This window comes from Mesorhizobium sp. 131-2-1, assembly GCF_016756535.1.
Classification (GTDB): Bacteria; Pseudomonadota; Alphaproteobacteria; order Rhizobiales; family Rhizobiaceae; genus Mesorhizobium.
The window spans coordinates 5,614,535-6,071,451 of the sequence record NZ_AP023247.1; the positions used below are offsets into that span (position 1 = coordinate 5,614,535).

Below are 456,917 nucleotides of genomic sequence, written 5' to 3' on the forward strand. Positions count from 1 at the left end.
ACGCGCGCGGATATCGCGGATTTCCTCGGTCTGACGATCGAGACGGTAAGCCGTCAGCTGACCAGGCTGCGAACCGACGGCGTCATCCGGATCGAGAACAACCGGCGCGTAATGGTGGACAGCCTGGCTCGGCTGGAGCAGCGTTCCGGCGCCTAAGCCCGGCGTCGCCGGCGCCCGTTGCGGTTCTAGTCAGTATCTGGGATCCCGATCAGCGGCAGCACGTGCTCGCGTTCAAACGCTATATGCCGGCGCAGGCTTTCGAAGAAACCGCGCAACATGAAGCCGATGGCTTCTGCATTCCCTACCGTCTCGCCGTGACCGATCGCCAGCAGAATTTCAGTGACCTCGTCGGCGAAACATTCGTCTTCGACGTGCTCGGCGCGCAGCCGCTGGATTGAAGCAACGCCCGCATTGTTAGTGGCCACCGCAGCCTCGTAGGCGGGAAAGATGACCGCCTCTTCGTATCGATGAATGCTGCGCAGCAGCGGAACGATCGCGTTGGCCGTGCCGAGGCACTTCAGACGATCGACGCCTGGCAAGGCGTCCGCGATTCTTTCCAGGGCATCGCAGAGCTGCAGCTTCTCCCAATGCGCGCGCTTCATCACCGCGGCTGGGATCGCCTCCCTGTCCACTCGCGCCGAAGCCAGCGCGTCTTCGCAGCGCGCATCGAACAACGACGATCCTTGCTCCCCGTTCAATGGCAGTCTCCCTCGGCTGGTTCGAGGCTGCCCAATCCAAAACAAAGCGGCTTTGACCTGGATCAAGGCGACACTGAAGCAACTGCGGAATTGGTGCCGATGCGGATCGATGTCCGCACACCAAAATCCAAGGTCGGGGACATGCCATGAAATTCGGCACGGAAATTGTCTTGTTGTGCTTCTTCACCTTCCTGGCGCTGGTGGCAGCCGGCTTTGGTGTCGACGAACCTTTCCGACAGCACATGTGGGTGCTGTTTTTTGTGTTGTTTGGTTCTGTCGTTATCCTCCTGCGTAACACGAGCTTTGCGGCGCCTGTCCCGATTGATCCCTCAGCCTATATGGACGGGCCGATCCGCTACGGTGCCATCGCAACGATGTTCTGGGGCGTTGTCGGCATGCTGGTCGGCGTGATCATTGCCTTGCAGCTTGCCTACCCGGACCTCAACATCCAGCCCTGGTTCAACTTCGGCCGCCTGCGGCCGCTGCACACATCCGGCGTTGTCTTTGCCTTCGGCGGCAATGCGCTGCTTTGCACGTCCATGTACGTCGTGCAGCGCACCTGCCGCGCCCGGCTCTTCGGTGGCAATCTCGCCTGGTTCGTGTTCTGGGGCTATCAGCTTTTCATCGTCATGGCCGCGACCGGCTACCTGCTCGGCATCACCGAGAGCCGCGAATACGCCGAACCCGAATGGTATGTGGATCTCTGGCTGACCATCGTCTGGGTCGCCTATCTCATCCTGTTTCTCGGCACGATCCTGAAGCGCAAGGAACCGCACATCTACGTCGCGAACTGGTTCTACCTGTCCTTCATCGTGACCATCGCGATGCTGCACGTGGTCAACAACCTGTCGATGCCGGCCTCCTTCCTGGGCTCGAAGAGCTACTCGGCTTTCTCGGGCGTCCAGGACGCGCTGACGCAGTGGTGGTATGGCCACAACGCTGTCGGCTTCTTCCTGACCGCTGGCTTCCTCGGCATGATGTACTATTTCGTGCCGAAGCAGGTGAACCGGCCGGTTTACTCTTACCGGCTTTCGATCATCCACTTCTGGGCGATCATCTTCCTCTATATCTGGGCCGGGCCACATCACCTGCACTATACCGCCCTGCCCGACTGGGCGCAGACGCTGGGCATGGTGTTCTCGATCATGCTGTGGATGCCGTCCTGGGGCGGCATGATCAACGGCCTCATGACGCTCTCCGGCGCCTGGGACAAGATCCGCACCGATCCGATTGTGCGCATGATGGTCGTAGCCATCGCCTTCTACGGCATGTCGACCTTCGAAGGTCCGATGATGTCGATCAAGGCGGTCAACTCGCTTTCGCACTATACCGACTGGACCATCGGCCACGTCCATTCCGGCGCGCTCGGCTGGGTCGGCATGATCTCGTTCGGCGCGATCTATTACATGGTGCCGAAGCTCTGGAACCGTGAGCGGCTCTATTCGCTGCGCCTGGTCACCTGGCACTTCTGGCTGGCGACCCTCGGGATCGTCGTCTACGCCGCGGTCATGTGGGTTTCCGGCATCATGCAGGGCCTGATGTGGCGCGAATACGACGAGCAGGGCTTCCTGGTCTACTCCTTCGCCGAAACCGTCGCTGCCATGCATCCCTACTATGTGATGCGGGCTGCGGGTGGCGCGATGTACCTCTCCGGCGCGCTGCTGATGGCCTGGAACATCACCATGACCATCCTCGGCTACCAGCGCGAGGAGCAACCATTGCCGGGTTCCGAGCCCGCCCTCCAGCCTGCCGAATAGGAGCCAGACATGGGCTTGATGGACAAACACGCAATCGTCGAGAAGAACGCGACGCTTCTTCTCGTTGGCTCGCTGCTGGTGGTGACTGTCGGCGGCATCGTCGAGATCGCACCGCTCTTCTACCTCGACAACACGATCGAGAAGGTCGAAGGCATGCGGCCCTATTCGCCGCTCGAACTCGCGGGGCGCAACATCTATGTGCGCGAGGGTTGCTATCTCTGCCATAGCCAGATGATCCGGCCGTTCCGCGACGAGGTCGAGCGCTACGGTCACTACAGCCTGGCGGCGGAGTCGATGTACGATCATCCGTTCCAGTGGGGCTCCAAACGAACCGGCCCCGATCTCGCGCGCGTCGGCGATCGCTACTCCAACGCATGGCATGTGCAGCACCTCGCCGATCCGCGTTCGGTGGTGCCGGAATCGATCATGCCTCGCTATGCCTTCCTGAAGGATACGCCGATCGAGATAAAGGATTTCTCGACGCATCTGGTCGCCAACAGGCGGGTCGGTGTCCCCTATTCAGACGACATGATCGCCAACGCCAATGCCGACCTGATGGCACAGGCCGATCCCAATGCCGACACGTCCGGCCTGGAAAAGCGCTATCCGAAAGCCAAGGTCGGCGACTTCGACGGCAATCCGCAGCAGGTCACCGAGATGGATGCCCTGGTCGCTTATCTCCAGATGCTTGGCACTCTGGTCGATTTCAAGACCTACGACGAAGCCGCCGGCTACCGCTGAGGAGACCGACCATGGATTACAATCTGATGCGAGAATTTGCCGACAGCTGGGGCCTGCTCGCCATGGCGCTCTTCTTTGTCGGATGCATTGCCTTCGCACTGCGGCCGGGCGGTCGCAGCCAGGCTGACGAAGCCGCCCGCATTCCCCTCAAGGACGACTGATCATGAGCACAGAGCACATCGACGACGTGTCAGGCATCTCGACGACCGGCCATGAGTGGGATGGCATCAAGGAACTCAACAACCCTCTTCCCCGCTGGTGGGTGGTAACCTTCTACATCACCATCGCCTGGGCGATCGGCTATACGATCGCCTACCCGGCATGGCCGATGCTGTCTTCCGCGACCAAGGGCGTGCTCGGCTATTCCAGCCGCAACGATGTCAAGAACGAGCTGGCCGCCGCCGAAGCCGCAAAAGGCAAATATGTCGCCGCCATCCAGGCGAAGACCGTCTCCGAGATCGCTGCTGACGACGCGCTGCGTGAGTTCGCGGTCGCGGCCGGCGGAGCCACGTTCAAGGTCAATTGCGTGCAATGCCACGGTTCAGGCGCCCAAGGCTCGGCCGGCTTTCCCAACCTCAATGACGACGAGTGGCTGTGGGGGGGCAGCGCAGAACAGATCCAGCAAACGATCACGCACGGCATCCGCTTCGCCTCGGATCCCGATACGCGGCAGTCCGAAATGCCCGCCTTTGGCGACATCATCACGCCCGAGCAGGCCACGCAGGTCAGCGCCTATGTCGCCAGCCTTTCCGGTCCGGTCCAGGACAAAAGCCTGATCGAGCCCGGCGCCAAGGTGTTCGCGGAAAATTGCGTCGCCTGCCATGGCGCCAATGCGAAGGGCAACAGGGAGTTCGGCGCACCCGACCTGACCGATGCGATCTGGCTCTACGGATCGGGCGAGACGGCCATCGCGGCCCAGGTCCGCGCGCCGAAACATGGCGTCATGCCGGCCTGGATCGGACGTCTCGGCGAGACCAAGGTCAAGGAGCTTGCGGTCTACATCCATTCGCTTGGCGGCGGAGAATAGGAGGCGGGGCCTATTCTCGGCCCTCGGCCGCTAAAGCGACGAGGCCCGGCACAGCCGGGCCTCGACTTGTTTCAGCACCACGAGATTGACCTGCATCAACGCGGCGTGGCCCGTCCGGCGGCAAGAGTTGCTCAGGCGGGATTATCGGTCGTGCGCAAATGGAGATGAAGGTGCTGGATCAGACGCAGGTTGAACGGCTGGAAGCGGAGGCGGTCAATTCCGCCAGGATCCGGCAGCCGCTTTATGCCCCGCGCAGGAAGATCTTCCCGAAACGCGCCTCGGGCAGCTTTCGCCGCTTCAAATGGCTGGTGATGGCGATCACGCTGGGCATCTACTACCTGACGCCATGGCTGCGGTGGGATCGCGGCGCGTTCGCGCCCGACCAGGCAGTGCTGCTCGATCTCGCCAACCGTCGTTTCTACTTCTTCTTCATCGAGATATGGCCGCAGGAATTCTACTACGTCGCCGGTCTTCTGATGATGGCCGGCATCGGCCTGTTCCTGATTACATCCACGGTCGGCCGCGCCTGGTGCGGCTATACCTGTCCGCAGACCGTGTGGGTCGACTTGTTTCTCGTCGTGGAGCGGGCGATCGAAGGCGATCGCAACGCGCGCATGAAGCTTGACGCCGGCCCATGGACGGCACGCAAGCTGGTGCTGCGTGCATCGAAGCACGCCATCTGGCTGGTCATAGCCGCAGCAACCGGCGGCGCCTGGATCTTCTATTTCGCCGACGCGCCGACACTGGCCGGTGAAGTCTTCCGGGGCACTTCCGCGCCGGTCGCCTATGTGACCATCCTCGTGCTCACGGCAACCACCTACACATTCGGCGGGCTGATGCGCGAGCAGGTCTGCACCTACATGTGCCCATGGCCGCGTATCCAGGCCGCCATGCTGGATGAGAATTCGCTCACCGTCACCTACAATGACTGGCGCGGCGAGCCCCGCTCGCGCCATGCCAAGAAGGCCATTGCCGCCGGACAGCCAGTTGGCGATTGCGTCGACTGCAATGCCTGTGTCGCCGTCTGCCCGATGGGTATCGACATTCGGGACGGCCAGCAGCTCGAATGCATCACCTGCGCACTCTGCATCGATGCCTGCGACAGCGTGATGGACAAGCTCGGCAGGGAGCGCGGGCTGATCTCCTATGCGACATTGTCCGACTACAATGCCAATATGGCTGTGGCCACCGCGGGCGGTTCACGCCCGGTAGATCCCTCGCTGGTGCGAACTGCCGACGGCACCTTTTCGGAGAAGTTGGCGCATTTCCACATTCGCAAGATCTTCCGTCTGCGCACCTTCATCTATCTGGGCGCATGGTCGGCCGTCGGGCTCGCGTTGCTCTATTCGCTGCTGACCCGCGAGCGCCTGGAGCTCAACGTCCTGCACGACCGCAATCCGCAATTCGTGACGCTTTCCGACGGCTCGATCCGCAACGGCTACACCGTCAAGCTGCTCAACATGATCCCCGAGCCGAGGACGATCGTTGTCACCTTGCAAGGCCTGCCGGGCGCCGAGATGAGCGCGGTCGGCATCGAGCTTCCCCCCTCCCGCTCTTTCGCGACCCTGGCCGATCCCGACCGGCTGAAGACCCTGAAGGTTTTCGTACGCCAGCCAGCCGACCAGATCGAGGGCGCCGCGCAGAGCTTCAAGTTCCTGATCGAGGACAAGGCCGGCCTCGAATCCGCCGAATACACGGCCACGTTCAATGCACCGGAGACCGCCAGATGAGCGCCCATTCGCAGAAATCCCGCGAATTCACCGGCCGGCACATGCTGTTCACCATTCTCGGTTTCTTCGGCGTGGTCATCGGCGTCAATCTGACTATGGCGACGCTTGCCAGCAAGAGTTGGACCGGGCTCGTCGTCGAAAACACCTATGTGGCGAGCCAACAGTTCAACCGGAAGGCAGAAGAAGGCCGCGCGCAGGCTGCGCTTGGCTGGACCGGCAAACTGACGATCGCATGGGGCGAGGTCCGCTACCGCCTCAGCGACGCAGCCGGCAAGCCTGTTCTCCTGCACGCGGTGAAAGTTCTGTTTCGCCACCCCGCCTACGAGGCAGAGGACAGGTCCGTCACTCTGGCCGCTGCCGCGGGTCAGGAATTTGCCGCGCAGCACACGCCGAGAGATGGCGTCTGGATCGTCGAAGTCGATGCCGATGCCGGTCTCGCGGAACCCTATCGCGATGTCCGTAGAATCACGATTTCCCATGGAGCACTGCAATGAGCTGCTGCGCGCCGGGCGCCGAAATGGCGCTGGATCTCGATGGTGTCACCTTGGCCCTGCCATCAAGCCAGGAAATTCGGTTGGCGAGCCGCTTGCTTGGCGGGGACCTGCACCAAACCGATCTCTCGGTACCGGCGGTGCATTGCGCAGCCTGCATTCAGACGATCGAGACGGCGCTCGAAAAGCTCGAGCATGTCGAGGGCGCACGGGTCAACCTGTCGACAAAACGTGTTTCGATCCGCTGGCTTGGCGATGAGGTTCCGCCATTCGTCGCCACGCTTGGACGACTGGGCTATGACGCGCACCTGTTCGATCCGGAGTCTGACGGGAAGGACAAGACGCTCTCGGAACTGATCCGCGCCGTCGCGGTCGCCGGCTTTGCGGCCGGCAACATCATGCTGCTTTCGGTCTCGGTCTGGTCCGGCGCGGAAGGCGCGACCCGCGACCTATTCCATTGGGTTTCGGCGCTGATCGCCATCCCGGCGCTCGCCTTCGCCGGCGGCATCTATTTCCGCTCGGCATGGAATGCGCTGCGCCACGGTCGCATGAACATGGATGTGCCTATAGCGGTCGGTGTCTCGCTCGCCTATGCCATGAGCCTCTACGAGACAATCACGCACGGCGAGCACGCCTATTTCGATGCGTCGGTGTCCTTGCTGTTCTTCCTTCTGATCGGCCGCACGCTGGATCACGTGATGCGGGAGCGCGCACGGACCGCGGTGAACGGCCTGGCGCAGTTGGCGGCGCGCGGCGCCATGGTGCTGCGAGGTGACGGCACACGCGACTACCTGCCCGTCGGCGAGATCGAACCCGGCATGCAACTGCTCATCGCGGCCGGCGAGCGGATTCCGGTCGATGGCAATATCCTCGGCGGAATCTCTGATCTCGACTGCTCGCTGGTATCCGGGGAAAGCACGCCCCGGACCGTGGGCTCGGGAGCGCACGTTCAGGCCGGCACGCTCAATCTCACGGGTCCGCTGACCATGCAGGCGACGGCTACGGCGAAGGATTCTTTCCTGGCCGAGATGGTCCGGCTCATGGAGGCCGCGGAGGGTGGCCGATCGCAGTATCGCAGGATCGCCGACCGGGTCTCTGCCCTCTACGCACCTGTGGTTCATCTCGCGGCCTTGCTGACATTCCTCGGCTGGATGGTCGCGTCCGGCGACTGGCACCTGGCAATGACGATCGCGATCGCCGTTCTCATCATCACTTGCCCTTGCGCGCTCGGGCTCGCCGTACCGATCGTGCAGGTGGTCGCGGCGCGGCGCCTGTTCGAGGCCGGCGTCATGGTCAAGGACGGTTCGGCCATGGAACGGCTGGCCGCGATCGACACGGCGGTGTTCGACAAGACCGGGACGCTCACGCTCGGACAGCCAAGGCTGGTCAACGCGCCGTCCATCGACCCGACCATGCTGGCGATCGCAGCCGACATGGCCGCGCATTCGCGCCATCCGTTCTCGAAGGCCATAGCCGTTTTCGCGGGTTTTTCCGGTCAACTCAGGCTCGGGTCCGTCAGCGAACACCCAGGCTTCGGCATCGAGGCCGTCACTGAGGGGAATACCTGGCGTCTCGGCCGGCGCGGATGGGCTGGGTGGAAGGCGCGGACCGGCGGCGAAGGCAAATCTGGCGGCTTTGGCGGAACGGTGCTCTCGAAGAACGGGGCGATCGTCGCCGCCTTCACGTTCGAGGATGCTGCGCGCGCCGACGCCAAGGTGGCAGTCGGGCAATTGCGGGATGCAGGCATCTCCGTCGAGATGTTGTCCGGCGATACCGCCAATGCCTGCGGCGAAGTCGCCAGGACCTTGGGAATCGACGATTTCGTCCCCGCGCTGCTGCCCTCCGGCAAGGTTGAACGGATCGAGGCACTGTCCAGGCAGGGCCACAAGGTCCTGATGGTGGGCGATGGGCTGAACGACACGCCGGCGCTCGGCGCGGCGCATGTCTCGATGGCCCCGGCGACCGCGGCCGATGTGGGTCGCAATGCCGCCGATTTCGTCTTCCTGCGCGAAAGCCTCCTGGCTGTGCCTTTGGCAGTGGACATTTCGCGCAAGGCGGGCCGGCTGATCCGGCAGAACATCACAATTGCGATCGTCTACAACGCGTTTGCGGTGCCGATCGCCATATCGGGGCATGTGACGCCCCTCATCGCTGCGGTCGCGATGTCCGCCTCGTCGCTGCTCGTGATCGGCAACGCCCTGCGGCTTCAAGGATCCGCGACACGTTCATCGGCTGAAATCGCTCCGCCAGATCGGCGCGCGCGCCCCGGCATGCTGGTTCAACCCTCATGACGACGCTCGTCTACCTCATCCCGGTAGCGCTGTTCCTCGGTGCGCTGGGGCTGACCGGTTTCCTTTGGGCGCTGAGAAGCGGCCAGTACGAGGATCTTGATGGAGCGGCGGAGCGCATTCTGATCGATCGGGATGAGCCGCCGAAGTGACTGCGCCGCCCCTTTGAAATGACGCAGGTCAATGACCGGATCGCTCAACCGTCCGACAATGGGCCCGGCATCCGACAAAGGGCCGGTTGGAAATAAGGAGGCAGCAATGCAGGCCGAAGCCATAATGACCACGCCGGTCGTCACCGTAGGTCCGGGCGCTTCGATCGCCGATGCGGCCGAACTTATGCTTGCCAGGAAGATCGGCTGTCTGCCGGTCGTCCGCGATGACGGAACAGTGGCAGGCATCATCAGCGAGGGCGATTTCCTGCGCCGTCAGGAGCTCGGCACCCAGCGCGTTCGTCCTCGCTGGCTGGAGTTTGTCGTCGGCCCCGGCAAGATGGCCAGCGAATATGTCCTCGCGAACGGACGTCGAGTCGACGAGGTGATGACAGGTCAGGTCGTGTCGGCGCCGCCGAGTGCCTCGCTCGCAGAAATTGTCGGGTTGATGGCAGGGAACAAGATCAAGAATGTGCCGATCGTCCGGGCAGGAAAGCTCGTCGGCATCGTCACGCGGACGGACCTGCTGCGCGCACTGTTGCGCGTCCTGCCGAAATCGGGCGCGACGACGGATGCTGACGATTCCATCCGCAAGAACGTCCTGGCGGAGCTCAAAGGCCAAGTCTGGATCAACGGGGGCTTGATCGGGGTAAGTGTCGATCGAGGAACTGTCGAGCTGAGCGGCGCGATCTTTGACGAGCGTCAGCGGAAGGCGGCCGTGGTTGCAGCGGAGAACGTTGCAGGCGTCAAGGCTGTCAAGGACAGCCTGTTCTGCGCGGGACCATTGTCGGTCGTGCTTGTGTCCTAGTTGGTCTGACAGAAGTCGGTAGCACGCGACAGCGACCAACCTCAGGTCGCGATCAGTGGTATCAATGGTCGAAGCAGCAGCATGGCGAAGGCAATGAGCGCCGTGCCCGCTACCCTGTCTGTTATTCTTCCGTCTTCGCCAAGCCGACTACCGAGCAGAAGCCACACCGATCCCGTGGCAGCCGTGATCATCAAGAGCACAATCCAGAATATCGCCAGCGCCCGCGGTCCGGCGTCTGTCGGTACGATTGCCAGGCAATAGATAAACGCCTTCGGATTGAGGGCACTGGTTGCCAGGACGGAAATGGCGCCACCATCCTTGGTGGTGTTGATCCGGGCACTGGTTATCAGGCGCAGGCCAAGGACGACGAGCCATGCCGCCGCGACCAGCTTGAGTGCCAGGATGGCACCGGGCGGCATCCAGGGACGCAGCGAAAACCAGCAGGCGGCGGCGATTCCGTATCCGCATGCCTGCGCGATCAAAAGCGGGACCGCCTTCTCTCGCTTGACCGCCCCTGCCATCAAAAGGGCATTGGTTGGCCCTGGCGCGACAAAGAGCAGAAATGCTTCCAGGAAAAATAGAGTGTCCAAGACTGCCTGGTCCCGTGAGTGCAAATCCATCAACTGCAAAAGCTCGGTTCGACGCAGTGCCTGAGGTCAAACGCCGGCGGCAAAACGGCATTCGCAGACCTCTCCAATGAGCGCAAGCCATGGGACGCTGCATGCGTCAGCCAAGCTCGTGCCAGGCGCCGAAAGCACTATCGCTGGCCAGCCGCATGCTGCAGTCGTGCGATCAGGTCGCGGTTGCGGCAGTAGTCTGGCGGTTCGTCGGCTTGCAGGTGTTGGTCAAGCCAGGTCGAGCACTCATCCTGGTGCCCGCAGGAGCGGCAGCGATCCACCGCCCGATTGGTAACGGCGGCATGGTCCGCGACGACCTTCAACTGCCTGTCGACGCCGAGCTTCTGCATCATGCGCCCCATCAGGGCAGTCCTGGCGTCTACTGAAATCAGATAGTCGAGAAAGGTCATTGGGATCACTCCTGTTTCCCAACCATCTTTGCCATGCTGGGGGCCGCCGCCTTGATCTTGGTCAACAGGCAACTCCGCTCGGGCGGATCATTCCGGCCGGCGGTCAATACGACATGAAGCGATGGATGCCGTTGCTCTCGATCAGCGAGCGAGTGACGCCGCCGAAGGCCCATTCCCGCAGGCGGCTGTGGCCGTAGGCGCCGGAGACAATCAGGTCGGCTTGGATCGAGTGCGCGAATGCCAGCAGCCGGTCGCCGTCAGCCTCGTCGGGTATCAGTTCAGTCCGGGCCGTGACGCCATGATGTTCGAGATAAGCCGCGATATCGGCGAGACTGTCGCGGATGCTTTCATGACGGTTGGTATCCATCGTGACGACTACGACTTTGTTGGCGCCGGCAAGGAACGGCAACGCATCGGCGATCGCCCGTCGCGCCTCCCTGGTGTCCTTCCAGGCGACCAGCACGGTCTTTGCCATGACATGTTCGGCATTGCTCGCGGCGACGAGGACGGGCCGGCCTGCGCCGAGCGCCAGGCTCCCGATGTCGACGGCGCGGTAAACATTTTCGCCGCCTTCGCCGCCGGTGACGATAAGGTCGGCCGCGCGGGAGGACTCGCTGAGGAAGCGTGTGGGACTACACACCGCCTGCCCCCATTCGCTGCTGACCGATGCCGGAACCAGCCTCTCGAACTCGGCCCTGAGTTCGGCAAGCCGCTTTTCGATTTCGGTTCGCTGGATCTGCATGATCTCCCCCTCGTAGACCAGACCGTTGCCGGTCGCGACGAGGGGCGGAACATCGGCAGCCGCCAGGCCAACAAGGTGCGCTCCGAAACGCTCGGCCAGTTCGACCCCCAACTTCACCATGGGCGCGGGCGGCGCATCTATCGCAAGATTTGCAATGATTGACTTATAAGACATGCAAGGCACCTTTCAGAACTCGCCGGATGCCTGCACAATTGCATTTCGCCGGCGCCTGATGCCTTGATGCGAGTCAAAAGCACCGCCGTTTTCGTTCTGAGAACTTTGCCTCGACTGGTTTTGCGCAAGCGGCCAGGAGTGATAATTAGCCCTTCTTGCAAGCGTGGCCGAACCCAAGGACCCCAGGTGAGCCAAAACGAAGCGCCTATTTTGCCGGTCGGCGGGACGAAGCTGAAATCCGTCTTGTCACAGATGTTCGAGCAGGCTCCCGGCTTCATGGCCCTCATGCGTGAACCGGACCATGTCTTCGAACTGACCAATGCCGCCTACCAACGCCTGATCGACCACAGGCAGGTGATTGGCAAGCCGATGCGCGAGGCGCTTCCCGAGCTCGAAGGTCAAGGTTTTTTCGAATGGCTTGACGAGGTGTCCAAGACCGGCGAGCCGTACAGAGGCCAAGGCGTCAAAGTTGCCCTTCTCAACAGGACCGATGAGCCGGCAGAAGAGCGCATCCTCGATTTCGTCTACCAGCCGATCAAGGATGACAATGGCCGCGTCACTGCGATCTTCGTCGAAGGCACGGATGTCAGCGACCTCTCCTTTGCGAATGCCGCACTTCGACTGCGTGAGGACCATCTGCGCTCGATCCTGGCAACGGTGCCAGATGCAATGGTCGTCATCGATGAGCAAGGCCGCATTCAATCCTTCAGCACAGCCGCCGAGACATTGTTCGGCTACGCATCGAGCGAAGTCATAGGCCAGAATGTCAGCCTGCTGATGCCGGCACCCTACCGCGACGAGCATGACGCCTACCTGCACCGCTATCTGGCGACCGGAGAGCGCCGGATCATAGGACTTGGCCGCACCGTCACGGGAATGCGCAAGGATGGTTCGACCTTTCCCATGGAGCTTTCCGTTGGCGAGATGCATCCAGGAACCGGACGCTTCTTTACCGGCTTCTGCCGCGACCTGACCGAGCGTCACCGGGCGGAAGCAAGAATACAGGAGCAGCAGCGGGAACTGCTCCACATGGCGCGGTTTACCGCGCTTGGCGAAATGGCCTCGACGCTTGCGCATGAGATCAACCAACCACTAACCGCCATCACCAATTACCTAAAGGGCAGCCGCCGGCTGCTTGAAAAAAGTACGGAAGAGAACGCGCCGATGTTGAGGGAGGCTGTCGAAAAGGCAGCGGAACAGGCCTTGCGGGCAGGAAATGTCATCCGACATCTTCGCGACTTCGTCGCAAGAGGTGAAAGCGAGCGCCAGGTCGAGCGCCTGCCGGCGCTGATCGAGGAAGCCTCGTCCCTGGCCCTCGTTGGCGCACGGGAAGCCGATATGCGGGTCAGCTACAAGCTCGATCCGGCAGCCGAACTGGTCCTGACGGACCGCATCCAGATTCAGCAGGTTCTGCTTAACCTGATGCGCAATGCGGTGGAGGCTATGCAGGGCGCGACACGTCGCGAGTTGCATGTCATGACGGTAGCCAGGGACGACGGTATGGCCGAAGTGAGCGTGATCGATACAGGCACGGGCCTTTCGCCCGAGGTGTCCGCCCAGCTTTTCCAGCCTTTCGTCACGACCAAGAAGCAAGGTATGGGTGTAGGCCTCTCCATTTGCCGCACTATCGTCGAATCGCACGGTGGCCATATATGGGCCGAGGCAATGCCATCTGGAGGAACCGCTTTCCGGTTCACCTTGCGAATCGTTGACAGGGAAGAGATCGCCAATGGCCGGGAATGATCTTGTGCATGTGGTCGACGACGACGTCGATGTTCGCAAGTCGCTCGGTTTTCTTCTGGGGACTGCCGATTTTGCCGTGCGCCTGCATGAATCCGCGACAGCCTTCCTGGCTTCAGCCACCGACAATATCGACGGCTGCATCGTGACCGATGTACGCATGCCAGGTATCGACGGCATCGAGTTCCTGCGGCAGTTGAGAGGTCGCGGGCATAGGCTTCCGGTCATTGTCATGACCGGTCATGCCGATGTCGCGCTCGCCGTTCAGGCGATGAAGGAAGGGGCGGCCGATTTCATCGAAAAGCCTTTCGACGACGAGATCTTGATCGACGCAATCCGTTCAGCACTGGGCAATCGCAATCGGGTCGATGCAAGCCACCCGCAATCCGCCGAAATCCGCGGGCGTCTGTCAACGCTTTCGGAGCGGGAGCGGCAGGTGCTGGATGGGCTTGTATCAGGTCTGCCGAACAAGACGATCGCCTATGATCTGGGAATCAGCCCGCGCACGGTCGAAATCCATCGCGCCAATGTCATGAGCAAGATGGCCGCGGGCAGCCTGTCGCATCTGGTTCGCATGGCGCTGATCCTGGATCCCAAGCATTAAGGCGATTGAGGAAACGAATCGCGGATATTTGTCGGCGCCCTCTCCGCTTCCCAGTCACGCCAATGGGTCGGGTGGATGTCGATATATGCGCCGGTCGCGGCGTTTTTCCATCCTTTCCGTGTCTTTATGCAGGGAAATACAAGCGCATGCTCGCCGTCCTCATCGAGGACAGCTAGTTCGAGATCGCGGTCGAACGGAGCGCTTAGGATCGGGTTCCACATCGCCCTAGGATGCGCAAGATGGCGGGCCTCGCCTTGATTTGGATCATTTTCCGAAATCGTTGGATGCGCGAATGCGGGCCAACCCTCTGATGTCGGTCCAGTCGATGAGCGCGGCCAGGGCCGAGGCTGGAGCAAGCGAGGTCTAACGTTTCTCGCCTAGCGCGGCATGTATCCAGCCGATGATGCGACCTTGTCGGCCTGTGACAGGTTCTACGCAGTTTCCCGTAGGGACATAACCGAATTTCGCGCTCCATGGATTCGAGCGATTGCTGTGACAACGGATCAACCGGGAACGCAGCGATGAACGCCTACAACACCGCAAGGATTTCACTGCCATCACAGCCTGCCAATCCGGCCCTGCAGGGGGCATTTGGCTCGGCACCAGTGCAACCGATCAGCTTCTTCCCACCTGGGTCCGAAATCTATGCCCAGGGCGAGAAGGCCGGCGCCTTCTACCAGGTCGAGTTCGGCGCCGTCCGTGTCTACCGCCTGCTTGCCGACGGCCGCCGGCAGATCAGCGCTTTTCACCTGGCCGGAGAGACATTCGGCTTCGAAGCCGGCACCACGCATCATTTCTTCGCTGAAGCGATCAATGCCACCGGCGTCCGCGTCTTCCGCCTCGCCGCCGGGACCGACATGGCACCACAGCTGCTGCCGTTGGCGCTCAAGGGCCTGACAAGAGCACAGGAGCACCTGCTGGTCCTCGGCCGCCAGAACGCCATCGAACGCGTCGCGGCGTTCCTGCTCGACATGGCCGAACGGCAAGGCGGTCTGCGCCAGGTCGAACTGCCCATGTCGCGTGTGGATATCGGCGACTACCTCGGCCTCACCATCGAGACCGTCTCGAGGGTTTTCACCAAGCTGAAGGAGAAGGGCGTCATCCGTCTGCTGAGCCTGCGTTGTGTGGAGATCCTCAAGCAGGACGTGCTTCAGTACATGGGCGAGTGAGCCCTTCCAAGCAAACAACGCAACTTCAATCATATCAAGAGCAGTTCAGCTTTTGATAGAATCGCCGATCCGCTCTAAGTTTTTGTTCTAGGCAATCCCGGACGGAAAACCGCTACGCACTTTTCCTGGTTGATATGCCCCGCCACCGTGTCCAAACCGGAGAGAGGGCAAGAGACCTGCCGAACGTCGCCACTGATGCCGTTTCCTCTACTCCCACTCGATTGTTTTCAACCCAGCTAGGTCATTGATCTAGCTGGGTTTTTTCTTGCTTGCGGCACTGAAAGCCGCCGCATGATCCGTCAAAAAGTTACGCTTCTGATTTTAAAGGGAAAATCGCCGCAAGAAATATTTTCAGGTTTCACCAACTATCGGGGACAATCGGGCGTTTTTTGCACTTTGCGGCGTTCGACCGTACGCCCAAGTCGTCTCGAAAAGTACCGTCACCGCTCCAACTGGGGCGAATGAGCCATGCGGTCTGCGATGCGCTGATTCCGTTCACAGGAAAGCGACGCCACCTGAAGCAAAAGGCGACAGCTTCGCGAAGCTACTCCGCCGCCGCCGCATAAGGCACCGGCACGTAGTTGAGGATCGGCCCAAGCCAGCGCTCGACCTCGGCCAACGGCATCGCCTTGCGGCGCGCATAGTCCTCGACCTGGTCGCGTTCGACCTTGGCGACGCCGAAATAATAGCTTTCGGGATGCGCGAGATAGATGCCGGACACTGACGAGCCAGGCCACATCGCATAGCTCTCTGTGAGGCTCACGCCCGCATTGCGCTCGCCGTCGAGCAACCGGAACAGCGTTGCCTTTTCGGTATGATCGGGCTGCGCCGGATAGCCGGGCGCCGGGCGGATGCCGCGATAGGGTTCGCCGATCAGTTCGTCTGGCGCCAGATTCTCGTTGGGCGTGTAGCCCCAGAATTCCTTGCGCACCTTCTCGTGCATGCGTTCGGCGAAGGCCTCGGCGAAGCGGTCGGCCAGCGCCTTGACCATGATCGACGAATAATCGTCATTTGCCCGCTGGAAACGCTCGGCGATCGCCACTTCCTCGATGCCGGCGGTAACGATGAAGCCGCCGACATAATCGGGCTTGCCGCTTTCCGACGGGGCGACGAAATCCGACAGCGCGACATTGGCTTTGCCGTCGCGCTTGTTCAGCTGCTGGCGCAAGGTGAAGAAGGTCGCCAATTCCTGTGATCGCGCCTCGTCTGTGAACAGCCTGATATCGTCTCCGACGGCGTTGGCCGGCCAGAAGCCGATGACGCCGCGTGGCGCGAACCATTTCTCGGCGATGATCTTCTCCAGTATCGCCTGCGCATCCTCGAACAGTTGGCGCGCCGCTGGTCCCTGCGCCTCGTCTTCGAGGATTTTTGGATAACGCCCCTTCAGCTCCCAGGTCTGGAAGAACGGCGTCCAGTCGATGTAGCGCGCGAGTTCGGCAAGGTCCCAGTTCTCAAAAGCCTTCACGCCTGTGAAGGAAGGTCTCGGCGGCTCATAGCTCGACCAATCGATCCGGTGCGCGTTGGCTCTCGCCTTGGCCAGCGGCAACCGTTGCTTGTCGGCTTCGGAGCGGGCATGCACATCGGCGACCTTCTTGTATTCGGCGCGCACCGCGTCGACATAGCCGCCCTTGGTCTCGTTCGAAAGCAAGGACGAGACCACGCCGACCGCCCGGCTGGCGTCGGTGACGTAGACCGTCTGGCCGCTGGTATAGCGCGGATGGATCTTCACCGCCGTGTGCACGCGGCTGGTCGTCGCGCCGCCGATCAACAGCGGGATGTCGAGGCCCTCGCGCTCCATCTCGGAAGCCATGTGCACCATCTCGTCGAGCGACGGCGTGATGAGACCGGACAGGCCGATGATATCGACTTGTCTCTCGCGTGCCGTCTGCAGGATCTTGGCCGCCGGCACCATGACGCCGAGATCGATAATCTCGTAATTGTTGCAGGCGAGAACGACGCCGACGATGTTCTTGCCGATGTCGTGGACGTCGCCCTTCACCGTCGCCATCAGGATTTTTCCCGCCGCTTGGCGTTCGCCGGTGTCGATGCCGTTGGCGGAGTTCGCCACCTTCTCGGCCTCCATGTGCGGCAGCAATCCCGCCACCGCCTGCTTCATCACGCGCGCCGACTTCACCACTTGCGGCAGGAACATTTTTCCCGCACCGAACAGGTCGCCGACCACGTTCATACCAGCCATCAGGGGACCCTCGATGACATGCAGCGGCCGTTCGGCGGCGCGCCGCGCTTCGTCGGTGTCCGCGTCGATGAATTCAGTGATGCCGTTGACCAGCGCGTGGCTGATCCGCTGTTCGACCGGCAATTCGCGCCAGGCGAGATCGCGTTCCCTGGCTTCCTGGCTCGCCGTGCCCTTGAAGCGTTCGGCGATCTCCAGCATGCGTTCGGTGGCGGTGCCGCCGGCCCTGGGCATGCGGTTGAGGACGACATCCTCGCAGGCCTCGCGCAGCTCCGGTTCGATCGTGTCGTAGACGGCAAGCTGGCCGGCATTGACGATGCCCATATCCATGCCGCGCTGGATGGCATGATAGAGGAACACGGCGTGCATGGCCTCGCGCACCGGCTCGTTGCCGCGGAACGAGAAGGACAGGTTCGACACACCGCCAGAAATATGGACATGCGGCAGCGTGCCAGTGATCTCGCCGGCGGCCTCGATGAAGTCGACGCCGTAGTTGTCATGTTCCTCGATGCCGGTGGCGACGGCGAAGACGTTGGGGTCGAAAACGATGTCCTCGGGCGGGAAGCCGGCCTGTTCGGTGAGGAGTTTGTAGGCGCGGGTGCAGATCTCGATCTTGCGCGCCTTGGTGTCGGCCTGGCCGGCCTCGTCGAAGGCCATGACGACCACCGCCGCGCCGTAGGCGCGCACCAGCCTGGCATGATGCAGGAAGGCTTCCTCACCTTCCTTCATCGAGATGGAGTTGACCAGCGGCTTGCCCTGCACGCATTTGAGGCCGGCCTCGATGATCTCCCATTTCGAACTGTCGACCATCACGGGGACACGGGCGATATCCGGTTCGGCAGCGATCAGGTTGAGATAACAGACCATCGCCTTCGTCGAATCGATCAGCCCCTCGTCCATGTTGATGTCGATGATCTGGGCGCCGTTGGCGACCTGGTCGCGTGCCACGTCGAGCGCTGCGACATAGTCGCCCGCCGTGATCAGCTTGCGGAACTTGGCCGACCCCGTGACATTGGTCCGCTCACCGACATTGACGAAGGGAATCTCGTCGGTCAGCGTGAACGGCTCCAGCCCGGACAGGCGCATCTTCGGCTCGATGTCGGGGATGGCGCGCGGCGGATACTTCTTTACCGCCTCGGCGATGGCACGGATATGATCCGGCGTCGAGCCACAGCAGCCGCCGACGACATTGACCAGCCCCTCGCGTGCGAAATCCTCGATCTGCGCGGCCATGTATTCCGGGCTCTCGTCATATCGGCCGAATTCATTGGGCAGGCCTGCATTCGGATAGGCGCAGGTGAAAGTGTTGGCGACGTCCGAAATCTCGGCCAGATGCGCGCGCATGGCCTTGGCGCCGAGCGCGCAGTTGAGGCCGATGGTGAACGGGCTGGCGTGACGCACAGAATGCCAGAAGGCGGTCGGCGTCTGGCCGGACAGCGTGCGGCCGGACAGGTCGGTGATCGTGCCGGAGATCATCACCGGCAGGTGCACGCCTTTCTCGATAAAGATCTCGTTGCAGGCGAAGATCGCCGCCTTGGCGTTCAGCGTGTCGAAGATGGTCTCGATCAGGATGATGTCGACGCCGCCGTCGATCAACCCGCGCAACTGTTCGCCATAGGCGAGGCGCAGATCGTCGAAAGTCACGGCGCGATAGCCTGGGTTGTTGACGTCAGGCGACATCGACGCCGTGCGATTGGTCGGCCCTAGCGCACCGGCAACGAAACGGCGTTTGCCGTCTTCCCGCTGTGCTCTCAGCGCGGCACGGCGCACCAGCCGCGCTCCGTCGCGGTTCAGCGCATAGACGGCATCCTCCATTCCGTAATCAGCCTGGGCGATCGAGGTCGAGGAGAAGGTGTTGGTCTCGAGGATATCGGCGCCTGCGATGGCGTACTGATAGTGGATTTCCTCGATCGCCCCGGGCTGGGTCAGGATCAAAAGGTCGTTGTTGCCTTGCTGGTGGCAGGGGCAGCCGGCGAAGGCCTCGCCGCGAAACTGGCTCTCGTCGAAACCCAGACCCTGGATCTGCGTGCCCATGGCGCCGTCAAGGATGAGGATGCGTTCGTGCGCTGCTGCGGTCAGCGCAGCAACCACTTCGGAACCGTCGGGCTTTGCCGCGGCGGGGCCGAACAGGTCATCCAGCGATGAGGAGCTTTGCGACATTTTTCATCCTCAAGACGACAGCCGCATCCAAGGCACATAAAGACATCTTTATGTCAACATACGCCCTCTAAGACCTTCTGTCACCCCAGTGCGCGTCGGTTTCACCCAGTCAAGTGGCCTTCGCCGGCTTTCATTGTCTGCAACTCCATATACCTGGACGAAGCGCGTATCACCTCCCTGAAGCCGCGGATTATCACGTTCGATTAGGATAACCACATACTGGACCGCCTGAGCTACTCCGTCGATCTCGACGCAGATGGCCGTTACGCTTTCTCCATCCTTCGCTTGACAAGATAGCGCGAGCCCGTTCAACTTGAGGCATTCACCAGGGGAGTCCCGGCAAGGGGCTGAGATACTGCTGGCTTTCGCGGCGCAGTGACCCGTTGAACCTGATCCAGTTCATACTGGCGTAGGGACGGTGCAAGCGCTTTGCGGGAGTTCATGCCCGAGGTCCTGTTTTGGCAGGACGACCAAAGCGTCTTTTCATCCTTCCGGCACAGAACTGGGTCTCCAATGCACGAGCAAAGGAGCCTCAAGATGAATGCCCTCACCCCCGCCGTTTCGACGGGACCGCTGCCCGCCTCACGCAAGATCCACAAGCAAGGCACCCTCCACCCGCAGATCAGGGTGCCGATGCGCGAGATCTCCGTCCATCCGACCGCCGGCGAACCGCCCGTCACCGTCTACGATCCGTCGGGGCCCTACACCGACCCGACTATCGACACCAGCATCGAAAAGGGCCTCGCCCGGCATCGCCAGGAATGGGTCATCGCCCGCGGCGATGTCGAGGCCTATGACGGCCGCTATGTCCGGCCGGAGGACAATGGGTTCGCGACGGGCGAGCGCCTGACGCCGGAATTTCCCGTTCGCAACCAGCCGCTCAGGGCCAAAGCGGGCAAGGCGGTGACCCAGCTTGCCTATGCGCGCGCCGGCATCGTCACGCCCGAAATGGAGTTCGTCGCGATCCGCGAGAATCTGGGCCGCGAGATGCTGCGCGGCAAGATTGAGCGCGACGGCGAGGCCTTCGGCGCGGCGATCCCCGACTTCGTCACCCCGGAATTCGTGCGTGACGAAGTGGCGCGCGGGCGGGCGATCATTCCCGCCAACATCAATCATCCCGAGAGCGAGCCAATGATCATCGGCCGCAATTTCCTGGTCAAGATCAACGCCAATATCGGCAACTCCGCCGTCACTTCGTCGATGGCCGAAGAGGTCGAGAAGATGGTGTGGGCGATCCGCTGGGGCGCCGATACGGTGATGGACCTGTCGACGGGCCGCAACATTCACAACATCCGCGAATGGATCGTGCGCAATGCGCCGGTGCCGATCGGCACGGTGCCGCTTTACCAGGCGCTGGAAAAGGTCGGCGGCATCGCCGAGGACCTGACCTGGGAGGTCTATCGCGACACGCTGATCGAACAGGCCGAACAGGGCGTCGACTATTTCACCATCCACGCCGGCGTGCGGCTGCACTACATCCCGCTGACCGTCGACCGGGTGACTGGGATCGTCTCGCGCGGCGGCTCGATCATGGCCAAATGGTGCCTGCACCATCACCGGGAGAGCTTCCTCTACGAGCACTTCGCCGAGATCTGCGACATCTGTCGCGCTTACGACGTGTCGTTCTCGCTCGGCGACGGGCTTCGTCCGGGCTCGATCGCCGACGCCAACGACGCGGCGCAGTTCGCGGAGTTGGAAACGCTCGGAGAGCTGACGCAGATCGCCTGGGCCAAGGACTGCCAGGTGATGATCGAGGGGCCCGGGCATGTGCCGATGCACAAGATCAAGCAGAACATGGACAAGCAGCTCGCCGTCTGCGGCGAGGCGCCGTTCTATACGCTTGGACCGCTCACCACCGACATCGCGCCGGGCTACGACCACATCACCTCAGGCATAGGCGCGGCGATGATCGGCTGGTTCGGCACGGCCATGCTCTGCTATGTCACGCCCAAGGAGCATCTCGGCCTTCCCGACCGCAATGACGTCAAGACCGGCGTGATCACCTACAAGATCGCGGCGCATGCCGCCGACCTGGCGAAGGGACACCCGGCGGCGAAAGTCAGGGATGATGCCCTTTCCCGCGCGCGCTTCGAGTTCCGCTGGGAGGACCAGTTCAACCTGTCGCTCGATCCCGAGACCGCGCGTTCCTTCCATGACCAGACTCTGCCCAAGGAGGCGCACAAGGTGGCGCATTTCTGCTCGATGTGCGGGCCGAAATTCTGCTCCATGCGCATTTCTCACGACATCCGCGCCGAGGCCCAAAAGGAGGGCATGGCGGCGATGGCGGAGAAATATCGTGCAGGCGGCGACCTCTACATGCCGGCGGATGAGGCCGGCAAAACGCTTACGCCGGTGGAGGCAAATGAGCCGTCATGAAGGTCCTGGTCAAAGGGGCCGGCGTCGCCGGCCTCACCGCCGCCTTCGAGCTCGCCACCCGTGGCGCGACCGTGACTGTTGCCGAGACACGGCATAGCCTCGGCGGCAACGCGTCCTGGTTCGCCGGTGGCATGCTGGCGCCATGGTGCGAGCGTGAAAGCGCCGAGCAGCCGGTACTGGATCTCGGACGCGATGCCGCCGACTGGTGGGATGCGGCGACGCCCGGCCAGGTGACGCGGGCCGGAACACTGGTCGTGGCGGCACCGCGCGATGCAGGCGAACTCGACCGCTTCGCCAGCCGTACCTCGGGGCATCGGCGCGTCGATGAGGATGAGATTGCGTTGCTGGAGCCCGACCTCGCCGGCCGCTTCCGCCGCGGGTTGCTCTTCCCCGATGAAGCCCATCTCGACCCGCGCGAGGCGATGGCGGCGCTTCATGACAGGCTCGCGGCCATGGGGGTCGAATTCCGCTTCGGTGTCGACGCCAGTCAGGTCTCCGGTTTCGATCGTCAGATCGACTGCACGGGGATGGCGGCAGTCGACGACAGGCTGCGCGGCGTACGCGGCGAGATGCTGATCCTGCGCACGCGCGACGTCTCGCTGTCGCGCCCGGTACGGCTGCTGCATCCGCGCTTTCCGCTCTATCTGGTGCCGCGCGCTGAGCACTGTTTCATGGTCGGCGCAACGATGATCGAAAGCCAATCCGGAGGACCGGTCACGGTTCGCTCAATGATGGAGTTGCTCAGCGCTGCCTGCGCCGTCCATCCGGCGTTCGGCGAGGCGGGTATCATTGAGACCGGCGTCGGCATTCGCCCGGCCTTTTCCGACAATCTACCGCGTGTCGAGGCGCGTGGAGACACCATCGCTATCAACGGCCTCTATCGTCATGGCTTTCTGCTTGCGCCCGCCATGGCGCGCCAGGCGGCCGAAATTATCTTCCGTCACGACGAACCCGTGGAGCTCGTCCATGAAATTGACCGTAAACGGCGAAGCGCATGAGGTTGCCCCCAGCACGCTGGCAGAGCTGCTTGCAGCGCTCGACTATGAGGGCGATTGGCTGGCGACGGCCGTCAACAGCGACCTCGTGCACAAGGCCAGGCGGGCGGAATTCCAGTTGAGCGACGGCGACCGGATCGAAATCCTCTCGCCGATGCAGGGAGGCTAGCATGTTCGAGCTTTTCGGGACGCCACTTCCCTCTCGGCTGCTTCTCGGCACGGCGCAATATCCTTCGCCGGCCATCCTTGCTGATGCGGTCACGGAGTCGGGCACCTCCGTGGTGACCGTCTCCTTGCGACGTGAGATGGCGGGCGGCAGGGCCGGCGAAAAATTCTGGTCGCTGATCCGATCGCTCAGCACGAAAATCCTGCCCAACACTGCTGGCTGCCACTCCATCAAGGAAGCAGTCACGACCGCAAAGATGGCGCGCGAAGTGTTCGAGACGAGTTGGATCAAGCTCGAAGTGATCGGCAACCACGACACACTACAGCCGGACGTGTTCGGCCTTGTCGAAGCCGCCCGCATCTTGTGCGAGGACGGCTTTTCGGTATTTCCGTACACCACCGACGACCTCGTCGTTGCCGAGCGGCTGCTGGAGGCCGGCTGCAAGGTCCTGATGCCGTGGTGCGCGCCGATCGGTTCGGCGCTTGGGCCGATCAACATAACGGCGCTGCGCTCGATGCGCGCACATTTCCCGCACGTCCCGTTGATTGTCGATGCAGGCCTCGGGCGGCCGTCGCACGCGGCAACCGTCATGGAGCTCGGCTTCGATGCCGTGCTCCTGAACACGGCAGTCGCCAAGGCGGGCGATCCGGTCGGCATGGCGCGCGCATTCGGCAAGGCGGTCGAAGCTGGCCGCGAAGCCTTCCGCTCGGGAATGCTCGAACCGCGCGAAGTCGCCGTGCCGTCAACGCCGACATTCGGCAGAGCGGTCTTCTCATGAAGCTCGACCCCTTTTACCTGATCGTCGACAGCGCCACCTGGATCGAACGGCTGGTGCCTCTCGGCGTCAAGCTGGTTCAGTTGCGCATCAAGGCCATGGACGAGACCGGGTTGCGCACCGAAATCCGGAAGGCGAAGGCCTTATGCGCCGAGCATCAATGCCAACTCATCGTCAACGACCACTGGCGCCTGGCAATCGAAGAGGGCTGCGACTTCGTTCATCTCGGCCAGGAGGATCTGCAGACCGCCGACCTCGCACCGATACGGGCCGCCGGCGTGAGGCTCGGCCTCAGCACGCATGATCATTTCGAACTGGAAACCGCCCTGGCCGCCAAGCCTGACTACATCGCCCTCGGCCCGGTCTATCCCACCATGCTGAAGAAGATGAAATGGGCGCCGCAAGGGGTTGAGCGGATCAGCGAATGGAAGCGCCGGGTCGCGCCGATCCCCTTGGTCGCTATTGGCGGCCTCAACCCCGACCGGCTCGACGGTGTCTTCGCGGCTGGCGCGGACAGCGCCGCAGTGGTCACCGACATCACGTTGAACGACGACCCCGAGGCGCGCACGCGAGAATGGATCGAAAAGACGGAGCGACGGCGCTGAGTCAGGAACCACATGTACTTGTCGTCGGCGGTTCGGACTCCAGCGGCGGCGCCGGAATTGCCCGCGACATCGAGACGATCTCGTCCATTGGCGTGCGCAGTTGCCTGGCGGTCACCGCGCTGACGGTGCAGACGCACGACAGTGTGACGGAAATCCATCATTCGCCGTCAAGCCTGGTGGCCGATCAGATGCGCGCTGCTCTGCAGGCCAACGAGGTGGCTGCTATCAAGATCGGCATGTTGGCGACGGCGGAGACCGTCTTTGCCGTTGCGGCCGTGCTGCGCGAAAATCCGCACGTGCCGGCAATACTCGATCCGGTGCTGGCTTCAACATCAGGCAGGGCGCTGCTGGAAGGCGGCGCCATCGCCATCATGAAGCGCGACCTGATGCCGCTTTGCCGCCTGATCACTCCCAACCTCATCGAACTGGCGCTGCTTGTGGGCGCAGAGCGCGCTGCCGACGAGGGCGGCGCCGTCAGGCAGGGCCAGGAATTGCTGGGCGCGGGTGCGCAGGCCGTGCTGATCAAGGGCGGTCATGCATCGGGATCCCGATCGACCGATATTCTGCTGTGCCGCAATCGACCGCCAGTCCGCTTCGACACACCGCGCCTTTCAGCATCGATGCGTGGGACAGGCTGCATGCTGGCTAGCGCCATTGCGGCGCACCTGGCGAAGGCGTACCCGCTTGAACACAGCGCGCGTAAAGGCAAGCTTTTTGTATTCGAGAGACTGCAGAAGCATGCAGCCGAATGAGGCGCTGTCTTTCGACGCCTCGGCCTTTGAACGGCTGTCACTCTGCATCTAGTAAATTCCGACATCGAGGCCGTCAAAAAGTTACGCCTTTGATTTTAAATGGAAAATCGCCGCAAGAAATATTTTGAGGTTTCAACAACTATTGGGACCATTCGGCCGGGTTTTGCATTCTGTGGCGCTCGACGGCGCGCCACGGCAGGTCTCGAAAGTACCGTCGCGGCTCCAGATAAGTGCATACTTCCGACACACACACTCAACAGGCGCCTCGCGGCTATGGCAGCGCAGCCTCGCAGGGATAGCAAAGGCCATTGCCTATTTGGTATGCTGGTATAATGTGTACCTGACATAGCGTGATCCTCAGCAGATACGCTGCGTCCTATGGTCTTTATGGGAGGAGATACAATGAAACTTTCAATCGTGGCGGCGCTTGCCAGCGCCGCGCTGGCGAGTGTGTGCGTGCTGCCGGCAATGGCATCGTCGGACAAGCCAGTCATCGCGCTGACCAATGCCTATTACGGCAACACGTGGCGCCACCAGATGGTGGAAGCGTTCGAGGCCTCGGCCAAGGAAGCCAAGGCCGCCGGGCAGATCGCCGACTACATCGTCATGAACGGCGATGGTTCCGTCGCGCAGCAGAACAGCCAGATCGCCGAGCTGATCCTGAAGAAGGTCGACGTGCTCGCCGTCGATGCAGCCTCGGAAACCGCGGTCAACGGCATCATCGAGAAGGCCTGCAAGGCCGGCATCATCGTCATCTCCTTCGATTCGGTCGCCTCGGCGCCCTGCAACTACCAGCTGAATTTCGACTTCAAGGGCTACAAGGCAACCCAGGCCGAGGCCGTGTTCAAGATGCTCGGCGGCAAGGGCAACGTCATCCAGGTGCGCGGCGTCAAGGGCTCGGCGCCCGACAACGACATGTTCAACGCGCAGCAGTCGGTCCTGGCCAAGTATCCGGACATCAAGGTGGTCGCGACAGTCTATGGCCAGGCGACGGCGTCGGTGGCGCAGGCGGCGATCGCCAACGTCCTGCCCTCGCTGCCCCATGTCGATGCGGTGCTCGGTCAGGGCGGCAGCGACGATGTCGGTATCGCGCAGGCCTTCGTCCAGTATGGCGGCGACTACGCCGGCAAGATGCCGGTCATCGAAGGTGGCGGCGGCACCGACTTCGTAAAATGGTGGGCCGAGGAGAATGCCAAGAATGGCTACCAGACGGTGTCGATGAACACCACGCCCGGCATCGGCGGCGCTGCCTTCTGGCTCGGCCTGTCGCTGCTCAAGGGCGCCAAAGCACCGAAGCTAATGATCATGCCGGTGGCGACGGTCGACGCAAGCAACCTCAAGGAATATGCGAAGCTGCCGGGCGGCCAGATCATCAGCCCGAGCTATTCCCTGGACTGGGTGAAGCAGAACCTGCTCAGCAAGTAACGCGACCAACCGGCTTGGATCGGGCGCTGTTGAAAGACTGCGCCCGACCTTGCTGTCGAAGAAAACGGAGGACGAATGTCCCAGCTTGCCGTTGCCGATCAGGATGGTGCCTACTCCACGGCGCCTGCCGCTCGTGCCCGGCCGAGCGTTGTCTCGCTCAGCCGGATCACCAAGAGTTTCGGGCCGACGCTTGCCAATGCGGGCATCGATCTTACAGTCAGCGCCGGTGACGTGATTGGGTTGGTCGGCGGCAACGGCGCCGGCAAATCCACGCTGATGCGCATCCTGTGCGGCGCGATGTGGCCGACGCTTGGGTCAATCTCGTTCGCCGACGAGGGGCAGGATTTCACCGGCTACGACACCAACGAGGCGCAGCGGCGCGGCATCCGTATGGTGCACCAGGAGCTGTCGCTCTGCGCCAACCTTTCGGTCGCCGAGAATTTCTTCCTCGAAACACCGGGCGAGGCGGCAAGCCGGCCCGGCTGGCGGGCGCTCTACCGGACCCGCGCCCGCGCGGCGCTCGACGCCGTCTTTCCCGGCAACGACATCGATGCCGACGCCGAGGTCGGCCACCTCTCCATCGCCGAGCGGCAGATGGTCGAGATCGCGCGGGCCGCGGCGACGCCCGGCGTCAAGCTGATCGTGCTCGACGAGCCGACCTCCTCGCTCGACCTCGACCGCTCGAAGCAGTTGCGCGCCTTCGTTCGCGAGCGGGCCAAGGCCGGGCTCGCCTTCATCTTCATCAGCCACAAGCTGCAGGAAATCATCGACATCGCCACGGAGGTCGTGGTGCTGCGCAACGGCCGCACCGCTTGGCAGGGCAAGGTCGCCGACGCTTCGATCGCCAGGCTGGTGCAACTGATGGGTGGCGATGCCAATCCGGTCCACCAGCATTGCGTCTCCGCCGCATCCTCAAAGGATGTGCTGGTGCGGCTCTCCGGCCCACTGACGCAGGAACTCGGCCACGACATCGACATCGTGCGCGGCGAGATCGTCGGCCTGGCCGGCCTCGAGGGCAGCGGCCAGAAGGAATTGCTGCACGCGATCTTCGGCACCGGCCGCAGGCAGGATGCCGCGGTCTCCAGGCGCGCGGAGGCGAGCTTCATTGCCGGCGACCGGCAGAAGGAAGGCATCTTCCCGCTGTGGAGCGTGCTTTCCAACATCAGCATCGGCGCGCTTGCCCGCCGCCCGGCGCTGGGCCTGGTTTCGGAGCGCGCCAACCGCGACACGGCAAGCGGCGCCGCCGGCAAGTTGCGGCTCGACGACAAGCGCTTCCAGTCCGACATCACCGAGCTCAGCGGCGGCAACCAGCAGAAGGCGCTGGTCGCCCGCGCGCTGGTCACCGATGCGCCGATCATCCTGCTCGATGATCCGACGCGCGGCGTCGACATCGCCACCAAGCAGGATTTCTACCGGCTCTGTAACGAGATCGCGCGTGGCGGCCGCACACTGGTCTGGCACACGACCGAGGACGCCGAACTGCTCGCCTGCGACCGCGTGCTGGTGTTTGCCGGCGGACGCGTCGTGCGGGAACTGGCCGGCGAGGCGATCACGGAATCGGCGATCGTCGGCGCCTCCTTCACCCAGCCGACGGACAAGCTCGCCGACGCCGGGCCAAAGGCGGCGACAGCTGCCGGACTTGCCCGGCGGCTGGTGAATGCGGCGCCCTTCATCGGCCTTGCCGCGGTGCTGGGCATCATGATCTCGGCCAATCCGGCCGTCGCCTCGATCTTCGGCCTCGACCTGCTGCTAATGCCGGCGCTGTCGCTGGTGCTGGTGACGGCGGCTCAGATGTTCATCGTCGGCGGCAGCGAGATCGACCTCGGCGTCGGCGCCTTCGCCGGCCTGGTCAGCGTGCTCAGCGCCACGCTGCTCTACGACCAGCCATGGCTCGGCGCGCTGGCGCTGGTGGCGGCGCTCGCCGCCTATGCAGGGCTCGGCGGCCTGATCCAGGCGCGCAAGATCCCCGCCATCGTCGTCACGCTCGGCGCCTCCTTCATCTGGGTGGGGATCGGCTATGCGCTGCAGCCGACGCCCGGCGGCGCCAGTCCCGACTGGCTGACGACGCTGTTCGGCTGGTCGGTCGGCTTCATGCCGACCTCGATCATCCTCATCGCGGCCGTCGCGCTGATCGCGTTGGTCATCGACCGGCTGCCGCTCGGCGTGGTGCTGCGCGGCTTCGGCAACAACCCGACGGCGATGATCCGCTCGGGCTGGTCGCCGACGCGCTATGCGCTGGTGCGCTATCTCATCGCCGGGCTGTTCGCGGGCGCGGCCGGCCTGTCGCTGACGGCGATCAACACGGCAAGCGACATCAATTCCGGCAATTCCTTCACGCTGCTCAGCGTCGCTGCCGTGGTCATGGGCGGCTGCTCGCTGCTCGGCGGCATCATCTCGCCGGTCGGCGCCATCGCCGGCGCGGTGACGCTCTCGCTGATCGGCGCGTTGCTCGGCACGCTGAGCGTCAGCAGCGACTACAACGCAGCCACGCAAGGGCTGATCCTGATCGCGCTGCTCACGCTGCGCAGCCTGACCACCGACCGCGGGAGCGAACAATGAACGCTCTAACCGCCTTCAGTATCTGGGCGCAGAGGAACCGCTGGATCTGGGCGGCGATCGGCGTGCTGCTTCTGTGGCTGGTGCTTTCGGTCGTCACCAACCGCTTCAGCCTCTCCAGCCTGTCCGGCATCATGCTGTCGGCATCGTTCCTGACGGTGGTCGGCATCGGCCAGATGTTCGTGGTGACGACGGGGCGCGGCAATATCGATCTCTCGGTCGCCTCGGTGATCACGCTCAGCGCCTTCGTCGCGCTGCTGACCATCAAGGGGCAGGATGCCAATCTCGCGATAGGTGTCGCCGCGGCCATCCTGCTCGGCCTCGCCGTCGGCGTGCTGAACTCGCTGCTGGTGGTCGGGCTCGGCATTCCGGCTATCATCGCGACGCTGGCGACCGGCTATGTGCTGGCAACGGCGACGCTGCTGTCCAACCGGGCGATACCGGGTTTTGCCGTCAGCCCTACCCTGAAGACGTTGGCGAGCGGACGTGTCTGGGGCATGCCGATCATGGCCATCATCGCCATTGTCGGGGTGGCGGCGACTTCGTTCGTGCTGCGCTACACCGTGTTCGGGCAGCTTCTGTCGGCGGTCGGCCAGAACCGCGCCGCGGCGCGGCTCGCCGCCATCAGGAACGGAAGGGTGATCGCGTCGGCCTTCATCATCTCCTCGGTGCTGGCCTCGCTCAACGGCCTGCTGCTCGGCGCCTATATTGGCGGCGCCTTCCTCGAGATGGGCCAGCCCTATCTGTTGCAGTCGATCGCCGCCGTGGTGCTCGGCGGAACGCTGATCTTCGGCGGCTCGGCAACCGCGCTGGGTACCCTGTTCGCCAGCATCCTTCTGATCCTCATCGTCACCACCATGCAGATCATCGGCCTGCCGCCCGGCGTCCAGGACATCGTCCAGGGCATCGTCGTCATCTTCGTGCTGGCGCTGGCCGGACGCCAGGCCTTGACGCGGCGAGCGCCGACTGAGCCGGCAGCCGGCGATGCCAATCCCGCTGCGCAGGCCGGCGACCGGTCGGCTTGAAACGGGAATTAGGCTCTGGTCAAACCACCAAGTTGTGGTAGGGTGATTATACCAGTTGATAACGTGACGATCGGCGCGGCCATCGTTGGAAATCGGGAGCAAGCATAGATGACAACGATTGCGCTGTTCGGAGCCGGCGGGAAGATGGGCTACCGCCTGTCGACCAATTTTCGCGGATCGGACTATACGATCCGCCATGTCGAGGTGAGCGAGGCCGGCCGCGAGCGGCTGAAGACCGGACTTGGCTTCGATGCGGTCAGCGCCGACGAGGCGCTCAAGGGCGCTGATGTGGTGATCCTGGCCGTTCCGGACACCCATATCGGCAAGGTCGCGGCAAGCATCGAGAGCAAGCTGGCGGCGGGCACGATGGTGGTGGTGCTCGATGCGGCGGCGCCCTTCGCCGGCCACCTGCCCAACCGTCCCGACCTCACCTATTTCGTTACCCATCCCTGTCACCCGCCGATCTTCAACGACGAGACCGACATGGCGGCCAAGAAGGACTTCTTCGGCGGCGTCAAGGCCAAGCAGCATTTCGTCAGCGCCCTGATGCAGGGGCCGGAGGCGGACTACGCCAAGGGCGAGGCGATCGCCCGGATCATCTGGGCGCCAGTGATGCGCTCGCATCGTGTCACCGTCGAGCAGATGGCGCTGCTGGAACCCGGCCTTTCCGAGACGGTGTGCGCTTCGCTGCTGGTCGTGATGAAAGAGGCGATGGACGAAGTCGTGGCGCGCGGCGTCGAACGGCAGGCCGCACTCGACTTCCTGCTCGGCCACATGAACGTGCTCGGCGCCGTCATCTTCGGCGAAACCAAGGGCGTGTTCTCCGACGCCTGCAACAAGGCGATCGAATTCGGCAAGCCGGTGCTGATGCGCGACGACTGGAAGCGTGTCTTCGAACCGGAAGAGATCGCTGCGAGCATCCAGCGCATTACCTGAGGCGCTCCTCCTTCTCCCCTTGTGGAGATGCTCCAGTCTGCCGGCGACGGCGATCCTTCGCGCACCCCTCAACCGTCTCGGCGCTGCGCGCCGATACACCTTCTCCCACAGGGGAGAAGGAAAGGCGTGAATCGCACATCAGATACATATCACCTGAAATAGTGGTTGACTCATTATACCAGTTGGCTAAGCTGTTCTCGAGCTCGGATAATCAGGTTTCGCGGGAGTCGAAGCCTGAACGAGTGGAGGACGGGGGGAGTGACGATCTGCTCGGGAGGAGCCGGCACGCGGCTTGATTCCGACGCGATCCGCCGCCTGACCAATTCAGACGCAGACAGAGGCCCCGATTTGCCAGGGCAAAAGTTTTTTCAACGGGAGGACTTCATGAAACTCACTCGCAGAATGACCCTTGCAGCTTTCGCCGGCGTGCTGGCGCTCGGAACGGCGATGCCTGCCTATGCGGCGGACCTGATCGCCATCATCACGCCCTCGCACGACAATCCGTTCTTCAAGGCGGAAGCCGTCGGCGCCGAAGCCAAGGCCAAGGAACTCGGCTACGAGGCGCTGGTGCTGGTCCATGATGACGACGCCAACAAGCAGTCCGAGCTGATCGACACGGCGATCGGCCGCGGCGCGAAGGCGATCATCCTCGACAATGCCGGCGCTGACGCCACGGTCGCTGCCGTGCAGAAAGCCAAGGACGCCGGCATCCCCTCCTTCCTGATCGATCGCGAGATCAACGCCACCGGCGTCGCCGTGGCGCAGATCGTCTCCAACAACTACCAGGGCGCCCAGCTCGGCGCGCAGGAGTTCGTCAAGCTGATGGGCGAGAAGGGCAATTTCGTCGAGCTGGTCGGCAAGGAATCCGACACCAATGCCGGCATCCGCTCGAAGGGCTATCACGACGTCATCGACGACTATCCGGACCTCAAGATGGTCGCCCAGCAGTCCGCCAACTGGAGCCAAACGGAAGCCTATTCCAAGATGGAATCGATCCTGCAGGCCAACCCGGACATCAAGGGCGTGATCTCCGGCAACGACACGATGGCGATGGGCGCCTATGCAGCACTCGCCGCCGCCGGCCGCAAGGATGTCATTGTCGTCGGCTTCGACGGCTCGAACGACGTGCGCGACTCCATCACCTCCGGCGGCATCAAGGCGACCGTCCTGCAGCCGGCCTTCGCGCAGGCGCAGATGGCTGTCGTGCAAGCCGACGACTTCATCAAGAACAAGAAGTCTCCCGCCCAGGAAAAGCAGCTGATGGACTGCGTGCTGGTCAATGGCGACAATGCCAAGCAGCTGGAGACTTTCGCGCTCACCAACTGAGCCGGCATCACATCAATCGCAAGGGACGGACCTCCGGTTCGTCCCTTGCCCAATTTCCGTGGGTGCTTCCTGACCGCCATGCCGAACAAGCTGACCTGGTTGAGCTTCGCCGTGCCAATTCTTGCCGGAATGGCCGGCCTCGGGCTCACCGCCTGCAAGATCCTGCCGACACCGTCGATGCAGGGCGGCGGCAACGCGCCGGCCTTCAATCCCGACAAGATGATCGAGGACATCTGGGCGCCGAAGATAATCCCCTATCTGCAGCAGAAGGGCGGACCGTTCCCGGAAGTGCACGCCTTGGCCACCACCGATCCGGCTGCCGCCGGCGCCAAATACGGCAATCCGAACAAGCAGGCGAATTCGCCCTGGACCTTCGCGGTGCGGCTGGAGGGCAAGATCGTCGCCGCCAACACCCAGTCGCGCGCGGCGACCATCGATGTCGATGTCGACGGCGACGGCAAGGCCGATGCGCGGGTGCAGATCGGACCGGCGGTGCGCGGCACCGCGCTGCGCGACAGCCTCGACTTCATCCAGTTCAACGACTTTACCAACCAGATCGACTTCGCCCAGTTCGGCAAGGCATTCAACATTTATGCCGACAAGACGGCGCTGTCCAAGCTGCCGCGCGAGGCGCTCGAGGGCCGCAGCGCCAAGGTGCTCGGCGCCTATACGCTGGGCAGCGGCCAAGACCTGCCGCTGGTGACGCCGGCGGAGGCCGAGATCGGGCCGAAGCCATGAGCGCGGAAGCCGAGCGCGACGTCATCCTGAAGCTGGAGGATGTCTCCAAGGTCTATTCCGGCACGGTCGCGGTCAAGCGCGCCAATTTCGAGGTGCGCAGGGGCGCGGTCAACGTTCTGGTAGGCGAGAACGGCGCGGGCAAGTCGACGCTGATGAAGATCATCGCAGGCGTCGAGCAGCCGACCGCCGGACGCATCCTGCTCGAGGGTGAAGACGTGTCGTTCGCCTCATCCGGCGATGCGGTGAACCGCGGCATCGGCATGGTGTTCCAGGAGCTCAACCTGTTCGGCAACATGACGGTGGCGGAAAACATCTTCGCCACCCGCGAGATCACCAACCGGTTCCGCAAGATCGACCGCAAGGAGCAGGAACGCCGCGCGGCCGAATTCCTCGAAAGGCTGCAGGCCGGCATCCGCCCGGACATGCTCGTCGAGGATCTGCGCATCGGCCAGCAGCAGCTGGTCGAGATCGCCAAGGCGGTCTCCCTCGACGCGCGCATCCTGATCATGGACGAGCCGACCTCGGCGCTGAGTGCGGCGGAAGTCGAGATCCTGTTCAAGGTCATCGCCGATCTCAAGGCGCGCGGCGTCGCCATCGTCTACATCTCGCACCGGCTGGAAGAGCTGATCCGCATCGGCGACTACATCACCGTGCTGCGCGACGGCCGCATCACCGGCCAGGAGGACATGAGACAAGTCGACACGCAGTGGATCGTGCGGCAGATGATCGGCTCCGATGCCAAGGATTTCGCCAAGGCCGACGGCCACGCTCCCGGCGAGGAGATCTTCCGCGCCGAAGAAATCTGCCTGCCGCGCGCGACCGGCGGGCTTGCGGTCGACCATGTCTCGCTGTCGCTCCGCGCCGGCGAGATCTTGGGCATCTACGGCCTGATGGGCGCCGGGCGCAGCGAACTGTTCGACTGCATCATGGGCCGCCACGGCCATGCCACGGGTTCGATCTTCATCGATGGCAAAAAGGTAAGGGAACGCGACACGACGCGGCGCATCCGCCGTGGCCTCGCGCTGATCCCCGAAGACCGCCAGCGCGAAGGGCTGGTGTCGATCCTGTCCGTCGCCAGCAATCTGACGCTGGCCAGCCTGTCGCGCTTTGCCCGCCTGTTCCACATCCGCGGCGCCGAGGAAAGACAGGCGGTGGCCGGCATGGTGCGGGAGCTGGCGATCAAGGTCGCCGACCCGGCGCAGGAGGTCTCGTCGCTGTCCGGCGGCAACCAGCAGAAGGTGGTGATCGGCAAGGCGCTGCTCACCGGTCCGAAGGTGCTGCTGATGGACGAGCCCAGCCGCGGGATAGATGTCGGCGCCAAGGCCGACGTTTTCCGCACTATGCGTAAACTGTCGCGCGACGGGCTCGGCATCCTGTTCGCCACTTCGGATCTCGATGAGGTAATGGCTCTGTCCGACCGCATCGCGGTGATGAGCAATGGAAAACTGACCGGCATGTTCGATCGCGCCGAGGCAACGGAAGCGGCGATCGTCGCCGCATCGGCGCTTGGCCACGGACCCGCAGGGCGGCCAACGGAGACAAACGCCCATGACTGACATTCCGGCCAAGGCGGCTGCCCCCACCGCTTCCAGCGGTTCGCTGCTTCTTACATTGATGAAGCTCAGGACCTTCATCGCGCTGATCGCGGTGTTGGTGTTTTTCTCGATCGCCGCGCCCAATTTCCTGTCGGCGGCAAACCTTATCCTAATGGCCAAGCACGTGGCGCTGAACGCCTTCCTGGCCATGGGCATGACCTTCGTCATCATCACCGGCGGCATCGACCTGTCGGTCGGTTCCATCGTCGGCTTGTGCGGCATGGTTGCCGGCTATCTGGTGCTGAACGGCATCGACCTGCAGATCGGCTACACGATCTATTTCAACGTCGTCGAGATCGCGCTGATCACGCTGGCCGTCGGCATAGCGATCGGCGCCGTCAACGGGCTGCTGATCACCAGGCTCAACGTCGCGCCGTTCATCGCCACGCTCGGCGTGCTCTATGTCTCGCGCGGCCTGGCGCTCTTGTCGTCCGATGGCCGCACTTTCCCCAATCTCGTCGGCAAGCCGGAACTCGGCACCACCGGCTTCGGCTATCTCGGCGCCGGCAAGCTGCTCGGCCTGCCGGTGTCGATCTGGATCCTGATCGTCGTCGCGCTGGGCGCGGCCTATCTCGCGAAATACACGCCGCTCGGCCGCCATATCTTTGCTGTCGGCGGCAACGAGCGGGCGGCGCGCATTTCGGGCGTGCGGGTCAACATGGTCAAGATGTTCGTCTACATGTTCTCCGGCTTCTGCGCGGCGATCGTCGGCCTGATCATCTCGTCCGAGCTGATGGCCTCGCATCCGGCGACGGGCGAGAGCTTCGAGCTCAACGCCATCGCGGCCGCGGTGCTTGGCGGCACCTCGATGTCGGGCGGGCGCGGCGCGATCGGCGGCACCATCGTCGGCGCCTTCGTCATCGGTATCCTCTCCGACGGACTGGTGATGATGGGGGTGAGCTCGTTCTGGCAGATGGTGATCAAGGGCCTCGTCATAATCGTCGCCGTCGTCGTCGACCAGGCGCAGCGCCGACTGCAAAGCCGCGTTACACTGATGCAGATGGCAAAGGTGGGCTGAGCATGGCGGGGTTGCGGGGAGCGCTGATCGGCTGCGGCTTCTTTGCCGTCAACCAGATGCATGGCTGGCGCGACATCGAAGGCGCCTCGATCGTCGCCATCTGCGACCGCGATGCGGAACGGCTCAGGATCGTCGGCGACCAGTTCGGCATCGCGAGGCGCTATAGCGACGCGGCCGCCATGTTTGCGAACGAGACGCTCGACTTTGTCGACATTGCCACCACCGCGCCCAGCCATCGGGCGCTGGTCGAGATGGCGGCCGCGCAACGCGTACCGGCGATCTGCCAGAAGCCGTTCGCGCCGACGCTTGCCGATGCCAAGGCGATGGTGAAGGCTTGCGCGGACGCCGACGTGCCGCTGATGGTGCACGAGAATTTCCGCTGGCAGTCGCCGATCCAGGCGGTGCGCGCCGTGCTCGACAGCGGCGAGATCGGTACGCCGTTCTTCGGCCGCATCTCGTTCCGCTCCGCCTATGACGTGTTTTCCGGCCAGCCCTATCTGGCGACCGGCAAGCGCTTCATCATCGAGGATCTCGGCATCCACATTCTCGACATCGCGCGCTTCCTGCTCGGCGACGTCTCGACGATCACGACGCGGACCACGCGCGTCAATCCCGCCATTGCCGGCGAGGATGTCGCGACCATGCTGATGGATCATGCGAGTGGCGCCACATCCGTGGTCGATTGTAGCTATGCGACGAAACTTGCTGTCGAGCCGTTTCCGGAGACGCTGATCGAGATCGACGGCAGCGACGGCACGATCCGCCTGGCGCAGGGCTACAAGCTTACTGTTACGGGCAAGAGCGGAACGGTGGTGAGCGACGTCTCGCCGCCGCTGCTCTCCTGGGCATCGCGTCCCTGGCACAACATCCAGGAAAGCGTCGTCGCGATCCAGCAGCACTGGGTCGACTGCCTGGCGACAGGAAAAGAACCTGCGACCTCCGGCGCCGACAATCTCAAGACCTTCGCGCTGGTCGAGGCCGCCTATGCGGGCGCGGCGAGCCGCGAGCCGGTCCACCTCGATGCCTTGCTGAAATGACCGCCGACGCTTTCCAGCTCTATGGCACGCACGCGGTCGAAGCCGCGCCGGTCAGGCTGAGTGCGGGCGCGCTCAGCGCCGATTTCGTCAACGGCAATCTGCGCACGATCCGCCATGGCGGCACCGAAGTGTTGCGTGCCATCGCCTATATCGTGCGCGACCGCGACTGGGGCACGTATGAGCCCGAACTGACCGACCTTGCCATCGACCAGCGCGCGGACGCCTTCTCGGTCAGCTATGCGGCACACTGCACGGGGCCGGACGGGAGCCGGCTCGGCTTCCGCGCCACGATCAAGGGCTCTGCTGATGGAGAGCTGGTCTTCGACGTCAACGCGCTCCCCGAGAGCGATTTCGAGACCAACCGCTGCGGCTTCTGCATCCTGCATCCGATCGCCGGGCTGGCCGGCAGCCCGGTGACGGTCGAGCACACCGACGGCAGCGTGGTGGACACCAAGCTGCCGCTGCTGATCGATCCCTGGCAGCCGTTCAATGATATTCGCGCCATCACGCATCAGGTCCGCCCGGGTGTGACCGCCGAATGCCGGATGGAAGGCGACATTTTCGAAATGGAAGACCAGCGCAACTGGTCGGACGCCTCCTACAAGACCTATGTGCGGCCTCTCGCATTGCCATGGCCTTACAAGCTGCCGGCCGGCGAAACCAACCGCCAGACGATCACGCTGCGCATCACCGGCGACGGCAAGGCGCCGGCAGTCGCCACTACCTGCGAACCGGTCCGCGTGGCGCTTGGTGAGCCCGGTGCGGCGCTGCCCGAGATCGGCGTTGTCATCTACCCCGAAAATGTCGAGGCAACGCTGGCGATCTTGCCCTTACTAACAGTGCTGGAGCCACGCCAGTTGCTGTTCCATTACGATCCGACGCGCGGCCATGGCTTCGAGGCGCTGCGCGCCTTCGCCCGGCTCGCCCAGGCCTACAAGTCGGGCACCACGCTCGAATGCGTGGTTGCCTGCGACGGCGATCTCGACGCCGAGCTTTCCGGCGTCGCCGGCATGGTGCGCCGGGCCGGCCTGCGGCTCGACGCCATTGCCGTCTCGCCCTCGGTCGACCGGCAGTCGACGCCGCCCGGCAGTGCGTGGCCGCCCTGCCCGCCGCTCGAGGATGTCTATGCAGCGGCGCGGCGCGCCTTCCCGGACATCCGCCTCGGCGGCGGCATGTTCAGCTATTTCACCGAACTCAACCGCAAGCGCGTTCCCGCAGGCCAGTTCGATTTCATCACCCATTGCACCTGCCCGATCGTGCACGCGGCCGACGACCTCAGCATCATGCAGTCGCTGGAGGCGCTGCCCTTCATCACGCAATCGGCGCGGGCGATCTTCGGCGACAAGCCGTACCGGATAGGACCATCGACCATTGCCATGCGCCAAAACCCCTATGGCGGTGCGACCAAGGACAATCCGGATGGCCAGCGCATCGCCATGGCCAATCGCGATCCGCGCCATACCGGCCAGTTCGCGGCCGCCTGGGCGATCGGCTATGCCGCGCGTGTGGCATCAGCCGGGCTGGAGATGCTGACGCCGTCGAGTTTCGTCGGACCGTTCGGACTGCTGGCGTCGTTGGGCGAGCCCGTCAAGGACGGCGCGCGCCGGCCGCTTTTCCATGCCGTGAAGATGCTTTGCGACCTCGTCGGTCATCAGCATGTCCCTACTGCGGTCAGCGATGACACTCGGGTAGCGGCACTCGCCGGCCGCTCCTCGATGGGCGAGACGATCGTCTGCCTGGCCAACCTGACAGCAGGCGAGGTTCAGGTCGACATTTCCGGTCTGGGCAAGGCATCGCTCATCATGCGGGATGGGAGTGAGCGCGCCATCAGCCTGGATGCGGGCAGCAGGCTGGCGATGCCGCCTTACGCGATCGCCCGGATCGGCTGAACCGTCACTTCTCGGAATTCATCACATAGAGGGCACGCGAGCGTTCAAGGTGCTTGATCATTGCCCTCTCGGCGCCATCGGCATCCTTCTTCTCGATGCGGCCGATGATCTCCTCGTGCTCGGTCAGCGTGTACTTTTCCTTGCCGGTCCAGATCAGCATCTCGGTGTGGTATTCCTTCAGCCAGCCGAGCATCGCCTCGCTGACGGCGACATAGATCGGGTTGCCCGAGATCGCCGCGATCTGGGTGTGGAACTTCATGTCGGCGGAGATAAAGGCTTCGGAGTCGCCGCGAAAGCTGCGCTGCTCTGCAATGGTGGCCCGCAACCGCTGCACATCCTCGGCCGTGGCCTTCTCGGCGGCTTCCCGGACCATGCCGCGCTCGAAGAAGATGCGCGCGCTTTTGAGGTGCTCCAGCGTGTCCTTCGACGACGACAGGATCATCTTGGCCGCGCCATCGACCTGCCTGATGATCGACTTGGCGGTCAGTTGCAGCACCTTGGCACGCTCGCCATGCGAGATAGCGACGAGGCCCATATTGCTTAGCGCCTGCATTGCCTCGCGAATTGCGGGCCGGCCGACCTCGAAACGCTCCATCAATTCGCGCTCCGACGGCATGTCGTCGCCCGGCTGCAATTCGCCGCTGGTGATCAGGCGCTTTAGTCGCGCAAAGACTTCATCGGAAAGCTTGCGCCGGACGATCGGCTCCGAACGGTTCATCGTCGCGAATCACTCCCTTGACCCTGCTCTATCTAGCATTGCCGCGGCGGTTCCCGGAATGCCCGTCCGCCGGTCGGACTGTATCCTTTGGGCAGGATATTGCTTGCAATACTTATGTACTCATTATACCAGATTTCGAACGACAGGGAATTGTTTTCGAACCCCCTTTCGACCCGAGACGGCCGGCCATGATCATCCTCACCTATCGCATCGAAACGTCAGGCAGCATCGAGGCGATGGCGGCCAAGATCGCCAGCGACCAGTCGACCGGAACCTTCGTCGCGCTGCCCGGCGAGACTGAGGAGGTGAAGGCGCGCGTCGCGGCCCATGTGCTGGCGATCCGGCATTTACCCGATGCGGAGCAGCCATCCATTCCCGACGCCGGCCCTGGCCCATTCAAGCGCGCCGATGTCGACATCGGCTTCCCGTTCGATGCGATCGGCACCGACGTCGCGGCGCTGATGACCATTACCATCGGCGGCACCTATTCGATCAGGGGCTTCACCGGCATCCGCGTCGTCGACATGAAGCTGCCGGAAGAATTCAGGGGCGCGCTTCCCGGCCCACAGTTTGGTGTCGCCGGCAGCCGCAGGCTGACCGGCGTCGAGGGGCGTCCGATCATCGGCACCATCGTCAAGCCGGCGCTCGGCTTAAGACCACACGAGACGGCCGCGATGGTGGGCGAGCTGATCGAGGCTGGCGTCGACTTCATCAAGGACGATGAAAAGCTGATGAGCCCGGCCTATTCGCCGTTGGCGGAGCGGGTGAAGGCGATCATGCCGCTCGTCCTCGATCATGAGCAGAAGACCGGCAAGAAGGTCATGTATGCCTTCGGCATCTCGCATGCCGACCCCGACGAGATGATGCGCAACCACGATCTGGTGGCGAAGGCCGGCGGCAACTGCGCTGTTATCAACATCAACTCGATCGGCTTCGGCGGCATGGCCTACCTGAGGAAGCGCTCCAGCCTGGTGCTGCACGCCCACCGCAATGGCTGGGACATCCTGACCCGCCATCCCGGGCTCGGCATGGATTTCAGGGTCTGGCAGCAGTTCTGGCGGCTGCTCGGCGTCGACCAGTTCCAGATCAACGGCATCGGCTCGAAATACTGGGAGCCGGACGACTCCTTCGTCCGTTCCTTCGAGGCGGTGACGACGCCGCTGTTTTCGCCTGATGATTGCGCCCTGCCGGTGGCGGGATCGGGCCAATGGGGTGGCCAGGCGCCGGAAACATATCAGCGCACCGGCCGCACGGTCGACCTGCTCTATCTGTGCGGCGGCGGCATCGTCAGCCATCCGGACGGACCGGGCGCCGGCGTGCGCGCCGTGCAGCAGGCCTGGCAGGCGGCGGTCGATGGCATTCCGCTGGCGGACTTTGCCAGGAGCCATGCGGAGCTGGCGCATTCGATCGAGAAATTCGGCGACGGCAAGGCGGCTTGAGCCATGCAGGACCTTCTGCTCAGCTATTATGGCGACGACCTCACCGGCTCGACCGACGTCATGGAAGCGCTTGAGCTCGGTGGCATACCGACTGTGCTGTTCATGCGCCAGCCGGAAGAAGCTCAGCTGGCGCAGTTCGCGCACTGCCGCGCCGTCGGTCTGGCTGGCTCCAGCCGTAGCGAGTCGCCGCAATGGATGGATACGCACCTCAAGGATGCCTTCGCCTGGCTGAAGACGCTTGGGGCCGAAATCTGCCACTACAAGGTCTGCTCGACCTTCGATTCCAGCCCGACGATCGGCAGCATCGGCCGGGCGATCGAGATCGGCCGTTCGGTGTTCGCGCAGGACAGCGTGCCGCTGGTGGTCGGCGCGCCGCAGCTCAAGCGCTACACCGCCTTCGGCCATCTGTTCGCCGGCTATCGCGACAAATACTACCGCATCGACCGCCATCCGGTGATGAGCCGCCATCCGGCGACGCCGATGGACGAGGCCGATCTTTTGATCCATCTGTCGCGGCAGACCCGGCTTGCCTCGGGACTGCTCGACCTGGCGACGCTGCGTTCGGCCGACCGCTCAGCGGCCTTCGATCGCCTCGCCGCTGATGGCGCCGCCATCGTACTCATCGATGTCGATAGTCCGGAAAGCCAGGCGCTTGCCGGCAAGGAGATCTGGCGCACGCGCAAGCAAGGCGGTTCCTTCGTCGTCGGCTCGTCCGGCGTCGAGTACGCGTTGCTCGCCGAATGGGCAGAGACTGCCGTTGTTCGGGCCGAGTCCCGTTTTTCGGCGCCGGGCGCCGCCGGCCGCGTCGCGGTCGTCTCGGGCAGTTGCTCGCCGACCACGGAACGGCAAATCCGCCATGCCCTGACCGACGGCTTCGACGGCATCGAAGTCGATCCCATCCAACTGGTCTCGGAAAATTCCGGACAGGCGATCGCGCGCGCGGCAGCAAGCGGCCGCGCCAGCCTGGGAGCCGGGCGCAGCGTCATCCTTTACACGGCACTCGGACCTGCCGCTGATCGCGGTGCCGAGATCGATCGGCAGCAAGGCGCCCGTCACAAGCTCGGCCGCGGCCTCGGCACGCTGCTGCGGCAACTGACCGAAGAGCAGGACCTGAAGCGCGTCATCATCGCCGGCGGCGACACATCGAGCCATGCGCTGGGGCAGATGGGCGTCGATGCGCTGACGGTCAGGATGCCGCTGCCGGCGTCACCCGGCTCGCCGCTGTGCGTCGCCCATTCGCGCATCGCGGCGATCGACGGGCTGGAGGTCGCGCTGAAGGGTGGCCAGGTCGGAACCGATCGCTATTTCTCAGCGATCCGTGATGGCCTCGGCGGTTGATAGCGGCAGTGGGTTGGTAAACGCGAAAGTGCATGCGCGGTCTACTAGTGCTTCACCTTGCGCCGGAGCACCTAGCGAAAACATGTATGCTCGAGATCCCTTCCCCGACCAGGTCTTTGGAGTAGGTTGAGCGAGAGCTTCCGGAAAGGCCGCGCCACGCTTGGAATGGCGGACATGCGGTGCGATGCAGACCCGCCTCTGTGCACGCCGCTCTACGCTGTAGGCCCTCTCCTTTTTTGGAAGGTCTTTACTTAATAGGCGATATGGGCGCAGATCGGACTTGCCAGATCGGAGATGGAGAATGCCAGTTCAGCGGAAGTGAGATACGGACACGAAAACAATCTTCGACAGCGAAAGTCACCACCGAAACTACGCTATTGCCGTCCGCCCCCGCTACTCCCACTCGATTGTACACCGCTCTGCTAACGCATTGAATTTACTTAAGAAAATATTTTTGAGCTCGGATACTACCGACCTGCGGGCGGTCAAATAGCTACGCTTTTGATTTCTTTGGAGAATTTCTCACAACTCTTGCGACCCATCTATCGACTACTATCGGCCGCCGAGGTGCACGTCCATATCTGACAGAGATAGCGCGAATGCTTCCAAAAGTACCGTCAGCCCCCGTTCATCGGCATCTTCACACCCTCGCGAACAGGCAAATGGTTCATCAAACATCCTCTAACCACAGGAGGATAGACATGACCAAGAAGCCAAGCCGCGTACGCGTCCTGATGATGCCCTATCACGATGACGGTGACAAAGATCCAGTTGGATATTCGGGTCCCGCAACCGTCCTGACAGGCCTGCCGCGAACGATAAGGCGGCACGAGTTGTGGCTTATCGTTCCGCTCGCCGAAAGCACCATTTACGAGATGGAGAAGCGCGGCGAATTCCCTCGCCGCTTCAATCTCACGCCGCGATGCGTCGTGTGGGACCTTGAAGAGGTCGAAGCATGGCTGGAGCAGCGCCGTCAAGCTTACATCGAGGGTCGCGCGAAGATCGCGCCGGGGCCTGACGTCCATCGGCGCAAGAGTCGCCCGGTTAAGCGAACCGACGACAGGTCGATCTGAAACGGAGGACCATCGCGTCGGCACGGGCGCGATGGTCCACTCATCACGACAACAAGCCACCTAGCTCGAACCGCCTCCGTTCCCTCAAGGTCAAGTGATCGCGCATTTCACCTGAGGGAAGGATCGAGAGGCAACCCGACGTTCCTCGCTAACAACCCCAACAGGAGGATTCTCATGTCGCACCGATCCGATGCTCGCGGAGTTCACGAAGGCGCTGACGACGCATGATGTCGAAAACGAAATCGTTCGTGCGCTGACGCATGACATCGAACCGGGAGCGCTACTTTCAACCCATCGCGATCATCGACTTGATCGGGCCCTAAGCAAACATTGACTAGCCATGCTACATAGCGTCCCGCCTAGCGACGTTGCCACACTTTGCCGGAACGGCTGCAATGCGCTAGCCTGCAAACATGCGCAGTCGCTGATAGATCATTTCGCTGAGGGGGCGAAGATTCATGGAGATGCAGCAAGTCCGCTATTTCCTAGCCCTGTCCAGCACGCTTAATTTCACCAGAGCAGCCGAAGAGTGCAACGTTACCCAACCCGCGCTGACTCGAGCGATCAAGACGCTCGAAGAGGAGTTGGGGGGCGAGCTTCTCCGGCGCGAGCGCCAGCACTCTCACCTGACCGAACTCGGCAGGCGTATGCTGCCTCTGTTGCAACAGTGCTACGACGCTGCCACTTCCGCAAAATCACTCGCCAAGGCTGTGCAAAGCAGCGACGTGGCTCCTCTTAACGTCACCATTTCCAACAGCGTCAACATTGCGCTGCTGGTATCGCCGTTTACGGAGCTTTTTCGCGCCTATCCCGGAGTCCATCTCAAGATCAACCGGGGCTCGCCGAGCGCTGTCGTTGAGGCTCTCAAGAACGGTGAGGTTGAGCTAGCCGTTGCCGGTCCGTTGGGGCAGGCCTGGGATCGGCTCGATACCTGGCCACTCTTCCAGGAAGGCATCGAGCTTGTTGTCAATTCCGATCATCCGCTTGCCCGCCGCAACGAGGCCGATGTCGCATTAAGCCAGTTGGCCGCGGAACCTGTGCTCAGCCGGATCGACTGGGAAACGAGCGAGGATCTTTCGCGTTGCCTGTCAGAGAAAGGCCTGACGCCTCGCACGGCGCATGAAGTCGAGACCGACCACGATTTGCTGGCACTGCTGGAGGCCAACGCCGGGGTGGGCTTCGTCTCCGTGACGGCACCACGGACGCCAAATATCCGCAGGCTCAAGCTGCGAGACGTCGATATCTCCCGGGTCGTCGCCGTTTACGCGGTTGCCGGCCGACATCGCTCACCCGTGGCCACGACGCTGCTCAACCTGTTGCGGTCGACCGACTGGTCATCTTTTGGCGTCAGCGAGCCCGCCTGAGCGCCGCGATCAGATCGTCGATGTCCATCCGCCGACGGTAGTCGGGATCGACGAAGCGATCGGTGATGATCCCGTCGGTTCCAATGATGAAGGTTGCAGGGATTGGCAGGAACCAGCTGCTGTTGCCCTGATAGTTGGGGAGATCGAGGCCTAGCCCCATCAGCCGCTCCATCTCCGCCCCGACCCAGATCGCAAGATTGAGAGACAGGGCGTAGCCATTGTCCATGTCGGTCAGGAAGGGAAACGTCGCGCCGACGGCAGTCTTCATCGCCTTCGCGAATTTGCGCCGCTCGGGCATGATCACCACGATCTGGGCGCCCAAGGCCGCAATCTCTTGCTGAGCTTCGACAATGCCGATCGCGTTCAGACGGCAATAGGGGCACCAATGCCCGCGCTGGAAGGTAATGACGGCGGGGCCTCGCAGCAGCAGATCGCCCAGACTGACCAGCTTGCCCTGATCGTCAGGCAGCAGGAACGCCGGCATGACATCACCCGGCACCGGCGCCATCGCGCCCGCCCCCTGTTTCTCCAGGCGCGCCACCAAGCGGTCCACCGCATCGGCGAAATTCGCGTCCAGGCGGCGCACCGCCGCAGCAATCACCGCCAGCCGTTCGTTCAGGGACGCATCAAGTTCAATGGCAGCCTGGACGGACTGTTCAAATGTCATTGCCTGGTCGTCGGCGGCCATTTCTGCACTTTCATCGATCTGACGCAGCCTATCATCGATGCCCCTCGGCCACGGCCATGTTTTTCCTGCATGGTTTTGATGCCTTGCGAGCATCAAGGCAGCCGAGGTTCGTATTCTGTTCGCCGCGTGACCTCAATTCGTTACAACATGTTCCTGATGTCCGAAGAGAAGGTCGGGAAGCCGTAGACCATGTCGGCAAGCTGCGATGCCGCGATGGCGTGCCTCATAGCCAGCGCAAAGAGATGGATCAGCTCTTCGCCGGCATGGCCGACAATATGGGCGCCAACGATCCTGTCCGTGGATTCCTCGACGATGATCTTCGACCACGCCACGGTCTCGGCATAGGTCCTCGCGGAGAGCCAGCCGCGCATGTCGTTGACATGGACCTTCACACCAAGGCCTTGCTCTTTCGCCTTGGCCTCGGAGAGCCCGACACTTGCCAGGGCCGGAACGGTGTAAGCAGACGCAGGTATCTGGCTATAGTCCGGCCGGTGTCTTGGCCCGTCGACGATGTTGCGGCCAACGATTCCGCCCTCGTAGGTCGCGACCGGCGAAAGCTGCGGAGAATTCCACACCGCGTCGCCACAGACATAGACGTCTGGATTCGAGCGCGAGCGCAGGTGATTGTCGATTTCGATGCGGCCTTCGCGATGGACGATGACACCGGCGCCGAGGTCGAGCCGCTCGACATTGGCCACGCGCCCGGCGCAATTCACGACCCGGTCCGCGTCCACAGTGCACTCTGTGCCATCCGCTACAAAGGTGACGCGCAACCGTCCGTCGACCCGCTCGATCTTCTTGACCCAGGCCAGGGTGCGGACACGCATGCCTATTCGTTCGCTTGCGCTAACGGTCTGAGCGACAGCATCGGCATCGAATGCCGCCAGCAGATGCGGCAGCGCCTCCAGGATGGTCACATCGACGCCGGCGCGCGCATAGACCTGGCCCAGCTCGAACGCGATAACCCCGCCGCCAATGAAGACGACCGCGCCGGGCAGATCCGGGTCGCTTAGAACATCATCCGAAGTCGTCAGATGCTCGGCACCGGGGATCGGCAGCGAGCGCGGCTTCGAGCCGGTGGCAATGACGATGTTCCTGGCTTCAAGCTCGCGGCCGTTCACGCCAATGGCGTTGCCGCCAATGAAGGCGGCCTCGCCGAAAATGACATCGACGCCACGCCTGGCCATCAATTCCGACAGCCGCGACGGGATGTCCCTGATGATGTCCTTTTCCCGTTCGATCAGGGCTCGCCAGTCAAGCCTCGGCGCATCGACTGTGATCGCATGCTTTTCGGCCCGTTCGATCTCATCCAGCGCATGGGAAGCCGCGACGAGCACCTTCTTTGGGGTGCAGCCGCGATTGGGGCACGTGCCGCCGAGGTCGCGGGCTTCGATCATGGCGACCGAGAGACCTGCGGAGCGCGTCGCGACCGTCACCCCCATTCCGGCATTGCCGCCGCCAAGGATGACCACGTCATACTTTTCCATCGTCCCGCCTCCGCCGTGCTAGTGAAGCTTGATCCGAGGCTTGGCGCGCCTGGCTATCGTCTCGCCGATCGCAGCCAAAGCGGTCTTCGCAAGCCCATGCACCGCTGTGAGATGCATTTTGTGGAGCGAGCGATAGACGAGCCTTGCAAGCAGGCCTTCGATCTTCAGTCCGCCGATCAGGCTGCCGAACGCGCCGTAGTCGGCCAGCGAGACCAGCGAACCGTAGTCGCGGTAGCGGAATGCCGGCGCGGCCTGTCCCGTGAGACGCGCGCCAACCACCCTCACCATATGAACGGCCTGCTGGTGGGCTGTCTGGGCCCGCGGCGGCAGGGTGTCGTCATGACCCGGCAGGACGCAGCTCGCGCAGTCTCCAATCGCGAACACGTTCTCGTCTCCGACAGCGCGCAAGGTCTCGTCCACCATCAGCCGGTTGATGCGATCGGTGTCGAGGCCGTCTAGCCCTTTCAGGAAGTCCGGCGCCTTGATCCCGGCGGCCCAGACCACGAGTTCGGCCGGCACGAACAGTTTATCACCGAGCCTGACGCCGTCCTCCGTCACCTCGCTGACCCTGATGCCGCACCGTATCTGCACGCCGAGCTTGACCAGCAGACGTGCCGAAGCTCGTGCGATGTGCTCCGGCAGGGCCGGAAGGATCTGCGGCCCGGCTTCGACGATGGTGATGCGGATCAATCTCTCGAAATCGATGTTGTCGAGATTGTGCGATGCAATCTCCCGCATCGACTTGTGCAGTTCCGCGGCAAGTTCCACGCCGGTGGCCCCGGCGCCGACGATGACGCAATGAAGCTGACCGGGCGAAAGCTGCTCATATTGCGCGTTGGCGCGCAGGCACGCGTCTATCATGCGCTTGTTGAAACGCGCAGCCTGCTCCGCGGTATCCAGTGAAATGGCGTGACGCGCGGCGCCCGGCGTGCCGAAATCGTTGCTGACGCTGCCGACGGCCATGACCAGCGTGTCGTAGCCCAGCACACGCGGTGGGATGACCTGCCGGCCGTCATCGTCGAAGCTGGGCGCGACAAAGATCTGCCGTTTGGCACGGTCGATGCCGACGACCTCGCCGATGCGGTATCGGTAGCCGTGCCGGCTGGCATGGGCGATGTATTCGACAGCGTCATGCGACGCGTTCAAGGCGCCGGATGCAACCTCATGCAGCAGCGGCTTCCAGATATGGGTGCGGTTGCGGTCGACCAGCGTGATGGAAAGCCGCCGCTTGCCGAACCTGCGGCCAAGACGCGTCGCCAGCTCCAGTCCGCCCGCGCCGCCGCCGACGATGACCACGCGATGCAGCGACGCGTTCGCATGGGAAGGCGTCTCCGGAATGGTGCGGAACAGGGCAGCGTTGTTGGCAAGCACCGCCTCAGGGATCAGCCGCATGCCAGAAGTGATGATCTGCATCGGTATTCTCCATCGTTACCGAGGCGCTGGTCCGTCACTCTTGCGATTCGTGGATCACGATGCCCTGCAGCATGTCGACCTCGCACTGCCACGGCTTTTCCGAGAGGACGCGCTGGCCATGTTCGTATCCGGCCTGCCAGCGCGTTCGGATTCCGGCGCGCGTGAAGTCGATGTCCTTGGTGTGGTCCTCGCCATCCAGGCGCGGCGAAAGCAGCCGGACGAGGTGCATGACAGAGGGACAGCCATAGGATGCGAGTTCCTTGAACATCGTATCCTGGCGCCGTTCCTCGGGGACCAGCTTTCCCATTTCGCGCACGACGTGGCGCAGGCGATGCAGCTGCTCTTGGCGGGCAACGTGGCTTCGGCCGCGGCTGGCGTATTGAAGATCCTTCTGTCGTCCCATCACCTGCCAGATCGATTTCGGCTCCGTCGCGCGCGGCTGCCACATGTTGACGGCAAAGATCAGCGCGTCGCGCCGCGGACGCTCGTCGAGCACCACCTCGATGGGCGTGTTTGAATAGATGCCGCCATCCCAATAGGGCTCGCCGTCGATGCAGACTGCCGGGAAAGCCGGCGGCAGGGCGCCCGACGCCATGATGTGCGCCACCGACAGCGGCATCTGGCTGCTGTCGAAATACTTGAGCTCGCTGGTGTTGACGTTGACCGCGCCGACCGTCAGCCGCGTGCGGCGACGGTTGAGACAATCGAAGTCGATCAGATTGTCCAGCGTCCGCTTGAGAGGATCGGTGGTGTAGTAGGAGGCATTCTCCACCCCCACTTCGCGATTGACCCCGAACATGGCGCTTGGGTTCGGTTCGAAGAAGCCCGGTATGCCACGCATCACCGTGCCCGGCCCCGAACTCGGCGATGGCCTTGTCCATCATGGCGGTGATCGCGCCGCCATTGCTCATGTCCGCATTGTCGTAACGAACGGTCACACCATGGTCGGCGGCCAGCTTCGCCCGCAGGCGTTCGATCTCATCGGCATCGCCGAAGCCATTGAGAACGATGTTGCAGCCCTTTGCCGCGAAGGCTTCGGCAATGCCTTGGCCGATGCCGCTGGTCGAGCCTGTTATCAGCGCCGTCTTTCCCTTGAGCATCGTCGTTTCCTTCTGTTGGAGCCGCGGCCGATTTGACCAGCAAACGGCTGCGGGCAACGGGCTTGCGCGCCCTGGTCTGAAATCTTGATCAAGTATGGCGAGCAGCCCGAAGCAGCGGAAATGCCGTTGAGACATGGATTCGATAGCCGACGGTCTGACCGGTGCGGCGAGGACGTGGATCTCTGGGATCGGGTTGTTTGACGCTGGGGCAGCTAGTAAGATCGCCCGGCAACGCGGGTCGCGCCGCTTGGGCGCCCCGGGGGAAGCGTGCAGTGGAGATCAGCCAGGTCAGATACTTCTTGGCCGTAGCCAAGGAGCTGAATTTCACCAGGGCGGCCGAGCAGTGCAACGTCACGCAGCCGGCACTCTCGCGCGCCATAAAACTGCTCGAGGACGAATTTGGCGGGGCGCTTTTCCACCGCGAGCGCCGCTTCACCCATCTCACCGAGCTCGGCCGCATGGTCGAGACCTATCTCGAGGGTGTGTTCGAGAATTCCCGCCAGGCAAAGCAGATTGCCGAGCAGTATGTGCATCTGAAGAAGATGCCGCTCAGGGTCGGCATCATGAGCACGATTGCGCCGGACGAGATCATCGAGCTCATAGCGGCCGTACGTGGGCATCACCCCGGCGTGGAGCTTCACCTTTGCGATTCAGACGCCAAGAGCTTGCGGCGACGGCTGCTCGAAGGCGATCTCGAAGCCGCCATCTATGCCTTGCCGTCGAATGTGCCCGACGAGGAAGTGCACTCGCTTCCGCTCTTCCAGGAGCAGATGGTGATGGCCGTCCATCTGAACCATCGCCTCGCCAATCAGCGCAGCGTGCGGGTGAAGGATATGAGCAATGAAAGCTACATCCACCGCAACAATTGCGAGTTTGCCGGCTACGCGGATGCCATTCTCGCCGAGCAGGGCGTCACCGTCAGCCCCGTCTACTGGAGCGATCGCGACGATTGGACACTCGCGATGATCGCCGCCGGGCTTGGCTTCGGCTTCATGCCCGAACATACAGCCAAGCACCCGGGCGTGGTGCCCTTGCCGATCACCGAGCCGGAATTCTGGCGCGAGGTCAATCTCGTCACCGTGCGCGGCCGCAGGCATTCGCCGGCGGTTGGCGCACTGGTGCGCGAGGCCACGCAGAAACGATGGTTCGGCGAACGGGCGAAGGCGTTGTCCGCCGCCGAGTAGCGCTGTCGCGAGAAGCAGGCTGCCTCGCATGCCCGGCGGCGGATCTCCTTCACATCATCCGCACTAGTTCTTTCTGATCGTCGACGTCACGGACTGGATGACTTCGGTCGCCATCTTGAACTGCGCCTCGCGGTCGGTGATGCCATGCCGCTCGGCGATCCAGTCGAAATCGCTGTAGGCGGCGTAAACCGTTCCGTCCGCGGTCTGGTAGACCAGGACGCGAACGGGCCAGTCGAGACCGGCCTCGGGATTGGAGGTGATGAAGGTCGTGCCGAGAGCCGGATTGCCGAACATCACCAGCCGCGACGGCTTGACGTCGTTGCCGGCATTCTTGCCAAGCCTTGCCTGGTCGATGACGCCGAAGAACTTGATGCCCTTCTTGAGGACATCCTTCTTGATGCGGGCGACGGTTTCGGCGACGGAATAGTCGCTCTTCACGGTGACGACACCGTCCGAAGCGGCCGCCGAGGCGACGACGGCCATCATCATGGCGGCGCCGGCTATCATGGTCTTCACGTAGCTTTTCATGTCAGTCTCCTTGGTTGGATTGCCTAGTTTTGGTCCTAAAGTCTCAGGTCTTCGGTGTTTGCAGCACGCGCGCCACCGCGATGGCGCATGCGAGGACTGCGGCGAGCACGGCCACGCATGCGGCCCAGCCAATCCGGTCGTAGACCTGTCCGATGACCAAGCTGCCGACGAGCCCGCCCGCATAGTAGGAGGCAAGGTAGATGCCGCTCGCGGCGGCGCGGTCGCGCGATGCGGTCCGGCTGACATGCCCGGTGGCGATTGCCTGCGCCAGGAAGGTGCCGATGGCGACCAGCGCCATTCCTGAAAGGACCACCGGCAGGCTGCTTGCCAGAAGCAGAAGCAAACCCAGGATGGCCAATGCAAGCGTTGCGCCGATCCCGACCCTTGGTCCGACCCTCGCGGCAATCCTCCCGGCGAGCGGTGTGGTCAGCATGGAAGGCAGGAAGACGAAATACACCAGTCCCAGCGCCATCGGCGACAGCGATAGCGGCGCAGCGACGAGTTGGAAGTTGACGTAGGTGAAGGTGCCTATGAAGACGAAGAGGATCAGGAAGCCGATGGTGAAGCAGGCACGCAGCTCGACGTTCATCAACGGGCCCTTCCAGGTGGCGCGGGCACGCTCGCTCTTGGCGTCAGCGCGCATCATTGCCGATGTCTTCTGCAGGGTGAGCCAGACGAGGGCAGCGCCAATCAGATTGAGAGCGGCGAAGGTCAGGAAGTTGGTGGAGATGCCAAACGTGTCAGCGACGGCGGCCGACATCAGCCGTCCGAAAAAATTGCTGGCGACGTTGCCCGTCACATAGGCCGCAAGTGCGCTGGTCGTCTGCCGCGAGGAAAAGTGTTCGGCGAGATAGGCCATTGTCAGCGTGAACGCGGTCGCCATGCACAAGCCCTGGGCGACGCGCAACAGGGCAAAGATCACGATGCTGTCGGTGAGCGACAAAAGCGTCGTCGGTATCGCCAGCACCGTTAGGCTGATCCAGATGCCATTGCGCCGATCGATGCCGCGCCCGAAGAGAGCGACCGCGATCCCTGCCGCCGCCATGCCGAACGTGCTGGCATTGACCGCAAAGCCCATGGTTGCTCGACTGACGCCGAATTTCATAACCAGTGAAGGCAGGATGGCCTGGGTGGCGAACAGATCGACAAGCGTGAGAAACGCGATCAGCGCTATCAGGCCGAAGCGCCAGCTGTCCGCGGCAACCATGCGAAGCCGCGTCGGTTCGGTGTGTTCACTGGTCGTCATGGCAGGACTCCGTGGCCGCGCGTCCCCAGGCGATCGCCTGAGGACGCGCTTTCAGTTGCTGATGCAGGGATCTGCTCACCGCAACGCGCGGCTTACATCATGTGGTCGTCGGGCATCGCAGGCGGCAGGACGTCGGCCGAATAGAGCACAGCCGGAACCTTGCCGTTGTTCTTCCACCAATGGGCGAGCTGGCCGAACTCGGCGGTTACGTCGCCGGCCGGATGTTCGATACCGACCTTGCAGGTGCTGCGATATTCGGTGATCGAGCCTTCGACGATCAGGATGTTGGCCGGGCGGACATTGTGCTCGTGCCACGGCACGACGCCGCCGGGCTGAACGACGAGCTTGCGCAGACGCAGCATGTTGCCTTTCCAGGCTTCGCCCTTGCTGCTCAGGTCGATTGCCGAGAGAACCGTGTCGGTCACGCCGACCGGCTTGCCGGGATGCTCCTGGATGTTGGTCGTGGCCGCCTGGCCGGCGGGGCAATCGCCGGCAAAAACCGGGGCCACGGAAAACGCAGCGGTCGCGGTTAGCAGTCCGAGGGTCAGCGCCAGATTCAGCGGCGCCCGCAATGCAATAGTCTTGAAAGCCATGTTATTTCTCCTTTGTCAGTGCCCAATCGCAGAGGCGGGGCATGAGAGGAGAGTGACGGCAACCTAGAGGAAAGAGAAATGCTGACTGGCTCTTAAATCGATACCTGAAAACTATCGTCGGCTGTCGCGAGTGGCACGAAACGGCGCACAACAGGACTTGCGGCGCGCAACCATCATTTCTGCAGTCTTCTTCAGGCTGCCGTCTTGCGAAGCGCCTGAGGGATGGCACTTTCCGGCCAGCCATGCGCCTTGACGCTGTTGACGAAGGCCGATGCCGCCGGCGAGAACCTGCGCCCGGCCACGACCACCAGAGAGACTTCCCGCCAGACCTCGGGATCGATGACTGGCCGGACCTGCAAGCCCGGGATCACCGCACTGAACTCCGGGATGAAGCAGATTCCGAGACCACCCGAAACCATGTTCTGAATCCAGTCCTCGCGCTCGCTCGCATAGGAGATCCTGAGCTTGACGCCACGGTCGTTGCACAGGCCGGCGAGATGATCGCGATACTCGCAGTTCAGTCGCCTCAAATAGTTCTCGCCGTCGAGCTCGGAGATGGCGACATTGTCGTTGCGAGCCAGCCGATGGCCGTTTGGAAAGGCCAGGACGAAGCGCTCGCGATAGAGCGGCGTGACATCGAACCGTTCCGGAAAACTGTCGCTGGACGCCATGATGGCGACGTCGATTTCACCGGATTCGAGCAGTTGCGAGAGCGAGGCGGGCACACCTTCCACCAGCTGCAGCTGGATGCCTTGCTGGCGTCTGTTGAAATCGGCTAGCAGGCCGGTGAAGCGGCGCGGACCGATGGTGCACATGACGCCAACCTTGAGGTTGGCATTTTCCAGGCACAAGAACCTCGACGCCTCCTGCCGCACGCCGGTCAGTTCGTCGAGGATCTGCTGAAACCGGGGGCGCAGCAGCGCGCCCAGATCGGTCAGGTGGGTCAGGTTTCGTTCGCGGCGAAACAGCAGGCCGCCGACCTCGTCCTCGAGCTGCTGGATGGCGCGCGACAGCGCCGGCTGAGTGACGTTGCACTTTTCGCCGGCGCGCGTGAAGTTTCGCGTCTCGCACACGGCCAGGAAGTAGCGGATGTGATGAACGTCCATGCCGATCGCTCCACGTTGCGTTTTGCTAAACGAACCTTTGCGCAAACGACATCATCGTTCCAATGACGGTATGCTATGAAGTTCATAGCATACCGTCATTGGCTGGCGCAGGTCGGCGTCACTGAAGGCTTTGCACGGACGATGGCGAGCAAGTTGCTCGCCATCGCGCTCGGTTCTGATCTGGAAAGCCGGGTGATGTTCAGCTGTTGCCGCCGAGCTCATGCACTTTCACGCAGAATTCGGCATGGGGCTTGCTCATCGCCGCGTCGTTGCATTCCTTCTTCATAGCATCCTGCTTGTCCTTCGACATGGCGCCCCAGGCTGCTTTGAAGTCGGCATCCGATTTCATCGTCTTCATGCTGGCGTCGGTGAAGAAGGGCTGCATGTTGGACGGCTCGTCGAGCGCGCCGGCGAACGAAACGCCGCTCAGAACGGAAAGTGCAAAGGCACCGAGGCAGATGGCCTTGATATTCATGGTAAGATCCTTCTCTGGGGTTGAGCAATCGTCCTATCGACGACTGCGGTAATGATCGGCACCAATTTAAGACTCTGTGGTTCCTCCTTGCTGAGATGGACTTTGCTGCAACCGGCCGCCAACTTGCCAATGCCATCCTGGCGCGGGTTCAAAGCAGAACCCCAGGATTTTCGCCTGGCTGACAAAGCTTGCTGCGCGTGGGCGATCGCAGCCAATGCAATCTGCCTATGGAGTTCATGCCACCTTGGCATTTCGCCGACGGAAGGAGTTGCGGCAGTCTTTCCATCAAACGCCCAGCCTGGCGTTTTGGGGATGGAGACTGAAACATGCATATCCAGACCGGAACCGAGACCGACCATGCCCTCATTGCAAGGCCTGCAGTGGGTGACCGGCGGGTGGTGGACATTGTCCTGGCGAGCGACGCGCACGGCGCCTTCGTCTGGGGTGTCCTCGACCGCTTGCTTGACGAACCCAGCCTTTCCATCTGCAACATCACCGCGTCCGGCTTCGGCGCGATGGAGGCCGTGGTCCTGGCCTATGGGCTGGCCCTGGGTGGCCGGCGCGGCGCGCGGACGGCGCTCGCCAACTTCTGGCGACGCGTCAGCCACGCATCGATGTTTGCCGCCGATGCGGCAAGCCCACTGCGATCGATCCTGGAACAGTCGATCGATATTGCGGTAATCCGCGACAAGAACCGGCCGCTGCAGTTGAGCATCCTGGCCTCCAATGCCCGCACCGATGCGGTGAAGATCTTCGCCGGCGATCAGTTGTCGATCGACGCGATCCTTGCGGCCGCCACCATCCCGTTTCTCTTCCCGGCGGTCGAGATCGACGGCGACAGCTATTGGGGCGACGGCGACCTTTCGGCTTTGCCGGCCCTGCAGCTGGACACCGGTCATCGGCTGGTGGTCACCGGCAAGCCGACACTGTTCACGACGCCGTGCGCGGATCGCCGCCTCGCCGCCACTCCTTGTGCGATGAAGTGCGCCCCAACGCACGCCATCTTCGACCGCCAACACCGCGCCGGCGCGGCACTGTTCACACGGCCGTGGACCGACTGGGGTGAACTGACCGACATGCGTGACCGGGGGCGCGAACGTGCCGGGGACTGGCTTTTCGCCGACAATTCCGTCGCAGACGAATGCTCGGCAGTCGACGGCAAGAACCGATACCTCTAGGCGCCTCCCCTCCCGCCTAGCCGCGCCTGCTTCGCATACTCCCGAAAGCAGGCGCCAAGCCCTCCGGTTCCCCCGCCGGAGGGCTTTTTGCGTGCAGCCGCTTCAGCATAGTGACCGCGTATCAAATCCATGCCGAGACAGCATTTCAGCTCGGCATCCGGATCGGGGACACTGCCTGCAGACAGGTCGCAAGGCCAGTCTTTCACTCGAAACGCAACCAGGAGACACGACCGTGATCAACAGCAAAATCCTCATCGGATCGGCCCTTGCGGCCGCCACTTCGCTCGCCGCTACGGCGGCCTACAGCGGCCCCGCCGCCAAGCCCGGCTTCGCCTTCGAGAAATGCTACGGCGTCGTCAAGGCTGGCCAGAACGACTGCCAGACCGCGACGCATTCCTGCGCCGGCACCGCCACCGCCGACAACCAGCCGGATTCCTGGCTCTACGTGCCCGCCGGCAGCTGCGCCAAGATCACCGGCGGCAGCGACAAGCCGAAGGCCTGAACCATCCAGCCTTCACGCCAACCCCTTGAAAGGAGCAGACCGATGTCCCGTGCGTTGCAGCCCCTCCCGATCCCCGCATCAGCGGGCATCGGTCTTCGCTCCCCTCACATCGGTGAAATGCTGACCCGCAGGCCTTCCGCTGGCTGGCTCGAGGTTCATGCCGAGAATTACATGGGAGACGGCGCCGGCGTCGAAGCGCTGGAACGACTGCGCCAGACCTATCCGCTGTCGGTGCACGGCGTCGGCCTGTCGCTGGGCAGCGCGCGAGGAGTGGACCCCGATCATCTGGAGCGGCTGCGCAGGGTGTGCGAGCGCTTCCAGCCCGATCTCGTTTCGGAGCATCTTGCCTGGAGCGTCGCCGACGGCGCCTACCTCAACGATCTGCTGCCGCTGCGCTATGATGAAGAGGCGCTGTCGATCGTGGCGCGCAATGTCGCGACCGTCCAGGATACGCTGAAGCGGCAGGTGCTGATCGAAAATCTGTCCGCTTACGTCGCCTTTGCCGACTCCTCGATGAACGAGGCTGAATTCCTGGCCGAGCTTGTGGCGCGAACGGGCTGCGGCCTGTTGCTGGACGTCAACAATGTCCAGGTCTCGGCGCATAATTTGCAGTATGATGCCAGAGCTTTCATCGACGCGCTGCCGGCCGATGCCATCGGCGAGATCCATCTCGCCGGCCATGCGACGAACCAGGTCGGGGCCGACACCGTGCTCATCGACGATCATGGCTCGCGTGTGCCGCCGGTCGTCTGGAGCCTGTACCAGCATGCCATAGGCCGGCTCGGACCGCGCCCCACCCTGATCGAATGGGACACCGATGTCCCGGTTCTCGATGTGCTGCTTGGCGAAGCCATGTGGGCCGACATGCTCACCGCTTCGATCATGTTCAACCGAAAGCAGGCTGCGAGACAGGCTGAGGCAGCCAAACCCCGACCGATGTCCCTCACCCGCTTCGAAAGCGTGGGGACCAGTATGCCAGTGCTGGCAGCATTCGCTGCCGCAAAGGCCGGAGCAACCATACCGGTAGCGTTGGCGCCAATGGAAGGAGGATACGATGTTGCCGCTTGAAAACCTGCAGACCACCATGGCGCGCTCGGTGCTTGCCATCGAACCAATGGTCTCCGCGAAGATGCTGACCGCCGGCAAGGCCGATCCATTGGCCCGCCTGCGCATCTACCAGAACAACACGCGCAGTTCGCTCACCGCGGTGCTGATGGCGGTCTTTCCCGTCACCGTGCGCCTGGTCGACGAACGCTTCTTCCGTTTCGTGGCGAGCGAATTCATCCGACGCCATCCGCCGGTGGAGTCGCGGCTGTCGCGCTACGGCGCCGGCTTCCCGCGCTTCCTGAAGACGATCGACACGCTGTCCGACATGCCTATCGTCGCCGAAACGGCGCGGCTCGAATGGGCCATCGCCGAGGCACTCGATACGGCTTCGTTGCCAGCCCGCAGCCTTGCGGACTATGACAAGATCGACCTGGGACCTTCACCCGATATCCTGCTGCAGCCATCGCTCAGGCTGATCGTTTCACACTGGTCGATTCTGTCAGTGTGGACGGCGCACCAGCAGGGCACAACAGTCGATCGGCATTGCACCTGGGCGAGACGTCCCGAACGCGTGGCGTTGTGGCGGACCGGGAACTGCGTCCGCCTGGTTCTCCTCGACCGTGCCGACTTCGCCTTCCGGCATTCTCTCAAGCACGGCCTCGGCCTCGAACATGGTGCAAGCCGCGCGCTTGCGCTCGAACCGAACTTCGAACTCGTGTCAGCGCTCGTGCGACTGTTCGCTGACGGGCTCGTCACAAACGTGCGCATCACCGTGCATAACCTCTCAAACTGATGGAGACAGTCATGACCGCAATTTCAGATCATCCCTCGACCAGCCCGAGCGGCTTGGTCGGCGTCTGCCGGCGCATCATCAAGCTGCCCGAACGCATTCCATTTTCGCTGATCCAGCTCGCGGCCCGTATCGCGGTCGGACATGTCTTCTGGCAATCCGCGCAGTCGAAACTGGCATCCTGGCCGGTGACGCTGCAGCTGTTTGCCAATGAATACAATCTGCCGTTCATCGATCCGTCTATCGCGGCGCCGCTCGCGACGGCCGCAGAACTCACGGGCTCGGTGTTGATTTTCCTCGGGCTGTTTTCGCGCCTTGCAGCGCTGATGCTGCTCGGCGTCGTGTCTGTCATTCAGATCTTCGTTTATCCGGAAAACTGGGCAGAGCACCTGCTTTGGGCGTCGTTACTGCTTCTCGTGCTGACGCGCGGCGCCGGTGTTTTCTCGCTCGACTATGTCGCCGACCGAAACCTTTCGGCGTCTAGCAAATGAACATCCCGACCGGGTGGGACAAAGCACGATGCGCATCTTCATCGTTCACGCCCACCCCGAGCCCAACAGCTTCAATGGCGCCCTGACCCGCGCGGCGCAGGGGGCGTTGTCTGCGGCGGGACACGAGGTCGTTGTTTCCGATCTCTACGCCATGGGCTTCAATCCAGTATCAGATCGCCGCAACTTCACGACCGTGCGCGACGCGACCCACTACCGCCAGCAGGCTGAAGAGGCGAATGCGGCCGCCCACGACGGATTTGCTCCAGACATCCAGGCGGAGATGGACAAGCTTTTCTGGTGCGACGTCTTGATCCTGCAGTTTCCGCTTTGGTGGTTCGGGCTGCCGGCGATCCTCAAAGGCTGGGTTGACCGAGTGTTCGCGTCGGGCGGCAGGATCTATGGTGGCGGCAAATGATATGATCGCGGCGTCTTCGCGGGAAAGCGCGCGATGTGTTCCGTCACAATCGGCGGACCCCCGCCGATCTATTCGAGCCGAGGACTGAACGGCCCGATCGACGTAATCCTGTTCCCAATCAACCACGGGATGCTCTACTTTGTCGGCTTCACGGTGATCGAGCCGTTCCTTGTGCACGCACCTGCGCGCGACAGCGACGGCGAACGCCGGGCCTGCCTCGATCGTTACCGTGAGCGCGTCCTCAGCCTCGCACACGCCCCCACTATCGCTTATCCGAAGCTCGCGGACTTCGACGACGCCTATGTCTTGAAATCGGCGTGAGAGAAGCCTTGCCCAGTTCACTAGGGCAGGACGCCGCACGCCGGCCGCAATTCATGAGCTAGCACGCTCACTCCAATGCGCCGACGGTTTGAGGTCCTGCTCTTGCTGAGAATTCCCAGGCAGCGGTCACGTTGCTGTGAAGTTGTAACAGTCGGTTGCCACGGGGCGAACAATGGACTGTTAGGCGAGGCCATTCTGGTGACGGGAGCAGGCTTGTCGCCCGTGGCGAGTGTTTGGGATCGAGCTGGAGGAGAAAGCCGATGCTGGAGCGCAACAAGGACAATCAGCCCAATCAGGAAAAACTGGAAGCGCTGCTGGGAAAGATGGTCGGCGATCTCGGCGCCATCACCACCGGAGCGGCGGTACTGCTGGGAGACAGGCTTGGCCTGTTCTCGGCCATGAGCGAGGGCGGCAAGATGACCGCCGGCCAGCTCGCCAAAAGGACCGGCACGCAGGAACGGCTGGTCCGCGAATGGCTCTCGGCGCAGGCGGCAGCCGGCTATGTCGAATATGACGAGGCCGGCGACAGCTTCTACCTCAGCCCCGAGCAGGAGCAGGTCTTCGTCAACGAGGACAGCCCGGCCTTCATGGCCGGCGCGTTCGAGGTGGTCTCGACGCTGTGGCTGGATGAGGAGAAGGTCAGGCAGGCCTTCCGCTCCGGCAAGGGGCTCGGCTGGCACGATCACAGCGCTTGCCTGTTCCGCGGCACCGAACGCTTCTTCCGGCCGGGCTACAACGCCAATCTGATCGGCTCCTGGCTGCCGGCGCTCGACGGTGTCGTCGAGAAGCTGGAGCGCGGCATAGACGTCGCCGATGTCGGATGCGGCCACGGCGCCTCGACCGTGCTGATGGCCAAGGCCTTCCCGAACTCGCGCTTCACCGGCTTCGACTATCACGCCCCGTCGATCGAGCGCGCCCGGGCCGCGGCGAAGGAGGCCGGCGTTGCCGGCAACACCAGCTTCGAGATGGCGCCGGCCAAGGATTTCCCCGGCACCTATGATCTTGTCGCCTTCTTCGACTGCCTGCACGACATGGGCGATCCGGAAGGCGCGGCCAAACATGTGCACAAGGCGCTGAAGCCGGACGGCACCTGGATGATCGTCGAGCCCTTCGCCAACGACCAGCTTTCGGCGAACCTCAATCCGGTCGGCCGCATCTACTACGCCGCCTCGACCTTCATCTGCACGCCTGCCTCGCTGTCGCAGGAGGTTGGGCTGGGGCTCGGCGCACAGGCCGGCGAGGCAAGGCTGCGCAAGGTCGTATCCGGCGGCGGGTTCAAGCGGTTCCGCCGCGCCACCGAGACACCGTTCAATATGGTGCTCGAGGCACGTCCTTAAGGTTCATTAGGCGACATTTTTCGATGGGAGGAAGTCATGACTGCTTACAACGTCGTTCGGTTCCGCACCAAACCCGGCAAGGAACAGGCGTTCATCGACGCGCACAAGAAGGCGACCCTCGACGTCAAGGGTTTTCGCAAGGGCGCGCTCATCAAGACCGGCGACCGCACCTTCTGCATCGTCGGCGAATGGAACGACATGGACAGCCTCGCGGCGGCACGGCCGCAAATGATCGGGCTCCTGGATACGATGCGCGACATGCTGGAGGACCTCGGCGGCGACCTCGGCGTGACCGATCCCGTCTCGGGAACCGTCGTTGCCGACATCGGGTGAAGCGGCGGAGCCAAAAACCGAACGCTGCCGCAACCGAACGTCCGGCAATGCGCCTCGATCTCGGCACACGCAATGGCTACTTTAAGTTAGCGGGCAAGTCGGCCGTCGCAACCGGCCTGAGGCGCGAAGCAGACCCGCCTTTGCGCACGCCGTTCTACGCTGTAGCCCCCTCCCTTTTTGAAAACTCTTTACTTCATAGGGCATATGGGCGCAGATCGGACTTGCCAGATCGGAGATGGAGAATGCCAGTTCAGCTGAAGTGAGATACGGACACGAAAACAATTTTCGACAGCGAAAGTCGTCACCGAAACTACGCTAAGGCCGCCGTTTGTATCCCTCTACTCCCACTCGATTGTGCCGGGCGGCTTCGACGTCACGTCGTAGACGACGCGGTTGATGCCCCGTACCTCGTTGATGATGCGGGTGGCGGCGGCGGCGAGGAAGTTCATGTCGTAGTGGTAGAAGTCGGCGGTCATGCCGTCGACCGAGGTGACGGCGCGAAGCGCGCAGACGAATTCATAGCTACGGCCGTCGCCCATCACGCCGACGGTCTGCACCGGCAGCAGCACGGCGAAGGCTTGCCAGATGGCGTCGTAGAGACCGGCCTTGCGGATCTCGTCGAGATAGATGGCGTCGGCCTCGCGCAGGATCTCCAGCTTCTCGCGGGAGATGCCGCCCGGACAGCGTATGGCCAGGCCGGGACCAGGGAACGGATGGCGGCCGATGAAGCTTTCGGGCAGGCCGAGCTCCTTGCCGAGAGCCCGCACCTCGTCCTTGAACAGTTCGCGCAGCGGCTCGACCAGCTTCATGTTCATGCGTTCGGGCAGGCCGCCGACATTGTGGTGCGACTTGATCGTCACCGACGGGCCGCCGGAGAAGGAGACGCTCTCGATGACGTCGGGATAGAGCGTGCCCTGGGCGAGGAAATCGGCGCCGCCGAGCTTCTTGGCCTCTTCCTCGAACACTTCGATGAACAGCCGGCCGATCGTCTTGCGCTTCTTCTCCGGGTCGGCCTCGCCTTCCAGCGCCGAGATGAAGCGGTCGGACGCGTCGACCAGGATCAGCGGCAGGTTGTAGTGCTGGCGGAACATCTCCACCACGCCTGCGGCCTCGTTCTTGCGCATCAGCCCATGGTCGACGAGGATGCAGGTGAGCTGGTCGCCGACCGCCTCATGGATGAGCAGTGCCGCAACCGAAGAGTCGACGCCGCCCGACAGCGCGCAGATCACCTTGCCCTTGCCGACCTGCTTGCGGATCGCCTCGACGGCATGCTCGCGATAGGCCCGCATCGTCCAGTCGCCCTCGATGCCGGCGATGTTGTGGACGAAGTTCCTGAGCAGCCTGGCGCCATCCGGCGTATGCACCACTTCGGGATGGAACATGATGCCGTACATCTTGCGCTCGACATCGCCGAAGATGGCGAAGGGCGAACCTTCCGACCTGCCGAACACCTCGAAGCCCTTGGGCAGCGAGATGACGCGGTCGCCGTGGCTCATCCACACCTGGTGGCGCTGGCCGGGCGCCCACAGGCCCTCGAACAGCGGGCTCTCCTTCTCGATCTCGACAAAGGCGCGGCCGAATTCGCGATGGTTCGAGCTTTCAGCGACGCCGCCCATCTGCACGCAAAGCGCCATCTGGCCATAGCAGATGCCGAGCACCGGCACGCCGGCCTCGAAGACGATCTGCGGCGCGCGCGGGCTGCCGATATCACTGGTCGAGGCCGGGCCGCCGGACAGGATCACCGCTTTCGGATTGATGCGCTTGAAGGCCGCCTCGGCCGACTGGAACGGCACGATCTCGGAAAAGACGCCGGCCTCGCGGATGCGGCGGGCGATGAGCTGCGTGAACTGGCTGCCGAAATCGACAATCAGGACGGTGTCGGAGCGATTGGCTGTTTTCATGGCGAGCGTTTAGAGAAAGAAATGAGTCTGCGCAATGGGTTGCGCGGTCGCACGGCTTACTTCGATTCCGGCGCTTGCTCCGGCGCGTCTGCGAGCCCGGCATCGAGTGAGCGCAAGGCGTCCATCAGCGCCGCGAAACGCTCTCGGCCGATGCGGGCGATGTAGCCGCGTTCGATCTCGAGCTTGATGCGGTCGCCGTCCTGCAAGGCGTCCAGCCCCTTGCGCGTGTAGCGCACCAGCTTACCGCGCCCGTCGCGCGGATCGGGCAGGCGCTCCAGCACGCCTTCCGCCTCCAGCCCGTCGAGAAGCTGCTGAATCGCCTGCTTGGAAATCGCCGCGCGCTCGATCAGCGCCGACTGGCGCGTGCCGTTGCGGGGGATATGGCCAAGCAACCCGGCGCGCGCTTCGCTGAACCAGCCATGCCCGGCCGCGCGCATGGCGGCAACGAATTCCGTCTGCCATGCGCGACTCGCCTGCCACAATCGCCAGCCGACATGATCGGGCAGCGTCACGGCCTTTTCGTCAAGCTCCTTGACCACTTGATCCAAACTCCATATAGTCAAGATACTTGACGATATCCATCCCGTCGAGGCATTTCGAAACGCGAACCCATGGATAGGGACAATGACGATACTGAACAGGGATACGCTGGCCATTATCATGGTCGGCACCACGCATGTCATCGACATGGGCGGCAAGAACGCCTTCATCCACTACGAAACCGACGATCGGGCGCATATGCTCTTGCCCGATGGCACCCGCTTCCACGGACTTTGGGCGCTGCTCGACGACGGCTACAAGGTTGCATGGACAGACGGTCCCACCGGTTCATGGAAACTCGATCACTCACGGGGGCGATCGACTATCTCGATGCAACCGGCGCCGCTCGCGGACGCATTTCACGCATCGATTTCGGCGATCCGCAGCACCTGGCCACCTGATCCGGAGCAGGCGTCAGGCGCCAAGCAGGCCCTCGCCGATCGCCTGCTCCAGCAGGCCGACCGCGCCGGCCAGCTTCTCGTCGATGACATGCAGATATTCGGTCCAGTCGCCGACGTGCCTGAGGTCGGCAGCGCCGTCGGAAATGCCGCGGAGCCCAATCAGCGGCACGCCGAACAGCTGGCAGGCGCGCAGGCAGGCGAAGGTCTCCATGTCGACCATGTCGGCGGCGATCGCATCATAGGCGGCGCCGGAGATGATCGCACCGCCGGTCGACAGCGACGCCTCCCTGATGCCGGGAACCCTTATCGGCAGGGGCACTGTGACCGGCAGGTCGAGAAACGGCGTCGCGCCCTTCTCGAATCCAAGAGGCGAGGCGTCGATGTCGCGATAGGCCACCGAAACCGCCTGGTAGATCTCCGCCTGCTCCAGCGTGCGGCTGCCGGCCGAGCCGAGCGAGACGACAAGATCCGGCAGCGCCTTCTCCACCTTCAGCCGGGCAAGCTCGGCGCCCAGCCTGACCCCGGCCTCGACCGGTCCGACGCCGGTCATCAGCGGAGTGAACAGCTTTCTGAGATGCGGGCCGTATTCGGCCTCGGCGGCCATGACGAAGAGAACGTCCCTGCCCGCAATCCGCACAGCGATTGCCATGGACTATCCTTCGATCCCGTCACGTCCGACGACCGTCATCATGGTGCCGGTCATGGTGGCGATCAGCTTGGCCTCGCCGTCGGCGGCGAAGGCGTAGGCCTGGCCGTCGGCGACGATGATGGTGCGGCCGGGCTTGGTCACCGAGCCGCGGAACAGGAAGCGCTCGCCCTTGCCCGGCGCGAGCAGATTGACCTTGAATTCGATCGTCAGCACGCTGGAATTCTGCGGCATCAGCGAGAAGGCGGCATAGCCGCAGGCCGAATCCAGCGCCGTCGAGATGACGCCGGCATGCAGGAAGCCGTGCTGCTGGGTGAGCGCCGCCGAATAGGGCATCTCGATCTCGATGATGCCGGGCGTCACCAGGGTCAGCTCGGCGCCGATGGTCGTCATCGCCTGTTGCCGGGCGAAGGATGTCCGGACGCGGTCCTCATAATCGGGAGCGGGTACGATCTTTGCTGCCATGGCCGTCGCCTTCATTTGCTGGGAAAGCTTATTGCAGAGGCACGCCGCGCAAGCAATCTTTTATGTTGCAGTGCAACAATGCCGGATCGCCGGCCTTAGCCCGCCCTGCGCAACGCGCAGACATAGAACCCGTCGGTGCCGCTAAGCGCCGGCGACAGCGAGATGCCGCCACCGGCGCCGATCCGCGCGGCGGCCTGATGGCCGGGAAAGCGGCCGTCCCAAAGCTTGCGGTGGTCAACGGGTGTGAAGTCGCCGTGGCGTGCGCGAAAATCGGTCACCTGCTCGCCGTTCTCGGCGTCGAACACCGAGCAGGTGATGTAGACCAGCAAGCCGCCGGGTTTGACGAAGCCCTTGGCTGTGTCGAGGATTTCCCTCTGTTCGCCCCGGCGCTGGTCGAGCTGTCTCTGCGTCAGCCGCCATTTGGCGTCGGGACGGCGCCGCCAAGTGCCGCTGCCGGTGCAGGGCGCGTCGACCAGCACGATATCCATGTGGTTTGAAAGCGGGGCCAGTTCGGCGGGCTTGCTGACAATCTGGATGTTGCGGTTTTCCGACCGCCGGATGCGATCGAAGATCGGCGCCAGCCGCGCCTTCTCGGCATCATGGGCGAACACCTGGCCACGATTGTCCATCTCGGCCGACAGCGCCAGCGTCTTGCCGCCGGCGCCGGCGCAATAGTCGAGCACCTGCATGCCGGCCTCGGCGCCGGCCAGTGTCGCGACGATCTGCGAACCCTCATCCTGGACCTCGAACCAGCCCTTCTGGAAGGCCGGTTCGGCCTGCACGTTGGGGTGCCTGCCGTCGCCATCGATCGGCGGGATGCGGATGCCTTGCGCGGCAATGTTCGCGGCGGCGGCGCCGGTGCCGTTGAGTTCGGCCAGAACCTTGCCACGGTCGGCTTGCAGCGTGTTGACCCTGAGGTCGAGCGGCGGGCGGGCGGCGAGCGCCGATCCTTCCGCGACCCAGGCGTCGCCGAAAGCCTGCCCGAACAGCGGCACGCACCAGTCGGGAATATCGGCCCGCACCGCGTCCGGCGCATCGGCCGGCTGGCGCCCAGCGGCGGCCTTCAGTTCGGTGTCGCTCAGGAGCGGCGGCGCGAACCGGTCGCCGTCCAGCGCATCGTTCAGCGACTGTGCCGTCTGGCCCCATTCGAGCAGCAAGGCGCCGAAGCCGATGGCGCGCGGGGTGTCGTCGCCAAGCAGCCAGCCGGCGGAACGCTTGCGGCGCAGCGCGTCATAGACGATGTTGCCTATCGCCGCGCGGTCGCCGCCGCCGGCGAAACGATGCGACAGGCCCCAGTCGCGCAACGCATCGGCCACAGGCCGGTGACGCCGGCCAATGTCCTCCAGAACTTCAATGGCCGCCGCCAGCCTTCCGCCCAGTCTCATTCCTGCTCCGTCAACCGTTGCTTTCAGTCCTGCTCTTAGAGCCTTTCCTGCTCCGATTGAAACAGTTCTGTTGCGATGAGGCCAAAACGGCCTGTCCAATGCCATCCCGCGTACGACAAACGGAACGCTTTTCGACGCAGTCGATCCTCAGCGGAAAACAAGAACAAATCAACCTGAACATGAAAGGTGTCTAATGTTTTGACTGGCGGATACAAGCAAGCCTACTGGATTAACCACTCAGCTTTCCAAGGTTTCCGGTTGCGAATACTCTTCCGACTGTGATTCGCGACGCAGGAAAGCGGATTTGCGGATCGATAGGAGGAGAGGGCAATGAAGACTTATCTCGCGGAAGTTCTAGGCACATTTCTGTTGGTGTTCATCGGCACGGCTTCTGTGGTCACGGGCGGTTTCGGCGGCGCGCTGCCGCTCGGCCAGGAAGGCATCGGCCTGGCGTTCGGCATCGGCCTCATCGCGGCGGCCTATGCGATCGGGCCGATCTCGGGCGCGCATCTCAATCCGGCCGTGACGCTTGGCGCCTTCCTCGCCGGCCGGCTGCCGGCAAAGGACGTCGTTCCCTACTGGATCGCGCAGATCATCGGCGCCATCCTCGCCTCGCTGGCGCTCTGGATCATCGTCTCCGGCCAGGTCGGCGGCCATACCGGCGGCTTCGGCGCCAATGGCTGGGACGAAGCGAAATGGGGCGTCAGCTCGGCTTTCCTGTGGGAGCTGATCGGAACCTTCACCTTCGTCACCGTGATCCTCGGTGTCACCGCCGAAAAGCACGCAACGGCTTTCGCCGGACTGGTGATCGGCCTGACGCTGGCCGGGCTGCACTTCGCCATCATCCCGGTCACCGGCACCTCGCTCAATCCGGCCCGCTCGATCGGTCCGGCACTGTTTTCGGGTGCCGCCGCGCTCAGCCAGCTCTGGCTGTTCATCGTCGCCCCGCTGATCGGCGGCGCCATCGCCGGCGTCGTCGCCAAGGCGCGCATCTTCGAAAAGGACTGATTGTTCGAAGATCGAATGCAAAAGGCGCGGGGCTGAGCCCCGCGCCTTTTTCTTGCAGTGAGCGCTCGTTCGAGGATCAGGCGATCTCGAAGCGGTCGAGGTTCATGACCTTGGTCCACGCCTTGACGAAATCCTTGACGAATTTGTCCTTGGCGTCGACCGAGCCGTAGACCTCGGAAAGCGCACGCAGCTGGGCGTGCGAGCCAAAGATCAGGTCGGCGCGGGTGCCGGTCCATTTGACCGCCTTGGTCTTGCGGTCGCGCGCCTCATAGATCTCGTCAGAGCCCGAAGCCGGGTCCCAGACCGTCGCCATGCTAAGCAGGTTGACGAAGAAGTCGTTGGTCAGCGTGCCCGGCCGGTCGGTGAACACGCCGTGCTTCGACTTGCCGGTGTTGGCGCCGAGCACCCTGAGACCGCCGACCAGCACCGTCATCTCCGGCGCCGTCAGCGTCAGCAGCTGCGCGCGGTCGACCAGCAGCGCCTCGACCGATAGCGGCAGCTTGCCCCTGGCGTAGTTGCGGAAACCATCGGCGACCGGCTCGAGCGCGGCGAAGGATTGGGCGTCCGTCTGTTCCTGCGAGGCGTCTGTGCGGCCCGGAGTGAACGGCACCTTGACGTCGTGGCCGCCATCCTTCGCCGCCTTCTCGACCGCGGCGACGCCGCCGAGCACGATCAGGTCGGCGAGCGAGACCTTCTTGCCGCCGGACTGCGCGGCATTGAACTCCTTCTGGATCGCTTCAAGCTTTGCCAGCACCGTCGACAGCTCGGCCGGCTGGTTGACTTCCCAGTCCTTCTGGGGGCTGAGCCGGATGCGGGCGCCATTGGCACCGCCGCGCTTGTCGGAGCCGCGGAAGGTCGACGCCGAGGCCCAGGCGGTCGAGACCAGTTCGGAGACCGACAGGCCAGAGGCCAGGATCTTGGCCTTCAACGCGGCGATATCCTGCTCGCTGACCAACTCATGGTCGATCGCCGGGACCGGGTCCTGCCAGATCAGCTCTTCCTTCGGCACAAGCGGGCCGAGATAGCGCACGACCGGGCCCATGTCGCGGTGGGTCAGCTTGAACCAGGCGCGGGCGAAGGCGTCGGCGAACTGCTCGGGATGCAGGTGGAACCGCCGCGAGATCTTCTCGTAGGCCGGGTCGAAACGCAGCGAGAGGTCGGTGGTGAGCATCGCCGGCGCGTGACGCTTCGAGGCGTTGTGCGCGTCCGGAACGGTGGCGGCGCCGGCGCCGCCCTTCGGCGTCCACTGATGGGCGCCCGCCGGGCTCTTCGTCAGCTCCCAATCGTAGTTGAAGAGGTTGTCGAAGAAGTTGTTACTCCATTTGGTCGGCGTCGTCGTCCAGGTGACCTCGAGGCCGGAGGTGATGGCGTCGCCGGCAATGCCGGTGGCGTATTTGCTCGACCAGCCGAGGCCTTGGGCCTCGATGCCGGCGCCTTCCGGCTCAGCGCCGACCAGCGAGGCATCGCCGGCGCCATGGGTCTTGCCGAAGGTGTGGCCGCCAGCGATCAACGCCACCGTCTCCTCGTCGTTCATGGCCATGCGGCGGAAGGTCTCGCGGATGTCGCGCGCCGCGGCCAAGGGATCCGGCTTGCCGTTCGGGCCTTCCGGATTGACGTAGATGAGGCCCATCTGCACGGCGCCGAGATGGCCGTGGAGCTCTCGGTCGCAGGAATAGCGCTCGTCGCCGAGCCACTTCGCCTCGGAACCCCAGTTCACGTCCTGCTCCGGCTCCCAGACGTCGGCGCGGCCGCCGGCAAAGCCGAAGGTCTTGAAGCCCATCGATTCCAGCGCGACGTTGCCGGCGAGGATCATCAGGTCGGCCCAGGAGATGCTGCGGCCATACTTCTGCTTGACCGGCCAGAGCAGGCGGCGCGCCTTGTCGAGATTGGCGTTGTCCGGCCAGCTGTTCAGCGGCGCGAAACGCTGCTGGCCGGCGCCGGCGCCGCCGCGGCCGTCACCGATGCGATAGGTGCCGGCGCTGTGCCAGGCCATGCGGATGAACAGCGGCCCGTAATGGCCGAAGTCGGCCGGCCACCAATCCTGCGAATCCGTCATCACATGGTGCAAGTCCTTGATCACCGCATCGAGATCAAGGCTCTTGAATTCCTTGGCGTAGTCGAAATCCTCGCCCATCGGGTCCGAGAGGTTCGACTGCTGGTGGAGCACGCCGAGGTCGAGCTGGTTCGGCCACCAGTCACGATTGGTCCGGCCGCCGGAGCCATGCGCCACGGGGCATTTGCCCGCGCTGTTGTCGTCGGTTTTCGCGTCCATCTTGCTCTCCGATTTTTGCCGAGATTTGATTTTTCACCAGGGGCGGCCAGCGGCCGCTCCAATCTGGAACGATTCCAGACTAGGCCGGCGAGACGATAAAGACAAATTGCCTTTCCTGTTTTTTCCGATAGGATTTTCTTATGATTGGCCTCACCGTCCGGCAGATGCAATATTTCGACGCGCTGGTGCAGACGCTGCATTTCGGCCGCGCCGCCAAGCTCGCCGGCGTCAGCCAGCCGGCGCTGTCCGCGCAGATCGCGGAGATGGAGCAGCGGCTGACCTGCCGTCTGTTCGAGCGCGGTGGCAAGACGGTGCGGATGACCGACGAGGCGCTGGCCCTGCAGCCACGCATCGAGCGCATCCTGGCCGACATACGTGACGTCGAGACGACGGCCCGGCGCGGCCGCCCCGCCATGGAAGGCCGCTTCCGGCTGGGCATCATCCCGACGGTCGCGCCCTATCTGCTGCCGCATGTGCTGCCGGAATTGCGAAAGCATTTCCCGGTCTTGCAACTCGAACTGCGCGAGGCGGTGACCGCATCCTTGGTCGAGGACGCGGCTTCCGGCCGGTTGGACGCCTTCATCGCCGCCCTGCCTTTGGAGCATCCGGGGCTCGTCACCGAGGAACTTTTCCCCGACCGTTTCTTTCTTGCCGTGCCATCAGGCGACCCGGCGTTCGCCTCACCGCCGGTGCCGCCGGAAAGCCCGGCGCTGGAAAGGCTGATGCTCCTGGAGGAAGGCCATTGCCTGCGCGAGCAGGCGCTGGCGGTGTGCGGCAATGTGCGACCGGTGGCGATGGCGAGCTACGGCGCCACCAGCCTGACGACGCTCTTGCAGATGGTGGCGCATGGGCTCGGCGTGACGCTGGTCCCGGAAATGGCGATGCGGCCGGCCAGCACCATCCCCGACCTCAAGATCGTGCCGTTCCAGGAGCCGATGCCGCAGCGCACGATCTGCCTCGCCTGGCGCCGCAACAAGGCGCGGCACGACGAATGCGTGGAGCTGGCGAAGATCGTTCGGGGGCTTGGCGAGGCCGTGCTGGCGGTGTGAGGAACTGATCAGGCCGCATGCCGAGCGGCGAGGTGACGGACTCACATCAACGTGATCGCCCAGGTGATCCTGTGGCGGACAATTCTGTTGAAGCATGGGCATATCCGTTGAAGCCGTCCGCCGCGACCATATAGGGTCGCTGAAAAGTCGCATAAGGGCCAGGGCATTGCCGACCGAAACGGCCCCTGCACCGGGCCAGGAACAACAATCGCGGATACCGCGCAGAAGTGCCTTTCGGGATGTCGCGATCGCGACCCTGATCGGGCTTGTCGCCCTTATCGTCTACAACGCAAACCTGCGGTCGATCCCGGCCGCCGATACATATGCGGCGCGATATTTGCCGTTCTCGATCCTGCGCGACCACAAGGTGGTGCTGGATTCCATCGTCAGGGAGGTCGCCCAAGGGCGCAAGCCACCAGAAGCTCAAGGGCAGGTTGAGACCGCGGCCTGGATGTTGAAAGGGCCGAGGGGCCACCTCGTCTCCCTCTACCCTGTTGCCGTCCCTGTCGTTGTCGCACCGCTATACCTTCCGGCAGTTCATTTCCTCTCGGCCAGGGGCTGGGAACCGCTGCTGTTCGACAAGGTTGCCCGGGTCATGGAGAAGCTCAGCGCCTCTCTCATGGCCGCGGGGTCGGTCATGCTGTTCTATCTGCTGCTGCGGCGCCGCTGCGAGACACGGACTGCCGTTCTTCTCACCGCCCTCTATGCTTTCGGCACGACAACATGGGTCATCAGCAGCCAGGCGCTCTGGATGCATGGGCTGGCTCAGCTCCTTGTCATCGCGACCATGCTGTTGCTGACCGGGCCGGTTACCGCGCTCCGCGCTGCGACAGCGGGTTTTCTCTGCGCGCTCATTGCCGTCAACCGCCAGCCCGATGCCATTCTGGCGGCAGGCCTCGGCCTCTATGGACTTTGGTGGGCGGGACGCAGGATCCCGCTCTACGTGGCTGCAGGGCTGGTCCCGGTGGGCCTGGTGGTTGCCTACAACCTCCATTTCGTCGGCAATATCGCCGGTGCCTATGCCTTGATCGATCCGCCGGACAAGTATAGCGACGGCGTTCTGACCGGCATTGCCGGCCTCCTGCTCAGCCCCACGCACGGGCTCTTCGTCTTTTCGCCCTTCCTGCTGTTTGTACCCTGCTTCCTGCGCCAGGTGCTGCGAGACCGGAGCATGCGCGGCCTGACCATGGCGACAGGTTGCGCCATGGTCGTCCAGGTGGTCCTCTATAGCATCATAGATTGGCGCCAAGGCATGTCCTTTGGGCCGCGTTGGCTCACGGATATGGTGCCGATGCTTGTCTGGATGCTGCCGCCAGTGCTGGCGGCATTGTCGCGATCGGGCCGGGTTGTGTTTGCACTCGCTGCCGTGGCGGCGGTCGCGATCGAGGTCGTCGGCGCATTCTGGTATCTCGGGGTGGCGGATGCGGTCGTGGTGGCGGCGCGCGGCCCCGACAGAATGCGGCCGGCATGGGACGTCAGCAACGCTCCCTTCATCGCCGAGCTGAAGCATCCGCCAGCGCCCATGGACCTCCTGACCCAGATGCGCGGCTATCTGGACGAAATCAGGGTCATAGAGGCGTCAGCGACAAGAGGCCAAGCGACCGAGCGCCGGATCGAGATCGTCGGATGGGCGCTCGCGGACGGGAAGACCCCGGTCGACGCCGTTGCCATGGTGGACGGCAACGGGATGGCCGGAACGGCCGAGTTCTTCGATCGCCCCGACGTGGTTCGCGCAATCGGCTCGACGAGCCCGGCTGGCTGGCGAATCTCGTTTCCTGCCGGCAAGCTCGCGCCGGGCGACCATGTGGTGAGCATCCTGGTGCACCCGTGGCAAGGCGGCGAACCGCGACTGCTGATGGAACGCACGTTCAACCTGGCACCGCCACCGACAAGCAAGCAACGCGCGGTTCAGGCACTTGCCGAGAGACAACAGGCGCCCGGCTACTGGCTGACGGACTTCACCAGCGGCACCGCCTTCGAGCGGACGCACCAGGAGCTGAACACCTACCTCAATGCCATCATGGTTGACGTCCTTGCGCCCATGGCGAACGAGGCCGGCATGCCGGATGTGCTGATGCGGGCGCGCCGATATCTGACAGACCAGATCGAACCGGGAGGCCTGGTCCGCTATCACGGGCGACCCGACGCGCCGACGATCGGCACGCTGGGCTGCGACATAACACCGGATGCCGACGACACGGCACTCGTCTGGCGCGTGGCGCCCAGCTCGGACAAGACGCTGCTGGCCCAGGCACTCGCCACCCTGGCGCAATATCGCAGGGCCGATGGTCTCTACAGGACCTGGCTCGCACCGACGGAGCGCTACCAATGCCTCGACCCGGGAAAGGATCCGAACCCCGCCGATCTCGGCATCCAGATGCATGTGTTCATGCTGCTCGCCAAGGAAGATCCACCCGCGGCAAAAGCACTGTGCGAGGCGATGACCCGGAAAGTGGCCGATGGCGACGTCTGGGTGTACTACGCCGATGCCCCGCCTCTGCTCATCCTGCGGCTCGCCGACCTGCGCAAGGCCGGCTGCGCGCTGCAGCTGCCATTGTCACGCCTGCGGACGACAGTTCCCGGGCAAGAGATTTGGGTGAGAGCCGTCCAGCTTCTGCAGCTTACCGAGGATGGCGCGGCCACGGCCGACACCCACCTGGAGGCAGCAGAACTTCTGGACAAGATCGCCGCCAATGATTTTTCCTTGCTTATGAGCACCCCTCCGCTCTTCTATCACAATGACCTCACCGCCTCGGTGCGGCGATTCTACTGGTCGCAAGAGCTAGGATATGCACTGTGGCTGAGGCTCGATTTCGAAAACCGATCCACGCAGACGAAAGCTGGCTGCCGCTCCGACAGCCCCCAGCAGCCATGCGGTGAAAAGTGAGGCGAATTCCAACCGAAACGGCCATTGCGACGCGTCCTCGGCTGGATTGGTCCGTACATCGGCTGTTGTCCTGCGTCCGCTTCGATGAAGTGTTGGCGCTTCAAGGCGCCCCGCTGCTTGGAGCAATCCTCTCAATCGGCACCCTGACGCCGGGCAACATGCTGCAGGTCGCCGCTCTCATGGGCGGCAATTTCTGCCTGGTGGCGCATGTCTTTGTGTTCAACGACTGGTCGGGGATCGAAGGCGACCTCAACAACCCTCGGCGTGCCTCTGCGACTTTTGCCGCCAGGGGATTGAACCGCACCGAAATCGGCTACCTGGCGCTGTCGCTTCTGGCGCTCAGCCTCCTGCTGTTCGGATTGGTCGGCGAGACAACGCTTCTGGTCGGGCTGGCGATTGCCGCGCTCAGCGCGCTCTACTCCGCGCCTCCCGTTCACTTCAAGGGCATACCTCTGTTCAGTTCGGCGCTCCATTTTGTAGGCGGAGCGCTGCACTTTCTGCTCGGCTACGCAACCTTCACGGCAATCGACGCACGCGGCCTCGCGATCAGCTGCTTCTTTGGGCTGGTGTTCACCGCAGGCCATTTCACGCATGAGACGCGCGATCACGAGAGCGATGTCCTCAACGGGATCCGGACCAACGCCGTGGCTTTCGGCAAGAGGCAGAGCTTCCTTGCCGGGCTTGCCCTGTTCACGGCAGCCTATGCCCTTTTGGTCGTGCTCGCGCTTTCCGGCCTTGTACCCTTCGTGCTCGTTCTGGCTGCGGCTCTCTACCCCCTGCATGTCCTGGCATCGCTGCGGGCCCTGCGCGAGGGCCTCACCTACGAAAGCCTGATCCGGCTTCAGGGGCGATATCGAGCGTTCTTTGCGATCATCGGAATAGCGATGCTCGCAGCGGCGCTTCTCGCCTAGGCCTGCCGCTCCCATGCTTTCCGTCATCGTTCCGGTCTTCAACGAAGTTGCGACGCTGCCGAGCGTGCTGTCAGTCATCAGCAGCGCGCTTCCCGGCATCGAGAAGGAGATCATCGTCGTCGATGACGGATCGACCGACGGAACCCGCGAGTTGCTGCGCAGGAATTTTCCGGACGGGCCTCGCTCGGCCTCCAGCATGGCGGTCGGCGCCGACGGAGATCTCGTCTTCACCGACGATGCGGTGGCTGCTCGGGTCACCGTGCGACCGCACTATCAGGAGCGCAACAGGGGAAAGGGCGCCGCCGTGAGGAGCGGGCTCGCGGCCGCCAGCGGGGATGTCATTGTCATTCAGGACGCGGACCTCGAATACGACCCCGCGGACTGGACCGTGATGTACGACCTGATCGCCAGGCGCAAGGTTGCCGACGTGGTTTACGGCTCGCGCTTCTACGGCCGGCCGCATCGATCCCTGTACTTCCACCACTATCTGGCGAACAGGTTCATCTCACTGATGTTCAACCTGCTCTACAACCAGACGCTCACCGACATCGAATGCTGCTACAAGATGTTCACGCGCGAGGTCAAAGACCGGCTGCGTCTCACCTGCGACGACTTTGGCTGCGAAATCCAGTTGAGCGCCCAGGTCGCACTCGCTCGCCGCTTGCGCATCTATGAAGTCGGCATCAGCTATTACGGCCGGACTTATGACGAGGGCAAGAAGATCGGCTGGCGCGACGGGATGAAGGCGCTCTGGTATCTGATCCGGTTCCGGATTTCTTCGTGACCCGGGCGGCCGTCCCGTCCCTGCATCTCACGGCACAAATATCAGAAATACATAGGTAAAAAACACCACGACGTGAACCATGCCGGTCAGGAATGTCGTCCTTTCGGTGCTGAAACTCACGTTGCAAACGAAAAGCGCCAGAACCATCAGGACCGCGTCAGCCGCCGGGAGCCCCAAGGTCAAGCCTCTTCCTGTCAGTAGGCTGGCGGCCGCGACGGCCGGTATCGTCAAGCCAATCGTGGCGCAGGCCGAGCCCATCGCGACGTTCAAGCCGCGCTGCAGCTCGTTGTTGAGGGAAGCTCTAACGGCCGAAATGGCCTCAGGCATCAGAACCAACCCCGCGATCATTGCCCCGACAATGCTGTCGGACTGGGCGACCTGGTAGGCAACCAGCGTATCCTCAACACTCGCGGCGACCTGCTCGGCAAGCATGACAATGCCGATCAGCCCGATGAACAGGAGCAAGGTGCTGGCGTAGATGCCTTCGCGAGGGGCCGTTGTGATCGAGACTTCGTGTGCCTGCCCTTCGATGAAATCGTCGCGGTGGCGGACCGTCTGCGCGAACACGAAAGCTGCGTAGAGCAGCACGGAAAGCACGCTGACAAAGCCAAGTTGGGCGGCCGAGAACGTGCCGGGATCCGTGGTCTGGGTGTAGGTCGGCAGGATGAGTGTCATCACCGTCAGCGCGATCAGAACCGCCAGATATGCGCTGGTCCCCTGGCGAACGATCGCCTGCTTGCGATGACGCCAGCCGCCAAACACGAGGCAGGCGCCGACAACGCCGGTGGATGTGATCATCACCGTCGAGAAGACGGACTCACGGGCAAGCGTCGGGTTGTTCTCGCCATGCAGCATCATGGAGACGATGATCGACACCTCGATTGCCGTCACCGCGAAAGTCAGCACCAGCGTGCCGTAAGGCTCGCCCACCCGCCGAGCCACCGCCTCGGCATGCTCGAGCACCACGAAAATGGTGATGAACATGATCGCGCTCGAGAGCGCCCCGATCAGGATCCTGACACCCGGCGAACCCGCGTCCACCGACAGCCCGCTGGCCCTCACCGCGACGGCCATCGCCAGGGCTGCCAAGGGCATCGCGTAGGACGTCACCGATCGTCCGAAACCAGTCATGAAAGCCCCCGAACGCCGGCGCGTTTCCGCGAACTTAGCGGAAAAGCGCGGCAGGAGCACCTCTCACAGGCATCCTTGCCCGCCAAGCGCACCATTCAAAACACGATTGAGGACTGGGCACCGTTTTGCGCATCGAATGTCTGAATGGCCTTGCGAACTGCCCCACAGAATCTTTCCAGAAGTTCCGGCTCGCTCCCCAGTCGACGGCGCAACGACAAGGGCACTCCATCTGTGCTCCTTTCCCCGTCAATCCTCGGTTGACGATGTTCAAATCCTGGACACCTGGAAAGGGATGGTTATCCTTTTTCGTCTGGAATTCGGCCTCCTGCAGACGCCAGGCTATCTCCGAAACCAACGCGGCGTCCTTGCCGCCCAGATAGACTGTCGAGGGATCGTCCCGATCCTGACGACCGTGGATGGCGACGACCGTGGACTTCGTCCGCAACAGTTCCAGCGCGGACTCCTCGTCAAAGTTCCTGGATGTTATGTGCAGCTCTCGGTTGCTTTCGGGCATGAGCCCTTCAAAGCAATACATATCGAGATCGCGCCCTGCTATCGTCTCGGTGATCAGCGAGGTGCGGGGCTCGATCTTGCCGCCATGCGGGGCCATGACGATCGCACTGCCGGTTCGCGCTCCGCGCCGGACGACTATGCGATAATCTATGTTTTCGGTTTTGGCGGCTTTCAGCGCCGCGAAATTCGGAAACTCGTTGTCCATGAATGCCGTTTCACGCCGTCTTCTGCACCACCAGGCCCAGTTCCTCGATCATCGCCTCGCGCATCAGGAATTTCTGCGGCTTGCCGGTCACCGTCATCGGCAGTTCGGTGCGGAAGCGGATATAGCGCGGCACCTTGTAGTGCGCGATCTGGCCGGCGCAGAAGGCCTTGATCTCCTCCGCGGTGGCGATCTGGCCGGGCTTCAGCACGATCCAGGCGCACAGCTCCTCGCCATATTTCTGATCGGGAATGCCGAACACCTGCACTTCCTTGACCTTGGGATGGCGGTAGAGGAACTCCTCGACCTCACGCGGATAGACGTTCTCGCCGCCACGGATGACCATGTCCTTGACCCGGCCGACGATGTTGCAATAGCCCTCGGCGTCGATGGTGGCGAGGTCGCCGGTGTGCATCCAGCCATCGGCGTCGATCGCCTCGCGGGTCTTTTCCGCGTCGTCCCAATAGCCCTTCATCACCGAATAGCCGCGCGTGCAGAGCTCCCCCGGCGCGCCGACCGCGACAGTGGCGCCGTCGGCATCGATGGCCTTGACCTCGACATGCGGGTGGATGCGACCGACGGTGGAGACGCGCTTTTCAAGCGGGTCGTCGACGCCGCTCTGGAACGACACCGGGCTGGTCTCGGTCATGCCGTAGGCGATGGTCACCTCGGACATATGCATCAGCGACACCACCTTCTTCATCACCTCGATCGGGCACGGCGAGCCGGCCATGATGCCGGTGCGCAGGCTGGAGAGATCGAAGGACGAAAAATCCGGATGGTCGAGCATGGCGACGAACATGGTCGGCACACCGTAGAGGCCGGTGCAGCGCTCCTGCGCCACGGCCTTGAGCGTCGCGCCGGCGTCAAAACCCTCGCCCGGGAAGACCATGGTGGCGCCCTTGGTGACGCAGCCCATCGTGCCCATCGACATGCCGAAGCAGTGATAGAGCGGCACTGGGATGCAGAGCCGGTCGTCGACGGTGAGCTTGATCGCCGAGGTGACGAAGTTGCCGTTGTTGACGATGTTCAAGTGGGTGAGCGTGGCGCCCTTCGGCGCGCCTGTCGTTCCGCTGGTGAACTGGATGTTGATCGCTTCGCCGGGCTTCAGCCCTTCGGAGATACGATCGAGGCTGTCGTGCTCGTCGCGCCCGGCCATGGCCAGCACGTCGCCGAAATTGAACATGCCGGGCGAATTGTCGTCGCCCATGCGAATGACGATCTTCAGCGCCGGCAGCTGCTTCGCCTTGAGCTTTCCGGGCGTCGCGGTGGCGATCTCCGGCGCCAGCGTCTCGACCATGCCGAGATAGTCGGACGTCTTGAAGCTTGCGGCCGTGACCAGCGCCTTGCAGCCGACCTTATTCAGCGCGTATTCCAGCTCGGTCAGCCGGTAGGCCGGGTTGATGTTGACCAGGATCAGCCCGATGCGTGCGGTGGCGAATTGCGTCACCAGCCATTCCCAGCGGTTGGGCGACCAGATGCCGACGCGGTCGCCCTTTTCGAGGCCGAGCGCCAGAAAGCCGGCGGCCAGCGCATCCACCGTGTCCGACAGCTCGCTCCAGGTGAAGCGCTTGTCCTGGCCGACGAAGACGGCGGCATCGAGCGTGCCGTATTTCGCGACAGTATCGGAAAACAGCGCGGGGATCGTCTGGTTAAGCAGCGGCAGCGAGCGATCGCCCGAGACATGCGCCCTGCCGTCGACCGGCGCGATGAAGGTGCCGCCACTGCCCGGCCCGCGAGCGCGCAGATGGGTGGCGTTCTGGAGCTCGTCGAGTTTGATCGCCATCGCCGTTTCCTCCCCGGACGGACCAAGCCTATCAGTCCACCGATGCAGAGGAAATCCGCTAATCGTACTGGGACTATTTGGCGATGGCGGCCATCCTTGCCGCGATATCGCCGAGCACCGCCTCGTCGGCCACCGCGCGGCTCTTCCTCGAAGCCACGAGACACGCCTGCGATCGCAAGACGACGCCATCGGCCAGCACCTTGAGGTGGTTGGCGCGCAGCGTCGAGCCGGTGGTGGTGATGTCGACTATGACATCGGCCAGCCCCTGCGCCGGCGCGCCCTCGGTGGCGCCGAGGCTCTCGACGATGCGATAGACCTGGATGCCGTGCTTGAGCGAGAAGAACTGCTGGGTGAGCCGCCAGTATTTGGTGGCGATCCTGAGCCGCCTGCCGTGGCGCTGGCGGAAATCGGCGGCGACGTCGTCGAGGTCGGCCATGGTCTCGACGTCGAGCCAGATGTCGGGCACCGCCACCACGACGTCGGCATGGCCGAAGCCGAGGCGTGCTACGATTTCGGCGCGCGCTTCCCAGTCGGCCAGGGTCTCGCGCAGCAGGTCCTCGCCGGTGATGCCGAGATCGACCGTGCCCTGGCCGATCTCGCCGGCGATTTCCGATGCCGACAGGAAGGCGACCTCGACGGCGTCCATGCCCTCGATGCGGGCGCGATACTTGCGCTCGTCGCCGGGCAGGCTGACGGCAAGGCCAGCCCTGGCCAGAACCTCCAGCGCCTGCTCCTTCAGCCGGCCTTTCGATGGCAGCGCGAGCGTGATCATTTGGCCTTCTCCCGCAGCGCCTCAATGCGGTCGAGCCAGACCGAGAAACCGACGCCGGGAATCGGCGTCTTCGCGCCGAGCAGCGTCAGCAGGCGGTCGTAACGGCCGCCGCCGGCCAGCGGCCTCTCGCCACCCCCGGCCGCGACCTCGAAAACGAGGCCGGTGTAATAGTCCAGCGGACGGCCGAAGGCGGCGTCATAGCGGATGCTGGCCATCGGCAGGCCGTGCGCTTCGATGGCGCCTGCGCGAGCGGCGAAATTGTCCAGCGCCGCGCCCAGCGAGAGACCGGCGCCAGCTGCGAAACTTTCGAGGGCCTGAGCCGCGCCATCGAGCGGCACGTCGATCGCCAGAAACCCTTTCAAGGCCGAGAACGCCTCGTCCGATAGCCGCACGCTGCGTAACTCGGCCTTCTCGATCAGCCGCCGGGCAATGTCGGAGGGCGAGCGCCCGGCCGATGCTGAGAGACCGGCTTCCTCCATGCCGCCGGCGATATGCGCGGCAAGACCCTCGACGTCGCCGTCGAGCACCAGCGTCGCGACCGGACCGGACAACTGGCTGTTGCGTGGCGGATTGGCGAGGTCGGCAAGCGCTGCCTCCAGCATCGTCGCCGAGCCGAAGGCGCGGGCAAGCCGCATGCGCCAGCCGCGCGGCAGGCCAAGTGCGGCGAGCACCGCCTCGAAAACGGTCTGGTCACCGAGCGTTATGGCCAGCACTTGGTCTGGCAGCGCCAGGCTGAGCAGCGCGTGCGCGTCGGCCAGCGAGCGGGCGTCGGCAGCGGCGGTGTCGCGGTCGCCAAGATCCTCGATGCCGGCCTGGAAGAACTCGTTGCCGCCCTCGCGGCGCTGTCGGAACACCTCGCCGAGGTAGGAATAGCGGCGCGGCGTGCCGGCCTGGCTGGCGATATGGTCGAGGCAGACCGGAATGGTGAATTCGGGCCTGAGACACAGCGTCTTTCCGGTCTCGCTCTCGGTGAGGAAGATACGGCGGCGCAGATCTTCGCCGGCCATGTCGAGGAAGGGGTCGGCCGGCTGCAGCACCGCCACCTCGACCGCATGCGTGTCGCGCGCGGCGAAGAGCTTCGTGATGTCGGCGGCGATGGCGGGGTAGCGGGAGGTCATGCGGCACCACCCTCCCTTCTCCCCTTGTGGGAGAAGGTGGATCGGCGCGTAGCGCCGAGACGGATGAGGGGTGATGGACGGAATGAGACGCTGGCGTTCCCTGGAACACCCCTCATCCGACCGAGCTTCGCTCGGCCACCTTCTCCCACAAGGGGAGAAGGGGAGGCCGGCGCCTTACCTGCCACGTGCGCGCTCCTCGGCCTGCGCCGCCAGTATCTTCCTGACCTCGCCGACCAGCTCGCTCTCCGCCACCGTCACCTGCGCTGGGCGGGCGGCGCGCCACTCGGCGTTGTCGGCGATCTCGGCCGACATGCGGGCGCCCTCGATCAGGTCCTTGATCTGCAGCTCGCCCCTGGCGCGCTCGTCGCCGCCCTGGATGATGGCGACCGGGCTGCCGCGGCGGTCGGCATATTTCAACTGCGCCTTCATGCCGGCGCCGCCGAGATACATTTCCGAGCGGATGCCGGCCGCGCGCAACCCTGCGACCATCTTCTGGTAGCGGCCGAGGCTTTCCGTATCCTTGTCCATCACCAGCACGACGACAGGGGCGATGACGTCGGAGATGTCGAGCTTGCCGAGGTTCTTCAGCGCCGTCATCAGGCGGGAGACGCCGATGGAAAAGCCGGTCGCCGGCACCGGCTCGCCGCGGAAGCGCGACACCAGCCCGTCATAGCGGCCACCGCCGCCGACCGAGCCGAAGCGCACGATCTGGCCATCCTCATTGGGAATTTCGGCCAGCAGCTCGGCCTCGAAGACGGGGCCCGTGTAATATTCGAGGCCGCGCACGACGGAAGGGTCGATCAATATCTTGGTTTCGTCATAGCCCGCGGCGGCGCAGAGCATCTGTATCTGATCAAGCTCGTCGCAGCCTTGCATAACAAGGGGGGTCTGTTCGAAGCCGCGACGCAGATTGTCGACGGTAACGCCGTTGGCAACTCCTCGGCTACCTGATCCCTGGGCCTTCCAACCGGTTATGTTCAACAGCTGGGCTATCTGGCTGTCAGACAGACCCGCGCCCTTCGTGAAGTCCCCCTCGCCTTCCTTGCCGCCGTCCCAGCGACCTTTCCCAAGCAAAAGTTGAATGTCTTCGAGTGCGAATTTGTCCAGCTTGTCGATCGCTCGCAAAACGGTCAGCCGGCGCCCGGCATTTTCATCGCCGCCAAGGCCGATCGCCTCCAGCACGCCGTCCATCACTTTGCGATTGTTGACCCGAATGACGTACTGGCCCTTAAGACCCAACTCCTCCATGACGTCGGCCATCATCATCGCCATTTCGGCATCCGCAACGGCCCCTGCCACGCCATTGGGCGTGCCGATCGTGTCGGCGTCGAACTGCATGAACTGGCGGAAGCGGCCGGGGCCGGGCTTCTCGTTGCGGAACACCCAGCCCGAGCGATAGCTGCGATAGGGCTTCGGCAGCTTGTCATAATTCTCTGCGACGAAGCGCGCTGTCGGCGCGGTGAGATCATAGCGCAGCGACAGCCACTGGTCGTCATCGTCCTGGAAGGAGAACACGCCTTCGTTCGGCCGGTCCTGGTCGGGCAGGAACTTGCCCAGCGCGTCGGTGTATTCGATCATCGGCTGGTCGACCGGCTCGAAGCCGTAGAGCTCATAGACGCCGCGAATGGTCGCCATCATCTTTTCGACGGCGCGGATGTCGTCGGCGCCGCGGTCGGCAAATCCGCGCGGCAGCCGCGCTTTCGTCTTTTCCGATTTGTCGGCCATGGATGGGGTCTTTTCGTTCGATAGATGCGGCTGGTTTCAGGCGCGCGTGTCCTAACCCATGCGGCTGGGAGCGGCAAGGGTTTGCACCTTCGCGGAAACAAACCGCGCCAAAAGGAAACAATTCCGCCATCAGCGCGGCATCGTGCCGACACAATCGCAGCCGATAAAACGCACCGAAACCAAGGGGTTCGGGGCCATGACCACGGCGGGAAAGTTCGATACGACCGATAGCGGCGCGCGCGGGCTGCCCGCGCGGCTGCGGCCGGCCGACGGCCGTGCCCCAGTGACGCCAAGCCAGGTGGCGGGCCCGTTCGAGGTCGATCCGCGTCAGGGCTCGTCCATGCGCGATGCGCTGATAACCGGCCTGCTGGTGATCTATCCTGCTTTCGCCGCGCTGGCGGCGATCATCGCCGGCCTGTTCCTGACCGGCGCCAGCGGCGCGTGATTTCTGCCCGCTTCCGGCGGGATTCAATCTTTGGGGGATCGACCATGCGAACGACCCGTGCCTGCGCGCTCGGCGCAGCGCTTCTGCTTGCCTCGGCTGCGGCGGCGAGCGCCTGCACGAGCGGCGATGCCCGCCTCGCCGGACACTATTACCTGCGCGGCGTCATGGAAGTCGGTTCCGAGCTGCTGCTCAGGAAGGACGGCAGTTTCGAATTCATGCTGGCCTATGGCGCCAACGACCAGTACGGCAAGGGCTGCTGGGTCAAGAAGGGCTCGACCGTCGAGGTCATCCCGGCCGGCCGTAGCGCCGCCTCGACGCATCAGACGCCCGACGATCGCGGTTTCAGCGGGCTGGTGCTGACGGTTTCCGGCGGCAGCCTGGTCTGGAACATCAACGGCAGCGGCTACAAGGGCCGGTTCGAGAAGTGAGGAAGGGGACGCCACCTACTTCGGCCGCTTGAAAGCCTTCCGCTCCTTCTCGACTTCCTTGCGGCAGACGCAGCCTTCGAGATGGTCGTTGACCAGGCCCATCGCCTGCATGAAGGCATAGACGGTGGTCGGGCCGACGAAGCTCCAGCCACGCTTCTTCAGTTCCTTCGAGATCCTGACCGAGACCGCCGTGGTGGGATTGGCGCGCAGATGCGCGAGGTCGACGACTTTCGGCCGCTCGTCCCGGCCGGGCTCGAACTTCCAGAACCAGGCCGCCAGCGAGCCGAATTCATCGACCATTTCGCGCGCCCGTTTGGCGTTGTTGATGGTCGAGACGATCTTGCCGCGATGGCGGATGATGCCGGCATTGCCGAGTAGCCGCTCGATATCCCTGTCGGTGAAGGCGGCCACCTTGTCGAAGTCGAAATTGGCGAAGGCCTCGCGGAAATTCTCGCGCTTGCGCAGGATGGTCAGCCAGGAGAGCCCCGACTGGAAGCCTTCGAGGCAGATCTTCTCGAACAGCCGTCGGTCGTCTGTTACCGGCCTACCCCATTCATGGTCGTGGTAGTGCAGATAGTCCGGCAGATTGCCGTGCCAGAAGCAGCGCGTCTTGCCATCGGGACCATCGAGCAGGCCGGCATTTTCAGTTCCCATTGCAAGAAATCCATTCGTTAATGCGCCTCGGCGCCGATTTTACCGTGGCTTTACCAGATTCCTGAACCGGCCGGTAACCACACCAAAAGGTTTACTGACACATCGGCATTTTACGCATTCCGATTCATGTTTCGGTTGCCGCTTCGCGCCAAGGATCGCGCAACCGGAGGCGGGTTCGCGCCTCCGTGCGTTCGACGATCAAGGTGCGTTCCGATGAAGAAAGCGTTCTGTTCCCTGCTCGGCGCGGTGGCGGTTCTTGCCGCCGGCGCCTCCGCCTCCAATGCAAATGACCGCTATGCCGACCGGCCGCCGGTGATGGTGAGCCCCGACCTTTCGGCGCCGTGGGTGCTGCAGCTTGGCCATGCGCCAGGCATCGTGCGGCAGAGCCGTCAGACGGCGCAGCAGCCGCAGCGCCGCTATCTGCAGGTCCAACCTGACCAGCAGCGCACGGCAGCCGTGCAGCCGCCGGCCAAGCGCACGGTCATGCGGCCGCAGATCAACCCGGTCTACCTGCCGCAGGAAGTCGCCTATGACGGGCCGCAGAAGCCAGGCACCATCGTCATCGATACGCACCAGAACTTCCTCTATCTGGTCGAGAAGGACGGCAAGGCGCGGCGCTATGGCGTCGGCACCGGCAAGCCGGGCTTCGAATGGTCGGGCACGCACAAGATCACCGACAAACGCGTCTGGCCGGACTGGCGTCCGCCGGCAGTGATGATCAAGCGCGAGGCGGCCAAGGGTCGCTACCTGCCGACTTACCTGGCCGGCGGCATAGAGAACCCGCTCGGCGCCCGCGCGCTCTATCTCGGCACGACGGAATATCGCATCCACGGCACCAACCAGCCATGGACGATCGGCGGCGCGGTGTCGTCGGGCTGCATCCGCATGCGCAACGAGGATGTCGTCGACCTTTACGAGCGCGTGAATGTCGGAACGACGGTCGAGGTGATATAGTGACTGCGAATCAGCCGGTTAGGCAGCGCCGAGTGGTTTTTGGCGCGCTGTTGCCCTGAAGCCATAGCGCGCTTTCGGGAAAGGTGCTTAGACTGGCAACGAGTTAACGGGGGACGGGCCGTGTGGGGATGCGGCCAGTCACGAAAGGGCAGCACGGGAAACCGCGCTGCCCTTTTGCTTTTGAGCCTGTGCTATAGAGCGGCAGGTCGCGCCGAAAGCAGGCCGTTTCGTTTTCGGAGGCTGATTTCCTGACCGTTCTCTGCTATTGCAGCGCACAATTTCCCGCGCCAAAGCTCTCAGTCCAGGAGGTCTCAGCCATGTCCCGGTCCGATGACAGCCGCTACCTCAAGGGCGGCCCGGTCGCCCAGCGCATCATCGCTGCCGTGCGCGAGGATGCTGCGATCGCGAAGGCCGAAGGCTTTTCGCCCAAGCTGGTCTCGATCACCGTCGGCGACACCGCCGCGGTCGACGTCTATGTACGCAACCAGCGCGCCAAGGCGGAGCTGGCCGGCATCGGCTTCGAGGAGCGGCGATTTCCCGCCGCCATCACCGCCGGCGAACTGGAAGCGGCCATCCATGGCCTAAACGCCGATCCGCGCGTCACCGGCATCATCATCCAGCGGCCGGTTCCGGCGCACATCCCAATCAAGACGTTGCAGGCGGCGGTGCATCCGCTGAAGGACGTCGAGGGCATGCATCCGGCCTCGATCGGAAACATCGTCTACAACCAGCTCGACCTCGCGCCCTGCACGGCGGCGGCTTCGGTCGAGCTTCTGAAGGAGACCGGCCTCGACCTCAAGGGGCTGGAAGTGGTGATCGTCGGTCATTCCGAGATCGTCGGCAAACCGATCGCCTTCCTGCTGATGAGCGAGGGCGCGACGGTGACGGTCTGCCATCACATGACGCGTTCGGTGGCGGCACACGCGCGGCGCGCCGATGCGCTGTTCGTCGCCGTCGGCAAGCCCCGGCTGATCAAGGCCGACATGGTGAAGCCGGGCGCCGCCGTCATCGACATCGGCATCAATTCCGAAATCGGGCCGGACGGCGAAACCCGCATCGTCGGCGACGTCGACACCGACAGCGTCAGGCACGTCGCCTCCTGGATCACGCCGGTGCCGGGCGGCGTCGGCCCGATCACGGTGGCGATCCTGCTGCGCAACACGATGGTGGCGCTCAACCGCCAGCGCGCGCTCTACCAGGCGACCTACGGCGTGGCGGACAAGCTCGCGGCGGAGTAGCCGGGGCAGGGATCGGCTTACTCGGCGGCGGCCAACCTTTCCTCGGCGACGCCTTCCGGCTTCGGCCCGCCATAGGCCCAGTCAAGCAGCTTGATCGTGTGCACCACCGGCAGTTTCGCGGCGGCGGCGATCTGGGTGATGCAGCCGATATTGCCGGTCGCGACGATTTGCGCGCCCGTCGCCTGGATGTTCCTGACCTTGCGGTCGCGCAATTTCGCTGAAATCTCGGACTGCAGGATGTTGTAAGTGCCGGCCGAGCCGCAGCAGAGGTGCCCCTCGCGCGGCTCGCGCACGACGAAGCCGGCCTTGGTCAGAAGCTCTTTCGGCTGGCGGGTGATCTTCTGGCCGTGCTGCATCGAACAGGCGGAATGATAGGCGACGACGGTGCCGGGCTTGCGCACCGGCTCGGGCAGGTCGAACGAGGCAAGATATTCGGTGATGTCCTTGGCCAGCGCCGAGACGCGCGCCGCCTTGTCGGCATAGGCCGGATCTAGGCGCAGCATGAAACCGTAATCCTTGATCGTCGTGCCGCAACCGGACGCGGTGATGATGATTGCGTCGAGCCCGCCCTGCTCGATGGCGCGCGTCCAGGCGTCGACATTCTGCCTCGCCGAGGCAAGGGCGGCTGCCTCGTGGCCCATATGATGGACGAGCGCGCCGCAGCAACCCTCGCCTTCCGGCACCACCACCTCGACGCCGAGCCGTGTCAACAAGGAGATGGTCGTCTCGTTGATGGCGGGATCGAGCACCGATTGCGCGCAGCCGGTGAGGATGGCGACACGGCCGCGCTTTTTGGTCCCCTGCCCGGCGTGGGTGCCCGGCTTCGCCATCGGCGACGCCGGCGGGATCGACGATGGCGCAAGCCTCAGCATGGCCGCGATCGGTTTCAGCGCCGGCAGCTTCTCGAACAGGCCGATGAAGGGTCTGCCAAACCCAGCCAGTTTCAGCGCGGCGCGGAAGCGGGCTGGATAAGGCAGCACGAAAGCCAGCGTGGCGCGCATCAGGCGGTCGAGCAGCGGCCGCCTGTAGGTTTGCTGGATATGGGCGCGGGCATGATCGACCAGATGCATGTAGTTGACGCCCGACGGGCATGTCGTCATGCAGGCAAGGCAGGAGAGGCAGCGGTCAATATGGGTGACGATCTCCCTGTCGGCCGGACGGCCGTTCTCCAGCATGTCCTTGATCAGGTAGATGCGGCCACGCGGGGAATCGAGCTCGTTGCCCAATGTCACATAGGTCGGGCAGGTGGCGGTGCAAAAGCCGCAATGCACGCATTTGCGCAGGATCCTCTCCGATTCCGCGACATGCGGATCGGCAAGCTGGGCAAGTGAAAAGTTGGTCTGCACCGGGGAGTCCTATTGTCCGAGAAGCCAGCTTTGCGGGTTCTTGACCGGCTCGCCGCGCTGCAGCGCCTGGATGCCCAGGATGCAGCGGGCGATGAACCAGACGGCGACGGCGAACATCAGCAGGAAACCGATGACCAGCATCATCAGGACCACGGAGATCAGCGCGTAGAGCAGGCCGATCCAGAACGTCCTGATCAGGAATGTGTAGTGGGTTTCGACGAAGCCGCCGGCCTTGCCGCGGTTGATGTAGGCGAGCACGATGCCGACAAGACCGGTGACGCCGATGACCAGCCCGGCAAGATAGAGGATGTAGATGACCAGGGCGTTGGTCGAACCCGGCTCCAGCCAGCGATCGGTCTGGCGTGGTTCGCCGGTCGGGCCTGGATCGGTGTTGCTCATGGTGCTACTCCCTCCGTTGACGGCGTGAGAGTAGCAGAGCTTGAACCCGGCGCCATGCGGCCGGGGTTGAGGATATGCTTCGGGTCGAATTCGGCCTTGAGCCTTGCCGACAGCGCGGCGAGATGCGGTGGCTGCGGCTCGAACACCGGCAGGGCGGCACGGTGCGCGGGTGCGGCGCGCACCAGCGTCGCGTGGCCGCCGCCATGTTTCCTGATCAGCCCGCGCAGCAGACCGGCTTCGGGATCGCCATCGCGCATGCACAGCCATACCAGCCCGCCCTGCCAGTCATAGAAGGCATCGACCGCCGCCTGCATGCGCAGCGTCAGCACCATCTGGTGCGCCTGCGACGGCGTCATCGAAACCCGCCACACCGGCTTTTCGCTGCTATCGGCGAACGGCACGCAATCCCTGATGTCACGCCAGACGGCCCTGGAGGCCTCGCCGGCAATCTCCTGGTGCGGGCCGGCCCGGCCGAGCAGTTCCTTCAGCGTGGCGATGCGGTAGGCGACGGAGGGACCAAAACCCTCGACGCGCAGCAGCGTCGCGGCATCGCTGCCGAGATGGCCGGCGGCGACGCGCGCGGCGACGCGTTCGGGCAGATGCGCCGCGCTCGACACTTCGGCGCTGGAGCCGAGCGCCAGCGCCATGGCAGCCGTGGCCTCATCGTCGAGCAGGCCGCGGATGGCGAGCGTCACCTCGGTCTCGGCCGCCGGCAGCACCTTGAAGGTGACGTCGGTGAGCACGGCAAGCGTCCCCCAGCTTCCCGCCATCAGCTTGGAAAGATCGTAGCCGGTGACGTTCTTGACGACGCGGCCGCCGGATTTGAAGGCCTCGGCGCGACCGGAAACCGCCGCTATGCCGAGGATATGGTCGCGCGCGGCCCCCGCCTTCAACCGGCGCGGGCCGGACAGGTTGGCGGCAAGCGCGCCACCGATGGTGCCGTTCTTGCCCCCTTGGCCCGGCTCGCCGCCGAGCAGCGGGCCATAGCCCATCGGCTCGAATGCGAATTGCTGGCCGTTTTCGGCGAGCAGCTTTTCGATCTCGGCGAGCGACGTGCCCGCCCTTGCCGAGAGCACCAGTTCGGCCGGCTCGTAGAGCGTGACGCCGGTGAGCTTCGACAGGTCGAGCGTGTGCTCGGTTTGCAGCGGACGGCCGATGCCGCGCTTGGAGCCGTGGCCGAGGATTTCCAGCGGCGCCTCTTCGGCCGCTGCCCATTGGACCGTGGAGAGGACTTCGGCGGATGTGGATGGGGTGAAGGCGGTCATGGGCGAATGCCTTTCCTCGCCCCCGCGGAGCGGGGGAGAGGAGATAGGCCGCGTTCCTCCACACCCCCCTCTGTCCTGCCGGACATCTCCCCCGCAAGGGGGGAGATTGGCAGCTTCACCGCCTCGCCTTCCTGGCAACGCTGGGGATTAGCGAAAGCCGAGGCGGCATCCGATCTCCCCCCTTGCGGGGGAGATGTCCGGCAGGACAGAGGGGGGTGTTCAAGCGCCAACGTATCCACTCAAAACCTCGGAATGTCCGGAAACGCCACCTGCCCCCGATGCACGTGCATGCGGCCGAGTTCGGCGCAGCGGCGGAGCTGCGGGAAGACCTTGCCGGGGTTGAGCAGATGGTTGGGGTCGAAGGCGCATTTGACGCGCATCTGCTGGTCGAGGTCGACCTGGTTGAACATTTCCGGCATCAGGTCGCGCTTCTCGACGCCAACGCCATGCTCGCCGGTGAGCACGCCGCCGACCTTGACGCAGAGCCGCAGGATATCGGCGCCGAAGCTCTCGGCCTTGTCGAGCTCGCCCGGCACGTTGGCGTCGTAGAGGATCAGCGGGTGAAGATTGCCGTCGCCGGCGTGGAAGACATTGGCGACGCCAAGTCCGTATTTCTCCGACAGCTCGCGCATGCCGGCGAGCACGCGCGGCAGTTCCTTGCGCGGGATGGTGCCGTCCATGCAGTAATAGTCGGGCGAGATGCGGCCGACCGCCGGGAAAGCCGCCTTGCGGCCGGCCCAGAAGCTCAGCCGCTCCTGTTCCGCCTGCGAGATGCGGCAGGTGGTCGAGCCGTTGCGGTAGGCGATCGCCTCGACGAGGCCGATCAGGTGGTCGACCTCGACGCCCGGTCCATCCAGCTCGACAATCAGCAGTGCCTCGACGTCGAGCGGATAGCCGGCATGGACGAAATCCTCCGCGGCGTGGATCGCCGGGCGGTCCATCATCTCCATGCCGCCGGGGATGATGCCGGCGCCGATGATGTCGGCAACGCATTGCCCACCCTGCTCGCTGGTCGGAAAACCGATCAGAAGCGCGCGCGCTGTCTCCGGCTTCTTCAGGATGCGCACTGTGACCTCGGTGACGACGCCGAGCAGGCCTTCGGAGCCGGTCATGACGCCGAGCAGGTCGTAGCCTTCAGCGTCGAGGTGGCGGCCGCCCAGCCGAACCACCTCGCCGTTCATCAAGACCATCTCGATGCCCAGCACATTGTTGGCGGTCAGCCCATATTTCAGGCAATGCACGCCGCCCGAATTCTCCGCGACGTTGCCGCCGATCGAGCAGGCGATCTGGGAGGATGGATCGGGGGCGTAGTAAAAGCCCTCCTGCTCGACGGCGGTGGTGATGCCGAGATTGGTGACGCCCGGCTGGGCGACGACGATACGGTTCTGAAAGTCGATCTCGAGAATGCGGTTGAAGCGGCTCATGACCAGCAGCACGGCATCCTCGAGCGGCAGCGCGCCGCCCGACAGCGAGGTGCCCGAACCGCGCGGCACGACGCGGATGTTGCGGCCGTTGCAATATTTCAGCACACGAGAGACCTGCGCCACGGTCTCAGGCAGCACCACGACCAGCGGCAGCTGCCGATAGGCAGTGAGGCCATCGCTCTCGAAGGCGCGCATCTCATTGGCGGCGTCGACGACACCCTCGCCCGGCACGATGATGCGCATGTCGGCGACGATCTCGGCGCGCCGGCGCATCGTGTCGGCGTCTGGCTTCGGCATGGCAAGGCCGGACATGAGGCAGCCTCTTCGCTTGACTGGTCAAAATCTTTTACCAGCCGTCGACGCTTGTTGCAAACCCTGCTTTGGTCGAGAGCGCCTGCGGGGGCGAGCGTCCTGCTTGCGCAGCGGCAATCTGCCGCTGCGCGTCGATCATATCTGGCGGAAGATGGGCGGCCTATTCGCCCGGATGTTTCGCCGGCTCGGAATGCATGCGCCGTACACGACGCACGCCCCACCAGACGAGCAGGATGGCGACCGGCACCGCTGCAGCGGTAACGACTTCGGGCGCAAAGGCATGACCGAAGATCGAGGCGCCCTTGGCTAGATAGGAGATGAGGCCGACGACATAGTAGGACACGGCGGCGACGGAGAGGCCTTCCACCGTCTGCTGCAGGCGCAATTGCAGGCGGGCGCGATTGTTCATCGAGGCCAGAAGGTCGCGGTTCTGCTTTTCGACCTCGACGTCGACCCAGGTGCGCAGAAGCGTGGTGGCGCGGGTGAGTTTTCGCGACAGATTGGCCTGGCGCTCCTCGACCGAACGGCAGGTGCGCATCGCCGGCGCGACGCGCCGCTGCAGGAAGCCAGCCCAGGTGTCGTAGCCGGGCACCGCCTCCTCTTCCAGCGCCTCCAGCCGCTCGCTGACAATGCCGTCGTAGGCGCGGCTGGCGCCGAAACGGTACAGGCTGGAAGCAGCGTCGGCCTCCAGCTCGGCGGCCAGTTCCGTCAGGTCGGCGAGCAGCGTCTGGCTGTCGCGGGTCTCGGCGACCTTCATTTCCAGCGTGGTCTGCGCCAGCCTGTCCTCGATGCGGCGGGCGCGGCCCGACAGCGTCAGAGCCAGCGGCAGGCCAAGCATGGCCAGCGTGCGGTAGGTTTCGATGTCGATCAGCCGCTGCGACAGCGCGCCGGTCCGCGCCGGCGTCAGGCCGCGATCGAGCACCAGCATCCGCGTCATGCCGTCGCCATCCTGGCGGAAATCGGTGACGATTGCGGCATTGCCGCGCTCGACCAGCGAATAGCACAGGCTGGTCGGATCGAAGCCGGCGATCAGCCTTTCGCTCGCCTGCGTCCATTTGCGGATTTCCAGCCTGATGCCGGAAATCACCGTTCCGGGCGGCGAAAAGCCGTTGCCGAAAGGCGTATCCTCCTGCGCCCTGCCGTTTTCGGCGAGCGGCCCCTCCCACAGATAGGTCGAGAATTCCGTATGCCGTTCCCAGCGCAGCGAACCCTTGCCGGATTTCATGGCATGATGGCGGGCTTGGCGATCGGGCGCGGCGATACCGAGGCGCCGCGACAGTTCGGAAAGCACAGCATGGTCGACGCCGGCGCCGCCCTCGGTCATGAAGGCAAGCTGCACCAGCAGGCGCGGCTTCTCGATCAGCGGATGCGGGCGGGCGTGGACCTCGCCCAGCGCGCCGGGGCGGCCTTCATGCGCCGGAAAGCCCATGACGCTGCCCTGCGCGCGCGGCTGGAATTTGAGATTGGACGTCTCGTCCGACACGGCCGGTCCCCCTGTTTTGACCCTGCGTGTAGTGGCGTCCTCTAGGGCCAATCGCCCGGAGACGCAAACAGCAAAGTTTAGCTGAAGGCGATATAGGGCGACGACGCCGAACCCGGCCAAGCCGGACGAATTGGATAAATAATTTGACCAGTTGGCGACACAGGCTTTAATCTGAGCGTCAACCGCTTCCTTTTCCAGGCACCCCGTTGAGCGATATTTTCTCCAGGATCGAGCATTCGCGCACCGCCGACGAGGTGGTGCAGCAGATCGAGAGCCTGATCCTCGAAGGCGTGCTGCGCACCGGCGACCGGCTGCCCGGCGAGCGCGAGCTGGCGCGGCAATTCGATGTGTCGCGGCCGATCCTGCGCGACGCGTTGAAAGCGCTTGAGGGACGCGGGCTGCTGACGACCAAGGCCGGTGGCGGCACCCATGTCGCCGACGTCATCGGCCAGCTGTTCACCAAGCCGGTGACCGACCTGATCTCGATGCATCGCAAGGCGGTGACCGACTATCTGGAATATCGCCGCGAGATCGAGGCGATCGCCGCCGAATACGCGGCGCGGCGCGCCACGCCGGAAGACCTTACGCTGCTCGACAGCATCATGGCGCGCATGGACGAGGCGCATCGCACCGGTGACTTCGACGACGAGGCCGAGATCGACATCGAGTTCCACCACGCGATCTCAGAATGCGCGCACAACATCATCCTGCTGCATACGTTGCGCTCCTGCTACCGGCTGTTGTCGGAAGGCGTGTTCCAGAACCGGCTTCTGGTGTTCACCGTGCCCGGCGCGCGCGAGGCGCTGCTTCACCAGCACCGGGCGATCTATGCCGCGATCAAAGCCGGCGATCCGGCTGCCGCCCGGCAAGCGGCCATGGACCACATCTCCTATGTCGAGCGCTCGATGCTCGAGGCCGAGCGCAGCGGCGACTGGCAGCGCGTGTCACGGCTGAGGCTGAGACAGCGCTCCGAAACCGAACCAGTGAACACCCAGCGGGAAAGACCATGAGCGACATCCTGACCATTGCCGACCTGAAGGACCTGGCGCGCCGCCGCGTGCCGAAGATGTTCTTCGACTACGCCGATTCCGGCGCCTGGACGGAGAGCACCTACCGCGCCAACGAGGAGGACTTCCAGAAGATCAAGTTCCGCCAGCGTGTGCTGGTCGACATGAGCAACCGCTCGCTGGAAACGACCATGGTCGGCGAGAAGGTGGCGATGCCGGTGGCGCTGGCGCCAACCGGCCTGACCGGCATGCAGCACGCCGACGGCGAGATGCTGGCGGCGCAGGCGGCGGAAGAGTTCGGCGTGCCGTTCACGCTGTCGACGATGAGCATCTGCTCGATCGAGGATGTCGCCTCGGTGACGAAGAAGCCGTTCTGGTTCCAGCTCTACGTGCTGCGCGACAAGGATTTCGTGCTCAACCTGATCGACCGCGCGAAGGCGGCGAAATGCTCGGCGCTGGTGCTGACGCTCGACCTGCAGATTCTCGGCCAGCGCCACAAGGATGTCCGCAATGGGCTTTCGGCGCCGCCGAAGATGACGCTGGCCAACATCATCGACCTGGCGTCCAAGCCGCGCTGGTGCCTTGGCATAGCCGGCACCAAGCGCCGCACTTTCCGCAACATCGTCGGCCACGCCAAAGGGGTCGGCGACGTCTCTTCGCTGTCGTCCTGGACGACGGAGCAGTTCGACCCGCAACTGTCGTGGAAGGATGTCGCCTGGATCAAGGAGCGCTGGGGCGGCAAGCTGATCCTGAAGGGCATCCTCGACAAGGAGGACGCGCTGATGGCGACCCAGACCGGCGCCGATGCGATCGTGGTTTCAAACCATGGCGGACGCCAGCTCGACGGCGCCTCCTCGTCGATCGCGGTGCTGGAGGAGATCGCCGACGCGGTCGGCGACAAGATCGAGGTGCATATGGATGGCGGCATCCGCTCGGGCCAGGACGTGCTCAAGGCACTCTGCCTCGGCGCCAAGGGCACCTATATCGGCCGTCCCTTCCTCTACGGTCTCGGCGCCATGGGCAAGGAAGGGGTCACCAAGGCGCTCGAGATCATCCGCAAGGAGATAGACATCACGCTGGCGCTGTGCGGAAAGCGCCTGGTGACCGACATGGGCAAGGACCAGTTGCGGCGCTAGGGCCTTGTTCACCGATTGGCCCTAGTTTCCATGACGGAGCTGATCACGAAAGTCGTGACAGGTTGATCACGCGAATCGTGACAACTAGATCACGACCATCGTGACAGCTTGGCCACGGAGCGACGCAAGCCTTGACCGAGACCGGCATCCACTATCTCGACGCGCGCGGGCCGGAGGGCATGCGGCTCTACGCCATCGGCGACGTGCATGGCCGGCTCGACCTTTTGGCCGCCATGCACCGCCGCATCGAAAGCGAGCTGGAATATGAGCCGTCCACCGACTGGCGTGTCATCCATCTCGGCGACTATTCCGACCGAGGGCCGGACTCCAAGGGTGTGATCGATTTCCTGATCGAGGCGCGAAAACGCGACCCGCGCAACATCATGCTCGCCGGCAATCACGATGTCGGCTTTCTCGACTTTCTCGCCAAGCCTGATCCGGACGGGCTGTTCATGCGCTATGGCGGCATCCAGACGGCGCAGTCCTATGGCGTGACGCTGACCGCGGGCAGCGGCTGGTTCGGCACGGCGGACACGGTGTTGCGGGATGGACACGCGGCTTTGCTGGAGGCGGTGCCGCGAAGCCATGTCGACTTCCTGCGCTCACTGCCGTTTTCGGTTACCTTCGGCGACTTCTTCTTCTGCCATGCCGGCGTCAGGCCGGACGTCCCCCTCACCCAGCAGAGCCCACAGGACCTGATCTGGATCCGCGAGGCCTTCCACGACCATCCCGGCCTTTTCGACAAGATCGTCGTGCACGGCCACACGCCGGTGCCGGAGGCCGAAATCATGGCCAACCGCGTCAATGTCGACACGCTGGCCTGGCAGTCGGGCATGCTCAGCGCGCTGGTAGTAGCCGGCGCGGACAAGCGCATCCTGACGGCAACGGCAAAAGCGGGTTAGCCACGGCTGCAAACCGCGGACCGGCTTTCCGTCTATCGGGGAGGATCAGGCTTAGCGAAGCGCGGCGGTGACGCCGTAGCCGTCGACGGCCTGGTGATTGTTGGCTGCGTCGGCCGAATAAATGCCGAGGCCGCACAGGACGATGGCAGACAGCATGACAAAGGACAGAAGCGCTGCTTTCACGGACGTCATCTCTGGTTGAGCTTCCTGCATCTGTGCACGACCCGGTTACCAATGCGTTGAAACGATAAAATGCGTCTCAATGTTTCGACGATTTCGCGTTTCTAGGCAGATTCTGTATCGCCGGTGTGTCGCGCGGATCACACAGAAGGTTCATCGCGGTTGCACTGATGATACGGAGCGCGCGCCTTCTAGGCCGGCAGCCGGCCACAAACCAAGGATGAAAAGGGTTTTCCCCAGTCGGAACCGCCGTGGCGTGCCAAATATGTCACGCCGCGCCATGTCCGGCTCTGAGTGCTCAGATCGTCGCCACCCAGGCGCGGGCGATTGCCAGGCCGGCAGCGTCGGCATCGGGGCCGTTGCGGGTAATCTCGCCATCGAGCCGGTCGTTCCAGTCGGGATGGCGCTCTGCGATGACAGCCGCGAAGGACGTGCTCCAGTCGCGCACCATCGGCGTGTCCGCCTCGAAATGGAACTGGAAGCCGTAGACGGCGCGACCAAGGCGGAAGGCCTGGTTCTCGGCGACGGTGCTGCCCGCGAGCCGCACGGCATTTTCCGGCAGCACGAAGGTGTCGTCGTGCCATTCGAAGATCGGGAAGTTCTCCGGCAAGGCGGCCAGCACCGGGTCGGTCTTCGCCGCCGGCGTCAGCGAAACGCGGTGCCAGCCGAATTCGGTGGCGCCGCCGATCTGGTTCTCGCCGCCGAAGGCACGCGCCAGTAACTGGCTGCCGAGGCAGATGCCGAGCACCGAACGGTCCTTGTCGGCGAAGTCGCGCGTCAGGTCGAGCAATTCGGGGAAATAGGGGCAGAGCTCGTCGTCGAGCGCGTTCTGGGCGCCGCCGAGCACGACCATGGCGTCATGCTCGCCGCTGTGCCCGGGCAAGGCCTCGCCATTATAAGGCTTGCGCAGATCGATATCGGCGCCGGCCTCGACGAGTGCTGCGCCTATCTGGCCAAGGCCCTCACTATCGAAATTCTGGACGACCAGGACGCGCATCGAAACCCTGCTGACATAATATTGATCGCGCGAGCGATATCATGGCGCCCACAGCGCAGCCAAGAAGGAACGCCTATGCCACTGCAGAACAGGGTCGATCCGTTCGGCGCCATCCATGCCGTGCCCGAACGCGGCCTGTTCACCGGCAATCGCGGCATCATCCACGACCCCGAGACGAAGACTCTGCTGAGGAAGCGCTGGGCCTTGCCGGCCTGGATCATCTGCGTATGCCAGTTCCGCAACGTGCGGCGCGAGCCGATGGGCCGCAACCGGCCAGGTGGCAAGGCTGGCTGGACCGAGCTGTTCTTCCTCGACGAGGTGACGGCGCTTGCCGCCGGCCACCGCCCCTGCTTTTTCTGCCGGCGCGAACGGGCAAGCGACTTCGTCAGCCGCTTCGGCGAGGCTTTCGGCATCGCCGAGCCGCGCGCGCCGATGCTCGACAAGCGGCTGCACAGGGAGCGGCTGGCCTCGGGCGGGCGGGCGCCGGCGGTCAAGCCGGAAGAGCTTGCCGCCCTGCCCGATGGAAGCGTGGTCGCGGATAGCGCCACGGCCTATGCGCTGCGCGCCGGCAGGGCCCTGCGCTGGTCGTTCGCCGGGTATGGCATGCCGACGGGATTTGCCGACCTGGCTGGCCGGCCGCTTCGCCTGGTCACACCGGCGACGACCATCGCGGTGCTACTGCGAGGCTACGTGCCGGCATGGCACCCTTCCGCCGAGGCTTGACGACAAACTCCGCCTCGCCCATTGCTCGGCCATGCGCGCCAATTACAAGATGCAGCGGCTGTTCGTGCCTGACGATCTCGGGGCCGGCGTCGAATTCGATGCCGGGCAGCAGCAAAGCCATTACCTGCTGCATGTGCTGCGGCTCGGCGAAGGCGCGGAGCTGCTGGTGTTCAACGGCCGCGATGGAGAGTGGTCGGCGGCGATCGCGGCAAAGTCCAAAAAGGCGGTACAGCTGAAGGTGCTCGACCAGCAGCGGCCGCAGCCGCCGCTGCCCGATCTCGTCTACTGCTTCGCGCCGTTGAAGCAGGGACGGCTCGACTATCTGGTGCAGAAGGCGGTCGAAATGGGCGCCGGCGTGCTGCAACCGGTGATCACACAACACACGCAGGTGACAAAACCCGGTATCGATCGGCTGCGCGCCAATGTCGTCGAGGCTGCCGAGCAATGCGGCATCCTCGCGGTGCCTGAGGTGCGCGAGGCGGAAAAATTCGAGCGCCTGCTGACCGGCTGGGACAAGGAACGGCGGCTCATCTTCTGCGACGAGGATGCCTCGACCAACAATCCGCTGCCGGCGCTGCAGGCGGTCAGCGAGACAAAGCTCGGCCTGCTGGTCGGGCCGGAGGGCGGCTTTTCCGACGACGAGCGCAAGATGCTGCGGGCGCTGCCCTTCGTCACCGCCATCCCGCTCGGACCGCGCATCCTGCGCGCCGACACCGCCGCGGTAGCGGCGCTTGCGGTGATCCAGGCGACAATCGGTGATTGGTGATCAATTCCTGTTGAGCCCTGGCTCAGGATTTTTCGCTTGATCGGCTACTGACATTTCGTCCATCTAACGCCGGCGGTCGTTCGGCCGCCTTAGCGCCACGCTCTTTTGAGCGCGCAAAAGACGCTGTAGCACTATGGTTTGGCGTATGATCGGTTTTGGGGATCATGCGTCGGGAGGGCTTCTCATGGCACGCGACACCACCGATTTCCAACCCATCGAAGGGGTCGACGAACTCGTCGACTATCTCGCCGCGGGTAACAAGCCGCGCGAGCAATGGCGCATCGGCACCGAGCACGAGAAGTTTCCGTTCTATGTCGACGGCAATGCACCGGTCCCCTATGGCGGCGAGCGCGGCATCCGCGCCATTCTCGAGGGCATGCAGCAAAAGCTCGGCTGGGATCCGATCATCGATGACGGCCGCATCATCGGCCTGGTCGAGCCGACCGGCCAGGGCGCGATCTCGCTAGAACCTGGCGGCCAGTTCGAGCTCTCCGGCGCGCCGCTGGAGTCGATCCACCAGACCTGCCGCGAGGGCAACGCCCACCTCGCACAGGTGCGCGAGATCGCCGAGCCGCTCGGCATCCGTTTCCTCGGCCTCGGCGGCAGCCCGAAATGGTCGCTGGCCGAAACGCCCAAAATGCCGAAGTCGCGCTACGAGATCATGACCCGCTACATGCCGAAGGTCGGCACCAAGGGCCTCGACATGATGTACCGCACCTGCACCATCCAGGTGAATCTCGATTTCGAGAGCGAGGCGGACATGCGCCGCAAGATGCAGGTCTCGCTGAAGCTGCAACCGCTGTCGACGGCGCTCTTCGCCAACTCGCCCTTCACCGAAAGCCGGCCGAACGGGCTGCAAAGCTGGCGCGGCGACATCTGGCGCGACACCGACAACCAGCGCTCCGGCCTGCTCGAATTCTGCTTCTCTCCCGATTTCGGTTTTTCCGACTATGTCGAATGGGCGCTCGACGTGCCTATGTATTTCGTCATCCGCGACGGCCACTATCACGACATGACGCACATCACCTTCCGTCAGTTCATGGCGGGCGGCGCCCGCACGCAAGTGCCGGACGGGCTGCCGACGATGGGCGACTGGGCAAACCATCTGTCGACGCTGTTCCCGGACGTCAGGCTGAAGCGCTTCCTCGAAATGCGTGGCGCCGATGGCGGACCGTGGCGGCGCATCTGCGCGCTGCCGGCCTTCTGGGTCGGGCTGCTCTATGACGAGGCAGCACTCGACGCCGCCGAGGCGCTGACATCGAGCTGGACCTACAAGGAAGTGCTGGCAATGCGCAACGCCGTGCCGGAGTTGGGCATTTCGGCGCCGTTCCGCAACACGACCTTGCGCGATGTCGCCCGCGACGTGCTCGCCATCTCGCGCACGGGGCTGAAGAACCGCGCACGCAAGAACCGTGACGGCTATGACGAGACCTCGTTCCTCAACACGCTGGACGAAGTCGTAGCGCGCGGCACGACTAGCGCCGAGGAGATGCTGTCGGCCTACCACACGCGCTGGGGCGGCTCGATCGAGCCGGTGTTCATGGAGTATGCGTACTAACCCTTAGTCATCCGGCTGGTTGAGGCTTCGGCAAAAGCCGCTTCAATCACGGATGGAAACAAACTAGGCTTCTCCAACGAGGATGTTCGGAGGAGAAACCAATGCCTTCCCTGTTCGACATATTCGCCCAGGCGCAGAACGGCGCCGGCATGCAGGCGCTGGCTCAGCAGTTCGGGCTTTCGCAGCAGCAGACGCAGGCCGCGGTCGAGGCGCTGCTGCCGGCCTTTTCGCAAGGACTGCAGCGCAATACGGCCGACCCCTATGGGCTCGGCGCCTTCATGACGGCGATGGCGAGCGGCCAGCACGCCAAGTATTTCGAGGACGCGACCCGGGCCTTCTCGCCGCAAGGCATCAACGAGGGCAACGGCATCCTGGGCCATCTGTTCGGCTCGAAGGACCTGTCGCGCGCCGTGGCTGCCCAGGCCGCGCAGGCGACCGGCCTCAGCCAGCAGGTGCTGCAGCAGATGCTGCCGGCGATGGCCTCGATGATGATGGGCGGCCTGTTCAAGCAGACCACAAATCAGATGCAGGCGGCGGGCGGCTTCGGCGGCGGCAATCCGCTGGGCGAGATCATCGAGCAGATGATGCGGCAGGCCGGCGGCGGCGCGCCGCCGCCGCAGCCGCAGCAGGCGCCCAATCCGTATGGCGAAAATCCGCTCGGCAAAGTGCTGCAGGACATGTTCGGCGGCGGCGCCCAGCAGCCGCAGAGCCAACCGCAGCAGGCGCCCAACCCCTATGGCGACAATCCGCTCGGCAAGGTGCTGCAGGACATGTTCGGAGGCGGCGCCCAGCAGCCGCATGGCCGGACGCAGCCGCAACAGACGCAGAGCCCTTACGGCGACAACCCGTTGGGCAAGATCTTCGAGGAGATGCTGCGACAGAGCGGTGGCGGCGGCTTCGGTCTGCCCGGCGGCCAGCCGGCGCCGCAGCAACCGCAGGCGCCTCAGCCGCGCCAGGCGCCGCAGCCGCAGACCAACCCCAGCGGCAGGCCGCGGAACCCGTTCGACGATATCTTCGGCAAGATGTTCGAGACCGGCGCCCAGCAGCGCGACGAGTATCAGAAGGGTATGGAATCGATCTTCGACCAGTTCAAGCGTGGCATGGACCGGCGGTAGCCCGACGAGACGACCGATACCCGGCCCTGACCGAATGGAGCGTTTCATGGAAACGCTGAAACGCTCTATCTCTTTGTCTTGACGCAATTCCGGACGGAAAACCGCTATGCACTTTTCCTGGAATTGCTCTGGAAAAGAAAAGCCCGGTCCTTGGGAGGACCGGGCAGCGTGCAGGCAGGCCGGCGGGGAACCGGCAGGGAGTGGGGAGCCTGCATGAACCTTGGTCGCCGCGCCCCCTGAAAAGGTTCAAGGCGACCGAATGCCGGCCGGATCAAGCCACCTTGCGGGCGAGGTCCTCGATCGTGTCGGCGCGGTCGCTGGCGATCGCGCGCAGCTTGACAGTCGGATCGCGGCCAAAAGGCACGGCGACCGCGACGTGGAGGTCGGCGCGCGTCAGGCCGATATCGGCGAGTTCGGAGTCGGACATCTCGCCGAGGCGATAGAATTCGCGGCGGTTTTTCCAGGCGCGGTAGACATCGGCGATGGCATTGGCCACGCGCGTCGCAACGGACGGACGCGTGGTGATGCGCGAGGTCTCGGTGGCGAAATCGAACGTAGCCATGTCAGTCTCCTTCAGAGTCGAGCGGACGAAGCCGGGCAAACGGCGCTGGGAGGAGCGCCGTTCCGGTTCCGATACACATGCCTTCATGTGGATGACCGAGTATGTGCCACGACACGATTGATTAATCCAACGAATGTTTCTAATCTTTAGCATCAACATCAATGATGGATTGGACCGATGAAAGCGCCGCTCGATCTCGATCAGTTGCAGACCTTCATCTCGATCGCCGACACCGGCAGCTTCACCCGCGCGGCGGAAGAGGTGCACCGGACGCAGTCGGCGGTGTCGATGCAGATGCGCCGGCTGGAGGAACGGATCGGCAAGCCGCTGTTCGAGAAGGACGGCCGCACCAACAAGCTGACCGAGGAAGGCGACAGGCTGCTTTCCTATGCAAGGCGGCTGATCTTCCTCAACCGCGAAACGCTGGCCGCCTTTGACGACCAGCGGCTCGAAGGCACCATCCGCATCGGCACGCCAGACGACTATGCCGACCGCTTCCTGCCCGAGATCATGGCGCGCTTCACGCGCTCCAATCCAAGGGTCGAACTCACGGTCATCTGCGAGCCGACGCCGGGACTGGTCGAACACATCAAGCGCGGCAATCTCGACCTGGCCCTGGTGACGCACAACGACACGCGCGGCCAGTCGGAAGTGGTGCGGCGCGAGCCGCTTCTATGGGTCACCTCGGTCAACCATGCCACGCATGAGCAGGAGATCCTGCCGATGGCGTTCGGCCGGCCGAATTGCATCTGGCGGCGCGCGGCGGTCGACGTGCTCGACCGGCAGAACCGCGAGTACCGCATCCTGTTCTCGAGCTTCTCGGCCACCGTCATCACCGCGGCGGTGCTGTCCGGCCTTGCGGTCTCGGTGCTGCCGGAATGCGCGCTGCGGCCCGGCATGCGCGTGCTTGGCGAGGCTGACGGCTTTGGCACTTTGCCCGACTGCCGTATCGGCATCATGCGCGGTCAGACCTCGCAGCCGGAGATCGTCGACGCGCTGGCGCGCCACATCTGCGAAAGCCTCGACAACATCTCGGTGCCGCTCGGCGAAGAGACAGGAAGCTTCGATTTCGCCGCGCTCGCCTTCAGCAAGATGAAGCGGACCAAAGCGAACCAGATCATACCGGGTTGGTAGGGCCCGTTCTGGGCCTGAGATGGCCTAGGCGCGGACGGCGGACGGCTCGGCATCGTCCGGTGAAGCGAGGCCGGAAAGGCCGAGCAGCTGGGCCGGCTCGAGCGGCGGCGACAGAAAATAGCCCTGGAACTGCCTGCAGCCCATGGCGACCAGCAGGATCTTCTGCGCCTCGGTCTCGACGCCCTCGGCGGTGACGTCGACTTCGAGCGCGACGGCAAGATCGATCAGCGCCTTGACGATCGCCGCCGCATTGCCCTCGCCGTCGAGAAGCCGGACGAAGGAGCGGTCGATCTTGAGCTTGTCGATGGCGTGGCGGCGCAGATAGCTTAGCGACGAATAGCCGGTGCCGAAATCGTCGAGCACGATGCCGACGCCCGACTGGCGCAAGGCGGCGAGCGCCGCCCTCGAGGCATCGCTGTTCTCCAGGAGCACGCTTTCGGTGATCTCGAGTTGCAGGCGCTGCGGCGCCAGTCCGGTGTCGGCGAGGATCGACGCAACCTGCTCGGCAAAGCCGGCGTCGCGCAGTTGCAGCGGCGACACGTTGACGGCAAGCCAGGGCAGATCGGTCCGCACGGCGAAGCGGCAGGCCTCCTGCAGCACCCATGCGCCGAGCTGGCCGATCATGCCGCGCTCCTCGGCAATGGCGATGAACTGCGCCGCCGGTAGGGCGCCATGCACCTCATGCCCCCAGCGGATCAGCGCTTCCGCGCCGAGGATCGTCTTGCCGTTGGCCGCGAACACCGGCTGGTAGGCGAGGCCGATGCCGGTGCCGCCGTCGAGAGCCTTGCGAAGCTCAGTCTCGACCTTGCGCTTGCGCAAGAGAATGTCGTCCATGTCGCCGGCGAAGACCTGGTGCCGGCCACGGCCGTTCTTCTTGGCCTCGTAGAGGGCGATGTCGGCCTTGCGCAGCAGGTCGTCGGCATCGGTCTCGGCCTCGGCCGACAGCGCGATGCCGATGCTGGCGCTGACGAAGACCTGGTCGTCGATCAGCTTGAACGGCTCCTGCAGCTTCTCCAGCAGCCGCTCGGCGATATCCTCGGCGGCGCGGACATCGCGGATGTCGATGAGGATCAGGGCGAACTCATCGCCGCCCAGCCGCGCCACGGTATCGACCTCGCGAATGGTGTGCTGGAGCCTGGCCGCCGTCTGGCGCACGAGCTCGTCGCCCGCCGGATGACCAAGCGTGTCGTTGATGTGCTTGAAGCGGTCGAGGTCGAGATAGAGCAGCGCCACCCTTCCCATGTCATGGCCGGCCTGTCCGGTCCTGAGCAGGGCACGCCGCAGCCGATCCTCGAACAGGGCCCGGTTGGGCAGGCCGGTGAGCGTGTCGTGGAAGGCGAGATACTGCGCCTGATCCTGGCTGGTCTGCAGCTCCGTCGAGGCGCGGCGCAGGCGCCGCAGCAGGAATGCAAGCACGCTCGCCGCGAGCAGCAGGCCGACAATCAAGGCGGGGGCAGTCTTGCGCACCAGCGTCAGGCCGGGGCGCTCCTGATTCCAGCCGATATAACCGAGAATGACGCCGCGAGAATCAACCAGCGGGATGGCGGCCGAGCCGGTCGGCTGCGATAGCGGCAGCAGATGCGCGCCGTCCAGCAGGTATTTTTCGGCGATCTTGCCGATCACCGCGTCGTTGATGAACTCGATCGAGACATGGAGATATTCGCTGCCCGGCGCCTGGGTGAGCTTGTCTGTGCTCGGCACGAGCGGCATGACGCTGAGGATGGCCGGTCTACCGCCAAGCGAGATAAGGTCTTCGGCGACCATCTTTGCCGACCCAGCCGAAGCGCCCTCACTCGGCGGCTGGGCGATCATTGTGCGCAGCTTCTCGATGGTTGGCAGCAATGCGGGCGCGTCCTCGCCATAGGCGGACGGGTCGAGCACCTTGCCTTCCCGCATGGCGTGAACCGGATGGTTCGCGGCATCCAGCACGTACACCCGGTTGTGGCCGTAGTAGGAATACATCCAGACGCTGAGGTTCTCTTCTATCCAGGCCTGGTTCCCGGCCTTCACATTGGTGACGGAATCGTCCCAGACGGTCACGCTTTCCTGCTCGCGCTCGACCGTCGCGATCTGATCCTTCAAGCCATTGGCGAAGAATATCTTTTGCCGTTCCAGCGAGACATGGTCGGCCTGGGCGGTGGCGTAGAAGCCAAAGCCGACGACCATGGCTAGCGCAAAGGCGGCGAGCATCAGCACGGTCAGCGTGACCTGATGCGTCAATGGGCTGTGGCTTGCGCGTGCGCTCATGCGTTCCTGGCCGGGTGCGTTGCCGTCAGTCAAAGCAAATCGGGCTTAAAATCGCGTTATTATATTAGCGCGGATTGAACTCCTTGACGCCGGCGGACAACCGCCCCTCAATCGGCCGATGAGCGATACGGCATCCGAATCACGCAGCAACGCCACCGAATACACGGTGAGCGAGATCTCCGGCGCGCTGAAGCGCACGGTGGAGGACGCGTTCGGCAATGTGCGGGTGCGCGGCGAGATTTCCGGCTACCGCGGGCCACATTCGTCCGGCCATGCCTATTTCGCGCTGAAGGACGAGCGCGCGCGGCTCGACGCCGTGGTGTGGAAGACCACGATGAGCCGGCTGAAATTCCGTCCCGAGGAAGGGATGGAGGTGATCGCCACCGGCAAGCTGACGACCTATCCGGGCAAGTCCAACTACCAGATCGTCATCGACAATCTGGAACCGGCCGGCGCCGGCGCGCTAATGGCGCTGCTGGAAGAGCGCAAGCGCCGGCTGCAAGCCGAAGGCCTGTTCGATGCCGGCCGCAAGCGGCGGCTGCCGTTCATGCCCGGCGTCATCGGCGTCGTCACCTCGCCGACCGGCTCGGTGATCCGCGACATCATCCACCGCATCAAGGACCGCTTCCCGCTCACTGTGCTGGTCTGGCCGGTCAGGGTGCAGGGCGAAACCGCGGGCGCCGAAGTGACAGCCGCGGTCAACGGCTTCAACGCGCTCTCCCGGGATGGCGCCATCCCCCACCCCGACCTGCTCATCGTGGCGCGCGGCGGCGGCAGCCTGGAGGACCTCTGGGGTTTCAACGACGAGGCGCTGGCGCGCGCGGTGGCCGCCTCGCGCATCCCGGTGATTTCCGCCGTCGGACACGAGACGGACTGGACGCTGATCGATCTCGTGTCCGACATAAGGGCGCCGACGCCGACGGGTGCCGCCGAGATCGCCGTGCCGGTCAAGGCCGACCTGGAAGCGACGCTGGCCAGCCTTGGCGCGCGGCTCAAGGCAGCCGCCTCGCGCAATTTCGAACGCAAGCGCCAGGCGGTGCGCGCGGCGGCCCGGGCGCTGCCCTCGCCCGATCAGTTGCTGGCGCTGCCGCGCCGGCGCTTCGACGAGGCGACGAGCCGGCTCGGCCGGGCGCTGACGGTGAGCATCGAGCGCAAGCGCGCAAGGCTGGAGCGGCAGCGGCTGACGCCCGCCACATTGTCCCGCCGCATCAACGAGGCGCGCACCCTGACCGGCCGCGACCTCGCCCGCGCGCAGGCAGCCTTCTTTGCCATCGTTCGCGAAAGGCGAGCACGGTTCAAGCGCACCGCGGCACGGCTGTCTCCGGCGCCGATCGCCAGGCGGCAGAAGGTGCAGGCCGATGCGCTCGCCGGACTGACGCGCCGCCAGGACCATGCGATCGCGAGACGGCTGGACCGGTTGCGCGCGAGACTGACCCAGGCCGACCGGCTGCTGGCGACGCTGTCGCACAAGGCGGTGCTGGCGCGCGGCTTCGCGCTGGTCAAGGATGCCGAGGGCGCGGTCATCAAGCTGGCGGCGGATGTATCGCCGGGGGCAGCGCTTTCGCTGGAATTCGCCGACGGCAGCGCCGATGCTGTTGCAATCGGCGGCGGCGCGCGGCCGAAGGCGACGGCCAAGCCGGCCGCCAAACCTAGAGAGCCGGGCAATCAAGGTTCGTTGTTCTAGCGCGGTCCAGCGTTTCATGGAATCGCTGGCCCACCCTAAGTATTTGTTTTGACGCAAATTCCGGACGGAAAACCGCTACGCACCTTTCCTGGAATTGCTAAGGTACGGCATGACCGCACATGATCCGCATCTTCTGACGCCCTCCGGCAAACCGCGCGCCCGCGCTTTCGGCATCGGCTTCGACGGCATGCCGGGCGAGCTCAACGCCATCACCGACGTGCCGGGCGTCTCGGTGGGCTATGCGACGCTGATCTCGGGCGACGGGGCGCTGGTCGTCGGCAAAGGGCCGGTGCGAACTGGCGTGACCGCCATCCTGCCCAGGCCACGGGTCGAGCTCGCCACGCCAGTCCTTGCCGGCGTCTTCAGCCAGAACGGCAATGGCGAGCTGACGGGATCGCACATCATCGAGGAGACCGGCGCCTTCAATTTCCCGGTCACCATCACCAACACGCATTCCTGCGGCGTCACCCGCGACGGCACCCTGCGCTGGATGCATAAGGTGCTGCCGGCCGCGCTCGACAGCGCCTGGGGCTTGCCGGTGGCGGCGGAGACCTATGATGGCTTCCTCAACGACATCAACGGACATCATGTCACTTTCGACCACGTTGCCGGCGCCCTGGACGGAGCGACCACTGGCGCCATCGAGGAAGGCAGCGTCGGCGGCGGCACCGGTATGATCAGCTTTGGCTTCAAGGCGGGATCCGGCACCGCCTCGCGCGTCGTCGCATGGCAGGACAGGCGTTATACGCTGGGTGTGTTCGTGCAGGCGAATTTCGGCAAGCGGCACAATTTCACCCTGCGCGGCCAGCGCGTCGGGCCGGATTTGGCCGAGCCGGCGATCCGCGAGGGCACACCCCGCGCCGAAAAGGGTTCGATCATCGCCATCGTTGCCACCGATGCGCCGTTCCTGTCGCATCAGATGAAGCGGCTGGCGAGGCGCGTGCCGCTCGGCATCGCCATGACCGGCGGCTACGGCTACCACAGTTCCGGTGACATTTTTCTTGCCTTCTCGACCGCAAATCCGGAAGCGGCGCTGGCGCCGTCAGGTCGGATCGCCCGCGCCGATTTCATCCCGGATGTCGATATCGATCCGTTCTTCGACGCGGTGGTGCAAGGGGTGGAGGAAGCGATCCTCAATGCGCTGGTCGCCAATGAGGACATGAGCGGGCGCGACGGCAATTTCGTGCCGGCGCTGCCAAAAGCGTGGCTAAGCGAGAGATTTGGGTAGAGCCGGCGGAGGCCAAGAACAACCGCCGGATCGCAATTCCTGTCCTGCCGGCTTTCGCCGGGACCGGCGCCTTATTCGGACGGCTTGTCGTCCGATTTCGTCTCGTGCTCGCTGGCCTCGGCCGCCTCTTCGAGGCGCGACGCGATCAATTCCTTGATATCGCCGACCTCTTCCTGAATCTCCTCCAGCAGAATGCCTTCCTCGGCCGCCTTGGCCGCGCATTCCCTGGCGAGAGCCTCGGCCTGCGTCTCGATCTTTACCGGCGAGTGCTGGCAATGAACTTTCTCGCCAATCCAACCCTGCAAGAACTCGATCGCATGTTCACTCATACTGCTTTTCCCTAACGGCTATGCCGGTTGGTAATCATAAACGTCGGCACCCCGCAAAAGATGCATACCCCTATTGCAGCCGAGTCGCGCCCGGCCGGCAAGCCGGTCTTGTCCGAGGTCCACAGCGTGCGGGAAGGGGGAAGGTTCAAGGAACACGTTCTGATCGTTGAGGATGATGGTGGCGGTGGCTGGGATACCCAGCATCATACTATTGTTTCTATTTTGCTTTTCCGGTTTTCGGACCGATTTGCATCACAATAGGTGTCAGCACATTCGCGGCGCCGTCGACCACCCAATGGCTGGGGCGCGTCGCCGAGGCCGCCGGTATATAGTGATATCCTCATGCGATGTCGACTCTCCTGGTTCCGGTGCTTCTTTCCGCCGCAACGAGGGGTCCGCCTGGGTTGGCCGTCGGCATCGACCCGGATGTTGTGCGGCGTGTGCCGCGCATCCTTCCTAGCGCTCGAAAGGCTCTCCCAGCGAAGCCACGCCGTTGAGCTTGAGCAGGCGCCGGTTCGAAGAGATGATGCCAAGCACGATGACGGTCACGAGATAAGGCAGGCTCGACAGAAGTTGCGAGGAAACGTCCAGCCCGGTCGCCTGGGCCGCCAGGCTTGCCAGGGACACGGCGCCGAAGAGGCACGCACCGAGAAAGATGCGGCTGGTGAGCCAGGTGCCGAAGACGACGAGGGCAATCGCTATCCAGCCGCGCCCGGCGATCATGCCATCGGCCCACAGCGGCGTGTAGACCACGGCCGCGTAGGCGCCGGCGAACCCCGCCAGCACGCCTCCAAAGGCGACGGCGGCGAAGCGCACGGCGATCACCGGATAGCCGAGCGCATGGGCCGCCTTGGGGTTCTCGCCGACGGCGCGGACGACGAGGCCGGTCTTGGTGTAGGCGAACATCGCCCAGATGGCGACGGTCGCGACAAGCGAAAGCCACACGACAACGTCCTGGACGAACAGGCCGCCGAAGACCGGGATATCCGAAAGCCATGGCAGCGAAAGCTTCGGAAGCCCCTTGACCGTGAGGCTCTCATAACTCTTGCCGAACAACGCCGAGAGGCCCTGGCCGAGTATGCCTATGGCGAGTCCCACCGCGACCTGGTTGGCGCGGAATCCCAGCGCGATGACGGCAAAGACAAGGGAAAGCGCAGCGCTGGCGAGGCCCGCGGCGACGAAACCGAGGAGATGCCCGCCGCCGTGATAGACGACGATGAAGGCGATGACCGCGCCGAGGGCCATCAGTCCCTCCACGCCGAGATTGAGGACGCCGGCCCGCTCGGCCACCAGTTCGCCGAGCGCCGCCAGAAGGAACGGCGTAGCCGCCGCCAGCATCCCGGCGACGATGAACTCGATGGCGTTCATGACGTGCGTCCGTGGGCGGCATGGCGCCAGACGAGCCGGTAGCGGACGAAGGCGATGGCGACGAGATAGGCGAGCAGCAGGCTGCCCTGGAAGACCCGGACCGCGGCAACCGGCAGGTTTGCCGAGACCATGGCGTTGTCGCCACCGATATAGAGGGCCGCCATGAGCAGCGCGGAAAAGACGATGCCGATCGGGTGAAGGCCACCGAGATAGGCGACGATGATGGCGGCATAGCCGTAGCCGGTCGAGATGGAGCGCTGCAACTGGCCAAGCGGACCTGCCACCTCGGCGGCTCCGGCGAGGCCTGCCGCGAAGCCGCCGATGAGCAGCGACAGCCAGATCGCGCGTCCTTCGTTGAAGCCGGCGTATCCGGCTGCGTGCGGCGCGAGGCCGCCGACCTGCAGCTTGTAGCCCGCGAAACTCCTCTGCATGAAAACCCAGGCCGCGATGGAGAACGCGCCGGCGACAAGCAGTGAGACGTTGACACGGGTGCCGGGGATCAGGAGCGGCACCATCGCGTCATACTGGAACATCACCGATTGCGGGAAGTTGAAGCCGTTCGGGTCCTTCCAGGGTCCGAGAAGCAGGTAGTTGAGGACTTGCGCCGCAACGAACGCCAGCATGAGTGACACGAGAATCTCGTTGGCGTTGAGCCTCACGCGCCAGAAGGCCGTGAGCGACGCCCACAGCGCGCCACCCAACGCACCGATGACGAGCATCGAGGGCCAGATCCACTGGCCTGTGGCCTGCGGGAACCAGATGGGAATGGCCGATGCGAAGATCGCGCCGAGGATGAACTGGCCCTCGGCGCCGATGTTGAAGACCTTGGCGCGAAAGCCAATCGCAAGCCCCTGCGCGATCAGCAGGAGCGGTCCGGTCTTCAGCAGGACTTCCGAGAACGAGGCCCAGGACAGGAAAGGCTCCAGAAGCATCGCGTGGAAAACGGCGACCGGATCGCGGCCCATCAGCAGGTAGAGGCCGAGATTGAGGAGCGTCGCAAGACCGAGCGCCGCGGGCGCGGCGACCAGCTTCATGGCAAGCGAGGCATGCTCCCGGCGAACCAGAACGGGAAGGAACGGCAGAGCGCTCATGCAGGGACCTTCCCGGCCGTCGAATGCGCGCCGATCATGTAGCGACCTATCTCCTCGGGCCTGGTATCGCGCGTCACCAGCGGCGGGCTCAGCCGGCCCTGATGGATCACCTGGATCGAATCGCAGAGTTCGAACAGTTCCTCCAGTTCCTCCGAAATGACGAGGATGGCCATGCCTTCGTTGCGCAGGGCGACGAGGCGCCGGCGGATGGCGGAGGCCGCGCCGATGTCGACGCCCCAGGTGGGTTGCGCCACGAACAGCAATTTCGGGGACAGCATGATCTCGCGGCCGACGATGAACTTTTGCAGATTGCCGCCCGAAAGAGCGCCGGCCTCCGCTTCGGAACCGGGTGTGCGCACGTCGTATTGCCGGATGCAGTCCTCGGTGAAAGCCTTGGCCCGGGCCGTGTCGACAAGGCCGCGTTTCAAAAGGCCGAACGGATGGGCGGTCAGAAGGCTGTTGAGGGCGAGCGACATCTCCGGCACCGCGCCGCGGCCGAGCCTTTCCTCCGGAACGAAAGCGAAGCCCAGCCGGCGGCGGGCCGCCGCATCGAGCGCGCCGACATCCTTTCCCATCATGTAGATGCGATCGGACTTCTCGCGCGGCAGAACCGTTTCGCCTGAAATCAGCGCTGCGAGTTCGCTCTGTCCGTTGCCCGATATGCCCGCGATGCCGAGGATCTCGCCGGCCCGGACCGTCAGACTGACGTCGCTAAGCGACGCGGCGAAGGGATCGTCCGGCTGATGGTCGAGGCCGATGATCTCGAGGCGCTTTTCTCCGCCGGAATGCGCCAGCGCCGGCATGGGCTGCGGCATGTCGCGGCCGATCATCATACGGGCGAGGTCGTGCGTGTCATGGTCGCGCGGGTCAACATGGCCGGTGACGCGCCCGCTGCGCAGGATGGTCGCGCGGTCGCAGACCGCGCGGATCTCCTCCAGCTTGTGGGAGATGAACAGGATGGAAACCCCGCCGTCGCGCAGCCGCCGCAAGGTCTCGAACAGCTTACCCACCGATTGCGGCGGCAGGACGGAGGTCGGTTCGTCGAGGATCAGGAGCTGGGGTTCGGTCATCAGGCAGCGGATGATTTCCACCCGCTGCCGCTCCCCGACCGAGAGCGCGTGGACATGGGCGAGCGGATCGACCTCGAGTCCGAAGTCGCGGCCGAGGGTACGGATGCGCTCCGCAAGATCCGATTTGCCCCTCGGCACGACCAGCCGGATGTTCTCCACCACCGTCAGCGTCTCGAACAGGGAGAAATGCTGGAACACCATGCCGATCCCCTTGCGCCTCGCATCCGCGGGGGACGCGAGGGCCAGGGGTTCTCCTTTCCAGCTCACCGTTCCGGCGTCCGGCTGCTCGACGCCGTAGATCAGCTTCATCAGCGTCGACTTGCCCGCTCCGTTTTCCCCGAGGATCGCGTGGATCGAGCGGGGAGCCACGTCCAGATCGATGTCTCGATTGGCATGGATCTGGCCGTAGCTCTTGGAGATGCCGCGCAGCGACAGGAGCGGGACGGTCATGGTCACTTGGGCAGCGGCGTGGTGACACCCTTGACGTGCCAGTCCATGGCCACGATCTCGGCCACGGTCATCGTCTTGCCGGCGCCGACGGCCTCGCTGCCGTCGGCCTTGGCGATCGGGCCGGTAAAGGGCGAGAAGCTGCCGTCGGCGATCTTGGCTTCGACCTCCTTGATCTTGGTCATCATGTCGGCCGGGATGCCCGGGTTCCAGTCAACGACCTCGACCACCTTGTCGCCGACACCCAGGAAAGCGTTGGCGCCCTTGAAGTTGCCGGCGATGTGGGCGTCGACCGAGGCTTTGAAGAAGGGCGACCAGTCCGTCGCGACACAGCCGAGATAGGTCTTGGGCGCGTATTTCTTCATCGACGAGTTGAGGTTGAAGGCGGGGACGCCGGCTTCCTCGCAGGCCGAGACGACGGAAGGTGTGTCCTGCGCGTTGGAGAAGATCACGTCGCATTTCTGCGCCAGTAGCGCCTTGGCGGCCTCCTGCTCTTTGGCCGGATCGAACCAGGAGTTCACCCATACGACCGAAACCTCGACATCGGGCTTCACCGCCTGCGCTCCCAGCGTGAAAGCGTTGATGGAAGTGATCAGCTCGGGAATGGCGAAGGCGGAAACCGAGCCAAGCTTGCCGGTCTTGGAAAGCGCCGCCGCCGCCATGCCCATCAGGTAGGTCCCCTGGGAATATTGGGCCGCGAAGGGCGAGAAGTTCGGCGCCACCTGGAACCCGGAAGCATGCAGCACGGTGACGTCGGGATTGCGGCGCGCGATCTGCAGGGCGCCGTTCTGATAGCCGAAGGACCCTGCGATCAGGAACTTGTTCCCGTCGGCGACCGCCTTGTTCATGATCCGGTCGGCATCGGGTCCTTCCTGTATGTTCTCGATGATGGTCACCTTCACCTTGTCGCCATAGGCCGCCTTCACCGGTTCGAGCCCGTCGGCGAGCGCGCGACCCCAGCCGACATCGCCGACCGGCGACGGGACCACAAGCACGATGCCCAAAGGTTCGTCGGCGGCAAGCACGCGGCCGCCCAGCGTTGCGACGAGCCCGGAGGCGGCCGCGCCCTTCATCAATGTTCTGCGGGTCAGATTTATCAGCATGTCAGTTCCCCTTTGTTTTGGTTTCTAGAATTCCACGGTCGCGAGCGCCGCCTCGGCCTCTGCAAACAGCCGAGCCTCGTCGAGCCCCGGGAACTCGCCCTTGGCCCAGACGATGCGGCCGTTGATCATCGTCATGTCGGTCGGCGCGCTGATGCCCACCTTGGCCAGCAGGCTCAGCGGATCGTGCCGCGTGCCGACATAGTCCATGCGCCGCGTGTCGATGGCGAAAAGGTCGGCGGCCATGCCGGGCGCCAGCCTGCCGATGTCGCCGCGCCCGAGCAGCGCCGCGCCCCCGGTCGTCGCATAGCCGAGGAAATCGGTCGGTGGCGGAACCGGATGCTCGCGTGTCGACGCCGACAGGCATTGCAGCATGTAGGCGGAATGGATGCAGTGCATCAGGTTCGAATTGTCGTTCGAGGCGGCACCGTCGCAGCCCAGCCCCACATTGAGCCCGAAGGCCGACATCGCCGGGATGTCGGTGATTTCGGCGCCGACGAGATAGACCGGCTCCGGACAGTGCGCGACGCCGGTGCCGCTGGCGGCCATCTTGCGCAATTCGTCGTGGCTCAGCTCCCAGCAATGGGCATAGAAGGCATCGGGCCCGCAAAAGCCGATCTCCGCGCAATAGTCCACCGTGCGCATGCCGTGACGGGCCTCGATGACCGGGCTTTCGCCCTCGCCGACATGGGTATGCATACGCACTCCGCGGTCGCGCGCCAGCGCCACCGATTCCACGAACGTCTCGCGATAGCAGTTGACCGGTTGGCATGGCGCGACGGCAACCTGGCGCATGCTGAACGGGCCGGCATCATGGTAGGTGTCGATCAACCGGGCACAGTCGGCGATGAATTCGTCCGTCGTTTCCAGCATGGCGTCGGGGATGGTCGAGCCTTGCGATTTCGGCAGCGTGTTGCCGCCGCGTCCGGCATGGAAGCGCATGCCGAGGAGTTCGGCCGCTTCGAACTGCCGGTCGATCAGCCGTTTGCCGGCATGCCGCGGAAAGCAATACTGATGGTCGAATGCCGTCGTGCAGCCGTGCTTTATCAGCTCGGCCATCGCGGTCACCGACGCGTGGTAGAAGCATTCCTCGTTCAGCCGCGAGAAGATGGGATAGATCCGGTCGAGCCATTCGATGACCGACAGCTTCGTCCAGTCCAGATCGGCGCGGTTGCGCACGAAGCACTGAAAGAAGTGGTGATGGGTGTTGACGAGGCCGGGATAGACGAACCAGCCGGCGGCGTCCCGCGCGACGGTGCCGGCGGGCAGCTCGCCCTTGTCGAGGCCTTCTCCGATGGCCCGTATCGCCGGCCCGTCGGTCAGGACATCGACATTGCGCCGGACGCCGGGACCGTTGCCCTCGTCGACGATGACCGCAGCGCAGTTCTTCAGCAGATAGCCCGCCATGTCAGGCCTCGCCGACTTCTGGGACGGGCTCGGGCTTCAGCTCGTGCAGCCGGTGGATGCCGGGCATCTCGATGAAGCCCTCTATGGCGCGGATCGCCCGCGACCAGAGCCGGATCGCGGGATAGGGATCGAGCGAAACACCGCCGTCCGGCGCCAGCGCCACATAGGGAAAGCAGGCGATGTCGGCGATCGTCGGCCGGTCCGACGCAAGGAAGCGCTGGCCGCGGATATGCTGTTCGACGAGGCCGGCTTCCAGTTCCCGCAGGGCCGCTGTCCCCTGCCCCTGAAGGGCAGCGATATTGCCCGGACGCAGCAGCATCTCGTGCAGCCGCGCCGCCCCCAAGCTGGCGGTCAGCCGATGCGAGAAGGAAAGCCATTGCTGGACGCGCGCCGCCTGCCCGGGCGTGTCGTTGCCCAGCCATTGCGGCGGCGCCTTCGCGGCGAGGTAGACCAGCATGGCCGAGGATTCGGTCAGGACGAGGTCGCCATCCTCCAGGATCGGGATCGAACCCGCCGGGTTGAGCGCCATGAGCTCGGGACCGCGATGCTCGGCGCCGGGATGGAAGTCGACGGGGCGGATGTCGAGCGTCACCCCGGCCAGCGCAGCCATCAGCCGCACCTTGTAGCAACTCGGCGACAGCACGTAGTCGTAGAGCTTCATTGCGCCACCAGTTGCGCGCCGTAGGTGTAGCCATGGCGTTTCAGCCAGCGCCGGTAGGCAACCGAGGTGAGGTCGGCCCGCGTGGGAATCTCCATGCCGGGATCGAGTGGCAGCAGCCCCGGAATCTGGTTCTCGAGGATCGACCGGTCCTGAACGAAGATCGTCTGCTGGAAATGGATCAGGTCCGTCATCGGTGTATCGTCGTCGAACAGCGCCATCCATGGCCAGACATCGCACAGGTCTTCGGCAAGTGGCTGCACGAACAGCGTGATGACGTCCCATTCACCCGGGCGCGGCGGGCAGGTCTTGTAGAGGATCGAGCAGGTCGGCGCGGGCACGCGATACATGTATTCCGTGGTTATGCCGCCTTCCGCCGACTTGGCGGCCTGCGGCTGGTAGAACTTCACCTGGGTCGCCCAAACCTCGTCTTCGTCCTCGCGGATCTCGACCTTGTAGTTCTGGACCTCGGTATGCGGTTCGGCCCCCAATATGTCGGTATGCACGAAAGGAAAATGCGCGATGTCCAGGAAGTTCTCCACCGCGCGCAACGGCGAGCAGCGCACGCGCACCACCCCGACATCGACAAGCCGGCGGCCGGGCTGATCGGCCTCGGGGATCGCGAACAGCGGCTTTTGCGGGTCGCCAAGCGATGACCAGACATGGCCATAGCGGATGCAGGCCGGCAGCATGCGTCCGTTGGCGCCCGTGACCTTGGCGTTTCCGTCTTCGCCGCGCCTCACCACGATCGGCTCGCCCATCAGGGCCGTCTTGCGCCCATGCGCATCGAGCTGGCTGGCGAGGCCGACCGGATACCATTCGTCGATCATCGCGTTGCGGGTCATCGGGCGATCCCGGTCAGCGAAATATGCTCGGCCGCCCGCCGCAGTGCCTCGGCGGCCCTCGACGTGGCGATAAGCTCGGCCGGATTGCTGTCTTCGTCCACCAGAACATGCATCAGCGTGCGCGCTTGCCCTTCGGGGGCAAGCAGCAGGCGTATGGTCCGGCTATTGTGCGTGTAGTCGAGCAGGCCTTCGCCAATCTTCGTACCCGCGGCCGCCTCCAGCGCCGCGACATCCGCTTCCACCATCATGGAGCGCAGGGGGGCAAGGCCCTCGAACCGCGGCGGCCCGGCAGCGGGTTCGCCAACGGAAATCCATATGATGCCGCCGCCGTCCTCGACGGGCTGCGTCGCGACGCGGATCGTGTCCGGCGGCGTCAGTGCCGGATGGGCCGGGATGCGCAGGCAGTTTCCCGCCTGGGCATAGCTCCAGCCGTGATAAATGCAGGACAGGGTCTCACCGCGCACGAAGCCGTGGGAAAGGCGCATGCCGCGATGAGGGCATCGGTCGGCAAAGGCCGCCGCACGGCCGGAGTGGCTTCGCCAAAGGGCAATCGGTCCGGCTGGGGATTGCGCCGGCATTACGGTTCCCGCCGGCAGGTCCGCGGAGAGGGCAACAGGCATCCAAGAGCCGGTCGGATAGGGCGGCATACATCAACTTTCAAACGACACCAGCATCTTCCCGAGCGCGGCGTTGCGGTCAAGGATATGCTAATAAGCCTGGGTACGTTTGCACAACATTTCCTCACTGGCAACAATGGCCTAAAAAAGGTGCACGACACCTGTCAGGCAAGCCCCAGCGGCTGCAAACCTAGCCCGATTCGTTGTCGATCGGCGCCCGGCGAATGGCCTCGACCCAGACATCGATTGGTCCAAGAGAGCACCCCATCTCCATCATGTCGATGAGTTCGGCCGGACCGACAAGGTCGAGCTCGATACGGTCGGGACCGGCAACGCATATTGCCTGCGCGAGCCCGAGCTTGGCGGCATGACGCTCGATCCACGGAAGAAAGGATGCCGCCTCGACATCGCCGAGGATCGTCATGCGCTCCCGCGAAGACCGTCGATCCTGCTCGCTCATCGAGAAACCTCACGCTTCGTCCGCGACCGTCACCGCGAGGAAGGATACGACCGTTTCCATTGCTACACAAAAGTCCTGACGGGACGGCGCGCAGAAGCGTTGATGAGGCAACTTAACGACGCCAAAGCCGACGCTGCCAAGGCTGCTCGCCGACAGGATCGGCGGTAGCGTCAGACCGCGCTGGCGAAGCCATGCGGCCGCGTGAAGCACCTGCGAGGTGAGGAAGACCTACGCCATACTTCGCTGCAGGATTTCAGGGAAGGAAGCTAAATTTCGAGCGATCAGCGAGGATCCGGTACGTCTTGCGAGGGATCGTCCTCTCAGGGCTCGCAAACCTCACGCAGAGATCAGTGGAAGCTAAAAACAGCGGCCAAGGCGACAGCTGCGGCGGTCAGCGTCGTCAGGGGCCCCGCCACCTTCATCAGCTTGCCGCCACCTTCGTCGCCTCGCCTCAGCCGCGCCATGCCCCGCATGCTAAGGCCGATGGTTAGCACTATGACGGCGACGAGCGCCATCTTGAGCTCAAACCAGCCGTTGAGCCCTTCTATGCCGCCATACCTAAGCCACAGCAGAAGAGGCCCAGTGATCAGGAGCAGGATGAGGCCTGCACCTGCGATGCGACTGTAGATCATGGCCAGCGGCCACCAAGGCGCACGCTGGTCCGGCGTCGCGGCTATCAGGCGTGGGCCGACTTGCGACATTGCTATGCCGCCACCAATTCCCATCGCCAAAGCCATGAGGTGCAGCCAAAACAACAGATCGACAATGACAGGCATAGGCGGCTCGCCCCCCCAAATTACTTTAAGCGCTCTGGCCGGGCGCACTCTAGAGGCCTTTCTGGAACTGCTCAATTTGGACTGAATGCCCTCACCGCCGGGCCTAAAGGGCCTCATCGGCTGCCTTGAGTTAGCTGATCCGCCAGAAGCCGGGCAAGATGGTCGCGGCTCAAGCCTAACGTCTGCTTCAGAACCACCAGGAAGGCGCGCGGTCGTTCAGTCGGCAGGCCGCTCTCCTCTGCCTGACTGATTACCCCTAGCAGATGCTCGATCCGCTGCTCAATCTCGCGGATGTGCTCCTCGACTCTGGCGATGTCGTCCTCGATGCTCATGCCGCGATGATGGCGGCAGATGTGATCAAAAGCTAGGGTTGTCGCACTGGTCCCGTCCTGTTCCAACGGATGAACTCGACTTCTTCCCGGTGACTTCTCGCACGGTCTTCAACAGCGCCTCATGCAGAACCTGGAGCGAGCGATAGTGATCGCACTGCGGCGATATCAGCGGGCCGACGATGCTTAGATGCAGCCGCTCCGCTGCCGCCAGAAACTAGCCTTGTTGCTCCGGTGTTAGCTGCTTGGGTTTGTTGCGCCTAACCACTGCGACCTCCTTTTAGAGAAGTCGCCTCACTTAGGACTGATCCTATGCGGCTTCTGCACTGTAAAGCGGGCACATGCGGCGGACGCATTCCCGCAACGAAAGGGGCGGCCCGGCACTGTGGCGGGGTTGGGGCCAGAATGTGCCGAGCCTGACCGGCAAAGTGGGCTTGGGCGTGGGCCGGCTTCAAGAGTATATACGCGATTGCTAATATAAGCGGAACACAGCCGAATGAAGGATGCAGTTGAAAGGTGGAATGTGACCGCAGGGCATCGTTGGGTTCCGCTGCCATGGGCAGCCGGGTGCAGCCGCCAACCGGTATTCTTCACATGCATTCCCGACTACGAAGGCCTGCAGCGGGAGCGAATCGCGACTGGAAGCCGACTTTCAAGCGAGACTAAAACGAAGGATCACTTCGATGTGAAGCAGCGGTAGGCGCCGGGAACAGAGGCCGGTGGATCCACGTTTTTCCGGAAGGTCAAGGTGAATGACCTAACTACGGAGGAACAGTCAAATGAACATCAAGATGCTCACAATGGGCGCAATCGCGCTTGCGATGATGACAGGCTCAGCCCTCGCCGCCGGCAACACATCCGCACTCGACGATCCGGCAAAGATGTCGCCGTTCTTCACCGATGCCGGCATGAAAACGATGAAGTCCGAGGCAGACTTCAAGGCCGCATGGGCAGCCATGAAACCCGACGAACAGAAGGCGGTATTGAAAGACTGCGGCGACGCCACGCTCAACAAGTCGCATGCAGACTTCTGTGCGATGGCAAAGAAGATGGGCGGCTGAATCTAGGCTCAAGGCGGACTCGGGGTGGCCGGCGCTAGTATTTGAAACGGCGCAGGAACAAATTATATCGATCGCCGTTTTTGGCCCTAAGCCGGATGCCTGTCACCCAAAATACTGTGTCCGGCCTATCTCAAGGCCCGCTGCTTTCATGAGTTTCGGCAGCGGGCTTTTTCAGCGAAACAAGACGTAGGCGCAGCCCGGCCATGGCGGCGGGGTCCCGCAACCAGCCACCGGATCTTGCCGCACTCTTAGCGAGGTCTAGAGGTGCCCCTTCGCACAGAAGAAGGCCGAAGAAACGTTGGACATGCGTGCACAGGATTTGCACACTATGCACATTACGGTATTGAAATTTATAGGCAATCTTTCCGATCCGTTATGCGCCACGGCCTACGCTTCGCCGCGGCAGCTTCGGCAGAGCGAAAAATGGGCCGGTACAACCGGCCCATCCTCAATCAATCCTGCTCAACGGGTGCCGGGATTTCATCCGGCAGGTTTTGCCGTCCAACCCGGTCGGCAACGAGCATCGAAAGCATCATCTCGACAAGCCCATTGGCGGCCCCCTTCTCGCCACCGGTAGCGCCGATCTGGATCTGCGGCACGAGCGGTAGCCTGCCATTCTCGATCGCCTCGGCGAAGCGCACGAGAACCTGCGAGTTGAGCTGATAGTCCGGGCCGCCGAAGGCCGCGACCTTCTTCTCGGTGGCCTCGGCCTCCGCCAGGCCGATGGCGCGCACCTTCTCGGCCTCCGCAAAACCGGTCGCCTTGATGCGTTCGGCATCGGCAAGCGCGACAGACTTGATCATGTCGGCCTCGCCGTGGCCGGCCAGGCGCACCTTCTCCGCCTCCGCCTTGGCAGTGACCTGAATGGTTTCCGCCTCCTGACGGGTGCGGGCGAGTTGCGCCTTGCCCTCGTTCTCACTGATCTCGATGGTAAGTGCCGACGTCGTGATCTTGGCTTGCTGTTCGGCGAGCGCCTCCTTCTCGCGCAACGTGCGTTCCTGAGTGGCCGCCCTCTCCTGCAATTTGTAAGTCTCGACCTTTTCGACTGCAATCTGGCGATCGCGCAGCTGGATCAGGATCTGCTCAATGCTGTTCTGGCCATCGGCAGCACGGGGCGTACCAATCAACACTTCCTGCAGTTCGAGGCTGTAGGAATTGAATTTTTCGCGCATCTCCTCGCCCGATTTTTGCTGGATATCGCTACGTTCCTGCAAAAGCTGGATCAGTGTCTTTGTCTGGGCGATATTCTTGAAGTAGGCAGAAACCATCGGATCGAGCGTTTGTTCGACCAGCCGCTTGATGTCACCGAAACGCTGCACCACGAGCGGCGCCTTCATATAGTCGATATGCACGACGACGGAGAGCGGCAGCACAGGCTCGAACGCGTCCTTGGTGATCAACGACACTTCAGACAGGTTCTCGTCCAGCCTGTGTTCGCCGAACTGCTCCTTCGTCCATTTGAGCACGAAGTTGGTGGTCGGCACGGTGATGATATTGCCGGCATAGGTATTGAACGCAAACTTGCCCGGCAGCAGCGGCGTTGACCAGACACCGCGTGCGCCGATTTCGACCAGCTCGCCGTGACGGTATGCCTGCCCGGAAATATCCGTGCCGTGGCGGCCGTTATAGGAGACGACGACACCCACCGTGCCAACGTCAATGATGGTCTTCTCGACCAGTTCGACGGTCGCGAAAATGCGATTGAGGAAGTAGCTACCGTCGGCCAGCACCTGCAACTGCCGGCCACGGTAGCCACCGGCATTGAGAAACTTCTCGGGGTCCTGAAAATTGTTGTGGAAGTTCGGGTCATTCGGATCGTTGGCGACGGTCGGTGCGATGATCTCGCCGTCCGGCAGGGCCGGACCGTCATGGATGGTGACGATACCGATCATGTCATCGGCATTATGGATGACGACTGGCTCAAAGCCGCCCCGCTCCGAGATCATGCTGGACATATTGGAAAAAAGGCTTTGTTCCGACGAACTCAGACTAATGGAATAGATCGACTGGGCGGTCAGCACGATGAATTGTGCGAGATTTATGGCATAGGTGCCTTCACGCAGGATCTTGCGTTGCGGTCCCTTCTGTCCGCCTTTTTCGAGAAAGGCGCGCACATCCTGGAAGTCATCGGCGTCGGTGTTGGAAGCAAGTGTCTGCGTCGGAGGCAGTGGCTTGCCATCACGGGCAAAGACATAGCCGATCTGACCCTGCGGGATGGTGACAAGATTGGCGCGATGCATCGAATACTGGAACGGCATGAAGAAATGCAGGCCGCCGCGCACGACTTCCGGCTGGTAGCCTGCCTCACGGTTGAGCGCAATGAAGCCATTGCTGACGGAACCGCGAAAACTCCATAGTTTTTCCAAGATGCCGAGCCTGTCGTTTGGAATGTAGCGGACCACGCCGCTCCGCCAGAACAGGATTGCCAGCACGATGACTGGCACGGCTATCTCGATAGCCATCCATTCCATCGGGCCGAGGTATTGCAGGGCTTCCATCTCTTCTCTCCTATGGGGCGCGCGGGTTCGTTCACCCGAGGGCCACCCGGTTGGTGTTGATTGATGAAGCGGGAGATCGCGCACCTGCACGCTCGACGCACTAAGAGCGTGTCGAACGTTTGGGCTGCTCATTGTGTGGGAAAATGACCGCGCGTCCCGAGTCCCCCGTGAGGGAAGCGTGGCCGTGAGCTATCTCACATCGGTGTTGCCTTGATGGACATAACGACAGATGACGTAGGTATCGCGCCAACAGGTTTGAAGATATTCTGCGCGGAATCGAATAAGTTATTTCCAACGCTTTCGCTATTTCGAAAGCGTTGGTTTTACAAATCGGCAAAAGCGCGAAATTGCGTTGTTGACGGGTTAGAACCGTCGGTCCCCGATCCAACCGGCTGGGCCGGCTTGCACGGATGGAGCGGCGCGGAAAGGGAACACTTCTTCGGCTTAGCTTCCTCCACAGCCGATACCAAGTCGCACTTTCGCCTTACGCCACGCGGGCCGCGATCGGCGCTTGTTTCAGCCCATGGCCGCCCACCTGACGCCTCACCTCGAGCGATATCGCTCAACGATTGAACATTGGCAGCAACACAGCGGACACTCATCTGCGCGTTGTCCGGGGAGAGACTAGGCGTATCGAGTACCGTTCATGCGGTAGGGGAAGGCTTTCGCCTTGGGCTGATCAGTTGAGCGCGGAATCAGAAGCCGATGGTACCGTTGGCTGGGATCGATCTATGTACCAACTTATTGTCTCTATTACGTTTTTTTGTTTCCAAGACTCAATTTGTATCACAATAGGTGTCACAATATGTAGCACATTGATGGCGCGTAGATGATGGGCGTTGGGTCTTAATGACGGACTGCGGCGCGAACACATTACTCATCGGCAAGTTGAGCCTGCTTGACCTTTGGTTGCTGCAGCCCAGCGCAACCAATTTCGCCTAAGCTGCTTTCGAAGTCGAAGAGCCTTCGGGTTGCCAGCGAACATGAAGATCGAGGGTATTTCGGTGGCGCTGCCAGGCCCGCAGCACCAGGTGGAAACTCGTGATCGAGATATAGCTCAGGAGGACAATGACGCTCAGAAATGCCTAGCGTAGCATCGGTACAATGACGCTGAGGTAGAATCGCGGCAGGCTGGCTCCCTCGATCTGCGCGGCCTTTATGTATCGATCGCCGGCAGCCCAGCCAGGAGAATGGCCATGGCGAACCCGTCGATTGCCAGACTGCCGCGATCACCACCCAGTAGATTGGGGAATGACCGGCGCTTTGGCGGCTCGACGCGGTCGATCTTGTCGAGTTCCTACACCCGGCTCTGCACTTGTGCCGCGTGTGAAGCGCGCACTTTGAAACGCTCGATGAAGGCGATCTCTTGGCCTGCATCGCCTTCTGGCGCTCGAACTGCGCCTGCAGCTGCTTGTCGGCCCGCGCTATGCGTCCGAGACGTATCATGGAATGATCCGGAGGGTGATGCCAAGTTGAGGATTTGACAGCGCCCTTATGCGAACGACGACGGCGGGGGAAGCATTCAAACGCTCCCCGCGCGCAAAAGCCGCTTTGCTGGACGGCAGCTAGCCAATTTTCCTGAAAGACCTTTGCTGGCGCAACTCGGCCAGCAACGCGGCTTCCTCGCACGTCCCGTTCTGGAAAATGTCCAGCAGGGTGCCGGCGATCAGTTCGGCCCCGGTGGAACCGATGTCAAGGCCCCCGTCTGCGCATAGCAGGTCAAATACACGTGGAAGCTTGGCCAGGTCGTCTGGATATAAAATGGACTTGTCAACATAGAAACTGATCATACAAAGCCTCTGAACAGGCAAGAGTACGATCGTCGCTCCGAAGCGCCGGGCTGCCATGGAGTTGGCCGGCGATGGGGACAAACTAGCCTATCGCAAATGCTTCGCAATTACATTTGACATACATATCACTGAACCACTGAGCGAATTGCCGTGTACCGCACGAGCCCTCAATCGAAGCGCATTACGTGTACTCGCCCGGGCAAAACTTCCGTTCCTCATCTGCCTAGGCGGGATCGTTCGGTGCGCCAGCGGAACTTGTCCGCGATGCGGGAGTTGAGATGAACTTGCCACACCCAACAAGGAAAAAATCAATGGCGACGACCAAGGCTTCCACCAAGGGGCTCAACGACCTCTTTCATGACACGCTCAAGGACATCTATTTCGCCGAGAAGAAGATTCTCGCAACCCTGCCGAAGATGGAGAAGGCAGCGCATAGCCGCGATCTGAAGGCGGCTTTCGAAAAGCACCGCGGCCAGACGGAACTGCACGTGTCCAGGCTTGAGCAGGTGTTCGCAACCATCGGCAAGAAGCCGGTCGGCAAGACCTGCGCGGCGATCATGGGCATTACCGAGGAAGGCGCCGAGATCATGGAAGAATACAAGGGCGCGGTGGCGCTCGATGCCGGCCTGCTTGCCGCCGCACAGGCCGTCGAGCACTACGAGATTTCGCGCTACGGCACCTTGCGCACCTGGGCCTCGGAGCTTGGCTACAACCAAGCGGTGAAGCTGCTCGAGCTGACGCTCAGCGAGGAAAAGGAGACCGATGCGGCTCTCACCCAGCTCGCAGAGTCGGCCGTCAATATCGCGGCGGAAGCCGCATAGCGCGAACCGCGCTTACATCACCAAGCACAGTACACCCTGGAGCCTCGATGCGCACGCATCGGGGCTCCCTTTTCACCCGAGAAAAATCCCCCATGGAAAAGACATTCAACCGGCTGGCGGGCGCCGTCGCGCACGCTACGGGCAGGCCCTGGGCCTTTTCGCTTTGCCTGGCATCGGTGCTGATCTGGGCCGCGTCGGGACCCATCTTCGACTATTCCGAGACCTGGCAGCTGGTCATCAACACCGGCACCACCATCATCACCTTCCTGATGGTGTTCCTGATTCAGAACACGCAGAACCGCGATGGCGCCGCCATCCAGGCCAAGCTCGACGAACTCATCCGGTCGGGTCAGGGCAAGAACGACTTCATCGGCATCGAGCACCTGACAGAGGCGGAGGTGGAAGAGTTCCGCGCCGCCTGTACCCGGGCGAAGGAGAGACAGGTGGCGGCCTAGTTTGATGTATCAGCCTCGCCCTTCCCTTGATCTCCAGCAGCCGGCTGCCAGCCGTGGATCCAGTTCGACCAAGAGGCTGAGGAACCAGCGGCTTCGATCTTTGTTTACGATCAACCCCAGGAAGGATCGAAGATGACCGAGAACGAAAATCATCATGAGACCGGAGCAACCAAATATCCGGCGCGAAACGATGCTGACCCATCGGATAATTTCTCCCAGGACGCAGCGGCCAACAAGAAGCCGCCAAGCGGCATGGGATTGACCCGGCCCGTCGGAGACGTGGACGACAAGACGCATCAGTCCGACGGTCAAAATCCGCCGAAGCAGGGAACTCCGAGCCCGGCAACGCAAAAGACTTCGGGTGCAGGCCCTGCGATTTCGGAGCACTCGAAAGACGCCAAGGCGCCATAAGGAGGCCGTCAGCCTGGAGCCTACACGAAGGACTAGGGAATTTCCGCCGCCGGCTTGCCGGCCTCGCCCGCGGACGAGTTCGATGCCCGGCTCTCGATGTGCTTCAGCTCGGCGGCGATGTCCTCGGGCGAACCATGCTCGAGACCGACGACTTCGTTTCGCGCGGTATCCAGAGCCACTATGATTTCGTTGAGCTTCGCCTGCATGGCCGCCGTGTCACGGGCATTCTGGATCAGCACCACTCCCGTCAGCGCCAGCGCCGAAATCGACACGATGTAGGTGCCAAGCGAGGAACTGGCGATGGCCGCACAGACGAGTGCACCGGCGAGCATCACATAAAAGCCTGGCGGCCGGGAAAAGAATTCCGCCAGGACATAAAGTGGTCTGTGCATCATTATCACCAGTTTCCCATGAAAAAACCCGCCTGCTGAGAAGTCACAGAGACGGGCTCTTGCAGGATCGACACCTGCTGCCGATTCCTGTTTTTGCAACGCCGCCGCTGCCCTTTTGTTCCGCCGGTGCAAGACGCAAATATCCTCCTTTAATAACTGCTGCGGGCGGGAACAAAGCCCGCCGGTACTTGTTCTGCTCACAGCACGATTTGTGCCCAACAAGGACCCTCCCATGAAAACAAGTCACCTTTTGGCTGCGCTGGCCACGGCCACCGCCATGACCTTCGCACTGCCCGCTTTCGCCGCCGACAGCGCGCAAGACTTCGTCGACAAGGCCGCCGCCGGCGGCATGTTCGAAGTGGATTCGAGCAAGATCGCCGAGGACAAGGCTAAGGACCAGAGCGTCAAGGACTTCGCGCAGAAGATGATCGACGATCACGGCGCGGCCAACGCCAAGCTGGAGACGATCGCCGGTGAACAGCAACTGAAGCTGCCCACGCAGCTGGACGCCAAGCACAAGAGCGATCTCGATGCCCTGCAAAACAGCAAGGACCCCATCGACGGCTCCTATGTCCAGATGCAGCGCGATGCGCATTCAGACGCGGTCAAGCTGTTCGAAAGCTATGCCAAGGACGGTGACAACGCGCAGCTGAAGACCTTCGCCCAGGAGACCGTGCCGACGCTCAAGATGCATCAGGAAATGGTCGAGAAGATCGCGACGACCATGGACACCAAGACGTCGGCGACGAAGAACGGGACGCCGACTGCCACTGTCGGCGACGCGCCAGAACCTGCTCCTCCGCTCTCCGGCGCAAACAGCTTCACCGAGGACCAGGCCAAGGACCGCATCCAGGATGCCGGCTTCTCGGATGTGTCGAAGCTGACCAAGGACGACCAGGGCATCTGGCGCGGCCAGGCGAACAAGGACGGCAAGAGCACCACCGTCGCGCTGGACTACAAGGGCAACGTCGTTGCCGGCACCAATTGAACAGAAAAGCAGGAGATCAAAAACATGAAAACCGTAACCGGACTTTTCGACAATTACGACGACGCCTCGGATGCAGTCGGCAAGCTGGAGGCCAGCGGCATTCCGCATTCCGATATCAGCATTGTCGCCAGCAACTCGACCGACTGGTACGGCGACCGCTCCAACGCCTCGGAAGATGCAGCTGAGGGTGCGGGCCTTGGTGCCGTCATCGGCGGTGCCGGCGGACTGCTGGCCGGCCTCGGCATCATGGCCATTCCGGGCGTCGGTCCGGTGGTGGCCGCAGGATGGCTGGCCGCCACTGCGGTCGGCGCCTTGGGCGGCGCGGTGGTCGGTGGTGCTGCCGGCGGAATTGTCGGGGCGCTGACCGATTCCGGCGTTTCGGAAAAGGATGCCCATGTCGTTGCCGAGGGCTTGCGCCGCGGCGGAACATTGGTGACGGCCAAGGTCGACGACGAGCTTGCCGGCGATGCCGAGCGCATCCTCGGACAGACCAACTCGGTGAACCTGGAAGACCGCCGCAGCACCTATGAGGCCGGCGGCTGGACCGGATTTGACGCCGGTGCCGGGAACTACACCACAAGTGAGATCGACCGCGACAGAGCGCGCAACGCCAACCGCGACAGAGCGCGCAACGCCAACCGCGCCTGATCGCCGAGCCCCGCTGCTGAAAGGCGGCGGGGCTTCGTGGCGTCTGGCGACCAGGAATGCCTGATCCACCATTGCTGCAAGGAAACAAGTCATGGCCAAGTCTTCAAGCCGCCCCAGCGATCAAGCTGTCATTCATGATCAGAAGCTGGTTCGAGGCGACGGGGGCGAGTTGCACCAGGTCGCGCAAGGCTCGACGCCTGTCCTCACCACCGCCCAGGGCGGGCCGGTCGCGGATGACCAGAACTCGCTCAAGATCGGCGCGCGCGGACCAACGGTCCTCGAGGACTTCCATTTCCGCGAGAAGATTTTCCATTTCGATCACGAGCGCATACCCGAGCGCGTCGTGCATGCGCGCGGCTATGGCGCCCACGGCTATTTCGAAACCTTTGAGTCGCTCGCCAAATATACCCGCGCCGACATTTTCCAGCGCGCCGGCGAGAAGACGCCGGCCTTCGTCCGCTTCTCCACCGTCGCCGGCAGCAAGGGCTCGGTCGACCTGGCGCGCGACGTGCGCGGCTTCGCGGTCAAGCTCTACACGCAGGAAGGCAACTGGGACATCGTCGGCAACAACATCCCGGTGTTCTTCATCCAGGACGCCATCAAGTTTCCAGACCTCGTCCATTCCGTGAAGGAGGAGCCCGATCGTGCCTTCCCGCAGGCGCAATCGGCGCATGACAATTTCTGGGATTTCATCTCGCTGACGCCCGAGTCCATGCACATGATCATGTGGGTGATGTCGGACCGGGCGATCCCGCGGTCCTTCCGCTTCATGGAGGGTTTTGGCGTCCATACTTTCCGGATGGTCAATGCCAAGGACGAGTCCACCTTCGTCAAGTTCCATTGGAAGCCGAAGCTCGGGCTTCAGTCGGTGGCGTGGAACGAAGCGGTGAAGATCAACGGCGCCGACCCCGACTTCCATCGGCGCGATCTCTGGCAATCGATCCAGGCCGGCAATTTCCCGGAATGGGAGCTGCAGCTGCAATTGTTCGACCAGGACTTTGCCGACCACTTCGACTTCGACGTGCTCGACGCCACCAAGCTGATCCCCGAGGAAATCCTGGCGCCGATCCCGGTCGGGCGGCTGGTGCTCGACCGGATGCCCGACAATTTCTTCGCCGAGACCGAACAGGTCGCGTTCATGACGCAGAACGTCCCGCCCGGCATCGACTTCTCCAACGACCCGCTGCTGCAGGGCCGGAATTTCTCCTATCTCGACACGCAGATAAAGCGGCTTGGCGGACCCAATTTCACGCATATCCCGATCAACGCGCCGAAGTGTCCGTTCCATCATTTCCAGCAGGATGGCCACATGGCCATCCGCAATTCGGCCGGCCGGGTGAACTACCAGCCGAATTCGTTCAATGACGGCCCAAGGGAATCGCCGCAGCGCGGCTTCCGCTCGTTTGCTGAAACCGAGCAGGGGCCGAAACAGCGCATCCGTGCCGAGAGCTTCGCCGATCACTACAGCCAGGCGCGGCAGTTCTTCATCAGCCAGACGCCGCCGGAGCAAGGCCATATCGCGGCGGCGCTGACCTTCGAGCTCAGCAAGGTGCAGACCCCCGTCATCCGCGAGCGGATGGTGTCGCACCTGCTCCACATCGACGAAGGCCTGGCAAACAAGGTCGGCGACGGGCTGGGGCTGAAGGCGATGCCGAAACCCGCCGATGCGGCCATTGCCACAAGGCGGGATCTTGGCGCGGCGCCCTCGCTCAGCATCGTGGAAAACGGTCCCCATCGCTTCGAGGGCCGCAAGCTCGGCATCCTCGTGACCGACGGCACCGACGCCGCGCTGCTCAAGGCGCTGACCGCAGCCGTGGCGAAGGCCGGCGCCAGTTTCGAGGTCATCGCCCCGAAGGTTGGCGGCGCCAAGGCCAGCGACGGCAGCCTGATCGAGGCGCAGCAGATGATCGGCGGCGGCCCGTCGGTGCTCTACGATGCGGTGGCGTTGCTACCGTCCCAGGCGGCAATGGCCGGCCTGGTCAAGGAATCCTCGGCGCGGGATTTTGTCGCCGACGCTTTCGCGCACTGCAAGTTCATCGGCTATGTCGAAGACGCAATGCCGTTGCTGGAAAAGGCAGGCATTGCCGACAGTCTCGACGAGGCATGCGTGGCGCTCTCCGGACCCAAGGATGTTGCCGCCTTCCTGCAGGCCATTGGTGCGCTGCGCCAATGGGCGCGCGAGCCCAAGGTGAACATGTCGTAGCCAGCGCCGCAGGCTTCGACGGCGGAGCGCTGTGCGCCGTCGTCCAGGGTAGGAACAAGCAAGAGCGGTCCGGCGACAAACCCAGTCATCAAAGGGTCGAGGGCAGGGCCTTGCGGGTGAACGAAAGCAACATCGAGGACCGCGAGCCTTCCGCTTTTCCGCCACCGCCCGAGCAGCGCTCCGGCGGCCGGCCCAGGCCGCACAAGGTCGAGGGCAAGGCGCAGCGGATCAACGACAACAGCGTGGACGACCAGAAACCTACCCGCTCATCCGGGCCGCGACACAGCGAATGATCGCGGGGGCCTTGCTGCCGTTCCCGGCGGCGTCGACGCTAGCGCATCAGCCCGGCCGCGCGCAGGGCGTCCTCAATGACCTTGGTGATGCCGCCGGCCGAACCACGCGTGGGATCGACGTGGACCGCCGCCCGTGGTTTCTCCGCCGGGATATAAGCCTCCAACGCGGCGCGTGACGAGGTTTCGGCTTTCGCCGCGCGCCGTGTGGCCGGCTTGCCAAGGCCCCAGAAGCGGGTGATATGGCGCGTCGAGGAAATCGCGACATCGAGCATGAATGGCCCTGCCCTGCCCAGGCCGTCCTCGCCGGACGTCTTGAGTGGCGTTCCATGACCCATGCCGGCAATGGTGTATTTCTCGATCCGCTCGCGGCCGGTGCCGTCGCACCAGACCTGCCGTGTCTGGCCGTCGACCTTCTCGGTGCGTGTCGGGGCCTTGCCCACGCCATGCACCCCTTGCCATTGCGCGAGGATCGCATCCGCGTTGGCGGGTACGACGGTGTTGTCGGCCGAGCCCTGCCAGACCGAAATCGTCGGCCAGGGAGCTTTGTGCGGCGAGGCCTCGCGCAAGAGACGCTGGAGTTCGACCTTGGACGGGCCGCCATGGCCACGCATGCGGTCGAAGGCTTCGGGAATGGTCGCCGCGCTCCCATAGGCAAGCCCGGCAATGATCGCGCCACCAGCGAACACCTCAGGATAGGCCGCCAGCATCACTGTCGCCATGGCGCCACCCGCGGAAAGGCCGGTGATGAAAATGCGCGTGCGATCGAGCCCATGCGAGACGACCGCCGCCTCGATCATCTGACGGATGGAAAGCGCCTCGCCACCATCGCGCCGGATATCCCCGGGCACGAACCAGTTGAAGCAGAGATTGGGATTGTTGGCGCGCTGCTGCTCGGGCAACAGTACCGCAAACCCCTGTTCGGTGGCGAGTTGCGACCAGCCTGAGCCATAATCGTAGTCGGCCGCGCTCTGGGCACAGCCATGCAGCACGACGACCATGGCCGCCTGCCGCGGCAAGTTATCGGGAACCAACAGCCGCGCACGCAAGGCGCCAGGATTGGAACCAAAGCCGGCAATGTCGGAAAAACGATCGTGATGTCGCTGCCCTGAAGCGGCTGGTCGGCGGCGCATCGCGCTCAGGCGAGCGATCGTATCTGATATGTTTCGCAAATCGGCATCCTTGACCGCCGGAATGGCGGGGTCGTACACAACGCACATGCAGCAATATCGTTGCTGCACCGCACAATAAGAAGCGTAACGAAGCAGAAGGCTGCCGATGCGCGGCTGGGTGGGCAGGGCGCGTCGCGGAAGATGATGCCGACCGTATACCCCCGAAGCCATGGCCATCACCGCGCACGAAAATAAGAAACCAGCGATTGTCGAATTCCGCCCTCGCGGAACGACATTGGTGCGGCGGCCTGCATGGCAGCCGACCGGCAACCTCAACAGGAGCGGATGGCCGCTTGCCTGCTGATGGCATTCTAGCGATGGTGGTGCAGGTGCTGCCCGGATAGCCCGCTGCCGCAGGTGACAAATGGCACCTCGCGCGACTTCAACTCCCGCACAACCCGGAAGCCTATGGCTCCGCTGCGCCGGATGTATTAGAGTAGTCTCATACACGTCCATCCGCGGGCGACCGACGCCCGGAGAGTTAGATGATGACGGTATCGAGGCGATTGTTGCTGTCGAGGGCCTTCCCGATGCGGGTCAGGCCTTTTGGAACCGGCTGGCTTCGGATCAGTCGGGCTTTCGTCGTTACTTCCATATCCTGGTTTGCCGCCGGTGCGGTGACTGCTGGGCCGCTCCACGACGCTGCGCGGGAAGGCGACGCGGCCAAGGTCGCCGCGCTCCTGGCAAACGGCGCCAATGTGAACGATCGCGACGAGAGCCGTCAGACCCCGCTGATCGATGCGGCGCTTGCCGGCAAGGCCGAGGTCGCCGTTGCATTGATCGAGGCCAAGGCCGACATCGAAGCCCGTAACGATCGCGGCTTCACCGCGCTACATGCGGCAGCCTATTCGGGAAGCCTGGACATCGCAAAATTGCTGCTCGACCACGGGGCCGAGGTCGACGCATTGAGCACCCACAAGATCACGCCGCTGCATGTGGCAGCAGAAGAGAACCAGACGGCCATCTCGGAGCTGTTGATCTCGCGCGGCGCACAGGTCGAAGCAATCCAGGAATACGGATACACGCCTCTCAGCCGCGCGACATTCTTTCAGAGCACCGACGTGATGGTTTTGCTCAAGAAGCACGGCGCAAAATGCCAACCCAAGGAAACGATGGGGTCGTCGTACAAGGTGTGCATCGCCCTCGGCAACTGACATCGAGAAAGGTTACTGGAGGAGAACATGACAGAGAACCGTTCCAGAACGTTTGACGGTTTGCTTTTCGCCGGAGTAGCCACCGCGTTCCTTCTGCCCTTCGGCGTTGGCGCATCCGACGCGGTCGACGGGGTGAACACCGGATATTTCGGCAACGTCGCCATACAGGGCTACGATCCGGTGGCGTATTTCACCGACGGTCGTGCGACCGTGGGTTCGCCGACGATCTCGAAGAAGTGGCTCGGGGCGACGTGGTATTTCGCCAGCGTCCAACACCGGGATGCCTTCATTTCCGAGCCGGTGCGCTATGCCCCTCAGTTCGGCGGCTTCTGCACCGGGGGAATGTCAGCTAAAGAGGCATCCGCGAACCTCGACCCGGAAGCCTTCCGCATCGTCGATGGCAAGCTCTTCCTGTTCTCCGGAAAGGGGGGCCTGGAGGAAGACTTCGATGCCAACCCGGCGCCTGTCATTGCGAAAGCGGAAGCTGAATGGCCCGCAGTGGAGGCGAAGGAATTCGAGGCTAGAGCCGCCGCCAACTAGCTCCGGCGCGATGTCGTGAGCCCGCAAGTTGAATGACGCCCGTCACGGAGACACCGAGAAATACCAGACTGTGACGGAATCCGGCCAAGCATACTCGTCCTGGGTATCGCCCCTCCCTTGGGGATTGCGATAGACTGGCCCGCAGAACTTGCGGCCGAGCAAGGTCGCGGCGGATTGTGTGCAGAAGAGGTTATCCTCGACAGTGAACGTACCTGCGATCATGCCGTTTTGCGAGCTCACGGCGAAATCTCCGTTTGCGCTCAGTTCCATGACGAACGGCGCACCATTGTGTTGATGTCCGACCCACGTCTGATCGCCCGTTAGGGCTCGGATCGCGGCGGCGCCCATGCGGTCCTCCTCCCGCCCACGAAAATCGAAGCTCCGCTCGGGAATCCCCGCGGCGCGAAGGGCGTCCAGCCGGTGATCGAGGTCCGCTTGCCGCCGATGGTGGGCGTAAACGACACGATAACCAGCGAGGTTCTGTTCGGGTACCTTTTTCAGGATTGCTGCAGCCGCATCGTGCGCCTCGGACATGCGGCCAAGCCGCGCATTTGCCATGGCCAGCGTTTCGAGACCAAGGTCGCTGCGCTCTTCCGGCTGGACCGCGCTCAGCGCCTGCAAAGCCTTCTCGTACTGATGGTTCATGTAGAGCACGAAGCCGTAATAGTCGAAGACCTGGGCGCGCGGCTTGGGATCGAGCTGCAGCACGCGTTCCATCGCCGCCAGCGCCTCCGGGTTCTGTCCAGCGTAGGTGAGCACGATCGCCTGATTGAGCTCCGCCTCCGCCCCGTTCGGGTCCAGGGCGACGGCCTTTTGGACCGACGCGATCGCCTGGTCCCATTCGCTATCCAGCATCTGCAGAATGCCGAGCACAGCATAGGCGCGCGAGGACTGGGGATTGAGCTCCAGCGCTCGCCCTGCCGCTTCATAGGCGCGCTGCCGTGCCACGGCGCTTAGCATGAGGCGCTGGAAGTCGAACCCAAGCACGTCCACGGTGGCCCGGGCGTAGCCCGAATAGGCGTCCGCGAAAGCAGGATCGAGCTTGATGGCCTTTTGATACAGGGACAGAGCTTCCCCGATAGACCTGAAGTCGACCGCATACGCATTTTGCTCGGCGCGGGTATAGAAGTCGTATGCTTCGAGATTCCGGGTCGGTAGGCGAGCAATCTGTGCTTTTTCACCTTCCGTCAGGCGCACCGACAGAGCCTCGACGATGCGCCCGATCAATTCGTCCTGAAGCGCGAATATCCCGGAATAGTCGCGGTCGTAACGCTCGGCCCAGATGTTGCTTCCCGTTTTGGCGTCGCTGAGCTGGACATTAATCCGGACCAAATCTCCCTGCCGACGGACGCTGCCCTCGACCACGTAGCGGACGTTCAACTGCTCCGCGATCTTGTCGATATCGAGGGATTGATCCTTGAACGAGAACGCTGAGTTGCGGGCGATCACGAGCAGCCCCGAAATCTTCGAGAGGTCGGTGATGAGATCGTCTGCGAGCCCCTCAGCAAAATAGTCCTGGCCCGCCTTCTCGCCGAGATCGGTAAACGGCAACACGGCGATGGAAGGCTTGCCCGCCGCCGAACCGGCCAGATTGGAACCGTGGCCAGACAGGAGGGCAACCGCCTGTGGCCAAAACATGCCCGCCATCAGTGCCAGAAAGAGCGCCGCAGCCCCGATACTCACAGGCCATCGCTGAGAGCGCGACTTCCTGGTCCCTCCTGTCTGATCCAGCAGCACGCGATACGCGCGAACCCGCTCTGGAATGTTCTTGAGGCGCTGTTCACCGAGCGACTTGAAAGTCAGGCCGAGTTTGTTGTGGGCCTGGTCGTAGGCCGTTCCCGAGATGACGATGCCGCCCGGGTCGCTCAGTCCTTCCAGACGCGCCGCTATGTTGACGCCGTCGCCGTAGAAGTCGTCCTTGTCAGTGATCACGTCACCAAGGTTGATCCCGATGCGGAAAACGATCCAGGCATCCTCGGGAAGGCCGAGGTTCTGCTGCGCGGTGGCCCGCTGGATTTCAACGGCGCATGCCACGGCATCAACGACGCTCTCGAACGCGACCAAAGCGCCATCGCCCATGAGCTTGACGATGCGGCCATGGTAGCCCTCGATCGAGGGGTCGATGAATTCTCCCCGTAGCGCCTTGAGCCGCGAGAGTGTGCCCGTCTCGTCCAGCCCCATCAGCCGGCTATACCCCACCACGTCGGCGGCGAGGATAGCGACCAGCTTTCGTTCCAGATGTTGAGCCCGCTCCATTGCCCATGACTATAGGGAAAGCCCCGTGGCAAGACCATATGAGCGGCCAAGGAGCTGGAACCCTCGAATGCTGCCCGTCGAGCATCAGACTAAAGGATCGAAACGTCGAGTCATGCACGATAAATGAGGCGCTTCACATACTTTCAACGTCCTCTTCGGGGCCGTTAGCAGGCGATCTGGTCTCGGGATGATTGCGCTACTAAGCCGACCTCCATCGACCGTCACGCCGCTTGCTCTGCGCCGGAGCCTGACCTTTTTCGGTTCGCGTGGAAGGCAAAGCAACCGTCAAAAGGCAGTCTGTTACCGGCCGTGTTGGGCAGTGACTGTTGGTGTACGAGGGCTGTTGGGGTCCTGTTGAAGTCTGCCCGCCAATGCCACCGTCAAAGCTTGAGCAAGGCACATCGGCGCCGCGAGCGAGCGCGAGAACGTATATTCGTGCTCCGGCACGCAAAAGCACCGATGCCGAATTGCCAGCGGCGACAAGGTGCTGTCGGAAATCGCGATGATCGGCACCTTCGCTCCACTTGCTCGACCACATTGACCACTTCCGTAAAAGCGGAAGGAGACGGCAAATAGAAGGTCCGCTGCGTAATCGTGCGCGCCATGTAAGTGGCGAGGCCACTGTTTGGGTACGAGCTGGACGCACGCTTGCCAAGCATGGTCAAAACGTATCGCAGCAGATCGACGACCGGCGCGAGCGCAGCTGGCCTATCAGGTATATCGTATAGCTCTTCTGAAGCAGGATCGACGGCGTCGACGATTTTTGTCGGCCGAAACATCGGCAAGGAGGTCCCGCAGCGATGCGATGTCTCGCACGACCAGAACTCGCAGGAATCCGAGTTCGCTACGATCCTCGCGAGAACCCAATTCCGCTTCGAGGGCCAGCATCCTTGCTTCGAAGCCGGGCGCTGCGGTGGAGAGCCGGTTTTGAAACAGACCTTGAAGCTCCTTGAAGTCCGAATCGGAGCGTACGGATGAGACGTCATGGCATAGAGCACGGGTCAGGATTTGCGCCGACCCGCGCCTCCAAGGCTCTCAGTTGCCCGAAACTCTGAGAGCTTCAGCTTTGGCAGCCGAGCAAAGCTTTTTGCTGCGTCCCGACACCACTCCTGTCTGGAATAATATCACTGGTTTGTACGGACGGCGTGACGACCTGGATCACAGCCAATGCCGTTTCCAGAGATCGCGATTCTGGTGATCCGCGTGCACCACCGTTGCGTAACAGTCATCTCGGGACAAGTGGACCCTTGGCGAACTTGGGGCGAGAACTAGGATCATTACGGGGTGAACGATAGTGCTGTTCGTCAAACGCGAGTGAGTGAAATACCTTACGCAGCGCGTGCAGCGAGCGCGAGATACAGTGAAATACAGTCCGATGGAAAGGAGGCCAATCATGCCGTATAACCCGTCGATCGTGCCTTATTTCAGTTACGTTGATGCAAAGGCGGCAATCAATTTTTTGAAGGAAGCATTCGGTCTGGAGCTAATTCAGTCCGTGCTTGGCAAGGATGGCAAGGTCATCCACGCCGAGATGCGATTCGGTAACGGCGTGATTATGATGGGGACTGTGGAAGCCAAACCGACGATGGGTGGCGCGGGTGTCTATCTCGTAGTCGATGACGTTGAGGGCCATCACAAACGTGCAGCGAAAATGGGGGCAACTATCGTCTATCCGCCAGAGGACACGGGTTTCGGAACCCGCCGGTATCGTGCTTTCGACTGTGAGGGCCACGAGTGGAGTTTTGGCACCTATCGGCCTGTGGCCGGATGAGCCCAGGGCGCGCAAATCAGCTTTTAGCCGATTTGCAGGGTCGGCAAAGTCGCGGCGGAAGGAAGGTCGCGCCTCCACCAGCGTTTGTCGCGATGAGTAGGCCTCCCACGCGAGAGCCCGTCCGAGGGCCAACTTAGACGAGCTCTCTGCCAGGGAGTGCCCGGCAGACGACGCACAGGGTCTCGGCCAATACGCCGCCAATGCACCAACGATCTGGCCAGTCGAGGGTTGCAAGCCTTGCCGGTGAGTGATGGCCTCAAGCACGGACTGGTTGTACGCTGCCGGTATCCTCCAACTCTAACGGAGCGAGTGCGGGCAGAGACTCGCAAGGCGGTGCTCTCCGAGCTAAGCGACGCTATTCGCGCCACAGAGAACTCCGACGATCTTGCATACAAGGCTGCCGAAATCCTGGGCCGTGCGCTGGGTGTTAGCCGGGTCGGTTACGCCGCCATCGATCCTGACGCTGAAACACTACATGTAGCGAGAGACTGGAACGCTCCCGGCGTCGAATCGCTTGCGGGTGTGCTCAGACTTCGCGACTACGGACCCCTTCATCGACAGTCTTAAACGGGACGAGTTCATCTCGATCTCCGATGCGCGAGATGATCACCGCACTTCGGCGGCGGCCGAGGCGCTTGAGGAGCGCAGCGCGCGGTCGTTCGTCATCATGCCAGTGGTCGAAAAGGGTCGCTTGGGCGCGGGTGCTCTACGTCAACCATGCCCACGTGCGGAACTGGACCGCGGATGAGCTGGCTCTGGTCAAGGATGTCGGTGAACGAACGCGATCCGCGGTCGAACGGAGCCGCACCAACATAGTTCTGCGCGAAAGCGAAAAGCGCTATCGCAGTTTGTTCGAAAGCGTCGAGCAGGGTCCTGCGTTTTCGACTTGGTGTTCGACGACGCGGGCCATCCCGTGAAGTGAATCCCGCCTTAGAGGAACAGCCGGGCTTGATCGATGCGACCGGGCGGCGGATTAGCGAGATTGCGTCGGGCTACGACCAGCGCTGGTATGATCTGTATGGAGAGGTCGCTCTCAGCGGCGTACCGCTACTCATGGAGGACTGCGCTCAGGGGCTGGGCCGTTGGTACGAAATCTACCTATCGGGTCGGCGAGCCCGAACAGCGCCGCGCGGTAGTCCTGTTTAATGACGTGTCGGTACACCAGTCCTTCAATGAAGCCCTCAGGCACTCACGACGATAACCTAACCGAAACGAAACCTATTCGGGCCCTCGATATTGCGAACGCATAATATCGCAGACTTGTTCGAATGCCCACGCAAGGCCAGCGTCCGTCGTCACCGCCTTCTGCGCTACGACACTGATCGGCGCGTGGCCGGTGGCGATAGGGAGGTCAACGCTAACCAAGCCAAAGCGCGATCGATGTTGAGCGACCAGCCCGGCAGGCAATGCGGCAATAAGGTCGGACCCGCCGACGACCGGCAGCGCCATCATGAAGCTCGGTACTGTCAGCGCGACTCGCCGCGAAAGTCCCCTTGCCCCCAGCGCTTCATCAACCAACCCCTTACGGTCACCAGTCGCTGATACCAGCACGTGGTTCATCGTGCAGTATCGTTCAAGCGACGGCTGCTCGGCGAATGGATGGCCCTTGCGCATCGCGACCACAAAGCGCTCCTTAACGATTGGGCAGCTGACGAAGCGCGGCGGCAGATCGCCGAGTGGTGCAACCGCTATGTCAATGATGCCGGCGTCGATTTCAGAAAGCACGGGCCGCCAAGTTCGTTCAATCGGGCCGCCCCTCCTGTAGGGCAGCATCTGCAACAGGGTTAAATCGACGCCGGGAGCAGCCTCGCGTAATCTGGCCAGCAGCGGCGGCAAGAAGACGGCTGAAAGCCCATCCGCGGCGCCGATGGTAAAACAGCGGTTCGAGTTTTCTGGGCGAAACGGCTCTGCCGCCATCACCACTCGCCGCACCTGAGCTAGTATGCTTGCAATGGGCTCAGCGACCTCGAGAGCACGCGACGTAGGCACGACGCCCTTCGGAGTCTTCACGAACAGCTGATCATTGAGCAATTTGCGCAGCCGTCGCAGACCGTGGCTGACCGCGGACGGCGACAGCCGCAGGCGATCCCCCGCTCGGGCGACGTGCTGCTCCTGCAACACGACCTCGAACAATTTCAGCAGATTGAGATCGGCACGGGATAGGTCGATTTCATTCAGCATCGTCCTGAATTGTTATCACTGGTTTCATCAGGACCCAAGGGCGATAACTGCATAAGGCAAAGGAAAAGGTTTCCGGTATTGAAGATTCTGAAACGCCGGATACCGTGCGGTTTGGCCGGCGTACTGGACCATCTTGGCCGGCGATGGCTGTCCGAGCAGCTAGTCGCTGGAGAGCTGTGCAACATCTATATGTCGCAGGGAACGCAGAGGCATGCATGACGTCGCCAGTCAGGGGTACAGGCTGAACGCCGATGAGGGCGAGCGGCTGCGTTTCAGTGGTGCCGACTTCCTCGTCAAGGCTTCGGCCGATACCACCGGCGGCGCCTTTTCGATCGTCGAGGAGATCGATCCCCTGGATACGCCGCTTCACTGCCATGCCAACGAGGACGAGCTGTTCTACGTGATCGAGGGCGAACATATCTTTCGCTGCGGTGACCACGAATTCCATGTCGGGCCGGGCGGGACGATGTTCGCTCCACGTGGTGTGCCACACGCGCATCGACGCATCGTGCCGCGCTCCGGCCGTTTTCTGACGATGACGTCGCCCGCCGGGTTCGAGGGCTTCTTCCGTGACCTTTCCCGGGCAGAGGCGGATGGCGCTTCAATGTCTGAAGCATATGCGGCGGCGGCTAGTAAGTACGGTATTACGTGGCTTAATCGATAGAAAAACCGCCTTTGTCGATCTGATGGAAACGACAGCGATGGACAATGTGTCAATCAACAGGGCCATACCCGCCGACGCGAAAGCTCTGGCGACCTTTGCGGCAAGATTATTTCGCGAGACCTACAGCGCCGATCTCACGCCATCTGACCTCGCGACCTACCTGTCCAGGAGCTTTGGCATCCGCCGACAGCAAGCCGAAATAACCGACCCTTTAGGTGCAGTTTTTGTCGCATCAGCTGATGGCGACATTGTTGGATATTCACATCTTGCTGCAGCGGATATCGAAGGGGCGCTGTTTCTCAACCGGCTTTACGTGGATGCCAATTGGCGTGGACTAGGCCTTGCGTCTCGGCTGCTGGAAGAAGCGAAGCAAGAGTGCCGGCGGTGCGGAGTGAGCAGCCTGCGGTTGACTGTATACGAGAAGAACACGGGTGCCATTGCATTCTACAAACGATCGGGATTTATCGCAACGGGAACAACGACGTTTACCGTCGGTGAGGAGGTTCAGTGCGACCTGGAAATGACGATGCCGGTGCCTCAGCATTGACCGAGAACAAGCGGACAGATCGTTGCAGCACTATCGACACTCCTGAACCAGTCCTCGTAGTCTGTCAAATATACAAAACGCAATAGTTGAGGTCCTTACACGCGGCGATTGGCATGCCGCGGTTAAGCTTGGACAAGCTAATCGTCTATAAATGTAGCAATTGCTAGTCTAAAGGCGCTCACCACGCGCATAGACGGTACTGCAAGGGTGACACGCGGTCTGGCGATTAGGCCCGGCGGTCAAACCCCGAGCCGCCCGCCATGTGAAGCGAGCTCTCGTCGCCAACCGTGCATGGTATTAGCGAGTTCATGACCTGAAGCCGCGCCCCAAGGCTCCAGCTTGCGCTCCTTACGGAGTGGCCATGCCAGTTTCTCCATCTCCTACTCTGGCAGGCCCAACCTTTGACAACCCGCCGCGAGCTTGTCCGCAAGTTCCGAGACCATGAGCTCCGAGAACATCCGGTAGCGGAACATCGGTTCCATCTGCAGACCAGCTCGCACCAACGAGTTGGCATCGGACAACTGTCCGGACATAGCCAGCGCGGCCGCAGCAGCGAAATAGAGCGAACTAAAGTTCGGATTGAGCTGCAGCGCTGTCTGCAAGTGCAAAGCCGCGTCGACATACCGCTCAGTTTGAATCGCTGCCGCGCCTAGCGCGAAGTGGGCCTGGTAGGCAAGGAAGTCGAAGGGGCTTAGCCGTAACGCCCGCTCAGCGAGAGCAGTAGCAACAGTCGGACGACCCGCGAATGCATTTGTGAGCGATCCGAGATACATCGCCGTGGCACAAGAGGGATTCTGTTGAAGGGCACGCTCAATCGCGGCCAGGCCGGCCGCATGATCCTTGCTCAACATGGTTGTGACGAAACCCGCGGTTGCGAGGGCAGTCGCGTCATCCGTGCTGCTGGCGAGTGCAGCACGAGCGTGCCGAATGGCAGCCAACTTGTCGGTCTCGCTGAAACCGCCCCGCGCGAAGCACCATTCGTGACACCAAGAAAGCAGGGCATGAGCGGCTGCATAGTTGGGATCAATCCGCAGGGCACTCTCGAGATACTGCATGGCGACGTGCGCATCAGCAGGCATCTGCGACGCTGTGTATGGCACCGCTCGAAGATATAGATCGTAAGCATCCAGGTTTTCGGGATGCTTTCGCCGGGACCGCTGTATCTCGGATTTTTGGACACTCGGCTCGACGACAGCAACCACCTTTTCGGTGATGGCGTCTTGCAGTTCGAAAACGTCCATGAGGTCGCCGTCGAAGTGCTCGGCCCAGAGATGTGTACCGGTGGCGGCATCCAGCAGCTCGGCATTAATTCGCAGACGACTGCCGGCCTTTCGCACCCCACCTTCCAGCACGTACCGGACACCTAGCTCCCGCCCAACTTGACGAACTTCAACGGACTTGCCTTTGTAGACAAAGCTGGAGTTGCGGGCGATTACCAGCAGCCACTTGATCCTCGAAAGGCCGGTAATGATGTCGGCCACCATCCCGTCGGCAAAATAGTCTTGGGCGGCATCATCACTGAGATTAGAAAACGGGAGCACGGCGATTGACGGCCGACTGTCGGCCTCTGTGTCTTGAATTCTCGTCGCGCGGTCGGGAGCTGTTGTTGCTGAGCGTTCTACTGGACCTGTGAAGCGATAGCCTACGCGGGGAATCGTCGCGATCCAGTCCCTGCCGCTGGGCGGTTGTGCCAGCAGCTTGCGCACCGCCGAAATCTGGACTGCAAGATTGCCTTCTTCGACCGACGCCCCCTGCCATGCCGCCTCGATGAGATCCGCTTTGCTCAGCACTTGGCCTGGGCGCTCAAGGAGAGCAGCGAGTAGGCGGACCGCTCGATAGCTTATCGCCACCGGCTCCCCTTGGCAGAGCAGCGAGCCCGCCTGAGCGTCAAGCACGAAAGGTCCAAACGCAAGCTGTTGCCCCGACATGAGCACGGTTTATAACTTTTCGCCGCCTTTCGGAACTATTTAGCGAGCGCTCAAAGACTCGCGCCAACAGCCCGGTCATCTTTCTCCCGCAGAGGAGAGTCAGTGATGATCCAAATTCCCTCCAACCTTGATCCCGATGGCAGTGAGAATCTAGCCAGACCGTCCATGTTCGCCCGGTCCGGGCGCGAAGTAGAGTTCCAAGACGCGCTTGATCGGTATTTGGCCGACTATAGAAAGCAGCGGGCTCTGACAACTCAGCCGCACGCTTTCCGCCTTGGAGCGAGTTTGCCTTTGGCGCGTAGGTCGCTAATTGGCTAGGAAGGAAATTGGGTGCGAGAAATGAGTCGTCCGCGCAATCAGGCCAGACCCTGCCATGGCCCGGCCATTCTCAGGTATCGTCGCGTTAGAGCGCTGGGCACAAGCACGCTACCGCAAAAATCGCAAAGCGCTGTCGGACCGTCCGTCTCTTAGCAATCAGCTCGCCTGTTCACTTGAATGTCCGCTTTCTGGAATACGCAGATGGTCTGCTCAGCGTCCGACATAATGCGCATTGCTGCCATTCGCAGTGCGGACAAGCGAGAAAAATCAGGCCTCCACGGCCAGGCAGGCATTGCGTCGCTGCCATTCCCACTCGACCGGAAAGCCCCGCACCAACCGCTGCAATTGCATCGACGTGGGCTGGCGCCCGTCGAGAATTACCTCGACCAAATCCGCAGCAGCGTTAGTCGAAGGATATGGGAAATGAAGGACTAGCTTCCTGGCCTCGGCCAGTTCGGAGATCGTGGCGAACTACCCTGTTTTCAGTTGATGCTTCCATGCAAAGGCAAGAACCAGGGCACGAACCAGCGTGTTGTCGATGCGCGGACGGGTCGGTGCCCATCCCTCGGTCGAGTTCGGCGACACCACCAGCCTGTGGCCACAACAAATGCCGCAAGGAAGTTGGCAAGCCAAGAGCTCCCTCGGCTAATTCGGTGCCTCTCTCCCAACTTGGCACCATTTCCGCTAGGATATTCCGATATCTCGCGGGAGGTAATGACCTGGATCGCGTTCACCGTAGAATGGCTACCATCCTTGCTGCCGATGCAGCCGGCTACAGCCGGCTGATTGGCAGAGACGAGGAAGGGACACTTGCCATCCTACGGGCGCATCGTCAGATCATTGACCGACTGATCGAGGAACATCAGGGACGGGTGTTCGGGAGCGCTGGGGACAGCGTCATCGCCGAGTTTGCAAGCCCCGTCGAAGCGCTTCGATGCGCCACCGAAATCCAGTTCCAAGTCGACAGGCAAAATGCTGAGCTGTCCGACCCACGCCGCCTGCGCTTTCGCATCGGCATCAATCTGGGCGATGTTGTCGTAGAGGGAGACAATCTCATGGGCGACGGTGTGAACGTCGCCGCCCGTCTCGAAGCCCTGTCACTTCCAGGGGGAATATGCATCTCGGAGGCGATTTACTTGCAGGCGCGCGACCGGTTGTCGCTCGAATTCGTCGATCTTGGCGAACGACGGATGAAAAACATCGCCCGGCCTTTACACGCGTACCGCGTGCCTCTCGCTTCAGAGGAGCAGGTCACGTCGCCTTTTCGCGGTCTCAACCCCTTCGAGTTCGAAAACGCCGACCTGTTCTTTGGGCGAGCTCGCGCGACTGCTGCGTGCATAGAGCGCCTTGAACAGCAAGCTGCCAATGGCAAGGCATTCCTACTCATCTATGGTATGAGCGGTTCCGGCAAGTCTTCTCTCCTTCGAGCAGGGCTGCTGCCTTCCATCACTCGACCCGACACAATGGCTGGCATCAAACTTTGGCGCCGCTGCCTAATCCGCCCTTCCGACGCCACAGATGCGGTCGCCTCGCTGGCCGCTGGCCTGCTTCGCGAAGGCGCCCTGCCGGAGCTGGCCTGCGAACCGGCAGCGCTGGCTCAACTCTGTTGGAGTTCGCCGGATCGAGCTCTGGCGCTCGTCCGCCAGGCCCACGCCAAAGCGGCGGCCGCCGCAGGTTCAGCCCCGTCACAAGTGCGATTGGTAGTGGCGATCGATCAGATGGAGGAACTGTTCACAACGGAGGCGGCATCGCGCCAAGTGCTGGTGCGGCTTCTTGCGGCACTCGCCAGCAGCGGACTGGCCTGGGTGATCGCGACGATCCGATCGGATTTCTTTCACCGTTGCGGTGAAGTCCCCGGTTTCTCCGCACTGAAGGATGGCCTCAGCAGCTATGAGCTCCTGCCGCCGACAGGCGCTGAGATCGCCCAGATCATCCGCGAGCCGGCACGCGCCGCCGGGTTGCGCTACGAGGAGACCGCCGAACGGGGCCGGCTCGATGACGTCCTGCAGGAAGCAGCAGCTGCTGATCCCAGATCTTTACCGCTTCTCGAATTTGTGCTCGACGCTCTGTACGAGGCGGGACGGGAGCGCCGTATCCTCACCTTTGCTGCATACCAGGCACTTGGCGACCTGGAAGGGGCGATCGCCCGCCGCGCCGACGAAGTCGTAGAAGCTCTTCCGCCGGACATCCAGGAGGAACTACCAATAGTGTTGCGTGCCATCACCACGGTGCACCCAGGCGAAGAAGCTGTTGCGGCGCGTCCGGCATTGCGCGCCGAAGTCACGGGCACGCCTCAACGATTGGCTCTCGTTGAGGCGTTGGTTGCTGCTCGCCTTCTCGTCAGTGATGAGGATGCCGCAGGCCACATCTACGTGCGCGTGGCACACGAAGCTTTGTTGAGCCGCTGGCCGCGCGCTGGCGACATTGTCAATGCGAACCGGAGCTTCCTTGAGGCCCGCGCTCGGATCGCGGCTGACGCCGACCGCTGGCATGCCGACAACCGGAACCGGGAGCTTCTCCTGCCGTCCGGCAAGCGTCTTGCCGAGGGCGAGGAATTGCTGCAGTCGAGACGGGTAGAAGTCGACGATCAAATCGTCGACTACATTGAGACGTCTTCACGTGCCCAGGCGGATAGAGAGGAGAAGGACAGGCAGGCAGAGCGGGCACTCATCGAGGCGGTTGAAGCAGCAAAGCGCGAACGCTTGGAGCGCGAGGCCGAGCGCCGCTCCCTTGCGGCGGCGGCAGCGACCCGGCTCGCGAGACGCACGCGCTATGCGGCCATCGTCGCCACGGCGTTGGCTCTTATGGCCAGCGCAGGCGCGTTCTTCGGGTTCAGAGCACAACAGGGAGCAACACGGCAAGCGGAGTTGGCGAGGGCGGCCGAAAAGGGGGCCCTTGAGGCGCGCGATCAGGCGCTGCGCAATCAATCTCTTTCAATTTCGTTTCTTTCGCAACAGACCGCGGCGAGCGGCGACACGGAGGCCGCGATCCTGTTGGCGCTGGAGGCGCTGCCGAAGAGCGGATCGGGGGCCGCGCGGCCAAATCTCTTTGAAGCAGAGGCCGCACTTTTCAACGCTCTGTTGGCACACCGCCAAACGGCGGTGTTCAAACATGACGCCGGAGTGACGCAGGCAGCCTTCAATCGAAGCGGCAATCGCATAGTCACTGCGTCCTACGACAAGACCGCACGCATTTGGGATGTCGCGAATCGTAGAGAGATTGCAATCCTGAAGGGCCATGAGGGACCTGTAGAGAGGGCCGGATTCAGTCCGGACGGACGCCGGGTCATTACGGCGGCAAGGGACGGCACCGCGCGCATCTGGGATGCCGACTCTGGAGCGCAGCTTTTTGTTCTTCAGCCGGTGGGCGGCTCCTTTCTTACAGCAATATTTGACCCAAGCGGCGAGCGCGTGCTGACCGCGGCCGGAAACAATCAGGCTTCGCTTTGGAACCCCCGAACCGGAACGAAGATCCTGAGCGTGGATAGCTATGGAGACGGATTGGCTGGCTTCAGCCCGGATGGTCGCAGCTTTGCAACCTCAAATGGACAGCGCGTTTTCATCTGGAATGCGAAAGATGGCGCGCTGATCCATCAATGTTTTGTCGGCAGCTATTCATCCAAGCTCACATTCAGCCCGGATGGAAGTCGGCTGTTGGTAGGCTCGTGGCTTACAGTTTCATTTGACAATGTCCCCGCGCTTTTGGACCCATTGAAAGGAACCGAAATTGCAAGGCTCCTCGGCCACAAGAGCGACACCCAGTTACAAGGCGCAACGTTCAGTCATGACGGCCGCCGAATTGCAACGGTATCACTCGATGGTAGCGCGCGTCTCTGGGACGGAAACTCTGGGGTTCTAGTTGACGTGCTCGGCCAAGAGTCCCCGAACTTGAAACAGAGTGACGCCGGGGACGACCGTGATCAGGAAATGAACAGCGCTTTCAGCCCCGACGATCGCCTCCTCGCCACCGCTTCCATAAACGGTCCGTTACGCATTTGGGACGTCGGTCGAGCGTCGCTGTTCGCCACCATCACTGGCCATCGCGCCTTGATCGAGCACCTTGAGTTCCACCCGGTCGATGGCAATATTCTACTCACGGCTTCACATGATGGCACCGCTCGCCTCTGGGACGTCGACGGAATTCTGACGACTACCCTGCACCACGAACACCCGCCGACTTTCGCGGTATTCAGTCCCGACAATATGCATCTTCTGACTGGAGGTGGGGACAGCGCTGTGCACCTTTGGGATGTGGTAACCGGTCGTAAGCTGGCCGACCTCGACACGCACGAAATCGTCCAGAACGCAATGTTCAGCCCCGATGGAAGTCGCATTGCAACTGCATCCCTCGCAGGCCGAGTCCTCATCTGGGACGTCGCGAGCAGGAGCGAGATCGCACGGCTCAAATTTCCAGGCGGGCTGTTTCAAATTCTGTTCAGTCCGAAAGGAGATCTCCTGGAGGCGAGTTCAACTCTCGGCACCGCATGGTTGTGGAACGCGGCGAGTGGCGCCGAAGCCTCCACTATCCAAACAAGTGCGCAGGTCGTTTTCGACCCGGACGGCGATCTCGTCCTCGCCGCGACCAGCGACAACGCCGCGCACTTGTTGGAAACGGACGGGACCGAACTAAAGAAACTGGTTGGGCATGAGGGTCGAATCACCGGGGCAGCATTCAGTCCGGACGGCAAACTGGTCGCCACGGCCTCGCTCGACCACACCGCGCGCATCTGGACAGTCAAGGACGGGAGCACCGTCGCGATCCTAAGAGGTCATCGCGATGAGCTCACCGCAGTCGCGTTCAGCTCGAATGGTCAGTCACTACTGACTGCCTCACGCGACGGCACCGCACGCATCTGGAGCGTCCTAGACGGAAAGGAAAGGGTCGTTCTCAGGGGGCACACCGGCGCAACGACCAGTGCGCAATTTAGTCCTAACGGTCTCTATGTCCTGACAGCCTCAACTCAGGACGGCACGGCCCGGCTCTGGGCCGCGCAGACGGGACGCGAGATGGCAGTGCTTGCCAGTCCCAAGGAGGAGAACAAGCGGCCGGCACCGATACGCGCGGCCTTCAATTCAGATGGAACGAGGATCGTGATCGTGACGTATGATGAAGACGTTCGCGTCATACGGGTTTTTCAGTCACCCCAAGATCTCATCGATTTTGCAAAGCAAACTGTTCCGCGCGAACTGACCGCGTGCGAACGGCGTCGCTTCTTCCTTCCCGCCGAAGGCGACCTTAGTGGCTGTCCAAGCTGAGGCCGCCACTGGAACTTTGCCCTTTTTGCTGACATGAGGCGCAACTGCGATCCCTCCAGCGAGGTCGTAGCTAAGTGTCTGCTTTCAGTCGTTGGCAGGACTGGGTTCCACTGCCGACACGAGGCGCATTGCTGCCATTCGCAACGCGGACAATCACCGTTTTGGTCCAAATCAGACCTCCAGGACCTGGCAGGCATTGCGCCCCTGCCATATTCCCACTCGACCGGAAAGCCCCGCACCAACTTTTGTAACTGCATCGTCCTGGATTGACTCCCGTCGAGGATGGCTTCGACCAGATCCGGGGCCAGTTAGTCGAAGGATATGGGATATGAACGACCTATCGGGCTTCCTTGCCTCGGCCAGTTCGGGGATCGTAGCGAACTTGCCTGTTTCCAAATTGTACTCCCCAAGAAGACCACGCGGGGATTTCCAAGGCACCTTACCCGCCTGGCGCTCAAGCCAAGTCTAGTCTAGCTCTCCGGCGGCGCGCCGCGCCAACGGGAGCGAGTGGACTTAGTTCGCCGGCAGTCCGATTGCGAGCACGATCGTATCGCCAGCGCTAATATTCTTGGTCATATGGCCCGCACCTATCGTGGCCTCTACAAGGAGCACGTTCCCAACGGTTCCGTACTTCGCCACTGGTCGCTGCTATCTGGTATTCCCCCTGCACGGTCACGAAGGCCATACGACGCGGTGCTGGGTGAGGTATGTCGCCTTTCCATGACGGCGTTGCGCCCATCCAGAAGGCATACGTTGCCGGCGAAAATTGCCTACATGAAGCGGTTCAGCAGGTGGCGCGGCAAATCCAACTTCCAGTTCCGCCTCCTGATCATCGAAGCACGACGCTCTTCCGAATCTGAAAATAACCTTGAAAATCGCATTCGCATTTGCCATCCCCCCTCCGGTTTTAACAGCCTGCCAAGGCCACCCAGGTGGCGGCCACGTGCTTCTATGCCCAGTCATGTCGAGAATGGGAGCTGGTTACAATATCCGCTTTCGGGGAGCGATTGTCGGGCGTCTTCGGCCACATGACGGCGCGTTTCAGACAGGCAGTTTTGGGGCCGAAGCGGACAGGCAGCTTCAGGCTGCGGTTCTTCGACACGGACATTTAGGTTGCGTGGCATCGTCGTAATAAGACCGATGACGAAGCATGCAACGTGATGAATTGTAGCCCACGGCCGACCAGAGGGGGATTTCTAGTCTGAAGCTTTGGTAAATCGGCCGCAGTCAAGCTCCACTGGCTGTCCATGGGGAGTGTGCAAATATGCTCGCCGCCACTCGTCCCGACGGCATGCCAGCTCCGAGCACGAGACGTTCCCTCCAGCATTCAGAATACGTTCGAGCGCAGACAGCACGGCTGTGTAATACCTGCCTGTGTCGTCGGCACTCCCAGCAAGACTTGCCAGGCGGACTTCTTCGCACAGGGTTTCCGTCCATTTTGATTGCGAGATGGTCCCCGATCCAATCAATAGATCGGCGATTGCCATTGCTTGGGCGTGCCAGGGTTCAGCGAAGATTGGCTCGTCGTCTCTTCTCCTCAACGGCCCGTAGCCCAGATCAGGCACGCTCAAGGTAGCTCTCCCAAAGATCAACGAAAACGCGATCCCGCCGATCCTTCGCTTCCGGCCACAGTTCCGATGCAGCGAAGCTGACCGTGTAAAGGTGCTCCGCTTTATGTTCGCCCCGTGCAGACGCATCGGGCAAGACATGCGCACCATGATGAGCCAAGATGCTTCCCTTTCTGCCCCGCGCATAACCGGGAAGACGAGTATGTCCCGAGTGCCCCGACATCTTTGCGCGCACTGTCTCGCCGAGGGCAAACGATGGTCGAGCATCGATATCGACCTCGTAGCTGCGTGGATTCTTGGCATAGGCTCTCGCCCCCTCCGCGGTCTCAGGCGGATATCCTGGCTGCGGCGTGAATGTCGATGCCCCCGATTTGAGCTCCGCCAAAGTGACATAGCCCACGTCGATCATTTCAGCTGCAAGGGTGAGCATCCAATGGTCGAAATAGGTTCGAGTCAGGTAGTCCGCCGGAACGATCAACTCACGGCAGTGCCGGAACCAGTCTATCGACCAGTCACTGTCGCCAGCGGCAGCCTGCGTCAATCCGAAAGCACGTATTTCCCACTCTTCATGGAAAGGTCGACCATCGCCCACGCCTTGAATTTGGCCGAAGCCCTCGCGCCCACCGAGATCATGAACACCATCCATCAGCGGCCTCCCAGCGACGGCAAGAGAGCCCTTTCAGTTCCGATCATCGAGTTGCGCGTAACCAGCCGCGCAAGAGAGTCCTCGTCAAAGCCCTCAGTACCCTTCGGCTGTTGCGGCAGGACCAGGTATCGTCTTTCTGACGTCGAGTCCCAGACGCGCACTTCTACGGCGTCTTCGAGATCGACGCCGAATTCTTTCAGGACTCCTCGAGGATCGCGTACGGCGCGCGCCCTGTACTCGTTAGACTTGTACCATGCGGGCGACATGCCCAGAATGGAAAACGGATAGCAGGAGCAAAGCGTGCATACGACTAGATTATGAACGTCCGAGGTATTCTCGACAGCGTCCAAATGACCCGTCGCGTGACCCGCGAAGCCCAACTCGTCGATTGCCGAGGTAGCGTTTGCAAGCAGGCGCGCTTTGAAAGCGGGATCTTTCCACGCTCGCGCCACGACTCTGGCACCGCGCTTGGGTCCGATCTCCTCCCTGTACATCTCGATCCACGCGTCCATCGCTTCCGGATCGACCAAGCGCTTCTCGACCAGGAGACTCTCGAGAGCTTTCGCTCTCAGGGCCGGCTCGGACGGCAAGTCGTGGTGCAAGTCGTGATGAATCTTCGAAATCTTTTGCGAATTGAAATTCGTCATAGACGTCCCCCGATTTGAGGCTCAATCGGCGCACAATTTATCACGGACACAAGGAAGGTGCAAATAAGTATCCGGTCGATAATACTGGCAATATGAGATCTTTGCGATGTTGAGAAATACTGACATGAACGATCTCATTCAGCCTTTCAGCAGCAATGATCCAACCTCGGACCGGAGCTCATACGATATCGATTCCTTCTTGCAGAAGCTTATCCTTTCGCCGGAGGCAGCCGGCGTGATATTGCACTCCAATAGATTATCACGCCACCGATGCGATGCTGCCGCAGCGGCGTATCTGCGATTCAAGCGTCTTCGCTAAGCGCGAGCAAAGCCGCCAGCGTCAAAAATCAAGTCATGAAGTCAAATCATTCGAAGACGGTTCGGCCGTTGCAATAGGCTGTGCATTAAGCAGGGTGGTGACGGCAGTTATGATCTGAGCCGGAACGAACGGCTTCGTGATCATTAGGCTGCCCGGCACGCCTTCCGCGCCCCAATGAACTGCGCTGTCACCGCTGATGTAGACAACTGGTATCGTTGCACTTGTCTGGCGGAGGTGGCGCGCCACGCCCCAACCAGATTGTCCCGGGCCCAAACGAATGTCCGAAATTAGCGCCTTAAATTTATGGGGATCGGCATCGAATGCTGCTATTGCCTGCTCAGCATTCTTGACCCCGACTACGAGAAAGCCAGCTTCTGCCAAGGCTGGCTCGAGGTCGAGCAGGATCAGGGCTTCGTCTTCGACAATTAATACAGCGGCCTCATCCATGGTGAACCCCAAGGTCGCTCCCTAATGGTCGGCAGGCTAATTAGTTCCATGAATATTCTCGGTCACATGACCAATATTAGAACTGCAAGAGACGAAGCTCGCCTCGGCTAACCGAGACGGACCCTGCGTCGTTTGGACGACACTGCTTAGTGAGGTCCAAACGAATTGAAACCTCTGCTGAGAAGTTCCTAAACACTCGGGACCTAGTTCAAAGGCCCCGCCCGCTGAGGCTTGGGCTAAGTCGACGTGCAAGTCATTCCGACTACGCACGAAATCAGCCTGATGCGGCCTTGGCGCGCTCTTCATCGCACGATTTCAAGCGGATCATGTTGGGGTTGTCTTTGAGCTCCGCGGCGGTCGCGCAGGCCCGGAGTCCGGCCTTCCGTGCGCCTTCTGCAACTAGCTCAGTCTCATGCTCCCCCTTGATCCACCACTTGGTTAGAAACTTCTCCGCGGTCCAGCCCGGGTCCTGTTCAAGCACCTCCCCAGCAGCCTTCTTCGCCTCGTCCGGCTGGTTCAGGTAACCGTACAGCATGGCAAGAAAGGATTTCTCATTTATCGAAGGGCCGATTACAAGCTTTACATACTTAAGCGATTTATCGAAATGCTCTTGGAAAAAGTAGCTCCAGTAAAGACCGTAATTGTACCAGTTCGGATAGTGAGGATTCAGCAATATAGCTCGCTCCGACAGCCGGACCGCCCGTGCAGAGTCGCTGGCAGCAATGTTCGTGGCAATCAGCGCAAGGGTATCCGCATCGTTTGGCCCAAGGGCTTCCGCCCTTTCAAACTCGACAAGCGCTTGGGCCGGCTGACCATTCCAACTAAGAGCCTGCCCGAGCGCGCCATGGGCCCTATTGTTGTTCGGATCGAGCTCGACGGCTTTCTGGGCAGCCTCCAGTAGCTTTGACAGAGCCTGCTCGGGGGAATCAGCAAAGCCATAGCCATACAGAAGGCTGTAGACGTAGGCCAAGCCGACGTAGGCCCGCGCCATCTGCGGATCGAGTTCGATGGCCTTGCGGAACAACTTCTCTCCTTCGATCAGCCCATCCTTGGTGACACCCCCAACCGGGGTTAAGGCCACCGCATCGGCCATCAAATAGGTGTCATAGGCCGTCAGACTGTTGGGCGGCTTGTGCTGGGCAACCTTAACTTGGGAATTGCGAATGACACCGACCTGGGACCCCAAGGTATTTGCGATTTTCGCAGTGACATCGCTCTGCACCGCGAAAATATCCTGTGCCGGCCGATCGTAGCGCTCGGACCAAAGGTCGGCACCTGTTGCAGCTTCAATAAGCTGGGCCCTGATGCGAACGCGATCGCCGATCGCCTGCAGGCTACCCTTGAGAACATAACGCACGCCCAGATCCGCGCCGACCTGGCGGACGTCCACGGCCTTGCCCTTGTAAGCCTCGGTCGAGTTGCGAGCGATGACGAGAACTTGGTCCGCCTGAGACAGGTCGGTGATGATGTCTTCAGTTGTTCCGTCCGCGATCCGTTGCCATTTGGGGTCGTCGTCGAGGTTCTCGAACGGCAGGACGGCAATCAACGCTTCATCGACAGCCGTGCCCGATGATTTCCACCAGCCCTGGATGCCAAGAACGGCGCCGGCGGTCACCGCCACAACAGCAGCCAATCCCGCCGGCACCAGCCATCTATTGCGCAAGCGACCAGCCTTGAGCAGGCGGCGCCGAGGCTGCCCCTGCAGGGTCACGCGGTAGACCGGCACAGGCTCGGCGATGTTCTTCACCCGCTGCTCGCCGATGGCCTCGAAGCCGAAGGCAAGCTTCTTCTCTACCTCTTTGGCCACCTTGCCGGACACGTAGACGCCGCCAGGCTCCGCGATCTGCTCGAGGCGCGCGGCTATGTTGACCCCTTCGCCGTAGCGGTCGTCGCCCTCGACGATCACCTCGCCGAGATTGATGCCTATACGCACCTGGAAGCGCTGATCCTCGGGAACTGCTGCGTTGCGCTCCGCTAGCCCTTTTTGCAGCGCCACGGCGCACTCAACGGCGTCCACAACACTGGAGAACTCAGCCAGCAGACCGTCGCCCATGAGCTTGAAGATCTGGCCATGGTGGTGGGTAATTTCGGGTTCGAACAGCTCTTTGCGGCCGGCCCTGAGGCGCTCGAACGTACCCTGTTCGTCCTGCTCCATCAATGCGGAGTAGCCGACGACGTCCGCGGCAACAATGGCAGCTAGCTTTCGCTCCATGACCGCCCCCATTTGGATAATCACACTGCGCGACTGATAGTACCACAAAGCATGGAAAATCGTATTGGGGACGCCGGCATCGCTGATTTGCCCAATTTTTGGGAGCGCTTGTACCAAAACATGCACTCGGCCGTGGACTCATAAACGCTGGTCCGGTTCTCGAGTGTCCGCTATCCGGAAGTCGCGAAGCGTCGGGGTGGACTTCCGAAATGCGCCAATAACGGACACCGCGATCTGCCGGAGGCCTGCGGCCCGCACACCACTTGCTACAATCGCTTTGTTCACTGGCGGCGGGCAGGTGTCTGGGACCGGATCATGGAGGCGCTGGCCGCCTCTCTCATAATGTGGCCGCGCAGATGATTGACACGTCCATTGTGCGTGTCCACCAGCACGGAGCCTGCATCGCCGGCAAAAGACAGCAAGATATGGGTCACTCGCGAGGCTGACTGACGAGCAGAATTCACGCTGTAATGGACGCCAATGGTTTGCCGGTGCGCCTTGGAGCATCTGCAGCTAGCTCACCGGGTTGGCTGGACATAGGTCGGAGCGCATCATGATCTTTCAGCCCAGTTCTTTCCAAGCGCGTTGATCCGTCCACGCATCGCCTGCGTATACCGGACGTGAAAGAGAGGCGAACCATTATGCCGGTTACGGAAGTCGAACTGATCGCAAAGCTTCGCGATGCTATCGAGGCGATCCGGGACCACCTGTGGAATTGAATGATTTCAGACTTCGCGCCATTGAGGCTAGTCTGCCAAGAGATGCTCCAGCCGGCAGCGCGGAAATGGTGGCGCTAATCCTGATCTATCGAAAGACAGACAAGCGCAATGCCCAGACGTCCCGGTAGACGCTGCACGGCTTGACGACGCACTTCTCTGCAGTGATCGCGCCTTAGCTTTGGCCCGGAAACTTGCAGCAGCGTGCCGCAGGACTTCTTCGACACGCATGTGCTTCACATATACGATAAGCCCGGCTTGAGCCTTTGTCTGGCAGGCCGCTTCATGCCCCTCGGCGCCCTCCCGCGTGCTCCTGGACGTCCGCCAAAGCCGGATTGCGTATCTCCGGACTCAGGAATTTAACCGGGGCCCAGATAGCGTCCAGCGCTGCCGGGCACGTTTATGGAAATCCACTTGTGCAGCAAAGTTGGTGCAGCGAGTGCTCATGCTACGTCAGCATATTAAACTGCCTGCTATGTAGTCTTGAGGTGATCCATACGCTTGATCGCGACGTAGAATGATAAATTGTTGTGCGGAGAACTATTCGATGAGAAGGATGACCGCGCTAGCGTTAACAGTGCTTGTTTCGACGACCGCGCAAGCTGATGCCTTGTCTGACGCCGGCGGTGTCTGGATGAGAGATGATGGCAATGCCCGTGTCAGAATAGCTCCATGCGGGCAAAAGCTGTGCGCAACCAATTTGTGGATTGGTGACACCAGCAAAGGCGAGGAAGTTGGCGACAGACTGGTTATGACTTTGAAGCCGAACTCCGCCAACGCCGCCAAAGGAAGTGCCTATGATCCGAAGCGAAAGCTGACTTTCTCAATGACCCTTCAGGTCGCCAGAAAAGGGTTGACGACGCGCGGTTGCATAGCCGGCGGATTGATTTGCAAGAGCACTCGTTGGACGCCGGCACAATGAACCGGCCACCCAATGACCGGTAGATTAGGTTCGGCGCCGACGATCGTGCTATTCAGGCGCGACCTTCGCTTGAGCGACAACGCTGCGCTTGCGGCAGCGGTCGATCTGGGCGTGCCTCTCCTGGCGCTTTTTGTTCTCGACGAGGAGAGCGCCAATACCAGGCCTTTGGGTGCAGCAAGTCGCTGGTGGCTGCACCATTCGCTAAGCTCCCTCGCGCAAAGGCTGCAAGATTCCGGTGCAAAGCTTTTAATTGCTCGGGGCAGAACGCGCGATCTTGTCGCGAAGGCCATTGCGGCGAGCGGTGCCAATCGTGTGTTCTGGAACCGCCGATATGAGCCGGCCGCGGCGGCAGTCGACTCGGTTCTGAAGGCCGATGTTCGCGAAGCCGGACTGATCGCGCAAAGCTTCGATGGCGCGCTGCTCCACGAGCCCTCCCGGCTCAAGACTGGCTCGGGCGGCTACTACAAGGTCTACACGCCGTTTTGGAACGCGCTGAATAGCGTGGGCGATCTGCGTGATCCGATCGATGCCCCGAAATCAATCAATGGCTGGGAGGGCAAATTCGACGGCCTGCCACTGGACCATCTCGACCTCCTTCCCAAAGCGCCCAATTGGGCAGAAGGGCTTGCAGATCGATGGACCCCTGGCGAAGCCGGCGCTCTGCAACGATTGCAGGCTTTTGAGAATGAGGATTTGGCCGACTACGAAAACCAGCGCGATATACCCTCCGTTCAGGGCACCTCGCGCCTCTCAGCCTATTTAGCGTTCGGCGAAATCACGCCAGTTCAAATATTTGCCGCTCTGCGGCGGTCGCACAAAGCTGGGGCGGCGAAATTCCGCAAGGAAATCGGCTGGCGAGAATTCTCCTATCATCTCCTTTTTCACAATCCTGACCTGCACGAGCAGAGCTTCCGCCCGGAATTCGAGGGTTTCACTTGGCGCCGCGACCGCCAGGCGTCGAAGGCCTGGCAAACCGGGATGACGGGTTACCCCATCGTGGATGCAGGCATGCGCGAGCTTTGGCAAACTGGGTGGATGCACAACCGCGTGCGCATGATCACTGCCTCCTTTCTCATCAAGGATCTGATGATTGACTGGCGCGAAGGCGAGAGATGGTTCTGGGACACTCTTGTCGATGCGGACCCGGCGAACAATGCCGCAAGTTGGCAGTGGATAGCCGGATCAGGTGCGGATGCCGCGCCCTTTTTTCGAATCTTCAACCCTGTCCTTCAGGGCGAAAAGTTCGACCCGCAAGGCGACTATGTGCGCCGCTACGTCCCGGAGATCGCCGCGTTGCCCGACCGCTACATCCACCGGCCGTGGGAGGCCCCAGCGACGCTGCTAACAAATGCGAAAATCGAGCTTGGCAAGACGTACCCAAAACCCATCGTCGATCACCGCGCTGCACGAGACAGGGCATTGATCCTCTATCAGTCAATGAAGGACAAGGCGAAAGTCTCAAGCCACGAGGAAGCAGCTTCATGATCCGATATGCTGTGGCCTATGCCACCACCCTGATAGTCTTCCTGGCCATCGACGCGGTCTGGCTGACGACGATGTCGCAGCGGCTCTACCGTCGCTATCTCGCGGACATATTGCTAGACAGCGTCAATCTCGTGCCGGCCGCCCTGTTCTATCTGATCTACATAGCGGGCATCATTGTCTTCGCGACCGCTCCCGCCTTATCGACCGGCAAGTGGACGACGGCGGTCGTCTTTGGCGCGCTCTATGGGTTCTTCGCCTACGCGACTTACGACCTCACCAACCAGGCCACTGTACGCGGCTGGCCGACGATCATTACGGTGGCTGATATCTGCTGGGGTTCGCTGCTCAGCGCGGTGGCGGCGGTTCTGGGGTTTCTGCTGACCCGCTATTTTCTGCGCGATTTTTGATTCCACGTTCCTCCGAAGTCGCGACGACGCCTGAAAGAAGCAGCCCGACAAATACGATCAATGTCGCCGCGCTCAAGGCGTTGAGCCCGACCATACCATTGTTGTCGGAAGCGCTGTAGTCAGCCAGTGGCAGGCCGAAGAGGCGTTCAGGTATGAAGTAGGCAGCAGCGCAGAGCGCGACGACTAATAGGCCGATTGCCCGTTCGGAAGGCCTGAACAAGGCAGCACCGATCAACGCGCATGGGACGAGGAATATCTCGACCCCCGACCCGATACCAAAGACCTTGGTGCTGAGGATGCCGTTGGCGATGCCGGTCAGAGGCAGCATGAGGCGCCCTGCTAGCGCATGCCGCCTCGCAACTGCTGGAACGGCGAGAAAGAAGGGTGTTGACAGAAATGTCAGAAAGGACGGCGCAACCTTATCGGCGCCGACAACCGCCCAGAGATAGAGCGGGTAGAATGGCTGGTTCCAGGCGACGACCAGCGCAATCCAGTTGGCGGCGCTCGTCAGAGGATCGTCGTGCGCGGCATAGACGGCGACCCGCCGCCAAAGGCGCGCGAGGCCCGCCATGTCAGCTGGCCGGTCGCATCAGGTAGTGGCTGACGCCCCACTCCTTGCCCTCGGCATGGCCGAACAGGCCTTCGGTGGCGAAGTAGAACAACCGCCAGCGCCGACGCCAGAGCGACGCATCCCGGCCATAGACAGCCGAAAGGATTGCGTCGATGTGGCCGCGGTCCTCGTCGAAGCGCGCGAGCCAATCGCGCGCGGTGCGGGCGTAGTGCAGGCCGTTCCACCGCCAGTCGCGCTCGATCGAGAAGCAATCCGGGAATTGGCTGATGAGGCCGTGGCTTGGCATTATGCCGCCAGTGAAGAAGTGTTGAGCGATCCAGTCAGCGTCATCGCGATGGTCAAAGCGATAGGGGCTATGGCGATGGCTGAAGACATGGACGAACAGCCGGCCTTCGGGCTCGAGCCAGGTTCGGATACGGGCGAGCAGGTCGCGCCAGTTGGACATGTGCTCGAACATCTCAACCGACACCACGCGATCGAACCGCGCTGACGGCTCGAATTCGTTCATGTCGGCGGTGATGACCTCAAGGTTGCCCAACCCGAGTGCTGCCGCCTCCCCCTGAATGTAAAGTCGCTGCGGAGTCGAATTCGACACCGCAACGATTCGGGCCGACGGGAAACGCCTCGCCATGTACAGCGTCAGCGAACCCCAGCCGCAGCCGAGCTCGAGGATCGACTGGCCATCGCGAAGTCCTGCGTGGTCAACGGTCTGCTCCAGCGCGGCGGTTTCCGCCTCGGCCAATGTCTCGCTGCCAGTCGCATAAAGGCAGCAGGAATACTTGCGGCGGGGACCGAGCGTCAGCGCGAAAAACTCAGGCGGCAGTTCGTAATGCTGCTCGTTGGCAGCTGCCGTATGCTCGGCTATGGAGCGGCCGGCCATGTCCTTGGCAAACCGCCCGAGATCGACCGTCGCCCCCGCCAGCCGCCGCCGTGTCCGACCAACAAGAGCCTCGATGCCGCAGCGGGTAGCGGAGTCTGGCAGCGGGACGCGCTCAACAGCGCGAATTGCGGATGCGATCAGGCTCACCTTTATCTCCTTCAATTCGCGGCTGTCGCCTTGGACGGGCCTGGCCAGAACGCATTGACGCGCGCCTGATAGCGGCGAAATTGCTCGCCACGCGAGCGCAGCATATGAGCCTCAAGCGGTGGGATGCCCGAGACATGGACAAGCAACCAATACATCAGCACAGGGCCGGCCAGCGTGATCCATCCCCATGCATAGCGACCCGAAGGATCGATGCCGATCACCACATAGGCAAGCCAAGCCAGCCATTCGAAGAAATAGTTGGGGTGGCGCGACAGACGCCAAAGGCCCGCATCGCAGACCTCGCCTTTGTTGGCAGGGTTAGCACGAAATGCCGTCAGTTGCCGGTCGGCCATCGCCTCGCCGCCGATCGCCAACAGCATCAGTGCGATACCGGCCCAGTCGTTGAGTACCAAGGCCGGAGCGGGATTGTGGGCAGCCGCCCTAATCGACAGCACCAGCAGGAACGCGGCACCTGCCTGGATCTGCAGGAACCAGAACAACCGAGCACGGAATCCGGCACCCCACTCTTGCTTGAGTTGGGCGTAGCGCGGATCGTCCTGGCCGCCGCCGGCGGTCCTCATCGCAATATGGAGTCCGAGCCTCAGCGACCAGGCGATCGCGAGAATGGCCACCAGCCACTGGCGCTGCTCGGAGTCGCCGGTCGCCGATACGGGTAGTGCCGCCAAAGCGCCGAAGATGCCGACGGCGAATGACCAGATCGCGTCGATCCACCCGGATCGACCCGTCTTCACCGCAATATACCAGGCCGCCGCCATGGTGACCGACAAACCGACCGCGGTAAGAACTAGAGCCGAAGCGACGCTCATGGGACGTCTCAGCTGCCAAGCAGAGGCTGGATCAATCGCCCGAGGAAGCCTCGCAGCCTCGTCTGCCCCTCGAGGGCGGCAATACATATGCACTCGCCGCTCTCATCGACGACTGGCTGATGCTGAACTTCGTCGTCGGCCTCATCCAGATCGCCAGGGCCGTAGCTGCCACGCGCGTCGGAAAGCCAGCCCTTGAGCACTTGAGTGTACTCGTAGCCGGAATGTGTATGCTCGGGCATCCTGCGCCCGGCCGCCACCTTCAACAGCATGACATTTGCGCCAGCATCTTGGGGAACCGTCACGCGACTCCAACGCACTCCGGGACCAATCCAGCGCCACGGGCCAACACCGCATCCATCCAGAGCCTCCGGCAGGGCAATGCCGATATCGGCGCGTGCCGGCCTTGCAGGTTCCTCGCGGCGTTCACCGTCCACCTCAATCCTCGCCATCAGTCGGTCCAGGGCATCTCCGCCCATTGCCTGGGGTTCCATTTCATCGAGGAGCGAGCCGCCCGTAGCTTCGAACTCCGCAATCCGTCCGGCGCAGGCTGGGCAACCGTCGATATGAACGGCCACGACGATGCGCGGTCCGGCCCCCAGGGAGCCACTGGCTTGGCGGAGCAACGTCTCGTCGCTTGGATGATGATTGATCATTTGAGGTCGTCCAGGATCTGGCGAAGGCGGCTGAGAGCCAGCCGCACGCGCGATTTAACGGTGCCAAGCGGGATCCGGAGTTGGCTCGCTATTTCCGATTGAGGTTTGTCGGCGAAGAAGGATAGCCGCAAGATATCGGCCTGTTCGGGTGACAAAAGGGCAACCGCAGAGCGCACCCGTTCTTCGCGCTCTGCGGCCATCACGGCCGCCTCACCCGAAACCGGGCTTTCGGGCTCGTCCGAGGGGTCGAAGGCGCTGGCAACTGCCGCGGGCCGGCTTTCCCGGCGCAGCCGATCGATCCGCACGTTGCGGCCGATCGTGAATATCCAAGTCGACACCCCTGCGCGCGCCGGATCGAAGTATGAGGCCTTCTTCCACACCAGCAGCATGGTTTCCTGAGCGATGTCCTCGGCGGTGGAAGCCGCCATGCCGGAGCGCATCATAAAAGCCTTCAGTCGCGGCGCGTAGAACCCGAAAAGCGTGGCAAAGGCTGCGCGATCGCGTCCCTGCGCTACCGCCGCAAGCAGACGCCTGGCTTCCTCAGCCGATAGCGCTCCCGTATCCGTGCTCATGGTCATCGCTACTTCGATCCTCGTGGGATCGAACGTCTGCGAAACCCTGCCGGCACTGAATTCGTATCCCGATGCATCCATGCGCCTTTTTACGCGCGATCTGTCAGTTCGGATCACAGCCGCGCGGCATTCCGCCTAACTGTGATCCATGCCGTCCGCGGCCGCGTAGAAGTTGAAGTTAGGGTAGAGGGGCAACCCCTTCCACTGGAAACTGGAGCATGCGCATGTCGACAGCAGGCAAACGCCTGGTCACGGATCGGTCGATGGACATAGCAGTCATCGGCAGTGGGATTTCCGGACTGTCGGCGGCATGGCTGCTCGCGCAGCGCCACAACGTATCATTGTTCGAGGCGGATAACCGCCTTGGCGGCCACAGCAACACCGTCGATGCCGGCGGGACGCAGGTAGACACCGGATTCATCGTCTACAACGAGGTCACATATCCCAATCTGACGGCTCTTTTTGCCCATATTGGTGTCCGCACCAAGCCCTCCGAGATGTCCTTTGCAGTTTCGCTGGATCGCGGTCGCCTGGAATATTCCGGGACCGGTCTGGGTGGACTTCTCGCACAGCCCGGCAATGTCGCGCGGCTCCGGTTCTGGAGCATGCTGAGGGAGTTGCTGCGCTTCTATCGCGAAGCGCCTTATGACATTTCGCGCATCGGGGAGAGCAGCCTTGCCGAATATCTCGATGCCAAGGGCTATGGCCCAGCGTTTCGCGAGGACCATCTCTATCCGATGGCGGCCGCAATCTGGTCGACGCCGGCAGCGGAGGTCGGCAATTATCCGGCCGCGGCCTTCATTCGGTTCTGCGAAAATCACGGGCTGCTGAAGCTCGCCGGGCGCGCCGTGTGGCGCACGGTCGATGGCGGAAGCCGCAACTACGTCGACAATTTGGCTCGCCGGTTCACCGGCCGGATATTCCGTGGGCGTGGCGTGCGGTCCATTGCGCGCCACTCTGGAGCGGCATGGCTCACCGATGTCGACGGCGTCGAACAGCGCTTCGACCAGGTGGTGGTCGCCACCCATGCCAACCAGGCGCTACGCATGCTGGCCGACGCAAGCCACGAGGAACACCAATTGCTGGGCAGTTTCGGCTACAGCCGCAACGAGGCCGTGCTGCATTCGGATCCCCGCCTCATGCCACGCAGGAGGCGGGCCTGGTCGAGCTGGAACTACCTTGCCGAGACACGCGGTGAAACCCGCAAGCTCTCCGTGACGTATTGGATGAACAGGCTGCAGTCCCTGCCTGACCAGCAGCCGCTGTTCGTTACGCTCAACCCTGCCATTGAACCCGAGGCCCGTACCGTGAGACATAGCGAGATCTACGAGCACCCGATATTCGACGGGGTCGCGATGCGCGCCCAGAAGAATCTCTGGTCGCTGCAAGGGGTCCGCAACACCTGGTTCTGCGGCGCATATTTCGGCGCCGGCTTTCACGAGGACGGGCTGCAGTCCGGCCTTGCTGTCGCCGAAACACTGGGCGGTGTCCGGCGCGCTTGGGACGTTCCGGACGAATCGGGCCGCATCCATCTCCCGGCCGCTGTCGAGCGGCCTCATTACGCGGCCGCGTGATGCTCCATCCGCAATCAGCCCTTTATGCCGGCAAGGTCATGCACCAACGGCTGAAGCCGCGCCGGCACAGGCTGTCCTACCGCATGTTCTTCCTGCTGCTCGACCTCGACGAGATCGACAATCTGGCGGCGAGGCTGCGGCTCTTTTCGCGCAATCGATTCAATTTCTTCGGTTTTGTCGACCGTGACCATGGCGATGGCTCCGGCGGGTCGCTCAAGGCCTATGTCGAACGTCAGCTCGATCTGGCCGGTATCGAAACGGACGGTGGACCTGTGCGGCTGCTGGCGATGCCGCGGATGCTCGGATATGCCTTCAATCCGCTAAGCATATATTTCTGCTACCGCCGCCAGGGCGGGCTCGCCGCCATCTTGTACGAGGTCAACAATACATTTGGCGAGCGTCACACCTATCTAATCCCTGTCGAGGATTGCGAAGGCAAAGGCCCCGTCGAGCAGCATTGCGCCAAGCGCCTCTACGTCTCGCCCTTCATCGGCATGAGCATGCAATATCGTTTTCGGATTGGCCCGCCCGAGGAGAGCGTATCGCTCCACATAACCGGCAGCGACGGCCAGGGGCCGCTGATCGTCGCCAGCTTCTCTGGTAGGCGGCGTGCGCTCACCGACGCAACGCTGGCGGGCGCCTTCCTGGCCTATCCGCTGCTGACGGTGAAAGTCATCGCCGGCATTCATTGGGAGGCGCTGCGCCTCTGGGCGAAAGGCATGCGGCTGTATGAGCGTCCAGCCCCGCCTGACCGTCCTGTCGCCCATGTCGCCATGCACAAACGTTCTCAGAGGAAGACCGAATCAGATGTCATCGGATACTGAAAGCGGGGCCAAAGCCGACCTTCGGAAGGGCATTTTCGTTGGCCCGATCCTGAAGCCGCTGCTCAGCTGCCTGAAGACGGGCGAGATCACCGTTGGCACGCCAAATGGTGCGACACTCGATTATCAGACCGGCAGGCCTGGCCACCGAAGCGGCGTCGCTTTCGCCGAAGCGTATGTACATGGATCGTGACTGGTCTAGCCCCGATCTACCAGCGCTGCTCGAGCCTGCCGCATTCAACTTGTATGAGATCGAGCATACGATATCCGGGCTGATGCCGGTAAGACTGAAACCGCCGGCGCCATGTGCTGCACGCCAACAGCCGCCGCGATAGCCGGCGAGGTAGCTGGCGAAACATTGCCTATCACCGAGCCTGGAAGCTCTCCTTAACTGCCTTGAAACTCGGCGCCACCAAATGCCACGAGGCAACTACGTCGAAAATCCAAGACAATAAGCCAACGCCCGAAGGATTTAGTCGATGCCGAAAGAATTAGCTGAAATGCTTCTTGCTTTCCTCCCCGTCGCGGCTGCAGCAGTTGCCGGGAGCCTAGCTACGAGACCGGGCCTCTCAACATGGTATCCCCGACTCCAGAAGCCGAGTTTCAATCCCCCGAACGCTGTATTCGCTCCAGTATGGTCACTTCTCTACCTTCTGATGGCCTACGCTTTTTATCGTGTGCTGAAAACCGGTATATCCTGGACTAGCGAAACGGTATTGGTTTTTTTGCTACAACTATTCCTGAATTCGTCTTGGTCCGTGGTTTTTTTTGGACTTCGGTGTATTCTATGCGCATTATTTTTAGTAGAAATACTGTTAGTTTTTATTGGCATATCGATGTTTTTATTTTGGAAAGTAGATCTTACCGCTGGCGTTTTACTCATCCCATACTTTATTTGGGTGAGTTTCGCTAACATTCTCAATTTGCAGATATGGAAGCTCAACCGCGCGTATTTATAGGCGAGTGTCCGCCCCGATGTAATTTTTCATCAGAGACGACTTTACCACAGCGGCTAGGATGACTCCTGGCTGCTACTTCCCAACTTGTTCGGCCCGCTTCGGTTCGCGTCGAGGCGGGGGGGGGTCTGTTCGATGAACTAACTAGCCTGCCAACCATGCGGGAGCGACCTTGGGAATCATCATGAATGAGGGCGCCGTTTTGATTGTCGAAGACGAGGCGGTGATCCTGCTCGACCTCGAGTCGGACTTTGAAGAAGGTCAGGGATGCTGAGGAGGCAATAGCGGCATTCGATGCCGACCCCTTCAAGGCCCGCACGGCGGAATTGAGCGAATCGCTGGCAGCAGCAGACGGCAACGGCGGATGTTCTGAAGGCGATCAGCCGTTCCACATTCGACCTGCAGCCGGTTCTCGACACGCTGGCAGAATCAGCGGCCAAGCTGTGCGACGCGGACACGAGCGTCATCTTCAAGCGCGACGGCGATCTCTACCGATGGTCGGCCAACTACGGCAATTTGCCTGAAGCCGCGGCTTTCGCCAAAGCCAATCCCTTCGCCGCCGGTCGCGACAGCGTCACCGGAAGGGTGGCCCTCGAAGCCCGCGCCGTCCACGTTTCGGACGTGCTCGCCGACCCGGACTACGGGGCAACGCAGCTCCAGAAGCTCGGCGGCTACCGAACCATTCTATGCGTTCCGATCTTACGCGAAGGCGCGCCGGTCGGAGTGTTCGCGCTGACGCGGTCACAGGTGCGGGACTTCACGCCGAGGCAGATCGAGCTTGTCGAGACGTTTGCCGACCAGTCCGGCATAGCGATCGAGAACGTACGGCTGTTCGACGAGGTGCAGGCGCGTACCCGCGAATTGTCACGCTCGCTCGACGATCTGAGGACCGCGCAGGACCGCCTCGTGCAAACGGAGAAGCTCGCCTCACTCGGCCAGTTGACCGCCGGTATCGCCCACGAGATCAAGAACCCGCTCAACTTCGTCAACAACTTCTCAGCGCTCTCCAGCGAACTCATCGATGATTTGAGCAGTGTGCTGGACGGAGCGCCTTTGGAGGCATCCGTGCGCGAAGAGGTCGCCGAGCTGACAGCCATGCTCAAGAGCAATCTCGACAAGGTGGGCCAGCACGGCAAGCGGGCCGATTCCATCGTCAGGAACATGCTCCTGCATTCGCGCGCGGGTTCAGGAGAGCATCGTCCGATCGAGATCAATGCCGTCGTGGAGGAGAGCCTGAACCTTGCCTATCACGGGGCGCGCGCCGAAAAGCCGGGATTCAACGTCACGCTGACGCGGAATTTCGACCCGCAGGCGGGGGATGTCGATCTCTACCCGCAGGAGATCACGCGGGTGCTTCTCAACCTCATCTCCAACGGCTTTTATGCAACAGCCAAGCGCGGCGCCGCGGCGAATGGCGCGGGCTATGAGCCGACGCTCTGCGCCACCACCATGAGTCTCGGCGACCGTGTCGAAATCAGGATCCGCGACAACGGCACCGGCATTCCGCCGGAGGTGAAGGAGAAGATGTTCAATCCATTCTTCACGACCAAGCCAGCCGGCGAGGGTACTGGGCTCGGCCTGTCGCTCAGCCACGACATCGTCGTCAAACAGCATGCTGGCACGATCGACGTCATCAGCCAGCCAGGCGAGTTCACCGAGTTTCGGATTGTGCTGCCGCGCGCTGCGGCTTCGCTCGCAAAATCGGGAGGTGAAGAATGAGCCTCCTCATCCTGGTCGTCGACGACGAGCCCGACGTCGAGCCGCTGTTTCGCCAGCAGTTCCGCCGCGACATCCGAGCCAGCCGCTTCACCATGGAGTTCGCGCAATCGGCGGTAGATGCGTTGGAGCAGATAGACCACGCCGAAGGGGTGACACTGATCCTGGTGCTGTCCGACATCAACATGCCCGGCATGAGCGGGCTCGAGCTCCTGCCGAAGATCAAGGTGCAGCGGCCGGACGTCCCGGTCATCATGATCACCGCTTATGGCGACGCCGAAACCAAGCGCAAGGTGTTGGAGGACGGCGCCGAAGCACTGCTGACCAAGCCGATCGACTTTGCGGCGCTCAGGCAACAGATCGAAACGCGGCTGGGAATGGTAGCGTGACGGCGCGCATCCTCGTGGTCGACGACGAGCCCGACCTTGAGGTCTTGATCGTCCAGAAGTTCCGGCGTCAGATCCGTGACGGCGCGGTCATTTTCCTGTTTGCCAGCGATGGTGTGGACGCCCTGTCCGTCATCGACGGCAACAGCGACATCGACATGGTGCTGTGCGACATCAACATGCCCCGTATGGACGGCCTTTCGCTGCTGGAGAAGCTGCAGCAGGCCGAGGGGCAGCAGCTTTCGACGGTCATCGTCTCCGCTTACGGTGACATGGCCAACATCCGCACTGCGATGAACCGCGGCGCCTTCGACTTCATTACTAAGCCGATCGACTTTGCCGACCTGGAGACCACGATCGCCAAGACCTTGAAGCATCGCGAGGTGCTGCACGAGGCGCATAGGCGGCAAGCGGTCGCGGAGCGCGCTCATGCATCGCTGTCGCGCTACTTCTCGCCCAATCTGGCCGAGCGGCTGGCCGGCGACGCCGACGGGTCGGCGCTAGCCGGGCAGTGGCGTGAGGTCGCCTCGCTGTTCACCGACATTACCAGCTTCACCACGCTGGTGGAAACGATCGACCCTGCCACGCTAGGCGCGCTCCTCAACGACTATTTGGCCAGCATGACCAACGTCGTGTTCGCGCATGAAGGCACCGTCGCCAAGATCGTCGGCGATGCGCTGCATGTGCTGTTCGGCGCGCCTGGCGAGCAGCAGGACCATGCGGCGCGTGCGGTTGCCTGCGCGCTCGAGCTCGACGCGCTGTCGCAATCGTTCCGCGATAGCTGGCGCGACAAGGGCGTCGCGGTCGGTACGACCCGCATCGGTGTCCATGCAGGTCCGGCGCTGGTCGGAAATTTCGGCGGAGGCCGCTTCTTCGACTACACGGCCTATGGCGACACCATCAATATAGCGGCGCGGCTGGAAAGCGCCAACAAGCAGCTGGGCACGCGTATCTGCGTCAGCGCGAGCGCCGCTGCAAGGGTCGACGGCTTCCGCGGACGGCCGGTCGGCGATCTGATGCTGCGCGGCAGGGCCGAGGCGCTGCGCGCGTTCGAGCCTTTGTCGTCAAAGCAGTATGATGATCCTTCGACGGCCAGCTATCTTGAAGCCTTCGGCAGATTGGAGGCCGGCGATGCAAACGCGCTTACGGCTTTCGCCGCGCAGATCGGCAAATGTCCGGACGACCAGCTCGCCAGCTTCCATCTCAAGCGGCTGCTCAACGGCGCCAAGGGAACGCGGATCAGCCTCGACTGATCTTTGCGCCAGTCGCGACCGCGACCGCCAAGCCTCGTCGCCGGCAATGTCTGCTTTCACGAGTTGGCAAAGGTGCCCTCAACGGCCGACAATCGCAGGCTGCAAGGCGCTTTAGAGTCGCTTCCAGCGGGGCCCATGGCAACCGAAGAAGCAATTCGAGCCCTGGCGCTTGAGACTGGGTTAACCGCGGAGCAAATTCGCGAAATCATATTGCTGATCGGGAGCGACCGCGCCTCAATTTTGAGAGAAGCGCGCCTGTTGAAGAAAGGCCAAGCCTAGTGTGTGTGAACCATTTCGGGCCGCAAAGACTTGCGCCTTCGGCAGAGTACCAGTCAACAATCACCCGCCCCAGATGCTAACCTGGCCGCCGGCGCGTCCGGTGCTACCGCGATCTGCCAGTCGAATCTCCCGGCAGCCGCCGCATGCATGGCTGCCGGGCTGAGCGCTTTGCCGGTGCGATCTCGGTCTACGGCATTCGTATTTTAGCAATTGCGAAACTAACCGACACCCTGCGCGTTGACGATTGCCACAATGGAGAACTTAGAGAATGGATCCGGCAGCCTCGGCAGTGATGATGTTGCTTTCGTGTAGCCCGGGACCCGCTTCCGTCTGCCGACCGATCGATACGCCGCCCACCCTCTACGCTTCGGTCGACGAATGCAGGGCGTCATTGAGGGAACGTCTTGCCAGATCTCCCAACGGCGACATCGTCGGCCGGTGCAGTGGGGTCGACCCGACTGTGACGGGTTCGCTGCCGGCCGGGTATACGACGGTAGTGGTGATGCGTGGTGTGGGGAACAAGAATGTCACTAGATATGTCGTACCCCACAAAGCCGACTAGGGTGGCGCGGCATGCACTCGCGAGGAGTATTTCAATCCTTCAGGAATATGGGCAGGTAGCTCGTGCATGGCTTAAGGGCTCCAGCGCCATCGCTGGAGCCCTTGTCGTTTCAGCCAATGCGATCAGCCGCCGCTGGCCGGTGCAGCTGGTGCTGGTGCTGCGGGCTTCGGTTCAGCCGCCGGCGCCTCCACCCTCGGGGAAGATGCGGGAGCCTCCACTTTCGGGACATCAACTTTGACGTTTATGTCCTTAGCTTCGCCGCCACCACCGATGTTAATAACCACGGTGAATAACAGCAGAATAAAGACCGCAATGATGGCAAGAACGACTGCAACAGCCGTACCTCCACCGCCGCCTGAATTTACAACGGTCGGCCCGTCAGGCATGACTACGGCAGGAGACAGCATTTCGTTCCGCCTTTGGGACTACAGTCCGGGTCTCCTGCGACTGAAGTCTCGGCGCTCGAGGCAAAGGGCGGAGCCGTCGCAACCAACACCTTGCCAAGGCATTTGGTTAGAGCTGCCGAGCAAGTCAGTTCGTCGGCGGTCAAACCGAGTGCCCCGCCCCGCGCCCCAGCGTTGGAGGGAAACTCTCCCACGGAGCACCGATGCGCTTAAGTGACATGATAGCGAACACGTTTGCCCTTTTGCTTCTCGCGGGCGTCGTCGGTGGAATGTTCCTTGCCTTCGCAAAACCACCCTGGCGCGGTGCGGCTGCCCGGATCGTGTTGATTCTTCCGGCCGCATTCACCGCCGCATCGGTGTGCCCTTTCTGTCGGCAAGCCTGCCTGCCAGAGCGTTTTGGCCTGCGGCTCGCCCCGCCGAGGCCGAAGTCGATCTGATGCGGTGACGAAACATGTAGCCGACCGTGGATTGGCAGTGGGCGTACGTAAGAGGCAGCAAATGGCGGAGTTGAACCGCAGGAAGAGTGAGAAGACCAAGCTGTCGCCGAAACCATTGGCGGCGGTGGTGAACTTCGCCCGCCTAAACGGCATAACCGTCGATGAGGTACCTACCGTCATCACGCGCGATTGTACGGCCGATGGCCTTAGCGACGAAGACCAACTCGGTACATCACGTCCTTGAGGACGCGCATCCTGTGAAGCCGGCTCATTAGGGAGAGCGTTACCGCAATGTCCTACACGGTGATTTGGTACGGGAAACAGGGCATCGTTGAAAAGACACCATTCGATGCCGAGAAAGCCGCAAGAGATCACGCGCTGGCGACATTCGCTGCTCGAAAACAGAATGACGGCATCGTGGCGGTGGAAGTACGCAAAGACGACGGCACGGTTGTATTCAGTCAAGCGGGTGCGCGGTCCCACTGAAAACGCGGACACGGGTCCGCCGCATCGCAATTCGGCCGGAGGGGCTAGTTTCAGACCTTCTTTGCCATGCCGAAACCGAACTCGCTCGACGCGCGCGGTGGCCTATGAGCCAGAGTTTCTGTGGCAATGCACTTGGTCTCAACCGGTGAGTCCTGTGCTACGTGCACCGGAACGCTCTATCGGCCGAAAATCGGCCGGCTGGTCTACGCCTTCGAGGAGACCAAGCGCCTAGCGCTGGCCGGCGCCAGCAGCCTCGCGTTTCGGGTCAGCCAAATAGTCTGACCAGATCCTGGTGCCTATAGCTTGTGCAGCGCGGGGAACATCGGTTGCCACAGTGGCCGGTGTCGTAACCCCAAGCAGCACCCCGGCTGCACTGGCGATTGCCTACGGACGGCCCTCGTCGGGTAGGATCCGTCAAATGTACGATTTGCTAAAATGTGGCCCGCTGCCAGGACAAGCAGCGGGCCATTCACGGAGTAGGCTGGAGTTTGAAGGGGACACCGGCCAGCACAACAACGGCGCCCGTTAGGGTTTGTTCCCATGAAGATCGCAAATATTAGCAACAGCTTTACTAAGCCCTCACTCGCCCCAGAATCCTACCAGGGTGTGGAAAATGGCATCGGACAGCCCGTCGGTCATAGCAGGCTGTGAAATGTTGGCGGAACCTTCCGCTCAGTCCGCTGTTGGTCGGCAGGAGGTCCGTGAAGTGCGAAACCTGACGGCAGAGCAGTCGCGAGCAGCGCGCGCGCTATTGAACTGGTCCCGCGTGCGGCTTGGCGCCAAGTCCAATCTCAGCGAAGACACGATCCGCGAGTTTGAGAGCGGCCGAAGAATTCCGGGTGCGGGCAACCTCACCCGCATACGACAAGCATTGGAAGCAGCCGGTGTTGTCTTTACCCTCGGAGCACCCTCGCTAACCAATTTGTCTGAGGGGGAGGCTGGTGTAATCGGCTCCAATGAGATGTAGCCGCCTGAATGAAAAAACGCCCGCCGAGCCGACCGCCAGCGGGTTTTCCGGCGCTGCGCACTTCGCCTAAGCGCCTCACGCCCAGTGGCTTGCTAGCTGTTCACCAGGCCGCCTTTTCGGGAATCTGATCAATTGTTAAGGCGCGTCGGAACCTTTCCTCACCGATGCACTTCATGTGCATGTCCCAGAAGGTTGAGCCCCCAATCCTGCCAACGAACAGCCGCGATTAGAGTCTTTCACGTTTTGACGGAAGCGCATCCAGCGTTTTCGAAGTAGTTCCTGCATTCGGCCGCCTCAATGGTTTCGACGAGGTGTCCGATATGGCGCCAAGTGTCCTCGACGGTTCGTTTCTGAGCTTGGCGCATTCAGTGTTTGATCTTGGCGAAGGCCTGCTCGATGGGATTGAGGTCCGGAGAGTATGGTGGCAGGTACCAAAGCCTGGCGCCAGCCGCCTTGATCATCTGCCTGATGGCGGTCGACTTATGACTTCCCAAATTATCCATGACGACGATGTCGCCGGGCTTAAGCACGGTGATAAGCTGCTGCTCGACATAAGCACGGAAGCATTGGCCGTTGATCGGTCCGTCAAAGACGCAAGGTGCCGCGAGCCGATCGCAGCGCAGTGCGCCGAGGAAGGTCAGTGTGCGCCAGTGGCCGTGCAGAGCGAGGCCGCGCAGCCGCTTGCCCTTCGGCCCACAGCCTCGCAGTGGGGCCATGTTGGTCTTGATCCAGGTCTCGTCGATGAAGACCAGGCACTGCGGGTCGAGGCCGGCCTGCCAAAAACGCCATCGCTGGCGCCTGCGGGCAATATCAGCGCGCGCCTGCTCGAGGGCGAACAGCGTTTTTTTGAAGCTCAGCCCCTCGCGGCGCAGGAACGACCAAACTGCGTTGTGCGAGACCTTGACGCCGCGACTGGCCAACTCATCCTTCAGGCCGTGCAGCGTCAGATGCGGCGTCTCACCTATACGCGCCGCGATGAAGGCACGGTGCGGCTCCAGCACCCTCTTGCGATGTCCACCCATCTTGCCGGGCGCAACCGAGCCCGTCGCCTGATGGCGCTGCAACAACTTCACTGCTGCAGAAATCGAAATGCCGAACCGTTTGGCGGCCGAGCGGCGGCTCTCGCCGCCTAAAACCGCTGCCACCACCCGTTCGCGAAGATCATTGGAAAGAGGTCGGGTCATCAGATGCTGGGCTCCACTCCAGCCAGCATCTTGAATCACAAAATCCACAAATCGGGAATCCCATTCGATTCCATCAACGCGTGAAACGCTCTAGCGTAGGCGCGGCGATTGCTCCCTCGCCTGCAGGTGCGGAGGAGTTGAACGGATACGGGCGTGTGTGCAACGCCCGTATCCGCGCGCAATCGCATGCAAAGCGAGCCATCTTACGTCGATCGGCTCTAGTCGCACCCAATCGGCTGCCTATCCTGTCTTGATAGCCTTCGCGCTGGCGTAGGCGATCGCATGGAAGATGCTCTCGATGAGATCCTTTTCGCGGAACGGCTTATTGAGCAGCGGGACATCTGATGGGCGATCTGCAATCGCGTCCGCGTCAGCATATCCGGTAATAATTACGGCGGGCCATTCGGAGCGGAGATTGCGCGCAAAGCGAATGACCTCAACCCCGGATACGAGCGGCATGGCGAAATCAGTGACTATCACGTCGAAATCGTGGGGCGCTCGCTCGATAATTGCCAGCGCTTCGGCGCCCCCTGCTGCGCAGGTCACCACGAAACCACGCTGCCGAAGCGACTGCGCGGTCAGTTGCCGCAACACGCTGCTGTCGTCGATCAAAAGAATGGACGGGAGTTCCTTGCCAGCATCGACCCTGTCCAGATCGGGTTCAGCTAGGTCGCCGGTTGGCTGCTCAACCGAACGCGGCAACCACAATTCCATGGCAGTTCCGCGACCGACCGTACTGTCTATGCGGAGCGAACCGCCGGACTGCTTCATGAACCCGTAAACCGTGCTGAGACCCAGGCCCGTTCCTTTGCCGACGGGCTTTGTGGTGAAGAAGGGTTCGACCACTTTGGCCAGAATGTCCTGTGGGATGCCGGCACCGGTGTCCTTGACGGTGACAACTACATAGGCGCCCGGCGAAAGATCTTCGGACGACGTTTCAATCGTCCGATTTTGCGCGTGCACTGTCATTGTTCCACCCGACGGCATGGCGTCGCGTGCATTGAAAACCAGATTCATCAAGGCCAGCTCCAGTTGGCCGACATCGACGTGCGCGGGCCAAACGGAATCGTCGACCTTCCATTCAAAGCGGATCCGGCCCCCCAACACGGGTGCCACGAGGCCGTTCATCGTGTCTCCCAGAGCCGCGAGACGCACGGCTGCCGGCTTCAGGTTCTGACGCCGCGAGAATGCGAGCATGCGGTTGACAAGTTCCGCGCCTTGTTTCGCCGAGCGCCGGGTTAGGTCAACGACCTGTTTCGCTTGTTCGTCGAGCGTCACGTGCCGCTCAAGCAATCCCAGGCCACTGAGAATCGCGGCGAGCAGATTGTTGAAATCATGCGCCAGTCCACCTGTTAGCTTGCCGACTGCGTCGAGGCGCTGCGATTGAAGAAGCTGATCTTCGAGTTCACGCCGCTCGGTCACGTCAAGCAATGTGCCGAGGATTTCAGGTCGACGTCTGTCGGCGCCCCTCGATAGGATGCCCTGATCCAGAAAGATGCGGTATTTGCCATCGGCGCATTGCCAGCGGAACTCGCACGTATAGGATCCAGTAGTCTTTGCGGCCAGCAACGCTTCCCGCACTCTAGGCAGATCATCAGGATGCACACGGCTCAGGCCAAAGCGCGGATCGGACGTCAGTCGCTCCGGTGGAAATCCCGTCAAGCGTTCGACACCTTTGGTGACAAAGCGGGCTGCAAAGGGCGGCTCGGCGGCTCTCGCGTGAAAGCAGACAGGCAAGGAGCCTAGAATGGCTTCCTGACGTTCCTCCGCGCTGCGAAGCGACCGCTCGACCTCTAGCTTTTCTTTTTCGGCCTGCAAGGCCTTTGCCAGCAACGCCTGCTCGGCGATCGCCTTGCGCTGGATTTCGAGCGTCTTTTGGTGGAGCTCGACGAAGACAGCCACTTTGGAGCGCAGCATGACCGGGTCGAACGGCTTGAATACGAAGTCCACTGCACCGGCGTCATAGCCCCGCAACATGTGAGCATCTTCCTTGTTGATGGCCGTGAGGAAGATGAGAGGCGTGCGCTTCGACTGTTCACGCTGGCGGATCAGTGCGGCCGTCTCGTAGCCGTCGAGACCCGGCATTAACACGTCCAGCAAAATAACAGCGAAATCCTGCTTCAACAGGCAGCGCAGGGCCTCCTCGCCGGATTGCACGGCGACGACCTCCGCAATTGGGGCCAAGACCTCCTGGATCGCCAACAGATTGCGTTCGTCATCATCGACGGCAAGTACGCGTGCCTTTGCCGGGCCATCGGCGAGTTGAACGATCTCCAATTTCTTCGAATGTGTCCGCGAAGGTTTTTGCATCGGGCACCCGTCAGTTTGCTGACACGAGCAGCTTTTCCGAAGTCTCGTCTCGCGCCCGGGAGCGCCCGATCCAGACCCGAAGCAGGGCCAACAAAAGATCGAGATCGACAGGCTTGGCGATATAGTCCGAAGCACCGGCGTCCAGGCATTTCTGCCGGTCGCCTTTCATTGCCTTGGCTGTTACGGAAATCAGCGGGATGTGAGCAATAGCAGGCGTGTTGCGGATCCAGCGCATTGTCTCATAGCCATCCATCTCAGGCATCATGATGTCGATCAAGGCCGCATCGACGTCCGGCACCTGTTCCAGCAACGCGATTCCGTCCCGGCCACGCTCGGCGTGCATGACTTCGATGTCGTAAGTCTCAAGCACGCTGGTCAGCGAGTAGATGTTGCGGATGTCGTCATCGACGATGAGAACCTTGGCGCCGGCAAGATTGGATTTGTTGTCGGCTTCTCCGGCTTCTGTCCCACTGTCCTGGCGTGCCCCGCCTGGGAGCGTTGCGGAAATATGCAGAGCCAGTTGAGCGAAATTCTCGGCCCGCGGGACATCCCTCCAGGCCGGATTCAACGTCAGAATTTGCTCGATTGCCTCCGAGTGAGGAGCAAAGAACAGAAGCGGCGGCAAAGCGCCCGCGAATTGACTGGCAATTTCATCGAGGGCCTGTGCATTGTCCTTGGCCGACCTCCCGAAGCCGAGCACAACCGCATCATAGGAGGCGAGTTCTATATCGTCCGCGTTGGCCGATACACGACCGATAGCAGTGACCGAGGTGACGCCGTCACGGATCGCTTCGACCAAGGAGAGGCGGCGCTCCGGATCGGGGTCCGCGACGAGGACGCGGCGCTGGATGCGAAGCTTCCTCGAATGGATGTCCTGAAACACGTTCATCAGTTCGTCGGATGATACGGGCTTGGTGGAGATGCTCGATGCGCCCTTGCGAGCCAGATCTTCGATGTCTTCCGCGCCGGAAATCACGTGAACCGGGATGCCCCTGGTCTTCGGATCATGGCGCAGCAGATCGAAGAGCACCCATCCGTCGATGTCCGACAGCCCCAGATCCAGGGTGATGGCGTCAGGAACCAGCTTGCGGGCCAGAGCCAAAGTGCCGGAGCCCGCGGTCGAAAGCACGCCCTTCAGCCCGGCCGATCGCGCCAGGCCAAGCAGCAAGCCGCCAAAGGTCGGGTCGTCCTCGACAATCAGAACGACCCTGTCCTCCGCGGATATGGCATCGCGATCGTCCATCAATTCTGCTGACGGCAAGCTACCGGGCGATGCGGTCGTGGCGATTGCCTCCGTGGCCGGTAGCACTTCCGGCTGCGTTGTCATCGCAACCCTCGGACCATTCAAGGGTATGACGAGCGTAAATGTCGATCCTTTACCGGGGGTGCTTTCGACCCTCAGTTCGCCGCCAAGCAGGCGGGCGATCTCGCGACTGATCGAGAGCCCAAGTCCGGTGCCGCCATACTTGCGGCTGGTCGTGCCGTCAGCCTGCTGGAAGGCCTCGAAGATCAGTTTCTGCTTGTCTTCCGGAATGCCTATGCCCGTGTCGGTCACGGCAATGGCCAGGGCTCTCTTCGGCTGTTTGGCACCATTGCGGCGGCCGGTCTTTTCGACCCGGAAATTCAGGCTGACTTCGCCCGCAGACGTGAACTTGAAGGCATTCGAAAGCAGGTTGAGGACGATCTGCTGCAGGCGCTTCTCATCCGTACGCACAGTTTCAGGCAGTGCGGGATCGACATTGATGGTAAAGCCAAGCCCCTTGTCGGCGGCAAGCTGGCGGAATGTCCGGTCCATATGCTGTCTGAGATGCGCCACGGGCATGTCGTTGATGTCGATCGAGACCGTACCGGACTCGATCTTCGACAGGTCGAGAATGTCGTTGATTAGGCTGAGAAGGTCCGTTCCGGCGGAATTGATGGTACGCGCAAACTCGACCTGTTTTTCGTTGAGATTGCCCTGCTGGTTGGCCGCAAGCAGGTTGGACAGGATGAGCAGCGAATTCAGCGGCGTTCTGAGCTCGTGGCTCATATTGGCAAGAAACTCGGATTTGTATTTAGAGGTGAGCGCAAGCTGCTCGGCCTTCTCCTCCAGGGCCCTTCGCGCCATTTCGATTTCGAGATTTTTGTTTTCGACCTGTTTCTTCTCATTCTCGAGCAGCTGGGCCTTCTCCTGCAGCTCTTCGTTTGTGGCGTGCAGTTCCTCCTGCTTCTTGGTGAGTTCGGTCTGACGCGCCTGCAATTCGGAGGTCAGCAGTTGCGATTGCTTGAGCAAGCCTTCGGTCCGCATCGTCGCTGCGATGGTGTTGAGTACGATGCCGACGGATTCCATCAACTGGTTGAGGAACGACTGATGCGTATCGCGAAACTCGCTGAACGATGCGAGCTCGATGACGGCTTTCACCTCGTCTTCGAACAAAGCGGGAAGAATGATGACGTTGGCCGGCGAGGCGCCACCGAGGCCGGACGTTATACGCAGAAAGTCCGGCGGGACGTTGTCGAGCATAATCGCACGCTTGTCGGCGGCGCTCTGGCCGACCAGACCTTCGCGCAGATCGAGGCGTTGCTTTATGGCCGCCCTGCTCTCGGCACCATAGGATGCCGCCAGCTCCAGATAAGATTCCTTCTCGTCGCGATTTGTCACGTAGAAGACGCCGTACTGCGCGTTCACAAGTGGAGCGAGTTCGGACATTATAAGACGCGACACGGTGGCCAGATCGCGCTCGCCCTGCAACATGCGCGAGAAGCGGGCGAGATTGGTCTTCAACCAGTCCTGCTCGGCGTTCTTCAGCGTCTGATCCTTGAGGTTGCGGATCATTTCGTTGATGTTGTCCTTGAGCGCTGCGACCTCACCGGAGGCCTCGACGCTGATCGAGCGAGTCAGATCGCCCTTTGTCACGGCCGTCGAGACTTCGGCGATTGCACGCACCTGCGTCGTCAGGTTGGCAGCCAGCTGATTGACGTTGTCGGTGAGGTCGCGCCAGAGACCGGCGGCGCCGGGCACGCGTGCCTGGCCGCCGAGTTTGCCTTCAATTCCCACTTCACGCGCGACGTTGGTCACCTGGTCGGCAAAGGTGGCGAGGGTTTCGATCATGCCATTGATGGTGTCTGCGAGAGAGGCGATTTCGCCCTTCGCGTCCACCGTCAGCTTGCGCTTCAGATTGCCTTGCGCGACCGCGGTCACAACATCGGCAATGCCACGCACCTGATTGGTCAGGTTGGTGGCCATCAGATTGACGTTGTCAGTCAAATCTTTCCACGTGCCGGCGACGCCGCGGACCTGAGCCTGTCCACCAAGTTTGCCTTCGGTGCCGACCTCGCGTGCCACGCGCGTCACCTCGCCGGCGAAAGAATTCAGCTGGTCAACCATGGTGTTGATGGTCGACTTCAGCTCGAGGATTTCGCCTTTGACGTCGACGGTGATCTTCTTCGAAAGGTCGCCGCGCGCCACCGCGGTCGTCACCTCGGCAATGTTGCGAACCTGACCGGTAAGGTTCTCGGCCATGGAATTCACATTGTCGGTAAGGTCCTTCCACGTGCCAGCCACGCCGCGCACCTGAGCCTGGCCACCGAGCTTTCCCTCGGTTCCGACTTCGCGCGCGACACGCGTCACCTCGCCGGCGAAGGAGTTCAGCTGGTCGACCATGGTGTTGATTGTGGATTTGAGCTCCAGAATTTCACCCTTCACATCGACGGTGATTTTCTTTGACAGGTCGCCCAGCGCCACGGCGGTGGTCACTTCCGCGATGTTGCGGACCTGACCGGTGAGGTTGGCAGCCATTGCGTTCACGTTGTCGGTCAGGTCCTTCCAGGTTCCGGCCACGCCGCGCACCTGCGCCTGGCCGCCCAGCTTGCCGTCGGAACCGACCTCGCGCGCCACGCGCGTCACCTCCGAGGCGAAGGAGTTCAACTGATCAACCATCGTGTTGATCACGTCCTTGATTTGCAGGATCTCGCCCAACGCATCGACGGTGATTTTCTGGGTCAGATCGCCGGTCGCAATCGCCGTCGCGACTTTGGACACGTCGCGCAACTGCACCGTCAAATTGCCCGCCATCGCATTGACGTTGTCGGTCAGGTCTTTCCACGTGCCGCCAACACCTTCTACATGCGCCTGTCCCCCAAGCTTGCCTTCCGAACCGACCTCACGTGCCACGCGCGTAACCTCGGACGCGAAAGAATTCAGCTGGTCGACCATCGTGTTGACGGTGTCCTTGAGCTCAAGGATTTCGCCTTTGACGTCGACAGTGATCTTCTTCGAAAGATCGCCTCTGGCGACAGCCGTGGTCACCTCCGCGATGTTGCGGACCTGACCGGTGAGATTGGCCGCCATCAGGTTGACATTGTCGGTCAGGTCCTTCCAGGTGCCACCGACACCCCTCACCTCGGCCTGACCGCCGAGCTTGCCTTCCGTGCCCACCTCGCGCGCCACACGTGTGACTTCCGAAGCGAACGAGTTCAGCTGATCCACCATCGTGTTGATGGTGTCCTTGAGCTCGAGGATTTCGCCCTGTACCGCGACAGTGATCTTCTTTGACAGATCGCCAGAGGCGACCGCGGTCGTGACCTCGGCAATGTTGCGCACCTGGCCGGTCAGGTTTTCCGCCATCGAGTTGACGTTGTCGGTCAGGTCTTTCCATGTACCGGCAACCCCGCGCACTTGCGCCTGGCCGCCGAGCTTTCCCTCTGTGCCGACTTCGCGCGCCACGCGTGTGACTTCCGAGGCGAAGGAATTCAGCTGGTCGACCATCGTGTTGATAGTGTTCTTCAGCTCGAGGATTTCGCCCTTCACGTCGACGGTGATCTTCTTGGAGAGATCGCCCAACGCCACCGCCGTCGTCACCTCGGCGATGTTGCGCACTTGGCCGGTCAGGTTTTCCGCCATCGAGTTCACATTATCGGTGAGGTCCTTCCAGGTGCCTCCCACGCCTTCGACACGCGCCTGGCCGCCGAGCTTGCCTTCGGTGCCGACCTCGCGTGCGACGCGCGTCACTTCCGATGCGAAGGAATTCAGCTGATCGACCATCGTGTTGATGGTGTTCTTGAGTTCGAGGATCTCCCCTTTCACATCGACGGTGATCTTCTTCGACAAATCGCCGGAAGCGACAGCAGTGGTGACTTCGGCGATGTTGCGCACTTGGCCTGTGAGATTGGTGGCCATGGCGTTGACGTTGTCAGTAAGATCCTTCCAGGTGCCGGCCACGCCCTTCACTCGGGCCTGTCCGCCAAGCTTTCCTTCCGTGCCGACTTCGCGCGCGACACGCGTCACCTCCGACGCAAAGGAGGCCAATTGCCCGACCATGGTGTTGACGATCTTGCCGATGCGCAGGAACTCGCCACGCAGCGGGCGACCGTCGATTTCGACCATCATCGTCTGGGAGAGGTCACCTTTCGCAACCGCGCCGATGACGCGAGCCACCTCGGCCGTCGGCTGCACCATGTCCTCGATAAGTTCATTGACCGACCTCACGCTGGATTCCCAGCTGCCCGTGGCGTTGCGGACATGGCCCCGCTCGCCGATTCTTCCATCCTTGCCGACGACCCTGCTCAGTCGTTCGAACTCCCGCGTCACCTGATCGTTCAGCTCAACGATCTGGTTGAAAGTATCGGCAATGTCGGAGTCGAGTCCCTCGTAGACATTCTCGATGCGGACGGAGAAGTCGCCTCGCCTGAAGGCCCTCAAAGAATTCAGAATTTGTCGACGATCTAGTTGTGCTCTTGATTCCTGCACACTCACAGTGCCACTCCCAGCCCAGCGGTTTGTGAAATGAAATTATCTGATGAGGCCCGCCCCCTTACGGCCGAACGGATACATCCCGCCGCAAGCTTAAAAACGCGGCACATCTTGATTGGTTCCGACGCGAGTACGCAGACATGCCGCGCTGCCCGTCACCCGCGAGGCGACAAGAGTCCTCTCCGGAACGGTGAGCGGCGCTGTGTTTGGGAATGTGGCAGCGCAAACAGGAGAGGAAAGTCCCATGGGTCTCGGCACAATTCTAATAGTTCTGCTAATTCTGATTTTGCTGGGCGGCTTCAGCGGCCTCGGCGGCGGTCCGTTTTACGGCACCGGCTATTACGGCGGCGGCGGCCTTGGGTTGGTATTGCTGATCGTCATCATCCTGGTTGTTCTCGGCCGCCTCTAGCGGCGCTGAAAGGCAGGCATAGCCCTTGCCCGCCGATCGAGCAGCGATCGGCGGGCATTTTGCCATGGCGACCGCGGAGGGAGCATTGGCCCGCAAACTCGACCTCAGGAGCGGCCGGCCGGTCTGGTTCGCCTATCGCGCACCGCCCGTCCAAGTGGAAAAGCTGACTCGAGATGTAAAGACCGAGGTGCTGGTCGTCGGCATGGGCATCAGCGGCGCCATGATGGCGGAAGCGCTGGCGCGCGCCGGCCATGACGTGATGTGCATCGATCGACGCGGCCCGAGCCTCGGATCAACCTCGGCGACGACGGCGCTGGTGCAGTTCGAACTTGATCAACCACTGGTCAAACTTTCTGCGGTCAAGGGCAGGCTCGACGCCACACGCGCATGGCAGCGCTCGCGCATGGCGGTAATCAATCTTCGCGGGCGGATCGCCGAACTCGGCATCGACTGCAACCTCGCCAGCCGGCCTTCACTCTATCTGGCGGGCAATTTGCTTGGACCGGCGGAATTGCGCGCCGAAAGCAACGCACGCCGGCAGGCCGGGATCGCCGCGACTTATCTGACCCGCCAGGTTCTGGCCGACAGGTTCGGAATCGATCGCGCGGCAGCCATCCTCAGTCACGACAACATTGCGCTCGATCCGCGCAAGCTCACGGCAGGACTGTTGCTGAGGGTGTTGGCGCTGAAGGCACGTCTTTATGCGCCGGTGCAGGCGACCGAGATCGAGCATGGTCGCGATGAGGTTGTTGTCAGAACCAGTCTCGGTCCGACGATCTCGACACGACATCTGGTGCTGGCCACTGGCTATGAGTTGACCGACATCATCCCGGCGACCGCGCACAGTATCGTTTCAACCTGGGCGATCGCCACGACCTGCCAGGCCAAAAGCCTATGGCCTGCGGCTGCCCTGCTATGGGAGGCATCGGAACCCTATCTTTACATTCGGACAACGGCAGACGGCCGGGTCATTTGTGGCGGTGAGGACGAGGATTTCACCGATGAGGAGCATCGCGATGCATTGATCGCCGACAAGGCACAGCGCCTGGCGGTCAAACTGGGCCATCTGTTGCCAAAGCTGAACACCAGACCGGAATTTGCATGGACGGGCTCCTTCGGCACCACGACCTCCGGCCTGCCCTATATCGGCTCCCTGCCCCGCTTGCCACGCATTCACGCCGTGATGGGTTATGGCGGCAACGGTATCACCTTCTCGCAGATCGCTTCCGAGATGGTCTCATCTGCGATTGGCGGCCTCCAGGACATCGATTCCGAGCTTTTTGCATTCCGCAGCCCCTAGATGGACTGTCGAAAGTGCCGACGGCCAGGACCAACCCAAACGTTTTCAGGGGACCTCCCTGGCTGTCTGAACTAGGTCCACTCCGACAGGATTGTCTCCATCTCCACTGTCTCGACCTGCTGCGCAAACCGTTGATGATAGACCGTTAGCAGCGCGTCGTGGGTGGCATCGGAAGTGCTGCACAGAGCGTCCGTCACCAGCACCACCCGGTAGCCGAAATCAATGGCGCCGAGAACGGTGGCCAGCACGCAGACGTCGGTCTCGCCGCCCGTGATCACCAGCGTGTCGATCCTAACCTGCGAGAGAAAGTTCCTGAGCCTGCCCTCGAACCAGGGTGAATAGATGTGCTTGTCGAGAACGGTTGCCGGGGGAGAGTGCCGTTTCAGCGAAGGCATAAGCTCAATCATTTCCGGGTCGAGCTCGGACATGGTCATCGACGCCCAGCGGTCATAGTAGCGCTTCCACGTGCCCACCCCCTGCCCCGGCCTCTGTGCAGGCAGGAAGCGGGTAAAGATGGTTTGCGCGGCATGCCTTTCGACAAGCGTTTCGATGAGGGGCAGGACGCGGGGCATCCAAGGCGTCGCCCAAGGCGACGGATCCGCGAACAAGCGCTGCATGTCAACGCAGAGATGGACGCAACTGCTGCCCAATGGTCCGTAGGTCAATCCATGCGCTGACATTCAGGACCTCTTCGGTCCAACCTCTTCCGACATGACGCCTGGTTCGCCTTGCAGGCTTGCACGCCGCTTCCCTTCCGTCACTGCAGTTATTCGGGGAGGTGCGGCGTATGCTGTTTGTCCTCGGGCGGATCAGCGTCGATGCGCGCCTTGTGCGGGTCGAAACCGCCGTGTCGAGCGATGGCCAAGGCGGCTGTTTCGGGCGTCTCATAGGTCCACATGAAATTGTCTGCGGATGCACCGGCGGCATGAACGCGCCAATAGCCGGCCGTGCCCCATGGCGAGTCCGATGTGGTATTCGTTTTTTCGAAAAGCTCGAAATAGATATCCTCGAACGGGATGTAGAAGACCGGATTTTGCCCATCTTCATAAAGCAGCTTTGCTCGCTCACTGGACGCAACGATGGCGTCTGAGAACCTGACCGTCACTGTGCCGTCAAAGGGCACGATGGCAGGGGCGGTCGGAAAATGCACGGAACTCGCGGGTGAGGTTTGCATTCTTGTACTCCTTGACTGCGTGTTCATGGAAACGTCGCTCAGGCATGGCAGTTCCGGCCAAGCGCGCAATTGGCAAAACCTTTTCGACCCCCACGCGTTTGTTCCTTTCAGGCTGGGAGATAGCCATCCACGTCGAGCAAATGCGAGGCCCGAGCGACCGGTCGCAGACTCATCCTTGTGACGGGACGCGAATTGCCCGACCTCAAGCGGGTCTTTCCGGAGATCGCACTGTTCGACAAGGTCGTGGCCAAAAACGGAGCGCTGGTTTACACGCCCGCCAGCGAGGAAGAGCGCACGATATCGCCTTCGCCCTCCCCCGATCTCATCGCCAAGCTTAAGAAGCGCGGGGTCAAACCGCTTTCGGTTGGGCGCTCGATCGTTGCCACCTGGTAGCCTCATCAGGCCACGGTGCTAGACAGTCATCAAGAAACTCGGCCTGGAACTGGAAATCATCTACAACAAGGGCGCCGTCATGATCGTGCCAAGCGGCGTCAACAAGGCCACCGGCCTGGCAGCCGCTTTGGAGGATCTTCGCCTGTCGCCGCGCAATGTGCTCGCTATCGGCGATGCCGAGAACGAAACCCGAATTGGTCGTCGAGGTCGTTTCGATCATGCCACCCGCGACCGCTTCCGCCACGGAACCAAATTGCTGCGCTGGCGACCCCACAAGCTGCCAAGCCAATGCACACTCCAGCAGATCGAATAGGCGGCGTTGCCCATTGAACCTTGCCGTCGACGGCGAAGCTGCAAGCCAGCTTCATTTATGGGCAGCAAAAGCCTTCATGCCCTTCTTGATCGCCCTGCGGGCTTCGTCGGCGTTCTGCCAACCCTTGAACTTCACGGTCTTGCCGGTCCCAAGCACGGACGAGAGAAAGAACTGCTCGATTTCGCGCCGCAGCTTATCTGGAACATGATCCGTCGCAACCGGTTCATCGGGAGCATCCTCTTTGTGGGGGCAGAACACATATCGATCATTGCGCAAGGCCTCGCCACCTGGGTCCTTTTGCTTGACACGCAATGCGCCCAACAGGTCGCATTTGATCACTATGCCTGGAACTGATGCCGCCTGATGAATAACCAGCCCGTCCAGAGGGTCGCCGTCATCGCCCAACGTGGAGGGAATAAAGCCCCAGTCGTAGGGATAAGTCATCCCGACCGGTAGAGGACGGACATAGCCGAATGCCTTGGTTGTGGGGTCGTAGGCTATTTTCGCCGCCGCGCCACGCGGTGTTTCAATCACCACTCGGATAAGCCCATTCGTTGTCGTCGGCAGCTTCAGATAGTCGGGCATCAATGCCTCTCTCAAGTTCGCTCTGGATGGAACTTCAAGACGTCACGAATGTTCCGATGGGACACCGCGAAGGAGATTTCAGGAATGACTAGAGCGTCTTTGCATATGCTCAAGGGCGTGGGCTATCTGATTTCAACCGTGAGTGTTGTCCTTCTGGCCATCGTAAGTTGGTCGGGCGCTTCGGAAAGCCCGCTGCTGGTCGCCTGTCTGCTTGGTGGCGCCGCGGCATCGATCGCCGGGATGTTCTGTCGCTGGCTCACGTATGACATGGAAAAACGTCGGTCAGACAAATAGGCCGCTTTCCTGGTTAGCTTCGGAAGGAACGGCAGCGGCTACCTGGAAGGGAGCGGATGGGGATAGAAGGTCAAAATCCTGGCTTCAAAGCGAAAGGAACACGCAATGGCAAAAAATACGATTTGCCTCTGGTACGACAAGGACGCCGAGGCTGCCGCCCGCTTCTACTCCAAGACCTTTCCTGACAGCGTGGTGGGTGCCGTGCACCGTGCACCCAGTGACTACCCAGCCGGCAAAGAGGGCGACGTGTTGACGGTCGAATTCACGGTTGCGGGCATCCCTTGTCTCGGCCTCAACGGCGGTCCCGAGTTCAAGCACAACGAAGCCTTCTCGTTCCAGATCGCCACCGACGATCAAGAGGAAACCGACCGCTACTGGAATGCCATCGTCGACAATGGCGGCCAGGAGAGCGTGTGCGGCTGGTGCAAAGACAGGTGGGGGATCTCCTGGCAAATCACTCCGCGCGTTCTGACTGACGCGCTGGCGGCTGGCGGTGGCGAAGCAAAGCGTGCGTTTGATGCCATGATGACGATGAAGAAGATAGACGTCGCCGCGATCGAGGCGGCGCGGCGCGGTTGACGCTCCATCACATCTTGCGGCCAAACGTTGCCTGAAGAATGCACGCTCGCCGCCTGTTGGCCTAGAAATCGACGCTGCCATCCCACGGGGACGGCTCGCACCAGGGTACCCTTGCCTTAACCGGATTTGCGGGCCTCCAGCACCCGCTCGCTGCTAACAGACATCCGCCGCCAGGTGTCGGCTACGGGACGAACGGTCACGGGCACGGTGGTCAGCGGTTCAGGCGGTTCGGAACGAATTTGTCGCTGAACAATTGATGGATGCGAGCTAGCCAAGGGCGATCGCATGCCAAAATTCAATGATGAATGGAAGGTTGGGCCGCACGGTCAGCTGGAGAAATTGGACGAAGGTCTGCTGACTGTCGAAGGCGAAATCCGGATGCCGCTCGGCAATTTTCCGCGGCGAATGACCGTGGTTGGATTGACCGCCCGACGAACCGCGATCTGGAGTGTCATTCCGCTGGCCGAGCCTGTGATGCGGGAAATAGAGGCCCTTGGCGACCCCAGTTTTCTGATAGTGCCAGGTCCCGGTCACCGCCTAGACATAAGGCCATGGAAGGCCCGTTATCCAAAGGCGAAGGTTGTCTGTGCGCCAGGTGCGCGAGATTCGGTGCAGAAAGCCGTTAAGGTCGATGCCACGAGCGGTATCTGGGGGGATCCGTCCGTCCAGTTGGAGACTGTACCGGGCATAGAAGGCAAGGAAGTCGCGCTTCTCGTCCGTCGCGAAAGCGGCACGACGCTTGTGGTCAACGACCTCCTCGCAAACGTACGTCACGCTCATGGAATCGGCGCCCACATAATGGCGCGCCTATTTGGCTTCGGCGTCTCGCATCCCCAGATACCGCGCGTCGGCAAATGGATGTTTGTCAAAGATAACAAGGCACTGGCCACAGCTTTCCGTAGATGGGCAGATGAACCACACCTGAAGCGGATCGTTGTCAGCCACGGTGATGTCATTGCCAATGAACCTGGCCAAGTACTTCAACGGGTTGCGGCCGATTTAGATGTTTGAGAACCGATGCCGCTGGCTGACCGGGCGGGGAGCGAACGGAACCAGATGGGCCCTGCCGCGTCATAGAAGCAGGTTCAGATGGAGTAACATCGATGCTCAGGCTTGTTCTGTTCGTCGCCGTGGCGCTCACTTTCGCATGCGGAGGGACAGCGGCGGCCAAGCTGGACCTGGCCACCGTCAACCAGGCGCAGTTCCCCGCCGAAGAACCGAAAGGCTTCAGCCCGGCCGTGTTGAAGGCAGAGATTCTCTTGGATCGCGCCCGCTTCTCGCCCGGCCTGATCGAGGGCCGCGTTTCAGAAAACTTCGCAAGGGCGGTCAGTGCCTTTCAAGCGGCGAACGGATTGCCAGCCGATGGCAAGCTCACGCGGGAGACCTGGGACAGGCTGATGGCAACCTCGGCGAGCCCGGTCCTGGTGACCTATGAGCTGATGCGCAAGGATGTGCGCGGACCCTTTACCAGGCGCATTCCGGCGCGCATGGAGAGGATGGCCCGCCTGCGGCGGCTCGGCTACCACAACACGACCGAGAAGCTGGCGGAGCGCTTTCATATCAGCGAGCAACTGCTCAGGCGCCTCAATCCGGGCATCGGCTTCAGGAAGGCCGGCACGAAATTACTGGTGCCGGATGTTGGCCGGCAAGATTCTCCCGCCGCCATTGCCGGCGTCGAGGTCGACAAGGGCGCACGCCTAGTGCGCGTGCTTGATCCTTCCGGCAAATCGCTCGCCGTCTACCCAGCTTCCATCGGCAGCGACGAGAAGCCGGCGCCGAATGGCGACGCGGCGGTCAAACGCGTGGTGCGCAATCCCACCTATCACTACGATCCGGACTTCGCTTTCAAGGGGGTCAAGACCAAGCGTCCGTTCACCATTGCGGCCGGACCGAACAATCCCGTGGGATCGGTCTGGATCGATCTCTCCATCGAGAGCTACGGCATTCACGGCACGCCCGAACCCGGCAAGATCGGCGCGACCTTCTCGCATGGCTGCATCAGGCTGACCAACTGGGACGCCGAGGACCTCGCCTCCATGGTGCGGAAAGGCACGAAAGTCAGCTTCAAAGACGAAATGGCGAACGCAGGCGACGAGCAGGCTCAGTAGCGCAACAGGCTTGTGTGTTTGCAGTGCGCGCAGTCCCACAGCCGATGAGGTCATACGCCTAAAGACTCTGATCTCGTCAAATCGCAAGCAGCGCCTTTCCGTATTTGGCCCAAAGCTGCTCGCAATCTCTGGCTCGAAGCGTTGGCGTTCCGAGGTCGCCATATACAACCATCGCGGCACGGACATCGTAGCCGAGGATCGGAGCATTGGCGAGGAACTGGATGGCCTCACCCAGACGGCGGATGTCGACAGCGGCATCGGTTCTATTGGCGCTATCGACCACACCCACGATCTCGGCTTCCTTGTTCCTGGCCGCCAACACAGCTGCCATAGCGTCTTCGGTCATCATGTCGCCCGCCTACGCACACGCAAAGGAATACCGATAGGCATCGGCAAGACAGCGCTTCGCGGTGAGTCCTGAACGCGCCGCACGCTTTGCGACCTTTGTTGATTGCACTTTGCCGCGAACCATTCGGCGCCATCGCGCGTCAAGCCGATGAGGCATTGGTCCGCGAAGTCCGCCGGCACGTCCGCGATGGTGTCAAAAACAGCCCAAGTGTCGGTCGGCTCCTGCACGACCACGAATCGCATATTAGTCACTCCTAATGCATACAATGCGGGAAGTGGGCCGCTGTTCCGCACGGCGCTCAATGCCGCGCCTCGCCGGAGAGAAGGCGGATCGAGCCGTCGGCAACCTTGTCTCGCAAGGGAGAAGGCGGAAGTGAACGTCGGCGTGAAACAACCTTCCCGGTCGAGCGTCCTCAAGATGCACGCTGCAACGGAACCAAAATTACCGCAGCCGCCTTACCGGGGACCGCGGCTGCCGGGCCGGCACAAACGGAGGCAGATTTGGCTTCCGTTTCCGAGAGCAAGCATGACTAGCCGCCCCGTCGATTTAGGCACCAACAGCCAATAGCGACGGAGGCCGCCTATCAGGTCGTCGCCGGTCAGACTGGAAAATGATCCAATCAAATGCCAACACGGCCATGGTTCTACCAGGATCGGAAATTTCCAACCTGGACTGTGGTCACTAGACAGACCCAACGTCCCAAAGTCGCGTCAGCTCGTAGTAAAAGCCGATGCTACCGCGACGTCGACTTGCCTCCCTTTTCACCGCCCTTTCGAGCAGCCGGGTGGCCGGTCCGTTTCCCCCGGCCCGAGCCTCCGGCTTTCTTGCCGCCGCCATCGTCTTTGTTGACGGTCGCCCAGGCACGACGTTCCGCTTTTTCTCATATCCCTCGGCGATGTGATCTGCCTTGCGCTCCTGCTTGCCCGTGTATTTCGATTTTTCACCGCGTGGCATCGGAATTCTCCTTTCCGTCGTCCACTCGACGGAACAAAAACCCACAGGTTCCTTAACCGCGCCGGTTGATCCGGGCGACGTGGTATCTCCCACAAGCGCTGCTACCGCGAGTGCCAGGGTCGGACAAAAAGCGCCGTCAGCAAACTGCTGAGGACAATCCACGTAGCCACCTCGCGTCCGGATGCCCCAGGCCAGCCCCGCCTGGTGCTTGCGTCGGCCGCCATGACGGGCGCGAGGTCGGGTCGGCTTCCGTGCCTAACAGAATAGGCGCGGGTTATTTCGGCGCCGAAAAGGAAGATCTGGGCCGAATAATAGACCCACAACAACACGATTATCAGCGCGCCAGCCGCTCCATAGGACGTCGCTATCGCACTCGTCCCGATATACCAGCCGATTAGCGCCTTGCCGATCGTGAACAAAAGCGTGGTAACGAGGGAACCGACGGCAACGTCGCGCCATTGCAAGGTCCGGTCAGGCAGGACCTTGTATATTGCCGCAAAGAGCAGCGCGATCAAGACGAAGGAAACCACCGTGTTGATGAAGCTGACGATCACCTCGCCGAACGGAAGACCCGCATTGATGAGTTCGCCGAGGGCGGAGATTGCCGTGCTCGCAGCCAGCGAAACCAGAAGCATGAAGCCGAGGGCGGCGACAAGCCCAAGGCTTGCGGCCCGCGCCCGCACCATTCGCGACAGCGACGTGACGCCGGGCTTCACCTTCCAGATTTCGTTGAGGGACAGCTGCATCTCGCCAAAGACGCCCGACGCGGTTACGAGTAGCGTCACCAGCCCCAGCAGGGCGGCAAGGGTGCTCGTTGATCCGTGCGACGCGGTCTCGATCGTCGCCTGCAGGAGGTCGGCGCTTTGCGCGCCCATGACGCCCGATATCTGCGCCGAGAGGGCGAGCCGGGCGGCGTCGTTGCCGAAGACTAGGCCAGCGATCGCCACCACGATCAGCAGGATCGGCGCCAGCGAGGTGGCGGCATAGAAGGCCATCGCCGCGCCATGGCTCAATGCGTTGTCGTTGACGAAGCCGGCGATGGCCTCTTTCAGCAGAACCCAGCCTTCCCGAATCCACGCTCGCATTTCGCTTTGCCGCCACACTTGGGACGCGTCCCGCACAGGACAAACCCAGCATGGGCACGATGGTTCCTTTTGGGGCTTTCGCCAGTGCGCTATGCTTTCGCGATGGGAACTCCTCGATCAGTAACCCCCGACAATCGGCAGGATCTCGCCGGTTATGTAGCTTGAGCATTGTGGCGAGGCGAGAAAGACATAGGCCGGCGCGATCTCTTCCGGTTGGGCCGGCCGCTTCATCGGCGTCTTGGCGCCGAACTGGGAAACGTCTTCGGCCTGCTTTTCCGAGGGATTGAGCGGCGTCCAGACGGGGCCAGGCGCTACGGCGTTGACCCGGATTCCCTTGCCGATGAGATTGCCCGACAGCGCGCGCGTGAAGGCATGTATGCCGCCCTTGGTCATCGAATAGTCGACCAGCGCCTTCGACCCCTCGATGCCGGTGACAGAACCGGTATTGATGATGGCCGAGCCCGGCTTCATGTGTGGCACGGCTTCCTGAGCCATATGGAAATAGCCGTAAAGATTGGTCTTCAGCGTGGTGTCGAAATGCTCTTCCGTAAGGTCGGCGAAATCGGCGGAATGCACCTGGAAGGCGGCATTGTTGACCAATACGTCCAGGCCGCCGAGTTCCTTCACCGTGCGTGCCACCGCGCGGCGGCAAAAGGCGCGGGCGCCGACATCGCCCCGCAGCGCGAGACAGCGCCTGCCCTCGGCCTCGACGGCGCGCTTCGTCGTCTCGGCGTCGCGATCCTCGCTGAGATAGGCAATGGCGACATCGGCACCGCCACGGCGCGGCCGATACCGGAATCGCCGCCGGTGATCAGCGCCACCCTGCCGTCGATTCTTCGAGCCCTGCCAGAACGGTGCGTCAAAGAGCGGCGCCGACTCGATCGCCCATTCCTCGCCGGGCTTCGGATGATGCTGCCTGGGAAAAGGCGGCACGGGATATTCGCGCGCGCCGGCCTGCATGGCGCCCGGCTCTTTCGCCGTGGCCTTGCGGCGGTCATCGGCGTCGACCTTGCGCTGCACGCGCCACTGCTTCGTCTTGGCCTTCGACGCATCTGATTTCGTCAGCACAGGGCTCTCCTTCCTCCTCGAAGGACAATGCATGTGGATCGAAAAGGTTGGCTTGCCGAGAAATGGGCCACCCTGGAGACAGATTTCGCAGGGGGAAAGCGTTGAACTGGTGTCCTGCGGTTTCAACTCGAAGCTCGACATCGACTTCGGCAATGGCATTGCGTTCGAGCAGCATCTCGACTTTCCTCGCAAGGGACCTGGAACGGTTCTCCATGGAACCTACTTGAGCCCACCCGCAGCGCCTTTGCCCTTACCGGGGCTGGATCCGTTCAAAAAGAATCCCATCGAATTCGCCTTTTAAATCGGCGAAGATCATCCGGCTTAGAGCCAAAAACGGTGGATGCTCCCGCTGCTTCAAGGGATGTTGCCGAACGTATCAGCGCCTTCGGGTTCTCGCCTCTAAGAAATCACGTTGAAAGCCCGCGCCACGGCGAAACCGTTGACGCGGGCCGGCCGGATGTTTGCCCACCGACCTGCACCGGACACCATGCGGCGGCGTCCGAAGCATCCACTCAACTATTCACAATAGCTAATGTTCCGCCACGACGCCTCCATCACTACTGCTCCCTCTTTGCAGAAGCCGCATCGGTGGGGCGATTTCTCAAAAGGAGGTCGCAGTGGCTAGGCGCAGCAGACCCTAACAGCTGTCCCCGGAGCAACCAGGCCAGTTTCTGGCGACAGCGGAGCACCTGCATCTAAGCATCGTTGGTCCGCTGATATCGCCACAGTGCAAGCACTACCGCTCACTTCACCGGGAAGGAAGTCGAGTTTATTCGGTGGAACGAGACAGGACCGGTGAAGCCACTTTAGCGACCGCTAGCGAACGCCCCGCCGCACGTTCCAAGAACGAAAGGGCGCCAACCTAATGGGGTTACGCCGGGCGGATCCTGAATGGTTGCCGGGTTGCGCGATTGTCGGTCGCTCCAAACCGCATAAGCTCTCGATAAAAAGCCCGCCGACCGAAGCCGGCGGGAGGAACTACCGGAGTCACCAGAGGTACGATCTGGCAAACAATCAACGGCTCGACCCGGCTTTTGTTTCAGCAATCGAAACCCGCCGCCAAGTACTAGCTTGCCATGGAAGGGCGCTATCCCGTAGCGGCCGATCGTTTGAAAATAATGGTGACCTTGGTCCCATTGGCGCTGGATTTGACTTCAAATTGCGCTTTGGCATTCTCGGTCAACGAACGCGCGATAAGCGCGCCGAGCTTGCCGGGCTTGGGCCATGTCTCGCCTCCCGGTAAGCCAATTCCGTCGTCGGCAATAATGATGCGGCATCCGTCGCCATTGACTATGCTGTGGAGCGTTATTGTTCCGCCTTCTCGCCCTTTGAAGCCATGTTTGAGCGAATTGGTCAGCAGCTCGTTCACAACAAGACCAGTCGGCATGGCGACGTTTATAGACACCGGATAGGTGTCAACCTTCATATCGAGGCGGATACCTTCGACCGCATGTGAGGCCATGACTGCGGATGCGATCTGACTCAAATAGGTACCGAGATCAACCTCATCTTTCTGATCGTCAGCCGACAGCGTCTGGTAAAGGATTGCCAGCGCGTCGACGCGGCCGGCCAACCTTTCGAACCGCTTCTGATCGGGTTCAGCTGCATTGCGGGTTTCTAGCCGGATTAATGCGGTGATCATCTGGAGATTGTTTTTCACCCGATGCTGCAGTTCGCGCAGCAGAGTATCTTTCTCGCGAACACGCTCCTCGATCGAGGGCCCCGCTTCGCCGTGAAGGGACACATCCACTAGCGCAACGAGCCGAAAACAAATCTTGCCGTCGTCGTCCACTATCACATTTGAATAGGCGTCGACGACCGCCGGCTTGTCGATGCCGCGATCCAGGCGGAAAGTGCCCACGAAATCGGTTTCATTCAAAAGGCTATCAGCTAGCGTCTTGTCCTTGTGCTCATGGAGTCCATTTCCGGAAAGCGCTGCCCAGTTTTCGCGTGCCAGACTGACGGCCTTCAAGCCAGAGAGTTTTTCAAATTCCGGATTGGCGTAAACGACACGCTCCCTTGCGTTTAGGTCGGAAACGGCAATGGCGATAGGAACTTGGTCGAGGAACTTCTTGAACTGTTCGCTCTCCAGCGCAGTGGCGAGTTCGGGCGTATCGAGCAATTGCTCAACCGCCTCGGCCTTTTCTGAATCCGCTGTCATCTATGCGCCTATGCTGGAAGTTAAACCTCATCCCATATCAGCGATAGAGGTCATCGGCCACAACCGAAGCTGGCAGTGGCACTAGCCGAGACCAATTGGCAGGCACCAGGCCTATATAACGCAACGGCAAAGCCATGCCCGAGCGCAAAGCGTCAGATGATCGTCAACTCGACCTGACGTCGCATTCCACCGCGAAGTCGCTCAGGCCGCACCGTTTGGGCTGGTCCAACTTAAGTCCGCTCCCTGATGATCCAACGAGCAGGTCGAAAGCCTATTCGAGGCGATCTTCGAGCACATGTAGCACCGTGAAAAGCGGCCAGGACTCTGCGGTAGTTCCCTGACTTGTGCGAAAGCGTCCGGGGTCGTTTGTGCGAAGGAGGCGCTAGCTGCTTACCGTGAGACTATCGTTTTGTCAGTGTGGAAAAAGGCGAACGGCCGAAAATTGTAAAGCACAGTTTTACGTCAGCCGAAGGAGGTTCAGGTCAATTGGAACGATTGCCGCTGAGAAGTGTTCTCATGGCGGTGGGACCGTCACTAAGGAATTCCGAAGCAATGAAATATAACCAGCAAATAATCTCAGGGACCGCGCTTGGCTTACTGATGGCGACTTCGCCGATAGGCGCCTACCCATTGCAAAACACCAGTGCCATCGACCCATCCCGGCAGGCGACGGCACTTATCCTCACCCAGGCCGTCTGCCGGGAGGGAGAAAGCGCCGAGGCATGTGCCGCTCGCCAAGCCAACGAGGCGCCAGCCTCTGGGCAACCGGCACCACAGGCAGAACCTGCTCCAGCAACTGTACCTGAGACCGCACCCATGGCGCCTGCGGAAGCGGCTCCTGCAGAAGCTGCACCGCCGGCCGAGCCTACCCCCAGTCCGACAGAACAGGCGCCAGCCGAGCCAGATCAACCCAAAGCGCCTGCAACGGAACAGCCTGCCGCCACGCCTCCGGCCGCGAACGAGCCGGCTCCGCAGCCTCAAGCTCAGCCCCAAGCGCCTGCTGCGACCGAGCAGCCTGCTACCATGCCTCCCGCCGCGACCGAGCCGACTGCACCGCACACCGAAGCTCCGGCAACCGGGGCTCCGGCCGCAACTGAGCAGCCGGCAAAAGCGGGTCAAGCACCAGCCGACGCGACTGCCGCGCCTGCGAACCCCGACGCAGCCCCTGTTTTGGATAGTCAGAAGGAATCTGCCCCTACCAATGGTCCAGCACCCGCTGCGACGGGAGAGCAGACGGCCCAACCTGCAGATGCTGCCCCCCCTCCCGCGTCGGACGCAGCAGCGACCGAGGCCGCTCAGCCTAAGGAGGTGCAGTCCGTCAAGTCAGAAAAGGGCTCGCGGCGCGACCGCTCGCCCGATGAGGAGAACGTGCGAAAGCGCGAGCGTCCGGAGGGAACCGACGTGATCCGCGAGATCGGCGATCGCGTCATTGTCCAGTTCGGCGACCATGTCACGGTCGAAAGCAACGACCGGCCGCGCATGACTCGCGGCGCCAAGGAGGTCTACTATGAAGACCTTCCCCGCGGTCGCATCCGCGAGACCATCGTGCGCGAGAACGGCAATCAAATCGTCACCGTACGGGATCGCTATGGCAACGTCATCAGGCGCTCCCGCATCACTCCGGATGGCCGCGAGTACGTGATGGTCTATGTTGACGATCGATACTACGACCGCGACAACAGCTGGCGGGATCCGGGCCTCGATCTGGCCCCAATTCGGCTCAGGATTCCGGTGAACGAATATATCCTGGATGCGGCCGACGTTGACGATCCGCAACGATACTACACGTTCCTGGACCAGCCGCCGATCGAGCGCATCCAGCGACTATACTCCGTTGATGAAGTTAAGCGCTCGGCTCGTATTCGTGACATTGTCCGACGTGTGGATCTCGATACACTGACCTTCGAGACGGGGTCGGCTGATATTCCTGAAGGCGAACTGGGAAAGCTGAAAAGTCTCGCCGAGGCGATGGAAAAGCTACTAGGTAAGAATCCGGCCGAAACCTTTCTGATCGAAGGTCACACCGACGCTGTCGGCTCGGACGAAGACAATCTAGCGCTGTCGGACAGACGGGCCGAGTCAGTCGCTTCCGCCCTCACCAACAGCTTTGCAATCCCGCCGGAAAACTTGGTGACCCAGGGCTACGGTGAGCAGTTTCTGAAGGTGAAGACCGAAGCAGCCACTCGTGAAAATCGCCGGGTTGGCATCCGCCGCATCACGCCATTGGTTGCACCCGTGGCAAACGCCAACTAACGCGATCAGCCGGCGATTGGTCATCAATCGCCGGCTGCAAGACGTCCCGCTTTGGGGTTCACTTTCGGCTGCTTCTGCGGCAAAGGTCCTAGCCGGACTGGCGCTTTAATGGCGTACTGAGGGCACCATCGTCGCTCCTCAGGGTATAGACACAGAAGAGTTCTTGCTTCCCCTTAAAAGCCATTTTGTCGAGGAGCCGCAAGCCACTGCGGCTCCCCGCGGTAACTCGAAGAAACTCTGGCTGATCAGCACCTCCCGGGGTTGGCCGTGCTGGACAACCTGGCGGTGACATTGACAACGTCGCCGAATACCGCGGCCCGCGCGCGAATGACCGCCCCGAAATGCAATCCGATACGGGCGCTCAACGGCCCTTTCGTCAATTGTTGGCTGATTTGGCAGACGGCCCTCAGCGCCATCTCCGGGCTCTCGAACAGGCTGAGTACGTCATCGCCCTTCGAGTAGATGAAATCATCGCCGTGCTGGGCGACGATCGCTCGCATTGCGTCCAGGCAATCCGAAACCTGCTGCAGAGCGGCATCGTCGCCGAAGCGCTCATAGAGGGGCGTGCTGCCCACGACATCAGCCAAAAGGACTGCGGCCAGAACTCTTTCCCATCGATGTCGTATCCGCACGAGAACGCAGTGTGCTCGCGCGCAGGAAAAGCCCTGAACTGAAGTCAGGGACCGCGCCCAGAAAGGGGCAGCTTTTGATCGGCCTCGGCCAGTGGTGAAAGATCGGATTTGGCCAGCACCCCAGCTATCCTTGCAAAGCCGACAAATGCCTGCCGCGCCTGATCGGTTGTCATCTGACCGGCGATCGCGGCGTTGCAGCTTCTCACCGCGCAACTGTATACCGGTCCCCGACGGGCCTTAGGCCATTGGTTCAAGAACACGAGCGCCTCCCGTACCGAGTTGATGTCGTGGATCACGTCGTTGGTTTTAACCTGGACGGGGGCAAGGAAAGTCAGAACCATCATTGTTACCTCCCTGTGATTGCAGTTGATTCAGCTGCATGAGGCGGCTCTTTTGTTTGGGTCTGTCGGACGGCTAGTCGTCCTGTTTCTCAGCGAAGGCCACTGCTGCTTCGCGGGTCGGAAAATCCAGTTGCACCTGGGTGAGTGTGTCGTCGATGACGGTCGGAGTTCGGCGTTCGAACTCAAGGCGACAGGGCCTACACGTAACCCGCGCCGATGTGGTGGCCGGGCGGCTACGCCGAAAGATCCGTGCCGATTGGTGGGCCACTGGAGCTGGGGTGTTGAGACCGCCATTGAACCGTTGGAGTTCCTCGCCCTGCCAGGACCTTGAGGTGATCCGGCTCGATTGATTGGCTCCTGTGAGTAGCTCCGTCATTTGATTTTCCTCGCTTTCTGCAAAGGCCAGGGCTCGACGAGCCCCGGCCTTGCTTCGTCAACGTCATTTGCTGCCATTGATTGCAACGCGCTTGGCGTTCGCCTGGGCCTTTTTGGTCTTCGGCAGTGTCACGGTGAGCACACCGTTCTTGAACGTCGCCGTCACCTTGTCGTCTTCAACCTCACGGCCGAGACTGAAGCGCCGCTCAAAGCGCCCATAATAGCGTTCGCTGAACTGGCGGTCCTTGTCCTCGGTCTCTGCTTTCTTCTCGCCGCGAAGCGTCAGAACACCATCATCCAGCATGACCTCGACGTCGTTTTCATCGAGGCCCGGAATTTCGGCCGTCACCCGGATTTCCTTATCGGTTTCCGAGAACTCCACGCTTGGCCAAGTGCCGTTGAGAGGTGCCATGCGGCCCAGGACCGAAGGCGTGTCAAAACCGCGGAACACCTCGTCGAATAGCCGGTTGACATTGCGGTGCAACGACAGGAACGGATCCATGTCGTCACCGCGATAAATGCTCGGTGCCTGGCTGCCGCCACGGCTCCAGGGAATCAAGTCACGTACGCTCATTTGTCCTTCTCCTTTCGTGTTTTGGGCCGCACCCGGATCCCACCCACGACAGGACGGGTGTTGGGTGCAGGCCGACCGCCAAAGATCAGGCCGCCGCGCTTTCAATGCGCTTGGACGCGGCCTTCTTGTCGGTCTCGACATTAATCGCGATGCGGCGCGGCTTCATCTCCTCGGGAATTTCCTTCTTGAGGTCGATGATGAGCAGACCGTTTTCGAGCTTTGCCCCGACGATGGTCACATGATCGGCTAGTTCGAAGCGGCGCGCGAACGACCTTAGCGCCAGGCCATGATGGAGGTACTGAACCTCGTCGTTCTCTGTCTTGGCGCCCTCGATCACGAGCATATTTGGCTCCTGCGTGATCGTAAGCTCGTCTTCACCGAAACCGGCGACCGCAAGGACAATGCGGTAGGTGTCTTCGCCGAGCTTGGCGATGTCGTAGGGCGGCCAGTTGTCCGCGTTCTGCGGGGGGCTGGCGTTTTCGAGCAGGTTGAAGATGCGGTCAAAGCCGATGCTCGACCGGTAGAAGGGGGAAAAGTCCAGGTTCGTTCTCATAACTACATCCTCCTTGGAGCAACATAGATACGAGGGAACGCCAAGAAGCCTGGCGCTCCCTGACACATCGGCCCCTTACGCGGCGACCGACAAGAATGAGTTGGGAATTGATTTTCGCTGCGTCAAGAGGATCGCCAATGCAGTTTCGCGACTGCCTTCGGCTGGTGGCAACTGCTCCATCGAAAACCCATCTGCTTCGCTAGCATTTCGAACGGAGTAGAAGGACGACCATGACACGCCAAGACGTTGTCTCGGTCCTCGGACCCGTGGACAACGCGACGATTGCGGAGATCATCGCGTCCGGTGCCTCGCTTGAGGAGTTGAGAGAGGCATGGGCCTGGGCCTTTGGTGATGAGGTGTTGATAGCTAGGGACGACCGCTGCCGGCAACACGGGTGGCAGCGCTGGACGACGAAGGCGACCTGACAGATCCGGTCCAAGGGGACCCGGACGAAACGTGAAGGGGCCGGCGGGTCCGGCAGACGCGCTCAATCGTGCGATCCGCTTGGTAAGTTGTCTGTGTTGAAGGCATCTATGAACAGACAACGACAAGAGGCTCGGCTTTCCCCTCCCCGGTGACGCCGCTTTGATGCTGCGGCGGTGGATTGCCGCCGCAGTGATTCTAGCCCTGACTATCTAAAAGATGGTCTATTTTGCTGATCTTCCGCACTGTCATCCACTGTGGCGCTGCGGGCAGGTCCTCGATGACGGCGATCCTGCGTGCCCAGGTCGTAAAGGCCTTGTTCGCCGCCTCGACAGATTTCCGACCGTCGTACGCGGAGTAGCATGCATCAGACGCCACTGCGTGGAGGAGGCCGCGCCTTTCGACCGGCCATTCTTCCAGAAACTCTATCGCATCCATGACACAGCCGATCTTTTGGACAACACGGCCTTCGTTTCTTACGAAAACCGGCTGTTTGAACGTGGCACTTTCCATCGGGACCTCCCTTCAAACCGACCCTGCCTCACCGTACGCGGCGATATCCGGCCCTGCAAACGATGCCGGCGAAATTAGCGAACGCCACCGCACAGCCACTGGGGAAACGGGATTTTCAAAGAACGTCGTTTCCATGTGATTCTTCGCTTCTTTCAACTCGACACTCGGCAAGCCGCGCTAGAGGCATAAAAAGAGATTGGAAACGATTCTTTTCAGTTCAAGGGGAGCTGGCGAGACGAACGGCACCTTTTATGAATCGGATGCCGGCAACTACAAAGGAGCCTGTCCTGTTGCCGCTTGCCGGGTCCGGCCTGGGTCCGGCTATTGAACTGTGAAGATGCCGTCGACGGCCTTCCATTCGGAAGGCCGGATCAGGCGGTGATGGGCGATGCGCACGGAATGCAGCGCGCCTTCGAGTTCGCGCTCCCAGTAATCCAGAAACCCTTTCAGGGTTAGGAATTCCGGTGCAAGATCGTATTCCTGCCAAACGTAAAGCTGCAAAAGGCTTGGATGATCGGGAAGGTGGTAGTGGATCTCAGCAGTTGTGAGACCGTAGCCCTCCAACTGCAGTCGGAATTCCCTGCTGACCATGCGTCTCTCCTATCGCGCGCGTTCAGACATCAAGTCTTTGCGGGCGATCTCGGACCCGCCGCTCCTTGAGGTCACAGCCTACCTCAGCGCGACTACCGTCCAGTCGGCGAAGGGCATCCATGACGGCGTCGAACGTCACCGGTGTCGCAGCACCTGGTGGCTTTCGCAGCGCAGGCATGGATTCGACGGCGCAAGCATCAGAAGCCCATGAGGCAAGAATGGCGCGCTTTTCCTGAATGTCGAGCGTGCGGTCGCCCACCACCTCATCGGGGTGACTAAAGTGCCGCGCCGGGAACAGCAGGCGGTCAAGCGAAGGATCAGAGGTTTCAGGGGCGATAGAGGGGATGCTTTTTGGGAAAGTTCGTTCCATCGACAGTCTCCGCTTCCTAACAATCTCCTTGGTATTGGTTTTGCGGTGGAGCCCCCTTTCGGGAATCCAACGCCGAAAAAATTTCGTCCATTCCCTGCGGAATTTCAAGACCTGGAAAATGCCCCTGTGCGAAGAAATTGCTGTATGAATTCATGTTCCTAGCACTCTTGAATACAGAGTGCCAAAATTTTTCCAGCGACCCCTTGAAACCCGAAAATTGCAAAACTAGCTCGATATACGCGCGATGCCTGAAAAAGGGTCGCGGCGCCCCACCCCGGCCCGATATTGCCGGTCCGGTGTGGAGGAACCTCAAAAATCTGTTTGTCCCGAAGGAGAACGATATGACGTTCCGTCCATTGCATGACCGTATCCTGGTCCGCCGCATCGAAGCCGAGGAGAAGACGGCCGGCGGCATCATCATCCCCGATACCGCCAAGGAGAAGCCGCAGGAGGGCGAGGTGATTGCCGTAGGCCCAGGCGCCCGCGACGAGAGCGGCAAGCTCACGCCTCTCGACGTCAAGATCGGCGATCGCATCCTGTTTGGCAAGTGGTCCGGCACTGAGATCAAGGTCAACGGCGAGGACCTGCTGATCATGAAGGAAAGCGACGTGATGGGCGTGATCGAGCAGGCCACGGCGGTCAAGAAGGCCGCCTGACCTGCTATGGTCCAACCCCAATCCCAGTCAATGAAACTGCCTATTGAAGGAGTGATCCAATGGCTGCCAAGGAAGTGAAATTCCATACCGAAGCACGCGAGAAGATGCTGCGCGGCGTCGACATCCTCGCCAATGCGGTGAAGGTGACGCTCGGCCCCAAGGGCCGCAATGTCGTCATCGACAAATCATTCGGCGCGCCGCGCATCACCAAGGACGGCGTCACCGTCGCAAAAGAGATCGAACTCGAGGATAAGTTCGAGAACATGGGCGCGCAGATGGTGCGCGAAGTCGCCTCGAAGACCAGCGATCTTGCCGGCGACGGCACAACCACCGCCACCGTTCTTGCGCAGGCGATCGTTCGCGAGGGCGCCAAGGCGGTCGCGTCGGGGATGAACCCGATGGACCTGAAGCGCGGCATCGACAAGGCCGTAGAAGCCGTCGTGGCTGAGCTGAAGACCAATGCCCGCAAGGTGACCAAAAATGACGAGATCGCCCAGGTTGGCACCATCTCGGCCAATGGCGACGCCGAGATCGGCCGCTTCCTTGCGGAAGCGATGCAGAAAGTCGGCAATGAGGGCGTCATCACCGTCGAGGAAGCCAAGACCGCCGAGACCGAGCTGGAAGTCGTGGAGGGCATGCAGTTCGACCGTGGCTACCTCAGTCCGTATTTCATCACCAACCAGGACAAGATGCGCGTCGAACTGGAAGAACCCTATGTTCTGATCCACGAGAAGAAGCTGTCCAATCTGCAGGCGCTGCTTCCGGTGCTGGAAGCTGTCGTGCAGTCGTCCAAACCGCTGCTGATCATCGCCGAGGATGTCGAGGGCGAAGCGTTGGCGACGCTGGTCGTCAACAAGCTGCGCGGCGGCCTCAAAGTCGCCGCCGTCAAGGCGCCGGGCTTCGGCGACCGCCGCAAGGCGATGCTGGAAGACATCGCCATCCTCACTGGCGGCACCGCGATCTCGGAAGATCTTGGCATCAAGCTTGAGAATGTCACGCTCAACATGTTGGGCCGCGCCAAGAAGGTGGTGATCGAGAAGGAGAACACCACCATCGTCGACGGCGCCGGCTCGAAGAGCGAGATTCAGGGTCGCGTCAGCCAGATCAAGGCGCAGATCCAGGAGACGACCTCCGACTACGACAAGGAAAAGCTGCAGGAGCGGCTGGCCAAGCTCGCCGGCGGTGTCGCCGTCATTCGCGTCGGCGGCTCGACCGAGGTCGAGGTCAAGGAACGCAAGGACCGCGTCGACGATGCCATGCACGCGACGCGCGCTGCGGTCGAGGAAGGCGTGTTGCCAGGTGGTGGCGTAGCACTTCTGCGTGCAGCCAAGGCACTGGACAGCGTGCAGGCCGAAAATGAGGACCATAATCACGGTATCGAGATCGTGCGCCGCGCAATCGAGGCGCCCGTGCGCCAGATCGCCGAAAACGCCGGCGCGGAAGGCTCGATCATCGTCGGCAAGCTGCGCGAGAAGCCGGAGTTCGGCTACGGCTGGAACGCACAGACCAACGCGTTTGGCGACCTCTACCAGGAAGGCGTCATTGACCCGGTGAAGGTGGTGCGGACCGCGCTCCAGGATGCGGCATCGGTTGCCGGCCTGCTGGTAACGACGGAAGCGATGGTTGCCGAGAAGCCGAAGAAGGAACCCGCAGTTCCGGCAATGCCGGGTGGCGGCATGGACTTTTGAGGAAACGCAGCAGTGTCCGCGCCCGATGGGCGCGGACACCCTGACAAATGGGTAGAGCCATGAACGTGATGAACTTAACCGTGATCCCGCCGCCGTCGCGCGCGGACACCGATCTGAACTACGAAGCGGACCTGAAGGTTGCGCTTGACCCGATACTGGTCGAGTTGCTCGACAGAGCGGAGGCTGCGGGTTGGGATCGGCGCAAGGCAGCATACACGGTGATGTTTCTGGCGGCGCGGAATCTTACCGACGGCAAAGGCCCTCCTGGAAACGGGAGTTCGGCAGGCTAAGGCGCGGTGTACGCCAACCTTTTGCGCGACGGGCGGTGGGAAGGCTGCCGATCGATTGAACTAAACACGTGAAACGGAGGAAAACATGGAACACAATCAGTTTCAGCATCCCGCAAGGGTGCTGGTGGGTCTTGGGTTTCCGACCGACATTCAAAGTGTACAGGACGCCTTCGTCCTGCTGGATGAATGGTCGCCATCGAAGCGAAACGCTGCTCATGGGATCGCGCTCAATGCCTGTCGGGCAGCCCTCGCCGGCGAGGTGGATGCCGAAACCGCTCGCAGCACTTTTGTTGCCTTCGCCCGTCGCATGGATTTGCTTGTGCCGGCCGCAGGAGACATCGTTGCGGCCAAGGCAGTTGGCACCTTCGGATTCGCTTCAGGAGGCCACTACAACAAATCGATGTAATCGATCTGTCGGAATGGAGAAAACCATGAGGGATGTTCGATTTCCCGAACCAGTGAGACTGCGCGTGAAGCCCGCAAGGGAGCGCATCGTTGCCAGTTCCTGGGAAGCGCTCGAGTGCCTTCACGACCAATGGCCAATAGGGGCTAGAGGTCCAAGCTATCGAGCAGCCTGCCGCGCTTGTCGCGATTCTTTAGACGGTTGGCGGCCTCCTCAAAAAGCAAGAAGGGCATTCTTAAAAGCAGCCCGTCGTGCAGGTTTGGTCCAGGCCTCATAGTGAACTCAGCACCGAGGCAAGTCTTGCTTTGTAACGGACGCAATCTGGCGGGAGTCTAGATTGGCCTGCAGCGAAAATCCAAACCCGCATATCGCGCCGATGGCAAGCTTAGCGCTCGCCATTATCAAACGGCTACCGGTTGGCGAGGAAGATCGCCTCCTCCTCGTCTCGCTGCCTACCACCTAATGCGGCTGCCACGCTGGCGATGAAGGCGCCCACGACCAACGACAGCGCGCCAAGCAAGGCAAAGGTTGCACTGGCCTTCCTGGCGGTGTCGGCAGCCTGCTGGGCCTTGACTTTGGCGTCCTTTAGTTTGGCGATCAGGGTATCGAGGCGTGCCTTGGCATCCGCTTGAGAAAGCCCTGTGCGAGCGGCGACAAGCTGCGTCAGATACGTACTGTCATCAGCCGCTACTTCGCCGCCGTTCGCCGCGCTGGCAAGCAGGATGCGCGAAGCCTGCGCGGTTGCCGCCGCATCGTTCTGCGGATCAACGGCAGCAAGCTTGGCCGGGTCGGCAGGACGAAAAAGCGTGTCGACGTAGTAGGAAATAGTGTCGAATGCTGCACCCTTGGTCGCGGCACCAGCCGAGGCCCCGATTGCAGTTCCTGCGGCTACCGTCGAAGCTGCCTGCACTCCAGAACCCAAGGCCGCGGAAAGCGCTGACCCGAGGACGCCCACGACAAGAAGAGTGGCGAGCGCCCAAGCCAGGAAACCGTGTGCCGTGTCACGGAAGTAAGTTTCATCGGTGTGAACCCCCACCCATTTGGTGCGGAGTCGACCGGTGAGATATCCTCCCACGCCGGAAGAAAGCCATTGCACGACCACCAACCAAGCGGCGGTAGACACCGCGAATGTAGTGACAGACGCGCCGGCACCGGACCACGGCGAAACCATGCTGAGGCCAAGCCCGGAGCCCAGCAACATCAGGATGAATGTAAGCGAAGAAGCCGCGAACGCGCCCGCGATGATTGGCCCCCAGTTCACTGCTGAAGACGAAGATTCAGTCGGTGCAGAGTCCTCGGAAGTCATAAGTGTTGCCTGCATGCCAGCCCCCTACCGCGCAAACAGCATGATGAGAATGATTATCGGAATTGGGATACCGAGTAGCCAGAGCAAGATACCGCGACCCATGGAAGGCTCCTGTGCATTAGCATTAACTAACTAACAATGTGGCTGGGGCTGTTCTGTTCCGTTGGGCTTTGAGCACCGCGTCTTAGATCTGGCCCCTCAGCCATACCGTAACGAACGCCACGTTTGAGGCGACAACAGAGTTGTGTCGCTGCAACTAGATTTCAAAATGTGCATTTGGGTGGATGCTGTTCGTGCTGTGGAGCCAGCCCGCGATCACGGCTATGAGAATTGTCCGAATTCGAGGCTACTCAAACCACCCCGACCAGAGACGTCCACGTACTTCAGGACTGATGTTTGAAATCGGCAGGAAGGCGACGCCGTGCGGGCTCATTCCTTCTCCTTTTTTAGGACGCGCGCTTCCCTCAGGATCGAAGGGCGATCCAGACCCACCATTGAGATGATGTCGCGAATTTGGGTCTCGGAGACGCCGGTTTCCGACGCCAAAGCTCGAACCTGCTCCGGCGTCGGCTTGGGCCGCTTCGCTTCTTCAGCCATCGAACATATGCTCCTCGGACTCAATGTCCTCGGAATGTGGTTGTTCCACGCTCTGAAATGGTGAAAGCGGATGCGGCGCAGGGCCGTCACGCAGATCCTATTCGCCGCACAGATACTCTATACGACCAAACAGGGCCGGATGGCTCCATTGGCTCGCCGCCGCGCGCTCCTGCACGCGCCTCCAGAGCTGATCCCGCATCTCGCGGTCTACGGGGACGAGGGGGTCCGCACAACGGCCCGTGCCGCGTTCGGCCACATACCCCATTCACAGCGTGCGAAATTGTGCGCTCTCATATTATCCATTGGAGCGCCAGGCCGACCACTGACAAAGCCATCGCGATGGTAGCTAGCCATCCGAGAATCCGTAGCCACCCCTGCACAGGAAATTCGCCCATAATTTCGGAGCGCCCGGTCATCAGCATCATGACGACCATCACCGGGATCGCGCATACACCGTTGATGACAGCACTCCAATAAAGTGCCTTGATTGGATCGATCGGCGTGAACATGATGCCCATGCCGAGCACGGCCGCGGCACCCAAGGTGGCATAAAACGCCATCGCATCCTTGGGTTTGCGTTCCAGCCCTACCGGCCAACGGCACGCTTCGCCCACGGCGAACGCAGCCGAACCGGCGAGAACAGGCACCGCGAGCAGACCGGTGCCGATGATACCCATCGCGAAGACCATAAATGCGAACTTACCTGCAACCGGCTCGAGGGCTTTGGCCGCGTCAGTGGAGGAATTGATTTCGGTCACTCCCGCCTTGTGCAGAGTGGCAGCGGTTGTCACGATGATCGCAATCGCTATCAGGTTTGAAAATGCCATACCGACCACGGTATCGGCCCGAATACGCCGGAAGGCGGAAGATGCTTGCCATGGAGCCCATTTTAACGGCTTGGCTTTCGGGTCCACCTTCTCCTCCTCCACCTCCTGCGACGATTGCCAGAAGAACAGATACGGAGAAATCGTGGTGCCAAGAATAGCCACGAGGGTTGTGAGATAAGCGCCGTTCCATTCCAGACGCGGGACGACAAGGCCTTTCAGCGCCTCGTGCCAGGGCACGTGCGCCATGAAGGCAGCCGCGACGTAGGCAAAGAGGCTGAGAGTCGTCCATTTCAGGACGGTGACATATCGGCTGTAGTCGAGAAAGACGATTGCTCCGACACATGCCATACCGAACCCGACCACGTAGAGCGAACTGGGGCCGCCCACCAGCAATCGGAGCGCTTCAGCCATCGCGCTGAGGTCTGCGCCAATGTTAATGGTATTGGCAACGAACAGCGACACGACCACAAAATTCATCAGCGCCGCTGGATAGTGTCGTGATAGGTTTCCAGAGATGCCTCGACCTGTCGTCCGCCCAATCCGCGCTGCAATCTCCTGGATCGCGGCCATGAGCGGAAAAGTGAATATCATTGTCCAGCCGACATCGAACCCCAGTTGAGCTCCCGCCTGGCTGTATGTACCAATACCCGAAGGATCGTCGTCTGAAGCGCCCGTGATAAAACCCGGCCCGATCGTCCGCAGAAATCGCTGGAATGGTCCCGCCATGTAAACCCCAGTCAACGGTCGCGGCTTTTGCCTTGCTTAGCGTGAAGTAGCCTTGCCTCCCTTTTCACCGCCCCTTCGCGCCGCCGGATGGCCGGTCCGCTTCCCGCGGCCCGACCCTCCGGGATTCTTGCCGCCGCCGTCGTCTTTGTTGACGGTCGCCCAGGCACGACGTTCCGCTTCTTTCTCTGAGACACCCTTTTTCTCATATCCCTCGGCGATATGATCTGCCTTGCGCTCCTGCTTGTCCGTGTATTTCAATTTTTCACCGCGTGGCATCGGATCTTCTCCTCTTTCCTTCGCGTTTCAACGGGACGAAACCCAACATGTTCCAGCGGGCAAAAGCTGGCTGGCAATCTGGAGGCCAGGTGGACTCAGCCGAGCAGTTTTCTCAGCTCGAGACCATTGCCCAGCAATAGCCGCGAAGGCGCTGGGCATAATCTGCAAAACTTTGCGGCCCCGTCGAAATAGGGCACACGCATCGCCTCGATGGCACGGCAGATCAGCGATAAGCTGCTGTTTGGGATGGAACATTAGCCTCCGCCATTGGTTAATTTTACGAGCGCAAGACGAACCTGCGCGCGTTCCAAACCTTGAGAGGTCGGTCATGTTTTACAAACTCCTTGCTACCACCGCACTTGCCACGCTGCTTGCAACGGGGGCCTATCCGGGCAACGTGGTCTCTCCCGCAACCGCTGCCCAAGCTGCCACCGCCACTCAGGCTGTGCCTGATGGCAACCTGGTTTCAAAGATCATGGGTGTGGCCGTCTACAACGGCACCGGCGACAACGCCGAAAACATCGGCGAAGTAAATGACATCGTTCTGTCGAAGGATGGGGCGGCCGAGTCACTGGTTATCGGGGTCGGCGGCTTTCTCGGCATAGGTGAAAAGAATATCGCTTACGACTTCAACAAGGCCCAGTGGGCCGAGAAGGATGGCAAGCGGTGGTTGGTCATCAATGCGACCAAGGACGAACTGAAAGCCCTGCCTGAGTTCGATACGAAGGCCTACGACGCCACAGTTTCGACCGCGTCGACAAAGCCGACGCCGCCCGCTGCCACGGCACCGATGGATTCCACCGCTGCGGTCGACAAGACGACACTCACTGAAATGCCTATCGACAAAATTCGTGCCGAGGAGCTGATTGGCACCACTGTCTATGGCGCTGACGATGCGAATGTAGGCAAGATTGGCGACGTGGTTCTGACCGGCGACAAAAAGATTGATGCCGTGATTATCGACGTCGGCGGCTTCCTCGGCGTTGGCGCCAAAGAGGTGGCGGTCGGCTTTGAAAAGCTGAAGTTCATGACCGACAAGAACGGCAACAAGTATCTCTACACCAACTTCACCAAAGACCAGCTCACCGCGCAGGCCGCCTACGACAAGGGCACCTATGCCCAGATGAGAGAAAAGCAGCGCCTGGTCATCAAATAGGTTTGCGATATGAGTTCGCGAGCTCTCGATAAGTCGCGGGTTCGCGTGCCCATCGCAAATGATTGGAGAAATGGCTTAGAAGGCGACTTGCCACCGAGAATGAACAGGACGGGGGCACCTCTGCAGGAGAGGGCGAGGGACTTCGCCCTCTCATGTTCTGCATAGCAGCATCCGCCGAGCCTCGCACTGCCCGGCAAGCAATCGCCGGATCAGAACTTCGGAAGAAAACTAGCCGGGGTGAGCGATGGCCTATCACCCGAATTGACGACCAGCAACCTGAGGAAATCGAAGCCTCGCGTTCGCAAACACTAGGGAGATTGACGTGCGGCCTTCCGGTCTCGTGGCGTTGTTGGCACGCGGGAAACCGCTCGGGTTCGATCGAAGGTTCGCACGATGCTGAAGTGTCTGAGCTATGTGGCCGTTGCGGCGATCGCTGTTTTGCTCACGTTGCTTGCCATAAACCTGAGCCCCGAACCACGCGTTTTGCGAACCATTGTGCCTCACCGTTTCGACGCGTCAGACCCCCAATTTGCCACGAGTATGAGCGGGTATTCGCAAGGCCAGGTTTCGAATTCGAATGCGGTGCAAACCCTGGTCAACGGAGATGAGATCTTTCCTTCGATGTTGCAGGCGATCGCTGCGGCCAGGTCCACCATTGATATGGAGACCTATATCTATTGGTCGGGTGCCATCGGCTACGAGTTCGCGACAGCTTTGGCTGCTAAGGCCAGAGAGGGTGTTGAAGTCCGAGTGCTCGTTGACTGGGTCGGAAGCCTTCCATTCGATGAAGAGCTGATCCACATCATGACAACAGCCGGCGTGGCGTTCGAGCGTTATCGGCCCGTCTATTGGTATACGCTGGACCGTGTAAACAATCGGACGCATCGCAAATTGCTCATTGTCGATGGGCGCGTCGCTTTTACCGGGGGCGTCGGCATTGCAGACAACTGGCGTGGAAACGCCCGCACCCCCAATGAGTGGCGTGATACGCACTACCGGGTAGAAGGAGCAGTGGTCTCTGGTTTTCAGGCAGCGTTCGCTGAAAATTGGCTAGAGACAACCGGCGAGACCTTGCAGGGTGAGAAATTCTACCCTCCCCTCCAACCCGCGGGTGAACTTAGCGCTCAGTTGATACTGTCATCGCAGCCGAATGGTTCGGAGAACATGCAACTGATGATGTTGGCGGCCATTGCTGCCGCCAAAGATCACTTGCGTATCGGAATGGCCTATTTCGTGCCGGACGACATCGCCCTTCAGCAGATTTTGGATGCCAGGAGGCGAGGGGTATCGGTCGAAGTTATCGTGCCCAATTCGCTAACGGATGTGCCACTGGCTCGAAAGAGCTCGCGCTACTTCTGGGGCGACTTGCTCCGAGCGGGTGTGCGGATCTTCGAGTTTCAGCCTACCATGTATCATCCCAAGCTTTTAATAGTTGACGACGTCTGGACGAGCTTTGGTTCTGCCAACCTGGACGAGCGCTCCTTACGGCTAAATGACGAAGCCACGCTGAATGTCTACGGAAAGGATTTCGCAAGGACGCAAATCGACTTGTTCAACCAAGATCTTCAGCGATCAAGGCAGGTCAGGATGGACGAGTGGGAAGCGCGGCCCTTGCCAGAAAAAATCACGGACTGGCTTGCCAGTCGGCTACGCTCTCAACTTTGAGGGATGTCGTGATCCTGACCACTGCGCATCCCCTCTGAGCGGCCAGATAGAACATGGCCGGATGGGGAAACTCGTCGCCCCATCCGCCAACATCGGCTTGGTAGCCGCTCTTGAAGGCGGTGCGCGATTGTTTCAGTCCTACCGGGCTTCAGGTCGATCTCGGTTTGGTTAGAGACCGACGCACCTGCCCCAAATGCAGCCGGCGTTTTGGGCGGATTTCGGCGGCACTGTCGACGGCACACACGGGGCAGATCCTCTGCGAAGCCTGTGAAACCTTCCCCACATTCGGCGGTTAACTCGGACCTGAAAGGTGAGCCCACGCCGACGACGAGATGAAACGGGGGCAGCGCCCATGCGACCGAAGAACCCGACGAACTCTTGCGCCGGTGTGGACACGATTGGCGTAAGAAGATGAAGCCGCCAAATCCTACAAAGACGAAAACTAAGCCCCCCATTTGTCCAGGTGACAGTCTCGTTCAAGGTGGCTGAGTTCCCATGACCCGCATCGCGACCTACAACGTCAATGGCGTCAACGGCCGGCTACCCGTACTCCTGAAGTGGCTGGGCCAAACCGAATACGACATCGTGTGCCTTCAGGAGTTGAAAACGTCGGACGAGAGATTTCCTGCGGATGCTATCGGAAAGGCCGGTTACGGCGCGATCTGGCACGGCCAAAAGTCTTACAACGGTGTGGCAATCCTTGCCCGAGGAAAGGAGCCGCTGGAACGTCGACGCGGCCTGCCTGGGGATCCTGACGATACTCACAGCCGCTATATCGAGGCCGAGGTGGATGGGCTAGTCGTTGGCTGCCTCTATTTGCCCAACGGCAACCCAGCGCCCGGTCCAAAGTTCGACTATAAGCTCAGGTGGTTCAACCGTCTGGCTAGCTATGCCCGGCTGTTGCTCAAAGATGACATCACGTGCGTTCTCTGCGGCGACTACAATGTCGTCCCCACGGCGATCGATGCGGCGGTGCCGAGACGATGGCTAGGCGACGCCGTCTACTTTCCGGAAAGTCGGCAGGCCTACGCCAACATGCTTGAGAACGGTTGGCTCGATTCGATCCGGCGCATCCATCCCGAGAAGGGCTGCGGATTCCGAGATCATCGCGCGCACCGTTCCGATTTGATCGCGCGCGGCATTCCGAAGTGATGGCGCGCAGCATTCCGAGAATTACCCGCGCGGGATTCCGACACGATCGCGCGCAGTTCGGAGTTAGGAGAACCTGATCCTTGGGGCATGTTCCGGTCGGGCAACGACCGGAGGAATGGATGCCGACGAGGAGGGTTAGGATGCGCCACGTGCGCGAGATTTTACGTCTGAGCTTGGAAGCGGGGCTATCGACGCGGATGGCTGGCGAGCGTGCCGGGGTCGGGCCGACGACGGTCCGGGATATGCTGAAGCGGTTTGCACGCTCCGGGCTGAACTGGCCGGTCCCGGCCGAGATGAGCGATGCCGACCTGGAAGCTTGCCTATACGGCTTACCTGGGATGAAGCCCGGCCGGCGCAAACAGCCGGAACCGGACTGGTCGGCGGTAGCACGTGAGCTGAAGCGCAAGCATGTGACGCTGCAGGTTCTGTGGGAAGAGTATGTCGCCGCCCACCCGGATGGCTATCGCTACAGCCGTTGGTGTGACCTGTTCCGGCGCTGGGAAGGCCGCCTGCCTCTGACGATGCGGCAGAGCCACGCGGGCGGTGAGAAGATGTTTGTCGATTACGCCGGCGACACGGTGCCGGTTGTAGTCGACCGCCGGACCGGTGAGGTGCGCGATGCCCATCTGTTTGTGGCGGTGCTCGGCGGATCGAGCTTGTCATTTGCCTGCGCGACGTGGACCGAGCAGTTCGCGGACTGGATCGAGGCGCACAATGGCGCCTTCGCCTTCTTCGGCGGCGTGGCCCATCTTCTGGTCCCGGACAACGCGAAGGTCGCGGTGATTAAGGCGTGTCACTTCGATCCGATGGTCAACCGCAGCTACACCGACATGGCGCGTCATTACGGCACGGCGGTGCTCCCGGCAAGACCGAGGAAGCCACGCGATAAGGCGAAAGTCGAGGCCTGTGTCGGCATTGTCGAACGCTGGGTCCTGGGCCGCTTGCGCAACCGGATCTTCTACAGCCTGGCCGAGGTGAACGCGGCGGTCGCCGAATGCATCACCGATCTCAACGACACACGGGTGCTTCGCCAGTTCAGCAAAACGCGGCGCCAGCTGTTCGAGGAGATCGACGCGCCGAACCTCAAGCCGCTGCCGGCGGAACGGTGGGTCCACGCTGAGTGGAAGCGTTGCCGAGTCGGACTCGATTATCACATCGCGATTGAGCACCACCATTACTCGGTGCCCTGGCGCTTCGCCCGCCGCGAGGTCGAGGCTCGAATTACCACACGCACCGTCGAAATCTTCCTCGATGGCGAACGCATCGCCGCGCACATGCGTGGCAGCGGCAACGGGCGGCATACGACGATCCCCGAACATATGCCCTCGAGCCATCGGCGCTACCGTGAATGGACGCCCGTGAAGATCCGGGAGGAAGCGGCGCGGATCGGGCCGATGCTGTCGTTGCTGGTTGAAAAGATCATCGAGGATCGGCCGCATCCCGAGCAGGGTTACCGTTCATGCCTCGGCATCATCGGGCTAGCGAAGCGCTTCGGCGCCGAACGCCTGGAAGCGGCCGCGCGGCGCGCGCTGGAGATCCAGGCGCGCAACTATCCCTCGGTCAAATCGATCCTCGAGAAGGGGCTCGACAAGGTTCCGGCGCGCGAAGCCCCGGACCACACGCCGATCTTCCACACCAACATCCGGGGCTCCGGATATTACAACTGAAAGGACTACAATGCTCAAACATCCGACACTCGAACTGCTGGGGCAACTCGGCCTGGCCGGCATGGCCCATGCGTTCATCGAATTGGAAAGCAACAGCGATGCCGACAACCTCAGCCACGCCGAATGGCTTGCCCTGCTGCTCGATCACGAGGCGACATACCGTAATGACCGGCGCCTTGCGCTCCGCCTTCGTCATGCGCGGCTACGCCACCATGCCGTGCCCGAGGATGTCGATTACCGTGCTGCGCGCGGTCTCGATCGCCGGCTGTTCGACAAGCTGCTCAAGGGCGACTGGATCGCCGCCCATGAGAGCTTGGCCATCGTCGGGCCGGCCGGGGTCGGGAAGAGCTGGTTGGCCTGCGCCATCGGTCACAAGGCCTGCCGTGACAACCGTTCGGTCCTCTACACCCGACTGCCGCGGCTCATCGATGACCTGTCCCTGGCCAAGGGCGACGGCCGCATCGCCGCGCGCATGAAAAGCCTGGCCAGGGTCGATCTCCTTATCCTCGACGATTGGGGCCTCGAACCGCTCGACGGCAATGCCCGTCACCACCTGCTCGAAATCCTCGAAGACCGGTACGGGCGTCGCTCAACGCTGGTGACCAGCCAACTCCCGGTGGCCCGCTGGTTCGATCTGATCGGAGATCCCACCTACGCCGATGCCATCCTCGACCGCCTCGTTCACAACGCTCACCGGCTCGAACTCAACGGCGAATCCATGCGCAGATCCATCATCTCCGCTGCCGCTTGACCGAACCGCAAATGCAGTGACATCTTCCCCGACGATCAGGTGCTCCACCTGCGCGCGATCAGATCGGAACGCTGCGCGGCATCAGATCGGAATACATGCGCGCCATCGTCGGAATCCGCAAAGGGCATCTACACCTACTGGAACTTCTCCTTCAGGGGCGGTTTCGATCGAAGCTCAGGCCTGCGAGTGGACCATCTCCTCATCAGCCCTTCGCTCTCAAACAGGCTACGTGACGCCGGCGTCGATACTGAGGTGCGAGGGTGGGAAAAGCCAAGTGATCATGCGCCAGCCTGGATCCACCTCGACTGAGTGGGGGAACGCCGACTTCCAAGGATGAGCTATCGTAGCGTGATGTAGACGCCGCGTAGCTGGGGCTAGCTTAGCCCTCCGATCGCTGGCCCATTGAGCACCGCTCCGTCCGCCGCAAATTGGGAACGTGGCACGGACAAGGCCAGCCCTGCTCGGTAGAATTTCAGCGCGCGATACAGCCGAGATGCAGCGGCAAGTTCCCCTATGCAGACTTGCGAGTTACCTTTGCCTTGGGGCCTGCTTTGATTCCCTCCTTGGCAAGGCTCTTGCAAGGTCGACGACGTTCTCTCTAGGTCTTGGTGCCGGTTTCGGCGGCTTCTTGCCTTTGCGCTTTGCGTCGATCATTGCAACGAGGGCATCCTCGTAGGTATCCTCGAATTTCGAGGGATCGAACTTGGTCACCTTCTTGTCGATCAACAGGCCGGCGATCTCGAGCAAATCCTGATCATATGTGGGACTCTCAGATCATCGAAGACGGTCTTTTCAGAGAGCATTTCGTCATGGTTGCGCAACTCGGTGAGCAGCATGCCTTTGCCGAAGGGTTGGATCACCACTTCGCGGCCGCGCTGGTAGAGCACCACACAAGACCTGGCTGCGACGCGCTTTTTTGCCATGGCCTCACGCAGCACGGAAAACGCTTCTAGAGCCGCGCCATCGGCAGGGATGACGTGGTAAGGTTTTCCAGATAGCGTGTGTCGATGTCGTCGAGAGCGACGAATTCGTCGACCTCTAAGGTGTGGGCGGAGGTGAGCTTGAGCTTTTTGATGTTGTCGGGCGGAACTTCGATGAATTCGCCCTTTTCGACCTACCCCTTGGTCTGGTCTTCTGCCTCGACGACATTTCCCGTCTCCTCATCGACGTAGGCGCTCTTGATCGGAAGGCCGTCTGCCCGGTTGAGAATCTTGAAATGGAATCTTCGAGGCTTCGCTGGTCGCCCCGACCAGTTTCACGCCGCAGGAGACCGAACCAACTTTCAGAAAGCCTTTCTAAACTGCCCGCGGCGCCGCCATGGTTGTTGCCTCGCATAAATGGGAGCTCTACCGAAAATACTCAGGAGCCTGAGATGTTCCAATCGACGAGTATTCGCCTTAGCAGCCTCGCGAGGACATCGATCAAAACGCAAAAATGGAATCGGTGGGTCGACAATACGGCGTCGGCGGACTCCGCCTAGCAGCCTTCCGCCTTCAGGGACCGCACCATGCGCACCACAAGCGGATCGTAGGGTAGTTTTTCGGATCTGCTGTAATTGATGGTGAAAAGCGCGGCACGGTCGTTGCAGACGGCAATGGCACGGACATATCGGATCTGGCCATTGTTGATGCCCGAGTAACTGGCCCATCTCGGCGTGACTCGCCGATAGGTCAGCTTCCAGCCGGCCTTTTCGTCCTCGACCATGCGATGCTCGATCTCAGCGCGAAAACTGGCCTTGCCGAGCCTGGCACCCCACACGGCGATAAAGGCTTCGTTTGCGCCCTGAAAAGCTGCGCCTTGGTCAGAACGCTGGGTCAAGACAAATCCTGGGGGAACATCGAATGTGAAGCCAAACTGCCTGACCCCAAAAGGCTGCCACGCTTGCGCCAGAAGAAGCGTGGTGAAAAATAGGATCGATACGAGGCTTAGCAGAAGACGTGCCATTGGCGTGATTTAGCGCGCCGCCTCATAGAGCGTCCAGACTGTACAAGCCCGCCGACAAGAAAAAAGGTAGCACCGATCACAACGTGCTCGGCGAGGCTCGGCATCGATCCGTGACTGTAGCCCGGGGCTTGGCGATCTACGATTGCGTAGCGGCTCCGACTGTAGGAATGGCGCAGACGGTAGTCCAGGTTCACTCGGTTCATCCCGGTGGAATGGCGCTGACCAGTGACCAGGCTCGAGAAAGCCCGACACCTACCGCCACTTGCCGGCGCATGCCAAACACCCCGCCCAACAGGCGCCGGCCTTTCTTCCCTCCCGTATCGCCGGAACAAAGCTGCTGCTGGCGCGTAGTCGGGTGCGGCACAACTGCTGCGATGAAGGAATATCCCAATGCAAACTCGCAAAAAGCGTCGCTCGCGAACTTTGGCTAGTGCTGGCAGTGCTTTGATGTTGGCACCGAACGTTGCGATGATGCGCCTGCCACTGATGGCGATGGATGGCATTAGTTGGAGCCTGGGGTCTGAGGCAGCTCGCGCCGTGAACGAAAAGACCATCGCCCTTGTTGAAGGGACCTTTGCAGCACAGGTCTGTCTTCTGAAGTCAGCGTTGCGGTTCTGGCCAGAAGTCTTTTCCGGGCGCACTCCTTCACTGTTCAATGGCGTGGCGGCTGAGCATTCGATATATGCCGCGCTTGAGCCCGCAAGCCGTCGCGTGCAGATCAATTTTGACCGGTTGTCAAAAAAAGCCTGACCTCTCCACCTTGGCGCTCTTTACACCCAGAAACCCGCGCAGGATTGTCCTAGGCGGGGCGATTTCTCTCACAGGAGCTCGCATCGTTGAGCCGCTAATATCGCCGCAGTGCGATCAGCGCTCCAGGGTCTGCATGAAGCGCTGTTGAAAAAACGGTGAAGGACATCACCGGCAAGGACGCTGCTTTCCGTCCGCTGGAACGGGACCTGTTCGCCTGGTTGAAGAGAGAGCCCGGTCTGCTTTTCTATTCAGGACACAGGATTGGCAGGCCGGGCAATGCACCGGCAACGGACCGGGGCTGTCGTTATCTTGCAACCCTGGAGGTGTCCCCTGCAACTTAGCCGAACGGATGAATGGCCGACGCAGCTCCCCAAAGCCATGCCCTCGCTGCGCCGGCCGCCCCCACGTTACAGACGGGTGAAATCGGCAAGCCCCAGACGTCGTCGCTGGCCTTCCGCATAAGCCAGCGCGAAGGATTCAATCTCGAAGCTTCGGGTCAGTTCTTGGTCTTCCTCGATCACCCTGACGAACCATTCACCGCAGGCTTCGACCACCTCAACGCAGGGGCAAACTTTGCCGTTCAGCGTCACACCATCCATCGCAGCTCTCCCTTAGAAGCAATGGTAAACGCCGATTTTTATTGACCGACGCCGAACGGCTTTCAATAACAAAAGATGTACCTAGACATGTGAGTCTGGAGAGCTGCGGGTCGAACGGCGCTCAGCTTCGACTTCGAAGCTGATGGCAGCTTGCAGCACAAGGTCGCCCCCCTCACTTCGAACCTTGATCCGCAGCATGTGCCGATCGCCATCAGGGAGGCTGTCCCTGATCATCAACAAGGGTTCGGATCGCTTCCTGCTTGACCTGATTGAAGTCGGCACACTCGATGCCCTGGTCGTCGGCAAAGATGTTCCCGTTGTCGTCGACATCAAAGTAATACAGCGCCATCGACCTCAACTTGGTTGTGGCCCAGTTGTTCCCGGCTAGCTCTTTTCGCGGACATCCTCGTGGCACGGCCCTAGCCTTCGGCTCGGCGCGCAAAGGCAAGCGACTCGCAAACGAACCGTTGAACAGCCAGGCTGGGACTGGCGCAATTTTCGCCGACCTCGCGAGTTGCCGTGCCGGGGAGGTTGGCGGCTTTTGAGAGGGAGCGGTACCCCTAGCGGCCTCCCTTTTGCGCCTACTGGGGATGCCGAGGGGAAACTTTGAATCACGAAATATTTCCGCCGGAACACAGCCCAGGGGCCGCAGTTGAATATGGGTAGTAAAAACTTACCAACGCAGGAGAAGAAGAACATGGCCAATCAAGGCGGAAGTCGCGAACAGCATGTGAAGGCTGGACAGCACAGCCGGAAAAACACCGACGAGGATCAGCGTCGCGGCAGCGGCGGCGAGCAGCGCAGCGACGACAAGCGGGGGCAGCAGCACGCCGACGACAAGCAACGCGGTGGCCAACAGCGGGGCGGCAGTGGCAATGCCGACGACCGCGAGAAGGGTTCGGAAGCGGGACGCAAAGGCGGTCAGTCCGGTCAGTCCTGATCACGGAAGCGGCGCTCTCAGGCGCCGCTTTTCTTAGCTAATTTGGAAGGAGAGAACGCAATGCCGACGAAATCGGAAAACGGATTGGAAACCCTATTCGCGGATAGCCTGAAGGACCTCTACTACGCGGAAAAGAAGATCCTGAGGACATTGCCGAAGCTGGCGAAGGCCGCACAGTCCGAACAGGTAGGCGCTGCATTCGAGAAACATCGGATGGAAACAGAACGCCAGGTAGAACGGCTCGAACAGGTGTTCGAGCAACTCGGCAAACCTGCCAGAGGCAAGACGTGCCCCGCCATCGACGGCATTCTGGAAGAAGGCTCGGAGATTCTCGAGGAGTATAAGGGGGCGCCCGCCCTCGATGCCGGCCTTGTAGGTGCCGCACAGGCGGTCGAGCACTATGAGATTGCCCGTTATGGGACACTCATCGCCTGGGCGGAGCAGCTCGGCATGAAGGATGCCCTCCCTCTGTTGCGCGAGACCCTCAAAGAAGAGATGGCGACCGACGAAGCGCTCAGCGCTTTGGGCGAGAGCGACGCAAACGAGCGCGCCCTGCAAGCGGCGTGACCAACTCGACATGCGGCTTCGGCGCTTGTCCGGAGCCGCATGGTGTACCAGCCCGAACCTGGATTGTTGGATCTCGACTTTTAAATGCCCATCGGCCATCAGGCCTTGGTTATCTTCTCTGGCTTCTGTTCATTGGCCTGTTTTGCCACACGCAAATCCTTCAACCTTCTGGTCCTTTCTGCGCGCGCGGCTGCCTCCATTTTGATTATTTCGCACGCAGCCTTACTCGTTCGCTCTATTCGTTGGTCTAGTTCTGAATGGGTCTTTGCTGTCATCGTCATCTCATTCGGCCAAGGGCGCGTCACATTGAACAAATGAAGCCCGCACCGGGAGGGGACCGGAGCGGGCATCATTTCGGGCTAACTGCCCGAGGCGGCGCCACGGAGTTGTGATCTGGAATGCACCGCCAATATGAAAACCGCGAGGAGGCCGCCTTGTTCCTGCGGGCATTGCTGGAAAACCATGGTCCGGATTGGCGGGAACTTGTGCCTTAAGCCGGAAGAACCGCACTTGCGGCCTGCGATGCCTCCGGGATCTATCGGGCCCTATGTTGAGCTATTTTCAACCTTCCTTCCCGTCACACACAGCTGCCATAGGCCGTGCGTTCGCTCGAAGCACTTCGACGCGAACTAATTCACAATGCTAAGACGCAAAAAAAATTCCTTGCTGCGGACAATTCTCGACGTCGGCGCTAGTTCGCTGACTCCGCAAGCTTAGACGCAATGAGCTGCCCTGAAATCCGCAAAGCATGGGGTTGATGATGAGACCCTGGAGTAGGAACCCAACGTCCCTTGGAACGCAACGCTGTCTTGGACATTGCATGAACACAGGAGGTGCCCATGCCCAATTTCCGGTTTGAGATTGTTGAATTCGGCAAGACCACGATATTGGACGAAGAGCTCCCCAGCGCCGACCTGGCCAGTCCAAGGGCAATCGAGATGGCGCATGCCGCCCTGTTGGCAGGAAACTCAACCGGGGCTGATCAGTCGGGGTCGATTATCAGGGTTTACGATGAGGCAGGCTATCTGGTCGCCACCGTCAACTTTTCCGATGTGGTGCGTGACAATTCCGAGCTGCAATCCGGCAGCACCAACCCGCCCACCGAAGAGCCCGGTGTGATGCGGTCTGGTTGATCAGCCTCAAGCAGCCGGTCAGCGAGGGTCGCGATTTTGTTTCCTGCGCTCGATGCTCCGGGCATTTCGACGAGCCACTCTCAACTCGGCCAGGGTCGGCTGCCACCAACCCCTCGCCCTTTCGTCCGCCCCAGCAGGACTACGTGCCGGCCACGTCCTGATCAACTCGCAGAGCGTGGCCGAATGCCACTTCCCCCAAACGTAGTCGCCGTCTTTTCGCATTGCGTTTGGATATAAGGCGGTCAATTCTAACGGCTCAACCAGCTCACCGGACACTTCGCTGAAAACCACAATGCCGTATTGTTCCGTCGCAACTGGGCGGCCCAGAGGCGGTAAATCTTCGGCTGGCAGGGGATAGCGACGGCGGCGACGTTCGGCGTTGTGCTGCTTGGCGGCCTTGTAAGCTTCAGAGTCTCTGGAGGCCTCTCGTCGCCGCTTCCTTTCTTCGGGTTCGGCATATTGAGCTGCCTTTTCGATTTTCGGCCATCGGCGCCGTAGCTCGTCAAACGAACGGAACGGCACCCGCCAGGCCCGCAATTTGTCGTCCCAACTTGCCCAGGGGACCGCCCGCAACTCCTCGAGGACGGTCTTCGAGTAAGGCGTGCGAACACGTAAGTCCTCCGACACCTCCATGTATGGGCTCGATATCGGATCGAAGGCGAAGGCATCACGTCCCTTGCTGTCTCCGTGAACGGCCAACATCTCGGCTTCTTGCGCCAACCAGCGCTCGATCCGGCGGTTGGCCATCTTTCCCGGGACGAACCAACTCTTGCGCTCATCGCTCCACCTCGCTCGCGGAAAAGCGTGTCGAAATCGCTCGACGGTCATTCTATCGAACGAAAATCGAGCTTCGGCACCTGGAGCGTGCTGTTTCTGCGGTACGGAGTGTCCGATTTTTTCCGCCATACGCCATCAATCAAGTTTGCCCCCAGAACGTTCGGCAACCTTGAAAGTTCATTGGTGAATGGAGAAACGCCAGACCAGCCCGGTCCTTCTGGAACATAGGCCGCGAAGGACCGTTTTGCTTTTGTGTAAAACCAAGGAGGCTATTAGCGATGGACTGGAACCGCGTTGAAGGAAACTGGAAGCAGGTCAAAGGCAAGGTCAAGGAGCAGTGGGGCAAACTCACCGATGACGATCTTGACCGCATCGCCGGCAAGCGCGACCAACTCGAAGGCAAGATCCAGGAACTTTACGGCATAGAGAAGGATCGCGTGCGTCGGGATATCGACGACTGGTATACCCGACAAGGCTGGTAGAATTGCCTTTCGGCAATCGATGGGGCGCTGTCGCATGGCAGCGCCTTTCCCTTTGTGCCAAACCCACCGCGCCATGGCGCCCCGGCGTTCAGCGTCCCCAGTGAGGCCAAGCTCCTAATGCCTTGGCCGAGTTCGTCAACGTCCGCAATCACCAGCAACGGGAGTCAATCAGCGTCGCCGGCAGTAGCTCGCCGGTGCGGGGGCTCGATCCCAGTCACCAATCTGACTTTGTCACATCGACTGTCACAAGCGGCCGAAGGTTCACCGTGACTTTGCCGGCTTCATCATCGATGCGCGTGACTTTCCCGACCAGTTCAACGTTCTGGCCGGCCTTGGCCGTGCGGTCGGCAATCGAATGTGGGAAGTCATAGGACGGAAATGCTGATGCTCACGCGATCCGCGTCGATTCGCTGCAAAACGGCAGCAGTGATCGAGACCTCGTCCCCAATTCCAATGCCTCTTGCGGATTTGCGCTGGGGTGTCATGCGTCCGGTTCAGCCGCTCGTGATTTGGTTGCTCATGCCAGATCACCGGCCGCATGTCGCGCCAATTTGCCGCCTGGCAGCAGGACGGCCATGGATGGAAATGCTCTCTCCTCGTGCTTGGCCCGCTTGGGGTCGTCTGCCGATGGATCGACGGCCTCAGGTCTGAAAGCTTGGTCATTTAGCGAAGTCGACGACCTGAAGATTTTCGTCCAGATTGAATTCGTAAATGCTTCCGTCTTCGTCTATGACCCGGAACCAGTGCTGCTGCTGCTGAACCGCCCTTGGATAGGCCACCTTTCCGGTTACCGCTTCGACAGCGCCGAGAGCATCATAAGCATCCGTATCCACCGAGGCGACGACCTCTTCACCATAAAGCTCGTCGACATGATAGCGCACCATGGCTGTCTACCTCTTGCCTAGCCGTTTAGCTTCACGCCTAGCCGTTCAGCTTCACGCTCTAGCACCTCACGATTGTTTCCGTGCTTCTTGATAAGCTCGCGAACCTCAGGAATCGTGAGGCCGAATTTGCTGGCGAGATAGCCGACCTCATATTCTTCGTCTCCGGCCACGCGTTCGCGATCCCGAAAATCCCGCTTAGTCTTGTCGTCGGTCACTGCGGGTTCCATGCGCAGGCGGGCGGACGCCGGCTCTGGCCGGCCGCAGTTCATTGAGCCGTTGATGCCTACTCTCTTGAGAGACCGCCTAAGGGGAAGGCTGGCAGGATGAGGTAAATTCGACGGCTATCGCTCCCAGTCCGGGATGCCGAGGGCGTGCGCATCTTCACCCGGCGTGGTCGTGACTGGACGTCGAAATATCGCGACCTAACCCAAGCTGCTGGCGAACTCGATGTGGAAAGCGCCAACGGGTTGCTGCCGCTGAAGGCTGTTGGCAGGGCTTACTCATTAGGCCAGGACTTCAGTCGCACCAGACTAGGACCGTAGTCTGATTTCCGGAACGAACGCGTTGAAGGGCCGTTTGCCTGAGGGTCCCGCAAAGGAGCGAAGGCGATGGAAATGGACGATCGGAACCGCAGCATCTTGGAAGCCAGGTGGCTTCTTGCTGTCCCCGCGTCGCTTGTCCTTACGGTCCTTTTGGCCGGCCTCTTGCTGACGTGAGTAGCCAAGCTTTGGCTCGCAACCCATAGGAGAAAAACGATGAGAATGCATCTTACCGCAGCCGCTGCCGGATTTTTGCTACTCGCCGGTATCGGTGCGGCAGCCGCAGACACCGTGGTGATCCAGCCGGAACAGGAAACGGTGATCAAGGAATATGTGAAGAAGCAGCCGCTGGCCTCAGTGAAGCTGCCCGGCGTGGAGCTCAACATCGGAACGGCTCTGCCCGATACGGTCGAGCTTCATGAGGTCCCCAATGTGAAATACCGCTACACTGTGATCGACAACCGGACGGTCGTCGTGGATCCGGAGACGCGTAAGGTCATCAAAATTATCCAATGACCGGGCAACACCGGCCCTGTGGCCCGGCGCGGAACAAACGACAGTGGCGCCGTTCTCACATTGGCTGAGAGGCCAAGTTGGCTCTGTCTAACCAGTCTTCTGTATCGGCCCGCTGCCTTTCTGGTAGCGGGCCGTTTTGTCTGCTGGTGTCTTTGCCGTCGCGGGTGGTCGCCTGGCAGCCAGATGTGGCCATCATGGGCTCGCTGACAGGCACGAAACGCGGGGTCATAAATCGGTCCTCTGCGGCTCGCTGGCCAACGTGTCAAGAATGCCGACCAGGTCGCAAAGCACCAAATCGATCTTTCAAAGTCTAATGATCGGGAGAGCGCGCTGGAAAGCACGTGTGGTAACAGTCGATTCAACCATCGCTAGTATATTAGGAGAGAGTGGCGACTCCGACCGGCGTTAGGGGTGGGAGCCGGAGCCGCCTGCGCAGCCAGGGGTAGTTATTTGACCGCGCTGTCTCAGAATAGGACAGCGCGGTCTACGATTGGTTAATCGAACATTCAATTAGCTAAAATGGTGCGGAACGATAATTCGCGCGTCTCGTTGGAATGCCGACCGGAAAGCATGGCCCTCCATCCTTCCGGTCCCGTGTGAAAGGACCGCTGCCAATTCCATCGGCGGCGGGTTTCGCTATTTAGCCAAAGCTGAAACGAAATGCCGGGTGAAGGTCGTTGGGTATTTGCCAGATCAAATCTCTGGCGAGTCCAACGTCCCCTCGCCGGCTTGATTTACCGAACGCATCAGAGATGCCGAGGGCGTGCACCGGCACCGCCCACTGCGGCTTCGGCCGGAACCCGGCGCTGATGGTGACGATCGCGGAAGGCTACGATGGGAAACGCCTGGGAACGATCCCAATCAATGTTCCACACTCATGCGAGGCTCGGAGGATAGCGCGCCGCCTCGCCGCCTCTGGGGTTGAAGCTCACAGCTATGGGCAGGGTTGACCCGGTCCGCGTCAACAAGAGCATTCGTTCCGCTCTGACTGACGGTCACGGTCGAGAAACCTTTGCAGATGCTCCTGCGCCAAAGCTCGGCAGTTCCGGCGGATCCGGCTCATAGAGACAAGCGCAAGACCGACACTTTTCGACAGCTGCCGGCAGGATCATCAAGTGGAAACCGTTCGTGCCGGTTCCGATTGGGCGCTAGGATGTCTCGGCAGGTGCCAGCGAGGTTATTCACGGACGCCGATGCCGATTTTTTCAGTCAAGCACACGACCGTTTATCGGTATAGCCGAGGTGTAAGGTTTGGCGAGCACCGGCTGATGTTCAGGCCGCGCGACAGTTTCGATCAGCGACTTCTGGACCACGCCTTGACCGTTGCGCCTGAACCGAAGGAGGTTCGGTGGATACATGACGTTTTTGGGAACTGTGTTGCCGTGATCGACTTTCAGGGTTCGGCCAAGGAACTCCAGTTTGCGACTGACATTCGCCTCGATCACAGGCCCCAGCATTCTCCTGATTTTCGTATCGATGAAGCCGCGCTGAGGTTTCCCTTTTCCTATGATCCGGACGAAGCGGTCGACTTGGCGCAAACAACGGAGCGTCATCATGCCGATGCCGGCGACGAGGTCGGCAAATGGGCCCGACAGTTCGTCAGTGCAGCCGGACACACTGAGACCGGAAAACTGTTGATGACGCTCTGCTACGCCATCCACGAGAGCTTTGCGTACTCCCGCCGGTTCGAAACTGGAACCCAACCGCCTCTCATGACCTTGCATCTGCGCAGGGGCACATGCCGGGACTTTGCGCTTTTCATGATGGAGGCGGTCCGCTCGCTCGGCTTTGCCGCCCGCTTCGTGACCGGCTATGTCTATGTGCCCAGCCGCGATAGCGATTCCGTCCGCGGCGGGGGATCCACGCATGCCTGGTGCCAGGTCTACTTGCCCGGGGCTGGCTGGATCGAGTTCGATCCGACCAACGGTATCGTCGGGAACCGGGATTTGATCCGGGTGGCTGTAGCCAGGCACCCTAGCCAAGCCATTCCTCTTTCAGGAACCTACGCCGGCAGCGCGTCAAGTTTTCTAGGCATGACCGTCGAGGTGAAGGTGGCAAAGGAAATCGCGTCAACAAAAATTAGCCCCGTCTAATATTCGTCGGAACTGTTTGGGCAATCCCGAGTTTGCCCAGTTCTGACGCAAAGATCGGAGCGTAGATGCGGATCCGCGCAGGCTTCAAACTTACCTACGAATGTCCGCAGCCAACACCAATGCTGTTGGTCCTTGAGATCCATCCCTCGCGCCGCGTGGACCTCCTGACGGACCAAATCGTGGCCTTTGACCGCCCGATCGAAGCGCGCGGCTACATTGACGCTTTCGGGAACGCGTGCACGAGGATCGAGGCGCCAGAAGGGCTGACGACGATATCGACGAGCTTCGAAATCTACGACACCGGGAGGTCTGATGTCGTCGTGCCGGACGCAGTTCAGCAAGCCATCATGGACCTGCCGGACGAGGTGCTCAGGTTTCTCCTCGGCAGTCGCTATTGCGACACCGATCGGCTTGGCGACTTTGCCTGGGTAAACTTTGGCGATACCAAGCCCGGATGGGCGCGGGTTCAGGCGATCTGCAATTTCGTGCACGATCACATCGCTTTCGATTACCAGGCCGCCGACCCCTTTCGGACTGCGCATGGTGCTCTCACCGATCGGACCGGCGTCTGCCGCGATTTTGCGCATCTGGCTATCTCACTGTGCCGCTGCATGAATATCCCTGCGCGCTATTGCACCGGCTATCTCGGCGACATTGGTGTGCCCCCCGGGCCTGATCCAATGGATTTCAGCGCATGGTTTGAGGCTTATCTCAGCGGGCACTGGTTCGCGTTTGATGCTCGGCATAACCGACCTCGCATCGGCAGGATCCTGATAGCGACGGGTTGCGACGCCACCGATGTTGCCATCTCAACGAGTTTCGGCGCATCGAGACTTGCTGGCTTTCAGGTTGTCACGGAAGAGGTCCAAGCAGACCACCCCTTGAGTGACTAAGGAGGTTGGCTTCCCAGAGGCTCACCGTGGTGGAGACTCAACATGCTGACCCGACCCTCCTGATTTTGACGTATTTCGTGCTTTCGTTTTGTCTCATGCCAAGTTCGCCGATTGGCTGTGCAACCGCGCTCCTATTGGACGCAAATCAGCAGCGCCTGCCCTGTCAATCCTGCGACCGACGCACCTGTTCGCAGAGCCAGACGCAGAAGCTGCGCGGCACCGGGCGCTGATCACAATCGCGGATCAGGGCGAAGTACCAATCCGGTCCTTTCAACACAGTTGCAAGTGGCGCGACGAGCAGGCCACCATCTAGAAGTGGCCGAAAGAGAGTCGGTGACAGCAAGGCCACACCGAGGCCACCCACCGGCGCGTTGGCGATGAGGTCGAAGTTTCAGTAGTCGACAGCGGCGAAGCGTAAGCCGCTCGGCATTGGTCGCTCGGCTCGTGCGAACCACTTTGCCCAATCAGGATGAGGCAGAAGGTTGAAGTCTGCGAGATCCTCCGGCGCAGCGAGGGTCCGCGCCTCGGGCCCTATATGCTCAATGATGGCGGGTCGGCAAAGGAGACGCTCGACGGGATCGCGGCGAACTGGAAGGCGACCATCGCCGAGCACGGCTGCAATTAGCCTTCCTAGGATTGAAAGGGCGTCGTCATATGTGAGGCGCACGCGTGGCCCAAGCCTTGCCAATCGAGCGGCGGTTCGCGAATGTCTTGTTTCCGCGAAGAACCGTCTCACGAACCGGGCGAATGTACGTCGGCTTCTGGCGCAACTGCGAGCTAGTTATGGCTCCCAGCGACGCGGCGCTTCAAGGTTGCAAGGAAAGGCCTCCAAGCGTGACTTCCGATGCCGCTCCAGAAACCGTCGATCCATCGCCTTTTGCGCCTCGGCGGACGCGTCATGGAAAGTCCCGAACTACTTGTCAGAAGTAGCCTAAAGCTTGCCAGGTTGCGTCGTATGTCCCGTAGCTTGACTCGCCGATGCCATGTTCTTGGCCAACCCCAAGAGACGCAGGACCGCACGCTTTGGATTCGATCCAAGCCAGACACCCCTGATTGAGCTGATGCTGTTTTCACCGTCGAGTGGCCGCCACAGGGCGCAGTCGGTGGCAACTGTCCGAGCATAACTTTCCTCAGCCAAGGTGACGCCTTGTCCGAGTTCCACCTTAAAGATGACCGTCGCCTGGTTCGCGTGACACGTTTGAACGGCCGGGCCTCCGTCGGCCGCAATTCGTTCGAGCAAGCCCTGATCCAACGGCGGCCCTTCTAGCCCGTTCGGAACGAGCAGACGCTTATCTGCAAGGTCGGACCACCTGAGCACGGGCTTCTCGACAAGCGAATGACAAGCCGGCAGGAGCACGAAGAGACGCTCCTGCCAAAACACCTCGCTGTTGCAGGATTTGACGGCGCCACTATCGTGCGTGAACACAATGTCGAAACGCCGGCGGCGAATGGCTGCCAGGTGCTGCCGGGCTGGGACATCCTCAATGGTCAGTTTCACGCATGGATACAGTTTGTTGAACCGGTCGATAAGGCGCTTGAGAAACTCCCCTCCTGCTACACAGCATAATCCAATCCTGAGCGTCTTTGCGTCCCTGTTATCGCGGGAACGCTCAGCAAAGGCATCCAGCAGACCTTCGTAGTGAGCCTGCACAATTTCGATCCAGGCTCGGCCGGTCTCGGTCAAGCGGACGCCACGCACGTTGCGCTCAAACAGCTGCATTTCCAAAAGCTGTTCAAGCTTAACCAGGTTGCGACTGACCGAAGATTCCTGGACCCTCAGGGCTCTTGCCGCCTGACGCAGGCTGCCGTGATCCATGGCCGCGAAGGCGTATGTCAGCAGTTGAAGTGCGTTGCCGTTGGGTGTCATGTCGCTTGAGCTTCTTGGACACCGTCGCCGATTATCCCATCTTCACCGCAATGCGATTGGATCGTTATCCGAAAATCGCGCGTTCGGAGGCCACATGCCATCGAGGCGTCACACCGGACCTTCTGTCACTGCGGTCGCCACGTTTTGGGAAACGCTGGACTCATAGACATACTCGTGAGGAATGGCCGGCCCCGGCATCTGTGAAACGTAGAGACCGAGATTTTCCTTGCTGTTGCTCGCCGCAAGGCTGCAGAAATTGCCGCTGTTCCACGTCATGATGCAATGGCTGAAATGCGCACTCACGGCGCGGGCCATCTCTTCCAGTGTCACTTCATTGTTGAACATCGTGCTGAGGACGGCGGTCTTCTTTCTCTCGATTTCGGAGTGCGGGAAATAGCGCGCCTTGAAACCGTAGTCCTTCTGGTCCTCGCGACGCTGGTAGTCGTCTGGCTCCGCCGCGCGAAATTTTTCGACGAAGACGAAGATGCCGCCGTTCTTGAGGTTCTGGCTCACGAACTCAATTTGTTTTCGCCTGTTTGGCGAATACATCTGGAAGGTGGTGTCCTCCATAATTACGTCGAAGCCTTGCTGGAATTTCGTCAGCCGCTGGTTCGATCCTAGCGCGGTCTTGGTCAACCAGTGGAACGGGCCGATAAAGAACTCTGCGTGGGGCGGCTCACCGTACGCCATAAACGATTTGTAGTTCTCAGGGCTTGGGCTGCACGACAGCGACAGAATCTGTCCGCCCGAGAATTCGGACAGCGTCCTAGCCATCGTGGCCTCGGCCGTTCCAAGGCTATAGAGCGATAGCGGAGTGCTGCGCAGCCGGGCATATCTTACGACCGCGTAGGCCATTCGGCACTCCTCTTCCAGTCTGTAGGGAATGCTACCGTGATAGTGCTGGTCGAAAAAGCCTTGCCGGGTGGCGTGGAGGCGAACGAGATCGCGCAGGAGGTCATCGTTCGGCAGAAGGCGGGCGTCGGCCAAAGGCCTACGGATCGGCATGCCGCTTTTGCCAGCGGCGGTTGAAGAAAAAAAGCCGGCGAGCTCGTTGATTCGCGGGCCCTGATCGCACTCGGCCAAGAACTCGTCGAGACCTTGCATAGGAATGTGCCTCCACACCGTTGCTTTGGTGAGATGCCAAGAGCTCGATGCGGAAACACCTCCAATTTAAGAGAGGTCTAATGTTTCAGCCTGTTTCGAGTCTTGGGCGGGGCACTGGTAGGCTTGGATAATACGAGCGGCTTTCATTCGATTGCCGCTTTTTTACTAAAGTGTCATCTTCAACCAATCCTGAGTTATTTTTGATTTGTCCAGCAACCAATGGTTATGCACAACCAAGGGCGGGCTGCTTTTGGTACGAAGGTTGCTCTCTGCGTGGATACCCTTTGCCTCGACCCCAACAAGTTGCGACGCTCACAGCATCAGACGTTTACGCACCAACATGAGAGTTGGGGAAACGTGCGGGCAGACCTGATCAAGAGAACCGGACTGATGCGCCAGGAAACGGGAATTTCCTTCCCCGGCCATGTATTCCTCATGAACGTCAAAGGCGCCGCGAGCCGCGGAGAAGACTTCGTCGATGGGCGCCGCGTCTCCTTCTCTCCGCGGCGCGCTGGTTCTGTCATCCACATGCCTGCCGGTAGTGACTGGACGGGTTGGGATGAGGGAGACCCGACGGCCGCCTACCTGCTGGTGTCCATTGAAAAAGCATTCGCTGACGAGGCGTTCGGGGGAATGGTGCGCCAACGCTCGGGCGACCTGCCCGCTTCGATCGGATTTCGCGACGCGACCGTCGAAATGGCCTTGCAGCGGATCGTCATCGAACTCAAGCAGCCCGACCCTATCAGTGTGACGATGGTCGAGAGTCAGGCCATGCAACTGCTAGTCCAGATGGTCAGGCGAAATGGCAGCCACCATGAGCCGGCGAAAGGTGGTTTGTCATCTTTCGACCTCAAGCGTGCGGTCGCCATGATAGAAACGCCATCAGACAAAATACCCACCTTGGCCCAGCTGGCCAAAGAGGTTGGGGTGAGCCGCTTTCATTTCGGCCGGGCCTTCAAACAGTCGACGGGCATGACCCCGCACGCGTTCATCGCGCGCCGCCGACTGGAACGTTCGGCCGATATGCTTCGATCGACCAAAATGTCGGCGACGGAAATCGCCATGGAATGCGGTTTCGGCAGTTCGAGCCATTTCACGATCGCTTTCAAGCGGGGCTTCGGGGTCAGTCCGACGGAGTTCCGCCGCAGGTGCAGAATATGAATCGGTACCTTCGCCAATTTCAGCAACCATCTGCAAATCTACGTCTGATTGTTAAGCGGGGTTCCTGGAAACAGGTATCAAAAGCGGCCATTGGATGTGCCGCCCGTGTCGAACACAATCCGCATCTACCATGACAAGCAACAGGGCGCGCGACTACGCCCATTGCGTAAGTTTCTCGCCAGCACATTGGCGGCGGCAATTGCAAGGAACGGCTATTACATCGCCTGCGCCTGGACGCTTGTCCAAGCAGGATATGGGAGCGCCGGCGTAGCGACTTTGCTTGCCATCGTCAGTGCGGTCGAACTCATCGCAAGCCCTCTGGCCGGCGCAGCGGCGGATCGGTCTGACCGACGACGACTGAGCGTCGTGGCAGACATTGGTCGCTTTGCCGTCATGCTCGCCACAGCGTTCTCGCTGTTCTATCTGGAGGCATTTCCAACCCTGTGCGTGTCAGCCGTGCTCTTTTCGATTTGCGATCGCGTCGCCCTTACCGCCTCGCAAGCCATGATCCCGCTTGTGACGCGCGGCGCCGATCTTGCGACGTCAAATTCCGCCGTCTTTTTCGTCATGCAACTGGGCAGTCTCGGGGCAGCATTGTTTGCTGGTCCTTTGCTGACTGGGCATTCCCCTGCCCCCAGGTTCATCGTCCTTAGCCTGTTCTTCCTTGTCTCAGCAGGCTTGCTCTTCTCAATGCGGCTGGGCCCGGTGCCGCGAGGTGTTGGCAGGACCAATGGCTTGGCGCCCAACATCGATCTGCGCCTGGTTCGGCTCTTTGCCGCTTATGCGCTTCTCTATGGAGGCGCGGTGCTGGTCACGGTCATGGGCTCTAGTTTCGTCTTCGAAGAGCAGAAAGGCACGGCCACAGATTTCGGCCATCTTGAGGCAGCTTGGTCGGCGGGTTCGCTGGTCGGAGCGGCTCTTCTTGTCAGGCTGGCGCAAGCGGTAAGTGCTCCTATGCTTCATCTCATGCTTTTGGGCTCGACGGCGCTAGCTCTGACGTCGCTGACAGCCCTGCTCGCGCCCTGGACACTGATTGTCTTCGCCACGCTTGGATGCCTCTACAATCTGGGCCGGGTGAGCATTGAAGTCACATTGCAGTCGCGTGTCCCCAATACTGTGTTGGGCAGAGCCAAAGGCGTCATGCACAGTGTCGCTGTCGCGCTCGGATTTCTCATATTCAGCATCGCGACCGTTTTGGGTGATAGTGTATTCCCCTCGACGGTTTTTTTCAGTTTCGGCCTAATTCTCCTCATCAGCATTCCCGCACTGAGCATCGGTATTGCACAGCGAAAGGGTAAGACGTGAGGTGCTAACGGCAGACGCAGAGTCGAAACAGGCCGTCCTCGGGTCGCTGGCGACACTCTACCCGTGGATGCGTAGCTACTATTCCCGCCCGGTCCGCGACTATGCGTCCCGCCTGTTCGAGGCGCCGGTTCAGAACGCCTTGCCGGACACTCGCCGCCGCTCGTTGGCCAAGTTGCTCGAGACGATCAGGAAAGCGGGCCACCGAAACGGATTGCCGATCCAAGCCGTCTCACAAATTTGCTCAGACTTCGAGAAGCGCCGCGTGCTGCAGACAGGCCCCCATCTGTTTCTCCTGCTGGAACCGGAAGCGTATTACACGCACGTCCTCAGCCTACTTGGCCTCTCGGCGCATGGCTGCTCGACCTACGTCTCCTATGCTGTTTCGACTGTGAGCCTCGTTGAGAGGCCGCGCAAGGGGCCGGGCTGGCTAGCGGTCGACGGAAAACCGACCAACGTCTTTGGCCTCAGCCGGAGCAGGATGATCGGATACAGCCTGCTGAGCGGCCCGGGATCCTATCGGTTCGAGCTGGTTCCGACGGAGCCAAACGCTCAGGGAGACGCGCTGACCCTGCTTCGCAACCTTCTGCCGATGGCGCTTTTCGAGCGCCCAGCGCATGCTATCAAGGCAGCCAATCTCATGCTTTGGCCAAAACTCTTCGGAACGGGCTTCAGCTTCTTGCAGATCGACGACGAGGATATCGCCGACCTGGTCGCGGACCATCTGTCGGACGAAGACTCCTGGTTACGGACGCGACTGCTCGAAAACCCGAAGATCGCGTCCAGCATCCTTGCCGCGCTCGACAGGCTGGCCGCCGGCCCGTGGAGCGGCTGGCTCGCGCGCGGCACCGACTTCTTCTGGTTCTATGAAAATGGCAAACGCCTTCCGCTACGTTTGGTCGACGGAGACCTCGTCCATTCGGCGACCGGCGTAAAAGTGGCCCGCTTCACGGCACCCGACATCATCGAGCGGCTGGTCAACCGCAGCCTCATCCCCAATCTGCTGCTGATGTTCCTGGTTTCGTCGATCCTGCCTGGCGTGCGAGCGCTTGGAGGCAGTTACCAGCCGCTCTACTATCCCTTGATGCGCTACGTTTTCTACCAAGCGCTCGAGGCCGCGGACATTGATGGGGATCTTCGGCACGCGCTCGCACACGACGATATGCCAGGAGCTTGGGGGCATAGGGTGATTGAGTGCGATGACGATCCGTTTGCCCTCTTCCGCAACGGTGGCCCAGGCGTAACCCCGCGTATCATTGATCGCCTCGGCGATATGGCCTTCGCAGAGGCCTGTGGAGATATGAGTCGCTTTGTTTCGGACGCCTCGTGGCAAGAGATTCAAAGGCGATTGCGAGAGCAGGCCATCACTCCGACCGATGCGGAGTGGGCTTTTTCCTGACAAGAGACGCACAAGGTGCCTAGTTTGAGCATCGATGACCACATCGCTAGGAAATAGCCCATCAGCAATGATCTCTCAGGCAGAGACGAGAAGTCTGCCGACCGACAGGCCGCGCGCCTTCCTAGTTGTTTTGAAGCAAACGTTGGGCTTGGCGATGCGGGCTTCGCGCTCTTCGGCAGGGGATCGAGGAGCTTGTTTGTCGGCGACCGCCAATCCGTGTTTCACCAGGTCGCGTCCGAGATCGATGCTTCCCGAAGCAGACGCCGACATCGTTGTCGTAGCGGTCCTTGCCCTCGATGATGCAGGATACATCTCCTGAGCAATGAGATGGCGAACGTGGTCACGCGCATACCGCAGGGCCAAATCTTGTCAGCGGCATCAAAACACCCCTGCAGAAGTTCGGGGGCATCGATACCGAGCAACTGAACTCGTTTCTTGTCATGCCACAGCGTGTCGCCGTCATTAGCAAACCAATGCTCTCCTGCGGACGCGGTGCCACAGGTGAGCATGAAGGCGAGAGCGAGGGTCAGCCTCCGACGATTCTTCTACGGTAGTGGGTCAGTTTGAAATTTCGAGGCTGATTCCGGCTTCGAGCCGTTCCGCGACAAGAGCCTGGAGTCGCCACAGGGATTCATCGTGAATGCCCAGTTCCTCCAGCCGAGAAACCGTCTCTCTTAGATACTCTGCGCAAGAGCCCCAATGCCCTGCTGCCGTCGCAAGAATATCGGCAGCCGCATCCAGGGACACCTTTCCAGAATAATGGGGACTTTGTCGGTTTACGACGAAACCGAGCGCTCGGATTGGACCGTCACCAGTTTCAGCAGTCATCCATCGGGGCACATTTACCGATGGCTTAATCATCAATTCACGCCGAAACAGGGTGTCCAAGCTTGCCTTGACCTGTTCGACAGGAAGCCTGAAAATCATCCCCTTGCAGCTGCCGCCCCGATCAAGCGCAAGCATCAATCCGGGCTTGTCTCGCGTTCCTCGAAACCGCGCCACCCGAAAGCAGAATGCCCGGTGCCACCCTTGAACGGTGGCTATCCGACTTTCGACGAACTCACATGCAGGTTTCCAGAGCAGGGAGCCGTAGCCAAAGAGCCAAATGTCATCCTCTGGCGCGTGCGTCAGGACGTTTTGTATTGCGATGAGATAATCGTCATCGGTCATGTAGACCGCGCCCGGAGTAGGCCCCGCATCCTCAACCACGCGAGCGGCCCGAGCCACAAGATCCGCTGTGAGCGCCATCTGCTGGACGACTCCGGGCATCGTGGACCGCCCCGAAAGTTCTCTCAGCGGAGATGCGCTTCTAATAGCGTTCGCGCTTTGCCGGTTTGGATCGCGCGGGCGCTTGGGGCGCTTCGTCATGCCCGGAGTATGCCACGCTTGCCGAGCGCTTCCAACGCCCCTCAAGACCGGCAAATTTCAAACTGACCCACTACCCTTCTACGATGGCGCTTGCCTAGACGTGGCTCGCGGACCTAACCTGAACGGTTTTGGCGAGCCCATCCCGGCACGGGCCGGATGGGTAGCCCGCCGAAACGGGAGGCTACCATGAAAGTTGCATCGCTACTTGCAATCGGCTGGATCATATCCTGCGGGTTCGCCTCCTTTGCTTCGGCAGAGGATGCGCACACTGTGATCACTCCCAACGACGTTAAGTGGGGTCCGGCCCCAAAAGCGCTCCCTGCCGGAGCACAGGCGGCAGTCTTGTTCGGCGACCCGACCAAGGAAGGCCCGTTTGCCCTTCGGCTCAAATTGCCGGCTGGGTATGCGATCCCGCCGCACACGCATCCAGGGCTTGAGGTTGATACAGTAATATCGGGGACCGTTAATCTTGGGATGGGCGAGACCGCCGATCGTAGCGCCGCCAAAGCAATTCCTGCGGGGAGCTTGTTCGCTTTGCCGCAAGGCATGGCGCATTTTGCTTACTTCGACGAGGAGACGGTGCTCCAACTCACCACCAATGGCCCATGGGGCATCAAGTACATCAACCCGGCGGACGATCCTCGAAAGCAATAGCCACGACGGCTAAAATCGAACTGCCCCGTCGCGCTCGGCGGCGGGGTGCCAGCCGCCAGAAGCCAGCCCTAGTGCGTCCAGCGTGCGCACCATCCTTTTAGTTAAGCCTGCCGTTCGTTTGGTTGTGTTCCGACTATATTAGCTGGCGCGTATATCTCTCATAGCCGGCGCCCACCCTGATTGCCCCACGCCGGTCAGGCTCGGCACTTGCTGGCCTCAACCCCGCCACAATGCCGGGCCGTCCCTTTCGCTTCGAAGCGTGGCGCAAACCGGTGAATGAAAAATGGCCCGCTGCCGGAACTCATAGCAGCGGGCCAGTGGGACTCTGGACATGACCGGACACAGGGCTTTGGGATCGGGCATTCGGCTGAGCAAAAAAACGGCAGCTTTTAAATTTTTTTCCGCGGCTCTGCCATTGGTAAATTCCGTACATTCGCATGAATGAAAAATGGCCCGCTGCCAGGGCCGACAGCGGACCAGTGGACCTTTTTGGACCATAAGCCGGAATGAAGGGCTTGGGACACAGGCATCCGGCTTAGGGCAAAAAACGGCGGATGTTGGAATTTGTTCCCGCGCTTCAATGATGTTTCCGCAACATATCAGCGCCCTCGGATTCTCTCCTCCAAAAAGCAGATTGAAAGAAAGCCCGCGCCACGGAGGGACCTGTGACGCGGGCCGGCCGGATGATTGCCCACCGACCTGCGCCGGACACCATGCGGCGGCGCCCGAAGCATCACTCAAATATTCAAAATAGCTAATGTACCGCCACGACGCCTCCATCACAACTGCCCTCTTTACAGTGCGGAAGCCGCATCCGTGGTCGGGCCCTTGATCGATTCGCCATAAATCTCCGCAGCCCCCCACGCAATGAAGGCCAAGAGCAGGGCGGCGATCAGGATGCGCAGAGCATGCCACCCCCAGCGTCCCTGGCGGGCTTTGTTTTCCGGAGTAATCTTGGTCATGGTCGGCCTCCATATCGTTTGGCACCGGCCGGCGCATCTGGCAAAACATGCTCGGGGACGGTTCCTTGCCGCGAAGGTTCCGAAGCCAGGGGAAATGGCAAGCGGCCGCGTTGGGGCGGGCTGCGGAGCGGGGCACTTGGGGGCTTGGTGGATAGCAGGGTTCGCAAAGCGAACTTACTCACTTCCCGACCGCCGGGCCAACTGGGAGGTGGCCGGGCTATGGATCATCTTGACGCGGAACTGCAGTGATCCATCGGATAATAAAATACCGGGATGACGGTTCGCAGCTTCGACTGGGCGTCGACCTCGCTGCTTCGCGGGCGATGATCTCTCCGTTGCGTTCGATGACGACAAGGTATCGGTTTCGATTGATCGGCATGCTCCAAACGTAGCGGCCGAATGCAAGTCGGAAAACCGTCTCACCCGGTCTCCAGCCCTCCTTAGCGATCACAATCTGTTTCGCCGCGGTAAGGCAGGTGCCTCGCGGAATCACCGGGGAGTAGGTCGAGTTCATCGATGGAACGGGGCCGGACCAGTGCAGCACCCATGAAAAGCTATAGGCCCAGTGGACTAGGGCACTCAGTCTTAATTGAGTGACCTCTAATATTCGAATAGATTAATCAGTGCGGGGGCTGGGGCATATTCCTTTCCCGCAAAAAAGGCCGGTGCGGTGCGATAGATCTAGCAACGAGCGCCCGACTGCACCGGCCATTTCACTCCCAACCTTGGTGAATGATGGAGCGGGCCCGAAGCTCGGGCACGCACGGCGGCAGCGGATTACTTGGCCTTGCGGCATACGCGTGGCACTCCGCTCCTGATTACGATTCAGGTGTCGTCGAAGGCGTATAGCCGGTGACACTCGTTTCCATGGCGGTCCCTTAATTTCTATTGCGCCTGCACGCACGCCGCGTCCAGTGAACGCAGTCCTCAGCTATCGCTCTGGGGTGCGTGGCGGCACCTGTTCGAGGAGCGTAATCTCATCGGTCGCTGTCGGCAGTTCGCCGTCTGGCGTCAGCTTGTCGACTGCCTCGGGCAAGTCCTTCGTGATCCTGGCAATCAGTTCATCGCGCGATAGACCAGTCTGCATCGAAAGAGAAGTGAGGGTTTCCTCGTCTATCGCCGTCTCGACGTCCTTTGGTTCGATCGGCTGGTTGGGTCCGGTGCTGACCCACGAGTCTACCTTCGACCCTGCTCCGGCATTTCTGAAGCGGTCGAGGATGTCCCCAAGAGCCATCCCGGACACGCCCTTGGACAGCTGATCCAAGAGCCCGCCCTGTGGGTTGTTCGGATCGCGATTTCCTGCACCGCGGATCAAGTCTCCGATCTTGTCGCGATTTTGATAAGCCAGAATGCCAAGCATTGCGACTGCCAGTCTTCCCAGATTTGCCATTGGTTTCCTCCCTTGGATCACAAGGAGAAGGTTCCGTGCTCACAAAGGTTCCACCTGTCCATTTCGCGCAGCCGCGCTAGCCCGCGTCCTCCCGGAAATCCTGCAGCGAGGCGTGGCGCAAGTCGTCCTCGTAGGTGAATGAAAATGGCCCGCTGCCGGAACTCATAGCAGCGGGCCGTACACGGAGTAAGCCGGGGATACCGAGGGGTGGTGGTATCATCCCGGCCCAGCACAATAACGGCGTCTCGCCAGCGTTTGTTCCGGCGCCGTTCGCATATATTAGCAACGCCTTGACTAAGCTCTCGCTCGCCCCAGACTCCATGCATGGGCAAAGGCATCAAAGTTGGCGATGAGGTCGCGATCACCGCGAGGGTGCGGCGGCGTGTCAGCGAAGATCGGGTCAGCGTCTCGATCCCGTCCTACGGCTTCCCACACTCAATAGTGGACCGCACATCGACACTGAAGAAGGGGCAGTTGATTGAACTGACCGGCGATGTCCTTCGTGTCGATGAGAAGACCGTGACGCTGAACCTGTCACCGCCGGTGACAGTCGACGTTTCGGCCGTCAGGTTGGTGACTAGCTATGTCGCACCGCAGATTAAAGAGCCGATTGCCGACAAGCCGACATAGCACGAGCGCGCGTATGTGCTTAAATACGGCAGGCGGCATTACCCCCTCAATACGATGCCGCAGTGACCGACGCGGGAAAATGTCGTCTCACCGGCATCCGCGTCGGTCACTTCCCCTTGGGATAGCGCGGTCGCCGGGCGCCGCTGCGCGATAGGGTCGACTAATTGCCCTTGGCCTTGCCGTAGCCATTCGGTGTCGAGTCCGGTTTGTAGATCAGCCCGACTTTCCGGCCGCCGCATTTCGTGCACTTCAGCTTTGGCGTGATGTCGTCGGCCATTGCCGGCGTATCGGGTCCATAGCGGTCGCGAAGCTTGGCGAGCTCGAGCGGCTGGCTATGGTTGCACGGAGCGTGGCGATAGAAGGCAATCACCGAAATGCGCTTTGTCGGTCAGCGTTTGAAAAGCCAGCCCTTCGCTATGCCGGCCCGATATAGTGCGGCTCCAATCAGTCCGCCGCGCCGGCGTCATGATGAACGATTGCATCCAGGATCGCATTGTAGACGCCGGCCTCTTCCTCGATCTCCGCGCTGCCGATGCCGAGCGCCTTGGCGTCGGCGAATAGCTTTTGGGTCAATTCCGCCACTGTGAGCACGTCCGCGCCGACGGTCTCGGGGATATTGTTGGAAATCCACTTGTGAAGGAAGTTGACGCCGCGCGTGCTCATCTCGCCATAAGCCGGCGAGTGGCATTAGGTTCCGGCAGTTGAACTAGATCGAGGCTGGACTGGAATCCAGGTGCCGCCTGATTTCGTCTGGCGTCGCGCCATTGTTGAACAGCGCAAGGATACGCTCGGCCAAGCGTTCGCAATTACGAACGTTCCTTGATTGGGCCTTCGGTCGGAATTGGCTGGGGGACTTCCGGACGATTGTCAGGCGCAATAGCCCCTGAGCCGGGTTCGGCCGGAACCCCTCCTGTCGGCATTCGTTGCTCGCTGCTGGCCGCTGTCGTTAGGTGCCTGCCATTTCGGCCCGTCATGGCGGGCACCCGAATTTGACGTGGTTGGCAGCGGCAAGCGGCGTGGTGTTTTTTCGATAGCGAGGCGAACCGTGAGACTTATCCAGAACAAACCGCACGCAGATGACGTCACAGACCCACCCGCAAACGACAATACGCCTGCCCCCGAAGATTTTTCGATCCTTGATCACATCTCCATAGACGATGATGAGGTCGCTGGCGCTATTAGGCGAACAGAGCGCCTGGCCCTTGCCGTGGTTATCGGAATGGCCATCTGCTTGGTTGTCGTACCGCTCGTGTTTGCTGGCCTGATGTACGGAATATAGGATCGTCGTCTTCCCGAAAGTCCTGCAGCGAGGCTCGGCGCAAAATTTTCGTCGCCGCGTAGGTGGCTGTACCCGGCCGATCATCCTTCAGGGCCGGTGGAGCAACGCTAGCTTTCATACACATCTGCCGCCATCATCGGCTTGCTTACCGCACCGTCATCTTCTGGCTCCCGTATGGTCGTTTGGCTCCGTCAGTCGTGGCTAATGGAACATTCATCGTCGTACGCTGTTCTCTGACCAGGAGGAATCGCCATGGCAGATGACAAGAGCAACCGGCAGCACGATCTGTACGGCCAAATCCGCTAGATATGGGTAGCTAGAATGTCGGCCGATCTGACCCCGGAGCAGTCCAAAGCAGCGCGCGCCTTATTGAACTGGTCGCGAATTCGACTTGGCGCAAAGGCCAATCTTAGCGAGATGCCGATCAGCGATTTCGAGAACGGCTTTAGGAAACCGCATCCCCACACCATTGCGGCCGTGCGCCAGGCGTTGGAGCACGCCGGGATTGTCTTCACTGTCGAAGGCCCCTCGCTAGCCCGCTCGGAAGGACAGATTAGCGGTCCCCGCAGCGACAATAGAATGTGGCGCCGCCGGCAGACAGGGAAGCCGCCAAGTCTCTTGGCTGACCGCTAAGGCTCAGATTGCAAGTCACAAGTGGTTGGTGTGCCAACCGTTCGACGCAATCAAGGGCTTTCTTGATGTGGTCCGGGTTGTCGATACCGCCCGTGAATAGAGCGATCAGGCGGCGGGCCAAATGCTCGCGCGCAGGACTGTTCGTGGTCGACTATGCCACGGTAAGGCATCTGCCTTCTCCCTGTTAGGGGCGAAAGCGTGATCGACTCTTTCAAGCGCTCGTTGCCTTGCTAGATCGAGCGACCTAGAGGCAGTACGCTTTTCGGGCGGGATAGCGAGTCAATTGCCGGGGCATGATAGGGAACAACCTGCCTTGTCGCGAACGGCTGCGTGGGTCGCTGCGACCTAGGTCCTATGCTCGGTATAAGAAGTCCCAATTTGCCAAACAGAGGTCTGAAGCGGGAAACGTAGGGCTTGCGACTTCATTGGTAAGGGGCTGGCGAGATTAGTCCCTCCATCGTCGGTTTAGTAGGTGTCCGCCACAGCGCAGCAGCGGGCGGACACCTATTCCGTCTGTGGGCACCAATCCGAGCTTTGCTCAAAAGAAGGAAAACGGTGGCAACCACAAGGACTAGAGAGCTTGTTGAACAATTCGATGTCGAGGACAGCGCAGGCGGCATCTATCGGGTCAAAGTGTGGCAAACCAGGCTGATGACTGCCATATTGGACGGGTCTACACGTGGCCGGAGGGCTGAAAGACCTAGAGCTTTCGGACGGCATCGTGATCGAGATGTTACGGTGCAGATCGTGACGACCGGCGAGATCTACAAGCGCATTGACGTCGGCCGGAAAACGTCCCGGTGCCATGACGTATAGTCAAGCTGGCGCCTCCTTCGGCAATGAAGAATGGCCCGCTGCCGGAACTCAGAGCAGCGGGCAATATCGGTGGCCCGCCAGAGTTTGTTCCCGCGCCGTTTTTCCAAATATTAGCGCGAGCCCACTCGAGTGCGCCTTGGGCTAGATTCAGCCGCCCATCTTCATTGCCATCGCACAGAAGTCTGCATGCGACTTGTTAAGCGTGGCGTCGCCGCAGTCTTTCAATACCGCCTTCTGTTCATCGGGCTTCATGGCCTGCCAGGCGGTCTTGAAGTCAGCCTCGGACCTCAACGTTTTCATGCCGGCATCACTGAAGAACGGGGACATCTTTGCCGGATCGTCGAGTGCGGATGTGTTGCCGGCGGTGAGGGCTGAGCTTGTCATCATCGCAAGCGCGATTGTGCCCAGTGTGAGCATCTTTATGTTCATTTGACTGTTCCTCCATAGTCAGGCCATTGACCTTGACCTTCCGGAAAAACGTGAATCCAACGACCTCTGTTCCCGGCGATTAGCGCTAATTCACATCGAAGTGATCCGTCGGCTTTCACTGCGAAAAAGTGACGGTCAGGCTCGGCACTTGCTGGCCTACCCCGCCACATGCCGAGCCGCCTCTTCCGCAGCCGAAATGCTTTCGGCGCATTTGTCCTCTTTACGAGTCGGAGTTAGCCCGACCTGCTCTACCAGGAACAGGAGATGAGGTGCGAAAAAACCCGCTCCGGTGAGGGGACCGAAGCGGGCTCTATGCCGGGTTATGCGACCCGAGGCGGCACCCGATGAAGTGAGCCGCCAATATCATAATTTTGAGGCGGGCGCTTTGTTCCCGACTGGGGACGAAAGGCGCCGGCCGAAACAGGACCGAAAACCCATTCTATAAGACGTTATCTCGGCATATAATCTTGCCAGCCGGCACCCCCGCCGGTGAGGCCCGGCGGTCAAAACCCCAAGCCACCCCCGCCATAACCGCTGGGCCGCCTTGGCCCGTCCCAATTCGGCTGTCGGGCCATTTTTCGCAGTGGCATTTGGGCTCGCGAATTTAGCTGGACGGCGTATGATCCCCAAGTCGGCCGTACCGAATAGAGGCATTGCGGACGCTGGGAAGCTGGAGTGCTTTCGCCTATGTGCGGGAGCATGACAATGTCTCATGACAAGGTGTCGGCGTTCGACAGCGATATCCTGCGAAGTACCTTTCGCCGAGCGATCATCGAGGAGCGGATCCCTGAAAGCCAATGGCGCGACTTCGCCGCGCAAATGGTCCGCGATGTCACCGGCTTTGAGACCGTCGATCCCGAGTTTGTGGAATGGATTACGCGGAAGTCAGGGCAGACTTTGAACAGATCGGTGGCGCCGAAATATCTCGATCATAAACTCGAATGCCCATACTGCCTCACCATCAGGTTGAGAATTCCTGATGACGCTCGTCCGGAGACGCCGATTTTTTGCGACGATTGTGGAGAGTACCTTGGCACCTGGGATGAGATACAAACCGACTTTGAGAAGCAAGGCGGCCAGAACGGGGTGTTTCGCCTCGAAAAGGGGCGCATCAAGCGGATCGGCTAGAGCTGAGCGACGGAACTCTAATATCGGCCTTTCAGGAACTTGGCCTCGCGAAGCAGCGAATTCCAATCGGCTCCAATCAGCTTGATCAGCCGCTCGGCGTCATCCTCGCTGATCCCCGTCTCCCTCGCCAGTCGCTTGGCCAACAGTTTTATGGGAGCCTTGAGTCCATCCCCATTGTCCATTGCCGGCCCCATAGGTTTTCTCCAAAGAAAGGGAACCGATGAAACTGGTTTTAGTTGCGAGCCGCGCTTTGCTTATCGAGGTTTTCAGCCGCTTCTGCCCGGACATCCTCCACCGTGGCGTGGCGTAGCTTCGGCTCGCCGCGCAAATACCTGACGCGGGCAGTGATGCCTGGCTTTAGCCATTCCGCCTTCGAGATGGCTTTCGGCAGCCCTGGTGGCGGTGACCGCCCCTTGCGCACTTGGTCCCAAAGACGCTCCCGCTTCTCCTTGGTCAGCGCGACTGTAGCCGAGCCGGCATATTTGCCGCCACGTGCCATGATGCCTTGCGGCGCCTTGCCGGGCTCTCTCCTGCTGCCGAGCAGATCAAAGTCGCCGACCTCCCAGCATTTCGTCTCCACCCAGCCGTCGGACGGACCACTCCGGTAAGGGCTGCTGCGCCGCTTCGAGACAATGCCCTCCAGCCCCATATTGTCGGCTGCGGCGAAGAAGGCCGCGCCGTTGGCTTCAACATGCTCGCTGTACTGGATGATGCCTTTGGCCGGCTTGACCACTTCCCAGAGGATAGCCTTGCGCTCGATCGCCGGCAGCGATCGGAGATCCTCGCCATCCCTGTCCAGGATATCGAAGGCGACGAAACAAGGCGGCGCAAACCAGAAATACGCTACGCTCGCGTCCCCGCAACGAAGGTCGCAATCCGAGCCTTCCGGGTCACTGCTCGCGCCACCAGGCCGGGCCGCATACAGTCGGCCGTCACTCCGGTAGGCCCGCGAGGCGCATGTGTTCGGCCCAGCGTTCGAACCGAACGGGGTCGGTGTATAGCTTCTCCCATTTCTTGCGTTGTTCGCGAATGGTATCGCCGGGCGAGTCTTTTAGGAAAACCGCAAGCGCCTCCTTTGCCTCCCGCTCCTTTCCCAGGCAAGCGTAGATCCCGGCAAGCATGCGGTGTGCGCCGCTCGGGATACTGGACATTTTCCGCATCTCCGTCAGCGCAGCCCCGCAATCGTTCTTTTCCCAAAGCGCCCATCCCATGTCCCAATGGTACCAGTCAGGGTAGAAAGGATCGATGCCCATCGCCTGCTTGATCCGATCGATGGCTTCGTCGATGCGGCCGACAAAGAGCAGCGGGGCCGAACTGGCTTCGAGGATTTCCGAGTTGCTTGGATTTAGGGCGATCGCCTGATCGTAGCGCGCAAGGGCCTGCTCGATCTCTCCGGCCTCGGTATGGATGCGGGCGCGGACATAATACGCCTGGGCATCATCCGGAGCGAGCAGGATGGCCTTGTCAGCGTATTCAGCAGCGAGCCTCAACGCCTCCTCAAAGCTACGTTCCTGCCGGTGAAACCCGAAGACCGCGTCATTGCGATAGGAAAAGGCCATCCCCATATAACCGAATTGCGAGTTCGGATCCGCTTCGATCGCCTTGAGGTTGAACTGTCGAAACAACTCGTTCCCCGCGGCAGAGAAATCCTTGTCGAGTGCGGCAATCCCCATCAGGTTATAGTGGCGTGCGTTGACCCGGGCAAAGCTGCTATGTGGCCAGGCGCGCTCGATCCTGTGCCCGACCCGGTCCGCAAGCGTGCGGATGATTTCCTCCTGGACGACGAAAAGATCGCCGATTTCCCGATCGTAGGAATTGGCCCAGACATGTGATCCGTCATGTGCATCCAGTAACTGGGCGGTCACTTTCAACCGGTTTCCGATCTTCTGCTGGCTGCCTTCGAGCAGGTAGTCGACGCCGAGTTCATCGCCAATCTGGCTGGCGTCGGTCGGTTTACCTCGGTATTTGAAGCTCGAGTTCTGGGCGATGACGGCATAAGTCTTGCTCCGCGCAAGCTCGGTGATGATCCCCTCAGCAACAGCGTCGCTGAGATAACCCTTATCCGCACCGGCACTGAAGTCGTCGAAGGGAAGGACCGCAATCCTCGGCATGTCACTCGGACGAACCGGCGCGGCTCGCCACGTTTCCGCGCCATAATATGCGCCGATCGCTGCCGCGACGAGAACGATCGCAGCAAGAATGAACCCGCGTTGCGAAAACCGTGTCTTGGCTCGTTTCATGACGGCCGCGGCGTTTGGGTCCGCTGCGTCCAATGGATCGGCATTCAGTCGGTAACCTCTCCTGGGGACGGTTTCCACGATCGCATGGGCGTCGTCCCCCAATGCGCGGCGAATATCGGCAATGCATTGGGTAAGGCTGTCGTCGGTCACGAAGGTATCGGGCCAAACCGCCTGCATCAGCGCATCCTTGGACACGATCTCGCCCGGTCGCGTCGCGAGCACGGAGAGCACCTCGGCGGACTGACTGCGGAGATCGACCGCTTTGCCTTCAACCGTTCGGAGTTCGTTGATTCTGGTCAGTAAAACAAAACTGCCAAACGTGATCGTTTCAGCAGATTTCGGATCAATTTCAGGAGCCTTTCGGGACATTTCACCCTCATGGCGCGATCCCTAGCCTAGCCCATTCGGCCGCCGCATCCAAGCGATCCTGGCGGCATTGGATTGGACAGAAGGCTGACATGAAAGGGACCAGGTTCATCATCGCTCTCGCTCTCCTTTTGACAGCGCAAACGGCTGCAAAAGCGGACTCCGCTATTGTGAATGCAACCGCGCATGTTATTTCTCTTACATTTGTAAATGGCGGTATTGAAGAGCGGCGAGAACAGAAACCGTTCGACACATACGCCCTCTGTCTCGCATGGAAACATCAGAAAGAATTCCTTCCGCCGGATCCGCCTGCTTTTATTTCTTTCGTATATTGTGCGCAAACAGAGGCGACGCTCACATCATCCTAAGCATGAATGACTGAGGCGACGTTTCGCAGGGTAGCGCGAATGTTGGTGCGAACTGAGGCGGCCCCTCGGCGAAGAACCGCAAGATTCCAGAAATCATGCCAGTCCTGGCCAGTTCATTCCGTGGGCAACGGCACCAGGCCGAGCCGCGGGACGAATTCCTCCAACTCTTCGTCAAGCGGTGGCGGTTCTTCTTCGGCCTCCTGCTTCGGTTCAACCATCAGCAGGCCGACCACGATCAGCGCCAGGGAAACCCAGGTGAGCGCCGGTATCGCTTCGCCCAGCAGCAGCATGCTCCAGCCTATGCCGGCGGCGGTCACCGCGTAGGCGTTCTGGCTTGCGAACACAGCGCCTGTGCTGGAGATCAGCGCGATGAAGAGCAGCATCGCCAGATTGCCGGCAACGGCCATCAGAACGACAATCACCCCAAGCCTTCCGGTCAACAAACCAACCGGTATGAAATCCCCATAGAAAGCTGCCAGCGGGACCAGCATCAGAAGCGAAGCAACCAGGACGATGCCGAACAGAGCGACGCTGTCGATCGCAGCCGGCTTGAACTCCGAGAGGTAAATATCCTCGGTCGCATAAGTGACCGGGATGACGAGCGCGATGGCAAGCCACAACCAGTTGGTATTCATTTCCCCCGGCTCGCCATAGAAAAGGATAATGACGATGCCGACGAGACCCAGTCCAAGTCCCAAAAACCGCTTCATGCTGGGCGCCTCAGTCCGCATCAAGGCCGCGAACAGGAATACGGCGAACCCCTCCAGCACGATGACAATGGAGACGATGAAGGCGGGAAGCTTGCTTGCCAGCCAATAGACCAGCACCTGATTGATCACCGAGCTGATGAACGCGAGGATCATGATGAACCTCCAATCCGAGCGCGTAAGGGCAGACAGGCTCGGCATTGTCCCGCGCTTCAGGCTTATCCCGAGGCAGGACACGGCTCCGATGAGGTCGATAAGGATCGCCAGCCCTATTGGGTGGGCTTCAACGAGCGAGGCCATTTTCGACAGCGGCACGACAAGGCCCCACAGTCCTCCACACGCCAACAGCAGCAAGGCGCCACGGAAGGTGCGGATGTTCTGCCGCATCTTCCGCTCGCGCTCATAAACCTTCTGGGCCATCGTGGCGAAGACAGTGGCGAGCTTGCCAAGACCATCGGCTCGGCCTGCCACATCGCGGATGCCCAGCTTTGAAGGGTTGAACCTCCCGCTTTCCAGGGTTGCGGCCGCCTTCGTCAACTTGGCCACCTGGCGCAGATATTCCTTCTCTATGTCGCGCAGTCGCTTCTTCTCGATGCAAGTGGAAATCCGCGCCTTGAGAAGCGCGAGTTCAAAATCCTTGGGCAAGAAATCCTCGGCGCCCAATTCGATCGCCTTCACGACGCTGCTCATCTCATCGTCGAGCCCGGAAATCACGATTACCGGCACATCCCGCGTCCGGGACGACGCCTTGAGGCTCGTCAGCACCTCGAAGCCGTCCATCGCCGGCATCATGATATCGAGAAGAACAAGATCGAAATTTTCAGTGGTGAGCAGATTAAGAGCCGCTCGTCCGTCTTCTACCGCCTCGGCTTCGTGTCCCAGAGCCTCGACCGATTTCTTGAGCTTGATCCTTATGGTCCGAGAGTCGTCGACAATGAGAATCCGGCCAGGGTTGTTCACGCTATTTACCCAGATTGAAGATTGTTCGAAGCTCTGTGACGGCGGCATCGAACGCACGCTGCGCATCGCCGATTTCCGCAAGATCCGCCGGCTCGCCGCTCGCGCACCGCACTTCCACCCGGGCGCAGATCTGGCTGAGTTCGGCCGCGCCGATATCCCGCGCGTTGGATTTCAGTGAGTGGGCAGCCCGTCGGGCGGCGGCCTGGTCGGAGGCCCGCCCCGACGACCACATCTCCCGCATAATGGACGGCCCTTCTTCCAGGAAGGATTCCACAAGCTCCAGAAGGTCAGCCTCGTCGCCACCGACGAGTTCACGCAGCTTAACCAGTGCCCCTCTGTCGATCGCCACAACATACCCCGGTGCATGCTTCTTCCGGCTACAGCCGGTTACCGCGAATTTCTCTCGGCGCCGGCAAAGTATGATCGAAATAGAATCCCCTGCTTCGTCCGTCAGAGTTCCATCGCGTTCAAAAAGCAGACTATCGCATCGATACTAAATTAGCGATAGTACATATAACTGCCACGATACCAGTGACGATTGCGCCAAGGCCCGCCGTTGCATTCAGAACCCCGGCACGCCGGCTTCCTCAAAATTCATCCGGTGCCCCCGCAAGCCTCTGTCCGGAATTCATGACGGCCTTGTTCAGCGAGGCAATGAGATTTTCGACCCGCAGCGGCTTGCTAAGATAGTCGTCCATTCCTGCGTCCAGATACCTCTCGCGATCGCCGGCCATCGCGTTGGCGGTCAAGGCAATGATGAATGGCTGACGCAGCTGTCGGGTATCGGAAGCGCGGATCAATCTTGTGGCTTCGAGACCATCCATGTCGGGCATTTCAATATCCATCAGGATAACATCGTGGCTGCCCTGGGTGTATGCAGCGACCGCCGACTGTCCGTCGACCGCCAGGTCCGGCTTGTACCCCAGGCGCTCAAGCACCTTCGAGCCAAGCTTCCGGTTGGTGGCATTGTCGTCCACCAGAAGGATTTGAAGCGGAAACGTCTTGGCCATCGAACTGTCGAAAGCGGGAAGCTTCGACTGATCGGATCGGATAGAGCGTGTCGGAGCCCCGATAAAGATCGATAGCAACGTATTGAGCAAGGGCGATGGCTTAATCGGCTTGGAGAGCGTGGCCGCGAACTTGATGCTCTCCATCTCCCTCTTCTTGTCTTCGGGCATGGGCACCATTGAACTAAGCAGCACCAACGGAACGCTGCCCTTGCCGTCCAGCGCGCGTATTCGGGTGGCCAGTTCGATCCCGTCCATGCCGGGCATGTTCATGTCGAGAACGATGACGTCAAAGACCTCGCCGCCGGCAAGCCTTCGAAGCGCTTCGGCGGGATGTTCGCTTTCGGATGCAGCCATGTTCCACGACTGCGCCTGCAGGGACATGATGCGCCGGTTTGTGGCGTTGTCGTCGACGACCAACAGCCGCTTGCCGGCCAGTTCATCCGTTGCTGGCAGCGCGTAAGCCGGTTTTTGGGCTGAGGCAACCGGAGCGCGGATGGTGAAGAAGAACGTCGTGCCTTCTCCCTCGACGCTTTCTACCCAGACCTCGCCGCCCATCAATCCCACCAGACGCCTGCTGATCGCCAGACCCAGTCCGGTTCCGCCGTAACGTCGTGTCGTGGAGGCATCGACCTGACTGAAGGATTTGAAGAGGCGATCCATTCGGTCCTTGGCTATGCCGATGCCGGTGTCGCGCACCGCGAACTGGAGCGTGCAAACCTTTCGCCCGCCCTCCTGTGGAGCGAGGAGTGAAGCTTTGGACGGCACCTCCATCACGGAAAGCACCACCTCCCCCCGCTCGGTGAATTTGACGGCATTGTTGAGCAGGTTGATCAAAACCTGGCGCAGACGGTTGGCGTCGGCGACAATCGTTTCCGGCGTGCCGGGCTCGACCACATAGCCGAGATCCAGTCCCTTCTCCGCCGTCCTCGGCGCGATCAGGTCTATGGCGCTTTCGAGACACTCACGCAATTCGAACTGCCGAGGATCGAGATCGAGCTTGCCCGCCTCCACCTTGGAGAAATCGAGTATGTCGTTGATGATGGTCAGCAGTGCTTCCGCGCTGTTGTTTATCGTCTCGCCGATTTCCCGCTGCTCATCGTCAAGCTTCGTGGCGAGCATAAGGTTGGCCATGCCGATAACGCCGTTCATCGGCGTGCGGATTTCATGGCTCATAGTCGCCAGGAACGTGCTCTTGGCTTCGTTGGCCGCTTCGGCCGCTTCCTTCGCCTGTTGCAGGGCCAGGGACAATTGCTTGAGCTGCGTTACGTCCTGAGTGGACGACACAATGCGCGACCAGTCATTTGCCGGATCCTCCGGAAGCTGAACCGTTTCGACGAGATAGAGATCGCGTCCACTGAAATCCTTGTCGACCACCTCGGTCGATGTGTGCAGGCGGCCATCGAGATATTGCGCAACGGCATCCGGGTAAGTTGCCCAGGAGTGTTCACCGGTATCTGCCTCTAGGCGAACCCGTAGTGCCTCCTTGTTCTCAGCGCCGTAGAGGCGAACCAGCGCATCGTTGAAATCGATCCAGCGTACGGAACCGGGGAGCGACTCAGCAACTTGCGGATTGTCGCGGAGGTAGCCGCGGATATCGCTGATCCCCTGCCTCACCAGGCCATCGACGATAACTTTGAGGCCTGACCAATCCTCCTCCCAAAGCGGAATCGGGGCCGATTCAAAAAGTTGGCGGAACCGTCCTTCGCTCTGGCGAACGGCGGCCTCGGTGTACTTGAGTTCACTAAACAGCTGCGCGTTGTGCAAGGCGGCGCCGGCAGTGGCGGCGATGGTGGAGAGCAAACGAAGGGAGTCATCGTTGAACAGGCCCTCTTGTGTCGTGCTCTGCACGCTGATCACGCCGACATTGCCTTGAGTCGTCTTGATCGGGACGCCAAGATACGACAGCGCGTCCTTGCCCACTGGGGTTGCCCCGATTTCCGCGCCGCGCTCGGCCACGTCCTGGTTGATGAGCAACGGCTCTCCGGTTTCCAGGATTTTGCTGGTCAGGCCTTCGCCGAGCCGAAGCGTGGTAAAGGCTTCGCCGAACTGGTAGGGGAAATGGATAAGCTTCGTCTTTGGATCGAGCAAGGCCACATAAACGATGTCGGCGCTGAATATTTCCTGCATCTGATCGCCGATCAACTGGATCGTGTTGCCAAGTTCGGCTTCGCCGACCAGCGCCTGACTGACCTTGCTGATCGCACCCAGTTCGGCCGCGCGCTGTTGTGTTTCCTTGAGAAGTCTCTGGGTCTCGTCGAACAGGCGGGCGTTGGCGATCGCGACTCCCAGGTTGGAGGCTATCGTCTGCAGCAGGCGTACGTGGTTCTCGTCGAATGCGTTCTTTTCGTAGCTTTGCACGCTGACCACGCCGAGCGTTCTCTCGCCTGAATTGATAGGCACGCCGATGTATGAAGAGGTCCTGTCCTCTTCGAACGGGAAATAGGCACCGCGCCTTTTTCCTTCCTCCATGGTGCTGAACACCAAAGGCTTTCCCGTCGAGATAATTTCCGATGTGAGCCCTATCCCCAGCGGGAACGGCTCGATGGTCTTGTAACCCCTGTAGTAAGCATAGGGAACTCGAACTTGGCCGGATTGGCTGTCGTGTAACAGAATCTCGCTGACCTCGGTGCCGAAGGCCTCCCTCACCTTATCGCCCACCAACCGTATAACGGTGTCGACATTCAGTGATTTCGTCATCGCTTCCCCGACGCTGTTGAGAATGGCCATCTCCTTGGCGCGGTCTTGCGCCATCTTCAGTAGCCGTTGCGTCTCGTCGAATAGGTACGCGTTGGCTATGGCAACGCCCATGCTGGAAGCGAGCCCCTGCAGCAGGCGTACATGATCCTCGCTGAAGACGTTCGGCTGGTAGCTCTGGACGCTGACCACACCGAGCGTCCTGTCCCCGGCAATGATCGGAACGCCCAGATAGGACTCCGTCCTATCCTCCTCCGTCGGCATCAGCGCACCCAAAGCAATGTGCTCGTCAATATTCCCCAAAAGCAGTGGCTTGCCCGACAGTATGACTTTCGACGTCAGGCCTTCGCCCATGACAAAGGGTTCAGGGTCCTGGTAGTCACCGTAATAAGCGTAAGGGACAGTGATCAGGTCGGACGTCTCATCGCGCAGCAGGATCTCGGTTACCTCGGCGCCAAACATCTCGCGAACCTTGTCGCCGACTATCCTGGTCACCGTCTTGACATTCAGCGTTTTGGCGGTCGCTTCGCCGACGCTGTTGAGAATGGCCAATTCCTTGGCGCGGTCCTCTGATACTTTGAGCAGTCGCTGCGTTTCGTCGAAAAGGCGCGCATTGGCAATCGCGACGCCCATGCTTGAGGATAACCCTTGCAGCAGGCGCATATGATTTTCGCCAAAGGCATTCTTCTCGTAGCTCTGAACGCTGACAACCCCCAAAGTTCTGCCGCCGGCAATGATCGGCACGCCGATATACGATTCTGATAGTTCCGCTTCGTTGAGCGCAATCACATCGAACTCGAGGGACTGCTCAAACGTCCCGAGAACCAGCGGCTTTCCCGAGAGGATAACCTTGGAGGTAAGGCCCGCGCCCAAAGTGAAGGGCTCGACCTCCTGGTACTCGCGGTAAAATGAATATGGCACGGTGATGAGATCTGAGGCCTCGTCATGCAACAGGATTTCGGTGATGTCCGCCCCGAATATTTCTCGCACCTGATCGCCGACTATGCGGGTCACAGTCTTGACATTCAGCGTCTTCGCCATCGCTTCGCCGACGCTGTTGAGGATGGCCAATTCCTTGGTGCGTTCCTCGGCGAACTGAATCAGACGCTTGTTTTCAACGGAAAGACGGTCAAGCTCGATCAACTCGACTGCATTGGCATTTTCCAGTTCGGCAATACGCTGGTCGGCGGATGCCAGGCGACTGGCAAGGTCACTTTCCACTGAGCCCTGCATATTGGCTTCTCCCAAAAGGGACCTTCCGCCTAATTAAGCGGAATGCTCTCCCACCCGTATATTAGCAAGTAGTGTTACATGCCAGGCGCCCGATTGACAGTACCGTCAAGGCGTGGCCTGAAGGGATAAGCTAGATTCTGCGGCTAGGGCTGCATGTCTGCTTTCGGGCGGTGGCAAGAACGCTGAGGCGGATCGCTGCCATTCGCAACGCGGACAATTGTAAGTCACCGTTGGGTCAAAACCAGACCTTCACAACCAGCTGCCATTACGACTTCGCGCTTCCACTCAGCAAAATAGCATAATTGGAGGCGTCGAGAATGGTCGACTAACTCCGGCACCAGTAGTGTCAGACGAGGCGCTCCTAAGCCGCCTCCAGCCGCACGAGTGCTCACCGATCTCCGCAACTGAAGGTAACGTCCGGAGCCGCAGTTCCTCCTGATCGGCCTGCGCTTCAACCTGTGGATCGTCCTTCGGAGGCGCTTGCAGATTCATCTCGTGCTGGCGGAGGCGCATCGGACTGTGCTCACGAGCGTTCAACTTTCAAATCCCCGCCGCTTGATGAGGTTTACCTACCCCGCGATACTACCCGCTTGCAGCTTCCCGAGGTAGGCGACGAGGCGTGAACCGGAAAGTCGATCACTATCTCGTGGCTGCGCCCTGCCGTGCGCCGCTTGCGACCTCCGCGGAGATCGTTGCTGAAAAACCGAGCCAGGCCTTCCCGCCGCTCCGTCACATAGCCGAGAACTAGGAGTGGCAGGCGGTCACCGCCGCTCTCGCCTTGCCCGTGGCCTCCCTCTGGCCTACTACTACTACGCCGCCTCGTTGACCGCGGCTCGCTACGAAGGCCGAATTGGCAAAGTTGCTCGCGATTCCCTGCTCTCGATGAAGGCCTTTTGGGATATCGGCGTCAGAGATGCGACGCAATCTGGATCGTTCAATACGTAGGTCGCGAGATCCGCGTGCTGGACTACGATAAGGCGGTCCGTCAGCCGTTGGTAGCCCATCTCGAGTGGCTGCGATCGAAGGGCTACGGCAATGCGGAGTGCTCTCTGCCGTACGACGGGTCGCACGAGGATGCGATCTCCGCAATCCGCTTCGAGGACCATACCCTCAGGTTGTTTCCAGTCGTGTGGAGAAGGTTGGAAGACCGTTCCTCTCCGTCTACCAGCAATTTCTAGTACTTAGCTAAAAACCTTCCATCGCTTCAATTTTTGACCAATATCCCTCTCGGCTTTGTCGAGTCGGGCGAATGCGGTTCTTCGGCCTGCGTGGAGTTAGAAAGGGCTATACCGAGCGGCAGCCGGGCAGTTTTGCTGAACGGTCTGTGAGGTTTGTCACAGACGCATCAATGCATCTGTCTAGCTTGTGCGTGTAGTTTTTCCGCCAGCGGTGAAGAGAGCGCTCCGATGCTTGTGAACCTTCCTACGATTGTGAACCTTCTTCCTCTGGTAGCAGTTGGTCCCCTTGTCGATTGGCTCCATCATCGAGCCGAACAGAGGGCGCAGTTGAAGACAATGGACGAGCTGAGCGAGTCACCGGACGACCTGCTCAGCGACATCGGGATTTCCCGCGATGAGATCGAGACCACGCGCCTGCTGTCCGGTCGGAGGGCGGTGGGCTGACAAAAAGCCCGCCACCAGAGGCACCGGGCGCTAGTTCGGGAGGAGGCGGGCAAGTCCCCTTGGCCCGGCAAAATAACGGTGCGCCTCGCTTCGCTGGATAACAAAGCTCGCGCCGGTTGAACCAATGCATATTCAGGCTGCGTGACTTTTCCGTTACAAGATAACGAAAGCTCGCCACCTGAGCCCACGTCTGCCGAACACGGCGCCAATTGCAGTGCCAATTCTTTCCTGCGACTATCGGTCGGTCCACGGGATAGGGGGGTACCAATGAGCGCTGCCGATGCGGCCGCTTTGATGGTGAAAATGCTGAACAAGCACGGCAAGGTCCAGCAGGATGAGGCCGCCTACTATCTTCATATCGAATTCGGAGAAGATCACGTCTACTTCAACGGGCATGGCAACTTGACCATCAAGGCTGGCGTCTTGGCGGCCTTCAACAAATTGACGCCTGACGTCGTTTGGATTCCATCAAGTCGATACTGGAGAAGGAGGTATGAAGGCGACGAGCCTGGTCGAGTGCAATCCGTATTGAAAAGCCCGCCACCGTGAGGCATCGGGCCGCGTCGCCAACTTGGCGACTTGATCCGTTTGCTGTCACGCGGCGCTCTGCAATGACCGTGTCGTGACAGGCCGATGCGGTAGCGTCCAACTTGTCCGCGAGGTAAGCGATCCAGGAGCAGATCTTGGACTTGCTGCATGGCCTTCGCGATGCTTTGATCTTCTGGCATGGGGAAATAAAGGTCTGTCGCCCCAGAAGCTCACGTCGAGCTTTGCGGCGGGCGCCTTAGACTGAGTCAGTGCGGCGACCAGGAGAGCGCAATCGAGCTCCTCAGGGAACGAAACCTGCAGATCGGCCTCTGGCAATAAAAACCGGGTAGCCAGACGAAGCGATTTCAAATTCCTTCGGTAGCCTCAAATTTTAGGAGTGCTCCCACTAGGTTTCGCGTCAGTGCGAGATTGGCCTTCGGCACTATCTTTCGGCTTCGGCGAGATCTCTTCGACACTCACCTTGTCGCCGATCTCCCTTGCCCAGGCCTGCGCCTTGGCCTTGTCCTTCGTTGTCAGGACGATGCGCCAGTGCGGCGCCTCAACACGCTCACTTGGGGCTTAATCGGCAACGATTTATTCAAGCATTCTAATTTAGCTTAGCCGGGTCGCTACAGAGCGACGCCTGTCCAGAGGAAAGCCCGGTTAGCCACCCCCGCGCCGGGCTTTTTTCTCTAGCAAAACTGACATATGACAGAGCCGCGAACAGTGTACATTAGCATCCCATGATATGGGAGGCGTTGCGTATGTATATCGTTGCGGTTGAGTTGGTCGCGAAACTCCGCGAGGCGATCAAGGACCATCTGGCGGACCTTAATGATCTCAAGCTTCAAGCGCTTGAAGCAAAATTGCCAAGGCGCCAGCGGGTAGCCCTGAAATGGTGATGCGCGTGCTAATCTACCGCGAGATGGAGAAGCGCAAGCAATAGCCCGGTCTGCAAGTGAGCTTTGTCGGTTTAGAACCGCCATCACTAGCGCCAGCACCACGCCAGCGGAAAGCGCGAAGGCGAGCCACAGGATGCGCTGTACTGGCGGTATCCCTTGCGAGCTCGATCCCATAGGCTGGCTTTCGCGAGCTTTGGTGAAACTCGCTATCGTGGCTGCGATGAGCGCAAATTTAGTCCCTACGGCGGAACCGGATCAATCCCGACAAAGAGCCCGTGAAGCTCACGTTAGATGTCGACTTGCGCCTGATTCCCCCGACGCGAAGAAGATGCGGAGTAGTAGGTTTTTCCCAACTAGACTAGGCCGTGAACCCATAAATCAGCGGGCCGACGGCTTGCTGGAGTCCGCTATGCACCGACAGCGACCAACGTTTGCAGAGCAGCTAAATGACGCGATGGGCCATTCCGGATGCTGCGTGGGGCTAAGCAAGGCGGACGCTTTGGACCTCAGTGCCTTTCTTGCCCTGCCCTTGCTCGAAGACCACTTTCTGACCCTCTACCAGCGCGCTCAGCCCTGAGCGGGATAGCGCGGAGGCATGGACGAAAACGTCCTTCCCTCCGGTTTCAGGAGCAATGAAGCCAAACCCTTTTTCGCGGTTGTACCACTTCACAGTCCCCGCGGCTTCCTCGCGCGGTCGTATCAGGGATGTTTCAGCGGCACTCGCCTGTGTCGGCGGATGAAGCTCTTCTGTGATCTGTAACACTTGCGCAACCTGATGCCCCTTTCGCGTCTCTTCCAAGGTAACCTTGAGACGCGCTCCCTCCGCCACACTGCGGCTTCCGGCCGCTTCCAACACGCGCAGGGATAGATAGGCTTCCGTGCCGTCTGTTACTTTGACGAAACCAAATCCCTTGCTTGCGTTGAACCACTTCACCTGCGCCTCTAGAGGCTTCGCGGCCGCGGCAGATGGGCGCTGAAAGAAGCTGGGCACAAAACCCGCCTCCGCAAAAGGAAACGGCTCTTCCTCATCTCTATGCCGATGGGGCCTGCGATGGTCTTTGTATCTGCTCATGTCGTCTCGACTGGCGTAAGCGAAAGCACTGTGCGTCGTCTATCATAATGGTAGCAAGGCCGACCAATCAACGCCGTTTGGTGTTCCTGGCGCACTCGGTGATCAGGGGCGTTGAACTTCGGCGGAAGTGCGCGGCCCCGTCGGGGGGGGTGCGTGACGGGATAACTGCAGCCGAGCGACCAGGCGCCGGTTAGTTTCTACCGGTCCGATCTAGAACATTATTTGTCTCGCTGACCCAGCGTTGGTCCCGCACGATCGAAACGAGCCCCGTCGCCAGGTCTGTTTACTGCCGACCCGGTCATGGTAGGCTAACGGTCGGCTGCTAGAAGCGCCTCGCCAGCGCGCGCTCGTGCTAGCCGCTCCGCCGCCGAAGTGTCTGGCGCGCTCCTGGAAGCAGCATTTTGTTCCCTTTATATTAGCTGTCGAGTATATTCCTTAAAGCCGGCCCCGTCGAAGCCCACTTGCCGGTACTGGCGGTCAGGCTCGGCACTTCTGGCCACAACCCCGCCACAGGTGCCGGGCCGCCCCTTCCCCCGGAAATGCGTCCGCCGCATGTGCCCGTTAGGCGCAACAAACCCAAGCAGCCATCACCGGAGCAACTAGGCCAGTTTCTGGCGGCAGCGGAGCCGCTGCATCTAAGCATCGTCGGTCCGTTGATATCGCGCACTGCGATCACTACCGCTCGCTCCAGGTTTTGCATGAGGCGCTGTTGCAGACCGTGCGGGAAGTGACCGGGAAGGAAGTCGCGTTCATCCGGTGGAACGGCACAGGACCTGTGCGCCAGTCACCCCTTTAGACCCAACGGGTATAGGCATTCAGTATTAATTGAGCGAGTTCTAATATGCTTATAAGTTGGCCATCGCGGGGTAGCCCAAATCCCGCGATGGCCGGTGCAGTTCTCACCCCCTAGACCCCGGAGATGAACCGGCCATTCCCTACGTCCCCTTGAATGGATTGGCGGGTTTGTCGGCCGCCCCCAAGCCCCACGCGTCAGCACTATCAAGGACGACAAAGAGCCTCTTGGCATCCTATCTATCCAGACCACCGAAGATCTCTTGGAGATCGCACTGGAGGCAAGCCGCCGAAGCCATCGAGGACGCAAGCACGGCAATCCGATCAAAGCTGAGTGCTAGGGGCTATATGGCATCTGCCGGCGCGAAGAAGCAGTTCTCGTCTTCCTCGGTCGGATGCAGACAGATGTGGAAATTGTCGTCGCCGGACGGGATGACGCTGTCGTAGGGAACGAAGTACCGGTTTTGATGAGTGACCTTTTGATGGTCGCCCGGCCGCAAGATGATCACGTAGCCATCGGGTCGCGGTGTCACGGTCATGCTGGGGATCTTTCCGCACTCACCCGTGACCTGATCACCGTGGCAGCAAGCCAGTGGATAGGCCCAATGGCTGTCAGCGTCGTGAGCAAGTGCAGAACCATCTTCCAGCGCTGCAGCCGCGGCTATCACGCCTGCCAGCTCCGCCATGTGCCGTGTTACGACCCCATGCACCGGATTGGTCCCCAAACGGCGACCGTTGTCGTCGAGGCCAGCTATACACCAATTTAGCAATCGCTAATGCAGAAAAGGCGATTCGACTTCACAGGGAGCAGCTGGGCCCCTTACTAGCTGGACAGAATGTCAGAATGACTTAGGCGGCACGTATAGGCAGATCGTCGGTGATTCACGATGTTGGTTTGCCCATGCTTTTCGGGAATGGCACCAATGGAAATGCATGTCTTGTGACGGACGCACCCTGCTGTCCGCGAACGGCAGCAACTCACCGGACGGCACCTTGAAGCCCTTCCCTGTTTCGCGAATGGTGCCATCTGCCATCGGCTCGCAGTGCTTGTCCTGGCAGCACTGTTCTTCGTACCAGCTATGGGCCGATACCGACTGTCCGCAAACGAAGGCTGCGGCGATAATGGCGCCTAACCCGGATGCGCCGCCGCGCTCGCTCCATAGCCAAGTCATGATTAATATTAGCTGCGCCTGATATGGCAGCGCAAGCGCAGCGAAGCGGGAGGTAGAGCCGTCGGCAGGCAGCACAAGCAATGCCTACCACCGCTGCCTGCCCTGCTCGTCCACTCGGGTACGTCCTAACCCCAAAAGCGTGAACAGCCACGGACGCATCGTCACGAATCCTTGTGCGTTCGCGCAATGCTGGTCCGGTTTCAAGTCTCGGGAGCGCGCTTCCCCTGTGCTGGTGCGCACGTTCAACGAGGCAACGGGTATGGACACGGTTGCCGCGTGGTACGCGCCTGAAGATTCTGCTGGTAGCGGTTTGCCCTATCGATGATACACGACAGCGTTGGGGCTTCGCCAAGCGTCTCGTTCAGACTTGACCGGATGCGCCAGTTCGCGTCGGTACTGCGCAACGCCGATCGCTCCCCCCGCGATCGCCTTGCCGTCGCCGGGCGTGGCCGCGATGACACCCGTCGTGTGGCGCAAATTCGGACCAAGATGTCTGGAATCGACTTTCGAGACAGCCCGCCGTAAAATGCAGACATTCTTTAAGCTATTTTCTAATATTGCAGCGACACCGAGCCGATGCGGCGCCAGCAATTGGATGCCTCGGAGGATCTAAGCGCAGCGAATATACAGTATGAGAAATGCTCGTCTTGAGGAGGGGCCGGGATGTCCGACCAGGAGTTATTCGAGAAGGGTCTTGCAACATACCAAAAGGTGGTCGCGGCGAACTATATGGCCCATAGGGAGGTCTACGAAAAGTTGCGGCAAGTTCTGCTTGGGGAGGTTTTGGGTGGCTTCGTCTTTGCCGATCTAGCCTGCGGCACCGCTACCGGTTCAGCAGCGGCACTGGCCGGCAGTAACGTCACACGCTACATCGGGATCGACATATCCCAACCGTCGCTCGACGCAGCCAAGGAAGCGCTTACCCCACTCACCTGTCCGGTCGAACTGCGTTGCGGAGATTTCGTTGCGGCCATCGATTATTGGAAGGGACCGCTCGACGTTGTATGGATTGGTCAGTCCCTGCATCATCTTCTTGCGCCGGATAAGAGGATCTTCATGCGCAAAATCCGAGACCTATTGCCGCGAGATGGTCTTTTGCTGATTTGGGAGCCAACGCGCCTCGAGGGCGAAGATCGCGAGGGATGGCTGGAGCGATTTCATCAGATGAGGACCGAGTGGGCGACGATCTCTGACGAGGAGTTCGCGGCCTTTGAGAGCCACTGCCGCGCATCCGACTATGCCGAGACGGCCGCGACTTGGATTGGCATGGGCCGCGAGGCCGGTTTCAGAACTGCGGACGAATTGATGATAGTGCCGAACAGATTGGCACGCGTCTACCGGTTCCGTCACTAATTTGGTAAGGACTGCTACCCTCAAAGGCGGTTCCATCGGGGAAGCCTCTTTTTTCGGTAGCGGCATGGATTAGCCGGTGCTCAGAAAAGTGCATGTCGCCTTGGATAGGCTCTCGACGAACAATCACGGTCCGACCGCGACGGCCTTATGACGCAGAGGTGCGTAAGCTCGCGAAAGGGCGGGCCGATAGGCTAGCGAGCTAAGTCGACGTGCACGCGGGACGTCGTTGAACTTCCTCCGCAGTCAAATAAGCCGCGCAGGCTGGCCCGTCCGGGCCCCCGGGACGCGCCGCTTCACACCAGCGTTTGGTCCGGATTTTTGAATATCCGTGGGGCGCCCGACCCCACTTTCTCCAGGGTTATGGGAAGACGGAGATCACAATTGGGCACCGCCGAACGAGTATCCCCCGATTTCGCTGCGGGAACCGACTGAAATCTAAGTCGTTATGGGGTGCACTATTATCCGGCGAGGACATCTTGGACAACAATGACGCAACACCAATCTCGTCTGGCGTACAGGGTCTCGACTACGTGCTTCGGGGCGGCTACGCGCGATATAGGTCTCACTTGATCGAAGGCAGACCGGGCTCTGGCAAAACGACGCTGGGGCTTCAGTTCCTTGTAGCAGGTGCCAGAAAGGGCGAAAGGTGCCTCTATATTACGCTGTCGGAAAGCAAGCGGGAACTCCTTTCGGTCGCCGCTCGGCACGGGCTGTCACTCGACGGAATAGACCTTCTGGAACTGGTCCCTCCGGAGCTGAGCATGGATTCGTCCCAACTCCAAACGCTAGTTCATTCATCGGACCTCGAGCTGAGTGAGACGGTGCAGTCAGCTCTGGCCGAAATTGAACGGCTAAAGCCTGACCGGGTGGTTTTCGACTCTCTTTCCGAAATCCGATTACTCTCCCAAGGGTCGCTGCGCTACCGGCGCCAAGTTCTGGCTCTAAAGAGCTACTTTCTGCTCAGTAACGCAACCGTCCTCTTGCTCGATGATCTGACCGCCGAGCACGACGATCTAAACCTGCATTCAATTAGCCACGCCGTCATCAGAATGGAGCAATTATCTCCCACCTATGGCGGCGAGCGCCGCCGTCTGCGTGTCATCAAGATGCGAGGCGTCGAAATCCGTGGGGGCTTCCATGACTTTGTAATTCGTCCAGGAGGGGTAATTGTTTTCCCGCGGTTAGTGGCCGGTGATCATGATACAGGTGAAGTAAGCTCGCCCGCTCGAAGTGACAGTTCGGTTGACACCCTCTTAGGCGGCGGCTTGGCGCGGGGGACCAGCACGTTGCTCATTGGGCCATCGGGGGTCGGCAAGTCGACAGTGGCGTCAACCTTTTGTCATGCAGGCTTGATGCGTGGCGAAAGTGTGCTGGTGCTGTTGTTTGACGAGACAAAGCGGATATTCCTTGCCCGTGCCGCTGGTATTGGGCTGGATCTTCAGCCTTTCGTGGATAAGCGCCTTCTTTTGCTCGAAAAAGTGAATCCTGCCGAACTTTCTCCCGGCGAACTATCGTCAAGAATCCAGTCGGCTGTCGAGCAGGGCGATGCACGCATAGTGGTGGTGGACAGCCTAACTGGCTACCTCAACGCCCTGTCAGAGGAACAACATCTGGTGCTGCAGATGCACGAGATTCTGACATATCTCAACCAAAAGGGCATTGTCACCATACTGCTCTTGGCCAATCACGGGCTTATCGGTCAGATGGCCGTACCAGTCGACATGACGTATCTGTGCGACTCAGTCATGTTGCTGCGGTTCTTTGAAAGTGACGGCCGCTTGCGGCGGGCGATTTCGGTGGTCAAGAAGCGCGTCGGTCCACACGAGGACACAATCCGCGAATTCAGGATAGGCGCCTCGGGACTGGTCGTGGGCGAGCCGCTTGGACAATTCCGGGGCATTTTGACGGGAGTGCCGTCATACCTGGGTAAAGAAGCCGATCTCCTTGCCAACGATACGCCTTGATGCTGGCTCCCGAAATTCTGATACTGGCCCCAACCGGGCGCGACGCGAAAATTGCGGCCGCAATTCTTCGTGCTGCAGGGATTTCGGCCGTTGTTTGCTCCAAATTGTCCGAGGCATTGCCGCTCCTGGAAAACGCGCATGGTCTCGTTGTTGCGGAAGAGGCCTTGCTCACTGCCGACAGGACTGCATTTGCGGCCTGGCTTGAGGACCAGCCGGCATGGTCGGATTTCCCCGTCATACTCCTCACCATGCGCGGCACCGAATTCGATGGCCGCCTTGCATTCCTCGATCGCTATCTGGTTGTTTTAGAACGACCTTTCCTCGCTTCGAGCCTAACCAACTGCGTGCGTTCGGCGCTGCGCGCCCGCGCGAGGCAACTGGAGGTCAAGGCCTTTGTGGAGCAGACGCAGGAAGTGGCGAAACGCCAAACACTTCTGATCCGTGAACTCCACCATCGGGTCAAGAACACGCTGGCGAATGTTCGGGCGATGATGACCGCGACAGCAAGGTCAAGCGACAACGTCGAGGATTTTGTAAGAGATTTTTCGGCCAGGATCGTTTCCTTGGCCGAAACCCACAGCATGCTGACCGACGACTATTGGCAGACCGCGCTTCTTCACAACTTACTTGAGGCCCAACTTCGCCATTATGATACCAAAGATACGATGCGAATCGTCCTGGAGGGACCTGACGTACCCCTAGTTGCAGATGTTGCCATCCCAATTGGCATGGCATTTCATGAACTTGCCTCGAACTCTTCGAAGTACGGCGCGCTATCCAACCCGCGGGGGCGGCTTGAAGTCCGGTGGTCAATCATTTCGGACGGGGGTGCTGACACCGTGCATCTTGATTGGTCCGAGCATGATGGTCCAACGGTGCAACTGCCGAACCGCCGGGGCTTTGGAATGACCCTGTTGGATAAGGTTGTCGCCGTTCAATGCAACGCCAAGCTCAAAATGGACTATCCCCCGGATGGCTTTCGTTTTGTCATGGACTTACCGCTACGCGGGACAAGACTGGTGCCGCCATATGTATGAAATGCAGACAATAGGGATTGCTGAGCAATCCAGTTGCTTGCGCTCAGCAACGTGCGGGCCAACGCTGAAATTCCAAACTTTTGCGGGCAAGGTATCGGCCAGGGTCTGAACCCGTGGGAAAAGCTAGCCCGGGCTGACGCCAGACACAGCGTCGTCGGATCTTGGCGATGTCCGGCAGCCGCTCGCCTGAGTGCCCTTCGTCAACATAGATCAGATCTATCGCAGGCGAACTTTTGGAGCAGACGGAGATGCCGAAATCGCCATTGCCTGTGGCTTTGCATCGTGCTCGCGTTGTTCCAAATGCTTCTGCGATATTTTCGGCGTCGTTCCGAGAGCCTGTCGGAGCTGAATTGCACAGCGGAGATTCGGCCTTCGGCCGAGCTTCAACTGTCGCGTCCGGAAAAGACGGCGTTGCCCCGTTAGACGGAGAAGGTTGGTTTCGAGTTTGTGTTCCTCTACCAGTCCTCAGAAACGAACAATTCTCTGCACGCTAGTGCGGGTCTCTGAAGCCCAGTGTTGGCGCGGTCCGTGGCTAAGAGCTGGGGACCGGCTCGCGTCGCAGACGAGCAAATTGCTCTCCATCCTGGCCCACATTCTCCGAGCTGGGGAGTGGCCCGTTCCAACCCCAGGCTATCGATTTCAGAGATCTTAACGAGATAGACGAGCGAAGGCGGATGGCGGTTTTGTGCGTCTCTCGCCCGAGCAAACAGCACGTTTTTTGGTCCGTAGAACAAAGGGATAGCGGACTTGCAAATCGCTTCGAATATCGTCGTGATGCGACATCAACTTAAGATCACGTGAATGGCTGTGTCCAACATGGCGGCCCCTGCGGCCGGCTCGACATATTAGCGAAAAATAATAATTGCGTTGAATCAACGCTAAGACGTAAATTACGTGAGATACGCGCGCTTAGGAACGTGTTCAGTCGGGCGTGCAAAGGGAGGGACGGGAACGAATGGCTCAACATGCCAATTCGGTCCATGAGGGGTCCGGGGCGGCGACGCAGCTAGGCGAAGACGAAGTCCGCGCCCAACTCGACCGGATTCGATCCAGTCCCGATTTCGAAGTGCCCGACCGGGCGCGGAAGTTTCTGTCCTGCATCGTCGAAGAAGCGCTGACCGGGCGCGCCAGCCGCATAAAGGCTTATTCGATAGCGACCGAGGTCTTTGGCCGCGACGCGTCTTTCGATGCCCAAAATGACCCTGTTGTCCGCATAGAGGCGAGCAGGATCCGTCGTGCGCTCGAACGGTATTACCTGACAGCAGGTCGCGACGATCCGCTGGGCATCGAGATGCCCAAGGGGGCCTATGTTCCAATCTTTGCTCGGCGGATCAGGGCTGGCAATCGCCTTGAACAATCGCGGCGTTCGGACAGCAAGGAACGGCCGGTGGCAGGTCTCGAACGTGCGCAACATTCTCGGACGCCAATCGCTTGCGAACTTGTTTTTATAAGCGGGAATTTGCGCGGCCGCAGCCCCAAGCCACGAGTTGCCTATGAAGCGTACGGGAACAAAGGCACGACCTTTCTATGGCGACCTGGTCAGCCCGTAGGACTGGATAGAATGTCAGAATGACTTAGGCGGCACGTACAGGCAGATCGTGCTGTCAGGGTTGCCAGAAGGAAATTCACGATGCCGGCCTGCCGTTGCTTTTTGGGCATGGCACCAATGGAAATGCATGTCGTGTGACTGACGCACCCTGCTGTCGCCGTAAGGCAGCGACTGGCCGGACGGCAGCTTGAAGCCCTTGCTTGTTTCGAGAACCGTGCCATCGGCCATCGGCTCGCAATGCACGTCGTGGCAGCACTGTTTTTCATACCAGCTGTCATGTGCCGATGCCAACGGCATTCCGAAAGCGCAAGCTGCGGCGATGATAGCGCCCAACCTAGATGCGCCGAGGCACCCCCTCAATGGCCAGATCATCAAATACATTAGGCTTATCTGATATGACGGCGCAAGCGCTGCCAGGAGCGGCGCGTGAGCCACGACAGCGCGCGTTTTCGTCGATCCTGCGAAGCGTGATGGCCCGCCGCCAGGGCAAGCAGCGGACTTCTTGTCCCGCGCCGTTCGCATATATTAGGCTTCTCTGATCATTCGCGTATTATGGGCGGGCGGCAATTGGTCAGGGAGAGCGAATATGCGAACAATCGACCTTTTTGCGGCCGGCGCTCTGTGCATTGTGCCTTCCAGCCCGCTGGCAGCCGATGCGGTTTCCGCCGAACGCGGTTTGTATATTTCAATCATCGGCGGCTGCCATTTCTGCCACACGGAAGGATACCGTGAAGCCGATGGGAAAATTGACCCGGAGAAAGCTTTGAAAGGCTCTTCCATTGGCTGGCAGGGTCCATGGGGGACCACCTATGCAGCAAACCTCAGGGACTCGGCGATGGGCTTTAACGAGGACAAATGGGTCGACCACCTCAAGAACAAGGTCAATTTGCCGCCGATGCCCTGGTACCAAGTCCAGGCCATGAGCGACAGCGACTTGCGTTCCATTTATCTCTACATCAAATCACTCGGACCACCCGGCGAGTTGGCCCCGTTTTACCGGGAGCCCGGCAAGGAGCCGAGGACACCTTACGTCACACTAGTGCCACCTCAGACACCGAAGAAGTAACGACCTATTGAAAGCAGGGATGGTTAACCATCATTAGGCCCCGCAGGACTTGGGCCTTCAGTCTTAATTGAGAAAGTTCTAATGTGCCGATAGCTTAGCCAGCGCGGGGGACTTTTACCTAATCCCGCAGTGGCCGGTGCAGTGCGCACCCGCAATCCCAACTGCACCGGCCATCCCTTTCGGATAGGTAGCCCGTGGAGAACTCAATTCCTGACCGTAGCGGGATGGCCAGCCGCTGCCATCTGTCTGTTGAATGCGGCCGCCTCGCCTGCCGTATCGAATGGACGAGGGTTTTTCATCCCTCGCGACACCCATTCCTCAATCCGCCACGCCGGCCTCATGGTGGACGATTGCGTTAAGGATCACCTCATAAACGCTGCCAGTCTCTTTCTCGATCTCGGTGCTGCCGATGCCGAGCGCCTTGGCGTCGGCAAATAGGTTTTGGGTCAATTCAGCGACAGAGATGATGTCAGAGCCGACGGTCTCGGTGACGCTGTTCGAAATCCACTTATGCAGGAAATTGACGCCGCGTGTGCTCATCTCGCCATAAGCCGGAGGGCGGCGTGAGGTCCCGCCTGGACCATCACATTGGAAGAAATCCACGGCTCCGTTGAACAAATGAGAGCCGACTTCGTTCTGTCTGATCCCAGACTAAGGCAGAGGATGATTTTTGGGCAAGCAATTGAACAACAGCGACGCCGACACCCCTTCGACGTTTAGCTATTCTTCATATATGCGTGCTTTCTAATTCTTCATGACAATCGACGTCCTTAGTCGCATTTGGCGCATAACGGCCAGAATGGGCGGTGCCACGACCGCGAACGTTGCCGTTATCTTTGCATTCACCTTGCCTTTCGTTGTTGGTGCCGCCGGCCTCGGTGTCGAGACTTCGCTTTGGTACTATAGTAGCCTGAAGCTGCAGGCGGTGGCCGATGCCGCTGCCTATGCCGGCGCGCTGGAAAAGGTCGCCGGGTCCGACAAGCCGACCATCGTCGCCGCCGCCACCCAGTCGGCAACCTCGAACAACTTTGTTGCGCCGGGCACCATCCAGGTCAATACGCCGCCATTGTCCGGCCCGAACACCGCGAAAAAAGCGGTCGAGGTCATCGTCCAGCAGAATCTGGACCGCTACTTCACGGCAATCTTTAACTCTGCGCCCGTTTCCGAGAAGGCAAGGGCGGTGGCGCTCATCAACGACGCCTCGAAGGCTTGCGTCCTGGCGCTCAACAAGTCCGCCGCCCAGGCTGCGCTCTTTTCCGGCAACACCACCGTCAACCTCACCGGCTGCTCGGTCATGTCGGACTCGGTGGCCGCGGACGCCATCAGGACGCAGGGGTCGGCGACGCTCAAGGCCGACTGCCTGATCACGGTCGGCGGCATGGTGCTGAACAATCCGGTGACCACGACCTGCAAGTCCAACCTCACCAAGGCCCTGCCCGCATCCGATCCTTTCTCCAGCCTGCCGACGCCCACGGGCGGCAACCCATGCAAGAGCGTCAACGGCAACAAAACCACGCAAACGCTCCAGCCTGGAACCTATTGCAGCGGCATGGATCTCAAGGGCAATGTCACCCTGCAGCCCGGCGTCTATGTCGTGCAGGGCGGTATGAAGGTCAACGCCAACGCAGTCGTCGCCGGCAGCGGGGTAACCATCTTCATGGCGGGCAGCAACACCGTCAGCATGAACGGCACCGCAACGGTGACGCTGAGCGCGCCGACCTCCGGCGCCTATTCCGGCGTGCTGTTTTATGGCGACAGGACGGGGAACGCTGCGCAGAGCACATTCAACGGCACGGCGACGTCGCTTTTGACCGGCGCCATCTATTTCCCCAAGCAGCAGGTCAATTACCTCGGCAACTTCTCAGGGAACGGCGGCTGCACCCAGGTCGTCGCCGATACCATCCAGTGGTCCGGCAGCACGACCATCAAACAGAACTGCACCAGCCTTGGGATGAAGGACATTCCGGCGACGCAGTCCGTTCAGCTGGTCGAGTAGCCAACCTAACTCGAATGGGCATGGGACTCCTCGCTTCTTCGGGCTGACAGTTGCCCATCATATTAATCAGCGCTAATATATGCGTTTCCCTGCTCGGAGAGGGGTTCCGACGTGGAGAGGTTCTTCTTGGCAAGCCCGTTGGCTGCGATGCTGATGGTGTCGGCGGGCGAATGCTGGTCCAAGGATAGCGCTCCGAAGAGACTGTCAGAGCTATCAGCGCTCAGATGTATTCCGACATTCTGAGGCGAGCATGCTTGCAAGGTCATCGGTGTCCAAGCAGCCAAATTGAGAGCGGCTTCAAAAGGCACTTCCAGGAAATGAGACTGGCTTTGACGCAGGAAGGAGCCACCATCCTGCCCAATGTGAGTGAGAACGACAGAGCGTGGTCTCTCTCGGAGATCGAATTTGACGCCAAACGGCGGCTTGGTCTCCCAGCCCAATTCGGCTGTTCTGGTGGGTACTGGCTCTACGAAAATCGGGGCTGGTGACCCCGGTGCCGTCGGGCGGCAACGCCACGGCGGCAGTACTGCAACCAGCGGAGGTCTTTCGCATGCGCCCGGCAGCACTGCGGCTTCGACGATCCGTCAAGCGCTGTGGCCCCTGTTGGGCTTTGCTGACTGACATCAAGACATCAATCCAGCGGGCAGGCCCGTTTGCGAGAACGGACTCCTGGGAGTGTCGTCCGATGACGCCAGCCGAGGAAGCCAAGATTTTGGAGTGGTACTATCCACCCTATATGATGTAGGCCCATTCGAAATCCAGAGTCTCGCCAGCTCGCGTTGGTGCTGGCCGCGGCGTCTACCGCCGCCCAAGCGTCTGGCACGCTCCTGCAAGCAGCACTAGCTCTCTTCGCGGAAATCCTGAAGCGACGCGTGACGCAAATCGTCTTCGCCCCGCAGGTGCTTCACACGGCCGATCAGCCCCGGCTTTACCCACTGCGTGGCCGGCCGTTTCATGCCCTTGGGCGGAGGCCCAGCGTGCCCCTGGACGCGTTCCCAGAGGCGTTCTCGCATCTCCCGGTTCAAGGTGATGAAGGCGCTGCCGACATAGCGGCCTGTGCGCCGCTCTGCCATCAGAGCGAAAGCTGGCTTGCCGGCCTCCCGTTCGACACCAAGCAGCTCGTATTCGTCGATCGTGAACGTCTTCGTCTTCAGCCAGGCCGTCGAGCTGCCAGAGCGATATTTGCTGTCCTTGCGTTTCGACACCATCCCTTCGAGCCCGGCTTGGTCGACCAGGTGGAAGATGGCTTTGGCATCGCCCGGTAAGGCCTGGCTGAATTGAATGCGGCCACCTTCCGGGATCATCTCGGCCAGGATCTCGCGACGGTCTTCTAGGGGCATGTCGCGTAGGTCGTGGCCATCTAAGTGGAGGAGATCGAAGGCGACGAAATACAGATCATGCTGCCGACTGGTGATGGCCTTGCGCAGCGCTTTGAAGTCGGACAGGCCGGCATCGTTCAGAACGATGATCTCGCCGTCAATGATGGCGCTCTCGACCTCCAGCTCGGCTGCTGCTTTGGCGAGGTCACGGTATTTCGATGTCCAGTCGAGACCGCGCCTTGTGAAGATGCGCGTGCCTTCGGCATCCCTGACGATCTGAGAGCGGTAGCCATCAAATTTAACCTCATGCAGCCAGCCATCGCCCTCGGGAGGCTTGTCCACGAGGGTAGGCATAAGAGGTTCGATGAACTCCAACCGGCCAACGCCGGCATTCACTCGCTTACGCAAAACTCGGCCCCGATCGGTCCAGCGGCTACGGTGTACAGATGAAAGTTTTACTAAATTAGCAATGATGCATGACGAGTCCTATAAATGGCTCAGCCGGCGGCGCACCCCTCAATAAAGGCCCACCGGTCAGGCCCGGCACTGGCCTACCCCGCCGGGTGCCAAGCCGCCCTTTTCGCTTCCGCATCTGCGTATCCGCCTCTCGTATCGCAAGAGTCGAGGAGCGCGCCGGTTGAATGGGAGTCGCGGATCGCTTCGGCGACAAATCTTTCACCGTGAAAGATTTCCAGACAGGACCAGTGCGGCCCCCGAACGGATGATGGCCCCCGCACATAGCCTTAATTGAAAGACTGCCGATGTGGCTGTAGAATTCTATAAGTGCGGGCGACCCACCACCCGCCGCAGCAGCCGGTGTTGCAAGCCTTACCCCCTTCGATGCAAGGGACCGGCCATTTGCTACCCGTCGTCGACTGCGGATGTACCAGCGACGGCGGAAGCAGCGCCAATTCAAACGTGAAAACCCGCTGCCTATCACATGGCTGGCGGAGGGGACTACGAAAACATAAGCCGCTTGCAATCGCTGACGCAGGCGATCAGACCTGCCCACAAGCGTCAGTGCGGCGCCCTCGCGAAGTGACCGATTGACCGGCTTCGCGCTTCCACTAGCTTAGATCGATGGAGATCAAGTCACCCTCTTCGTCCGGCAGGTTTCTTCAGGGCCTTCGCAACGACGCTATTTGGTTGATCGTCTCCCTGCTTGTGGCTGGCGGTCTGGTCCTCAGCTTCGGCCTTCTGGCAGAAGAAGTTATTGAGGGCGACACAAGCAGTTTCGATCGGGCCGTTCTTATGGCGTTCCGCAGTGCCGGTGACCCCACCAGCCCGATCGGCCCACCTTGGCTAGTGGAAATGGGTCGCGACGTTACGTCTCTCGGGAGCTTCGCCTTCCTGGGCTTCGTGACGGTCGCCTCAGTGGGTTACCTGCTGATCGCAGGAAAGCGGAGATACGCAGTGCTTGTTGCGGCCGCTGTGACTGGTGGAGAGGCGATAAGCACACTCCTCAAAATCGCGTTCGACCGCCCGAGGCCCGATCTTGCGCACACTGCGAGGGTCTTTACTGCAAGCTTCCCGAGCGGACATGCCATGCTTTCCGCCGTCACCTTCCTGACCCTTGGAGCGTTACTGGCCAAGGCGAACCCGATCCCCGCGTCAAAGCGTACTTCGTGTCGATTGCAGTGTTTCTGACGGTTATGGTCGGATTGAGCCGCGTCTATCTCGGCGTCCACTACCCCACCGACGTTCTTGCGGGTTGGTGTGTCGGTTCCGCTTGGGCCATTCTGTGCTGGTCTGCGGTCCAGCGGATTGAACAGAGCCGAGGGAGGTAATCAGTCGCTATGCGGGCTTGTGCCGCCGCATTACACCCCATTCGTGCCAGATCAGAACCATGACGACCGCATCAAACACCGTTAGCACGAGTAGCCCGGGAGAGTGGGTGTAGGAATAGCGATAGACCTGGTAGACCATGAACGCTCCCAATGCGACGAGCGACGCCGGATAGGACCACAGCTTGCCCCGCAGAAGGCCAACAACCAACAGCAGCTTAATGATGCCGTGGCTGAGCAGGTAGAATGCGTAGAACTCCTTGCTGGCGATCGAGAAATGGCTTGCCGCCTGCGACAGATGGCCGGCTATGAAATCGTTCGGATCTTCGATCAATTCCTCCTGGGTGAAGGCATTGACCCACGAGGCAATCGTGTCTGTGGTTACGAGATAAAGCAGGACTCCACCGATACACTCGATCAGGGCGTGAGCACCCTTGAGCCAGACGCTGACTTCAAAAATCTGGTGGATGCGGCGTTCGTCGACTGCTCTCACAAAAATCACCTCGCAAGCGATAACAACGGAAGCAAGGCAGAATGGATGCAATTCTCACCCACTGGATCAACGCCGCTGCCGGGCTTGACCCGGCGCTTGATAAGGCAATGATTGGCATCTCTCAAATCGGCGTTCCGCTCATGGTGCTGGCCGTGGTTCTGCAATGGTGGGTGAAGGTCGACCGCTATCACGTTCGACACGCGGCCTTGTCCGCCGGTCTGGCGTTCTTGATCGGCCTGGCGATCAACCAATTCATTCTTCTGTTCGTGCATCGGATACGACCCTACGATGTCGGCGTGACGCATCTGTTGATAGCCCCCAGCGCCGACTGGTCGTTCCCGTCCGACCACGCGACTGCCAGCTTTGCGATTGTCGCGGCCTTCGCCATGCAGGCGCTGCCGCGCCGCACACAGGCATTCACCGTCATGGCGCTGCTGATCTGCTGGTCGCGGTTGCATATCGGCATCCACTATGTTGGCGACGTGATCGGCGGCGCCTTCACCGGCGTCTTGGGCGCCATTGCCGTGCGACTGGCTTACCGTGAGAATTCCCGCTTGGACTCGCTGGTGACGAGAATATTGTAGCCTAACAAAAAGCCCGCCGACCGAAGCCGGCGGGAGGGTCTACTGTGCCACCAGAGGTACAATCTGGCGAACAATAAACGGCTTGAGCCGGCCTATGTTTCAGCAAATCGCTATAATGTGAAACCCGCCACCTTGACATGGCAGCGGGCCTTTCACAAGGAGACCGGAAGCATGGTGGGGCTATGCCTTCCGGCCGGCATTTCCAATGAGATGCGCCAGTTTTTATTCCGAGGCACTTTAGCAAAATTGAATATTCCAATGAACGGCCTATGATTTGCCAGCCGGCAGATCATTCGATCTGTCCGATTATCGAGGGAGGATGTCATATGCCAACGTTCATAGTCACAGGTTGCTATTCAGCCACGGCAGCGATGGGAATGATTGACAATCCATCGAACCGAGAAAAGGCAGCCCGTGCCATCTTTGAAGCAGCAGGCGGGAAACTGCATACTTTCTACGTGACGACGGGCGAAACTGACTGGCTGGCAATTACGGAATTCGACGACGGTGTTGACCTGCTCCCCGCACTTCTCGTCGTCGGCGCATCGGGAGCGGTATCGAATGTCAAGACCGTGCGAGCATACACGAGCGCGGAATTCAAGGCGGCCCAAGAGAAGGCGGGCAAAATCGCTTCCTCCTACAGATCCCCAGCAAGATAGGCAGACCACTGGTTGAAACATCTCTGGCAGCGGAGGTTCGATCCGCTGCCAGAACCGGCTCCGCTGGTCAGGCCCGGTACAAATCGCGGTCGCCAAAGCACTGGTGCGATAACGCCATGAGGGTGGGGATTCACATTCGCCCGGTTTCGATCTAGAATCTTCGGATGGACACGATCTTTGACGATCTTTCCGCAGCCCTCTTTCAGCCCCGTACGGACGCCCGAAGCCCTGTCCGCATCATTGTCCTCGATCTTGCGGGTAAGCTCGTCACGGGCGTTGCCATCCCTTGTGCGGGGCCGGCCATATTCCACGGCAACCTTATGTAACCTTCAAGTTAATCACCCGCATTACAGCGACCACTGTTCCTTTATTCGTAGCAGCCTCCTTGGTACTACCCTTGCCGCAGCTCCATACGTCCCCTTCCTTGGCCTGGAACTTCATGTCTCCGGCAGTAACCTCCAGCTCACCTTCAGTGACCGTGCAGACCATATCGTCGGCCATGACATCCCCGAGCGGGCTAGTCCCCTTTGGCTGATAGACGACGTCTTCCATGGCGATGGTCTTGTACCCCTTGATATGGGAATCTCGTGTTCCCAGTTCGACGAGCCGAACGCCGGGAAAAATCTCTTTGCCATCGGTCGGACCATAGGCCTTGGCCGCTGCCGGAGTGGGCTTTGGGACCAATAGCGGGGCCGACAGCGAGGCGGCACCAAAGGCGAGAGCATTACGTCGATTCATAACATCCTCCCTAAGTTAGCGCGCCCAAGCGGGCGAACCGGACATTTTACACGCCCGTGCGAAAAAATAGTCAAAACACAATTGGGCAGCGCCGCCCGTTCGCGATTCCGCTCCCGCTGCTGGCCTTCGTAAAGTGAAGTCAGTTACTCCGCTTCCCGGTCTCATAGCTCGGGGTCTCTTTCAAATTTGTCATGCTGCTCATCAGGCCAGGGCGAAACTTCGAAGAAGCTGCTCGCCGCCCAGCACGATGAAGGACAAAACGGTCATCAGCAGGCCTCGGTGGAAGCGCGCCTGCTTGATGGTCCGGACACGCGAGGTTTTCAGCAGTTCGGTGGCCAGCACCGAGGTCCAATCGGACTTCAACGCCTGGTGGACCAGGGCACGGACATCAGAGAAGGAGCCGGGTTCGACATAGTAGACCGGCGCGACGGCAGAAGCCCCCGACACCTTGCCATTGAATTCCTTTTCCGCGCGCATGCGGCTCGGATAAAGCACGTGGCCGAACTGCATGATCGGCATGATCACGATTCCCCAAACGACCGCATAAAACAGCGGCCCGATTGGCGCATGGTTCGGCAAGAGATCGCCGAACCGCAGCACTAGGTTGAGGGCTAAGATGTAGCCCACGCCGACGATCTGGGCCCGCGTGTCGTAGGAGCGCGCCGCCGATTGCGCTTCCTGCAGCGCTGAGAGCAGCATCTTGTCGGCATATTCGCGGGCGGTCTCACCTGATCCGGCGTACATCGTGGCATCCGATCCGAAGTAGCGATGAAGAAGAGAGGAGGACGTTTCCGGCATACCGATCCCCTTCTCAGTGCTGAGGTGCGAGAATGGGCGCGGCAATCGCATCCGGCACGGCCGATGCAGTCGGCGCGTCCTTCTCCCGGATACGATTGACCGCGACAAAGAGGGCCGGGAGGAAGACCAGGGTAAGCACCGTGGCCACGGCGAGCCCGCCGACAATGGCGTAGGCCATCGGCCCCCAGAACACGTCGTGCATTATGGGGATCATGCCAAGGATGGCTGCAGCCGCGGTCAGCATGATCGGCCGGAACCTGTGCGTGGTCGCGTCGATCACCGCCTTCCACGGATCGATGCCGCGCGCCCGCTCATGCTCGATTTGATCGACGAGGATCACGGAGTTGCGGATGATCATGCCTGCAAGTGCGATGATCCCCAGTATGGCGATGAAGCCCATCGGCGTGCTCGTGGTCAGCAGGGCGATCGCGACCCCGATGAGGCCTAGCGGCGCCACGCTGATCACCATCGCCATCCGGCGGAAACTGCCTAGTTGGACGATGAGTACGGTAAGCATCAGCGTGATCATCAGCGGAAACTGGGCCAGTAGCGCGGCGTTGCTTTGGCCGCTCTTCTCGACCGTACCACCGGTCTCAATGAGAGTGCCCGCCGGCATCGACTTGTGCAGCGCCTCAATCGCGCCTGCCAGTTGCTCGTGAACGGAGGCGGGCTGCAGCCCCGGCAGCGGTTCGGCCTGAACCGTGATGGTGGGCAGGCGGCCGCGACGCCAGATGTAACCCTCGTCGAGATCATACTGGAACTCGGCAAGCTCGCGCAGGGGCACCGAGGCGCCTGTCGCGGTAGGAATCTGAAGATTGCGTAAGGCTTCAACGCTTGAGCGCTCGCTGCTCTCGGCCCGGGCAACGACATCGACCAGATAGATTGAGTCGCGAAGCTGAGTGACCGTCGAGCCGCTGATCACGCGGTCGAGTGCCTGCGCGACCTGTTGCGAGCTCAGGCCAGCCTGACGCACGCGATCCTGATTGACCACGATGCGTAATGCCTTGCTCTTCTCCGCCCAGTCGTAGTTGACGTTTCGTACGAGTCCGGATGACCGCAGCACATTTGCGAGTTCCTCCGCGTGCTCCCTGGCCTCCTCGGCCGTCGGCGCGCTCACCCGGTATTGCACCGGCCAGCCTACGGGCGGCCCGAGTTCCAGGCGCGAGATGCGGGCCTTCACGTCCGGAAAGCTGTCGGCAAACAGCGTCTGGAGCCTCACCAGGACGCGGTCGCGCGCCTCAAGGTCCTTCGCGACGACCACGGTCTCCGCCATGAAGTCGTTGTCGAGCTGGACGTCGAGAGGCAGATAGAAGCGGATGGCGCCGCCGCCGACGTAGGAAGAATAGCCGGCGATGTCGGGGTCGCTGGCAAGCCAGTCTTCCAGCCGTTTCGTCTCCGCCTCGGTCGCGGCGATCGAGGCATTCTTCGGCAACGTCATCGTTACGACAAGCTCGGGCCGGTTCGACGCCGGGAAGAACTGCTGCTGCACAAAACCCATGCCGTAGAGAGAGGCACCGAAGGCGGCAAGCGAGGCGGCGATGGTGAGCCAGCGGTGCCGCATGCTGAAACCGAGCAAGCCGATGAAAGCGCGCATGAAGCGGCCGGGCCCATGAGCGTGCGCCTTCATGCGGGAAGGCAGCAAGGAAAGCCCGATTACCGGCGCGAAGATCACAGCCACGAACCAGGACGCAACCAGCGCAACCCCAATGACGGCAAACAGCGAAAACGTATACTGTCCGGTGTTGTTGTCAGCGAAGCCAATCGGCAGGAAGCCGAGGATCGTGATCAGAGTTCCCGATAGCATGGGGAAGGCGGTAGAAGTGTATGCGAAGGTAGCCGCCTTGATTTTTTCCATGCCTTCCTCGATCTTCGAGATCATCATCTCGATAGTGATCATCGCATCATCCACCAGCAGGCCGAGCGCGATGATGAGAGCGCCGAGCGAGATGCGCTGCAAGCTGATGCCCATCGTTTCCATGGCGATAAAGACGATCGCGAGTACCAGCGGTATTGACAGGGCAACCACGAGCCCTGCCCTAAGGCCGAGGCTGAGGAAGCTGACGGCGAGTACAATGACGATCGCCTCGACCAGCGCCTTGGTGAATTCGCCGATGGCCTCGCGCACGACCTCAGGCTGGTCCGATACCAGATTGAGATTAATGCCGATGGGAAGGCGCTGCATCAGGCGCTTGGCCGCATCGTGCAGGCCTTCACCGAATTCGAGGTTGTTGCCGCCCTCGCGCATGTTGACGCCAATGCCGATAGCCGGCTTGCCGTTGACGCGAAACATCTTCGTGGGCGGGTCGCTGTAGCCGCGTTGAACGTTGGCGATGTCAGTGAGTTTGTAGAAGCGGCCATCGATCCAGAGGTTGAGGTTGGCAACATTCTCGGGCGTCAGGAGCGAGCCAGTAACGTCGACAAGCATGTTCTCGTGCGGCGTGTTGATGACGCCAGAGGGCACAACGGCGTTCTGGCGGGCGATCGCCGTCAGCACTTCGTCGAGGTTGAGCTTGAGATTGGCGAGCTTCTGGGGTGAGAAGCTGAGATAGATCTTCTCGTCCTGGTCGCCAAAAATCTCGACCTTGCCGACATCGGACGAACGCAGGAACTCGGTCCGCGCCGTCTCGGCGAAGTCACGCGCCTCTCGCGGCGTGAAGCCGTCGTAGGTGATACCGTAAACGACGCCAAAGACGTCGCCAAACTCGTCGTTGAAGAAGGGGCCGATCACGCCAGGGGGAAGCGTCGCATGAACGTCGCTGACCTTCTTGCGGACCTGGTACCAGATGTCATCGAGGTCGCGCTTGGGCGTCGACTCCTTGAGGTAGACGAAAATCGTTGCCTGGCCGGGTTTGGTGTAGCTCTTGAGGTAATCCAGCTTGGGAGTTTCTTCGAGCTTCTTCTCCAGCCTGTCGGTCACCTGCGTGAGCATATCGGCCGCACTGGCCCCGGGCCAGACCGCCTGGACCACCATGGTTTGCACGGTGAAGTCCGGATCCTCCTGCCGGCCTAGTCGCTCGTAGGCGCTGATGCCACCGATGACGCAGACGAGCATGAGGAATACGACGATGGCCCGGTTGTGGACCGCCCATTCTGAAAGATTAAAGCGTGTCATTACTTCACCTCCGTCTCGGCGTTGACCAACTCACCGTCTGCTAGCGAATTGACGCCGACGGTCACGACCTTCTCTCCTGCCGAAAGCCCGTGGCTGACGACGACGGAGTCCGTATCGAATTGAAGCAGCTGGACGTTCCGGCGCTGAACCTTGCCGTCACCGCCAATCACCCAGACCTGTGGCTTGTCTCCGGACTGCAGCAGAGCGGTCGGGGGTAGTGTGGTGACCTCCTGGCCTCCTTCGCTTTCGACGCGGCCTACGACGACTGCGCCCAGCCGCATCTCTGGCGGCGGCGAAGCCAGCGCCACCTTCACCTGATAGGTGCCGGTCGTGCTGTCGGCCTCGGGCGAAATCTCGCGGATCGTACCGGTGACTGCGATGTCCGGCCGGCCCTGGATTGAAACGTTCACCGCCATGCCGACCTTTGCCCCGGCGATGTCTTCGCCGGCGACAGCGAAGACCGCCTCGCGCGCGTCATTGCGGGAGATCTCGACGACCATCTGGCCCGCGGCCACGACTTGACCAGGGTCCGCCGCCGTTGCCGTCACGATGCCATCGTCGGGTGCAAGCAACTGCGTGTAGCCGAGCTGGTTTTGAGCGATCCGGAGATTGGCTTCCGCAGCCTGGACGGCAGCTCGTGCGCTTTGCAACGACTTCAGCGCCTCATCGTACTGGGAACGGGTGGTAAAGCCCTTGCCGAGCAGAATGCGGAAGCGTTCCTCCTGGGCCACGACCTGGACGAACGTGGCCTTGGCCGCCGTGAGATCGGCCTCCGCGGCGGTCACCTTGTTGCGGTAATCGACGGCACTAAGCTCGGCGAGCTTCTGACCTTTCTTGACGATGGCGCCTATGTCGACATCGCGGGAGATGACGCGGCCGCCGACTTCGAAGCCGACCTCGCTGACATAACGCGACTGGACGCGACCGGCGCCCTGCGCCACCGTGGCGAGCTTGTGAGGCGTCACCACCACTGCCCGCGCCTGCCGCGGTGCCGGAGATGCTGCCTTCTCCTCTTCGGAACAGCCAGCAAGGCAAAGGCTGGCGAGACAGACACAAAGGAATTTGCCGTACGATAGGCGCATGAAAGCCTCCGCTCGAAAGGATCGGGGTTGCAGGGAACTGATGATGAATGAGCCCCGTTTTATCGGCCGGGTTTCGATTTCATATTGAACTTATATGTCAAAACGACGATATCGTCAATATGAGATTCGTACATTTGTGCTATGCAAAAAAGAGGTACGACGTATAGGTGGGGATCGATCTAGGCAAGGACGGAGGCGCGCAATGAGACGCGCGTCTCCGAACCCGCTACTGCATGAACCATCCGTGGCTGACCACCATCGACTGGCCGGTCAGCGCGTTCGATGGGAAGGCCGCGAGGAACAGCGCTGCTTCCGCAACGTCCTGGACGGTCGTGAACTCAGCGTCGACCGTCTCCTTCAGCATCATGGTCTTGACCACGTCCGCCTCGGAGAGTCCAAGCTCGCGAGCCTGTTCGGGGATCTGCTTCTCGACGAGCGGCGTCAGGACAAACCCGGGGCATATCACGTTGGCGCGGACGCCGTGCGCGGCCCCCTCCTTCGCCACAACCTTCGCCAGGCCAACGAGGCCGTGCTTGGCGGTGACGTAAGGAGCCTTGAGCGGCGACGCCTCCTTGGAATGCACGGATCCCATATAGATGATGCAGCCGCAGTTCTGGCTGTACATCTGCCGCAAGGCTGCACGGGTCGTCAGGAAAGCCCCATCGAGGTGGATGGAAAGCAGCTTCCGCCATTTCGCGAATTCGAACTCCACGATCGGCGCCACGATCTGGACGCCGGCGTTGCTGACCAGGATGTCGAGGCGCCCGAAGATTTCGATCGCCTTCGCCATTCCACTTTCCACTTGCTCCTCGCTGCTGACATCCATGCCAACCCCGAGCGCACGCTTGCCCATCGGATCGATCTCGAACGCGGCTTTTTCCGCCGCGGTCTGATCGAGATCCGCGATGACCACCTTTGCACCCTCACGGGCGAAGCTGAGCGCAATCTCCTTGCCGATGCCGCTCGCGGCTCCGGTGATCACCGCCACCTTGTCCAGGAGCCGTCCGCCGGCTCCATCGGCGCGCTTGTTCGATGAGATCTCAGTCTGCAAGTTCATGGATTCTTCCTTTCCGATGGCGAGGCTCGGCTTCTGCGAGATAGTCATGCACGACCTTCCCCAGCGCGAGCGTCAGGTCGGCGACGATGTGTGTGGCCGAGACAATTTCCAGGACCGGCAGCTCGGCGACTGGGGCCAGCGCGTGTGACCAAAGGTTCAGGGCTGCCGGGCCGGTCCAGGCGCCTTTCAGATCGATGTCCTCCAGATGGTATTCGACGAGCTCGCAGATGCGCGGAGTGCCGTCGACGTGCGGGATGATCTTGAGGAGGAAGTTCGGTTGGGCGAGCGAGGCCTTCACGCTCGCGAGGTCGGCGGCTCGGTGCTTGTAGCCCATGGTGCCGGTCGCGACGCGGACCGGTCCGTAGTTGAGCGTGCCAACAAGGGTATCCGTCTCCGTTCGGAGCGTTGGGCTGGCGAGCTTCTTGGGAAAACCCCACAACTCGCGTCCGCCGGCGATCGGCGGATGGTCATCGAGAAACATGCAGTGGGCGTAGCTGCCCTTGCGGCCTCGGAAGGAGACCGGGATGACCTGCCCGCTTTCGGTGTAGTCGCCAAAGCCTGTCGAGTCCGGCATGCGAATGAACTCGAATTTCACGAGCGGCTCGACAACCTGAAGCGGCTCCGGCACCAGGTCGCGCAGCTTCTGCGGATCGGTGCGATATGTGATGATCAGATACTCCCGGTTTCGGAAGCGATATGGCCCGGCCGGAAAGGCCGGGCTTGTCAGTGGCATGGCGAGAGCCTTCGCCCGGACAGTGTCTTGGTGCATATCTGAAATTCCTTTGGGCTGGATCGACCGGTTCGTTTCCGTTCAGGAGAAGCCGGGTCGCCTTCGGGACCGGCAGGGGACGTCAATCGTCTTTGGGCTAACCGCTATTGCAGCCCGTCGATGGCAAGGTCATAGGTGCTGACCCCGTCCAGATTGTCCGGCCGACTCAGTGCCTCAGGATGGCGCAATGTACGAACGGCATCGAAGTAACCGGCCCGCCAATGCTCCTCCATCGACAAGCGTGAGAACTCGTAGTCCTTCGAGTGGTCTTCATACTGTTTTGCGCGGTAGATGAGGTGCACGAGCTTGTAGACCTTATGGTCTGCAATCCCGCCCAGCATTCTTGCCTCTTCGCTAGCAAGCAAGTCGGCCGGCAGCTTCGAAAGCAGGCTGGCGAGAGCGTGCCGGGCGCGCTGGTACTGCTTGAACTGGTCGGTATGGGCGCGCGAGCGGCTCGAATACTGGATGTCCTTTTGCCGCGCCGCGACGTCGGCCAGGTTGCGGGGTATCTCACCGCGCGCGCTCCACAGGTCGACCTGGAAGGCAATCGTGTCTTGCCGCGTCCCGTGCTCGACGACCCATTGCAGCGGCGTGTTGGAAACGAGGCCGCCGTCCCAGTAGAGCTCGCCCTCGATCTCGACCGCAGGGAAGCCGGGCGGAAGCGAGCCACTAGCCATGACGTGCTCGGCCCGGATGGTATGCGTCTCATTGTCGAAGTAGACGAGATTTCCTGTCCGCACGTTCACCGCTCCGACACTGAAAAGCATGCCGCCCGCGTTGATCCGGTCGAAGTCCACAAGCCGCTCCAGAGTGCTCTTGAGGCGGCTGGTGTCGTAGAAGCTTGTACCTTGGAGCGAGCCATCCGAGTGCAGCCAGGGCGCGGGCTGCCGCAGGCTGAAGAAGCCTGGGGCGCCGGCGACGAGCGCGAAGGCTGCATTGAATTGATTGAAGAGTGCGCGCGGCAGATTGCCCTGCGGCGCAAGAGCGTCTGTGGCGGCAGTCCAGTCGAGAAGCGGATTGGCAGTGATCTCGCGCCAGAAGGTCCGCAGCTTCGCAACCCGTTCGGCCGGCTCGTTTCCAGCGATGATCGCGGAGTTGATGGCGCCAATGGAGACGCCGGCAACCCAATCTGGATGAATGTCGGCTTCCGCAAGGGCTTCGTAGACGCCAGCCTGGTAGGCTCCAAGTGCCCCGCCGCCCTGCAGCACCAACGCAATGCATTCGAAAGGGAGACGCCGTTCCGCCACTCGGAAATCCTTCTGGGACTGAACGTTCATCGAATGATTCCTTCTCACCGAGCGTGACCTCGCGGCCCTTCGCCGTCCGCATCGCGACCTTCAATTTTCAATTTGCACCTATATGTCAAAACGACTATATAGTCAATATGAGAATTGCGTAAGGGTGCAATGCAAAAAGGACATGACGCATGGCAAAAGTCGATGTGGCGCGCAGGGCGCAGATAGGGCGCGAGAAGCGGGCACGAACGCGAGCGCAGATTGTGGAAGCAGGCGCGACGCTCCTTGGGGGGCGTACGCACGAGGCGGTTACGGTGGAAGCCGTGGTAGAGGCTGCGGGCATTGCCAAGGGGACCTTCTACTGCCATTTCAAGAGCATCGGAGATCTGGCCGCTGCGGTGGGAGCCGGGCTCAGTCAGAGCTTTGATGAGCTGCTGTCGCCTGCGAGGCTCGAGCGGCGGGATCCGATCGAGCGCCTCTCTTTCGCGTTCATGAAATTCCTGGAGAGAGCGAGCGCGGACACGGACTGGGCTCGTCTTGTTATTCAGAGCTCTCAATCACCCATTGAGTTCGGCCTAGGGGTTCGCGCGAACCTCAAGGCGGACATCGAGGAAGCAATTGCTCAGGGTCGAGTGAGCGTGCGCGACGTTGAGTTGGCAGCCGACATCGCCATTGGAATATGGCTGGAGGTGACGCGCGGAATTATTGCGCGCGGTCCCCGACCCGAAACGACCAGCCAAGCGCTCGACGCAACGCTTCGAGCTCTGGGCCTCGGTCAGCGCTGAACAGGGTTGGATAAAGCATCACGGCCCGACGGATGTTTGATGGACAATGCACCGTCGCAACGTCTCGACTGTGGTGTTAGGGCAGCAGCACGCGCCCCGGCTGTCGTTTCCTGACGTGGTCGACTGCCAAGCCTGCCGCTGCTTCAGCTACTGCTCGAGCGCCCGTCGAAACACGAGGCGCCGGCGGCGCTCTGATGACCGGATATACGCCCAGATCTCGAGTCGCGACGAAAGCACTCAATCTCAACGAACAGATAACTGAGATCGCCGCGTGAGCGTCGGCAGTCCAAGGTCAGGCCCCGCCGCTCCCCGCACCTGGGCGCTGAAACTTCCGTTGCCGAGGCCCAGATGTAGGCAAGCGCGTGAGGACCGACTTCGCCTCCCGGGCATTTAGGCCGATCGCGCGCAAGATGGCGCTTATGGCCCCATCACGATCGAGCGGCGACAACCTGCGCTCCCCAAGCGCGCGCATGAGCTGGAGCATGATCCCAACGACGATTTCCAGGTTGAGGTGCGCGGATGGCCCGCCGTCCGGCAGGTTGTTCGAGAACTGTTGCAGGTCTTGGAAGATTCGGCCTCGGAGGAGTTCGCCACCCTTTGCATCTACCGTCGCCATCCTGGCGACAAGGCTGGCCCAGCGAGGATCATTGAGGGCCTTGTCGATGAATGCGCTGCACCCGAACGCAATCCGAAGGGCAGGATCGTCGAGTGATAGCCTGTCGGACTGCAGCATTTCGTCGAAAGATTGAACCAGTTCCTCCGCGACTGCCGCCGTCAAACCCTCGAGGCCATCGAAATGAACGTAGAACGTACCCTTGGCAACGGCAGCCTCCTTGACCACATCGTCGACTGTTACCGATTCCACGGCCTGTCTGGCGAACAGCGAGTTGGCCGCGGCAACGAGGTCTGCACGGGTTCGCGCGCGCTTTTCACGCCCAATTTCAGCTCGCCGAATAGGATTGATCTTCGCCATCGTTGGTCCTGTCTCTAACAACGGATTGCACAATAGGTCATATTGACCATAGCGTCCATCACAAGCTGGCTTGCCATTGATAGCCCCTCTCGTTACGTCTGGTCTGAGCCCGCCGTCTACACAGATATCTCAGTACGAGATCTGACCATCAACGATCTGTCCCATCGACGTGACAGGCTCACGCTTCAACAACTTGCGTGCCTCGTTGCTGTCTACTGCGGCGGGCCCGGTGTTGCGCAGCAACGGCCGGTCGTCGACGGTCGGTGACGCTACGCGATCCAAGAATTTGGCTTCGCCTGCCGTCACCAATCCGCCTAGGCGCTGCGCCAGCAGCCGAACAATCTCCGGGCTATCGGCATACCCATTGTGCCCGAGTGGATCTCCCGACCCGATTGCGCTCGTGTCGATGACGGTTACTCCGAGTTCTTGAAGAACCGCCATATAGGGCGTGAGATCGGTACCGCCGACACGCGAAATTCCACCCGATAGCAGTCGCGAAAACTCAAGGGCCTTGTCCTGCGTCGACGTGAAGATTGTAAACCGCGGCTTATTTGGCCCCATCTCGACGAATTGACGGCGAAACACGTCGATGTCGATATCCGGAGACGCCAAGACGACATTCCTGACCTTAGCTGGGATCCCGTTTTTACGCATGGCAACGCCGCGTAACGCCTCCACGGCAAGCCACGTCCCCATCGAATGAGCGAGAATGGTGACGTCGTCGACGTCGGGACTCATGGAAGCCTGGAGGATCAAGTCCTCCAGGGCTCGACGCGAGTAGTTCGCGCTCTCCTTGTCGTAAAGATAGTCGAAGACCCTGGCCCGCGAGGGCCAGGCAAAGAGAATAGGCGCAGCGTCGGTTCCTGTGTCGAGAACGATCTGAGCGAAACGAAAGACCGAGTCCGCATAAGAGTTGTTGTAGCCGTGTACAAAAATGAGCACCTGACGCTTTGCATTTCGGTTCTTTCGGAACCAATCAAAGACCTGCCTCTCCGTTGCGACTTTGTCCACCTCTGCCATGGCCAACTCCCGAGAGGGATCAGGAGGACGGTGTGAAGGCCGCTGGACCTTACTGATCTTTCGGTTTCGATCCGGAGGTGTGGTGACAGTGACGCTGTCCAACGAGATCGCCGTCCCGCGCTCTCCTGAATAAAGTTGGTCAGGGTCCGTCGACGGTTTGCGTGTTGTGGCGACCAGCAGGTCAACCCGCGTGGCCTCGCTCGTGGTGACCGCAGGAGGTTGGAGCACGTTTCCCGCTCGGATCGCGCAGCCATTTGCGATCAAGCAAAGGGTCACCAATATCGAAAGCGTCAAGCGAGAGCTTCCGAATTTCCCCGGCTGACGTCGGCAGGCACAGCTTGGCATCGTGGGTCTGACCTATTTCTATACGCGCGCAGCCGGCCGTTTCATCGCCAGGAAACTGTCAATCCCCCTAACCTTGGAAGACCGGTCGTCGACGCCATGCATACAGAATAGTCAAAACGACTATAAAGTCAATATGACCTTATGTTCTGTGTCGAAGAGGGCGCGAGCCGTGCAAACCCGTCGATTCCTGGCGCTTGCATTATCCAGATCTGCGCACCGGGCCGTAGGGCTAATATCTCCGGAAATTGGGCGATTAGAACTGCAGAAGCTGTCAGAAGCTGACAACCCTCAAGGTCCGTATCCGCCCTGTTCAAACCGTGCATGTAAACCATCGACGTCTGCTTATGGGCGCGGACAAGACCGCCGTGATGCTGAAGGGTTTCGGTTGCCGTCAGGCGTACGAAAGCCTTCATGCAGGAACCCGCGGGCAGCAGGCGCGAGCTATGGGGATTTGTGTTTCGAGTGTGCCAGCGCCTGTCGCGAACATCCGCGCGCGATGCTGTCAGGGTGTCGAGGAAGTAGCTTTCCGGCCAAGTCGGGGAGCCTGTCGCGATGACGACGGTGGGGTTTGGGTACCGGGAGACTGGCGCCACAGCGAAGCGCACATGCGTTTCCGTTGACCCGCGCCGGCGTAGCGCGGTCGTGCGAGGAGGCGGTCCATGCCGGGTCATGGGGCGGTCTCCCGGTTCGTCGTCCGTGCGCCCGGCGGTCCGCGCGACTGCCTGCAGTGCTCGAACACCTCGATGACGATCATAGGCCCGCCGCAGCATGGGCACGGCGGGCGGAAGTCGTCCAGTCGAGGTTTCAGCGGGCGTTTTGTTCCGACCTTCTTACCCGCGTTCCATGCGCGGCGATCGGAAGCTGTGGGGTCATAAAGGGAATGTCCCATTTCGTTTCTCCTTCGGCCATGATTGGCCACGGGAACGCCCAGGTACTTGCTCGGTTGGAGTGTGGGGGCCAAGAGCGGAACGACCGCTTCGAGATGGATCTCGTGACAAACTGCCGTTCTGTTGGCAATCCTACGCAGCGTTCCGGATTTTTGTCCCGCAGCTCACGCGGGGACGTAAGCGTCCGACCTCGTCAAATCCCACAGGCGACCTCATCATACATTTGGCAAATAGCGAGGACGAAGGGGACCGGCCATTCGTGGGGTCAACTTCTGGACACCATGCAACAACAGGCCGACGCCTCTTGAACTTCCGTAGAAAGCTAGACAAGTCCTCGTGGCGACACGCAGCCGATCCCGCAATGCGGATCGCGCAATTTCGTTCAAGAGATGTGCGCAGCGTTAACCCAAAAACGTCGCGATTTCGATGTGCGTATCCTGCCCGCACGCCAGCGCCGGTTATGCATCTGGTCCCCTACTCTCTCTCCTAGCGAGGGAAGCCTTTGCAGGACACGGCGATATATTCTTAAGCGCGTATTTTGGGTCGACCATTAGGACCGATCCGTCACCCAACTGTCAGCCGGCCGCGATTCACCCGCCAGAACGGCGATGTCGAGCAGGCAGCGGGGGTGATAACGCGATGTCTTCCGTCTGAAGGGGTCGGCTCCCCTTGTCGGCCAGTCGCTTACGCCTCTGTTCGCGGAAGGCTGTCATGCCATAACGCGTGATGCCATAGAACAACAGGCCAAAGATGAGCCCGAGTGGCACCGCTCCGAACAGCATGGGCTTTAGCACGGGTTCCCACAGTTGCGAAATTGAAAGGGTTTGCAACATCTCACTCAGATGGGCTGGCGAGCCGTGACTTTGCACGTGGTTGCTCAACATGATCTTCCCGGTCTCCCAAGACGCACCCACCACAAGTGGGAAGGTCAGCGGATTGCCAAAGACAAATGTTCCTAGGCCTCCCGCCACCATGTTTCCCGCGGTCAGCCAGCACACAAAGGCAGCAATGGCGAAATGGGATCCTACCGGAAAGAAGGACGCGAAAACGCCAGCCGCTACCCCAGCCGCTACTGCGTGTGGAGTGGCGTTCAGCCGGAGAACGCGCTTTGAAAAATATTGAAGCGATCGCGAGAACGAGCGGCGCGGCCACATATAAGTGCGTAAGCGATCGAAGAGACCATCAGGATTTCGGCGTCTGAAGAGCACTCTCTTGCCCACTTAGTGTGGAGTTGAACCGATCGATGTCGTCTCTTTCAAAAACGCAGCCTTGTGCCGCTTTGTTCCGTATTTGGTGATCAGCCGGGAGACCAATCCGCCATCGGGACACCTGTAATGGTTACCTGGCCAACAGCCTGCGCCGAAGGAAGGTGTTTTTTTTTGCAATGGACATTCGTTTCGATAACGATCTCCGGTCGAGAAAAGACATCTGGCATTCGCCTCAAGAGGCCGTAGCCTCCCTTTTCCACGCATCAAACGCGGCGATGGGCTGCTGCCCCAATTCCTCGAAATCATACCGCAACAGCGCGCGGTACCGAAGCAAGACAAGTGGCCGCTTGATGCCCCGGTCCTGCGCTGCCATCAACTCGAACGCCGGCTTGCACGCCTTACGCTTTACGCCAAGCAGGTCGTATTCGTCGATCGTGTAGCTCTTTGCCTTGAGCCAGGCCGTGGACCGCCCGCTGCGATACTTGCCGTCCTTCCTCTTCGAAACGATGCCCTCCAGGCCGGCCTGCCCCAGATCTCTCATGGTAGCTCCTCCCTGTGCCTTCAACGAATACGCGGTTGACGTTGCTGGAAGCGATAACGGGGGCAGTCCAAGGCGCCGGCTGTTCCTGTAAGTATGGCTGAAGCTTCAGCCGTGAGATAAGATAGCGGCTCGGAGGGGCGCGGGTTCGGTTAATGTCCGATGCTGGCATAATTTCGATCGACTTCAAAGGAAGGGCGCTCGGCGTCGGGCTAGTCGTCCTCTCCACAATCGCCATCGCCATTGTCCCAAGCCTCGCCAAGCTCGCCTATGAGGGCGGCAGCAATACGCTCAGCGTTATCACCGGTCGAAGCATCTTTTCAGTCCTGATCACGTTCGTGCTGCTGTTACGCGCCAGCCGTTGACGATACCGCGCCGGCCGATGTGGATCGCCTTAGGGATGGGCGTGGCCTATGCCGTCATGCTCTACGCTATCTGGGGGCAGTGAACTATCTGCCGGTCAGCCTGTGATCTTGATCTACTTCATTCATCCGGTGCTTGTCGGGTTCATCGTGGTGGTGCTCGGTCAGGAGAAGCTGACAATCATGTCCATCGGCGCGCTCGTCGCCGCGCTGGTGGGCCTTTACCTAGCGATCGGCCTATCCTTCGAAAGGTTGAGCGGCATTGGACTGGCCCTCGCCGTGTTGGCAATGGCGGTGACGGCGATCATCGTTGTTTGCGGCGCGCGCGCTATGGCAGAAGCAAAAGCCATCTCGGTCGGCTTCTACATGATGTTGTCGGCGGCAGCCACGCTCACGGTGATCTTTGCGCTCTTTGGGACACTGGCCTTGCCCACGACGATGCTCGCATGGACCGGCTTTGTCGGCGTCGCCATCGCCTCCACGGTGGGAACGCTCGCATTTATCTCAGGCATGGCCTACGTCGGCGCGGCGCGCGCCCCAATGATCAGCAACCTTTGAGCCGGTCCTTGGCGTCCTTTTTGCCATAGCTGTGCTAGGCGAAAGCGTCTCGCTCCTTCAAGGCATCGGCATCGCGGTCGTGATCGCAGCGATCTTTGCGATGGAAATTCGTCGTTAGTCACCCGGGCGTCCGCGCGGTAACCAGTACTGCCCTGAGAGTGTCCCGGTTGGCGACGGTCACGACGGCCCGGAACTTGCCAATGCCTACCAATGGCGGCAATCTCAGGTCAACAAGCCAGTCATCGGGTAGCTGCTGACTAGGATCGCCGGCAGCGCTTGCGGCAAGTGGTGTGACAATGAAAGTCGATGGTCGTTGTCTGTGTGGCTACCTCAGCTATGAGGCTGAGGTAAATGCCACCTTAGTCGAGATCTGTAATTGCACGGATTGCCAAACTCTCTCCGGCTCTGCGTTCCGGGTGACTGTGCCGGTAGTCGATCGAATGTTCAAATTTTTATCGGGCGAACCAAAGACATACGTGAAAATTGCCGCAAGCGGAAACCGTCGCGTTTTAGCGTTCTGCCCGGAATGCGGAACTTCGGTCTATTCGAGACCGGAGGATGGCAAAGACGGCTTCTTCGGGCTCCGGGTTGGCTCATTGCGTCAACGAGCCGACCTCATCCCAAGAGCTCAATGCTGGCGCGGATCGGCGCAAACTTGGATCGATAACATTGCCCATTTGCGCGCGTTCGATGGAGATGTCCCTAAATAGCCAATCCGGCGACAGAGATCCATGGTGCAACCTCCTCCGCCCAAGGGCTGGAACAGAATGGCGACTGGGAAATTTTAAATCCGTCCTATGGCGTGTTCAACAGGATTCAAAGCTGGGCGCGCGTGCTGTTAGTGGGCCGCGCCAGGTCGGCCCGAACTCCACCTTTTAGCTGCATCCTTCGGTCATTTGGTTGAGTTACGTTTGTATTAGCTGCCGCGTATGTATTTCAAAGCCGGCGAACGCACCAAGCCACCCGTGCGCCTTGCCGGTCAGGCTCGGCACTTGCTGGCCTACCCCGCCACATGCCGAGCCGCCCCCTACCGCAGCGACGGAACGGTTACATTTTCCGGCTGCCGATAGCTTTGTACTCAAACACAGTAGGTAAACGGCTGGGACGAGACCTCTCGGTGGTGTCAGTGACCCGGATCCACTCGGCTTCACCGTTCCGGAGCGTGACTTTCCTCCCTGTGACTTTTGCGGCAGCTTTGAAGGGAGCTATGGCCTCGACGCACTCCGTGGCTATCACCGCGCCGTCTCGCATCTGTTGGACCCGGTAGACCTTCATCTGATTGTCCGCGTTAGCTCCGTCTTTTCCCCGAAATCCCGCAGCGAGGCGTGGCGCAAGTCATCCTCCTAGTTGTTGAAAATCCATTTGTGAAGAAAGTTGACGCTGCGTGTGCTCATCTCGCCATAAGCCGGCGCGGCATTAGGTTCCGCTAACGAAGGGATCCACAGATACGCGCTTCCGATGGGAACGGAACAGGACCCGGTACGGCCCCCGAACGGATGATGGCCCCCCGCACATAGCCTTAATTGCATGACTGCTGATGCGGCGGTAAAATTCAGTAATGCGGGGGACCCACAGCCCGCCGCAGCGGCCGGTGCAAGCCTTGCCCCTTCGATGCAATGGACCGGCCAATTGCTACCCGTCGTCGACTGCGGATGTACCAGCGACGGCGGGAGCAGCGCCAATTCAAACGTGAAAACCCGCTGCCCAGGCAGCGGGCCCGTTCACAAGGGGCCGGAAGGATGGTGGGGCCATGCCTTCCGGCCGGCATTCCTAACGAGACGCGGGAATTTTTGTTCCGAGGCATTTTAGCAAAATTGAATATTCCAATATGCGGCCTATAATTTGCCAGCCGGCAACTTACCCCGTTTGCCGGTTAGGCCGGGCGGTCAAACCCCGAGCCACCCCCCATGGCCGCCGGGCCGCTGGAGATCGGCCGGCAACGCTACGGCGGCAGTACTGCAACCAGCGGAAGGAGGCCTTTCCCATGCGCACCGCAGCACAGCGGCTTCGATCAATCCGACAAACGTTGTGGCCCCTGTTGGGCTTTGCTGACTGGCATCAAGACATCAACCCAGCGGGCAGGCCCGTTTGGCGACGCTATATCGCGAGAACGGACTCATGGGAATTTCGTCCGATGACGCCAGCCGAGGAAGCCAAGCTTTTGGAGTGGTATTATCCACCCTATATGATGTAAGCCCACATTCGAAATACAGAGCCTCGCCAGCGCGCGCTCGTTCTGGCCGCCCCGCCGCCGAAGTATCTGGCGCGCTCCTGCAAGTAGCATTCCCTTATATTAGCTGTTGCGTATATTCCTTAAAGCCGGCCCCCTCGAAGCCCGCTTGCCGGTATTGCCGGTCAGGCTCGGAACTTGCTGGCCACAACCCCGCCACAGGTGCCAGGCCGCTCCTCCCCCCGGAAATGCGTCCGCCGCATGTGCCGTTAGGCGCAACAAACCCAAGCAGCTATAACCGGAGCAGCCAGGCCAGTTTCTGGCGGCAGCGGAAGGCTGCATCTAAGCATCGTCGGCCCGCTGATATCGCCGCAGTGCGATCACTATCGCTTGCTCCAGATTATCACCGGCTGTAGATCGGGACAGGCTGTTTATGACGTTGATAACGCTGTTCAGCGTGAAGCGCGTCTCCCGCACCGGGTTGAGGACGTCCATCGCATAGATCAGGACATAGCCGATCGCAGCTATATCCTCGGCCGAGATATTCGTCGGCCTGCCCCACGCGCTCGCCAGCCCGATCTGGTTTTCAATATGCGCCGACGTCATCGGCATGGGCACATGCCCCGTCTCGGCGTGGTTCCATAGCGCCCCTCGCAGACACAATTCGGAAACACTTCGGAAAAACTCCAGAAATCATTCAGGCGTAACATGTGGTCGAGGGCGAAGTTCATCGGCTGCAGCACTGCTGCACACTTGTTCGGGTCTGCGACAAGCGATGTACAGAATCTCGATCAGCCTGATGGGTGCGTTGCTCAGCATGTCGCTCATCACGGCGGCCACCGGAGCCTCCATCTCAAAGGCGGCGCCGCTCACTCGGACTGAGCGTTGCACAAAACTCAGCCATCAAGTTGACCAAGCCCTCGAAACGCATGCCGCGGCAACGCAGGTCACCGCGGCGAAGGCTCTTCAGAGAAAGGGAAAACGGTACTGCGCTAAGAAGAAGGAGGCAGAGGGAATCCGGATGCTCGCGAACGCTTTGAAGCTGCTTGGAGTGACACCGATCGATCCTGATTAGTGACGCTCAAACCCGACTTGCCGAAAAAGGAATAGGCACATGAAAAAGTCTCTTCTCTCCGCCGTTGGTCTTGCGTTCACGCTCGCCGTTTCGATGCCAGTTCTCGGTCCGAGCAATGCCGCCGCGGCTACGAAGCCTGCGCCCGCAGCGACGACCACAACTACGTCTGCGCCGGCCTCGGATGCCATGACGAAGAAGAAGCCTAAGAAACACGTCACGAAGGTCTGCAAGGCGACCACGAAGCACAAGTGCCCGGTGAAGCACCACAAGAAGCACGCCACGAAGATGGTAGCCCCCAAGAAGGCCTACTAATTTCACCTAGACTCGTAAGTATGGCCGACGCGGGCTGGCTATCTCGCCAGCATCGCGTCGGTCATTTCGCCGCTCAGCGCGCGTTCTCCGCCGCCGCTATCCAAGCCGCTGAAGTTTCCCGCGCTTGCGATGACGAACGGGAAAATGGACGCCGACAGCCACAGGTGGGGAGAACGCTCAGGTGAAAGAAGGCCGCCGTTTCCTTTGTCCCTGCAGCAGCTGTAGATGGACCTTTGCGTCGCTAGGGAGGAAACAGTGAAATACCCCTAACGCCCTTTGACGTCACGACCGGCAAGGCTCCTCGATACAATCTCCGCAAGGACTTCGTCGATTACCTACTCAACTCTTGACCCAGGACCCTCCGCCAGCGTTCCTGGCCGCCGTGGCCCCAGCCGCCGAAGCGTCTGACGACTGACGCGTCCTAGCGCCCGCCTGTGGGCCTTTAGGGGAACAGATTCCAGCCTGGCGGGTTTCTATCGCAGGCGGACGCAGGCGGCTCATATTTGAGGCGTGGTCATGCAACAGATCAGCGAGTGCAAAAGCCCACTTAGTCATCTCGATGAGAGGGAGCGGCAAAGCCTCATCCGTATCAAGGAAGCCGAGGACCTCATCGAGCGGAACCGCCGATTGATAGAGCGGTCTCGCGACATCCTTGCAGGCACCGACAGTGCTGCCGCGCGGCGTGACTAGCAAACGGGGCTAGAGAAAGCTGCCCATACCGGGGGGTCACACGGCGTCTCCAAGTCTTCGGAAATGCTACCGCGTAGCGGACCATCTTGGTTGTCCAGTGGCCTGTGGTGTCGACTACTTCAGCGACACCACCACAGCCCCGTGGCCCGGATTGCTCCTGTTGTGGGCGTCCGCATCGGCCTGAGCTTCAGCCCGCGTTGAGCGATTTGGGCCTACCCAGCCGCCGATTGTCCCGTCGCCCGGACAATCTTGGCAGTTGGCGTAATAGGGCTGCGAGCTAGTAGCATCCTGTGTGCCACCACTCCCGCCGCCAGGCTCGAAGCCTGTACCGTGCTTCCAAGTGTGGCCCATACTGTGTTCGTCAAACGGGTCCACCATCTTGTCAATTTCGGGCACACCACCACCAGGCATGGATCTTCTCCCAAGTTTTGAGGTGTCGGGAAATTACTGAAAAGCCTATCACAGAGCTGCATTAGCGATTTGTGAAGTGCTTCACGTGACTACCGCGAGAAAGGCCCTTGCCGATCGGGCAGCAGGTCAGTTCCCACAATGCGCTGTCAGGGTGCCGTCGTAAGAGGCGGCATCAAATCTTGGCCTCCTCGAAAGCCGGCTTCCAGTTGCGGTTGCGCTCCCGCTGCGGGCCTTCGTAGTCAGGAAATGCATGTGAAGAATACCGACCTCCGGTCGCGGCCCGCGCGGCCTTGCATGTCGAGCAGTCGAAGAGCCTGACCAGGTCGTCGTGCAAGAAGGGGGAGCTACATCTGCCCGTCCAGCCAATCGCGCAGATCTCGATCTTCCTTGCTTTCGGCAGGGGGTGGCGAACGTTGCCGCCTCCAGACGTACCAGAGGGCGGCGAGCACGCCGGCAGCCCACAGGCCGGCAAACAGGTTCGCGATGAAGTCGATGTGGCCGTCCTCCCCAAGCCAGCGAACATTAGCACGGTCTCAAGGAGGAGGTGTAAGCCTTTCTGTCTGACGGCAGAACGATGGCCGGCGCTCACCCCTTGCGGGCGAAGGCCCAGACCATCAGCGGGTATTCCTCGTCATTGCTGAGATCACGCCACATGCCGTAGGCGCGGACGGGTCCTCCAATGTGAGCTCGCGCGCAAGCCTTGTTGCCCCAGCCTTGGACCTTGATGTTGGCCTCGGGAAAGCCGCCCTCGACCATCAGCTGCTTCAGGCCGGCGGGGGTCCATCTGTTGTAGTCGTGCGGCCGGGCGTGGACCCTAAACAGGAACGGTGTGGCGACCATCGCCCAGCCGCCCGGGCGGGTCATGGCGTGGATGTTTTCCACCGCTGCCACCGGCCGCTGCACATGTTCCAGCACCTGGTCGGCGATGACGATGGAAAACTGCTCGTCGGTGCGGTCCCGGCAGATGTCGAATTCGGGGTAATCGACCGAGCGGTAGTTCGGGCATATCGCCTTCCAGGAACGGTTCCAGCCAGGCGAGATCTCGAGCGCGTCGGCGGCCTTGCGGTTGCCGGCTTCGAGGAAATTGGTGAAGGCCTCGATCTGGCGGATGCGCAGCCAGTTGCGGCTATCGTAGCCGATCAGCTGCTTCACCACCTGCTTGCCACGGTTCTTCAGCGCGCCGGCAAGGTTTGTCGCCACTTCGACCTCCTCTTGCCCGCCGCAGAAGAGATCCTAGTCCAGGCAAGTGGGCAAAAGATGACAGGTCGGGGAGATGTTCCACCGACCTGTCGGGATATGCGGCCTCAATAGTCGCCGTTGTAGTACCGGTCGTCGCAAGGCGCGGTGTAAATGCGGCCGTAGCGATCCTGATAGCGGCAGAGCTGTTGGCCACGGCGTTGCGGCGTGGTGGCGCTACCGACAACGGCGCCGAGAAGCGCGCCGCTAGCGGCACCGATCACCGTGCTCTTGGTGTTGCCGCCGATAGCCTGGCCGACGAGGGCGCCGCCGGCTCCGCCGATGAGTGCGCCCGTGGTGGCGCGCTGCTGGCCTTCGGTCTGCGTTTCGCACCCGGCGAGCGCGGCGGTCATCAGCACCGCCAGAATGGCTTTCTTGACGATCATCTCTAGAACTCCTCTGAAGCCCCAGGGACCAAAAGATAGGGGCGATTGCGCCAAGTGCGGTCCCATTGCGGCGGAACGGGGGCGCGCTTACTCACGAAGTGAGTCACAGTTTCCCGGCTGTTGAAGATCATGGCTTCCAAACAGGAAAGCACTGAGCATTCGACATAAACTGGACCGGAATTGCTAACCAACCCGCAGGTCGTCGATCGCTACGCTGGGAACATCGATACGACGGCGCAAAGGTATGGACAAGATTGCAGTGGCCCGCGACGCCTCCTCCGGGAGGCTACGTGTTCGCGCGGCCCAGTATCTGCGCATGTCGACGGAGCACCAGACCTACTCGATCGACAACCAAAAGGATGCCATCCGCGACTATGCCGATATCATGGGCTACGACATTGTCGCCTCTTATGAAGACGCCGGTCGCAGCGGTCTCAACCTGGGAGGTCGCCCCGGCCTTCAGCAGTTGCTGGCCGATGTGGAGGGTGGGCAAGCCGATTTCGAAACGGTCGTGGTCTACGATGTCAGCCGATGGGGGCGCTTCCAGAACATCGATGAAAGCGCCGCCTATGAATACAGATGCCAGATGGCCGGGGTGCGGATCGAATTTTGCGCCGAGCAGTTCGCGAACGACGGCAGCATCGGCTCCGATGTGCTCAAGGCCATCAAGCGCAGCATGGCGGCCGAGCATAGCCGAATGCTGTCGCAGAAGGTTTTCATTGGTCAAGCAAGGTTGATCCGGATGGGGTTCCGCCAGGGTGCAAAGCCAGGGCTTGGCCTACGACGCTTGCTTGTCGACCAACAGGGGCGTCCCAAAGGCATTCTTTCGTTCCACGAATACAAGAGCCTGCAAACGGACAGAATTGTTCTGGCCCCCGGACCTCCAGACGAGATCGCGACCGTCAGATGGATTTTCAATCACTTTGTCAAAACGCGGAAGACAGAGCTTACGATCGCGAGGCTTCTCAACAAGCGCGGCGTGCTGACCGACCTCGGGCGTCCGTGGAAGCGGGAGTCCCTGCACTCGGTGCTGACCAACGAAAATTACATCGGCAACAGCGTTTGGAACAAGAGATCGGCCAGGCTCAAAAGCAACGAGGTCAGCAATCCCCCGGAACAGTGGGTGCGGGCGGAAAACGTCTTCGAACCGATCGTGGACCGTAAGCTTTTCAACCGAGCGCAGGCTATCCTCAAGACTATCTATCGCCACATGACAAACGACGAGATGCTGGCCGCCCTCAAGGAGCTCCTGGCCCGTCGCGGCGCCTTGTCCGCCTTCATTATCGACGCCGCACCTGACTGCCCCCCGTCCGCTCGTTTCCACTCGCGTTTCGGAAGCATCATCAAAGCCTATGAACTGATCGGTTACCGGCCACCCAACAATTACCGCTTCATCCATGTGAACCGGCGCTTAGAAACGATGAGGCAGGAGGCGATTCACGATCTCCTGGCGGCGGTTGAAGAACGTGGCTCACTTGCGACCCATGACACGGAGACTGACCTCGTGCGGATCAACCACGAGATCACTGTGGCGGTCGCGGTGGGGCGCTGCAGAGTTTCCGGCCTGGGCTATCCGCGCTGGTTTTCGAAAGCTGATCGTCAGCCTCAGCCCGACATTTTTGTCTTGATCCGGATGAACCCCGGCGACCTCACCATTCGAGACTACCTCATTGCTCCCGTACGTGAGATCGATGGCAAACGGGAACTGCATGCCAACAACGGCGCGCGTCTAGATTCATATCTTTTTCCCACGCTCGAGCCGCTTATTGCGTTGGCGAAGCGGGTATCCGTCGAGGGCGCAGCATGCACGTAAAGCGCCTGAGCCGTGAAGACGCCTACGAGGCTCTCCTGCAAAGTGAGCCCAGAAACGAGAGGCGTTTTGCGCCTGACCAGCAAGGGCCGTTGATGCGTCGTTTCGGCCCAATACTCCTCGCGACCTTCGACGCAGAGTGCAGACGCAAGCGTGCCTTCACAGAAGAATCAGAAGAACTGGAACAGGGGCTGGACCGCATCGCCGTGGCGGTTCGCGTGATGACGGGCGATAGGCAGTTTCGCGCGCTGCTGGCATCCGAGGACCTTGCGACGATGCCAAACGCATTGGCACGGAGAATCCAAGGCTCGAACCTCGCGCAGCGCGCGCCTCAGCCCTCTGTCGTGAGCGCCCCCTTGCTCCCCGCTGGCACGGTTTGCCAGGAAACCCTCAAGCTACTGCAGTACTGCACGGGGCCGGCCAAGCTTTTCGCTTTGCTGCGGCTTGTCGTTCCGATCAGGCAAATAGAGATTGCGCAGCTAATGGTTGCCATGGATCGGGTCAGGTTCAACTACGTGAAGATGCTCGTCGCACTTACGCCACGGTCCCTCCTGGCCAAGGGCGCCGACCCGCGAAAGGAGATTGTCGGCCTTTCCGAAGATCAAATGGCGAAGATGGAGAACGAGTTGGGCATGCTTAGCCGCGCATTCCTAAATGCGGTCGAACGACGTGGCCCAGCAAGCCTGGAGCTGGTCGCGGCCAGCCGCTATTTTGACCGGCTGATGGATAATCCAAAGGTGGTGCGATATTTGGCCCGCAATTTTCCTGGCCATTTTGAAGAGTTCCACAACTTGGCGATGCCCGCTTTCAACTAGGTGTGGTCCGCTCACGCTTCTTGACCCTACGCGACGGCTGGTAGCTATAGGAATTTTATCCCAATTCTCTTGACCTGTGTCGTCCCATCCGAACAGAATGGGAACATCAAGGGAGAAGAGAATGCACAACACCCGTTCCGATCTGGTGGCGATTGTCTCCGTTGCGCTCGGCAAAATCCCCTTCAAGGACCTAGCGCCGCTGATCGACCCAAGCTACGACCGGCGCACGGAATTGCAGCACGAGCTGGCGGGCTATCTGGAAGAGGCCTTGCTGACGCATTTCGAGATCAAGCGCCGGCCCATGCCCATTAGCGTCGCCCCAATGAGCGGGCAACGGGCGGAAGTGCCCGCTGATCTGGTCAATTTCGAGCCGAAGGGCTGGCGTGGCCGGAGGTGACGCCTATGCGTCTTCGCGAAAATCCAGCAGGGAGGCATGGCGTAGATCGTGCTCGCCGCGCAGGTGCTTTACACGGCCGATCAGCCCCGGCTTTACCCATTGCGTCGCCGGCCGCTTCATGCCCATCGGCGCCGTCCCTGCGTGCGCCTGGACGCGTTGCCAGAGCCGTTCGCGCATTTCGCGGTTCAATGTGATAAAGGCGCTGCCGACATAGCGTCCAGTGCCTCGCTCGGCCATCAGAGCGAACGCTGGTTTACCAGCCTCTCTCTCGACCCCGAGCAGTTCGTATTCGTCGATCGTGAACGTCTTCGTCTTCAGCCATGCCGTCGAGTTGCCCGAGCGGTATTTGCTGTCGCGACGTTTAGACACCATGCCTTCGAGCCCAGCCTGATCGACCAGATGAAAGATCGCTTTGGCATCGCCCGGCAAAGCCTGGCTGAATTGGATTCGGCCGCCTTCCGGTATCATCTCTGCCAGGATCTCGCGACGGTCTTCTAGAGGCATGTCGCGTAGGTCGTGGCCATTCAGGTGGAGGAGATCGAAGGCGACGAAATAGAGGTCGTGCTGTCGGCTAATGATGGCCTTGCGCAGCGCCTTGAAGTCGGAGAGCCCAGCCTCATTAGTGACGATCACATCGCCGTCGATAATGGCGCCCTCGACGTCCAACTCTCCCGCTGCCTTGGCGAGGTCGTGATATTTCGACGTCCAGTCGAGACCGCGCCGGGTGAAGATGCGCACGCCATCCGCATCCCTGACGATCTGGGAACGGTAGCCATCGAACTTGACTTCAGAATCCAACCGTCGCCCCTCCGGCGGCTTCTCAACCAGGGTAGGCATGAGAGGCTCGATGAACTCCAACCGGCCAACGCCGGCAGGCTACGCATGGAACGTCCCGCAACATCGAATTTGATTCAATATCGCACGGTCGTTTCCGTTCCGTTAGCTGCTGCTGAATTAACCAATCGAACCTGTTCCGAAAATTTCCGGAACGTCGAGTATGCCTACATGCAGGGGACTCGCATCGCTTTTGGTCCGTTCGTACTCGATACCGACAACGGGACGCTCCTTAAAGAGCAGATCCCAATCACTGTTGGGCATCGCGGGCTGAGGCTGCTTGCTGCGCTCACGGCCCGGCCCGGCGAGATCCTGACCAAGGCCGAGTTGATGGACGCCGCCTGGCCGGGCACCGCCGTTGAGGAATGCGGCGCTGCTCATTCAAGCGGGAACGGCTGTTTCATCGCGGCTTCGCCACGCTGAAAATTCGTTTAACGTCATTCGTATCGAGCACCCAGGAATCTCCGTCGAATGTCGAGCCTGGCAGCCTTCGCGACGCGGATTCGAAATCTCCGCCAGTTATTCCTATCGGCACGGTCCCGGCGGGTGGGAACCCATTTGAGCATCTGACATCCGCTGTCTCCCGCCGTCCGTTTGGAAACGACCTGGACAACACGCTGATGCTGCACCTCCGACCGCGGGGTCGCGGGTCGAGTCGCGTTTTCTGCAGCAACGCGCCTGGGTTTGTGAGTTGGGGAGGTAGACAATCGCGCGCGTCCACTGGCGAGGCCGAAAGGGCCAGGGTAAGTCCGAACACTTATCGCGGCAGCGTTGGCACGGGCGAACAGAACACCGACGAGTCTTTTCATCAGACGCCTGCATTCACCCTTGCCAACTGGAAGGCGATTTACCTGCAAAGATCACGCGCCTCAATGTCAATAGCCGTCGGGGCACCGTGCGATATAAACGCGGCCGTGACGATCTCGATACCTGCATTGGCCGGCCTCGCTAGCGTGTCCGATCACTGCCCCTGCTAACGCTCCCACTGCACCGCCAACAACAGCCCCTTGCACCGGATCGCCGGCCACCGCGGCACCCACCGCGGCGCCGCCCAGCCCGCCAACAGCAGCCCCTTGTTCGGTGCGGGAGCATGCCCCGAGCGGAATGAGCAAGCTCAAAATGAGCAGTGTCTTCTTCATTGGTTATCTCCTAGGCCCTAATTAGCCGGAGAATAAATGCGCCATTGTGTTTTTCGATCCCTCGACATCTGCGAATCGACCCTGGTTCCCGCGTCAAACCCATCTGCGAGGCGACGTTCGTCGACCGCTCTCATCTCATGCACCACCTGAGCCGCAACAACGAAAGTACGCAAGAATGGATGCAACGCTAACCCAGTGGAGCTTGTCGACGAGCGTCGGCATCAACGGTGGAATGAACTTCAGACTCAACTAGGAACCTCAAGGCCCTGGAATTTGATTCAATATCGCATGGTCCTTGCAGTCCCGTTAGGTCTCGCTAATTCATTCCAGATGATAGCGCAGCCTCATTGGAGAAATTCCGGAACATCAGAGCGGGCATCCCGTTCATTCTTCGCGCCGGAATGCGGCGCTCAATCAAAGAGGATGTCATGGGAAGCACCAGCGACAAGGCCAAGGGCCTCGCGAACCAGGCGGCAGGCAAAGTGAAGCAGGGCGTCGGCAAGGCGGTGGGCAACGATAGGTTGCGTGTCGAGGGCGGGGCGCAGGAAGCGAAGGGCAAGGTCCAAAAGATTGTCGGCGACGTAAAGTCAGCGGCCAAGGACGTTACTAATAAGGCCGCCGCTGCAATCAACAAGAAGCTTTTGAAACCACGGCCGGCATGCTCGCCGTTTTGAAGACAAGACGCCCTGAAAAAGCCCGCCGGCCGGAGTCAGCGGGCGAGAGGGGGTGCATCTTATCCTTATCCCTGGCAAAAAGAGGGCGCGATATCGTACCAAAAGGCGGCGCGCAGGACTAGGAGTGGGCTTGGCGACCAATAGCGGGCCGACAGCGAGGCCGCACAAAGGCGAGAGCATTACGTTCGATTCATCTTCATAACATCCGCCCTGAGTTAGTCCGCCCACCGCTGCGCGAACCTGATATTTTACGCGCCCATTAAGCGGCCGGTGTTGTCTTTAGTCATAGACTTTAATGACCGTGCGGGTGTCCGGATCCACGACGACAGTGCGGTTGTCGATCACGGTGTAGCGGTATTTCACATTGGGGACTTCATGCAGCTCGACCGTGTCGGGCAGAGCCGTTCCGATGTTGAGCTCCACGCCCGGCAGCTTCACTGAGGCCAGCGGCTGCTTCTTCACGTATTCCTTAATGACCGTTTCCTGCTCCGGCTGGATCACCACGGTCTCGGCGGTTGCCGCACCAATACCGGCAAGCAGCAAAACCCCTGCAGCGGCGGCAATGAAATGCATTCTCATAGTCTTCCTCCTGATGTGAATTGCGCCAGACGACATTGTCTTCGCGCCAGAAGTTCATCCAACGCCACGCAATTGCGAACGTTCCTGGGTTGGGCCTTCGGTCGGAATGGGTGGGGGCTCTTGAAGCCGGCCCACGCCCAAGCCCACTTTGCCGGTCAGGCTCGGCACTTTCTGGCCCAGCCCCACCGGAGTGCATGCCGGGCCGCCCCTTCCGTTGCGAGGAATGCGTCCGCCGCATGTACGACAGGCCGCGCGCCTTTCTAGTGGTTCTGAAACGTGACCATCTCGCGAGGCTCTTGGCAGACAGGTGGCAGCGCGCGGCTCCAGAGAGTAGGCGTCGAGCACTGCTTGGCCGCTGCGACCTAGGTCCTATGCTCGGTACCAGAAGTCCCAATTTGCCAAACAGAGGTCTGAAGCGGGAAACGTAGGGCTTGCAACTTCATTGGTAAGCGGCTGGCGAGATTAGTCCCTTCGTCGTCGGTCGAGTAGGTGTCCGCCACAGCGCAGCAGCGGGCGGACACCTATCCGTATGCGGGCGCCAATGCGATTGTTCAAAAGAAGGACCCGAGAACGATGGCAACCACGACTACTAGAGAGCTTGTTGAACAATTCCATGTCGAGGACAGCGCAGCGCCATTTATCGGGTCATGGAGACAGCTATGGTAGAAGTAACCGCGACAGCAGTGGCCGACGTCATCGGCATCATGAAAACGGATGACGGGCAGCACGTGCTTTTGGGCTTTAGAGATCGAGGGGGTGTTGAGCATCGTCTGGCGCTGGACAAAAAGGCAGTAGCAGGAATGTTAGAATGCATTTTTGAGGCAACCTCCCTCGCACCGCTTCCGAAAGGCCTTGTTCCCAAGGAGCATTATCTTCTCAAGCCCGATTGGTCTGAGTTATGGGGTTTGCAGGGCACCAACGAGACTTTGCTGACGCTTTTTCGTGGTGAAAGGCATCTTTCGTTTCTCCTGCCACCAGGAATGGTCGACCAGATATGCGAAGCCGCTGACCTTATTTTGGCTACCCATTCTGGGAGTGTCGTGACCGACCAATCCGGAAAGGTCAAACAGGCTATCGGGCCACTGGTCGATGCGTGATCGGTAATCGGAGACATGCGCGAGGTTTTGTTCCTGCGCCATCTTAGCTTAATTGAATGTTCGCGTTGGGTTGCGCAGATGGCGCGGCAGGCGTCTCTACCTTTGGAGCATCGACTTTGACGTTGATGTCCTTACCGCCGCCAATTGCGCCTCCGACGAACAGAGCAATTACGATGGCGATGATCGCAAGAACGATTGCGACGACCATGCCGCCTGCACTCCCACCAGAGTTTCCAACGGTAGGTCCGTCAGCCATAACTGCCACTCCTCAATCCCGTATATTGGGCGGAAACGGGTCGGTACGGAATTCGTTCCGACGGCAGGCTGCAGTCCCAAATCGGCTTCCTGGCGCCGACCCCAAGACGGTAAGTGGTGACAGGCTGCAACCTTATCGGTTTGCTCGCGTTTTTCCTTCTTCGACGAGAAGGATAGCCCCAGCCGATGACTGCAGCGCATCCAATCAAAATTCGATTTTCAGATGGGCGGCTAATGCTGGTTTGTTCGATCAGCGACGCAGAGACGGCCCTTGGTGGAGCATGGGAAAACAAGAAAATGACGACATTTAAAGAGGCCGAACGCCTGCTTGTTGCTGCTACGGAGGGAGAGTGCAAACCCAAGGTTCTTTCAGGCGTTCAAAAAGGCTGCACAAGAGCAGCGCATGCTCCAATCGACGGAACGGACTTAGCCTCTCAAGACTCTATGATGAACTTGTTCGATCATCATTCTAGCGAGGAAAATACAACTGGGCTCCTCCCGTTGCTTCCTCCACCGGCGACTTGCCAGGCGATGGGGGCGACGCGGTCTTCCGCTTCTACGGCTTTCAGAATGGGTCTTGAATGGCGTGCGGTAGTCCATTCAAAAATGTGAAGCCCGCCGCCAGTGAGAGGACAGCAGGCCTCTTCACAAAGGGACCGGGACGGAGGGGACAATCCACTCCGGTCAGCATTTCCAACGAAAGAAACGAGTTCTTGTTCCGACCGCCTCAACAACCTTGAACCGTTTTCTTTACCTGTCCTGGAGCCGCGGTTTTGGCGTCGGTGTTTTGCTGCCCAGGGGCTCCCTGGTTCGCACTGCCGGCCTGCTGACCGGGTGCACAGTCCTTCGCCGAGTTCGTCGTGGTCGAGTCACGAGGCAGCCCTTGCGAGAGCCGCCTGCGAGCAGGCCGTAGTGGCGGATGCGATGGAAGCCGCGCGGCAGGACATGGAGCAGGAACCGGCGGATGAACTCGTCGGTCGCGAGCGTCATGACGCGCTGGCGGTCGGCGCCGTCGCGGCGATAATCCTTATAGCGGAAGGTGACGCCAGCCTCTTCGAAGGCGATCAGGCGGCGATTCGAGATGGCGACCCGGTGGGTATAGCGCGACAGATAGGCGAGCACCGCCTCAGGACCGGCGAAGGGCGGCTTGGCGTAGACCACCCAGCGCTTCTTCCTGACGGGAGCCAGGTGGCGTAGGAAGGCCCGTCGCTCGGCGAGGTGCGCCATCGATCCGAAGAAGACGAGCCGCCCGGCGTCGTGCAGCGTGAGCAGTCGGGTGAGGAACAGGCGGCGGAAGAGCTTGCCGAGCACCTTCACCGAAAGAAGGAAGGCCGGGCGCGAGGGGACCCAGCGCTTCCCGTCGAGCGCGACGCCGCCGCCCGGCACGATCATGTGGAGATGGGGATGGTGGGTCATCGCCGAGCCCCATGTGTGGAGTACGGCGGTGATGCCGATGTGCGCGCCGAGGTGCCTGGGATCCGCCGCGATCGTCAGCATCGTCTCCGATGCCGCCTTGAACAGCAGGTGATAGACCAGCGTCTTGTTGTGGAACGCGAAGACGGCGACCTCGGCAGGCAGCGTGAACACGACATGGAAGTAGCTCGGCCAGCCATGTGCGCGCGGCCGCGCCCAAGGAAATGCCGACATTTAAAGAGGCCGAACGGCTTCTTACTGCTGCGAGGGATGGAGACTGCAACCCCGAGGTCGCCTTTCATGCGTTCAAAAGGGCTGCGCAAGAACAACGCATGCTCCAATCAGCGGGACGGAGTTGGCCCCTCAAGCTTTATGATGACCTTGTCCGATCATCATTCTAGCGAGGAAAATGCAACTCGGCTCCTCCCGTTGCTTCCTTCACTGCCAGGGCGATGAAGACACGCGGGGCCTTCAGATGGAGTGGCAGCGGGCCTCTTCACAGGGCCAGAAAGAGGCAGTGAGACACATTCATTCCGGCCGGCCTTCTACCGTATTGAGCGCGCCGTCACCTTCGCGTCGATCCGCCTGAAATTGAAAACCTCGCCGCTCCATTCGCGAAGCGGCGAGGCCCCCCTGCGCCCCAAGTGCCGGTCCCAACACCAGGCATTGCTGACACTGCAATTGTGGTGCCAGCAGCAAATGACCCATTGTGGGGCAGGTGTCGTCTCGACGCGCGCTTGCGGGTGGTGGATCTCTAGAAATCCCGGAACATCAACGGTGAAGTGCGGTCCACCGGCGCCGTCCCCACGTTCTCGGCTTCCGATCGCCTGACTATGAGGCGAACGACAAGGCCGACGTAGCCGACCTGCACGACGATCAGGGTAAAGACTGCCCAGCCGAACGCCGTCCAGATTGAACCGGCTTCCATGTAGGCCCAGATTGCCACAACGATTGTCGTGGCAAACATCCCGACCAGAAATTGCGGAAAATACATGCTCTTTTCCCCAGCCCATCTCAAACCACCGGTTCGAGAATCGGCGCCACTTTGCCCAAAGTTCCCGCTTCACCGTTTCACTAAATTAGCAAATGCGCAATTGTCTGGGGTTCGAATGCGGGTGCATCACGACGTCGCGTCGCCTAACGTCGCTTACCGGGGGAAAACGTCCGCGCGGGGTTCTGTTGCAGAGTTGCTAATACTACGGTCGTCGCAGCCGGCTTGCCCACCCCCAAAGCCCCAAGCCGGTCAGGCCCGATGGTCCGTCAAGCATACCCCAACAGGCTGTCGGGCCGCTGGACGCTGCTTAGATGCGTAATAAAAAACCCGCCGACCGAAGCCGGCGGGAGGGTCTACTGTGCCACCAGAGGTACAATCTGGCGAACAATAAACGGCTTGAGCCGGCTTATGTTTCAGCAATCGCTAAAATGTGAAACCCGCCGCCTTGACATGGCAGCGGGCCTTTCACAAGGAGACCCGAAGGATGGTGGGGCCATGCCGGCATTTCCAATGAGACCAGGCCTTATCGGAAACCCGACGACGAGGGCCCTTGGAGCTGGTTCGCCGCTTGATCGACGAACGCCCGACCTATGGCTATCGCCGCATCACAGCCCTGACGAACAGGGGGCTGAGTACAGCCGCAACCGTCGAAACGTCTTCAACTGAGAACGGAACACGACGCTCACACGTCCACGCCTGCTTTGCGAAACCCCTCGAGCCACAGTTCACGGTCTTCGGCCAGCGCGCACATGCCTGCACAATTGCGGGCGAATGCCGGAATATCGAAACCTGTCGGTGCCTCGCCTAGAATTGCTTTTGCCTCATCGATCCTTTCCAGTTGTGAAAGGCACATCGACTGAAGCAATCTTACATAGAAAGGTGCGCCGTTAATTGTCTTGTAGGTATTAAGGGCTCCTTCAAAGTCACGCATTAGATACTGTACGTCTGCCAAGATAACCTTCCATGCCGGCGGTGCGCGTGGCTCAGCCCGACATACACGTTCAATTATCTCCCGTGCGCGATTGCGTTCGCCTACGAAGGCGAGAACTAGTGCGCGTGTGGCGGCCGTGGAGATGTCACGCGGATTGATTAAACTTGCACTATCAGAGTATCGTCTTGCATTGTCTCCATCACCGAGCATTAGGTACGCAGCTGCTACCTGTTCAAGCACGTAGGCGTCTGTCTTGTCGGCAGCGATAGCTCTTTCAGCGTATCCGCGAGATAGTTCGGCGATTTTCATATGAGTGTCACGTGCGGATCCGGTGAATCGTCTATAGCCATACAGGCCACTCAACATGGCCAACGCTCTCGCATATTGAGGATCAACTTTGATCGCCTGATTCAGGCAGCTTATAGCATCCTCCTCATCGCCATTTCTCGAAGCCTGCCTGCCGCGCAACCACAAACTATAGGCGGTAGTGCTTGTCGTCGGATTTCGCTGACGAGCTTTGCTTGCTGCTTCATCTAGATTGTAAAAAAGCCGACCAAGAATAGCATCAACGATCTCGTCCTGAACTTGAAATATGTCTTCAATTTTCCGATCGAAATTTTCTGCGAACGCATGAGTCCCAGTTTGAACGTCAATGAGTTGAACTGTAGCACGGACCCTGTTGCCGGCTTGCCGAATGCTTCCCTCAATCACAAAATCAGCCCGAAGCTTGCGGCCTATCTCCGCCACGTTTATGGACCGATCCTTAAACAGAGCTGTCGTGTTGCGTGCAATCACCGACAGATGTTGATAGTGGGAAAGCTCCGTGATTATGTCCTCGGTTATTCCATCCGAGAAATAGTCTTGTGCTGGGTCGCCAGACATATTTGCGAACGGCAATACCGCCACCGTCGTACGCTCGTTGCCCCTTATAAATTGGGCTTCTTGGACTCCTTCTGCGTCGCTGGGCCTGATGCGATAGGCGCGAATTGTCCGGGATATATTCTTGAGGGAGCTTTCCCCAATATCCTCGATTGAAATCTCGAGCTTTCCTTGAATCGCGTCGTACATTTGGCCCGAAATGCAAATACCTCCCGGCTCGGACAGGGTTTCAAGCCGCGCGGCAATGTTAACACCGTCACCGTAGACATCCGACTCGTCCTCTATAATGTCTCCTAGGTTAATGCCTATCCGCAATGTGATCCGGTTAGCATATGCTAGCGTTTCATTTGCCTTGGCCATGCGGAGCTGAAGTTCAAGCGCACAACTCACCGCATTTACCGCGCTTGCAAATTCGGCAAGGATTCCGTCACCCATGAACTTGACAATTCGACCAGCGTGCTCTCGAACGGCGGGCACCACGATCTCCCTTCGCCGTTCCTTGAGCACACCAAGAGTGCCGAGCTCATCCGCCTCCATGAGGCGGGAGTAACCAACCACGTCGGCCACTAGGATGGCAGCCAAACGGCGCTGCGCAGCATTTCCAACCACTGCCGACCAACCTCTTCGTTCCCATCGCCCCCACCAATCTACAACACGGCGCAAATGTCTGCCAGAAACTTGCCTCAAGACGGTCGAGCAGGTTTTTGGCGCGCTGGAACGAGCCACCAACAAACCCGGAAATTGCCGCTCGGTCGAGCGTAGCCTGTTATATATCTACGCTCTGTGGAGCTGGTCTTCGCCAAGTGGTACGTCGGCGCCAACAACAACCTATATGAGCAACGGACAATGGTTGCCGTCGCCCCGACAAACGCCCGACAGCGGCGTTTGATATGTGGCCCGTGCTTTGCGAGCCGCCGTGCCCTTCACGCGATGACATGGCCCTGACTCGTACTTGCTGGCAGCAGCAGCATACGTCTCAGCTTCATGGAGGCCCGCGCCCGTCCGCGTCATAGATTGACGGCACCCGTGGCCGATGCCTAAGTCTGTTGAATATCAGGATGACGACGTCATAGTGATTTCACGCAAGCCGTTGCAAGGCACCTTGATGCTGGTTGGCGAGGACGACGAAGACGTCGAATTGAACCTCGACAAGTTCACCGCTGAATGGCTCATGGGTGCGCTTGCCGAATTCCTCATGCAAGGCGAAAGCGACGACATGCCAAGCATCAGCATCGGCCGACGGTGATTAGCTGCCCTTGGACTTGCCGTAGCCACTCGGAGTGCTGTGCGGCTTGTAAATCAGCCCGCGCTCGTCCTTGACTTCGCGGGCAAGTTCATCGCCGGCGTTGCAATCGGCTTGGGAAAAGCGGTCGGGATGGCATCGGCGGGTTAGTTGCGCCGCTGTCTGTACGTTCCTATCAGCCTATCAGCGTCGACCCCGTCTATATTCGCCGGGATCGATAAAGTTCCCTGCCCACAAGTTACGCTTGGCGATGCGGGCTTCGCGCTCTTCGGCAAGGTATCGAGGAGCTCGTTTGTCGGCGACCGCCAATCCGTGTTTCACCAGATCGCGTCCGAGATCGATGCTTCCAACGAAACAGACGCCGACATCGTTGTCGTAGCGGTCCTTGCCTTCGATGATGCAGGATACATCTCCTGAAGCAATGAGATGACGAACGTGGTCACGCGCATACCTGCCGCAGGGCCAGATCTTGTCAGCAGCATCAAAACACCCCTGCAGAAGTTCGGGGGCATCGATACCGACCAGCTGTACTTGCTCCTTGTTATGCCACAGCGTGTCGCCGTCATTAGCAAACCAATGCTCTCCTGCGGACACGGTGCCACAGGTGAGCATGAAGGCGAGAGCGAGGATCAACCTGCACATGGCCGAGCAATGTTAATATTGCGCCTTCCCGTCGTATCGAAAAGGGACCGTTTTCGAAATTTTCAGTGGGCTTGGCAGGCGTGATCTTCCTCGACCCGATCTTGTCGCCGATCCGCCCCGGCTTCTATGCCGCGAAGCGGCGAATTGATGGGGTAGGTGCACCTAGGGCAGCGGAACCGGCGAGTCGGCGAGCGTTCGCAGATAGGCGATCACGTTCAGCCGATCGGTTTCATCGGGCGCGCCGCGAACGTCCATGTTCACACCCGGCGTCGTGAGCGTGGGACCGGCAAGAAAAATGTTGAGGTCCTCGTAGGTCCAGGCACCCTCCCAAGCCATGAGGGTTTGGGAGTAGCGGTCGAACTTCGTCGACGCCTTGTCGCGTCCAACCACGTTCCACAGGTTCGGTCCGATGGTGGATACATCTTGTGCACGCTTGACATGACAGGCTGCGCAGTTGGCGGCAAAGAACGCCGCGCCCTTTGCCGGGTCAGCCATCGCCAGCTTCGCCGAAATCGGCTCGGGCTTCACAATGACCACGCCATGAGCCTTGAGGTAGGCGGCGATGTCGGCATGGTCCTCGTTCCTTGCAAGGTGGTAGGGCGTGATAATACCCGGCAGACGGGCGGGGTCACCTCGAATCCAGACGGCGTTGACGTCCGCGCCGGCCTCAACGAGCACCTTCACGCAATCGAGACAGCCGCTCTCGACCGCGAAGTGCAACATGGTCTCGCCCCTCGCCGCGGCGTTGGGGTCAGCACCGTGCGCCAACAACAGTCGCATGAGGTCGGCGGAGTTCTTCAGGACGGCAACCGTGAGCGGCAGGCCGAGCACCGACTCCTTGTTCACACCGGCCCCGCGCTCGATCAGCAGTTCTGCCGCGTCGGCATGGCCGCTACGAACTGCCAGGAAGAGCGGCGTGGCGCCCTTGTCCTGCTCCTCAATGTCCGCCCCTGCATCGAGGGCCGCCGTAATGGCAACCAGATCGCCGCTCTTGGCCGCCTGGTGAAGCGGACCGCCCTGCGCGGCTGTAAGAGCACCCAAATAGATGAGCACGCTGCCAATCAGTTCACGCATCCGACTGTCCCTCCGCCGACACGGTGAATTGAGAAGGTTGAGCATATACCCGATCAAATCCCTTCGACCAGCCCGACGTAGTGTGCCCCAAGAGGCCGCATCATCACGATCTGCGAGCGCGTGGCCGACCCAGTTGCCGCACTATATTAGTAATCGCTAATGGTGTAAAATGGCTTCGACGACATCGCTTGGGGGACCATTCGGTGCACGCGGTCGGAACAGGACGCATGGCGGGCTGGGAAGGCGTGATCGCCACGGCTGCTGCGCTTGAGGATGTTTCTGCGTTTGCGCACAGCGCCGATATCGGCTGGACCTATCCGCCGGCCTGCTGTCACGGTAACCTAAAGACAGGAGAGTGCGGTAAGATTCCAAGCGTGGCCGTAACACCACGACCCGATGGCTACGTCATAATCTTGCGACCGGGCGATCATCAGAAAGTCACCCACCAAGACCGATATTTCGTGCCCTATGACAGTGTCCTCCCGTCCGGCGACGACGACTTCCACATCTGCCTGCATCCGACCGAGGAAGACGAAAACTGCTTCTTCGCGCCAGCAGATGCGATTTAGTCGGGTAGCCCCTGATGCTTCCTTGGTCTCGGGGTCATCGGGCGCGCTTGCCATTAGGGTAATTCGGCAAATTCTTCTGCTGTTTGTTCGGTGCAGTTTTGAACGCGTCTTCGTGTTCGAGTCTATAGATCTGTCGGACAACCAGCGCGAAATAGCCGAGCTGGATGAGGATCAATGTGACCGCTGACCATAAGACCGCCTTCCAGAGTGATCCTGAGGCGGCATAGATCCAGGTTCCCACAACGGTTGTCGTGGTGAATATTCCGACCAGAAACTGCGGAAAGTACATCGATCGCCCCAATCCGCTTCCCATTTCCCCAACGGGCTCAAGGCGACGGTTTCATTATTTTAGCAGTTACGCAAGTACGTTCACTCAGGCCGGCTTCCTTATGGGGCTACCGGCCAAATGGAGGGAAACGGTCGTCTTAGGCAGGCTTGCCCCCGTCAAAGCCCAAGCCGGTTCCGGCGGCCAGTCCAACACACCTCAACAGACTGTCCGGTCGCTGCCAGGCTGGCCGTCAAATTTTTGATGACCAATCGATCACCTGTGGTTCGACCCACAGATAGACGTCGATCACGACCAGCAACACCAGCATAAGCCAGAGCGCAATTTTCAGGTTGACCATGAAGCGTTAGGGTAGTCAGTCGCCGCGCGGCAATTCAAATGGTCGTGGGGGCCCTCACGCCGGCTGCGCCGCCATTCTCGGGGATGAACTCGACACCCGGCGGCAATCGGCCGGGAAGAACGCGCGCTGGCGGTGCCAAAGGCTAGATGTTCCAATCGCTGATCGACGCGAAGATACGGCGTGCTCGATACGGTGGATGACACCACCAGAAAGCCTCGGCTTCCTCTTCGGGCGTCATCGGACGAAATTCCTAATTATATACTTGACGTACCAGACGGATTTTGCGATAACAAACGCAAGGAGTTACCGCTATGTTCGATCTGACCGCCGAAATTTACCACGACGCCGACAAGGCCCGCGAGCATCTGGAAGCCATTCATTGGCCGCATGGTCCGTTCTGCCCTCATTGCGGCAATGCCAATCCCGAGCGCATCACCAAGCTTGCGGGCAAATCCACGCGCCCCGGCGTCTACAAGTGCAACGAATGCCGCCTGCCGTTCTCCGTCACGGTCGGCACCGTGTTCGAGCGTTCCAAGATCGGCCTGCACAAGTGGGTGCTGGCTTCGCATCTCTACGCCTCATCCAAGAAAGGCATGAGCGCTCACCAGCTGCACCGCATGCTTGGCGTCAGCTACAAGACCGCTTGGTTCATGGCTCACCGCATTCGCGAGGCCATGAAGGAAGACGTCGCTTCGTCCGGCCCGCTTGGTGGTGAAGGCAAGACCATCGAAGCCGACGAAACCTACATCGGCAAGCGCGACGTTCCCTACGTCTCGCCGCAGCGCAAGGGCCGCCCCTTCACCAAGAAGGGCAAGGGCGGCGGCGCACAGAAGCGCACCGTTGTCTCGCTGGTCGAGCGCGGCGGCTCTGTCCGTTCCTTCCACGTCCAGCACGCCACCAAGGCGGTTGTGCGTGATATCCTCGTGCGCAATTCCGACCGCGCTTCGATCCTCTACACGGACGAAAGCCGCCTCTACACCACCACCGGTGAGGAATACGCCAAGCACCAGACCGTCAACCATTCGGCTGGCGAATATGCTCGCGGCGAAGTCCACACCAACACGATTGAAAACGTGTTCTCGGTCTTCAAGCGCGGCATGGTTGGCGTCTACCAGCATTGCGGCGAGGCTCATTTGCATCGCTACCTTGCCGAGTTCGACTTCCGCTACAATCGCCGCGCCGCTCTGAAAGTCTCGGATGCAGAACGCGCCGCTGATTTGCTTCGCATGGCCCGAGACAAGCGCCTTACTTATCGGCGGATTGGTGAAACCAGTATCGCCTAAACAAAAAGCGCGTAAACTCCTTCGCCTGCGAAGGGGGAAACCATGCAAAAAGTGACGAAGCTTGTAGACGTCGGCGTGCATGAGCACGGCGTATCGCTAACGACCACCTTGGGAACAAGCGCCGGCAATATCGTCTTAGAATTTGAACCGGCGATGCTGGAACAGATGATAGCAGACCTAATCGCGGCACTTTCTCGGCCGGAATATCGCAAAACTCAAAATGCGATGGGCGTGATTTCAGCGGCCGAACCAAGACGTAGCCGGGTAGCGCCAGACCAGTCGGGCAAGGCGGTCCTTCTATCGTTCCAGATGGAAAGCGGCCTTGAGCACCACTTTGCTCTTCCCACTCAAGAGGCCAGCCAGATCGCACACAAAATGCAACGCGCTGCGACGGCTCAAAAAACAGCCAAGCGCGATCGCCCGCACTAGCGTTTCTTGTCATTTTTCTTGGGCTGCGGAACCTGCTTCGCAGTAGGCTTCGCCAATTCGTGCGGCTTCGGCGGCGTCTTCAATAAGCGGCGCAAAACCTCGTCGCCCTTTTCCTGGTCTTTGTCTTTGGTGGCTTCTGACATGGCTAACGACCTTAACGAAACTCGCGAGCGCATCCAATGGTGCAAAACCAGATCTATCGTGCTCGCGGCCGAGATTGACGCGTTCATCAGATCCGGCGCTTACAAGATGTCGCACGAAACCGATGAGGCAAGCGGTTCCACAACCTTGTTTATGGAACTGACCAAGGAGCCGCCGCGCAGTTTAGCCATCGAGTCCGGCCTAATAATTCACGAGCTACGCGCGAGCCTCGATGGGCTTGCCTGCGTCTTGGCAACCCGCAACGGCAAAGGGACCAAAAACGTTTATTTTCCCGTATCCCGAGACCTCGCCGTTTTCGAGGACGATGGGCTCAAACGCAAACTCCGCAATCTTTCGCAGGCCGACCGTGACGTTATCGCGAGCTTGAAACCCTACGCTGATGGCAACCCCATGCTGTTCGCGCTCCACTCCGCCGACCTTCTGCGAAAACACCAGCGCCTCATCATGAGCACCTCCGACATCGGCCAATTTGGCCTCCGAAGCGGCTATATTAGCTCTCTGAGATTCCTTGGCGCCGGACCGCTCACGGCTAAAAGGCAAGCTTTTGCAATCATGGGCGCTGGGACCATGATGGAGGCCGAGATCGGGGTAGATATAAATCTCTCCGAGCCGGAGGGGCTTAGGGGTCGCCCACTGGCGACCGTGCTCCGCGATTTCACGAGCCTTACGGAGTCGATCATCAAACTGTTCGATTGAAGTGCCGGCCTGTCGGGGCTCAGTAGACATTTTCGATCCTGGTACGTCAAGTATATAATTAGGACGAAATTCCTATGAGTCCGTACCCGCTATGTAGCGTCTCCAAACGGGCGTGCCCGTCGCGTTGACGCCTTCGTGCCAGTCGGTAAAACCCATCAGTGGCAACAAAACTTGTCGGATCGATCGAAGCCGCAGTGCAGCCGGGCGCATTGGAGGCCTCCCCGTGGGGGAATTGCGGCAGATCCATCAGCGCTCCACCACCCGATTCTTGCGAGGCTCGAAAGGAAATAAACTCAGACGTCGTGGTTGTTGTGCCGCTCCCTGCGGATGGATGAAATGAGATCGTCGATACGCATGATTGACTCGCCAACTGAGGGCGGCCCTCCCTTGCCAAGTGCTCGCGCGTCCAGCCCGTTGCGGTAAATGCGCCTAAGCAGGTCACAGGCCACATTGGCGCGATGTGGCCTGCTGCCGGTTTCGTGGACACCAAGATGAGGTGTTTAACGGAACTGGAGAGAGGGAATGCAAAGAAGGAAGTTCAGCCGCGAGTTCAAGCTTGAGGCGGTGAGATTGATCAAGGATCGGGGCGTTGCGGTGGCCCAGGCTGCCCGCGACCTCGATGTCCACGAGAATGTGCTGCGCAAATGGGTGCGCGAGCTATCGGCCGATCCGCAGCGTGCGTTTCCCGGTCATGGGCAGATGAAGCCGGAGCAGCAGGAGATTGACCGGCTGCGCAAGGAAGTCGCGAAGCTAAAGGCGGAGCGCGATATCCTAAAAAGGCCGCAGCCTACTTCGCGAGGGAAGTGACATGAGGTTCGCTTTCATCGCGAGGCACCGGGGCGTCTGGCCGGTGGCATGGCTGTGCGATGCGCTGGATGTCTCTCGGTCGGGCTTCCATGCTTGGCTCAACCGCAGCCCCAGCGCTCGCTCCCGGCACGACGAAGTGTTGGTGACGGCGATCGACCGGAGCTTCAAGAGCAGCGACCGAACCTATGGCGCCAGGCGCGTCTGGCATGACGTGCTGGCCGAGGGTCTCTCCTGCGGCTTGCATCGCGTCGAGAGACTCATGCTGGGAACGGCCTGCGGGCCCGGCCTCGGCGCCGCGGACTGCCGAAGGATAAGGGCGAGCGAGCGGCAGTGTCGGACAACCTCCTTGACCGCGCCTTCGAGGCATCGGCGCCAAACCAGAAATGGATCGCCGACTTCACCTATATCTGGACCGCCGAAGGATGGCTCTACGTTGCCGCCGTCGTCGATCTGTTTTCCAGGCGCGTCGTCGGCTGGGCGATGAAGGCCGAGATGACGGCGCAGCTCGTCACCGACGCCCTGATCATGGCGATCTGGAGGAGAGGCAGGCCCGACAGCCTGCTGCACCACTCCGACCAGGGAAGCCAATACACCACCGAGCAGTTCCAGCGCCTGATGGCCGATCACGGCATCACCTGCTCAATGAGCCGGTCGGGCAACGTCTAGGACAATGCTGCGATGGAGAGCTTCTTCTCGTCGCTGAAAACCGAGCGGACAGCACGTAAGGTTACAGGACGAGGGATGACGCCAGGGCCGACGTGTTCGATTATGTCGAGTGCTTCTACAATCCCCGGCGAAGGCACTCGACACTGGGCTATCTCAGCCCCGTCGAGTTCGAGGAACAAGCTATGCTAGCTTAACTGCGTGTCCGAAAAACCGGCAGCAGCCCAATGCCAGGTCCGGCCGATAAGCAGGCAGCCCCCCAAGCTCGCCGGAGCATCGTCGACATCGTCCCACACCATCCATGTACCGGACTGTTCGGGGCGACAGCGGAATCTCGCTTTGTGATCTTGTTGCATGGTTGGTCAACGGCGAAGATGCACCGTGGGTTCGAACTCACATCGCAACGTGGTTAATTTGTCTGCGGTGGCAGCGGGGCACAAGGGCATCCGGCCACGTGGTAAACGGCAGCAGTTTCGTTCCACACAAATCGAATGCGCGTTGGCTCTAGCGCTTCTCAGGCTTCGGCGTGATCTCTTCGACCCTCACCTTGTCGCCGATCTCCCTTGCCCGGGCCAGCGCCTTGGCCTTTTCATTCGTGGTCAGGACGATGCGCCAGTTCGGCGCCTCAAACACGCTCACGACGTAGGTTGTTGTCGCGGGCTCGTCGGCCATCGGCTGTGTCCGCTTTTGCAGCCTTTTTTGGGACCCCCTGGCTTCGGCTGGCGGGTTTCTTTCGCCTGAATCGATCCGCGCTAAAAAAGCTTGAGGTCCCGGCGCGAGGGCCAGCGCCGGGACCTTTGTGGCATGTACGCAAATACCTAGCATGTCCGTTTGTTATCGTGGGCTAATATGGTCAACAAACATTAAAGGCCCGCCAACGTATTAGTCGTCACCTCCGCTATCGCCACCAGCATGGTCGCCGCTATCGTGATCGCCGCTGTCGCTGCTATCATCGCCGGCATCTTCACCCTGGTCGCCCTCATGCGGACCGACGTCGACGCCATCTTCACCCTGGTCGCCCTGCTCGACGCCATCGCCATTCTGATCATCACCGGTGCTGTCATCGCTTTCGACGGCACTATCATCGTTCTGGTCGCCGGTGGTGGCGTCCTCGCTGTCATCGTTTAGTATGGTGGCGGTCACTGGCGCGCCGTGATCGGAGACTTGGCTTGCAAAGGATTTCCCGGCCACGAAACCGCCCAGCAAGCCGATCGAGGTCGCTACCAGTAAAGGGAACTTTTTCATCGTTTTCTCCGATTTCGGGACGCCCGCCAGCGTGGCTTTATCATCTGGCTAAATTACGACGCCCTTAAACGCAAGGCGACAACTTTAGCACTTTAAGCAAAACTAACATGTGACAGAGCCGCGAACGGTTTACATTAGCACTCCCCATATGGGAGGCGTTGCGTATGCATATCGTTGCGGTTGAGTTGGTCGCGAAACTCCGCGATGCGATCGAGGCGATCAAGGACAATCTGGCGGACCTTGACGACCTCAAGCTTCAAGCGCTCGAAGCCAATTTGCCAAGAACCGCGCCCGCAGGCAGCCCCGAAATGGTGATGCGATTGCTCATCTACCGCGAGATGGGCAAGCGCAAGAATCCTCCTACGGCTGGGTAGCGCCGCCTATGGTGACAAACCTCTCGCAGCCGGTCTTGGAATAAATCAAATCCATGCCCGTCCTGGTGAAATAGTGGCACTCGAACAGGCCGAATGGTTCTTTATGCTGATGGAAGAGGACGGCGGTCGATGTAGCGAACATAGCACCGACGGCCACTGCCGGGGCTAGAACTATCAGTACAACCAGACCAGCGACTGCTTTTTCCACAACCGCCTATATCACAACCAATATTACAAAAACACAAACGGCCGGCCGATAGCGGGGGAAAACGTCCGTGAAGGGGTTCTGCTGCAGAGTTGCTAATACTACGGTCTCTCAGCCGGCACCCCCCAAGAGAAGCCGGTCAGGCACGGTAGCCTGAGGGGCACTCGAAAGCTACCGGGCCGCTGGCAGCCTCGACCAGCGCGGGCGTTCTTGCCGGCCGCCGTCCCTACAGCGCGGTAGCGCTCTGGCGCCTAAATCGCGATCGCTAAGCACTGGTGCGATGACGGCCATGACGTGGGGATTCACACCCGCCCGGTCTCGATCTAGAATCTTTGGATGGACACGATCTTTGACGATCTCCCCGCAGCCCTATCGCAAACCCCCGGGGACGCCTGGAGCCCTGTCCGCGCCTTAGACTTTGCCGGCAAGCTCGTCATAGGCGTTGCCATCGGCCTGGAGATAGCGGTTGGATTGGCGTTGGCTGGCTAGGTGTTCGCCGGCGTGAAAATCTGATGTCATCTTCTTCTACAGAAAGAGGTTCCCGTGCGCACGCTGCTAGTCGCTTCACTTGCCGTTTGGTCGTTTAGTGCCTTCGCGTTCGATGCCACCAAGACCATCGACAGCTACAACGAAGCCCGTCCCGGATGCCGGCAGGCTGAGATGAACGGCCAGCCGATCAGCACCCAGGAGGCCGACAGGCAATGCAAGATACTTGCCAGGCTTGGCGAGGAACTGAAAGCTAACGGCTATTACTGGAACGATTCCGAACAGGAATGGGCGGCCTGCAGGTGAGCGAATCGTCGGGCAAATCAAAGCCCGACGCCAAGACTCGGACGCATCGACGCATCTGTCTAGTTTGAGCGTGCAGTTTTTCCGCCAGCGGTGAAGGGAGTGCTCCGATGCTTGTGAACTTTCTTCCTCTTGTCGCAGTTGGTCCCCTTGTCGATTGGCTCCATCATCGAGCCGAACAGAGGGCGCAGTTGAAGACAATGGACGAGCTGACCGAATCACCGGACGAAATGCTAAGCGACATCGGGATATGGGAGCGCAAGCGCAGGGGCGTAGAGCCGCCGGCAGCGCGACATTCAGCGGCATGGAGGCTTACCTACTTACTTATGTGCTGTCCTCGGGGCTTTTCAATGAACGGCCTATAATTTGCCAGCCGGCAAACCTACCCCGTTCGCCGGTTAGGCCCGGCTGTCAAAACCCCGTGCCACCGCCCATGGGCCGCCGGGCCGCTGGAGATCGGCCGGCGGCAGTACTGCAACTAGCGGAGCGAGACCTTCCCCATGCGCATGACAGCACTGCGGCTTCGATCGATCCGACAGGCACTTTGGCCCCTGTTGGGCTTTGCCGACTGGCATCAAGACATCAACCCAGCGGGGAGGCCCGTTTGGCAATGCTATATCGCGAGAACGGACTCATGGGAGTTTCGCCCGATGAGGAAGCCAAGCTTTTGGAGTGGTATTATCCACCCTATTTGATGTAGGCCCACATTCGAAATACAGAGCCTCGCCAGCGCGGTTCGTGCTGGCCGCTGTGGCTTACCGCCGCGAAAGCGTCTGGCGCGCTCCTGCAAGCAGCACGTGTGCAAGCAGCACGTGTTCCCTTTATATTAGCTGTCGCGTATATTCCGAAAAGCCGACGCCACCCTTCGATGCACCACGCCGGTCAGGCTCGGCACTTGCTGGCCACAACCCCGCCACTGGTGTCGGGCCGCCCTTCCGTTGCGGTAGTGCTTCCGCGCGCAAGCAGAAGCCCGCCAACGAAAATCGGACCGAGGCTCCAAGGTCAAGGCCGACCCTAGACCATCGGTCCGCCAGCCAGTTATGTTCTAGGTGCGCACTCGCGGCGATTGTCGCTGGCCAGTGCCACGGGTGATCGATGAAGCGAAAGAACAAGGCCAACCCTTTCGTGCCTGCACCATCACGGACGAGAAAGGCCGTCTTGGCATCCTGTCGATCCAGACGACCCAGGGCCTCTTGGAATCGCATTGGATCGGCAAGCCGCCGATGCCAGAGATAGTCGAAGGAATCACCATCTCAGCCTTGATTTCGCACTTCCATGCCGCGCAGAATTGACAGGTTCACCGCAGCCACATCTGCTGCAGCCGATCCTGATATGAAGACGGCTCGTTCTGCATGAAAGTCGGTATGGGTATCTGGTCAATCTCGCCAATGTCGTACTTCAGGTGCGCGGGTAGCTTCGCCGTCGTGCGCGTGTGGACTGCGTCGAGGTGCCAATGGCGAAAGCGGCGGAAAGCTGTGGTCGGTATCGAGGTCAGGGCCTTGAGCAGCAAATGTTCCGGTAGCTGGAAGCCGATCTTCTCGTCATGAGCGATGGTCATCTGCGTATCCCCTTGCTGGTGTGAAACGAGGATGCGTCCATAGTTCTCCGAAAGGAAACGAGTTGTGTAAATCTCGGCAATAAGCGAGGCTTATGATCATGGCCGTCCAAGCAAGCTTTGATCTCGATCTCCTCCGCACCTTCGTCGCGATCGCCGAGGAAAAGAGTTTTACGCGTGCAGCAACGCGCGTCGGGCGCACGCAAGCCGCGGTGTCGCTCCAAGTGCAGCGGCTCGAAGGAATGCTCGGAAAGACGGTTATCGTGCGCGGCAAAGGCGGAAGCGTCGAACTGAACAGCGACGGGCTCCAATTGCTCGAGCGCGCACGCGAGCTTCTGGCGCTTAACGACGACATCATGCGCTCGATGCAGGCAGCTCCGGTTCATGGCTCGATCCGGCTGGGGATCGCCGCCGAGCTTTCGGCTCGATTTCTGCCACAAATCCTCGACCGCTTCTCCCACGCGGCCCCAGGCGCTGAGGTGGAGGTGGAAGCAACGGGTTCGTGCATCCTCGCGCTGAAACTCAAGAACGCGGACTTCGACCTCGTTATCCTAAGGGACGGGCTGCAGCCGAGACAATGGCCAGCGGTCGAAGTCTGGCGCAGTCAAGCCAAGTGGATCACGTCCGACAAGCATGCGCAGCACCTGCGCCAGCCGCTCCCTCTTGCTATCTCGGCAGCCGATTGCCCTACGCGACCGGCCGAACTCAGCGAATGCCCGTGGCGCAGCATGTTGCTCCGAGCGCTAGAGCAAGACGCTCGCAGCTATCGTATCGTCTCCACGTCGCCGACAACGCAGGCCTTGCTGGCACCGGTTCGCGCGGGCCTGGCGGTGACGAGCACGCCTGAAGACGATGCGCTGCCTGACGGTCTCAGACACGTGCGCACGGACGAAGGCCTGCCGAAACTGCCTGAAAGCCGCTACTTCATGCTGAAGGCGCGCGACCCACGACAGCCCGCAACCGACATGCTGGCGATGCAAGTGCAAGCGGTCTTCAGCGCGGGCGCTAACGGCAGCGATTAACGGAATGGCATCAACCGTCGGTCATTGCTAGCTTTCCCGTTGGCGTTCGGAGTGGTGTCGGGAGTGGAGATCAGGCCGACAGTCTTGCCGCCGCACTTCCCGCATTTCAGCTTTCCGGCGAGGTCATCGGCCATTGCCGACGCATCCGGGCCGAGCGAGCATTTTTCTCCCTATGCGACCGTTGACCTACCTGATGCATCGGATGTTGGCTTTGAGCACGCGGGTCGACCACCTCAAGAACAAGGTCAATTTGCCGCCGATGCCCTGGTACCAGGTGCAAGCCATGAGCGACAGCGACTTGCGTTCCATCTATCTCTACATCAAATCGCTCGGCGCGCCCGGCGAGTTGGCACCCGGGAGCCTGGCAAAGAGCCGAAGACACCTTACGTGATACTAGTGCCACCTCAGACATCGAAGAAGTAACGACCTATCGCGTCTTCACCTTCGGTGTACCCCATCGATCCTCAATTTCGTTAATGGCGGCGCGTTTGGCCAAAGCGGAAGTCACCGCTGCGACCATTCCTGACAAGATCACCTAGGTTGCTCGCCTGGGGGAAAGCAAAAAGCCAAAAGACTCACGAAGCTCTTATCACCCACATGCGTCTTCGATTGATCATCGTGTCCTCTCCACTGCTCGGAAAAAGCGCACAGGTTTGGCTCGCGTTGCGGCATACCTGCTGCAGGGCATAAAAACGAATATTAGCAGACGCTTATTCTAAGCCAAGGAGTTCCCGCCGCGACCCCCGCGCCCGCCCTACACCGCCGAAGCGTCCCGTGCGCACTGGCGCTCCCCTGTGGCTTGCTGCCACCGCAACCAAGCCTCCGGCGCATCATCTCGATAACCGGACGGCATCGGTTACCAGTCGGCTGGATTCGCATGCACCATTTCGGGCTCGGAAGGCAAGAGTTGCATCCTCCAAAATTCAGAACGCGTGCTGCTCGTTCCGCCGGCCGGTCCGAATAGGCGATGGAGACGCACATCACGTCTACGCCGCGGAACGTGTCGCCGGGTATCTCGGCGTCAGCGAAGAGCCCCACGATCTCGGTCGAGAGCGCGGCGTCAGCAAGGTTTACGGGGTCAATGATGACAACGGCATCTTGGCCTTCGCCGACAATGACATCAAGGAGGTCGACTCCCGCGGCGCGACGGCCGGAGACCGAAGTAGCCGTTCCTCTCAAACGCAAAGAATCGCTCCGATTGATCAGATGGAGACGGCGATAGAGTTATGAAGAAAGTAGTTGCGGGGACACGTCCAGACGGCCGAACGTGCGCCTTGGGTGCCAATGAGGTGCATATTCGCAATCGACGCCAACTAGGTTGTCGGAGCCAACGCAGGGCTGCGAAACTCATTGGCCCAGCAGGTCCAGAGCCCTTTGCGCTGCGATGAGGTCTACGACCGGATATCTGGTTTCAAACGTGTCGATCACGGATCGTAGGCGCGTCTCGGCGTCGTTGACACGGCCTTGTCGTGCGAGAACTGGTGCTAGTTGCGTTGTGGCGCGAAGTTGAAAAAGTCGCGCTTTCTGACGCTTTGAAGTGGCAATCGCTGTTTCGAATAGATGCGCGGCATCCGTCAGGTCACCTCTATTCGCGGCAATCTGGCCACGAAGGCGGATACCTTCTGCTAGATAGCTCGCCTCGTCTGTATCGAAAATAAGGGTATCGACATCATCAAGCATTTGCGATGCGTCTTCGATGCGACCGGCCCGCAGGAGAAGATCACAAAGTTCGCATGCTTTCTCAGGGGTATGAAATACGACGCCCTGCCCACGCCAAAGAACCATACTTTCCCGGGCGTCATCGATGCCGGCATCCAGTTCACCTAAATGCGAGCGGGCATGGCCACGCCACCTGATGCCGCTGCTTCGACGCGCCGTGTAGCCATGCCGTTCGCAAATCTCGACGATCTTAGTAGCGTTATCGAGTAATTCTTCGTATTGGCCGACTAGCGCGCACAATTGGCACTGCACAAGAAGATGCCACGCGAGGTCGAAGGGCTTATCGAGCTGGTCAAAATTTCGCATCAGGCGCTCTTTCTCTTTGACTGCAGCATCAAAGAAACCCAATATCATCAGCGATTCGCTAAAATATGCCTGGGCAGACACACGTTGATCTGCACCGGCGAACGAAATGCGACGACTTGGGTCAACCCGATCAATCAGATCCAAGGCCTTGCGCAAGGCCTCCGCTGCCAGCGGCACTTCTCCCCGGTTGGAATGAGCGATCCCCTTTGTTGCCCAAAGACCACTCAAATAGGCCGTTGGAAGGAGATCGGCACCGTTTGCGAGCTGCTCTTCGGCCAGGGTCAGGTAATCGTGATTGCGCCCAGTGGCATAAAAAAATGGAGCGAGTGAAAGCGCGACGTCACATTGCAATTCGACCGATGCGGTGTTCGCGGCAGCAAGACGGGCATCTTCAAGCGTCTTCCCAAGGCGCTCAGAACGATACCCTTCAGCCTGCATCAAGGCATTGGCCATCGCAAGGTGGAGACGTGTCACCCGTTCGGCGCCCCCCGGGGCATCGCCAAGCCTCCTGCTGCAGTCAATGGCACTGGCAAAGTGCGACACGGCTTCGCGGGTGGCCGCTCTGGCCAGAGCGGCCCCTCCCGCCTTTTGCCAGTGATCGACCGCGCCCGCCCAATCCCCCGCTTCCTGAAAGTGGTGCGCCAGGAGTTCGGGTTGCGCCTCACTGATCTCGGGCCACTTTTCCTCCAACACGTCTGCGACTCGCTTATGCAGCTCCTGGCGCTTGGCGCGCAGCAGCGTGCCATACGCTGCGTCCTGAACGAGCGCATGCTTGAAGAGGTATGTGGCCAGCGGCCGCGTCCCGCGGCAGAACACCAGACCGGCGACGACGAGTTGATCCAACGCTGCATTTAGCTCAGCCGCGTTCCGCGGTGCGACTGCCGCCAGCAACTCGTAAGAGAACTCCCGGCCGAGAATGGCGCCGACCTGTGCGACCTCCATAACGGCTGAGCCGAGGCGATCGAGCCGCGCCATCAGCGAGGCATGCAGCGTGGCGGGCACGTTCAACGCCGTCGCAGCGGCTTTTGAGAGCACTGTCCTGGCGTTGCCGCCCTCCAACACTGCCTTGGTCAACTCCTCGACGAACAGTGGCACCCCATCCGTGCGCTCGATGATCTCCGCGACAACGTCGCCCGGCAGCTCGCCGGTGCCGGCGACCCGATGGACCAGCGCAGCACCTTCACGACGGTCGAGCCGATTGAGGACAAGAACCGTGACGTGCGCCTGCCCGGTCCACGGCGGATGGAACTCGGGCCGGAACGTGAGGAGGAGCAGCACTGGTAGGCGCTGCACCCGCTCGATGACAAGGTCGAGCAGCTCGCGCGAGCTGGGGTCGATCCAATGCACATCCTCGAAGAGCATCAGCACCGGACCTCGTCGCGCCAAGTCTTCGAGTTGCCGGAGAAGCGCATCGAAGACTTTCTCTTTCTTACGCTGGGGTGTCAGCTGGAGAGGCGGGAAGCGGCCTTCGACTGGCAACGACAGCAGCTCGGCCAGCAGTGCGACGTCCTCCGGCGAGGCCTCGGCAAGCAGGGCCGCAAGCTTATCCAGCTTCCTCTCAGGCGGGTCGTCGCGCTCGAACCCTGCGGCACGTTCCAGCTGTGCAATGGTCGGGTGGAGCGCGCTATCTTGATGGTGCGGAGAACAGAAATAGCGCAAGCGGGTATATGGCTCGTTCTGGATACGCTCCTGCAAGGTGACGGTGAGGCGCGACTTTCCGATGCCCGGCTCGCCTGAGAGCAGCACCACGCGACCTTCACCACTTTTCGCGCGATGCCAGTGGCGCTGCAACAGGTGGACCTCCTCCTCACGCCCGACCATCGGCGTGGGTGTCGTCCCATGCAGCGCCTCGAACCGGCTTTCGACAGCGCTCTCACGAACCACTTGATAGGGATGGACCCGCTCCGGAAAGCCTTTCACCTCGACGGCGCCAAGGTCGCGGTATTCGAAAAGACCGCCGACCAGCTGCCGCGTTTGCGGCCCGATCACGACCGCGTCGGGTTCGGCAAGAGCTTGCAGGCGGGCGGCGAGGTTCGGCGTCTCGCCCACGACGCCGCGCTCGTGCCCTTCGCCGGCGGTGATCAGATCGCCAACGACGACCTGGCCGGTAGCGATGCCGACGCGAACCCGCAATGGCTCGGACAGCTGGAGCCGCCCGACACTGTCGATGAGGGCGAGGCCGGCGCGAACCGCCTGTTCTGCATCGTTTTCGTGTGCCTGCGGGTAGCCGAAATATACCAGCACGCCATCGCCCATGTACTTGGCAACAAAGCCGCCGAAGCGGGCGATCGTATCCGCCGCGCAGCGATGGTACGCCCCGATGATCTCACGCAGATCCTCTGGATCGAGACGCGACGAGAGCGCCGTCGAGCCAACGAGATCAACGAACATGACAGTCAGCTGCCGGCGTTCGGCAACCGGCTCCGAGTCGGCAGGGTTGGAGCGGTCTGTGGCCGATCCGAGCTCTGCGATCGCCTTCAGGAGCCGCTTGCGATGGCCGAGTAGAATACCGAGCTGCTGGAGGTCGGCGTCAGACAACTCGGGCAGAACCTCGCGATCAATAGCGTTGTCGCGAAATGCCTGCTCGTATTGCTCCAGCCCAAGACGTCGCAACCAAGCGGCAATGTCCACGACAGTTCCCCCAAGTACCTCAGCACGCGACACTAGGCCGGGAATTTCGAGAATGTTGGCTTTCCTGGTCGCCCACTCGCCGCCACCTATTGATCAACGGTAAGTTCCGCCATGCGCTCGTCTGGCAAACGACGCGCTAGACCTTCATTTCCCGGGATCGGAGTTCCATATGTCCCGGTAGAGCTTCCAGCTGCCGTCCTGTCCTTTCTTCCAGACCACCACATACTTCCCAGTGGTATCCACCAGCTTCGAATCCTTGCCCGGCGCCTTGAGGGAGAAAGTCCCAGATTCGTATGCAAAATCTCCGCTTTCCTGGACCTCAAGCGTCGTGAGCGCGAGGTCTGATATGCCCATATCGATCGCGCCTTGCCATAGCTTTTGGATATTTTGGCGGCCGTCGACTCGCGCCATATCTGGCGGGAATGCGGCCGCATCATCCGCGTACTTCGATGCGACCCCGGCCGCATCCTTACCGTTGTAGGCCTTCACGAACTCGGCATTAGCGGCTTCAATGGCTTCTTTCGCAGACTGGGCCTGGGCAGACCCGAGGCACAACAACGTGACGGCAAGGACCAGCAGACAATGCTTGAAAATCATTTCATCCTCCCGTGTTCCGGTCTCTAGTTATTCCCCGGTTGAGGCTATCACGCAGACTTCCTGGTGGTCGCCCGGCCGCAAGATCATGTCGTTCCTTATGGTCGGGGTATCACAATGCTAGCAAGCTCCAGGCGCATTTCCCGGTGACCGCATCGCCGTGACGGGCTGCAGCCAAGGCCATCATGCTTGCCAGCCCTGCATCGGCGTGCACCCCAGGTGCCCCAAAACGGTGATCGCAGTCGTCATGAAGCAGAGCACCGGACATGCCAAATTGCCGTTGGACTCTGCCCTGTACGACGCGACAAAGTTTAGCATTCACTGATATGCAGTGCAAACGCGAGGCGGACCAACGCGCCCGATTCTATACAAGAAACCCAGGCGGACTATGCCCCTCTCGAATTGGCCTCCCGCCAGAGCCCGGTCTCACAGCTTCGGCTGGTCGTGTTTATCTTGGCATCGGTCAAAAATTGCGATATACGACGGGTGGGCCAAGCGGGCGTTGACACCACATCAGGTGCGATTACTGAGCGATCAAAACGAAGCCGTGTCGGCCAATCTGGTCCTGCTGACGGCACATACTCTCTCTGCCTATGTCAGCCAAATTTCCTGCCCGTCGCTGGGTTGCCAGACCTCATCGCATCGATCGCGCTTTGGGCGGAGCGGTTCCGTTCCGATTACGCACTAGGTCAGCCTGATGCGGCCTTGGCGCGCTCTTCGTCGCACGATTTCACATGGATCATACTCGGGTTGTCTTTGAGCTCCGCGGCGGTCGCGCAGGCCCGGAGTCCGGCCTTCCGTGCGCCTTCTGCAACTAGCTCAGTCTCATGCTCCCCCTTGATCCACCACTTGGTTAGAAACTTCTCCGCGGTCCAGCCCGGGTCCTGTTCAAGCACCTCCCCAGCAGCCTTCTTCGCTTCGTCCGGCTGGTTCAGGTAACCGTACAGCATGGCACGGGGGCGCCGGTCGCACTTGTCGTCCTGAACCGCAGCCTTAAGTGCTATCGACAGAGTTGTCCGCTTTCGGGCAGCCAAAAAGCTGAACTTCACGAATGCAACGAGGCGCAGCCGTCATCAGCGAACGGTCGACTTCCAACCCCATTGCTGACGTTGTGACTTGGCGCGATGATCTCGATCGAGCTAGGTCGGCTCAGGATCTTAGAGGGGGACGTGCATGACTGAATTCAACGTCGGCTTCGTGATCTTCCCGGGAATCACACAACTCGACTTCACTGGCCCATTTGAAGTCTTGAGCCGGTTGGGAACGCCGCCTTCGCTCTCGGCGCCCAGCAAATTTCCCGAATCCAAAGTCCACGTTGTCGCAAAAACCGTCCTCCCAGTTGTGAGCGATCGCGGCCTCGGCATCCTGCCGACCTGTACTTTCGAGAACTGTCCTCCGCTCGACCTGATTTGCGTACCCGGTGGTGCGGGCGTCGTAGAGGCCCTCGCAGACGTCGAGACTGTCGAGTTCATTCGGCGTCAGGGTGGGGGCGCAGAGTATGTGACCTCTGTTTGCATGGGCGCTTTTCTTCTTGGTGCGGCCGGATTGCTGAAGGGACGTCGGGCCGCCACGCATTGGGCCTATGTCGACCTGCTGCCCCTGGTCGGCTCCAGTCACGAGAAGGGACGCGTCGTGCGAGATGGCAATGTTCACGTCAGGTGGCGTCACTGCGGGAATCGACTTCGCATTCAGCATAGTGGCCGAACTTGCCGGGCCAGAAGTCGCGCAAGCAATCCAGCTCGGGATCGAGTACGATCCATCTCCACCCTTCGATTCCGGTCACCCCGAAAAGGCGTCCGAAGCGGCGGCGGCGCTCATGGTTCACCGTAATGAAAAGGCCCACAGAGGGATTCGACATGCACTCGACCACCTGGCGCTTTAAGTAAGGTCTAGCCAACTCTTCGGCGGCACGCCGCGCTCCAGGGAAGCGTCCTCAACGAGGAGCACGTTTCCAACTAGAAACTTCCGTGTTTCCTGGAAATGGAGAAGGTTAGTTCGGGGTTCGTGTCCCTCTACCACCCGCAAATTCCGAACAATTGTCCGGTCCCCTCTTGGCTTCCCGGAAGCCCAGACTTTTGCGGGATGTGCGGCCGAAAGCCAGGGGAGTGCGGAAACGACGTTCTTGCCCAAAACGCTCTCTAAATGCCCATCATTCTCCGAAGCTGGGGAGTAGTTCCAAAAATCCCCAGGTTTTGACGACAGCAATATCAATGCCTTAGCGTCGACTTGATGCGGGCAGTTTTGCGGTTTGCTCGCCTATCGAATAACGACCACAAACTATGCAGTCGCTCGCTAGGTCCGGCTTGCGCCAAAAGCGATCATCCCCCGCCAGTTCTCGAATGACCGCAGTGGGCCGGATCCGGACTTACGGCTTCGAGGCCTGGAATGTGCAAAGCGGACATTCAGGCGCCCCCCATGCATCGACGTGAACTGACCAAATACGGACGCTCTGACGCGGGGGCTGAATGTCAGCATATGTCGCAGAGCGACTGTTCTTCCTTGCCGGAATGGCCGAGCGGAACGTGTGCATCCAGTGCGGTCCGCGGAAATAGACCGCAAGCCAGTTGGTAACACCTCGCTGCTGCCGCTTCCTTGCGAGCTTGCTGAAACGGCATGTCATCGGAGCGCGGCTCTCGCTCGTCCGGATGTGGCTGCGACACATCGGAACCAAGGACGTGGGTGGTTGGTGAGGTGAGGCAGCCGCCCTACCGGCGCGATGTCTCGCTCCCGGTCTTCGCCCGAAAAATGGCAATCGGGTCAAGGCGTCGCAGGAGTGACAACATCGCCGCGCCGACGGCCGTGAGACTGGAAACATGCTGTTCTCCGAGGCGCAACGGCTGTAGCTTCGGGGCAGCCTGACGGTCCAAGTCTCTCAGATGCATCATCAGGCCGAGTGGGTTAACATCATACATCGCCTTGCCTCCCTTCGAATGTGAGGGAGAGTAATCAGGGACCGTGAGCCGAACGTCGTGGGCAGCGTCAAGACATCACAAAATCAACAATTGCGATCGGCTGAAGGGGCACTGGGACTGCGAGTTCGTCTGCTTGGGCCGATGACTATTACAAATGACGGCAGATCGGTCGCGATTGTTTCCAAGAGGGCTCGAGCGCTTATCGGTTATATCGCGCTGCGCGAAGGCGTTGAGATTAGCCGCAGTGTTATCACCGGCCTCTTGTGGGGAGAGCGTAGCGAAGGCCAGGCCCGGGCGAGTTTACGCCAGGTTCTTTCTGAGCTGCGTGGAGCGCTCAACGGCTCCTTGCAACACTCGATCATAGCAACCAGGGACACGGTCAGCTGGGCACTAGGGTCGGCGTGGATCGACGCCAAAGTGGTGGAGGCGAGCGCCGATACCGGCAACGCGAATTTGTTGAGAGAAGCCACAGAACTTGTCAGCGGAGAGCTCATGGAGGGTCTTGCTGTCGGTGAGGCCGGGTTTGAGCAATGGCTTGCGAGCGAACGCGAGCGCTTCCGCCTTCTTATTGGCCGCATATACACCCGATTGATGGAAGGTGCCGAACACAGCGGCATGGTGGAAGAGGCATTGACTTATGGCCTTAAGCTCCTGTCGCTTGACCCGCTCCAGGAGCATGTGCACCGGGCGCTGATGAGGCTCTATGCCGCCCAAGGGCGCCCCGACGCCGCACTGTCCCAGTACGAAAGATGCCGTCACGAGCTTTCAACCCAGCTCGGCGTTCTGCCAGCCGCGGAGACGGAAGACCTGGCTCGCTCGATACGAGCGAGCCGTCGTGCTAGCCCGGCAACGGTCAAGCATGCGGAGGGAGCGCTGCCGCTACCGGACAAACCATCGATCGCGGTCCTACCGTTCGAGAACATGAGCGGAGAAGCCGAGCAGGAGTACTTCGCGGATGGCATTGTGGAAGAGATTATCACCGCCCTGTCGCGAATTCGTTGGCTGTTCGTAATCGCGCGTAATTCGAGCTTCACCTACAAGGGCCGGGCTGTGGACGTGAGACAGATCGGGCGGGAGCAAGGCGTGCGCTACGTGCTCGAAGGCAGCGTGCGCAAGGCCGGCAATAGGATCCGTATTGCTGGGCAACTCGTCGACGCCTCGACAGGCCTGCAACTCTGGGCGGATCGCTTCGATGGTGAGATCGCGGACGTCTTCGACCTGCAGGATCGAGTGACTGCCAACGTCGTCGGTGCCATCGCCCCCAAGCTGGAACAAGCCGAGATAGCACGGGTTAAGAACAAACCTACCGAGAGTCTCGATGCGTACGATCACTATCTGCGCGGCATGGCCGGGCTTCACCAATGGACACGAGAGACCAACGAGGAAGGTCGGTTGCACTTCTACCGCGCGATCGAACTCGACCCGAATTTTGCAGCCGCCTACGGCATGGCGGCCAGATGCTATTCACAACGCAGGTCCAGCGGTTGGACGACAGATGCTGAAGAAGAGGTCGCCGAGACTGTTAGACTCGCCCGTCGCGCGACCGAACTTGGGAGAGACAACGCAGACGCTCTCAGCGCCGCCGGGCTTTCTCTTGCCTACATCGCCGGCGAGGTAGACGAGGGAGCCGTTCTTCTCGAGCGCGCGCTCGCACTCAATCCGAACTTGGCCTGGGCCTGGTACTTCAGCGGCTGGGTCAAGGTCTATCTGGGTGACCCTGAAGCTGCAATTTCGGACACGGCCCGCGCCATGCGGCTGAGCCCGCATGATATACATATTTTCAACATGCAGACCGTCGTTGCCTACGCGCATCTGCTGTCAGGTCGGTTCAATGATGCGATCGCATGGGCCGAAATGGCGCTACGGGGACGTTCAGGCCACGCTTCGGCCTTGCGAGTCCTAGCGGCGAGCTCAGCGCTGAGCGGTCGACCCGAACAAGCCCGCAAAGCCATGACCCGCTTGCGCGAAGTCAATCCGGCATTGCGGCTCTCCAATGTCAGCGAATACATTCCGCTTCGCCGCGCAAAAGATCTCCGCCTGTTGACTGACGGCTTACGTCAAGCCGGACTACCTGAGTGAATCATGCAGATCAATTTCTGGTATGAATCGGCTTGGGCCGTTCAGCATGAGGCGGACAAAGGACAGCTGCTGGTGCAAGTTGCTTGTTCTTAGCAACGAAAGGGACGGTAGGAAACCGCCTAATTAAGCCCCTTAGCGATTCCTAATATCCGGGGGCTTAAACATTCTGACGTTGTGGCCAATTAAACGGCGCGCAATGATCGTGGGCCGGTAGGATCGCTATCCTAGCCAGGGCGCCGGGGGCGACCATGTCATCCAAGTTGAAACCAAGAGAATGGGCCGAAGATAGTCAGCGCTCGGGCAATCCCGCCAGCTTCAAGGCTTCGACCACCTGGTCTGCCCATTCCGGCGTGTTCCGGAAGATAGGCAGCGACCGGAATCGCTCGATCGTGAAACTCGGCTGGGCGGCCAGGAGCTTTTGCGCGGCCCAGCGGGCGGTCTCCAGGTCGCCGCCCATCGCCGACCAGGCGGCGAGATAGCGATAGGACGTGATGATGTCGGGGTGGGCGGCGATGACCTCACGGGCGATCGCGACGGCCTGGGAAAGGGAGCCCGTCTTGGCCAAGGCGTAGCCCATTCCCAGTCTCACGGCGAACGCGAACGGATCCATTGGGCTCAGCGCCATCGCTCGCTGGAACCGGTCCGGGGCCAGGGCGGCTTCGCCTGTGTAGATTGCGATCCAGCCATGGCGTGCCCATGCCCAAGCATTGTTCGGATCGAGCGTGAGCGCCTTTTCGATGAAGGTGGCGGCGCGCTCCTGGTCGCCGCCCATGCTCAATGCCGCGCCGGCGGCGGTCAACGCGGTTGGATCGTCGCCGATCGAGCCGGCTGCCTCGACCGCCGCGACCGCCTTTTCCAGCTCCCTTTCCGGCTGCTCGGCCCACAGAAACACGGCGTTCGAGGCGTGGCACCATGCTAGAAGGGCATGCGCACGACCATAGGCCGGATCGACGGCGATCGCTTTCTTGAGCAGCTCTATTGCCAGGTCGTTGGTGTCCTTGCGGCGGCCCCAAATGTTCGGATAGGCGCGCATGACGAAATCATAGGCCCTGAGGCTGGTCGGCGGCTTGCGCCTGGCCAGCTCGATCTCGGCGCCGCGGATGGCCGGATGGATGGCGCCGGCCACCTGCGCCGCGATCCTGTCCTGGAACTCGAAAACGTCCTCGGTCGCACCCTCGTAGCGCTCGGACCATAATTGTGTCCGCGTCTCGGCATCGACCAGCTGCACGGAAATGCGCAGCCGATTGCCGCCCCGCCGAACGGTGCCTTCGACCACGTAGGCGACGCTGAGTTCCCGGCCGACCTCGCGCACGTCGGCGAAGCGGCCCTTGTAGGTGAAGGCGGACTGGCGCGCGATGACGAAGAAGTCCCGGATGCGGGAAAGCGCGGCGGTGATCTCCTCGACAACGCCGTCGGCAAAATACTCGTCCTCCGCCCCGCCGAGATTGTCGAAAGGCATCACCGCCACCGACGGTTGGTCATGTGGTCTCGCCGGCGTGGGGATAGGCTGAGGCGGCTGGGCGGTGTCGTGCGCCGACGCGGTCTGGCGATTTCCGCCCCGCGTCTGCAGCGACGCCGCCAGTGACAGCGTCTGTGCCTCGGGTTCCACGCCCAGATGCTTCTTCAGCAGCGCGCGGCAGGTCTCGAACTGACGCAAGGCCGCGTTTTCGTGGCCCCTCGCAGCGTAGATGCGCATCAACGCCCGATGCGCCGGCTCGGCGGCCGGATCCGAGGCAAGCAGCCTTTCGGCAAGCCGTTCGCAAGCCGCTTCGTCTGCGGATCCGGCTTCGAGCTTCTCCAGGCTCAGGCGCTCCGCCAGTTGCTGCGCCTTCTGCCGGTATCTGACCTGGTATGGGCTGAACCATTCATCCAGTCCGTCTGGAATGGCCTCCCCCGCGAGCACATCACCGCGATAGAGGTCGGCGGCAAAGGCGAGGTCCGTCGTCCCGCTTTCGGCGAGCTTCCGCTCGAAGAGCCAGATGTCGGCTTCGTCCGGGCCGGCCGTCAGCGCAACCGTTTCCTGATCCCCGTCGATGGAAATGGCTGCATTGCCGGCGGCGGGAAACCACCGCCGGATGTCGGCCAGCGCCTGGCGCAGGCTGTTGCGCGACTGCGCATCGCCTCGTCCCGGCCAAAACCCTTCGCAAAGCCGTTCGCGAGTGGCGCCGCGGCGACCCGCCAGGACCAGGGCGGCAAAAAGCAGCGCCGACTTGCGCGTTGCGAAGCGGACGGGCTGGCCCTCTCCGGACATCACTTCGAGACCGCCAAGCAACCGGATACGCACGACCCCTCTCCAGATTTCGAACGCGCCAGCAGAATAGCATCTTCGCCGGTCGCTTTAACGCAGATTTAACGGCGCCCCATCGGACTTCCCGCGATTGTTCACGCCCGGCTGAACAACCGCAAATCGCCCCCGTGACAAGCTGCGACCATAGTCTGGAACAGGAGAGCAAAATGGCTCACACGGAAGCTCACGCAGAGACCCGCACATCGAAACACCGGCTGCTTGGGAAAGCGTCGAACAAAATGGCAGCAGCAGTCGCAGCCTACACAGCCTGGCGGCGGACTGTTGCAGGGCGCAGGGCGTTAGCAGACCTGACGTCCGATCAGTTGAAGGACATCGGTTGTCAGGAGGTCCCCAGACCTACGTTCTTTGTAAGGGTCGGGGTCGGCCTCATGACGGACCTGATGTCGATGAGATGAGGCGGAACCAGATGGCAAAGGCGCTGCGAGCGCCGCCGGCAGGCAGGCAGGCAGAATTCAGCAAAAAATCAGCCGCCGTCGAGGACGAGAGGCAGATTTTGCGGCCATGCTTGCGGAACAGCCGGCGAGCAGTCGGTACCCACTGCCGCCGTGAACAATGGAGGTAGTCGATCATGCACGTGAGGATCGATGCGCCGGTTGCGCCCACCACGCTGACGCGGGGGGAAGCACTTAGCATCCTTTCTGCGGGCGTTGCCTGTCCCTGCTGCGGCGAGGCCCATGAGATGTTGGCCTGGCTCTACCTGCTGACACCTTGCGAGGCGGGCGCGGAACCGCCCGCCGAACGCCCCCGCCCATGGCTTCGCCTGCGCAGCATGTTTCAGACTTGACCTCGCCTATGTCTGCCGCTCCCATGGACGACGTGCAATTAGGCGTGTCGATGGGGCAAGGGCATGGCGCTACGGATCGGCGGCGCGGTTCTCGATCTTGACCGGGGTACGCTCCGGCGTGACGGCGAGATCGTGCCGGTCCGGCCAAAGACCTTAGAGCTGCTTTCCTTCCTGACGCAATCCCGGCCGGGTGCTGAGCAAGAACGGCACCTTCAGATCAGCCCAGGAAAATTCCCATTAAAGGCCCGATGCTCACCTTGAGCGCGCTTGTGGCGTGCAATTCGAAAGTGTGTATACAGACAACTTCTTCGAACATCGCGGCCCGATCTATATCAAGGACGAAAGGAGCAAGGGCTCGCTACAACTGATCCGGATGACCAGCCAAGCGAAAACCCTTGGCCCTCCTTCTGCATGAAGGCGTGAGGCTGGCATCAATGGCTGCTTGCGCCAAGCCCGGCGGGCCACCCCGCTCATAAAAAGCCCGCCGGGCGAAGCCGGCGGGAGGGTTTACTGTGCCACCAGAGGTACGATCTGGCGAATAATCAACGGCTCGACCCGCCTTATGTTTCACCTGTCGCTAAAATGTGAAATTGTTCCCGCGCCATTTTAGCTAAATTGAATGTGCCGACGATGGCACCGGCAATGCCTACCACAGCTGCCTGCCCTGCTCGTCCACTCGGGTACGTCCGAACCCCAAAAGCGTGAACAGCCATGGACGCATCGTCACGAAGGCTTTTGCGTTCGCGCAATGCTGATCCGGTTTCGCCGGGGTGCTCACCCTCTCGTTCACGGCGATACGGCGTCCGCTCTCAATTCCTTCTGGTGCAGCAGATCAAACAGAATCTTCTTGCCGTGCTCAGCCGCGATGCTGGCAATCTCGGTCTGAAGGTCGGCGTCCGGTCTGTCGCCGTTGCTTCCTTCCCCCGGCGAATTGCCAGGGCGATGGAGACGACACGGCCTTCAGATGGCATGCGGTAGTCCGTTTGAAACGTGAAGCCCGCCGCGCGGCAGCGGGCTTTTTCACAAGGTCGAGAGACATGGAGTGGGACGATGCAATCCGGCCGGCATTCGTAACAAGAGACGCGAGTTTTTGTTCCGACCGCCTCAACAACCTTGAACCGTTTTCTTTACCTGTCCTGGAGCCGCGGTTTTGGCGTCGGTGTTTTGCTGCCCAGGGGCTCCCTGCTTCGCACTGCCGGCCTGCTGACCGGGTGCACAGTCCTTCGCCGAGTTTGAATTGGTGGTACCGCTCGTTGTGGTCGAGTCGGTGGTCGGGATCGTTGTCGTGGTTGTCGTGGTCGTAGTGGAGGATCCGCTCGTGGTGCTGGTCGACTGTGCAGCGGCGAGCCCGGCAGACATGGCAATCATGGCTGATGCGAGTAGAAGCCTTTTCATCATCATCTCCTTGGGAGTCTGGGATGTCCCTTCGATTGCATAACCAGCCAGTCAGCGAAGGGTTCCTCCAACGTTTGAGCTTCGGGAAAGCGCCGGTCGCCACGGCACCCTCCCTCAAATGAAAACGCCCCCCGCCAAGACAACAGCGACCGATGCGGCGAAGGCAATCACGCGCGCATAGCCTGCCACAGTCACACCGCATTGGCCGGTTCCCTGGTGGGCACGGCTTCGCAACCGCGCCGAAGCACGTTGAAAAACGGTCATGGGGATTCCTGTGTGAAAGGGTCGCGGGGGATTGCTGATTGCGCCGGCTCGCTCATAGTCGCAGCCATGGTCGCGGGGCATGTTGAATTGGCGTTGTTTGAGCAGACGTTCGCCAATCCAGACGGCATGCATCAGCCGTTTCTATTCGATGTTCGCGTTGATGGTGACGTAGAGGTTCAGCGGATGGCGGCGATCAGGTATAGTGCAACCGGCACGGCGATAATTGTGATGGAGAAGTGCGGGGAACTTAGGTGCGCGCCGGGTGAATGGCGACACGCGCTTTCTGGTTGAGGAGCTTGCCGCCTGGTACGCGTCACCACTTAGCGAGCAAGCGCGCGTTGACTATCACGGCACGGCGGTGACCCTGCTGGCAAATGTTCGCAGTGCTGGTCATTTCGCCCGTTCCTAGGGCGTGGACTCAACGTGTCGCAGCCATATTCGGAGCGATGCGAGATTGAGGATGGCCAGGTAGTTGCGTGCGAGCTTGTCAAAGCGGGTTGCGGCCCGGCGGAATTGCTTGAGCCTGCAGAAGAAGCGTTCGATGCGGTTGCGCTCCCGGTAGAGCTCTGGCGGAACCACACGTTTATTCTTGACGTGACGGCGGGTTGGAATGTTGGCCGAGCCACCGGTTCTGGCAATGAGAGCAACCAACGGCCAGCTGTCGTAGCCTTTGTCAGCGACAAGCGCCTTTGCCGGCGGCAACCCTTCAATCAGCTGCGGGGCGATGGTCTTATCGGATGCCTTGCCCTCGGTGATAAGCAAACGGATGGGCAGACCATCCTGATCGACAAGGGCATGAACCTTGGTGCTTAGTCCGCCATGAGAACGGCCAATGGCGTTATCCGGACCCCCTTTTTACCGCCCGCGGCATGCTGGTGAGCGCGGATTATCGAACTGTCGATTAAGTGCAAAGACTGTGGTGACTTAGCCGCCAGGGCTTCAAACATCGCCAACCAGACACCTCTCTTGGCCCAGCGGTTGAAGCGATTGTAGACCGTGGTGTAGGGGCCATACCGTTCGGGCAGATCGCGCCAAGGCGATCCGGTCCTCAAAACGTAAAATATGCCATTTACCACCCGCCGATCATCGACCCGCTTCTTGCCCAAACCGTGCGGCGGCAGAAGCGGCTCCACGATTTGCCATTCCGTCTCGCTTAGATCGTAGCGTGCCATCATCGCCTCCAAATCAAGGCGTTGAATTACTGCTTCAAACGTCGTGCAAGGGTTGAGTACGCGCTCTAGCCAGATCGGCGCGTTCCGTCACCGCATTGGAAATGGCTCCGGCCTGAATGCTGAACGCAGCAGCTTGGAAAAACTGCCGTTCTTCTCGCTCTGGCCGGCTTAAATGCCCATCATGATCGACGGGTAGCAGGTCGAAATTTAGCCGCAACGTTGATTCCTACCGGCTTTTCGGCTTCGTCGATCAGCGCAACGATGTGATGCACTGGCGCAAGCAAATAGAAGATAGAAGGCAATCCCGACCCCAAGCACTTCGCTGACATGATCGTCGAGGGCGATCTCGTCAGCGGGTAAGGTATTCAAGCTGGTATCGGGCCGGCATCGGCGTCTACGAAGCTAGTGAAATGGCCGCTGCAAAGGGGCGTAAGCAGCGGGCCTTGGGTATGGCCGAAGGATCTTTGGGGTGACACATAACCGGCTGGCAACTTCAACGAGGGAGATTTTTCTTTGTTCCTTTTGCCTAGCCGGTCCTTCTCCCGACCATTTGGCGCCGGTCCTCTCGTTCGCGCGGCCATGCCGAACGCGCCTGACGTTCGCTCGTTCGCTCATTACGAAAGCAGCGCCCACGCCCAATACGCGCCAATTGCCATCTGAACGGCAAATGCCGTGAACCGCAGGCTCACCGCAATTTCGCTGGTCGAAACGAGATGGATAACCGACTGGACCAGGCGTGCCCCCAGCAGCTCATATGCTAGAGGGTCGGTGAGCGCCGTTCTAGATGTCATTATTGCAACGCCGAGCAAACCGCCAAAAATCGGAAGCCCTTCGATGCAGTTCGCATGAGCGCGCGCCAATCTCTGCATAAAGGGAGAGAGGCCGCCATTGTCAGGCGCAAACCCATTGGCAGGCACCCTTCCGGAAACGACGAGATAGGTTCGGATCACTTCCATCACAATCAGTAAGATCAGTGCCCATGAGATTAATCCGACCAAACTGTAAGCAGTCGCAGACATTGCGTCTCCCCCATTTGCCTCCCCGTCCTTTTAGCTGATCTGCTTTAGGTCGCGAGGGCGACGAGGTTCGGGTCAGTCATCATACATTAGCCTTTGCTAAGTGATCACACCATACGTTTGGGTTTCGACTACCTAGTTTTGCTGCGGCGGACACTGTCCGCTGGGCCGGCGCCTATCCAGGCAATCTCCTAACGAGCGCCGCCGGCCGCCTCTAAACTCTTCCTGATTCAGATGATTAGTTCCGCGGCAGCTTGCGTATCTCCTGCCGGATCGGCCCGCCTCGATCGCGACTTGGTGCATAGAAGCGCGCGTTCGACTGCTGAACAGGGCATCCTTGCCATAGCGACGGATCAAGGCGGGCGACTTTACTTCGGCATGATGCGAACTATTTTTGCACCAGGCCCGCAGCGTATGCCACTCCCGCAAATCGCCAAGACCGACATTAAGCCCGACGTGCACGCTGCCATCGAAGACCGCAGTCCTCGTTTACAATAACAATATCCTTTCTACACGCACCGAAACATTTATCGTCCTCTCGATCATCGCGTGGACCTACCTCCTGCACGCTTGGCTGATCAGAGAGGGCGTCACCCCGGTGTATAAGAATGCTGATGGGACATCGGTTTTAGTCGATGGCCAGGAAAAGCTTTGGGAACTGAGCTACTGCATTGAGCGGCCGGAGGGGGGACTTTCAGCAGGCGAGAAAGCCAATCTGAAATATTTAATCGCGATCCGCAACGCGATTGAGCATCGTTCCGCCGAAGATATCAACGATGCGCTTCAGGGCAAGATACAGGCGAATGTGCTTAACTTTCTCAAGTACGCGAAGGAGAAGTTTGGCACCAAATACGACTTCTCGAACGAATTAGGGTTTGCCATTCAGCTTCAGGCGCTGACGCTGCAAGCTGCGAATGCGTTGAAAGCGGCGGCTCCCATCGCCAAATCTGTTGCGGCCGTAAACTTGCTTCTCGAAGGACCGATGACGCAGGCCGAATTTAATGACCCAGCCTACTCGTTCCGCGTCTACGTCGTGCCGAAGGTCGTCAACAACGTGAAGAAGGCGGACCAAGCCGTGATCTTCAGTTCTGTCGGCTCGGATGTCGAAGTAGCAATCAAGCTCGTTGAGAGGCCAAAGTACCGGATGACGGAAGCAATCAAGGAGCTGTTGGACGATCATGGACTCACCGTCTCCAGCTACGAGTTCCAGCAGGCGTGGAGGCTCAACGACCTGAAGAATCCATCCAAGGGCCTGTCGGTCCAACTCGGCGGACAGTGGTTCTGGTATCAAGAAGGCATCGACAAGATCAGGGACATCCTATCCGCATAAGTGTTGGCGAATGACGGCCGCGTCGGCTCGAAACTTCAATGGGGTCAGTTCGCCATCGGACCCGCTAAAAGCGGAACTGCGCGTACTGAGTTAACGGCAGGTTTCCGTCGCTCAGCGATTCAACCTGAATGACGGCAACGTGCCGCAAGCCGTCGTTGAAGTCATCCTGTATTTGACGGCAGCTATTCGATCCTCGGCGCCAGGAGCAGACCGTCCGCTTCCGGCTCAAAAACAGCCGTAAGTCGGTTGCTGCAACGGCTCACTCAACGCGTTGGTGACGAGTACTAACTGGATATTCACGCCTGAGGATCCAAGAGCCGCACACCCTCACCCTTTTGACCAGCGGACAAGAATTCGATCCCCGCTTTTGTCAAAGCAGCCTCAATGGCCTGCAAAGTACTGATCCGGGAATCGACCTTGCCGTTTTCCAATCGGGTGAGCGCATTCAGCGAAACAATTGCCTTGTCAGCAAGCTCCTGCTGCGACCAACCAAGCAAAGCTCGTGCGGCTCGAATCTGTCGTGGACTGACCATGAGCCCACAATCGGCAGACCGATTTTCTTCGCCACATATAGGGTTATTTTAAACCTTATAAGGTATATTAAATAGCGATCTGGCGTTGAGGTGGGATCGACACCTGCTCCAAGCGCGCGATGCAACGAATCCTTATACGGTTAGAAGAGGAGCGTCCGAGGCATTGTTGAAACTGCAACGCTCCGCCCTTGTTCAGACTGGATCGAGACCAAAGGAGAGTGGCCCTCATCCCGCCGACGAGCATGTCGGCAAACAAATCGCGACGGTTCGCGTCCAGTCGGACGTCTCGCAGGGTCAACTCGCCCGGTCGATAGGCATCAGCTTCCAGCAACTTCAGAAATACGAGAACGCCAGGAACCGCGTTAGCTCATCCATGCTCTACGAGATCGCCAGCTCATTGGGCGTCCCCGTAAGCCGCTTCTTCGAGGGCTTACCGGGTAATGGCCAGAAACGCGGGGAAGCGAGGCCCCTGCCCGTGGATGAACGGCTTGACTTCATTGCCAGCGCGGAAGGCCGCCGCCTAATCGAAGGGCTAATGAACCTTCCCCCTCGGGTGCGTGGCCGGGTCTCAGCGCTGATAGCGGCCTTGGGAGAAGAATTGCGGCTCGACGACGCGAACAACGAGACGCCCGACGAGTGCTCGCCGGCCGACCGCAAGACGGCCTGACAGCCATCAGGACATGTTAGCCGTATTTCCGCACGGCGTGCACAGCGATGCGGCCGGTGGCTCCGGATGGCGCGATATCGGTACCGAAGACCCGCGAACGGGTTGCAAACCCCTCAAGGATATCTCGCGCAACGTTCCCGATTGCCGTCGTGGGAACCAGCCTGCCCGTTGCCGATCCGATAGACTGCGCGTCCGCGCCGATGACAACGGGCAGGAGGTCTATCCCTTCAAGGCTTCCGCCCGCATCATAACGGCAAGCTGCGACGATACTTTGCCAGACTTCCGGCGGGTCCCATTCGTTTTCGGTGGCGTGTACGTGGAAAAGAAAGTTTCCAAGGCCATAGAAGATCGGCGATCCATTGTAGATCTCGAGCGCTTGAAGCACGGGGGCGCCGTGACTGACGAAGAGGTCGGCGCCGGCATCGATGCAGGACCGGGCAAAAGTCCGCACCCAATGCGGCACGTCCTGCCAACCTGGTTCCCAATGGTGATGATGCAGGTAGGCGACGACGAAGTCGCCTTGTGCTGCTGCCTGCCGGATAGCGGACAAATGGATGTTTGCGCTCTTAGAATCGACCTCAATGAGCCGACCGAAGTTGGCGGCCTGCGCGAACACGGTGCCGTAGAAATTGATCTCCTTTCCGGTCGCCACCTCCGGCGGGTCCTCTGGTTGCGCATAGTTGGCGAGTTCAAAGGGGGAGCTTTGCAACTGTTCGCCCAACCTTGCCAGTCTTCGGAAATGCCCATCTGGCACCCCTATCTTTCGAACCGTCTTCAGCCGGTTGACACCTGGGCGTGCCGGGCGAAACGCTGTACCGTTCTCGGCATACATGTTGGCGGGGCCTGGCCCTGCGTCCATGGCTAGAAGAGCCACCTCGCGCGTTCCGAGACGGCGGCGGCCCGGTCGCGCCGCATTTGCCTCGTTGGCCCCTACCCCAGCATGAAGGAACCCGCGCGTTTCAACCTCTTCTAAGGTACTCAGCACCCCGTTAGGGCCGAGATCGAAAGCGTGGTTGTTCGCCAGCGCAAGCGCGTTGAAGCCGATTGCCTGCAGTGCGTCCAGCACTTCGACCCTGGAATACCCGAAGTACTTGCCTTTGGTCGGCCAACCGCCGTCTTTGGCGAGGATGGTCGACTCGAAGTTGGTGAAGACGAGGTCGCCCTGCCCCAGGAAACGGACAATTTCCGCGAACCGTTCGTCTTGAATATTGCGGATGTCGTGCTTGATCAAGGATTGGCCGGTTACAACCGCGCAAAAATGGTCTTTCATAGAACTCGCCTTCTGCGATTTGGGGTGTCGGGCCGCCGGCCCGCGGCCAGCGCCATACGATGTCGAAGCCGACGGCGCCGCTATTTCGCAACGGCCGGCGCGATGTCGGTCTTGAACCATTTGATGCTCAGCGCCTTGAGCGTTCCATCCTTGGTGGCCGCGTCGATTGCCGCGTTGAACTTGGCGAGCAACTCGGTATCGTCCTTGCGCATGCCGGCGCCGACGCCCGGGCCCCAGAGGCCGCCCTTCAGTTCGGGCCCAAAAAACACCGCAATCGAACCAGCCGGCGTCTCCAGAAAATCCCGCCATGTGAAAAAGTCGGCAAGCCCGCCGTCGACTCGTCCGGCCGCAAGGTCAAGCTTCAGATTGTCTAGACTGTCATAGCTTCGAATGGTGACGACATCGCCGAAGAGATCCTTCAGGACAGCCTCCGAATTCGATGAGCGCAGGACGCCGATGGCCTTGCCAGTGAGCACCGATCTGGCGTGGTCGATGGCCGCTTTTTCCTTGTCTCCGACCGACGATAGATTGACCTTTTGCTTGGTGTCACCGGCGTCCAGCCCTAGTTCTTTGCGCACGACGAACTGATTGAAGCCGCCGGCGTAGGGGACTGAAAATGCGATCGACTGTTTTCGCTTCTCGGTGATCGCCATGCCGGACATGATGACGTCGAATTTGCCGACGACGAGAGCCGGAATGATGCCGTCCCAGTCCTGCGCGACGAAGCTGCATTTGATGTTGATGCGGCGACACAGCTCACGTCCGACATCGACGTCATAACCGTAGAGCTCGCCATTGGCGTCGGTGCCATCCCATGGCGGCGAGGCGCCTTCGGTGGCGATCGATAGCGCGCGCTCGCCCTCAGCCCGGACAGGGAAGACTGACATGAATGATGCGAACAAAACGGCCATGGCAAAGGGTATGCGCATAAGGCACCTCTTTTGGTTTGGTTGGTGGGAATGCAGCCTGAAGCTGCACGGTCACGGCGTGGATGTCGTGATCTCGAGTTCGCACAGCGCTGACTTTGGTCGCAACCTGCGTCGTGCGCCAGGAGGACCGTCGGTCGCGAGCCGCCGTTCCAGAAACTGAGTTGCTTTCACCGCGACCGATGTAAGCGACAGATAGATCGCGCCGGCGACGATGAAGATTTCGAAGGGGGCGAAGGTGGCCGAAACCATCTGCCTTGCCATGCCGGTGATCTCGAGAAGCGTCACCGTGCTTGCCAGGGAAGAGCCCTTGATCATGCCCACGACTTCGTTCCCGTAGGCCGGAAGCGAAATCCTGAAGGCGATCGGAAAGGTAACAAGGCGAGCGGTTTGAAGGCGTTTCAAGCCGAGCGCCGCGGCGGCCTCGGTCAGCCCCTTCGGCACGGACTGGAGACCTCGACACAAGATCTCGGTGGTGTGCGCCGCGCTGTTGAGCGAGAATGTCAGCAGGGCGCACCAGAAAGGGTCCCGTAGGATCACCCAAAAGACGCTTGCCCTCACAGCCTCGATCTGGCTGAGGCCGTAATAGAGCAGGAAGAGCTGAACGAGCATCGGTGTGCCCCGAAAGACATAAGTGTAACCCAGCACCGCGAGCGACAGGCTGGGACGCGCGAAGGCACGGATGAACGCCAGCGGCACCGACAGAAGAAACCCCGCGATCAGCGACAGCGCGGTCAGCGTCAACGTAAGCCCCACGCCAGAGGAGAGCACCACCACCGCATCAAGCATCAGCTGGAAATTCACGAACAGCTTCCCTAATGACCGAATGAGGGGTACCGCCGCTCCGCCAGCCGGATCGACAGCAGCGTGATCGTCGTCAGGGTGAGATAAAGAGCAGAGGCCGCGAGGTAGAAGGTCAGCGGCGCGCGGAGCGACCCGGCGCCGACAAAGGCAACGCGCATTATGTCGGTCAGGCCGACGATCGACACCAGCGCGGTATCCTTGAAAAGCGAAATCCAGAGATTGCCATAGGCAGGCAGCGCCAGCCGCAGCATCTGCGGACCGATGATGAAGGCCCAACGCTGCCAGGCTTTCAGCCCAAGTGAGTTGGCCGCTTCTGTCTGCCCTGCCGGTACGGCGGCAATCGCGCCCCGAAACACTTCGGTGGCATAGCCGCTGAACACGACTGAGAGCGCGACCACCCCTGCGGTGAACGCATTCACCTCCACGTAGCGGCCGGCAACCATGCTGGCGAACGTGGTGCCTCCAAAGTAGATGAGCAGGATAATGACAAGTTCTGGCACGCCACGAACCACCGTGGTGTAAGCCGTCACAACCCTTCTTAGCTGGGGCGAGACCGCACCGTTGGAAATGGCCAGCAGCAGCCCGAATACTGTGCCCAAGGAACCGCTGACAAGCGCAAGGCTCAGCGTCACCGTGAATGCAAAAAGAAATTGAGCAGCAAAACCGTTCATGACGCACCTTTTCCGGCTCGCAATTCGAGCAGCGCGTCGCCTGCTCAGCGCTGTTGTCTAGAATATTTACCTATGGTTGCGCATTGTTCGGGCGGTAATTTCAAGTTAATTTGCGCTTTTGACTTATTGTAGCCTCCGATAACTCCTGATCAATCTATCATTTTCACAATTTACTCTATAACTAATTCTTATATGATTGCGTTAAGTTCGAAGCTGACGCCTTGCATGCAGCTGACCGGTTCGATCGCCACGCCCGGCAATCACCCACGCTTGGCTCAGCACGCGGTCGGAAAGGGAATGCAAAGGATGGAGTTGCTGCAAAGCGGCCTAAAGCTCCGGCAGTTGCAGGTTTTCCGCGAGGTGCTGCGAACCGGTTCGACAAGGCGCGCGGCAATGGCCCTCGGCATAAGCCAGCCGGCGGTCAGTCAACATGTGAAGCAACTTGAGGCGACGATTGGCATTACACTCTTCAAAAGATCAGCCAACCGCATTGTGCCGATGCAAGAAGCCTGGGAACTGTTGCGGAACATCGAGCTGGCGCTGACGTCACTAGACCGTCTGGAAGCGTCCATCTTCGCCATGAAGAACGAAGAAAGGCAGCGGATCGCGATCGCCGCGCCTTCGGTCTTCGGCTTTGTGACTTTGCCGCGGGTTGTGGGTATCATCCATTCGAGGACCGCCTCGAATGTCCGATCGATTTCCGGAAGCTACGATCAGATCGGCGAGCACATCCTGGCCGGGCGCGCGGATCTCGGAATCTCGAGGCTGCCTCTCGATCCCCAGCTGTTTGAATGGGCGCCCCTGGGCTCGGCGCGCAACGTATGCATCTTTCATCCTGATCATCGTTTCTCGAGGCAGTCGTGCATCGAGGCTCAAGACCTCGCGGGAGAAACGATCGTCGACATCGATCCTCAATTTGCAGCCCATCAAATGAACTTCAACGCCTTGCGCTTCGCGGGTGTTGAGCCAAACATTCTGGTTGAGTTTGACTGCAACGGTCACGAAGCGGGCTACGTTTCGGCTGGGCTTGGAATCTCGATAACCAATGAGATCATTGCGCGTGAGAATGCGGCGTTTCACCTGTGCGCAAGACCGGTTGAACCCTCAGCGCTCTATCACTACGTGGCGGTCTGGCAGAAAGGCAGGACTTTCTCCAACGCCTTAAAGGTTTCCGTTGAGGCTATCGTCGCTGCCTTCGCTCCAACGATGTCCGCAGCTGCGTAGCGTTCAAAGGAAATCTCCTGCTCTTAGTGGACCGTGCCACTTTGCATTGCGGCCAGGTGACCCTCAACCCCTCCGCTCTTGCTTGGCCTTGGCAAACCCGCGATCCGTCGCGATGAAGCGCTCCAGCATCGGCACGATCAGGCGAAGGGGATCGGCGGATGGTTGACCCGAGTCGCGGCCAAGGATCTCAGCATATCTGGACAGATCGCGGTGCAGCGGCGCCGGCAGTTCCACTGTGACCTTAACCGGCTTGTCGTCTGCAATCGGACCGAGTTTCAGCTTGGCCATTTCAGCCTCCATAGGGTTCGAGCACGAGATCGCGCGTAACGACGACACGCACATTAAAGCCCGGCCGTATCGTCAGCGTCGGTGCAATGTTCAGTTGGCGCTGGACGATCTGCTGGCCGACCTGGCTGAGGCTGTCGGAGGCACCACCGCGCAGCGCGCGCACGATATCGCTTTCCTGGCCAGACGAGCCGGCCTCCGCGCCAACGCTGAGAATGGTTGTGAGTGCAGCCGCCTTAAACAACTCGGCCCAATGGTAGTCGACGCCGTCCTCCAGGCCGGCATAGCCTTGGCCGTCAGTGCCAGGCTGGCGTTCAAGAACAATAGAACGGCCGTTGGGAAAGAGCAGCCTACTCCAGACGAGCAGAACGCGCCGCTGGCCGAAGCCGACCCCGTTGTCATACTGACCAATGACCCGCGTGCCCTGCGGGATCAACAGCGAGCGACCCGTCGGACTGTCATAGACATTTTCGGTGACCTGGGCCGTGATCTGGCCAGGCAGATCGGAACGGATGCCGGTGATGAGTGCTGCCGGAATGACAGCCCCTGCCTGGAGCACATAGGGCGACGCCGGCGGCGTGACGCGATCCGGTGCTACGGTGCGCCGATCAGCGGCCGCATTCAAGAAGGCAAGCTGTCGGTCTTGCGCGGTCGACTGGCCCATCTGACCCGCAAGGTCGGCAGTGGCAAGGTTCGGTGGGGCAATTGCTCCGGGCGTTTCGGACATCGCCATAGTTGTCTGTCCCGTCTGGAAGAAAACACGCGAGGTGCGTGCCGCCTCCTCTTCGGCCCGCCGCCGCTGTTCCGCCTCATCAACCATGGGTGTCGCGATCGTTGGCGGCACGACTGGCTGTCCCTTGTTCTGGGCATCGAGTATCGGCCGGCCAAGATCGCCAGGCAGCGGCGGCCCCAGAACGGGGCCGGTGTAGTCGCGCGGCAGGCTTGCCAGCCCATCGGCGGGCTGCCTGTTGGACGTCGAGTAGAGCTCGTCGCCGTGCTTGCCTGTTTCACTGGTCTGAAGCGCGTAGATCAGCGCGCCGCCAACGCCGAGTGATGCAGCCAGGCTGATGCCGGCGAGCACCTTGCGGGACAGGCGCGTGACGCGCGGCGGCTCGGCGCGAAGCTTCATCGGGGCGGCAGCGATTTCGTTCTCGTTCATGACTCCTGCCCTCCCCGTTGACGAAATGCGTTGGTTGCTTTCGACCCCGGATTGGAGCCAGGCATCCACAGACCTCTCCTCGTGGCATCGGTGCGCACGATCCTGACGGTCTGCTGCCGCTTGCCACTGCCAAGGCGTAGTTCCGCCGCGCCGAAAAGCCGGTCGACGATCAGGGTATTCTGGTAGACGCGGCTGTTGGCGATTTCAGCCTCGCCGTCAGGGCCGATGACGAAGATGGGCGGCATCTCGCCTTGCACGATCCCGCGTGGAAACTCGACATAGACCCGCCTGCCGTCGTCATAGACACTGACAGGCCTCCAGGGCGCCACGTCGCCGGTGAGACCATAGCGGTAGTTGCGTGCGGTGACGTCGGGCATAGCCGGCGTCGCGGGGATCGTCCGCGCTTGTCCGGCCGGCAGCGCGGGATAGGCCCAGGCGACAGCGGGCATGTACGGCTTCTCGCCCGATTGGAGCTCGATCATGTAGCTGCGCCGGTCGGTGGTGATGACGAGATTTGTGGTGATGTCGGCGCGCGAAGGCTTGACCAGCACATGGACGCGCCGGGCGACGCCCGCTCCGCTTTCGGTGTCGCCGATGATCCAGCGCGCGGTGTCGCCCGCCGCGATCGGACCTTCGCCGGTCAGACTTTCGCCGGGCTCAAGCGCGATGTCGGTTATCTGTCCGGGAGCGGCATAGACCTGATACAGGGCGCCTTCACTCCAGGGATATATCTGGATGGCGTTGTAGTAGCCCTCACGGCGGGGCTGGACACGGGCGGCCGCATTGGCGTTTTCGACACGCGCCACCGGCGTGCTGCCGGCCGCGCCGCCGCGCGCCGGAATCCATCCGGGTGGCACGTGTAGCGGTTTTGGCTTCTCATCGACAGCGGCAGCCGGAACAGCCGGCAGAGGCGGGACGTAGGCATCGTAGGAGATCTGTGGCGGTCTCTTGGCTGTGGCACAGCCGGCGAGCAGCGAGCCCGAAAGCACCGCCAACGCGAACGCCGACCTTCTCAGAGTGACAGTGGCGATAGCACGCGCTGACACGTTCATTGGCTCATCTCCCGCGACCAGTTGATGGCGTTGACGTAGATGCCGAGTGGATTGGCCCGAAGCCGGTCGGCATCACTCGGCGGCTGGATCACGGTCGTGAGGATGGCGGTCCATCGCTCGGTGGTGGAGAGCTGTCCGTTTTCGTAACGACGCTCGGCCCAGGCGACGCGGAAGGAGTCCGCAGAGGCGCGGATGACCGACGAGACGTCGACCGAGACTTGCTGCTTGCCGACCTTCGAGAACGGGTCATTGACCCGGGCATAGTCGTTGAGCGCGGCGGCACCCGCGTCAGTGGTCCATTCGTAGGCGCGCAGCCAGTTTTGACGCACTACGATCGGGTCGGCCGGAATCGAGCGGACCTGCTCGATGAACCGGGCCAGATGCCATGCTATCTGCGGGTCGGTCGGCTTATAGTCTAAGGTCGCCGGCGCAACTGCCTGCGCCTGCCCGAGCGTGTCGACCTGAACCACCCAGGGGACCACGGTCCCGCGCACTGACTGCGAGACAAGCGCCGCAGCAAGGCCCGCCGACAGGACCAGCGATCCAAAGGCCATGTATCGCCAGTTTCTCGCCTGTACGCGCGCCGAGCCGATGCGTTCGTCCCAGACCTGCGCGGCCTTCTGGTATGGGGTCTCGGGTTGAGGTGTCTTGCCGTAGTGAACGGCGGGCCGTCGAAAGATGTTCATAGGTCATTTGCCTTCGGAGAGGGAAACGGAACTGCCGCTGCCATGGGCATCGCCAGCGCGGACGGCGTGGGCAGCGGTCTGGACGCCGTGCGACAGGCGCCGCGACCGCTGCATGCGTTTGGCCCAGTCAGGGGTGTCTTGGGCCGCCCCGCCCAGCCCGCCGGCGCGGGCGACGGAAGGGGCGTCTGCGCGTTCGGCATTGCCCCCAACCGTCCCCCCTGTCGCGGTTCCACCGGTCCCAGCGCTGGTGGACTGCGGGCCAGCGGCGGCGGTCGATTGCACGGATTCACGCGCACGCGCGGCGGCCCGCCTGAGCGGCGAGCCATTTTGCGAAATACCGGCACTTGCAACGCCGCCCAAGCCGGAGGCCGCGGCCGAGGCGCCGCCGTGGCCAGACAGGGCTGCGGTCGAGCCGCCGCGCACAATGGAGCTGCCGGCGGAGAGAGCAGCCGACCCGCCGCGTGCTGCCAGGCCCGCGGCGCCGCCTGCGGCGATCACCATACCGCCTGCGGCGAGACCTGTTCCGACGGCGGCACCCGCACCGAGCTGCGGTCCGCCGGAGACGATGCCATTGGCAATGCCCGGGCCGAAGATGCCCAGACCCAAGAGTGACAAGGCAGCCAGCACGATCGCCATGGCTTGATCGATGGTGGGATTTTCGCCGCCGAACCCCTGGGTGAACTCGCCGAACAGTGTCGAGCCAATGCCGATGACCACGGCAAGCACCAGCACCTTGATGCCCGATGAGATGACGTTGCCGAGCACACGCTCGGCCATGAAGGCTGTCTTGCCGAAGAGGCCGAAGGGGATCAGCACAAACCCGGCCAGGGTCGACAGCTTGAATTCGATCAGCGTGACGAAGAGCTGCACCGCCAGGATGAAGAAGGCGAGCAAGACCAGAGCCCAGGCGAACAGCAGGCAGACGATCTGGATGAAGTTTTCGAAGAAGGAGACCCAGCCCATCAAGCCGGAGATGGATTCAAGCAGCGGTCGTCCGGCGTCGAGACCGGTTTGCGCCACCTTGCCTGGGCGCAGCAGATCCTGGACCGAAAACCCCGTGCCGCTGGCCTTCAGGCCGAGGCCGGAAAAACTTTCGAAGACGATGCGGGCGAGGCTGTTCCAGCTGGAAATCAGATAGGCGAAGACGCCGACGAACAGCGTCTTCTTGACCAGGCGCGCCAGGATGTCGTCATCGGCGCCCCAGCTCCAGAAAAGTGCGGCTAGCGTCACGTCGATGGCGATCAGCGTGCTGGCGATGAAGGCGACCTCGCCGCCAAGCAGGCCGAAACCGCTGTCGATATAGCGGGTGAAAGTGCCAAGGAATTGGTCGATGACGCCGGTGCTGCCCATGCCTATCGCGCCTCCGACCGGGTCGCGTCTTGTGGCCGCGGCGCGGGCGGCTCGGAGGTCGAGCTCCCAGACGGTGCCTTGAAACCGAGGAACCGATCGCGTTGTTCGGCCCACACGCGCAAGCAATCATCGTCACGCAAGGCAGCCTCGCCGAGCCCCTGGCAGCGGCGAAGGCTCTTGCGAAGTGGGTCCGGGGCCGAAGGTGCCGGCACGGTAGCTGCCATGCCGGCGGGACTTTCCTGCTTCCGGGTCATCTCAAGCGCCGCCGCCGTGACGGCGATCGCGACGAAGATGACGGCGACGAGGCGCACGAAGGTCTTGCCGTCCATGGTCGAGCCTCAGCGGTTGAACATCTGGGCATTGCCGGCCTGATAGCCGGAGCCTGGGGTCAGGAAGCGGCGGCGCTGTTCGCGACCCTGTTCGGCGGCCGCGGCACGTTCCGCGTCGGTCAGGGCCTGGGCGCGGCCGTTGGCGGCGACAACTGCGGTAAGGTCGGCGAGTTGCTGGGCCTGGAGCGCGAGAAGCTGGTTGCCGGCCTGCGTCGCCTGGAGCGCGCCTGTCGCGGACTGGCTCGAACTCACCAACGCCGACATTTGTGTCCGGTTGGTCTCAATGTTCCCGACGACGCCCGCCTGCACGCGCATAGCGTCCTGAAGACCGCCAACAGTGTTGCGCCACCGCGAGCGCGCATCGGCAACGAGCGCTTCATCCGAGGCGGAGAGCGAGACGTTGCCGTATTTCTGCTGGAACATCTGGTCGACCTGCTGGACGTCGAAGGCGACGTTCTGCGCCTGGTTGAGCAGCTGCTGCGTGCGCTGCACCGATTGCTTCAACTGCTGGAGCGAAGAGAAGGGCAGGCTCGAGAGATTGCGGGCCTGGTTGATCAGCATCTGGGCCTGGTTTTGCAGCGAGGTGATCTGGTTGGTGATCTGCTGGAGCGATCGCGCGGCTGTCAGCACATTCTGGCTGTAGTTCGACGGATCAAAGACAATGAATGCGTGTGCCGGAATAGCCACGACCGGCGAGACCAGGAGGGGCGGCGCAAGCATAACGGCGAGCAAAAGGGCGCGCGAGCGGGATCGAAGAGTGTTCATGATTGAGGCTCCTTTTCAGCTTGGGGGATGATGTTGGGAATGAGGTCCGCGGCCCAGCCAACGCCGCGCGCACGCAGCCAGGCCGCCAGGAAGTCTTCGCGGCCATGCTCGGCGACGACGCTGGCGATCAGCGCCTGGTCCGTCTTGGAAGATGCGGCGCAGAGCGCCATGCCGATTTCCGACAGGCCGAGCTCAAAGAGGCGGTTGCCACGCCGGGATTGACAGTAGTAGTCGCGCTTGGGTGTCGCCCGCGCCAGGATCTCTATCTGGCGATCGTTGAGGCCGAAACGGCGGTAGATCGCAGTGATCTGCGGCTCGATTGCGCGCTCGTTCGGCAACAGCAGGCGCGTAGGACAACTCTCGATGATCGCGGGTGCGATGTCCGAATCGTCAATGTCGGACAAGGACTGGGTGGCGAAGATGACGCTGGCGTTCTTCTTGCGTAGTGTTTTCAGCCACTCGCGCAGCTGGCCGGCGAAGCCCTCGTCGTCGAGCGCCAGCCAACCTTCATCAATGATGAGCAGCGTCGGCCGTCCGTCGAGCCGGTCACCGATGCGATGAAACAGGTAGGTCAGGACGGCTGGCGCGGCCCCGGTGCCAACCAGGCCCTCGATCTCGAACGCCTGGACGGATGCCGCGCCAAGATGTTCGGCTTCGGCGTCGAGCAGTCGGCCGTGCGGACCACCGATGCAGTATGACCGCAAGGCCTGTTTCAAAGGGTTCGCCTGCAAAAGCACGCTCAGGCCGGTCAGGGTACGCTCCGCTACGGGTGCCGAGGCGAGCGATGTCAGCGCGGTCCAGATGTGCTCCTTGACGTCAGGGTTGATGTGGATGCCCTCGCGGGCAAGGATCGCAACAATCCAGTCAGCCGCCCAGGCGCGCTCATAGGGGTCGTGGACACGGGCGAGCGGCTGCAGGGAGACGGAGGCCTGCGCACCTTCGGTCAGTTCGCCGCCGAGATCGTGCCAGTCACCGCCCATGGAGAGGGTGGCAGCGCGGATCGAGCCCCCGAAGTCAAAGGTGAATACTTGGCTGCGCGGGTAGCGGCGAAACTGCAGGGCCATCAGCGCAAGCAGCACCGACTTTCCCGCGCCGGTGGGGCCGACGACGAGCGTGTGGCCAACATCGTCAACGTGCAGGGACAACCGAAACGGGGTCGAGCCTTCGATCTTGCCGTAAAGCAAAGGGGGGCTACCGAAATGCTCGTCCCGTTCCGGACCCGCCCACATGGCAGAGAGGGGAATCATGTGGGCGAGATTGAGCGTCGAGAGAGGCGGCTGGCGGACATTGGCGTACGCATGCCCGGGCAATGAGCCCAGCCAGGCATCGACGGCGTTGACGGTTTCGACCATGGCCGTGAAATCGCGACCCTGGATGACTTTCTCGGCAAGGCGCAGTTTCTCGTCTGCGAGGCGCGGATTGGCATCCCAGACTGCGATCGTCGCGGTGACATAGGCCAAGCCCGACATGTCGGCGCCTAGTTCCTGCAAGGCCATGTCGGCGTCGGCCGCTTTGTTGGAGGCGTCCGTGTCCATCAGCACGGACGCCTCGTTGGTCATCACCTCCTTCAGGATCGCTGCTATGCTCTTGCGCTTGGCAAACCACTGGCGCCGGATTTTCGTCAGCAGCTTCGTAGCGTCGACCTTGTCGAGCAGGATCGCGCGCGTCGACCATCGATAGGGAAAGGCGAGCCGGTTGAGCTCATCGAGCAGGCCCGGCGTCGTCGCGGTCGGAAAACCGATGATGGTGAGCACGCGAAGATGCTGGTCCCCAAGACGCGGCTCGAGCCCGCCCGTCAGGGGCTCGTCGGCCAACAGCGCATCGAGGTAGACCGGCGTTTCCGGTACGCGAACGCGATGGCGCTTCGTCGAGACAGTGGAATGCAGGTAGGTCAGCGTCTCGACATCGTCGAGCCAAAGGCATTCCGGCATGAAGCCATCGAGCAGCGAGAGTACGCGCTCGGTGCGGTCGACAAACGCGCGCAGGATTTCACGAGGGTCCACACCGGACTGTTCGCGCCCCTCGTAGAGCCACCCCTCCGTGCGCGCTGCCTTCTCAGCGGGCGGCAGATAGAGGAGGGTGAGGAAGTAGCTCGATACGAAATGGACGCCCTCTTCCTCGAAGTCGGCCTTGCGTTCGGCATCGACCAGGCCGGAGGCCGCGTCGGGAAACTGGCTCTCGGGATACGTCGCCGCCTCGTGGCGCTGAGCCTCCACAAAGATGCTCCAACCAGAGCCGAGGCGACGGAAGGCATTGTTGATGCGCGAGGCGACCGCGACCAATTCGGCCGCGACAGCGGAATCGAGATCGGGTCCGCGAAACTTGGCGGTGCGCTGCAAGCTGCCGTCCTTGTTCAAGACGACGCCAGGGGCGACAAGAGCGGCCCATGGCAGATAGTCGGCAAGGCGGCTGGCGCTACTGCGAAATTCGGCAAGATTCATCATGGCCGCGTCCTCAAACCGATAGATGACCGGGGAGGCGTAGATGCCGCCGCCCCACTTCGAAAAAGAGCGGATCGCGTCTCGCAGCCCATACGGCGGCTGCATGGCCGAGCGCCCAGATGATCAGACCGACCAGCCAGAGCCGCAGGCCGAGGCCGATCGCACCGGCGAGTGTGCCGTTCAGGATTGCGATGGAGCGCGGCGCGCCGCCGAGCAGGATGTGCTCGGTCAGTGCCTTGTGAACAGGGACGACCCATCCCGGCACCGCGTCGAGCTGTTCGAAAGCGGTCGCCATCAGATCAATGCTCCGCCGCCGAACGAGAAAAAAGACAGGAAGAAGCTGGACGCCGCGAAGGCGATCGACAGACCAAAGACGATCTGGATCAACCGCCGAAAGCCGCCCGACGTATCGCCGAAGGCGAGCGTCAGCCCCGTCACTATGATGATGATGACGGCAATGATCTTCGATACCGGTCCCTCGATCGACTGCAGGATCTTCTCGAGGGGCTGCTCCCACGGCATAGACGAACCGGAGGCATTGGCGGCGGGCGCAATGGCGAGATTGACAATAAGGATCGTGGCAACGGCAACCGCATTGCGGTAGCGGCGTGTAAGGGCGGCGATCATGAGTTCTCTCCTGTGTCGGTAGGTTTGGCTTGAATGATGCGATAGTCGCCGTCGGGGCCGAGACCTTCGACGCGCGCGAGTTCGGCAAGCCGCCGCGCCGAGCCGCGTCCGGCAAGCACCGCGACGAGGTCGATGGTTTCGGCAATCAGCGCCCGCGGAACGGTGACGACAGCTTCTTGGATGAGTTGCTCGAGCCGGCGTAGCGCGCCGATACCGGAGCCGGCATGGATGGTGCCAATCCCGCCGGGGTGGCCTGTGCCCCATGCCTTGAGCAGGTCGAGCGCCTCAGGACCGCGAACTTCGCCGATTGGTATGCGATCAGGCCGCAGGCGCAGCGACGAGCGAACGAGATCCGAGAGCGTGGCAACGCCGTCTTTGGTCCGCATGGCCACAAGATTGGAAGCCGCGCATTGCAGTTCGCGCGTGTCCTCGATGATGACCACGCGTTCAGACCCCAAGGCGACTTCGGCGAGCAAGGCGTTGGTCAGCGTCGTCTTGCCTGTGGATGTCCCGCCGGCGACGAGGATGTTGGCGCGGGTGGCGACGGCGGTGCGCAACGTCGCTGCCTGTTGTGCGCTCATGATGCCTGCAGTCACATAGTCTTTGAGCGTGAAGACAGCGACAGCAGGTTTACGGATTGCGAAGGCAGGCGCTGTGACGACAGGCGGCAGCAGTCCTTCGAAGCGTTCTCCGGTATCCGGCAACTCCGCCGAGACGCGCGGGGAGCGGCCATGCACTTCCGCGCCGACATGATGGGCGACCAGTCGCACGATGCGCTCGCCGTCGGCAGCGGAGATTAACTCGTCCGTCCCGGACAGACCTTCGGCGAGCCGATCGACCCAAATCCTGCCATCCGGGTTCAACATCACTTCGACGATTTTGGGATCTTCCAAGAACCGGCTGATGGCCGGCCCTAGCGCCGTCCGCAGCATGCGCGAGCTGCGCGCTCGTCCTTCGGTATCGTTGTGCGAAGCAGCCATTTCGTCCCCGTTTCGGTCGGGAACAAATCAAATGGTCCCCGGTCGGGGATGATTAAGAGAGCCAGAAATCAGGCTCATTCAACAAGTTTCAATTACCGTCGTAGCGTGGCGTACAAATACAGGAAAACGGCGGCGCCGGTGCGCGAGCGCTTCTGCATTCAGATCGTGACGGGATCAATGGCGACGGCGGCCTTTGAGTCCCGCCCTGGCGGCAAGGACTTGAAGTCGACACGACGCAGTCGGTCATCCTTGCCCGTTCCGTCGTGGCAGATGGCTGCGGCCATTGGTTCCATTCTTACTGACCAAATTTTGAATACAAACTCTGGTCAGTAGCCTTCACTGGATTGATACTGACCAATCTTTGTATATAATCTTCGGACAGCACATGGGGGCTCGATGCCAGATCCGACGTCCGACACTCTTGATCGTATTCACGACAGAATTGCCAAGGCCGCGCCCTCGGGTGTCTGGTCACGCGCCGATTTTCTCGACATTGCAACGCCGTACGCCATCGAGAAAGCGCTGCAGAGACTGACCCGACGGGGGGATATTCGCCGGCCTTATCGCGGTCTCTATGACAAGCCGAGCATCAGCAAGCTGACGGGCAAGATGGTGTTTCCGCCACGCGCGTCTTTCATCGACGCCATTGCCCGGCGCGACAAGTTGCGCGTGCTGGTTGACGGCATGACGGCCGCGAACGACCTCGGCCTGACCACAGCCGTCCCGGCACGGTCTACGATCTATGCCGACACCTATCCGCGGACGATCGAGATCGAGGCCAGCGCCGGTGATCCGAAGGTGACCAAGCCAGTGATCTATAAGCTTGACTTCAAGCGCATCTCCGCCAAGACGGCGTTCTGGGCCGGCCGGCCGGCCATGCGCGTGATTCAGGCTTTGACTTGGTTTCGGGACGAGCGGTCCAACCTCGATGCGGCCGTGAACGGTATCATACGACATCTGTCACGAGATCCGAACCGGCAGATAGTCGCGCAAGATCTGCGCGACAACGTTCATGCCGTTCCCGCATGGATGTACCCACTGATCGAGACGATCGCCGGAAAGCTCCTTGCCGAAAGCGAAACAGACATCGCGCCTGCGAAAGACGAGCATGCAACAGACGTTTATTGAAATCCTTCGCTCAAGTGCAGACGACCGCCGAGCGCTCTTCTCAACGGTGGCCGGCCATCTGGAGACACGAGCGGAAAACATCGAGAAGGATCTCTACGTCTGCTGGGTACTCGACTTCCTGTTCAACCGCCGCCCGAACGATCCAATCGGTCTCTATTTCAAAGGCGGCACCAGCCTGAGCAAGGCATACAGACTCATCCACCGGTTTTCCGAGGACATAGGTGCGCCGTGACGGCGCGGGAGGGTAGTATGACATAGTTAGAACCTTTCCTAGCTTTGCTGATTTTCGACCGACGGCTGTAATGCCGTCCCTTTCGTCGGAACAACGAAAGGAAGGGGACCGAAAAGCTGGACCGGGTGTCGCCGGTTCGGTGCCATAAGCAGATCGGTCTGAACTGTACCGGACGGAAGCCATCACTTCTGGGCCGGGCTACCGCAGTGCTCACGGTGAGACAACGAAGTGCGTGATAGAAGCCTCTGAATATCCGAGAAGTTTCCCAAGCGTGATGGCGGGGGAGACAAACAGCGCGATCAGACATGGCAGGGCTCAATGTTCCCTGCTGAGGGGTGCGAGAAATACGCGCTCGGAGTGGGCGAGTTCCTTCAGCCCACTCTCCGTATCGCCAGGGGTATAGCGCACCACCTACAGGCACGAAGGTTGAAAATCGGAACACGGGAACTTGAACCGTCTGCCCGGCAGGAACCGGGCTAGCCGCGACGACCGGAGACGGGCGCGTTCAAGGGCGGAGCCTCCGTAGTAGTCCGGGTCCGGGAAAGCCGGACACATGGCGAAGGGAGGCAGGAAGATGATCGGTTGGCATGACGGAGGAGTGATCTGTGGACACGGATCATCAGGCTGATAAAGCTTGGGTACTCGGCGTTCAGCGCAAACTGTATCAGTGGAGTAAGGCGAATCCCGACGACCAGTGGCGGGACATGTGGGGCTGGCTGACAGACTCGCGCATGCTTCGTCACGCTTGGCGTCGTGTGTCCACCAACAAAGGCGGGCGCACCGCCGGGGTAGACGGGATGACCGTGGGACGCATCCGGAAGAAAGGAGAGCTACGCTTCCTTGCCGGGATTCAGGACGAACTGCGCTCCGGCGCATATCGGCCGAGTCCGGCGAGACGCAAGATCATTCCCAAAGCCGGTAAACCGGGGCAATTCCGGCCCTTGGGCATTCCCACGGTCAAGGACCGCGTCGTACAAAGCGCGGTCAAAGCACTTCTGGAGCCAATCTTCGAGGCGCAATTCTGGCATGTTTCCTATGGGTTCAGGCCCGGACGGAGCACGCACGGCGCCTTGGAGCATATCCGCCGGGCTGCTCAGTCGCACAAACGCGGCGGGGATACCCGGAGGCACGGGATGCCATATCCTTGGGTTATCGAGGGAGACATCAAGGGCTGCTTTGACAACATCAACCACCACTATCTGATGGAACGGCTACGCAAACGCGTCGCCGACCAGCGGGTGGTACGGTTGGTCGGGCAGTTCCTGAAAGCCGGCGTGCTGACGGAGGAGCAATTCTTCCGCACGGAAGCCGGAACCCCGCAGGGTGGGATCATATCACCGCTGCTCGCCAACATTGCGCTTAGCGCGATTGAGGAGAGATATAAACGGTGGGTGCATCCTGATCCGACGGGGAGGTCTTCACGACAATCGATACTCTCGGCGGCATCGGGTAGACGTCTGTGGGATCGCAAAGCAGGGCACTGCGTGTGTTTCCCCGTACGCTATGCGGACGACTTTGTGGTGCTGGTCTCCGGTACGCAGGAAGAGGCTATTGCGGAGAAATCCGCGCTGGCAAAATACCTGCAGGAGACGACAGGCCTCGAGCTGTCACCGGAAAAGACGAAGATCACAGCAATGACGGACGGGTTCGCGTTCCTCGGATTCCGCTTCGTCATGGAATGGGACGGGCGCTACGGATATTGTGCACGCGTACAAATCCCGAAGACCAAGTCCCTCGATCTCCGTCACAAAGTCAAGGAGTGTACCGGGCGCACCAGCGCGAGAGGCACCCTTGGCGCAAAGCTTCAGGAGCTTAATCCCATCCTGCGCGGATGGGCGAATTACTTCCGTTTCTGCTACGGAGCCAGCAACGTGTTCACCAGCCTCGACTGGTACACCGGGGATCGGCTCTGGCGCTGGCAGCGGAAAGTTCGCCCAAACGCCAACGCGAGCGAAATCGCAAAAGGCCGACAACGCAGCAGTCGCCGTCCGACGGTGAGACTGTGGCGTGATGGGTCCGTCGAGCAGTATATGCTCGCGTGGACTCCCGTCTGCCGGTTTCGTCTGGCGTGGATGGGAACGCCAAACTTCGCCACGTCTTCTGGCGAGCCGGATGCATAACGAAAGGTGCACGTCCGGTTCTGCGAGGGGTGGTGAGAAACGGACCGCTGCAAGGCGGTACCGCGCTCGCCACCTACTCTACACATCGGAATCTACAAGGCCGATCTGCGGGTCCCCCTCGAAGTTGACATCGCCGCCCTGCCCTCCGTGAATCAGCAACAGCGTGCATTGTCGCAACGGGTTGATGAAGCTGCGCGGCAATACATCTCCGGCTCGCTCCGGGATCTACTGGCGAACGAGATCGCGGCAGTCGAAGAAGCGGCTGGGCAGGCTGGACATTTCTCGCTCAGCCTCGGCTTCGACGCCTATCGGAACAGGGATGCGCTCGATATTCTGGTGGTCAGCTACAAGAGCGTGTTCGATGCCGGCGACGGATATGTCCAGGCGGCGGTCCGCATCGAAGGTGGCGCGCGTCCTGACCCTGAGCCGGCCGAGCCTCGCGAGATCATGCCATATATCGCTTCGGAAATGCCGCAGGGAACGGACCTCGCGGTTCGCGATGTGACGACGGTCAGGCCGGAGCGGACCTTTTGGGAAAAAGTGCTGATCCTTCATGCGATGACCGAAATGACTCAGAAGCGAAGTGCGGAAGGCAAGCCTGACCGTCCAGTGCCTGATCTCAATCGCTATTCACGTCACTACTACGATGTTCATCAGATTTGGACGCATCCCGACTACGGGGTCGCTACAGCATCGATGCGCGAACTCGCCGAAGCATGCCGACAACATAAGGAGCTCATGTTTAGAGCGCCCGATCATCGGTACGATCGAGCGGTGCCAGGGAGCTATCGCCTTGTCCCGACTGCCGACATGCGAACAAAGCTTGCGGCCGACTACGAGCGCATGTCGGCGATGATCTTTGGGACGCCACCGGCCTTTGCCGATGTGATGGCGAGTATCGAAGCGCTCGAGCATCATCTCAATGCCGCGCCGGCCGAGGCGCCTGGCGCCGGCGGCATCCCGGCGGAGGAGGAAGGAAAGGGCCAAACTGACAGGATCGCCTGATGGCCAAGATCTCCAAGAATGCTCCCAGTGATCGGCTCCTCAGGGCAAATGAGACCTGCGGACCTCGCCCTTCCGCCGCGTGGCTGGGGAGGGCTGCGTCCGCCGTCCAGCGATCGAACCGGCGCGGACGGCAACCCACCCGTACAGAATCTGCCGACCCGATCTCGCTCTGGCCGAGGTCAATGGCGGCGGCTTATACACCGTTCTACGCGCTCCTCCTCATGCTGGCGCTGATGATCATCATCGGCATCATCCTCGTCATGCGCCGCCATCGTCGTCATGGCGTCAACGGCAGCGGCGCGCCGATCATCGCCATCATCGAGATCAGGGTGGCCAGCCTCTTTGATCAAGCCATGTCTTTTTCGTCGATCTACGGCCCAGCTAGGACTGGGTCCCATCATCTCCCGTCGGATTGATATCCTCCGAAATCTCCTGTCGCAGTTTCGGCCCTTTCGCCAGTCGCCTCCCCAAGGCGGTGACGAAGGCTTCGTAGCGCTCGGCGGCCTTGGCCCGCGTAGCCTGGGCGGCGGGCTCTGGCAAGCCAGGCGTGGTCGCGAGCCAGAAGCGGACGAACACTGCCAGCGTCTCGACAGCGATGCCGATATCGCGCTCCTGCCGGGCCAGCCGGCGATCGACCTGGTCGAGGCGTTTGGCGATCGCCGCTTCGCGGCGCTCATCCGCATCCGGCGACAGGAACGACGCAATCGCAGCCTCCGCGACCATGGATTGGGATTGATCGCGCCGGGCCGCATAATCGCCAAGCATCGTCATAATGGTCTGATCGAGGTAGACCGAAATCTGCACCTTCTTCTTGCCACCTGTCATGGCAGCTACAACTCCATGCCATCATCAGAGTCGAGCGAGACCTGCCGCGCCACGCCCTGCATGAGGCGCGCTAGGCGCCGATTGCGAACCGCATCGTCGTCGTCGCTGTCGTCGGCGGGGCTGATCTCGAACTCATTGTCGATCGGAGCGGTTTTTTCGACTGGCCGCGCATGATTGAGTTCGGGTTGATGACGTCGCTCCGATCCCGTCGGATCTCCATCGTCCTGCTGGGGCATGCGGAGATCCTCGCTGACTTCAGCGTGGGCCAGCGACTGCAGGTGACTCCAGTCGTCAACATTGTCCGATTGGGATCGGCCCAACTCGGGTGGCGGGAGGACGCGTTCGCGGAAGCGGACATCCTCGTAGTAGCGTGCCTTCTTCGCCCTGATAGGCGACGCCCCCGACACCATCACGATCTCGTCAGTCGGCGGAAGCTGCATGATCTCGCCAGGGGTCAGCAGCTGGCGGGCTGTCTCTTGCCTCGACACCATCAGATGTCCGAGCCACGGCGAAAGCCGGTGCCCGGCATAGTTCTTCATCGCCCGCATCTCGGTCGCAGTGCCGAGCGCGTCAGAGACGCGTTTTGCGGTCCTTTCATCGTTCGTGGCGAAGCTCACGCGAACATGACAGTTGTCGAGGATAGAGTTGTTCGGACCGTAGGCCTTCTCGATCTGGTTCAGCGACTGCGCGATGAGAAAGCTTTTCAGCCCATAACCGGCCATGAAGGCCAAGGCGGACTCGAAGAAATCGAGGCGGCCGAGGGCCGGAAACTCGTCCAACATCAAAAGCAGCCGGTGGCGGCTGGCCTTCGTATGCAGATCCTCAGTGAGGCGACGTCCAATCTGATTGAGGATAAGGCGAATAAGGGGTTTGGTCCGATTGATGTCCGAAGGCGGCACGACGAGATAGAGCGTTGCCGGGCGTTTCTCACCGACGATGTGGGTGATCCGCCAGTCGCAATGCCGGGTTACCTCGGCGACCACGGGATCGCGGTAGAGACCAAGGAAGGACATGGCGGTGGAGAGCACACCCGAGCGTTCATTGTCGGATTTGTTCAGTAGCTCGCGCGCCGCACTGGCGATGACCGGATGCGGGCCAGCGTCTCCTAGATGCGCGGTCTTCATCATTGCTGCCAGGGTGGATTCAATCGGACGCTTTGGATCGGAGAGGAAGGCAGCGACCCCGGCCAGTGTCTTGTCCTTCTCGGCATAGAGGACATGCAGGATCGCGCCGACCAGCAGCGCGTGACTTGTCTTTTCCCAGTGATTGCGTTTCTCCAGGCTGCCTTCCGGGTCCACCAGAATGTCGGCAATGTTCTGGACGTCACGGACCTCCCATTCGCCGCGGCGGACTTCCAGTAGAGGATTATACGCGGACGATTTCGAGTTGGTCGGATCGAACAGCAGGACACGGCCATGCATGGCCCTGAAGCCGGCCGTGAGTTGCCAGTTCTCGCCCTTGATGTCGTGCACGATCGCGGAACCGGGCCAGGTAAGCAGTGACGGTATCACCAGACCGACGCCCTTGCCTGAGCGCGTCGGGGCGAAACACAAGACATGCTCAGGCCCGTCGTGGCGGAGATAGTGGCCGTCGTAGCGTCCAAGCACCACACCGTCGGCGCCGAGAAGACCGGCGGCCTCGACCTCCTTTCGCTCGGCCCATCGTGCCGAACCATAGGTCTGCACGTTCTTGACTTCGCGCGCCCGCCACACCGACATGCCGATCGCGACAACGATCGAGAGGAAGCCACCGGACACGGCGATCAATCCGCCTTCCACAAAGATACCTGGTGCATAGGCGTCGTAGAAGTACCACCACCAGAACAGTGCGGGCGGATAGTAGACGGGCAGTCCGGCAACCTCGAACCAGGGATGGCCGAGCCCGGTCTGGAAACCGAGCCTCCATGCGGTCCATTGCGTCGCCCCCCAGGTTGTCAACAGGACGATCAGGAAGACCGTGAGGATCTGACCCCACAGGATTTTAGTGGCGGACATGGCAGGTCCTTTCTTGTGTTGTCACAGGCCAAGCCCCCTCTTGCGGCCAAAGCTCCAATCGACACCTCCGCCATCACGGGCAACACCGGAGACGTGCTGGCCGAGATGCTTTTCGAGAGAGGGCGTCCAGGGAACGAGCTGGAAGCCGAGGCCGTCGTCGATCATGGCGAAGCGGCCGGAGGCCAGCATCAAGCGCTGACGATAAATGCCGGCGACATAGCCTCCGGTAGCGACACGGTTGAAGGGCCGTCCGGTTTCGTCCGCGAGCTTGTCGCCATGCATCTCCAGTTCCCGGCGGCGCAGCGTGTCGAGTAGGTTGCGAGCGAAGACAACCCGCCTTCCCTGCCGCTCCGCGAGCCCCTGATCGACAAGGTGTTCGGCGCGCCTGTTCAAGGCGTGGCGGACCTCGGCGCCGAAGCCACCTTCGGCCATGGCGACAGGCTCGCGGGCGATCGCCTGGCGGTCGAGCCAGGTCGCACCCGATGCCGCAACTTGTTCATCCAAACCAAGATCGGAGCGCACCGCCAGAGCTGCCCGGCGTTGGCCGCGCGCGTCATCGAATTTGCGCAACTCGACGATCGATCCGGGCAGGCTGTCACCCGAAGCTTCCAGGTCGGAAAGTTTGATGTGATGCGTGCGTCCGTCGACGCCGTCAATGACAGCATAGGCTGTCCCGCGCAGTTCGTCGTCGAGCCCACGCTCGAGCAGCCGCCCGATAATGGGCGCATCAAGACTCTCTGCAGCCAGAACGTAGCTCGCTGGACCGCGCTCGATGCCTTGTTCACTCAGCGCGCGGTGCATGCGTTTGATGATGTCGCCGCGTTCGCCGAGCTCGCGCAGCGCGGCTTCGGCCCGCTCGTCGACTATCCATTGACCAGGTCCGAGTTGCTCGGCAAGACCGAGGGATTCGAGCTTGCGCAGGCGGCCGACCTTCATCGCATGAAACTCGTCGGGTGGCTTGTCGGCCCGCGGGGCGAGATCGATGACACCGTCGTCGCGCCCGTCGCGAGCCAGCTGGCGGTCCAGTTGCGTCCAACGCTCGGACTGGATCTGCCTTTCGAGCGTGCGGCGGATATCGAGATCGGTGCGTGGCCCCAGTTCCTGGGTGATCAACTCCCGAACCCGGTCACGCATGCCTTCCTTGATATAGTCGCGCGAGATGACCAGATCCTGGCCGTCGTCACGAACTCCACGCACGATCAGGTGGAGATGCGGATGCCCGGTGTTCCAGTGATCGACCGCCACCCAGTCGAGCCTCGTGACCAAGTCCTTCTCCATCTGTCCCACCAGTTCGTGGGTGAAGGATTTGAGGTCTGCCATGTCGAGGGCGTCGTCCGGCGAGATGATGAATCGGAAATGGTGCCGGTCGTCCTTGGCGCGCATGGCAAAGGCCGCACCATCGGCTTCCTCGGTCCCCGGGCCAAACAATCTCGCCTTCTCGCCGTCGCGGGTTACTCCCTCGCGCCGCAAGTAGGTGAGGTGTGTGCCAAGCGAGGCGGCCCGCAGAGAGTGCCGGACAACGCGTGCCTTGACGACCGCGCCACGCGATCGTGAGGTGACGAAGCGATTGGCTTGGATGCTGGCACGCTGGCCATGGCCAAAACGGGAGCGGTTGCCGGGAACAATCCGGCCCGAGCGCGAGATGCCGCCGCCAGCCTTTTTCGCCGCGGCGAGGGCCTGCGCGATGAAGGGCCGGGCCTGCTGGGCGCGGGTCGAGCGGATCCGGCCAGGCCGAATGCGAAACTCCCGCTCCCTATCCATCGCGGGTCACCGCAATGTGTAGAAAAAGGCGCAAATTCAATAATGTAGGTGTTTCGCACACATTGCGCCGGTGGTTGGCAATGTGCGCAACGCGCCAAAATATCGAGCAAGAACAACCGCCCAACCGACGCACAATGTGCGGCCTTTTATCCTGCCATCCCTCGGTTGTGTTCGTAACCGTCCGGTCCCTGCACATATTTGAACTAGTGCAATCTCGCGTCATGTCGGGTTCCTTCGGTTTGTGGAGGATATTCGGATGGCGCCTCGCCGCTCCTGGGCCAAGGCCAACAGCCCCTACTGGTCGTCGCAGGTCGCGAGCTGGCTCGGCAGTGATCTCAGTGCGCAGGAATTCTGCCGCCAGCGTGATCTCTCGATCAGAACTTTCGATCTGTGGATGCACCATCTGGTGAGCAGCGAAGAGCTGCGTAAACGTGCGGAAAAGCTGCGGAATTTGCGTCGCAAGAAGACCGGACGTAAGCGCAAGACGCAACGGCCGAAGCATCCACAGAGGCGGCCGCGCTATCGCTACGGCAAGCGCACGGACAGCGGCCCGATTGCTCTGAAGGCGTTCTGGAGCATGCATGTGGAGGCGATGAACTGGAGCGGTATGGGCCATGCCGAGTACGCCGCTGCGCTCGGACTTTCGCGACATGCGCTGCGGATCTGGCGCGATCGGCTCGAGGAATCCGGCGACGAAATGGACTGGCGATCGCTGCTTCATCCGAGTGCCCGGGCCCTATTAAGCAGCGCTGCTAATTGCGCGCGGCGCCAATACCGCTTGACACCCGAAGCAATGGACGGGCGATCGCACCGCCGCAGCTTCACCGAAGAGCAGAAGCGGGCGATCGTGCAGGAGACGGAGAAGCCCGGCGTTGTCGTGGCGCGGGTCTGCCGCCGCCATGGCATTGCCACCAGCATGGCGTTCCGCTGGCGAGAAGAGTTCGGCCTGACCGCCCGCAAGGCGCCAGAACTGGCGCTGGTCGAGATCGCCGATGGAGCAGAAAGCGAGCCGCCGGCGCTTGTCGCGTTACGCAATCTCGTGCGGCCGCCGGACGGCATGGTGGCAATCGAACTGGACGATGGACGGCGCGTGTTCGCCCCGGCGGGCGCGTCTGCGGCCGCGGTCAAGCGGCATCTGGCCGGTAAGGAGAAGGCATCATGATCGTCGTTCCGGCGGGCGTGAAAGTGCATCTGGCATTGGGCCACACCGACATGCGCAAAGGTCTCGATGGGCTCGCCACGCTGATCCAGGAGCATCTGAAGAAGGATCCGTTCTCGGGCCATCTGTTCGTCTTCCGCGGCAAGAATGCCTCGCTCCTGAAGATTCTTTTTTGGGACGGAACGGGGCTGTGTCTGTTCACCAAGCGCATGGACCACGGACAGTTCATGTGGCCGCGCCTTGCTGAGCCTGGCGGCTCGGTGGCACTGTCGCCGGCACAACTCGCGATGCTCATCGAGGGTATCGACTGGCGTGCGCCGGAACGCTTCTGGCGACCGATGCTGGCAGGCTGAAACCGGCACTTCCATTGTCGCGAAGGAGCCCGGAATCCTTGGGTTCCTGTGCTGTTTGTGATAGAATCGATCATGTTGGTCGATCTCGAAAACCTGCCATCCGATCCAGCACTTCTTCAACGCCTCGTGCGCGACATGGCGGCTGCGGTCGAGAGCCGCGACGGCGAGATCGAGCGGCTTCAGTCGATCATCAAAAAGCTCCAGCGGGCGCAGTTCGGCCGCAGCTCGGAGCGGCTCGATCCCGATCAGCTTGCACTCGCATTGGAAGAACTCGACGCTGACATCGCGCGCATCCAGGAGAGCCGTCCGTTCGTCGGCAAGCCGTCGACTGAGCGGCCATCGCATCGCAGGCCGCTGCCCGATCATCTGCGGCGCGAGGATGTTCTGGTCGATGTCGACAGCATGATCTGCGCGTGCTGCGGCGGCACGCTGCATGCCATCGGCGAAAGCGTCAGCGAGATGCTGGATTGGATTCCAGCACAGCTTCGCGTGATCAGGACGACACGGCCAAAATACGCCTGCCGGGTCTGCGAGAGGGTGGTGCAGGCGCCGGCGCCGGAGCGGCCGATCGCTGGCGGCCTGGCGACGCCAGCGCTGCTGGCGCAGGTGCTGGTCAGCAAATATTGCGATCACACGCCGCTCTATCGGCAGTCGCAGATATTCGCCCGCAATGGCGTCGAACTTCCGCGTTCCACCCTTGCCGGTTGGGTCGGCGGCGCCTGCTGGTGGCTGGAAGCCCTGCACGAGCGGCTGGCGAAGAGCGTCTTCGCCTCGAACCATCTTTTTGCCGATGACACACCGGTCCCGGTGCTCGATCCAGGCCGCGGCCGCACCAAGACGGGAAGGCTGTGGGTCTACGCCCGCGAGCAGAGGCCATGGGGCGGACCGGAGCCACCGGCCGCGGTCTACCTGTTTGCGCCGGATCGCAAAGCGGAGCGTCCCGTCTCGCATCTTGAGCACTTCAAGGGTGTTCTGCATGTCGATGGCTATGCCGGGTTCGAGCGCCTTACCGGCAAGGGAGATATCGTTCTGGCCGCCTGCTGGAGCCATACACGGCGCAAGTTCTACGACGTGGCGCAGGCGACCAACGCGCCGATCGCGATGGAAGCCTTGCGACGGATCGGCGAACTCTATGCTGTCGAAGCCGACGTTCGCGGCCAATCGCCGGGTCATCGGCTTGCAGCCAGGCGCAGTCGCTCCAAACCAATCGTCGACGCCATGCGGGTCTGGCTCGAAGCACAGCTGCCGTTGTTGTCTGGTCGCAGCACGCTCGCCGAAGCCGCCCGCTACGCGCTCTCGCGCTGGGACGGCCTGACCCGCTTCCTGCACGACGGCCGCATCGAGCTCGACACCAATCCGGTCGAACGCGCAATCAGACCAGTCGCGCTTGGCCGCAAGAACCATCTCTTCGCGGGCAGCGACGGCGGTGGTCATCGCTGGGCGGTGCTGTGCTCGTTGGTCGAAACCTGCAAGCTCAATGATGTCGAGCCGTATGCCTGGCTGCGCGATGTACTCATCCGCATGGTCGACGGTCATCCGGTAAACCGGCTCGATGAACTCCTGCCCTGGGCTTGGAAAGTCGGAAATCCTGTCAAGAGCTGAGCGACGTGCAACGACCGGGCGCTTACTTGTGTTCGCTGGTGCCATTCCCTTCGTACGCCATGGTGCGCCAGGGCTCGCGTTGACACGAAGGCGCTGGAAATCGCTCACGGCTCAGCTCCCTTGTCCCCTGTCGCGACGAACAGACCGCCCGACTGAACTGCGACATTGGACAGCTCGCGCACAGCCTGGGGCTGCGACGCGTCCCCGCGGAAATGCGCGACCGGATCGGAATCTGCGGATGTGTCTTCTGTCGGTTGCGCGACGAAGAGCGGCGACTTCCTCCAACCAGAAGGCGTCGAGCGCGCCGGGCCGGCAGCTTTCGTTGCAGCGCCGCTGCCAATGGCAGATAGAACGGCGGCCACATATGCGCGTGTTTCTCGAGGCAACCGCCGGCCCTTCAACGATGCCTCGTAGCGGCCGGGACCAGCATTGTAGGCAGCAATCCAACCGGGCGATCCGTAGCGATCGAGCAGTTCGCGAATATAGGCCGAGCCAGCGATGATGTTGTCGTGCGGATCGAAAGGATCACCGCCGAGCCGGTAACGGCCGCGCAGTTCGCGCCAAGTTTCTGGCACGATTTGCATCAGACCCATCGCGCCCTTTCGCGAGATGGCACGCTGATCGCCTGCGCTTTCCGCGCGCAGCACGGCACCAATCCAGGTGCGCGGAAGTCGGAAGCGCCTCGCCGCTTCCGCGATGTGTGGCTCGTAGGTGCGCGACGGCGGTGTCGTGACGAGCGGGTTCTGCGCCAAGGCGGCCTCGGGATCGGCGCATGCGATACAATGCCCAAGCAGCAGGATGTGCGCGTTGCGCAGCACCGCGCACAACACCCCGGCCGGCTCGGGACGGGCCTTTGACCGACGGCGCGCGAACATCCCTCAGTCCTTCTGGTTGCGCGCGCGCGGCCGTGACCACTGCAGCGACCAGGCGCAGTTGTCGTCGCTGCTTTGAAACAGATTGGCGCGGATCGGCTGCGCGAAGGTCGGATCATCCAGCTGAAGCGCGACGAACTCGCCGGCCTTTTCACCGGAGCGTTTCCAACCGGCGCCAATCGCCGGCCCGTCTTCGCTGCCGGCGTGCACGCGATAGTCGGGCGCATTTTCCGCGTCGCTGGTATCGGCATCGACAATTGCGATGTCGAGATCGAGGCTGAGCGTGCGGATGCGCCCGAAATATCCGGTCTGAGTGCGCATGAACTGTCCGATCGGTGACATGTCGTTTCTCCTTTCGCATAGGCGGTGATGTTGGGTCGGTACGGCCGGAGCCGCTGGCGCGCGCTCACCGCGCTTGCGCGCGCCATTGAAAGTGACCGTCGCCCTGCTCGTCGGTCCACAACGGGGCTGCAAGGCCGAGAATGTGATCGGCGGCAACGAGGCCGAAGTAGCGACCGTCAAGGCTGTCGCGAACCCGCTGGTTCATAAGAAAAACGGCCGTTGCCGGAACACGCTGACAGCCCTGCCAACTCGGCAGATCACGTCCGGCTCGATCGCGCTCAAGCGCGACGCCGACGTCACGGCCATCGACTGATATTGTGAGCTTGCGTCGGCATACCATTTGACCAGACACGGCAAGGATACGCTTGAGCAGCAGCACACCTTTCGGCAGGTATTCTCGCTCGGCAAGAAACGTTGCGAGCGATCCCGGCGGCTGCACGGCGACGAGATCGCCCACCGCGAATTTGGCGGCGTTGTCGATCCGGTAGAGGCCGATCGGAGCGCTGGCCGAGGCATTCCATACGAACCGCGCCTGCAACGGCCCGCGTTCCGGAAACAGAACGCCTGTGGCGGCCAGCGCCATGGTGATGACAATTGCTGACCGCGTCATGGCTCGACCCGCCGCCGCAACAGGAACGCAAGATGCAGATCAAGCGTATAAGTTCGAGGCTCTTGACCTGCTGTCATCCGGTGATGGACGTGCCGCCAATGATCAGGCGAGACGGCTTGCGGATTGATCCCGAGACTCTCGATCGCGTCTATGATCCGCAACACGCGCTCTACGCTTTGCCACCCTTGCATGGTGAGCAGGATGTCACCGCCAGGCCGCACGAAAGGCAGTGTCTGATACGCTTGCCCCGCTGCGATGGTGCGCACGATATCAAGGCGCGACATGATCGTGCCGAAGCCGTTCGAGGCCCAACGCACGAAGGCAAAGGTAACGCCGGGACGAAACCACACCACCCGCTGGTGCCGATCAAGGATGTCTTCCCGGTCAACCACACCGAAGCGAATCCAGAACTCGATCTTCTTCGCGATCCATGTCAGTCCGACACCGGTCATGCCGTCACGTTGCAACGCGCCGCCAGCCAAAGAGGCAGAACGCAAAGGTGTGTTATCGATCATTGTCCGTGTCCTGATCTTGCATGCAGCCGGATTGCAGGGTGAGGAGACCACCGCACTCAGCGCCCGTGCCGGCCGCTCTGGGGAGGCGCTGGTGGTTGACGTTTGGCGGGAAGCACGGAGCCGCGGGGATCCGATGTTGACGTCACCGCCCCGCGCTCAGCCCAGGCCTGCAGATCATCGATAGCGTAAACAACTCGGCCGCCGAGTTTGCGATAGGCGGGACCTGTGCCGTAGGTGCGATGCTTCTCAAGCGTGCGCGATGACAGGCTGAGGAATTCAGCGGCTTCCTTGGTGCGAAGAAAGCGGGGCGGCAAAACGGCTAAATCTGGTCTCATGGATCGGGCCTCCGTGGGGCTGCGGCGAACTGCTGGGTTTCAGCGGCGGATGCGGATCACGATGACGGAAGACTGGCTTCGCAGGGGATGGGGAAGATTGGGGGGCATTAAATTGCCCCCTCGCGCTACGCTCGCCTCCGGTGGCGCAGGAGTTGCAGATAGCCGCCGCCGATCATTTCGGCACCGCCTTTGACCAGGCCAATCACGGCGTCGCGAAGGGACGACGTTTTCCAAGGATTGGTCCCAACACGCTCGATCCCGTAGCAGACGGCTGCGATTTCGCGGTAGCTCGCGCCGTTCATGCGGCCATCGGCGGCCTGGATCATCAGGCGCAGGCGACGGCGCTGCTGGGCTGTCATTCGCGTGTCCGGCGGTACAGGTCGCTTGTTGTGGCCACGCCAAAAGCGCACGAGAGCCTCAACGCGTCCCAGGGTCTGGGAATCGAGCGGAATCACTGCCGCAAGCGAGCGGGTGCCTTCGCTGCCCGGAAGGAAGAGGAGTTGCGTCTTGATCCCGTTGTCATGAATGGCGTGAGATCCCTGCGGGCTCTCACGAAGCCTCCCTAAGCTCGCGAGCGCCGCGGATTCGAGAGATAGGTGGTCGGGCGCCGAGCTGAGAGCCAGTACCGCGGGATCGACCAGAGGCGACCAAAAGACGTCTTGCGCCAAGGCTGACCTGTCGGGCATGGCCGGGAAATCGCAACCCCCAGCGCCGCTGTTCCTCGGCAGGCAAAGGTTCCTCTTCTGCTCCGGCGACGACCAGGTGCTGATAGTGCCGACGATAGGACTGTGAGCGGCGCAAGCATTCCCAGGCGAGACCTTCGATTGGCAAGCGATCGAAGAAATCGTAGCCTTTGTTGTCCCGCCAATCCGACGTGTTCGGCTTCATCGTGCATGTCCTCCGAAAACGGCAAGTCGTGCTCGAATCGATTCCGAACTCCGGCGGATGGCGAAACGTCCCGAGGAGGCATCGCGTGATGCGTTTTAGGCATCACCTGCCGTCTAGGCTGGCTATTTGTCGGTTTGGCGCAGCAGGTATCGGTACCCGGTGCGCGTCATCCACCGTGCTCGAGCGAGATGGCTGTCATAGACGCTTCGAGCACGTTGCGGCTCCTTGGTCGGATCAATCCCAAACAGGATCCTGACCACCTCGCGCCAATCGGCGCCGTCGGCGTCAGCATCGAACAAGCGCATGTAAAGTTTGACGTGGCTGCGGTCATATTCGGTCAGGTCGTCCCCAATGGGCGCGGTCTCGTCAAACGGTTCAATCATGGCTGCCCTCCACCCGTCACAGACGTGAAACAGAACTCTACGGGTCGAATATCGCTCGCACAGCAGGCTCGAAACGCATCTCGCGATGCCGTGTCGGCATCGCCACGACTGTCTCACCAGGCCCGAGAAACCTCTGATCGGCTGGAAGAGCTCGCCCGATCGGATCGGGCGAGCTCTTCGGCGCCTTATTCGCCGTTCCGGCGGCTCGGGCGAGACCAGATGAGGGAGAAGCCCTCGCCTTCTTCATCGTCGAAGAGGTTGGCGTAGATCGGAGCGTTGAAGCTGGGATCATCAAGCTTGAGACCCAGGTACTCGCGGCCCTCGTTGGAGCGCTTGGACCAGGCGGCACCGATTTCGGCGCGGCCGACCACGACCCGGTGGCTGGGAGCGTTGTCGCCGGTGGCACGGGTGTCTGGGACGATGCGCACGTTCTTGGCCTGGACGCTAAGGGTGACGATTTCGCCGGCGAATTCGTTCGAGGCGGTCTTCTTGAAGGTGCCGATGGTAGCCATTGTAAGTCTCCGTTTTCTGTTCCCGAACCCGCACCATGCGGCCTCGATGGCGATCACTTGGCCGAAGGCGACCGACGACGCATCGCTTGCGACCGAAGCAACGCGGAGGACGGCGCAGGAACGGCTTTCTTGTTTCGCGAGGAATGGCGGCGCTCGGGGTCCCCGTGCGGGTTACCGCACGGGGTGGGGGTCGTCAGGGGAAGAAAGTCGGGACGCGGCGTTGCGGCCTAGGCGGTCGAGGCGTCAGCCGCCCTTCGGGCAGATCAGGCCATTAAAGAGGCCGTTTGGAGCGCTTCTGGGACGGATTGGAACGGGAGACGTGGCGCCCAAGGCCCGCAAGCACACCGCCATGCGTTCCAACGACAACGCCAACACGTCCGTGTCATGGGATGACGAGAGCACCGCCCACCCACGTCACGGCTTCAACGGCAACGTCATCGTCCCGAGGATCGAACGAGCCAGGGGACCAGCCATGCAAAGCTCCAGCCCAACACCTGAGACTGGACGCCGGTCGCACACGGCTTGATCATTCGCACGCCGCCTGCCTGCGCCAATAGCCTGACGGCAAGAAGGTCAAGCTTTTGTCGATCCGATCCAGCCGGTTCGCTCGGGCGAATTGGAGACCGAACCGCGCCTGGGCTGATTGGCAGCGGTCGTGCTTGCGATCCGGAGGACGGTGGTTGTGGCGATGACGATGGCGCCAAGGATCGAAAAAGCGATCTGCCAGCCCTCTGACGGCATGGCGTGTTTCACCACACCGTGCACGGCGTGGTAGCCCGCGAGTGCAGCCGGGCCGGCGAATGCGACCACGATAGCGGTGCGGGCCCAGAATGGCTTGACGAAAACGAGAAGGAACTGGCCTATGCCAAGGGTAAGCGCTGCCGCGAGTGCGGCAACAACGAGGGCGCCCAGCCACCCGGTGCCCGTGTCATAGGACCACATTCCGGCAGCGACGCCGGCAAAGAAGGCAACGCGAAGACGGCGAGCGTGAACAGCAACCAGAGGCCAATAGCTGCCATGCAGCAGACAATGCTGATGAGGATCATGATGGTGATCTCCGTGAGAAAAGGTCTGACGGTCGCGCCTTCCACCACCACCACGTCGCATCCGTGCGTATAGGCGAAGAGGAATCAGTGAGGCGAGCGGAAATCCATCAGGATCCCCGCTCGCCAGACCGACGCCAGTCAGCGGGCGAAGGGATCGATTTCCGCCACGACCTCGGCGTCATCGTCGAACTCGGTGATTGGGGTGACCGAATGCGTGCCATCGCCGGCCTTGGAGACGACGATGGCGACCTTGAGGGTGGTGGCGAGGCTGAAAGCGTATGCGTGTGCGTCTTTGAGGGACATAGCTCCTGCTCCTGTCTTGCAGGCGGGAGACCATCTCCCGCGCGACAGGCGCCCGATGTGTCCGTCCGAGAGCCGCGATCACCGCGCAGGCAACGCCGCAGCGGCGGCATGCTTGCATAGCCGACCCTTTACGGGTTGATGGCTTCAGGCCTTGGAAGGACCAAGGATGAGCGCATTGGAAGCGGGGGATGGGCTCATGCGTCGACCGGATGCTAGATTGTCTCTCAACAGATTCACCGCGTCGGTTTGCGAGCTGTGCTGGTCGTCCGCGTCGCAATGCAGGAGAAACCGGAAGAAAATAGCAGCAAGATTTCACCTACCGAACGCTCACGAGGCTCCTTGAGGCGTTTTAGCGGGAGTGGTGGATTGGTCGAGCGAACTGCCCCGCCGGATAAATTCGGAGATCTTCCGACCGTCGCCGGTAGGGGCGCCGGACGCTGCGCGATCGCTCGCTCTACGACGCGAGTTGGTAGCGCCACTGCCTGACGTTCTGGTTGGTCAATTTGGGATGACGACACTCACGAACCGCCTCCTTTCGGGCGGAAGTCAAAAACCGGGATGCCGAACTTTTTGGCTTTGTCGGCGAGATTGTCCTGGATGCCCGTGCCCGGAAAGACAATGACCCCGATCGGAAGCACATCCAGCATGGCGTCGTTGCGTTTGAAGGGGGCGGCCTTGGCGTGTTTCGTCCAGTCGGGCGCAAAACCAATCTGCGGCACGTTGCGATGATCCGCCCAGCGGGAGGCGATTTTTTCGGCGCCTTTCAGCGACTTACCGTGCACCAACACCATGTCGGGATGTTTGGCGTGAACCTGATCGAGCTTTGCCCAGATCAGGACGTGATCATTGAAATCAACACCACCGGTAAAGGCGATCTTCGGGCCGGGTGGGAGAAGCACATTCTGCGCGGCACGCCTTCTCGCAATCAGAAAATCGCGACTGTCGATCATAGCCGAGGTCATTGCCTTGTGATTGACCATTGATCCGCTGCGCGGCTTCCAGCCTGAACCGGTATGGCGCTCATAGTGCTCGGCGGCTTGGTCGCGCATCAACTCGAAGGCGTTCTGGCGCTCGATCAGCGTCTGGCCCTCGACCGTCAGGCGTTCCAACTCAACCGACTTGACCTCGCTGCCATCCTGTTCACGCTGGCTGCGGCGCTGTGCTTGCTCATTGTCGTCCAGTTGGCCGCCGATGCGGTCGCTGGCGCGGTGGAACACATTGACGGTCGACCAAAGGAGATCGTAGAGGTCGGGCTCAAGGCGTGTGTCATCCAAGGTCGCGATCAGGGCGTCGAAGATATCGGCGATGGCATCGGCCACTCTGTGGCCATCGGGAAGTGGCCTGGGGTCCGGTTCGTCCACGAAGGGACGGTGCCCATAGAGTTGCAGTTCGGTGAGGAGATGGTCCGTGGGAGAAGAGGCGTGATGGGGTTCGGTGTCGTCGTGCTCATCCATGGGATGCTCCATCGGCTTGACCGCGACCCTCGCGGCCTTCATGGCGACGAACGCCGGCGGGCGGCCTGGACCTGCACCCGCGGCGAAGCGCAGGGCCGGAGCACCGCGGAGGATGGCGGCGGCCGCCTATTTTGTCTCGCGATGGAAAGGCGTCGCTCCCCATCGTTCACTTTACGAGCAATCGCGCGCCGCCGGAAAATAGTCGACCGCCACCATTGCCGGGCCGGACCGCTTGTGGGCCGGATCGCCCTCTTGAAGGCCGTGTCGCGGTTCTCTGCGACAGCAGGCCATCCGCGCGATTCGGCGATAGGCCGCCTCGCGACGCTGGCCGGGACTACGCCGTCAGCGCCATGAAACGGGCCACGTCCCCTGGAGTGAACTGGACACGCGTGCCCGATCTTAGAGCATTGATTCCGAGTGTGCGGAGATCCTCGTTGAAGTCCCCGAGCGTCGGCGACAACACGATCGCCTCGATGCCGGCGGCACTGGCTCGTTCGAGCAAGCTGTCACGCGCACTATCGCCCGCCGGGTCCTTGTCACGCACGATGTAAAGTCGCCTCAGCGAGTTGGGAAACAGCAGCGACGAGAGATAGGCGGCGGAGAGTGCAGCGGCCATGGCCAAGGTGGGCAATACGCAACGAAGTGACAGAACAGTTTCGATGCCCTCGCCCGCGGCCATAACGTCGCTTGGCGAACCGAAGCGGACGGCGTTTCCGAGAAGGTCCCCCATCGCGCGCCTCGGCGTTTCGATCGGCGCCTTATCGGTACCTGAAGAGTTGAGCCAGGTGCGATGCGCGCCCGTCTGACGGCCATCGAGATTGGTAACGGACGCGATCATCGCCGGCCAGGTCTCGGTCGGCGACTGCTCATCGGGGCGATGATAGCAGCGCGGATGGAAGCGCAGTCTTTCGGTTCCGTCCAAGGCCGTGATCCCACGCGTGCGAAGATAGGTCTCTACGATCGTCCCCGAAATGGGACGCGCCATTGCCCACAGTCGTCGCGCTGCCTCTGGCGATCCGAATGGTGCCTTGGTCCATTTCGTCCTGTGCGAAGTTTGTTTCGGGACGGGATGCGGCATGCTGAGGAATAGGCGGGCCTCGTCAGCAACGTCCTTGAAGTCGATCAGGCCGGAGCTCTCGCGGATAACGTCAAGGAGATCGCCATGCTCGCCGGTTGCGGCGTCGGTCCATTTGCCGGCAGCGCCTTTGCCGGATTCGCCTCCGTGCAGCCGCACGAACATAGACCGGCCCGGCGTGTTGCGTGCATCGCCGACAAGCCAGTAGCGACCGACGCGGTGGCCGTTCGATAGATAGTGGCGACATACGGCCTCGGCCTGTCCAGCCAACTGTCGCGCAAGATCCGTCGTGTGTTGCATTGCCGGCTCCCAAACAAAAAACGGGCCCGCCGTTGCCGACGGGCCCTCGGGTCTGCGTGCTGCTCCTTTGCTATTCCGCCGCGACCTGCGTATCGATCTCGGCGGCTTGATCTTCGGTCTGTAACTCGGTTTCCGCCATAGCCGTTTCGCCGCCGTCGTCCGTCATTTCCCCGACGTGCTTATCGACAGAGCGGTCGATCTCGGTCGACACGGTTTCGGCGATCACCATGGATGGGCGGCCGGGCGTGCGCAGCGGCTCCGGCAACCATCCAGAAGCCGCGAGCAATTCCTGCGCCGTCTCGGCCATGTCGCCCTTCTTCAGATGCTCGATCCGGTCGCCGGCACGTGTTCCCTTTGCTTCGCGGACAGACGCCAGAATACGAGCCTTGGTGACACGTCCGAAATACGTGTCGATCGTTGGTATCCATCCGGCCGCAACCATGTCGAGATCGACGGCCTGAGCGAGCTGGTCGGCATGGGCCAGCGCACGCGGCCGACGGTTGTAAGCCTCGTAAATCGCGTTGACCGATAGCGATACACAATGCGCAAACAAGGCCTGGCGGCTGTCGCTGTCGAACGCCTGCAAAGCATCCCACAATTCGTCAGGCTCTTTTGGAAGCACCGCCACCCAGGACTGGTGACGGGCATCGACTGCGGACGCCATGCTGTTATCGTTCAATCCGGGCGCCTGCGCGCCCAAAGTGATGATCTTCAGATCCAGTTCCAGGCACGTATCGGAGCCGTAGTAATAGAAGGCGCGGAGCGTCAGGGCATGGAGCGCGGCGAGGAAGGCGACATCAGGCTGCTCGCCGAGCGCGTGGCGCAAAGCAAGCGTTCGATGGGCAGTCAGTTCCGTCATCAAGCGGTCTGGGATCGGCTTGAGGCCGTCGTCTTCCTCGTTTTCAATGGCGGTATCGATCTCTGTGATCGAACGATCTGGGTCGTGTTCCGCCTCCGCCGCGACGGCGCCGGTCTCGTTTTCGGAATCGGCTTCCGTTTCGACTGGACGTTCGTCCACGGGGCGGACATATCCGCGTTCTACCTTGAGGTTGCCCGATGCGTCGATGCTGATAAAAGCACCGGCGCGCTCGATTTCCGTCGGATCGAAAACCTCCGGCCTGTCATCAAGCGCACTGATCGCGGTTTCGATCTCACCGAGCCGTGCGTCGACCTCTTCGGGCAGATCATCGGCCTCGGCGTAACTCTGTGCCAGGCCTTCCAACTCGGCCTGGAGTGCGTCGCGCGTGGACTGTTCCTGCTCGGTGAGAGCGGGCTGCTCGCCACGGAGACGGCGCAGACCGTAGGTGTGGCCATAGGGAAAATCCGGAGCGACATCGATCCACTTCCAGTCTTCGTCCGAAATTGCCTCAGACTGCAGCCGGAGCTTCTCCGCAACCAGCGTCTCGAGGAGCCCGACATCCTGAAGCCAACCGCCGTCGTCGCCCTGGAACAGGTCACGCATGACGACGCCACCAGCCTCGGCGTAGGCGTCGAGGCCGACGAATTGTGCACGCTTGTCGGCAACGCGGACTGCGGACTCCGTCAGCATGCGGCGGATGATGTGCGGCTCCTTGCTGTAGCTCTGAGCGAGACGTTCGAAGACCTGCTCTTGCCGCTCATGATCGCCGTTAACGGTGAACGCCATGAGTTGATCCAGGGTCATGCCATCGTCGGCATAGACATCGAGGAGTTTGGGCGAAACCGACGCAAGGCGGAGCCGTTGCTTCACGACCGCTACCGACACGAATTGGTTGGCGGCGATTTCCTCTTCAGACATGCCCTTCTCGCGGAAGGCCAGGAAGGCGCGGAATTGGTCAAGTGGGTGGAGCGCGGCGCGCTGGATATTCTCAGCAAGCGAGTCTTCCTCAGCCAAGCCGCCTTCGCGTATGACGCAGGGCACTGGCGCGTTCTTGGCAAGGCGCTTCTGCTTCACAAGGAGTTCGAGAGCGCGATAGCGGCGCCCTCCTGCCGGGATTTCGAACATGCCGGTCTCGTTGCCGTCTGCATCGCGCACGGGCCTGACGGTGATGCTCTGCAGCAGTGTTCGCCGGGCGATGTCCTCAGCCAAGTCCTCGATTGAGACGCCGGCCTTGATCCGCCGAACGTTCGCCTGGGAGATGACGAGCTGATTGAAGGGGATGTCACGCGACGACGAAAGGGTGATTTTCTTCGCAGCAGTAGCCATTGTGATGCACTCCGCGACGGGCGGCCGAAAGCCTCTCTCTCGACCTCCAACCCGTCATGAAGCTACGGCCCACCTCTCACTCTGAGAGGCGAGCCGTAGAGCCGGACGGTAAGAGAGGTGCGGAACCGGAAGGGCCTGGGGCGCTATCACGCAGCGCGGTCGAGCAACTTCTTCGCCTTGGCTTCAAGGTCGAGCCTCGCATCCTGATGTGTTTTGTCGCGCGCCACCGCGGTGATGCCTTGGACAAAGTCGAAAACGCTCTCCGGCTTTCGGCCTTCCTCGCGAAGCACGGTCTCAATGATCTTTGTGCTCTCGGCCCTGCTGAAGCCTCGCTTGCGCAGGAAATCGGTACGCTCGTCATCGGAACGGGCGACGATGCGCTCTCGCGCTGCCTTGATGCCGTTGACGAAAGGTGCTGGGCTTGAGTCGGCGAACCGTCTCAGAGCCGGCGCCGCCTCATGGGCAAAACGGGAGGCAGCATATTTCGAGTGGCGGATTGTGATCTCTTCGAAATCCTCAACGCCCCACAGATTGCGGTTCTGGCAAACAGCCCGGAGATAGAAGGAAGCCATGCCGAGCGTTTTGGCGCCAACCTCAGAGTTCCAGCAATAGAAGCCGCGGAAGTACAGATCGGGCGAGCCGTCTGGTAGCCGGCCCGCCTCGATCGGATTGAGATCATCGACCAGGAAGAGGAAGACGTCACGATCGCTTGCGTAGAGGGTGGTCGTATTCTTAGTCACGTCGACGCTGGGGTTGTAAATGCCTGTCGACCAGTCGAGCACCCCGGGCACCTTCCAGCGCGTGTCGCCGGTGCCGTTGCCGGCAATGCGTTGGACGGCTGCGACCAACTCATGGTCGTAGATCCTGCCATAGTCGGGACCGGTAACGGCACGCAGTTCCACGCGCCCATTGTCTGTCTCCAGCGTCTTGATCTGCTCGGCCCGGTGTGAGGCCAAGCCATACTGAAGGTTGATGCCTGCCAACGAGGCGGGTAGTTGGCGAAGGTAGGTCGCCGGTGCTCCGATAAGGCCAGCGAGTTGACCAAAGCTCCAGTGGGTCGGCGCTAGTGAATCGGCCGCACCAGGCAGAACAAGCGACAGGCGCTCGGCGTTGTCGCGGCTGGCTTCGACGCGAACCGCCGCGCTGTCGACGGTCCGTGTCCTGCTGTGTTGGCCGCGAGTCTGCACCGACGCGAACAGATCTGACAAGGAAAGGAACCGCTCGTCGTCGGGGCGGGAAAACCATTCCGACGACACCCGGCCAATCCTCTGCCCGCGACCGACATCGACTTTGTAGCCGCCGCTTCCGTCACGCACTGCGTCCAGTACTTCAACATTGCTCATGGCTGATCTCCATGACGAACCACCGAGAGACTCTCTCTCGATCTTCAATCCGTCACGGCGTAGCTGCAGCCCTCTTACTCTGGCCTAGCACTTTCGGGCGGTTTGGCCGCCGACGCGTCGACCTCGACGCTGGCGCCCCGGCGGCGAATGCAATGCCTTTTCGTTTCAGCCTCGGGCCTGATTGGACGGCAAAGCCAATCGTGGGCTGCGCAAAAGAAGCGCCTATGTGCAACTACGAGCAGCATATCGCCTAGACTGAAAATTGCCGGATGATGCAATGGCTGGCGCTGGACATGCCCGGCCATCAGGCCGAGCTGGATCTGCCGCAGGCGGACGATGTTCGCATCAATGACCCCGCTCCTGTCATGCGCGCCCGGACGCGCTGCGCAATGAACCTGGAGACTGGGTCTGGAGGCTGCCAGCCTCAAAAGAAAAACGGCGTATAAACCGCAGCCCTGCGCGCGGCCGCAGCGTGAATATTGTCGCGCGCAGGACGAAGGAAATTCGCCTCCGCCGTGGGCGGTTAACAGGACAGCCGCAGGAGCGTCAGCATAGCGCCGGCCGCAGGCCGGGACGCGGGACCGACTGTCCCCGTCTACGGTGGCCCGCATAATGCCTGTGAATTGGCATTCCGCATAATGAGATCCTAATGGTGCAAGCTTGGGCACAGTATCGGCTTCACCGCTGCATCGTAACCGTAGTCGTCGGTGCGCAGTCCGTCCTAAATATACGCCATCACCGCCGTTTGCGGCCCGAGCTGAAGGCGCACCTTCCCTTCCCGATCAAAGTCCGCCTACCGACTAGTTATGTTGAGTTTTTGGCTGCATCGGAAAAACGAGCCGTGAGGCGACACGTCCGCGTTCCTGAGCATGTTACTGCAGAACGCATCGAGCGCGCGCTCAACCGCGTGGCGGAAATTATCGTGGCGCGGGGCGACCAGGGCGAGGCATGGCTTCCACTGTACGACCATCTGGAGCGGGCCCTACATGATCATCATGCCAAGGAAGAACGACTCGCAGCGGTGCGCCAGCGTGTCATACGATCGCGGGATCGAACGGCAGCGCGATCTTCATAAGTTCCTCCTGCCACATCTTCATGTCGCCACCCTCGCCGTACTTCGGGCGATCGATGGTATGGCCCATCAGCATACGGCGAAGCTCTTCATCCAATCTGGCGTTCTTCATCCGGTCCTCGAACGAGTGGCGCAGCGAGTAGACCGTGTGCTCGTTCGTCGGAAACAACTCGTGTTTCTTGAAGTGCTTGTTCACTGTAGCGGACAGCTGAGCCTCGCGATCCTTGTAACGAGGAAAGCCTTCAGGGTGCCTCTTGAACACCTCGAGAGCCACGCCAACCAAGGGAACTCTGCGCACCGAAGATTCCGTCTTGATCTCCCGCGGGTCGTCAGGGTCCTCCCTAGGCTCGACTGAGATGTGAGGCACTTCGTGATCGAGATGGATGACCCCGACATGCAGGTTTGCGAGTTCGCTAGGCCGGCATCCTGTCTCGACGAATGCCAGGACGATACCTCGGGCCTGATCGTTGAGCTGCGTCAAAGCGCCTGGCGCCAGGATCTTGTCCTTGATCCAGTCGGTTGGGAACGGCGGCCGGCTGCGCTTTGACTTATCCTTGAACGAAAGGTCCGCAAACGGGTTCTTCTGTTCGGGAAAGCCCAGATGCCGGTAGTAGTCGCCATACAGCGTTCGGAGGTTGCCCATGTTGCGGTTGCCGGTCGACGCCGAACGGTCGCCCGCGCCCTCCTCCGGCGCCACCCGGTCCAGCCAGTACTTGTGGACCTTGCGAGCGTCTTCGCGAGTGATCCGGCTCATGGGCTTGTCTTCGACCAGTTCGATGAACACGTCGACGCTCATCTTGCGCTTGGCCTTCCAACGCTTGCGCTGATCAGTGCTTTTCGTGCGCAGCTCGTCTCGGGCTATTTCGGAGAAGTACAGCTGGAGCGCATCGGATATCTTGTCGTCTGGCGGCGCCACCATGCCCGTCACCGCGTCAACAACGGGAGATTTCGCTGGTTCCGCGACAGTGCTCTCGACGCGCCGCATGATGGTCTCGAGGGGCTCGGAGGCAAGAATTTCGCCAAGTGGCCGGTAAACGAACCCTAGCGATTCCGCTCGTTTCACAGCCAGCTTGTAGCGGGCTCGCGCGGCTTGAGGGTTTTCTCCAAGCAGCAATGCCGCCCAGAGCCCGTTATCCGCAGCTTCGTGGAGGTCGCGCGCGGTTCTTGCCTTTAATCTGTCCTGCGTGTCGAGCGATCGACGCACGAAATGGCCGCGATTATCGAGGCCTCGGAGTTCTGTGGGGACCCTTCGCCGGTAATGGAAATAGCCGCCCCTCAGATGGAGATAGCGGTCAGGATCTTCCGCTTCGCGCCGACGTCCCATGGCTTCAGCTTGCTATTTGTATCACAATAAGTAGCACAATTTGTGACACAAAACCGCCTTTGGCGCAAGCTTGGGCCGTTGCGGTTTGCATTTTATGAAGGAAAATCAATGGCATACAGGAAATGCCGATGGTACCGTTGGCTGGGATCGAACCAGCGACCTCCGGATCCACAATCCGGCGCTCTAACCAGCTGAGCTACAACGGCACGTCTGCCTGAGCGCGATCAAGGAGGCTCTGCTCTCCAGATCCGCTCTGTCGTTCGGCGATGCGTCCAATACGGACTATCGGAGCGTAATTCAAGGCCCTTGATGAGGCAAAGACAGGTTCTGCGAACCACCCGGCTTTCAACCAGCCAGTTTCGGGCAAAAGAAAAGGCCGGCGGGAGGAGGTGCCGGCCTTTTCCTGTTACGAGCCAGCGGGAGGAGGTGCTGGCTGGTCACCCCGGAGAGCAGAGGGAGGAGGTTCCGCCCGCCGGGTATTCGCTTGGACAACTCTATCGCACATCTATTTGTCTGATAAAATGCGACGTTTTGATGCATCGCCGAGTTGTGCGAAGATATTAGGCGGCCTTGATGTCCTTCAGGGCCTTCTCGAAAGCGGTCTTGATCGGCTTGGAGACGTCCTCGGCAGCCTTGGAAGCGACGGCCTGGAATTCCTTGGCCTGCTCGACGACCAGTTCGGCACGCTTGCGCAGGAAGGCGGTCTGCAGCTCGACGACTTCCGACAGCGACTTGGCGCTGACCAGAGCTTCGAGATGCGAGAAGCCGGCGTCGGCATTGGCGCGCAGCGCGGCGATGGTCTTGAGCGACAGGTCGCCCGAAACGGTCTTGGCGGTTTCGAAGGTCGACTCCAGAACCTTCTGGGTCTCCTCGGCGCCGGTCTTCAGCTTGGCGTAGGCTTCCTTCGACTGCTCGACGCCCTTCTCGGCGAAAGCGCGGATCTGGTCGGTAGCCTTGGAAGCGTCGAAGCTCGGGAATTCAACGTTCTCGATGGTCTCAGCGGTCTTGATCTTGGACATTTTCCATCCTTTTCGCGGTAGCGGCTTTGACAGAAAGCCGTCTCGTTCATGTATGATGGCAATATAGAGGTTTTTTTGTGCATTGCAACATCTTTGTTGCAGTGCACCATGAAAATCTTCCCCGCCGTTAACCAAGCGCCCAGAGATTTCGCTCGCCGCACGCCTTGGCTTGTGGACCTTCGCCCCGCCCGCTTTTATTAACAAAGCGTTAACTCAAATTCCCCGCCGGAGGGATTCGCCAAGCGCATGCCGCCCGAAAACTACTCCTTCCTCGACGTTGCCGTGCTCGATGCGGTCCGCCAGCGCTTCGCCGCCGGCGATGCGATCGCCATATTGTCGGCCGACCTCGAACAGGTGATCTGGGCCAACGGCCCCGGAGCGGCGGTGTTCGGCTATCCCGACATCGAGGCCATCATCGGCGCCTCGGCGCGACTGCCGCTGATCGCCAGGCGCCAGATCATGGCGACCAGCGGCTTTCCGCAGATCGGTAGCGACCGGGCCATCACGCTGCGGCTGGCGACGGGAATGGTGAGCCGCGCCGTCGGCTTCCTGGCCAGCGCGGTGACGATGCCAGACGGCGAGAATGCGATCCTGCTCACGGTGCCCGCGGCGCAGACCGGGTCGCGCAGCGCCGCGGAGATCGCCAGCCGCGCCATCGGCGGCTTCACCGAGGACGGTCATTTCATCGCCTTCATCGACGCCGCGGGCAAGGTGGAGGCCGCCTCCGATGGTTTTGCGGCGCTGGGCATCCTGCCCGAGACGCTGGCGGCGCTTGTTGCGGACGTGGCCGATGACAGCGACCGGATCGTCAAGCGCCTGGTTCCGGGCGGCACCAATTCCTATCCAGCCGGCCTGGCGCGGCTGACCGACACGCGCCACCTTCTGGTGGTCATTGACGAAGCCCAGCTCGACGACGAGTTGCCGGGTGAGCCGGGGACCGACGCTCCGGCAGCCGAGGCATTGGAGGCGGAGCAGCCTTCCGCTGCCCAGGAGACAAGGCAGGAAGCTGCGCCCACGACCACGGACGCGACGGCCGAGCCCACGCCGGTGTTGGACAAGAACGTAGCCGCCCCTGCTGGCGACCCAGTTGCCGGTCCGGCTGGACAAAGCCCGAAAGCGGCGGTGGGCGACCGGGCGACGGCCAGCGAGACGCAGCCGCAGCACGACCATTGGTACTTCAATGCCGGCGGCGACGAAGCACGGCATCAGGACCGCGTATCCGGCAAGGCCGAGGCGGCGGAGCCGGTGTCTCCAGCCGAAGCGCCTCGGCAGGCCGCTGCCGCGTCAACGGCCACGCCCGCCGAACGGACGATCGATCGGTCGGCGCCGCCGCTGCGCTTCGTCTGGCGCACCGATGCTGACGGCAAGTTCAGCGCATTGTCGCCCGAATTCGCCGAGATCGTCGGCAAACCGGCCGCCGACGTGATCGGCCGCCGCTTCAAGGACGTCGCCACCACTTTCGGCCTCGATGCCTCGGGCGAGATCGCCGGCCTGCTCGAACGTCGCGACACCTGGTCCGGCCGCTCGGTGCTGTGGCCGGTCGCCGGCACCGATCTCAAGATACCGGTCGACCTGGCGGCGCTGCCGGTCTATGGCCGCAGCCGCGCCTTCGAGGGTTTTCGCGGCTTCGGCGTTGCCCGCGCCGGCGACGCGGTCGTCGATCCGGAAGCCATCGGCATGGCGCTTGTCCCCAATGGCGGGCCGCTTGCCAATGGCGAGCCGCCGGCGCCGAGCGAGCCGGCCGTCGAGGAGGCCGTCGCGGAAGCGCCGAAGCCAGCCGACCCGTTCAAGGGCGAGGTGCCGGCGCTGACCATCGTGCCGAAGCCGGAGCGGCGCTTCGCCGACAAGGTGATCCGGCTGGCCGAACACCGGCAGCCGGCCAACGACAAGGGCCTGTCGACGCTGGAGCGCAGCGCTTTCCGCGAGATCGGCGAGCGGCTGAAGAAGGACAGCTCCGCTGCGTCCGAGCCACCCCCTGCCCCTCGGCCCGTCGCCGGGGAAACGAAACCCGCCAGCCCAGCCGAGACCGAACAGGCCGACCGGTCTGTTTTGCCCGAGACTTCGGCGGATGCCGGTGCAGCGCCGCCTACTCAGGGGGCCGCCGAGCCATCGGCTGAGCAGCCTGACGCCGCACGGCAGCCGGCGGCCGAGACCAAGGACGGCAGCAGCGCGCCAGTGAGCCCGGAAGCGGCCACGGCGCAAGGCGATGTGGAACCGGCGGAGCCGCAGGAGAACGACGCCGAGGACGAGCGCGATCTGGCGCGCCTCGACGGCGTACTGGAAGAGATTGCCGAAGAACCTTCCGCCGGCCAGCCCACCCCGCCTCCCTTCTCACGCTCGCTGCTCGACTATGCCGGTCGTGACGACCAGACCGACCCGGTTGGCGAAAGCAGCGACGCCGCGCCGGTTGCCGGACCGGGCGAAACGCCGGCAACGGCCGCGGAGTCCGTCGATAGCCGGCCCGATAGCGTCGGGACACCGTCCGACGACGGCGCCGGCGACGACAGCATGACCGCGGACGATTTCCGCGATGCCGAGGACAGCGAGGACTGGGTAGCGTCCGGCAAGGACGACGCCTCCCCCAACGATGCCGGGCCCGCCGATGCAACTGCGCCCGCGGCCGAGCGGCCGCGCCTCAAGGTGCCGCCGCTCCGGCTCGACGGCTTCGTGCCGTCGGCTTTCTCGACCGGCGAGGAAACCAAGGCACCCGACACCTCCATCCTCGGCAAGCTGCCGGTGCCGCTGCTCATCCACTCCGGTGACGCGCTTCACTACGCCAATGACGAGTTCCTGCGCCTGACCGGCTACGACACGCTCGACGAGCTGACCGACGCCGGCGGGCTCGGCGCCCTGTTTGCCGATCCCTATTCGCAGTCCGAAGACGGCGCCGCCGACGAAAGCGACCGCGCGCTCAGGCTGAAGACGCGCGACGGACAGGAGTTTCCGATCGACGCCATTCTGCGCTCGGTGCCGTGGCGCGCCGGCAAGGCACTGATGCTGGTGGTGCGCCGTTCCGGCGAGGAGGAAGCGGCGCCTGCGCATTTCAGCGCCGCCAATGACGAGCCCACCCAGCAGCCGGACATTTCCGAGCTGAAGAGCCGCATCGCCGAAATGCGCACCATCATCGATACCGCCACCGACGGTGTGGTGCTGATCGGCCGCGACGGTAACATCCGCTCGATCAGCCGGCCGGCGGAAGCGCTGTTCGGCTTCGACAGCGACGAGGTTGCCGGCAAGCCCTTCGCCTCGCTGTTCGCCATCGAGAGCCAGCGCGCGGCGCGCGACTATCTGGGCGGGCTGTCCGAACCTGGCGTGGCCAGAGTGCTCAATGATGGCCGCGAGGTGATCGGGCGCGAGTCGCAGGGGCGCTTCATTCCGCTGTTCATGACCATCGGCCGGCTGCCCAGCGACAGCGGCTTCTGCGCCGTCGTGCGCGACATCACGCAATGGAAGCGGGCCGAAGAAGACCTTACCCAGGCGCGCGCCGTGGCCGAGCGCGCTTCCTCGCAGAAGACGGATTTCCTGGCCCGCATCAGCCACGAGATCCGCACGCCGCTCAACGCCATCATCGGCTTCTCGGAACTGATGGTGGACGAGAAGTTCGGCCCTGTCGCCAACGACCGCTACCGCGACTATCTGCGCGACATCAACCGGTCGGGCAACCATGTGCTCGATCTCGTCAACGACCTGCTGGACATTTCGAAGATCGAGGCCGGTCAGCAGGAGATGGATTACGAGGCGGTGTCGCTCAACGACACGCTGGCCGAAACGGTGGCGATGATGCAGCCGCAGGCCAACCGCGAGCGCGTCATCATCCGCTCCAGCTTCGCCTCGCGGCTGCCGGAAGTGGTGGCCGACCTCAGAAGCGTGCGCCAGATCGCCCTCAACGTCCTGTCGAACGCCATCCGCTACACGCAGGCCGGCGGCCAGGTGATCGTGTCCACGGCTTACGAAACCTCAGGCGACGTCGTCATGCGCGTTCGCGACACCGGCATCGGCATGAGCCAGGCCGAGATCGAGCAGGCGCTGAAGCCGTTCAAGCAGATCAACGCGCTGAAGCGCGGACGCGGCGACGGCACCGGCCTCGGGCTGCCGCTGACCAAGGCGATGGTGGAAGCCAACCGGGCGCGGTTCAGCATCACCTCGACGCCGGGCGAAGGCACGCTGGTGGAAGTTGCCTTTCCCTCGACCCGCGTGCTCGCCGAATAGCGGCTGGCCGCCAGGGAAAAAGAAAAGGCGTCCAACAGGACGCCTTAGGTATTGGGATTGCTGTCACAACGGGGGCTTGAGCGAATCTGAACCTCAGGGGACGAGGAACGGGATTTCTCCCTCAAGTTACATGCGACTATCGACGCCGTCCCTTAACAAGTTCTTACCGGGCCGCCAAAAAATTTACGAATGTGTACCACTCGTGAAATCTAGGTAAATTCGTCCGACATTTTTCGTTAACCGTAGCGGACATGGTTAGTCGGCAAGCTGCGGCAGGTTGCGGAACAGTTCCAGCGCTTCCGGATTGGCGAGCGCCTCCTTGTTCTTGACGGCGCGGCCGTGGACGACGTCGCGCACAGCGAGCTCTGTGATCTTGCCCGATTTGGTGCGGGGAATGTCGGTGACGGCGACGATCTTGGCCGGCACGTGGCGCGGGCTGGCGCCGCTGCGGATCTTGGCGCGGATGCGTTTTTCCAGCTCGGCGTCCAGTTGCACGCCCGCGGCCAGCCGCACGAACAGCACGACGCGAACGTCATTGTCGAAATCCTGGCCGATGCACAGCGCCTCGAGGATTTCCGGCATCTGCTCGACCTGGTTGTAGATCTCGGCCGTGCCGATCCTGACCCCGCCCGGATTGAGCGTCGCGTCGGAGCGGCCATGGATGATCATGCCGCCATGCGCCGTCCATTCGGCAAAGTCGCCATGGCACCAGACATTGTCGAAGCGCTCGAAATAGGCGGCCCTGTACTTCTTGTCTTCCGGGTCGTTCCAGAAACCGATCGGCATTGCCGGAAAGGCCTTGGCGCAGACCAGTTCGCCCTTTTCCTGCCTGACCGGCCTGCCGTCGTCGTTCCACACATCGACGGCAAGGCCGAGCCCGGGCCCCTGGATCTCGCCGGTCCACACCGGCTCGATCGGCACGCCGAGCACGAAGCAGGAGACGATGTCGGTGCCGCCGGAGATCGAAGCCAGGTGCACGTCCTTCTTGATGCCGTCGTAGACGAAGCGGAAATCCTCCGGTGACAGCGGCGAACCGGTGGACGAGATGGTGCGCACGGTCGAAAGATCGTGCGTGCCGATCGGCGTGAGGCCGGCCTTGCGCACGGAATCGATGAATTTCGCCGAGGTGCCGAAATAGGTCATCTTCTCGGCGTCGGCGAAATCGAACAGCGCATTGCCGTCCGGATAGAATGGCGAGCCGTCATAGAGCAGCAGGGTGGCGCCCGAGGCGAGACCGGAGACCAGCCAGTTCCACATCATCCAGCCACAGGTGGTGAAGTAGAACAGGCGGTCGCCATCGAGCAGGCCGGCATGGAGCCGATGTTCCTTGACATGCTGGATCAGCGTGCCGCCGGCCGAATGGACGATGCACTTCGGAATGCCGGTCGTGCCGGAGGAGAACAGGATGTAGAGCGGGTGCGCGAACGGCAGCCGTTCGAAGCTTACGGGCTTCGCGGCGAAGGAAGACAAGGCGCCCTCCAGGGCATCCGCCCTGTCGACGGTCGCGGCGACGTCGGCCGAGGTGCCGAGATAGTCGACGATCAGCACCTTGCGGACGCTCGCAAGCTTGGCCGCCACCGCCCTGACCTTGTCGGCGACCTCGATCGCCTTGCCGTTGTACCAGTAGCCGTCGGGGGCGATGAAGACCACCGGCTCGATCTGGCCGAAACGGTCGAGAACGCCCTGCTCGCCGAAATCAGGCGAACAGGACGACCAGACGGCGCCGATCGAGGCGGCGGCCAGCATGGCGGCGACTGTCTCCGGCATGTTCGGCATCATGGCGGCGATGCGATCGCCCTGCTTGACGCCAAGCGACCGGAAGAGCTGCTGCAGGCGCGAGGTCAGGGCGTTGAGCTCGTTCCAGGACAGCCGCCGCTCGACCTTGTCCTCGCCGCGGAAGATGATCGCCTCCGCGGACCCGGTTTTCTTGAGCAGGTTCTCGGCGAAATTCAGCCTGGCATCGGGAAAGAAGGTGGCGCCCGGCATCCTGTCACCGTCAAGCAGCACGCGTTCTCCCTTGTCGCCGACGATACCGCAAAAATCCCAGACCAGGCCCCAGAACGCCTCGCGGTCGTCGATCGACCAGTGGTGAAGCTCGGCATAGGAGGAAAGGGCCGTACCCGACTTCGCCGCCGCGGCTTTCATGAAGGCGGTCATGGGCGCCGCGTCGATCTGCTCTTGCGTCGGCGTCCACAAGGCGGTGTCGGCGGCCATGCTCGTTCTCCCAAAAACGCGTCGCGTTTGCGGCAGTTAAGCCCAACGCCGCGTACGTCGTTGTCCCAAAACCGGCACGCAATTTCGGGCGACGGTCGGTGCCACGCTTATGCATACCGCAGCGCAGCAGAGCAAGATTTTGTTCGGCCGGCATCTCTAGAGTGTGCGCAAATGCCATCGCCGGGCCATAAAGACTTGAAATGCGTCAGCGCTGGGTTACACCCGTCGGGCGATTTGTCGGCAATGGAAGCATATAGGGCGATATGCCATCATCTTTGATCCGGCGCGGAGTGTGGGCGATCGGCGTTGCCGTGCTCGTCATCGCGCTGGTCGTCGCCGCCCTGCCGCTGATCGCCTCGACCCGCATCGTGCGCGACCGCATTGCCTGGGAGATGAGCGCCTGGAGCGGCTTCAGGGTCACCATCGACGGCTCGCCGCGCATCGAGGTCTGGCCGACCTTCCGGGCCATCCTGACCGATGTGACGCTTTCTCAGTGGACCGAGACCGACGCGCCGCCGGTGATCGAGGCCGAACGGGTCGAGGTCGATCTTTCCGCGATGGCGGCCCTGCAAGGCGACGTCGTGTTCTCCACGGCGCGGCTGGTGCGGCCGACGATCAGGGTCCAGCGCACCGCCAATGGCCTTTTCCTGCCCGCCATCCCGACCGGCGGCCGCATCACACGCTCGATCGACACAGCCCGTGGCGTGGTCAGCGCTGACCCGGCCAAGCCCGACCTCAGCAAGCTGCCGGCGGATCCCTTCGGCACGGTAGAGTTCAGGGACGGCCGCGTGGTGGCCTCGCTCGGCGGCAAGGACCAGGAGATCCTCAGCAGCCTGACCGGCCAGGCGAACTGGGCGGCGATGAACAGCAACGCGACGCTGACGGCGACCGGGATCTGGCGCGGTGAAAGCGTCGCCGTCGACTTCGCGTCGCCGAAGCCGCTGGTGCTGTTCGCAGGGGGCGCGGCCCCGGTCACGCTCTCCGTCAAGGCAGCGCCCGCCACCTTCTCCTTCGACGGCGTGGCCTCGATGTCGGACAATGCCTATTTCGACGGCCAGGCGAAATTCGCCGCGCCCTCGCTGCGGCGCGTGCTGGAGTGGTCGCAGGCCGGCATCGCGCCAGGAGCTGCGATCGGCTCGGTCTCGGTGGCCAGCAAGGTGACGGCGGCGGCCGGCCGGGTGAAGTTCGAAAACACCACCTTGGCGCTCGACAACAACCCGGGAATGGGGGCGCTCGACTTCTCCTTCGGCGAAGCGCTGCCGGTCATCTCCGGCACGCTCGCCTTCGATACGCTCGACCTCAGGTCGTTCCTCTCGGCCTTCACGCCGCTGGCGCCAACCGGCGAAGTGGGTCCCGGCGAGATCGACACCAGCTTCGCCGACAAGATCAATCTCGACCTGCGCGTGTCGGCGGCGCATGCCACGGCAGGACCGGTGCAGCTTGCCGACGTCGCCGCCACGGCGCAGGTCAAGAACGGGCTTGCCGTCTTCGACATTTCCGACGCCTCCGCCTTCGGCGGCAACATCCAGAGCAGCCTGCGCTTCGACCGCAAGCCCGAAGGCACGCAGGTCGAGATCCGGCTTCTCGCCTCCGACGTCGATGGCGGTGCCTTCGCCACGGCGGCGGGGATGACGAGACTGGTGCCTGTCGGGACGGCAACCGTCTCGGTCATCCTCAAAGGGCCGGGCAGATCCTGGAACTCCATCTTCGAAAACGCCGACGGTTCTGTCTCGGCGACCGTCGGGCCGGGCGCGCTCACCGGGCTAAACCTGCCGGCCTTCCTCAAGCGCACCGAACAGGGCGGCTTCTTCGCGCTGGACGACGTCGCCGACGGAACGCTGCCGATTGACGGCGCCGAGATCAAGGCGAGCATCTCCAAGGGCGTGGCCCGGCTCGACAAAGCCGAAGCCAATTCGGCGAAATCCAAGATCTGGCTGTCCGGCATCGCCTCCTATGCCGGACGCGGGCTGGCGCTGTCGGGCGGCATCGTCCAGCCGGACCAGCCGGCGGCGCAGGCGAACGGGCAACCCGCGCCGCCCAAGCAGTCGACCTTCTTCGTCGGCGGCACCTGGAGCACGCCGTTCATCTCGCCGATCAGCCGCGGCATTTCCGGCGAGTAATTTCGCGCTTGCCTGCTCTAGCCTCGCTGCGCGGCCTGCTCGTCGCGCTGGCGCTGGACCTCGCGGCGCTTGTTGGCGACCGAGGCGATGATGACGCCAACGGCGACGACCGCGATCAGGATGGTGCAGGCAGCGTTGATTTCCGGCGTCACCCCAAGGCGAACCTGGCTGTAGATCTTCATCGGCAGCGTCGTGGCGCCCGGCCCCGAGGTGAAGGAGGCAATGACCAGATCATCGAGCGACAGCGTGAAGGCCAGCATCCAGCCGGAGACGATCGCCGGCAGGATGACCGGCAAGGTGATGTGGAAGAAGGTCTTCACCGGCGGCGCGCCGAGATCCATCGCCGCCTCCTCCAGGGAGCGGTCGAACGAAACCAGCCGCGACTGGACCACTACGGCGACGAAGCACATGGTGAAGGTGATGTGGGCGAGCGTGACGGTGAGGAAGCCGCGGTCGAGGCCGACGGCGACGAAGAGCAGGAGCAGCGAAAGGCCGGTGATCACCTCCGGCATGACCAGCGGCGCGAAGACCATGCCGGAAAACAGGATCCGTCCCCGGAAGCGCGTGTAGCGCGTCAAGGTGAGGGCTGCGAGCGTGCCAAGCACGGTGGCGACGGTGGCCGAGATGACGCCGACACGCGCCGTCACCCAGGTCGCGTCCATCAGGCCCTGGTTGTGGAACAGCGAGACGTACCATTTGGTCGAGAAGCCGCCCCAGACGGTGACCAGCTTCGATTCGTTGAAGGAAAACACGATCAGAAGCACGATCGGCAGGTAGAGGAAGGCAAAGCCGAGCACGACCGAGGTTATGTTGAAGCGGCTCCAGGTGGTGTTCATCTGCCCTGCTCCTGAGCGCGCGCCTGGGCCTGCTGGAAGAGCATGATCGGCACGATCAGCAGCAACAGCAGGATGACGGCGACGGCCGACGAGATCGGCCAGTCGCGGTTGCCGAAGAATTCGTTCCACAAGGTCTTGCCGATCATCAGCGTCTGCGAACCGCCGAGCAGGTCGGGAATGACGAACTCGCCGACCGCCGGGATGAACACCAGCAGGCAGCCGGCGATGACGCCGGGCAGCGACAGCGGGAAAGTGATTTTCCAGAAAGCGGTGATCGGCGGGCAGCCTAGATCCGTCGCGGCCTCGATCAGCGAGTTGTCCATCTTTTCCAGCGACGAATAGAGCGGCAGCACCATGAACGGCAGGTAGGAATAGACGATGCCGATGAAGATTGCCGAATAGTGGTTGAGAATGAGCAGCGGCTGGCTGATGACGCCGATGCCAAGCAGGAATTCATTGAGCAAGCCTTCCGGCTTTAGGATGCCGATCCAGGCATAGACGCGGATCAGGAAAGAGGTCCAGAACGGCAGGATGACCAGCATCAGCAAGGTCGGGCGGATCGCCGCCGGCGCACGTGCCATGCCGTAGGCGATCGGATAGCCGACGATCAGCGTCAGCACGGTCGAGACCGCGGCGATGATGACGCTGGTGACATAGGCGTTGAAGTAGAGAGCGTCCTGGGTCAGCCAGACATAGTTGTCGAAACTGAGCTCGCGGAACCCAGTGAAGAAGCCGGAAACGCCGTCGCTGAAGTCAAGCACCGGCGTGTAGGGCGGCATCGCGATCGCCGTCTGCGAGAGCGAGATCTTGAAGACGATGACGAACGGGATGAGGAAGAAGAACAGCAGCCAGAGATAAGGGACGATGATGACCAGGCGACCGATGAAGGCCGAGCCCAGCCTGGCCAGCGGGGATTTGGCGGCATCGGCTGCCGGCGAGGTTGTTGCGGCGGTTGCGGCGCTCGACATGATCGCCCCCTACCGCGTCAGCACGACGCCGGCGTCGGGCCGGAAGGAGACCCAGGCGCGGTCGTGCCAGGTCAGCGGGTCCTCGGTGATGCGCGAGGCGTTCAAGGCGCTCGCCCGCACCATCTGCCCGTCGTCGAGCCTGACGTGATAGACGGTCATGTCGCCGAGATAGGCGACGTCGTAGACTTCGCCTTCGAGTGCGTTGACGGCATCCGCCGGCTTCTTTGACGAAACCTTGATCTTCTCCGGCCTGATGGCAAAGACGATGTCGGCGCCGGCCGCGGTATCGCCGCCATTCTCGACGACGATCTGGGCTCCGGTCACCCCGGTGATGCGTGTCGTGTTCGCCGCCCGCTCGGCAACCTTGCCCTCGAACATGTTCACGTTGCCGACGAAATGGGCGACGAAGCGGGAGGTGGGGGCTTCATAGACTTCCGCCGGCGTCGCAACCTGCATGACCTCGCCCCTGTCCATGATGGCGATGCGGTCGGCCATGGTCATCGCTTCTTCCTGGTCGTGGGTGACGACGACGAAGGTGAGGCCGAGCTCCTGCTGCAGGTCCATCAGTTCGAACTGCGTTTCCTCGCGCAGCTTCTTGTCCAGCGCGCCGAGCGGCTCGTCGAGCAAGAGAACCTTCGGGCGCTTGGCGACCGAGCGGGCGAGCGCGACACGCTGGCGCTGGCCGCCCGACAATTGGTGCGGCTTGCGCTTGGCGAACTGCTCGAGCTTGACCAGCTTCAGCATCTCGGCGACGCGCCTTTCGATGTCGGGGGCTGGCATGCCCTCCTGCTTGAGGCCGAAGGCGATGTTCTTCTCCACCGTCATGTGCGGGAACAGCGCATAGGACTGGAACATCATGTTGACCGGCCGCCGGTAGGGCGGGATGCCGCGCAGGTCCTGGCCGTCGAGCAGGATGCGCCCGGCGGTCGGCTCCTCGAAGCCGGCGAGCATCCTCAGCAGCGTCGACTTTCCACAGCCGGATGCGCCGAGCAGCGCGAAGAACTCGCGCTCGAAGATGGTCAGCGACAGGTTGTTGACGGCGGTGAAGTCACCGAACTTCTTGGTGACATTGTCGAACTGGATATAGGGCTTGGCGTTCGGATCGTTCCACGGCGCGAAGTCCCTGCGGATGCTGCCAAGCGATTTCATGTCCCCACTCCGTCCTGTTTTCTTCCCCAAGGAGTGGTTCGGCTCTCGATAGAACCGTCGAACCGCTCCGGATATTTTCTACGCAATTCCGGTCGGAAAACCGCTCCGCGCTTTTCCTGGAATTGCTCTTCTTTTCTACGCAATTCCGGACGGAAAACCGCTCCGCACTTTTCCTGGAATTGCTTTAGGCGACGCGACCCCGGCGGCCAGGCGCCGGGGTCGTGCCAGGTCGCCTACTGGCCGGTGACGATCTTGGTCCAGGTCCGCGTGATGACGCGCTGGGTCTTGGGATCGTATGGCTGGACGGTGTAGAGCTTCTGCAGGGTCGCGGCGTCCGGATAGATCGCCGGATCGTCCAGGATCGCCTTGTCGACGAATTGCTGCGAGGCCTTGTTGCCGTTCGCGTACAGCACATAGTTGGACGATTTGGCGATCACTTCCGGCTTCATCATGTAGTTGAGGAACTCATGCGCCTCGGCGACATGCGGCGCATCGGCCGGGATCGCCATCTGATCGAACCACATCTGGGCGCCTTCCTTCGGCACCGAATATCCGATCTCGACGCCCTGCTTGGCCTCGACGGCGCGGTTGCGCGCCTGGAAGACGTCGCCCGACCAGCCGACCGCCAGGCAGATGTCGCCGTTGGCCAGCGCGTTGATGTATTCGGACGAATGGAACTTGCGAATATACGGCCGGACCTTCAGCAGCGCCTCCTCCGCCTTGGCGATGTCGTCGGGCGAGGTGCTGTTCGGGTCGAGGCCGAGATATTTCAGCGCCGCCGGGATGATGTCGGCCGGCGAATCCAGAACATAGACGCCGCAATCCTTCAGCTTGGCCAGTGTATCCGGATTGAAGAACGTATCCCAGCTGTCGATCTTGTCGGAGCCGAGGGCCGCCTGCACCTTCTTGATGTTGTAGCCGATGCCGACGGTGCCCCACATGTAGTTGATCGAATACTCGTTGCCGGGATCGTATTTGGCGGTACGCTCGAGGACGGTGTCCCACATGTTCGACAGGTTCGGCAGCTTCGACTTGTCGAGCTTCTGGAACACGCCGGCCTGGATCTGGCGGGCAAGGAAGTTGCCGCTGGGCACGACGACGTCATAACCGCTGCCGCCGGCCAAAAGCTTGGTTTCGAGGATCTCGTTGGAATCGAACGTGTCGTAGACGACCTTGATGCCGGTTTCCTTGGTGAAATCGTCGATAATCGAACTGTCGATGTAGTCGGACCAGTTGAAGACGTTGACGACGCGGTCTTCGGCGTGGCCGCCGATGGTGAAAAGCGTCAGGAATGCCGAGGTCGCCGAAAGCCAGAGCGCTTTGCGGGTCATGCTGTTCTCCTTTGGTGAGTGTTCCGTCGCCAATCCGTCGCGGCCTGCGCGCGGTTGGGCATTTGCTTCAGATTATTGAGCTTTCCAGAGAGCGACAAGCGCGAACGGCCGGCAGCGCGGCGGTCCGGTACAAGGCCGATGAAAGCTTTGGGCCGTTGCCGTGGCCTGGGGGATGTGCCGACGTCGTCAGAGGCTTTCGCCATGGCGCGGGCAGGGATACGACGATGTGGTCCGGTTCCGATTGGACCGGCATTGAGACTTGGCAAGATACGCCTGTCTTGTTGTTGCCGTGCCCCTAGCCTGCCCGCCCGGCGGCGACGTTGTCAATGGCTCATCGCGCTTTGGCTTGTGCGCTGCATCAATTAGGGGATGGCAGTCCGGTGACGCCCGGCCGCTCGGGGCGCGCCTGGCGCTTGAACTCGAGCCCGATATGGACGAGCAGCGCCGTGACGACGACCGTGCCGCCGATAATGGTGCGCGCCGACGGCACCTCGGAATGCACGAGCCAGACCCAGATCGGGCCGAGGATCGGCTCGAACGTGCCGAGCAGCGCGGCGATCGCCGCCGGGACAAGGCGGGCGCCGGTGGCGAAGAAGGCGAGGCCGACGCCGAGGTTGAGGACGCCGAAGGCGAACAGGAATGCCATGTCGCGGCCGGAAACGGCGAATTCCGATGCCTGGGTGGCAGCGAATGCGCCGGCGAGCAGCGCGCCCAGGCAATTGGCCGGCGTCATGCGCACATGGGCGAAGCGGCGGGTGATCACGGTGGCGATCGAGAACATGCAGGCGATCAGCAGCGCCAGGCCGTCGCCGACCGGAGACACGGCGCCATCGAGCGATTCCGAGACCATTATGGCGACGCCGGCGATGACGGCGGCGATCGCCACCCAGGTCGCCGCCGCCACCCGCTCGCGAAACAGCACCCAGGCAAGCAGCGCCGCCAGCAGCGGCACGCCGGCCTGCATCAGGAGGATGTTGGCGACGGTGGTGTAGGAAAGCGCCACGATGAAGGAGGTCGAGGCGGTGGCGAAGCAGACCGCGACGGCAAGGCCGGGCAGGCCCATGTCGTAAAACAGCCTTGCCGTGCCCCGCCAGCCATCGCGCCAGACCATGAAGCAGAGCAGGAAGGCCACCGCCCAGAGCGAGCGCCAGAACACGATCGTCCAGTTGTCGGTGATATCGATGAAGCGGGCGATGGTGCCGCCAAAGCTCCACATCAGCGCCGACAGGAACACCAGCAGCATGCCGAGTCGCTCGTCGCCAGGCGAGATGGCTGGGCGCGGCGAGGCGGCAGGCGAAGCGGGCGATGCGGCGTCGGTCATGGTTGCGACTGTCGGCGATTTCGGGGCGGCACGATGCGCGATGGGCGACAGAAATGCGCCGCATTCGCCTAGCGCATCGGCGGCTGCAAGACGTGATCCAGCCGCGCATTCCGTTTGGCGCACTGGGGCACCAGCGGGAGCAACAGGTCCTGCCCGGGCCGATATCCCGGTTAGGAGGAGGCGTCGCGGTTGCGTCGAATGAGCCGCCAAAGGCCGGCCAGGGGGACCAGCAGAATCACGCCGAACTTCTTCAGCGCAATCAGCGCCACCGCCAGCAGGCCCGCCTTCGCCGCCAGCTTGCCGGCAATGAGACCGCCGATACCGACGGCGGCGACGGTGTCGAAGCCTGGCCTGAAATCGACATACTTCTTGCCGGGGCTGAAGGTTGCGAGGCCGAGAACCTCGTCCAGGCTTTGCCTGATCTCCGGCAGTTGCTCCACCGTGGCAATGTAGCTCATCACGAAAACACCCTCCCGGCCGAGAAAGCGCACATCGTAGTTGAGCGTGTGGACGGCATCGGTTCCGAACTGCAATTCCTTGGCCCAGTGCAGACGTTTGTTGACGGCATCGTAGACCGGCGGCGAGGCCCACCCGATCAAGGTGACGGGCGGAAATCCGTCCTTCACCCTTTGATCGTTGGCGGACAGGGTGTCTTCCTGCATGCCGCGCAGCAATTCGGCGTAGTCGATGGACGCGGCGTCGCTGTCATCGACATAGCCGATCTTCTCCCAGCGCAGCTCAATGCCCCAATTGTTCTCGGCGATGGGATCAAGGCTGGCCGGGAAAATCATACCAACGGAGTCGGCACCGGCATCTGGCGGATTGCCCCAGGCCTCGGTCAGGACAGAGGCCGTGTCCTTCTTGTCCAGGAAGTAAAACTTGCCCTTGAGGTCGAGGTGCACGCCTTCGGCGAGATCAATCGCTCCGGTCCTGGGCTCGATCTTGTCGAGGAACGCCTTGCCGGCATCATTGTACTGTTGGTACGATTTGAAGAATTCCGAGGATTTCTCCGCAAATACGGGTGAGGCCGAAAGGGCAAGCGTCAGCCCGAGCCAAAAAACCGTCCTGTTCATCGCCGACCCCCAGCCCTGCGCAATTCGTTTTTGATATCGCGGAGCCGATGCTTAATCAATATTGCCGTCGGCAATATTGTGTAGAGAAGTCTCCGTTTGTTGTTTTTGCGAGAGCGGTTGAACTTCCCCGACCGGCCAGCGGTACCTGCGTCACTGGAAATCGAAGGCGCTAAGGCCGGTCACCATCTCGTCGAGGCCGAGCGGCCGTGTCACCGGCGGCTCGGCGCGCGCCAGGCAGCCGATGCGCTCACAGAGCCGGCAGGCAGGCCCCACCGGCGTGGCAGTGGCGACGCCCTGCCCGGCCTTGCCGCCCGCCGTCCCCGGAAGGGCGCCGCCATAGACGATCTCGTCGCGGAAGCCGATGTCGCAGCCGATCAGCAGCGCCGTGCGGCGCGGCCGCTCCGAGAACGCGCCCTGCGGCCCCTCGAGCGTGCGGGCGATGCAGAGGAATTCGGCGCCGTCTGGCATTTCCACCGCTTCGACCAGGATCTGGCCGGGCTGGGTGAAAGCGGCGTGGACCGGAAGCTTCGGACAGCCGCCACCGAAGCGGCTTTGCGGAAAGCCCTGGCTGCCCGCCTTGCGGAAGCGGTTGCCGGCATTGTCGACCTCGAGCATGAAGAACGGCACGCCGGAGAGGCCGGGACGCTGCAGCATGGTCAGTCGGTTGGCCGCCTGCTCGAAGGACACGCCGAAGCGCGAGCGCAGAACGTCGATGTCGTAGCGGGCGCGCAGCGCAGCGGCATGGAAGGCCTGATAGGGCATCATCAGTGCGTGGGCGGCGTAGCGGCCGAGCTCGAAGCGGGCGAGCCGGCGGGCCTCGTCGGTGGTCAGCTTGAGCGCTTGGATCTCGCCGGCGACCGCGACCGTCATGCGGATCAGCGAGGCCTCCATTGCCACCTCGCGCAATTGGTCGAATGGCGACAGCCGCTCGGACAGGAACAGGCGCTGCGAGTGGCGGTCGTAGCGGCGGCGCCAGTTCGGCATGGTGGCCACCGGCAGCACCTTGACGACGATGCCGTATTCGCGCCTCAGCCAGGCTTTCAGCGCGCCAAACAGATCGTCGCCGGGGTCGAGCAGCGCGGTGAAGGCCTCGGCCTCTTCCTCCAGCGCGGCGAAATGGTTCGGCCGGCGCTCGAAGATCTCATGCACCTCGTCGACCGGCAGGCGGGCGCCGGACAGCGCGGTGGCGCGGCCCTCGCGCGCCAGGAGCTCGTTGAGATCGGAAAGCCGCTCGGCCTGCTCTCGATAGGCGCGGAACAGTTTCACCATCGCGGCGGATGCATTGGGGGCCGCTTCGGCGAGCTCGATCAGCTCCTGGTCGCCTGGCAGTTCGGCCGACAGCAGCGGGTCGCCGAACACTTCCTTGAGCGCAGAGATCGACCCCTTCGCCTCGCCCTGCAATTCATGCGGATCGACCTTGTAGACCGAGGCCAGCCTGAGGATCAGCTGCACCGTCAGCGGCCGCTGGTTACGCTCGATCAGGTTGAGATAGGACGGCGAGATGCCCAACCCCTCGGCCATCGCCGTCTGGGTCAGGCCCTTGGCGTTGCGGATGCGGCGGATGCGCGGCCCGGCAAAGATCTTCTGGTCAGCCACTCAAATCCATCCTTGACAGGAATTTACACGATTTGGCCGCGCTACTCTTGGCGGAGCCTTTTACAATCGTGACAAATTTACAGCGCTCGTCAGTCAAACGCAACACTGATTTTCCCTTATTTTCCGACGAAAGGTGCGGTTTTTCTGGCGTGTTTCGCAGTGCGGTGTAAATGATGTCACACACCGACGGCGCACAACTCCCATGGCGCGACGTTTCCGAGAACCGGCATCGAATGAACTGGAGTATCCAATGACCGATTTTTACAACCTTGTCCCATCCGCGCCCGAAGGCCGCTTCGATGGTATCGAGCGGCCCTATTCGCCGGAGGATGTGAAGCGGCTGCGCGGCTCGGTCCAGATTCGCCAGAGCCTTGCCGAAATGGGCGCTAACCGGCTGTGGAAGCTCATCCACGAGGAGGACTTCGTCAACGCGCTCGGCGCCATGTCGGGCAACCAGGCGATGCAGCAGGTCAGGGCCGGGCTGAAGGCGATCTATCTGTCGGGCTGGCAGGTCGCGGCCGACGCCAACACCGCGTCCGCCATGTATCCCGACCAGTCGCTCTATCCGGCCAATGCGGCGCCGGAGCTGGTCAAGCGCATCAACCGCACGCTGCAGCGCGCCGACCAGATCGAGACATCCGAGGGCAAGGGGCTTTCGGTCGACACCTGGTTCGCGCCGATCGTCGCCGATGCCGAGGCCGGCTTCGGCGGGCCGCTCAACGCCTTCGAGATCATGAAGGCGTTCATCGAGGCGGGCGCCGCCGGCGTCCACTACGAGGACCAGCTGGCGTCGGAGAAAAAGTGCGGCCATCTCGGCGGCAAGGTTCTGATCCCGACGGCGGCGCATATCCGCAACCTCAACGCGGCGCGGCTCGCAGCCGATGTGATGGGCACGCCGACGCTGGTCGTGGCGCGCACCGACGCCGAGGCGGCGAAGCTTTTGACATCGGACATCGACGAGCGCGACCAGCCCTTCGTCGACTACGATGCCGGCCGCACGGTCGAGGGCTTCTACCACGTCAGGAACGGCATCGAGCCCTGCATCGCGCGCGCCATTGCCTATGCGCCGCATGCGGACCTCATCTGGTGCGAGACCTCGAAGCCCGACCTGGCGCAGGCCAAGAAGTTCGCCGAGGGCGTGCGCAAGCATCATCCGGGCAAGCTGCTTGCCTACAACTGCTCGCCGTCGTTCAACTGGAAGAAGAACCTCGACGACGCGACAATCGCCAAGTTCCAGCGGGAACTCGGCGCGATGGGCTACAAGTTCCAGTTCATCACGCTGGCCGGTTTCCACCAGCTCAACTTCGGCATGTTCGAGCTGGCCCGCGGCTACAAGGCGCGACAGATGGCGGCCTATTCGGAATTGCAGGAGGCCGAATTCGCTGCCGAGGTCCACGGCTACACCGCCACCAAGCACCAGCGCGAGGTCGGCACCGGCTATTTCGATGCGGTCTCGATGGCGATCACCGGCGGCCAGTCCTCGACCACGGCCATGCATGAATCGACCGAGCACGCGCAGTTCAAGCCGGCAGCGGAGTGAGCTGCCACAAAAGACGACCAACAGAGGAAACGCCCGAAGGGGCATAGGACACAAGGAGAAGACCAATGGCATCGATAAGCCGCGTCAAGGAAAGGGCCGAAGAGCAGTCCTCGGCCATGAGCGTCGACCAGCAGGCGACCATCCGCATGCTGGCCAATGATCTGCACAGGCTCAACCAGTCGGTGATGAAGGCGGTCGAGGCGGGCGTCTCCGTGGAGCTGGTGCGCTCGGCCAGGCATCACGGCGGCGACGGCAATTGGGGCGATCTTCTGATTCCGGTGATCGTCACCCAACAGAGCCATAGCTGACCGGACCTCACCACGCGATCGGTCGCGCAATCGTCGAATTCTGTCTCGCCCGCGCGGCAACGCGCGGGCGACTTGCGTTTTGCACAGCCCGGCCACTACTGCCAGGAATAGAACTTGCACTAAATTTTAGCTTTTCTTGCTATATTCCGGATGTTAGCCATTTCAGCTTGACACCAGCGGCGATCTCACGCCAATTGTCCCTCAGGTTTCAACCCTGCATTGAAACAGAGACGAGTGCCCGCCCGCACATGAGCCCCAGCAATCGCGAGACCAGGACTGATAGACATTTGAATCTGGAAGGCCGCGGCGGTGGCGCCGAGATGCTGACCGATTTTTCTCAGGTGCTGGTCGTCGGAAAGTCGCCGATAAACCGCGTCGTGGTGTCGAAAATCGTCGAGAAATCAGGACTGAAGCCGATTTCCGAATCGCCTGAAACGGCGGTGAAAGCCTTGCGCGGCCTCATTCCCGGCGCGATCGTGCTCGACGGCGGCGCCGACAACAAGGACTGCGATGCGCTGATCTCCGGAATAGACGCGCTCAGGCGGTTTTCGGGCAAGGCATTGCCTTCGGTGATCCTGCTTTCAACCAAGACTGGCACACCGGAGAGCCTGGGCCTCTCGAGCGTGATCGATGTCGTGGTCGCCAAGCCGATCACTCCCGAGAGGCTGCAACCGGTGATCGACCGCCTGATCGGGCTAGGCCGCGGCTAGCGGAAGCCGGATCCGCCGGTTCGAACGCGGCGGCACCGTCAGCCCCTCGAAACGATGCTTTCAATCAACGTCGGCAACTCGCCGAGATCGGCGATCTGGCGGAAACGCGGCGCGGCCTTCGGCGGCTCGACATGTTCGAGCACCCAGGTCAACTCGTGCGGCACGTGCACGCCCCAGCCGCCGGCGTCGATGACCGGAACGACATCGGATTTGAGCGAGTTGCCGACCATCATGCTTCTCTCCGGCCCGTCGCCATGGTGGCTGAAGATGCGGGCATAGGTGGCCGCGCTCTTGTCGCTGACGATCTCGACGGCGTCGAACAGGTCGCCGAGGCCCGATTGCGCCAGCTTGCGTTCCTGGTCGAAGAGATCGCCCTTGGTGATCAGCACCAGGCGATAGGCGCCGGCCAGTTTCTCCACCGTCTCGCGCGCATGCGGCAGCGGCTCGATCGGATGGCTGAGCATCTCGCGGCCGGCGGCAAGGATTTCGGCGACCACCGATCCCGGCACGCGGCCTGCGCTGATTTCGATCGCGGTTTCGATCATCGACAGGGTGAAGCCCTTGATGCCGAAGCCGTAGACGGCAAGGTTGCGCCTTTCCGCCTCTAGCAGCCGCGCCGAAATCTGCTCCGCCTCGCCATGCTCGGCCAGCAGTCCCGCGAAGCGCCTCTCGGTCAGGCGGAAGAACTGCTCGTTCTGCCACAGCGTGTCATCGGCATCGAAGCCTATCGTCGTCAATTCATGGCCGGCCATGGCTGTCCTGCGTCCGGTGTCCGAGGTCATCGCATTTCGCGAGACGTCGAACCTAAGCCCGCCGCCGCGAATTTCAACCGCGGCGGCAATCGCACAAGGGGCTCCCCTTCCCTTCCATCGCCGGCCCCGGCTATACTTCACCATCCGCAACCCAATCTGGTGATTGATGCCGCCTGAAAAAAAGGAAGTCCGTCCGTCTAGCCGCGGAGGACGTACCCGCACGCCTGCCTTCTTGAAGAACCAACGCGGCGTGAAGAACTGGAAGGAGGCCAGCGCCTGGCTGGAATGGCGCGGCATCGAGGACATCGAATGCATCACGCCCGACCAGGCCGGCGTTGCCCGCGGCAAGATGATGCCGTCGAAAAAGTTCACCTCCAACACCTCGCTGGCGCTGCCCTCGGCGGTGTTCATGACGACGATTTCCGGCGGCTATCCGGAGGACGGCAACGGCTTCCACTATCCGGAGGATGACGGCGACCTCAAACTTCTGCCGGACCTGTCGACACTGACCGTGGTGCCATGGGAAGAGGATCCGACGGCGGCGGTGATCTGCGATCTCGTCCACCAGGACGGCCGCTCGGTCGAGTTCACGCCGCGCAACGTTTTGAAGCGCGTGCTCGCGGCCTACGCCGATCGCGGGCTGAGGCCAGTTGTTGCGCCCGAGATCGAGTTCTACCTGGTGCGCAAGAACCCCGACCCGGACTATCCGCTGACGCCGCCGGTCGGCCGCTCGGGGCGGCCGATCGGCGGCGGCGCCGGCTATTCGATCGCCGGCGTCAACGAGTTCGACGAGCTGATCGACGACATCTACCATTTCTCCGAGCGGCAGGGCCTGGAGATCGACACGCTGATCCACGAGGAAGGCGCCGGCCAGCTCGAGATCAACCTGCGCCACGGCGATCCGATCGAGCTCGCCGACCAGGTGTTCATGTTCAAGCGCACCATCCGCGAGGCGGCGCTGAAGCATGAGATCTATGCCACCTTCATGGCCAAGCCGATCCAGGGCCAGCCCGGCTCGGCCATGCACATCCACCAGTCGATCATCAACAAGAAGACCGGCAGGAACATCTTTTCGGCCGAGGACGGCTCGGAAACGGACGAGTTCTTCCACTTCATCGGCGGCATGCAGAAGCATGTGCCGAACGCGCTGGTGATGTTCGCGCCCTATGTCAATTCCTACCGCCGGCTGACGCAGGCGGCCTCGGCGCCGGTCAACAACAAATGGGGCTACGACAACCGCACCACGGCCTTCCGCGTGCCGCGCTCGGACCCGGCGGCGCGGCGCGTCGAAAACCGCATCCCTTCCTCCGATGCCAATCCCTATCTGGCGCTGGCGGCGTCGCTCGCCTGCGGGCTGATCGGCATGATCAACAAGGTCAAGGCCGAGCCGCCGGTGCTCACCACGGCCAATGAGGACGAGATCGACCTGCCGCGCGGGCTGCTCGAAGCCGTCGACCTGTTCGAAGGCGACGAGGAACTCGGCGCGATCCTTGGCAAGTCGTTCACCGCGACCTACGCGGCGATCAAGCGGGCAGAATTCGAGACCTTCATGGAAGTGATCAGCCCGTGGGAGCGGGAGTATCTGCTGCTGAATGTGTGAGCGGCGGCTTCGCCCGCGTGAATGGTGAATAGTGAATGGTGAGTAGTGAGTAGTTTCATATTGGACGGGTGAACGAAGGCAGCGCTTTCTCACAGCCATTCACTATTCACCATTCACCGGCGTTCCCATGCTTTACCAATCCCCCATCTCCCCTGGCCGCTCGTGGTACGAAGACACGGCGGGACCCAGACCGGAATACCCAACCCTTGATGGCGACAGTACCTGCGACGTCGTCATCGTCGGCGGCGGCTTCACCGGCCTGTCGGCGGCGGTACATCTGGCGAAGGCCGGCAGCAATGTCGTGCTTATCGAGGCGCACCGGCTTGGCGACGGCGCTTCGGGGCGCAATGGCGGCCAGCTCGGCACCGGTCAGCGCGCCTGGGCCGAGGAACTGGAGGCAGAATACGGTCTTTCCCGCGCCAAGGCACTGTTCGACCTGGCAGAGGAGGCCAAGGCGCATCTGCTCGAATTCGCTGCCGTCAACGGGATCGAGATCGACTACATGCCGGGCCAGCTGTCGGTGGCGCACAAGCAGCGCTATGTCGACGACTACAAGGCGCATGCCGAGATCATGGCAAGCCGCTTCGGTTACCCGCACATTTCCTTCATGGACGCGAAGGAGGCGGCCGAGCGGGTGGGCTCGACGCGCTATTTCGGCGGCACACGCGACACCGGCACCGGCCATATCCACCCGCTGAAGCTGGTGATCGGCACAGCGAAAGCAGCCGCCGAGGCCGGCGCGCAGCTGTTCGAGCGGACGCCTGCGACCGGCATCGTCTCCAGCGGCGGCAAGGTGCGGGTCACGACGCCGAAAGGCACGATCACCGCCGAGAAATGCCTGATCGGCGTCAATGCCTATGGCGGCGCGCTCGAGCCCGTCAGCGCCGCGCACATCATGCCGATCGGCTCCTTCATCGGCGCGACGGTGCCGCTCGGCTCGGGCTCCAAAGTGTTACCCGGCGGCGAGTCGGTCGACGACTCCCGCTTCGTCGTGCGCTACTTCCGCAAGTCGAAAGACGGCCGGCTGCTGTTCGGCGGACGCGAGGTCTACGCCGTCAACGATCCGAAGGACATCCACATCCACATCCGCCGCCAGATCGCGGAGCTCTATCCGGAGCTGAAGGATGTCGAGATCACGCATGGCTGGGGCGGCTATGTTGGCATCACCGTGCCGCGCAAGCCGTTCGTGCGCGAAGTGATGCCCAATGTCATCTCCGCCGGCGGCTATTCCGGCCACGGCGTCATGCTGTCGAACTTCTTTGGCAAGCTCTATGCCGAGACGGTGCTGGGCAATCGCGACCGGCTGAAACTGATCGAGGACCTGAAGGTCCCGCCCTTCCCCGGCGGCCGGCGTTTCCGCGCCCCATTGTTGTTCCTGGCGCTCAGCTGGTTCGCCCTGCGCGACCGGATATGACGCAAGGGAAGCTCCCGCTGCAGCGAAGATACCGGCTATCCCGCTGATTCCATTCGGCTGTTCGTGCCGCCGCGACATGTTGCAGAATCCTTAACAAGAGCGCAGAATTCTCGCCAAGGGCGCACTGATGCCACAATCGCCGGCAAAAGATGCGGGTTCTGGGCTACCAAACGGGGACTTCCGCGGGCCTGCCCGCTTGTGTTTTTGGGACCGATGCCGATCACCGCCGGACCTCCGGCACCGATCGAAAGAACGTCGGCCCGCCTATTGGAGGTGGTGAGAGTGAACGAGCCCTTCAGTTTCGGCGCGCCGGAACGACGGCGCTTTGCAATGCAGTTCGGTTATGACATGCGGCCCTCGTTCTGGCAGGGCGTGCGGTCAAACTCGCATCTGGTGATTGCCGCCGTCGGCACGGCCGCGCTGCTTGGCGTGGCTGGGATTGCGCTATGGCTGGCACTGCCTGGCAGCGACCGGCAAGCGATCGCAAGCCCGGCGCAGAGCGTCCCGACCATCCCGGTCAAGACAACCAAGATAGCGCCCGCCACCGCGAACGCGACGGCGGTCGCCGCCGCGCCGCAGGCGGCGCGCAAGGCCGACGCGGTGTCGCCCACCGTGGCCGCCAAGGAAGCCAAGATACCGGCATTGGCGTCCAATGATCCACGCTGGACCGCCCCGGGCGCCGAGACCGCGTCCAACGCCGGCCCATCCGACAAGGTGGCGAGCCAACAGAGCGAAGAGGCCGCCAAGCCGGCGGATACGGCGTTCGCCGAACCGGCAGCACAATCCGACGCCTCGGCCTTGCTGTCCAAGGTGGCCGCGCCCAGCGCGGCGCCGGCGAAGGATGATGCGGCGCCCAAGGATAATCCCGACGGTGCTCAAACCGCCGCCATTCCCACGCCAAAACCGCAAGTATCGCAGGCGCAGCCATCGACAGGCGACGACGCCACGGCCGAGCCGCAGAAAGTGAGCGCGGCCGGCACCGGGCGCATCCTGCGGGCCGTCACCATGCGGACCGGACCGAAGAAGAACGCGGCCGCGATCCTCACCGTGCCCGCCAAGACGTCGGTGCAGGTGATGAGCTGCAAGCAATGGTGCCAGATCGTCTACAACGGCAAGCGTGGCTGGATCTACAAGACCTACGTTAAGACCGGCGCCTAAGGAACCTCACCGCCGCCGGTCGGCCATCAGCAGACTGCGAAGCCACTGCCATCCCTGTGCTCGCCTGCGCCTTCTGACGTGGTCGCGGTGTTCCTCGAACGGCACTTCGAACAGGCCGCATCCCTGGCATCCGGACCTTTTTCCGCAAACCGGGACCCAGCATTTGACATCGTGGGTCCAGGCGAGGGCGATCCTCTCGAGGTGAAGATTGGACGAGCTCTTGATCAAGATCAGTTCGCCCGCCACCGCCGTCCGCTTGATGTGGTCGGAGACCTCCCTGGGCGTTCGCAATTCGACGAACCGGCCGCCGTCGCGGTCGGCCTGGCCGGCGCCGGAGCGATGCGCGTTGTCGCCGACATAGATCACCTGGTCGGCGATCTCGCGCTCGGCGTTGTAGGCGTCACGGTACTTTCTGGTCGAACCCGCATAGTCCGAGATCTGGCCGAGAACGATGCGTTTTCCGGCAACCTTGGCCTTGGCCACCATGTCGAAGGCGAGGCTGATCGAATGCCAGGGAGCCTTGGCGGAATCGACCAGGAAATGCGGACCGCCATCGGTGACGAGCACCTGACAGCGATTGGCCAAAGGCTGAAACGTCGCCACGCGCGCCGCGACTTTTTCAGGCGGCACGCCAAGCTCCAGCGCGGTGGCCACCGCCGCCGCCGTCGGCAGCCATAGGTACTCAGCCGGGAAGCGTGTCTTCAGGTCGAGCGTGCCGCCACGCCACCGGATCTTGAGGCTCAGGGGTTCGGGATAGGCGGCCCGCGTGTCGGTGACACAATAGTCGGCACCATCCGTCAGGCCGAACGTGACGACACGATGCCTGGCGCCGGAAGCCATGCCGAGCACATGCGGATCGTCGGCGTTGAGCACGGCAAGACCGCCCGGCCGCAGCGCATCGACCAGGGCGCGCTTCTCCAGGGCGACGTTCTCCAGGGTCCTGAAACTGGCGAGATGTTCGAGGCGGACCATGGTGACGACGGCCACATGCGGCTTGAGCAGTTCCGCCATCGGCCTGATGGTGTCGACGCCATAGGCGCCTGCTTCGAACACGACATAGTCGACCTCGCCCGCTTTCCACATGCGCCTGTAGAGCATGCTGGCCAGCGCATCGATGGCGTTGGCGAGAACCTGCGTGTAGGTCGGGCCATGGCTGGCCAAAATATGCCCGAGCAACGCCGCCGCCGTCGACTTGCCGGAACTGCCGGTGACGCCGATGAAGGTCGCCTTGCTCTTCGGTCGGGCGCGCCTCGCCCTGTAGAGCTTGTGGCGATGCCACAGGCTCTTGCGAATCTTGCGCAACCGGGCTTTCATCGCATGGCTACCCTGCCCCCTCGACAAGCCTTATGCCGTTCTCGGGCGGCTCGTCAAATTCAGGCCGCCCCACCCGCGAGCGTTCAGATGCAGCGGCCGCCGTCGACCTCCAGCGCCACGCCGGTAATGAAGGCGGCCTCGTCGGAGGCGAGCCAAAGTGCGGCATTGGCGATGTCGAGTGGCGTCGAGAGACGGCCGAGCGGGATCGAGGCGCGGAACCTCTCGCGGATCTCCGGCGTGTCGGCGCCCATGAATTTCTCCAGCATCCCGGTCTCGCCGGCAACAGGGCAGAGGCAGTTGACGCGGATGTTCTTCGGCGCCAGCTCGACCGCCATCGACTTGGTCGCCGTGATCGCCCAGCCTTTCGAGGCATTGTACCAGGTGAGACCGGGCCGCGGCCTCAGGCCGGCGGTCGAGGCGGTGGTCAGGATGACGCCGCCGCCCTGCCGTTCCATGATCGGCACGACCGCGAGCGCAGCGTGATAGATCGCCTTCATGTTGACGGCGGTGATCAGATCGAAGGTCGCCTCGTCGACGTCGAGCATGTCGCCGTTGCGGTGCGTATAGCCGGCATTGTTGACCATGATGTCGATGCGGCCGAAGGCGCTTTTGGCGGCATAGACCATCTCGTCGAATTCGGAGCGCAGCGAGACGTCGGTCTGCGTCCAGATCGCGCTGTCGCCTATCTCGCCGGCCACGCGCTTGGCGCCCTTGGCGTTGAGGTCGGCGACGACGACCCTTGCGCCCTCCTCGGCAAAGCGCCTGGCCATGCCCTCGCCGAAGCCGGATGCCGCTCCGGTGATGATGGCGACCTTGTCCTTGAGGCGCGTGCCCTTTTCACTCATTGAAGATCATCCCGCGGCTGGCATTTCTTCTTTGGCTTTCGCGGCGATCCCGCTCTATGCTGCACCTGCGAAAGCTCCCCGGAACCACCACTTGCCGACAAGCCTCCGGGTTGCGTCAGTGTCAAGGGCACACATGGACCCAATCGATATCCAGCGCTTGATCCTCACATGTGACACCATGGCACTGGAAAATTTAAATCGATTAGAATATATCAGCCTCGCACCTGAGCGCGGCGTCAAAGCGGACAGACCATGACCAGCCAGATCATCCCCGTCGATCCTTTCGACTTCATCATTTTCGGCGGCACCGGCGACCTGTCGGAACGCAAGCTTCTGCCCTCGCTCTACCACCGCCAGCGCGACCATCAGTTCTCCGAGCCGACCAGGATCATCGGCACGTCGCGCTCCAAGATGACCGACGCCGAGTTCCAGGCCTTCGCCAAGCAGGCGATCTCGGAGCATGTGAAGCCTGCAGACATCGATCCAAAGGAGCTGGAGACATTCCTCGCCAGGCTTTCCTACGTCTCGGCCGACGCGACCACCGGTGCCGGCTTCGACAAGCTGAAGAAGGCGATCGGCGACAGCGACCGCATCCGCGCCTTCTACCTGGCCGTGGCGCCGGCGCTGTTCGGCGACATTTCGCACAAGCTCAAGGAACACAATCTGATCACGCCGAACTCGCGCATCGTGCTGGAGAAGCCGATCGGCCGCGACCTCGCCTCGGCGCGCGCGCTCAACGACCTGGTGGGCGACGATTTCCACGAAAGCCAGATCTTCCGCATCGACCACTATCTCGGCAAGGAGACGGTGCAGAACCTGATGGCGCTGCGTTTCGCCAACGCGCTTTACGAGCCGTTGTGGAACTCGGCCAATGTCGACCATGTGCAGATCACGGTCGCCGAAACCGTCGGCCTCGAGGATCGCGTCACCTATTACGACAAGGCCGGCGCGCTGCGCGACATGGTGCAGAACCACATGCTGCAGCTTCTGTGTCTTGTCGCGATGGAGGCGCCGTCGTCGATGGACGCGGATGCCGTGCGCGACGAGAAGCTGAAGGTGCTCAGGGCGCTGAAACGCATCAACGGCAACGAGGCGCCGAAGCACACGGTGCGCGGCCAGTATCGCGCCGGAGCCTCCGCCGGCGGGCCGGTGAAGGGCTATGTCGAGGAGCTCGGCAAGGACAGCAACACCGAGACCTTCGTCGCCATCAAGGCCGAGATCGCCAACTGGCGCTGGTCCGGCGTTCCCTTCTACCTCAGGACCGGCAAAAGGCTGGCGACCCGCGTCTCGGAGATCGTCATCGAGTTCAAGCCGATCCCGCACTCGATCTTCGGCGACAGCGCCGGACCGATCTTCGCCAACCAGCTGGTGATCCGCCTGCAGCCGGATGAAGGCGTCAAGCAGTTCATCATGATCAAGGATCCGGGTCCGGGCGGCATGCGGCTGCGCCAGATCCCGCTCGACATGAGCTTCGCGCAGTCCTTCGACGGACGCGCGCCGGATGCCTATGAGCGGCTGATCATGGACGTGGTGCGCGGCAACCAGACGCTGTTCATGCGCCGCGACGAGGTCGAGGCGGCCTGGAAATGGATCGACCCGATCCAGAACGCCTGGGAAAACGCCAGGCAAGAGGCGCAGGGCTACACGGCCGGCACGTGGGGGCCATCGGCCTCGATCGCGCTGATCGAACGCGACGGGCGGACATGGCACGAGAGCAATTGAGCGGCGCCTATCACTGGAACGGCTTCGCCGATCGCCAGGAGCTGGCGGCGGCGCTCGCCGGCCTTGTCGCGGCGCGGCTGACCAAGGCGATCACCGAGCGCGGTACGGCCCTGCTAGCCGTCTCGGGCGGCACGACGCCGGCGAAGTTCTTCGCCGCGCTATCGCGGATCCCGATCGCCTGGGACAAGGTCACGGTGACGCTGGTCGACGAGCGTTTCGTGCCAGCCTCCTCGCCGCGCTCGAACGCCGGCCTGGTGGCCGCCAACCTGTTGCAGAATGCCGCGGCTGCGGCGCGCTTCGTGCCGCTCTACCATGAAGCGGCCAGCATCGAGGATGCGGCGCTGTCCGACAATGAGGCGCTCACATCGCTGCCCTGGCCGCTCGACGCAGTCGTGCTCGGCATGGGCGGCGACGGCCACACCGCCTCGTTCTTTCCCGACGCCGACGATCTTGCGCGACTGCTCGATCCGTCCTCGCAAAGGATCGTGCTGCCGGTGCATGCGGCAAGCGCCGGCGAGCCCCGGCTGACGCTGTCGCTGGCAAGGATCATCGGCGCCGGCTTCATCGCGCTCCACATCGAGGGTGCGGAAAAACGCAGCACCTTCGACGATGCGATGGCGGCCGGAAAGCGCAAGCCAATTCGCGCCGTGATCGACGCGGCACCCAGAGCCGTCGAGGTTTTCTGGGCGCCCTGATTTGTTAACTCGCCAATGGTCCCGGCAGACGGTGGGAGGATAGTTTCCGGGACCTGAAAGGACCGTTGCCATGACCGCCAGACGCGACATCGAAGCCATCACCGAGCGCATCCGCCAACGCTCGAAAGCCGGCCGCGAGGCCTATCTCGGCCGCATCGCCGAGGCCTCCGGCCGCAGCGCCAACCGGGCGGTGCTGTCCTGCGGCAACCTCGCGCATGGTTTCGCCGTCTGCAGCCCGTCAGAGAAGGTCGCGCTCGGCGGCGACCGGGTGCCCAACCTCGGCATCATCACCTCCTACAACGACATGCTGTCGGCGCATCAGCCGTTCGAGACCTATCCGGCGCTGATCAAGGAAGCCGCGCGCGAGGCCGGCGGCATCGCGCAGGTGGCCGGCGGCGTGCCGGCGATGTGCGACGGCGTCACCCAGGGCCAGCCCGGCATGGAACTGTCGCTGTTCTCGCGCGACGTGATCGCCATGGCGGCGGCGATCGGGCTGTCGCACAACATGTTCGACGCCGCCGTCTTCCTCGGCGTCTGCGACAAGATCGTGCCGGGCCTGGTGATCGCCGCGCTCACCTTCGGCCATCTGCCTGCGGTGTTCGTGCCGGCCGGACCGATGACCACCGGCCTGCCGAACGACGAGAAGGCCAAGGTCCGCCAGCTCTATGCCGAGGGCAAGGCGGGACGGGCCGAGCTGCTCGAGGCCGAGTCCAAATCCTATCACGGGCCGGGCACCTGCACCTTCTACGGTACGGCCAACTCCAACCAGATGCTGATGGAGATCATGGGCCTGCACACGCCGGGCGCCTCCTTCGTCAATCCGGGCACGCCGCTGCGCGAGGCGCTGACCAGGGAAGCAGCCAGGCGCGCGCTGTCGATCACCGCGCTCGGCAATGACTATACGCCGGTCGGCCGCATGATCGACGAGCGCTCGATCGTCAACGGCGTCGTCGGCCTGCATGCCACCGGCGGCTCGACCAACCACACGATCCACCTGATCGCGATGGCGGCGGCGGCCGGCATCGCGCTGACCTGGCAGGACATTTCGGACCTGTCGGAAGCGGTGCCGCTACTCGCCCGCGTCTATCCGAACGGGCTTGCCGACGTGAACCATTTCCACGCCGCCGGCGGGCTCGGCTTCCTCATCCGCGAATTGCTCGACGAAGGCATCCTGCATGAGGATGTGCAGACGGTCTGGGGCGAAGGCCTGCGCCCCTATGCGGTCGAAGCCAGGCTCGGCGCCGATGGCGGCGTGGTGCGCGAGGCCTCGCCGCTGGAAAGCGGCGACGAGAAGGTGCTGGCGCCTTTCAAGAAGGCGTTCCAGCCGACCGGCGGCCTGAAGGTGCTTTCGGGCAATCTCGGCCACGCCGTCATCAAGACGTCCGCCGTGAAGCCGGAACGGCGCGTCATCGAGGCCCCCGCAAAGGTGTTCGACAGCCAGCAGGGGCTGAACGACGCCTTCAAGGCTGGCACGCTGACGGGCGACTTCATCGCCGTCATCCGCTTCCAGGGGCCGAAGGCCAATGGCATGCCGGAATTGCACAAGCTGACCACCGTGCTCGGCATCCTGCAGGATCGCGGCCAGCGCGTGGCGCTGGTGACCGACGGGCGCATGTCGGGCGCTTCCGGCAAGGTGCCGGCGGCGATCCATGTGACGCCTGAAGCGGTCGAGGACGGGCCGATCGCCAGGATCCATGAAGGCGACATCATCCGGCTTGACGCCGATGCCGGCACGCTGGAAGTGCTGGTGCCGGGCGCTGAATTGGCGCTGCGCCGGACGGTCGATGCCGATCTCATCGGCAACGAGTTCGGCTTCGGCCGCGAGTTGTTCGCCGGGTTCCGGCAGCTCGTCGGCCGCGCCGACCACGGCGCCGCGGCGTTCGGCATCGCCTGAGCCGACAATTCCGTCCAGGAAAAAGGGCGGCTCACTGGCCGCCCTTTTTTCTCCAGAAGACGCGGCGCTTGCTACTGAACGGTGATCTCGGCCCGTTCGCCGGCCTTCACCGTCACCGGCGTTTCCTTGTCCTGGCCCTGGTCGGACGCGTGGCGCACGACCACATAGTCGCCGGCCGGAATGGTCTGCTGCCAGCTTTCGCCATAGCTTAGCCCAAGCGACTTGCGCTTGCCCTCGATGTCCTTCTTCGCCGACAGCACCTCGATCGAATAGGCGCCGGGCGCCGACATGGCGAGCACGCCGGCGTCCAGCGTCACCTTGATGTCCTGATTGTCGCCGGCCTTGATGCTGAAGGGCTGTTCGACCACGGCGATATCGAACGTGGTGATCGCCACATAGTCATCCGGCGGCAGCCAGAACTTGCTGTCCGGTCCGTAGGAATGCTCGACGCTTTCGCGCGTGCCGTCGATCTTCTTCTTCGCCTTGACGATCTCGAAGCCGATGCCCGAATTGTCGGCCTTGTCGCCGCCCGCCGTATAGTAAGCGTTGAGCACGGCATGGCCGACGCCGACAACGACATCCTTTTCGACGGTCTGCCCGGCGGCCAGTTGAACGGTCTCGGTCACCGTGCCGGCGCCGATCTGCACCGTCACCTTCTGCTCGCCCGCCGGCACCGTCGCCCTGGCGTCGCCATAGTGAGTGGTGCTGCCGCCCGGATAGGCGAAGTCGACGCGGGCCTCGCCGCTGATTTCCGCGCCCTGGCTGGCATGCGGATGGATGACCAGCGTGCCGGCATTCAGCGTGAACAGCGGCTTGTAGACCTGGCCGGCCTCGACCTTGAGCTTCTGCTCGACCTTGGCCTCGTCGGCGCGACCGACGACGATGTAGTCGCCTGGCTCGAGATTGGTCTTGAGCTCGCCATACTCGGTCATGACCTGATCGCCGCGCGTACCGTCGGCGTTGGCCTTGTAGATCTCCCAGACATTGCTGTTGTCGCTGATATCCGGGCCGCCTTCGGCCAGGACCACGCTCGGCATGAAATTGAATTCCGGCTTGGCGGGCTCGGGCGCAGGTGCCGGGGCCGGAGCGGGTTCGGGGACAGGTGCCGGGGCCGGCGCCGCAACGGTCTCGACCAGCGCTTCCTGCAAGGCCTTCTCGTCGGACGCCTGGATGTACTTGCCGCCGGTGTTCTCGGCGAGGCAGGCGATCTGCTTGCCTTCGTCGGCGGTCAGGCCGAAGCCGACGACGTCGGCGGTGAAGTCGACGCCGGACGCCTCCAGTTCCTTGCCCAACGCGCAAGGGTCGCCGCCGCAGGTCTCGAGCCCGTCGGTGATGAGGACGACAGTCGCCTTGTCTTCCGTGTACTTCAGCGCCTCGGCGGCCTGCTTGACGGCCGCCGTCAGCGGCGTCTTGCCGAGGAATTTCATGCTGTCGGCGGCGGCCGAAATGGCGCTCGCCGAACCCGCCTGCGGCGGCACGATCAGCTCGATGTCCTCGCAACTGCCCTTCTGGCGGTGACCGTAGGCCATGAAGCCGATCTCGTCATCGGCCGGCACCGACTGCAGCACGGTGCGCAGCGATTCGCGCGCGATCTCGAGCTTCGGCTTGCCGTCGATCTGGGCCCACATGGAGCCCGACGCATCGAGAATGATGATGACCTTGTTGGCGGCGAAGCCAAGCGTGGTCGTCGACAAAAGGAGGATCGCCGTGGCGACGCTCCGTGCCAATCGCATCATGAAACTCTCCTAGGAAACCCCTCTGGTCCGCGGCGGGAAAGCTATTTGACCCCGCGTCAGGATACAAGTCCGCCGGTGCGCTATCCCCGAACGAACCAAGCCGCTCAGTAGGTGGTGCGGCGCTCTTCCGACGGCGGCCGGCCGAACTGCAGCCGGTAGCTCTGCGCGAAATAGGAGTGCGAGGTGAAGCCGGTGGCGATCGCCACGTCGAGGATCGGCATGTTGGTCTGGCGCAGCAATTCGCGCGCCCGCTCCAGCCGTAGCCGCATGTAGTAACGCCCCGGCGTGACGCTCAGATGGCGCAGGAACAGGCGCTCGACCTGGCGCACCGACAGGCCCGCCGACTTGGCGAGCTGCACGGCCGACAGTGGCTCGTCGAGATGGTCGGCCATCAGCTCGACGATACGCCTGAGCTTCTCCGACTTGCCGGTCAGGTCGCGCTCCGGCCCGACCCGCTGGCGGTCCCCGGCCGAGCGGATACGCTCATGCTGGAACTGGTTGGCAACGCCGTTGGCGAGGTTGGAGCCGAAATCGCCGCGCACGATCTCCAGCATCAGGTCGATCGAGGTGGTGCCGCCGGCGCAGGTGTAGCGCTTGCGGTCGATCTCGAAGACATTGCCGGTGCAGTTGATGTCCGGGAAGCGCTCCATGAAGCCGGCGCGGTTCTCCCAATGGATGGTGCAGCGATAGCCGTCGAGCTGGCCGGCTTCGGCGAGCAGGTAGGAACCGACCGACAGCGCGCCGAGCGCGTTGCCGCGCCGGCCCCAGCTGCGCAGCGCCGCCAACACCTTGCTCTTGCCCGGAAATTCGGTGGTGAGCCCGACCGACACGAAGAGGATGTCGACCGGCGGCAGGTCGGCGACAGAATAGTCGATCTTGAGCGGCAGGCCATTGGAAGCCATGACCGCGTCGCCGTCGGCCGAGACGGTCGTCCAGCCATAGAAGTCGCGGCCGAGCAGCCGGTTGGCCGAGCGGAAGCAGTCGATGGCCGCGGCCAGCGAGAACATCGAGAACTTGTCGACCAGAAGGAACGCGAACTGCCGCCCGCCCTGAACGGGATCATTGGTGACCGGCCGTTCGACGGGAATAGTCAGGTTCGGCAAGGACGGTGCTTTCTGGTCAGAAGGACGGCCGCTTCAGCCCGGCCGCGAGGTAGGCGGAAGCTACAGTGTTGGCCATCAGCATGGCAATGGTCATCGGTCCGACACCGCCCGGCACCGGGGTGATGGCGCCGGCTGCCTTGGCCGCTTCGGCATAGGCGACGTCGCCGACGAGGCGGCTCTTGCCCTCGCCCTTCTCCGGCGCGGCGATGCGGTTGATGCCGACGTCGATGACGGTGGCGCCGGGCTTGACCCAGTCGCCCTTGACCATTTCCGGACGGCCGACGGCGGCGACCAGGATATCGGCGGTCCGGGCAAGCGCCGGCAGATCCTTGGTGCGGCTGTGGGCGATGGTGACGGTGCAGTTGGCGGCAAGCAGGAGGTTGGCCATCGGCTTGCCGACGATGTTGGAGCGGCCGACGACGACGGCGTTGAGGCCAGAGAGGTCCTTGCCGCGGACGCGCTCGATCAGGAGCATCGAGCCTGCCGGCGTGCACGGCACGAAAGCGGTCTCCAGCTCGCCGGTGCCGAGCTTGCCGACATTGATGAAGTGGAAGCCGTCGACGTCCTTTTCCGGGGCGATGGTCTGGATGACCTTGCCGGAATCGATGTGGCCGGGCAGCGGCAGTTGCACCAGGATGCCGTGGATGGACGGGTCCGCGTTCAGATCCCCGATGATCTTGAGCAATTCGGCCTCCGAGGTCTCGGCCGGCAGCGTGTGCTGCAGCGAGTGGAAGCCGCATTCCTTGGCGGTGCGCGATTTGGAGGCGACATAGACCTGGCTCGCCGGATCCTCGCCGACGATGACCACGGCGAGGCCGGGCTTCGTAGCGCCCTTGCCCACCAGTTCGGCGGTCAGCGCCTTGACCTTGCCAACCACGTCTTCGGCGACGCTCTTTCCGTCAATCACTTCGGCCATGAACCACCTTCAACTCTTCCACCAGAGCGCGTCGCATCCCCGGGATTCATGCGACCGCTTTGTCTCATTGTTTTCACAGACCCGAAACCCGCGCGGTTCGGGCGATATGCCGAGCGGCATTTTCACGAAAATTCCGGCGGGCAATCCCGTCAAAACGCCGTCGCATGCCGTAAACTCGAAACCGGCCGCTTTTATCGGATGGGGCGGGATTTAGAAATAGCGGCGGTTCGAACGGCTTTCGGTGAGCTCGCGCACCGCTTCGCGGAATTCGCGCAGGCTTTCGCGGATCTCGTCGATCTGGCCCTGCTGATCCTCGGTGTCCGGCCCCTGCGGCGGCAATTGGTCCCGGTCATAGCCCCCCTGCCCGCCAGGCTGCGCCATTGGCGACGGATAGACATAGCCAGCCGGCGGTGCCTGTTCGGACCGTGCCGGCCGATTGCCCGGCTCATCGTCATAGGCCCGCGCTCGTTGAGCGGGGTACATCGGCTGCCGCTGATGCGGCTCGTCCTGCATTTGAGGCTGCTGATGGGCCGCGGGTCGTTCCATGACCCTGCCGGCATCGGCGGGCTTTTGCCTTTTGCCGGGCATCAGCTCGAGCACCGCCGAAAGCAGGGTGCCGACCGGCCCCGAACGTTCGGCTTCGGTGGTCGCGGCGGGCGCCGGTGCAGGCGGCAGTGGAGCGCGCGGTTGCGACGGCCGCGGTGGAGCCGGCGGCGCCCGGTAGACCTTGTCTTCGACCGCCGGCCTATGGTCATCTGTCCCGCGACGGCGCGAGCGCGACGTCGCGGTTTCGCGCAGGCTTTCATAGACGCCGCGCATGCCGCCGAGCCCGACGCCCGAAGCAAAGCCGAGCAGCAGTCCGGCGAGCGCCAGCATGGCGCGCGACGGCCCCTTGGCCTCGAGCGGCGCAAAGGCCTTGGAGATGACGTTGATGTTGGCGGTGTTGATGTCCTTCTGCTCGCCGGTCTCCTTGGCGCGCAGCAGGTACTGCTCGTAGACGGAGCGCTTGGCGGCGGCCTCGCGCTCCAGCTCGCGCAGCGAGACGAGAGCGTTGTTGACGTCGCCGCTCTGCACCTTGGCCTGCGCCAGGCGGGAAGCAAGATCCTGCTCCAGCTGTACGGAACGCTTCAGGTCGACCTGCAGCGAAGAGGCGATGCGCTGCAACTCATTGGCGATGCGGTCGCGCGCGCCGGCAAGCTGGGCATCGAGCGCCTGCAGTTCGGGATGGCGCGGCCCGAGCCTGACGGCGGCGCGGTCGGCCTCCTGCTTCAGCGCCGCATATTGCGCGCGCAGCTCGCCCATCGTGTTGGAGTTGATCTCTTCCGGCAAGGTGCCGTTGAGGACCGAATTGACGTTGAGCGAACGCGCCGAAGCCGCCCGCGCGTTGAGTTCCAGCGTGCGGGCGCGGGCGACGGAAAGCTGCTCGTTGAGCTTCAGCATCTGGTCGTCGCTGATCAGATGGCCCTGCGCGTCGACGAGGTCGTGCGTGGCCCGGTAATCCTCGACCTTGCGCTCGGCCGCCTCGACGCCCTTGCGCAACTCGTCGAGCCGCGCGGTCAGCTCGTCGGTGGCGCGGCCGGCGGTGTCGGACTGGATCTGGCCGAAGGTCTGCAGGAAGACGTCGGTCATGGTGTTGGCGATGAGGGCCGACTTCTCGCCGTTCTGGGTGGTGGCGCCGATCGAGATGACGAAGGTCTTGCCGCCGCGCTCGACCGACAGGCTTTCGGCCAGATTGCCGACGGCGAGCGCGCGGCGGCGGCCATCGTCGGCGGCGCCGGCATCGTGGCGCGACAGGATCGAGCGGATCATCGACATGACGCCGAGACCGCCGGAGCCTTGCCCGTTGAACTCGGGATCGTTGGTGAGGTTGAGCTTGTCGACGACCTTGTTGAGGACCGTGCCGGAGGTCAGCACACGCACCTGGTTCTCGACGATCGCCAGCGTCGCGTCGGACGCGACCACGTTCTGGGTGAGATCGCGATCGGTGAGCTTGAGGTCGCGCGGGTCGACGATGAGTTCGGCCGTGGCCTCGTATTTCTTCGGCGTCGACAGAGCGATAGCGACGCCGAGGGCCGCGCCGAGGATCGTCGTCGAAAGGATCAGCGCCTTCGAGCGGGCGATGCCGCGCACGACCTGCATCGGGTCGATCAGAGGCTTCCACTCCTGGCTGTCGGCATCGTTGACGGTGGGCCGCCGCACGTCCGCAGCATGGCGGGGATCGAGCGCGGCCTGGGGCGCGCGGCCATGGGAAAGTCCAGCCGGCTCCTCACGCGCATAGTCGCTTCGCGCGGTCCAGTCGTCCTCGACGCGCGGCTCGTAGGAGATCGGCTGGCGATCGGTCTGATCGAGGCCCGGCTCGGCGGCGGCAGCGGGCGGAGCCGAGCGCGTCTCGCGCTGCGCGCGTGCGAGACGGTGGCGCTCCGCCGCATCCTCACGCCATGACTGGTTGGCGCGGTCGCCGATCGCGACCAGCGAGGCGTCATCCTCGCCACGCATGGCCTGACCGAGCGCCAGCAGGGAGCGCTCGCGCCTCCAATCCTCACGGTTGTCCCTGTCGACCATTGTCTTGGAGCTTTACTCTTCGGCGGCTTGGGAGAGGCGATCGGCCAATCGTTAAGCCACGCTAAACAGGCATGGAAAACAAAAGGTTAATTTTCGGCACCGCGAAGGAGAGTTTTCGCGCTTTGATTGCATGGTTTTCGAGCGCAATCGAAGCCTCTCCAGAACGGCACGTTAAGCTTTCCGGCCTATGGTCCGGCCGACCTATGACCCAGACCAGCGACATACCGCAGAGGCGGAGTTTCGCCCGGATCGGCGCCTTCGTGGCCGCGCGCCGGAAGCTGGTTTTCGACTATTTTTCCGCGATCAGCGGCGCGGGCGGGCGGCTGGTGTTCTCGCTCGCCTATTTCATCGCGCTCGCCAACACGCTGTCGATCGCCGAATTCGGCATGTTCGCCACTGCTTCGGCGGCCGGTGTCATGCTGTCGCGCATCCTCGCCTTCGGCTTCATCTCGGCGCTCTACCGCACCGCCACGATCCGCCCGAACCTGATCGGCGCCTTCACCGCCGGCTTCATGCTGCTCGGCATCGTCTCGCTGCCGTTTCTGGCGGCGGCATCCTACCTCGTCTACCTGATCTTCTTCGCCGGCACCGTGCCGCTGCCGGTGTTCGCCGCCGTCGTCTTCGCCGAGGCGCTGCTGTGGCGGCCGGTCGAGGTGGCGCTGATCGTCAACAACGGGCTCGGCAAGTTCGGCCGCGCCGCCGTGCTGGCGATCCTGGCGACGGCGCTGAGGGCGCTCGGCGCGGTGCTGTTCATGCTTGCGGCGCAGCACAGCGTTGGCGTCTGGTCCTGGTACTATATCGGCGCCAACGCGGCTTCGCTCATCATCGCCTTCGGCTTCTTCTATCCGCGCCAGCGGCTGAGACTGCGCATCGAGCTCTATCTCAGGCGGCTCGCCGACTCGATCTATGTCGCCGGCGCCGAGGTGCTGTTCTACCTGCAGATGGAGTTCGACAAGCTGCTGGTGCTGTCGATCGGCGGCGCCCACCTCGCCGGCATCTACGCCATCATCATGCGCCTCGTCGACCTGACGGCGATTCCGATCCGCACCTTCTCGATGATGCTGGTGCAGCGCATGATGCGGGCGCCGGAGTTACTGTCGCGGCTGGCGGTCAAGAGCGGCATCGAGGGCGGCGTGTTCCTGGTCTCGACGCTGGCGCTCGCCGCACTCGGCATCGTGCTGCACTTCTTCCCCAACGCGCTGGGCAGGAATGTCGCGGAAGCAGCCCCCCTGGTGGCCTTGGCGATCTGCGTGCCCGGCCTGCGCAATCTGGTCGAATACCAGGCCGAATTGCTGTTCGCGCGCGGCCAGACGGCGGTCCGGGCGCTCAATCTCGGCCTGCTTGCCGGGCTGAAGGCGGTGCTCCTGACCTATGTGCTGACGACGATCGCCGACACGCCCAATCTGGTGCTGTCGCTCAATGTCGTCTTCCTGCTGCTCTATCTCGCCTCGGCGTTTCTGACCTATTCGGCGATGCGCAGGCCGGCCAAGGCCGTTTGATCCAGGATCAGCCCAATCCAATCAAGCGGCGGATGCGGCCGATGTCGGTGCCGATGAAGGACTGCATGCCGATCGCCACCTGCTCGGGCGCCATGCCGGCGACGAAGCGGCGGAAGTCGTCGTCCGACAGCGGTTCACCGGTCCAGTGGACACGGCAGAACTCCTCCCGGCCATGGAAATGTCCGGCGCCCTCCTGAACGTCGTCGACATAGCGGCCGTAGATCATGCATTCGGAGAACCTGCGCGCCGAACCGAGCACCGCGACCCAGTCGCGGCCGTGGACTTTCTCGATCAGGGCGCACATCGCCGTCACGGTTTCGCGGCGCCAGCCGATCAGCGTCGAAATGTAGTCGTGGGTGGAGATTTTCGAGGCTTCGATGCCGAGCGCCGCGCCGGCATTGCGCGACCAGATGCGATGCTCGTCATGGCCATCGTTCGCCAACGCGCCATCGCGCCGGAACAGCCGCACCTTGCCGTCACGCCAGAAGGCGCTGATGTCGAACGGCCTGAGGAAGGCAACATCAGAATCGCAGAAGACCAGTACGTCCTCGCCGGCATGGGCGGCAATGGCGATGCGGCGGAGTTGCTGCGCATGCCAGCCGCGCAATGGCTGGGTCTTCAGGCTCAGCCAGACACGGCGGCGAAACAGGCTGAGCGGATCGTCGACGACATGCAGCCAGCGCGGCAGCAGATCGCGTTCGTCGACGACGATGCGGCGGGCGTTCTCCAATTGGCGAAACAGCGCCACGTCGCGATGCTCGACCAGTATGTAGTGGCGCGCGACGCCGGAAAGCTGGCGGTCCATCGTCTCGCACAGCAGACGGCAGCGTTCGAAATCCGGCGCATAGCTGGCGGTCACCACTGCGGCGGTAGGCGCCTGCGGCAGCCGCTGGACTTCGGCCGTTGCGTCCGGAACGAAGCGGCTGTTCAAGGACGCGCTCCGGCGGCCGAGAATTTCTGCCTGGCGACGCGCCACAGGAACAGCGGGTTGCCGACGACGTAGCGGCGCCAGAGGCGGCCTGGCTCGATCAGCAGCCGGAACAGCCATTCGAGCCTGAGACGGCGCATCCACAGCGGCGCGCGCGGCACCGTGCCGCTGAGGAAATCGAGCAGCGCGCCGACGGCGATCGGCAACGTGCAGTGGCGGGCATCGATGTGGCGCGCGATCCACAATTCCTGACGCGGCACGCCCATGGCGACCAGCAGGACGTCCGGCCGAAGGGCCTCGATCCTATCGACGATCGCCGGCTCCTCGGCGGCGGAGAAATACCCGTCATGGATGACGACGAACCGGTGCTGCACGGCGAGCGCGGCGAGCTTGACCGAAGCCGCCTCGGCATTGACGCGGGTGGCGCCGAGCAGGCCGACGGTGAGCGGCCGCGACGAGGCCTGCAGGAAGGCCGGCACGAAATCGGTGCCGTTGAGATTGTCCGGGAACGGCGCGCCGTAGAGCAGCTTCGCCGCCATGTCGACGCCGATGCCATCGGGCAGGATGAGGAAATCGTCCAGCGCCTCGGCGAAGACCGGATCGGTGCAGGCGATATTGGCATTGTGGGCGTTGAGGAAGCTGACCTTGGTGAAGCGCCGCTCCGCGACCAGACGCGCCAGCAGCGCGATCGCATCGTCCCAGCGGATGGCAAGCACGGAAATGCCGAGGATGGTCTTCAGCGTGTCGGACCCGAACGCCTTGCGGGTGGCGTGCATGTTCATGCGAACGCCTCCTGCCTGACCGAACCGAGCTTCTCGAGGCCGAGTTTGATCGCGGCATCGAGCGCCTTGACCTGCCGGCGATGGAAGGCGCTGCCGTCGACATCCCGGCCATCCGCGGCGGCCGCCTCGAGCGCGGCTGCAAAGGCGATCGGATCGTCGGTGACGACGCAATTGTCGGGACGATGGCCGATGCCGCGCAACGAGCGGCTGGTGGCGACGGAGGGCAGGCCAAGCTCGAAGGTCTCGATGGTCTTGAGCTGCACGCCGCTGCCGGCGGTGCTGATCAGCGGGATGACGGCGGCGGCACGCACGAAGGCCTGCGCGTCGGGCACGCGGCCGACGAATTCGACGCCGGGATGGGTTGAGGTGACGCCGGCGGGCATGCCGCCGGCGATCCTGATGCGGAAATCGGGCCTGAGATGCGGCACGACCCTTTGCAGGAACCAGTCGAGCCCGATGCGGTTCGGCTGCCAGGTCCAGGTGCCGATCAGCGCCGCGTCGCAGTAGATGCGCCGCGGGCCGGCCGGCGCCGGCGCCTGGCTGCGGGTGACCAGCGGCAGCACCGCCGAGCGGCCGGCGGAGGCGACGCCCAGTGCGGCGCGATCCTCCTCGGCCAAGGTGAAGACGAAGCGCGCCTGGCGGCAGAGCCGCTCTTCCATGACCTTGAGCAGCCGCGCCTCGCGGCGAAACAGCAGCCGCTGGAGGAGGCTTGCCGCGGCGGCGGCATTCTCCTGCGCCGAACGGTGCTCGACATTGTGGGCGACGAAGATGGACGGCCTGTCGCTGAAGAGCGTCTCGAAGGCACCGGCGAACTGCACCGAGTTCAGGACATAGCCGTCGACCGGGCCGGCGCGCCCGATCGCGGCGCGGACCTCGGCATCGGAAACGACACGCAGCTTGACCGAAGCAAAGGTGAGGCCGGACAGTATCGCCTTGGCCACCCAGGCGAGCTTTTGCAGGGGTGCTGCGCTTTCAGTGCGCACGTCCACGGCGCCGAGCACGATGGTGTTGTCAGGGTCGGCGGCCGGCTTTCCCGGCCAGCTGAAGCCGACCACGGTGACGTGCGCGCCTGCGCGCCGCAATGCGTCTATGATCGCGGCGTTGGCAATCTCGTAGCCCGAGGCGAGAGCGCCGTCGGGCACGATCGATGTGGCGAACAGCAGATGCATCTCACCTATCCAGTGCAACCCAGATAGCAACGCGCGGTGAACCCTTGATTAAGTGAACCCATTCGGTACGAAGAGTCTCGGTTTCGCGGGCCTTGGCGTGAAAGGTGATTAACGAAACGTTATCATCGCAGTGCTATCGAGGGCAGAAATCACCCCTTGCGGCTGGAGCGCATGATCCCCTTGCCATCGGACGGTTCGGTATCGATCGCGGGACGCTCCCCCGGCCTTGCCGCCGAGGCGATCGAGGTGGTCGTCACGCTGCCGACCTTCAAGCGCCCGCAGATGCTGCTTGCGACCCTGGCGTCGCTGAAGGCGCAGCGGACCGCGAGACGCTTCGCCGTGATCGTAATGGAGAATGAGGCCGAGGCGCGCGATGGCGCCAAGGCGGCGTTGCCGTCCTTCGAGCGCGGCGAAATGCTGGGGCTGGTCATCATCGCGCATGAGCGCGGCAATTGCAGCGCCTACAACGCCGGCTGGCAGACCGCGATCCTGCATTTTCCCAATTTCCGCCACCTGCTGGTCATCGACGACGACGAACTGGCCGACCCCGACTGGCTGGAGCACATGTGCAGGGCGGCCGAGACACTCGGCGCCGACATCGTCGGCGGGCCGCAGGTGCCGGTGTTCGCGGAGCCGACGCATGCCAGATGGGCCGAGCATCCCGTCTTCGCGCCGCCCTACCGGGAGACCGGGCGGGTCGCGGCGCTGTACTCGTCCGGCAACCTCCTGGTCGGGCGCCACGTGCTGACCGCCATGGGCCCGCCCTTCCTCGACCTGCGCTTCAACTTCATGGGCGGCGGCGATTCCGATTTCCTTAGCCGCGCGGCCCAGAAAGGCTTCGTGCTCGGCTGGTGCGCCGAGGCCAAGGTGCACGAGACGGTGCCTGCCCGGCGCGTCGAGGCCGACTGGATCCGCGCTCGCAGTCTGCGCAACGGCGTGATCTCGACGCTGGTCGAGAAGAAGAAGCGCGCCGGCACGCCGCTTGCCGGCCCAAAAGTGTTCGCGAAGAGCCTGGCGCTGCTTGCCGCCTCGCCGCTGCGCGGGGCGATCCGGCTGGCGCGGACAGGATCCGTCGCAATCGGCCTCTATCCCATCCATGTCGCGCTCGGCCGCGTGATGGCCGAATTCGGATACGCCAATGAGCAATACCGGCAGCCTGAGAAGAACTGAACGCGCGCCGCTCAGCGCCGCGTTCACCCGCGAGGGCGTCGCCACCGCGATCGCGGCGCTGCTGTTCACCGTCATCATGGTGTCATTCCGGCCGTTCCAGCCGGCCGGCGCCGAGCTTACCGGCCAGGGCGGCGACATCGTCAATCAGTTGGGCTTCAGCTCGCTCGGCGCGATCTCGATCTTCTCGCTGATGGCGTTCGCCGACCCACGGATGGCGCGCTCGCTCTTCAGCCCGTCCTGGATGCTGATGCTCGGCTTTTTCATGCTGTCGGTGGTGCTGGCGACCGATCCGCCCACGGCGATGCGCGCCGCCTCGTTCACGCTGATCGGCATCCTGACCATGGCGACGATCCTGGCGTTGCCGCGCGATGCGGAAAGTTTCTCGAAAGTCATCATCTTCACCGCCATCGTCGTCATCGGCCTCTCCTATGTCGGGCTGATCGTCTTCCCGCACGAGGCCATGCACACGGCCGACTCGCAGGAGCCCGAACATGCCGGCCTGTGGCGCGGCGTCTTCACCCACAAGAACATCGCCGGGCCGATCATGGCCTGCTTCAGCTTCGCCGGTCTCTATCTCTACCGGCGCGGGCAGAGGCTCTGGGGCGCCGGCATCTTCGCCGCCGCCATGATCTTCATGCTGCACACCGGCTCCAAGACGACGGTCGGGCTGGTGCCGTTCTCGATCCTGATCGTGGTGCTGCCGAGCCTGATCGGCATGCGGCTCGGCACGCCGATCCTGTTCGCGCTGGCGATCGTCGCCACGGCGGTCGGCACGCTGGGCATTGTCTTCATCCCGCCGGTGAAGCACCTAGCGGCGGTCTATTTTCCCGATCTCACCTATACCGGGCGCACGACGCTGTGGGAGTTCGCCGGCGGCATGCTGGCGAAGAGACCCTGGACCGGCTACGGCTATGAGAGCTTCTGGGGGACACCGCTGCTGCTCAACCAGGACCAGCCCTTCGACCGGCCCTGGGACATCCGGACCATCGTGCATGGGCACGACGGCTATCTCGACATCGCGGTGCTGATGGGTATCCCGGCGCTCTGCGTGGCGGTCTACACTTTCCTGATCGCGCCGCTGCGCGACTACATGCGCATCCCGCTGCGCAAGGAGAACATCTATCTCGGCGACTTCTTCATGATGGTGGTGCTGTTCGCGGCGCTGAACGGCTTCCTCGAAAGCTTCTTCTTCCGCCGCGCCGACCCCGTCTGGCTGTTCTTCGTGCTCAGCGTGCTCGGACTGAGGCAGGTGTCGCTGCGGCCGTTGGCGGTGCGCCGCTCTCCCTGACCTGCCTTCGACAGGGCTTTCCCACCACGCCGCAAGCGTCTATGGGAGGGCCGTTCTTGCGGAGGCTTCAAATGACCATCAGGCTTGTTCTCGCCGGCTGCGGCAATATGGGTTTCGCCATGCTCTCCGGCTGGCTGAAGTCCGGCCGGCTTGCGCCGCAGGAAGTGTTCGTGGTCGAACCCAATGACGATTTGCGCAGGCGGGCCGAGGCGCTGGGCTGCGGCGGTGCCGCGGATGCCGCCGGCATTCCGGCCGAAGCGGTGCCTTCCCTCGTCGTCATCGCGGTGAAGCCGCAAGTGATCCGCGAGGTGACCACCGCATACAAGCGTTTCGGCGATGGCCGCACCACCTTCCTCAGTGTCGCCGCCGGCACGCCCGTCGCCACTTTCACGGAAATCCTGGGCGACCGCACGCCGATCGTGCGCTGCATGCCGAACACGCCGGCCGCCATCGGCAAAGGCATGATGGTGGTGTTTTGCAACCCGCTGGTGTCGGACGACACCAAGCGTTTCGTCGCCGATTTGCTGGCGGCGAGCGGCGAAGTGGCAGAGATCGACGACGAGAGCCTGATGGACGCGGTCACCGCGGTATCCGGATCCGGCCCGGCCTACATCTTCCATTTCATCGAGGCGCTGACGGCTGCGGCCGAAAAAGCCGGCCTGCCGGCCAAGACCGCCAGCCTGCTCGCCATGCAGACGGTCTACGGTGCTGCCTCGCTCGCCGCCGAAAGCCGTGAGGACCCGGGCGTGCTGCGCCAGCAGGTGACCAGCCCGAACGGCACAACGGCCGCAGCGCTTGCCGTGCTGATGGGCGAAGAGCGGTTGACGAAGCTCTTGACCGAAGCGGTGGAAGCGGCGCGGCTGAGGTCGATAGAGCTGGGGAAATAAACCCGATCAGCCGTACAGCATCTCGTCCTGCAGGCGGCGCAGGGCGTACAGCCTGGTCGTCTGGTCGGGCGCGGCATTGTCGGCGGTCAGCAATTCGCCTTTCCTGACCGGCTTCAGCACCTTGCCGCCCTCGAGCAGGCCGACGGGCACGGCGCGGTTGGCGCGGGCTTCGCCGACCGTCATTGTCCAGGAGCGGTAGCAGGTCTCGCCGATGGCGTCGAAGGTTTCGCCCGCGGCCAGATCGCGCTTGGCGACGGCGCAGACCTCGGCCACGGGCTTCGGCAACGGCACCATGTCGGGGCGGCCGTGCAGCACGATGCGGGCGGCGGTCAGCGGCACCTCCAGCGAGGTCAGGTGGTAGGGCCTAAAGAAGCTGTAATAAGGGCCGTGGCCGACATGGAGATCGTCCATGCGCTCGATGACGCGTGGATGCGTCGCCTCGACGATGACGAAGACGCCAGGCGCCACGCCCTTGCCGATCGTGTAGTCGACGACGCCCTTCTTCGACAGGATGCCGCCATCGGCCTTCGGGATCAGCACCTTGGCGAGTTCGTCGCGGTCGGCCTTCGGGCCATGCATGCCCGGAACATCCGGCACCAGCCCGGTGGCGTTGGCGATGGCGCACATCTCGACCATGGTTTTCGAGCCGTCGACGAACTCGACCAGCATGCGCGGGTTCATGTTGCGACGCAGCGCCTCCTCGCGGTAGTCGTCGGGCACCGCATCGTGGTTGAGCGGATTGTTCTTGCCCTTGCCGGCGGAGACTATGGTGTAGCCGAGCGCCGAGGCGAACTCGATCAGCTCCATGCAGCTCGACGGCTCGTCGCCGGCGCCGACGGAATAGACGACGCCGAGCCGATCGGCCTGCTGTTTCAGATAGCAGCCGATGGTGACGTCGGCCTCGACATTCATCATCACCAGATGCTTGCCGTGCTCCATCGCCATCAGGTCGAAATCGGCGGCGACGCCGGGTTTTCCCGTGGCGTCAATGACGACATCGAGCAGCGGATTGGTGACCAGCATCTCGTTCGAGGTGATGGCGATCCTGCCGCTCTCGATTGCAGCCGTCACTTTCGAAGCGCTGTCGGCCTCGGCCGCCATGGCCTCGTCGCCATAGGCAATGCGGATCGCCTCGCGAGCGGTGTGCGGGCGCCGCGTCGAGATGGCCGCGACCGAAATGCCCGGCATCAGCATGCCTTGCGTCACCAGATCGGTGCCCATCTCGCCCGACCCGATGACGCCGATGCGCACCGGACGGCCCTCGGCGGCCCGTCTGGCGAGATCGCGGGCAAGCCCGGTCAGGGCGACATTGGTCATGCGGAAACGTCCATGCTTTTTGATTTGAAGCGGCAATAACAGGCAACCACCCTTCATTGCCAATGAAACCGGCAAAACGGCGACGATTTCTCGCGGATTTAGCGCAATTCAGCCAGCAGGGCCTCGGCCTCGGCCAGGTTCTTTTCGGAGCCGGCGGCGAGATCGTCCATCTTGCGCTCACTGAAGACGGCAAGCGCATGCTGGCAGGCGGCGATCGCCTCCTCGGCCATCGCCTTGTCCTTGCGCGCCGCACCGCGATCGGTCAGCACATCGCACAAGCCGTCCTCGGTAAAAGCGATGCCCGGAACCGAATTGATCTTCTTCTGCACCGCGTTGCGCGAGACACATGGCATTATGATGGCCGGTCTATGGCAAGTCTTTGCGCCCCTGGCTTGGTTCCGCTGCGAGCAGTATTCACGCCGCGATCTTGCCAGTGGCTGAAACCTTGCTTCCCAAGGTCATATTTGTTGGAGGCACGTCGCCTTGCCGGTGCTGGAAGACCGACCGGGCCGCAGTGTGATTCTACCAGCGCGGCGTTTTGTACTTTGCTGGCGCGAATGGTACTTTTGTTCCTTTCACGCCACCTGGCGTTCCTCTCGCACCAAATGGCGGGTCGGCGGCCCGTCCTTTCTGTGCCATTTTTGCTACATCCGGCGAAACTAATGGCCGGATTCTCGCTTTTAGGGCCCCCCTAAAACAATAAGCGCTCACACGTTGTGAAAATTTGATGGATAATCCCGCGCAAGCTCCGGTGGCAGGCTTGGGCAATAAACGCCTTACAAAAACAAAAAGGGCGTTGGGAAAACCACGGGGTTGAAATGAACAGGACGGGTAAAATTACCGTTGGCTGGCGGTTTGCGCTTGCCATGACAGTTTCAGTGCTGGCTTGCGGAAGCGCCAGCGCACTCACACTCAAGGAAGCCATCGCGGTTGCGGTCGAATCCAATCCGGAGATCGGCCAGGCGATCCAGAATCGTGAGGCAATCGAATTCGAGCTGCGCCAGGCGAAAGGTCTCTACCTTCCCAGCGTCGACCTGGAGGGGTCGGCCGGCGCCCGCCGTCTCGACAATCCGTCGCGGCGCGCACTCTCCATTGAGGACGACGCGCTCTATCCGGCAGAAACCGATCTGACGGTTTCGCAGACGCTCTACGACAGCGGCGCAAGGCGGGCCGAATTGAACCGCCAGGCCTCGCGCGTCGACGGCGCCTCGTTCCGGGTGCTGGAGCGGTCCGAATTCATCGGGCTCGCAGTCGTGCAGGACTACCTCGAATACATGCTGCAGGCGTCGATCGTTGCCGAGGCGAAGAAGAACCTTGGCTTCCATCAGGCCATTCTCGGCGACATCCAGCAAGGCATTGCCGGCGGCGCGCTGAACGAAGCCGACCGGCAACAGGCCGAAGAACGGCTGTTCGCCGCCAAGGCGCGCTTGCAGGAAGCGACCGAGGAACTGGAAGCCGCCAAGATACGGTTCTTCAAGAACGTCGGAAAGCCGCTGACCAATGCTTCGCGTCCGGGCGACGTCTCGGCCGCGCTGCCGCGCTCGCTTGACGATGCGATCGGGCTTGCACGACAGAACAATCCGCGCGTTCACATGGCCAACAGCGATATCGACGCCGCCGCATCGCTGGTCGACGCCGCGCGAGCGAAATTTGGACCGTCGATCGTCGCCGAGGGCGTTGCCCGGGCAGGGACCGACATCGACGGCACCGACGGCGATACCAGCGACCTGCAGGCGCGGGTGGTATTGCGCTGGAACCTTTATCGGGGTGGCATCGACAAGGCCAACGAGCAGGAACAGGTCCGCCGCACGAGCGAACAGCGTCTTGCGCTGCATCAGGTCCTGCGCGAGATCGAGGAAGCGGTCCGCACCTCCTGGGACCGCCGCTTCCGGCAGGCGGACCTGGCAAAGACACTGAAGCTACAGGCCGCCGCCAACGAAAAGCTGGTCGGATCCTATCGCGAGCAGTTCAAGGTCGGCCAAAGGTCACTGCTCGACGTGCTCGACGCGCAGAACACGCGCTTCAACACGGCGACGCTGGCCGATACCGCGTCCTACGCCTCGCTTTTCGCCCAGTATCGCCTGCTGGCGGCGACGGGAGAGCTGCTGAAGACGATGAACATCGAGCCGGCGAAGCAGTCGACGGCCTATGCGCGAACCGAGTTCGGCGTGCCGGAAACCGCCGATACTGAAACCTATGCGCGGACCCCGTCGGAGCAGAAGAACGATCTGCCGTTCGACATCCTCGCGCCGGTCAGGAAGAAGCAGCCGATGTAAGTTCGATCGCTGGTCCTTCGGGGCGGGTCGTGAATCAGCAGCCACATATTCTGTCGCCCAAAGAGGCGTTCAAGGCCTGTTTTTCGGCCGTTGCGGCGTATCTCGGCAGGCCGAGCGCGGAGACAGTGCTGTTTGCCGGGGTTCCGATCGCGGAGTCGCGCATCGAGATCGCCGATATCAAGCACCTGGCCGAGCGCATCGGCCTAGAGGTCAGCGAATTCAACCATCGTGATTTCCTGCGCGGACGCGTCGACCTTCCGGCCATCGTCTTCCGCGTCAGCCAGTTGCCGGTCGCGCTGCTGGCGGAAATCGAGAGCGGCGACTACCTCACCGCCCCTCAGGAAAACGGCCGCACCACGATCAGCAAGGCCGAGCTGGCCGAAAGCTATATCAGCGGCGGCGCGTCCTTCTCGATCACCTACGCCAACACCACCGAGGCGATGAAAGTCGGCTCGGCGCCGAAGATCGAGCGCCGGCACTGGCTGACCGGAACCATGGGCGCGTTCTGGCGCACCTATTCGAAGGTCGTGCTGTCGGCGATCTTCATCAACATGTTGGCCATCGCCTCGCCGATCTTCACCATGAACGTCTACGACAGGATACTGCCGAACAAGGCGATCGCGACGCTTTGGGTGCTGGCGCTGGGCATCGGCGCCGTCATCCTGTTCGACCTGCTTTTGAAGACGGCACGCGCCTCGCTCATCGACTATGCCGGACGCAAGGCGGATCTCAGGATATCCTATCTCCTGTTCGAGAAGGTGCTGAACTCCTCGCTGTCGGCGCGGCCCGGCTCGACGGGGGAATACGCAAGTCGCGTCACCCAATATGAATTCGTGCGCGAGTTCTTCACCTCCAACACCATCAGCGTCTTCATCGACACGGTCTTCATCTTCGTCTTCCTGCTGGTCATCTACGCCATCGGCGGCTGGCTGGTGATCATCCCGGCGCTGGCTTTCGTGATCTCCGTCATCGTCGGCCTGGTGACGCAGCGCCGCATCGGCAAGCGCGTCGCGGCCTCGATGAACGAGGCCTCGCAGCGCCAGGCGCTGCTGGTCGAATCCATCTCGACGCTGGAAACGATCAAGTCGCTGCGCGCCGAGGCCTACCTGCTGCGCAAATGGGGCGAGCACTCCAAGAACGCGGCCAACACGTCGGAAAAGATCAAGCAGCTCTCGGCCGCCGCCGGCAACATCACCGGATCCATCCAGCAGTTGGTGACCGTCGCCCTGGTCGTGGCCGGCGCCTATGCCTTCTCGGAAGGATATGTCTCCACCGGAGCAATCATCGGCACGGTCATGCTGGCAAGCCGGGCCGTGGCGCCGCTTGGCCAGATCGCCATCACGCTCTCCCGGTTCCGCCAGGCCATGCTGTCGCTCAGGATCGTCAACTCGATCATGTCGCAGCCGGAGGACAGGCCGGATACGGTGGGTTTCGTCAATCGCCCGATCCGCAACGGCGCGATGGCCTTCAAGAATGTCGGCTTCGTCTATCCGGGCTCCGAAACCGAGGTTCTGAGCGGGCTGAATTTCACGGTCAAGCCTGGCGAGCGGGTCGGCATCATCGGCCGCATCGGATCGGGCAAGACCACGATGGGGCGCCTGATCGGCAGGCTTTTCCTGCCGAGCTCGGGTGAGCTGCTCATCGACGGCATCGACATCCGCCAATACCACCCCTCGGAGGTGCGCGCCGCGGTCGGCATCGTCGCCCAGGCCGGCGATCTGTTTTCGGGCACCATCAAGGAGAACCTTTTGATGGCGGCGCCGGAGGCGAGCGACGAGGCGATCATCGAGGCCGCGAAGGCCGCCGGCGTCGACGAATTCGTCTCCCGCCATCCCCGCGGCTACGACATGAATGTCGGCGAGCGCGGCACCAACCTGTCGGGTGGTCAGAGGCAAGCGGTGGCGATCGCGCGCCTGCTTTTGACCAGGCCGAAGATCGTCTTTCTCGACGAGCCGTCGGGGTCGATGGACCTTGCCTCGGAACGGCAGCTGATCAAGCAGCTCAAGGTGGCTTTCGAGCGAAACACGACGCTGATCGTCTCGACCCACCGCTTCAGCATGCTGGAGCTGGCCGACCGCCTCATCGTCATCGATCGGGGCAAGATCGTCGCCGATGGGCCGAAAGAACAAGTGATCCAGGCGCTGCAGAAGTCGAGCGCCTGACTGGGACGGGGTAGATGCTTGCAAGGGAAGATCGTCCGCCGCTTTTCGCGTCGGCGTCGATATACATCATAGCGGCGCTGTTCGTCGCTTTCGTCGGCTGGGCAGCCTTCGCCGAAGTCGACGAGATCGCGCGCGGCGACGGCAAGGTCATACCCGCTTCCAAGACCCAGATCATCCAGGCCAGCGAGGCCGGCGTCGTCCAGGAGATCGCCGTCAAGATCGGCCAGGTCGTCAAGAAGAACGACCTGATCATCCGCCTCGACAATACCGGCAACAGCTCCAGCCTCGGTGAGCAGCAGGCCAAGGCGCGCGCGCTGCAGACGCGCATCGCCAGGCTCAAATACGAGCAGGGCGGCAACATCTCTGGCCCCTTTCCGTGCCCGGCCGACATTCAGTCGGTCGCCCCGGAGATCTGCGACAATGAGCAGAAGCTGCTCATAGCCCGGCGTGGAAACTTCGACAACAAGCTGTCGGTGCTCAAGTCGCGCCTCGACCAGCGCGAGAAGGAACTGGACGAGGCAACCGCCAATTTCGACCGCCTGTCGAAGAACCTGATCGTCAGTGACCAGGAGGCCAAGCTGGTCGAAGCGATGGTCAAGAAGGGGCTGATGGCCAAGACCGAGCAGCTTCGCGTCGAGCGCGAGCAGACCGAGATGAACGGCCAGCTCAATCTCGCCGGCGAGACCATAAAGAAGGCCAAGGCGGCGATCACCGAGGCGCAGCTACAGGTCGACGAGCTCGGGCTGCAGCTGCAGCAGGAGGCCCTGGACGAGCTCACCCAGGCGCTGGCCGAGCTTTCGGTCGTGGAAGAGACCATCCGCGGCGCCACCGACAAGGTGGCGCGCACCGATATCCGATCGCCGGTGGACGGCATCGTCAACACGTTGGACCTGAACACGGTCGGCGCATTCGTGCAGCCGGGCGCGGTGGTCGCCGGCATCGTCCCGACCTCGGAAACCCTGCTAGTCGAAGCGCGGGTCTCGCCGCGCGACGTCGCCTTCATCCGGCCGGACCAGGAAGCGCTGATCAAGGTCACGGCCTACGACTTCTCGATCTTCGGCGGCATCGAGGGCAAGGTCTCGAATATCACCGCCGACAGCCTGGTCGATCAGAAGACCGGCGAACCGTACTACCAGGTGCGTGTCGCGACGGAGAAGTCGACGCTGGAAAGGGACGGCAAAACCTATTCGATCATTCCAGGCATGATCTGCTCGGTCGACATCAAGACCGGACGAAAGACGATCCTGACCTATCTCTTGAAGCCTATCAACAAGGCACGCGAGGAGGCGATGAGTGAGCGATAGCATCACACCTGCCATCTCCCATGGCGAGCGGCAGCTGCTGCCGCTGACGGCCGACGATTTCGGGCCGGAATTCCGCGTCGTTGCGCGTGGCGGCGTGCGCCGCGGCATCCGCCTCGAGCGCGCCTTCTGGGTGACGCTCAAGCAGATGGCCGAAAGCCGCAAGTGCACGATCGGCATGCTGGTCGACGAGATTGCCGAAAGCCACGCCGAACAGGGCAACCTGACATCGGCGATCAGGGTCGCCTGCATGCGTGGACTGGCCCTGGAGAACCTTGCGCTGCGCAAGCTCGCCTCGATCAGGACGATCTCCGCAATACTGGTCGCCTGCCCGTCGCCGGCCTTCGCGCTGTCGTCGTCGAAGAAGATCCTGACTTTCAACGCGCCGTTCCAGCAGCTGGTCAAGCGGCATTTGCCGGCGAGTCCGAACGACGATGCGCGGCACGACCTGAAGCTGGCGCTCGACCTCAACGTGGCCGATATCTTCGCCCGGCTCGAGGCCAATGGCGAAACACCCGTGAATACCGGCTTCGTCATTGGCGCCGGCGAGCGCCGCTACCGCGGCCAGCTCAACGTGGTGCGCGCGCCGGTGGCCGAGCCGGAATTGCTGATGGCTTTCGTCTTCAACGGCTGACCCGTAGCCGCGCGGAAGCGTTCAGCGCGGGCCCATGCGGGTCGGCGCCACAATCGCGGAAACCATGTCCGGCTCCAGGCCCTCGCCGGGGGCAATCGTGGCAACGCCGCCCTTGATGTCGGCCATTTCGGCGCCGCCGGTCTTGGAGCCATGGATCCAGGCCCGGTCCATGCTGAAGGAATAGAGCGGAACGTAGTCGGGCAGATCGCTGTCACGCCTGACGACATTGCCGAGGCTGTCGAGGATGAAGGCGCCGCTGGCGGTGCTCACCGACAGCACGGCGTGGAAGAATTTCCGTTTGCGATCCTGAAGGACAACGAGCGACATGCTCTGCGCCGGGATGCCGGCATCGAGCAGCGCCGTCATCTTGAGAATGGCGAAATCCTCGCAGTCGCCGGCCCGGCGATCGAGGATTTCCGAAGGCTTCGCCCAATAGTCCAGCTTGCCGTAGACGGCGCTGTCCTTCCGGTAGGCGATCAGGCGGTTGATGCTTGTGTTGACGAAGGCCAGCCTGTCGCTGAACCCCTTGCCCTTGGCGGCGTCGACGATGGCGACGAAGGCGGCGTTCTTGCGTTCGCAGGTGCTGCCAGCCGAGCAGTCGACGATCGCCCTGTAGACGGGCGCCCAGCGCGCCGCGACCGGGAAGTTGCGCATCGACAGGGCGACCGAGCCGAACACGCCCGGAATGATCGCGGCCGTCTGGATAGGGTCGATGCCGGCGCCGGCCTGCGCCGCCGACGAAGCCTCCGCACGCTCGACCTCAACGTAGCCATAGGCAGTGGAGACCGTGCCGATTCTGTATGACGCCGCAGGCTGCCAGGGCTGATATCTGGCCAGCGAGACTCCACCCAGGCTGAGGGGTGTCCGGACCCCTTTCGCAAGCGTTCCCGCAAGCGCCGAATCACCTGGCATGGCGCTTGCCGATGACGGTTGCGGCAGCCCGCAAAGGCCGATCGCCAGCACGAGAAACTTGAGCCCGGCTTTCATCGACAAAGCTTTTTGTGTTTTCATGACGCCCACCTTTGACTGTGGACGCTATCAATCCGGTCTCAAATTATTGGAAATGAAGGTGGATAAATTTCCAGCAATTCATTACATCTACTTTATTTAAAATTTTATTCTTATTTATACTTCTATTTGCCAAATCCGTCTCGCCGACCCCGACCAAACCGGTTCCGGAAAAGTCTCAGTATATCGGGTTATATGGCTGAGGTTTACCATGCGTAAAAAATAGCAAAGTCACTATATCATACTATATGAAACAGATTGAGAGACTGTTGCAAAGACAAGGCCGTCCCTGTCTCTTTCCGGGAAATACCGGAGGGGTTTCCAGCCATGACGACCAATATCGATTTGGACAACGTTTCAGCTTCCTTTGACGAGCACGCGGTTTCCACTGAACATGCCGGGCTGACACCGGCGCAGGAAATCCAGGTCGCGCAGGCCGCCTCGACAGGGCAAGCCGCGCCGGCGGATCCGGTACCGGTCGATGTCGGCAGCGGCGCACCCGTTCAGCCCGAAGCACCAGCCGCCCCGGCAGCGGCGGCGAACCCGCCGGCAAATGGAGCGGCTGCGGCAAACGCACCGGCGGGCGCGGCGCATGATTATGTGGCCGACGCCGGCAATGTCGTCAGGCTTCCGGCCAATGTCTCGATCGACAACATCAAGGTCGACGGCCACAACCTCGTGCTCGTGCAGCCCGACGGGTCTGAGATCGTCATCAAGGACGGCGCGCTCAACGTGCCGACCTTCATCCTCGGCGAAGTCGAGGTGCCCCGCGTCGCCCTGATCGCCGCGCTGGAAGCAAGCCATGTCGATGTCGCCTTTGGCGCCGACGGCTCGATCTCTGCCGGACCCGGAAACGGGCCGAACAGCGCGGGCGGAAACTTCTCCGTGCCGCCCGGCGGCATCGGCGACGGCTTCGACCTGTCGGCCCTGCTGCCGCCGACGGCCCTGCAGTTCGGCCAGCTCGACCGGCGCGAACTCTTCCCATCCATTGTCGACAGGAACGTTTCGGTGGTGGCGGTGTCACTGCTCACCCCGGACGAGGCGGCCAGCGAAACCGGCCTCGACGGCGGCCCGTCACAGTCGCCTGGCAGCGACGCGCCGAGCAATTCGGAGACGTCGAGCACCGGCACGATCACCATCGACGCGCCGGATGGAATCGGATCGATTGTCATCAACGGCGCCACCGTCACCGGCGTCGGGCAGCAGATCCAGGGCCAGTTCGGCTACATCACGATCGTCTCCTTCAATCCGGTCACCGGCGCTATCGAATACAATTACACGGTGACCGAGTCGGTCACCCACCCCAATCACACCAACGGCTACGACCAGAACGATACGGTTCCGGACAATTTCAGCATCACCGTCACGGATTCCGACGGCGATACGGCCAGCACAACCTTTGCGGTCGCCATCATTGACGACGTGCCGACCGCGGTTGCCGACACCGATGCCCTGGCAGCGGGTACGTTCGGGCCGGTCGGCGGCAATGTCTTGGACGGCAGCGGATCGGACGGCAACGCGGCGGGCGCCGACACCAAGGGCGCCGATGACGCGACGGTGGTCGGCGTCGCCGCCGGCAATACCGATACCGATGTCGACAATGCCGCCACGCTCAACACGCCGATCCAGGGCGACTACGGCAAGCTGACGCTTCACGCCGACGGCTCCTACACCTATGTGCGCGACGCCGGCACGCCCGGCGGCGTCAACGACGTCTTCACCTACACGATCAAGGACGGCGACGGCGACACCTCGCACACCACGCTGACGATCTCGATCGGCAACTCGACGCCGGAAATCGGCGACCTGACGCCGGAGGCCAATGGCGGCGACGTCATCGTTAATGAAAACGACCTCCTGGCCAGCCGCGGGCCCGGCGAGTCGGCCGGTTCCGACACGTCGAAGGAAAGCACGACCCAGGGCGGCACCTTCACCATCAGCTCGCCCGACGGCATCGCCTCGCTGGCGATCGACGGCCACACCTTCATCACCAATGGCACATTCACCGGCGGCTCGTTCACCACCGCGCTCGGCAACACGCTGACGGTGACCGGATATGACGCCGGCACCGGCGTGGTCAGCTACACCTACACGCTCAACGACAACGAGACGCATGCCAACGCCCAGAGCACCAACAGCCTGTTCGAGAACTTCACCGTCGCGCTGACCGACGAGGACGGGCAGAGCGCCAACGGCACGCTCTCCGTCAACATCGTCGACGACGTGCCGGCGGCGAGCGCGGAAGCCTCGCAGGACGTCGCCGAAGGCGCGACGGTCACCGGCACGCTGGACTTTGTCCCCGGCGCCGACGGCGCAACGGTGACGCATATCGACGGCACGCTGCTGCTCTTCGGCCAGGACGGCTACTCGCAGGCGATCGACATCGGCGACGGTTTCATCAAGGTCAAGGCCGACGGCAGCTATTCTTTCACCGCTGACAATCCGGTGATCGGCACGGGCGCGGCTTCGGCGACCTACACGGTGACCGACAGCGACGGCGACACGGCAACGGCCGGCATCAGCTTTGCCGTCACCGACGCCAACACGCCGACTAGCGGCACGGCCTCCGCCTCGGTCGACGATGACGGGCTCCCCGGTGGCAATCCGGCGAGCAGCGCGGGCGACATCACGGTTCCTAACACCGATGGCGACAACAACGAAGCGACCTTCTCCGGCACGCTCGGCGGCAGCGTCGGCGGCGATGGCGCTGGCGCCAACGGCTTCTCCTTCGCGGCACTCAACGGCACGGCCGGCACGGTCGGCCAGGAGAATGTCTCCTACAGCTGGGATGCCGGCACCCACACGCTGACGGCGACCACCACCAGCGGCGACCGCATCGGCACGGCGCTGTTCACCGTGCACGTGACGGATCCGGCGACTGGCGCCTACACGGTGACGCTGCTCGACAATGTCATGCATACGGGCGGCCCGAACAACGAGAACAGCGCGACGGTCGATCTCGGCTATGTCATCACCGACGCCGACGGCTCGACGGCGCCTGGCACACTTACCGTCACCTTCAACGACGATGCTCCGACGGCTTCGGCCGAGGGCTCGCAGAACGTCGCCGAAGGCGCGACGCTGACCGGCACGCTCGACTTCGTCGCCGGCGCCGACGGCGCAACGGTCACGCATATCGACGGCACGCTGCTGATCTTCGGCCAGGACGGCTACTCGCAGGCGATCGACATCGGCGACGGCTCCATCAAGGTCAAGGCCGATGGCAGCTACTCCTTCACCGCCGACAGCCCGGTCAACGGCACCGGCGCGGCTTCCGCGACCTTTACGGTGACCGACGGCGACGGCGATACGGCAACGGCCGGCATCAGCTTTGCCGTGACCGACGCCAACACGCCGACTAGCGGCACGGCCTCCGCCTCGGTCGACGATGACGGGCTCCCCGGTGGCAATCCGGCGAGCAGCGCGGGCGACATCACGGTTCCGAACACCGATGGCGACAACAACGAAGCGACCTTCTCCGGCACGCTCGGCGGCAGCGTCGGCGGCGATGGCGCTGGCGCCAACGGCTTCTCCTTCGCGGCACTCAACGGCACGGCCGGCACGGTCGGCCAGGAGAATGTCTCCTACAGCTGGGATGCCGGCACCCACACGCTGACGGCGACCACCACCAGCGGCGACCGCATCGGCACGGCGCTTTTCACCGTGCACGTGACGGATCCGGCGACTGGCGCCTACACGGTGACGCTGCTCGACAATGTCATGCATACGGGCGGCCCGAACAACGAGAACAGCGCGACGGTCGATCTCGGCTATGTCATCACCGACGCCGACGGCTCGACGGCGCCTGGCACACTGACCGTCACGTTTAACGACGATGCGCCGTCGCTGACGGTGGGCACGGTCAATGACAGCGCCATCACGCTGGTGACGCAGGACGCGCAGACCATCGGCGCTGCCTCCGACACGGCGAGCGCGAGCTTCGCGGCCGCCTTCCTGGCGGCGGTGTCGCCGAGCTATGGCGCCGACGGCGCCGGCTCGACAGTGATCAGCGGCTACACGCTCAACGTCACCAACTCGGCCTCGGGCCTGACCAGCCAGGGTGAAGCGATCACCCTGACCAAGGTCGGCAACGACATCGTCGGCTCGACCGCCTCGCATGGCGAGATCTTCAGGATCGCCGTCGATGCCGCCGGCACGGTGACGCTGACCCAGTCCCAGCAGATCGACCACCTGCCGGAGAGCCTCGACACCACCAACAACAACGCCCACATCGACCTTGGCAATGGCCTGGTGTCGCTGTCGGCGACGGCGACGGTGACCGATGGCGACCACGATCAGGCGACCTCGACGGTGAGCACCGATCTCGGCGGCAACATCGGCTTCGACGACGACATCCCGTCGCTGACGGTCGGCACGGTCGCGGACGCGGCCATCACGCTGGTGACGCAGGACGCGCAGACGATCGGCGCTGCCTCCGACACGGCGAGCGCCAGCTTCGCGGCCGCCTTCCTGGCGGCGGTGTCGCCGAGCTATGGCGCCGACGGCGCCGGCTCGACGGTGATCAGCGGCTACACGCTCAACGTCACCAACTCGGCCTCGGGCCTGACCAGCCAGGGTGAAGCGATCACCCTGACCAAGGTCGGCAACGACATCGTCGGCTCGACCGCCTCGCATGGCGAGATCTTCAGGATCGCCGTCGATGCGGCCGGCACGGTGACGCTGACTCAGTCCCAGCAGATCGACCACCTGCCGGAGAGCCTCGACACCACCAACAACAACGCCCACATCGACCTTGGCAATGGCCTGGTGTCGCTGTCGGCGACGGCGACGGTGACCGATGGCGACCACGATCAGGCGACCTCGACGGTGAGCACCGATCTCGGCGGCAACATCGGCTTCGACGACGACATCCCGTCGCTGACGGTCGGCACGGTCGCGGACGCGGCCATCACGCTGGTGACGCAGGACGCGCAGACCATCGGCGCTGCCTCCGACACGGCGAGCGCGAGCTTCGCGGCCGCCTTCCTGGCGGCGGTGACGCCGAGCTATGGCGCCGACGGCGCCGGCTCGACGGTGATCAGCGGCTACACGCTCAACGTCACCAACTCGGCCTCGGGCCTGACCAGCCAGGGTGAAGCGATCACCCTGACCAAGGTCGGCAACGACATCGTCGGCTCGACCGCCTCGCATGGCGAGATCTTCAGGATCGCCGTCGACGCGGCCGGCACGGTGACGCTGACCCAGTCCCAGCAGATCGACCACCTGCCGGAGAGCCTCGACACCACCAACAACAACGCCCACATCGACCTTGGCAATGGCCTGGTGTCGCTGTCGGCGACGGCGACGGTGACCGATGGCGACCACGATCAGGCGACCTCGACGGTGAGCACCGATCTCGGCGGCAACATCGGCTTCGACGACGACATCCCGTCGCTGACGGTCGGCACGGTCGCGGACGCGGCCATCACGCTGGTGACGCAGGACGCGCAGACCATCGGCGCTGCCTCCGACACGGCGAGCGCGAGCTTCGCGGCCGCCTTCCTGGCGGCGGTGACGCCGAGCTATGGCGCCGACGGCGCCGGCTCGACGGTGATCAGCGGCTACACGCTCAACGTCACCAACTCGGCCTCGGGCCTGACCAGCCAGGGTGAAGCGATCACCCTGACCAAGGTCGGCAACGACATCGTCGGCTCGACCGCCTCGCATGGCGAGATCTTCAGGATCGCCGTCGATGCCGCCGGCACGGTGACGCTGACCCAGTCCCAGCAGATCGACCACCTGCCGGAGAGCCTCGACACCACCAACAACAACGCCCACATCGACCTTGGCAATGGCCTGGTGTCGCTGTCGGCGACGGCGACGGTGACCGATGGCGACCACGATCAGGCGACCTCGACGGTGAGCACCGATCTCGGCGGCAACATCGGCTTCGACGACGACATCCCGTCGCTGACGGTCGGCACGGTCGCGGACGCGGCCATCACGCTGGTGACGCAGGACGCGCAGACGATCGGCGCTGCCTCCGACACGGCGAGCGCCAGCTTCGCGGCCGCCTTCCTGGCGGCGGTGTCGCCGAGCTATGGCGCCGACGGCGCCGGCTCGACGGTGATCAGCGGCTACACGCTCAACGTCACCAACTCGGCCTCGGGCCTGACCAGCCAGGGTGAAGCGATCACCCTGACCAAGGTCGGCAACGACATCGTCGGCTCGACCGCCTCGCATGGCGAGATCTTCAGGATCGCCGTCGATGCGGCCGGCACGGTGACGCTGACTCAGTCCCAGCAGATCGACCACCTGCCGGAGAGCCTCGACACCACCAACAACAACGCCCACATCGACCTTGGCAATGGCCTGGTGTCGCTGTCGGCGACGGCGACGGTGACCGATGGCGACCACGATCAGGCGACCTCGACGGTGAGCACCGATCTCGGCGGCAACATCGGCTTCGACGACGACATCCCGTCGCTGACGGTCGGCACGGTCGCGGACGCGGCCATCACGCTGGTGACGCAGGACGCGCAGACCATCGGCGCTGCCTCCGACACGGCGAGCGCGAGCTTCGCGGCCGCCTTCCTGGCGGCGGTGACGCCGAGCTATGGCGCCGACGGCGCCGGCTCGACGGTGATCAGCGGCTACACGCTCAACGTCACCAACTCGGCCTCGGGCCTGACCAGCCAGGGTGAAGCGATCACCCTGACCAAGGTCGGCAACGACATCGTCGGCTCGACCGCCTCGCATGGCGAGATCTTCAGGATCGCCGTCGACGCGGCCGGCACGGTGACGCTGACTCAGTCCCAGCAGATCGACCACCTGCCGGAGAGCCTCGACACCACCAACAACAACGCCCACATCGACCTTGGCAATGGCCTGGTGTCGCTGTCGGCGACGGCGACGGTGACCGATGGCGACCACGATCAGGCGACCTCGACGGTGAGCACCGATCTCGGCGGCAACATCGGCTTCGACGACGACATCCCGTCGCTGACGGTCGGCACGGTCGCGGACGCGGCCATCACGCTGGTGACGCAGGACGCGCAGACGATCGGCGCTGCCTCCGACACGGCGAGCGCCAGCTTCGCGGCCGCCTTCCTGGCGGCGGTGACGCCGAGCTATGGCGCCGACGGCGCCGGCTCGACGGTGATCAGCGGCTACACGCTCAACGTCACCAACTCGGCCTCGGGCCTGACCAGCCAGGGTGAAGCGATCACCCTGACCAAGGTCGGCAACGACATCGTCGGCTCGACCGCCTCGCATGGCGAGATCTTCAGGATCGCCGTCGACGCGGCCGGCACGGTGACGCTGACCCAGTCCCAGCAGATCGACCACCTGCCGGAGAGCCTCGACACCACCAACAACAACGCCCACATCGACCTTGGCAATGGCCTGGTGTCGCTGTCGGCGACGGCGACGGTGACCGATGGCGACCACGATCAGGCGACCTCGACGGTGAGCACCGATCTCGGCGGCAACATCGGCTTCGACGACGACATCCCGTCGCTGACGGTCGGCACGGTCGCGGACGCGGCCATCACGCTGGTGACGCAGGACGCGCAGACGATCGGCGCTGCCTCCGACACGGCGAGCGCCAGCTTCGCGGCCGCCTTCCTGGCGGCGGTGTCGCCGAGCTATGGCGCCGACGGCGCCGGCTCGACGGTGATCAGCGGCTACACGCTCAACGTCACCAACTCGGCCTCGGGCCTGACCAGCCAGGGTGAAGCGATCACCCTGACCAAGGTCGGCAACGACATCGTCGGCTCGACCGCCTCGCATGGCGAGATCTTCAGGATCGCCGTCGATGCGGCCGGCACGGTGACGCTGACTCAGTCCCAGCAGATCGACCACCTGCCGGAGAGCCTCGACACCACCAACAACAACGCCCACATCGACCTTGGCAATGGCCTGGTGTCGCTGTCGGCGACGGCGACGGTGACGGATGCTGACAACGACCAGGCGACCTCGACGGTGAGCACCGATCTGGGTGGCAACATCGGCTTCGACGACGACATCCCGTCGGCGATATTCCCGGCCTCCGCGGTTGTGGCGAATGGAGCGGGTGCAGCGGTCTCGTTCGACCTCGACATCGACGGAATCCTCACCAACAACTACGGCGGCGACAGCGGCGGAACCGTCATCTTCCCGGCGTCGCTCGACGGCACGGCAAGCGGGCTGACCTCGAACGGTGTTTCGATCGTGTACGACGTCTCGGCGGACGGCCACACGCTGACGGGCCTGGCCGGCGCCACTTCCGTGTTCGTCATCACGCTCAACCCGGCGTCGGCGTCCTACTCGGTCGATATGAACGGGACCGTGGACAGCATAACCACCGTCGACTTCAACGGAGGCGGCTATAACTTCGTCGGCGGCAACGGGGCCTGGGCCGGCTTCAATACGGCGGCCAATGACGACAGCAAGGATCTGCTGCTCACACCGATCGAGGGCGGCGTCAGTTCCGGCACCCTCAACACGAACGCGAATGAAGGCGGCGTCAGCGGCGGCAATTCGGTTGGGTCGGGCGAGAAGATGCGCCTCGACTTTGTCGTGGACCTGACCGGCAGCCCGCCGAACGGCAGCTACTCGTCACCCTCGACGCATCTCTTCGAAGGACACTACATCACCAACGGCGCGTCGGCGAAGTTCACCGGCATCTCGTCCGAGTCCGCGGCTCGCTTCGCCGCCTTCGACGATCCGGATGGGGCGAACAACGTGACAGTTGGCGACGGCGTCCAGGACTCGGTTACCGCGGTTGCGATCAGCTACAACGGGCAGACAAAGCTGGTGTCGTTCGCCGACATCGGCACGACAACGACGAACGTAACTGTCGGCGGGCACATATTCACCGTGCATTTCGTCGACGGCGCCGCTCCAGGAACACAATACGAGGCGGTCGTCGGCTCGATCCTGCAGAACACGTCGATCGCGAGCTACACGTCCACCGGCTACAACAGTCTCGAGATCGCCTACGAGTCGGGCGACACGTTCAAGCTCGGAGATTTTGGCGCCGCGGCTTCGACGAACAGCCCGGTGAGCTTCGCTCTTCCGGTCAGCATCGTCGATGGCGACAACGACAGCGCCCTTGGCACGATCGGCATCACGCTGAGCCCGTCGGGCGAAGGCATCCAGAACTACTCGTCGTCGCTGGCCGGCGACCCTCACACCTACACGTCGACGCTGGCCGCGCCGCATATCATCGGCTCGGACTTCAACGACATACTGAACGGCGACTCCGGCAACAACGTGCTCTATGGCGGCACGGGCGCCGATACGATCAACGGTAACGCGGGCAATGACACGCTGATCGGCGGGGCCGGCCAGGATACGCTTACCGGCGGCGCGGGCGCCGATACGTTCAAGCTGGACGGCCTGGACATCAAGGACCTGATCGTCGACTACAGCGGTGTCGGCGGGCACGGCGACAAGATCGACCTGACGTCCCTGTTCGACACGGCCCCCGGCGGCGCCAATGTCGGCGACTTCGTCAACTACAATGCGGCCACCGGCACGCTCAGCGTCGATACCGACGGCACCGCCAACGGTGCCAATTTCGTCGACGTGGCGACGCTGCAGAACCTGCCGGCGGCCACCACCATCACGCTGCTCTACGACGATGGGACGACCACGCACACGACCACGGCAAATCTGGTCTAGCGGCATGGCGCAGAGGGACAACGCCATGCTATGTATTAGCAACTTGAATATTAGGACTATAGAGGGGACTTTATCATGAAGCGTTCCGCAAGACTGCTGGTTTCAGCCGCGGCCCTGTTGCTGGTCGGATCGGCAGGGCGTGCCGCCGACATCATCGAAGGCCCGACGGCCGACTACTGCCGCACCGTCGGGACTTCCAACCTGGTGCTGACCGACAACATCGTCGACCTCAAGACCCAGGTGGTGAAGCTGATGGACGAGTCGGTCGCCGTCGCCAAAAGCCCGGAGTGGATCAACTCGTCGCGCCCTGCCTTCGTCTGGGCTTCGGAAGCCAAGGTCGCCTGCGGCATGGCCTATGGCTACCTGAAGACGAACTACAAGGACGAAGACACGCTCAACAAATGCGAGTGCTTCCACGATCGCATGGTCGAATACATGCACTGACCGCCAGGACGCCGGCCGGCTGGCGATGACGGACAAGCGAAAACTGCCAAGGGCGATCGCCGGCGCGTTCGCCCTTGGCAGCTTTGTTCTGCTCGGCACGAATGCCGGCGCCTCCGAACAATCCTCCATCGAACGGATGGCCGACCGGCCGCGACACACCGGCTGTGCCGCCACCGGGGAATGGACGCGCGAGACATTCAAGGCCTATGCGACTTGCCAGGCATCGATCTACGGGCTAGAGCCGGTGCTGGCGCATGCGGTGATGGAGATCGAAAGCGGCTTCGACCCGCAGGCGCGCGGCGCCGACGGTGAGGTCGGACTGATGCAGGTGATGCCGGCGACGGCGCGCATGCTGGGCTTCCGCGGCTCGCTCGACGAGCTCGGCGTGCCCGCCACCAACATCGCGCTTGGCGTCGAATATCTGGCCCTGGCCAACAGGCTCGCCGCCGGCGACCTCTGCACCACGGTGATGAAATACCGCGCCGGCCACAATGAGAGCCGGTTCTCCGCGCTTTCGGTGCGCTACTGCGAGCGGGCGCGCGCGATCCTGACCAGGGAAGGACTGCCGGTGACGGGACCCTTGCCGGTGGCGACATTCGGCTTCTCGGCGCTGTCGGGAACGGACGCCGGCCCCGCCGGAGAGAACCGCACCTGCGTGCGCCGGATCTTCGTGCCGGGACCGCGCTACATGCGGTGCGCCGACTACCGCAGCGTCGGCCAAGCCAGGCGGATCAGGGCGCTGCGGGCGCAGCTGTTCGACGGCTAGGCTGGAGCAATTCCAGGAAGCGTGCGGCGCGAAACAAAGAGGTGGAGCGGTTTGGGTTTCCGTGAAACGATGAACCGCTGCGGGAGAGGCTGGAATTCGAAGCGGCGCAAGCGGCACCGTAGGACAAGACCGGGGGACGTCGCCGCAATCACCGGCGGCACACAGGTGGAGCGATCATGAAACTTGGCCGGCGGATTTCCTGCCCGTGGACACGGGCGATGGCGCTCGCTCTTCTGGCTGGCGTTTCGGGCTGCCAGTCGAAAGCCAGCGTCAGCGAGGCGCTTGACCCGGCCGCGATCGCGGCGCCCGGCGCGCCGGCCGGCAGCGGCGTTGCCGCCGCGCCGCAGGCGGTAAAGGCGACGCAGTCGCTTGGCACCGGGCCGGCCAAGATCACCATGCTGTTGCCGCTGTCGGCCCCCGGAAGCGCCGGCGAAGACGGCAGGAAGATGCTCGATGCCGCCAAGCTCGCGATGGCCGACCTCGGCAACAACCTGCTGACGCTGACCGTGGAGGATACGCGCGGAGACCCCGGCCAGGCCAAGGACCTGGCGATCAAGGCGATAACGACGGGGTCGAAGGTCGTCATCGGCCCGACCGAATTGCCGGCCGCGCAGCACATCGCCAAGCTGTCGGGGTCGACGCGGCCGCCGGTGCTGGCGCTGGCCGACAATTTTGCCGGCGGCCCCGGCGTCTATGCGGTGCGCCTCAGCGAGGCCGACAGCGCGGCGGCCGGCGCGGCCGCCGTCGCCGCCAAGGGCGCCAAGAAATTCGTCCTGCTGGTGGCCGCGGGCAGCGATGCCGCGGCAATCGAAAAGCGGGTCACCAACGGCCTCAGTATCTACGGCGCGACACTTGCCGTGACCCTGCCCTTTTCGCCGGCCGATGGCGGCGCCAAGGCGGTCAACGACATGGGCTCGCTGGTGGAGGCGCCGGACGCGGTGATCGTGGCCAGCGGAGACGCCAGCCCGTCGCCGGTGCTTGCGGCGCTGAAGGCCAAAGGCATCCCCGGCAAGACAGTCTCGCTTGTCGGAACCAACCGCTGGCTGGAGCGGCCGATGGATCCGTCGTTCGAAGGCGCCTATATCGCCACGCTCGACCAGGGCGAGACCGGGCCGATCGCCGACCGCTTCAAGGCGACGTTCAACTATCCGGCGGACGTCAACGTCGCCTATGCCTATGACATGGTGGCGCTGACGGCGGGCATTGCCAGCGCCGTCGGGCCGAACGGCTTCAGCAAGCAGGTGCTGGAAAATGCCAGCGGCTTCCGCGGCTCGACCGGCCTGTTCCGCTTCCGCGCCGACGGCTCCAGCCAGCGGACGATGCCGTTCTACCGCGTCGAGAAAGGCGCGCTGAAGCTGGTGGCGAAGTCGACTTCGGGGTTTTGAGGGGCTAGGCTGCCGAACGTGGCTTGGAGAAACGAATGGAAGTCTCAGAAGCGGTCTCGGCGAAGCACTTTCGCATCACAACGACCGGCGTGGCTGTTCTTTGCCTTGTGTATGTGGCCGTGGCCATTGCGGTGGCGCCCAAAACATACTTCGCGATGTTGACCGAGTACACGCTCCAGAAGTACTCGCTCCCAATTCCCTTGTTTGCCCTGTTTGGGATGGCGGGCGTGGCAGTGTTCTCTCGGCCCTTGTCCCCTTTGACTTTCATTCTGGAGAAATTGCGCGACAGGGGTAAGGGCGCGCTGATGATTGTCGGGATGTTCCTGCTGGGCGCGGCGGCGTTCTCCACGCTCAAGCATGTCACACCTGTCTATGTTCCCTTCTTTGCTGATCCATTTCTTGCGAAGTTCGATGCCGCAATTCATTTCGGCGACCCATGGAAAGTGGCGCACGCCGTCTTCCCGCAGCCGCTGGAACCAGCCCTGTTCGTTCTCTACGGACCGGTCTGGTTCGTCCAAATGGTCGGCATCGTGCTTGCCGCCGCGTTCACCAAGGACCATGCCCTTCGGGCACGCTATTTGTTTTCGTTCATTCTTGTTGCGATTGTCCTTGGAAGCTTGGTGCGGATAATCGGATCCTCAGCCGGACCAATTTTCTTCCAAAGGATCGCGGGCAGCGACCGCTTCGCCGATCTCATGTCGGTTCTTGGTACAACCGATTCAGGCAAAGGTATGATCGCCACATCGGACTATCTCTATACGTCCTACGCCCAAGACCGTACCGTCTTCGGAACGGGTATCGCCGCGATGCCAAGCCTGCATGTTGCGGTAGCTCTTCTCAATGCACAATTCTTGTCCCGGTTCGGTCGCACATTAAGGTACTGGGGATATTTCTACTTTTCCGCAATCATGTTTGGCTCCGTTTACTTCGGGTGGCACTATGCGGTTGACGGTTATTTGGCAATTGTCGTGACCATAATACTGTGGTGGTATAGTGGGCGTCTGGTGGAGAATTAGCTGTTTGCGACGCCCCGTCGCCTGTGCGCGTTCAAGCTTGCAAGAAAGCTTCAATGCCGCCCAAACCCATCAGGCGGCTGACAATCTGGAACAAGATCGAGCAGATTGCGGCGATCGAGATCGGCACGCCGAAGGGCACGACACCCTTGCGGTCGAGGTGCTGGGCGTAGAGGCGGAACGCGCCTTCCGGCAGCATGAAAGGGTTCTTCACGACCGCTACCGTCAAAAGCGCGAACACCAGCAGGAGCAGGGAAAATACAACGAGGTCAGGCCCCCCGATAAGAAACGGCGCCACCGCTACCAGCTTGACGTCGCCGGCGCCGACCTTGCGCAGGACCCAGAATGGAAAGAGCACGACAAACAGGACAAGGCCAGCGATGGCGCTGAGGCCCATATCCCACCATGATCCCACCTGAACAGAGAAAAGCTGCAGCGACCCCAAGCCTAGGCAAAGCAGCAGCAGCACGTCGCGATTGGCTATCTTCTGCGTGCTGAAATCGACCCAGGCGATTTTCGCAAGCAGCGGAATGGCAAGCGCCTGGAGCAACAGCGATACCGCAAGCAACATGCGTCTACCGCTCTATGTTCTGCACACTGGACGAAAGCAGCTTTAGATTGTTGGCGACGGTCGGGTCGTTGGGCGCCAGTTCATAGGCCTTGAGGAAATTGGCGCGCGCATTCTGCAGCTTGCCGCGCAACAGATAGGAATAGCCGAGATTGTTATAATATTCGGGTGTCGCGCCGAGCAGCTTGGCGGCACGGCTGTAGGCAAGGTCGGCGAGGTCGAAGCGGCGGATGCGGTCGCATGAGGCGGCAAGGCCGAGCCAGGCGACACCGTCGTTGGGCGCCAAGCGCGTGGCCTTGTAGAACAGGGCGCCGGCATTGCCATAATTTTCCGAGCGGAACTGATTCTTGGCCTCGGCGACCGCCTGGTCCGAAGCATAGTAGTCAACATCGCTGACTGTCTTCAGCCCTTCGAAGGTGTCGCCAAACGCCGTGTAGTCGCCCTTGGCGGGTTCGTTGGTGCGCACGACCCCCATGCTGCTATCGGTCGACTGGCAACCGGCAAGCACAAAAAGCAGCAAACTTGCTGCGGCGGCGAGGCGTATTGGCCCTGTCATTTTGTCCCCCAGGGGTCCCTCCGACTCACTTTAGAACAAAAGCATAGGATTGCTCAGAAGAAAATGCCCCTCATGCGAATGATTACCGGCAACAGGACGATCATGAGCACCACCGGAAAGATGCAGATGCCCAGCGGGATCATCATTTTGACCGGGAGCGCGTTGGCGCGCTCCTCCGCCTGAAGGATCCTCTGGGTTCGCATTTCATCGCTATAGACGCGCAGCGCCTCCGTCAGGCTGGTGCCAAGTTCTTCCGACTGCCGGAACAACACGGCAAGCGAGCGCGCTTCCTCAAGACCGATACGATCGGCCAACTCGCGAAGCGCTTCGCGCAGCGGCTTGCCGGCGCGCAGTTGCAGATTCATGATCGAGAGCTGGATGCCGAGCCACTTGTGGGTTCCAGCCAGTTCCTGGCTCACCCGCTCGACCGCAGCCTCAAGGCTCATACCGGCATCGGCACAGGTGATCATCATGTCCATGAAATCTGGAAAGCCACGGCGATAGGTTTGCTTTTGCGCGTTTTCGAAACGGTCGAGCGCGATGCTCGGAACAACCAGGCAAGCGAGCCCGAACAAGAAGGATCCGCCCAAGGTCACGAAGCTGGGTATCTGCGGCGGCAGAACGGCAGCCAGCCCGGCATAGCAGGCGAGAAAGCCAATGGCGACGGCACCTATTCGCGACAGCGTATAAAGGACAGGCGCGCTTGAGTGATAAAACCCCGCCCGAAAGAGCCGCGTCTCAAGGGCGTTCGCCTCGCCGCGCTCCTTCTCGAGCGTGCGGAAATAGGCGTCGACCGGCCGCTGCGCCGAAATCTTGACGAGTTGCTGCTGCGCATCAAGCGAACGCCGGTTGGCCACTCCCTCCGAGATCAAACTCTCAGTGACCAGCTTCCGCGTTTGAAAGGCCGGCAGAAAAACGAGAGCGCCGAACAGGAAAAGCGCCACCGCCGCCGCGAAAACGGAAAGCGAGACGAGAAGCTCGGAACTCAACATGTTCGAAAGGATGTCTATGTTCGGCTCCAATCAGAAATCAAAGTTGACCATGCGATACATGATGAAGTCGCCGAGCAGAGCCCAGACGCCGAAGATAGTGAACACTGGAAAGATAAGCGGGTTGTTCCAGACCGCTCCATAGTAGCTTGGCGCAATCACCCAAAGAATGGCGAACATGACGATCGGGAAGAACGAAATAACCAAAGCCGAGAAACGACCCTCGGCGGAAAGCGCCCTGATCTTCAACCGCAGCTTCTGCCGCTCACGCAGCACGGCCGACAAATTGGCGAGGATCTCGGTCAGATTGCCACCGGTCTTGGACTGGATGGAAAGCGACACCGAAAGAAGGTTGAGGCCTTCGAAACCCACCCGCTCCGCCAGCTTTCGAGCGGCCTGCTCGATGCTCAGACCGAAGGTGATCTCATCGGAAACGATGCCAAATTCGGTGCCGAGCGGGTCTGGCATTTCGCGTGCTACGAGCCCGACCGCTACCGAGACGGGATGGCCGGCACGGAGCGATCGGACAATCATGTCCAATGCATTGGGCAACTGCTTGGCAAACTTCAAGATCCGTTTGTTGCGGGCCCGGCGGAGAAACTGAAGCGGCAGGACAAAGGCCACGACGATGAAGATCGCCAGAGCCGCAATTGCGGAAACTCCCAGCAGCAGCTTGAAAACGAGTCCGAGAACCAGCCCCGCCAGGATGAAGATCAAAGCAAAGGTCAGCGGATTTCCGGTGATGCCCGATTGGGTGTACAGCCTGTTCAGCGCAACAGCGCCAAACAAGTAGTCGCCGGAGTTGGTCAGTCCACGCTCGCGCAGCAGGCCCTGCAGTGTCTGTTCGGCAGGCGCCTCTTCCGCAAGACGTTGAATACGCCGGTTGATCGTGCCGGCCCGCGAGCGGCCCTTTGCGTAGGAAACATAGAGTGCCTCCGCCGCAAGAATGACCGAGGCCGCTGCCAGCACATAGATGAAATAGAGCAGGGCCTGGCCGGTGAACATCAGAGCGCAACCTGCGGATTGAAAGCGTCTTTGGCGAAGTGGAAACCAAGCGTCGCCGCTTCCTGGGCAAAGCGGGGGCGAATGCCTGTCGCGCGAAATTCTCCAACGATCTGACCTTCGGCCGTAACATCGCGGCGAACAAAATGGTAAAGTTCCTGCAACTGGACCACGTTGCCCTCCATGCCGGTCAGTTCCGATATGGAGACGACCCGTCGGCCGCCATCGGAAAGCCGCTGCGTCTGCACGATAATGTCGATGGCCGAAGCGATCTGAGCCCTAATAGACTCATGGGTCATCGGCATGCCGGCCATGCCGACCATCTGTTCGAGGCGAGATAGCGCGTCGCGCGGCGTGTTGGCGTGAATGGTGGTCATCGAACCTTCATGGCCGGTGTTCATCGCCTGCAGCATGTCGAAAGCTTCCTCGCCGCGAACCTCGCCGACGATAATGCGGTCGGGCCGCATGCGCAGCGCGTTCTTGACCAGCTCGCGCTGGCGAACCTCGCCCTTGCCCTCGACATTGGGCGGGCGCGTTTCCAGCCGGCCGACATGGGGCTGCTGCAACTGCAGTTCAGCCGCATCCTCTATGGTGATCATGCGCTCCCTGGACGGGATGTAGCTCGACAGCGCGTTGAGCAAGGTCGTCTTGCCGCTGCCGGTGCCACCGGACACCAGGATCGATTTGCGCGCCTGCACCGCGATCCGCAGCATGTCGACCATCGGCGGACGGATCGAGTTGAACTGAATCAAGCGCTCCAGCGAATAGGGATGCTTGGAGAATTTCCGGATCGACACCAGCGGGCCGTCCACCGAGATCGGCCGTACCGCTATGTTGACGCGCGACCCATCGTCGAGGCGCGCGTCGACCATAGGCGAGGATTCATCGACGCGCCGGCCGATGTTCGAGACAATCTTGTTGACGACGCGCAGCAGATGCGCCTCGTCGCGGAAGCGGATCGAGGTTTCCTCTAGCACGCCACGCCTTTCAATAAAGACATGGTTGTGGGTGTTGATCAGGATGTCTGCGATCGAATCGTCCTTGAGCAGCGGCTCGATCGGCCCCAGCCCCAGCATCTCGTCGGCGGTGTCGCTGGTCAGCTGATCGAGCTCGCGCGCATTCAACGGCACGTTTCGAGCGCGGACGAATTCGCGCACGATCGGCCGAATCTCGTCGAGGATCTCGTCCTTGGACGCATTTTCAAGGGCGGTCAGATTGAAGCGGTCGATGAGATGGCGATGGAGTTCGACCTTCAGCGTCAGGAAATCGTCGCCCTGGGATTCGGCATCTGTCGGCGCAATGACCGTCGTTCCATTTGCAGCCGGCGCGGCGGGCAGGGGCTGCAGCGCCCGCGGCTCATTCGATCCCTTGATGAAGCGGCCTAGCATTCTCAAGCCCCCCGCAAGCTTCCCCAAAAATTCCCTCAGGTTGGAAACTAAGGGTTAACCACGAGGGGCACAAGCGCCGGGCGCGGGTGAGAGGATCGAATACTTACATCATAGTTAAGACGAGACGCCAAAAAAATCGTTTTATTTTTGGACTGTGCGCCCGAGAGCACACCTCTACTCCGGCCTCACGGAACGTTTCGCCCTGCAATGTGCGACTCTGCCCCGCAGGACCCAGGTAAACCGTTACATATAAAGGACTATGCATATCCTCTAATAGGATGAGGCTACCGCTATTGGGGCGACGAATTTATGAACGAATGGTTAAAGGCGACTGAAAAATTAAGCGAATCAATCCCTTGCCAAAATCAAACAGGCTTCCGACCAGGTGTTGGAAGGTTAAGGAACTGTTAATCCCGTTTGACTCTGCTTTTTGGCGGGACTTAGATCAATTCGACGGGGGATGCTTGGGTATGGGGTTCATCCTTAGCTCGTCTCGTCGGGTTCAAACTCCAAAGGGAGAATTGGCATGAATAAGCTCATGACGATGGCCCGGCAGTTCCGCGACGACGAAAACGGCGCTGCCATGGTCGAATATTCTATCCTGGTTGGCATCATTGCCGGCGCTGCCATCCTGGCGATCCTCGCCATTGGCTTCTGGGTCACGGGCCGCTTTACGGGCCTCTGCACGAAGCTTGACGGCAAGGCAGGCGGTACCTGCAAAGCGGCGAACGGCACCGGAAGCTGATCATCTGCTCAACAGGCCCGGGCCGATCAGGCTCGGGCCTGACACTTGGGAGAAACAAGATGAAGAAGCTCATCGCTATTGCCCGGCAGTTCCGCGACGACGAAGACGGCGCTGCCATGGTTGAATACTCGATACTGGTCGGCATCATTGCCGGCGCGGCGATCCTGGCGATCCTCGCCATCGGCTTCTGGGTCAGCGGTCGGTTTAGCGGCCTCTGCGGCAACCTTGATGGCAAAGCCGGCGGCACGTGCAAAGCAGCGAACGGAACCGGGAGCTGATCTAACACAACTACCAGGCCCAGGATTCAAGACCTGGGCCTGACACCGGGTCGCTATGGGCTGATGCGACCGATTCATTATAAGCCTTTTGGGGTTTGGGCTCATGCGTGCCAACACGATCATCATGATTATCCTCGCGTGCGTATTCGGCGTACTTGCGGTTGTGCTCGCCAATATCTGGCTTGCCAACCAGCGCAACGCCATGGCTCAATCCGACGGCGTCAAGCGCGACACTGTGGTGGTCGCGGCAGTGCCTTTGAAGTTCGGCGATACGCTGACAGCCGACAAGCTTCAGGAAATTGCGTGGCCGGCAGGCGCTGTCCCGACTGGCGCCTTCAAGACGACGAAGGACTTGCTCGCCGGCGAAGGCACAAAGCAGGCTCTGCAAACGATCGGTGCCAACGAGCCTGTTCTCGCCACCAAGATCACCGGCCCGGGCCAGCGCGCCACACTTTCAGCCGTGCTCGGCGAAGGCATGAAAGCCGTGTCCATCAGGGTCAACGACGTGCTTGGCGTTGCCGGCTTCGTCTTCCCGGGCGACCGTGTCGACGTGCTGCTGACCCGAACTGTGCGCGACAGCAGCGGTGTGGACAAGAGCTTTGTCGACGTGCTGCTGCAGAGCATGAAGGTGCTCGCCGTCGACCAGGTTGCAGATGAAAGCAAGGACAGTCCGACTGTGGTGAAAGCGGTGACGCTCGAGGCCAGCACCAAGGATGCTCAGAAGCTGACACTCGCCGCCGGCGCCGGGCAATTGTCGCTGGCGCTTCGCCAGGCCGCGGCCAACAAGGGCGAAACGACCGAGCGCGTCACCCTCGCCGACCTGACAGGCGACACGCCAGAGGATGTGGCCAAGCGGCAGGCGGAACTCGACAAACAGGCCGCCGCCGAGGCCGCCGCCGCCGAAGAGCGCAAGCGCGCGAACGACAGGATCGATGGACTGGCGCAGGCAGTGGAGCGCGTGGGCAGCAAGCTCGACGATCTGAGCAAGGTCAAGCCGGCCCCGGCTGTTGCTTCTGCGCCGCAGGTGGAAGAAGTTGTCAAGGAAGTGGTCAAATATGTGCAGCCGGAGCCCCCGGCGCGGGCGACAATCGGTGTCTTTCGAGGTATAAAGCTCGAAACGTATGATGTGCCGCGACAAAAGTAACGCTGGCATATTAGGGTGCGGGGGCCCGAATCAGCCTGCAAGGGGGATAGCGTCTAGATGCGTGCGTTCTGGGGACCACTTACGGCAGTTGTACTCGCCTATCTTGCGGCGCTATCGCTTTTAAGCCCAGCGGCCCATGCCGCCGATCGCAGCATCGACGTGTCGACGCCAACCATCCATCGCATCTTCGTGCCCGTGTCGCAGTCGGTGACGCTCCAGGTAAACTCCACCCTTGGCGATATCGCGGTGGGGGATGAAAAGATCGCCGATGCCCAGCCGATGACCGACCGTACGCTCTACGTCATAGGCAAGAGCACCGGCACCACCACCATCAATCTGTTTTCCGAGGACAAGCGCACGCTTGGCACAATCCAGGTCGAGGTCGGCCTTGACGTCAGTGACATGGCGCAGGCGATCCGCCAGGTAGCACCCAGGGCGCGCATTGAAATCGGTTCGATAAACGGCAAGATCAGGCTTTCTGGCCACGTCAAGGATGGAGCGACGCTGGCATCCATCATGGAGGTCGCGCAGCAGTACGGCCCCGACGCCATCATCAATTCGGTTATTGTCGACGACAGCCAGCAGGTCAATCTGGAAGTGCGTATCCTGGAGGCCAAGCGCAACGCTGGCCGTGATCTCGGCGTCTCCATAAGAAGCACAAATGGCAGCGGAACGACCCGGACGGGGACGGGGGTCGCGGCCGTCGACAGCGACAATCTAGTGCTCGGGCCGGGGGATCTGGTCAGCGGCCTGCTCTCGAATACCAATCCGTTCGCCGCGCTGATCACACGGGTCATCGACAGCAATATCAAGGTCGACCTGATCATCGAGGCGCTCGAGGCCAAAGGTGTGGTTCGCACGCTGGCCGAACCGAACCTGACCACGCTCTCCGGCGAGCCAGCCAGCTTCAATGCCGGCGGCGAAGTGCCTATTCGCAGCACCACCAAGGACGGCGAGGTCGAAATTGTATTCAAGCAATTCGGCGTCAATCTGCTGTTCACGCCGGTTGTGCTCGACGACTCCAAGATCCATATCAAACTGGCGCCGGAAGTGAGCGACTTGACCGGCTTCACCAGCGCTGGCGACCCGATCTTCACCAACCGCAAGCTGGAGACCGTGGTGGAGCTTCGCGACGGCCAGAGCTTCGCGGTCGGCGGCCTCCTCTCCAGTAAGAACACCAGGCTGCAGAACCAGGTGCCGTGGCTCGGTCAGGTGCCGATCGTCGGCGCGCTGTTCAGGAATTCGAGCACCCAGAAGGAAGAGACCGAACTCGTCGTTGTCGTGACGCCCCATCTCGTGCGGCCAGTAAAGCCCGGCGAGCAATTGGCGACGCCCTTCGACAAGACGAGGCCGTCCAACGATCCCGAGCTGATCCTGCTCGGCCAGCTCGAAGTGAACAAGGACATGATCCGCAAATATGAGTTGGGCGAAGGCGTCACCGGCCCCTACGGCCACATGCTGGACGTGAAATCGAAGGACAAGATGCTCTATGTCAAAAAATAAGCTCTTGCTCGTCGTTCTGTGCGCCGGCCTGCTGGCAGGCTGCGCCGCCGACTATCTGAACAATTACGACACGATGACCTTGGCATCGGGAGACTCGCAGAAAGCCAACCAGCTGCTGCAGACCGTCGACCCGTACAATCCAGCTTCGAACAACACGAAGATCGAAGGTGACGGAGTGCGCGCTGCCGGCGCGGTCCAAAGGTACAGAGTTCCGCTGCCTCCGGCGCCAACGACGAGCATGACAGTCAATGTCGGCGGGGCGGGCGTCACAACACAGTGAATGAAGAGGGATGCGGTGCGCCGGGCAGAGGAGGGCTTGGCGCGAAGGGGTAGAGAGTAGAGCCATGCTGCGAACCATTCGCGCGTTCTGGCACGATCAGAGCGGAATAGCGCTGATCCTCGTCAGCATCATGTTGCCGGCGATCATCGGATTGTCCTTGCTGGCGATCGACATGAGCCGGATGAACAATCTGGACAATGACTTGCAGAAGGGTACCGACGCTCTGGCGCTTGCCGCGGCGGCCGAGTTGAACGGCAGGTCTGACGCATGGACCCGCGCCGAGAATGCCCTGACCAACCTCGTTTCCAACAAAACCATGTTTTCCAACGGCGGGTTCGTGTCACTGACCACCGGCAACGGCGCCGCGACCGTGGATCCGACATATTCCGCATGCCGGTCCAAAGGGCAGGTATCGTGGTGCTTTCTTGCAAGTATCCCTGCGAATGACTCCGACCCGATCACATCGGCCAACTATGCCGCATCGGCAACCGTGACCCGGTTCATCCAGGTCAAAGCGCAGCCGGAAACCTTCAGCGCGATATTCCCGGTTTCGATCTCTTCCTCCGGCAATTCGACCGAGACCAACTATAATCTCAGCGCCGTCTCGGTGGCCGGGTTCACCTCGGGCGTCTGCAACTACACCCCGGTCTTTATCTGCAACCCGTATGAGATGGTGAATGGCACCAACACGGCCGGTGACGCGACCCTCGAGCAGGCCGTATCGGACCCTGCCATCCATCGCCGGTTGATAGAATTGCGCACGGTGGGAAACAATGCCGCGTACGGGCCGGGCAATTTCGGCTTCTTGCAGCCGCCTGATAGTGTCGGCAACGGCGCACAGGGACTCGCCCAATCGATCGCCACGTCGACACCACTTGGCTGCTATTCGGCGCAGGGCGTAAGCACCAAGACCGGCCAGAACAACGGCCCGGTGCAGGACGCATTCAACGTTCGCTTCGGGATCAATGCCAACGGCAATGCTTTCAACAGCGCGGAATACGGTCCGGCCTCGAATGTCCGCAAGGGAGCGTCGACGAACGGGAACGGCAATGGCAATCAGTGCCCTTCCTACAACCAGTTGACGTTCAACGCCGCGGGCAACATGGGCCTGCCGACAGATGCGACCACCCCATATATGGGCGGACGGATGGGCGACGGGGACTGGAACCTATCCGGTTACTGGAGCACCAATTTCGGTGCCACCAGTTATCCATCTGCGTGGGATGCGATCAAGCCGACCCGCTACCAGGTCTATAAATACGAGATCGCGAACGGCTTGGTCAGCCACCCTTCGACCGGCGGCGAGGTTGGAACGCCGCCAAGTGCGTGCCTGGCGCCGGTCACCTCCGTCGACCGAAGGCTGCTCTATGGCGCCATTCTCAACTGCCAGGCGCTTCAGGCGGCAGGCAACAATCTGAGCGGTAACAGCACCAACCTTCCTGTCGAAGCGTTCGCCAGTTTCTTCCTGACCCAACCTGTCCCCGGCGCCTCAGCCGGAGGGTCGGTCTTCGTCGAGCTCGGCGACATTACCGGACGCAGCGGAAACGGCACGCTCGACAACTTCCTGCGCGACGAAGCGCAGTTGTACCGGTGACGGCGATGGTGAAACTTCTGTCCCGCACACTGAGACGTTTCCGCGCCGACCAGCGCGGTACTGTGATCGTCGAGATGACCCTGGTTGCGCCGCTGATGCTGCTGCTGTCGGCCGGCGTGTTCGAATTCGGCAATCTCATCCACGATAAGCTCCTGATGGAAGCCGGTCTCTCCGACGGAGCGCGCTTTGCTGCGCGCTGCAACAGCAAGCTCTACACGGATGCCGGACTCGCCGCGATCGACTGCGCCGCTCTCGCCAAGAACATCGCCGTGTTCGGAAACTTGGCGGCGACACCCCCCGCACGGATCAAAGACTGGACGACGTCCGATGTGACGATCAGCATCGCCGATCCGGCCACTTGCAAAGACGCGGTCGACCCCGGCACCGGCACCGTCCTCTATCTCTCGACCACGTCGCAGGTCTGCATCGTAACGGCGTCCGGCACCTACGCCTACAGCAGCCTCGACAGCATTGGATTGCTGTCGCTAGTGAACATCACCACCGTTACACTTGGAGCCAGCCACCAGGAGCGGTTGATCCGGTTTTGATGATGCTGAAGCGGTTCATAAGGTCCGAGGACGGTGCGACGATGGTCGAAATGGCCATTGCCATGACGCTGCTCCTCGTCTTGACCCTCGGCTTCGTCGATTTCGGCTTTGCCTTCTATCAGTGGAATGCGGCAACCAAGGCTGTGCAGATCGGGGCAAGGTTTGCTTCAATCTCGGATCCCGTCGCGTCGGCTCTTACCACGGCCGCGCCGATCTCCAACCCAGGCGCGCCCGTAGCTGCCGGCGCATATGGGCCGTTTGTTTGCACCTACGACAGTGCGGGCGCCGGCTCCTGCACCAACAGCGGCGCATTCAGCGCCGCCGCCTTCAGCCGCATCTTCCGTGGCGATACCGCAAACACAAATGATGATGCGTGCCCTGCCTTGGGAGCCAACCAGCGCCCGGGCATGTGCCACTTCTTCCCAGGCTTGCTGCGCAAGAATGTCGTGGTGACCTACACGGCCACCGGCCTTGGCTACCAGACACGGCTAGGCGGCCCGGTGCCGACAATCACCGTCAGCCTTCAGAACATCGACTTCCAGTTCTTCTTCCTGGGCGGATTGCTCGGGTTCGGAAACATCACGGTGCCCTCCATGCTGAGCACGGTAACGGGCGAAGATTTGAAGAGTACCTCGCCATGAATGCCATCGACACCAAAGTCCTGCCCACCAAACGCAAGCAGGTGGCCCTGTTTTCGTCCGATGCGCAGTTCAAGCGCGATGTGTCGACGAGGCTCGACGCGCTGGCGATCTACGATGTCAGGGTTTCCGAGACAGCCGACTTCCTCAAGGGTCCGCCCGCGGATACCCGGCCGGGTATCGTCATCCTCGACCTTGGCAATGGCGAGCTGCTCGCTCAGCCCGG

Annotated in this window: 415 protein-coding genes, 1 tRNA gene, 20 pseudogenes and 1 riboswitch (2 of these 437 running past the window's edge); of the genes and pseudogenes, 216 read left to right on the top strand and 220 right to left on the bottom strand. The window is 61.7% G+C overall.

Translation table 11 applies throughout. From position 1 onward, the window contains the following. On the top strand, nt 1–156 hold the end of the coding sequence (locus JG743_RS27185) for a Crp/Fnr family transcriptional regulator (protein WP_202294675.1). 573 nt of this gene lie to the left of the window's left edge; only the last 156 of its 729 coding nucleotides appear in the window; its start codon lies beyond the left edge, outside the window; its stop codon occupies nt 154–156. Between the two features lie 29 nt (nt 157–185). Here JG743_RS27185 and JG743_RS27190 read toward each other — a convergent pair whose 3' ends face one another. Next, nucleotides 186–602 carry a hemerythrin domain-containing protein gene (locus JG743_RS27190; protein WP_202303017.1) on the bottom strand — a complete coding sequence of 139 codons (417 nt, stop codon included), beginning with the start codon at nt 600–602 and terminating at the stop codon, nt 186–188. A gap of 242 nt (nt 603–844) precedes the next feature. Here JG743_RS27190 and ccoN point away from each other — a divergent pair, with 242 nt between their 5' ends. The 9 genes from ccoN (at nt 845) to JG743_RS27235 (ending at nt 9,689) form a co-directional block, all read left to right on the top strand. Then, entirely contained in the window at nt 845–2,455 is a 1,611-nt protein-coding gene (gene ccoN, locus JG743_RS27195; RefSeq protein ID WP_202294678.1) for a cytochrome-c oxidase, cbb3-type subunit I, read from the top strand. Nucleotides 2,456–2,464: 9 nt separating this feature from the next. Continuing rightward, entirely contained in the window at nt 2,465–3,196 is a 732-nt protein-coding gene (gene ccoO / locus JG743_RS27200) for a cytochrome-c oxidase, cbb3-type subunit II (protein WP_202294681.1), read from the top strand. A gap of 11 nt (nt 3,197–3,207) precedes the next feature. After that, nucleotides 3,208–3,357, top strand: coding sequence for a CcoQ/FixQ family Cbb3-type cytochrome c oxidase assembly chaperone (locus JG743_RS27205; protein ID WP_019860163.1), 150 nt, complete (start codon nt 3,208–3,210; stop codon nt 3,355–3,357). Between the two features lie 2 nt (nt 3,358–3,359). After that, nucleotides 3,360–4,223: a cytochrome-c oxidase, cbb3-type subunit III gene (gene ccoP, locus JG743_RS27210; RefSeq protein WP_202294684.1), complete on the top strand. Its 864-nt coding sequence runs from the start codon at nt 3,360–3,362 to the stop codon at nt 4,221–4,223. A gap of 164 nt (nt 4,224–4,387) precedes the next feature. Next, nucleotides 4,388–5,953 carry a cytochrome c oxidase accessory protein CcoG gene (gene ccoG, locus JG743_RS27215; protein ID WP_446720877.1) on the top strand — a complete coding sequence of 522 codons (1,566 nt, stop codon included), beginning with the start codon at nt 4,388–4,390 and terminating at the stop codon, nt 5,951–5,953. Then, entirely contained in the window at nt 5,950–6,447 is a 498-nt protein-coding gene (locus JG743_RS27220) for a FixH family protein (RefSeq protein WP_202294690.1), read from the top strand. Before ccoG ends, JG743_RS27220 begins: the two co-directional genes overlap by 4 nt. Next, on the top strand, nt 6,444–8,735 hold the full coding sequence (locus JG743_RS27225) for a cation-translocating P-type ATPase (protein WP_202294693.1): 2,292 nt from the start codon (nt 6,444–6,446) through the stop codon (nt 8,733–8,735). Before JG743_RS27220 ends, JG743_RS27225 begins: the two co-directional genes overlap by 4 nt. Beyond that, nucleotides 8,732–8,884: a cbb3-type cytochrome oxidase assembly protein CcoS gene (gene ccoS, locus JG743_RS27230; protein ID WP_202294696.1), complete on the top strand. Its 153-nt coding sequence runs from the start codon at nt 8,732–8,734 to the stop codon at nt 8,882–8,884. The genes JG743_RS27225 and ccoS overlap by 4 nt, the downstream gene beginning before the upstream one ends. A gap of 106 nt (nt 8,885–8,990) precedes the next feature. Next, entirely contained in the window at nt 8,991–9,689 is a 699-nt protein-coding gene (locus JG743_RS27235; RefSeq protein ID WP_202294699.1) for a CBS domain-containing protein, read from the top strand. A 41-nt stretch (nt 9,690–9,730) separates the two neighbouring features. Here JG743_RS27235 and JG743_RS27240 read toward each other — a convergent pair whose 3' ends face one another. The 3 genes from JG743_RS27240 to JG743_RS27250 all read right to left on the bottom strand — a co-directional run bounded on the left by JG743_RS27240 (nt 9,731) and on the right by JG743_RS27250 (nt 11,632). Further along, nucleotides 9,731–10,279: a hypothetical protein gene (locus tag JG743_RS27240; protein ID WP_202294702.1), complete on the bottom strand. Its 549-nt coding sequence runs from the start codon at nt 10,277–10,279 to the stop codon at nt 9,731–9,733. Nucleotides 10,280–10,446: 167 nt separating this feature from the next. Further along, the gene (locus tag JG743_RS27245) at nt 10,447–10,716 is read right to left on the bottom strand and encodes a DUF6455 family protein (RefSeq protein ID WP_202294705.1); all 270 of its coding nucleotides are present in this window, start codon (nt 10,714–10,716) and stop codon (nt 10,447–10,449) included. Between the two features lie 103 nt (nt 10,717–10,819). After that, nucleotides 10,820–11,632: a universal stress protein gene (locus JG743_RS27250; protein ID WP_202303019.1), complete on the bottom strand. Its 813-nt coding sequence runs from the start codon at nt 11,630–11,632 to the stop codon at nt 10,820–10,822. Between the two features lie 252 nt (nt 11,633–11,884). Here JG743_RS27250 and JG743_RS27255 point away from each other — a divergent pair, with 252 nt between their 5' ends. The 3 genes from JG743_RS27255 to JG743_RS27265 all read left to right on the top strand — a co-directional run bounded on the left by JG743_RS27255 (nt 11,885) and on the right by JG743_RS27265 (nt 15,145). Continuing rightward, nucleotides 11,885–13,375 (top strand): PAS domain S-box protein, encoded by a 1,491-nt coding sequence (locus JG743_RS27255; RefSeq protein WP_446720918.1) that lies wholly within the window; start codon nt 11,885–11,887, stop codon nt 13,373–13,375. After that, nucleotides 13,362–13,976 (top strand): response regulator FixJ, encoded by a 615-nt coding sequence (fixJ, locus tag JG743_RS27260; RefSeq protein ID WP_202294712.1) that lies wholly within the window; start codon nt 13,362–13,364, stop codon nt 13,974–13,976. Before JG743_RS27255 ends, fixJ begins: the two co-directional genes overlap by 14 nt. Nucleotides 13,977–14,497: 521 nt before the next feature. Continuing rightward, nucleotides 14,498–15,145 carry a helix-turn-helix domain-containing protein gene (locus JG743_RS27265; RefSeq protein WP_202294715.1) on the top strand — a complete coding sequence of 216 codons (648 nt, stop codon included), beginning with the start codon at nt 14,498–14,500 and terminating at the stop codon, nt 15,143–15,145. Between the two features lie 544 nt (nt 15,146–15,689). Here JG743_RS27265 and metH read toward each other — a convergent pair. Further along, entirely contained in the window at nt 15,690–19,499 is a 3,810-nt protein-coding gene (metH, locus tag JG743_RS27270; RefSeq protein ID WP_202294718.1) for a methionine synthase, read from the bottom strand. A gap of 117 nt (nt 19,500–19,616) precedes the next feature. Between metH and JG743_RS34680 the strand changes: the two are divergent. From JG743_RS34680 to apnL, 17 genes and pseudogenes are all read left to right on the top strand, one after another. After that, a pseudogene (locus JG743_RS34680) lies at nt 19,617–19,796 on the top strand (aspartate 1-decarboxylase); the annotation flags it as partial. 20 nt (nt 19,797–19,816) lie between these two features. Continuing rightward, a riboswitch (TPP riboswitch) is annotated at nt 19,817–19,933 on the top strand. A gap of 103 nt (nt 19,934–20,036) precedes the next feature. After that, on the top strand, nt 20,037–21,875 hold the full coding sequence (gene thiC, locus JG743_RS27275) for a phosphomethylpyrimidine synthase ThiC (RefSeq protein WP_202294721.1): 1,839 nt from the start codon (nt 20,037–20,039) through the stop codon (nt 21,873–21,875). Next, nucleotides 21,872–22,873 (top strand): glycine oxidase ThiO, encoded by a 1,002-nt coding sequence (gene thiO / locus JG743_RS27280; protein WP_202294724.1) that lies wholly within the window; start codon nt 21,872–21,874, stop codon nt 22,871–22,873. Before thiC ends, thiO begins: the two co-directional genes overlap by 4 nt. Further along, a complete protein-coding gene (thiS, locus tag JG743_RS27285) occupies nt 22,842–23,039 on the top strand; it encodes a sulfur carrier protein ThiS (protein WP_202294727.1) in 198 nt (65 codons plus the stop codon). Before thiO ends, thiS begins: the two co-directional genes overlap by 32 nt. A gap of 1 nt (nt 23,040) precedes the next feature. Next, nucleotides 23,041–23,814, top strand: a complete 774-nt coding sequence (locus JG743_RS27290; RefSeq protein ID WP_202294730.1) for a thiazole synthase — start codon at nt 23,041–23,043, stop codon at nt 23,812–23,814. After that, nucleotides 23,811–24,416 (top strand): thiamine phosphate synthase, encoded by a 606-nt coding sequence (locus tag JG743_RS27295; RefSeq protein WP_202294733.1) that lies wholly within the window; start codon nt 23,811–23,813, stop codon nt 24,414–24,416. The genes JG743_RS27290 and JG743_RS27295 overlap by 4 nt, the downstream gene beginning before the upstream one ends. Continuing rightward, nucleotides 24,386–25,168 carry a hydroxymethylpyrimidine/phosphomethylpyrimidine kinase gene (locus JG743_RS27300; RefSeq protein ID WP_202294736.1) on the top strand — a complete coding sequence of 261 codons (783 nt, stop codon included), beginning with the start codon at nt 24,386–24,388 and terminating at the stop codon, nt 25,166–25,168. The genes JG743_RS27295 and JG743_RS27300 overlap by 31 nt, the downstream gene beginning before the upstream one ends. 402 nt (nt 25,169–25,570) lie before the next feature. After that, complete coding sequence (locus JG743_RS27305) at nt 25,571–26,593, top strand: ABC transporter substrate-binding protein (protein WP_202294739.1); 1,023 nt, start codon at nt 25,571–25,573, stop codon at nt 26,591–26,593. 75 nt (nt 26,594–26,668) lie between these two features. Beyond that, nucleotides 26,669–29,152, top strand: a complete 2,484-nt coding sequence (locus tag JG743_RS27310) for an ATP-binding cassette domain-containing protein (RefSeq protein WP_202294742.1) — start codon at nt 26,669–26,671, stop codon at nt 29,150–29,152. Beyond that, the gene (locus JG743_RS27315; RefSeq protein WP_202294745.1) at nt 29,149–30,174 is read left to right on the top strand and encodes an ABC transporter permease; all 1,026 of its coding nucleotides are present in this window, start codon (nt 29,149–29,151) and stop codon (nt 30,172–30,174) included. Before JG743_RS27310 ends, JG743_RS27315 begins: the two co-directional genes overlap by 4 nt. Nucleotides 30,175–30,282: 108 nt before the next feature. Beyond that, nucleotides 30,283–31,110, top strand: coding sequence for a phosphogluconate dehydrogenase C-terminal domain-containing protein (locus JG743_RS27320; RefSeq protein WP_202294748.1), 828 nt, complete (start codon nt 30,283–30,285; stop codon nt 31,108–31,110). A 384-nt stretch (nt 31,111–31,494) separates the two neighbouring features. Then, nucleotides 31,495–32,436 (top strand): D-ribose ABC transporter substrate-binding protein, encoded by a 942-nt coding sequence (locus JG743_RS27325; protein ID WP_202294751.1) that lies wholly within the window; start codon nt 31,495–31,497, stop codon nt 32,434–32,436. A gap of 78 nt (nt 32,437–32,514) precedes the next feature. Continuing rightward, entirely contained in the window at nt 32,515–33,174 is a 660-nt protein-coding gene (locus tag JG743_RS27330; protein ID WP_202294754.1) for a DUF2291 family protein, read from the top strand. Further along, nucleotides 33,171–34,730 (top strand): sugar ABC transporter ATP-binding protein, encoded by a 1,560-nt coding sequence (locus JG743_RS27335; protein WP_202294757.1) that lies wholly within the window; start codon nt 33,171–33,173, stop codon nt 34,728–34,730. Before JG743_RS27330 ends, JG743_RS27335 begins: the two co-directional genes overlap by 4 nt. Next, a complete protein-coding gene (locus JG743_RS27340; protein WP_202294760.1) occupies nt 34,723–35,787 on the top strand; it encodes an ABC transporter permease in 1,065 nt (354 codons plus the stop codon). Before JG743_RS27335 ends, JG743_RS27340 begins: the two co-directional genes overlap by 8 nt. A 2-nt stretch (nt 35,788–35,789) precedes the next feature. Continuing rightward, the gene (locus tag JG743_RS27345) at nt 35,790–36,824 is read left to right on the top strand and encodes a Gfo/Idh/MocA family protein (RefSeq protein ID WP_202294763.1); all 1,035 of its coding nucleotides are present in this window, start codon (nt 35,790–35,792) and stop codon (nt 36,822–36,824) included. Beyond that, complete coding sequence (gene apnL / locus JG743_RS27350) at nt 36,821–38,713, top strand: D-apionate lactonase (protein WP_202294765.1); 1,893 nt, start codon at nt 36,821–36,823, stop codon at nt 38,711–38,713. Before JG743_RS27345 ends, apnL begins: the two co-directional genes overlap by 4 nt. A 4-nt stretch (nt 38,714–38,717) precedes the next feature. Here apnL and JG743_RS27355 read toward each other — a convergent pair whose 3' ends face one another. Then, complete coding sequence (locus tag JG743_RS27355; protein ID WP_202294767.1) at nt 38,718–39,431, bottom strand: transcriptional regulator NanR; 714 nt, start codon at nt 39,429–39,431, stop codon at nt 38,718–38,720. A 188-nt stretch (nt 39,432–39,619) separates the two neighbouring features. Here JG743_RS27355 and oiaX point away from each other — a divergent pair, with 188 nt between their 5' ends. From oiaX to JG743_RS27375, 4 genes are all read left to right on the top strand, one after another. Beyond that, nucleotides 39,620–40,870 (top strand): 3-oxo-isoapionate-4-phosphate decarboxylase OiaX, encoded by a 1,251-nt coding sequence (oiaX, locus tag JG743_RS27360; RefSeq protein WP_202294769.1) that lies wholly within the window; start codon nt 39,620–39,622, stop codon nt 40,868–40,870. Between the two features lie 3 nt (nt 40,871–40,873). Further along, entirely contained in the window at nt 40,874–42,208 is a 1,335-nt protein-coding gene (locus JG743_RS27365) for a four-carbon acid sugar kinase family protein (protein ID WP_202294771.1), read from the top strand. Between the two features lie 701 nt (nt 42,209–42,909). Next, nucleotides 42,910–43,281, top strand: coding sequence for a helix-turn-helix transcriptional regulator (locus JG743_RS27370; protein ID WP_342215677.1), 372 nt, complete (start codon nt 42,910–42,912; stop codon nt 43,279–43,281). A 458-nt stretch (nt 43,282–43,739) separates the two neighbouring features. Next, nucleotides 43,740–44,645 carry a LysR family transcriptional regulator gene (locus JG743_RS27375; RefSeq protein ID WP_202294773.1) on the top strand — a complete coding sequence of 302 codons (906 nt, stop codon included), beginning with the start codon at nt 43,740–43,742 and terminating at the stop codon, nt 44,643–44,645. On the opposite strand, the gene JG743_RS27380 is transcribed toward JG743_RS27375, so the two are convergent. From JG743_RS27380 to JG743_RS34685, 5 genes and pseudogenes are all read right to left on the bottom strand, one after another. After that, complete coding sequence (locus JG743_RS27380) at nt 44,629–45,333, bottom strand: peroxiredoxin-like family protein (RefSeq protein WP_202294775.1); 705 nt, start codon at nt 45,331–45,333, stop codon at nt 44,629–44,631. The genes JG743_RS27375 and JG743_RS27380 overlap by 17 nt on opposite strands. Nucleotides 45,334–45,473: 140 nt before the next feature. Beyond that, on the bottom strand, nt 45,474–46,820 hold the full coding sequence (locus JG743_RS27385; RefSeq protein ID WP_202294777.1) for a dihydrolipoyl dehydrogenase family protein: 1,347 nt from the start codon (nt 46,818–46,820) through the stop codon (nt 45,474–45,476). Between the two features lie 18 nt (nt 46,821–46,838). Next, on the bottom strand, nt 46,839–48,233 hold the full coding sequence (locus JG743_RS27390; protein WP_244672927.1) for an NAD(P)/FAD-dependent oxidoreductase: 1,395 nt from the start codon (nt 48,231–48,233) through the stop codon (nt 46,839–46,841). Between the two features lie 34 nt (nt 48,234–48,267). Further along, a complete protein-coding gene (locus JG743_RS27395) occupies nt 48,268–49,074 on the bottom strand; it encodes a DUF3734 domain-containing protein (protein WP_244672928.1) in 807 nt (268 codons plus the stop codon). 70 nt (nt 49,075–49,144) lie between these two features. Beyond that, nucleotides 49,145–49,468, bottom strand: a pseudogene (locus JG743_RS34685) (SDR family NAD(P)-dependent oxidoreductase); the annotation flags it as partial. A gap of 137 nt (nt 49,469–49,605) precedes the next feature. On the opposite strand from JG743_RS34685, the gene JG743_RS27405 reads away from it, so the two are divergent. Further along, nucleotides 49,606–50,517, top strand: coding sequence for a LysR family transcriptional regulator (locus tag JG743_RS27405; RefSeq protein WP_202294778.1), 912 nt, complete (start codon nt 49,606–49,608; stop codon nt 50,515–50,517). Nucleotides 50,518–50,580: 63 nt separating this feature from the next. Here JG743_RS27405 and JG743_RS27410 read toward each other — a convergent pair whose 3' ends face one another. The 5 genes from JG743_RS27410 to JG743_RS27430 all read right to left on the bottom strand — a co-directional run bounded on the left by JG743_RS27410 (nt 50,581) and on the right by JG743_RS27430 (nt 54,465). Then, a complete protein-coding gene (locus tag JG743_RS27410; RefSeq protein ID WP_202294781.1) occupies nt 50,581–51,045 on the bottom strand; it encodes a DUF302 domain-containing protein in 465 nt (154 codons plus the stop codon). Between the two features lie 43 nt (nt 51,046–51,088). Then, nucleotides 51,089–52,291 (bottom strand): MFS transporter, encoded by a 1,203-nt coding sequence (locus JG743_RS27415; protein WP_202294784.1) that lies wholly within the window; start codon nt 52,289–52,291, stop codon nt 51,089–51,091. A 92-nt stretch (nt 52,292–52,383) separates the two neighbouring features. After that, a complete protein-coding gene (locus tag JG743_RS27420) occupies nt 52,384–52,884 on the bottom strand; it encodes a cupin (protein ID WP_202294787.1) in 501 nt (166 codons plus the stop codon). 191 nt (nt 52,885–53,075) lie between these two features. Beyond that, the gene (locus JG743_RS27425) at nt 53,076–53,990 is read right to left on the bottom strand and encodes a LysR family transcriptional regulator (protein WP_192252710.1); all 915 of its coding nucleotides are present in this window, start codon (nt 53,988–53,990) and stop codon (nt 53,076–53,078) included. Between the two features lie 199 nt (nt 53,991–54,189). Then, nucleotides 54,190–54,465, bottom strand: coding sequence for a hypothetical protein (locus JG743_RS27430; RefSeq protein WP_202294790.1), 276 nt, complete (start codon nt 54,463–54,465; stop codon nt 54,190–54,192). Between the two features lie 326 nt (nt 54,466–54,791). Between JG743_RS27430 and JG743_RS27435 the strand changes: the two genes are divergently transcribed. From JG743_RS27435 to JG743_RS27475, 8 genes and pseudogenes are all read left to right on the top strand, one after another. Beyond that, nucleotides 54,792–55,643, top strand: coding sequence for a patatin-like phospholipase family protein (locus JG743_RS27435; RefSeq protein WP_244672929.1), 852 nt, complete (start codon nt 54,792–54,794; stop codon nt 55,641–55,643). A 232-nt stretch (nt 55,644–55,875) separates the two neighbouring features. Then, the gene (locus tag JG743_RS27440) at nt 55,876–56,145 is read left to right on the top strand and encodes a BufA1 family periplasmic bufferin-type metallophore (RefSeq protein WP_202294793.1); all 270 of its coding nucleotides are present in this window, start codon (nt 55,876–55,878) and stop codon (nt 56,143–56,145) included. A gap of 42 nt (nt 56,146–56,187) precedes the next feature. Next, nucleotides 56,188–57,213, top strand: a complete 1,026-nt coding sequence (bufB, locus tag JG743_RS27445) for an MNIO family bufferin maturase (RefSeq protein ID WP_244672930.1) — start codon at nt 56,188–56,190, stop codon at nt 57,211–57,213. Beyond that, entirely contained in the window at nt 57,200–57,985 is a 786-nt protein-coding gene (locus tag JG743_RS27450; protein WP_202294797.1) for an HvfC/BufC N-terminal domain-containing protein, read from the top strand. Before bufB ends, JG743_RS27450 begins: the two co-directional genes overlap by 14 nt. Before the next feature lie 11 nt (nt 57,986–57,996). Then, nucleotides 57,997–58,473 (top strand): DoxX family protein, encoded by a 477-nt coding sequence (locus JG743_RS27455; protein ID WP_202294798.1) that lies wholly within the window; start codon nt 57,997–57,999, stop codon nt 58,471–58,473. A gap of 28 nt (nt 58,474–58,501) precedes the next feature. Continuing rightward, nucleotides 58,502–59,209 (top strand): annotated as a pseudogene (locus JG743_RS34255) (NAD(P)H-dependent oxidoreductase). Nucleotides 59,210–59,469: 260 nt separating this feature from the next. Then, on the top strand, nt 59,470–60,546 hold the full coding sequence (locus JG743_RS27470) for a class I SAM-dependent methyltransferase (protein ID WP_202294807.1): 1,077 nt from the start codon (nt 59,470–59,472) through the stop codon (nt 60,544–60,546). A gap of 36 nt (nt 60,547–60,582) precedes the next feature. Next, nucleotides 60,583–60,879, top strand: a complete 297-nt coding sequence (locus JG743_RS27475) for a putative quinol monooxygenase (protein ID WP_202294810.1) — start codon at nt 60,583–60,585, stop codon at nt 60,877–60,879. A 338-nt stretch (nt 60,880–61,217) separates the two neighbouring features. Here the strand turns inward: JG743_RS27475 and guaA are convergent, their stop codons facing one another. From guaA to JG743_RS27505, 6 genes are all read right to left on the bottom strand, one after another. After that, nucleotides 61,218–62,780 (bottom strand): glutamine-hydrolyzing GMP synthase, encoded by a 1,563-nt coding sequence (gene guaA / locus JG743_RS27480; protein WP_202294813.1) that lies wholly within the window; start codon nt 62,778–62,780, stop codon nt 61,218–61,220. 56 nt (nt 62,781–62,836) lie between these two features. After that, nucleotides 62,837–63,319 (bottom strand): MarR family winged helix-turn-helix transcriptional regulator, encoded by a 483-nt coding sequence (locus JG743_RS27485; RefSeq protein WP_202294816.1) that lies wholly within the window; start codon nt 63,317–63,319, stop codon nt 62,837–62,839. Next, a complete protein-coding gene (locus JG743_RS27490) occupies nt 63,303–63,518 on the bottom strand; it encodes a hypothetical protein (RefSeq protein ID WP_202294819.1) in 216 nt (71 codons plus the stop codon). The genes JG743_RS27485 and JG743_RS27490 overlap by 17 nt, the downstream gene beginning before the upstream one ends. A gap of 216 nt (nt 63,519–63,734) precedes the next feature. Further along, nucleotides 63,735–64,370 carry a 5'-methylthioadenosine/S-adenosylhomocysteine nucleosidase gene (locus JG743_RS27495; protein WP_202294822.1) on the bottom strand — a complete coding sequence of 212 codons (636 nt, stop codon included), beginning with the start codon at nt 64,368–64,370 and terminating at the stop codon, nt 63,735–63,737. Between the two features lie 3 nt (nt 64,371–64,373). Then, nucleotides 64,374–64,832: a PaaI family thioesterase gene (locus JG743_RS27500; RefSeq protein WP_202294825.1), complete on the bottom strand. Its 459-nt coding sequence runs from the start codon at nt 64,830–64,832 to the stop codon at nt 64,374–64,376. Nucleotides 64,833–64,927: 95 nt separating this feature from the next. Next, the gene (locus JG743_RS27505; protein ID WP_202294828.1) at nt 64,928–66,217 is read right to left on the bottom strand and encodes an RsmB/NOP family class I SAM-dependent RNA methyltransferase; all 1,290 of its coding nucleotides are present in this window, start codon (nt 66,215–66,217) and stop codon (nt 64,928–64,930) included. A 330-nt stretch (nt 66,218–66,547) separates the two neighbouring features. Here JG743_RS27505 and JG743_RS27510 point away from each other — a divergent pair, with 330 nt between their 5' ends. Then, entirely contained in the window at nt 66,548–67,225 is a 678-nt protein-coding gene (locus JG743_RS27510) for an MIP family channel protein (protein ID WP_202294831.1), read from the top strand. A 76-nt stretch (nt 67,226–67,301) separates the two neighbouring features. Here the strand turns inward: JG743_RS27510 and katG are convergent, their stop codons facing one another. Continuing rightward, nucleotides 67,302–69,497, bottom strand: coding sequence for a catalase/peroxidase HPI (katG, locus tag JG743_RS27515; RefSeq protein WP_202294834.1), 2,196 nt, complete (start codon nt 69,495–69,497; stop codon nt 67,302–67,304). Nucleotides 69,498–69,637: 140 nt separating this feature from the next. Between katG and JG743_RS27520 the strand changes: the two genes are divergently transcribed. From JG743_RS27520 to JG743_RS27535, 4 genes are all read left to right on the top strand, one after another. Then, nucleotides 69,638–70,546, top strand: coding sequence for a hydrogen peroxide-inducible genes activator (locus JG743_RS27520; RefSeq protein WP_202294837.1), 909 nt, complete (start codon nt 69,638–69,640; stop codon nt 70,544–70,546). A 166-nt stretch (nt 70,547–70,712) separates the two neighbouring features. Further along, nucleotides 70,713–73,433: a hypothetical protein gene (locus JG743_RS27525; protein WP_202294840.1), complete on the top strand. Its 2,721-nt coding sequence runs from the start codon at nt 70,713–70,715 to the stop codon at nt 73,431–73,433. Nucleotides 73,434–73,525: 92 nt separating this feature from the next. Next, nucleotides 73,526–74,344: a UbiA family prenyltransferase gene (locus JG743_RS27530; RefSeq protein WP_202294843.1), complete on the top strand. Its 819-nt coding sequence runs from the start codon at nt 73,526–73,528 to the stop codon at nt 74,342–74,344. Between the two features lie 13 nt (nt 74,345–74,357). After that, nucleotides 74,358–75,128, top strand: a complete 771-nt coding sequence (locus JG743_RS27535; protein ID WP_202294846.1) for a glycosyltransferase family 2 protein — start codon at nt 74,358–74,360, stop codon at nt 75,126–75,128. 27 nt (nt 75,129–75,155) lie between these two features. Here the strand turns inward: JG743_RS27535 and JG743_RS27540 are convergent, their stop codons facing one another. The 6 genes from JG743_RS27540 to hisS form a co-directional block, all read right to left on the bottom strand. Then, on the bottom strand, nt 75,156–76,319 hold the full coding sequence (locus JG743_RS27540) for a calcium:proton antiporter (RefSeq protein WP_244672931.1): 1,164 nt from the start codon (nt 76,317–76,319) through the stop codon (nt 75,156–75,158). Beyond that, the gene (locus JG743_RS27545; protein WP_202294849.1) at nt 76,294–76,977 is read right to left on the bottom strand and encodes a poly-gamma-glutamate hydrolase family protein; all 684 of its coding nucleotides are present in this window, start codon (nt 76,975–76,977) and stop codon (nt 76,294–76,296) included. The genes JG743_RS27540 and JG743_RS27545 overlap by 26 nt, the downstream gene beginning before the upstream one ends. A gap of 10 nt (nt 76,978–76,987) precedes the next feature. Beyond that, nucleotides 76,988–78,760 carry an AMP-binding protein gene (locus tag JG743_RS27550; RefSeq protein WP_202294852.1) on the bottom strand — a complete coding sequence of 591 codons (1,773 nt, stop codon included), beginning with the start codon at nt 78,758–78,760 and terminating at the stop codon, nt 76,988–76,990. A gap of 73 nt (nt 78,761–78,833) precedes the next feature. Beyond that, on the bottom strand, nt 78,834–79,532 hold the full coding sequence (hisG, locus tag JG743_RS27555; RefSeq protein ID WP_202294855.1) for an ATP phosphoribosyltransferase: 699 nt from the start codon (nt 79,530–79,532) through the stop codon (nt 78,834–78,836). Beyond that, the gene (locus tag JG743_RS27560; protein ID WP_202294858.1) at nt 79,529–80,650 is read right to left on the bottom strand and encodes an ATP phosphoribosyltransferase regulatory subunit; all 1,122 of its coding nucleotides are present in this window, start codon (nt 80,648–80,650) and stop codon (nt 79,529–79,531) included. Before JG743_RS27560 ends, hisG begins: the two co-directional genes overlap by 4 nt. A 174-nt stretch (nt 80,651–80,824) precedes the next feature. Continuing rightward, nucleotides 80,825–82,375 (bottom strand): histidine--tRNA ligase, encoded by a 1,551-nt coding sequence (gene hisS, locus JG743_RS27565; RefSeq protein ID WP_202294861.1) that lies wholly within the window; start codon nt 82,373–82,375, stop codon nt 80,825–80,827. A 196-nt stretch (nt 82,376–82,571) separates the two neighbouring features. On the opposite strand from hisS, the gene JG743_RS27570 reads away from it, so the two are divergent. Together JG743_RS27570 and JG743_RS27575 are read left to right on the top strand one after the other, a co-directional pair. Continuing rightward, a complete protein-coding gene (locus JG743_RS27570; protein ID WP_202294864.1) occupies nt 82,572–82,820 on the top strand; it encodes a hypothetical protein in 249 nt (82 codons plus the stop codon). A gap of 44 nt (nt 82,821–82,864) precedes the next feature. Then, a complete protein-coding gene (locus JG743_RS27575) occupies nt 82,865–83,248 on the top strand; it encodes a hypothetical protein (protein ID WP_202294867.1) in 384 nt (127 codons plus the stop codon). A gap of 15 nt (nt 83,249–83,263) precedes the next feature. Here JG743_RS27575 and JG743_RS27580 read toward each other — a convergent pair whose 3' ends face one another. After that, a complete protein-coding gene (locus JG743_RS27580; RefSeq protein WP_202294870.1) occupies nt 83,264–83,902 on the bottom strand; it encodes a DNA-3-methyladenine glycosylase I in 639 nt (212 codons plus the stop codon). Between the two features lie 213 nt (nt 83,903–84,115). Between JG743_RS27580 and JG743_RS27585 the strand changes: the two genes are divergently transcribed. Continuing rightward, nucleotides 84,116–84,856 (top strand): L,D-transpeptidase, encoded by a 741-nt coding sequence (locus tag JG743_RS27585; RefSeq protein ID WP_202294873.1) that lies wholly within the window; start codon nt 84,116–84,118, stop codon nt 84,854–84,856. A 317-nt stretch (nt 84,857–85,173) separates the two neighbouring features. Next, complete coding sequence (locus JG743_RS27590) at nt 85,174–86,094, top strand: bifunctional 5,10-methylenetetrahydrofolate dehydrogenase/5,10-methenyltetrahydrofolate cyclohydrolase (protein WP_202294876.1); 921 nt, start codon at nt 85,174–85,176, stop codon at nt 86,092–86,094. Between the two features lie 17 nt (nt 86,095–86,111). On the opposite strand, the gene glcF is transcribed toward JG743_RS27590, so the two are convergent. The 5 genes from glcF to JG743_RS27615 form a co-directional block, all read right to left on the bottom strand. Further along, nucleotides 86,112–87,440: a glycolate oxidase subunit GlcF gene (glcF, locus tag JG743_RS27595; RefSeq protein WP_202294879.1), complete on the bottom strand. Its 1,329-nt coding sequence runs from the start codon at nt 87,438–87,440 to the stop codon at nt 86,112–86,114. 9 nt (nt 87,441–87,449) lie between these two features. Then, nucleotides 87,450–87,839, bottom strand: coding sequence for a DUF4870 family protein (locus JG743_RS27600; protein WP_202294882.1), 390 nt, complete (start codon nt 87,837–87,839; stop codon nt 87,450–87,452). Then, on the bottom strand, nt 87,836–89,104 hold the full coding sequence (locus JG743_RS27605; protein ID WP_202294884.1) for an FAD-binding protein: 1,269 nt from the start codon (nt 89,102–89,104) through the stop codon (nt 87,836–87,838). Before JG743_RS27605 ends, JG743_RS27600 begins: the two co-directional genes overlap by 4 nt. A gap of 239 nt (nt 89,105–89,343) precedes the next feature. Then, nucleotides 89,344–90,840, bottom strand: a complete 1,497-nt coding sequence (locus tag JG743_RS27610; protein WP_202294887.1) for an FAD-linked oxidase C-terminal domain-containing protein — start codon at nt 90,838–90,840, stop codon at nt 89,344–89,346. A gap of 160 nt (nt 90,841–91,000) precedes the next feature. Then, nucleotides 91,001–92,323: a DUF3422 family protein gene (locus tag JG743_RS27615; protein ID WP_202294890.1), complete on the bottom strand. Its 1,323-nt coding sequence runs from the start codon at nt 92,321–92,323 to the stop codon at nt 91,001–91,003. A gap of 206 nt (nt 92,324–92,529) precedes the next feature. Between JG743_RS27615 and JG743_RS27620 the strand changes: the two genes are divergently transcribed. The 3 genes from JG743_RS27620 (at nt 92,530) to JG743_RS27630 (ending at nt 95,368) form a co-directional block, all read left to right on the top strand. Further along, on the top strand, nt 92,530–93,333 hold the full coding sequence (locus JG743_RS27620; protein WP_202294893.1) for a FadR/GntR family transcriptional regulator: 804 nt from the start codon (nt 92,530–92,532) through the stop codon (nt 93,331–93,333). Beyond that, nucleotides 93,330–94,466: an alpha-hydroxy acid oxidase gene (locus JG743_RS27625; protein WP_202294896.1), complete on the top strand. Its 1,137-nt coding sequence runs from the start codon at nt 93,330–93,332 to the stop codon at nt 94,464–94,466. Before JG743_RS27620 ends, JG743_RS27625 begins: the two co-directional genes overlap by 4 nt. A 131-nt stretch (nt 94,467–94,597) precedes the next feature. After that, the gene (locus JG743_RS27630) at nt 94,598–95,368 is read left to right on the top strand and encodes a metallophosphoesterase family protein (RefSeq protein WP_202294899.1); all 771 of its coding nucleotides are present in this window, start codon (nt 94,598–94,600) and stop codon (nt 95,366–95,368) included. A gap of 51 nt (nt 95,369–95,419) precedes the next feature. Here the strand turns inward: JG743_RS27630 and JG743_RS27635 are convergent, their stop codons facing one another. Together JG743_RS27635 and JG743_RS27640 are read right to left on the bottom strand one after the other, a co-directional pair. After that, nucleotides 95,420–95,560 carry a hypothetical protein gene (locus JG743_RS27635; protein ID WP_006206855.1) on the bottom strand — a complete coding sequence of 47 codons (141 nt, stop codon included), beginning with the start codon at nt 95,558–95,560 and terminating at the stop codon, nt 95,420–95,422. A gap of 286 nt (nt 95,561–95,846) precedes the next feature. Further along, on the bottom strand, nt 95,847–96,545 hold the full coding sequence (locus JG743_RS27640; RefSeq protein ID WP_202294902.1) for a type 1 glutamine amidotransferase: 699 nt from the start codon (nt 96,543–96,545) through the stop codon (nt 95,847–95,849). Between the two features lie 75 nt (nt 96,546–96,620). Here JG743_RS27640 and JG743_RS27645 point away from each other — a divergent pair, with 75 nt between their 5' ends. The 4 genes from JG743_RS27645 (at nt 96,621) to JG743_RS27660 (ending at nt 100,707) form a co-directional block, all read left to right on the top strand. Beyond that, a complete protein-coding gene (locus tag JG743_RS27645; protein WP_202294905.1) occupies nt 96,621–97,268 on the top strand; it encodes a hypothetical protein in 648 nt (215 codons plus the stop codon). A 31-nt stretch (nt 97,269–97,299) separates the two neighbouring features. After that, nucleotides 97,300–98,034 (top strand): 16S rRNA (uracil(1498)-N(3))-methyltransferase, encoded by a 735-nt coding sequence (locus JG743_RS27650; protein ID WP_202294908.1) that lies wholly within the window; start codon nt 97,300–97,302, stop codon nt 98,032–98,034. Nucleotides 98,035–98,218: 184 nt separating this feature from the next. After that, nucleotides 98,219–99,592 (top strand): glutamate--cysteine ligase, encoded by a 1,374-nt coding sequence (locus JG743_RS27655; protein ID WP_202294911.1) that lies wholly within the window; start codon nt 98,219–98,221, stop codon nt 99,590–99,592. Nucleotides 99,593–99,693: 101 nt separating this feature from the next. Further along, nucleotides 99,694–100,707 carry a DUF937 domain-containing protein gene (locus JG743_RS27660; protein ID WP_202294914.1) on the top strand — a complete coding sequence of 338 codons (1,014 nt, stop codon included), beginning with the start codon at nt 99,694–99,696 and terminating at the stop codon, nt 100,705–100,707. Nucleotides 100,708–100,978: 271 nt separating this feature from the next. Here the strand turns inward: JG743_RS27660 and JG743_RS27665 are convergent, their stop codons facing one another. Next, nucleotides 100,979–101,269, bottom strand: a complete 291-nt coding sequence (locus tag JG743_RS27665; protein WP_202294917.1) for a DUF1127 domain-containing protein — start codon at nt 101,267–101,269, stop codon at nt 100,979–100,981. Between the two features lie 177 nt (nt 101,270–101,446). Here JG743_RS27665 and JG743_RS27670 point away from each other — a divergent pair, with 177 nt between their 5' ends. Further along, nucleotides 101,447–102,403, top strand: coding sequence for a LysR substrate-binding domain-containing protein (locus JG743_RS27670; protein ID WP_202294920.1), 957 nt, complete (start codon nt 101,447–101,449; stop codon nt 102,401–102,403). Nucleotides 102,404–102,427: 24 nt separating this feature from the next. On the opposite strand, the gene JG743_RS27675 is transcribed toward JG743_RS27670, so the two are convergent. Beyond that, nucleotides 102,428–104,650, bottom strand: coding sequence for a bifunctional diguanylate cyclase/phosphodiesterase (locus JG743_RS27675; protein WP_202294923.1), 2,223 nt, complete (start codon nt 104,648–104,650; stop codon nt 102,428–102,430). 118 nt (nt 104,651–104,768) lie between these two features. Here JG743_RS27675 and xseA point away from each other — a divergent pair, with 118 nt between their 5' ends. Continuing rightward, nucleotides 104,769–106,334 (top strand): exodeoxyribonuclease VII large subunit, encoded by a 1,566-nt coding sequence (gene xseA / locus JG743_RS27680; RefSeq protein WP_202294926.1) that lies wholly within the window; start codon nt 104,769–104,771, stop codon nt 106,332–106,334. Nucleotides 106,335–106,443: 109 nt separating this feature from the next. Further along, nucleotides 106,444–107,562: a DmpA family aminopeptidase gene (locus JG743_RS27685; RefSeq protein ID WP_202294929.1), complete on the top strand. Its 1,119-nt coding sequence runs from the start codon at nt 106,444–106,446 to the stop codon at nt 107,560–107,562. A gap of 71 nt (nt 107,563–107,633) precedes the next feature. Here JG743_RS27685 and JG743_RS27690 read toward each other — a convergent pair whose 3' ends face one another. The 12 genes from JG743_RS27690 to JG743_RS27745 all read right to left on the bottom strand — a co-directional run bounded on the left by JG743_RS27690 (nt 107,634) and on the right by JG743_RS27745 (nt 118,062). Next, nucleotides 107,634–107,891 (bottom strand): DUF768 domain-containing protein, encoded by a 258-nt coding sequence (locus JG743_RS27690; protein ID WP_202294932.1) that lies wholly within the window; start codon nt 107,889–107,891, stop codon nt 107,634–107,636. Between the two features lie 456 nt (nt 107,892–108,347). Then, nucleotides 108,348–109,259, bottom strand: coding sequence for an ABC transporter permease (locus JG743_RS27695; RefSeq protein ID WP_202294935.1), 912 nt, complete (start codon nt 109,257–109,259; stop codon nt 108,348–108,350). After that, entirely contained in the window at nt 109,256–110,350 is a 1,095-nt protein-coding gene (locus JG743_RS27700) for an ABC transporter permease (protein WP_202294938.1), read from the bottom strand. Before JG743_RS27700 ends, JG743_RS27695 begins: the two co-directional genes overlap by 4 nt. Beyond that, nucleotides 110,347–111,870, bottom strand: coding sequence for an ABC transporter ATP-binding protein (locus JG743_RS27705; RefSeq protein ID WP_202294941.1), 1,524 nt, complete (start codon nt 111,868–111,870; stop codon nt 110,347–110,349). The genes JG743_RS27700 and JG743_RS27705 overlap by 4 nt, the downstream gene beginning before the upstream one ends. Nucleotides 111,871–111,872: 2 nt before the next feature. Further along, a complete protein-coding gene (locus tag JG743_RS27710; protein WP_202303031.1) occupies nt 111,873–112,967 on the bottom strand; it encodes a BMP family ABC transporter substrate-binding protein in 1,095 nt (364 codons plus the stop codon). 27 nt (nt 112,968–112,994) lie between these two features. After that, nucleotides 112,995–114,374 (bottom strand): amidohydrolase, encoded by a 1,380-nt coding sequence (locus tag JG743_RS27715; RefSeq protein ID WP_202294944.1) that lies wholly within the window; start codon nt 114,372–114,374, stop codon nt 112,995–112,997. Nucleotide 114,375: 1 nt separating this feature from the next. Further along, on the bottom strand, nt 114,376–115,035 hold the full coding sequence (locus JG743_RS27720; protein WP_202294947.1) for a glutathione S-transferase family protein: 660 nt from the start codon (nt 115,033–115,035) through the stop codon (nt 114,376–114,378). Next, nucleotides 115,032–115,877, bottom strand: coding sequence for an aromatic ring-hydroxylating oxygenase subunit alpha (locus tag JG743_RS27725; RefSeq protein WP_202294950.1), 846 nt, complete (start codon nt 115,875–115,877; stop codon nt 115,032–115,034). The genes JG743_RS27720 and JG743_RS27725 overlap by 4 nt, the downstream gene beginning before the upstream one ends. Then, on the bottom strand, nt 115,874–116,524 hold the full coding sequence (locus JG743_RS27730; RefSeq protein WP_202294953.1) for a Rieske 2Fe-2S domain-containing protein: 651 nt from the start codon (nt 116,522–116,524) through the stop codon (nt 115,874–115,876). The genes JG743_RS27725 and JG743_RS27730 overlap by 4 nt, the downstream gene beginning before the upstream one ends. 160 nt (nt 116,525–116,684) lie before the next feature. After that, nucleotides 116,685–116,954 carry an acylphosphatase gene (locus tag JG743_RS27735; protein ID WP_202294956.1) on the bottom strand — a complete coding sequence of 90 codons (270 nt, stop codon included), beginning with the start codon at nt 116,952–116,954 and terminating at the stop codon, nt 116,685–116,687. 347 nt (nt 116,955–117,301) lie between these two features. After that, complete coding sequence (locus JG743_RS27740; RefSeq protein WP_202294959.1) at nt 117,302–117,730, bottom strand: hypothetical protein; 429 nt, start codon at nt 117,728–117,730, stop codon at nt 117,302–117,304. A 113-nt stretch (nt 117,731–117,843) separates the two neighbouring features. Then, nucleotides 117,844–118,062, bottom strand: coding sequence for a hypothetical protein (locus JG743_RS27745; RefSeq protein WP_210388513.1), 219 nt, complete (start codon nt 118,060–118,062; stop codon nt 117,844–117,846). 776 nt (nt 118,063–118,838) lie between these two features. Here JG743_RS27745 and JG743_RS27750 point away from each other — a divergent pair. Beyond that, entirely contained in the window at nt 118,839–119,120 is a 282-nt protein-coding gene (locus tag JG743_RS27750; RefSeq protein ID WP_202294966.1) for a hypothetical protein, read from the top strand. Nucleotides 119,121–119,572: 452 nt separating this feature from the next. Here the strand turns inward: JG743_RS27750 and JG743_RS27755 are convergent, their stop codons facing one another. Continuing rightward, nucleotides 119,573–121,618: an SPFH domain-containing protein gene (locus JG743_RS27755; protein WP_202294969.1), complete on the bottom strand. Its 2,046-nt coding sequence runs from the start codon at nt 121,616–121,618 to the stop codon at nt 119,573–119,575. Nucleotides 121,619–123,183: 1,565 nt separating this feature from the next. Next, the gene (locus JG743_RS27760; protein ID WP_202294972.1) at nt 123,184–123,408 is read right to left on the bottom strand and encodes a hypothetical protein; all 225 of its coding nucleotides are present in this window, start codon (nt 123,406–123,408) and stop codon (nt 123,184–123,186) included. A gap of 311 nt (nt 123,409–123,719) precedes the next feature. Here JG743_RS27760 and JG743_RS27765 point away from each other — a divergent pair, with 311 nt between their 5' ends. From JG743_RS27765 to JG743_RS27775, 3 genes are all read left to right on the top strand, one after another. Then, nucleotides 123,720–124,229 (top strand): YciE/YciF ferroxidase family protein, encoded by a 510-nt coding sequence (locus tag JG743_RS27765; protein WP_202294975.1) that lies wholly within the window; start codon nt 123,720–123,722, stop codon nt 124,227–124,229. 92 nt (nt 124,230–124,321) lie between these two features. Beyond that, nucleotides 124,322–124,684 carry a low affinity iron permease family protein gene (locus JG743_RS27770; RefSeq protein WP_202294978.1) on the top strand — a complete coding sequence of 121 codons (363 nt, stop codon included), beginning with the start codon at nt 124,322–124,324 and terminating at the stop codon, nt 124,682–124,684. Between the two features lie 132 nt (nt 124,685–124,816). Continuing rightward, nucleotides 124,817–125,095, top strand: coding sequence for a hypothetical protein (locus JG743_RS27775; protein ID WP_202294981.1), 279 nt, complete (start codon nt 124,817–124,819; stop codon nt 125,093–125,095). A 32-nt stretch (nt 125,096–125,127) separates the two neighbouring features. On the opposite strand, the gene JG743_RS34690 is transcribed toward JG743_RS27775, so the two are convergent. Further along, entirely contained in the window at nt 125,128–125,706 is a 579-nt protein-coding gene (locus JG743_RS34690; RefSeq protein ID WP_342215679.1) for a low affinity iron permease family protein, read from the bottom strand. A gap of 13 nt (nt 125,707–125,719) precedes the next feature. On the opposite strand from JG743_RS34690, the gene JG743_RS27785 reads away from it, so the two are divergent. The 4 genes from JG743_RS27785 (at nt 125,720) to JG743_RS27800 (ending at nt 129,619) form a co-directional block, all read left to right on the top strand. Further along, complete coding sequence (locus JG743_RS27785; protein ID WP_202294984.1) at nt 125,720–126,475, top strand: DUF4142 domain-containing protein; 756 nt, start codon at nt 125,720–125,722, stop codon at nt 126,473–126,475. A 24-nt stretch (nt 126,476–126,499) separates the two neighbouring features. Further along, nucleotides 126,500–127,123: a hypothetical protein gene (locus tag JG743_RS27790; RefSeq protein ID WP_202294986.1), complete on the top strand. Its 624-nt coding sequence runs from the start codon at nt 126,500–126,502 to the stop codon at nt 127,121–127,123. Between the two features lie 91 nt (nt 127,124–127,214). Next, entirely contained in the window at nt 127,215–129,326 is a 2,112-nt protein-coding gene (gene katE / locus JG743_RS27795; protein WP_202294989.1) for a catalase, read from the top strand. A gap of 110 nt (nt 129,327–129,436) precedes the next feature. Continuing rightward, a complete protein-coding gene (locus JG743_RS27800) occupies nt 129,437–129,619 on the top strand; it encodes a hypothetical protein (protein ID WP_202294992.1) in 183 nt (60 codons plus the stop codon). A 38-nt stretch (nt 129,620–129,657) separates the two neighbouring features. Here the strand turns inward: JG743_RS27800 and JG743_RS27805 are convergent, their stop codons facing one another. Beyond that, complete coding sequence (locus JG743_RS27805) at nt 129,658–130,788, bottom strand: extracellular catalytic domain type 1 short-chain-length polyhydroxyalkanoate depolymerase (RefSeq protein ID WP_202303035.1); 1,131 nt, start codon at nt 130,786–130,788, stop codon at nt 129,658–129,660. A gap of 485 nt (nt 130,789–131,273) precedes the next feature. Here JG743_RS27805 and JG743_RS27810 point away from each other — a divergent pair, with 485 nt between their 5' ends. Together JG743_RS27810 and JG743_RS27815 are read left to right on the top strand one after the other, a co-directional pair. Then, nucleotides 131,274–131,942, top strand: a complete 669-nt coding sequence (locus JG743_RS27810; RefSeq protein ID WP_244672932.1) for an ankyrin repeat domain-containing protein — start codon at nt 131,274–131,276, stop codon at nt 131,940–131,942. Between the two features lie 27 nt (nt 131,943–131,969). Further along, the gene (locus JG743_RS27815; protein WP_244672933.1) at nt 131,970–132,482 is read left to right on the top strand and encodes a YHS domain-containing (seleno)protein; all 513 of its coding nucleotides are present in this window, start codon (nt 131,970–131,972) and stop codon (nt 132,480–132,482) included. Nucleotides 132,483–132,524: 42 nt separating this feature from the next. On the opposite strand, the gene JG743_RS27820 is transcribed toward JG743_RS27815, so the two are convergent. After that, on the bottom strand, nt 132,525–134,738 hold the full coding sequence (locus JG743_RS27820) for an adenylate/guanylate cyclase domain-containing protein (protein WP_244672934.1): 2,214 nt from the start codon (nt 134,736–134,738) through the stop codon (nt 132,525–132,527). 1,393 nt (nt 134,739–136,131) lie between these two features. On the opposite strand from JG743_RS27820, the gene JG743_RS27825 reads away from it, so the two are divergent. Further along, nucleotides 136,132–136,509, top strand: coding sequence for a VOC family protein (locus JG743_RS27825; protein WP_202294995.1), 378 nt, complete (start codon nt 136,132–136,134; stop codon nt 136,507–136,509). A gap of 1,218 nt (nt 136,510–137,727) precedes the next feature. Here the strand turns inward: JG743_RS27825 and JG743_RS27830 are convergent. Continuing rightward, on the bottom strand, nt 137,728–138,690 hold the full coding sequence (locus JG743_RS27830) for a LysR family transcriptional regulator (RefSeq protein ID WP_202294998.1): 963 nt from the start codon (nt 138,688–138,690) through the stop codon (nt 137,728–137,730). Nucleotides 138,691–138,901: 211 nt separating this feature from the next. Here JG743_RS27830 and JG743_RS27835 point away from each other — a divergent pair, with 211 nt between their 5' ends. Together JG743_RS27835 and JG743_RS27840 are read left to right on the top strand one after the other, a co-directional pair. Further along, nucleotides 138,902–139,354, top strand: a complete 453-nt coding sequence (locus tag JG743_RS27835; RefSeq protein WP_202295001.1) for a cupin domain-containing protein — start codon at nt 138,902–138,904, stop codon at nt 139,352–139,354. 37 nt (nt 139,355–139,391) lie between these two features. After that, nucleotides 139,392–139,901 (top strand): GNAT family N-acetyltransferase, encoded by a 510-nt coding sequence (locus JG743_RS27840; RefSeq protein WP_202295004.1) that lies wholly within the window; start codon nt 139,392–139,394, stop codon nt 139,899–139,901. 380 nt (nt 139,902–140,281) lie between these two features. Here JG743_RS27840 and JG743_RS27845 read toward each other — a convergent pair whose 3' ends face one another. Next, nucleotides 140,282–141,829: a winged helix-turn-helix domain-containing tetratricopeptide repeat protein gene (locus tag JG743_RS27845; RefSeq protein ID WP_244672935.1), complete on the bottom strand. Its 1,548-nt coding sequence runs from the start codon at nt 141,827–141,829 to the stop codon at nt 140,282–140,284. Nucleotides 141,830–142,887: 1,058 nt separating this feature from the next. Here JG743_RS27845 and JG743_RS27850 point away from each other — a divergent pair. Beyond that, nucleotides 142,888–147,402 carry an nSTAND1 domain-containing NTPase gene (locus JG743_RS27850; protein WP_202295010.1) on the top strand — a complete coding sequence of 1,505 codons (4,515 nt, stop codon included), beginning with the start codon at nt 142,888–142,890 and terminating at the stop codon, nt 147,400–147,402. Between the two features lie 1,196 nt (nt 147,403–148,598). Here JG743_RS27850 and JG743_RS34800 read toward each other — a convergent pair. The 5 genes from JG743_RS34800 to JG743_RS27870 form a co-directional block, all read right to left on the bottom strand. Then, complete coding sequence (locus tag JG743_RS34800) at nt 148,599–148,967, bottom strand: hypothetical protein (RefSeq protein WP_446720919.1); 369 nt, start codon at nt 148,965–148,967, stop codon at nt 148,599–148,601. Beyond that, the gene (nthB, locus tag JG743_RS27855; RefSeq protein WP_202295013.1) at nt 148,960–149,616 is read right to left on the bottom strand and encodes a nitrile hydratase subunit beta; all 657 of its coding nucleotides are present in this window, start codon (nt 149,614–149,616) and stop codon (nt 148,960–148,962) included. The genes JG743_RS34800 and nthB overlap by 8 nt, the downstream gene beginning before the upstream one ends. Beyond that, complete coding sequence (gene nthA, locus JG743_RS27860; protein WP_202295016.1) at nt 149,616–150,263, bottom strand: nitrile hydratase subunit alpha; 648 nt, start codon at nt 150,261–150,263, stop codon at nt 149,616–149,618. The genes nthB and nthA overlap by 1 nt, the downstream gene beginning before the upstream one ends. 352 nt (nt 150,264–150,615) lie before the next feature. Continuing rightward, nucleotides 150,616–151,029 carry a response regulator transcription factor gene (locus tag JG743_RS27865; RefSeq protein WP_202295019.1) on the bottom strand — a complete coding sequence of 138 codons (414 nt, stop codon included), beginning with the start codon at nt 151,027–151,029 and terminating at the stop codon, nt 150,616–150,618. A 274-nt stretch (nt 151,030–151,303) separates the two neighbouring features. Beyond that, a complete protein-coding gene (locus tag JG743_RS27870) occupies nt 151,304–153,367 on the bottom strand; it encodes an adenylate/guanylate cyclase domain-containing protein (protein ID WP_202295022.1) in 2,064 nt (687 codons plus the stop codon). Nucleotides 153,368–153,469: 102 nt separating this feature from the next. Between JG743_RS27870 and JG743_RS27875 the strand changes: the two are divergent. The 4 genes and pseudogenes from JG743_RS27875 to JG743_RS27890 all read left to right on the top strand — a co-directional run. Next, nucleotides 153,470–153,768 (top strand): annotated as a pseudogene (locus JG743_RS27875) (transposase); the annotation flags it as partial. 736 nt (nt 153,769–154,504) lie between these two features. After that, the gene (locus JG743_RS27880; protein WP_202295025.1) at nt 154,505–154,879 is read left to right on the top strand and encodes a DUF2147 domain-containing protein; all 375 of its coding nucleotides are present in this window, start codon (nt 154,505–154,507) and stop codon (nt 154,877–154,879) included. A 12-nt stretch (nt 154,880–154,891) separates the two neighbouring features. Beyond that, entirely contained in the window at nt 154,892–156,364 is a 1,473-nt protein-coding gene (locus tag JG743_RS27885; RefSeq protein WP_202295028.1) for a cryptochrome/photolyase family protein, read from the top strand. Continuing rightward, nucleotides 156,361–156,771, top strand: coding sequence for a DUF2177 family protein (locus JG743_RS27890; RefSeq protein WP_202295031.1), 411 nt, complete (start codon nt 156,361–156,363; stop codon nt 156,769–156,771). The genes JG743_RS27885 and JG743_RS27890 overlap by 4 nt, the downstream gene beginning before the upstream one ends. Here the strand turns inward: JG743_RS27890 and JG743_RS27895 are convergent. The 5 genes from JG743_RS27895 to JG743_RS27915 are packed head-to-tail and all read right to left on the bottom strand — an operon-like array spanning nt 156,710 to nt 160,427. After that, entirely contained in the window at nt 156,710–157,342 is a 633-nt protein-coding gene (locus tag JG743_RS27895) for a hypothetical protein (protein ID WP_244672936.1), read from the bottom strand. The two genes, JG743_RS27890 and JG743_RS27895, sit on opposite strands and share 62 nt — an antisense overlap. A 1-nt stretch (nt 157,343) precedes the next feature. Further along, nucleotides 157,344–158,369, bottom strand: coding sequence for an SAM-dependent methyltransferase (locus tag JG743_RS27900; RefSeq protein WP_202295034.1), 1,026 nt, complete (start codon nt 158,367–158,369; stop codon nt 157,344–157,346). A gap of 11 nt (nt 158,370–158,380) precedes the next feature. Continuing rightward, a complete protein-coding gene (locus tag JG743_RS27905) occupies nt 158,381–159,196 on the bottom strand; it encodes a DUF1295 domain-containing protein (protein WP_202295037.1) in 816 nt (271 codons plus the stop codon). Nucleotides 159,197–159,204: 8 nt separating this feature from the next. Further along, nucleotides 159,205–159,849 (bottom strand): ChrR family anti-sigma-E factor, encoded by a 645-nt coding sequence (locus tag JG743_RS27910; protein ID WP_202295040.1) that lies wholly within the window; start codon nt 159,847–159,849, stop codon nt 159,205–159,207. Then, complete coding sequence (locus tag JG743_RS27915; RefSeq protein WP_244672937.1) at nt 159,846–160,427, bottom strand: sigma-70 family RNA polymerase sigma factor; 582 nt, start codon at nt 160,425–160,427, stop codon at nt 159,846–159,848. Before JG743_RS27915 ends, JG743_RS27910 begins: the two co-directional genes overlap by 4 nt. A 218-nt stretch (nt 160,428–160,645) precedes the next feature. On the opposite strand from JG743_RS27915, the gene JG743_RS27920 reads away from it, so the two are divergent. From JG743_RS27920 to JG743_RS27950, 7 genes and pseudogenes are all read left to right on the top strand, one after another. Then, a complete protein-coding gene (locus JG743_RS27920; RefSeq protein WP_244672938.1) occupies nt 160,646–161,995 on the top strand; it encodes an NAD(P)/FAD-dependent oxidoreductase in 1,350 nt (449 codons plus the stop codon). Continuing rightward, entirely contained in the window at nt 161,995–162,819 is an 825-nt protein-coding gene (locus JG743_RS27925; RefSeq protein ID WP_202295046.1) for a DUF1365 domain-containing protein, read from the top strand. Before JG743_RS27920 ends, JG743_RS27925 begins: the two co-directional genes overlap by 1 nt. Before the next feature lie 497 nt (nt 162,820–163,316). Beyond that, nucleotides 163,317–163,775 (top strand): TspO/MBR family protein, encoded by a 459-nt coding sequence (locus JG743_RS27930; protein WP_244673229.1) that lies wholly within the window; start codon nt 163,317–163,319, stop codon nt 163,773–163,775. 305 nt (nt 163,776–164,080) lie between these two features. Next, nucleotides 164,081–165,491 (top strand): annotated as a pseudogene (locus tag JG743_RS27935) (sensor histidine kinase); the annotation flags it as partial. Next, entirely contained in the window at nt 165,488–165,877 is a 390-nt protein-coding gene (locus tag JG743_RS27940; protein ID WP_202295053.1) for a response regulator, read from the top strand. The pseudogene JG743_RS27935 and the gene JG743_RS27940, both read left to right, overlap by 4 nt. Continuing rightward, nucleotides 165,874–167,127: an adenylate/guanylate cyclase domain-containing protein gene (locus tag JG743_RS27945; RefSeq protein ID WP_202295055.1), complete on the top strand. Its 1,254-nt coding sequence runs from the start codon at nt 165,874–165,876 to the stop codon at nt 167,125–167,127. Before JG743_RS27940 ends, JG743_RS27945 begins: the two co-directional genes overlap by 4 nt. Before the next feature lie 135 nt (nt 167,128–167,262). Next, the gene (locus tag JG743_RS27950; RefSeq protein WP_202295058.1) at nt 167,263–167,406 is read left to right on the top strand and encodes a hypothetical protein; all 144 of its coding nucleotides are present in this window, start codon (nt 167,263–167,265) and stop codon (nt 167,404–167,406) included. Between the two features lie 684 nt (nt 167,407–168,090). Here JG743_RS27950 and JG743_RS27955 read toward each other — a convergent pair. Beyond that, the gene (locus JG743_RS27955) at nt 168,091–168,375 is read right to left on the bottom strand and encodes a hypothetical protein (protein WP_202295061.1); all 285 of its coding nucleotides are present in this window, start codon (nt 168,373–168,375) and stop codon (nt 168,091–168,093) included. 495 nt (nt 168,376–168,870) lie between these two features. On the opposite strand from JG743_RS27955, the gene JG743_RS27960 reads away from it, so the two are divergent. The 3 genes from JG743_RS27960 (at nt 168,871) to JG743_RS27970 (ending at nt 170,262) form a co-directional block, all read left to right on the top strand. Further along, nucleotides 168,871–169,053: a hypothetical protein gene (locus tag JG743_RS27960; protein ID WP_202295064.1), complete on the top strand. Its 183-nt coding sequence runs from the start codon at nt 168,871–168,873 to the stop codon at nt 169,051–169,053. 47 nt (nt 169,054–169,100) lie between these two features. Beyond that, on the top strand, nt 169,101–169,295 hold the full coding sequence (locus JG743_RS27965) for a hypothetical protein (protein WP_202295066.1): 195 nt from the start codon (nt 169,101–169,103) through the stop codon (nt 169,293–169,295). Between the two features lie 613 nt (nt 169,296–169,908). Then, on the top strand, nt 169,909–170,262 hold the full coding sequence (locus tag JG743_RS27970; RefSeq protein WP_342215680.1) for a helix-turn-helix domain-containing protein: 354 nt from the start codon (nt 169,909–169,911) through the stop codon (nt 170,260–170,262). Nucleotides 170,263–170,498: 236 nt separating this feature from the next. Here the strand turns inward: JG743_RS27970 and JG743_RS27975 are convergent. The 3 genes and pseudogenes from JG743_RS27975 to JG743_RS27985 form a co-directional block, all read right to left on the bottom strand. After that, nucleotides 170,499–171,446 (bottom strand): annotated as a pseudogene (locus JG743_RS27975) (IS630 family transposase). Nucleotides 171,447–171,686: 240 nt separating this feature from the next. Then, on the bottom strand, nt 171,687–173,756 hold the full coding sequence (locus JG743_RS27980; protein ID WP_202295070.1) for a response regulator: 2,070 nt from the start codon (nt 173,754–173,756) through the stop codon (nt 171,687–171,689). Between the two features lie 10 nt (nt 173,757–173,766). Then, nucleotides 173,767–179,484, bottom strand: a complete 5,718-nt coding sequence (locus tag JG743_RS27985) for a HAMP domain-containing protein (protein WP_202303048.1) — start codon at nt 179,482–179,484, stop codon at nt 173,767–173,769. A gap of 247 nt (nt 179,485–179,731) precedes the next feature. Here JG743_RS27985 and JG743_RS27990 point away from each other — a divergent pair, with 247 nt between their 5' ends. Together JG743_RS27990 and JG743_RS27995 are read left to right on the top strand one after the other, a co-directional pair. Beyond that, nucleotides 179,732–179,896 carry a DUF3309 family protein gene (locus JG743_RS27990; protein WP_202295073.1) on the top strand — a complete coding sequence of 55 codons (165 nt, stop codon included), beginning with the start codon at nt 179,732–179,734 and terminating at the stop codon, nt 179,894–179,896. A gap of 85 nt (nt 179,897–179,981) precedes the next feature. Beyond that, nucleotides 179,982–181,196 (top strand): NAD(P)/FAD-dependent oxidoreductase, encoded by a 1,215-nt coding sequence (locus JG743_RS27995; RefSeq protein ID WP_202295076.1) that lies wholly within the window; start codon nt 179,982–179,984, stop codon nt 181,194–181,196. Between the two features lie 71 nt (nt 181,197–181,267). Here the strand turns inward: JG743_RS27995 and JG743_RS28000 are convergent, their stop codons facing one another. Both JG743_RS28000 and JG743_RS28005 read right to left on the bottom strand, forming a co-directional pair. Then, complete coding sequence (locus JG743_RS28000) at nt 181,268–181,876, bottom strand: cysteine hydrolase family protein (RefSeq protein WP_202295079.1); 609 nt, start codon at nt 181,874–181,876, stop codon at nt 181,268–181,270. 86 nt (nt 181,877–181,962) lie between these two features. Beyond that, nucleotides 181,963–182,370 carry a DUF427 domain-containing protein gene (locus JG743_RS28005; RefSeq protein WP_244672939.1) on the bottom strand — a complete coding sequence of 136 codons (408 nt, stop codon included), beginning with the start codon at nt 182,368–182,370 and terminating at the stop codon, nt 181,963–181,965. Between the two features lie 150 nt (nt 182,371–182,520). On the opposite strand from JG743_RS28005, the pseudogene JG743_RS28010 reads away from it, so the two are divergent. Beyond that, a pseudogene (locus tag JG743_RS28010) lies at nt 182,521–182,950 on the top strand (HAD family hydrolase); the annotation flags it as partial. Then, nucleotides 182,949–183,076, top strand: a pseudogene (locus JG743_RS28015) (ATP-dependent DNA ligase); the annotation flags it as partial. The pseudogenes JG743_RS28010 and JG743_RS28015, both read left to right, overlap by 2 nt. Before the next feature lie 51 nt (nt 183,077–183,127). Here the strand turns inward: JG743_RS28015 and JG743_RS28020 are convergent. Continuing rightward, a complete protein-coding gene (locus JG743_RS28020) occupies nt 183,128–183,661 on the bottom strand; it encodes an inorganic diphosphatase (protein WP_202295086.1) in 534 nt (177 codons plus the stop codon). 84 nt (nt 183,662–183,745) lie between these two features. On the opposite strand from JG743_RS28020, the gene JG743_RS28025 reads away from it, so the two are divergent. The 4 genes from JG743_RS28025 (at nt 183,746) to JG743_RS28040 (ending at nt 186,642) form a co-directional block, all read left to right on the top strand. Continuing rightward, complete coding sequence (locus JG743_RS28025) at nt 183,746–183,955, top strand: hypothetical protein (protein WP_202295089.1); 210 nt, start codon at nt 183,746–183,748, stop codon at nt 183,953–183,955. 105 nt (nt 183,956–184,060) lie between these two features. After that, complete coding sequence (locus JG743_RS28030) at nt 184,061–184,534, top strand: VOC family protein (protein ID WP_202295092.1); 474 nt, start codon at nt 184,061–184,063, stop codon at nt 184,532–184,534. Nucleotides 184,535–184,819: 285 nt separating this feature from the next. Next, nucleotides 184,820–185,545: a hypothetical protein gene (locus JG743_RS28035; protein ID WP_202295094.1), complete on the top strand. Its 726-nt coding sequence runs from the start codon at nt 184,820–184,822 to the stop codon at nt 185,543–185,545. 92 nt (nt 185,546–185,637) lie between these two features. Beyond that, the gene (locus JG743_RS28040; protein ID WP_202295097.1) at nt 185,638–186,642 is read left to right on the top strand and encodes a L,D-transpeptidase family protein; all 1,005 of its coding nucleotides are present in this window, start codon (nt 185,638–185,640) and stop codon (nt 186,640–186,642) included. A 76-nt stretch (nt 186,643–186,718) separates the two neighbouring features. Here the strand turns inward: JG743_RS28040 and JG743_RS28045 are convergent, their stop codons facing one another. The 4 genes and pseudogenes from JG743_RS28045 to JG743_RS28060 all read right to left on the bottom strand — a co-directional run bounded on the left by JG743_RS28045 (nt 186,719) and on the right by JG743_RS28060 (nt 190,131). Continuing rightward, on the bottom strand, nt 186,719–186,991 hold the full coding sequence (locus tag JG743_RS28045; RefSeq protein ID WP_202295100.1) for a hypothetical protein: 273 nt from the start codon (nt 186,989–186,991) through the stop codon (nt 186,719–186,721). Between the two features lie 739 nt (nt 186,992–187,730). Then, a pseudogene (locus JG743_RS28050) lies at nt 187,731–187,945 on the bottom strand (plasmid stabilization protein); the annotation flags it as partial. Nucleotides 187,946–188,046: 101 nt separating this feature from the next. Further along, the gene (locus tag JG743_RS28055) at nt 188,047–189,030 is read right to left on the bottom strand and encodes a YihY/virulence factor BrkB family protein (RefSeq protein ID WP_202295103.1); all 984 of its coding nucleotides are present in this window, start codon (nt 189,028–189,030) and stop codon (nt 188,047–188,049) included. Nucleotides 189,031–189,147: 117 nt separating this feature from the next. Continuing rightward, nucleotides 189,148–190,131 (bottom strand): annotated as a pseudogene (locus JG743_RS28060) (SDR family oxidoreductase). Between JG743_RS28060 and JG743_RS28065 the strand changes: the two are divergent. Further along, the gene (locus JG743_RS28065) at nt 190,130–190,399 is read left to right on the top strand and encodes a hypothetical protein (protein ID WP_202295106.1); all 270 of its coding nucleotides are present in this window, start codon (nt 190,130–190,132) and stop codon (nt 190,397–190,399) included. The pseudogene JG743_RS28060 and the gene JG743_RS28065 sit on opposite strands and share 2 nt — an antisense overlap. Before the next feature lie 786 nt (nt 190,400–191,185). Here JG743_RS28065 and JG743_RS28070 read toward each other — a convergent pair. Next, entirely contained in the window at nt 191,186–192,259 is a 1,074-nt protein-coding gene (locus JG743_RS28070) for a sensor histidine kinase (RefSeq protein WP_202295109.1), read from the bottom strand. A 1,308-nt stretch (nt 192,260–193,567) separates the two neighbouring features. Here JG743_RS28070 and JG743_RS34695 point away from each other — a divergent pair. Next, nucleotides 193,568–194,512: an OmpA family protein gene (locus tag JG743_RS34695; RefSeq protein WP_342215681.1), complete on the top strand. Its 945-nt coding sequence runs from the start codon at nt 193,568–193,570 to the stop codon at nt 194,510–194,512. Between the two features lie 245 nt (nt 194,513–194,757). On the opposite strand, the gene JG743_RS28080 is transcribed toward JG743_RS34695, so the two are convergent. The 4 genes from JG743_RS28080 to JG743_RS28095 form a co-directional block, all read right to left on the bottom strand. Then, a complete protein-coding gene (locus JG743_RS28080; RefSeq protein ID WP_202295112.1) occupies nt 194,758–195,099 on the bottom strand; it encodes an adenylate/guanylate cyclase domain-containing protein in 342 nt (113 codons plus the stop codon). 89 nt (nt 195,100–195,188) lie between these two features. Next, nucleotides 195,189–195,488, bottom strand: a complete 300-nt coding sequence (locus JG743_RS28085; RefSeq protein WP_202295115.1) for a DUF982 domain-containing protein — start codon at nt 195,486–195,488, stop codon at nt 195,189–195,191. A gap of 436 nt (nt 195,489–195,924) precedes the next feature. Continuing rightward, nucleotides 195,925–196,434 carry an Hsp20/alpha crystallin family protein gene (locus JG743_RS28090; RefSeq protein WP_202295118.1) on the bottom strand — a complete coding sequence of 170 codons (510 nt, stop codon included), beginning with the start codon at nt 196,432–196,434 and terminating at the stop codon, nt 195,925–195,927. An 85-nt stretch (nt 196,435–196,519) separates the two neighbouring features. Continuing rightward, nucleotides 196,520–196,987 (bottom strand): Hsp20 family protein, encoded by a 468-nt coding sequence (locus JG743_RS28095; RefSeq protein ID WP_192183509.1) that lies wholly within the window; start codon nt 196,985–196,987, stop codon nt 196,520–196,522. Nucleotides 196,988–197,217: 230 nt separating this feature from the next. Between JG743_RS28095 and JG743_RS28100 the strand changes: the two genes are divergently transcribed. Further along, nucleotides 197,218–197,412, top strand: coding sequence for a hypothetical protein (locus JG743_RS28100; RefSeq protein WP_446720878.1), 195 nt, complete (start codon nt 197,218–197,220; stop codon nt 197,410–197,412). 196 nt (nt 197,413–197,608) lie between these two features. On the opposite strand, the gene JG743_RS28105 is transcribed toward JG743_RS28100, so the two are convergent. The 3 genes from JG743_RS28105 to JG743_RS28115 all read right to left on the bottom strand — a co-directional run bounded on the left by JG743_RS28105 (nt 197,609) and on the right by JG743_RS28115 (nt 198,884). Beyond that, nucleotides 197,609–197,923, bottom strand: a complete 315-nt coding sequence (locus JG743_RS28105) for a DUF982 domain-containing protein (RefSeq protein WP_202295121.1) — start codon at nt 197,921–197,923, stop codon at nt 197,609–197,611. Between the two features lie 321 nt (nt 197,924–198,244). After that, on the bottom strand, nt 198,245–198,514 hold the full coding sequence (locus JG743_RS28110; RefSeq protein ID WP_202295124.1) for an usg protein: 270 nt from the start codon (nt 198,512–198,514) through the stop codon (nt 198,245–198,247). 22 nt (nt 198,515–198,536) lie between these two features. After that, nucleotides 198,537–198,884: a hypothetical protein gene (locus JG743_RS28115; RefSeq protein WP_202295127.1), complete on the bottom strand. Its 348-nt coding sequence runs from the start codon at nt 198,882–198,884 to the stop codon at nt 198,537–198,539. Nucleotides 198,885–199,225: 341 nt separating this feature from the next. Between JG743_RS28115 and groES the strand changes: the two genes are divergently transcribed. The 5 genes from groES (at nt 199,226) to JG743_RS28140 (ending at nt 202,198) form a co-directional block, all read left to right on the top strand. Then, on the top strand, nt 199,226–199,540 hold the full coding sequence (gene groES, locus JG743_RS28120) for a co-chaperone GroES (protein WP_202295129.1): 315 nt from the start codon (nt 199,226–199,228) through the stop codon (nt 199,538–199,540). Between the two features lie 59 nt (nt 199,541–199,599). Next, nucleotides 199,600–201,228: a chaperonin GroEL gene (gene groL / locus JG743_RS28125; protein ID WP_202295132.1), complete on the top strand. Its 1,629-nt coding sequence runs from the start codon at nt 199,600–199,602 to the stop codon at nt 201,226–201,228. 59 nt (nt 201,229–201,287) lie between these two features. Beyond that, on the top strand, nt 201,288–201,518 hold the full coding sequence (locus tag JG743_RS28130) for a hypothetical protein (protein ID WP_202295135.1): 231 nt from the start codon (nt 201,288–201,290) through the stop codon (nt 201,516–201,518). Nucleotides 201,519–201,603: 85 nt separating this feature from the next. Continuing rightward, complete coding sequence (locus JG743_RS28135) at nt 201,604–201,924, top strand: DUF982 domain-containing protein (protein WP_202295138.1); 321 nt, start codon at nt 201,604–201,606, stop codon at nt 201,922–201,924. 25 nt (nt 201,925–201,949) lie between these two features. Continuing rightward, nucleotides 201,950–202,198, top strand: a complete 249-nt coding sequence (locus JG743_RS28140; RefSeq protein ID WP_202295141.1) for a DUF982 domain-containing protein — start codon at nt 201,950–201,952, stop codon at nt 202,196–202,198. Nucleotides 202,199–202,330: 132 nt separating this feature from the next. Here the strand turns inward: JG743_RS28140 and JG743_RS28145 are convergent, their stop codons facing one another. The 4 genes and pseudogenes from JG743_RS28145 to JG743_RS28160 all read right to left on the bottom strand — a co-directional run. Then, on the bottom strand, nt 202,331–203,242 hold the full coding sequence (locus JG743_RS28145; RefSeq protein ID WP_202295144.1) for a hypothetical protein: 912 nt from the start codon (nt 203,240–203,242) through the stop codon (nt 202,331–202,333). 414 nt (nt 203,243–203,656) lie between these two features. Then, complete coding sequence (locus tag JG743_RS28150; protein ID WP_202295147.1) at nt 203,657–203,824, bottom strand: hypothetical protein; 168 nt, start codon at nt 203,822–203,824, stop codon at nt 203,657–203,659. A gap of 290 nt (nt 203,825–204,114) precedes the next feature. Then, nucleotides 204,115–205,377, bottom strand: a complete 1,263-nt coding sequence (locus tag JG743_RS28155; RefSeq protein WP_202295150.1) for an NRAMP family divalent metal transporter — start codon at nt 205,375–205,377, stop codon at nt 204,115–204,117. Nucleotides 205,378–205,419: 42 nt separating this feature from the next. Continuing rightward, nucleotides 205,420–205,653: pseudogene (locus JG743_RS28160) on the bottom strand (plasmid stabilization protein); the annotation flags it as partial. A 328-nt stretch (nt 205,654–205,981) separates the two neighbouring features. Here JG743_RS28160 and JG743_RS28165 point away from each other — a divergent pair. The 5 genes from JG743_RS28165 to istB all read left to right on the top strand — a co-directional run bounded on the left by JG743_RS28165 (nt 205,982) and on the right by istB (nt 212,044). Then, the gene (locus JG743_RS28165) at nt 205,982–206,809 is read left to right on the top strand and encodes a PRC-barrel domain-containing protein (protein ID WP_202295153.1); all 828 of its coding nucleotides are present in this window, start codon (nt 205,982–205,984) and stop codon (nt 206,807–206,809) included. 393 nt (nt 206,810–207,202) lie between these two features. Next, nucleotides 207,203–208,474, top strand: a complete 1,272-nt coding sequence (locus tag JG743_RS28170; protein WP_202295156.1) for a phospholipase D-like domain-containing protein — start codon at nt 207,203–207,205, stop codon at nt 208,472–208,474. 495 nt (nt 208,475–208,969) lie between these two features. Next, entirely contained in the window at nt 208,970–209,626 is a 657-nt protein-coding gene (locus JG743_RS28175) for an exodeoxyribonuclease III (RefSeq protein WP_202295158.1), read from the top strand. A gap of 140 nt (nt 209,627–209,766) precedes the next feature. Then, complete coding sequence (gene istA / locus JG743_RS28180) at nt 209,767–211,293, top strand: IS21 family transposase (RefSeq protein ID WP_202295162.1); 1,527 nt, start codon at nt 209,767–209,769, stop codon at nt 211,291–211,293. Between the two features lie 10 nt (nt 211,294–211,303). Next, complete coding sequence (istB, locus tag JG743_RS28185; protein ID WP_202295168.1) at nt 211,304–212,044, top strand: IS21-like element helper ATPase IstB; 741 nt, start codon at nt 211,304–211,306, stop codon at nt 212,042–212,044. Between the two features lie 528 nt (nt 212,045–212,572). Here istB and JG743_RS34260 read toward each other — a convergent pair. The 3 genes from JG743_RS34260 to JG743_RS28195 all read right to left on the bottom strand — a co-directional run bounded on the left by JG743_RS34260 (nt 212,573) and on the right by JG743_RS28195 (nt 213,988). After that, entirely contained in the window at nt 212,573–212,791 is a 219-nt protein-coding gene (locus tag JG743_RS34260; protein WP_244672940.1) for a hypothetical protein, read from the bottom strand. Continuing rightward, entirely contained in the window at nt 212,767–213,144 is a 378-nt protein-coding gene (locus tag JG743_RS34700; RefSeq protein ID WP_342215723.1) for a Ku protein, read from the bottom strand. The genes JG743_RS34260 and JG743_RS34700 overlap by 25 nt, the downstream gene beginning before the upstream one ends. Nucleotides 213,145–213,520: 376 nt before the next feature. Beyond that, nucleotides 213,521–213,988 carry a hypothetical protein gene (locus tag JG743_RS28195; protein ID WP_202295171.1) on the bottom strand — a complete coding sequence of 156 codons (468 nt, stop codon included), beginning with the start codon at nt 213,986–213,988 and terminating at the stop codon, nt 213,521–213,523. A gap of 390 nt (nt 213,989–214,378) precedes the next feature. On the opposite strand from JG743_RS28195, the gene JG743_RS28200 reads away from it, so the two are divergent. Further along, nucleotides 214,379–214,738 (top strand): hypothetical protein, encoded by a 360-nt coding sequence (locus tag JG743_RS28200; protein WP_202295174.1) that lies wholly within the window; start codon nt 214,379–214,381, stop codon nt 214,736–214,738. A gap of 407 nt (nt 214,739–215,145) precedes the next feature. On the opposite strand, the gene JG743_RS28205 is transcribed toward JG743_RS28200, so the two are convergent. Continuing rightward, nucleotides 215,146–215,337: a hypothetical protein gene (locus tag JG743_RS28205; protein WP_202295176.1), complete on the bottom strand. Its 192-nt coding sequence runs from the start codon at nt 215,335–215,337 to the stop codon at nt 215,146–215,148. Nucleotides 215,338–215,548: 211 nt separating this feature from the next. Beyond that, on the bottom strand, nt 215,549–215,686 hold the full coding sequence (locus JG743_RS28210; protein WP_202295178.1) for a DUF6894 family protein: 138 nt from the start codon (nt 215,684–215,686) through the stop codon (nt 215,549–215,551). 348 nt (nt 215,687–216,034) lie between these two features. Between JG743_RS28210 and JG743_RS34270 the strand changes: the two genes are divergently transcribed. The 4 genes from JG743_RS34270 (at nt 216,035) to JG743_RS28230 (ending at nt 217,977) form a co-directional block, all read left to right on the top strand. Further along, complete coding sequence (locus tag JG743_RS34270) at nt 216,035–216,277, top strand: stress-induced protein (protein WP_244672942.1); 243 nt, start codon at nt 216,035–216,037, stop codon at nt 216,275–216,277. Nucleotides 216,278–216,337: 60 nt separating this feature from the next. Further along, complete coding sequence (locus tag JG743_RS28220) at nt 216,338–216,844, top strand: YciE/YciF ferroxidase family protein (protein ID WP_202295180.1); 507 nt, start codon at nt 216,338–216,340, stop codon at nt 216,842–216,844. Nucleotides 216,845–216,928: 84 nt separating this feature from the next. Next, nucleotides 216,929–217,162 (top strand): hypothetical protein, encoded by a 234-nt coding sequence (locus tag JG743_RS28225; RefSeq protein WP_202295182.1) that lies wholly within the window; start codon nt 216,929–216,931, stop codon nt 217,160–217,162. A gap of 521 nt (nt 217,163–217,683) precedes the next feature. Continuing rightward, nucleotides 217,684–217,977 carry a hypothetical protein gene (locus JG743_RS28230; RefSeq protein WP_202295184.1) on the top strand — a complete coding sequence of 98 codons (294 nt, stop codon included), beginning with the start codon at nt 217,684–217,686 and terminating at the stop codon, nt 217,975–217,977. Between the two features lie 18 nt (nt 217,978–217,995). Here JG743_RS28230 and JG743_RS28235 read toward each other — a convergent pair whose 3' ends face one another. Then, nucleotides 217,996–218,883: a hypothetical protein gene (locus tag JG743_RS28235; RefSeq protein WP_202295186.1), complete on the bottom strand. Its 888-nt coding sequence runs from the start codon at nt 218,881–218,883 to the stop codon at nt 217,996–217,998. Between the two features lie 149 nt (nt 218,884–219,032). Between JG743_RS28235 and JG743_RS28240 the strand changes: the two genes are divergently transcribed. Next, nucleotides 219,033–219,236: a CsbD family protein gene (locus JG743_RS28240; RefSeq protein ID WP_202295188.1), complete on the top strand. Its 204-nt coding sequence runs from the start codon at nt 219,033–219,035 to the stop codon at nt 219,234–219,236. 659 nt (nt 219,237–219,895) lie between these two features. Here the strand turns inward: JG743_RS28240 and JG743_RS28245 are convergent. After that, the gene (locus JG743_RS28245) at nt 219,896–220,120 is read right to left on the bottom strand and encodes a hypothetical protein (protein WP_202295191.1); all 225 of its coding nucleotides are present in this window, start codon (nt 220,118–220,120) and stop codon (nt 219,896–219,898) included. A gap of 17 nt (nt 220,121–220,137) precedes the next feature. Next, the gene (locus JG743_RS28250; RefSeq protein WP_202295194.1) at nt 220,138–220,335 is read right to left on the bottom strand and encodes a DUF3606 domain-containing protein; all 198 of its coding nucleotides are present in this window, start codon (nt 220,333–220,335) and stop codon (nt 220,138–220,140) included. Nucleotides 220,336–220,875: 540 nt separating this feature from the next. On the opposite strand from JG743_RS28250, the gene JG743_RS28255 reads away from it, so the two are divergent. From JG743_RS28255 to JG743_RS28275, 4 genes are all read left to right on the top strand, one after another. Continuing rightward, a complete protein-coding gene (locus JG743_RS28255) occupies nt 220,876–221,175 on the top strand; it encodes a DUF1236 domain-containing protein (RefSeq protein ID WP_202295196.1) in 300 nt (99 codons plus the stop codon). Nucleotides 221,176–222,368: 1,193 nt separating this feature from the next. Beyond that, nucleotides 222,369–223,268 carry a transglutaminase family protein gene (locus JG743_RS28265; protein ID WP_202295199.1) on the top strand — a complete coding sequence of 300 codons (900 nt, stop codon included), beginning with the start codon at nt 222,369–222,371 and terminating at the stop codon, nt 223,266–223,268. A 65-nt stretch (nt 223,269–223,333) separates the two neighbouring features. Beyond that, the gene (locus tag JG743_RS28270) at nt 223,334–224,161 is read left to right on the top strand and encodes a transglutaminase-like domain-containing protein (protein ID WP_202295201.1); all 828 of its coding nucleotides are present in this window, start codon (nt 223,334–223,336) and stop codon (nt 224,159–224,161) included. A 469-nt stretch (nt 224,162–224,630) separates the two neighbouring features. Beyond that, complete coding sequence (locus tag JG743_RS28275; protein ID WP_202295204.1) at nt 224,631–224,786, top strand: hypothetical protein; 156 nt, start codon at nt 224,631–224,633, stop codon at nt 224,784–224,786. Between the two features lie 306 nt (nt 224,787–225,092). Here JG743_RS28275 and JG743_RS28280 read toward each other — a convergent pair whose 3' ends face one another. Together JG743_RS28280 and JG743_RS28285 are read right to left on the bottom strand one after the other, a co-directional pair. After that, nucleotides 225,093–226,028, bottom strand: coding sequence for a LysR substrate-binding domain-containing protein (locus tag JG743_RS28280; RefSeq protein WP_202295207.1), 936 nt, complete (start codon nt 226,026–226,028; stop codon nt 225,093–225,095). Between the two features lie 108 nt (nt 226,029–226,136). Then, entirely contained in the window at nt 226,137–227,132 is a 996-nt protein-coding gene (locus tag JG743_RS28285; protein WP_202295210.1) for a class I SAM-dependent methyltransferase, read from the bottom strand. A 390-nt stretch (nt 227,133–227,522) separates the two neighbouring features. Here JG743_RS28285 and JG743_RS28290 point away from each other — a divergent pair, with 390 nt between their 5' ends. The 3 genes from JG743_RS28290 (at nt 227,523) to JG743_RS28300 (ending at nt 230,994) form a co-directional block, all read left to right on the top strand. After that, nucleotides 227,523–228,293: a helix-turn-helix domain-containing protein gene (locus JG743_RS28290; RefSeq protein ID WP_244672943.1), complete on the top strand. Its 771-nt coding sequence runs from the start codon at nt 227,523–227,525 to the stop codon at nt 228,291–228,293. Between the two features lie 105 nt (nt 228,294–228,398). After that, on the top strand, nt 228,399–229,598 hold the full coding sequence (locus JG743_RS28295; RefSeq protein ID WP_202295213.1) for an MFS transporter: 1,200 nt from the start codon (nt 228,399–228,401) through the stop codon (nt 229,596–229,598). A gap of 67 nt (nt 229,599–229,665) precedes the next feature. Continuing rightward, nucleotides 229,666–230,994, top strand: a complete 1,329-nt coding sequence (locus JG743_RS28300) for a hypothetical protein (RefSeq protein ID WP_202295216.1) — start codon at nt 229,666–229,668, stop codon at nt 230,992–230,994. Between the two features lie 558 nt (nt 230,995–231,552). On the opposite strand, the gene JG743_RS28305 is transcribed toward JG743_RS28300, so the two are convergent. Beyond that, a complete protein-coding gene (locus JG743_RS28305) occupies nt 231,553–232,164 on the bottom strand; it encodes a gamma-glutamylcyclotransferase (RefSeq protein ID WP_244672944.1) in 612 nt (203 codons plus the stop codon). A 384-nt stretch (nt 232,165–232,548) separates the two neighbouring features. Between JG743_RS28305 and JG743_RS28310 the strand changes: the two genes are divergently transcribed. Then, a complete protein-coding gene (locus tag JG743_RS28310; protein WP_202295222.1) occupies nt 232,549–233,016 on the top strand; it encodes a cupin domain-containing protein in 468 nt (155 codons plus the stop codon). Between the two features lie 794 nt (nt 233,017–233,810). Here the strand turns inward: JG743_RS28310 and JG743_RS28315 are convergent. After that, nucleotides 233,811–233,978, bottom strand: coding sequence for a hypothetical protein (locus JG743_RS28315; RefSeq protein WP_202295225.1), 168 nt, complete (start codon nt 233,976–233,978; stop codon nt 233,811–233,813). Between the two features lie 931 nt (nt 233,979–234,909). Further along, the gene (locus JG743_RS28320; RefSeq protein WP_202295228.1) at nt 234,910–235,368 is read right to left on the bottom strand and encodes a YidB family protein; all 459 of its coding nucleotides are present in this window, start codon (nt 235,366–235,368) and stop codon (nt 234,910–234,912) included. 324 nt (nt 235,369–235,692) lie between these two features. On the opposite strand from JG743_RS28320, the gene JG743_RS28325 reads away from it, so the two are divergent. Continuing rightward, nucleotides 235,693–235,998: a hypothetical protein gene (locus JG743_RS28325; protein ID WP_202295231.1), complete on the top strand. Its 306-nt coding sequence runs from the start codon at nt 235,693–235,695 to the stop codon at nt 235,996–235,998. A gap of 160 nt (nt 235,999–236,158) precedes the next feature. Here JG743_RS28325 and JG743_RS28330 read toward each other — a convergent pair whose 3' ends face one another. Together JG743_RS28330 and JG743_RS28335 are read right to left on the bottom strand one after the other, a co-directional pair. Beyond that, nucleotides 236,159–236,368, bottom strand: a complete 210-nt coding sequence (locus JG743_RS28330) for a hypothetical protein (RefSeq protein ID WP_244672945.1) — start codon at nt 236,366–236,368, stop codon at nt 236,159–236,161. A gap of 74 nt (nt 236,369–236,442) precedes the next feature. Further along, nucleotides 236,443–236,661 (bottom strand): DUF768 domain-containing protein, encoded by a 219-nt coding sequence (locus JG743_RS28335; protein WP_202295234.1) that lies wholly within the window; start codon nt 236,659–236,661, stop codon nt 236,443–236,445. 937 nt (nt 236,662–237,598) lie between these two features. Between JG743_RS28335 and JG743_RS28340 the strand changes: the two genes are divergently transcribed. Further along, on the top strand, nt 237,599–237,910 hold the full coding sequence (locus JG743_RS28340; protein ID WP_202295237.1) for a helix-turn-helix domain-containing protein: 312 nt from the start codon (nt 237,599–237,601) through the stop codon (nt 237,908–237,910). A gap of 963 nt (nt 237,911–238,873) precedes the next feature. Here the strand turns inward: JG743_RS28340 and JG743_RS28345 are convergent. Then, a complete protein-coding gene (locus tag JG743_RS28345; protein WP_202295240.1) occupies nt 238,874–239,155 on the bottom strand; it encodes a hypothetical protein in 282 nt (93 codons plus the stop codon). A gap of 705 nt (nt 239,156–239,860) precedes the next feature. Between JG743_RS28345 and JG743_RS34275 the strand changes: the two genes are divergently transcribed. Then, entirely contained in the window at nt 239,861–240,283 is a 423-nt protein-coding gene (locus tag JG743_RS34275; protein ID WP_244672946.1) for a hypothetical protein, read from the top strand. Nucleotides 240,284–240,300: 17 nt separating this feature from the next. Here JG743_RS34275 and JG743_RS28355 read toward each other — a convergent pair whose 3' ends face one another. Genes JG743_RS28355 through JG743_RS28365 form a run of 3 tightly spaced genes read right to left on the bottom strand, consistent with a single transcriptional unit; the run spans nt 240,301 to nt 242,892 of the window. Continuing rightward, nucleotides 240,301–240,477, bottom strand: coding sequence for a hypothetical protein (locus JG743_RS28355; RefSeq protein ID WP_202303178.1), 177 nt, complete (start codon nt 240,475–240,477; stop codon nt 240,301–240,303). A gap of 38 nt (nt 240,478–240,515) precedes the next feature. Next, the gene (locus JG743_RS28360; RefSeq protein ID WP_342215724.1) at nt 240,516–241,319 is read right to left on the bottom strand and encodes an ATP-dependent DNA ligase; all 804 of its coding nucleotides are present in this window, start codon (nt 241,317–241,319) and stop codon (nt 240,516–240,518) included. Beyond that, nucleotides 241,216–242,892 carry a winged helix-turn-helix domain-containing tetratricopeptide repeat protein gene (locus JG743_RS28365; protein ID WP_202295243.1) on the bottom strand — a complete coding sequence of 559 codons (1,677 nt, stop codon included), beginning with the start codon at nt 242,890–242,892 and terminating at the stop codon, nt 241,216–241,218. Before JG743_RS28365 ends, JG743_RS28360 begins: the two co-directional genes overlap by 104 nt. An 89-nt stretch (nt 242,893–242,981) precedes the next feature. On the opposite strand from JG743_RS28365, the gene JG743_RS28370 reads away from it, so the two are divergent. Continuing rightward, a complete protein-coding gene (locus tag JG743_RS28370; protein WP_202295245.1) occupies nt 242,982–243,257 on the top strand; it encodes a hypothetical protein in 276 nt (91 codons plus the stop codon). Between the two features lie 113 nt (nt 243,258–243,370). On the opposite strand, the gene JG743_RS28375 is transcribed toward JG743_RS28370, so the two are convergent. The 3 genes from JG743_RS28375 to JG743_RS28385 all read right to left on the bottom strand — a co-directional run bounded on the left by JG743_RS28375 (nt 243,371) and on the right by JG743_RS28385 (nt 249,861). Beyond that, entirely contained in the window at nt 243,371–244,990 is a 1,620-nt protein-coding gene (locus tag JG743_RS28375; RefSeq protein WP_202295248.1) for a response regulator, read from the bottom strand. Beyond that, entirely contained in the window at nt 244,926–245,273 is a 348-nt protein-coding gene (locus JG743_RS28380; protein WP_202295251.1) for an Hpt domain-containing protein, read from the bottom strand. The genes JG743_RS28375 and JG743_RS28380 overlap by 65 nt, the downstream gene beginning before the upstream one ends. Before the next feature lie 238 nt (nt 245,274–245,511). Then, nucleotides 245,512–249,861, bottom strand: coding sequence for a GAF domain-containing protein (locus JG743_RS28385; RefSeq protein ID WP_202295254.1), 4,350 nt, complete (start codon nt 249,859–249,861; stop codon nt 245,512–245,514). 1,514 nt (nt 249,862–251,375) lie between these two features. Between JG743_RS28385 and JG743_RS28390 the strand changes: the two genes are divergently transcribed. The 3 genes from JG743_RS28390 to JG743_RS28400 all read left to right on the top strand — a co-directional run bounded on the left by JG743_RS28390 (nt 251,376) and on the right by JG743_RS28400 (nt 252,913). After that, nucleotides 251,376–251,483, top strand: coding sequence for a DUF1127 domain-containing protein (locus JG743_RS28390; RefSeq protein ID WP_202295256.1), 108 nt, complete (start codon nt 251,376–251,378; stop codon nt 251,481–251,483). Between the two features lie 267 nt (nt 251,484–251,750). Beyond that, nucleotides 251,751–252,032 carry a DUF6953 family protein gene (locus JG743_RS28395; protein ID WP_202295260.1) on the top strand — a complete coding sequence of 94 codons (282 nt, stop codon included), beginning with the start codon at nt 251,751–251,753 and terminating at the stop codon, nt 252,030–252,032. A gap of 743 nt (nt 252,033–252,775) precedes the next feature. Next, nucleotides 252,776–252,913, top strand: a complete 138-nt coding sequence (locus JG743_RS28400) for a hypothetical protein (RefSeq protein WP_202295264.1) — start codon at nt 252,776–252,778, stop codon at nt 252,911–252,913. Nucleotides 252,914–253,394: 481 nt separating this feature from the next. On the opposite strand, the gene JG743_RS34610 is transcribed toward JG743_RS28400, so the two are convergent. The 3 genes from JG743_RS34610 to JG743_RS28415 all read right to left on the bottom strand — a co-directional run bounded on the left by JG743_RS34610 (nt 253,395) and on the right by JG743_RS28415 (nt 256,030). Then, a complete protein-coding gene (locus JG743_RS34610) occupies nt 253,395–253,985 on the bottom strand; it encodes a cold-shock protein (RefSeq protein WP_202295267.1) in 591 nt (196 codons plus the stop codon). A gap of 1,136 nt (nt 253,986–255,121) precedes the next feature. Further along, the gene (locus JG743_RS28410; protein WP_202295270.1) at nt 255,122–255,463 is read right to left on the bottom strand and encodes a hypothetical protein; all 342 of its coding nucleotides are present in this window, start codon (nt 255,461–255,463) and stop codon (nt 255,122–255,124) included. Between the two features lie 153 nt (nt 255,464–255,616). Beyond that, nucleotides 255,617–256,030, bottom strand: coding sequence for a hypothetical protein (locus tag JG743_RS28415; RefSeq protein ID WP_202295273.1), 414 nt, complete (start codon nt 256,028–256,030; stop codon nt 255,617–255,619). Nucleotides 256,031–256,612: 582 nt separating this feature from the next. On the opposite strand from JG743_RS28415, the gene JG743_RS28420 reads away from it, so the two are divergent. The 4 genes and pseudogenes from JG743_RS28420 to JG743_RS34295 form a co-directional block, all read left to right on the top strand. Next, nucleotides 256,613–257,302, top strand: a complete 690-nt coding sequence (locus JG743_RS28420) for a class I SAM-dependent methyltransferase (protein WP_202295276.1) — start codon at nt 256,613–256,615, stop codon at nt 257,300–257,302. A gap of 476 nt (nt 257,303–257,778) precedes the next feature. Beyond that, nucleotides 257,779–259,266: an ATPase domain-containing protein gene (locus JG743_RS28425; protein WP_202295278.1), complete on the top strand. Its 1,488-nt coding sequence runs from the start codon at nt 257,779–257,781 to the stop codon at nt 259,264–259,266. Next, nucleotides 259,266–260,303 (top strand): sensor histidine kinase, encoded by a 1,038-nt coding sequence (locus JG743_RS28430; RefSeq protein WP_202295281.1) that lies wholly within the window; start codon nt 259,266–259,268, stop codon nt 260,301–260,303. The genes JG743_RS28425 and JG743_RS28430 overlap by 1 nt, the downstream gene beginning before the upstream one ends. A gap of 955 nt (nt 260,304–261,258) precedes the next feature. Next, a pseudogene (locus JG743_RS34295) lies at nt 261,259–261,639 on the top strand (hypothetical protein); the annotation flags it as partial. Between the two features lie 228 nt (nt 261,640–261,867). Here the strand turns inward: JG743_RS34295 and JG743_RS28440 are convergent. Further along, nucleotides 261,868–262,185 carry a hypothetical protein gene (locus JG743_RS28440; protein ID WP_202295286.1) on the bottom strand — a complete coding sequence of 106 codons (318 nt, stop codon included), beginning with the start codon at nt 262,183–262,185 and terminating at the stop codon, nt 261,868–261,870. A gap of 253 nt (nt 262,186–262,438) precedes the next feature. Between JG743_RS28440 and JG743_RS28445 the strand changes: the two genes are divergently transcribed. Continuing rightward, nucleotides 262,439–262,918 carry a hypothetical protein gene (locus tag JG743_RS28445; protein ID WP_202295289.1) on the top strand — a complete coding sequence of 160 codons (480 nt, stop codon included), beginning with the start codon at nt 262,439–262,441 and terminating at the stop codon, nt 262,916–262,918. 318 nt (nt 262,919–263,236) lie between these two features. Here the strand turns inward: JG743_RS28445 and JG743_RS28450 are convergent, their stop codons facing one another. Beyond that, nucleotides 263,237–263,521: a DUF768 domain-containing protein gene (locus JG743_RS28450; RefSeq protein ID WP_342215682.1), complete on the bottom strand. Its 285-nt coding sequence runs from the start codon at nt 263,519–263,521 to the stop codon at nt 263,237–263,239. Nucleotides 263,522–263,717: 196 nt separating this feature from the next. Here JG743_RS28450 and JG743_RS28455 point away from each other — a divergent pair, with 196 nt between their 5' ends. Further along, a complete protein-coding gene (locus JG743_RS28455) occupies nt 263,718–264,914 on the top strand; it encodes a pilus assembly protein TadG-related protein (protein WP_202295292.1) in 1,197 nt (398 codons plus the stop codon). 839 nt (nt 264,915–265,753) lie between these two features. Here the strand turns inward: JG743_RS28455 and JG743_RS28460 are convergent. Beyond that, nucleotides 265,754–266,587: an ATP-dependent DNA ligase gene (locus tag JG743_RS28460; RefSeq protein WP_202303060.1), complete on the bottom strand. Its 834-nt coding sequence runs from the start codon at nt 266,585–266,587 to the stop codon at nt 265,754–265,756. Between the two features lie 726 nt (nt 266,588–267,313). On the opposite strand from JG743_RS28460, the gene JG743_RS34615 reads away from it, so the two are divergent. Next, nucleotides 267,314–267,880, top strand: a complete 567-nt coding sequence (locus tag JG743_RS34615; RefSeq protein WP_274608505.1) for a phosphatase PAP2 family protein — start codon at nt 267,314–267,316, stop codon at nt 267,878–267,880. 5 nt (nt 267,881–267,885) lie between these two features. Continuing rightward, on the top strand, nt 267,886–268,020 hold the full coding sequence (locus JG743_RS34620) for a phosphatase PAP2 family protein (protein ID WP_274608550.1): 135 nt from the start codon (nt 267,886–267,888) through the stop codon (nt 268,018–268,020). Between the two features lie 7 nt (nt 268,021–268,027). Here the strand turns inward: JG743_RS34620 and JG743_RS28470 are convergent, their stop codons facing one another. Then, entirely contained in the window at nt 268,028–268,510 is a 483-nt protein-coding gene (locus tag JG743_RS28470; protein ID WP_202295295.1) for a DUF2127 domain-containing protein, read from the bottom strand. 41 nt (nt 268,511–268,551) lie between these two features. Here JG743_RS28470 and JG743_RS28475 point away from each other — a divergent pair, with 41 nt between their 5' ends. Then, on the top strand, nt 268,552–269,094 hold the full coding sequence (locus tag JG743_RS28475) for a phosphatase PAP2 family protein (RefSeq protein WP_202295298.1): 543 nt from the start codon (nt 268,552–268,554) through the stop codon (nt 269,092–269,094). A 326-nt stretch (nt 269,095–269,420) separates the two neighbouring features. Beyond that, a complete protein-coding gene (locus JG743_RS28480; RefSeq protein ID WP_202295300.1) occupies nt 269,421–269,753 on the top strand; it encodes a GYD domain-containing protein in 333 nt (110 codons plus the stop codon). A gap of 318 nt (nt 269,754–270,071) precedes the next feature. On the opposite strand, the gene JG743_RS28485 is transcribed toward JG743_RS28480, so the two are convergent. The 7 genes from JG743_RS28485 to JG743_RS28515 all read right to left on the bottom strand — a co-directional run bounded on the left by JG743_RS28485 (nt 270,072) and on the right by JG743_RS28515 (nt 278,586). Beyond that, nucleotides 270,072–270,491, bottom strand: coding sequence for a hypothetical protein (locus tag JG743_RS28485; RefSeq protein WP_202295303.1), 420 nt, complete (start codon nt 270,489–270,491; stop codon nt 270,072–270,074). A gap of 201 nt (nt 270,492–270,692) precedes the next feature. Beyond that, entirely contained in the window at nt 270,693–271,289 is a 597-nt protein-coding gene (locus tag JG743_RS28490) for a hypothetical protein (RefSeq protein ID WP_244672947.1), read from the bottom strand. Nucleotides 271,290–271,302: 13 nt separating this feature from the next. Continuing rightward, a complete protein-coding gene (locus tag JG743_RS28495; RefSeq protein WP_202295306.1) occupies nt 271,303–274,401 on the bottom strand; it encodes an efflux RND transporter permease subunit in 3,099 nt (1,032 codons plus the stop codon). Then, a complete protein-coding gene (locus JG743_RS28500; RefSeq protein WP_202295309.1) occupies nt 274,401–275,483 on the bottom strand; it encodes an efflux RND transporter periplasmic adaptor subunit in 1,083 nt (360 codons plus the stop codon). Before JG743_RS28500 ends, JG743_RS28495 begins: the two co-directional genes overlap by 1 nt. 226 nt (nt 275,484–275,709) lie before the next feature. Further along, the gene (locus JG743_RS28505; protein WP_202295312.1) at nt 275,710–276,540 is read right to left on the bottom strand and encodes a 3-hydroxybutyrate dehydrogenase; all 831 of its coding nucleotides are present in this window, start codon (nt 276,538–276,540) and stop codon (nt 275,710–275,712) included. Next, on the bottom strand, nt 276,524–277,309 hold the full coding sequence (locus JG743_RS28510; RefSeq protein ID WP_202295315.1) for an acetoacetate decarboxylase: 786 nt from the start codon (nt 277,307–277,309) through the stop codon (nt 276,524–276,526). The genes JG743_RS28505 and JG743_RS28510 overlap by 17 nt, the downstream gene beginning before the upstream one ends. A gap of 104 nt (nt 277,310–277,413) precedes the next feature. Beyond that, the gene (locus JG743_RS28515) at nt 277,414–278,586 is read right to left on the bottom strand and encodes a patatin-like phospholipase family protein (protein ID WP_202295318.1); all 1,173 of its coding nucleotides are present in this window, start codon (nt 278,584–278,586) and stop codon (nt 277,414–277,416) included. 149 nt (nt 278,587–278,735) lie between these two features. On the opposite strand from JG743_RS28515, the gene JG743_RS28520 reads away from it, so the two are divergent. Then, nucleotides 278,736–279,329 (top strand): TetR/AcrR family transcriptional regulator, encoded by a 594-nt coding sequence (locus tag JG743_RS28520; RefSeq protein ID WP_202295321.1) that lies wholly within the window; start codon nt 278,736–278,738, stop codon nt 279,327–279,329. A 292-nt stretch (nt 279,330–279,621) separates the two neighbouring features. On the opposite strand, the gene JG743_RS28525 is transcribed toward JG743_RS28520, so the two are convergent. From JG743_RS28525 to JG743_RS34300, 5 genes and pseudogenes are all read right to left on the bottom strand, one after another. Further along, a complete protein-coding gene (locus JG743_RS28525) occupies nt 279,622–280,302 on the bottom strand; it encodes a TetR/AcrR family transcriptional regulator (RefSeq protein WP_202295324.1) in 681 nt (226 codons plus the stop codon). A 129-nt stretch (nt 280,303–280,431) separates the two neighbouring features. Further along, nucleotides 280,432–281,322, bottom strand: coding sequence for an alpha/beta hydrolase (locus JG743_RS28530; protein WP_244672949.1), 891 nt, complete (start codon nt 281,320–281,322; stop codon nt 280,432–280,434). A 1,012-nt stretch (nt 281,323–282,334) separates the two neighbouring features. Then, nucleotides 282,335–282,460, bottom strand: a pseudogene (locus JG743_RS34805) (IS91 family transposase); the annotation flags it as partial. A 684-nt stretch (nt 282,461–283,144) separates the two neighbouring features. Next, nucleotides 283,145–283,708: a DUF2062 domain-containing protein gene (locus tag JG743_RS28535; protein ID WP_446720920.1), complete on the bottom strand. Its 564-nt coding sequence runs from the start codon at nt 283,706–283,708 to the stop codon at nt 283,145–283,147. A 286-nt stretch (nt 283,709–283,994) separates the two neighbouring features. Beyond that, entirely contained in the window at nt 283,995–284,303 is a 309-nt protein-coding gene (locus JG743_RS34300; protein ID WP_244672950.1) for a hypothetical protein, read from the bottom strand. Between the two features lie 152 nt (nt 284,304–284,455). On the opposite strand from JG743_RS34300, the gene JG743_RS28545 reads away from it, so the two are divergent. The 3 genes from JG743_RS28545 (at nt 284,456) to JG743_RS34810 (ending at nt 285,930) form a co-directional block, all read left to right on the top strand. Further along, entirely contained in the window at nt 284,456–284,665 is a 210-nt protein-coding gene (locus JG743_RS28545) for a hypothetical protein (RefSeq protein WP_202295333.1), read from the top strand. Between the two features lie 108 nt (nt 284,666–284,773). Further along, nucleotides 284,774–285,220 carry a hypothetical protein gene (locus tag JG743_RS28550; RefSeq protein WP_202295336.1) on the top strand — a complete coding sequence of 149 codons (447 nt, stop codon included), beginning with the start codon at nt 284,774–284,776 and terminating at the stop codon, nt 285,218–285,220. A 296-nt stretch (nt 285,221–285,516) separates the two neighbouring features. After that, nucleotides 285,517–285,930, top strand: a complete 414-nt coding sequence (locus JG743_RS34810; protein WP_202295339.1) for a GFA family protein — start codon at nt 285,517–285,519, stop codon at nt 285,928–285,930. Between the two features lie 1,802 nt (nt 285,931–287,732). Here the strand turns inward: JG743_RS34810 and JG743_RS28560 are convergent. Continuing rightward, on the bottom strand, nt 287,733–288,002 hold the full coding sequence (locus JG743_RS28560; RefSeq protein ID WP_202295342.1) for a hypothetical protein: 270 nt from the start codon (nt 288,000–288,002) through the stop codon (nt 287,733–287,735). A gap of 163 nt (nt 288,003–288,165) precedes the next feature. Here JG743_RS28560 and JG743_RS28565 point away from each other — a divergent pair, with 163 nt between their 5' ends. From JG743_RS28565 to JG743_RS28575, 3 genes are all read left to right on the top strand, one after another. Then, complete coding sequence (locus tag JG743_RS28565; protein ID WP_202295345.1) at nt 288,166–288,465, top strand: hypothetical protein; 300 nt, start codon at nt 288,166–288,168, stop codon at nt 288,463–288,465. 39 nt (nt 288,466–288,504) lie between these two features. After that, complete coding sequence (locus JG743_RS28570; protein ID WP_202295348.1) at nt 288,505–288,777, top strand: hypothetical protein; 273 nt, start codon at nt 288,505–288,507, stop codon at nt 288,775–288,777. Between the two features lie 516 nt (nt 288,778–289,293). Next, nucleotides 289,294–289,467 (top strand): hypothetical protein, encoded by a 174-nt coding sequence (locus tag JG743_RS28575; protein WP_202295350.1) that lies wholly within the window; start codon nt 289,294–289,296, stop codon nt 289,465–289,467. Between the two features lie 996 nt (nt 289,468–290,463). On the opposite strand, the gene JG743_RS28580 is transcribed toward JG743_RS28575, so the two are convergent. Both JG743_RS28580 and JG743_RS28585 read right to left on the bottom strand, forming a co-directional pair. After that, entirely contained in the window at nt 290,464–291,078 is a 615-nt protein-coding gene (locus tag JG743_RS28580; protein WP_202295352.1) for a class I SAM-dependent methyltransferase, read from the bottom strand. 104 nt (nt 291,079–291,182) lie between these two features. Further along, nucleotides 291,183–291,500: a YMGG-like glycine zipper-containing protein gene (locus JG743_RS28585; RefSeq protein ID WP_202295354.1), complete on the bottom strand. Its 318-nt coding sequence runs from the start codon at nt 291,498–291,500 to the stop codon at nt 291,183–291,185. Nucleotides 291,501–291,744: 244 nt separating this feature from the next. On the opposite strand from JG743_RS28585, the gene JG743_RS28590 reads away from it, so the two are divergent. The 3 genes from JG743_RS28590 to JG743_RS28600 all read left to right on the top strand — a co-directional run bounded on the left by JG743_RS28590 (nt 291,745) and on the right by JG743_RS28600 (nt 294,522). Next, a complete protein-coding gene (locus tag JG743_RS28590) occupies nt 291,745–293,313 on the top strand; it encodes a recombinase family protein (RefSeq protein ID WP_202295356.1) in 1,569 nt (522 codons plus the stop codon). Next, entirely contained in the window at nt 293,304–294,125 is an 822-nt protein-coding gene (locus JG743_RS28595) for a plasmid partitioning protein RepB C-terminal domain-containing protein (RefSeq protein WP_244672951.1), read from the top strand. The genes JG743_RS28590 and JG743_RS28595 overlap by 10 nt, the downstream gene beginning before the upstream one ends. Nucleotides 294,126–294,246: 121 nt before the next feature. After that, complete coding sequence (locus JG743_RS28600; protein ID WP_202295358.1) at nt 294,247–294,522, top strand: hypothetical protein; 276 nt, start codon at nt 294,247–294,249, stop codon at nt 294,520–294,522. 3 nt (nt 294,523–294,525) lie between these two features. On the opposite strand, the gene JG743_RS28605 is transcribed toward JG743_RS28600, so the two are convergent. After that, nucleotides 294,526–295,359, bottom strand: coding sequence for an ATP-dependent DNA ligase (locus tag JG743_RS28605; RefSeq protein WP_202295360.1), 834 nt, complete (start codon nt 295,357–295,359; stop codon nt 294,526–294,528). Between the two features lie 168 nt (nt 295,360–295,527). Between JG743_RS28605 and JG743_RS28610 the strand changes: the two are divergent. Beyond that, nucleotides 295,528–295,722, top strand: a pseudogene (locus JG743_RS28610) (winged helix-turn-helix domain-containing protein); the annotation flags it as partial. Between the two features lie 509 nt (nt 295,723–296,231). On the opposite strand, the gene JG743_RS28615 reads toward JG743_RS28610, so the two are convergent. Continuing rightward, nucleotides 296,232–296,495 carry a YMGG-like glycine zipper-containing protein gene (locus JG743_RS28615; RefSeq protein ID WP_202295362.1) on the bottom strand — a complete coding sequence of 88 codons (264 nt, stop codon included), beginning with the start codon at nt 296,493–296,495 and terminating at the stop codon, nt 296,232–296,234. 347 nt (nt 296,496–296,842) lie between these two features. Here JG743_RS28615 and JG743_RS28620 point away from each other — a divergent pair, with 347 nt between their 5' ends. Further along, complete coding sequence (locus JG743_RS28620; RefSeq protein ID WP_446720879.1) at nt 296,843–297,169, top strand: CsbD family protein; 327 nt, start codon at nt 296,843–296,845, stop codon at nt 297,167–297,169. Nucleotides 297,170–297,448: 279 nt separating this feature from the next. On the opposite strand, the gene JG743_RS28625 is transcribed toward JG743_RS28620, so the two are convergent. Beyond that, nucleotides 297,449–297,748: a DUF1236 domain-containing protein gene (locus JG743_RS28625; RefSeq protein WP_202295366.1), complete on the bottom strand. Its 300-nt coding sequence runs from the start codon at nt 297,746–297,748 to the stop codon at nt 297,449–297,451. A 659-nt stretch (nt 297,749–298,407) separates the two neighbouring features. Here JG743_RS28625 and JG743_RS28630 point away from each other — a divergent pair. After that, complete coding sequence (locus JG743_RS28630) at nt 298,408–298,845, top strand: hypothetical protein (RefSeq protein WP_202295369.1); 438 nt, start codon at nt 298,408–298,410, stop codon at nt 298,843–298,845. 43 nt (nt 298,846–298,888) lie between these two features. Here the strand turns inward: JG743_RS28630 and JG743_RS28635 are convergent, their stop codons facing one another. Continuing rightward, nucleotides 298,889–299,053 (bottom strand): hypothetical protein, encoded by a 165-nt coding sequence (locus tag JG743_RS28635; protein WP_244672952.1) that lies wholly within the window; start codon nt 299,051–299,053, stop codon nt 298,889–298,891. A 233-nt stretch (nt 299,054–299,286) separates the two neighbouring features. Here JG743_RS28635 and JG743_RS28640 point away from each other — a divergent pair, with 233 nt between their 5' ends. Next, nucleotides 299,287–299,712 carry a hypothetical protein gene (locus JG743_RS28640; protein ID WP_202295375.1) on the top strand — a complete coding sequence of 142 codons (426 nt, stop codon included), beginning with the start codon at nt 299,287–299,289 and terminating at the stop codon, nt 299,710–299,712. A gap of 273 nt (nt 299,713–299,985) precedes the next feature. Here the strand turns inward: JG743_RS28640 and JG743_RS28645 are convergent. The 3 genes and pseudogenes from JG743_RS28645 to JG743_RS28655 all read right to left on the bottom strand — a co-directional run. Further along, a pseudogene (locus JG743_RS28645) lies at nt 299,986–300,699 on the bottom strand (IS91 family transposase); the annotation flags it as partial. Nucleotides 300,700–301,267: 568 nt separating this feature from the next. After that, on the bottom strand, nt 301,268–301,507 hold the full coding sequence (locus JG743_RS28650) for a hypothetical protein (protein WP_202295378.1): 240 nt from the start codon (nt 301,505–301,507) through the stop codon (nt 301,268–301,270). Nucleotides 301,508–302,189: 682 nt separating this feature from the next. Further along, nucleotides 302,190–303,926 (bottom strand): adenylate/guanylate cyclase domain-containing protein, encoded by a 1,737-nt coding sequence (locus JG743_RS28655; protein WP_202295381.1) that lies wholly within the window; start codon nt 303,924–303,926, stop codon nt 302,190–302,192. A 496-nt stretch (nt 303,927–304,422) separates the two neighbouring features. Between JG743_RS28655 and JG743_RS28660 the strand changes: the two genes are divergently transcribed. Continuing rightward, on the top strand, nt 304,423–304,563 hold the full coding sequence (locus tag JG743_RS28660; protein WP_244672953.1) for a hypothetical protein: 141 nt from the start codon (nt 304,423–304,425) through the stop codon (nt 304,561–304,563). Between the two features lie 180 nt (nt 304,564–304,743). Here the strand turns inward: JG743_RS28660 and JG743_RS28665 are convergent, their stop codons facing one another. Together JG743_RS28665 and JG743_RS28670 are read right to left on the bottom strand one after the other, a co-directional pair. Beyond that, entirely contained in the window at nt 304,744–305,193 is a 450-nt protein-coding gene (locus tag JG743_RS28665) for a thermonuclease family protein (protein WP_202295387.1), read from the bottom strand. Between the two features lie 171 nt (nt 305,194–305,364). Then, on the bottom strand, nt 305,365–306,276 hold the full coding sequence (locus JG743_RS28670; protein WP_202295390.1) for an ankyrin repeat domain-containing protein: 912 nt from the start codon (nt 306,274–306,276) through the stop codon (nt 305,365–305,367). A 227-nt stretch (nt 306,277–306,503) separates the two neighbouring features. On the opposite strand from JG743_RS28670, the gene JG743_RS28675 reads away from it, so the two are divergent. Further along, the gene (locus JG743_RS28675) at nt 306,504–306,845 is read left to right on the top strand and encodes a hypothetical protein (protein WP_202295393.1); all 342 of its coding nucleotides are present in this window, start codon (nt 306,504–306,506) and stop codon (nt 306,843–306,845) included. 34 nt (nt 306,846–306,879) lie between these two features. On the opposite strand, the gene JG743_RS28680 is transcribed toward JG743_RS28675, so the two are convergent. Continuing rightward, entirely contained in the window at nt 306,880–307,134 is a 255-nt protein-coding gene (locus tag JG743_RS28680; protein WP_202295396.1) for a hypothetical protein, read from the bottom strand. Nucleotides 307,135–307,782: 648 nt separating this feature from the next. Between JG743_RS28680 and JG743_RS28685 the strand changes: the two genes are divergently transcribed. Both JG743_RS28685 and JG743_RS28690 read left to right on the top strand, forming a co-directional pair. Beyond that, nucleotides 307,783–308,754 carry an IS1595 family transposase gene (locus JG743_RS28685; protein ID WP_202295399.1) on the top strand — a complete coding sequence of 324 codons (972 nt, stop codon included), beginning with the start codon at nt 307,783–307,785 and terminating at the stop codon, nt 308,752–308,754. A 42-nt stretch (nt 308,755–308,796) separates the two neighbouring features. Further along, the gene (locus tag JG743_RS28690; RefSeq protein ID WP_202295402.1) at nt 308,797–309,183 is read left to right on the top strand and encodes a hypothetical protein; all 387 of its coding nucleotides are present in this window, start codon (nt 308,797–308,799) and stop codon (nt 309,181–309,183) included. On the opposite strand, the gene JG743_RS28695 is transcribed toward JG743_RS28690, so the two are convergent. Continuing rightward, nucleotides 309,180–309,326 carry a hypothetical protein gene (locus JG743_RS28695; RefSeq protein ID WP_202295405.1) on the bottom strand — a complete coding sequence of 49 codons (147 nt, stop codon included), beginning with the start codon at nt 309,324–309,326 and terminating at the stop codon, nt 309,180–309,182. The two genes, JG743_RS28690 and JG743_RS28695, sit on opposite strands and share 4 nt — an antisense overlap. Here JG743_RS28695 and JG743_RS28700 point away from each other — a divergent pair. Next, nucleotides 309,325–310,041, top strand: coding sequence for a hypothetical protein (locus tag JG743_RS28700; protein WP_202295408.1), 717 nt, complete (start codon nt 309,325–309,327; stop codon nt 310,039–310,041). The genes JG743_RS28695 and JG743_RS28700 overlap by 2 nt on opposite strands. A gap of 522 nt (nt 310,042–310,563) precedes the next feature. Beyond that, nucleotides 310,564–311,708, top strand: a pseudogene (locus tag JG743_RS28705) (IS3 family transposase). Nucleotides 311,709–312,015: 307 nt separating this feature from the next. On the opposite strand, the gene JG743_RS28710 reads toward JG743_RS28705, so the two are convergent. Both JG743_RS28710 and JG743_RS28715 read right to left on the bottom strand, forming a co-directional pair. Beyond that, nucleotides 312,016–312,183 (bottom strand): hypothetical protein, encoded by a 168-nt coding sequence (locus tag JG743_RS28710; RefSeq protein ID WP_202295411.1) that lies wholly within the window; start codon nt 312,181–312,183, stop codon nt 312,016–312,018. 210 nt (nt 312,184–312,393) lie between these two features. Further along, nucleotides 312,394–312,756 carry a hypothetical protein gene (locus tag JG743_RS28715; RefSeq protein ID WP_202295414.1) on the bottom strand — a complete coding sequence of 121 codons (363 nt, stop codon included), beginning with the start codon at nt 312,754–312,756 and terminating at the stop codon, nt 312,394–312,396. 164 nt (nt 312,757–312,920) lie between these two features. On the opposite strand from JG743_RS28715, the gene JG743_RS28720 reads away from it, so the two are divergent. The 3 genes from JG743_RS28720 to JG743_RS28730 all read left to right on the top strand — a co-directional run bounded on the left by JG743_RS28720 (nt 312,921) and on the right by JG743_RS28730 (nt 315,416). Then, nucleotides 312,921–313,130 carry a hypothetical protein gene (locus JG743_RS28720; RefSeq protein ID WP_202295417.1) on the top strand — a complete coding sequence of 70 codons (210 nt, stop codon included), beginning with the start codon at nt 312,921–312,923 and terminating at the stop codon, nt 313,128–313,130. Between the two features lie 748 nt (nt 313,131–313,878). Continuing rightward, a complete protein-coding gene (locus JG743_RS28725) occupies nt 313,879–314,127 on the top strand; it encodes a hypothetical protein (RefSeq protein ID WP_202295420.1) in 249 nt (82 codons plus the stop codon). A 1,085-nt stretch (nt 314,128–315,212) separates the two neighbouring features. Next, nucleotides 315,213–315,416, top strand: coding sequence for a hypothetical protein (locus JG743_RS28730; protein ID WP_202303180.1), 204 nt, complete (start codon nt 315,213–315,215; stop codon nt 315,414–315,416). Nucleotides 315,417–315,421: 5 nt separating this feature from the next. Here the strand turns inward: JG743_RS28730 and JG743_RS28735 are convergent, their stop codons facing one another. Beyond that, the gene (locus JG743_RS28735) at nt 315,422–315,682 is read right to left on the bottom strand and encodes a hypothetical protein (RefSeq protein ID WP_202295423.1); all 261 of its coding nucleotides are present in this window, start codon (nt 315,680–315,682) and stop codon (nt 315,422–315,424) included. 92 nt (nt 315,683–315,774) lie between these two features. On the opposite strand from JG743_RS28735, the gene JG743_RS28740 reads away from it, so the two are divergent. Both JG743_RS28740 and JG743_RS28745 read left to right on the top strand, forming a co-directional pair. Continuing rightward, nucleotides 315,775–316,701 carry a LysR substrate-binding domain-containing protein gene (locus tag JG743_RS28740; RefSeq protein WP_202295426.1) on the top strand — a complete coding sequence of 309 codons (927 nt, stop codon included), beginning with the start codon at nt 315,775–315,777 and terminating at the stop codon, nt 316,699–316,701. Between the two features lie 211 nt (nt 316,702–316,912). After that, nucleotides 316,913–317,092: a hypothetical protein gene (locus JG743_RS28745; protein WP_202295429.1), complete on the top strand. Its 180-nt coding sequence runs from the start codon at nt 316,913–316,915 to the stop codon at nt 317,090–317,092. A 956-nt stretch (nt 317,093–318,048) separates the two neighbouring features. On the opposite strand, the gene JG743_RS28750 is transcribed toward JG743_RS28745, so the two are convergent. The 3 genes from JG743_RS28750 to JG743_RS28760 form a co-directional block, all read right to left on the bottom strand. Next, nucleotides 318,049–321,357 (bottom strand): adenylate/guanylate cyclase domain-containing protein, encoded by a 3,309-nt coding sequence (locus JG743_RS28750; RefSeq protein ID WP_202295432.1) that lies wholly within the window; start codon nt 321,355–321,357, stop codon nt 318,049–318,051. Between the two features lie 144 nt (nt 321,358–321,501). Then, on the bottom strand, nt 321,502–321,954 hold the full coding sequence (locus JG743_RS28755; protein WP_202295435.1) for a YybH family protein: 453 nt from the start codon (nt 321,952–321,954) through the stop codon (nt 321,502–321,504). 686 nt (nt 321,955–322,640) lie between these two features. After that, the gene (locus tag JG743_RS28760; RefSeq protein WP_202295438.1) at nt 322,641–322,901 is read right to left on the bottom strand and encodes a hypothetical protein; all 261 of its coding nucleotides are present in this window, start codon (nt 322,899–322,901) and stop codon (nt 322,641–322,643) included. A gap of 223 nt (nt 322,902–323,124) precedes the next feature. On the opposite strand from JG743_RS28760, the pseudogene JG743_RS34305 reads away from it, so the two are divergent. The 3 genes and pseudogenes from JG743_RS34305 to JG743_RS28770 form a co-directional block, all read left to right on the top strand. Further along, nucleotides 323,125–323,541 (top strand): annotated as a pseudogene (locus tag JG743_RS34305) (DJ-1/PfpI family protein); the annotation flags it as partial. 49 nt (nt 323,542–323,590) lie between these two features. Next, nucleotides 323,591–323,833 (top strand): hypothetical protein, encoded by a 243-nt coding sequence (locus JG743_RS34310; protein ID WP_244673247.1) that lies wholly within the window; start codon nt 323,591–323,593, stop codon nt 323,831–323,833. A gap of 1,087 nt (nt 323,834–324,920) precedes the next feature. Further along, nucleotides 324,921–326,942, top strand: a complete 2,022-nt coding sequence (locus JG743_RS28770) for a BTAD domain-containing putative transcriptional regulator (RefSeq protein WP_202295441.1) — start codon at nt 324,921–324,923, stop codon at nt 326,940–326,942. A gap of 289 nt (nt 326,943–327,231) precedes the next feature. Here JG743_RS28770 and JG743_RS28775 read toward each other — a convergent pair whose 3' ends face one another. Continuing rightward, nucleotides 327,232–329,226: a BTAD domain-containing putative transcriptional regulator gene (locus tag JG743_RS28775; RefSeq protein WP_244672954.1), complete on the bottom strand. Its 1,995-nt coding sequence runs from the start codon at nt 329,224–329,226 to the stop codon at nt 327,232–327,234. Between the two features lie 2,317 nt (nt 329,227–331,543). Further along, nucleotides 331,544–331,825, bottom strand: coding sequence for a hypothetical protein (locus JG743_RS28785; protein ID WP_202295447.1), 282 nt, complete (start codon nt 331,823–331,825; stop codon nt 331,544–331,546). On the opposite strand from JG743_RS28785, the pseudogene JG743_RS34815 reads away from it, so the two are divergent. Next, nucleotides 331,760–332,102: pseudogene (locus tag JG743_RS34815) on the top strand (hypothetical protein). The gene JG743_RS28785 and the pseudogene JG743_RS34815 overlap by 66 nt on opposite strands. Here JG743_RS34815 and JG743_RS28790 read toward each other — a convergent pair. Both JG743_RS28790 and JG743_RS28795 read right to left on the bottom strand, forming a co-directional pair. Further along, nucleotides 332,099–332,865, bottom strand: a protein-coding gene (locus JG743_RS28790) for an IS5 family transposase (RefSeq protein ID WP_202292541.1) whose coding sequence is annotated in 2 segments (ribosomal slippage) — nt 332,099–332,527 and nt 332,530–332,865 — 765 coding nt in all. Because the reading frame shifts where the segments join, the coding sequence is not laid out codon by codon here. The pseudogene JG743_RS34815 and the gene JG743_RS28790 overlap by 4 nt on opposite strands. 614 nt (nt 332,866–333,479) lie before the next feature. Next, nucleotides 333,480–333,884 (bottom strand): MAPEG family protein, encoded by a 405-nt coding sequence (locus tag JG743_RS28795; RefSeq protein WP_244672955.1) that lies wholly within the window; start codon nt 333,882–333,884, stop codon nt 333,480–333,482. 391 nt (nt 333,885–334,275) lie between these two features. Between JG743_RS28795 and JG743_RS28800 the strand changes: the two genes are divergently transcribed. Continuing rightward, nucleotides 334,276–335,211 (top strand): DUF3644 domain-containing protein, encoded by a 936-nt coding sequence (locus JG743_RS28800; protein ID WP_202295449.1) that lies wholly within the window; start codon nt 334,276–334,278, stop codon nt 335,209–335,211. Between the two features lie 296 nt (nt 335,212–335,507). Here the strand turns inward: JG743_RS28800 and JG743_RS28805 are convergent, their stop codons facing one another. Then, nucleotides 335,508–335,744, bottom strand: a complete 237-nt coding sequence (locus tag JG743_RS28805; protein WP_202295452.1) for a helix-turn-helix domain-containing protein — start codon at nt 335,742–335,744, stop codon at nt 335,508–335,510. A gap of 163 nt (nt 335,745–335,907) precedes the next feature. Between JG743_RS28805 and JG743_RS28810 the strand changes: the two genes are divergently transcribed. Next, a complete protein-coding gene (locus JG743_RS28810) occupies nt 335,908–336,411 on the top strand; it encodes a helix-turn-helix domain-containing protein (protein WP_202295455.1) in 504 nt (167 codons plus the stop codon). Nucleotides 336,412–336,427: 16 nt separating this feature from the next. On the opposite strand, the gene JG743_RS28815 is transcribed toward JG743_RS28810, so the two are convergent. The 4 genes from JG743_RS28815 to JG743_RS28830 all read right to left on the bottom strand — a co-directional run bounded on the left by JG743_RS28815 (nt 336,428) and on the right by JG743_RS28830 (nt 340,082). Continuing rightward, nucleotides 336,428–337,681, bottom strand: coding sequence for a CapA family protein (locus tag JG743_RS28815; RefSeq protein ID WP_202295458.1), 1,254 nt, complete (start codon nt 337,679–337,681; stop codon nt 336,428–336,430). An 80-nt stretch (nt 337,682–337,761) separates the two neighbouring features. Continuing rightward, nucleotides 337,762–338,568: a transporter substrate-binding domain-containing protein gene (locus JG743_RS28820; RefSeq protein ID WP_244672956.1), complete on the bottom strand. Its 807-nt coding sequence runs from the start codon at nt 338,566–338,568 to the stop codon at nt 337,762–337,764. 93 nt (nt 338,569–338,661) lie between these two features. Beyond that, nucleotides 338,662–339,411: an ABC transporter permease gene (locus JG743_RS28825; protein ID WP_202295464.1), complete on the bottom strand. Its 750-nt coding sequence runs from the start codon at nt 339,409–339,411 to the stop codon at nt 338,662–338,664. A gap of 11 nt (nt 339,412–339,422) precedes the next feature. Then, the gene (locus JG743_RS28830) at nt 339,423–340,082 is read right to left on the bottom strand and encodes an ABC transporter permease subunit (protein WP_202295468.1); all 660 of its coding nucleotides are present in this window, start codon (nt 340,080–340,082) and stop codon (nt 339,423–339,425) included. Between the two features lie 306 nt (nt 340,083–340,388). Here JG743_RS28830 and JG743_RS28835 point away from each other — a divergent pair, with 306 nt between their 5' ends. Continuing rightward, nucleotides 340,389–341,306 carry a LysR family transcriptional regulator gene (locus tag JG743_RS28835; RefSeq protein WP_202303070.1) on the top strand — a complete coding sequence of 306 codons (918 nt, stop codon included), beginning with the start codon at nt 340,389–340,391 and terminating at the stop codon, nt 341,304–341,306. 63 nt (nt 341,307–341,369) lie between these two features. Here the strand turns inward: JG743_RS28835 and JG743_RS28840 are convergent, their stop codons facing one another. From JG743_RS28840 to JG743_RS34625, 12 genes are all read right to left on the bottom strand, one after another. Continuing rightward, nucleotides 341,370–341,594: a DUF2274 domain-containing protein gene (locus JG743_RS28840; RefSeq protein WP_202295471.1), complete on the bottom strand. Its 225-nt coding sequence runs from the start codon at nt 341,592–341,594 to the stop codon at nt 341,370–341,372. Nucleotide 341,595: 1 nt separating this feature from the next. Then, nucleotides 341,596–342,750: a TrbI/VirB10 family protein gene (locus JG743_RS28845; RefSeq protein WP_202303072.1), complete on the bottom strand. Its 1,155-nt coding sequence runs from the start codon at nt 342,748–342,750 to the stop codon at nt 341,596–341,598. Further along, nucleotides 342,747–343,802 carry a P-type conjugative transfer protein TrbG gene (gene trbG, locus JG743_RS28850; protein WP_202295474.1) on the bottom strand — a complete coding sequence of 352 codons (1,056 nt, stop codon included), beginning with the start codon at nt 343,800–343,802 and terminating at the stop codon, nt 342,747–342,749. Before trbG ends, JG743_RS28845 begins: the two co-directional genes overlap by 4 nt. Beyond that, nucleotides 343,799–344,488, bottom strand: a complete 690-nt coding sequence (gene trbF, locus JG743_RS28855) for a conjugal transfer protein TrbF (protein ID WP_202295477.1) — start codon at nt 344,486–344,488, stop codon at nt 343,799–343,801. The genes trbG and trbF overlap by 4 nt, the downstream gene beginning before the upstream one ends. A gap of 3 nt (nt 344,489–344,491) precedes the next feature. After that, nucleotides 344,492–345,838 carry a P-type conjugative transfer protein TrbL gene (gene trbL, locus JG743_RS28860; protein ID WP_202295480.1) on the bottom strand — a complete coding sequence of 449 codons (1,347 nt, stop codon included), beginning with the start codon at nt 345,836–345,838 and terminating at the stop codon, nt 344,492–344,494. A 2-nt stretch (nt 345,839–345,840) separates the two neighbouring features. Next, nucleotides 345,841–346,167, bottom strand: coding sequence for a putative entry exclusion protein TrbK-alt (gene trbK-alt, locus JG743_RS28865; protein WP_202295483.1), 327 nt, complete (start codon nt 346,165–346,167; stop codon nt 345,841–345,843). Nucleotides 346,168–346,176: 9 nt separating this feature from the next. Beyond that, the gene (gene trbJ / locus JG743_RS28870) at nt 346,177–346,932 is read right to left on the bottom strand and encodes a P-type conjugative transfer protein TrbJ (RefSeq protein WP_202295486.1); all 756 of its coding nucleotides are present in this window, start codon (nt 346,930–346,932) and stop codon (nt 346,177–346,179) included. After that, nucleotides 346,929–349,376, bottom strand: coding sequence for a conjugal transfer protein TrbE (trbE, locus tag JG743_RS28875; RefSeq protein ID WP_202295489.1), 2,448 nt, complete (start codon nt 349,374–349,376; stop codon nt 346,929–346,931). Before trbE ends, trbJ begins: the two co-directional genes overlap by 4 nt. Before the next feature lie 10 nt (nt 349,377–349,386). Next, on the bottom strand, nt 349,387–349,668 hold the full coding sequence (locus JG743_RS28880; RefSeq protein WP_202295494.1) for a VirB3 family type IV secretion system protein: 282 nt from the start codon (nt 349,666–349,668) through the stop codon (nt 349,387–349,389). Further along, nucleotides 349,668–350,000, bottom strand: coding sequence for a TrbC/VirB2 family protein (locus JG743_RS28885; RefSeq protein WP_202295497.1), 333 nt, complete (start codon nt 349,998–350,000; stop codon nt 349,668–349,670). Before JG743_RS28885 ends, JG743_RS28880 begins: the two co-directional genes overlap by 1 nt. Further along, nucleotides 349,997–350,980, bottom strand: a complete 984-nt coding sequence (gene trbB, locus JG743_RS28890; protein WP_202295500.1) for a P-type conjugative transfer ATPase TrbB — start codon at nt 350,978–350,980, stop codon at nt 349,997–349,999. The genes JG743_RS28885 and trbB overlap by 4 nt, the downstream gene beginning before the upstream one ends. 158 nt (nt 350,981–351,138) lie before the next feature. Continuing rightward, a complete protein-coding gene (locus JG743_RS34625) occupies nt 351,139–351,264 on the bottom strand; it encodes a hypothetical protein (RefSeq protein WP_274608506.1) in 126 nt (41 codons plus the stop codon). Between the two features lie 112 nt (nt 351,265–351,376). Here JG743_RS34625 and JG743_RS28895 point away from each other — a divergent pair, with 112 nt between their 5' ends. From JG743_RS28895 to JG743_RS28915, 5 genes and pseudogenes are all read left to right on the top strand, one after another. Next, complete coding sequence (locus tag JG743_RS28895) at nt 351,377–352,108, top strand: DUF6088 family protein (protein ID WP_202295503.1); 732 nt, start codon at nt 351,377–351,379, stop codon at nt 352,106–352,108. After that, nucleotides 352,089–352,328, top strand: a pseudogene (locus JG743_RS28900) (nucleotidyl transferase AbiEii/AbiGii toxin family protein); the annotation flags it as partial. The gene JG743_RS28895 and the pseudogene JG743_RS28900, both read left to right, overlap by 20 nt. Nucleotides 352,329–352,945: 617 nt before the next feature. Continuing rightward, nucleotides 352,946–354,460 (top strand): group II intron reverse transcriptase/maturase, encoded by a 1,515-nt coding sequence (gene ltrA, locus JG743_RS28905; RefSeq protein WP_202295506.1) that lies wholly within the window; start codon nt 352,946–352,948, stop codon nt 354,458–354,460. An 81-nt stretch (nt 354,461–354,541) separates the two neighbouring features. Next, nucleotides 354,542–355,465 (top strand): annotated as a pseudogene (locus JG743_RS28910) (nucleotidyl transferase AbiEii/AbiGii toxin family protein); the annotation flags it as partial. Further along, complete coding sequence (locus tag JG743_RS28915; RefSeq protein ID WP_202295509.1) at nt 355,465–355,881, top strand: hypothetical protein; 417 nt, start codon at nt 355,465–355,467, stop codon at nt 355,879–355,881. The pseudogene JG743_RS28910 and the gene JG743_RS28915, both read left to right, overlap by 1 nt. Here the strand turns inward: JG743_RS28915 and JG743_RS28920 are convergent. Genes JG743_RS28920 through JG743_RS28930 form a run of 3 tightly spaced genes read right to left on the bottom strand, consistent with a single transcriptional unit; the run spans nt 355,847 to nt 360,045 of the window. After that, nucleotides 355,847–356,290, bottom strand: coding sequence for a CopG family transcriptional regulator (locus JG743_RS28920; RefSeq protein ID WP_202295512.1), 444 nt, complete (start codon nt 356,288–356,290; stop codon nt 355,847–355,849). The two genes, JG743_RS28915 and JG743_RS28920, sit on opposite strands and share 35 nt — an antisense overlap. A gap of 5 nt (nt 356,291–356,295) precedes the next feature. Then, on the bottom strand, nt 356,296–358,284 hold the full coding sequence (locus JG743_RS28925; protein WP_202295515.1) for a conjugal transfer protein TraG: 1,989 nt from the start codon (nt 358,282–358,284) through the stop codon (nt 356,296–356,298). A gap of 21 nt (nt 358,285–358,305) precedes the next feature. After that, complete coding sequence (locus tag JG743_RS28930) at nt 358,306–360,045, bottom strand: relaxase/mobilization nuclease domain-containing protein (RefSeq protein WP_202295517.1); 1,740 nt, start codon at nt 360,043–360,045, stop codon at nt 358,306–358,308. Between the two features lie 256 nt (nt 360,046–360,301). Here JG743_RS28930 and tnpA point away from each other — a divergent pair, with 256 nt between their 5' ends. From tnpA to tnpC, 3 genes are all read left to right on the top strand, one after another. Further along, the gene (gene tnpA, locus JG743_RS34315) at nt 360,302–361,207 is read left to right on the top strand and encodes an IS66 family insertion sequence element accessory protein TnpA (RefSeq protein WP_244672957.1); all 906 of its coding nucleotides are present in this window, start codon (nt 360,302–360,304) and stop codon (nt 361,205–361,207) included. Then, entirely contained in the window at nt 361,204–361,557 is a 354-nt protein-coding gene (gene tnpB, locus JG743_RS28940; RefSeq protein WP_023767057.1) for an IS66 family insertion sequence element accessory protein TnpB, read from the top strand. Before tnpA ends, tnpB begins: the two co-directional genes overlap by 4 nt. Nucleotides 361,558–361,629: 72 nt before the next feature. Beyond that, nucleotides 361,630–363,159 (top strand): IS66 family transposase, encoded by a 1,530-nt coding sequence (gene tnpC / locus JG743_RS28945; protein WP_202295521.1) that lies wholly within the window; start codon nt 361,630–361,632, stop codon nt 363,157–363,159. 104 nt (nt 363,160–363,263) lie between these two features. On the opposite strand, the gene JG743_RS28950 is transcribed toward tnpC, so the two are convergent. The 15 genes from JG743_RS28950 to JG743_RS29015 all read right to left on the bottom strand — a co-directional run bounded on the left by JG743_RS28950 (nt 363,264) and on the right by JG743_RS29015 (nt 375,322). Then, entirely contained in the window at nt 363,264–364,034 is a 771-nt protein-coding gene (locus JG743_RS28950; protein ID WP_202295524.1) for a lytic transglycosylase domain-containing protein, read from the bottom strand. A 3-nt stretch (nt 364,035–364,037) separates the two neighbouring features. After that, entirely contained in the window at nt 364,038–364,373 is a 336-nt protein-coding gene (locus JG743_RS28955; protein WP_202295527.1) for a DUF736 domain-containing protein, read from the bottom strand. Between the two features lie 64 nt (nt 364,374–364,437). Then, a complete protein-coding gene (locus tag JG743_RS28960) occupies nt 364,438–364,956 on the bottom strand; it encodes a S26 family signal peptidase (RefSeq protein WP_342215683.1) in 519 nt (172 codons plus the stop codon). Nucleotides 364,957–364,979: 23 nt separating this feature from the next. Beyond that, nucleotides 364,980–365,498 (bottom strand): DUF2840 domain-containing protein, encoded by a 519-nt coding sequence (locus JG743_RS28965; protein ID WP_202295533.1) that lies wholly within the window; start codon nt 365,496–365,498, stop codon nt 364,980–364,982. A gap of 56 nt (nt 365,499–365,554) precedes the next feature. Then, entirely contained in the window at nt 365,555–365,833 is a 279-nt protein-coding gene (locus JG743_RS28970; protein ID WP_202295536.1) for a helix-turn-helix transcriptional regulator, read from the bottom strand. Between the two features lie 125 nt (nt 365,834–365,958). Next, nucleotides 365,959–366,501, bottom strand: coding sequence for a DUF2285 domain-containing protein (locus tag JG743_RS28975; protein WP_244672958.1), 543 nt, complete (start codon nt 366,499–366,501; stop codon nt 365,959–365,961). Further along, complete coding sequence (locus JG743_RS34320) at nt 366,383–366,721, bottom strand: transcriptional regulator domain-containing protein (RefSeq protein ID WP_244672959.1); 339 nt, start codon at nt 366,719–366,721, stop codon at nt 366,383–366,385. The genes JG743_RS28975 and JG743_RS34320 overlap by 119 nt, the downstream gene beginning before the upstream one ends. Nucleotides 366,722–366,843: 122 nt before the next feature. Continuing rightward, a complete protein-coding gene (locus tag JG743_RS28980; protein WP_202295542.1) occupies nt 366,844–367,104 on the bottom strand; it encodes a DNA -binding domain-containing protein in 261 nt (86 codons plus the stop codon). A 185-nt stretch (nt 367,105–367,289) separates the two neighbouring features. Next, a complete protein-coding gene (locus tag JG743_RS28985) occupies nt 367,290–367,616 on the bottom strand; it encodes a DUF736 domain-containing protein (protein WP_202295545.1) in 327 nt (108 codons plus the stop codon). A gap of 573 nt (nt 367,617–368,189) precedes the next feature. Further along, nucleotides 368,190–368,558 (bottom strand): hypothetical protein, encoded by a 369-nt coding sequence (locus JG743_RS28990; protein WP_342215684.1) that lies wholly within the window; start codon nt 368,556–368,558, stop codon nt 368,190–368,192. 242 nt (nt 368,559–368,800) lie between these two features. Then, nucleotides 368,801–368,965 (bottom strand): hypothetical protein, encoded by a 165-nt coding sequence (locus JG743_RS28995; RefSeq protein ID WP_202295548.1) that lies wholly within the window; start codon nt 368,963–368,965, stop codon nt 368,801–368,803. Between the two features lie 518 nt (nt 368,966–369,483). After that, a complete protein-coding gene (locus JG743_RS29000; protein ID WP_202295551.1) occupies nt 369,484–370,419 on the bottom strand; it encodes a DUF2493 domain-containing protein in 936 nt (311 codons plus the stop codon). A gap of 334 nt (nt 370,420–370,753) precedes the next feature. Next, entirely contained in the window at nt 370,754–371,794 is a 1,041-nt protein-coding gene (locus tag JG743_RS29005) for a DUF7146 domain-containing protein (protein WP_202295554.1), read from the bottom strand. A 70-nt stretch (nt 371,795–371,864) separates the two neighbouring features. Then, a complete protein-coding gene (locus JG743_RS29010) occupies nt 371,865–373,979 on the bottom strand; it encodes a ParB/RepB/Spo0J family partition protein (RefSeq protein ID WP_202295557.1) in 2,115 nt (704 codons plus the stop codon). A 146-nt stretch (nt 373,980–374,125) separates the two neighbouring features. Continuing rightward, entirely contained in the window at nt 374,126–375,322 is a 1,197-nt protein-coding gene (locus JG743_RS29015; RefSeq protein WP_202295560.1) for a DUF932 domain-containing protein, read from the bottom strand. A 269-nt stretch (nt 375,323–375,591) separates the two neighbouring features. Here JG743_RS29015 and JG743_RS34820 point away from each other — a divergent pair, with 269 nt between their 5' ends. Then, a complete protein-coding gene (locus JG743_RS34820; RefSeq protein WP_446720880.1) occupies nt 375,592–375,768 on the top strand; it encodes a hypothetical protein in 177 nt (58 codons plus the stop codon). A gap of 588 nt (nt 375,769–376,356) precedes the next feature. Here JG743_RS34820 and JG743_RS29025 read toward each other — a convergent pair. The 3 genes from JG743_RS29025 to JG743_RS29035 form a co-directional block, all read right to left on the bottom strand. After that, nucleotides 376,357–377,718 carry a DUF6538 domain-containing protein gene (locus tag JG743_RS29025; protein WP_202295563.1) on the bottom strand — a complete coding sequence of 454 codons (1,362 nt, stop codon included), beginning with the start codon at nt 377,716–377,718 and terminating at the stop codon, nt 376,357–376,359. A 129-nt stretch (nt 377,719–377,847) separates the two neighbouring features. Further along, nucleotides 377,848–377,924 (bottom strand) — tRNA-His (locus tag JG743_RS29030). Nucleotides 377,925–378,278: 354 nt separating this feature from the next. Beyond that, a complete protein-coding gene (locus tag JG743_RS29035) occupies nt 378,279–378,737 on the bottom strand; it encodes a phasin (protein ID WP_202295566.1) in 459 nt (152 codons plus the stop codon). A gap of 246 nt (nt 378,738–378,983) precedes the next feature. Between JG743_RS29035 and JG743_RS29040 the strand changes: the two genes are divergently transcribed. Beyond that, a complete protein-coding gene (locus tag JG743_RS29040) occupies nt 378,984–382,946 on the top strand; it encodes a PAS domain S-box protein (RefSeq protein WP_202295569.1) in 3,963 nt (1,320 codons plus the stop codon). Nucleotides 382,947–383,201: 255 nt separating this feature from the next. On the opposite strand, the gene JG743_RS29045 is transcribed toward JG743_RS29040, so the two are convergent. Next, complete coding sequence (locus JG743_RS29045; protein WP_202295572.1) at nt 383,202–385,160, bottom strand: acetoacetate--CoA ligase; 1,959 nt, start codon at nt 385,158–385,160, stop codon at nt 383,202–383,204. Nucleotides 385,161–385,423: 263 nt separating this feature from the next. Between JG743_RS29045 and JG743_RS29050 the strand changes: the two genes are divergently transcribed. Then, nucleotides 385,424–387,280, top strand: a complete 1,857-nt coding sequence (locus JG743_RS29050) for an AsmA family protein (protein WP_202295575.1) — start codon at nt 385,424–385,426, stop codon at nt 387,278–387,280. 17 nt (nt 387,281–387,297) lie between these two features. On the opposite strand, the gene JG743_RS29055 is transcribed toward JG743_RS29050, so the two are convergent. The 7 genes from JG743_RS29055 to JG743_RS29085 all read right to left on the bottom strand — a co-directional run bounded on the left by JG743_RS29055 (nt 387,298) and on the right by JG743_RS29085 (nt 395,554). Continuing rightward, nucleotides 387,298–388,116 (bottom strand): ABC transporter permease, encoded by an 819-nt coding sequence (locus JG743_RS29055; protein WP_126056450.1) that lies wholly within the window; start codon nt 388,114–388,116, stop codon nt 387,298–387,300. After that, nucleotides 388,113–389,084, bottom strand: coding sequence for an ABC transporter permease subunit (locus tag JG743_RS29060; protein WP_202295578.1), 972 nt, complete (start codon nt 389,082–389,084; stop codon nt 388,113–388,115). Before JG743_RS29060 ends, JG743_RS29055 begins: the two co-directional genes overlap by 4 nt. A gap of 9 nt (nt 389,085–389,093) precedes the next feature. Then, entirely contained in the window at nt 389,094–390,233 is a 1,140-nt protein-coding gene (locus tag JG743_RS29065) for an ABC transporter ATP-binding protein (RefSeq protein WP_202295581.1), read from the bottom strand. A 233-nt stretch (nt 390,234–390,466) separates the two neighbouring features. Further along, nucleotides 390,467–391,564, bottom strand: a complete 1,098-nt coding sequence (locus JG743_RS29070; RefSeq protein WP_202295584.1) for a polyamine ABC transporter substrate-binding protein — start codon at nt 391,562–391,564, stop codon at nt 390,467–390,469. Nucleotides 391,565–391,922: 358 nt separating this feature from the next. Then, nucleotides 391,923–392,885: a DMT family transporter gene (locus tag JG743_RS29075; RefSeq protein WP_202295587.1), complete on the bottom strand. Its 963-nt coding sequence runs from the start codon at nt 392,883–392,885 to the stop codon at nt 391,923–391,925. Between the two features lie 170 nt (nt 392,886–393,055). Continuing rightward, entirely contained in the window at nt 393,056–393,958 is a 903-nt protein-coding gene (locus tag JG743_RS29080; protein WP_274608507.1) for a DUF2167 domain-containing protein, read from the bottom strand. Between the two features lie 150 nt (nt 393,959–394,108). Further along, nucleotides 394,109–395,554 carry a helix-turn-helix domain-containing protein gene (locus tag JG743_RS29085; RefSeq protein ID WP_202295591.1) on the bottom strand — a complete coding sequence of 482 codons (1,446 nt, stop codon included), beginning with the start codon at nt 395,552–395,554 and terminating at the stop codon, nt 394,109–394,111. Nucleotides 395,555–395,804: 250 nt separating this feature from the next. On the opposite strand from JG743_RS29085, the gene aceA reads away from it, so the two are divergent. From aceA to JG743_RS29100, 3 genes are all read left to right on the top strand, one after another. Continuing rightward, nucleotides 395,805–397,094 carry an isocitrate lyase gene (gene aceA, locus JG743_RS29090; protein WP_202295594.1) on the top strand — a complete coding sequence of 430 codons (1,290 nt, stop codon included), beginning with the start codon at nt 395,805–395,807 and terminating at the stop codon, nt 397,092–397,094. A 65-nt stretch (nt 397,095–397,159) separates the two neighbouring features. Then, complete coding sequence (locus tag JG743_RS29095) at nt 397,160–397,402, top strand: SMc00767 family acetate metabolism repressor (RefSeq protein WP_127287374.1); 243 nt, start codon at nt 397,160–397,162, stop codon at nt 397,400–397,402. 320 nt (nt 397,403–397,722) lie between these two features. Next, nucleotides 397,723–398,112, top strand: coding sequence for a response regulator (locus JG743_RS29100; RefSeq protein ID WP_244673233.1), 390 nt, complete (start codon nt 397,723–397,725; stop codon nt 398,110–398,112). A 38-nt stretch (nt 398,113–398,150) separates the two neighbouring features. Here the strand turns inward: JG743_RS29100 and JG743_RS29105 are convergent, their stop codons facing one another. Further along, entirely contained in the window at nt 398,151–398,894 is a 744-nt protein-coding gene (locus tag JG743_RS29105; protein WP_244672960.1) for an HAD family hydrolase, read from the bottom strand. A gap of 136 nt (nt 398,895–399,030) precedes the next feature. Here JG743_RS29105 and JG743_RS29110 point away from each other — a divergent pair, with 136 nt between their 5' ends. From JG743_RS29110 to JG743_RS29120, 3 genes are all read left to right on the top strand, one after another. Then, a complete protein-coding gene (locus JG743_RS29110; protein WP_202295599.1) occupies nt 399,031–400,464 on the top strand; it encodes a glutamine synthetase family protein in 1,434 nt (477 codons plus the stop codon). A 127-nt stretch (nt 400,465–400,591) separates the two neighbouring features. Then, a complete protein-coding gene (locus JG743_RS29115; RefSeq protein WP_202295602.1) occupies nt 400,592–401,878 on the top strand; it encodes an NAD(P)/FAD-dependent oxidoreductase in 1,287 nt (428 codons plus the stop codon). 282 nt (nt 401,879–402,160) lie between these two features. Beyond that, entirely contained in the window at nt 402,161–403,036 is an 876-nt protein-coding gene (locus JG743_RS29120) for an SH3 domain-containing protein (RefSeq protein WP_202295605.1), read from the top strand. A gap of 6 nt (nt 403,037–403,042) precedes the next feature. On the opposite strand, the gene JG743_RS29125 is transcribed toward JG743_RS29120, so the two are convergent. Together JG743_RS29125 and JG743_RS29130 are read right to left on the bottom strand one after the other, a co-directional pair. Continuing rightward, nucleotides 403,043–404,338, bottom strand: a complete 1,296-nt coding sequence (locus JG743_RS29125; protein ID WP_244672961.1) for a Mur ligase family protein — start codon at nt 404,336–404,338, stop codon at nt 403,043–403,045. Between the two features lie 95 nt (nt 404,339–404,433). After that, entirely contained in the window at nt 404,434–405,195 is a 762-nt protein-coding gene (locus JG743_RS29130; protein WP_202295611.1) for an SDR family oxidoreductase, read from the bottom strand. A gap of 252 nt (nt 405,196–405,447) precedes the next feature. On the opposite strand from JG743_RS29130, the gene zwf reads away from it, so the two are divergent. The 3 genes from zwf (at nt 405,448) to edd (ending at nt 409,506) form a co-directional block, all read left to right on the top strand. Continuing rightward, nucleotides 405,448–406,917, top strand: coding sequence for a glucose-6-phosphate dehydrogenase (gene zwf / locus JG743_RS29135; protein WP_202295614.1), 1,470 nt, complete (start codon nt 405,448–405,450; stop codon nt 406,915–406,917). Beyond that, on the top strand, nt 406,899–407,612 hold the full coding sequence (gene pgl / locus JG743_RS29140) for a 6-phosphogluconolactonase (protein ID WP_202295617.1): 714 nt from the start codon (nt 406,899–406,901) through the stop codon (nt 407,610–407,612). The genes zwf and pgl overlap by 19 nt, the downstream gene beginning before the upstream one ends. A gap of 70 nt (nt 407,613–407,682) precedes the next feature. Further along, on the top strand, nt 407,683–409,506 hold the full coding sequence (gene edd / locus JG743_RS29145) for a phosphogluconate dehydratase (protein WP_202295618.1): 1,824 nt from the start codon (nt 407,683–407,685) through the stop codon (nt 409,504–409,506). Nucleotides 409,507–409,577: 71 nt separating this feature from the next. On the opposite strand, the gene JG743_RS29150 is transcribed toward edd, so the two are convergent. From JG743_RS29150 to JG743_RS29165, 4 genes are all read right to left on the bottom strand, one after another. Then, nucleotides 409,578–411,242 carry a vWA domain-containing protein gene (locus tag JG743_RS29150; protein WP_202295621.1) on the bottom strand — a complete coding sequence of 555 codons (1,665 nt, stop codon included), beginning with the start codon at nt 411,240–411,242 and terminating at the stop codon, nt 409,578–409,580. A gap of 104 nt (nt 411,243–411,346) precedes the next feature. Continuing rightward, nucleotides 411,347–412,345 (bottom strand): GlxA family transcriptional regulator, encoded by a 999-nt coding sequence (locus tag JG743_RS29155; RefSeq protein WP_202295624.1) that lies wholly within the window; start codon nt 412,343–412,345, stop codon nt 411,347–411,349. Between the two features lie 16 nt (nt 412,346–412,361). Beyond that, a complete protein-coding gene (gene folD / locus JG743_RS29160) occupies nt 412,362–413,261 on the bottom strand; it encodes a bifunctional methylenetetrahydrofolate dehydrogenase/methenyltetrahydrofolate cyclohydrolase FolD (RefSeq protein WP_202295627.1) in 900 nt (299 codons plus the stop codon). Between the two features lie 210 nt (nt 413,262–413,471). Next, nucleotides 413,472–415,823 carry a GumC family protein gene (locus tag JG743_RS29165; RefSeq protein WP_202295630.1) on the bottom strand — a complete coding sequence of 784 codons (2,352 nt, stop codon included), beginning with the start codon at nt 415,821–415,823 and terminating at the stop codon, nt 413,472–413,474. A gap of 203 nt (nt 415,824–416,026) precedes the next feature. Here JG743_RS29165 and JG743_RS29170 point away from each other — a divergent pair, with 203 nt between their 5' ends. After that, nucleotides 416,027–417,322: a lipopolysaccharide biosynthesis protein gene (locus JG743_RS29170; protein ID WP_202295633.1), complete on the top strand. Its 1,296-nt coding sequence runs from the start codon at nt 416,027–416,029 to the stop codon at nt 417,320–417,322. A 7-nt stretch (nt 417,323–417,329) separates the two neighbouring features. On the opposite strand, the gene JG743_RS29175 is transcribed toward JG743_RS29170, so the two are convergent. Genes JG743_RS29175 through JG743_RS29185 form a run of 3 tightly spaced genes read right to left on the bottom strand, consistent with a single transcriptional unit; the run spans nt 417,330 to nt 420,201 of the window. Beyond that, nucleotides 417,330–418,253, bottom strand: a complete 924-nt coding sequence (locus JG743_RS29175) for a DUF6492 family protein (RefSeq protein ID WP_202295636.1) — start codon at nt 418,251–418,253, stop codon at nt 417,330–417,332. After that, nucleotides 418,250–419,032, bottom strand: coding sequence for a WecB/TagA/CpsF family glycosyltransferase (locus JG743_RS29180; protein ID WP_202295640.1), 783 nt, complete (start codon nt 419,030–419,032; stop codon nt 418,250–418,252). The genes JG743_RS29175 and JG743_RS29180 overlap by 4 nt, the downstream gene beginning before the upstream one ends. Beyond that, nucleotides 419,029–420,201, bottom strand: a complete 1,173-nt coding sequence (locus JG743_RS29185; RefSeq protein ID WP_202295642.1) for a glycosyltransferase — start codon at nt 420,199–420,201, stop codon at nt 419,029–419,031. The genes JG743_RS29180 and JG743_RS29185 overlap by 4 nt, the downstream gene beginning before the upstream one ends. Before the next feature lie 171 nt (nt 420,202–420,372). On the opposite strand from JG743_RS29185, the gene JG743_RS29190 reads away from it, so the two are divergent. The 3 genes from JG743_RS29190 (at nt 420,373) to proC (ending at nt 423,546) form a co-directional block, all read left to right on the top strand. Then, nucleotides 420,373–421,371: a glycosyltransferase family 2 protein gene (locus JG743_RS29190; RefSeq protein ID WP_202295645.1), complete on the top strand. Its 999-nt coding sequence runs from the start codon at nt 420,373–420,375 to the stop codon at nt 421,369–421,371. Beyond that, nucleotides 421,340–422,659, top strand: a complete 1,320-nt coding sequence (locus JG743_RS29195; protein ID WP_202295648.1) for an O-antigen ligase family protein — start codon at nt 421,340–421,342, stop codon at nt 422,657–422,659. Before JG743_RS29190 ends, JG743_RS29195 begins: the two co-directional genes overlap by 32 nt. 71 nt (nt 422,660–422,730) lie before the next feature. Next, the gene (gene proC, locus JG743_RS29200; protein WP_202295651.1) at nt 422,731–423,546 is read left to right on the top strand and encodes a pyrroline-5-carboxylate reductase; all 816 of its coding nucleotides are present in this window, start codon (nt 422,731–422,733) and stop codon (nt 423,544–423,546) included. A 6-nt stretch (nt 423,547–423,552) separates the two neighbouring features. Here proC and JG743_RS29205 read toward each other — a convergent pair whose 3' ends face one another. Both JG743_RS29205 and JG743_RS29210 read right to left on the bottom strand, forming a co-directional pair. Continuing rightward, the gene (locus tag JG743_RS29205; protein WP_202295654.1) at nt 423,553–424,863 is read right to left on the bottom strand and encodes an NAD(P)H-dependent oxidoreductase; all 1,311 of its coding nucleotides are present in this window, start codon (nt 424,861–424,863) and stop codon (nt 423,553–423,555) included. Nucleotides 424,864–424,961: 98 nt separating this feature from the next. Then, entirely contained in the window at nt 424,962–425,216 is a 255-nt protein-coding gene (locus tag JG743_RS29210; RefSeq protein WP_202295658.1) for a hypothetical protein, read from the bottom strand. A 513-nt stretch (nt 425,217–425,729) separates the two neighbouring features. Here JG743_RS29210 and JG743_RS29215 point away from each other — a divergent pair. Genes JG743_RS29215 through JG743_RS29230 form a run of 4 tightly spaced genes read left to right on the top strand, consistent with a single transcriptional unit; the run spans nt 425,730 to nt 431,236 of the window. Beyond that, complete coding sequence (locus tag JG743_RS29215; protein WP_244672962.1) at nt 425,730–427,139, top strand: TolC family protein; 1,410 nt, start codon at nt 425,730–425,732, stop codon at nt 427,137–427,139. Nucleotides 427,140–427,168: 29 nt separating this feature from the next. Next, nucleotides 427,169–429,301, top strand: coding sequence for a type I secretion system permease/ATPase (locus JG743_RS29220; RefSeq protein ID WP_202295663.1), 2,133 nt, complete (start codon nt 427,169–427,171; stop codon nt 429,299–429,301). Between the two features lie 14 nt (nt 429,302–429,315). Continuing rightward, nucleotides 429,316–430,605, top strand: coding sequence for an HlyD family type I secretion periplasmic adaptor subunit (locus tag JG743_RS29225; protein ID WP_202295666.1), 1,290 nt, complete (start codon nt 429,316–429,318; stop codon nt 430,603–430,605). Then, complete coding sequence (locus JG743_RS29230; RefSeq protein ID WP_202295669.1) at nt 430,595–431,236, top strand: ribbon-helix-helix domain-containing protein; 642 nt, start codon at nt 430,595–430,597, stop codon at nt 431,234–431,236. Before JG743_RS29225 ends, JG743_RS29230 begins: the two co-directional genes overlap by 11 nt. 21 nt (nt 431,237–431,257) lie before the next feature. On the opposite strand, the gene JG743_RS29235 is transcribed toward JG743_RS29230, so the two are convergent. After that, complete coding sequence (locus JG743_RS29235; protein ID WP_202295672.1) at nt 431,258–432,247, bottom strand: transglutaminase-like cysteine peptidase; 990 nt, start codon at nt 432,245–432,247, stop codon at nt 431,258–431,260. A 324-nt stretch (nt 432,248–432,571) separates the two neighbouring features. Here JG743_RS29235 and JG743_RS34630 point away from each other — a divergent pair, with 324 nt between their 5' ends. The 5 genes from JG743_RS34630 (at nt 432,572) to JG743_RS29260 (ending at nt 445,461) form a co-directional block, all read left to right on the top strand. Continuing rightward, nucleotides 432,572–441,850, top strand: a complete 9,279-nt coding sequence (locus JG743_RS34630) for a DUF5801 repeats-in-toxin domain-containing protein (protein ID WP_202295675.1) — start codon at nt 432,572–432,574, stop codon at nt 441,848–441,850. Nucleotides 441,851–441,925: 75 nt separating this feature from the next. Then, nucleotides 441,926–442,294 carry a hypothetical protein gene (locus JG743_RS29245; protein WP_202295678.1) on the top strand — a complete coding sequence of 123 codons (369 nt, stop codon included), beginning with the start codon at nt 441,926–441,928 and terminating at the stop codon, nt 442,292–442,294. A 25-nt stretch (nt 442,295–442,319) separates the two neighbouring features. Next, nucleotides 442,320–443,060 (top strand): lytic transglycosylase domain-containing protein, encoded by a 741-nt coding sequence (locus tag JG743_RS29250; RefSeq protein ID WP_244672963.1) that lies wholly within the window; start codon nt 442,320–442,322, stop codon nt 443,058–443,060. Nucleotides 443,061–443,236: 176 nt separating this feature from the next. After that, on the top strand, nt 443,237–444,445 hold the full coding sequence (locus JG743_RS29255; protein WP_202295681.1) for an ABC transporter substrate-binding protein: 1,209 nt from the start codon (nt 443,237–443,239) through the stop codon (nt 444,443–444,445). Between the two features lie 35 nt (nt 444,446–444,480). Beyond that, nucleotides 444,481–445,461: a phosphatase PAP2 family protein gene (locus JG743_RS29260; RefSeq protein WP_202295684.1), complete on the top strand. Its 981-nt coding sequence runs from the start codon at nt 444,481–444,483 to the stop codon at nt 445,459–445,461. Nucleotides 445,462–445,492: 31 nt separating this feature from the next. On the opposite strand, the gene JG743_RS29265 is transcribed toward JG743_RS29260, so the two are convergent. Genes JG743_RS29265 through JG743_RS29285 form a run of 5 tightly spaced genes read right to left on the bottom strand, consistent with a single transcriptional unit; the run spans nt 445,493 to nt 449,961 of the window. Then, nucleotides 445,493–446,029, bottom strand: coding sequence for a prepilin peptidase (locus JG743_RS29265; protein ID WP_202295687.1), 537 nt, complete (start codon nt 446,027–446,029; stop codon nt 445,493–445,495). 4 nt (nt 446,030–446,033) lie between these two features. Continuing rightward, nucleotides 446,034–446,582 (bottom strand): tetratricopeptide repeat protein, encoded by a 549-nt coding sequence (locus tag JG743_RS29270; protein ID WP_202295690.1) that lies wholly within the window; start codon nt 446,580–446,582, stop codon nt 446,034–446,036. 53 nt (nt 446,583–446,635) lie between these two features. Next, nucleotides 446,636–447,574 carry a type II secretion system F family protein gene (locus JG743_RS29275; RefSeq protein WP_202295693.1) on the bottom strand — a complete coding sequence of 313 codons (939 nt, stop codon included), beginning with the start codon at nt 447,572–447,574 and terminating at the stop codon, nt 446,636–446,638. A gap of 30 nt (nt 447,575–447,604) precedes the next feature. Beyond that, nucleotides 447,605–448,576, bottom strand: a complete 972-nt coding sequence (locus JG743_RS29280; protein ID WP_202295696.1) for a type II secretion system F family protein — start codon at nt 448,574–448,576, stop codon at nt 447,605–447,607. Next, nucleotides 448,576–449,961, bottom strand: a complete 1,386-nt coding sequence (locus tag JG743_RS29285; RefSeq protein WP_202295699.1) for a CpaF family protein — start codon at nt 449,959–449,961, stop codon at nt 448,576–448,578. The genes JG743_RS29280 and JG743_RS29285 overlap by 1 nt, the downstream gene beginning before the upstream one ends. Nucleotides 449,962–450,487: 526 nt before the next feature. Here JG743_RS29285 and JG743_RS29290 point away from each other — a divergent pair. From JG743_RS29290 to JG743_RS29330, 9 genes are all read left to right on the top strand, one after another. Then, nucleotides 450,488–450,706: a Flp family type IVb pilin gene (locus JG743_RS29290; protein ID WP_202295702.1), complete on the top strand. Its 219-nt coding sequence runs from the start codon at nt 450,488–450,490 to the stop codon at nt 450,704–450,706. 59 nt (nt 450,707–450,765) lie between these two features. Beyond that, a complete protein-coding gene (locus JG743_RS29295; RefSeq protein ID WP_202295705.1) occupies nt 450,766–450,984 on the top strand; it encodes a Flp family type IVb pilin in 219 nt (72 codons plus the stop codon). Between the two features lie 103 nt (nt 450,985–451,087). Then, on the top strand, nt 451,088–452,128 hold the full coding sequence (cpaB, locus tag JG743_RS29300; RefSeq protein ID WP_202295708.1) for a Flp pilus assembly protein CpaB: 1,041 nt from the start codon (nt 451,088–451,090) through the stop codon (nt 452,126–452,128). A 57-nt stretch (nt 452,129–452,185) separates the two neighbouring features. Next, complete coding sequence (locus tag JG743_RS29305; protein WP_202295711.1) at nt 452,186–453,631, top strand: type II and III secretion system protein family protein; 1,446 nt, start codon at nt 452,186–452,188, stop codon at nt 453,629–453,631. Between the two features lie 4 nt (nt 453,632–453,635). Beyond that, on the top strand, nt 453,636–453,911 hold the full coding sequence (locus tag JG743_RS29310) for a hypothetical protein (protein WP_244672964.1): 276 nt from the start codon (nt 453,636–453,638) through the stop codon (nt 453,909–453,911). 64 nt (nt 453,912–453,975) lie between these two features. Beyond that, nucleotides 453,976–455,505, top strand: a complete 1,530-nt coding sequence (locus JG743_RS29315; RefSeq protein WP_202295717.1) for a TadE/TadG family type IV pilus assembly protein — start codon at nt 453,976–453,978, stop codon at nt 455,503–455,505. Between the two features lie 5 nt (nt 455,506–455,510). Further along, a complete protein-coding gene (locus JG743_RS29320; RefSeq protein WP_244672965.1) occupies nt 455,511–456,053 on the top strand; it encodes a TadE/TadG family type IV pilus assembly protein in 543 nt (180 codons plus the stop codon). Nucleotides 456,054–456,055: 2 nt separating this feature from the next. Continuing rightward, on the top strand, nt 456,056–456,694 hold the full coding sequence (locus JG743_RS29325) for a TadE/TadG family type IV pilus assembly protein (RefSeq protein WP_202303081.1): 639 nt from the start codon (nt 456,056–456,058) through the stop codon (nt 456,692–456,694). Then, nucleotides 456,691–456,917 carry the start of an AAA family ATPase gene (locus JG743_RS29330; RefSeq protein ID WP_202295723.1) on the top strand. Its footprint extends 937 nt past the window's final position, so the window shows 227 of its 1,164 coding nt (coding positions 1–227); its start codon is at nt 456,691–456,693; the stop codon falls past the right edge of the window. The genes JG743_RS29325 and JG743_RS29330 overlap by 4 nt, the downstream gene beginning before the upstream one ends.

Excerpts from the sequence above, each read along its gene's own strand:
- JG743_RS27190 (WP_202303017.1), bottom strand. The coding sequence starts at position 602 with ATGAAGCGCGCGCATTGGGAGAAGCTGCAGCTCTGCGATGCCCTGGAA.
- ccoN (WP_202294678.1), top strand. The coding sequence starts at position 845 with ATGAAATTCGGCACGGAAATTGTCTTGTTGTGCTTCTTCACCTTCCTG.
- ccoO (WP_202294681.1), top strand. The coding sequence starts at position 2,465 with ATGGGCTTGATGGACAAACACGCAATCGTCGAGAAGAACGCGACGCTT.
- JG743_RS27205 (WP_019860163.1), top strand. The coding sequence starts at position 3,208 with ATGGATTACAATCTGATGCGAGAATTTGCCGACAGCTGGGGCCTGCTC.
- ccoP (WP_202294684.1), top strand. The coding sequence starts at position 3,360 with ATGAGCACAGAGCACATCGACGACGTGTCAGGCATCTCGACGACCGGC.
- ccoG (WP_446720877.1), top strand. The coding sequence starts at position 4,388 with ATGAAGGTGCTGGATCAGACGCAGGTTGAACGGCTGGAAGCGGAGGCG.
- JG743_RS27220 (WP_202294690.1), top strand. The coding sequence starts at position 5,950 with ATGAGCGCCCATTCGCAGAAATCCCGCGAATTCACCGGCCGGCACATG.
- JG743_RS27225 (WP_202294693.1), top strand. The coding sequence starts at position 6,444 with ATGAGCTGCTGCGCGCCGGGCGCCGAAATGGCGCTGGATCTCGATGGT.
- ccoS (WP_202294696.1), top strand. The coding sequence starts at position 8,732 with ATGACGACGCTCGTCTACCTCATCCCGGTAGCGCTGTTCCTCGGTGCG.
- JG743_RS27235 (WP_202294699.1), top strand. The coding sequence starts at position 8,991 with ATGCAGGCCGAAGCCATAATGACCACGCCGGTCGTCACCGTAGGTCCG.
- JG743_RS27245 (WP_202294705.1), bottom strand. The coding sequence starts at position 10,716 with ATGACCTTTCTCGACTATCTGATTTCAGTAGACGCCAGGACTGCCCTG.
- JG743_RS27250 (WP_202303019.1), bottom strand. The coding sequence starts at position 11,632 with ATGTCTTATAAGTCAATCATTGCAAATCTTGCGATAGATGCGCCGCCC.
- JG743_RS27255 (WP_446720918.1), top strand. The coding sequence starts at position 11,885 with ATGTTCGAGCAGGCTCCCGGCTTCATGGCCCTCATGCGTGAACCGGAC.
- fixJ (WP_202294712.1), top strand. The coding sequence starts at position 13,362 with ATGGCCGGGAATGATCTTGTGCATGTGGTCGACGACGACGTCGATGTT.
- JG743_RS27265 (WP_202294715.1), top strand. The coding sequence starts at position 14,498 with ATGAACGCCTACAACACCGCAAGGATTTCACTGCCATCACAGCCTGCC.
- metH (WP_202294718.1), bottom strand. The coding sequence starts at position 19,499 with ATGTCGCAAAGCTCCTCATCGCTGGATGACCTGTTCGGCCCCGCCGCG.
- thiC (WP_202294721.1), top strand. The coding sequence starts at position 20,037 with ATGAATGCCCTCACCCCCGCCGTTTCGACGGGACCGCTGCCCGCCTCA.
- thiO (WP_202294724.1), top strand. The coding sequence starts at position 21,872 with ATGAAGGTCCTGGTCAAAGGGGCCGGCGTCGCCGGCCTCACCGCCGCC.
- thiS (WP_202294727.1), top strand. The coding sequence starts at position 22,842 with ATGAAATTGACCGTAAACGGCGAAGCGCATGAGGTTGCCCCCAGCACG.
- JG743_RS27290 (WP_202294730.1), top strand. The coding sequence starts at position 23,041 with ATGTTCGAGCTTTTCGGGACGCCACTTCCCTCTCGGCTGCTTCTCGGC.
- JG743_RS27295 (WP_202294733.1), top strand. The coding sequence starts at position 23,811 with ATGAAGCTCGACCCCTTTTACCTGATCGTCGACAGCGCCACCTGGATC.
- JG743_RS27300 (WP_202294736.1), top strand. The coding sequence starts at position 24,386 with ATGGATCGAAAAGACGGAGCGACGGCGCTGAGTCAGGAACCACATGTA.
- JG743_RS27305 (WP_202294739.1), top strand. The coding sequence starts at position 25,571 with ATGAAACTTTCAATCGTGGCGGCGCTTGCCAGCGCCGCGCTGGCGAGT.
- JG743_RS27310 (WP_202294742.1), top strand. The coding sequence starts at position 26,669 with ATGTCCCAGCTTGCCGTTGCCGATCAGGATGGTGCCTACTCCACGGCG.
- JG743_RS27315 (WP_202294745.1), top strand. The coding sequence starts at position 29,149 with ATGAACGCTCTAACCGCCTTCAGTATCTGGGCGCAGAGGAACCGCTGG.
- JG743_RS27320 (WP_202294748.1), top strand. The coding sequence starts at position 30,283 with ATGACAACGATTGCGCTGTTCGGAGCCGGCGGGAAGATGGGCTACCGC.
- JG743_RS27325 (WP_202294751.1), top strand. The coding sequence starts at position 31,495 with ATGAAACTCACTCGCAGAATGACCCTTGCAGCTTTCGCCGGCGTGCTG.
- JG743_RS27330 (WP_202294754.1), top strand. The coding sequence starts at position 32,515 with ATGCCGAACAAGCTGACCTGGTTGAGCTTCGCCGTGCCAATTCTTGCC.
- JG743_RS27335 (WP_202294757.1), top strand. The coding sequence starts at position 33,171 with ATGAGCGCGGAAGCCGAGCGCGACGTCATCCTGAAGCTGGAGGATGTC.
- JG743_RS27340 (WP_202294760.1), top strand. The coding sequence starts at position 34,723 with ATGACTGACATTCCGGCCAAGGCGGCTGCCCCCACCGCTTCCAGCGGT.
- JG743_RS27345 (WP_202294763.1), top strand. The coding sequence starts at position 35,790 with ATGGCGGGGTTGCGGGGAGCGCTGATCGGCTGCGGCTTCTTTGCCGTC.
- apnL (WP_202294765.1), top strand. The coding sequence starts at position 36,821 with ATGACCGCCGACGCTTTCCAGCTCTATGGCACGCACGCGGTCGAAGCC.
- JG743_RS27355 (WP_202294767.1), bottom strand. The coding sequence starts at position 39,431 with ATGAACCGTTCGGAGCCGATCGTCCGGCGCAAGCTTTCCGATGAAGTC.
- oiaX (WP_202294769.1), top strand. The coding sequence starts at position 39,620 with ATGATCATCCTCACCTATCGCATCGAAACGTCAGGCAGCATCGAGGCG.
- JG743_RS27365 (WP_202294771.1), top strand. The coding sequence starts at position 40,874 with ATGCAGGACCTTCTGCTCAGCTATTATGGCGACGACCTCACCGGCTCG.
- JG743_RS27370 (WP_342215677.1), top strand. The coding sequence starts at position 42,910 with ATGACCAAGAAGCCAAGCCGCGTACGCGTCCTGATGATGCCCTATCAC.
- JG743_RS27375 (WP_202294773.1), top strand. The coding sequence starts at position 43,740 with ATGGAGATGCAGCAAGTCCGCTATTTCCTAGCCCTGTCCAGCACGCTT.
- JG743_RS27380 (WP_202294775.1), bottom strand. The coding sequence starts at position 45,333 with ATGGCCGCCGACGACCAGGCAATGACATTTGAACAGTCCGTCCAGGCT.
- JG743_RS27385 (WP_202294777.1), bottom strand. The coding sequence starts at position 46,820 with ATGGAAAAGTATGACGTGGTCATCCTTGGCGGCGGCAATGCCGGAATG.
- JG743_RS27390 (WP_244672927.1), bottom strand. The coding sequence starts at position 48,233 with ATGCAGATCATCACTTCTGGCATGCGGCTGATCCCTGAGGCGGTGCTT.
- JG743_RS27395 (WP_244672928.1), bottom strand. The coding sequence starts at position 49,074 with ATGCGTGGCATACCGGGCTTCTTCGAACCGAACCCAAGCGCCATGTTC.
- JG743_RS27410 (WP_202294781.1), bottom strand. The coding sequence starts at position 51,045 with ATGAAAAGCTACGTGAAGACCATGATAGCCGGCGCCGCCATGATGATG.
- JG743_RS27415 (WP_202294784.1), bottom strand. The coding sequence starts at position 52,291 with ATGACGACCAGTGAACACACCGAACCGACGCGGCTTCGCATGGTTGCC.
- JG743_RS27420 (WP_202294787.1), bottom strand. The coding sequence starts at position 52,884 with ATGGCTTTCAAGACTATTGCATTGCGGGCGCCGCTGAATCTGGCGCTG.
- JG743_RS27425 (WP_192252710.1), bottom strand. The coding sequence starts at position 53,990 with ATGGACGTTCATCACATCCGCTACTTCCTGGCCGTGTGCGAGACGCGA.
- JG743_RS27430 (WP_202294790.1), bottom strand. The coding sequence starts at position 54,465 with ATGAATATCAAGGCCATCTGCCTCGGTGCCTTTGCACTTTCCGTTCTG.
- JG743_RS27435 (WP_244672929.1), top strand. The coding sequence starts at position 54,792 with ATGCATATCCAGACCGGAACCGAGACCGACCATGCCCTCATTGCAAGG.
- bufB (WP_244672930.1), top strand. The coding sequence starts at position 56,188 with ATGTCCCGTGCGTTGCAGCCCCTCCCGATCCCCGCATCAGCGGGCATC.
- JG743_RS27450 (WP_202294797.1), top strand. The coding sequence starts at position 57,200 with ATGTTGCCGCTTGAAAACCTGCAGACCACCATGGCGCGCTCGGTGCTT.
- JG743_RS27455 (WP_202294798.1), top strand. The coding sequence starts at position 57,997 with ATGACCGCAATTTCAGATCATCCCTCGACCAGCCCGAGCGGCTTGGTC.
- JG743_RS27470 (WP_202294807.1), top strand. The coding sequence starts at position 59,470 with ATGCTGGAGCGCAACAAGGACAATCAGCCCAATCAGGAAAAACTGGAA.
- JG743_RS27475 (WP_202294810.1), top strand. The coding sequence starts at position 60,583 with ATGACTGCTTACAACGTCGTTCGGTTCCGCACCAAACCCGGCAAGGAA.
- guaA (WP_202294813.1), bottom strand. The coding sequence starts at position 62,780 with ATGAAAACAGCCAATCGCTCCGACACCGTCCTGATTGTCGATTTCGGC.
- JG743_RS27490 (WP_202294819.1), bottom strand. The coding sequence starts at position 63,518 with ATGCGCCCGATCGTCGGTTTCGTAGTGGATGAAGGCGTTCTTGCCGCC.
- JG743_RS27495 (WP_202294822.1), bottom strand. The coding sequence starts at position 64,370 with ATGGCAATCGCTGTGCGGATTGCGGGCAGGGACGTTCTCTTCGTCATG.
- JG743_RS27500 (WP_202294825.1), bottom strand. The coding sequence starts at position 64,832 with ATGGCAGCAAAGATCGTACCCGCTCCCGATTATGAGGACCGCGTCCGG.
- JG743_RS27505 (WP_202294828.1), bottom strand. The coding sequence starts at position 66,217 with ATGAGACTGGGCGGAAGGCTGGCGGCGGCCATTGAAGTTCTGGAGGAC.
- JG743_RS27510 (WP_202294831.1), top strand. The coding sequence starts at position 66,548 with ATGAAGACTTATCTCGCGGAAGTTCTAGGCACATTTCTGTTGGTGTTC.
- katG (WP_202294834.1), bottom strand. The coding sequence starts at position 69,497 with ATGGACGCGAAAACCGACGACAACAGCGCGGGCAAATGCCCCGTGGCG.
- JG743_RS27520 (WP_202294837.1), top strand. The coding sequence starts at position 69,638 with ATGATTGGCCTCACCGTCCGGCAGATGCAATATTTCGACGCGCTGGTG.
- JG743_RS27535 (WP_202294846.1), top strand. The coding sequence starts at position 74,358 with ATGCTTTCCGTCATCGTTCCGGTCTTCAACGAAGTTGCGACGCTGCCG.
- JG743_RS27545 (WP_202294849.1), bottom strand. The coding sequence starts at position 76,977 with ATGGACAACGAGTTTCCGAATTTCGCGGCGCTGAAAGCCGCCAAAACC.
- JG743_RS27550 (WP_202294852.1), bottom strand. The coding sequence starts at position 78,760 with ATGGCGATCAAACTCGACGAGCTCCAGAACGCCACCCATCTGCGCGCT.
- hisG (WP_202294855.1), bottom strand. The coding sequence starts at position 79,532 with ATGATCACGCTCGCGCTGCCATCGAAAGGCCGGCTGAAGGAGCAGGCG.
- JG743_RS27560 (WP_202294858.1), bottom strand. The coding sequence starts at position 80,650 with ATGACCTCCCGCTACCCCGCCATCGCCGCCGACATCACGAAGCTCTTC.
- hisS (WP_202294861.1), bottom strand. The coding sequence starts at position 82,375 with ATGGCCGACAAATCGGAAAAGACGAAAGCGCGGCTGCCGCGCGGATTT.
- JG743_RS27570 (WP_202294864.1), top strand. The coding sequence starts at position 82,572 with ATGACCACGGCGGGAAAGTTCGATACGACCGATAGCGGCGCGCGCGGG.
- JG743_RS27575 (WP_202294867.1), top strand. The coding sequence starts at position 82,865 with ATGCGAACGACCCGTGCCTGCGCGCTCGGCGCAGCGCTTCTGCTTGCC.
- JG743_RS27580 (WP_202294870.1), bottom strand. The coding sequence starts at position 83,902 with ATGGGAACTGAAAATGCCGGCCTGCTCGATGGTCCCGATGGCAAGACG.
- JG743_RS27585 (WP_202294873.1), top strand. The coding sequence starts at position 84,116 with ATGAAGAAAGCGTTCTGTTCCCTGCTCGGCGCGGTGGCGGTTCTTGCC.
- JG743_RS27590 (WP_202294876.1), top strand. The coding sequence starts at position 85,174 with ATGTCCCGGTCCGATGACAGCCGCTACCTCAAGGGCGGCCCGGTCGCC.
- JG743_RS27600 (WP_202294882.1), bottom strand. The coding sequence starts at position 87,839 with ATGAGCAACACCGATCCAGGCCCGACCGGCGAACCACGCCAGACCGAT.
- JG743_RS27605 (WP_202294884.1), bottom strand. The coding sequence starts at position 89,104 with ATGACCGCCTTCACCCCATCCACATCCGCCGAAGTCCTCTCCACGGTC.
- JG743_RS27610 (WP_202294887.1), bottom strand. The coding sequence starts at position 90,840 with ATGTCCGGCCTTGCCATGCCGAAGCCAGACGCCGACACGATGCGCCGG.
- JG743_RS27625 (WP_202294896.1), top strand. The coding sequence starts at position 93,330 with ATGAGCGACATCCTGACCATTGCCGACCTGAAGGACCTGGCGCGCCGC.
- JG743_RS27635 (WP_006206855.1), bottom strand. The coding sequence starts at position 95,560 with ATGACGTCCGTGAAAGCAGCGCTTCTGTCCTTTGTCATGCTGTCTGCC.
- JG743_RS27640 (WP_202294902.1), bottom strand. The coding sequence starts at position 96,545 with ATGCGCGTCCTGGTCGTCCAGAATTTCGATAGTGAGGGCCTTGGCCAG.
- JG743_RS27645 (WP_202294905.1), top strand. The coding sequence starts at position 96,621 with ATGCCACTGCAGAACAGGGTCGATCCGTTCGGCGCCATCCATGCCGTG.
- JG743_RS27650 (WP_202294908.1), top strand. The coding sequence starts at position 97,300 with ATGCGCGCCAATTACAAGATGCAGCGGCTGTTCGTGCCTGACGATCTC.
- JG743_RS27655 (WP_202294911.1), top strand. The coding sequence starts at position 98,219 with ATGGCACGCGACACCACCGATTTCCAACCCATCGAAGGGGTCGACGAA.
- JG743_RS27660 (WP_202294914.1), top strand. The coding sequence starts at position 99,694 with ATGCCTTCCCTGTTCGACATATTCGCCCAGGCGCAGAACGGCGCCGGC.
- JG743_RS27665 (WP_202294917.1), bottom strand. The coding sequence starts at position 101,269 with ATGGCTACGTTCGATTTCGCCACCGAGACCTCGCGCATCACCACGCGT.
- JG743_RS27670 (WP_202294920.1), top strand. The coding sequence starts at position 101,447 with ATGAAAGCGCCGCTCGATCTCGATCAGTTGCAGACCTTCATCTCGATC.
- JG743_RS27675 (WP_202294923.1), bottom strand. The coding sequence starts at position 104,650 with ATGAGCGCACGCGCAAGCCACAGCCCATTGACGCATCAGGTCACGCTG.
- xseA (WP_202294926.1), top strand. The coding sequence starts at position 104,769 with ATGAGCGATACGGCATCCGAATCACGCAGCAACGCCACCGAATACACG.
- JG743_RS27685 (WP_202294929.1), top strand. The coding sequence starts at position 106,444 with ATGACCGCACATGATCCGCATCTTCTGACGCCCTCCGGCAAACCGCGC.
- JG743_RS27690 (WP_202294932.1), bottom strand. The coding sequence starts at position 107,891 with ATGAGTGAACATGCGATCGAGTTCTTGCAGGGTTGGATTGGCGAGAAA.
- JG743_RS27695 (WP_202294935.1), bottom strand. The coding sequence starts at position 109,259 with ATGAACGCCATCGAGTTCATCGTCGCCGGGATGCTGGCGGCGGCTACG.
- JG743_RS27700 (WP_202294938.1), bottom strand. The coding sequence starts at position 110,350 with ATGAGCGCTCTGCCGTTCCTTCCCGTTCTGGTTCGCCGGGAGCATGCC.
- JG743_RS27705 (WP_202294941.1), bottom strand. The coding sequence starts at position 111,870 with ATGACCGTCCCGCTCCTGTCGCTGCGCGGCATCTCCAAGAGCTACGGC.
- JG743_RS27715 (WP_202294944.1), bottom strand. The coding sequence starts at position 114,374 with ATGGCGGGCTATCTGCTGAAGAACTGCGCTGCGGTCATCGTCGACGAG.
- JG743_RS27720 (WP_202294947.1), bottom strand. The coding sequence starts at position 115,035 with ATGAAGCTCTACGACTACGTGCTGTCGCCGAGTTGCTACAAGGTGCGG.
- JG743_RS27725 (WP_202294950.1), bottom strand. The coding sequence starts at position 115,877 with ATGACCCGCAACGCGATGATCGACGAATGGTATCCGGTCGGCCTCGCC.
- JG743_RS27730 (WP_202294953.1), bottom strand. The coding sequence starts at position 116,524 with ATGCCGCCCTATCCGACCGGCTCTTGGATGCCTGTTGCCCTCTCCGCG.
- JG743_RS27735 (WP_202294956.1), bottom strand. The coding sequence starts at position 116,954 with ATGAGCGAGCAGGATCGACGGTCTTCGCGGGAGCGCATGACGATCCTC.
- JG743_RS27740 (WP_202294959.1), bottom strand. The coding sequence starts at position 117,730 with ATGCCTGTCATTGTCGATCTGTTGTTTTGGCTGCACCTCATGGCTTTG.
- JG743_RS27745 (WP_210388513.1), bottom strand. The coding sequence starts at position 118,062 with ATGAGCATCGAGGACGACATCGCCAGAGTCGAGGAGCACATCCGCGAG.
- JG743_RS27750 (WP_202294966.1), top strand. The coding sequence starts at position 118,839 with ATGAACATCAAGATGCTCACAATGGGCGCAATCGCGCTTGCGATGATG.
- JG743_RS27755 (WP_202294969.1), bottom strand. The coding sequence starts at position 121,618 with ATGGAAGCCCTGCAATACCTCGGCCCGATGGAATGGATGGCTATCGAG.
- JG743_RS27760 (WP_202294972.1), bottom strand. The coding sequence starts at position 123,408 with ATGATCAGTTTCTATGTTGACAAGTCCATTTTATATCCAGACGACCTG.
- JG743_RS27765 (WP_202294975.1), top strand. The coding sequence starts at position 123,720 with ATGGCGACGACCAAGGCTTCCACCAAGGGGCTCAACGACCTCTTTCAT.
- JG743_RS27770 (WP_202294978.1), top strand. The coding sequence starts at position 124,322 with ATGGAAAAGACATTCAACCGGCTGGCGGGCGCCGTCGCGCACGCTACG.
- JG743_RS27775 (WP_202294981.1), top strand. The coding sequence starts at position 124,817 with ATGACCGAGAACGAAAATCATCATGAGACCGGAGCAACCAAATATCCG.
- JG743_RS27785 (WP_202294984.1), top strand. The coding sequence starts at position 125,720 with ATGAAAACAAGTCACCTTTTGGCTGCGCTGGCCACGGCCACCGCCATG.
- JG743_RS27790 (WP_202294986.1), top strand. The coding sequence starts at position 126,500 with ATGAAAACCGTAACCGGACTTTTCGACAATTACGACGACGCCTCGGAT.
- katE (WP_202294989.1), top strand. The coding sequence starts at position 127,215 with ATGGCCAAGTCTTCAAGCCGCCCCAGCGATCAAGCTGTCATTCATGAT.
- JG743_RS27810 (WP_244672932.1), top strand. The coding sequence starts at position 131,274 with ATGATGACGGTATCGAGGCGATTGTTGCTGTCGAGGGCCTTCCCGATG.
- JG743_RS27815 (WP_244672933.1), top strand. The coding sequence starts at position 131,970 with ATGACAGAGAACCGTTCCAGAACGTTTGACGGTTTGCTTTTCGCCGGA.
- JG743_RS27820 (WP_244672934.1), bottom strand. The coding sequence starts at position 134,738 with ATGGAGCGGGCTCAACATCTGGAACGAAAGCTGGTCGCTATCCTCGCC.
- JG743_RS27825 (WP_202294995.1), top strand. The coding sequence starts at position 136,132 with ATGCCGTATAACCCGTCGATCGTGCCTTATTTCAGTTACGTTGATGCA.
- JG743_RS27830 (WP_202294998.1), bottom strand. The coding sequence starts at position 138,690 with ATGCTGAATGAAATCGACCTATCCCGTGCCGATCTCAATCTGCTGAAA.
- JG743_RS27835 (WP_202295001.1), top strand. The coding sequence starts at position 138,902 with ATGCATGACGTCGCCAGTCAGGGGTACAGGCTGAACGCCGATGAGGGC.
- JG743_RS27840 (WP_202295004.1), top strand. The coding sequence starts at position 139,392 with ATGGACAATGTGTCAATCAACAGGGCCATACCCGCCGACGCGAAAGCT.
- JG743_RS27845 (WP_244672935.1), bottom strand. The coding sequence starts at position 141,829 with ATGTCGGGGCAACAGCTTGCGTTTGGACCTTTCGTGCTTGACGCTCAG.
- JG743_RS27850 (WP_202295010.1), top strand. The coding sequence starts at position 142,888 with ATGGCTACCATCCTTGCTGCCGATGCAGCCGGCTACAGCCGGCTGATT.
- nthB (WP_202295013.1), bottom strand. The coding sequence starts at position 149,616 with ATGGATGGTGTTCATGATCTCGGTGGGCGCGAGGGCTTCGGCCAAATT.
- nthA (WP_202295016.1), bottom strand. The coding sequence starts at position 150,263 with ATGACGAATTTCAATTCGCAAAAGATTTCGAAGATTCATCACGACTTG.
- JG743_RS27865 (WP_202295019.1), bottom strand. The coding sequence starts at position 151,029 with ATGGATGAGGCCGCTGTATTAATTGTCGAAGACGAAGCCCTGATCCTG.
- JG743_RS27880 (WP_202295025.1), top strand. The coding sequence starts at position 154,505 with ATGAGAAGGATGACCGCGCTAGCGTTAACAGTGCTTGTTTCGACGACC.
- JG743_RS27885 (WP_202295028.1), top strand. The coding sequence starts at position 154,892 with ATGACCGGTAGATTAGGTTCGGCGCCGACGATCGTGCTATTCAGGCGC.
- JG743_RS27890 (WP_202295031.1), top strand. The coding sequence starts at position 156,361 with ATGATCCGATATGCTGTGGCCTATGCCACCACCCTGATAGTCTTCCTG.
- JG743_RS27895 (WP_244672936.1), bottom strand. The coding sequence starts at position 157,342 with ATGGCGGGCCTCGCGCGCCTTTGGCGGCGGGTCGCCGTCTATGCCGCG.
- JG743_RS27905 (WP_202295037.1), bottom strand. The coding sequence starts at position 159,196 with ATGAGCGTCGCTTCGGCTCTAGTTCTTACCGCGGTCGGTTTGTCGGTC.
- JG743_RS27910 (WP_202295040.1), bottom strand. The coding sequence starts at position 159,849 with ATGATCAATCATCATCCAAGCGACGAGACGTTGCTCCGCCAAGCCAGT.
- JG743_RS27915 (WP_244672937.1), bottom strand. The coding sequence starts at position 160,427 with ATGACCATGAGCACGGATACGGGAGCGCTATCGGCTGAGGAAGCCAGG.
- JG743_RS27920 (WP_244672938.1), top strand. The coding sequence starts at position 160,646 with ATGTCGACAGCAGGCAAACGCCTGGTCACGGATCGGTCGATGGACATA.
- JG743_RS27925 (WP_202295046.1), top strand. The coding sequence starts at position 161,995 with ATGCTCCATCCGCAATCAGCCCTTTATGCCGGCAAGGTCATGCACCAA.
- JG743_RS27930 (WP_244673229.1), top strand. The coding sequence starts at position 163,317 with ATGCTTCTTGCTTTCCTCCCCGTCGCGGCTGCAGCAGTTGCCGGGAGC.
- JG743_RS27940 (WP_202295053.1), top strand. The coding sequence starts at position 165,488 with ATGAGCCTCCTCATCCTGGTCGTCGACGACGAGCCCGACGTCGAGCCG.
- JG743_RS27950 (WP_202295058.1), top strand. The coding sequence starts at position 167,263 with ATGGCAACCGAAGAAGCAATTCGAGCCCTGGCGCTTGAGACTGGGTTA.
- JG743_RS27955 (WP_202295061.1), bottom strand. The coding sequence starts at position 168,375 with ATGCTGTCTCCTGCCGTAGTCATGCCTGACGGGCCGACCGTTGTAAAT.
- JG743_RS27960 (WP_202295064.1), top strand. The coding sequence starts at position 168,871 with ATGGCGGAGTTGAACCGCAGGAAGAGTGAGAAGACCAAGCTGTCGCCG.
- JG743_RS27965 (WP_202295066.1), top strand. The coding sequence starts at position 169,101 with ATGTCCTACACGGTGATTTGGTACGGGAAACAGGGCATCGTTGAAAAG.
- JG743_RS27970 (WP_342215680.1), top strand. The coding sequence starts at position 169,909 with ATGGCATCGGACAGCCCGTCGGTCATAGCAGGCTGTGAAATGTTGGCG.
- JG743_RS27980 (WP_202295070.1), bottom strand. The coding sequence starts at position 173,756 with ATGCAAAAACCTTCGCGGACACATTCGAAGAAATTGGAGATCGTTCAA.
- JG743_RS27990 (WP_202295073.1), top strand. The coding sequence starts at position 179,732 with ATGGGTCTCGGCACAATTCTAATAGTTCTGCTAATTCTGATTTTGCTG.
- JG743_RS28000 (WP_202295079.1), bottom strand. The coding sequence starts at position 181,876 with ATGTCAGCGCATGGATTGACCTACGGACCATTGGGCAGCAGTTGCGTC.
- JG743_RS28005 (WP_244672939.1), bottom strand. The coding sequence starts at position 182,370 with ATGCAAACCTCACCCGCGAGTTCCGTGCATTTTCCGACCGCCCCTGCC.
- JG743_RS28020 (WP_202295086.1), bottom strand. The coding sequence starts at position 183,661 with ATGCCCGACTATCTGAAGCTGCCGACGACAACGAATGGGCTTATCCGA.
- JG743_RS28025 (WP_202295089.1), top strand. The coding sequence starts at position 183,746 with ATGACTAGAGCGTCTTTGCATATGCTCAAGGGCGTGGGCTATCTGATT.
- JG743_RS28030 (WP_202295092.1), top strand. The coding sequence starts at position 184,061 with ATGGCAAAAAATACGATTTGCCTCTGGTACGACAAGGACGCCGAGGCT.
- JG743_RS28035 (WP_202295094.1), top strand. The coding sequence starts at position 184,820 with ATGCCAAAATTCAATGATGAATGGAAGGTTGGGCCGCACGGTCAGCTG.
- JG743_RS28040 (WP_202295097.1), top strand. The coding sequence starts at position 185,638 with ATGCTCAGGCTTGTTCTGTTCGTCGCCGTGGCGCTCACTTTCGCATGC.
- JG743_RS28045 (WP_202295100.1), bottom strand. The coding sequence starts at position 186,991 with ATGATGACCGAAGACGCTATGGCAGCTGTGTTGGCGGCCAGGAACAAG.
- JG743_RS28055 (WP_202295103.1), bottom strand. The coding sequence starts at position 189,030 with ATGCGAGCGTGGATTCGGGAAGGCTGGGTTCTGCTGAAAGAGGCCATC.
- JG743_RS28065 (WP_202295106.1), top strand. The coding sequence starts at position 190,130 with ATGTGGATCGAAAAGGTTGGCTTGCCGAGAAATGGGCCACCCTGGAGA.
- JG743_RS28070 (WP_202295109.1), bottom strand. The coding sequence starts at position 192,259 with ATGACAGCGGATTCAGAAAAGGCCGAGGCGGTTGAGCAATTGCTCGAT.
- JG743_RS28085 (WP_202295115.1), bottom strand. The coding sequence starts at position 195,488 with ATGATGGTTCTGACTTTCCTTGCCCCCGTCCAGGTTAAAACCAACGAC.
- JG743_RS28090 (WP_202295118.1), bottom strand. The coding sequence starts at position 196,434 with ATGAGCGTACGTGACTTGATTCCCTGGAGCCGTGGCGGCAGCCAGGCA.
- JG743_RS28095 (WP_192183509.1), bottom strand. The coding sequence starts at position 196,987 with ATGAGAACGAACCTGGACTTTTCCCCCTTCTACCGGTCGAGCATCGGC.
- JG743_RS28100 (WP_446720878.1), top strand. The coding sequence starts at position 197,218 with ATGACACGCCAAGACGTTGTCTCGGTCCTCGGACCCGTGGACAACGCG.
- JG743_RS28105 (WP_202295121.1), bottom strand. The coding sequence starts at position 197,923 with ATGGAAAGTGCCACGTTCAAACAGCCGGTTTTCGTAAGAAACGAAGGC.
- JG743_RS28110 (WP_202295124.1), bottom strand. The coding sequence starts at position 198,514 with ATGGTCAGCAGGGAATTCCGACTGCAGTTGGAGGGCTACGGTCTCACA.
- JG743_RS28115 (WP_202295127.1), bottom strand. The coding sequence starts at position 198,884 with ATGGAACGAACTTTCCCAAAAAGCATCCCCTCTATCGCCCCTGAAACC.
- groES (WP_202295129.1), top strand. The coding sequence starts at position 199,226 with ATGACGTTCCGTCCATTGCATGACCGTATCCTGGTCCGCCGCATCGAA.
- groL (WP_202295132.1), top strand. The coding sequence starts at position 199,600 with ATGGCTGCCAAGGAAGTGAAATTCCATACCGAAGCACGCGAGAAGATG.
- JG743_RS28130 (WP_202295135.1), top strand. The coding sequence starts at position 201,288 with ATGAACGTGATGAACTTAACCGTGATCCCGCCGCCGTCGCGCGCGGAC.
- JG743_RS28135 (WP_202295138.1), top strand. The coding sequence starts at position 201,604 with ATGGAACACAATCAGTTTCAGCATCCCGCAAGGGTGCTGGTGGGTCTT.
- JG743_RS28140 (WP_202295141.1), top strand. The coding sequence starts at position 201,950 with ATGAGGGATGTTCGATTTCCCGAACCAGTGAGACTGCGCGTGAAGCCC.
- JG743_RS28145 (WP_202295144.1), bottom strand. The coding sequence starts at position 203,242 with ATGCAGGCAACACTTATGACTTCCGAGGACTCTGCACCGACTGAATCT.
- JG743_RS28150 (WP_202295147.1), bottom strand. The coding sequence starts at position 203,824 with ATGGCTGAAGAAGCGAAGCGGCCCAAGCCGACGCCGGAGCAGGTTCGA.
- JG743_RS28155 (WP_202295150.1), bottom strand. The coding sequence starts at position 205,377 with ATGGCGGGACCATTCCAGCGATTTCTGCGGACGATCGGGCCGGGTTTT.
- JG743_RS28165 (WP_202295153.1), top strand. The coding sequence starts at position 205,982 with ATGTTTTACAAACTCCTTGCTACCACCGCACTTGCCACGCTGCTTGCA.
- JG743_RS28170 (WP_202295156.1), top strand. The coding sequence starts at position 207,203 with ATGCTGAAGTGTCTGAGCTATGTGGCCGTTGCGGCGATCGCTGTTTTG.
- JG743_RS28175 (WP_202295158.1), top strand. The coding sequence starts at position 208,970 with ATGACCCGCATCGCGACCTACAACGTCAATGGCGTCAACGGCCGGCTA.
- istA (WP_202295162.1), top strand. The coding sequence starts at position 209,767 with ATGCGCCACGTGCGCGAGATTTTACGTCTGAGCTTGGAAGCGGGGCTA.
- istB (WP_202295168.1), top strand. The coding sequence starts at position 211,304 with ATGCTCAAACATCCGACACTCGAACTGCTGGGGCAACTCGGCCTGGCC.
- JG743_RS28195 (WP_202295171.1), bottom strand. The coding sequence starts at position 213,988 with ATGGCACGTCTTCTGCTAAGCCTCGTATCGATCCTATTTTTCACCACG.
- JG743_RS28200 (WP_202295174.1), top strand. The coding sequence starts at position 214,379 with ATGCAAACTCGCAAAAAGCGTCGCTCGCGAACTTTGGCTAGTGCTGGC.
- JG743_RS28205 (WP_202295176.1), bottom strand. The coding sequence starts at position 215,337 with ATGGATGGTGTGACGCTGAACGGCAAAGTTTGCCCCTGCGTTGAGGTG.
- JG743_RS28210 (WP_202295178.1), bottom strand. The coding sequence starts at position 215,686 with ATGGCGCTGTATTACTTTGATGTCGACGACAACGGGAACATCTTTGCC.
- JG743_RS34270 (WP_244672942.1), top strand. The coding sequence starts at position 216,035 with ATGGCCAATCAAGGCGGAAGTCGCGAACAGCATGTGAAGGCTGGACAG.
- JG743_RS28220 (WP_202295180.1), top strand. The coding sequence starts at position 216,338 with ATGCCGACGAAATCGGAAAACGGATTGGAAACCCTATTCGCGGATAGC.
- JG743_RS28225 (WP_202295182.1), top strand. The coding sequence starts at position 216,929 with ATGCCCATCGGCCATCAGGCCTTGGTTATCTTCTCTGGCTTCTGTTCA.
- JG743_RS28230 (WP_202295184.1), top strand. The coding sequence starts at position 217,684 with ATGCCCAATTTCCGGTTTGAGATTGTTGAATTCGGCAAGACCACGATA.
- JG743_RS28235 (WP_202295186.1), bottom strand. The coding sequence starts at position 218,883 with ATGGCGGAAAAAATCGGACACTCCGTACCGCAGAAACAGCACGCTCCA.
- JG743_RS28240 (WP_202295188.1), top strand. The coding sequence starts at position 219,033 with ATGGACTGGAACCGCGTTGAAGGAAACTGGAAGCAGGTCAAAGGCAAG.
- JG743_RS28245 (WP_202295191.1), bottom strand. The coding sequence starts at position 220,120 with ATGGTGCGCTATCATGTCGACGAGCTTTATGGTGAAGAGGTCGTCGCC.
- JG743_RS28255 (WP_202295196.1), top strand. The coding sequence starts at position 220,876 with ATGAGAATGCATCTTACCGCAGCCGCTGCCGGATTTTTGCTACTCGCC.
- JG743_RS28265 (WP_202295199.1), top strand. The coding sequence starts at position 222,369 with ATGCCGATTTTTTCAGTCAAGCACACGACCGTTTATCGGTATAGCCGA.
- JG743_RS28270 (WP_202295201.1), top strand. The coding sequence starts at position 223,334 with ATGCGGATCCGCGCAGGCTTCAAACTTACCTACGAATGTCCGCAGCCA.
- JG743_RS28275 (WP_202295204.1), top strand. The coding sequence starts at position 224,631 with ATGAGGCAGAAGGTTGAAGTCTGCGAGATCCTCCGGCGCAGCGAGGGT.
- JG743_RS28280 (WP_202295207.1), bottom strand. The coding sequence starts at position 226,028 with ATGACACCCAACGGCAACGCACTTCAACTGCTGACATACGCCTTCGCG.
- JG743_RS28285 (WP_202295210.1), bottom strand. The coding sequence starts at position 227,132 with ATGCAAGGTCTCGACGAGTTCTTGGCCGAGTGCGATCAGGGCCCGCGA.
- JG743_RS28290 (WP_244672943.1), top strand. The coding sequence starts at position 227,523 with ATGCGCCAGGAAACGGGAATTTCCTTCCCCGGCCATGTATTCCTCATG.
- JG743_RS28300 (WP_202295216.1), top strand. The coding sequence starts at position 229,666 with ATGCGTAGCTACTATTCCCGCCCGGTCCGCGACTATGCGTCCCGCCTG.
- JG743_RS28305 (WP_244672944.1), bottom strand. The coding sequence starts at position 232,164 with ATGACCGATGACGATTATCTCATCGCAATACAAAACGTCCTGACGCAC.
- JG743_RS28310 (WP_202295222.1), top strand. The coding sequence starts at position 232,549 with ATGAAAGTTGCATCGCTACTTGCAATCGGCTGGATCATATCCTGCGGG.
- JG743_RS28315 (WP_202295225.1), bottom strand. The coding sequence starts at position 233,978 with ATGACCAAGATTACTCCGGAAAACAAAGCCCGCCAGGGACGCTGGGGG.
- JG743_RS28320 (WP_202295228.1), bottom strand. The coding sequence starts at position 235,368 with ATGGCAAATCTGGGAAGACTGGCAGTCGCAATGCTTGGCATTCTGGCT.
- JG743_RS28325 (WP_202295231.1), top strand. The coding sequence starts at position 235,693 with ATGGGCAAAGGCATCAAAGTTGGCGATGAGGTCGCGATCACCGCGAGG.
- JG743_RS28335 (WP_202295234.1), bottom strand. The coding sequence starts at position 236,661 with ATGAGCACGCGCGGCGTCAACTTCCTTCACAAGTGGATTTCCAACAAT.
- JG743_RS28340 (WP_202295237.1), top strand. The coding sequence starts at position 237,599 with ATGTCGGCCGATCTGACCCCGGAGCAGTCCAAAGCAGCGCGCGCCTTA.
- JG743_RS28345 (WP_202295240.1), bottom strand. The coding sequence starts at position 239,155 with ATGAACATAAAGATGCTCACACTGGGCACAATCGCGCTTGCGATGATG.
- JG743_RS34275 (WP_244672946.1), top strand. The coding sequence starts at position 239,861 with ATGTCTCATGACAAGGTGTCGGCGTTCGACAGCGATATCCTGCGAAGT.
- JG743_RS28355 (WP_202303178.1), bottom strand. The coding sequence starts at position 240,477 with ATGGGGCCGGCAATGGACAATGGGGATGGACTCAAGGCTCCCATAAAA.
- JG743_RS28365 (WP_202295243.1), bottom strand. The coding sequence starts at position 242,892 with ATGTCCCGAAAGGCTCCTGAAATTGATCCGAAATCTGCTGAAACGATC.
- JG743_RS28370 (WP_202295245.1), top strand. The coding sequence starts at position 242,982 with ATGAAAGGGACCAGGTTCATCATCGCTCTCGCTCTCCTTTTGACAGCG.
- JG743_RS28375 (WP_202295248.1), bottom strand. The coding sequence starts at position 244,990 with ATGCGCAGCGTGCGTTCGATGCCGCCGTCACAGAGCTTCGAACAATCT.
- JG743_RS28385 (WP_202295254.1), bottom strand. The coding sequence starts at position 249,861 with ATGCAGGGCTCAGTGGAAAGTGACCTTGCCAGTCGCCTGGCATCCGCC.
- JG743_RS28390 (WP_202295256.1), top strand. The coding sequence starts at position 251,376 with ATGGACGAGCTGAGCGAGTCACCGGACGACCTGCTCAGCGACATCGGG.
- JG743_RS28395 (WP_202295260.1), top strand. The coding sequence starts at position 251,751 with ATGAGCGCTGCCGATGCGGCCGCTTTGATGGTGAAAATGCTGAACAAG.
- JG743_RS28400 (WP_202295264.1), top strand. The coding sequence starts at position 252,776 with ATGTATATCGTTGCGGTTGAGTTGGTCGCGAAACTCCGCGAGGCGATC.
- JG743_RS34610 (WP_202295267.1), bottom strand. The coding sequence starts at position 253,985 with ATGAGCAGATACAAAGACCATCGCAGGCCCCATCGGCATAGAGATGAG.
- JG743_RS28410 (WP_202295270.1), bottom strand. The coding sequence starts at position 255,463 with ATGGCGGAGCTGGCAGGCGTGATAGCCGCGGCTGCAGCGCTGGAAGAT.
- JG743_RS28420 (WP_202295276.1), top strand. The coding sequence starts at position 256,613 with ATGTCCGACCAGGAGTTATTCGAGAAGGGTCTTGCAACATACCAAAAG.
- JG743_RS28430 (WP_202295281.1), top strand. The coding sequence starts at position 259,266 with ATGCTGGCTCCCGAAATTCTGATACTGGCCCCAACCGGGCGCGACGCG.
- JG743_RS28445 (WP_202295289.1), top strand. The coding sequence starts at position 262,439 with ATGCGAACAATCGACCTTTTTGCGGCCGGCGCTCTGTGCATTGTGCCT.
- JG743_RS28455 (WP_202295292.1), top strand. The coding sequence starts at position 263,718 with ATGGGCGGTGCCACGACCGCGAACGTTGCCGTTATCTTTGCATTCACC.
- JG743_RS28460 (WP_202303060.1), bottom strand. The coding sequence starts at position 266,587 with ATGCCTACCCTCGTGGACAAGCCTCCCGAGGGCGATGGCTGGCTGCAT.
- JG743_RS34615 (WP_274608505.1), top strand. The coding sequence starts at position 267,314 with ATGGAGATCAAGTCACCCTCTTCGTCCGGCAGGTTTCTTCAGGGCCTT.
- JG743_RS34620 (WP_274608550.1), top strand. The coding sequence starts at position 267,886 with ATGGTCGGATTGAGCCGCGTCTATCTCGGCGTCCACTACCCCACCGAC.
- JG743_RS28475 (WP_202295298.1), top strand. The coding sequence starts at position 268,552 with ATGGATGCAATTCTCACCCACTGGATCAACGCCGCTGCCGGGCTTGAC.
- JG743_RS28480 (WP_202295300.1), top strand. The coding sequence starts at position 269,421 with ATGCCAACGTTCATAGTCACAGGTTGCTATTCAGCCACGGCAGCGATG.
- JG743_RS28485 (WP_202295303.1), bottom strand. The coding sequence starts at position 270,491 with ATGAATCGACGTAATGCTCTCGCCTTTGGTGCCGCCTCGCTGTCGGCC.
- JG743_RS28490 (WP_244672947.1), bottom strand. The coding sequence starts at position 271,289 with ATGCCGGAAACGTCCTCCTCTCTTCTTCATCGCTACTTCGGATCGGAT.
- JG743_RS28495 (WP_202295306.1), bottom strand. The coding sequence starts at position 274,401 with ATGACACGCTTTAATCTTTCAGAATGGGCGGTCCACAACCGGGCCATC.
- JG743_RS28500 (WP_202295309.1), bottom strand. The coding sequence starts at position 275,483 with ATGCGCCTATCGTACGGCAAATTCCTTTGTGTCTGTCTCGCCAGCCTT.
- JG743_RS28505 (WP_202295312.1), bottom strand. The coding sequence starts at position 276,540 with ATGAACTTGCAGACTGAGATCTCATCGAACAAGCGCGCCGATGGAGCC.
- JG743_RS28510 (WP_202295315.1), bottom strand. The coding sequence starts at position 277,309 with ATGCACCAAGACACTGTCCGGGCGAAGGCTCTCGCCATGCCACTGACA.
- JG743_RS28515 (WP_202295318.1), bottom strand. The coding sequence starts at position 278,586 with ATGAACGTTCAGTCCCAGAAGGATTTCCGAGTGGCGGAACGGCGTCTC.
- JG743_RS28520 (WP_202295321.1), top strand. The coding sequence starts at position 278,736 with ATGGCAAAAGTCGATGTGGCGCGCAGGGCGCAGATAGGGCGCGAGAAG.
- JG743_RS28525 (WP_202295324.1), bottom strand. The coding sequence starts at position 280,302 with ATGGCGAAGATCAATCCTATTCGGCGAGCTGAAATTGGGCGTGAAAAG.
- JG743_RS28530 (WP_244672949.1), bottom strand. The coding sequence starts at position 281,322 with ATGGCAGAGGTGGACAAAGTCGCAACGGAGAGGCAGGTCTTTGATTGG.
- JG743_RS28535 (WP_446720920.1), bottom strand. The coding sequence starts at position 283,708 with ATGTGGCCGCGCCGCTCGTTCTCGCGATCGCTTCAATATTTTTCAAAG.
- JG743_RS34300 (WP_244672950.1), bottom strand. The coding sequence starts at position 284,303 with ATGAGAGATCTGGGGCAGGCCGGCCTGGAGGGCATCGTTTCGAAGAGG.
- JG743_RS28545 (WP_202295333.1), top strand. The coding sequence starts at position 284,456 with ATGTCCGATGCTGGCATAATTTCGATCGACTTCAAAGGAAGGGCGCTC.
- JG743_RS34810 (WP_202295339.1), top strand. The coding sequence starts at position 285,517 with ATGAAAGTCGATGGTCGTTGTCTGTGTGGCTACCTCAGCTATGAGGCT.
- JG743_RS28560 (WP_202295342.1), bottom strand. The coding sequence starts at position 288,002 with ATGCCGATGACGTCGGCGCATATTGAAAACCAGATCGGGCTGGCGAGC.
- JG743_RS28565 (WP_202295345.1), top strand. The coding sequence starts at position 288,166 with ATGTACAGAATCTCGATCAGCCTGATGGGTGCGTTGCTCAGCATGTCG.
- JG743_RS28570 (WP_202295348.1), top strand. The coding sequence starts at position 288,505 with ATGAAAAAGTCTCTTCTCTCCGCCGTTGGTCTTGCGTTCACGCTCGCC.
- JG743_RS28575 (WP_202295350.1), top strand. The coding sequence starts at position 289,294 with ATGCAACAGATCAGCGAGTGCAAAAGCCCACTTAGTCATCTCGATGAG.
- JG743_RS28585 (WP_202295354.1), bottom strand. The coding sequence starts at position 291,500 with ATGATCGTCAAGAAAGCCATTCTGGCGGTGCTGATGACCGCCGCGCTC.
- JG743_RS28590 (WP_202295356.1), top strand. The coding sequence starts at position 291,745 with ATGGACAAGATTGCAGTGGCCCGCGACGCCTCCTCCGGGAGGCTACGT.
- JG743_RS28595 (WP_244672951.1), top strand. The coding sequence starts at position 293,304 with ATGCACGTAAAGCGCCTGAGCCGTGAAGACGCCTACGAGGCTCTCCTG.
- JG743_RS28600 (WP_202295358.1), top strand. The coding sequence starts at position 294,247 with ATGCACAACACCCGTTCCGATCTGGTGGCGATTGTCTCCGTTGCGCTC.
- JG743_RS28605 (WP_202295360.1), bottom strand. The coding sequence starts at position 295,359 with ATGCCTACCCTGGTTGAGAAGCCGCCGGAGGGGCGACGGTTGGATTCT.
- JG743_RS28615 (WP_202295362.1), bottom strand. The coding sequence starts at position 296,495 with ATGAAGAAGACACTGCTCATTTTGAGCTTGCTCATTCCGCTCGGGGCA.
- JG743_RS28625 (WP_202295366.1), bottom strand. The coding sequence starts at position 297,748 with ATGAGAATGCATTTCATTGCCGCCGCTGCAGGGGTTTTGCTGCTTGCC.
- JG743_RS28630 (WP_202295369.1), top strand. The coding sequence starts at position 298,408 with ATGGTAGAAGTAACCGCGACAGCAGTGGCCGACGTCATCGGCATCATG.
- JG743_RS28635 (WP_244672952.1), bottom strand. The coding sequence starts at position 299,053 with ATGGTCGTCGCAATCGTTCTTGCGATCATCGCCATCGTAATTGCTCTG.
- JG743_RS28640 (WP_202295375.1), top strand. The coding sequence starts at position 299,287 with ATGACTGCAGCGCATCCAATCAAAATTCGATTTTCAGATGGGCGGCTA.
- JG743_RS28650 (WP_202295378.1), bottom strand. The coding sequence starts at position 301,507 with ATGTATTTTCCGCAATTTCTGGTCGGGATGTTTGCCACGACAATCGTT.
- JG743_RS28660 (WP_244672953.1), top strand. The coding sequence starts at position 304,423 with ATGCTGGTTGGCGAGGACGACGAAGACGTCGAATTGAACCTCGACAAG.
- JG743_RS28670 (WP_202295390.1), bottom strand. The coding sequence starts at position 306,276 with ATGCGTGAACTGATTGGCAGCGTGCTCATCTATTTGGGTGCTCTTACA.
- JG743_RS28675 (WP_202295393.1), top strand. The coding sequence starts at position 306,504 with ATGGCGGGCTGGGAAGGCGTGATCGCCACGGCTGCTGCGCTTGAGGAT.
- JG743_RS28680 (WP_202295396.1), bottom strand. The coding sequence starts at position 307,134 with ATGTACTTTCCGCAGTTTCTGGTCGGAATATTCACCACGACAACCGTT.
- JG743_RS28685 (WP_202295399.1), top strand. The coding sequence starts at position 307,783 with ATGTTCGATCTGACCGCCGAAATTTACCACGACGCCGACAAGGCCCGC.
- JG743_RS28690 (WP_202295402.1), top strand. The coding sequence starts at position 308,797 with ATGCAAAAAGTGACGAAGCTTGTAGACGTCGGCGTGCATGAGCACGGC.
- JG743_RS28700 (WP_202295408.1), top strand. The coding sequence starts at position 309,325 with ATGGCTAACGACCTTAACGAAACTCGCGAGCGCATCCAATGGTGCAAA.
- JG743_RS28695 (WP_202295405.1), bottom strand. The coding sequence starts at position 309,326 with ATGTCAGAAGCCACCAAAGACAAAGACCAGGAAAAGGGCGACGAGGTT.
- JG743_RS28710 (WP_202295411.1), bottom strand. The coding sequence starts at position 312,183 with ATGGCCGACGAGCCCGCGACAACAACCTACGTCGTGAGCGTGTTTGAG.
- JG743_RS28715 (WP_202295414.1), bottom strand. The coding sequence starts at position 312,756 with ATGAAAAAGTTCCCTTTACTGGTAGCGACCTCGATCGGCTTGCTGGGC.
- JG743_RS28720 (WP_202295417.1), top strand. The coding sequence starts at position 312,921 with ATGCATATCGTTGCGGTTGAGTTGGTCGCGAAACTCCGCGATGCGATC.
- JG743_RS28735 (WP_202295423.1), bottom strand. The coding sequence starts at position 315,682 with ATGACCATCGCTCATGACGAGAAGATCGGCTTCCAGCTACCGGAACAT.
- JG743_RS28740 (WP_202295426.1), top strand. The coding sequence starts at position 315,775 with ATGATCATGGCCGTCCAAGCAAGCTTTGATCTCGATCTCCTCCGCACC.
- JG743_RS28755 (WP_202295435.1), bottom strand. The coding sequence starts at position 321,954 with ATGATTTTCAAGCATTGTCTGCTGGTCCTTGCCGTCACGTTGTTGTGC.
- JG743_RS28760 (WP_202295438.1), bottom strand. The coding sequence starts at position 322,901 with ATGCTGTACGGTTACCTGAACCAGCCGGACGAAGCGAAGAAGGCTGCT.
- JG743_RS34310 (WP_244673247.1), top strand. The coding sequence starts at position 323,591 with ATGGCAATGTTCACGTCAGGTGGCGTCACTGCGGGAATCGACTTCGCA.
- JG743_RS28785 (WP_202295447.1), bottom strand. The coding sequence starts at position 331,825 with ATGCATGCCGTCTGGATTGGCGAACGTCTGCTCAAACAACGCCAATTC.
- JG743_RS28795 (WP_244672955.1), bottom strand. The coding sequence starts at position 333,884 with ATGTCTGCGACTGCTTACAGTTTGGTCGGATTAATCTCATGGGCACTG.
- JG743_RS28805 (WP_202295452.1), bottom strand. The coding sequence starts at position 335,744 with ATGGTCAGTCCACGACAGATTCGAGCCGCACGAGCTTTGCTTGGTTGG.
- JG743_RS28815 (WP_202295458.1), bottom strand. The coding sequence starts at position 337,681 with ATGAAAGACCATTTTTGCGCGGTTGTAACCGGCCAATCCTTGATCAAG.
- JG743_RS28820 (WP_244672956.1), bottom strand. The coding sequence starts at position 338,568 with ATGTCAGTCTTCCCTGTCCGGGCTGAGGGCGAGCGCGCGCTATCGATC.
- JG743_RS28830 (WP_202295468.1), bottom strand. The coding sequence starts at position 340,082 with ATGAACGGTTTTGCTGCTCAATTTCTTTTTGCATTCACGGTGACGCTG.
- JG743_RS28835 (WP_202303070.1), top strand. The coding sequence starts at position 340,389 with ATGGAGTTGCTGCAAAGCGGCCTAAAGCTCCGGCAGTTGCAGGTTTTC.
- JG743_RS28840 (WP_202295471.1), bottom strand. The coding sequence starts at position 341,594 with ATGGCCAAGCTGAAACTCGGTCCGATTGCAGACGACAAGCCGGTTAAG.
- JG743_RS28845 (WP_202303072.1), bottom strand. The coding sequence starts at position 342,750 with ATGAACGAGAACGAAATCGCTGCCGCCCCGATGAAGCTTCGCGCCGAG.
- trbG (WP_202295474.1), bottom strand. The coding sequence starts at position 343,802 with ATGAACGTGTCAGCGCGTGCTATCGCCACTGTCACTCTGAGAAGGTCG.
- trbF (WP_202295477.1), bottom strand. The coding sequence starts at position 344,488 with ATGAACATCTTTCGACGGCCCGCCGTTCACTACGGCAAGACACCTCAA.
- trbL (WP_202295480.1), bottom strand. The coding sequence starts at position 345,838 with ATGGGCAGCACCGGCGTCATCGACCAATTCCTTGGCACTTTCACCCGC.
- trbK-alt (WP_202295483.1), bottom strand. The coding sequence starts at position 346,167 with ATGGACGGCAAGACCTTCGTGCGCCTCGTCGCCGTCATCTTCGTCGCG.
- trbJ (WP_202295486.1), bottom strand. The coding sequence starts at position 346,932 with ATGAACACTCTTCGATCCCGCTCGCGCGCCCTTTTGCTCGCCGTTATG.
- trbE (WP_202295489.1), bottom strand. The coding sequence starts at position 349,376 with ATGATGAATCTTGCCGAATTTCGCAGTAGCGCCAGCCGCCTTGCCGAC.
- JG743_RS28880 (WP_202295494.1), bottom strand. The coding sequence starts at position 349,668 with ATGGCGACCGCTTTCGAACAGCTCGACGCGGTGCCGGGATGGGTCGTC.
- JG743_RS28885 (WP_202295497.1), bottom strand. The coding sequence starts at position 350,000 with ATGATCGCCGCCCTTACACGCCGCTACCGCAATGCGGTTGCCGTTGCC.
- trbB (WP_202295500.1), bottom strand. The coding sequence starts at position 350,980 with ATGGCTGCTTCGCACAACGATACCGAAGGACGAGCGCGCAGCTCGCGC.
- JG743_RS34625 (WP_274608506.1), bottom strand. The coding sequence starts at position 351,264 with ATGGCCGCAGCCATCTGCCACGACGGAACGGGCAAGGATGACCGACTG.
- JG743_RS28895 (WP_202295503.1), top strand. The coding sequence starts at position 351,377 with ATGCCAGATCCGACGTCCGACACTCTTGATCGTATTCACGACAGAATT.
- JG743_RS28915 (WP_202295509.1), top strand. The coding sequence starts at position 355,465 with ATGGCCAAGATCTCCAAGAATGCTCCCAGTGATCGGCTCCTCAGGGCA.
- JG743_RS28920 (WP_202295512.1), bottom strand. The coding sequence starts at position 356,290 with ATGACAGGTGGCAAGAAGAAGGTGCAGATTTCGGTCTACCTCGATCAG.
- JG743_RS28925 (WP_202295515.1), bottom strand. The coding sequence starts at position 358,284 with ATGTCCGCCACTAAAATCCTGTGGGGTCAGATCCTCACGGTCTTCCTG.
- JG743_RS28930 (WP_202295517.1), bottom strand. The coding sequence starts at position 360,045 with ATGGATAGGGAGCGGGAGTTTCGCATTCGGCCTGGCCGGATCCGCTCG.
- tnpA (WP_244672957.1), top strand. The coding sequence starts at position 360,302 with ATGGCGCCTCGCCGCTCCTGGGCCAAGGCCAACAGCCCCTACTGGTCG.
- tnpB (WP_023767057.1), top strand. The coding sequence starts at position 361,204 with ATGATCGTCGTTCCGGCGGGCGTGAAAGTGCATCTGGCATTGGGCCAC.
- tnpC (WP_202295521.1), top strand. The coding sequence starts at position 361,630 with ATGTTGGTCGATCTCGAAAACCTGCCATCCGATCCAGCACTTCTTCAA.
- JG743_RS28950 (WP_202295524.1), bottom strand. The coding sequence starts at position 364,034 with ATGTTCGCGCGCCGTCGGTCAAAGGCCCGTCCCGAGCCGGCCGGGGTG.
- JG743_RS28955 (WP_202295527.1), bottom strand. The coding sequence starts at position 364,373 with ATGTCACCGATCGGACAGTTCATGCGCACTCAGACCGGATATTTCGGG.
- JG743_RS28960 (WP_342215683.1), bottom strand. The coding sequence starts at position 364,956 with ATGGCGCTGGCCGCCACAGGCGTTCTGTTTCCGGAACGCGGGCCGTTG.
- JG743_RS28965 (WP_202295533.1), bottom strand. The coding sequence starts at position 365,498 with ATGATCGATAACACACCTTTGCGTTCTGCCTCTTTGGCTGGCGGCGCG.
- JG743_RS28970 (WP_202295536.1), bottom strand. The coding sequence starts at position 365,833 with ATGAGACCAGATTTAGCCGTTTTGCCGCCCCGCTTTCTTCGCACCAAG.
- JG743_RS34320 (WP_244672959.1), bottom strand. The coding sequence starts at position 366,721 with ATGAAGCCGAACACGTCGGATTGGCGGGACAACAAAGGCTACGATTTC.
- JG743_RS28980 (WP_202295542.1), bottom strand. The coding sequence starts at position 367,104 with ATGATTGAACCGTTTGACGAGACCGCGCCCATTGGGGACGACCTGACC.
- JG743_RS28985 (WP_202295545.1), bottom strand. The coding sequence starts at position 367,616 with ATGGCTACCATCGGCACCTTCAAGAAGACCGCCTCGAACGAATTCGCC.
- JG743_RS28990 (WP_342215684.1), bottom strand. The coding sequence starts at position 368,558 with ATGTGGTCCTATGACACGGGCACCGGGTGGCTGGGCGCCCTCGTTGTT.
- JG743_RS28995 (WP_202295548.1), bottom strand. The coding sequence starts at position 368,965 with ATGTCCCTCAAAGACGCACACGCATACGCTTTCAGCCTCGCCACCACC.
- JG743_RS29000 (WP_202295551.1), bottom strand. The coding sequence starts at position 370,419 with ATGGATGAGCACGACGACACCGAACCCCATCACGCCTCTTCTCCCACG.
- JG743_RS29005 (WP_202295554.1), bottom strand. The coding sequence starts at position 371,794 with ATGCAACACACGACGGATCTTGCGCGACAGTTGGCTGGACAGGCCGAG.
- JG743_RS29010 (WP_202295557.1), bottom strand. The coding sequence starts at position 373,979 with ATGGCTACTGCTGCGAAGAAAATCACCCTTTCGTCGTCGCGTGACATC.
- JG743_RS29015 (WP_202295560.1), bottom strand. The coding sequence starts at position 375,322 with ATGAGCAATGTTGAAGTACTGGACGCAGTGCGTGACGGAAGCGGCGGC.
- JG743_RS34820 (WP_446720880.1), top strand. The coding sequence starts at position 375,592 with ATGATGCAATGGCTGGCGCTGGACATGCCCGGCCATCAGGCCGAGCTG.
- JG743_RS29025 (WP_202295563.1), bottom strand. The coding sequence starts at position 377,718 with ATGGGACGTCGGCGCGAAGCGGAAGATCCTGACCGCTATCTCCATCTG.
- JG743_RS29035 (WP_202295566.1), bottom strand. The coding sequence starts at position 378,737 with ATGTCCAAGATCAAGACCGCTGAGACCATCGAGAACGTTGAATTCCCG.
- JG743_RS29040 (WP_202295569.1), top strand. The coding sequence starts at position 378,984 with ATGCCGCCCGAAAACTACTCCTTCCTCGACGTTGCCGTGCTCGATGCG.
- JG743_RS29045 (WP_202295572.1), bottom strand. The coding sequence starts at position 385,160 with ATGGCCGCCGACACCGCCTTGTGGACGCCGACGCAAGAGCAGATCGAC.
- JG743_RS29050 (WP_202295575.1), top strand. The coding sequence starts at position 385,424 with ATGCCATCATCTTTGATCCGGCGCGGAGTGTGGGCGATCGGCGTTGCC.
- JG743_RS29055 (WP_126056450.1), bottom strand. The coding sequence starts at position 388,116 with ATGAACACCACCTGGAGCCGCTTCAACATAACCTCGGTCGTGCTCGGC.
- JG743_RS29060 (WP_202295578.1), bottom strand. The coding sequence starts at position 389,084 with ATGTCGAGCGCCGCAACCGCCGCAACAACCTCGCCGGCAGCCGATGCC.
- JG743_RS29065 (WP_202295581.1), bottom strand. The coding sequence starts at position 390,233 with ATGAAATCGCTTGGCAGCATCCGCAGGGACTTCGCGCCGTGGAACGAT.
- JG743_RS29070 (WP_202295584.1), bottom strand. The coding sequence starts at position 391,564 with ATGACCCGCAAAGCGCTCTGGCTTTCGGCGACCTCGGCATTCCTGACG.
- JG743_RS29075 (WP_202295587.1), bottom strand. The coding sequence starts at position 392,885 with ATGACCGACGCCGCATCGCCCGCTTCGCCTGCCGCCTCGCCGCGCCCA.
- JG743_RS29080 (WP_274608507.1), bottom strand. The coding sequence starts at position 393,958 with ATGAACAGGACGGTTTTTTGGCTCGGGCTGACGCTTGCCCTTTCGGCC.
- aceA (WP_202295594.1), top strand. The coding sequence starts at position 395,805 with ATGACCGATTTTTACAACCTTGTCCCATCCGCGCCCGAAGGCCGCTTC.
- JG743_RS29095 (WP_127287374.1), top strand. The coding sequence starts at position 397,160 with ATGGCATCGATAAGCCGCGTCAAGGAAAGGGCCGAAGAGCAGTCCTCG.
- JG743_RS29100 (WP_244673233.1), top strand. The coding sequence starts at position 397,723 with ATGCTGACCGATTTTTCTCAGGTGCTGGTCGTCGGAAAGTCGCCGATA.
- JG743_RS29105 (WP_244672960.1), bottom strand. The coding sequence starts at position 398,894 with ATGACCTCGGACACCGGACGCAGGACAGCCATGGCCGGCCATGAATTG.
- JG743_RS29110 (WP_202295599.1), top strand. The coding sequence starts at position 399,031 with ATGCCGCCTGAAAAAAAGGAAGTCCGTCCGTCTAGCCGCGGAGGACGT.
- JG743_RS29115 (WP_202295602.1), top strand. The coding sequence starts at position 400,592 with ATGCTTTACCAATCCCCCATCTCCCCTGGCCGCTCGTGGTACGAAGAC.
- JG743_RS29130 (WP_202295611.1), bottom strand. The coding sequence starts at position 405,195 with ATGAGTGAAAAGGGCACGCGCCTCAAGGACAAGGTCGCCATCATCACC.
- zwf (WP_202295614.1), top strand. The coding sequence starts at position 405,448 with ATGACCAGCCAGATCATCCCCGTCGATCCTTTCGACTTCATCATTTTC.
- pgl (WP_202295617.1), top strand. The coding sequence starts at position 406,899 with ATGGCACGAGAGCAATTGAGCGGCGCCTATCACTGGAACGGCTTCGCC.
- edd (WP_202295618.1), top strand. The coding sequence starts at position 407,683 with ATGACCGCCAGACGCGACATCGAAGCCATCACCGAGCGCATCCGCCAA.
- JG743_RS29150 (WP_202295621.1), bottom strand. The coding sequence starts at position 411,242 with ATGATGCGATTGGCACGGAGCGTCGCCACGGCGATCCTCCTTTTGTCG.
- folD (WP_202295627.1), bottom strand. The coding sequence starts at position 413,261 with ATGGCCGAAGTGATTGACGGAAAGAGCGTCGCCGAAGACGTGGTTGGC.
- JG743_RS29165 (WP_202295630.1), bottom strand. The coding sequence starts at position 415,823 with ATGGTCGACAGGGACAACCGTGAGGATTGGAGGCGCGAGCGCTCCCTG.
- JG743_RS29170 (WP_202295633.1), top strand. The coding sequence starts at position 416,027 with ATGACCCAGACCAGCGACATACCGCAGAGGCGGAGTTTCGCCCGGATC.
- JG743_RS29180 (WP_202295640.1), bottom strand. The coding sequence starts at position 419,032 with ATGAACATGCACGCCACCCGCAAGGCGTTCGGGTCCGACACGCTGAAG.
- JG743_RS29185 (WP_202295642.1), bottom strand. The coding sequence starts at position 420,201 with ATGCATCTGCTGTTCGCCACATCGATCGTGCCCGACGGCGCTCTCGCC.
- JG743_RS29190 (WP_202295645.1), top strand. The coding sequence starts at position 420,373 with ATGATCCCCTTGCCATCGGACGGTTCGGTATCGATCGCGGGACGCTCC.
- JG743_RS29195 (WP_202295648.1), top strand. The coding sequence starts at position 421,340 with ATGAGCAATACCGGCAGCCTGAGAAGAACTGAACGCGCGCCGCTCAGC.
- proC (WP_202295651.1), top strand. The coding sequence starts at position 422,731 with ATGACCATCAGGCTTGTTCTCGCCGGCTGCGGCAATATGGGTTTCGCC.
- JG743_RS29205 (WP_202295654.1), bottom strand. The coding sequence starts at position 424,863 with ATGACCAATGTCGCCCTGACCGGGCTTGCCCGCGATCTCGCCAGACGG.
- JG743_RS29210 (WP_202295658.1), bottom strand. The coding sequence starts at position 425,216 with ATGCCATGTGTCTCGCGCAACGCGGTGCAGAAGAAGATCAATTCGGTT.
- JG743_RS29215 (WP_244672962.1), top strand. The coding sequence starts at position 425,730 with ATGACAGTTTCAGTGCTGGCTTGCGGAAGCGCCAGCGCACTCACACTC.
- JG743_RS29225 (WP_202295666.1), top strand. The coding sequence starts at position 429,316 with ATGCTTGCAAGGGAAGATCGTCCGCCGCTTTTCGCGTCGGCGTCGATA.
- JG743_RS29235 (WP_202295672.1), bottom strand. The coding sequence starts at position 432,247 with ATGAAAACACAAAAAGCTTTGTCGATGAAAGCCGGGCTCAAGTTTCTC.
- JG743_RS34630 (WP_202295675.1), top strand. The coding sequence starts at position 432,572 with ATGACGACCAATATCGATTTGGACAACGTTTCAGCTTCCTTTGACGAG.
- JG743_RS29245 (WP_202295678.1), top strand. The coding sequence starts at position 441,926 with ATGAAGCGTTCCGCAAGACTGCTGGTTTCAGCCGCGGCCCTGTTGCTG.
- JG743_RS29250 (WP_244672963.1), top strand. The coding sequence starts at position 442,320 with ATGACGGACAAGCGAAAACTGCCAAGGGCGATCGCCGGCGCGTTCGCC.
- JG743_RS29255 (WP_202295681.1), top strand. The coding sequence starts at position 443,237 with ATGAAACTTGGCCGGCGGATTTCCTGCCCGTGGACACGGGCGATGGCG.
- JG743_RS29260 (WP_202295684.1), top strand. The coding sequence starts at position 444,481 with ATGGAAGTCTCAGAAGCGGTCTCGGCGAAGCACTTTCGCATCACAACG.
- JG743_RS29265 (WP_202295687.1), bottom strand. The coding sequence starts at position 446,029 with ATGTTGCTTGCGGTATCGCTGTTGCTCCAGGCGCTTGCCATTCCGCTG.
- JG743_RS29270 (WP_202295690.1), bottom strand. The coding sequence starts at position 446,582 with ATGACAGGGCCAATACGCCTCGCCGCCGCAGCAAGTTTGCTGCTTTTT.
- JG743_RS29275 (WP_202295693.1), bottom strand. The coding sequence starts at position 447,574 with ATGTTGAGTTCCGAGCTTCTCGTCTCGCTTTCCGTTTTCGCGGCGGCG.
- JG743_RS29280 (WP_202295696.1), bottom strand. The coding sequence starts at position 448,576 with ATGTTCACCGGCCAGGCCCTGCTCTATTTCATCTATGTGCTGGCAGCG.
- JG743_RS29285 (WP_202295699.1), bottom strand. The coding sequence starts at position 449,961 with ATGCTAGGCCGCTTCATCAAGGGATCGAATGAGCCGCGGGCGCTGCAG.
- JG743_RS29290 (WP_202295702.1), top strand. The coding sequence starts at position 450,488 with ATGAATAAGCTCATGACGATGGCCCGGCAGTTCCGCGACGACGAAAAC.
- JG743_RS29295 (WP_202295705.1), top strand. The coding sequence starts at position 450,766 with ATGAAGAAGCTCATCGCTATTGCCCGGCAGTTCCGCGACGACGAAGAC.
- cpaB (WP_202295708.1), top strand. The coding sequence starts at position 451,088 with ATGCGTGCCAACACGATCATCATGATTATCCTCGCGTGCGTATTCGGC.
- JG743_RS29305 (WP_202295711.1), top strand. The coding sequence starts at position 452,186 with ATGCGTGCGTTCTGGGGACCACTTACGGCAGTTGTACTCGCCTATCTT.
- JG743_RS29315 (WP_202295717.1), top strand. The coding sequence starts at position 453,976 with ATGCTGCGAACCATTCGCGCGTTCTGGCACGATCAGAGCGGAATAGCG.
- JG743_RS29320 (WP_244672965.1), top strand. The coding sequence starts at position 455,511 with ATGGTGAAACTTCTGTCCCGCACACTGAGACGTTTCCGCGCCGACCAG.
- JG743_RS29325 (WP_202303081.1), top strand. The coding sequence starts at position 456,056 with ATGCTGAAGCGGTTCATAAGGTCCGAGGACGGTGCGACGATGGTCGAA.